This window comes from Nocardiopsis gilva YIM 90087 (assembly GCF_002263495.1).
Classification (GTDB): Bacteria; Actinomycetota; Actinomycetes; order Streptosporangiales; family Streptosporangiaceae; genus Nocardiopsis_C; species Nocardiopsis_C gilva.
In genome coordinates, this window is sequence record NZ_CP022753.1 from 2,844,449 (window position 1) to 3,305,821 (window position 461,373).

At 70.4% G+C, this 461,373-nt stretch carries 391 protein-coding genes, 14 pseudogenes and 1 riboswitch (2 of these 406 only partly in view); of the genes and pseudogenes, 203 read left to right on the plus strand and 202 right to left on the minus strand.

The genetic code is table 11. From position 1 onward, the window contains the following. From ku to CDO52_RS28700, 25 genes and pseudogenes are all read right to left on the minus strand, one after another. On the minus strand, positions 1–69 hold the beginning of the coding sequence (gene ku, locus CDO52_RS13070) for a non-homologous end joining protein Ku (protein ID WP_026125430.1). It extends 885 nt beyond the left edge of the window; 69 of the gene's 954 nt are visible here — the first part of the coding sequence; it begins with the start codon at positions 67–69; its stop codon lies off the left edge, out of view. 105 nt (positions 70–174) lie between these two features. Beyond that, positions 175–393, minus strand: a complete 219-nt coding sequence (locus CDO52_RS13075; RefSeq protein ID WP_017616794.1) for a hypothetical protein — start codon at positions 391–393, stop codon at positions 175–177. A 214-nt stretch (positions 394–607) separates the two neighbouring features. Further along, positions 608–763, minus strand: a complete 156-nt coding sequence (locus CDO52_RS27430) for a hypothetical protein (RefSeq protein ID WP_017616793.1) — start codon at positions 761–763, stop codon at positions 608–610. A gap of 161 nt (positions 764–924) precedes the next feature. Further along, positions 925–1,164, minus strand: coding sequence for a hypothetical protein (locus tag CDO52_RS13080; protein WP_017616792.1), 240 nt, complete (start codon positions 1,162–1,164; stop codon positions 925–927). Next, the gene (locus tag CDO52_RS13085; RefSeq protein WP_017616791.1) at positions 1,161–1,421 is read right to left on the minus strand and encodes a hypothetical protein; all 261 of its coding nucleotides are present in this window, start codon (positions 1,419–1,421) and stop codon (positions 1,161–1,163) included. Before CDO52_RS13085 ends, CDO52_RS13080 begins: the two co-directional genes overlap by 4 nt. A 3-nt stretch (positions 1,422–1,424) precedes the next feature. Then, a complete protein-coding gene (locus tag CDO52_RS13090) occupies positions 1,425–1,655 on the minus strand; it encodes a hypothetical protein (protein ID WP_017616790.1) in 231 nt (76 codons plus the stop codon). Positions 1,656–1,820: 165 nt separating this feature from the next. Beyond that, complete coding sequence (locus tag CDO52_RS13095) at positions 1,821–3,032, minus strand: helix-turn-helix domain-containing protein (RefSeq protein WP_017616789.1); 1,212 nt, start codon at positions 3,030–3,032, stop codon at positions 1,821–1,823. A 60-nt stretch (positions 3,033–3,092) separates the two neighbouring features. Next, on the minus strand, positions 3,093–3,572 hold the full coding sequence (locus CDO52_RS13100) for a protein-L-isoaspartate O-methyltransferase family protein (RefSeq protein ID WP_269769185.1): 480 nt from the start codon (positions 3,570–3,572) through the stop codon (positions 3,093–3,095). Then, positions 3,502–3,972: a methyltransferase domain-containing protein gene (locus CDO52_RS29095; protein WP_269769186.1), complete on the minus strand. Its 471-nt coding sequence runs from the start codon at positions 3,970–3,972 to the stop codon at positions 3,502–3,504. The genes CDO52_RS13100 and CDO52_RS29095 overlap by 71 nt, the downstream gene beginning before the upstream one ends. A 246-nt stretch (positions 3,973–4,218) precedes the next feature. Continuing rightward, on the minus strand, positions 4,219–4,470 hold the full coding sequence (locus tag CDO52_RS13105; RefSeq protein ID WP_017616787.1) for a hypothetical protein: 252 nt from the start codon (positions 4,468–4,470) through the stop codon (positions 4,219–4,221). Positions 4,471–4,649: 179 nt separating this feature from the next. Next, entirely contained in the window at positions 4,650–5,045 is a 396-nt protein-coding gene (locus tag CDO52_RS13110) for a hypothetical protein (RefSeq protein WP_017616785.1), read from the minus strand. 55 nt (positions 5,046–5,100) lie between these two features. Further along, positions 5,101–5,526 carry a metal-dependent hydrolase gene (locus CDO52_RS29240; protein WP_332459817.1) on the minus strand — a complete coding sequence of 142 codons (426 nt, stop codon included), beginning with the start codon at positions 5,524–5,526 and terminating at the stop codon, positions 5,101–5,103. Positions 5,527–5,629: 103 nt separating this feature from the next. Further along, positions 5,630–5,833 (minus strand): annotated as a pseudogene (locus tag CDO52_RS29460) (metal-dependent hydrolase); the annotation flags it as partial. Between the two features lie 22 nt (positions 5,834–5,855). Next, on the minus strand, positions 5,856–6,044 hold the full coding sequence (locus CDO52_RS13120) for a hypothetical protein (RefSeq protein WP_017616783.1): 189 nt from the start codon (positions 6,042–6,044) through the stop codon (positions 5,856–5,858). 83 nt (positions 6,045–6,127) lie between these two features. Continuing rightward, positions 6,128–7,609 (minus strand): DUF2637 domain-containing protein, encoded by a 1,482-nt coding sequence (locus CDO52_RS13125; RefSeq protein WP_017616782.1) that lies wholly within the window; start codon positions 7,607–7,609, stop codon positions 6,128–6,130. 148 nt (positions 7,610–7,757) lie between these two features. Then, positions 7,758–9,776 (minus strand): AAA family ATPase, encoded by a 2,019-nt coding sequence (locus CDO52_RS13130; RefSeq protein ID WP_152471471.1) that lies wholly within the window; start codon positions 9,774–9,776, stop codon positions 7,758–7,760. Position 9,777: 1 nt separating this feature from the next. Beyond that, complete coding sequence (locus CDO52_RS27435) at positions 9,778–11,550, minus strand: hypothetical protein (RefSeq protein ID WP_152471470.1); 1,773 nt, start codon at positions 11,548–11,550, stop codon at positions 9,778–9,780. Beyond that, positions 11,547–11,768 (minus strand): hypothetical protein, encoded by a 222-nt coding sequence (locus CDO52_RS13140; RefSeq protein ID WP_017616779.1) that lies wholly within the window; start codon positions 11,766–11,768, stop codon positions 11,547–11,549. The genes CDO52_RS27435 and CDO52_RS13140 overlap by 4 nt, the downstream gene beginning before the upstream one ends. Positions 11,769–11,896: 128 nt before the next feature. After that, complete coding sequence (locus CDO52_RS13145) at positions 11,897–12,388, minus strand: hypothetical protein (protein ID WP_017616778.1); 492 nt, start codon at positions 12,386–12,388, stop codon at positions 11,897–11,899. Further along, positions 12,385–12,522 (minus strand): hypothetical protein, encoded by a 138-nt coding sequence (locus CDO52_RS27440; RefSeq protein WP_017616777.1) that lies wholly within the window; start codon positions 12,520–12,522, stop codon positions 12,385–12,387. Before CDO52_RS27440 ends, CDO52_RS13145 begins: the two co-directional genes overlap by 4 nt. Continuing rightward, positions 12,519–12,647, minus strand: a complete 129-nt coding sequence (locus tag CDO52_RS29100; protein WP_017616776.1) for a hypothetical protein — start codon at positions 12,645–12,647, stop codon at positions 12,519–12,521. The genes CDO52_RS27440 and CDO52_RS29100 overlap by 4 nt, the downstream gene beginning before the upstream one ends. A gap of 180 nt (positions 12,648–12,827) precedes the next feature. Beyond that, a complete protein-coding gene (locus tag CDO52_RS13150) occupies positions 12,828–13,418 on the minus strand; it encodes an NUDIX hydrolase (RefSeq protein WP_017616775.1) in 591 nt (196 codons plus the stop codon). Positions 13,419–13,633: 215 nt separating this feature from the next. Further along, positions 13,634–14,092 (minus strand): hypothetical protein, encoded by a 459-nt coding sequence (locus tag CDO52_RS13155; protein ID WP_017616773.1) that lies wholly within the window; start codon positions 14,090–14,092, stop codon positions 13,634–13,636. Positions 14,093–14,164: 72 nt separating this feature from the next. Then, the gene (locus CDO52_RS13160; protein ID WP_017616772.1) at positions 14,165–14,392 is read right to left on the minus strand and encodes a hypothetical protein; all 228 of its coding nucleotides are present in this window, start codon (positions 14,390–14,392) and stop codon (positions 14,165–14,167) included. A 702-nt stretch (positions 14,393–15,094) separates the two neighbouring features. Next, entirely contained in the window at positions 15,095–15,301 is a 207-nt protein-coding gene (locus CDO52_RS28700; protein ID WP_017616770.1) for a hypothetical protein, read from the minus strand. 440 nt (positions 15,302–15,741) lie between these two features. Between CDO52_RS28700 and CDO52_RS13175 the strand changes: the two genes are divergently transcribed. Next, a complete protein-coding gene (locus CDO52_RS13175; protein ID WP_026125428.1) occupies positions 15,742–16,173 on the plus strand; it encodes a Fur family transcriptional regulator in 432 nt (143 codons plus the stop codon). Positions 16,174–16,207: 34 nt separating this feature from the next. Then, complete coding sequence (gene katG / locus CDO52_RS13180; RefSeq protein WP_094932408.1) at positions 16,208–18,427, plus strand: catalase/peroxidase HPI; 2,220 nt, start codon at positions 16,208–16,210, stop codon at positions 18,425–18,427. 117 nt (positions 18,428–18,544) lie between these two features. On the opposite strand, the gene CDO52_RS13185 is transcribed toward katG, so the two are convergent. After that, the gene (locus tag CDO52_RS13185) at positions 18,545–19,567 is read right to left on the minus strand and encodes a class I SAM-dependent methyltransferase (RefSeq protein WP_157745560.1); all 1,023 of its coding nucleotides are present in this window, start codon (positions 19,565–19,567) and stop codon (positions 18,545–18,547) included. 87 nt (positions 19,568–19,654) lie between these two features. Then, positions 19,655–21,451, minus strand: a complete 1,797-nt coding sequence (locus CDO52_RS13190) for an L-lactate permease (protein ID WP_017616766.1) — start codon at positions 21,449–21,451, stop codon at positions 19,655–19,657. A gap of 662 nt (positions 21,452–22,113) precedes the next feature. Here CDO52_RS13190 and CDO52_RS13195 point away from each other — a divergent pair. After that, positions 22,114–23,463: pseudogene (locus CDO52_RS13195) on the plus strand (DHA2 family efflux MFS transporter permease subunit); the annotation flags it as partial. Here the strand turns inward: CDO52_RS13195 and CDO52_RS13200 are convergent. The 3 genes from CDO52_RS13200 to CDO52_RS13210 form a co-directional block, all read right to left on the minus strand. After that, positions 23,462–24,448: an alpha/beta hydrolase gene (locus tag CDO52_RS13200; protein WP_017616764.1), complete on the minus strand. Its 987-nt coding sequence runs from the start codon at positions 24,446–24,448 to the stop codon at positions 23,462–23,464. The pseudogene CDO52_RS13195 and the gene CDO52_RS13200 sit on opposite strands and share 2 nt — an antisense overlap. 197 nt (positions 24,449–24,645) lie before the next feature. Continuing rightward, a complete protein-coding gene (locus CDO52_RS13205; RefSeq protein WP_017616763.1) occupies positions 24,646–25,470 on the minus strand; it encodes an alpha/beta fold hydrolase in 825 nt (274 codons plus the stop codon). Positions 25,471–25,681: 211 nt separating this feature from the next. After that, positions 25,682–25,918, minus strand: a complete 237-nt coding sequence (locus CDO52_RS13210; protein WP_026125425.1) for a hypothetical protein — start codon at positions 25,916–25,918, stop codon at positions 25,682–25,684. A 368-nt stretch (positions 25,919–26,286) separates the two neighbouring features. On the opposite strand from CDO52_RS13210, the gene CDO52_RS13215 reads away from it, so the two are divergent. The 5 genes from CDO52_RS13215 (at position 26,287) to CDO52_RS13235 (ending at position 30,074) form a co-directional block, all read left to right on the plus strand. Next, positions 26,287–26,607 carry a hypothetical protein gene (locus CDO52_RS13215; RefSeq protein WP_094932410.1) on the plus strand — a complete coding sequence of 107 codons (321 nt, stop codon included), beginning with the start codon at positions 26,287–26,289 and terminating at the stop codon, positions 26,605–26,607. 312 nt (positions 26,608–26,919) lie between these two features. Then, on the plus strand, positions 26,920–27,750 hold the full coding sequence (locus CDO52_RS13220; protein ID WP_017616760.1) for an aldo/keto reductase: 831 nt from the start codon (positions 26,920–26,922) through the stop codon (positions 27,748–27,750). 246 nt (positions 27,751–27,996) lie between these two features. Continuing rightward, positions 27,997–28,782 (plus strand): SDR family NAD(P)-dependent oxidoreductase, encoded by a 786-nt coding sequence (locus tag CDO52_RS13225; RefSeq protein WP_017616759.1) that lies wholly within the window; start codon positions 27,997–27,999, stop codon positions 28,780–28,782. Then, positions 28,779–29,606: an enoyl-CoA hydratase family protein gene (locus CDO52_RS13230; RefSeq protein WP_017616758.1), complete on the plus strand. Its 828-nt coding sequence runs from the start codon at positions 28,779–28,781 to the stop codon at positions 29,604–29,606. The genes CDO52_RS13225 and CDO52_RS13230 overlap by 4 nt, the downstream gene beginning before the upstream one ends. Continuing rightward, complete coding sequence (locus tag CDO52_RS13235; protein WP_198345849.1) at positions 29,607–30,074, plus strand: RidA family protein; 468 nt, start codon at positions 29,607–29,609, stop codon at positions 30,072–30,074. Between the two features lie 54 nt (positions 30,075–30,128). On the opposite strand, the gene CDO52_RS13240 is transcribed toward CDO52_RS13235, so the two are convergent. Further along, positions 30,129–31,052 (minus strand): PaaX family transcriptional regulator, encoded by a 924-nt coding sequence (locus CDO52_RS13240; RefSeq protein ID WP_232524451.1) that lies wholly within the window; start codon positions 31,050–31,052, stop codon positions 30,129–30,131. Further along, positions 31,018–31,470 (minus strand): ankyrin repeat domain-containing protein, encoded by a 453-nt coding sequence (locus tag CDO52_RS13245; protein ID WP_198345850.1) that lies wholly within the window; start codon positions 31,468–31,470, stop codon positions 31,018–31,020. Before CDO52_RS13245 ends, CDO52_RS13240 begins: the two co-directional genes overlap by 35 nt. Positions 31,471–31,682: 212 nt before the next feature. Here CDO52_RS13245 and CDO52_RS13250 point away from each other — a divergent pair. The 5 genes and pseudogenes from CDO52_RS13250 to CDO52_RS13265 form a co-directional block, all read left to right on the plus strand. Beyond that, positions 31,683–32,666, plus strand: a pseudogene (locus CDO52_RS13250) (acyl-CoA dehydrogenase family protein); the annotation flags it as partial. 172 nt (positions 32,667–32,838) lie between these two features. After that, entirely contained in the window at positions 32,839–33,027 is a 189-nt protein-coding gene (locus tag CDO52_RS29465; RefSeq protein ID WP_394340791.1) for an acyl-CoA dehydrogenase family protein, read from the plus strand. A 25-nt stretch (positions 33,028–33,052) separates the two neighbouring features. Further along, positions 33,053–34,690: an AMP-binding protein gene (locus CDO52_RS13255; RefSeq protein ID WP_094932411.1), complete on the plus strand. Its 1,638-nt coding sequence runs from the start codon at positions 33,053–33,055 to the stop codon at positions 34,688–34,690. A 9-nt stretch (positions 34,691–34,699) separates the two neighbouring features. After that, on the plus strand, positions 34,700–37,081 hold the full coding sequence (locus CDO52_RS13260) for a bifunctional salicylyl-CoA 5-hydroxylase/oxidoreductase (RefSeq protein WP_017616753.1): 2,382 nt from the start codon (positions 34,700–34,702) through the stop codon (positions 37,079–37,081). A gap of 186 nt (positions 37,082–37,267) precedes the next feature. Next, positions 37,268–38,002, plus strand: a complete 735-nt coding sequence (locus CDO52_RS13265; protein WP_017616752.1) for an alpha/beta hydrolase family protein — start codon at positions 37,268–37,270, stop codon at positions 38,000–38,002. A gap of 113 nt (positions 38,003–38,115) precedes the next feature. Here the strand turns inward: CDO52_RS13265 and CDO52_RS13270 are convergent. Further along, a pseudogene (locus tag CDO52_RS13270) lies at positions 38,116–38,993 on the minus strand (sulfotransferase). 390 nt (positions 38,994–39,383) lie between these two features. On the opposite strand from CDO52_RS13270, the gene CDO52_RS13275 reads away from it, so the two are divergent. Next, positions 39,384–40,157, plus strand: coding sequence for an SIR2 family NAD-dependent protein deacylase (locus CDO52_RS13275; protein ID WP_017616750.1), 774 nt, complete (start codon positions 39,384–39,386; stop codon positions 40,155–40,157). On the opposite strand, the gene CDO52_RS13280 is transcribed toward CDO52_RS13275, so the two are convergent. After that, positions 40,067–43,663 (minus strand): NACHT domain-containing protein, encoded by a 3,597-nt coding sequence (locus CDO52_RS13280; RefSeq protein WP_094932412.1) that lies wholly within the window; start codon positions 43,661–43,663, stop codon positions 40,067–40,069. The genes CDO52_RS13275 and CDO52_RS13280 overlap by 91 nt on opposite strands. Positions 43,664–43,805: 142 nt before the next feature. On the opposite strand from CDO52_RS13280, the gene CDO52_RS13285 reads away from it, so the two are divergent. Then, entirely contained in the window at positions 43,806–44,279 is a 474-nt protein-coding gene (locus CDO52_RS13285) for a VOC family protein (RefSeq protein WP_017616748.1), read from the plus strand. Positions 44,280–44,371: 92 nt separating this feature from the next. Next, entirely contained in the window at positions 44,372–44,578 is a 207-nt protein-coding gene (locus tag CDO52_RS13290) for a hypothetical protein (RefSeq protein WP_017616747.1), read from the plus strand. A gap of 153 nt (positions 44,579–44,731) precedes the next feature. Here CDO52_RS13290 and CDO52_RS13295 read toward each other — a convergent pair whose 3' ends face one another. Beyond that, positions 44,732–45,343 carry a TetR/AcrR family transcriptional regulator gene (locus CDO52_RS13295; protein ID WP_017616746.1) on the minus strand — a complete coding sequence of 204 codons (612 nt, stop codon included), beginning with the start codon at positions 45,341–45,343 and terminating at the stop codon, positions 44,732–44,734. A 236-nt stretch (positions 45,344–45,579) separates the two neighbouring features. On the opposite strand from CDO52_RS13295, the gene CDO52_RS13300 reads away from it, so the two are divergent. The 3 genes and pseudogenes from CDO52_RS13300 to CDO52_RS13310 all read left to right on the plus strand — a co-directional run. Next, a complete protein-coding gene (locus CDO52_RS13300; protein WP_094932413.1) occupies positions 45,580–46,389 on the plus strand; it encodes an SDR family oxidoreductase in 810 nt (269 codons plus the stop codon). A 28-nt stretch (positions 46,390–46,417) separates the two neighbouring features. Continuing rightward, positions 46,418–48,070: an FAD-binding dehydrogenase gene (locus CDO52_RS13305; RefSeq protein ID WP_017616744.1), complete on the plus strand. Its 1,653-nt coding sequence runs from the start codon at positions 46,418–46,420 to the stop codon at positions 48,068–48,070. Positions 48,071–48,124: 54 nt separating this feature from the next. Then, positions 48,125–49,270: pseudogene (locus tag CDO52_RS13310) on the plus strand (lactate 2-monooxygenase); the annotation flags it as partial. 114 nt (positions 49,271–49,384) lie between these two features. Here CDO52_RS13310 and CDO52_RS13315 read toward each other — a convergent pair. Together CDO52_RS13315 and CDO52_RS13320 are read right to left on the minus strand one after the other, a co-directional pair. Next, positions 49,385–49,570, minus strand: a complete 186-nt coding sequence (locus tag CDO52_RS13315) for a DUF397 domain-containing protein (RefSeq protein ID WP_017616742.1) — start codon at positions 49,568–49,570, stop codon at positions 49,385–49,387. After that, the gene (locus CDO52_RS13320) at positions 49,570–50,370 is read right to left on the minus strand and encodes a helix-turn-helix domain-containing protein (protein WP_083919677.1); all 801 of its coding nucleotides are present in this window, start codon (positions 50,368–50,370) and stop codon (positions 49,570–49,572) included. Before CDO52_RS13320 ends, CDO52_RS13315 begins: the two co-directional genes overlap by 1 nt. Positions 50,371–50,694: 324 nt before the next feature. On the opposite strand from CDO52_RS13320, the gene CDO52_RS13325 reads away from it, so the two are divergent. Then, on the plus strand, positions 50,695–51,147 hold the full coding sequence (locus CDO52_RS13325; RefSeq protein WP_017616740.1) for an ATP-binding protein: 453 nt from the start codon (positions 50,695–50,697) through the stop codon (positions 51,145–51,147). Then, positions 51,144–51,335, plus strand: coding sequence for a hypothetical protein (locus tag CDO52_RS13330; protein WP_017616739.1), 192 nt, complete (start codon positions 51,144–51,146; stop codon positions 51,333–51,335). Before CDO52_RS13325 ends, CDO52_RS13330 begins: the two co-directional genes overlap by 4 nt. A 95-nt stretch (positions 51,336–51,430) precedes the next feature. Here CDO52_RS13330 and CDO52_RS13335 read toward each other — a convergent pair whose 3' ends face one another. Continuing rightward, positions 51,431–52,147 (minus strand): nuclear transport factor 2 family protein, encoded by a 717-nt coding sequence (locus CDO52_RS13335; protein WP_232524452.1) that lies wholly within the window; start codon positions 52,145–52,147, stop codon positions 51,431–51,433. 133 nt (positions 52,148–52,280) lie between these two features. Between CDO52_RS13335 and CDO52_RS29470 the strand changes: the two are divergent. Then, positions 52,281–52,421: pseudogene (locus CDO52_RS29470) on the plus strand (FAD-dependent monooxygenase); the annotation flags it as partial. A gap of 420 nt (positions 52,422–52,841) precedes the next feature. After that, a complete protein-coding gene (locus tag CDO52_RS13340; RefSeq protein ID WP_017616737.1) occupies positions 52,842–53,204 on the plus strand; it encodes a hypothetical protein in 363 nt (120 codons plus the stop codon). Between the two features lie 140 nt (positions 53,205–53,344). Here CDO52_RS13340 and CDO52_RS13345 read toward each other — a convergent pair whose 3' ends face one another. Next, positions 53,345–54,019, minus strand: a complete 675-nt coding sequence (locus CDO52_RS13345) for a uracil-DNA glycosylase (RefSeq protein ID WP_083919676.1) — start codon at positions 54,017–54,019, stop codon at positions 53,345–53,347. A 329-nt stretch (positions 54,020–54,348) separates the two neighbouring features. On the opposite strand from CDO52_RS13345, the gene CDO52_RS13350 reads away from it, so the two are divergent. Further along, complete coding sequence (locus tag CDO52_RS13350; protein WP_017616735.1) at positions 54,349–54,921, plus strand: YcxB family protein; 573 nt, start codon at positions 54,349–54,351, stop codon at positions 54,919–54,921. A gap of 121 nt (positions 54,922–55,042) precedes the next feature. Here the strand turns inward: CDO52_RS13350 and CDO52_RS13355 are convergent, their stop codons facing one another. From CDO52_RS13355 to CDO52_RS13365, 3 genes and pseudogenes are all read right to left on the minus strand, one after another. After that, the gene (locus tag CDO52_RS13355; protein ID WP_017616734.1) at positions 55,043–55,759 is read right to left on the minus strand and encodes an MgtC/SapB family protein; all 717 of its coding nucleotides are present in this window, start codon (positions 55,757–55,759) and stop codon (positions 55,043–55,045) included. A gap of 130 nt (positions 55,760–55,889) precedes the next feature. Further along, a pseudogene (locus tag CDO52_RS13360) lies at positions 55,890–57,643 on the minus strand (glycoside hydrolase family 15 protein). A gap of 403 nt (positions 57,644–58,046) precedes the next feature. After that, a complete protein-coding gene (locus CDO52_RS13365; RefSeq protein ID WP_051060629.1) occupies positions 58,047–58,670 on the minus strand; it encodes a Uma2 family endonuclease in 624 nt (207 codons plus the stop codon). Between the two features lie 389 nt (positions 58,671–59,059). On the opposite strand from CDO52_RS13365, the gene yczR reads away from it, so the two are divergent. Both yczR and CDO52_RS13375 read left to right on the plus strand, forming a co-directional pair. Further along, positions 59,060–60,496, plus strand: a complete 1,437-nt coding sequence (yczR, locus tag CDO52_RS13370) for a MocR-like transcription factor YczR (RefSeq protein WP_094932414.1) — start codon at positions 59,060–59,062, stop codon at positions 60,494–60,496. Positions 60,497–60,713: 217 nt separating this feature from the next. Next, positions 60,714–62,576, plus strand: a complete 1,863-nt coding sequence (locus CDO52_RS13375; protein ID WP_094932415.1) for an AMP-dependent synthetase/ligase — start codon at positions 60,714–60,716, stop codon at positions 62,574–62,576. 130 nt (positions 62,577–62,706) lie between these two features. On the opposite strand, the gene CDO52_RS13380 is transcribed toward CDO52_RS13375, so the two are convergent. After that, positions 62,707–63,534 carry an alpha/beta hydrolase gene (locus CDO52_RS13380; protein ID WP_017616728.1) on the minus strand — a complete coding sequence of 276 codons (828 nt, stop codon included), beginning with the start codon at positions 63,532–63,534 and terminating at the stop codon, positions 62,707–62,709. Between the two features lie 376 nt (positions 63,535–63,910). Here CDO52_RS13380 and moaA point away from each other — a divergent pair, with 376 nt between their 5' ends. Both moaA and CDO52_RS13390 read left to right on the plus strand, forming a co-directional pair. After that, positions 63,911–64,900, plus strand: coding sequence for a GTP 3',8-cyclase MoaA (gene moaA, locus CDO52_RS13385; RefSeq protein WP_232524454.1), 990 nt, complete (start codon positions 63,911–63,913; stop codon positions 64,898–64,900). Between the two features lie 135 nt (positions 64,901–65,035). Next, on the plus strand, positions 65,036–66,223 hold the full coding sequence (locus tag CDO52_RS13390) for an RtcB family protein (RefSeq protein WP_026125419.1): 1,188 nt from the start codon (positions 65,036–65,038) through the stop codon (positions 66,221–66,223). A gap of 60 nt (positions 66,224–66,283) precedes the next feature. On the opposite strand, the gene CDO52_RS13395 is transcribed toward CDO52_RS13390, so the two are convergent. Next, positions 66,284–66,748 (minus strand): VOC family protein, encoded by a 465-nt coding sequence (locus tag CDO52_RS13395; RefSeq protein ID WP_017616724.1) that lies wholly within the window; start codon positions 66,746–66,748, stop codon positions 66,284–66,286. 295 nt (positions 66,749–67,043) lie between these two features. Between CDO52_RS13395 and CDO52_RS13400 the strand changes: the two genes are divergently transcribed. Together CDO52_RS13400 and mobA are read left to right on the plus strand one after the other, a co-directional pair. Then, a complete protein-coding gene (locus CDO52_RS13400) occupies positions 67,044–67,433 on the plus strand; it encodes an SAV_915 family protein (protein WP_017616723.1) in 390 nt (129 codons plus the stop codon). Positions 67,434–67,676: 243 nt separating this feature from the next. Further along, the gene (gene mobA / locus CDO52_RS13405) at positions 67,677–68,312 is read left to right on the plus strand and encodes a molybdenum cofactor guanylyltransferase (RefSeq protein WP_017616722.1); all 636 of its coding nucleotides are present in this window, start codon (positions 67,677–67,679) and stop codon (positions 68,310–68,312) included. Here the strand turns inward: mobA and CDO52_RS13410 are convergent. Then, positions 68,240–68,452, minus strand: coding sequence for a hypothetical protein (locus CDO52_RS13410; RefSeq protein ID WP_026125418.1), 213 nt, complete (start codon positions 68,450–68,452; stop codon positions 68,240–68,242). The genes mobA and CDO52_RS13410 overlap by 73 nt on opposite strands. Before the next feature lie 455 nt (positions 68,453–68,907). Between CDO52_RS13410 and CDO52_RS13415 the strand changes: the two genes are divergently transcribed. Then, the gene (locus CDO52_RS13415; RefSeq protein ID WP_017616721.1) at positions 68,908–69,117 is read left to right on the plus strand and encodes a dodecin; all 210 of its coding nucleotides are present in this window, start codon (positions 68,908–68,910) and stop codon (positions 69,115–69,117) included. Positions 69,118–69,232: 115 nt separating this feature from the next. Here CDO52_RS13415 and CDO52_RS13420 read toward each other — a convergent pair whose 3' ends face one another. The 4 genes from CDO52_RS13420 to CDO52_RS13435 form a co-directional block, all read right to left on the minus strand. Beyond that, positions 69,233–70,681, minus strand: a complete 1,449-nt coding sequence (locus CDO52_RS13420) for a metallopeptidase TldD-related protein (protein WP_017616720.1) — start codon at positions 70,679–70,681, stop codon at positions 69,233–69,235. Further along, entirely contained in the window at positions 70,678–72,165 is a 1,488-nt protein-coding gene (locus CDO52_RS13425) for a TldD/PmbA family protein (RefSeq protein ID WP_026125417.1), read from the minus strand. Before CDO52_RS13425 ends, CDO52_RS13420 begins: the two co-directional genes overlap by 4 nt. 102 nt (positions 72,166–72,267) lie before the next feature. Further along, complete coding sequence (locus CDO52_RS13430; protein WP_026125416.1) at positions 72,268–73,023, minus strand: hypothetical protein; 756 nt, start codon at positions 73,021–73,023, stop codon at positions 72,268–72,270. A 53-nt stretch (positions 73,024–73,076) separates the two neighbouring features. Beyond that, positions 73,077–73,829 carry a hypothetical protein gene (locus CDO52_RS13435; RefSeq protein ID WP_017616717.1) on the minus strand — a complete coding sequence of 251 codons (753 nt, stop codon included), beginning with the start codon at positions 73,827–73,829 and terminating at the stop codon, positions 73,077–73,079. A 253-nt stretch (positions 73,830–74,082) separates the two neighbouring features. On the opposite strand from CDO52_RS13435, the gene CDO52_RS13440 reads away from it, so the two are divergent. Then, complete coding sequence (locus tag CDO52_RS13440) at positions 74,083–74,616, plus strand: flavin reductase family protein (protein ID WP_017616716.1); 534 nt, start codon at positions 74,083–74,085, stop codon at positions 74,614–74,616. A 56-nt stretch (positions 74,617–74,672) separates the two neighbouring features. On the opposite strand, the gene CDO52_RS13445 is transcribed toward CDO52_RS13440, so the two are convergent. The 3 genes from CDO52_RS13445 to CDO52_RS13455 form a co-directional block, all read right to left on the minus strand. Continuing rightward, positions 74,673–75,281 carry an OmpA family protein gene (locus CDO52_RS13445; protein ID WP_017616715.1) on the minus strand — a complete coding sequence of 203 codons (609 nt, stop codon included), beginning with the start codon at positions 75,279–75,281 and terminating at the stop codon, positions 74,673–74,675. Further along, on the minus strand, positions 75,281–75,856 hold the full coding sequence (locus CDO52_RS13450; RefSeq protein ID WP_017616714.1) for a hypothetical protein: 576 nt from the start codon (positions 75,854–75,856) through the stop codon (positions 75,281–75,283). The genes CDO52_RS13445 and CDO52_RS13450 overlap by 1 nt, the downstream gene beginning before the upstream one ends. A gap of 115 nt (positions 75,857–75,971) precedes the next feature. Continuing rightward, complete coding sequence (locus CDO52_RS13455) at positions 75,972–77,507, minus strand: LCP family protein (RefSeq protein WP_026125414.1); 1,536 nt, start codon at positions 77,505–77,507, stop codon at positions 75,972–75,974. Positions 77,508–77,829: 322 nt separating this feature from the next. Here CDO52_RS13455 and CDO52_RS13460 point away from each other — a divergent pair, with 322 nt between their 5' ends. The 3 genes from CDO52_RS13460 (at position 77,830) to CDO52_RS13470 (ending at position 80,704) form a co-directional block, all read left to right on the plus strand. Next, positions 77,830–78,801 (plus strand): Lrp/AsnC family transcriptional regulator, encoded by a 972-nt coding sequence (locus CDO52_RS13460; protein WP_051060628.1) that lies wholly within the window; start codon positions 77,830–77,832, stop codon positions 78,799–78,801. Between the two features lie 155 nt (positions 78,802–78,956). Continuing rightward, positions 78,957–79,838 (plus strand): dihydropteroate synthase, encoded by an 882-nt coding sequence (gene folP / locus CDO52_RS13465; protein WP_198345851.1) that lies wholly within the window; start codon positions 78,957–78,959, stop codon positions 79,836–79,838. A gap of 179 nt (positions 79,839–80,017) precedes the next feature. Further along, complete coding sequence (locus CDO52_RS13470; RefSeq protein ID WP_083919673.1) at positions 80,018–80,704, plus strand: RraA family protein; 687 nt, start codon at positions 80,018–80,020, stop codon at positions 80,702–80,704. A 962-nt stretch (positions 80,705–81,666) separates the two neighbouring features. Here the strand turns inward: CDO52_RS13470 and CDO52_RS13475 are convergent. Beyond that, positions 81,667–82,347, minus strand: a complete 681-nt coding sequence (locus tag CDO52_RS13475; RefSeq protein WP_026125412.1) for a FadR/GntR family transcriptional regulator — start codon at positions 82,345–82,347, stop codon at positions 81,667–81,669. A 253-nt stretch (positions 82,348–82,600) separates the two neighbouring features. Between CDO52_RS13475 and CDO52_RS13480 the strand changes: the two genes are divergently transcribed. After that, positions 82,601–83,785 (plus strand): MFS transporter, encoded by a 1,185-nt coding sequence (locus tag CDO52_RS13480; protein WP_017616708.1) that lies wholly within the window; start codon positions 82,601–82,603, stop codon positions 83,783–83,785. Here the strand turns inward: CDO52_RS13480 and CDO52_RS13485 are convergent. Then, positions 83,748–84,485, minus strand: a complete 738-nt coding sequence (locus tag CDO52_RS13485) for a CPBP family intramembrane glutamic endopeptidase (protein WP_033299023.1) — start codon at positions 84,483–84,485, stop codon at positions 83,748–83,750. The two genes, CDO52_RS13480 and CDO52_RS13485, sit on opposite strands and share 38 nt — an antisense overlap. Before the next feature lie 400 nt (positions 84,486–84,885). Next, positions 84,886–86,184, minus strand: coding sequence for an isocitrate lyase (gene aceA, locus CDO52_RS13490; protein WP_017616706.1), 1,299 nt, complete (start codon positions 86,182–86,184; stop codon positions 84,886–84,888). A 214-nt stretch (positions 86,185–86,398) separates the two neighbouring features. On the opposite strand from aceA, the gene CDO52_RS13495 reads away from it, so the two are divergent. The 4 genes from CDO52_RS13495 (at position 86,399) to CDO52_RS13510 (ending at position 93,445) form a co-directional block, all read left to right on the plus strand. Further along, on the plus strand, positions 86,399–87,835 hold the full coding sequence (locus CDO52_RS13495) for an XRE family transcriptional regulator (RefSeq protein WP_017616705.1): 1,437 nt from the start codon (positions 86,399–86,401) through the stop codon (positions 87,833–87,835). Between the two features lie 428 nt (positions 87,836–88,263). Continuing rightward, entirely contained in the window at positions 88,264–90,759 is a 2,496-nt protein-coding gene (locus CDO52_RS13500; RefSeq protein ID WP_017616704.1) for a S8 family serine peptidase, read from the plus strand. Between the two features lie 175 nt (positions 90,760–90,934). Then, entirely contained in the window at positions 90,935–91,909 is a 975-nt protein-coding gene (locus tag CDO52_RS13505; RefSeq protein WP_017616703.1) for a helix-turn-helix domain-containing protein, read from the plus strand. 297 nt (positions 91,910–92,206) lie between these two features. Then, positions 92,207–93,445, plus strand: a complete 1,239-nt coding sequence (locus CDO52_RS13510; protein ID WP_017616702.1) for an acyl-CoA dehydrogenase family protein — start codon at positions 92,207–92,209, stop codon at positions 93,443–93,445. 313 nt (positions 93,446–93,758) lie between these two features. Here CDO52_RS13510 and CDO52_RS28145 read toward each other — a convergent pair whose 3' ends face one another. Continuing rightward, positions 93,759–94,547, minus strand: coding sequence for a CDP-alcohol phosphatidyltransferase family protein (locus CDO52_RS28145; RefSeq protein WP_017616701.1), 789 nt, complete (start codon positions 94,545–94,547; stop codon positions 93,759–93,761). Between the two features lie 540 nt (positions 94,548–95,087). Here CDO52_RS28145 and CDO52_RS13520 point away from each other — a divergent pair. Beyond that, positions 95,088–95,789 (plus strand): S1 family peptidase, encoded by a 702-nt coding sequence (locus tag CDO52_RS13520; RefSeq protein WP_094932418.1) that lies wholly within the window; start codon positions 95,088–95,090, stop codon positions 95,787–95,789. Between the two features lie 726 nt (positions 95,790–96,515). Here CDO52_RS13520 and CDO52_RS13530 read toward each other — a convergent pair. From CDO52_RS13530 to CDO52_RS13540, 3 genes are all read right to left on the minus strand, one after another. After that, positions 96,516–97,100, minus strand: a complete 585-nt coding sequence (locus CDO52_RS13530) for a phosphatase PAP2 family protein (protein WP_017616699.1) — start codon at positions 97,098–97,100, stop codon at positions 96,516–96,518. A gap of 160 nt (positions 97,101–97,260) precedes the next feature. Next, positions 97,261–97,890 carry a phosphoesterase PA-phosphatase gene (locus tag CDO52_RS13535; RefSeq protein WP_152471465.1) on the minus strand — a complete coding sequence of 210 codons (630 nt, stop codon included), beginning with the start codon at positions 97,888–97,890 and terminating at the stop codon, positions 97,261–97,263. 251 nt (positions 97,891–98,141) lie between these two features. Further along, entirely contained in the window at positions 98,142–98,891 is a 750-nt protein-coding gene (locus CDO52_RS13540; RefSeq protein ID WP_017616696.1) for an acetoacetate decarboxylase family protein, read from the minus strand. A gap of 267 nt (positions 98,892–99,158) precedes the next feature. Between CDO52_RS13540 and CDO52_RS13545 the strand changes: the two genes are divergently transcribed. From CDO52_RS13545 to CDO52_RS13565, 5 genes are all read left to right on the plus strand, one after another. After that, complete coding sequence (locus tag CDO52_RS13545) at positions 99,159–100,049, plus strand: SAM-dependent methyltransferase (protein WP_017616695.1); 891 nt, start codon at positions 99,159–99,161, stop codon at positions 100,047–100,049. A 349-nt stretch (positions 100,050–100,398) separates the two neighbouring features. Continuing rightward, positions 100,399–101,247, plus strand: coding sequence for a hypothetical protein (locus tag CDO52_RS13550; RefSeq protein ID WP_017616694.1), 849 nt, complete (start codon positions 100,399–100,401; stop codon positions 101,245–101,247). 94 nt (positions 101,248–101,341) lie between these two features. Continuing rightward, a complete protein-coding gene (locus tag CDO52_RS13555) occupies positions 101,342–102,469 on the plus strand; it encodes an acyltransferase (RefSeq protein ID WP_017616693.1) in 1,128 nt (375 codons plus the stop codon). Positions 102,470–102,596: 127 nt separating this feature from the next. Further along, the gene (locus CDO52_RS13560) at positions 102,597–103,229 is read left to right on the plus strand and encodes a TetR/AcrR family transcriptional regulator (RefSeq protein ID WP_033299010.1); all 633 of its coding nucleotides are present in this window, start codon (positions 102,597–102,599) and stop codon (positions 103,227–103,229) included. A 107-nt stretch (positions 103,230–103,336) separates the two neighbouring features. After that, positions 103,337–103,885 (plus strand): SRPBCC domain-containing protein, encoded by a 549-nt coding sequence (locus CDO52_RS13565; protein ID WP_017616691.1) that lies wholly within the window; start codon positions 103,337–103,339, stop codon positions 103,883–103,885. On the opposite strand, the gene CDO52_RS13570 is transcribed toward CDO52_RS13565, so the two are convergent. Beyond that, complete coding sequence (locus tag CDO52_RS13570) at positions 103,822–106,263, minus strand: HelD family protein (RefSeq protein ID WP_017616690.1); 2,442 nt, start codon at positions 106,261–106,263, stop codon at positions 103,822–103,824. The two genes, CDO52_RS13565 and CDO52_RS13570, sit on opposite strands and share 64 nt — an antisense overlap. Positions 106,264–106,593: 330 nt before the next feature. On the opposite strand from CDO52_RS13570, the gene CDO52_RS13575 reads away from it, so the two are divergent. From CDO52_RS13575 to thyX, 3 genes are all read left to right on the plus strand, one after another. Further along, positions 106,594–108,822 carry an anthranilate synthase component I gene (locus CDO52_RS13575; RefSeq protein WP_017616689.1) on the plus strand — a complete coding sequence of 743 codons (2,229 nt, stop codon included), beginning with the start codon at positions 106,594–106,596 and terminating at the stop codon, positions 108,820–108,822. 99 nt (positions 108,823–108,921) lie between these two features. Then, positions 108,922–109,728, plus strand: coding sequence for an NAD-dependent epimerase/dehydratase family protein (locus CDO52_RS13580; RefSeq protein WP_026125407.1), 807 nt, complete (start codon positions 108,922–108,924; stop codon positions 109,726–109,728). A gap of 269 nt (positions 109,729–109,997) precedes the next feature. Continuing rightward, positions 109,998–110,795, plus strand: coding sequence for an FAD-dependent thymidylate synthase (thyX, locus tag CDO52_RS13585; protein ID WP_017616687.1), 798 nt, complete (start codon positions 109,998–110,000; stop codon positions 110,793–110,795). Positions 110,796–111,498: 703 nt separating this feature from the next. Here the strand turns inward: thyX and CDO52_RS13590 are convergent. Further along, positions 111,499–112,326, minus strand: coding sequence for a hypothetical protein (locus tag CDO52_RS13590; RefSeq protein WP_017616686.1), 828 nt, complete (start codon positions 112,324–112,326; stop codon positions 111,499–111,501). A gap of 165 nt (positions 112,327–112,491) precedes the next feature. Here CDO52_RS13590 and CDO52_RS13595 point away from each other — a divergent pair, with 165 nt between their 5' ends. The 8 genes from CDO52_RS13595 (at position 112,492) to CDO52_RS13630 (ending at position 122,074) form a co-directional block, all read left to right on the plus strand. Beyond that, positions 112,492–114,252, plus strand: a complete 1,761-nt coding sequence (locus CDO52_RS13595; protein WP_094932419.1) for a carbon starvation CstA family protein — start codon at positions 112,492–112,494, stop codon at positions 114,250–114,252. Positions 114,253–114,254: 2 nt separating this feature from the next. Further along, positions 114,255–114,590 (plus strand): cory-CC-star protein, encoded by a 336-nt coding sequence (locus tag CDO52_RS13600; protein WP_017616684.1) that lies wholly within the window; start codon positions 114,255–114,257, stop codon positions 114,588–114,590. A 64-nt stretch (positions 114,591–114,654) separates the two neighbouring features. Next, a complete protein-coding gene (locus CDO52_RS13605) occupies positions 114,655–115,587 on the plus strand; it encodes an ArsA family ATPase (RefSeq protein ID WP_094932420.1) in 933 nt (310 codons plus the stop codon). A 361-nt stretch (positions 115,588–115,948) separates the two neighbouring features. Further along, on the plus strand, positions 115,949–116,713 hold the full coding sequence (locus CDO52_RS13610; protein WP_394296705.1) for a CDP-alcohol phosphatidyltransferase family protein: 765 nt from the start codon (positions 115,949–115,951) through the stop codon (positions 116,711–116,713). Between the two features lie 55 nt (positions 116,714–116,768). Then, complete coding sequence (locus tag CDO52_RS13615) at positions 116,769–119,267, plus strand: mannose-1-phosphate guanyltransferase (RefSeq protein WP_026125405.1); 2,499 nt, start codon at positions 116,769–116,771, stop codon at positions 119,265–119,267. Between the two features lie 464 nt (positions 119,268–119,731). Further along, positions 119,732–120,274: an FHA domain-containing protein gene (locus tag CDO52_RS13620; protein ID WP_017616680.1), complete on the plus strand. Its 543-nt coding sequence runs from the start codon at positions 119,732–119,734 to the stop codon at positions 120,272–120,274. Positions 120,275–120,615: 341 nt separating this feature from the next. Then, a complete protein-coding gene (locus tag CDO52_RS13625; RefSeq protein ID WP_026125404.1) occupies positions 120,616–121,086 on the plus strand; it encodes a bifunctional nuclease family protein in 471 nt (156 codons plus the stop codon). A 391-nt stretch (positions 121,087–121,477) separates the two neighbouring features. After that, on the plus strand, positions 121,478–122,074 hold the full coding sequence (locus tag CDO52_RS13630; protein WP_026125403.1) for a MerR family transcriptional regulator: 597 nt from the start codon (positions 121,478–121,480) through the stop codon (positions 122,072–122,074). Here the strand turns inward: CDO52_RS13630 and CDO52_RS27455 are convergent. Continuing rightward, positions 122,071–122,217 carry a hypothetical protein gene (locus tag CDO52_RS27455; RefSeq protein ID WP_157745566.1) on the minus strand — a complete coding sequence of 49 codons (147 nt, stop codon included), beginning with the start codon at positions 122,215–122,217 and terminating at the stop codon, positions 122,071–122,073. The genes CDO52_RS13630 and CDO52_RS27455 overlap by 4 nt on opposite strands. 168 nt (positions 122,218–122,385) lie before the next feature. Further along, positions 122,386–122,475: riboswitch (glycine riboswitch) on the plus strand. A 119-nt stretch (positions 122,476–122,594) separates the two neighbouring features. On the opposite strand from CDO52_RS27455, the gene gcvP reads away from it, so the two are divergent. The 3 genes from gcvP (at position 122,595) to CDO52_RS13645 (ending at position 128,588) form a co-directional block, all read left to right on the plus strand. After that, complete coding sequence (gcvP, locus tag CDO52_RS13635; protein WP_094932421.1) at positions 122,595–125,486, plus strand: aminomethyl-transferring glycine dehydrogenase; 2,892 nt, start codon at positions 122,595–122,597, stop codon at positions 125,484–125,486. A gap of 1,193 nt (positions 125,487–126,679) precedes the next feature. After that, complete coding sequence (locus tag CDO52_RS13640) at positions 126,680–127,924, plus strand: tetratricopeptide repeat protein (protein WP_017616676.1); 1,245 nt, start codon at positions 126,680–126,682, stop codon at positions 127,922–127,924. Positions 127,925–127,982: 58 nt separating this feature from the next. Further along, the gene (locus CDO52_RS13645) at positions 127,983–128,588 is read left to right on the plus strand and encodes an alpha/beta hydrolase family protein (protein ID WP_017616675.1); all 606 of its coding nucleotides are present in this window, start codon (positions 127,983–127,985) and stop codon (positions 128,586–128,588) included. Between the two features lie 141 nt (positions 128,589–128,729). Here the strand turns inward: CDO52_RS13645 and CDO52_RS13650 are convergent, their stop codons facing one another. From CDO52_RS13650 to CDO52_RS13675, 6 genes are all read right to left on the minus strand, one after another. Next, complete coding sequence (locus tag CDO52_RS13650) at positions 128,730–128,927, minus strand: DUF5999 family protein (RefSeq protein ID WP_017616674.1); 198 nt, start codon at positions 128,925–128,927, stop codon at positions 128,730–128,732. A gap of 284 nt (positions 128,928–129,211) precedes the next feature. Beyond that, positions 129,212–129,940, minus strand: a complete 729-nt coding sequence (locus CDO52_RS13655; protein WP_094932422.1) for an endonuclease V — start codon at positions 129,938–129,940, stop codon at positions 129,212–129,214. Positions 129,941–130,018: 78 nt separating this feature from the next. After that, positions 130,019–131,446 (minus strand): threonine/serine exporter family protein, encoded by a 1,428-nt coding sequence (locus CDO52_RS13660; RefSeq protein ID WP_094932423.1) that lies wholly within the window; start codon positions 131,444–131,446, stop codon positions 130,019–130,021. Between the two features lie 364 nt (positions 131,447–131,810). Beyond that, complete coding sequence (locus CDO52_RS13665; protein ID WP_026125401.1) at positions 131,811–132,494, minus strand: response regulator; 684 nt, start codon at positions 132,492–132,494, stop codon at positions 131,811–131,813. A 47-nt stretch (positions 132,495–132,541) separates the two neighbouring features. Beyond that, a complete protein-coding gene (locus tag CDO52_RS13670; RefSeq protein WP_232524455.1) occupies positions 132,542–133,783 on the minus strand; it encodes a sensor histidine kinase in 1,242 nt (413 codons plus the stop codon). Positions 133,784–133,957: 174 nt separating this feature from the next. After that, positions 133,958–134,800 carry a RecB family exonuclease gene (locus tag CDO52_RS13675; protein WP_026125400.1) on the minus strand — a complete coding sequence of 281 codons (843 nt, stop codon included), beginning with the start codon at positions 134,798–134,800 and terminating at the stop codon, positions 133,958–133,960. Between the two features lie 75 nt (positions 134,801–134,875). On the opposite strand from CDO52_RS13675, the gene CDO52_RS13680 reads away from it, so the two are divergent. After that, a complete protein-coding gene (locus tag CDO52_RS13680) occupies positions 134,876–136,039 on the plus strand; it encodes a site-2 protease family protein (RefSeq protein WP_094932828.1) in 1,164 nt (387 codons plus the stop codon). A 41-nt stretch (positions 136,040–136,080) separates the two neighbouring features. Here the strand turns inward: CDO52_RS13680 and CDO52_RS13685 are convergent, their stop codons facing one another. After that, complete coding sequence (locus CDO52_RS13685) at positions 136,081–136,554, minus strand: hypothetical protein (protein WP_026125398.1); 474 nt, start codon at positions 136,552–136,554, stop codon at positions 136,081–136,083. Between the two features lie 147 nt (positions 136,555–136,701). Further along, positions 136,702–137,970, minus strand: a complete 1,269-nt coding sequence (locus CDO52_RS13690; protein ID WP_094932424.1) for a helix-turn-helix domain-containing protein — start codon at positions 137,968–137,970, stop codon at positions 136,702–136,704. 163 nt (positions 137,971–138,133) lie between these two features. Here CDO52_RS13690 and CDO52_RS28150 point away from each other — a divergent pair, with 163 nt between their 5' ends. Further along, positions 138,134–138,502: a hypothetical protein gene (locus tag CDO52_RS28150; protein ID WP_017616664.1), complete on the plus strand. Its 369-nt coding sequence runs from the start codon at positions 138,134–138,136 to the stop codon at positions 138,500–138,502. A 62-nt stretch (positions 138,503–138,564) separates the two neighbouring features. Here CDO52_RS28150 and ppgK read toward each other — a convergent pair whose 3' ends face one another. Beyond that, on the minus strand, positions 138,565–139,347 hold the full coding sequence (gene ppgK / locus CDO52_RS13700; protein WP_017616663.1) for a polyphosphate--glucose phosphotransferase: 783 nt from the start codon (positions 139,345–139,347) through the stop codon (positions 138,565–138,567). Between the two features lie 319 nt (positions 139,348–139,666). On the opposite strand from ppgK, the gene CDO52_RS13705 reads away from it, so the two are divergent. Further along, complete coding sequence (locus CDO52_RS13705; RefSeq protein ID WP_017616662.1) at positions 139,667–140,641, plus strand: tRNA (adenine-N1)-methyltransferase; 975 nt, start codon at positions 139,667–139,669, stop codon at positions 140,639–140,641. Positions 140,642–140,879: 238 nt separating this feature from the next. Further along, complete coding sequence (gene arc / locus CDO52_RS13710; protein WP_017616661.1) at positions 140,880–142,646, plus strand: proteasome ATPase; 1,767 nt, start codon at positions 140,880–140,882, stop codon at positions 142,644–142,646. Positions 142,647–142,708: 62 nt separating this feature from the next. On the opposite strand, the gene CDO52_RS13715 is transcribed toward arc, so the two are convergent. Next, a complete protein-coding gene (locus CDO52_RS13715) occupies positions 142,709–143,170 on the minus strand; it encodes a nuclear transport factor 2 family protein (protein ID WP_017616660.1) in 462 nt (153 codons plus the stop codon). A 324-nt stretch (positions 143,171–143,494) separates the two neighbouring features. Between CDO52_RS13715 and dop the strand changes: the two genes are divergently transcribed. Continuing rightward, a complete protein-coding gene (dop, locus tag CDO52_RS13720) occupies positions 143,495–145,015 on the plus strand; it encodes a depupylase/deamidase Dop (protein WP_338047452.1) in 1,521 nt (506 codons plus the stop codon). Positions 145,016–145,187: 172 nt separating this feature from the next. Here the strand turns inward: dop and CDO52_RS13725 are convergent, their stop codons facing one another. Further along, on the minus strand, positions 145,188–146,348 hold the full coding sequence (locus tag CDO52_RS13725; RefSeq protein WP_017616658.1) for a S1 family peptidase: 1,161 nt from the start codon (positions 146,346–146,348) through the stop codon (positions 145,188–145,190). A 547-nt stretch (positions 146,349–146,895) separates the two neighbouring features. On the opposite strand from CDO52_RS13725, the gene CDO52_RS13730 reads away from it, so the two are divergent. The 5 genes from CDO52_RS13730 to CDO52_RS13750 all read left to right on the plus strand — a co-directional run bounded on the left by CDO52_RS13730 (position 146,896) and on the right by CDO52_RS13750 (position 151,800). Next, entirely contained in the window at positions 146,896–147,099 is a 204-nt protein-coding gene (locus tag CDO52_RS13730) for a ubiquitin-like protein Pup (protein ID WP_017616657.1), read from the plus strand. Between the two features lie 272 nt (positions 147,100–147,371). Beyond that, positions 147,372–148,217 (plus strand): proteasome subunit beta, encoded by an 846-nt coding sequence (gene prcB / locus CDO52_RS13735; RefSeq protein WP_017616656.1) that lies wholly within the window; start codon positions 147,372–147,374, stop codon positions 148,215–148,217. An 83-nt stretch (positions 148,218–148,300) separates the two neighbouring features. Continuing rightward, complete coding sequence (prcA, locus tag CDO52_RS13740; RefSeq protein ID WP_017616655.1) at positions 148,301–149,056, plus strand: proteasome subunit alpha; 756 nt, start codon at positions 148,301–148,303, stop codon at positions 149,054–149,056. 182 nt (positions 149,057–149,238) lie between these two features. After that, positions 149,239–150,597, plus strand: a complete 1,359-nt coding sequence (gene pafA, locus CDO52_RS13745; protein ID WP_017616654.1) for a Pup--protein ligase — start codon at positions 149,239–149,241, stop codon at positions 150,595–150,597. 108 nt (positions 150,598–150,705) lie between these two features. Next, complete coding sequence (locus tag CDO52_RS13750; protein ID WP_017616653.1) at positions 150,706–151,800, plus strand: FKBP-type peptidyl-prolyl cis-trans isomerase; 1,095 nt, start codon at positions 150,706–150,708, stop codon at positions 151,798–151,800. Between the two features lie 120 nt (positions 151,801–151,920). Here CDO52_RS13750 and CDO52_RS13755 read toward each other — a convergent pair whose 3' ends face one another. Continuing rightward, entirely contained in the window at positions 151,921–153,081 is a 1,161-nt protein-coding gene (locus CDO52_RS13755) for a DUF3866 family protein (RefSeq protein ID WP_017616652.1), read from the minus strand. Positions 153,082–153,166: 85 nt separating this feature from the next. Between CDO52_RS13755 and CDO52_RS13760 the strand changes: the two genes are divergently transcribed. The 7 genes from CDO52_RS13760 (at position 153,167) to CDO52_RS13790 (ending at position 161,539) form a co-directional block, all read left to right on the plus strand. Continuing rightward, positions 153,167–155,173, plus strand: coding sequence for a helix-turn-helix transcriptional regulator (locus CDO52_RS13760; RefSeq protein WP_094932425.1), 2,007 nt, complete (start codon positions 153,167–153,169; stop codon positions 155,171–155,173). 136 nt (positions 155,174–155,309) lie between these two features. After that, positions 155,310–155,558, plus strand: a complete 249-nt coding sequence (locus tag CDO52_RS13765; protein ID WP_017616649.1) for a hypothetical protein — start codon at positions 155,310–155,312, stop codon at positions 155,556–155,558. A gap of 9 nt (positions 155,559–155,567) precedes the next feature. Beyond that, a complete protein-coding gene (gene tatA / locus CDO52_RS13770; RefSeq protein WP_017616648.1) occupies positions 155,568–155,909 on the plus strand; it encodes a Sec-independent protein translocase subunit TatA in 342 nt (113 codons plus the stop codon). A gap of 322 nt (positions 155,910–156,231) precedes the next feature. Continuing rightward, positions 156,232–157,053, plus strand: a complete 822-nt coding sequence (tatC, locus tag CDO52_RS13775; RefSeq protein WP_017616647.1) for a twin-arginine translocase subunit TatC — start codon at positions 156,232–156,234, stop codon at positions 157,051–157,053. 85 nt (positions 157,054–157,138) lie between these two features. Further along, the gene (locus tag CDO52_RS13780; RefSeq protein ID WP_026125392.1) at positions 157,139–157,537 is read left to right on the plus strand and encodes a DUF397 domain-containing protein; all 399 of its coding nucleotides are present in this window, start codon (positions 157,139–157,141) and stop codon (positions 157,535–157,537) included. Between the two features lie 135 nt (positions 157,538–157,672). After that, on the plus strand, positions 157,673–158,557 hold the full coding sequence (locus CDO52_RS13785; RefSeq protein ID WP_017616645.1) for a diacylglycerol/lipid kinase family protein: 885 nt from the start codon (positions 157,673–157,675) through the stop codon (positions 158,555–158,557). Between the two features lie 123 nt (positions 158,558–158,680). Next, complete coding sequence (locus tag CDO52_RS13790) at positions 158,681–161,539, plus strand: DEAD/DEAH box helicase (protein ID WP_017616644.1); 2,859 nt, start codon at positions 158,681–158,683, stop codon at positions 161,537–161,539. A gap of 163 nt (positions 161,540–161,702) precedes the next feature. Here the strand turns inward: CDO52_RS13790 and CDO52_RS13795 are convergent, their stop codons facing one another. Both CDO52_RS13795 and CDO52_RS13800 read right to left on the minus strand, forming a co-directional pair. Further along, positions 161,703–162,029, minus strand: a complete 327-nt coding sequence (locus CDO52_RS13795) for a nuclear transport factor 2 family protein (protein WP_017616643.1) — start codon at positions 162,027–162,029, stop codon at positions 161,703–161,705. A gap of 140 nt (positions 162,030–162,169) precedes the next feature. After that, positions 162,170–163,816 carry a glycoside hydrolase family 13 protein gene (locus CDO52_RS13800; RefSeq protein ID WP_051060624.1) on the minus strand — a complete coding sequence of 549 codons (1,647 nt, stop codon included), beginning with the start codon at positions 163,814–163,816 and terminating at the stop codon, positions 162,170–162,172. A gap of 160 nt (positions 163,817–163,976) precedes the next feature. Here CDO52_RS13800 and CDO52_RS13805 point away from each other — a divergent pair, with 160 nt between their 5' ends. The 8 genes from CDO52_RS13805 (at position 163,977) to CDO52_RS13840 (ending at position 172,225) form a co-directional block, all read left to right on the plus strand. After that, positions 163,977–165,131, plus strand: a complete 1,155-nt coding sequence (locus CDO52_RS13805) for a glycosyltransferase family 4 protein (RefSeq protein ID WP_094932426.1) — start codon at positions 163,977–163,979, stop codon at positions 165,129–165,131. A 28-nt stretch (positions 165,132–165,159) separates the two neighbouring features. Next, positions 165,160–165,429, plus strand: coding sequence for a type II toxin-antitoxin system Phd/YefM family antitoxin (locus tag CDO52_RS13810; protein WP_017616640.1), 270 nt, complete (start codon positions 165,160–165,162; stop codon positions 165,427–165,429). Continuing rightward, positions 165,426–165,695: a type II toxin-antitoxin system RelE family toxin gene (locus CDO52_RS13815; protein WP_017616639.1), complete on the plus strand. Its 270-nt coding sequence runs from the start codon at positions 165,426–165,428 to the stop codon at positions 165,693–165,695. Before CDO52_RS13810 ends, CDO52_RS13815 begins: the two co-directional genes overlap by 4 nt. Positions 165,696–165,855: 160 nt before the next feature. After that, on the plus strand, positions 165,856–167,010 hold the full coding sequence (locus tag CDO52_RS13820) for an acyl-CoA dehydrogenase family protein (RefSeq protein WP_017616638.1): 1,155 nt from the start codon (positions 165,856–165,858) through the stop codon (positions 167,008–167,010). A 281-nt stretch (positions 167,011–167,291) separates the two neighbouring features. After that, positions 167,292–168,536 carry an ABC transporter ATP-binding protein gene (locus CDO52_RS13825; RefSeq protein ID WP_094932427.1) on the plus strand — a complete coding sequence of 415 codons (1,245 nt, stop codon included), beginning with the start codon at positions 167,292–167,294 and terminating at the stop codon, positions 168,534–168,536. Continuing rightward, a complete protein-coding gene (locus tag CDO52_RS13830; RefSeq protein WP_017616635.1) occupies positions 168,529–169,830 on the plus strand; it encodes an ABC transporter substrate-binding protein in 1,302 nt (433 codons plus the stop codon). Before CDO52_RS13825 ends, CDO52_RS13830 begins: the two co-directional genes overlap by 8 nt. Before the next feature lie 33 nt (positions 169,831–169,863). Then, positions 169,864–171,243, plus strand: a complete 1,380-nt coding sequence (locus CDO52_RS13835) for a carbohydrate ABC transporter permease (protein WP_026125389.1) — start codon at positions 169,864–169,866, stop codon at positions 171,241–171,243. A gap of 34 nt (positions 171,244–171,277) precedes the next feature. Beyond that, positions 171,278–172,225, plus strand: a complete 948-nt coding sequence (locus CDO52_RS13840; RefSeq protein ID WP_017616633.1) for a carbohydrate ABC transporter permease — start codon at positions 171,278–171,280, stop codon at positions 172,223–172,225. 117 nt (positions 172,226–172,342) lie between these two features. Here CDO52_RS13840 and CDO52_RS13845 read toward each other — a convergent pair whose 3' ends face one another. Next, the gene (locus tag CDO52_RS13845) at positions 172,343–173,563 is read right to left on the minus strand and encodes an ABC transporter ATP-binding protein (RefSeq protein WP_017616632.1); all 1,221 of its coding nucleotides are present in this window, start codon (positions 173,561–173,563) and stop codon (positions 172,343–172,345) included. A gap of 782 nt (positions 173,564–174,345) precedes the next feature. Here CDO52_RS13845 and lnt point away from each other — a divergent pair. The 3 genes from lnt (at position 174,346) to CDO52_RS13860 (ending at position 177,625) form a co-directional block, all read left to right on the plus strand. Continuing rightward, a complete protein-coding gene (gene lnt / locus CDO52_RS13850; protein WP_017616631.1) occupies positions 174,346–176,019 on the plus strand; it encodes an apolipoprotein N-acyltransferase in 1,674 nt (557 codons plus the stop codon). Positions 176,020–176,111: 92 nt separating this feature from the next. Further along, complete coding sequence (locus CDO52_RS13855) at positions 176,112–176,636, plus strand: FxsA family protein (protein ID WP_017616630.1); 525 nt, start codon at positions 176,112–176,114, stop codon at positions 176,634–176,636. A gap of 167 nt (positions 176,637–176,803) precedes the next feature. Then, complete coding sequence (locus CDO52_RS13860; protein WP_017616629.1) at positions 176,804–177,625, plus strand: HAD-IIA family hydrolase; 822 nt, start codon at positions 176,804–176,806, stop codon at positions 177,623–177,625. A gap of 104 nt (positions 177,626–177,729) precedes the next feature. Here CDO52_RS13860 and CDO52_RS13865 read toward each other — a convergent pair whose 3' ends face one another. The 3 genes from CDO52_RS13865 to CDO52_RS13875 form a co-directional block, all read right to left on the minus strand. Continuing rightward, positions 177,730–178,116, minus strand: coding sequence for an RNA polymerase-binding protein RbpA (locus tag CDO52_RS13865; protein ID WP_017616628.1), 387 nt, complete (start codon positions 178,114–178,116; stop codon positions 177,730–177,732). 332 nt (positions 178,117–178,448) lie between these two features. Beyond that, complete coding sequence (locus CDO52_RS13870; protein WP_017616627.1) at positions 178,449–178,856, minus strand: nitroreductase family deazaflavin-dependent oxidoreductase; 408 nt, start codon at positions 178,854–178,856, stop codon at positions 178,449–178,451. A 36-nt stretch (positions 178,857–178,892) separates the two neighbouring features. After that, a complete protein-coding gene (locus CDO52_RS13875; RefSeq protein ID WP_017616626.1) occupies positions 178,893–180,566 on the minus strand; it encodes an MFS transporter in 1,674 nt (557 codons plus the stop codon). Positions 180,567–180,935: 369 nt separating this feature from the next. Here CDO52_RS13875 and CDO52_RS13880 point away from each other — a divergent pair, with 369 nt between their 5' ends. After that, a complete protein-coding gene (locus tag CDO52_RS13880; protein WP_017616625.1) occupies positions 180,936–182,045 on the plus strand; it encodes an NAD(P)-dependent alcohol dehydrogenase in 1,110 nt (369 codons plus the stop codon). On the opposite strand, the gene CDO52_RS13885 is transcribed toward CDO52_RS13880, so the two are convergent. Beyond that, positions 182,008–184,476, minus strand: a complete 2,469-nt coding sequence (locus CDO52_RS13885; protein ID WP_394340792.1) for an ATP-binding protein — start codon at positions 184,474–184,476, stop codon at positions 182,008–182,010. The two genes, CDO52_RS13880 and CDO52_RS13885, sit on opposite strands and share 38 nt — an antisense overlap. Positions 184,477–184,620: 144 nt before the next feature. Beyond that, a pseudogene (locus CDO52_RS29475) lies at positions 184,621–185,639 on the minus strand (AfsR/SARP family transcriptional regulator); the annotation flags it as partial. 60 nt (positions 185,640–185,699) lie between these two features. On the opposite strand from CDO52_RS29475, the gene CDO52_RS13890 reads away from it, so the two are divergent. Further along, positions 185,700–187,184, plus strand: coding sequence for a S28 family serine protease (locus CDO52_RS13890; RefSeq protein WP_094932428.1), 1,485 nt, complete (start codon positions 185,700–185,702; stop codon positions 187,182–187,184). Positions 187,185–187,245: 61 nt separating this feature from the next. Here CDO52_RS13890 and CDO52_RS13895 read toward each other — a convergent pair whose 3' ends face one another. Together CDO52_RS13895 and CDO52_RS13900 are read right to left on the minus strand one after the other, a co-directional pair. Then, positions 187,246–188,643, minus strand: coding sequence for an MFS transporter (locus CDO52_RS13895; protein WP_094932429.1), 1,398 nt, complete (start codon positions 188,641–188,643; stop codon positions 187,246–187,248). 17 nt (positions 188,644–188,660) lie between these two features. Then, positions 188,661–189,467, minus strand: a complete 807-nt coding sequence (locus CDO52_RS13900) for a glycerophosphodiester phosphodiesterase (RefSeq protein ID WP_017616622.1) — start codon at positions 189,465–189,467, stop codon at positions 188,661–188,663. A gap of 359 nt (positions 189,468–189,826) precedes the next feature. On the opposite strand from CDO52_RS13900, the gene CDO52_RS13905 reads away from it, so the two are divergent. After that, positions 189,827–190,192 carry an Rv3235 family protein gene (locus tag CDO52_RS13905; RefSeq protein WP_017616621.1) on the plus strand — a complete coding sequence of 122 codons (366 nt, stop codon included), beginning with the start codon at positions 189,827–189,829 and terminating at the stop codon, positions 190,190–190,192. 334 nt (positions 190,193–190,526) lie between these two features. Here CDO52_RS13905 and CDO52_RS13910 read toward each other — a convergent pair whose 3' ends face one another. Further along, the gene (locus tag CDO52_RS13910) at positions 190,527–192,551 is read right to left on the minus strand and encodes a heavy metal translocating P-type ATPase (RefSeq protein WP_026125387.1); all 2,025 of its coding nucleotides are present in this window, start codon (positions 192,549–192,551) and stop codon (positions 190,527–190,529) included. Positions 192,552–192,723: 172 nt separating this feature from the next. Here CDO52_RS13910 and CDO52_RS13915 point away from each other — a divergent pair, with 172 nt between their 5' ends. Both CDO52_RS13915 and CDO52_RS13920 read left to right on the plus strand, forming a co-directional pair. After that, positions 192,724–193,086 carry an ArsR/SmtB family transcription factor gene (locus CDO52_RS13915; RefSeq protein WP_017616619.1) on the plus strand — a complete coding sequence of 121 codons (363 nt, stop codon included), beginning with the start codon at positions 192,724–192,726 and terminating at the stop codon, positions 193,084–193,086. 1,753 nt (positions 193,087–194,839) lie between these two features. After that, a complete protein-coding gene (locus CDO52_RS13920) occupies positions 194,840–196,357 on the plus strand; it encodes a glycosyltransferase (protein ID WP_017616617.1) in 1,518 nt (505 codons plus the stop codon). A gap of 219 nt (positions 196,358–196,576) precedes the next feature. Here the strand turns inward: CDO52_RS13920 and pstS are convergent, their stop codons facing one another. Together pstS and aroQ are read right to left on the minus strand one after the other, a co-directional pair. Beyond that, a complete protein-coding gene (gene pstS, locus CDO52_RS13925) occupies positions 196,577–197,686 on the minus strand; it encodes a phosphate ABC transporter substrate-binding protein PstS (RefSeq protein ID WP_017616616.1) in 1,110 nt (369 codons plus the stop codon). 231 nt (positions 197,687–197,917) lie between these two features. After that, positions 197,918–198,388: a type II 3-dehydroquinate dehydratase gene (aroQ, locus tag CDO52_RS13930; protein WP_017616615.1), complete on the minus strand. Its 471-nt coding sequence runs from the start codon at positions 198,386–198,388 to the stop codon at positions 197,918–197,920. 219 nt (positions 198,389–198,607) lie between these two features. Between aroQ and CDO52_RS13935 the strand changes: the two genes are divergently transcribed. Both CDO52_RS13935 and treY read left to right on the plus strand, forming a co-directional pair. Further along, positions 198,608–198,883 carry a lasso peptide biosynthesis B2 protein gene (locus CDO52_RS13935; RefSeq protein WP_017616614.1) on the plus strand — a complete coding sequence of 92 codons (276 nt, stop codon included), beginning with the start codon at positions 198,608–198,610 and terminating at the stop codon, positions 198,881–198,883. 130 nt (positions 198,884–199,013) lie between these two features. Continuing rightward, on the plus strand, positions 199,014–201,434 hold the full coding sequence (gene treY, locus CDO52_RS13940) for a malto-oligosyltrehalose synthase (RefSeq protein ID WP_017616613.1): 2,421 nt from the start codon (positions 199,014–199,016) through the stop codon (positions 201,432–201,434). A gap of 43 nt (positions 201,435–201,477) precedes the next feature. On the opposite strand, the gene CDO52_RS13945 is transcribed toward treY, so the two are convergent. Then, positions 201,478–202,014 carry a hypothetical protein gene (locus CDO52_RS13945; protein ID WP_157745569.1) on the minus strand — a complete coding sequence of 179 codons (537 nt, stop codon included), beginning with the start codon at positions 202,012–202,014 and terminating at the stop codon, positions 201,478–201,480. 200 nt (positions 202,015–202,214) lie between these two features. Between CDO52_RS13945 and CDO52_RS13950 the strand changes: the two genes are divergently transcribed. Next, positions 202,215–203,078, plus strand: a complete 864-nt coding sequence (locus tag CDO52_RS13950; RefSeq protein WP_198345878.1) for a putative RNA methyltransferase — start codon at positions 202,215–202,217, stop codon at positions 203,076–203,078. A 37-nt stretch (positions 203,079–203,115) separates the two neighbouring features. Then, the gene (gene treZ / locus CDO52_RS13955) at positions 203,116–204,894 is read left to right on the plus strand and encodes a malto-oligosyltrehalose trehalohydrolase (protein WP_094932431.1); all 1,779 of its coding nucleotides are present in this window, start codon (positions 203,116–203,118) and stop codon (positions 204,892–204,894) included. On the opposite strand, the gene CDO52_RS13960 is transcribed toward treZ, so the two are convergent. Then, on the minus strand, positions 204,891–205,886 hold the full coding sequence (locus CDO52_RS13960; RefSeq protein WP_017616610.1) for an aldo/keto reductase: 996 nt from the start codon (positions 205,884–205,886) through the stop codon (positions 204,891–204,893). The two genes, treZ and CDO52_RS13960, sit on opposite strands and share 4 nt — an antisense overlap. Before the next feature lie 178 nt (positions 205,887–206,064). Between CDO52_RS13960 and CDO52_RS13965 the strand changes: the two genes are divergently transcribed. The 3 genes from CDO52_RS13965 (at position 206,065) to CDO52_RS13975 (ending at position 210,033) form a co-directional block, all read left to right on the plus strand. Beyond that, entirely contained in the window at positions 206,065–207,039 is a 975-nt protein-coding gene (locus tag CDO52_RS13965) for an acyl-CoA desaturase (protein ID WP_017616609.1), read from the plus strand. Between the two features lie 436 nt (positions 207,040–207,475). After that, positions 207,476–209,515 carry a fibronectin type III domain-containing protein gene (locus CDO52_RS13970; protein WP_232524456.1) on the plus strand — a complete coding sequence of 680 codons (2,040 nt, stop codon included), beginning with the start codon at positions 207,476–207,478 and terminating at the stop codon, positions 209,513–209,515. Then, positions 209,515–210,033, plus strand: a complete 519-nt coding sequence (locus CDO52_RS13975) for a spore-associated protein (RefSeq protein ID WP_232524457.1) — start codon at positions 209,515–209,517, stop codon at positions 210,031–210,033. Before CDO52_RS13970 ends, CDO52_RS13975 begins: the two co-directional genes overlap by 1 nt. Before the next feature lie 358 nt (positions 210,034–210,391). On the opposite strand, the gene eccCa is transcribed toward CDO52_RS13975, so the two are convergent. Beyond that, positions 210,392–214,303: a type VII secretion protein EccCa gene (eccCa, locus tag CDO52_RS13980; RefSeq protein ID WP_232524502.1), complete on the minus strand. Its 3,912-nt coding sequence runs from the start codon at positions 214,301–214,303 to the stop codon at positions 210,392–210,394. A 597-nt stretch (positions 214,304–214,900) separates the two neighbouring features. Here eccCa and eccD point away from each other — a divergent pair. Then, the gene (eccD, locus tag CDO52_RS13985) at positions 214,901–216,247 is read left to right on the plus strand and encodes a type VII secretion integral membrane protein EccD (RefSeq protein WP_094932432.1); all 1,347 of its coding nucleotides are present in this window, start codon (positions 214,901–214,903) and stop codon (positions 216,245–216,247) included. A gap of 75 nt (positions 216,248–216,322) precedes the next feature. On the opposite strand, the gene CDO52_RS13990 is transcribed toward eccD, so the two are convergent. Together CDO52_RS13990 and CDO52_RS13995 are read right to left on the minus strand one after the other, a co-directional pair. Further along, positions 216,323–218,941 (minus strand): TPR repeat region-containing protein, encoded by a 2,619-nt coding sequence (locus CDO52_RS13990; protein WP_017621221.1) that lies wholly within the window; start codon positions 218,939–218,941, stop codon positions 216,323–216,325. 60 nt (positions 218,942–219,001) lie between these two features. Continuing rightward, positions 219,002–219,355: a hypothetical protein gene (locus tag CDO52_RS13995; protein WP_017621220.1), complete on the minus strand. Its 354-nt coding sequence runs from the start codon at positions 219,353–219,355 to the stop codon at positions 219,002–219,004. Positions 219,356–219,790: 435 nt separating this feature from the next. Between CDO52_RS13995 and CDO52_RS14000 the strand changes: the two genes are divergently transcribed. From CDO52_RS14000 to CDO52_RS14015, 4 genes are all read left to right on the plus strand, one after another. Next, on the plus strand, positions 219,791–220,765 hold the full coding sequence (locus CDO52_RS14000) for an AAA family ATPase (protein ID WP_017621219.1): 975 nt from the start codon (positions 219,791–219,793) through the stop codon (positions 220,763–220,765). Continuing rightward, entirely contained in the window at positions 220,765–221,892 is a 1,128-nt protein-coding gene (locus tag CDO52_RS14005) for a DUF58 domain-containing protein (protein ID WP_094932433.1), read from the plus strand. Before CDO52_RS14000 ends, CDO52_RS14005 begins: the two co-directional genes overlap by 1 nt. Before the next feature lie 547 nt (positions 221,893–222,439). After that, complete coding sequence (locus CDO52_RS14010; RefSeq protein WP_094932434.1) at positions 222,440–224,764, plus strand: transglutaminase-like domain-containing protein; 2,325 nt, start codon at positions 222,440–222,442, stop codon at positions 224,762–224,764. A 73-nt stretch (positions 224,765–224,837) separates the two neighbouring features. Further along, positions 224,838–225,848, plus strand: a complete 1,011-nt coding sequence (locus CDO52_RS14015) for a fibronectin type III domain-containing protein (RefSeq protein WP_026126297.1) — start codon at positions 224,838–224,840, stop codon at positions 225,846–225,848. A 213-nt stretch (positions 225,849–226,061) separates the two neighbouring features. Here CDO52_RS14015 and CDO52_RS14020 read toward each other — a convergent pair whose 3' ends face one another. From CDO52_RS14020 to CDO52_RS14035, 4 genes are all read right to left on the minus strand, one after another. Beyond that, on the minus strand, positions 226,062–226,745 hold the full coding sequence (locus tag CDO52_RS14020; protein WP_017621217.1) for a LutC/YkgG family protein: 684 nt from the start codon (positions 226,743–226,745) through the stop codon (positions 226,062–226,064). After that, complete coding sequence (locus CDO52_RS14025) at positions 226,742–228,181, minus strand: lactate utilization protein B (RefSeq protein ID WP_017621216.1); 1,440 nt, start codon at positions 228,179–228,181, stop codon at positions 226,742–226,744. Before CDO52_RS14025 ends, CDO52_RS14020 begins: the two co-directional genes overlap by 4 nt. Further along, the gene (locus CDO52_RS14030) at positions 228,178–228,918 is read right to left on the minus strand and encodes a (Fe-S)-binding protein (protein ID WP_017621215.1); all 741 of its coding nucleotides are present in this window, start codon (positions 228,916–228,918) and stop codon (positions 228,178–228,180) included. Before CDO52_RS14030 ends, CDO52_RS14025 begins: the two co-directional genes overlap by 4 nt. A gap of 250 nt (positions 228,919–229,168) precedes the next feature. Next, on the minus strand, positions 229,169–230,035 hold the full coding sequence (locus CDO52_RS14035; RefSeq protein WP_026126296.1) for a fumarylacetoacetate hydrolase family protein: 867 nt from the start codon (positions 230,033–230,035) through the stop codon (positions 229,169–229,171). 332 nt (positions 230,036–230,367) lie between these two features. Between CDO52_RS14035 and CDO52_RS14040 the strand changes: the two genes are divergently transcribed. Together CDO52_RS14040 and CDO52_RS14045 are read left to right on the plus strand one after the other, a co-directional pair. Continuing rightward, the gene (locus CDO52_RS14040) at positions 230,368–231,114 is read left to right on the plus strand and encodes a FadR/GntR family transcriptional regulator (protein ID WP_033301963.1); all 747 of its coding nucleotides are present in this window, start codon (positions 230,368–230,370) and stop codon (positions 231,112–231,114) included. A gap of 8 nt (positions 231,115–231,122) precedes the next feature. Beyond that, positions 231,123–231,704, plus strand: a complete 582-nt coding sequence (locus CDO52_RS14045) for an HhH-GPD-type base excision DNA repair protein (RefSeq protein WP_026126295.1) — start codon at positions 231,123–231,125, stop codon at positions 231,702–231,704. Positions 231,705–231,720: 16 nt separating this feature from the next. On the opposite strand, the gene fdhD is transcribed toward CDO52_RS14045, so the two are convergent. Continuing rightward, positions 231,721–232,587 carry a formate dehydrogenase accessory sulfurtransferase FdhD gene (gene fdhD / locus CDO52_RS14050; protein WP_017621211.1) on the minus strand — a complete coding sequence of 289 codons (867 nt, stop codon included), beginning with the start codon at positions 232,585–232,587 and terminating at the stop codon, positions 231,721–231,723. Between the two features lie 190 nt (positions 232,588–232,777). Between fdhD and CDO52_RS14055 the strand changes: the two genes are divergently transcribed. Continuing rightward, entirely contained in the window at positions 232,778–233,470 is a 693-nt protein-coding gene (locus CDO52_RS14055) for a GntR family transcriptional regulator (protein WP_017621210.1), read from the plus strand. A gap of 73 nt (positions 233,471–233,543) precedes the next feature. Here the strand turns inward: CDO52_RS14055 and CDO52_RS14060 are convergent, their stop codons facing one another. Continuing rightward, positions 233,544–234,389 carry a PAC2 family protein gene (locus CDO52_RS14060; RefSeq protein WP_017621209.1) on the minus strand — a complete coding sequence of 282 codons (846 nt, stop codon included), beginning with the start codon at positions 234,387–234,389 and terminating at the stop codon, positions 233,544–233,546. Between the two features lie 360 nt (positions 234,390–234,749). On the opposite strand from CDO52_RS14060, the gene metH reads away from it, so the two are divergent. The 8 genes from metH (at position 234,750) to CDO52_RS14100 (ending at position 248,348) form a co-directional block, all read left to right on the plus strand. Next, complete coding sequence (gene metH / locus CDO52_RS14065) at positions 234,750–238,217, plus strand: methionine synthase (protein ID WP_017621208.1); 3,468 nt, start codon at positions 234,750–234,752, stop codon at positions 238,215–238,217. Next, positions 238,214–238,933, plus strand: coding sequence for an HAD family hydrolase (locus tag CDO52_RS14070; RefSeq protein WP_017621207.1), 720 nt, complete (start codon positions 238,214–238,216; stop codon positions 238,931–238,933). Before metH ends, CDO52_RS14070 begins: the two co-directional genes overlap by 4 nt. Before the next feature lie 193 nt (positions 238,934–239,126). Further along, positions 239,127–240,896 (plus strand): ABC transporter substrate-binding protein, encoded by a 1,770-nt coding sequence (locus tag CDO52_RS14075; RefSeq protein ID WP_017621206.1) that lies wholly within the window; start codon positions 239,127–239,129, stop codon positions 240,894–240,896. Between the two features lie 307 nt (positions 240,897–241,203). Beyond that, positions 241,204–241,713 carry a hypothetical protein gene (locus tag CDO52_RS14080; RefSeq protein WP_017621205.1) on the plus strand — a complete coding sequence of 170 codons (510 nt, stop codon included), beginning with the start codon at positions 241,204–241,206 and terminating at the stop codon, positions 241,711–241,713. A gap of 702 nt (positions 241,714–242,415) precedes the next feature. Beyond that, positions 242,416–243,438 carry an ABC transporter permease gene (locus CDO52_RS14085; RefSeq protein ID WP_017621204.1) on the plus strand — a complete coding sequence of 341 codons (1,023 nt, stop codon included), beginning with the start codon at positions 242,416–242,418 and terminating at the stop codon, positions 243,436–243,438. Between the two features lie 72 nt (positions 243,439–243,510). Beyond that, positions 243,511–245,268 carry an ABC transporter substrate-binding protein gene (locus tag CDO52_RS14090; RefSeq protein ID WP_017621203.1) on the plus strand — a complete coding sequence of 586 codons (1,758 nt, stop codon included), beginning with the start codon at positions 243,511–243,513 and terminating at the stop codon, positions 245,266–245,268. A gap of 98 nt (positions 245,269–245,366) precedes the next feature. Next, positions 245,367–246,380, plus strand: coding sequence for an ABC transporter permease (locus CDO52_RS14095; protein WP_026126290.1), 1,014 nt, complete (start codon positions 245,367–245,369; stop codon positions 246,378–246,380). 117 nt (positions 246,381–246,497) lie between these two features. After that, positions 246,498–248,348 carry an ABC transporter ATP-binding protein gene (locus CDO52_RS14100; RefSeq protein WP_017621201.1) on the plus strand — a complete coding sequence of 617 codons (1,851 nt, stop codon included), beginning with the start codon at positions 246,498–246,500 and terminating at the stop codon, positions 248,346–248,348. 160 nt (positions 248,349–248,508) lie between these two features. Here CDO52_RS14100 and CDO52_RS14105 read toward each other — a convergent pair whose 3' ends face one another. Then, entirely contained in the window at positions 248,509–249,099 is a 591-nt protein-coding gene (locus tag CDO52_RS14105) for a hypothetical protein (RefSeq protein ID WP_017621200.1), read from the minus strand. A gap of 160 nt (positions 249,100–249,259) precedes the next feature. Between CDO52_RS14105 and CDO52_RS14110 the strand changes: the two genes are divergently transcribed. Further along, positions 249,260–250,555, plus strand: a complete 1,296-nt coding sequence (locus CDO52_RS14110; protein WP_232524172.1) for a sensor histidine kinase — start codon at positions 249,260–249,262, stop codon at positions 250,553–250,555. Next, entirely contained in the window at positions 250,552–251,220 is a 669-nt protein-coding gene (locus CDO52_RS14115; RefSeq protein ID WP_017621198.1) for a response regulator, read from the plus strand. The genes CDO52_RS14110 and CDO52_RS14115 overlap by 4 nt, the downstream gene beginning before the upstream one ends. On the opposite strand, the gene CDO52_RS14120 is transcribed toward CDO52_RS14115, so the two are convergent. Further along, entirely contained in the window at positions 251,200–251,868 is a 669-nt protein-coding gene (locus tag CDO52_RS14120; RefSeq protein WP_017621197.1) for a TetR/AcrR family transcriptional regulator C-terminal domain-containing protein, read from the minus strand. The genes CDO52_RS14115 and CDO52_RS14120 overlap by 21 nt on opposite strands. Before the next feature lie 132 nt (positions 251,869–252,000). On the opposite strand from CDO52_RS14120, the gene CDO52_RS14125 reads away from it, so the two are divergent. Together CDO52_RS14125 and CDO52_RS14130 are read left to right on the plus strand one after the other, a co-directional pair. Further along, on the plus strand, positions 252,001–252,396 hold the full coding sequence (locus tag CDO52_RS14125; protein ID WP_017621196.1) for a hypothetical protein: 396 nt from the start codon (positions 252,001–252,003) through the stop codon (positions 252,394–252,396). 145 nt (positions 252,397–252,541) lie between these two features. Then, positions 252,542–252,904: a GntR family transcriptional regulator gene (locus CDO52_RS14130; RefSeq protein WP_017621195.1), complete on the plus strand. Its 363-nt coding sequence runs from the start codon at positions 252,542–252,544 to the stop codon at positions 252,902–252,904. 90 nt (positions 252,905–252,994) lie between these two features. Here the strand turns inward: CDO52_RS14130 and CDO52_RS14135 are convergent, their stop codons facing one another. The 3 genes and pseudogenes from CDO52_RS14135 to CDO52_RS14145 form a co-directional block, all read right to left on the minus strand. Then, positions 252,995–253,342, minus strand: a complete 348-nt coding sequence (locus CDO52_RS14135) for a hypothetical protein (RefSeq protein WP_017621194.1) — start codon at positions 253,340–253,342, stop codon at positions 252,995–252,997. A gap of 236 nt (positions 253,343–253,578) precedes the next feature. Beyond that, the gene (locus CDO52_RS14140; protein ID WP_094932436.1) at positions 253,579–254,910 is read right to left on the minus strand and encodes an RNA polymerase sigma factor; all 1,332 of its coding nucleotides are present in this window, start codon (positions 254,908–254,910) and stop codon (positions 253,579–253,581) included. 401 nt (positions 254,911–255,311) lie between these two features. Then, positions 255,312–256,516, minus strand: a pseudogene (locus tag CDO52_RS14145) (AMP-binding protein). Positions 256,517–256,729: 213 nt separating this feature from the next. Between CDO52_RS14145 and menB the strand changes: the two are divergent. The 4 genes from menB to CDO52_RS14165 all read left to right on the plus strand — a co-directional run bounded on the left by menB (position 256,730) and on the right by CDO52_RS14165 (position 261,360). Beyond that, positions 256,730–257,569, plus strand: a complete 840-nt coding sequence (menB, locus tag CDO52_RS14150) for a 1,4-dihydroxy-2-naphthoyl-CoA synthase (RefSeq protein ID WP_017621191.1) — start codon at positions 256,730–256,732, stop codon at positions 257,567–257,569. Positions 257,570–257,578: 9 nt separating this feature from the next. Continuing rightward, positions 257,579–258,538: an o-succinylbenzoate synthase gene (locus tag CDO52_RS14155; protein ID WP_094932437.1), complete on the plus strand. Its 960-nt coding sequence runs from the start codon at positions 257,579–257,581 to the stop codon at positions 258,536–258,538. A 302-nt stretch (positions 258,539–258,840) separates the two neighbouring features. Then, positions 258,841–260,511 carry a 2-succinyl-5-enolpyruvyl-6-hydroxy-3-cyclohexene-1-carboxylic-acid synthase gene (menD, locus tag CDO52_RS14160; protein ID WP_017621189.1) on the plus strand — a complete coding sequence of 557 codons (1,671 nt, stop codon included), beginning with the start codon at positions 258,841–258,843 and terminating at the stop codon, positions 260,509–260,511. A 60-nt stretch (positions 260,512–260,571) separates the two neighbouring features. Beyond that, on the plus strand, positions 260,572–261,360 hold the full coding sequence (locus CDO52_RS14165; RefSeq protein ID WP_033301953.1) for a cupin domain-containing protein: 789 nt from the start codon (positions 260,572–260,574) through the stop codon (positions 261,358–261,360). 121 nt (positions 261,361–261,481) lie between these two features. Here the strand turns inward: CDO52_RS14165 and CDO52_RS14170 are convergent, their stop codons facing one another. After that, a complete protein-coding gene (locus CDO52_RS14170; protein WP_026126288.1) occupies positions 261,482–262,747 on the minus strand; it encodes an isochorismate synthase in 1,266 nt (421 codons plus the stop codon). A gap of 239 nt (positions 262,748–262,986) precedes the next feature. On the opposite strand from CDO52_RS14170, the gene CDO52_RS14175 reads away from it, so the two are divergent. Next, the gene (locus CDO52_RS14175; RefSeq protein WP_094932438.1) at positions 262,987–264,612 is read left to right on the plus strand and encodes a glycoside hydrolase family 10 protein; all 1,626 of its coding nucleotides are present in this window, start codon (positions 262,987–262,989) and stop codon (positions 264,610–264,612) included. Positions 264,613–264,820: 208 nt separating this feature from the next. Beyond that, a complete protein-coding gene (locus tag CDO52_RS14180) occupies positions 264,821–265,117 on the plus strand; it encodes a DUF3040 domain-containing protein (protein ID WP_017621184.1) in 297 nt (98 codons plus the stop codon). A gap of 188 nt (positions 265,118–265,305) precedes the next feature. On the opposite strand, the gene CDO52_RS14185 is transcribed toward CDO52_RS14180, so the two are convergent. From CDO52_RS14185 to CDO52_RS14200, 4 genes are all read right to left on the minus strand, one after another. Next, complete coding sequence (locus tag CDO52_RS14185; protein ID WP_232524174.1) at positions 265,306–267,417, minus strand: penicillin-binding transpeptidase domain-containing protein; 2,112 nt, start codon at positions 267,415–267,417, stop codon at positions 265,306–265,308. A gap of 506 nt (positions 267,418–267,923) precedes the next feature. Continuing rightward, complete coding sequence (locus tag CDO52_RS14190; RefSeq protein ID WP_017621182.1) at positions 267,924–269,273, minus strand: FAD-dependent oxidoreductase; 1,350 nt, start codon at positions 269,271–269,273, stop codon at positions 267,924–267,926. 290 nt (positions 269,274–269,563) lie between these two features. After that, positions 269,564–270,121, minus strand: a complete 558-nt coding sequence (locus CDO52_RS14195) for a hypothetical protein (RefSeq protein WP_017621181.1) — start codon at positions 270,119–270,121, stop codon at positions 269,564–269,566. 215 nt (positions 270,122–270,336) lie between these two features. After that, entirely contained in the window at positions 270,337–271,029 is a 693-nt protein-coding gene (locus tag CDO52_RS14200; protein WP_026126287.1) for a lysophospholipid acyltransferase family protein, read from the minus strand. A 383-nt stretch (positions 271,030–271,412) separates the two neighbouring features. On the opposite strand from CDO52_RS14200, the gene CDO52_RS14205 reads away from it, so the two are divergent. Then, positions 271,413–272,078: a cyclase family protein gene (locus CDO52_RS14205; RefSeq protein WP_017621179.1), complete on the plus strand. Its 666-nt coding sequence runs from the start codon at positions 271,413–271,415 to the stop codon at positions 272,076–272,078. A 307-nt stretch (positions 272,079–272,385) separates the two neighbouring features. Here the strand turns inward: CDO52_RS14205 and CDO52_RS14210 are convergent, their stop codons facing one another. The 5 genes from CDO52_RS14210 to CDO52_RS14230 all read right to left on the minus strand — a co-directional run bounded on the left by CDO52_RS14210 (position 272,386) and on the right by CDO52_RS14230 (position 278,796). Continuing rightward, positions 272,386–274,506, minus strand: coding sequence for an FUSC family protein (locus tag CDO52_RS14210; protein ID WP_094932440.1), 2,121 nt, complete (start codon positions 274,504–274,506; stop codon positions 272,386–272,388). Positions 274,507–274,580: 74 nt separating this feature from the next. Further along, the gene (locus CDO52_RS14215; RefSeq protein WP_017621177.1) at positions 274,581–275,438 is read right to left on the minus strand and encodes a YwqG family protein; all 858 of its coding nucleotides are present in this window, start codon (positions 275,436–275,438) and stop codon (positions 274,581–274,583) included. 112 nt (positions 275,439–275,550) lie between these two features. Continuing rightward, complete coding sequence (locus CDO52_RS14220) at positions 275,551–276,864, minus strand: coiled-coil domain-containing protein (protein WP_017621176.1); 1,314 nt, start codon at positions 276,862–276,864, stop codon at positions 275,551–275,553. Positions 276,865–276,957: 93 nt separating this feature from the next. Then, on the minus strand, positions 276,958–277,629 hold the full coding sequence (locus tag CDO52_RS14225; RefSeq protein ID WP_017621175.1) for a pyridoxamine 5'-phosphate oxidase family protein: 672 nt from the start codon (positions 277,627–277,629) through the stop codon (positions 276,958–276,960). Between the two features lie 216 nt (positions 277,630–277,845). After that, complete coding sequence (locus CDO52_RS14230) at positions 277,846–278,796, minus strand: aldo/keto reductase (protein WP_017621174.1); 951 nt, start codon at positions 278,794–278,796, stop codon at positions 277,846–277,848. 141 nt (positions 278,797–278,937) lie between these two features. On the opposite strand from CDO52_RS14230, the gene CDO52_RS14235 reads away from it, so the two are divergent. After that, positions 278,938–279,405, plus strand: coding sequence for a MerR family transcriptional regulator (locus CDO52_RS14235; RefSeq protein ID WP_086003475.1), 468 nt, complete (start codon positions 278,938–278,940; stop codon positions 279,403–279,405). Positions 279,406–279,509: 104 nt separating this feature from the next. On the opposite strand, the gene CDO52_RS14240 is transcribed toward CDO52_RS14235, so the two are convergent. Next, on the minus strand, positions 279,510–280,067 hold the full coding sequence (locus CDO52_RS14240) for a GNAT family N-acetyltransferase (protein ID WP_086003474.1): 558 nt from the start codon (positions 280,065–280,067) through the stop codon (positions 279,510–279,512). A 142-nt stretch (positions 280,068–280,209) separates the two neighbouring features. On the opposite strand from CDO52_RS14240, the gene CDO52_RS14245 reads away from it, so the two are divergent. Then, positions 280,210–281,160 carry a ketopantoate reductase family protein gene (locus CDO52_RS14245; RefSeq protein ID WP_051060921.1) on the plus strand — a complete coding sequence of 317 codons (951 nt, stop codon included), beginning with the start codon at positions 280,210–280,212 and terminating at the stop codon, positions 281,158–281,160. A 214-nt stretch (positions 281,161–281,374) separates the two neighbouring features. Continuing rightward, a complete protein-coding gene (locus CDO52_RS14250) occupies positions 281,375–282,307 on the plus strand; it encodes a LysR family transcriptional regulator (protein WP_017621170.1) in 933 nt (310 codons plus the stop codon). A 46-nt stretch (positions 282,308–282,353) separates the two neighbouring features. On the opposite strand, the gene CDO52_RS14255 is transcribed toward CDO52_RS14250, so the two are convergent. Then, positions 282,354–283,313 carry a LysR family transcriptional regulator gene (locus CDO52_RS14255; RefSeq protein WP_017621169.1) on the minus strand — a complete coding sequence of 320 codons (960 nt, stop codon included), beginning with the start codon at positions 283,311–283,313 and terminating at the stop codon, positions 282,354–282,356. A 71-nt stretch (positions 283,314–283,384) separates the two neighbouring features. Here CDO52_RS14255 and CDO52_RS14260 point away from each other — a divergent pair, with 71 nt between their 5' ends. Then, positions 283,385–284,362: an EamA family transporter gene (locus CDO52_RS14260; protein WP_017621168.1), complete on the plus strand. Its 978-nt coding sequence runs from the start codon at positions 283,385–283,387 to the stop codon at positions 284,360–284,362. Positions 284,363–284,384: 22 nt separating this feature from the next. Here CDO52_RS14260 and CDO52_RS14265 read toward each other — a convergent pair whose 3' ends face one another. Next, positions 284,385–284,600, minus strand: a complete 216-nt coding sequence (locus tag CDO52_RS14265) for a helix-turn-helix domain-containing protein (RefSeq protein ID WP_017621167.1) — start codon at positions 284,598–284,600, stop codon at positions 284,385–284,387. A gap of 118 nt (positions 284,601–284,718) precedes the next feature. Here CDO52_RS14265 and CDO52_RS14270 point away from each other — a divergent pair, with 118 nt between their 5' ends. The 5 genes and pseudogenes from CDO52_RS14270 (at position 284,719) to CDO52_RS14290 (ending at position 292,086) form a co-directional block, all read left to right on the plus strand. Then, a complete protein-coding gene (locus CDO52_RS14270) occupies positions 284,719–286,518 on the plus strand; it encodes a hypothetical protein (RefSeq protein ID WP_094932441.1) in 1,800 nt (599 codons plus the stop codon). A gap of 154 nt (positions 286,519–286,672) precedes the next feature. Continuing rightward, positions 286,673–287,709 (plus strand): annotated as a pseudogene (locus tag CDO52_RS14275) (triphosphoribosyl-dephospho-CoA synthase). An 80-nt stretch (positions 287,710–287,789) separates the two neighbouring features. Next, the gene (locus tag CDO52_RS14280) at positions 287,790–289,481 is read left to right on the plus strand and encodes a biotin-independent malonate decarboxylase subunit beta (protein ID WP_094932832.1); all 1,692 of its coding nucleotides are present in this window, start codon (positions 287,790–287,792) and stop codon (positions 289,479–289,481) included. A gap of 316 nt (positions 289,482–289,797) precedes the next feature. Then, entirely contained in the window at positions 289,798–290,502 is a 705-nt protein-coding gene (locus CDO52_RS14285; protein ID WP_017621165.1) for a malonate decarboxylase holo-ACP synthase, read from the plus strand. 429 nt (positions 290,503–290,931) lie between these two features. Beyond that, positions 290,932–292,086, plus strand: coding sequence for a carboxylate-amine ligase (locus CDO52_RS14290; protein WP_152471855.1), 1,155 nt, complete (start codon positions 290,932–290,934; stop codon positions 292,084–292,086). 63 nt (positions 292,087–292,149) lie between these two features. On the opposite strand, the gene CDO52_RS14295 is transcribed toward CDO52_RS14290, so the two are convergent. The 11 genes and pseudogenes from CDO52_RS14295 to CDO52_RS14340 all read right to left on the minus strand — a co-directional run bounded on the left by CDO52_RS14295 (position 292,150) and on the right by CDO52_RS14340 (position 307,725). Beyond that, positions 292,150–292,809: an alpha-ketoglutarate-dependent dioxygenase AlkB family protein gene (locus tag CDO52_RS14295; protein WP_017621163.1), complete on the minus strand. Its 660-nt coding sequence runs from the start codon at positions 292,807–292,809 to the stop codon at positions 292,150–292,152. Positions 292,810–292,944: 135 nt separating this feature from the next. Continuing rightward, the gene (locus CDO52_RS14300) at positions 292,945–293,079 is read right to left on the minus strand and encodes a SapB/AmfS family lanthipeptide (RefSeq protein WP_017621162.1); all 135 of its coding nucleotides are present in this window, start codon (positions 293,077–293,079) and stop codon (positions 292,945–292,947) included. A gap of 174 nt (positions 293,080–293,253) precedes the next feature. Continuing rightward, positions 293,254–295,929 carry a class III lanthionine synthetase LanKC gene (gene lanKC, locus CDO52_RS14305; protein WP_017621161.1) on the minus strand — a complete coding sequence of 892 codons (2,676 nt, stop codon included), beginning with the start codon at positions 295,927–295,929 and terminating at the stop codon, positions 293,254–293,256. Between the two features lie 375 nt (positions 295,930–296,304). Further along, a complete protein-coding gene (locus CDO52_RS14310) occupies positions 296,305–296,403 on the minus strand; it encodes a SapB/AmfS family lanthipeptide (RefSeq protein WP_017621160.1) in 99 nt (32 codons plus the stop codon). Between the two features lie 184 nt (positions 296,404–296,587). Further along, a complete protein-coding gene (gene lanKC / locus CDO52_RS14315; RefSeq protein ID WP_026126281.1) occupies positions 296,588–299,248 on the minus strand; it encodes a class III lanthionine synthetase LanKC in 2,661 nt (886 codons plus the stop codon). A 373-nt stretch (positions 299,249–299,621) separates the two neighbouring features. Next, positions 299,622–300,815 carry a VWA domain-containing protein gene (locus CDO52_RS14320; protein ID WP_094932442.1) on the minus strand — a complete coding sequence of 398 codons (1,194 nt, stop codon included), beginning with the start codon at positions 300,813–300,815 and terminating at the stop codon, positions 299,622–299,624. 178 nt (positions 300,816–300,993) lie between these two features. Then, complete coding sequence (locus tag CDO52_RS14325; RefSeq protein ID WP_094932443.1) at positions 300,994–303,300, minus strand: DUF5682 family protein; 2,307 nt, start codon at positions 303,298–303,300, stop codon at positions 300,994–300,996. After that, a complete protein-coding gene (locus CDO52_RS14330; RefSeq protein WP_094932444.1) occupies positions 303,300–304,397 on the minus strand; it encodes an ATP-binding protein in 1,098 nt (365 codons plus the stop codon). Before CDO52_RS14330 ends, CDO52_RS14325 begins: the two co-directional genes overlap by 1 nt. Then, positions 304,394–305,677 carry a DUF5691 domain-containing protein gene (locus tag CDO52_RS14335; RefSeq protein ID WP_232524176.1) on the minus strand — a complete coding sequence of 428 codons (1,284 nt, stop codon included), beginning with the start codon at positions 305,675–305,677 and terminating at the stop codon, positions 304,394–304,396. Before CDO52_RS14335 ends, CDO52_RS14330 begins: the two co-directional genes overlap by 4 nt. Then, positions 305,632–305,838: pseudogene (locus tag CDO52_RS29675) on the minus strand (DUF5691 domain-containing protein); the annotation flags it as partial. The pseudogene CDO52_RS29675 and the gene CDO52_RS14335, both read right to left, overlap by 46 nt. 561 nt (positions 305,839–306,399) lie before the next feature. Then, on the minus strand, positions 306,400–307,725 hold the full coding sequence (locus CDO52_RS14340) for an SWIM zinc finger family protein (RefSeq protein WP_094932833.1): 1,326 nt from the start codon (positions 307,723–307,725) through the stop codon (positions 306,400–306,402). Positions 307,726–307,925: 200 nt separating this feature from the next. On the opposite strand from CDO52_RS14340, the gene CDO52_RS14345 reads away from it, so the two are divergent. From CDO52_RS14345 to CDO52_RS14355, 3 genes are all read left to right on the plus strand, one after another. After that, entirely contained in the window at positions 307,926–308,933 is a 1,008-nt protein-coding gene (locus CDO52_RS14345) for a methyltransferase (RefSeq protein WP_094932445.1), read from the plus strand. Between the two features lie 142 nt (positions 308,934–309,075). Next, on the plus strand, positions 309,076–309,981 hold the full coding sequence (locus CDO52_RS14350) for a universal stress protein (RefSeq protein ID WP_232524177.1): 906 nt from the start codon (positions 309,076–309,078) through the stop codon (positions 309,979–309,981). A 104-nt stretch (positions 309,982–310,085) separates the two neighbouring features. Further along, complete coding sequence (locus tag CDO52_RS14355) at positions 310,086–310,775, plus strand: response regulator transcription factor (RefSeq protein ID WP_017621150.1); 690 nt, start codon at positions 310,086–310,088, stop codon at positions 310,773–310,775. Between the two features lie 59 nt (positions 310,776–310,834). On the opposite strand, the gene CDO52_RS14360 is transcribed toward CDO52_RS14355, so the two are convergent. Next, positions 310,835–312,556 (minus strand): sensor histidine kinase, encoded by a 1,722-nt coding sequence (locus tag CDO52_RS14360; RefSeq protein WP_017621149.1) that lies wholly within the window; start codon positions 312,554–312,556, stop codon positions 310,835–310,837. A gap of 386 nt (positions 312,557–312,942) precedes the next feature. Beyond that, the gene (locus CDO52_RS14365) at positions 312,943–313,680 is read right to left on the minus strand and encodes a helix-turn-helix domain-containing protein (RefSeq protein WP_033301914.1); all 738 of its coding nucleotides are present in this window, start codon (positions 313,678–313,680) and stop codon (positions 312,943–312,945) included. Between the two features lie 359 nt (positions 313,681–314,039). Between CDO52_RS14365 and CDO52_RS14370 the strand changes: the two genes are divergently transcribed. Then, entirely contained in the window at positions 314,040–314,507 is a 468-nt protein-coding gene (locus tag CDO52_RS14370; protein ID WP_026126279.1) for an STAS domain-containing protein, read from the plus strand. Here the strand turns inward: CDO52_RS14370 and CDO52_RS14375 are convergent. Continuing rightward, a complete protein-coding gene (locus CDO52_RS14375) occupies positions 314,482–316,194 on the minus strand; it encodes a PH domain-containing protein (RefSeq protein ID WP_094932446.1) in 1,713 nt (570 codons plus the stop codon). The genes CDO52_RS14370 and CDO52_RS14375 overlap by 26 nt on opposite strands. Beyond that, positions 316,191–316,685 carry a PH domain-containing protein gene (locus CDO52_RS14380; protein ID WP_017621145.1) on the minus strand — a complete coding sequence of 165 codons (495 nt, stop codon included), beginning with the start codon at positions 316,683–316,685 and terminating at the stop codon, positions 316,191–316,193. The genes CDO52_RS14375 and CDO52_RS14380 overlap by 4 nt, the downstream gene beginning before the upstream one ends. A gap of 109 nt (positions 316,686–316,794) precedes the next feature. On the opposite strand from CDO52_RS14380, the gene CDO52_RS14385 reads away from it, so the two are divergent. Both CDO52_RS14385 and CDO52_RS14390 read left to right on the plus strand, forming a co-directional pair. Continuing rightward, positions 316,795–317,712, plus strand: coding sequence for an SPFH domain-containing protein (locus CDO52_RS14385; RefSeq protein WP_017621144.1), 918 nt, complete (start codon positions 316,795–316,797; stop codon positions 317,710–317,712). 16 nt (positions 317,713–317,728) lie between these two features. After that, positions 317,729–317,989, plus strand: coding sequence for a hypothetical protein (locus tag CDO52_RS14390; protein WP_017621143.1), 261 nt, complete (start codon positions 317,729–317,731; stop codon positions 317,987–317,989). Positions 317,990–318,055: 66 nt separating this feature from the next. Here the strand turns inward: CDO52_RS14390 and CDO52_RS14395 are convergent, their stop codons facing one another. Continuing rightward, on the minus strand, positions 318,056–319,408 hold the full coding sequence (locus CDO52_RS14395; protein ID WP_017621142.1) for a cytochrome P450: 1,353 nt from the start codon (positions 319,406–319,408) through the stop codon (positions 318,056–318,058). A gap of 307 nt (positions 319,409–319,715) precedes the next feature. On the opposite strand from CDO52_RS14395, the gene CDO52_RS14400 reads away from it, so the two are divergent. Continuing rightward, positions 319,716–320,651: a trypsin-like serine peptidase gene (locus CDO52_RS14400; RefSeq protein ID WP_017621141.1), complete on the plus strand. Its 936-nt coding sequence runs from the start codon at positions 319,716–319,718 to the stop codon at positions 320,649–320,651. Positions 320,652–320,696: 45 nt separating this feature from the next. Here CDO52_RS14400 and CDO52_RS14405 read toward each other — a convergent pair whose 3' ends face one another. Then, positions 320,697–321,914 carry an acyl-CoA dehydrogenase family protein gene (locus CDO52_RS14405; protein ID WP_017621140.1) on the minus strand — a complete coding sequence of 406 codons (1,218 nt, stop codon included), beginning with the start codon at positions 321,912–321,914 and terminating at the stop codon, positions 320,697–320,699. Positions 321,915–322,020: 106 nt separating this feature from the next. On the opposite strand from CDO52_RS14405, the gene CDO52_RS14410 reads away from it, so the two are divergent. After that, positions 322,021–322,578 carry an AAA family ATPase gene (locus CDO52_RS14410; RefSeq protein WP_017621139.1) on the plus strand — a complete coding sequence of 186 codons (558 nt, stop codon included), beginning with the start codon at positions 322,021–322,023 and terminating at the stop codon, positions 322,576–322,578. A gap of 137 nt (positions 322,579–322,715) precedes the next feature. Beyond that, positions 322,716–323,972, plus strand: coding sequence for an acyl-CoA dehydrogenase family protein (locus CDO52_RS14415; protein ID WP_094932447.1), 1,257 nt, complete (start codon positions 322,716–322,718; stop codon positions 323,970–323,972). Between the two features lie 39 nt (positions 323,973–324,011). Here the strand turns inward: CDO52_RS14415 and CDO52_RS14420 are convergent, their stop codons facing one another. From CDO52_RS14420 to CDO52_RS14445, 6 genes are all read right to left on the minus strand, one after another. Continuing rightward, positions 324,012–325,793: a class I adenylate-forming enzyme family protein gene (locus CDO52_RS14420; protein WP_094932448.1), complete on the minus strand. Its 1,782-nt coding sequence runs from the start codon at positions 325,791–325,793 to the stop codon at positions 324,012–324,014. Positions 325,794–326,104: 311 nt separating this feature from the next. Beyond that, positions 326,105–326,830, minus strand: a complete 726-nt coding sequence (locus CDO52_RS14425) for a S1 family peptidase (RefSeq protein WP_017621136.1) — start codon at positions 326,828–326,830, stop codon at positions 326,105–326,107. Positions 326,831–327,164: 334 nt separating this feature from the next. Beyond that, positions 327,165–329,810 carry an ABC transporter permease gene (locus CDO52_RS14430; protein ID WP_094932449.1) on the minus strand — a complete coding sequence of 882 codons (2,646 nt, stop codon included), beginning with the start codon at positions 329,808–329,810 and terminating at the stop codon, positions 327,165–327,167. Between the two features lie 7 nt (positions 329,811–329,817). Continuing rightward, positions 329,818–330,585 carry an ABC transporter ATP-binding protein gene (locus tag CDO52_RS14435; protein WP_094932450.1) on the minus strand — a complete coding sequence of 256 codons (768 nt, stop codon included), beginning with the start codon at positions 330,583–330,585 and terminating at the stop codon, positions 329,818–329,820. Positions 330,586–330,762: 177 nt separating this feature from the next. Beyond that, positions 330,763–331,662 carry a F510_1955 family glycosylhydrolase gene (locus CDO52_RS14440; RefSeq protein WP_017618881.1) on the minus strand — a complete coding sequence of 300 codons (900 nt, stop codon included), beginning with the start codon at positions 331,660–331,662 and terminating at the stop codon, positions 330,763–330,765. 58 nt (positions 331,663–331,720) lie between these two features. After that, positions 331,721–332,131, minus strand: coding sequence for a DUF6153 family protein (locus CDO52_RS14445; protein WP_017618882.1), 411 nt, complete (start codon positions 332,129–332,131; stop codon positions 331,721–331,723). A gap of 208 nt (positions 332,132–332,339) precedes the next feature. Between CDO52_RS14445 and CDO52_RS14450 the strand changes: the two genes are divergently transcribed. Beyond that, positions 332,340–333,599 (plus strand): GTP-binding protein, encoded by a 1,260-nt coding sequence (locus CDO52_RS14450; RefSeq protein WP_017618883.1) that lies wholly within the window; start codon positions 332,340–332,342, stop codon positions 333,597–333,599. Between the two features lie 9 nt (positions 333,600–333,608). Here CDO52_RS14450 and CDO52_RS14455 read toward each other — a convergent pair whose 3' ends face one another. Further along, a complete protein-coding gene (locus tag CDO52_RS14455) occupies positions 333,609–334,916 on the minus strand; it encodes an MFS transporter (protein ID WP_026125831.1) in 1,308 nt (435 codons plus the stop codon). 202 nt (positions 334,917–335,118) lie between these two features. On the opposite strand from CDO52_RS14455, the gene CDO52_RS14460 reads away from it, so the two are divergent. Beyond that, positions 335,119–335,826, plus strand: coding sequence for a TetR/AcrR family transcriptional regulator (locus tag CDO52_RS14460; protein WP_051060760.1), 708 nt, complete (start codon positions 335,119–335,121; stop codon positions 335,824–335,826). A 127-nt stretch (positions 335,827–335,953) separates the two neighbouring features. On the opposite strand, the gene CDO52_RS14465 is transcribed toward CDO52_RS14460, so the two are convergent. Beyond that, positions 335,954–337,522 (minus strand): PucR family transcriptional regulator, encoded by a 1,569-nt coding sequence (locus CDO52_RS14465; protein WP_017618886.1) that lies wholly within the window; start codon positions 337,520–337,522, stop codon positions 335,954–335,956. A 191-nt stretch (positions 337,523–337,713) separates the two neighbouring features. On the opposite strand from CDO52_RS14465, the gene speB reads away from it, so the two are divergent. Continuing rightward, positions 337,714–338,679 carry an agmatinase gene (speB, locus tag CDO52_RS14470; protein WP_017618887.1) on the plus strand — a complete coding sequence of 322 codons (966 nt, stop codon included), beginning with the start codon at positions 337,714–337,716 and terminating at the stop codon, positions 338,677–338,679. A 60-nt stretch (positions 338,680–338,739) separates the two neighbouring features. Here the strand turns inward: speB and CDO52_RS14475 are convergent, their stop codons facing one another. After that, positions 338,740–339,696 carry a bile acid:sodium symporter family protein gene (locus tag CDO52_RS14475; protein WP_094932451.1) on the minus strand — a complete coding sequence of 319 codons (957 nt, stop codon included), beginning with the start codon at positions 339,694–339,696 and terminating at the stop codon, positions 338,740–338,742. A 680-nt stretch (positions 339,697–340,376) separates the two neighbouring features. Here CDO52_RS14475 and CDO52_RS14480 point away from each other — a divergent pair. From CDO52_RS14480 to CDO52_RS14495, 4 genes are all read left to right on the plus strand, one after another. Continuing rightward, the gene (locus CDO52_RS14480; protein WP_026125833.1) at positions 340,377–341,306 is read left to right on the plus strand and encodes an oxidoreductase; all 930 of its coding nucleotides are present in this window, start codon (positions 340,377–340,379) and stop codon (positions 341,304–341,306) included. A gap of 127 nt (positions 341,307–341,433) precedes the next feature. Further along, positions 341,434–342,285, plus strand: a complete 852-nt coding sequence (locus CDO52_RS14485) for a phytanoyl-CoA dioxygenase family protein (protein WP_017618890.1) — start codon at positions 341,434–341,436, stop codon at positions 342,283–342,285. A 151-nt stretch (positions 342,286–342,436) separates the two neighbouring features. Beyond that, on the plus strand, positions 342,437–343,984 hold the full coding sequence (locus tag CDO52_RS14490) for an amidase (protein ID WP_017618891.1): 1,548 nt from the start codon (positions 342,437–342,439) through the stop codon (positions 343,982–343,984). 152 nt (positions 343,985–344,136) lie between these two features. Next, on the plus strand, positions 344,137–344,733 hold the full coding sequence (locus tag CDO52_RS14495) for a dihydrofolate reductase family protein (protein ID WP_017618892.1): 597 nt from the start codon (positions 344,137–344,139) through the stop codon (positions 344,731–344,733). A gap of 24 nt (positions 344,734–344,757) precedes the next feature. Here the strand turns inward: CDO52_RS14495 and CDO52_RS14500 are convergent, their stop codons facing one another. Together CDO52_RS14500 and CDO52_RS14505 are read right to left on the minus strand one after the other, a co-directional pair. Then, positions 344,758–345,357: a hypothetical protein gene (locus tag CDO52_RS14500; RefSeq protein ID WP_017618893.1), complete on the minus strand. Its 600-nt coding sequence runs from the start codon at positions 345,355–345,357 to the stop codon at positions 344,758–344,760. Between the two features lie 259 nt (positions 345,358–345,616). Further along, positions 345,617–346,603 carry a GntR family transcriptional regulator gene (locus CDO52_RS14505; RefSeq protein WP_094932452.1) on the minus strand — a complete coding sequence of 329 codons (987 nt, stop codon included), beginning with the start codon at positions 346,601–346,603 and terminating at the stop codon, positions 345,617–345,619. Between the two features lie 193 nt (positions 346,604–346,796). Between CDO52_RS14505 and CDO52_RS14510 the strand changes: the two genes are divergently transcribed. Further along, entirely contained in the window at positions 346,797–347,918 is a 1,122-nt protein-coding gene (locus tag CDO52_RS14510; protein ID WP_017618895.1) for an FAD-dependent monooxygenase, read from the plus strand. Between the two features lie 54 nt (positions 347,919–347,972). Continuing rightward, positions 347,973–348,797 (plus strand): LLM class F420-dependent oxidoreductase, encoded by an 825-nt coding sequence (locus tag CDO52_RS14515; RefSeq protein ID WP_094932453.1) that lies wholly within the window; start codon positions 347,973–347,975, stop codon positions 348,795–348,797. Between the two features lie 20 nt (positions 348,798–348,817). Here the strand turns inward: CDO52_RS14515 and CDO52_RS14520 are convergent, their stop codons facing one another. Both CDO52_RS14520 and CDO52_RS14525 read right to left on the minus strand, forming a co-directional pair. Then, positions 348,818–349,432 (minus strand): DsbA family protein, encoded by a 615-nt coding sequence (locus CDO52_RS14520; RefSeq protein ID WP_017618897.1) that lies wholly within the window; start codon positions 349,430–349,432, stop codon positions 348,818–348,820. A 35-nt stretch (positions 349,433–349,467) separates the two neighbouring features. Continuing rightward, positions 349,468–350,730, minus strand: a complete 1,263-nt coding sequence (locus tag CDO52_RS14525) for an FAD-dependent monooxygenase (protein ID WP_017618898.1) — start codon at positions 350,728–350,730, stop codon at positions 349,468–349,470. A gap of 331 nt (positions 350,731–351,061) precedes the next feature. Here CDO52_RS14525 and CDO52_RS14530 point away from each other — a divergent pair, with 331 nt between their 5' ends. The 3 genes from CDO52_RS14530 (at position 351,062) to CDO52_RS14540 (ending at position 354,426) form a co-directional block, all read left to right on the plus strand. Then, positions 351,062–352,090, plus strand: coding sequence for a DsbA family protein (locus CDO52_RS14530; protein ID WP_232524179.1), 1,029 nt, complete (start codon positions 351,062–351,064; stop codon positions 352,088–352,090). 91 nt (positions 352,091–352,181) lie between these two features. Then, on the plus strand, positions 352,182–352,673 hold the full coding sequence (locus CDO52_RS14535; protein WP_017618900.1) for a DsbA family protein: 492 nt from the start codon (positions 352,182–352,184) through the stop codon (positions 352,671–352,673). A gap of 307 nt (positions 352,674–352,980) precedes the next feature. Then, positions 352,981–354,426, plus strand: a complete 1,446-nt coding sequence (locus CDO52_RS14540) for an FAD-binding protein (protein ID WP_198345733.1) — start codon at positions 352,981–352,983, stop codon at positions 354,424–354,426. 47 nt (positions 354,427–354,473) lie between these two features. Here CDO52_RS14540 and CDO52_RS14545 read toward each other — a convergent pair whose 3' ends face one another. Next, complete coding sequence (locus CDO52_RS14545) at positions 354,474–355,877, minus strand: acyl-CoA synthetase (protein ID WP_017618902.1); 1,404 nt, start codon at positions 355,875–355,877, stop codon at positions 354,474–354,476. A gap of 113 nt (positions 355,878–355,990) precedes the next feature. After that, the gene (locus CDO52_RS14550) at positions 355,991–356,614 is read right to left on the minus strand and encodes a TetR/AcrR family transcriptional regulator (protein WP_094932454.1); all 624 of its coding nucleotides are present in this window, start codon (positions 356,612–356,614) and stop codon (positions 355,991–355,993) included. A gap of 169 nt (positions 356,615–356,783) precedes the next feature. On the opposite strand from CDO52_RS14550, the gene CDO52_RS14555 reads away from it, so the two are divergent. Next, complete coding sequence (locus tag CDO52_RS14555) at positions 356,784–357,185, plus strand: DnaJ family domain-containing protein (protein WP_017618904.1); 402 nt, start codon at positions 356,784–356,786, stop codon at positions 357,183–357,185. Between the two features lie 96 nt (positions 357,186–357,281). On the opposite strand, the gene CDO52_RS14560 is transcribed toward CDO52_RS14555, so the two are convergent. After that, on the minus strand, positions 357,282–357,695 hold the full coding sequence (locus CDO52_RS14560; protein WP_152471631.1) for a hypothetical protein: 414 nt from the start codon (positions 357,693–357,695) through the stop codon (positions 357,282–357,284). A 489-nt stretch (positions 357,696–358,184) separates the two neighbouring features. Here CDO52_RS14560 and CDO52_RS14565 point away from each other — a divergent pair, with 489 nt between their 5' ends. Next, entirely contained in the window at positions 358,185–359,327 is a 1,143-nt protein-coding gene (locus CDO52_RS14565) for a helix-turn-helix domain-containing protein (protein ID WP_017618906.1), read from the plus strand. 873 nt (positions 359,328–360,200) lie between these two features. Here the strand turns inward: CDO52_RS14565 and CDO52_RS14570 are convergent. From CDO52_RS14570 to CDO52_RS14595, 6 genes are all read right to left on the minus strand, one after another. Continuing rightward, a complete protein-coding gene (locus CDO52_RS14570; RefSeq protein ID WP_017618907.1) occupies positions 360,201–360,761 on the minus strand; it encodes a GTP-binding protein in 561 nt (186 codons plus the stop codon). A 10-nt stretch (positions 360,762–360,771) separates the two neighbouring features. Then, positions 360,772–361,050 (minus strand): DUF742 domain-containing protein, encoded by a 279-nt coding sequence (locus CDO52_RS14575; protein ID WP_017618908.1) that lies wholly within the window; start codon positions 361,048–361,050, stop codon positions 360,772–360,774. Between the two features lie 125 nt (positions 361,051–361,175). Further along, positions 361,176–361,601, minus strand: a complete 426-nt coding sequence (locus CDO52_RS14580; protein ID WP_017618909.1) for a roadblock/LC7 domain-containing protein — start codon at positions 361,599–361,601, stop codon at positions 361,176–361,178. A gap of 74 nt (positions 361,602–361,675) precedes the next feature. Continuing rightward, the gene (locus tag CDO52_RS14585; protein ID WP_152471632.1) at positions 361,676–363,112 is read right to left on the minus strand and encodes a sensor histidine kinase; all 1,437 of its coding nucleotides are present in this window, start codon (positions 363,110–363,112) and stop codon (positions 361,676–361,678) included. A 799-nt stretch (positions 363,113–363,911) separates the two neighbouring features. Continuing rightward, entirely contained in the window at positions 363,912–365,402 is a 1,491-nt protein-coding gene (locus tag CDO52_RS14590; protein ID WP_017618911.1) for an ABC transporter substrate-binding protein, read from the minus strand. Between the two features lie 84 nt (positions 365,403–365,486). Next, positions 365,487–367,478, minus strand: coding sequence for a hypothetical protein (locus CDO52_RS14595; protein ID WP_094932455.1), 1,992 nt, complete (start codon positions 367,476–367,478; stop codon positions 365,487–365,489). 797 nt (positions 367,479–368,275) lie between these two features. On the opposite strand from CDO52_RS14595, the gene CDO52_RS14600 reads away from it, so the two are divergent. The 3 genes from CDO52_RS14600 to CDO52_RS14610 all read left to right on the plus strand — a co-directional run bounded on the left by CDO52_RS14600 (position 368,276) and on the right by CDO52_RS14610 (position 371,171). Continuing rightward, positions 368,276–369,508, plus strand: a complete 1,233-nt coding sequence (locus CDO52_RS14600) for an aminotransferase-like domain-containing protein (RefSeq protein ID WP_083919882.1) — start codon at positions 368,276–368,278, stop codon at positions 369,506–369,508. Between the two features lie 56 nt (positions 369,509–369,564). Next, entirely contained in the window at positions 369,565–370,515 is a 951-nt protein-coding gene (locus CDO52_RS14605; protein ID WP_017618914.1) for a D-alanine--D-alanine ligase family protein, read from the plus strand. 206 nt (positions 370,516–370,721) lie between these two features. After that, positions 370,722–371,171 (plus strand): hypothetical protein, encoded by a 450-nt coding sequence (locus CDO52_RS14610; protein ID WP_017618915.1) that lies wholly within the window; start codon positions 370,722–370,724, stop codon positions 371,169–371,171. A gap of 40 nt (positions 371,172–371,211) precedes the next feature. On the opposite strand, the gene CDO52_RS28705 is transcribed toward CDO52_RS14610, so the two are convergent. The 3 genes from CDO52_RS28705 to CDO52_RS14625 form a co-directional block, all read right to left on the minus strand. Next, positions 371,212–371,652, minus strand: coding sequence for a BP74-related protein (locus tag CDO52_RS28705; protein ID WP_017618916.1), 441 nt, complete (start codon positions 371,650–371,652; stop codon positions 371,212–371,214). An 80-nt stretch (positions 371,653–371,732) separates the two neighbouring features. Continuing rightward, entirely contained in the window at positions 371,733–372,017 is a 285-nt protein-coding gene (locus CDO52_RS14620) for a DUF397 domain-containing protein (RefSeq protein ID WP_083919883.1), read from the minus strand. Further along, on the minus strand, positions 372,004–372,816 hold the full coding sequence (locus CDO52_RS14625; RefSeq protein ID WP_033300356.1) for a helix-turn-helix domain-containing protein: 813 nt from the start codon (positions 372,814–372,816) through the stop codon (positions 372,004–372,006). Before CDO52_RS14625 ends, CDO52_RS14620 begins: the two co-directional genes overlap by 14 nt. 282 nt (positions 372,817–373,098) lie before the next feature. Here CDO52_RS14625 and CDO52_RS14630 point away from each other — a divergent pair, with 282 nt between their 5' ends. After that, positions 373,099–373,338 carry a hypothetical protein gene (locus CDO52_RS14630; RefSeq protein WP_232524181.1) on the plus strand — a complete coding sequence of 80 codons (240 nt, stop codon included), beginning with the start codon at positions 373,099–373,101 and terminating at the stop codon, positions 373,336–373,338. Positions 373,339–373,544: 206 nt separating this feature from the next. Here the strand turns inward: CDO52_RS14630 and CDO52_RS14635 are convergent, their stop codons facing one another. Further along, positions 373,545–373,796 carry a helix-turn-helix domain-containing protein gene (locus CDO52_RS14635; protein ID WP_017618919.1) on the minus strand — a complete coding sequence of 84 codons (252 nt, stop codon included), beginning with the start codon at positions 373,794–373,796 and terminating at the stop codon, positions 373,545–373,547. 98 nt (positions 373,797–373,894) lie between these two features. On the opposite strand from CDO52_RS14635, the gene CDO52_RS14640 reads away from it, so the two are divergent. The 3 genes from CDO52_RS14640 to CDO52_RS14650 all read left to right on the plus strand — a co-directional run bounded on the left by CDO52_RS14640 (position 373,895) and on the right by CDO52_RS14650 (position 379,479). After that, positions 373,895–375,085, plus strand: coding sequence for a saccharopine dehydrogenase family protein (locus CDO52_RS14640; protein WP_017618920.1), 1,191 nt, complete (start codon positions 373,895–373,897; stop codon positions 375,083–375,085). Positions 375,086–375,258: 173 nt separating this feature from the next. Beyond that, positions 375,259–378,315, plus strand: a complete 3,057-nt coding sequence (locus tag CDO52_RS14645; protein WP_094932456.1) for a DEAD/DEAH box helicase family protein — start codon at positions 375,259–375,261, stop codon at positions 378,313–378,315. Positions 378,316–378,525: 210 nt separating this feature from the next. Next, a complete protein-coding gene (locus CDO52_RS14650; RefSeq protein WP_017618922.1) occupies positions 378,526–379,479 on the plus strand; it encodes a GNAT family N-acetyltransferase in 954 nt (317 codons plus the stop codon). A gap of 26 nt (positions 379,480–379,505) precedes the next feature. Here CDO52_RS14650 and CDO52_RS28710 read toward each other — a convergent pair whose 3' ends face one another. From CDO52_RS28710 to CDO52_RS14665, 3 genes are all read right to left on the minus strand, one after another. Then, on the minus strand, positions 379,506–379,790 hold the full coding sequence (locus CDO52_RS28710; RefSeq protein ID WP_017618923.1) for a hypothetical protein: 285 nt from the start codon (positions 379,788–379,790) through the stop codon (positions 379,506–379,508). 266 nt (positions 379,791–380,056) lie between these two features. Then, positions 380,057–380,323 (minus strand): helix-turn-helix domain-containing protein, encoded by a 267-nt coding sequence (locus CDO52_RS27465; RefSeq protein ID WP_198345734.1) that lies wholly within the window; start codon positions 380,321–380,323, stop codon positions 380,057–380,059. A gap of 71 nt (positions 380,324–380,394) precedes the next feature. Then, on the minus strand, positions 380,395–381,138 hold the full coding sequence (locus CDO52_RS14665) for an alpha/beta hydrolase family protein (RefSeq protein WP_017618925.1): 744 nt from the start codon (positions 381,136–381,138) through the stop codon (positions 380,395–380,397). Between the two features lie 627 nt (positions 381,139–381,765). Between CDO52_RS14665 and CDO52_RS14675 the strand changes: the two genes are divergently transcribed. After that, positions 381,766–382,071, plus strand: a complete 306-nt coding sequence (locus tag CDO52_RS14675; protein WP_017618926.1) for a hypothetical protein — start codon at positions 381,766–381,768, stop codon at positions 382,069–382,071. Positions 382,072–382,122: 51 nt separating this feature from the next. On the opposite strand, the gene CDO52_RS14680 is transcribed toward CDO52_RS14675, so the two are convergent. The 3 genes from CDO52_RS14680 to CDO52_RS14690 form a co-directional block, all read right to left on the minus strand. After that, the gene (locus CDO52_RS14680) at positions 382,123–382,632 is read right to left on the minus strand and encodes an NUDIX hydrolase (protein ID WP_017618927.1); all 510 of its coding nucleotides are present in this window, start codon (positions 382,630–382,632) and stop codon (positions 382,123–382,125) included. Between the two features lie 42 nt (positions 382,633–382,674). Next, positions 382,675–383,430, minus strand: coding sequence for a siderophore-interacting protein (locus tag CDO52_RS14685; RefSeq protein WP_017618928.1), 756 nt, complete (start codon positions 383,428–383,430; stop codon positions 382,675–382,677). A 114-nt stretch (positions 383,431–383,544) separates the two neighbouring features. Continuing rightward, entirely contained in the window at positions 383,545–384,288 is a 744-nt protein-coding gene (locus tag CDO52_RS14690) for an MFS transporter (RefSeq protein ID WP_017618929.1), read from the minus strand. A gap of 306 nt (positions 384,289–384,594) precedes the next feature. Between CDO52_RS14690 and CDO52_RS14695 the strand changes: the two genes are divergently transcribed. After that, positions 384,595–385,182 carry a TetR/AcrR family transcriptional regulator gene (locus tag CDO52_RS14695; RefSeq protein WP_033300369.1) on the plus strand — a complete coding sequence of 196 codons (588 nt, stop codon included), beginning with the start codon at positions 384,595–384,597 and terminating at the stop codon, positions 385,180–385,182. A gap of 143 nt (positions 385,183–385,325) precedes the next feature. On the opposite strand, the gene CDO52_RS14700 is transcribed toward CDO52_RS14695, so the two are convergent. Continuing rightward, a complete protein-coding gene (locus CDO52_RS14700; RefSeq protein ID WP_026125838.1) occupies positions 385,326–386,429 on the minus strand; it encodes a pyridoxal-phosphate-dependent aminotransferase family protein in 1,104 nt (367 codons plus the stop codon). Between the two features lie 246 nt (positions 386,430–386,675). Here CDO52_RS14700 and CDO52_RS14705 point away from each other — a divergent pair, with 246 nt between their 5' ends. Continuing rightward, a complete protein-coding gene (locus tag CDO52_RS14705) occupies positions 386,676–387,242 on the plus strand; it encodes a GNAT family N-acetyltransferase (protein ID WP_017618932.1) in 567 nt (188 codons plus the stop codon). Positions 387,243–387,676: 434 nt separating this feature from the next. Here CDO52_RS14705 and CDO52_RS27470 read toward each other — a convergent pair whose 3' ends face one another. Further along, complete coding sequence (locus tag CDO52_RS27470) at positions 387,677–387,901, minus strand: hypothetical protein (RefSeq protein WP_152471638.1); 225 nt, start codon at positions 387,899–387,901, stop codon at positions 387,677–387,679. 240 nt (positions 387,902–388,141) lie between these two features. Here CDO52_RS27470 and CDO52_RS14710 point away from each other — a divergent pair, with 240 nt between their 5' ends. Further along, positions 388,142–389,662 carry an aminopeptidase P family protein gene (locus CDO52_RS14710; protein ID WP_017618934.1) on the plus strand — a complete coding sequence of 507 codons (1,521 nt, stop codon included), beginning with the start codon at positions 388,142–388,144 and terminating at the stop codon, positions 389,660–389,662. A 172-nt stretch (positions 389,663–389,834) separates the two neighbouring features. Here CDO52_RS14710 and CDO52_RS14715 read toward each other — a convergent pair whose 3' ends face one another. After that, positions 389,835–390,509, minus strand: coding sequence for a lysophospholipid acyltransferase family protein (locus CDO52_RS14715; RefSeq protein ID WP_017618935.1), 675 nt, complete (start codon positions 390,507–390,509; stop codon positions 389,835–389,837). 216 nt (positions 390,510–390,725) lie between these two features. Between CDO52_RS14715 and CDO52_RS14720 the strand changes: the two genes are divergently transcribed. Beyond that, the gene (locus CDO52_RS14720; RefSeq protein WP_017618936.1) at positions 390,726–391,535 is read left to right on the plus strand and encodes a potassium channel family protein; all 810 of its coding nucleotides are present in this window, start codon (positions 390,726–390,728) and stop codon (positions 391,533–391,535) included. A gap of 134 nt (positions 391,536–391,669) precedes the next feature. Here the strand turns inward: CDO52_RS14720 and CDO52_RS14725 are convergent. Continuing rightward, positions 391,670–392,597, minus strand: a pseudogene (locus CDO52_RS14725) (serine/threonine dehydratase). A gap of 317 nt (positions 392,598–392,914) precedes the next feature. Between CDO52_RS14725 and CDO52_RS14730 the strand changes: the two are divergent. Next, positions 392,915–393,808 (plus strand): LysR substrate-binding domain-containing protein, encoded by an 894-nt coding sequence (locus CDO52_RS14730; RefSeq protein WP_094932458.1) that lies wholly within the window; start codon positions 392,915–392,917, stop codon positions 393,806–393,808. Positions 393,809–393,920: 112 nt separating this feature from the next. Here the strand turns inward: CDO52_RS14730 and CDO52_RS14735 are convergent, their stop codons facing one another. Beyond that, a complete protein-coding gene (locus tag CDO52_RS14735) occupies positions 393,921–394,766 on the minus strand; it encodes an SAM-dependent methyltransferase (RefSeq protein ID WP_017618939.1) in 846 nt (281 codons plus the stop codon). 423 nt (positions 394,767–395,189) lie between these two features. On the opposite strand from CDO52_RS14735, the gene CDO52_RS14740 reads away from it, so the two are divergent. Then, entirely contained in the window at positions 395,190–395,651 is a 462-nt protein-coding gene (locus CDO52_RS14740) for an ATP-binding protein (protein ID WP_094932459.1), read from the plus strand. Between the two features lie 112 nt (positions 395,652–395,763). Here CDO52_RS14740 and CDO52_RS14745 read toward each other — a convergent pair whose 3' ends face one another. After that, positions 395,764–396,672, minus strand: coding sequence for a LysR family transcriptional regulator (locus CDO52_RS14745; protein ID WP_033300366.1), 909 nt, complete (start codon positions 396,670–396,672; stop codon positions 395,764–395,766). 72 nt (positions 396,673–396,744) lie between these two features. Between CDO52_RS14745 and CDO52_RS14750 the strand changes: the two genes are divergently transcribed. Then, positions 396,745–397,881 carry a YeiH family protein gene (locus CDO52_RS14750; protein ID WP_232524183.1) on the plus strand — a complete coding sequence of 379 codons (1,137 nt, stop codon included), beginning with the start codon at positions 396,745–396,747 and terminating at the stop codon, positions 397,879–397,881. A gap of 16 nt (positions 397,882–397,897) precedes the next feature. Here the strand turns inward: CDO52_RS14750 and CDO52_RS14755 are convergent, their stop codons facing one another. Next, positions 397,898–399,328, minus strand: coding sequence for an amidase (locus CDO52_RS14755; protein WP_094932460.1), 1,431 nt, complete (start codon positions 399,326–399,328; stop codon positions 397,898–397,900). A 195-nt stretch (positions 399,329–399,523) separates the two neighbouring features. Next, positions 399,524–400,894, minus strand: a complete 1,371-nt coding sequence (locus CDO52_RS14760; RefSeq protein WP_017618943.1) for a DUF6002 family protein — start codon at positions 400,892–400,894, stop codon at positions 399,524–399,526. Positions 400,895–401,101: 207 nt separating this feature from the next. Between CDO52_RS14760 and CDO52_RS14765 the strand changes: the two genes are divergently transcribed. Together CDO52_RS14765 and CDO52_RS14770 are read left to right on the plus strand one after the other, a co-directional pair. Continuing rightward, positions 401,102–401,656 carry a TetR/AcrR family transcriptional regulator gene (locus CDO52_RS14765; RefSeq protein WP_026125840.1) on the plus strand — a complete coding sequence of 185 codons (555 nt, stop codon included), beginning with the start codon at positions 401,102–401,104 and terminating at the stop codon, positions 401,654–401,656. Positions 401,657–401,698: 42 nt separating this feature from the next. Continuing rightward, positions 401,699–402,133 carry a tautomerase family protein gene (locus CDO52_RS14770; protein ID WP_017618945.1) on the plus strand — a complete coding sequence of 145 codons (435 nt, stop codon included), beginning with the start codon at positions 401,699–401,701 and terminating at the stop codon, positions 402,131–402,133. A gap of 19 nt (positions 402,134–402,152) precedes the next feature. Here the strand turns inward: CDO52_RS14770 and CDO52_RS14775 are convergent, their stop codons facing one another. Together CDO52_RS14775 and exaC are read right to left on the minus strand one after the other, a co-directional pair. Next, positions 402,153–402,587 carry a DUF779 domain-containing protein gene (locus CDO52_RS14775; protein ID WP_083919886.1) on the minus strand — a complete coding sequence of 145 codons (435 nt, stop codon included), beginning with the start codon at positions 402,585–402,587 and terminating at the stop codon, positions 402,153–402,155. Continuing rightward, complete coding sequence (exaC, locus tag CDO52_RS14780; protein WP_017618947.1) at positions 402,587–404,110, minus strand: acetaldehyde dehydrogenase ExaC; 1,524 nt, start codon at positions 404,108–404,110, stop codon at positions 402,587–402,589. Before exaC ends, CDO52_RS14775 begins: the two co-directional genes overlap by 1 nt. A 739-nt stretch (positions 404,111–404,849) precedes the next feature. Between exaC and CDO52_RS28715 the strand changes: the two genes are divergently transcribed. From CDO52_RS28715 to CDO52_RS27475, 4 genes are all read left to right on the plus strand, one after another. Then, entirely contained in the window at positions 404,850–405,446 is a 597-nt protein-coding gene (locus CDO52_RS28715; RefSeq protein WP_232524184.1) for a serine/threonine-protein kinase, read from the plus strand. A gap of 43 nt (positions 405,447–405,489) precedes the next feature. Continuing rightward, positions 405,490–406,746, plus strand: coding sequence for a serine/threonine-protein kinase (locus tag CDO52_RS14785; RefSeq protein ID WP_232524186.1), 1,257 nt, complete (start codon positions 405,490–405,492; stop codon positions 406,744–406,746). A 300-nt stretch (positions 406,747–407,046) separates the two neighbouring features. Then, complete coding sequence (locus CDO52_RS14790; RefSeq protein WP_232524188.1) at positions 407,047–407,898, plus strand: DUF817 domain-containing protein; 852 nt, start codon at positions 407,047–407,049, stop codon at positions 407,896–407,898. Positions 407,899–408,132: 234 nt separating this feature from the next. After that, positions 408,133–408,639, plus strand: coding sequence for a hypothetical protein (locus tag CDO52_RS27475; protein WP_152471639.1), 507 nt, complete (start codon positions 408,133–408,135; stop codon positions 408,637–408,639). A gap of 234 nt (positions 408,640–408,873) precedes the next feature. On the opposite strand, the gene CDO52_RS14800 is transcribed toward CDO52_RS27475, so the two are convergent. The 3 genes from CDO52_RS14800 to CDO52_RS14810 all read right to left on the minus strand — a co-directional run bounded on the left by CDO52_RS14800 (position 408,874) and on the right by CDO52_RS14810 (position 411,677). Continuing rightward, positions 408,874–409,824 (minus strand): MerR family transcriptional regulator, encoded by a 951-nt coding sequence (locus tag CDO52_RS14800; RefSeq protein ID WP_026125842.1) that lies wholly within the window; start codon positions 409,822–409,824, stop codon positions 408,874–408,876. 69 nt (positions 409,825–409,893) lie between these two features. Next, positions 409,894–410,916 (minus strand): helix-turn-helix transcriptional regulator, encoded by a 1,023-nt coding sequence (locus CDO52_RS14805; protein ID WP_017618954.1) that lies wholly within the window; start codon positions 410,914–410,916, stop codon positions 409,894–409,896. 80 nt (positions 410,917–410,996) lie between these two features. Then, positions 410,997–411,677, minus strand: a complete 681-nt coding sequence (locus CDO52_RS14810) for a helix-turn-helix domain-containing protein (protein ID WP_026125843.1) — start codon at positions 411,675–411,677, stop codon at positions 410,997–410,999. A 301-nt stretch (positions 411,678–411,978) separates the two neighbouring features. On the opposite strand from CDO52_RS14810, the gene CDO52_RS14815 reads away from it, so the two are divergent. Further along, positions 411,979–412,404: a hypothetical protein gene (locus CDO52_RS14815; protein ID WP_017618956.1), complete on the plus strand. Its 426-nt coding sequence runs from the start codon at positions 411,979–411,981 to the stop codon at positions 412,402–412,404. A gap of 167 nt (positions 412,405–412,571) precedes the next feature. On the opposite strand, the gene CDO52_RS14820 is transcribed toward CDO52_RS14815, so the two are convergent. The 5 genes from CDO52_RS14820 to CDO52_RS14835 form a co-directional block, all read right to left on the minus strand. Continuing rightward, entirely contained in the window at positions 412,572–413,204 is a 633-nt protein-coding gene (locus CDO52_RS14820; RefSeq protein WP_232524190.1) for a CBS domain-containing protein, read from the minus strand. Between the two features lie 8 nt (positions 413,205–413,212). Next, positions 413,213–413,365: a hypothetical protein gene (locus tag CDO52_RS27480; protein WP_017618958.1), complete on the minus strand. Its 153-nt coding sequence runs from the start codon at positions 413,363–413,365 to the stop codon at positions 413,213–413,215. A 198-nt stretch (positions 413,366–413,563) separates the two neighbouring features. Continuing rightward, positions 413,564–415,996, minus strand: a complete 2,433-nt coding sequence (locus CDO52_RS14825; protein ID WP_017618959.1) for a glycoside hydrolase family 65 protein — start codon at positions 415,994–415,996, stop codon at positions 413,564–413,566. After that, on the minus strand, positions 415,993–416,760 hold the full coding sequence (locus tag CDO52_RS14830; protein WP_017618960.1) for an HAD family hydrolase: 768 nt from the start codon (positions 416,758–416,760) through the stop codon (positions 415,993–415,995). Before CDO52_RS14830 ends, CDO52_RS14825 begins: the two co-directional genes overlap by 4 nt. Before the next feature lie 181 nt (positions 416,761–416,941). Continuing rightward, a complete protein-coding gene (locus CDO52_RS14835; RefSeq protein WP_017618961.1) occupies positions 416,942–417,607 on the minus strand; it encodes a TetR/AcrR family transcriptional regulator in 666 nt (221 codons plus the stop codon). Between the two features lie 101 nt (positions 417,608–417,708). Here CDO52_RS14835 and CDO52_RS14840 point away from each other — a divergent pair, with 101 nt between their 5' ends. Further along, positions 417,709–418,425, plus strand: coding sequence for a class I SAM-dependent methyltransferase (locus CDO52_RS14840; protein WP_198345735.1), 717 nt, complete (start codon positions 417,709–417,711; stop codon positions 418,423–418,425). 493 nt (positions 418,426–418,918) lie between these two features. On the opposite strand, the gene CDO52_RS14845 is transcribed toward CDO52_RS14840, so the two are convergent. Further along, positions 418,919–419,281: a hypothetical protein gene (locus CDO52_RS14845; protein WP_157745572.1), complete on the minus strand. Its 363-nt coding sequence runs from the start codon at positions 419,279–419,281 to the stop codon at positions 418,919–418,921. A 390-nt stretch (positions 419,282–419,671) separates the two neighbouring features. On the opposite strand from CDO52_RS14845, the gene CDO52_RS14850 reads away from it, so the two are divergent. Continuing rightward, complete coding sequence (locus tag CDO52_RS14850; protein ID WP_051060764.1) at positions 419,672–420,832, plus strand: site-2 protease family protein; 1,161 nt, start codon at positions 419,672–419,674, stop codon at positions 420,830–420,832. A gap of 30 nt (positions 420,833–420,862) precedes the next feature. On the opposite strand, the gene CDO52_RS14855 is transcribed toward CDO52_RS14850, so the two are convergent. Continuing rightward, positions 420,863–421,744 (minus strand): SAM-dependent methyltransferase, encoded by an 882-nt coding sequence (locus tag CDO52_RS14855; RefSeq protein WP_017618965.1) that lies wholly within the window; start codon positions 421,742–421,744, stop codon positions 420,863–420,865. 631 nt (positions 421,745–422,375) lie between these two features. Here CDO52_RS14855 and CDO52_RS29480 point away from each other — a divergent pair. Together CDO52_RS29480 and CDO52_RS28725 are read left to right on the plus strand one after the other, a co-directional pair. Then, positions 422,376–423,014, plus strand: a pseudogene (locus CDO52_RS29480) (tetratricopeptide repeat protein); the annotation flags it as partial. Between the two features lie 225 nt (positions 423,015–423,239). Continuing rightward, the gene (locus CDO52_RS28725; RefSeq protein WP_232524194.1) at positions 423,240–424,442 is read left to right on the plus strand and encodes a tetratricopeptide repeat protein; all 1,203 of its coding nucleotides are present in this window, start codon (positions 423,240–423,242) and stop codon (positions 424,440–424,442) included. A gap of 402 nt (positions 424,443–424,844) precedes the next feature. On the opposite strand, the gene CDO52_RS14865 is transcribed toward CDO52_RS28725, so the two are convergent. Together CDO52_RS14865 and CDO52_RS14870 are read right to left on the minus strand one after the other, a co-directional pair. Beyond that, a complete protein-coding gene (locus tag CDO52_RS14865) occupies positions 424,845–426,089 on the minus strand; it encodes a hypothetical protein (protein WP_017618968.1) in 1,245 nt (414 codons plus the stop codon). A gap of 477 nt (positions 426,090–426,566) precedes the next feature. Continuing rightward, the gene (locus CDO52_RS14870; RefSeq protein WP_152471641.1) at positions 426,567–429,620 is read right to left on the minus strand and encodes an AfsR/SARP family transcriptional regulator; all 3,054 of its coding nucleotides are present in this window, start codon (positions 429,618–429,620) and stop codon (positions 426,567–426,569) included. A gap of 443 nt (positions 429,621–430,063) precedes the next feature. Here CDO52_RS14870 and CDO52_RS14875 point away from each other — a divergent pair, with 443 nt between their 5' ends. Further along, positions 430,064–432,550, plus strand: coding sequence for a lysylphosphatidylglycerol synthase domain-containing protein (locus CDO52_RS14875; RefSeq protein WP_017618971.1), 2,487 nt, complete (start codon positions 430,064–430,066; stop codon positions 432,548–432,550). A 212-nt stretch (positions 432,551–432,762) separates the two neighbouring features. Here the strand turns inward: CDO52_RS14875 and rpmF are convergent, their stop codons facing one another. Genes rpmF through rpmG form a run of 3 tightly spaced genes read right to left on the minus strand, consistent with a single transcriptional unit; the run spans position 432,763 to position 433,457 of the window. Continuing rightward, positions 432,763–432,933, minus strand: a complete 171-nt coding sequence (rpmF, locus tag CDO52_RS14880) for a 50S ribosomal protein L32 (protein WP_017618972.1) — start codon at positions 432,931–432,933, stop codon at positions 432,763–432,765. A gap of 57 nt (positions 432,934–432,990) precedes the next feature. Continuing rightward, positions 432,991–433,245, minus strand: a complete 255-nt coding sequence (locus CDO52_RS14885; protein ID WP_017618973.1) for a type B 50S ribosomal protein L31 — start codon at positions 433,243–433,245, stop codon at positions 432,991–432,993. Positions 433,246–433,292: 47 nt separating this feature from the next. Further along, positions 433,293–433,457: a 50S ribosomal protein L33 gene (gene rpmG, locus CDO52_RS14890; protein ID WP_017618974.1), complete on the minus strand. Its 165-nt coding sequence runs from the start codon at positions 433,455–433,457 to the stop codon at positions 433,293–433,295. A 343-nt stretch (positions 433,458–433,800) separates the two neighbouring features. On the opposite strand from rpmG, the gene CDO52_RS14895 reads away from it, so the two are divergent. The 4 genes from CDO52_RS14895 to CDO52_RS14910 all read left to right on the plus strand — a co-directional run bounded on the left by CDO52_RS14895 (position 433,801) and on the right by CDO52_RS14910 (position 436,435). Beyond that, entirely contained in the window at positions 433,801–434,250 is a 450-nt protein-coding gene (locus CDO52_RS14895) for a MarR family winged helix-turn-helix transcriptional regulator (protein ID WP_026125846.1), read from the plus strand. Positions 434,251–434,389: 139 nt separating this feature from the next. Continuing rightward, positions 434,390–434,869, plus strand: a complete 480-nt coding sequence (locus CDO52_RS14900) for a MarR family winged helix-turn-helix transcriptional regulator (RefSeq protein ID WP_017618976.1) — start codon at positions 434,390–434,392, stop codon at positions 434,867–434,869. A gap of 25 nt (positions 434,870–434,894) precedes the next feature. Beyond that, complete coding sequence (locus CDO52_RS14905; RefSeq protein WP_017618977.1) at positions 434,895–435,317, plus strand: organic hydroperoxide resistance protein; 423 nt, start codon at positions 434,895–434,897, stop codon at positions 435,315–435,317. 233 nt (positions 435,318–435,550) lie between these two features. Next, on the plus strand, positions 435,551–436,435 hold the full coding sequence (locus CDO52_RS14910; protein WP_026125847.1) for an RpnC/YadD family protein: 885 nt from the start codon (positions 435,551–435,553) through the stop codon (positions 436,433–436,435). A gap of 171 nt (positions 436,436–436,606) precedes the next feature. On the opposite strand, the gene CDO52_RS14915 is transcribed toward CDO52_RS14910, so the two are convergent. From CDO52_RS14915 to CDO52_RS14930, 4 genes are all read right to left on the minus strand, one after another. Then, positions 436,607–437,620: a hemolysin family protein gene (locus CDO52_RS14915; RefSeq protein WP_017618979.1), complete on the minus strand. Its 1,014-nt coding sequence runs from the start codon at positions 437,618–437,620 to the stop codon at positions 436,607–436,609. Next, positions 437,617–439,020 (minus strand): hemolysin family protein, encoded by a 1,404-nt coding sequence (locus CDO52_RS14920; protein ID WP_094932462.1) that lies wholly within the window; start codon positions 439,018–439,020, stop codon positions 437,617–437,619. The genes CDO52_RS14915 and CDO52_RS14920 overlap by 4 nt, the downstream gene beginning before the upstream one ends. Positions 439,021–439,333: 313 nt before the next feature. Then, positions 439,334–439,912 (minus strand): TrmH family RNA methyltransferase, encoded by a 579-nt coding sequence (locus tag CDO52_RS14925; protein ID WP_017618981.1) that lies wholly within the window; start codon positions 439,910–439,912, stop codon positions 439,334–439,336. 110 nt (positions 439,913–440,022) lie between these two features. Further along, on the minus strand, positions 440,023–440,685 hold the full coding sequence (locus tag CDO52_RS14930; protein WP_017618982.1) for a class I SAM-dependent methyltransferase: 663 nt from the start codon (positions 440,683–440,685) through the stop codon (positions 440,023–440,025). 155 nt (positions 440,686–440,840) lie between these two features. Between CDO52_RS14930 and CDO52_RS14935 the strand changes: the two genes are divergently transcribed. The 4 genes from CDO52_RS14935 (at position 440,841) to CDO52_RS14950 (ending at position 444,390) form a co-directional block, all read left to right on the plus strand. Then, positions 440,841–441,596, plus strand: a complete 756-nt coding sequence (locus CDO52_RS14935; protein ID WP_017618983.1) for an SDR family oxidoreductase — start codon at positions 440,841–440,843, stop codon at positions 441,594–441,596. Between the two features lie 146 nt (positions 441,597–441,742). After that, complete coding sequence (locus tag CDO52_RS29485; RefSeq protein ID WP_017618984.1) at positions 441,743–441,967, plus strand: DUF1918 domain-containing protein; 225 nt, start codon at positions 441,743–441,745, stop codon at positions 441,965–441,967. Between the two features lie 18 nt (positions 441,968–441,985). Continuing rightward, entirely contained in the window at positions 441,986–442,261 is a 276-nt protein-coding gene (locus tag CDO52_RS29490; RefSeq protein ID WP_017618985.1) for a DUF1876 domain-containing protein, read from the plus strand. An 860-nt stretch (positions 442,262–443,121) separates the two neighbouring features. Further along, positions 443,122–444,390, plus strand: a complete 1,269-nt coding sequence (locus tag CDO52_RS14950) for an APC family permease (RefSeq protein WP_026125848.1) — start codon at positions 443,122–443,124, stop codon at positions 444,388–444,390. Here CDO52_RS14950 and CDO52_RS14955 read toward each other — a convergent pair. The 5 genes from CDO52_RS14955 to CDO52_RS14975 form a co-directional block, all read right to left on the minus strand. Further along, complete coding sequence (locus tag CDO52_RS14955) at positions 444,359–445,207, minus strand: NUDIX hydrolase (RefSeq protein ID WP_232524196.1); 849 nt, start codon at positions 445,205–445,207, stop codon at positions 444,359–444,361. The genes CDO52_RS14950 and CDO52_RS14955 overlap by 32 nt on opposite strands. Beyond that, complete coding sequence (locus CDO52_RS14960) at positions 445,204–445,959, minus strand: HAD family hydrolase (protein WP_017618987.1); 756 nt, start codon at positions 445,957–445,959, stop codon at positions 445,204–445,206. The genes CDO52_RS14955 and CDO52_RS14960 overlap by 4 nt, the downstream gene beginning before the upstream one ends. Before the next feature lie 98 nt (positions 445,960–446,057). Next, positions 446,058–447,005, minus strand: a complete 948-nt coding sequence (locus CDO52_RS14965; protein ID WP_017618988.1) for a VWA domain-containing protein — start codon at positions 447,003–447,005, stop codon at positions 446,058–446,060. Positions 447,006–447,045: 40 nt separating this feature from the next. Then, on the minus strand, positions 447,046–448,017 hold the full coding sequence (locus tag CDO52_RS14970) for a DUF58 domain-containing protein (RefSeq protein WP_017618989.1): 972 nt from the start codon (positions 448,015–448,017) through the stop codon (positions 447,046–447,048). A 6-nt stretch (positions 448,018–448,023) separates the two neighbouring features. Continuing rightward, the gene (locus CDO52_RS14975) at positions 448,024–449,097 is read right to left on the minus strand and encodes an AAA family ATPase (RefSeq protein ID WP_017618990.1); all 1,074 of its coding nucleotides are present in this window, start codon (positions 449,095–449,097) and stop codon (positions 448,024–448,026) included. Positions 449,098–449,228: 131 nt separating this feature from the next. On the opposite strand from CDO52_RS14975, the gene CDO52_RS14980 reads away from it, so the two are divergent. The 4 genes and pseudogenes from CDO52_RS14980 to CDO52_RS14990 all read left to right on the plus strand — a co-directional run bounded on the left by CDO52_RS14980 (position 449,229) and on the right by CDO52_RS14990 (position 451,828). After that, complete coding sequence (locus CDO52_RS14980) at positions 449,229–450,002, plus strand: protein kinase family protein (RefSeq protein WP_094932463.1); 774 nt, start codon at positions 449,229–449,231, stop codon at positions 450,000–450,002. A 164-nt stretch (positions 450,003–450,166) separates the two neighbouring features. Further along, a pseudogene (locus CDO52_RS29495) lies at positions 450,167–450,484 on the plus strand (iron chelate uptake ABC transporter family permease subunit); the annotation flags it as partial. A 109-nt stretch (positions 450,485–450,593) separates the two neighbouring features. Then, on the plus strand, positions 450,594–451,187 hold the full coding sequence (locus CDO52_RS27490) for an iron chelate uptake ABC transporter family permease subunit (RefSeq protein WP_157745575.1): 594 nt from the start codon (positions 450,594–450,596) through the stop codon (positions 451,185–451,187). 335 nt (positions 451,188–451,522) lie between these two features. Then, positions 451,523–451,828, plus strand: a complete 306-nt coding sequence (locus tag CDO52_RS14990) for a 4a-hydroxytetrahydrobiopterin dehydratase (protein WP_017618992.1) — start codon at positions 451,523–451,525, stop codon at positions 451,826–451,828. 56 nt (positions 451,829–451,884) lie between these two features. Here the strand turns inward: CDO52_RS14990 and CDO52_RS14995 are convergent, their stop codons facing one another. Further along, positions 451,885–453,513, minus strand: coding sequence for an AMP-binding protein (locus CDO52_RS14995; protein ID WP_094932465.1), 1,629 nt, complete (start codon positions 453,511–453,513; stop codon positions 451,885–451,887). 198 nt (positions 453,514–453,711) lie between these two features. Between CDO52_RS14995 and CDO52_RS15000 the strand changes: the two genes are divergently transcribed. Further along, positions 453,712–454,728, plus strand: coding sequence for an acyltransferase domain-containing protein (locus CDO52_RS15000; protein ID WP_094932837.1), 1,017 nt, complete (start codon positions 453,712–453,714; stop codon positions 454,726–454,728). A gap of 25 nt (positions 454,729–454,753) precedes the next feature. On the opposite strand, the gene CDO52_RS27495 is transcribed toward CDO52_RS15000, so the two are convergent. Together CDO52_RS27495 and CDO52_RS15005 are read right to left on the minus strand one after the other, a co-directional pair. Then, the gene (locus CDO52_RS27495) at positions 454,754–454,945 is read right to left on the minus strand and encodes a hypothetical protein (RefSeq protein ID WP_157745578.1); all 192 of its coding nucleotides are present in this window, start codon (positions 454,943–454,945) and stop codon (positions 454,754–454,756) included. Positions 454,946–454,991: 46 nt separating this feature from the next. Continuing rightward, positions 454,992–455,816: an arginase family protein gene (locus CDO52_RS15005; RefSeq protein ID WP_017618995.1), complete on the minus strand. Its 825-nt coding sequence runs from the start codon at positions 455,814–455,816 to the stop codon at positions 454,992–454,994. Between the two features lie 133 nt (positions 455,817–455,949). Between CDO52_RS15005 and CDO52_RS15010 the strand changes: the two genes are divergently transcribed. The 4 genes from CDO52_RS15010 to CDO52_RS15025 all read left to right on the plus strand — a co-directional run. Then, on the plus strand, positions 455,950–456,711 hold the full coding sequence (locus tag CDO52_RS15010) for an SAM-dependent methyltransferase (protein ID WP_026125852.1): 762 nt from the start codon (positions 455,950–455,952) through the stop codon (positions 456,709–456,711). Between the two features lie 1,367 nt (positions 456,712–458,078). Next, a complete protein-coding gene (locus tag CDO52_RS15015) occupies positions 458,079–459,473 on the plus strand; it encodes a heparan-alpha-glucosaminide N-acetyltransferase domain-containing protein (protein WP_017618997.1) in 1,395 nt (464 codons plus the stop codon). A 102-nt stretch (positions 459,474–459,575) separates the two neighbouring features. Then, complete coding sequence (locus tag CDO52_RS15020) at positions 459,576–460,598, plus strand: tyrosine-type recombinase/integrase (protein ID WP_193373673.1); 1,023 nt, start codon at positions 459,576–459,578, stop codon at positions 460,596–460,598. 44 nt (positions 460,599–460,642) lie between these two features. Beyond that, positions 460,643–461,373, plus strand: the 5' portion of a protein-coding gene (locus CDO52_RS15025) for an exodeoxyribonuclease III (protein ID WP_026125854.1). Its footprint extends 64 nt past the window's final position; the window shows 731 of its 795 coding nt (coding positions 1–731); the start codon lies at positions 460,643–460,645; its stop codon lies off the right edge, out of view.

A 461,373-nucleotide genomic window follows, 5' to 3' on the forward strand; every position in this document is an offset into this window, starting at 1 on the left:
ACTGTAGAGCCGGATACCGAGCGCGAGCAGCCCCACGCTGAGCGTGCCTTTCCATACTGTGCTGGCCATCGCCACCCCCTAGCGATCACCACCATCATCGCCCTAACCAGGCAAAACGCCACGAAATGGGGGTAAAAGGTGCGTGGCTCTCCGCGTCCAGCGACTACCTGACAGTCAGAACTTGTTCTCCTCCAGCCGCAGCGCGACGCCGAGCGCGAAGAACGTCGGGGCCCACTGCCCCACGAAAATCCCCCACCGGTCGGCTCGGGCGATACCGGCCTCTTCCGTCTTTTTGGAAACCAGCCAGGTCAGCACGCTGAGCCCGATTGACGCGGTTCCCGCGGCGTAGGCCATCTCTGAGGTGACGCCCATTTCGGACAGCTTGGCGATCATAGTGCTCCTCGTGTCGTCGAGTCATCGCTGGCGTGCTGCCCGCAGTGCCGTCTATGGAACCTTTAGTAAGCGTCAATTCGACGGTGCATGCTCACGCGGGGACGGCAGAAAGCCCCCGCCCTGGGGAAGCACCAAAGGTGAAGGGCGGGGTCTGCTCTCAGACGCGTCCGCGCCTACGCGAACTGCGTGTCGGGGCCAGAGAGGACGCAGGCCCCTACTTCTTCTTGCGGTCGATGCCCTTGAGGAGTTTTTCGGCGAGGTGCGCTTTCTCGGCTGCGTCGGCGCGCGTGGCCTCGTCGGACGAGGTCAGGTCGCGGACGAGCCCTGCGATCTCAGCGTCGACCTGGCTGTTGAGGTCGTCTTTATCCATGGGTCTTTCCTTGAGTCGGGAGTGCCTTCCGCCGTACCCGCTGCCAGCGGGTACGGCGACCCCCGCCCCGTGGGGAAGCGCCGCGGTCTACTGCAGCAGGTGGGGCGGGGGTGGGGCTGCGCGCCGTCACCAGGCTGGGCCACCCGCGGCGCGCAGCCGGACTAGAGGCCCAGATGGGCCGCGATGCGGGCCTGCCCCTCCAGGGCGCGGCGGAGCGCCCCGAGGCCGATCGCGGTCACCCGGTCGTACAGGCCAGGCGTTGCTTGGGGAGGCCCAAGCAGCGGGACACGGCGCTCGGCGACGCAGTACAGGCCACCGGTGATCCACCCGACGCTGATCCGCCACCCGGGGTAGTCGGCTTCCAGCGCCTTCTGCTCGGTCGCGGTGAGGTCGGTGGTCACCGGGGCTCCACCGCCTGCTCGTCGGCTGCCTGTGCTTCGCCCGCTCGGAGCGCCTGCTGGACGAAAAGAGCGGCGGACAGCTGCTCGACCTGCCAGGCGGTCAGCTCAGTGAAGATCAACGCGCGCTCGCGGGTCATGTCGCGCTTCTCCTCGCGGTGGACGGCGCGCAGGCGCCCGCCGGGCTCGCGGGTGATGCGCCAGTCGGCGCCGTACTTCGCGCGGACCTCGTCGAGCAGCGGGTCGTCGGAGAATGCCATGGCCTACCGCGCCTCCTCCAACAGCTCCCGCAGCTCCTCGGGACTGCTGGCGGTGAACGCTTTACCGTCGGCGACGCGCTGGGCGCACCAGTCACCCGGGGTCATGTCCTCGCGGGTGGCGCGCCAGATGAGGTGGTCGTCGTAGCGGGCGCGCAGGTGCCGCAGCGCGGTCTCGTCGTCGGTTTCGCCGGGCCATGTGTGGAGGGTGTGGCGTCGCTCCTGGCGGATCGTCATGCGTCCTCCCTGGTCGTCGGGGTGACGATGACGCTACGGGGAGCCAGGGGGAGCCTCCAGGTACGCCCTGTACGGTTTTCGGCCCCATACGACGGCCGACCCGTACACGGTGTGCGGGTCGGCCGTTTTCCGTGTCATGGCTCGTACAGCCTGTACGGGACAGTCCTATTCGTTGGCCTGCATGCCCTGCCCTTCCGTACAGGCCTGGGCCATGCGCCGTAGCGCCGCAGGCAGCTGGGTCTTGCGCGAGGTCAGGTCAGTCACGACCGACCCGGCGAAGCGCTGGTGGCGGAACCACTCCGGAGAGATCTGGAAGGCGCGATCGGCGACCGCGATCGCCTCATCCACGTTCCGCCGCCGCTCCAGCGCCGCCGCCTCATTCAAGCTGTGCCGCGCATAGCTGATCGGGAAGAGCGCTCGGGGGTCGACCCGTTCCGAGGCTTGCAGCACCCTGGTCGGCTGGTCGGCCGCCGTCCACACGTGCGCCTCCTGCATCGCCACCGAGGTGGGACCGAAGCTGACCCAGTAGTCGTGGCGGTCTTCACCCATCAAGTCTGCGCCCGCCTTCGCTTGGGCCAGGTACTGCTGGGCATCATCGTGGCGCTCGGCCGCGCCCGCGACCACGGCGGCGTGCAGCAGCTGCCCACCCCACGCGGTCAGCTGTCGGGGGTTCCTGGTCGACCACGACGGTTCGATCGACTCGGCCGTGCGCACCGCTAGTGCTTCCGCCTGGGAATGGCGACCCATCCGCAGCAGAATCCACGTGTAGGTGCCATACAGGGTCGCCAGCCGGAACTCGTCCTCGCCCTCGGCGGCGGCGTGGATGCCGCGCTCGGAGGCCAACAGGGACGCGTCGTCCTTGCCGGTGTGGATCATCAGGCACGCGGCGAGCTGGTAAGCATGCGCATAGGCGGCCGCCACCGGGCCGGGCCCCAGGGCAGCGCGGGTGATGCGGCACTCGCTGAGCAGGTGGGGCAGGGTGGAGGCGAGTGCTCCGAAATGGCCGGCGAAGTAGGCGCCGTAGGCGCGCTCGACCTGGGCCCACAGGTCGGCGGGGTCGGTGGGCTCGCCGTCATCGTCGGCGTCCAGGCCGGGCAGCAGGGCGGGGTCGCTGACGGCGTCGCGCACCGCGAGCACCCCAGCCTCACCGACACGCTTCACCCGGTTCGATTTTCCGACGAGGACAGACAGGTCCTCGTCGAGACCGCGGGCGATCTTGGTGAGGCTGGAGAGTTTCGCGGTCTGGCGGGCGCCGCGCTCCAGCTTGGAGATGAGTTCGACTGACACGCTGCTGCGGTCGGCGAGTTCGGTCTGGGTCATGCCGTGGTCGGTGCGCAGGCGCCGGAGGCGGGGGCCGATGCTGGTAATCTCGTCCATGGATTGAGCCCGTCCTATCTGTCAGTGGCACTGTCAGGATAGGGCGGGCTTTTCTGCGTGTCAGGGGAGTGTCGGCCCCGTGACTATCCCGGCTGTTCCCGCGGTGAGTGGCTGGTCCGGGGTGTCCAGCCATACCCGTTGACCCTGCGGGGCGATGGTAATGCCGAACCGCTCCGGATCGGGGCGCCCCATTTCCTTCCATTTGGCGTGCACGGCGTCGGCCTCCGCCGGGGTGGTGGCCTCGCCGTCGAGAGGCATGAACGGCGCGGACCCGGTGAACGTCCCGGCCGCGTGCCCGTCCTCGCCCACGTGCACGATGGCCAGCGGGGAATCGGGGTGGAACACCGGCGCCCATGGGGCCACGATGACCGCGCCAGGCGAGCACTGCTCCACCCACGCATACGGGATGTGGCGCACGGCCGCAGTGACGATCACCCGGTCATACGGGGCGCCGGGCGGGTACCCGTCGTTACCGTCGCCGGTCACCACCTCCACCTCGAACCCAGTCGCGTCCAGGGCGGCGCGGGCGGCATCGGCCACCCGGGGCGACCTCCACCGAGGTGACCGTGCCGGGGCCGGTGATGTGGGAGATAACGGCGGCGTTGTACCCGGTGCCGGTGCCGATCTCCAGCGCCCGCATATCCTCGTCGGGTTCGAGCGCGTCGAGCATGGCCGCCATGACGCCGGGCTTGCTGGAGGAGGACGTGGCGACGACTCCGCGGCCGGTTTCAGGGTTGCGCAGGTGCTGCGGGATGCGCGGGTCGAACTCCACGGCCGTCACGATGGGCTCGTCGGCGTCGACGCAGCGGCGCCACCGGTCGGGTTCGCGGTAGCGGTTGAGCGGTACGAGCCAGCCGGTTTCCTCGGTGGGGACCCAGATGTCGGCGGGGACGAATGGGGTGCGGTCGACGGCAGCGACCGCCTTCTGTCCGCGGGTCACTGCTCACCGGTCCCGGAGCAACCCCAGCACTGGACCCAGCGTCGGTTGCCGTCTTCGCTTGAGTACCAGCCTTTGTTTCCGTTGCAGACGCCGCACTTGACTTTCTTGCCGCGGGTGCCCATGGCCGCCTCCTACCGGTCGGGGTGTGTGGCGACGGTAGCCCGGCGATGGCTGTGCGTCATGGCAACGGCCAGATCCGGCCACGCACACGGTCAGTGCCGCGAGCATGTCCGCGTCACGCACGGTTTACCTCCACCCGGCCGGCGGGAACAGGTGATCCTCGCGCTCACTCACATCTCCACGCAAAGACACGGCGTCACGCGGCACGTGCGCGATCGCGATCACCGCGTAGTCGATGCTCCGGTCGCGCCCGTCGTCGAACACATCGTCCGGAACGTCGCGCATGGGCATCGTCACGTAGGTGGTGTGCAGCAGCCGCGCGGGCAGCCGGTCGGCGGGTTCGGGGAGCTGCAGGATGACGGAGCACGCACTGTTCACAACGTTAACTACGTTCTCAGGGGAGGCGTCACCCCTGAACCGTGCCGGAATCCAGTGTGTGCATGCACTCGTCGGGGTCAAGGTCGACGGTTGATGGTCCGGTTGGAAGCACGCCGCCCTTGTTGAACTCGTCCACGATTCCCACTCCTTCACGCGGTGCTGGCCAGAACCATACGTCGTCACCCATCATGCCTCTCCCCGCTTCGATTCTCCCGTTCCCGTTGGATGTCGTCGAGCGCGTCCGCCACGCTGGCCTCGTCCAGCGGCAGGTGCTCGCGCTGCGCGTAGGCCAGCACTTCCTTCAGCCGTGCAAGTTCGGCCTGCAAATCGTGTTCCCGCTTCCACGCCTTTTCCAGGTGAACCTCAAGTTCTCGCGCACGCTTCGCGAGGACCCCCACCCCCTCCGCACCCCGCGATTGGTAGATCCCCGCCTCGACCAGAACATCGTTCACCTTCTCCAGCTCCTGGAGAGCATTGGCGAAGGCCGCGCGCGCGTCGTCCTCGTCGGGGGCCAGCCCCTCGAACCAGGTGATGATCTGGGTTTTCTGCTCGTCCGTCAGCTCGATTCGTCCCACCCTGTCCTCCTCCGTGTGGCCTGCTTGTCATGGCCGCCCACAGTCCAGGCGGGCCTCACGTGACGGTCAGAGCGGCGACAAGGGGTGTGCCGCTCCAGCACGCCCACCTGACCGCGGTCTCCTGCCAGCAGTCCCCGGTTTTGAACGCGACCGGGCTGCGCCACATCCACCATCTCCTGCCGCGGTGACACAGCGGCCAGGCGAGCGGCACCCCCGCAGGTGTGAGCCAATCCCCGAGGACGTGCACCACCATCCCGGCGGCGACCAGCACCCCGAGGAGCGCCGGGTGCGGCTGTGCGAGCGCCATCACCACCCCGGCGCCAGCGGCCGACACCAGGGCGCGGGTGCCCCAGTCCAGGCGGCCCCGGGCCGGGGTGCACGCCTCGGCCCCGCAGATCGCCAGCGACAGCAACACCCACACCACGACCGCGGCACCAACCCAGTGCAGCGCGGCAACCCCGGCGGCCAGCCCGCACACCACCGCGGCGGGCAGGGTGTGGGTGAGGTGGCGGTGCGCACCGGTGCCGTCGCGGTACCCACCGTCGTCCCGGGGCGCGGGTCGCCCGCCAGGCCGCCGATGAGGCGGCGCGCACGCAGCGGGAGAGTACTGCGGTCACCGGGCCCGCCGACCGGGTCGCCGTCGAGGCCGGGTGGTCGATGTCGGGCAGCAACGCCGCGCCCGCACCCACCCCGGCCGCCGCAGCCAACTCCACGGGACCGGCGGCCCCGAGCCCGCCCGCCACCAGAACGCCCGCCAGGCTGCCCGTCGCGGAGTGCGTCGACCCCATCACCGGCCCCACCGCCCGGGGGTCAGGCCTTCAGCTCCAGAAGCGCCTCCACGCCCCGCTCCAGCACCTGCTCTTGGGTCAGCTCCACCTGGTCGGTCTCGGTGCGTTCGGCCACGACCTCCAGGCGCCCGCGACGGCGCACCACCGCACCGCGCGGCCCCGCGTACAGCAGAGACAACAGGCGGTACGCCTCGTCCGGGAGCATGGTCATCAGTCCTCGCAAGAGTCATGAGGGGGTCTCCAGTATCTCAAGAGGGAATCCCGGAGCGCCTTCGTGCGACGCTCCGGGACAGATCAGGACGACCGCTTCCAGTGCTTCACCCGGACACCCTTGGGCAGCACGCCCGCGGTGTCGCTGTCGCGTGTCGTTTGCCCGGACTCTTCACCGGGCGGCGTCGTGTCGGTCCCGGTGTCGCGCTGCGCCTCAGCGACAGGCAGCAGTCGCTTGCGGAGTCGCTGCCCGGTCTTGGCTGTCGCCCCGACACGACGCCCGATCTCCGCCCCCGACATGTCCGGCGACCCGACGAGCCACGCGACGACCTGCTTGTCGCGGTCGGCCATGTCGGTCAGCGACGCGACCGGACGCGACGGGCCCGCGCCGGGTTGCCGTGGTGTCGTGTCGCCCTCCTCCAGGAGTCGTGTCCCCTGCGACACGGGGGCGACATCGGCTGTGACCTGCGCAGTGTCGCCTGTCGCCTCCAGGGCGGGTGGCGTGTCGCCCTCGGACAGTGCTGGGGTGTCGCGTCCGGTGTCGAGCCTGTCGTGTCCGGAGCGAACCAGCAGCCGCGACATCAGCGACCGGGTGTCGCGCGCCCCGGTGGCCTGGCCGTTGCTGTCGCGTCGGGTGTCGGCGACATGGATCTGGGGTGTCGCGTCGGGTAGGGAGGCGACAGCGGCGACCTCCTCAGGCGTCATCGCGACACGCTGTCGGGTCAAGGCACGCGTCAGGTCGTAGGCGACATCGAGGTCGTGTCCGTTGTTCAGCATCCACCGGACATGCTCAGGTGTCGCCCGCCTCCAGGCGTCGCCGTACTGCTGTCGCAGCATCGCCTTGGCCATGGACCGGCGGCGCTCCATCTCCACAGCCGCCTCATAGGAGGTGATGTTCCAGCCCAGCATCAGCCGCGACACCCGGAACGCCGACGCGGGGCGGGCGATCCAGTGGCCCATGGGCACGCGGTCGGTGGTCTTGCCGGTGTCGATGAGCTTGGCCATGGAGCGGATCCAGATGGCCAGCCCTTCGGAGATGACGATGACGCCCAGGGGTGGTGCGGCGTGCCCGAACAGCGACCCGTCCTCGCCGTGGGAGACGTTCAAGTACAGGGTGAGGACGCTGAGCCCATAGGCAACCCACCGGTAGTAGGGGTGGCGCATCTTGCGCCACTCCGTCCACAGATCCAGCGCCAGGAACAGCACGATGAGCCCGTCCAGCACCAGCGGGAAGAGGATCCGCAGGTCGCCGCCGTTGATCGGGATCGCCGTGTCTTCCAGCCAGGTCGCCGAGTCGTGCAGCGCCGCCGCGCTCATCGCGAACGCGACGCTGACGAACACGAACGCGAGGCTGATGATGACCGCGATCGCGACACGGTCGCCCCGTTCCAACCCTCCGGCCGGATGGTCCCGGTCCTGCCAGTGGCGCAGCATGCGCCGCAGCATCCACTGGGCTACGGCGATCAGCACCAGGCACAGGGCCAGCACCAAAGCGACACGCACCAGCGGCCCCGTGATCCATTCGACGGCGGGGGCGGCGAGTCCGCGAAGGTCGGTGGTATTCATCGTTACAGCTCCAGACACATGGGGGGTTCGGGGTGTCAGCTAGGGGAAACCGGGGGTGCCGCACAGCCGCGTAACGGTGTCACAGCAGGTCAAAGCGTTTCGGTGGTGTGACGGCGTCACGCTGTGACGGTGCGCGTGACGGCGGCTGTCACGCGGGTGTCACGGCCATCGCCTCCTCAACATCGCGCCGGTACCAGCCCCGGGCCGGATCCCCGCGGTAGCGGATTGAGTGCGGCGGACCCGCCCCCGCAGCGAGCATCCGGCGGCGGAGGTCGTCCTCGTCGCCATCGGTCACCCGGGCGGCGAGCAGCTCGCGGGGCAGCCGATCGGTGTCCTCGGCGTCGAACACCTGCAGGGCATCGACGAGGATCGCAGCGACCACCCGCCCCCGCGCCTCGGCCGGGGCGAGGGCGGGGCGCTCCAGCACCGCAGTGCGCCCGCTGTCACGGGCGATATCGGCCGGGTCCGACCAGCCCAACGTGTCACCCACCGGGGCAGGCGCAGACGGCTCCGGCTGGCAGGAAGGCCCAGGCGCCGCGGACTTCTTCTCGAACGCCTCGCGCATCCGCACATACCGGTCGGCATACGCCGGACCGGCGGCGCGAGCCGCCCGCTCATCAAGCGTCGGCTGGCGCTGCGACACCGCCGGCGCCAACTCGTCGATGATGCGCCGCGGGGTCAGGTTGTAGCCGCCCATCGGGCGCGGCGCCGCCCCCGACTCCCGAATGAACCCCGACCCGACCCCGGCCAGATCGTCCATGGTGGCCTGGCCCCAGTCGAACAGGTAGGCCAGCTCGGCGTCCTTCTCGCACAGCATGCCGAGCTTGAACGCGCACTGGGCCTTGATGGCGGTGTCCAGGCTGGTCGAGGTGGCGCCCAGCGCGGAGAACACCACGTTGACCGCGCTGTCGCGGGCAATGTCGAGGGCCAGATTGAGTGTCTCGCGAAGGTCGCGCAGCAGCCGGTCGCGAATCGAGGGGGCAAGAATGGTCTTGCCCTCGTCGATGATGATGACGATCTCGGGCATGTCCTCATCGATGGGCAGCAGGGTGGTGTTAGCGGCGACCTTGCGGTCGTGCCCGCTCTCCTTGCGGTCCTTGGAGATCGCCACCGCGGCACGCGCCATGGCCAGCGCGTCCTCCACGGTGTTGACCGCCCAGTCGATCGCGGGCCGCTCGGTGCGCCCGTCCAGCCACGGCCTGAGCCAGTCCCTCGACAGGCCGCCGCCGGTCAGGTCGATGTGCCAGACCAGGGCGTCGGTGCAGCGGCCCACGGCGGCGGTGAGCACCCGCAGCAGGGTGGTCTTGCCCGACCCGCGGGTGCCGACGACCAGGCCGGCGTTCTCCCGCAGGTGGGGCCCGGCGATCTCGCCGTTGCGGTACTCGCCCAGGGCAGCCTGGTCCAGGATGGAGCGCGGCGAGTAGTCGGAGGGGTAGTCCAGTTCCTCACTCATCCGGTCGACGGTGGACACCTGCAGCACGGCGCTGCCCCGGTGGGGGCCCTTGAGGACCTCCACCCCGCACCCCTCGTCGAGGCGGGCGTCGGAGGCCAGCGCGTCGGCGTGGACGGCGAGGGTGTGCCGTGTGGCGCCGCCGGGCGGGAACAGCACGGTGAGGGTGTAGCCCGCGCCGCTGTCCCAGTGCCGCAGGCTGGTGATCTCGACCTGGATGCGGCACACCCGGGCGATGCGGGCCTGCCATTCGGCCTCCAGGCGGGCCTGGGAACGCAGCACCAGCCCGCCCTCACCGTCCGGGGTGCGGGGGCGGCGTCGCATGTACAGGTCAAGGTGGGCGCTGACCTGCGCCCCGGCCGCCAGGGTGCCCAGCCCGGCCAGAGACAACGGGTCGCCGGTGATGTCGCCCGCGCCGAGCCCGGCGACAAAGCGGGCGAGCCAGTCCTCAGGGCCGGCCCACACCCAGGCGAGCCACCCGCCCAGCCCGGTCCACCGGCCCAGATGGATCACGACCCGGTCGGGGTGGGCCCCCTGATCGTCTCCGGCGGCACGCAGCACCGAGCACAGCCCGCCGATAGCGGCGGCCCCGAAGCCAAGGAGCGGCGACCAGGAGAAGTAGTCGCCGCACGCGCCGATGGCGCCGACGACGAGGGTGGACTGCACGCCCACCCCCCACGGCGGCAAACGCCCCGGCGGCGGCTTCTTCCGGCTCATGTCACACGTTCCACTTCGACTCGTCGCCGCGGGGCGCGTCACGCCGGGCCAGATCGGTCTCGTGGTCCCGGCTGAGCCCGGGGTGGATGTCCTCGGCCACGGGGATGGTCTTCGAGACCGCCTCGTAGAGGTCCTCGATGCGGCGCAGCGAGTCCGGGGAGAGGGGGAAGCGCGCCATCTCGAGGCGCTGGGCGTAGGCGCGGATGGAAAGGGCGAAGTCGCGCACCGTGTCGGGCCACTGCTGGGACTCGTCGACCACCTGGTAGGCGTCGAGCGGTTCGTAGCGGGCCGCGGCGGCGTTCATCTCGGATGCCATCTGGGCGTGGGGCAGTCCTGCCATGGTGGTGCTCCTCGTGGGTGTGGTTGTGGAAGCGGGGGTTTCGGTGGAGGTCCCGGGGGCGGGTGCCTCGTCGGCGCTCGTCGTCTCGTCCGCCGGGTCCTCAGGGGAGTGGGTGGTCTCGGTGTCGGCGCCGGGGCTGTGGGTGTGGGGGTCCACGCGGTCCAGTGCGGCGTCGCAGCGGGCGTAGAAGCCGTCGCGACGGCGCCCGGCCCACGCCCACAGGGACGCCAGCAGCGCCCCGAGGGCGGCGAACATTCCGTTGACAACGGGCCGGTGGTCGGCGTGGTCGGCCAGCGCCTGCTTCGCGGCGCGGCGGCGGGCACGGAACCCACTCTCGCCGGAGGCTGCCTTCCAGGCGGTGGAGGCGCGGTTGCCGGTTTTCCGGTCGGCCCACCCGCCCAGGCGGCGGGCGCCCTTGCCTGCTGTGCGGCGGGCGGCCGCAGCGGTGCGCCCGAGCCGTCCGGTGGGGGGTGTGGTGGTGCCGCGGGCTCCGCCCCACCGCGACCCGCCCGTGGCGTCCATCCGCTCTCCCTTCGGCGGGGTCGAGGCACGGCCGCCTCCATGACCGGGGCGGCTGCTGCGACGGCCCGAGAACAGCCCCGACCGTGGGGTGGGGGAGGGGCCGCCGTCCCCGGGCGGGGTGGAGTGCTTGCGCCCAAAGCGCCGACCGGCGCCCTTCGGGGACGTGCCGCCCGAGGTGGGGCCACCGGAGCCGCCCGGGGTACTGCCGGAGCGCTTGGGGCCGAACAGCCCGCCGCGAGAATCCGACCCGCCACCAGAGCCGGGGGATGTCCCGCCTCCAGCGCGCCGCCCGCTGCTCCCGCCCGGCCGGAACCCGGTGGCGCCGCCCCGCGGCGTCCCCGCGGCCGACCCACCGCCCCGGCCGCCCGAGGCATTGCGGTGACCGGGAGATGCGGCACCCGAACCGGACCCGCTCCGCCCCGGTGACAGCGACGGCCCCGACCGGAACCCCGCTGCGGTTCCCACCCGGCCGTGCGATCCGCCCTTACCGGAGAACCCTCCGGAGGACCCAGACGGGCGGCTCCCGAGGCCGGTCATTCGCCCCAGACCGCTGACAGGACCCGACGAACGCCGCTCCGTGCGCATGGTGGCCGAGCGTCCCTCGCCCCGACGGCGGCGCCACCGGTGATCGGCGTAAGCCGCGCCACCCGCCACCGCGACGGCGGCCGGGACCGCCGCCGCCCACGGCCCGAACGCGCTCGCGAGCCAAACGGTGCCGATCGTGGTCGCTGAGGCGCCGCCGAGCAGCAGCTGGCTGGCGGGCACCTTTCCGGGGGGCTGCTCGTCGGAGGTGTCGTCCTTCTTCGTGTCGTCGCCCGGGTCCGCTGGGGGAGCGGTGGGCGGAGCAGGTTCAGGTGCGGGGGCGGGCTCCGGCGGCCGGTCCTCTGCGGGCTGTGTGGTGTCCTCGCTCACCACTCCTCCTCCCATCGGTCGATGTCCTTCCGCGCCTGGTCCGGTTCCGGTTCGCCGTGCAGCTCCCGGTCCAGATCGCCGTGCTTCCCGGCCAGGCCGAGAGCGCATACCCCGGCGATGGCGCCGGAGGCGTGCACGATGAACCACGGGGTGGCGGCATGGTCGTAGGCGGTCCATGCGGCGGCGGCGATGTAGGCGACCAGGGCCAGGTAGCGCATGAGGGGGCTCCCCGAGGGGTGGGCAGCGTCGGGCTGCGAGTGTCACCATGAGACGGCCCTCCTCACACGCAGTGCTGGGGGTTGGCGGCCCGCCCTGTCCCGGCATAGACCTGGGCGGGCCGCGCGTGTCACTCCTCGTATTGGTCGTAGGTGGCCACGAGCACTTCCAGGGGATCGACGGCCTCACTGGGCATGTCGTGCCAGTACACGGCGCCCAGCAGGATGTAGGCCAGGCTGGGGGCCAGCCGCTCCGCGCTGGCGATCCTCGCCAGCGCCTGCCCAACCCGCTCCAGCTCCGGACGGGAGGCGACGTGCGCGACCAGCGCCTCGGTGTCGCGGCTCTCAGCCAGGGCGAGCCCCCGCCATACCCACGCCCCGTCGGTGTGCCACGCCTGCACCTGGGCCACCCAGTCCGGGTCGTACCAGGGGGTTCCGGCATCGAGGTCGGGGGCGTGCAGGGCACACCCAGCATCGGCGTCGGCGAGCTGGGTGTAGGCGGCCACACGGGCGCGCAGGTCGTCCTCGGCCCCGCTCAGGCGGCGCAGCGCACGCATTGCGAGGACGGCGGTCTCGTTGTGCTCCCAGTACGGCTTTCGACTGGGCGTGGCGGTGGTGGTCACTGGGTCGATCCCTTCCTGTCATCGTCGTCCTCGCGGATCTGACGGACCAGATCGTCGTCAGACCGCCGCTTCGGGGTGCGTTGGAGTTTGTCGGCGATCGCGTCGACGAGATCCTGGTCGGTTCGGTCGATCATCGGGGCTCTCCCTGCTTCTTCTCGTCCTCGGCCTGGGCTCGGGCAGCTGCCTCGGCCTGCTTGCGGCTGGCTTCGGCGGCGTCCTCAGCGGCCTTCTTCAGCCGCTCGTCCCAGCCAGTGCTCATCACCGGGCTCCTATCGGGTGGACCGGGTGGGGATGCAGTCGTGCGTGAGGAAGTCCATGGGGTGCTCGAACGTCCTGCCGCAGCCTTTGCACGTCACGTTGTCTCCTTGGGGTAGAGGTACGGACCGTCCTGGTCCCCACGGCGCCCGCACTCGTCGGGCGCCGCAGGCGCCAGGCGGGATCAGCCCCGCCAGTGCGTCGCGGGCGGCGTCGCATAGACACGCTCGACGGCGGCCAGGTCCACCGGGTCCACCCGGATGACGCCAAGGGCGGCCAGGTGACGCACCCACACCGCCTCCAGGCCGGGCCGCTCGATGATCTCCTCGTCACTGAGCCGTCCGTGGGCGTGCATGATGGTGCGCTGCGCCAGCACCTCCACCTGGTCGGGCGTGTACCAGTCGGCGCCGCGGGTTTCCTCGGGGTCGGGGGCCAGCTCGCCGGTCACGTGCGCCCGGTAGATCCGCCAGTGGTGGCCCGGCGGGTCCGCAGGCGGCGACGAGCACAGGTTGGGCAGGTGGACGTCCAGCTTCAAGTCGAGATCCACGACCTCCAGGCCCACCTCCTCAGCCACCTCGGCGATCGCCGCCTGCTCATAGGACGCGCCCAGGACAAGGGCGCCGGTCCGGTCGCGCACGGCGTGCTCGTCCAGCACATGCCCGGCCACCGGGGCGATACCGACTGGGTGCCACGCCCGGGTGACCATCAGGTAGCGGCCGTGGTCGTCAGCGATCAGGACGCCGACGCTGGTTCCGCAGCAGCGGTCTCGGGACATCTCATCTCCTCATAGGGGCGGGTCGTGTTCGGTCAGAGGTTGAGGGTGATGACGCCGGTCCCGACCAGCACGCCGACGACCAGCAGGATCGGGGCGCCGACAATGCCGAACAGGTTGATCAGGTCCATGTACCAGGGGTCGCGATACACAGCGGGTCCTCCAAAGGGTTGTTCGTGTGGTCCCCGCGCGCACCCGATCCCGGGTGCGCACAGGCATCACACGGGCAGCCCGCCATTGGTCCGGCGCTGCTCCTCGCGCTCCTTCACCCGCCGGGCAACCTCCTCCCTGGCCTTCTGATCCGCGACCTCGTGCTTCCGCTTCACCTCCCGGGCCTCCTCATAGGTCAACCCGAACCGCTCCTGCATCACCCGCTGCGTCGCACGCGGGTCATAGGCCACCTCGACGCCACCCTCGTATTCGTGGCCGTACACAGTCACTGACCCGCCGTACTTGATGTCGGGCAGCTCGAACGCCTCCAACGGAAGGGCGGCGAGCATGACGGCGTGATGCTGGTGCCGCTCACCGCCAGCGTTGACGTAGGCCCTCTCCGCCATGGCGCGGGTCGCGGCGATGCTCACGGCGCGGGCCTTGCGCTCGGCGAGCACCTGCTCGTGGGGGGTGGGGCGCAGGCTGTCGCGGATCTCCCGCAGCACCTCGGTCACAGCGCTGATCACGGTTCCTCCTCGGGGGTGGGGGTGGACCGCTGCGGTCCCTGACCCGCCCCCGCAGGGGCGGGCGGAGGCACCTCAGCGGTCGCCACCGAGCAGGTTCGGCTCCAGCGACCAAAACAGCACGGTCGGCTCCCCGGCACCATCAGGGAGTTCGCGCCGGACCACCTCAACGACATGGGTGTACACCTGGGCGCGCGTTGTCCCGGCAGGGACGGTCAGCGTCCCCGACTGGGTATGGACCGCCGCCGCGCTGCCGACGGGAGCCTGGAGCGTCATGACGTAGTGGTAGGAGGAGCCGCTCATCGCCGCGCCTCCTCGGTCTCAGCGCGGAGACGGGAAACCATCTCGGGGGAGGCGGGGCGGCGCGCCACCAGAACGGCGGCGGCGAGAAGAAGCACGGCCGCAGCAGCGAGCGCGACCGGAGGAAGGCCAACAAGGGCCTGGAAGATGTCAGCGGGCAATGTGCCCGGGAAGTGTGGTACCAGCGATAGCATTTTCACAGCTCAGCTCCTGTATCGGCAGGTTGCTGTGCTAGCCCTCGGAGCGGTGGGGTCACACCGCTTCGGGGGCGCTTCGCTGTTAGGTCGGCGTGGGAACAGAATGGGTATCGATCATGTCCCGAGGGGGCTTATCGCGGCCCTTCCGGTCCACCCATGTCCACCTATCGACGCAGGTCGGCGCGTTTTACCAGGTCATCTGGAATATATGCACCTATCTGGGGGTCAAGGGGTCGTGGGTTCAAATCCCGCCGTCCCGACAGAGAGCGGGTGTTCACGCAGGTGAGCGCCCGCTTCGTCGTCCGCAGGGCAGACACCGCACAGGCGCGATGCACATTTGATGCACATGAGTCCTGCGAAAGTTGACGTCTGCCGCAGCGAGCAGTGAACGACCGTTGTCTGGATCCGCATGCCGTCGCGAGGTTTGTCGGTCAGGTTTTCGTTTCCAACGTGGGTGGGTCGTGGTCATACGGATGGAACCGGTCGGTCGTCTAGTGCGGACCCTGCGTCACGTGCTTGGGGTCGGCGTGGCCGTTTCGTACCGCGGGCGGCCGGTGGGCAGGTAGACCTGGTTCAGAAACGTCGCGGTCTCGTTGTCGGACAGCGGCATGGCCCATCCGCCGCGCTCGAATCCGCCGCTGCGGTCCTCGTCTGGCCCGCCGAGTCCCTGCATCACGCCGTCGACGGTGACCCACGTGGTGATAGTGAGCTTCATGATCGTGGTTCTTTTTGAACCGCCTTCCGTGCCCATGGAGGTCACCCTGATATGAAAAGTTTGAGGCGTGATTCTGCCGGAACCTGCATTTGTGTCCGGCTTATCCGCTTCGAGTGGTGCAGGGTGATGCGTGTCTGTAGCGTTGGTCTGCCCCTCGGGCGAAGGAGCGCATGTGCGCAGGAGAGACGTCGCCTCCGAGGGCGCGCGATGTCCAATTGATACACGTGAGGGCGGTATGAGCTGGGAATCGCCGGTAAACATAGCGCCGCCCTGGTCGTGCGTTGCTCGGTGAGCCCGCAGCGCCCGGATGGTGCCTTCTGGGCTCTCCAGACAGCACCGAGTCCCGGTCCAGAGGTCTCGTTGACCTGCCCACGTGGCGTGCCAGCGTGGACTCACGACTACTTTTGACTTATTCAAGAAAACGCGGCAGACTTCCTTACATGCCAACGCCCACGAACTTCGAGCGCATGCTGCGCGAGGTCGGGCTGCGGGTGACGGGTCCGCGCGTAGCGGTGCTGTCCGCCGTACACGACAATCCGCACGCCGACACGGAGTCGGTCATCGGCGTCGTGCGTGACAGGCTCGGTGCGGTGTCTCACCAGGCTGTCTACGACGTGCTCAAGGCGCTGACCAGCACGGGTCTGGTACGTCGGATCCAGCCGCTGGGCTCCGTGGCCCGTTACGAGACGCGGGTCGGGGACAACCACCACCACGTCGTGTGCCGGTCGTGCGACGCTATCGCCGACATCGACTGCGCCGTCGGCCACGCACCGTGCCTGACCGCGTCCGATGACCACGGCTTCTCGATCGACGAGGCCGAGGTCATCTATTGGGGCTTGTGTCCCGACTGTGCCAACAAACGTAGTTCCTGAATCACACAGTTCCTCCCTGCCCGGAAGGATGGCCATGTCTGAAAGCCACGACCCCGCCGCGAAGGCCGAGAGCGGCGGCTGTCCGGTCGCGCACGGTGGCGCCCCGCACCCCACCCAGGGTGACGCCAACCGCGGCTGGTGGCCGAACCGGCTCAACCTGAAGATCCTCGCCAAGAACCCCGCCGTGGCCGACCCCATGGGCGAGAAGTTCGACTACGCCGAAGAGTTCAAGACCCTCGACCTCGCCGCCGTGAAGCGGGACATCTCCGAGGTGCTGACCACCTCGCAGGACTGGTGGCCGGCCGACTTCGGCCACTACGGCCCGCTGATGATCCGGATGGCCTGGCACAGTGCGGGGACCTACCGCGTCAGCGACGGCCGCGGCGGCGGTGGCGCCGGCCAGCAGCGGTTCGCGCCGCTCAACAGCTGGCCGGACAACGGCAACCTCGACAAGGCGCGCCGACTGCTGTGGCCGGTCAAGCAGAAGTACGGCCGCAAGATCTCGTGGGCCGACCTGATGATCCTCGCCGGCAACGTGGCGCTGGAGTCGATGGGCCTCAAGACCTTCGGCTTCGCCGGCGGCCGTGAGGACGTCTGGGAGCCCGACGAGGACGTCTACTGGGGCCCGGAGACCGGGTGGCTCGACGATGAGCGCTACAGCGGCGACCGGGATCTGGAGAAGCCGCTGGCCGCGGTGCAGATGGGCCTCATCTACGTCAACCCGGAGGGCCCGAACGGCAACCCGGACCCGCTGGCTGCCGCCCGCGACATCCGCGAGACCTTCGGCCGGATGGCGATGAACGACGAGGAGACCGTCGCGCTGATCGCCGGCGGTCACACCTTCGGCAAGACCCACGGTGCGGCTCCCGACAGCCACCTCGGCGCCGAGCCCGAGGGCGCCCCGCTCGAGGCCCAGGGCCTGGGCTGGCAGAACAGCCACGGCACCGGCAAGGGCGGCGACGCCATCACCAGTGGCCTGGAGGTCACCTGGACCACCACGCCGACGCAGTGGAGCAACGGCTTCTTCCAGAACCTGTTCGGCTACGAGTGGGAGCTGACCAAGAGCCCGGCGGGCGCGCACCAGTGGAAGCCGAAGGACGGTGCGGGTGAGGGCACCGTCCCCGACGCCCACGACCCGTCGAAGAAGCACGCTCCGACCATGCTGACCACGGACCTGGCGCTCCGGTTCGACCCGGTCTACGAGCCGATCTCGCGGCGTTTCATGGAGAACCCCGAGGAGTTCGCGGACGCCTTCGCCCGCGCGTGGTTCAAGCTGACCCACCGCGACATGGGCCCGATCGTGCGCTACCTCGGCTCGGAGGTGCCGTCCGAGGAGCTGCTGTGGCAGGACCCGATCCCCACGCCCGACTACGAGCTCATCGGCGCTGAGGAGATCGCGAGCCTGAAGGCCAAGATCCTCGACTCCGACCTGACCGTCGCGCAGCTGGTCTCCACCGCGTGGGCGGCGGCCTCGTCGTTCCGCGGCAGCGACAAGCGCGGCGGCGCCAACGGCGGCCGTATCCGCCTTGAGCCGCAGAGCACCTGGGAGGTTAACGAGCCCGAGAAGCTCGCGCCCGTGCTGCGCACGCTTGAGGGCATCCAGGAGTCCTTCAACGCCGCCCAGACCGGCGGCAAGCAGGTCTCCTTCGCCGACCTGGTGGTCCTCGCCGGCTGCGTGGGCGTCGAGCAGGCCGCCAAGGCCGCCGGCTACGACATCGAGGTCCCCTTCACTCCGGGCCGCGGCGACGCCACCCAGGAGCAGACCGACGTGGAGTCCTTCTCCCACCTGGAGCCGAGCGCGGACGGGTTCCGCAACTACCTCGGCAAGGGGCACCGCCTCCCGACGGAGTACCTCCTCATCGACAAGGCGAACCTGCTCACCCTGAGCGCGCCGGAGATGACGGTCCTCGTCGGCGGTCTGCGGGTCCTGGGCGCGAACTTCGAGGACTCGGACCTGGGCGTTCTCACCAAGACGCCCGGGACGCTGACGAACGACTTCTTCGTGAACCTGCTCGACCTGGGCAGCACGTGGAAGCCGACCGACGAGACCTCCGAGACCTTCGAGTGCCGCAGCGACGCCACGGGCGAGCTGCTGTGGACCGGCAGCCGCGCCGACCTCGTCTTCGGGTCGAACTCCGAGCTGCGTGCGGTCGCGGAGGTCTACGCGGCCGACGACGCGAAGGAGAAGTTCGTGAAGGACTTCGTCGCGGCGTGGGACAAGGTCATGAACCTCGACCGGTTCGACCTCGCCTGATCCTGCCCGCTGGGCTTCTCGGCCCGCGCGCATAAGCCGGCTCGGCCCTCGCGGCCGGGCCGGCTTTCGTCTGTTTCCAGGGCCCTTCCGCGTGCCCGCCCGCGGCGGCGGCAGGGCCTACACGGGTTTGTCGAGGACGAGTGCCGTATAGGACACGGAGGAGGCCACGGCGTGGTGGGCGCGGGCCACGTCGGCGAGGTGCCGCCATTCCTCGAGGGTCAAGTCGCCGAGGCCGGGTCGGCGCGCACGCAGCGCCGCCCGACCGAGTGGGGTCGCCGCGATGCGGCCGAGGAGAGCGGCGGCTTGGCCCCAGGGGCGGGTGACGGTGTTCGACCAGTCCAGGACCTTGTGCACGGTGAATCCGGCCCGCCGCGCCAGCCGCGGGTAGCGCGTGCGGGGCTCGAATTCGTCGAACTGCCAGGTATCGCGCACCAGGCGTGCGGGATCGACCCGGTCGATCCGATGCGGATCCTCGCCGCGCCAGGTGATGTCGACCAAGACCAGGCGGCCGCCCGGCCGCAGCAGGCGGAAGCCCTCCATCAGGAACGCGCTGCGGCCGGGCGGGCCGAAGTGGAAGGCCGCTTCCAGGCAGTGGATGCGGTCGAAGGAGGCATCGCCGAGGTCGATGCCCTCGACGCGCGCCGGTGGGGCCCTGACGTCGGCGACGGCGAAGCCGAGTCGGGCGCCCTGGCCGAAGCGCTGCCGCGCCTGGCTGATCTGCGCGGGCAGTACATCGAGGCCGACGGCCGTGCACCCTGATCCGGCGAGCGCGGCCGCGGCGTAGCCGCGCCCGCAGCAGGCGTCGAGGACGCGCTGACCGCGCCGGTGGCGCAGCAGAGCGAGCGAGTCGCGGGCCAGGCGCCGCTGGAGGGCGTCGAGGCGGCCGCCGACGAGCCACGGCAGGGTGAGAGGAGTGAGCCGCCCCAGGCTGACCAGGTCGCCCCAGCCGAACTCCTCCAGGAACCGCAGCGTCGGGTTGCCTCGGGAGTAGGCGTCGTGCGGGGGCGCGGGTGACAGGGTGGCTCCTTCGCGGTGGTGTGGTGTTCCCGGGCCAGTCCTCTCCGGCTGCCTACCGCATGACGGCGCCGATGACGTTGGCCCTGTTCCCTTGCATGATTCCCGCGGACAACGCGGAGACACGCCATCGGCACGGCGGGCGACCGCTGCTACGGCGGTCGTCGGTGCGGGGCCGTTCCCACCGGCAGGCGGCACCCGCGCCTCGATGGCCTACGTCCCGCCACAGCGCGCGTTCCGTCTGCGTGCCGACGATGGACGCCATGCCCGTGCCGCCGCTAGCGCCAGGCCGACGGCGAGCACGACCAGGCCGATCGTTCCCGCGTTCAGGCCGACGCCGTAGCTGAACACATAGGCCAGCATCCCTGCCGCCAGGCAGTAGTAGGCCATGGGGAACACGGTCTTCCGGATGAGGGCGCCCTCCTTGTCGATGAGGCCCACGGTGGCGCAGGCCGCGACGACGTTGTGGACGGTGATCATGTTGCCCGCTGCTCCGCCAACCGCCTGGGCGGCGACGACCACCTGTGTCGGGGCTCCGATCTGCTCGGCCGTGGAGAACTGGAAGAGGGAGAACATCAGGTTGCTGACGGTGTTGCTGCCGGCCGCGAAGGCGCCGAGCGCGCCGATCCAGGGGGCGAAGAGCGGCCAGGACTGTCCGGCGAGGGCCGATGCTCCGGCCGCCAGCGTCAGGGGCATGCTGTCCAGGCCTGAGGCGTTGAATTCGGCGCCCGAGTTGATGAAGACGCGCACCATCGGGACGGCTGCCAGGAGCGCGATGGCGGCGATGCCGAGTTGGCGGCTGGCGACGGTCCACGACTGGGCGATCTCCGGCCGCTTCATGCGGTGGAGGGCGTAGGTCAGCACGATCACGGTCAGGAACACGAAGCCGGGGGACCACAGCGGGCTGAAGTCCGCTGAGATGTCGGTACCGAAGATCCCGCTCCACTCGATCTTCACCGCCTGAAGCGGGTCGGCCAGGGCCAGGCGGGTCAGCAGGAGCAGCACCGCGACCAGGACGTAGGGAGTCCACGCGCGGGCCACGCCCATGTCGCCGTCGCCGACGTCCCGCGTGTCCGGGACGATGCGGCCCATCCAGTCGGGCCGCCACTGCCCGCGCGGCGGGAAGTCCCAGGGGTCGGACGGGATCAGGAATCCTCGCCGGGCCGCGAACACCACGATCACCAGCCCGATGAGCCCACCGAAGAGGGCGGGGAACTCCGGCCCCAGCAGCCAGGCGGTGAGGAGGTAGGGCACCGTCATGGCGAGCGCCGCGAACAGCGCGAACGGGGCGACCCGCAGGCCGTCCGCCGCGCTGCGTCGCTCGCCGAAGAAGAGCGTGAGCATGCAGACCAGGAACAGGGGGACCAGGGTGCCGATGATGGCGTGCATGACCGCCACCTGGAACGTGACCGGGCCGCTGACGTAGGCGTCCAGTCCGAGCCCGGCGGCTTCAAGGCTCTGTTCGACCTCCGCCGATCCCGAGAGTCCACCGTGGACGCCGACGAGGAGCGGGGTTCCGACCGCGCCGAAGCTGACCGGCGTGCTCTGGATGATGAGTCCGGCCATCACGGCGGCCATCGCGGGGAATCCGAGCGCGAGCAGGAGGGGAGCGGCCACGGCCGCGGGCGTGCCGAATCCGGAGGCACCCTCGATGAAGCTGCCGAACAGCCAGGCGACGATGATGACCTGGACTCGTCTGTCGGGGGTGATGCGGGTGAATGCCGCGCGGATCGAGCGCAGGGCACCGCTGGCGTTCAAGGTCGCGAGGAGGAGCAGTGCTCCGAAGACGATGTAGAGCAGTCCGAGGGCGATGACGAACCCCTGGACGGTCGATGCGGCGATCTCCCGCCACCCCACCCGCCACACTATGACGGCGAGGGCGACCGCCACGGCGTAGCCGATGGGCATCGCGTACTTGGCCGGCCAGCGCAGGCCGACGAGGAGCACGCCGATCGCGACGATGGGAAGAATGGCCAGCAGGCTGAGGACGGCCGGGTTCAGGGTCCCCATTGTGCTCCTCCCCGGCCGCGGTGTCCGACGGCCTCTCCAGCATCTCCGGAATCAGGCTCGTCCCGCTTCGCCCTTTCCCCAGATATGTGACATGACGCCGTTGGCGCAAGAGTTCTTATCGTTCTTCGACAGGCGGCATCGCCTATTGTCCGGTGATCATTGAAAGAAATATTTCATGACCAGCAGAAACGGCAATTGGAGTCGGGCGGTGGGGCGTTCGCTTTGTTCGCCAGGTTGCTTCTGGCGCGCGCCCGGGTGGTCTCAGGTGTCCCGCCGCTGTGCTCAGCCGCCGTAGGTCCGTCCGGCGCTGAGGGGAGGTAGTTCGGGGCGAGGGGGAGTTCCACTGTCCGTGGAGAAGCGGGGCCGGGGCGGAACGATGACCACCTGACCTGCACATGTCGCGCTGTTGGCGGGATTGCTGGGATGGGCGGCGAGCGCCGGGACTGAGCGAGCGTCGCACCCGCGCCGAAGGGCGACACCTGCGGCGGCGAGCGACCGCAGGGTGACCGTGTGCCCAGGCCTCTCACACGCGCAGGAATCTTTATGATACGTATGTATCATAAAGATTGGACGGTCGGGTTCGGGCCGCTGCCGGTTCCGCGGTCCCGGGTTCCCGGATCGCCGAAGTTCGACCAGGAACGACCAGTAAGGATCCCGCTGCTGTGACCGCATCTACGCCGCGTTCCTCGGCCCCCACGGCGGTTCCAGTCCGGACCTGGAAGATCGCCGCGGTCACGGGGGCAGGCGCCTTCATCGCCATGCTGGACTCCACGGTGGCCAACCTCGCCCTGGAGTCCATCCGCTCCGACACGGGCTCGACCCTCCCGATGGTCCAGTGGGTCGCCACCGGTTACCTCATCGCGCTCGCCGTCTCGCTCCCCGTCGCCGGATGGCTCGGCATCCGCTTCGGGCAGGGGCGCGTCTGGGCGGTCTCCCTGGCCGTCTTCACCGCCGCCTCGGCCCTGTGCGCGCTATCGCCCGGGACCCTGTTCCTGATCGCCGCCCGATTCGTCCAGGGGCTGGCCGCCGGCGTGATGGTCCCGGTCGGCCAGGCGGTCCTCGGCTCGTCGGCCGAACGCGACCAGCTCGGCCGCGTCATGGGACTGTCCGGCATGGTCGTCAGCCTCGGCCCGGCCGTCGGCCCCGCGGTCGGCGGGCTCCTCCTGGAGGTGGCCTCGTGGCAGTGGCTGTTCTGGATGAACGTCCCGATCGGTGTGGCCGCTCTCATCGGCGCCCGCGGCCTAGCCATCGACGGAGTGGTCGACCCCGACCGCCGCCTCGACCTCCGCGGACTCGCCCTCCTCGGCCTCGGACTTCCGCTGGTGCTCTACGGCGCGACCGAGATCGGTGCCACGGGCACCACGGCGGTCACCGTCCTCGCCGTGTGCGTGGGGACACTGCTGGCCGCCGGATTCGTCGTCTCCGCACTGCGCACCGAGCGCCCCTTGATCGAACTGCGGCTGCTGCGCCGAGCGAGGTTCGCCGCCGCCACCCTGACCGCCGGGCTCACCGGCGCGAACATGTACGGCGGACTCCTGCTCCTTCCGCTCTACCTGCAGCTCGTGGCCGCCCAGGACAGCCTGGTGACCGGGCTGATGCTGCTGGCCATGGGCCTGGGCTCGGCCGTCGCGCTCTACGTCGCCGGGACGATGAGCGACCGGTTCGGGGCGGGGCCGGTCTGCATCATCGGAGCGGTGCTGCTGGTCGGCGCCACCCTGCCATTCCTGTTCTCCGGGGCGCTTCCGCTCTACGCGCTGGCCGCGATCCTCGTGGTGCGCGGGGTGGCGCTGGCCCTGGGCCAGATGCCCGCGATCACCGCCGCCTATGCGTCGGTGTCCGCCGAACAGATGGGCGACGCCACCACCCTGGTCAACATCGTGCAGCGCGTCGGCGGCGCCCTGGGCGCCGCCGCGGTGGTCATCGTCCTCACCCAGACCGGCGGCAGTAGCGACCCCGCCGCCTACCCCTGGGGGTTCGGTCTGCTGGCGGTCGTCTCGGGGCTCACCGTGGTCACCGCCGCGTTTCTGTGGAGGAAAGCCGCTGGCTCGTCGAGGACTCCTCCGCCAACGCCGCGCGCAACGCCGAAACCAGTGCGGTTTCGGCGCGTCTGGCCGCACTCAGGAACTGCCCGAAGCCGAGAATCCCGTGGATGCCGTCGTTGATCCGTACGGTCGTCGTCGGGACCCCGGCCGACGCCAGCGCGCGGGCGTACTCCTCGCCCTCGTCGCGCAGTGGATCGAAGTCGGCGGTGAGGACCAGGGCGGGTGGCAGGCCCTCCAGAGACGCGGCGCGGATCGGCGAGGCGCGGACGTCGTGTCGGTCCGCGGGAGCCGCGATGTACTGCTCGCCGAACCACTCCATCTCCACGCTGGTGAGGAAGTAGCCGTCCCCGTTCTCCACGCGCGACGGGTACTGCCGACCGGAGGAGCCGCCATCGTGGTCGACCACCGGGTAGACCAGCGCCTGGTAGGCGATCGCTGGCCCGCCTTCGTCGCGGGCCAGCAGGGACACGGCCGCCGCCAGACAGCCACCCGCACTGTCCCCGGCCACCGCCAGTCGTTCCGGGTCGATCCCGAGTTGCGCGGCGTTCTCGGCCACCCAGCGCGTCGCCGCGAAGGCGTCGTCGGGCGCTGCGGGGAACGGGTGCTCCGGCGCGAGTCGATAGTCGACCGACACGACGACGGCCCCGGTCCGCGCCGCGATGATGCGGCACACGTGATCGTGCGAGTCCAGATCCCCGAGGACGAACCCACCGCCGTGGAAGTACACGACGCCCGGCGCGACCCTGTCGGGGTCGGGGCGGTAGTGCCGGAGGGGGATCGACCCGGCCGGCCCAGGAGCCGACAGGTCGCGCACCAGCGCCACGTCGGGGCCCTGCACCGCGCCGTTGGGGGCGGCAGCGGCCCGGAGTTCGGCGGCCGACGCCTGGCCGTCGATCGTGGGGAAGTTCTCGGTGAGCATGTTGATGAAGTCGCGCGTCTCCTGCGTGGGCTGCATGGATTCACCTTGCCTTCTGTGAAAGGAGCGAGAGGGGAGCGGTGCGGCCTGCGCGCATCCGGCGACCGAACCGGATTCTGTTCCGGGACTCTAACCGCTGACTCCCCGGGGCACCAGTACGTTTCCACGTCCTCCCGGATCACATCCGTGAGGTGGGGGAGGGGGCCGCGCGACGTGGACCGGCCGGTTTCGGGCCGTCAGGTGGCGTCGACCGATGCGAGGAAGCCCGCGATGAGCGAGGTGACGGCGTCCGGCTGTTCGAGCGTGCTGGAGTGGCCCGAGTCCGGGATGATCTCCAGCCGTGCCCCGGGGATGCGGGCGGCGATACGTTCGGCCCGGTCGGGAGGGAGCGCCGCGTCGTCGGCGCCGCTGGCGACGAGGGTGGGCACGGAGACAGCCGCGATCTCCTCATCCACGGGAGCGCGGTCGGCGACGCCGAGGACGGCCTTGCGGATGCCCGAGCGCCGGCACCTCCGCAGCCGCCGGGCCCACTCGTCGATCAACGGTCGGCCTTCGGGAGACGCCAGGAACGTCGGTCCGAACATCAGCGGGGTCACCTGTCCGAACACCGGCCGCAGGCCGAGAAGCCAGTAGACGGACGCCAGCATCCGGTAGCGCCCGACCTTGGCGGGGTCCTCCGCGTCGGCGCTGGTGTCCAGCAGCGTCAGCGATCGCAGTAGATCGCCGCGCCGGGCGCCGATGCGCTGCCCTATGAAACCGCCCATCGACAGGCCGACGTAGTGCACGGGCGCCACCCCGAGCCGCTCGATCAGGGCGATGGCGTCGGCGGCGAGCGTGTCCATGTCGTAGCCGCCGTGCGTGGGCGGGCTGTCGCCCTGGCCGCGCCAGTCCACGGTGATGCAGCGGTAGCGGTCGCGCAGCGCGGCCACCTGGTGGTGGAAGAGCCACCCGCTGAAGAGCAGGCCATGACCGAACACCACGGTCGGCGCGTCGGGCTGGTCCGGGGGCGCTCCGGTGTCGGTGTAGGCGATCGTCGCACCGTTGGCCTGGATCGTCGGCATCAATGCTCCCTCGCAGCGGGCTCCCCCGTGGACGCGCCACGCGCCCGGCCCCGTCCGCAGGGGCGGTACCCATCGCGATCCGCAGCCACACAATGTGTCGGCGCAGAGCTGTCGCAGGCGGATCGGAGTCGGCCGAAGCGGTCGCGCAGTGCGTCGCCACGAGCGGAGCGGCGAAGGACGCCGAGGCCCCGTCGGCCGCCGACGTCGTCCGCTACGTCATGTCGGTCTGCGCCGTGGGAAGGGATTCGGTCACCCACACCCAGCGGCCGTTGTTCTCGGTGTAGCGGCGTTGGACCTGTTCGATGTCGGCGAGCGGGGAGTCGAACACCGGGTTCCAGTCTCCGGATGAGCGCTGTTCGAGGTAGAGGTTGTCGGTGTCGGTGCGCACACGGAGAGCCTGTTCGGTGCGCAGCGATCCGTCGGTCATTCGGACGCGAAAAGTCGCCATAGTCCCTTTTTCGATTGCGCTCGGTGTGAGTGGTGAAGAGCGCGGATATCGCGTCCCGGTACCTCGGCATCATGCCCGAGAAGTGAACGATCGTCGGGACGCGGCGCGATCAGCGTGCGCTCCACTCTACGTTCGCGTTCCGTCGCGGCTCGCGGCGGGGTGAGAGGAAGACGCCGGTCACCCGGGGTCGGTCCGCTGCCGCCGTGACCGCGGTCCCCGTCGCTCGCGGCCTCCGGCCACGTCGGTCGGCCTGGCCTCGTGGCCGCGCGCACCCTCTTCCGTAGGCTGCTGATCAGCGAGTGTTCGTGGTTCTCTATCCGTTCTGTTGTGGTACGTGACAATCCGTGGTCTCAGAGAGAAGATGAGGCATGGAGCAACAGCGCACCAAAGAATGGCTCCGCCCGCGACTGGCGGCGGTGGGCCGCCGGTCCCGGCTGGTTCCGGAGCAGGCACACGCCGTCGACCTGGTCCCCCGCGCCTTCGACGCGGAGGAGATCGACACACCCGAGCAGAGGGACGTCGCCGCTGCCGCCGCACGCACGGCGATCTCCCACGAGATCGAAACCCGCTGGCCGGGAGCCCCCTATGTCATCCGGCAGGGGAAGGCCTCGGAGTTCGAGGACCTCGCCCTGGGAACACAGTCCGACGCGCTGGTCGTGTTCGGCGTGGTCTACGAGTTCGACGACTGAGCGGTGTCCGTTGTGCGGGCGCGGCGGTAGGCCGGTCGGCAGACGCGTCGTGCCCGCAGAACCGAGACCCCGGGCGCGGTCCGGCCGGGGGGCGGGCTCCGCGCCTGTGTCGACTCAGTGCAGGTCGGGGTTCTGTCACGGCCCATAAACCCCTGGCGTGCCTCACCCGATTACGGGTAATGGTGGGGGAGTGGGGCTTTTCACAGTGCCTGGGCACCGGGAATGTGTCCTCGCACCTGGGGGGTTGCCGCAGAGGGAGTTATGTGTAGCTCAACGGAAGCGTTGAGCCTGCAGTGACGGGGGAGTACATACATGTTCACGGTTCCCGAGGTCACCCTCAACAACGGTGTGCGGATTCCGCAGCTGGGGTTCGGGGTGTGGCAGGTAGCCGACGAAGACGTCGTGGGCGTCGTCGGTACGGCGCTCGAAGCCGGTTATCGCAGCATCGATACGGCCGCGGTCTATGGGAACGAGGCGGGGGTTGGGGAGGCCCTCCGCCGTTCCGGGATCCACCGCGACCAGCTGTTCGTCACCTCCAAGGTGTGGAACAGCGACCAGGGGTACGACGCGACGCTCCGCGCCTTCGACGCCACGATGAAGCGGCTCGGACTGGACCGGCTCGACCTGTACCTGATCCACTGGCCGATGCCTGAGCGCGACACCTACATGAGCACCTACAAGGCGCTGGAGCGCCTGTACATCGAGGGTCGTGTGCGGGCGATCGGGGTCTCGAACTTCCAGATCGAGCACATGCAGCGGATCCTGGACGAGGGCGGCATCGCGCCGACGGTCAACCAGGTCGAGCTGCATCCGCGCATGACCCAGAGGCCGCTGCGCGAGTTCCACCGCGAGCACGACATCGCCACCGAGGCGTGGAGCCCGCTGGGCCAGGGCAACCTGCTGCAGGATCCGGACATCGTGAAGATCGCCGAGGCCTACGGCAAGAGCCCGGCCCAGGTGATCATCCGTTGGCACCTGCAGATGGGCAACATCGTCATCCCGAAGTCGGCCACGCCGGAGCGGATCCGCTCCAACTTCGAGGTCTTCGACTTCGAGCTGGCCAGCGGCGACGTGGAGACGATCTCCGGCCTCAACGCCGACGAGCGCTTCGGCCCGGATCCCGACACCTTCAACCAGGCCTGATCCACTGGTCCTGTCGGCGGCCGGCCACGCCGGTGGCCGACAGTGAAATGGTGACGAGGTGAAAGCGGTGGTCCGCCCCTGCACAGGGGCGGGCCACCGTTCTTCTGTCTGGGGGCACCGCTTTCGGGCGGACCGCCGCGCGTGTTCCTTCGGGCGTGCAACAGTGCGTCGGTGATCTCGTTTCGCCGGAAGCGTTCTATGACGATCTGCTGACGAAGGTCACATGTGCGTGATAGCGTGCCGCGCATGGAGACCTCCGCCCGTCTCGCCGTGATATCCGGCGGGGGCGGCGGCATCGGCCGCGCCCTGTGCCGGGAGCTGGTCCAGCGCGGGTATGAGGTCGTCGCCCTTGGGCGCAGTCCCCGGCGACTCCGGGAGCTTGAGGCCATGACCGTCCGCGCTGCGGACGCCGGTGCCTCCGACCACCCGCCGGTGCGCGGGGTCGTCTGCGACGTCACCGACGAGACGGAGACCGATCGTGTGCTCTCTGCTCTGGGGCCCGTCTCCGTCCTGGTGAACAATGCCGGCACCGCCGAAAGCGCCCCGCTGCACGACACCACGCTTCGCTCCTGGCACGACCATCTCGCCGCCAACGCCACATCGGCGTTCCTGCTCACCCGCCAGGTCATTCCCGGCATGCGGGAACGCGACCGCGGCCGCGTCGTGTTCATCGCCTCCACCGCCGCCCGCGCCGGAACCCCCTACACCGCCGCCTATACGGCGTCCAAACACGCCATGCTCGGCCTCGCCCGCGTGGTGGCGGCCGAGGTCGCCGGTACCGGCGTCACCAGCAACGCCGTCTGCCCCTCCTTCGTGCGCACACCCATGACCGAGCGCTCGGTCCAGCGCATCGCCGAGCGCACCGGCCGCACGCCGGAGGCCGCGCAGCAGGCTCTAACCGACTCCGGGCCGTTGGGCCGCCTGGTGGAACCGGAGGAGGTCGCGGCGGCCGTCGGCTACTTCGTCTCCGACGCGGCCGCCTGCGTCAACGGCCAGTCCCTTGTCCTCGACGGAGGAGGTATCCAGTCGTGAGCCCGTTTCGTGCGTCCGCCCCACTGACGGACTCGTGGGACCACTTCGACCTGACGAACGACGGGGGCGTCACCACGGTGACGTTCACGCGCCCGGACAAGATCAACGCCCTCACGTTCGACGTCTACGCCGACCTCCGCGACCTGCTGACCGAGATCCCGCACCGGGACGATACGCGGGTGCTGGTGCTCCGCGGCGAGGGGCGCGGCTTCTGCTCCGGCGGAGACGTCAACGAGATCATCGGGGAGACATTGAAGATGGACCCCGACGACCTCCTCGCCTTCACTCGCATGACGGGTGAGGTCGTCAAGGCGATGCGCGAGTGCCCGGTCCCGGTCATCGCCTCCGTTCACGGGATCGCTGCCGGTGCGGGTGCCGTCCTGGCCCTGGCGGCGGACTTCCGCGTCGTCGCGCGCTCGGCCCGATTCGCCTTCCTGTTCACCAAGGTCGGCCTGTCCGGGGCGGATATGGGCGCCGCCTACCTGCTACCCCGCGTCGTCGGGCTCGGGCACGCGACCAAGCTGCTGATGCTCGGCGACACCGTAGGCGCGGCCGAGGCCGACCGGTACGGCCTGGTCAGCGAGTTGGTGGAGGATGACGACCTGGACGCGTCGGTCACCGCACTGGCCGAGCGGTTGGCGGGCGGCCCCGCGTTCGGCTATGCGCAGACCAAGGCCCTGCTCTCCCGGGAGCTGGACATGAACCTCTCCGGCGCCATCGAGCTGGAAGCTATGACCCAGGCGCTGCTGATGAAGAGCGAAGACTACGCCGAGTTCCACGCGGCGTTCACCGGCAAGCGCGACCCGCAATGGAAGGGCCGGTAGATGAGTGGAGTGAGCGACGCCGCGCGCCGATCCGCGGAGGCGGCGCCGAGCGGCGGCCACGGCACGCCGCACCGCATCGTCAACCCGTCCACGCTCGCCGCGCCGGTGGGCTTCGCGCACGCCGTCGTCTCCGGCCCGGGGCGCACCGTTCACCTGGCCGGGCAGACCGCGCAGCGCCCCGACGGCGCGATCATCGGCCCGGGAGTCGTCGAGCAGTTCGACCAGGCGCTCGCCAACCTACTGGAGGCCATGCGCGCCGCCGGAGCCGAGCCGGGGCACCTGGTCGCCCTGAACGTCTACACCACCGATGTCGCCGCCTATCGGGAGAACCTCAAGCCGCTCGGCGCGGCCTACCGGCGCCATCTGGGCCGCCACTACCCGGCGATGGCACTGTTCGGCGTCAGCGGCCTGTTCGATCCCGAGGCGAAGATCGAGCTGCTGGGCACCGCCGTGATCCCCGACCGCTGAGCGGATGCGGGCGCAGGAGTGGGCCCCGCGCCCGTCCGTGTCCGCTGTATCCGCTCAGGGCTGTCCGGTCGCCGCGCGCACGTGCTCCAGGGCGGGGCCGCGGAGAAGCTCGTGGAGTGCGAAGAAGACGTCGGCCGCTCTGCGGCCCGCCCAGGGGTCGGGCAGCAGGTCCGGCGGTAGACCGGGGTCGAGGTAGGGCAGGTGCCGCCAGGCGTCCACGGCCCGCAGGTGGTCGGCGAACGCGGCGGCGCCCTCCGGCCCTGCCCCTGCCGTCTCCGCGTGCTCCTCCGCCGACGTGCGCGTGGCCTCGCGGTCGTGCCGCCGCCATCGGTCCAACACCGGGGCGTGGGCGTCGAGAAAGCCCCGGTACATCTCCTGGAGGGCGTCCAGGTCCCACCACTGCGCCACGGTCGACGCGAGCTCACCGAAGCCCAGGTGATGGCTGTGGAAGAGCTGGACGTAGGACTCCATGCCCAGATCGGCGATGGTGTGCCGGGCGTCGTCGGTGAGGTGGGCGGGGGCGATCCACACCCCGGCCGCCGTCGTCCCGAACCCCAGTCGGCCCAGCCGTGAGCGCAGCAGGTGGCGCTTGTGACGCTCGGACTCGGGGATCGAGAACACCACGAGCACCCAGCCGTCGGCGAGGCTGGCCACCCGCCGATCGAAGATCCGCCGATCCCCTTCGTCGAACATGGCCAGGCCCTCCGGGGAGAGCCGGTACCCGGCCACCCCGCCGACACGCTCAGAGGCCAGCAGGCCGCGCCGCTTCAGCCGGGAGACGGCCGAACGGACCCCGGGCGCGTCCACGTCCAGCCCGGTCATGAGCGGGATGAGCCCCGCGACCGGGACCCATCCGCCGATCTCGCGGGCATAGGTGCCGAAGAACGACACGATCAGCGAGCGGGGCCGACGGTTCTGCCGCTCCTGCGGGTGTTCTGCGAGTTCAGCCCGATATGTCGTTCCGGATGTCGTCGTCACACATGCACGATATCGCGACAGGGCGGCATGCCCGCAGCGCTCCGCGTGCCGTCCCACTCGATGTGAACAGCCCGTTTCCCGGGCTCAATCGCTGTCGCCCCTGCGCCACCTGATGTGCTGTCGCAGCAGCTTCACCGCCGGATCGTGCCGGTATCTCCGGGCGAGATCCATGGGGGTGTCGCCGTCGGGGTCCGCGCTGCGGATCGGCGCCGAAGGCCAGCAGCACCGCCGTGGTGTGCACGGTCAACGGTTCCCGGGTCTGCATGGCGCCGTCCCCCTCGGTATCGATCGCATGGGTCAGCAGCGTCATGTCCTCGAATACCTCGTCGGGATCGGCGCCGTCGGCCAGGAGCCGGGCCAGGGTCTCCGTGTCCTCGTGCTCGACCGCCTCATGGGCCGGTGTCCAGTAGCGATTCACGGCGGCATTCCATCACCCGCCCACACGCGCCTTCCAACGGTTATCCGCGTCACCGCAGCCCTGTGTGACGACCTCCCCTGCGCGCGGCGCCCCACAGCGAGGTGGGAAGGACGTGGGAAGTGCTGAAGTGTTGACGGTCGTCACGCAATCGGTATATTCGACTCTAGGTCAAATCGAGCCCGCACCGCCGGAAACCTCCGGAAGGGGACGTCATGGCGTTCACGCTCAGCCCCGACCACCGCAGGTTCGCCGCGTGGGTGCGGGAAACCGCCGAGCGTGAGATCCGTGCAGTGTCCTCCCGCGCTCGGTCTCCTCGTTCCTCCGCCGCCGAGCCGATTGGGCCTACGGCCAGGGGGCTCGACGACTCCGCTCACTCGATCGGCCTCGCGTCGGGGTCTCCCGCACACACGGGCCGGGTCGACCGCGACCTGCTGTACCGTCTCGGCCGCTCGGGGCTGCTCCATCCCCTTTTTCCCGGGGCCGCCGACGGGCGGCCGCCGCGCTCGGCGTCGGCGGTCGAGCTGTGCCTGCTCCGCGAGACATTGGCGCAGGTCAGCACCGCGGCCGAGACCACACTGGCACTGCAGGGACTCGGCGCCACCCCCATCGTCCAGTCCGGAACCGAGCAGCAGATCGCCGACTGGATCCCGAAGGTCGCGACCGGCGACGCCATCGCGGCGTTCGCGCTCAGTGAGCCGGACGCCGGGTCCGATGCCGCCGCGCTGCGCCTGGCCGCCGAACCGGAACCAGGGTCGGGCGCGGAGGCGGGCCGGTGGCGCCTCACCGGTGAGAAGACCTGGATCTCCAACGCTCCCGACGCCGACATCTACACCGTGTTCGCCCGCACCGGCCCGGACGCCGGGGCACGGGGCGTCTCCGCGTTCCTCGTTCCCGCCGACCGTCCCGGGCTCTCCGGCGAACCGCTCGACATGATCGCCCCGCACGCGCTGGGACACCTCACGTTCGACGGGGTCCCCGTCACGCGCGACGACCTTCTCGGCGCCCCCGGGCAGGGCTTCCGCGTCGCCATGCGCACCCTCGACCTGTTCCGCCCCAGCGTCGGCGCGTTCGCCGTCGGCATGGCGCAGGCCGCCCTCGACCTCGCGCGCGACCACGCCGCCCACCGCACCGCCTTCGGCGGTCCGCTCAAGGACATGCAGAGCGTCGCGCACACCCTCGCCGAGATGGCCACCCGCACCGAGGCCGCCCGGCTGCTCGTCTACGCCGCCGCCACCGCCCGCGACGCCAGCGATGCCCCTGCCCCCGCCCCGAGCACGGCGCACACGTCGAATCCCCGGCCCCACGAGCACAGCGGACGGGTCGCCCCCCGCCCCGGACCACGACCTCTCGCTCACCGCACGCGCGGCCATGGCGAAGCTGTACGCCACCGAGGCCGCCCAGTACGTCGTCGACGCCGCCGTCCAGCTGCACGGCGCACGCGCTTTGCGACGCGGCCACCCGCTGGAGGAGCTCTACCGCGAGGTGCGCGCCCCGCGCATCTACGAGGGAGCCTCCGAAGTCCAGCGCACCATCATCGCGCGGGAGCTGTATCGCTGACCCGCACCGGACCAGGAGATCCGCGATGGAGCCGACCCTCTCACCGTCCGCCTACACCGACACCTTCGCCCGCGACCACCTCCCCCCGCCCGACCAGTGGCCCCACCTCCACTTCTCCCTCCCCGAACTCCGCTACCCCGACCGGATGAACTGCGCCGAGGAGCTCCTGGACCGCACCATCGAGCGCCACGGCACCGAACGCCCCTGCATCCGCGGAGAACGCGAGTCCTGGACGTACGGGGAACTGCGGTGGCTGGTCGACCGCGCGGCGCGCGTCCTGACCGACGAACTCGGCGTGCGCCCCGGCAACCGGGTCCTGCTGCGCGGCCCCAACTCACCCTGGTTGGCCGCCTGCTGGCTGGCCATCCTCAAGGCCGGGGGCATCGTCGTCACCGTCCTTCCGGCCCTGCGCAGCGGAGAGCTCACCGACATCCTGCGCTCCGCCCGGATCTCCCACGCGCTGTGCGACGCCCGGTTCACCGACGACCTCGAAACCGCCGTCGACCGCGCCGCACCCGACCTGCCCGTCCGCACCGGCATCACCCCCTACGGCTCCGGCCGCCCCGACGACCTCACCGCACGCGTCGCCGCCGCGCCCGGCACGCCGTTCCCCGCCTTCCCGGCCGCGGCCGACGACGTCGCCCTCATCGCCTACACCTCCGGCACCACCGGCCGCCCCAAGGGGTGCGTGCACTTCCACCGCGACGTTCTGGCCATCGCCGACACCTTCTCCGCGCACGTGCTCCGCCCGCACACCGATGACCTGTTCGTCGGAAGCCCCCCGTTCGCCTTCACCTTCGGCCTGGGCGGCCTGCTCGTCTTCCCGCTGCGCGCCGGAGCCTCCACCCTGCTGCTGGAGAAGGCCGGCCCCGACCGCCTCCTGCGCGCGATCGAAGAGGACCACGCCACCGTCGTCTTCACCGCTCCCACCGCCTACCGCGCCATGCTCGGCCGGGCCGCGGATGCGAACCTGTCCTCGCTGCGCCGCTGCGTCTCGGCGGGCGAACACCTCCCCGCCGCCACGTGGAAGGCCTGGCTCGACGCCACCGGTATCCGACTCATCGACGGCATCGGCGCCACTGAGATGCTGCACATCTTCATCTCCGCGGCCGACGACGACATCCGCCCCGGCTCCACCGGCATCCCCGTCCCCGGCTTCACCGCCGCCATCCTCGACGGCAAAGGCGACCCCGTGCCCGACGGACAGCCCGGCCGCCTCGCCGTACGCGGCCCCGTGGGCTGCCGCTACCTCGCCGACGACCGCCAGCGCCGCTACGTCCGCGACGGCTGGAACATCACCGGCGACACCTACGTCCGCGACGCCGACGGCTACTTCTGGTACCGGTCCCGCTCCGACGACATGATCGTCTCGGCCGGATACAACATCGCCGCCATCGAGGTCGAAGAGGTGCTGATGCGCGCGCCGCAGGTCGCGGAGGTGGCCGTTGTCGGCATCCCCGACCCCGATCGCGGCCAGATCGTCAAGGCGTTCGTCGTCCCCCAGGACGGCGTCCCCGCGACCGAGGACACGGCCGACGAGCTCAAGCGGTTCGTCACCACCGAGATCGCCCCCTACAAAGCGCCACGGGCCGTGGAGTTCACCCGAACGCTCCCACGCACCCCGACCGGCAAGTTGCAGCGATTCAAACTGAGGGAGGGGTGAGCGGCTTCCATGCGCATCGCCTGCATCGGCGGCGGCCCCGGGGGCCTGTACTTCGCCGCGCTGATGAAACGGCTCGATCCCGCCCACGAGGTGACCGTCTACGAGCGCAACGCGCCCGACGACACCTTCGGCTTCGGCGTCGTGCTCTCCGACGAGACCCTCGGCGGGATCGAACACGCCGACCCCGCGGTGTATGCGGCCCTCAGTGCCGAGTTCGCGTGCTGGGACGACATCGACATCCACTACCGGGGCCGGGTCATCACCTCCGGGGGCCACGGGTTCTCCGCCATCGACCGCAGGCGGCTGCTGCGGATCCTCCGCGACCGCTGCGCCGACCTCGGCGTCACGCTGCACTTCCGCACCACCGCGCCACCCGCCACCGACCTCGCCGCCACCCACGACCTCGTCGTCGCAGCCGACGGCGCCAACAGCACCACCCGCCGCACCCACGCCCCGGACTTCGGCGAACGCCTCGACCACCGCCACTGCAAGTACATGTGGCTCGGCACCGACCTCGTGTTCGACGCGTTCAACTTCCACATCGTGGACACGCCGCACGGGATCATGCAGGTGCATGGCTACCCCTACTCGGCCGACGCCAGCACCTTCATCGTGGAGATGCACGAACGCGTGTGGCGCGCCGCCGGCTTCACCGACCGCCCCGACCTGCGTCCCGGCGAGAGCGACCACGACGCCGTCGACGCCTGCGAAAAGCTCTTCGCCGACGTCCTCGGCCGCGGCCACCGCCTCATCCCCAACAACTCGCGGTGGCTCGCGTTCACCACCGTGCGCACCGACACCTGGCGCCGCGGCAATGTGGTCCTGCTCGGCGACGCCGCCCACACCGCCCACTTCTCGATCGGGTCGGGCACCAAGCTCGCCATGGAGGACGCCCTCGCGCTCGCCGCCTCCCTCCACGAGCACGAGGGCGTCCGCGAGGCCCTGGCCGCCTACGAGGAGGAGCGGCGCCCCGTCGTCGCCAGCACCCAGCGCGCCGCCCAGGCCAGCCTGGAGTGGTTCGAGGACATCGAGCGGCACACCGCCCAGGAACCGCGCCCGTTCGCGTTCAACCTGCTCACGCGCAGCCGCCGGGTCACCTACGACAACCTCCGCATGCGCGACCCCGACTTCGTCGCCGACGTCGACGCGTGGTTCGGCGCCACCCAGTCCCCGACCGCGCCCTTGCCCTCGTCCGCACACCGGCCGCCCATGTTCTATCCGTTCCGGCTGCGCGGCCTGGAGCTGAAGAACCGGGTCGTCGTCTCCGCCATGGACATGTACTCCGCGACGGACGGCACCCCCGGCGACTTTCACCTCGTCCATCTCGGCTCCAAGGCGCTGGGCGGTGCCGCGCTGGTGATGACCGAGATGGTCTGCGTCTCCGCCGCAGGCCGGATCACCCCCGCATGCGCCGGGCTGTACGCCGCCGAACACGAGGCCGCATGGAGCCGCGTCACCGACTTCGTCCACCGCCACACCGACGCCGCTATCGGCATCCAGCTCGGCCACTCCGGGCGCAAGGGCTCGACACGGGTGATGTGGGAGGGCATCGACGAGCCCCTGGAGGAGGGGAACTGGCCGGTCGTGGCCCCCTCGCCGCTGGCCTACCGGCCCGGCGTCAACCAGGTGCCGCGCGAACTCACCGCGGCCGAGCTCGACGCGATCCGCGACGAGTTCGTCGCGTCGGCCCGCGCCGCCGACCGCGCCGGATTCGACCTGCTGGAAGTGCACTGCGCGCACGGCTACCTGCTCTCCAGCTTCCTCTCGCCCCTCACCAACCGGCGCACCGACGCCTACGGCGGGGATCTGGCGGCACGGCTGCGCTTCCCCCTGGAGGTGTTCGCGGCCGTACGCGCCGCCTGGCCCGACGACAAGCCGATGACCGTGCGCATCTCCGCCACCGACTGGGTCGACGGCGGAACCACGGCCGACGACGCGGTCACCATCGCGCGCGCCTTCGCCGACGCCGGGGCCGACGCCATCGACGTCTCGACCGGCCAGGTCACCCCGGACGAGGAACCGGCCTACGGGCGCAGCTACCAGACCCCGTTCGCCGACCGGATCCGCAGCGAGACCGGGATCCCGACGATCGCCGTCGGCGCGATCTCCTCCTACGACGACGTCAACTCGCTCATCCTGGCCGGCCGGACCGACCTGTGCGCGCTGGGCCGGCCCCACCTGTACGACCCGAGCTGGACCCTGCACGCCGCCGCCGAGCAGGGCTACTCCGGGCCCGGCGTGACCTGGCCGGTTCCCTTCCAGGCGGGCTCCCGTCGGCCGCAGACCGGGCGCACGGACGGTCCCCGCCCCCGCCTGGAGCTGGTGCGCGGGGACGGCGGCCCGGACACCGCCCACCGCCGATGGCGCCCGCAGCGCAGTGCGGAGGCGTGACACCGCTCGATTCCCCGTCGCCGGTCGGCCGTGTCGGACGGCGCCTGCGCGTCCGCCGGACCCGCGGCGCCCTGCTCGATCTCCCTTTCGGCGGACATTCCACTCTGGCGGGGGCGGATATTCGGGCGCTACCGTCGGATCCAGCGTCGGCTCACATCTGTGAGAACTGAGGAAAGGGGCGCACCCATGCCGGTGACAGCTACGCTCTGCTACGGGACGCACCCCAGCCAGGTGATCCACGTCCGCCAGCCCGACACCGACGCGGACGCCCCCTTTCCCGTCGCGGTGCTGCTGCACGGCGGATGGTGGCGCGACCGGTACGACGCCCGGCTGATGGAACCGCTCGCCGCCGACCTCGCCGAGGCCGGATGGCTCGTGTGGAACATCGAGTACCGCCGGACCGGCGACGACGGCGGTGGGTGGCCCCGGACACTGGACGACGTCCGCACCGCCCTGGACCTACTCAAAGTGCGGCTCGCGGACGGTGCAGAACCAGGCGACCCCTCCCGCGTCGTCGCGTTCGGCCACTCCGCCGGAGGGCACCTGAGTCTGATGGCCGCCCTCGGGTCACCGCTGACGATAGTCGTCGGACTGGCGCCCGTCACCGACCTTCGGACGAGCCTGCACGCGGGCCTCGGCGAGGGTGCCGTCAGCGCCTTCCTCGGCCCCGACCCGGCAGACGAGCTGGTCGAGGACTCCTCGCCACTGCGCCGTATCCCGATCGGCACCGTACAGCTCATCGTGCACGGCAAGCGCGACGACCGCGTTCCGGTCGAGCAAAGCCGCGCGTACGTGAAGGCTGCCAGGGCTGCCGGAGACCGCGTCGACTACATCGAACTCCTTGACGCGGACCACTTCGACGTCATCGACCCCGCGCATGAGTCCTGGGAGACCGTTCAGGAGCACCTGGGCGACTTGTGATCACCCCAGGCACCCCTCCCGTTGGTCTCGGGAATATCGACCGAATACTCGTCGGTGACAGGTTGACTTTCCCGAGATCAACGGGGAGGGGAGGGGAGGGGTGAATGAGCGGATCAGGTGTAGCCGAGCCGGGACAGCTCGGCGTGCGCAATCGACCGCACGTCCTTGCGCTGGTCGCCGGTGAGGCGGTTGCGCCATGACCCGATCCCGGAGGCGTCGGTCCGCACCAGCTCCACGGCCGACACCCGTGCCCCCGTGACCTCGCGGAGCCGTTCCGCGGTCTCGACCTCGCCCCCGAACATGTCCTCGTAGCGCAGCGTCATCAGCCGGTCGGCACCGAGCATCCCGCGCAGCTGGGCCGACAGCCGCACCGCACCCCGCCAGCGCATCGCGCACTTGGCCGCGACCGACTGGTTCGGGTACTCCTCGCGTTCCTGCTGGGTCTCGATCCCGAAGAACGGGTTGGGCAGCTCATGGTCCAGATTGGCCATGCTGGGGCGGAACCAGGCCAGCGACTGCTCGTCGTCGAGCATGTCGGCGACGACGTCCCGGCCGTCGCGGATGATCTGCACGAACACGGCGTCACTGAACGCGGCGTTGAGGGCCGTCGCGCTGTAGAGCAGGTCCGGGCTGGCGTCGCCGAAGCGGGTTACCCGTCTGGCGTGCCGGCATGGATCGGCCGACTCGCGCGCCGCCACCCGGCCCGGGGGGCAGAGCGGACAGGTGAGCGGGTCAGCTGCCAGGATTCGGCGAACGCGTCGCGCAGCAGGCTGGCCGTGCCCGAGGCGCGCTCTTCGACGACGGAGGGGCGGCGGGCGACCGCGTAGATCGCGTTGAGCACGCCGGTGTCGCCGCCGCCGACATGGAAGCCGGGCGCGCGGCGCAGCGCCCTGGCGATCAGATTCACGCCTGAGTGCGGGGCGCCGAGGACGAAGACCGGGCGGTGGACCTTCGTCCCGTTGACGACGAGGATGTAGGACGGCTGCTTCATGATGTATGTAGATTTTGACATCGTTTGACGGACTTCGGTCCATCCGGCCCTCTTATTGCCGGAGAATGCGGTCAATTCCGACAGCCGCGCGGGGATCACCGTCCCGAGTTGCGTCCCCCGGGGTGACGCGGCTGGGTCTGCGGCGGATCAGTGGCACCTACTCCCAGCCGGTGTGACGTGAGCGTACCGCGTTCCGCCGCGTCCGGGCGGTCGGTCCGGCAGCCTTGGCGGGTCTCTGGCAGGTAACACATTCACCAAGCTCAGGGAAGGACCGTCCGTAACCGATCGCGACTCCTGGCGTCCTAACCGAGGGGCCGGACGGTTGAAGGCCGTAACAGCGCTGCCACAATGGGCGGACATCGTGTGAATGAGACCACTGAGGATCCGTCCATGCCCTCCATCTCCCGCACCACCGAGGTCTCAGCGCTGCTGGCGGAGACCGACCAGGTCACCGTGCTCACCGGCGCGGGGATCTCCACCGACTCCGGCATCCCGGACTTCCGTGGCCCGAACGGCGTATGGACCGCGAACCCCGCGGCGGCCGCGATGTTCGACATCGACACCTACATGGCCGATGTCAACGTCCGGCGGGAGGTGTGGCTCATGCGGCGGGCGCATCCCGCCTGGACGGCGAGTCCGAACGCGGCGCACTACGCCCTGACCGAGCTCGATCGCGCCGGGCGGCTGCGCGCGCTCGTCACCCAGAACGTCGACGGCCTGCACCAGGCCGCGGGCATCGACCCCCGGCGCGTGATCGAGGTGCACGGGACCATTCACTGGGTCGTGTGCATGTCATGTGGCCTGCGCACGCCAAGCCCGGAGGTGCTGGCCCGACTGGACGAGGAGTCCGACCCGCACTGCCGGAAGTGCGGCGGTATCCAGAAGGCGGACACCATCTCGTTCGGCCAGCGGCTGAGGGCCGAGGTACTGGAGGCCGCCGTCGCGGCCACGGAGGACTGCGAGGTCTTCGTCGCTGTGGGCACCTCGCTCACGGTGCACCCGGTGGCGGGGCTGTGCGACCTCGCCCTGGAGCACGGCGCCCGGCTGATCGTCATCAACGCCGACCCCACCCCCTATGACGAGGTCGCGGCGGCGGTGCTGCGCGAACCTATCGGCGAGGTCCTGCCCGAGCTGGTGAAGGAGTCGCTGGCGCAGCGGCCCTGACCGCGGCGGGACCGCGTCATCCGGCGCTGTTCTGTGGCGGGTGGGAGCTCCCGACGACGGAAGATCTCCGGCGCTGGTCCTCCGGGGCCGGTCAGAGGCGCGCGATCCGCTGGGGCTTCCCTGCTCGGCGGCGCGCCCGGACCGGAAGCTCCGGAGGAGGAGGTGTAGTGCCATTCGGGATCCGGCTCCGATGGGCTGTTCGCTTCGGCGAGGCCCAGGATTCCCTCGAAGACCTGCTGCGGGGCGTGGCTCAGCTCATCCAAGAACTCGGAGAAGAAAGGCTCCAGGGCGTCGAGGACGGGTCGAACCGCCTTCGGCGACAGCCGCTTTCCGTACACCACCTTGCGGACTCTGCCGAGGTACGACCAGACCTCCGACGACAGGTCCGCCATGTACGACGGATCGGTGCCTGAGGCCCGGCCGATTCGGAGGTCTTCGGCCGCCTGCCGGAGCACGAGGAGCTCCAGGCGGCCGAGCCACCGGGTGTCGAGCAGTCGCGAATACCGTCGCAGTCGTTCTTCACTGCCGTCGCCGAGTGGCGCGAGACGCAGCTCCATGACATCGTGCAGCTCCCCCCAGACCGCGTCGTCCTGGGAAGCGTCGAATTCCGTGTACCACGTCAGCATGTCGGACGACACGTGGGTCAGGTACGGTCCGAGCATCAGGAAGGTACGCGCGGCCGTTCCATTGGCGCGCAACGCTGCGGCGCGTAGCAGACTCGATGTCACACCCTCGAATGCGAGGGTGATCCGATAGGGATCGGTGACCGCGGCAGAGCCCTTGAACGGGTTCGCCTTGATCTCGAATCCGATGCATTCACCGACGTTCACGTCATCTCCGCGTTCGAGTTCGAGGTGGGTCGATCCCTCTCCCCTCCATGTGTAGTCATGCCGGACCCGGATGACGTCCACCAGTCCGTGCCATTCGTGGTCGACGATTCCCCGCCACTGGTTGGCCACCACACGCCAGTCCTTCCACGGGTTCTGGGAATCCGGGAAGAGCTCGGCGGCGGCGATCTTCGTTCCGCCGAGAACGAGAAGCAGGACGAGGTTGGCCGTGTAGGTCGACTGCCGGGTGACGATGGGCAGGCGGACCGGCGCGTAGTCGGTAAACGACCGATTGGGCTGGGGGAACGGCGCCTCATGGAAGAGTTCGAGGAGGAGTGAGCGGTACTCCGTCCGCTCCTCGGGCTCCTGCGCGAACCGCCGCTCGAAGATGTCGCCGAGGAATTCGACGATCGCCTGGCGGCCGGAGAGTGCGGCGAACGAGGTGATCGCGTACAGCAGGCCATCGTCCAGCGGAGTGGAGAAGCGGCGGCGCCGGGCGTTGGCCCGATCGATGACGAGATCGTGCAGCGTCGCCGTGACATGCCGTGCGACCAGAAACTCACCGAAAGTGGAGTGCAGGAATTCGTAGACGCTGTCGGTGCGGGCGTCGCGCTGGGCCTGGGATTCGTGCACGAAGAAGAAGCGCCCGAAGACCTGGTGCGCGTCGCTGACCGAACCGCTCAGGTCGGTACCGCGCGCATCCACATGCATCTCGGGGATGAGAACCGACAGGTCGGAGTTGAGTTCATCTGCTGTCACCGTCTGCCGACGGCGGGTGAACATCGCCACGGCCACGATCTCCAGCCGACGCAGTTCGAGGTCGACCGCGTGCTCCATACCGCCATCGTCGAGATGCGGCTGATGCTTCCGCACTTCACGGCGGGCGAAGGACGTGAGGAGCTGTTCATAGAGTTCGCCCTTGGACCCCGCGCCTGCCTCTACGCGTCCGGGTGGGGTCGGGCCGCCGCCCGATGAGTACGGGTTGCCGGGGGCAATCTGGTCTCTGGAACTACTGGCGGGTGGCGGGACTGACGATCCGGAATAAGCACGTCCGTCGGACATGGCCGCACCCTCGGTATCCGTCCGCTGGAGCGCGTTCTCGTCGGCGTCATAGATCAGCAGCATCATGAGCAGAAGCGGCTGCTCGGCGAGATCCCGGTAGCGGAGCACCGTCTGGGCCGACAGGCGCCGCAGTCCGCGGCGCTCCAGCGCGTCCTGGTTCGCGTGGTTCCAGACCTCGATCATCCGGTCGATCTGATGGTCGTCGAACGGTTCCAACCGCACGATGAGCGACCCGTCGGGAATTCGCGCCCGGTTGGCGACCGCCGTGCGCGTGGTCACGATGACGGCGGTGGGGCGGTCGAGCTCCGCCTCGCGTTCCTGGAACAGGCGGACCTGTTCCAGATAGTCGGACTGGCTGGCGCCGGTGGCCTGCAGCAGTTCGTCGAATCCGTCCAGGATGACCACCGGTAGCGCGTCACCCGCGGAACGGACCAGGTCGGGCCAGGACACGCGCTCGCCGATCGTCGCGTAGATGCCCTCCTCGATCTGGTCCTGAAGCGGGGCGTCAGCCGTCACGGAGCGCAGCTCCACGAGGACCGGCAGGAAGTCGGCGGCCGGGAGCCGGGCGGCCAGTACCTGGGTGAGCTTGGACTTGCCGGAACCCGGTTGGCCGAGGACGACGATCGGGTGGGTGACCGCCGATGGGCCGGTCAGGGTACCGGCGATCACGCCCTGCAGATCGTCGATGACGGGGTGGTCGTTGACCCACTCCTCGGTGGACGGCTGGCTGTTCGCCACGGCCCGCCCCACGCGCCCGCGTGGGTTGATGTAGGCCTTGCCGAGGCTGGGCAGGGTGAAGTCGGCAGGGGCGTCGTCGGCGGCCAGCACCGGACGCTCCAACGCCTTGGCGTAGCGGCGGGAGAGCGCGGCGCACTGCTTGCCGGGTGTGGCTCCCGTCGTCATGTCGGCGAGCAGGTCGCGCAGCCCGGCCAGGCCGGTGTCCAGGCGGGCTCGGGTGCGCTGATGCTCCCGCATCATGCTCCACACACCGAATTCGGGCACGTCCACCGCGAGCTGTCGGTAGCCCTCGGCATAGCGGCGCAGAGCACGCCCGGGGACGCACGTATGCAGGATCCTCGCGAGACGGCCCTTATCGGTCGTCGATAGCGCCTCCCAACAGGCGAGCCCGGTGAGGAACTGGTACAGGGCCGATCGGAGGCTCAGATCGTAGAACTCCTCCAACAGAAGCTGATTGATCTCGAACTCGCCGTGCGCCTCGGGGAATGGCACGTGCTGGCCATCCAGTAGGTCCTCCGAGACTCCGGCCAGCCGCACTTGCTCGTCTGCAGTCAGTTCCAGGTCGTTCAGAGTGAGCGGAGAGTCCTGTTCCGCGAGGCATTCCTCCACCGCCTCGAAGTAGGCGACGATCACCAGGACGGTGTGTGCCGCTGTGATGCGCTGTGTGCGGTCCAGCCTCCCGACGCCGTTAATGCGCTCCCGAACCGACGTCAGCAGTTTGCGGCCGTGTTTGACGACCGCGCCTCCGGCGCCGAAGAGATCCGGGATGCCGACCACACTCAGTGCTCCGTCGGCGGCCTGTTCGGCGAAGTCCAGGACGGCGGAGTCGTCCTTGCCCAGGATCTTCAGTGCGTCGGCGTAGCTGAGCCTTTTCGCCATCGAGGATGGGCCTCTCACATGGTCCGTTTGGGGCGGCGCGCCCTATTCAAGTACGGGGAGCGCCGGAGCCTCAAATCCGCTCCCTTCATGACCACTATGAGAGGATGCTCCGACAATCGAGCCATCACACCGGAGGACCACAGTGCCGTCGCCCATCCGCAAGGTGACCATCGACTGTGCCGACCCCTATGAGCTTGCGAAATTCTGGAGCCAGGTGATCGGCGAGCCGCTTCACCCGGAATGTGAATCCGGGGACGAGGAAGCGTTCATCGAGACCCCGGACGGGCAACCGGGGTTGCTGTTTTTGCGCGTGCCAGAAGGTAAGACGGTGAAGAACCGAATCCACCTCGACCTCGGGCCCAACGGCAACACCCGGGACGGCGAGATGGCGCGGATCCTTGGGATCGGCGCCACGTTCTTGTCCGATTTCCGGACGGATGACGGCAAGGGTTTCGTGGTCCTGACCGATCCCGAGGGCAACGAGTTCTGCATCGAGCGCAGCGACGAGGAACTCGCCGCCGCGGGCGACAGCGGAGACTACGAGTTCAAGCGGACCCGGAGGGCGGAGGGGCCTGCTGCCTGTGCCATGTCAAAAGCCCCCGGCCGCGACCGGTAGGAGGCCCAGGGGGCATCAGGGGGTAGTGGAGGGAGGACAGCTACAGGCGGTCGGCACGAACCCCGGACTCCGCTACGGACAGGTGATCCGCCGTGACCGGGTACCTGATCAATGCCAGTGAGGAGCTCCGGCGCCTCCGCGAGGACTTCCCCGACTTCCTGATCCGCCTGATCTTCCAGGAGCACGGTGCCTCCACTTTCGTCGCCGTCCGCAAGGACACCGCGGGCCGCGGCCCCGTCCTGCTGACGGCGCCCGACACCGACGCCCAGCGCCGTGAACTCGATCGGGTCGTCCGCTGACGCTGCGGACCAGCGGACATCCCGGCCGTCCCCCGGCGTGCCACGACGGGCGTCGTCGGCACGCCCCTCTCCATCAGTGCGGACCGCGGTCGGTGGTGCGCTCCCGTCCTCTCCGCCGGAACGCCGGGTATGCCCAGGTACGCGGGGCCCGGTTCACTCCTGTTGCGCTGCGACGGCTCGCAGGAGCAGGGGGAAGAACTGCCGCTCCAGCTCGCCTGCGGGCAGGGCGTCGGGTTCCACGAGGGACTGCAGGATCCCGCCTTCCCGGACCGCGATGGCGAGCCGTGCCACCAGTTCCAGGTCGACCTGCGGCTGGATGCCCATGTGCCGGAACAGCAGCTCGAGCAGCCGTACGATCCCAGCGCGCACCTCGGCCTCGTACTGCGCCAGTCGGGCGGCGGTCTCCGGGGCGCGCGCGGCGAGTAGAGAGAACTCGGTCGAGACCAGCTGCCATCTGCGCTCGGCGGGCGCCTGCGCGCCAGCCCACTCGGCCAGCTCCATGACTGGATCCGCGGCGTTCTCCGCCCGGGTCACGGCTTCGGCCAGCCCTTCGAGTGTCTGCTGGCTGTGCCGGTCGAACAGGGCCAGGAACAGTTCTTCCTTGCTGGTGAAGTTGGAGTAGAACGCGCCCCGGGTGTAGCCCGCGCGGTCGCAGATCTCCTCGATGGAGGCGCCGTAGAAGCTGCGGTCCGCGAAGACCTCGAGGGCAGCGTCGAGCAGCTTGGCCAGCGTCCGCGGACGGCGCTTCGTGGGGCCCTTGGGCACCGGTTCCCCCTGCTGGTCGGCACGTTGACTTCCGCAACCGCCCATCATACGAGACCGTATCCGATGTGCTGCTGTATCCGGTTGAACGGCGATAGTCCGCGCCCTGGGACCGTTCGCCCGCGCCGACCCGGCACACCTCACTGTGATGTGGGCCACCCATACTGGCGCGTCCGGGTGATCGAGCATACAGTGTTGTATCCGATGCAGTTATGCATCCTTTCGATGCGGGGGCGGAGATGAGCAGGTCAGGAGCTGGGGTTGCCCTGGTGACCGGTGCGTCGTCGGGGATTGGGCGCGCGACCGCCGCCCTCCTGGCCGAGCGGGGCTACCGGGTGCTGGGTACCTGCCGGGATCCGGAAAGCCTGCGCGTCGACCAGCAGGTACCGGGAGTGCGCTACCTCCCCCTGGACCTCACCGACCCGGACAGCGTGGCGAGCTGCGCGGAACGCGCCGGCGCGGTCGATGTGCTGGTCAACAACGCCGGCCAGAGTCAGCTCGCCCCCTTCGAGGAACTGCCGCCGGCGGTCTTGGAGCAGCAGTTCGCGTCCAACGTGCTCGGTCCGGTCCGGCTCACGCAGCTGCTGCTGCCGGGGATGCGCGAGCGGGGGTACGGGCGGGTGGTGATGGTGGGCTCGATGCAGGCGAGCTTCCCGATGGCCTTCCGCTCCAGCTATGTCGCATCGAAGGCGGCGCTGAAGGGATTCGCCCTCGCCGCCCGCAAGGAGCTCGAACCGTTCGGCGTGGCCTGCACCGTGGTCGAGCCGGGGCAGATCAACACCGGCATCAGTTCCCGCCGCGACCGCTTCATCGCCGACCCTTCCCCCTACGCTGACCGCTATTTCCGGGTCGCGGAGTCGCTGGATGCCGGTGAGGCCGCCGGAACACCGCCGGCCAGGGTCGCCCAGACGATCGTGAAGGCCGTCGAGGCGCGGCAGCCGAAGCCGCTCTACGCCGTCGGCAGCAACGCGCCCCTCGTTTTCGCGCTGCAGCGGCTGCTGCCGCGGCGGACGGCCGAGCGGCTGGTCTCCCGCCGCTACGGGCTCTAGAGAAATTCAGTCGAACGGGGGCAGCAGGATGGATGCGGACGTCATCGTGGTCGGTGCGGGCCTGGCCGGCCTGGTGGCCACCTACGAGCTGGTGCGGGCCGGGCGCACGGTGCTCGTCGTGGATCAGGAGAACGCCGACAACCTGGGCGGGCAGGCGTTCTGGTCCCTGGGCGGGCTGTTCTTCGTCGACAGTCCGGCGCAGCGGCGCCTGGGGATCAACGACTCCTACGAGCTGGCGCTGCAGGACTGGTTCGACTCGGCCCGCTTCGATCGGGAGCGCGACGACCACTGGCCGCGGCAGTGGGCCCGCTCCTACGTCGAGTTCGCCGCCGGGGAGAAGTGGGCGTATCTCCACGACCTCGGGTTGCGGGTCCTCCCCACGGTGGGGTGGGCCGAGCGGGGCAGCGGCACCGCGTCCGGCCACGGCAACTCCGTCCCGCGCTTCCACATGACCTGGGGAACCGGGCCCGAAGTGGTCCGCGTGTTCGCCGACCGAGTTCTGGAGGCCGCCCGCGCCGGCCAGGTCTCGTTCCGGTACCGCCACCAGGTGGACGAGGTGCTGGTGGCCGACGGCGCCGCCCAGGGGGTCCGCGGGACTGTGCTGGAGCCGTCGACGGCACCGCGGGGCGTGCAGTCCTCGCGCACACCCGTGGGCGACTTCGAGTTCCGCGCCCAGGCGGTGGTTGTCACCTCGGGCGGCATCGGCGGAAACCCCGGCCTCGTCGAGAAGAACTGGCCCAGCTCGCTCGGTAGGCCGCCGGAGCCCATGCTCACCGGTGTCCCCGCCCACGTCGACGGGCGGATGCTGGCGATCACCGAAGCCGCCGGCGGGAACATCGTCAACAGCGACCGCATGTGGCACTACACCGAGGGCATCGCCAACTGGAACCCGATCTGGCCGAACCACGCGATCAGGATCATCCCCGGGCCGTCGTCGCTGTGGCTGGACGCCACCGGCCACCGGCTCCCGGCCCCGTACTTCCCCGGCTTCGACACGCTGGGCACGTTCCGGCACATCCTCGGCACGGGATACGGCCACACCTGGTACGTGCTGAACCGGTCGATCATCGAGAAGGAGTTCGCGCTCTCCGGCTCCGAGCAGAACCCCGACTTCACGAGCAAGAGCCTCACGGCGTCGCTGGGCCGCGTAGGCGGGGGCGTTCCCGGACCGATCCGGGAGTTCCTGCGGCACGGTGAGGACTTCGTGGTCCGCGGCAGCCTCCGGGAGCTGGTCGACGGGATGAACGCCGTCACCGGGACACCACTGCTGGACCACGAGCAGGTCAGGCGGGAGGTTGTCGCACGTGATCGCCAGTTCGGCAACAGCTACGGCAAGGACCTGCAGACCGCCGCCATCCACACGGCACGGCGGTTCCTCAGCGACCGCATTGTCCGTATCGCGAAGCCGCACCGGATCCTCGATCCGCGGCACGGCCCCCTCATCGCGGTGCGGTTGCGGCTACTCACCCGCAAGACCCTGGGTGGTGTGGAGACCAACCTCGACTCGCAGGTCGTCCGCCCCGACGGAAGCCCCTTTGACGGCCTGTTCGCGGCGGGCGAGGCCGCCGGGTTCGGCGGCGGCGGTGTCCACGGCTACAACGCCCTGGAAGGGACCTTCCTGGGAGGCTGCATCTTCTCCGGACGGACCGCCGGCCGCGCCATCGCGCGCGATCTCGGCTGAACGCTTCCCCCCGGCACGTGCAAGCACCTATGGCGAAGCGTTGAAGGAGGACCAATGGGCACATCGTTCGCTGCCTTCCAGAGCGAGATCTACGCGCAGGGGCTGGAAGGGCGCACCCCGAAGATCACAACCGACCCGGCCGCGCTGGAGGACGCGGCGGGCGCCCTCCTCGAACCGTGGGCGTTCGGGTACGTGGCGGGCAATGCCGGCACCGGTTCCACCGCGCGGGCGAACGCGGACGCGTTCGGCCAGTGGCGGATCGTGCCCCGGATGCTCACCGACGCGACGACGCGCGACCTGAGGACCTCCCTCTTCGGCGAAGACCTGCCCGCTCCGGTGCTGCTCGCTCCCGTGGGGGTGCAGTCCATCGTCCACCCGGACGGCGAGCTCGCCACGGCGCGGGCGGCGGCCGGGCTGGGGGTGCCCAGCGTGCTGTCCACGGCCGCATCGCACACCATCGAGGACGTGGCCGACGCCTGCGGCGGTGGGCCGCGGTGGTTCCAGCTGTACTGGCCCAATGACGACGACGTGACCGCCAGCATCCTCCGCCGCGCCCGCGACGCGGGCTTCACCACGCTCGTGGTCACCCTGGACACGTGGACGCTGGCCTGGCGGCCGCGCGACCTCGACAACGCCTACGTGCCGTTCGTCCGAGGCGTGGGAACAGCCATTCCCTTCTCGGACCCCGCCTTCCGCGCCCTGCTGGACCGCCCACCCGAAGAAGACCTGGCCGGGGCGGTGCAGCGCTGGGTGCCGATGTTTACCGGAACCGACAAGAGCTGGGGCCGACTGTCCCTTCTGCGGCAGCTCTGGGACGGCCCGATCGTGCTCAAAGGAATCCTGCACGCCGACGACGCGCGCCGGGCAGCGGACGCCGGCATGGACGGCATCGTCGTCTCCAACCACGGCGGCCGCCAGGTCGACGGGGCCATTGCGTCGCTGGATGCCCTGCCGCTGATCGTGGAGGCCGTGGGCGACCGGATCGAGGTGCTGTTCGACTCCGGCATCCGCTCCGCATCCGACGTGGTCAAGGCGCTGGCGCTCGGCGCGCGTGCGGTGCTGCTGGGGCGCCCCTATGTCTACGGGCTCGCCCACGGCGGCGAGGAGGGGGTGCGGGATGTCCTGCGGGGCGTGCTGGCCGACCTCGACCTGACGTTGGGACTCGCCGGATACCGCACCCCCGCCGAACTGAGCCAGGGCTCCCTCATGAGGGCCCCGGGGAGCTGAGGGCGGGATGGCGCGGATCCTTGTCAAAGGCCCCCGACCGCGAACGGTAGGAGGCCGATGGGGGCACCGGGAGTGGAGGGAGGACAGCTAAAGGCGGTCGGTACGAACCCCGGACAGGAAGGCGCTCCACTCTTGGGCGGGGATGGTGAGGTGGCCGAGGTGTCGGTTCTGCGTGTCTCGCACGTGTGCCTCAGCGGGGCGTCTGGCGACCTCCACACAGTCCGGGTTTCCTCCACCGCTGTAGCTGCTCTTGCTCCAGTTCAGGGCGTCCATCAGATCTCCTTTCTCAAATCTGCGATCAAATCGGCGGATGCCCCTGGGGACAGTGCTTCCGCCTGGAGAGAACCGAACACTGATGCCATCTTTTCGACCTCCACGGCGCTGCTTGTCACGTGCACGCCCCACATGAGTTCCTCATGCCCGACGAGGCGCCCATCAGGCAGGGTCATGATGCGAAACGAACTGATCATGAGCGGACGTAGAGGAGCGTTCCTCGGGATCACCGAGACGCGTATCCGGTGATCGTCGATCACATTCAGGATGTGGTCGAGCTGACTCCGCATCAGCTCGGCCGAACCCACCTGACGACTTACCACTCCCTCGTCCAGCACGAACGTCAGTGCGGTGCGTCGTAGCGCGTCCAGACGGGATGTTCGGGCGGTCACTTGGTGCTCCAGCTGGTCACTGTCGAGCTCTGGCTCCCACTGGAGCATGATGTGGCGGGCGTACGCCTTCGTCTGCAACAGGCCGGGGATTACCAGGGGCTGGTGCGCGCGGATCGCGGTGGCCTGACGCTCCAGTGTCGCGAAGTTACGCCACTCCTCGGGGATCTCCCGAACATTGGCCAGAGCGCACCATAGCTGATCCAGCACACCTCCGGTTTCCAGTTTTTCATCTATAGCTTGTGCGATGTCCCGATTTGGGGTTCTTGTTCCCCGCTCCCATGCGCTGATGGTCACCGGCGCCACGTGCAGGAGGCCTGCTAACTGGGCCTGGGTCTTCTTGGCCGCGCAGCGCAACCTCCGCAGCTCATCGCCCCAACGCCGCCATTTTTCAAGAACAACTTCCGCCATGTTCACTTTTTTACACGCGAACTCTACCCGTGTCTCCAGATCGCACAGAAATGTGCATAGCAGTGAATTCGCTGGATCCAGGAGCTGGGTGAAGGCAAGGTGGGCGGCACAAAGACGGCCCTGGCCGGTGTCAGCACACGCCGGACGCAGGGCCTTGATCCCCAGACCTGAACCAGACAGGCGAGGACCCGAAATGAACGATAACGTCCGCCAAGCCGAACAAGCGACCGGTACAAGGAATCACCGCGTTCGGAAACTGAACGATCGGCGGGCCGCGCGGGTGCGCCCCTACATCCGAGTCGTCATGGGGGAAGCGGCCTGACCATGGATGTCTTCACTCGCAGCTTCCCCGGACTCCCCGAACAGGTCGCCGAGGCCCGCCACTGGGTCGACGACGTACTGACCACTGCAACCAGCGGACCCGGCGTCCCGGACGACACCATCGCGACCGCCGTGCTGCTCCTTTCGGAGCTGTGCACGAACGTCATCCGGTACAGCCGGAGTGGGAAGCAAGAAGGGCGGTTCACCGTCCGCCTCGTGCTCACATCCGGTGAGCTTGAGGCACGGGTCGCTGACAACGGCGCCGCGGCTAGCGTGCGCCACCTGACCGACTGCGACCCGGACACCGAAGGCGGCCGAGGGCTGCGGCTCGCCCTGCACTTCGCCGACGAGCTGGGCGCCCTGCCCAACGGCCGCGGAATGTACTACCGCCTCGTCTGGGACACCGCACCAGCTTCAGAGGACGCTCCCGTGGCGGTCCAGGAGCCCAGCCGATGAGCAGCGGTCGGGACGATGCTGACGCGCTCCGCCGCGAGATCGAGGAGCTGCGCGTTCTCGTGACGTTCCGCGGAGCGCTCGCCGTGGACCCCCGGGAACCGCCTCCCTTGGTCCAGGGTGAGGTCGAGCGGCTGCGATGGCAGCGCGACGACATTGCGTGGCGGCGCAGGTGCCTCAGCAAGCGGTGACACACTATCGACGCACGGACGCCGCTGCCCGCCCGCACTCGGTGCGGGCCGGCAGCGGCCTGTTCGCCGAGTGTCGCCCGCCAAACTACTTCGTGCTACTTCTTGGCGTAGTGCGTAGCGCCGGACCAGTCGAGCACGCTCACGGGTTCGTCACCGACCACCCACGCGTCGTGTCCGGGCGGCACGTGCGCCACCTGTCCGGGCTTCAGGTCGATCTCGGTGCCGTCGGAGAACTGGACGCGCAGTGTCCCCGAAATGTGGAACGCGAAGTGTTCGTTCTGGCACAGCTCCGTGCCGGCGATCGGCCTGACATCCTTGGACCACCGCCACCCCGGTTCGAGCCGGAACATCCCGACCGTTCCCTCATCGAGGTGGATGAGGTCCAGACGCCCGTTGTCGAAGGTCCGCGTCTCGTCGGGTACGGCGAAGTCGGCGCGATGCTTACTGCTCACGTCGTCCCAGGCCTCGATGTCGGTGACGCGGCGGATGCGGCCGTTCACCAGGTCCGCCATGGACATGCCGACGACCCGGGTCCCGTCGCCGTAGGTGCACACTTCCTCGAAGGCGACGTGGTCGCCCTCCACCACCACGTTCTGTAGTTTGTGGCTCAGATCGCGGCTGAAGATGTCGCGCATGAGCTCACCGATCTCGTCGCGCCCGTGCAGGACTTGTGGAGACGACGGCGGTGAGCCCTTGCTGATGATGCGGTACTCGGCGTCGTCGGTGAACAGGGCCAGCATCGCGTCGAGGTCCTTGTCCTCGACTGCGTGGCGTAGCTGGCCCGTGTCGAACCGCTGGCCTGCCTCTTCCATGATCGACATGGTGTTCACCCCCACAGAGCGGACCTCTCCCTTAAGTCAAGGGTGCTCCCGGAAAGTGTTGTGTGGCTCTTAAATCGGGGTCATCTCTAATGCAAAGGGATGAGTTGGGAGACTTCAGCCGGTCGGCGGGCAGGGCCTCAACCTCGGGATCCAGGATGCGTTCAACCTTGGCTTGAAGCGGGGCCGCCTCTATGAGCTGATGCACGGCGGGCGCGGAGTGCTGCTCGAAGCGGTCAGCAAAGAAAGGCCGCCCGTCCCCGCGTGAACCACGCGGGGTCGTCGCGCCAGGGCAAGGGCTCGGCACCGCGCTGCACCGCCGACTCGCCATGCTCGAAGTGACCGGCACACTCGGTGGCGTTCCATGGCGGCAGCCCGACCTCGAACAGGCGCTACGTGGATACGTGAGCCTGCCAGTCTCGCCCCAAAAACGGCTTCAGGTCGCACCAGCAGATATCACTCATAGTAATATTCTAGCCACTCGCAGTTTTGTCATGTGGGTGCTGCGCAACATGGTCTGACGGCAGCCGGGCGTCGGCCGACAACGAACCCAAGAGAACGGGGCGAGGGCCACCGCCCACCCGCACGAGCGAAGATCGTCGTCCATGTGTGTGCTTATGGGGCGGGATGGCTCCGCAATTGGGATAAGGATTCGGTGTCGGCAGGATAAGACACCAAGGAGGAGAGAATGTCGAACGGTATCGACATGCACATGAAATGTAGCGACGGACAAGTCGCGATCGGGTTCACAGCAAATCGACTGGACGATTGGGACTGGTTCGCCCTGTATGAGGGCGGCGTGGACCCGTTCAACTGGGCGCAGGGCCTCGTTCCGGCAGGAAATTATGAATCCTTCGGCAAGGCGGTCGTGTCCAGCGTGGCAAACCTGTCACCCATTCCCAACTGGGCGTGGGCCATGTACAAAACTGAAATCATGACCACGAAATCCGAGGGAGACTTGAAAGCTGTCTACTGGTCATGGGGTTATGAACAGAAGAGGTACTATATCATGTCGTCTAACGAACAACAGATGAACTGCTCCACGCAGTAACGACTTCGGGCTCCTCGCCGATTCCGTGGGCAGTGAATTCTGCATCGAAGGCGGCGGCGAGGAGCTCTCCGTGGCAGGCGATAGCGGAGACTGAAGGGCTGGGCCCTGCGCGGTGTCCGGCAGCCACATGCCGTGAGGTCCTAGGGAAGCCTCCAGTCGACTGCTTCGGCGCCCTGTTCCTCCAGCAGGGCGTTGGCCTTGCTGAACGGGCGCGAGCCGAAGAAGCCGTACTTCGCCGACATCGGGCTCGGGTGCGGTGCCTCGACGCAGGGCACACCGGGCATGAGGGGGCGCAGGTTGCGGGCGTCGCGGCCCCACAGGATCGATACCAGTGGTGTGCCGCGCTCCGCGAGTGCGCGGATCGCCTGCTCGGTCACCTCTTCCCAGCCTTTGCCCCGGTGCGATGCCGGCTTGCCCGGCATTACCGTCAGGGCACGGTTGAGCAGCAGCACGCCCTGCTTGGTCCAGGGGGTGAGGTCGCCGTTGGAGGGCATGGGCAGGTTCAGGTCCTCCATGTACTCCTTGTAGATGTTGCGCAGGCTCCCCGGAAGCTTCACATCGGGGGCCACGGCGAAGCTCAGCCCGATGGCGTGCCCGGGCGTGGGGTAGGGGTCCTGGCCCACGATCAGCACCCGGACGTCATCGAAGGGCTGCTGGAACGCCCGCAGCACGTTTTCCCCGGCGGGCAGGTAGGTGCGCCCCTCGTCGATCTCCTTGCGGAGGAACTCGCCCATCTCGGAGATACGGCCGGCCACCGGCTCCAGAGCCTTGGCCCAGCCGTCGTCCATGATTTCGTTCAAAGGTCGTCCCGACATGGTTCAGAACCATAGCGGTGCACGGCGACAACTAAGGCCATGTTCGTGGTGTGGGCCGAGTCGTCCGGAGCGACGTGAATCGGGGCCGACCGCGCGGCCGCATCAACGATTCTAGGCCCATTTCAGCGATCTGGGCGGCGGATGCGTTCCTGATCTGCGGCGGTAGCCGAGTCGAGATCACCGAACGACACACTGGTTCCACTTGGACGAGATGGCGGCGTCGGTGCCCTGCGTCCGCATTGGCGGCCGCACAGGCGGGATGGGTCTCAACCATCCACTGACCGGTCGTCGACCTGGAGGCGCCGCATCGGCGTCGGCGGGAAGGGAACATGAGCGAGCAGCGGACAGAAGCGGAACCGATCGAAGTGGCCTACGTGCCGACCATGGCGGACATCCGAGAGGCACTGCGAGTGCGGGCACGCGCGGCCGGGACGTGGCGGTCTGCTCTGGCGGGCGCGGTGGCGTTCTGGGCGATGGCCGTCGCGGCTGCGCTGGTCGCCCCGACCTTCGACCATGTACCCGTGGCGCTCCCCGCCGCCATTGGCGCTGTCAGCGGCGTTTGCGGAGCCTTGTGCGTCTTCCTGCCGTGGGCGCTGCTCAGCTCCCAGACGCGTGCTCTCCACCAGGCGCTGGAGCCGGAGGGTGACGTCCGCGTGGTGGTCGACAGTAGCGGATTCCGCTGCGAGACCAGAGCCTCGACCATGACGTTCGCATGGGATTCGTACGCCGAGTATGCGGAGACGGCTGGCCGGTTCGTGCTCCTGGGAGGTCGGATGGGCACGGTTACTCTCGCGGTTCTTCCCAAGCGGGGAGTGCGTGCGTTGGAGGATGTCGATCGTCTGCGACGGCTTCTCGATGGGAAGCTGAGCCGCGCCGGCTCTCCCCAGCGCCGAGACCGTTGATGCGGGGCACACGATCGGCCCATGGATAGGTTCTACGAAGTTCCCGGTTGACGGCGGACCGGAACGCGGGCGGCCGACCTCCCCAGCCGCCACAGTAGTTGCCTAGCGGGCGCTGCTCCCGCTACTCCTTCTCGTTCTCGCCATCAGGCCCCACGTCCACACGGTGCACTCCGGGGATGTCCGACAGGTCCGCCGCCAGCTCGTTGACGTCACCCTTGCCCTGGACCCGCATGGCGAGGTCGACGTAGACGGGGCCGGGCCGCCGCGTCTCGGCGCGCTGGCTGCGTACCTCCTCGATGACGAAGCCGCTGTGCGTGGCCTGGGTGACGATCGACCGCAGGACGCCGCGTTCGCCCTCGTAGCCGACCTGGATCACGGCGGTGGCCGGTTCGGTCGCTGCGAGTCGGTCCAGGATCCACGGGTAGCAGAAGACCACCAGGAAGTAGGCGGCGGTGACGGCGGCCGCGATGATCCACAGCCCGGCACCGGCCGCCGTGCCGACGGCCGCCGATAACCACACGGCCGCGGCGGTGGTCAGACCGCGCACGATGTCCCGGCGGACGAAGACGAGTCCGGCGCCGATGAAGCCGACGCCCGAGACGATCTGGGCCGCGACGCGCGAGGGATCGAGCACCACGTCCGGCGGGTCGATCACGTCGCCGAAGCCGTACTTGCTCACGATGACGAACAGCGCGGCACCGAGCCCGACGAGGGTGTGGGTGCGCAGTCCCGCGCTCTTCTGCCGGAGCTGGCGCTCCAGGCCGATCAGGCTGCACAGCACGAGGGCGAGGAGCAGCGCCACCAGCTGCTCCCACCCCTGCACGGCCACGCCTTGCATGAGGCAGTCCTACCCGCTGCAGCGGGTCCTTTCCCTCCCGCACACGCGGTTGGTGCGCAGATGAGGAGGACGGGGGCGCGGGTGGGGCGGGCGTATCCCGCCCCACCCGGACCGAGCGTGAGCGGCGCCGTCAGTTCCCGCCGCGGCGGTGGCCGTCGTGGTGGGAGAGGTTGAGCGCGGTCGTCACCAGCGGCACGTGGCTGAACGCCTGCGGGAAGTTGCCCACCTGGCGCCCCTGCTTGGCGTCGAACTCCTCGGCGAGTAGTCCGACATCGTTGCGCAGTGACAGCAGCCGATCGAAGAGGTCGCGCGCCTCCTTCTCCCGTCCGATCGACAGCAGGGCGTTGGCCATCCAGAAGCTGCAGGCGAGGAACGCGCCCTCGTCGCCGGGCAGCTTGTCAGCGGCGTCCTCGCGGTCGGTGCGGTAGCGCATCACGAAGCCGTCGATCATCAGATCGTCGCGGACGGCCTCGATGGTGCCGACGATGCGGGGGTCGCTGTAGGGGAGGAAGCCGACCTCCGGCATGAGCAGCAGGGCGGCGTCGAGCTCCTTGCTGCCGTAGTACTGGGTGAAGGTGTTGCGCCGGGAGTCGTAGCCGTACTCGCACACCTCAGCGTGGATGGTGTCGCGCAGCGCCTTCCAGCGCTCGATCGGGCCCTCCTTGCCGAACTCCTCGATCGCCCGGACGGCGCGGTCGGCGGCGACCCAGGCCATCACCTTGGAGTGCACGAAGTGCTGGCGCGGGCCGCGGACCTCCCACAGGCCCTCGTCCGGTTCATCCCAGCACCACTCCAGGTAGTTCACCAGGGACCGCTGCAGGCCCCACACATGCTCCCCGGCGTGCAGCCCCGAGGTACGGGCGAGGTGCAGCACGTCCATGACCTCGCCGTAGACGTCGAGCTGGTACTGCCCGACGGCGGCGTTCCCGATGCGCACCGGACGGGAGCTCTCGTAGCCGGGGAGCCAGTCGGCCTCCCACTCGGTGAGCCGCCGCTCCCCGCGCACGCCGTACATGATCTGCATGTGCTGGGGCTCTCCCGCGACCGCGCGGACCAGCCACTCGCGCCAGGCGTTCGCCTCGTCGGTGTAGCCGCTGCGGATCAGCGCCTCCAGGGTGATGGTGGCGTCGCGCAGCCAGCAGTAGCGGTAGTCCCAGTTGCGCACGCCGCCGATCTCCTCGGGCAGGGAGGTGGTCGGGGCGGCGACGATGCCGCCGGTCGGGCGGTAGGTCAGTGCCTTGAGGGTGATGAGCGAGCGGACCACGGTGTCGCGGTAGTCGCCCTCGTAGCAGCACTGCTCCACCCACCTGTGCCAGAAGCGCTCGGTGCGGGACAGCGCTTTCTCGGCGTCGAGGTGATCGGACTCCTCGGTCTGCGAAGGGTGCCAGGTCATGACGAAGGGGACGCGCTGGCCCGCGCTGATGGTGAAGGTGGCGTCGTGGGCGAAGTTGTGGCCCTCCAGCGGAATCGGCGAGCTGAGCCAGACGGAGTCGGGGCCCGCGACCGCGGCCAGCTCGGTGCCGCTGCGGCGGATCCACGGCACGACGTTGCCGTAGTCGAAGCGGAGACGCAGCGCGGTGCTCATCCGGACGGTGCCGCGCAGGCCGACGACGATGCGCACGACGTGGGGGGCGCCGCCGCGCGGCGGCATGAAGTCGATGACCCGGACGCTGCCCTCGGGGGTGTCCCAGTCGCTTTCCAGGATGAGCGTCTCGTGCCGGTAGCGGCGGCGGGTGGCGTGGGTGGCGCCGCTGGCGGGGCGGATCCACCAGTTGCCGTTCTGCTCGTCGCCCAGGATGCCGGCGAAGCATGCGGGTGAATCGAAGTGGGGAGGCACAGCCAATCGATAGAGCCGTCGCGCCCGACCAGCGCGGCGGTCTCCATGTCGCCGATCAGCGCGTAGTCTTCAATCCAGCCGGACACGCGGCTTCACCCCCTGAGTATCCAAGATCACGTTCTCGCGGACGTACCGTATCCAACTCCGGTCAGCCCCGTGGTCATCCCCTGAACAGCCCCAGGGCCCTCGTGCCCAATGCCCGGAACGTTATTTCGGGGCGGCTGATGCCGCGGCTGCCGCGCCCTGCCCGTGGTCACGGTTTCGTGTGGCTTTAACGTCACGCTACCCGCTGTTGGTCCTGGACTGGAGGGGGCTACGAGCAAATGTGGGGGAGTAAGGGGTTTGTCCCCCGATGATCCCCGCAGAAGTTACGCCGCCGTGATCAAGAGCCTCCGACGTTGTCGTCGGAGGCTCTTGATGAACTCATCGGCTGGAGGCAGCTGTCGACAGTCAGTACTCGTCCATCTCCGCGAGGTCGAGGTCGATGTCGAAAGGCACCGTGAGCTTCAGCCGGTCACGGTAGATTCCGGTCGCGACGTAGGCCTGAGTGGCTGGGTCCAATTCGTAGACGTAGACCACAGGGTCTTCGTTCTCGTCTTCCTCGATCCGCCAGAAGTGGGGGATCCCCGCCTTGGCGTAGAGCTCTGGTTTGCGCTCTCGGTCACGCTCCTCGGAGTCAGGAGACACGACCTCGACGGCGAGTTCTATAGCCTCACGGAGGTAGTTCGTGGTCTTCCTACCTTCGTCAGCCGCCGCCTCTTTCCTCACGACCATGATGTCCGGCTCGGGTCGTTGGCGCTTCGCCAGCGTCACAGTCATTTCGCGGCGGACCTTCAGGTGGTCAGGAGCCAGGTGTCGGAGCTTATCCTTCAGCAAGTCCACGATCTGCATGTGGAAGAGCTTCTGTGGACTCACGAAGACGAGGCTCCCGTCGATGAGCTCGGTGTGTGGGGGGAGATCCGGAATTCGGTCGAGGTCATCGGCGGTGTAGCCGTCCGGAGGGGGCACGGGCCAGGTGCGACCCGCCGACGACAGGGGCGCCGCGACTCGCCGCTCGACAACAGGAGTCGTCATGTCACTGCCTCTGCGTGTCGGATCCTTGTCGTCGCCCACGGTAGCCATTCGCGCCACTCCGTATCAGTCGTTTCTCGGATTCTCGCATTAGGACCCCTTCCCTGCTAGGACCGTTAACCACCGATTGGCCTGCCCAGAAAACAGGCCGATCCGTGGAGACGAGTCGAGAAGGCCGACCGCCAGCGGTGCTGAGCACGGTCTCCGGAGACTCCATCGGGGAGAGTGGTGAGGGTGTCGGGCCCTGTGGTGCCGGTGAGACAGATGTGGCGGAGGAACGCGGACAACTGCTCAGGTACTGCCTATAACGGTGTAGCGCGCTGTGACGGCGAGGTAAGAATGGCCTGATACGGCTGCGACCAGAGCAGAGCCAATCGGGGGAAAGTGGTGCCATGCCGGTCGGCGAACGAAGGATCAACGGACACCTGCTTGCCCGTTTGATCGGGCGAAGTGCGTACGAGCGCCCCTACTACGTCGCTGTGGGGAGATCGATCAGCGGTCTCATCCTGGACGGCCGGATTCCCACCCACACGCGGCTGCCCGCCGAGCGCGACCTCGCGACCGCGCTCAAGCTGAGCCGCACCACCGTCACCGCCGCCTACGGGTGGCTGCGCGAGAACGGGTTCCTGGACAGCCGACAGGGGTCGGGGAGCTGGACCGTGTTGCCCGACGTGGGAACCGGGGCCGGACGCGGAGGGTCGATCGTTCCGGACGCCGAGCACATCGACCTGGGGGTCGCCGCCCCCTCGGCCATCGAGGGGCTGCGCGACGCCGCCCGGCTGGCCGTCGGCCAGCTCGACGCCCACGTCGGCGGGCTCGGGTACAGCCCGCACGGCCTGCCCGAGCTGCGGCACGCCATCGCCCGCCGCTACGTCGAGCGCGGCCTGCCCACCACACCCGAGCAGATCTTCGTCACCAACGGGGCCCAGCACGCGCTGGCGCTCCTCACCGACCTGCTGCTGGAACCCGGCGACGGGTTCCTGGCGGAGTCGCCCACCTACCCGCACGCGCTTGACATCGCGCGTCGCCACGGGGCGCGGGTGCGCACCATCGGGGTGACGCCCGGCGGCTGGGACATGGAGTACGTCGTGGACGCCTTCCGCACCACCAAACCGCGGCTGGCTTTCCTCATCCCCGACTTCCAGAACCCCACCGGCGCGCTCATGGACGACGACGAGCGGGCCGCCGTGGTCGCCGAGGCGCGCCGTTCGGGAACCTCGCTGATCATCGACGAGAGCGTCGCAGAACTCGCCATCGACTCCGGCGACCAGCCGGCCCCCGTCGCCGCGCACGACACCGACGGCCGAGTCTTCACCCTCGGCTCCGCCGCCAAGCTGCTGTGGGGCGGACTGCGCATCGGCTGGATCCGGACCACCCCGCCGATGGTCGCCCGGCTCATGGAGGTGCGCCAGCGCGGCGACCTGTCCAGCCCCGTCCTGGACCAGCTGATCGTCACCCACCTGCTCTCCGACGTCATGCGGATCCGTGCCGAACGCAGCAGCGGGCTGCGCCGGAACCGGGACGCCCTGGTCACGGCGCTGCGCGATCGGCTGCCCGACTGGCGGTTCACCTCGCCCAGCGGGGGCCTGGTGCTGTGGGCCGAACTTCCGATGCCCGTGGCCTCGGTGCTGCGCGAGAACGCGGTACGCCACGGCGTGCACTCGGCCCCCGGTCCCGTCTTCGGCGCCGAGGGCACCCTGGAGCGCTTCATGCGCTTCTCCTACACCCAACCGCCTGACGTGCTCGTCGACGCCGTCGACCGGCTCGCCGACGCCTACGCCGACACCGTGGCGCGTCCGGTCCCGATGAACCGGGACCTGTTCGTGTGACCGGAAGCGGCCACGGCACCCTCGGCGGTGCGGGCACAGCGAGGCCACGGCCGAGGACGTGCGACAAGCGGGGCGGCGCGCCGCGCGGGAAAGTGGGCGCAGCGCGCCGCGCCCCCAAAACACGGCACCCCGGCGCCTTGCCGGGCTCCGCGCGTGCCTGGTGCGATTGGCCACCGGGGGTGACAAGGGCCACACATCACGCATAGGAGTGCGAGTGATGGAGCAGACGGACGTGCTGCGGGCGCGACAGAGCGTCGAAGCCGAGATCGAGGGCCTCACCCTGGTGGACCTGCTCCACCGCACCGCCACGGAGCACGGCGGCCTGCCGGCTCTCTCCGACCGGGTGGGCGACGGCTGGACCACCCTCACCTGGTCGGAGTACCGGCAGGCCGCACGGGAACTGGCCGCCGCCTACCTACACACCGGCGTCGACCCCGGAGACGTCGTCGCCCTGATGATGCCGAACCGCTCCGAGCACCTGATCGCCGACATGGGCGCCGTGCACGCCGGAGCGGTCCCGTTCAGCGTCTACGCCACATTCTCGGCCGAGCAGATCGAGTTCGTCGCCGCCGACTGCGCGGCCAAGGTCGCCGTCCTCGACGGCGCGGACGAACTCGCCCGGTGGAGGCCGGGTCTGGCGCGCCTGCCCCACCTGCGCACGGTGGTGCTGCTCGATGCTTCGGCGGTTCCGGAGATCCGGGCCGACGGCGAGCCGGAGTTCGTGTCCTGGGCGGAGTTCACCGCGGCCGGACGACGCGCGTACGCGGCCGACCCCGCCGCCGTCGACGCCCGGACGGCCGCTGTGACGCCCGAAAGCAACGCCACCCTGCTCTACACGTCCGGCACCACCGGCAACCCCAAGGGCGTCTACGAGACTCACCACCAGGTGCTGTACCAGGTCACCATCACCCAGCGGTCCGCTGGACTGCCGCACGGCGCGGCCTCGCTGTCCTACCTGTCCATGGCGCACATCGCCGAGCGGGTTCTCAGCGCCTACCTGCCGATGACCGTCGCCGGACACATCCACTTCTGCCCGGACGTCCTGCGCCTGGGCGAGTTTCTCGGCCTGGTCCGACCGCACGGCCTGTTCGGCGTCCCGCGGATATGGGAGAAACTCCAGGCCAGACTGTCGGCCGCCCTCGCCGCGGCGCCGGGCGAGCAGCGGACGGCCATCGAGTCCGCGGCGGAGGTGGCGCGCGCGTACGTCGAGGGCGGCCAGTACGGCCGCACCCGCACCCCCGAACTGGAGAAGCGCTTCGCCCGCGTCGACGAGGAGGTGCTGGCGCCCATCCGCGCGCTGATCGGGCTCGACCGAGCCGAGGCGTGCATCGTCGGGGCCGCCCCGATGCCCGTCGACACGCTGCGGTTCTTCGCCGGTCTCGGTCTGCTCATCCGCGACGTGTACGGCATGACGGAGAACTGCGGGGCCGTCACCGCCAACCGCCACGACGCCTACCGGTTCGGAAGTGTCGGCAGGCCCCAGGACGGGATCGAGCTGAGTACCACCGACGACGGCGAACTGCTGGTGCGGGGTCCCGTCAACGTCGGCGGCTACCTCGACCGTCCCGAGGAGTCCGCCGCCCTCATCGACGCCGACGGCTGGCTGCACACCGGCGACATCGGGCACATCGACGAGGACGGGTTCGTCTACGTGGTGGACCGCAAGAAGGAGCTCATCATCACGTCCGGTGGGGAGAACATCGCACCGGCCACCATCGAGAACCGCCTCAAGGAGCACCCGCTGATCGGGCAGGCCCTGGCCTATGGCGACCGCCGTCCCTACCCGGTGGCCCTGCTCACCCTGGACCCCGATATCGCCCCCGGCTGGGCGGCCGACCAGGGGGTGGACGCCGCCGACCTGGCAGCGCTCGCCACGCACCCGCGCGTGCTGGAGGAGGTGGGCCGGGCCGTGGAGGAGGCCAACGGCAAACTGGCGCGGGTCCAGCAGGTGAAGAAGTGGCGCCTGCTGCCGGCCGAGTGGACCGTGGAGACCGAGGAGCTCACCCCCTCGCTCAAGCTCAAGCGGCGCGTGATTCAGCGCAAGTACTCCGACGACTTAGGACGCCTGTACAGCGCGTGAGCGCCGACTGACGTTAGTCACAGTCCCTCCGTTGATCTCGGGGATATCGACCGAATTCCTGCGCCTATTCGGTCGATATCCCCGAGATCAACGGAGGGGCGAGGCGCGAACCGACATCGCGAGTGAAAGCTCAGCCGCGGTCCGCGAACCGCTGGGCGAAGCGCGTGACCTCGTCGAGCACCTCGGCCCGGTTGGTCTCGTTGAAGACCTCGTGTCGCGCGTCAGGGAAGATCCGTGCCGTGACGTCGTTGCCGGCCAGGGCGTCGATTCCGGTTCGGGTTCCGGTGAGCGGCACCAGGCGGTCGTCGGAGCCGTGCAGCCACAGCAGCGGCATCTCGCCGATGCAGCCGTCGGCGGCGATGCGCTTCAGCTCGGTGTCGATGGCCTGCAGGGTGGGGCGCTTGAACGGGCCGTGCCAGACCAGCTCGTCGGCGCCGTAGGCGGCGCCCACCTCGGGGTCGCGCGAGAGCGTGTCCGGATCGATGGGGGTGTGCGGGATCTCGTCCAGCGGCAGCAGTTCCTCGACCACGTTCCACCTGCCGAGGACCGGCGCGGACAGCACCAGTCCGGTGACCTCGGCGGGGTGCACCTGCGCGTAGCGCGACGCGATCATGCCGCCGAGGGAATGGCCGATAAGCACGAGTGGGAGGGAGCGGTAGGCCGTGCGGGCCTGGGTGATCACCCGATGCACGTCCTCCACGACCCCGGCGAAGTCGTCGATCAGCACCCGCTCTCCCGAGGAGTGGCCGTGCCCCCGATGGTCCAGGCCGTAGACCGCCGCGCCGCGTTCGCACAGGTGGCCTGCCACGTGCTCGTAGCGTCCGATGTGCTCGCCGTAGCCGTGGACGAGCACCGCCAGCCAGTCGGGCTCCTCCTCGGTCGCGACCCAGGCCCGCGCCGACAGGTGCCCTGATCCGTTCGGCCCGCCCGGCAGCCGCCACTCCCTGGTACTGATCACCGTGCCCCCTCGATTCCGGTCCCAGATTCGCCGTCCATCGCCCGACCGCGATGTCACCGGCAGCGTAGCGGGGACACCGCGCCTCCTTCGCGCGCCTCCACGGCGAGGTGACGGCTGTCACATCATCTGAATCCTCTGACCGGGTGCGATGCCGCTTTGTGCGGCCCGACGAGTGGATTCGACCAAAAATGGGGTAATCGTCGGTATTGCTGATGTTCGTTGTTGTTCATCCTGCGGCGTGGCGGACGAACCCGGTTTCCACCGTCTCCTAGGGTGGAGATCACATGGCGGGCGCCATAGCCCGGCAACCCGCCCGCAGACACGTATCCGTACCGGACCGCAGCTGGACTGCCACCGGAAATGGGAGGTGACGCCCATGCTGGCCGATTCCTACGGAAGAGTGGCTACCGACCTCCGAGTCTCGCTCACCGACCGCTGCAACCTGCGCTGCAGCTACTGCATGCCCCCCGAAGGCCTGGAGTGGCTGCCCAAACCCGAACTGCTCACCGATGACGAACTCAACCGGCTGATCCGCATCGGCGTCACCATCCTGGGCATCGAAGAGGTCCGCTTCACCGGCGGCGAACCGCTGCTCCGCCGCGGGCTGCCCGGCATCATCGCCGCGGCCACCGCTCTGCGTCCGCGCCCCAGGACCGCGCTCACGACCAACGGCATCGGCCTGCACCGCACGGCGCCCGCGCTGGCCGAGGCCGGGCTCGACCGGGTCAACGTCTCCCTGGACACCCTGCGCCCCGATGTCTTCGAGAAGCTCGCCCGCCGCCGACGACTCGACGACGTACTGGAGGGCATGGCGGGAGCGGCCGCCGCCGGTCTCACCCCGGTCAAGGTCAACGCCGTGCTCATGCGCGACATCAACGACGACGAAGCGCCGGAGCTGCTGCGCTACTGCATGGAGCACGGCTACCAGCTGCGCTTCATCGAGCAGATGCCGCTCGACGCGCAGCACGGGTGGCGGCGCGACACCATGATCACCGCCGACGAGATCCTGGACCGGCTGAGCGCCTCCTTCAGCCTGGAGGCCGCCGACGCCTCGACCCGCGGCAGCGCCCCGGCCGAACTGTTCTATGTCGACGGCGGGCCCGCGACAGTGGGCGTGATCGGCTCGGTCACCCGGCCCTTCTGCGGCGCCTGCGACCGGGTCCGGCTCACCGCCGACGGCCAGATCCGCAACTGCCTGTTCGCCCGCGAGGAGTCCGACCTGCGCTCCCTGCTGCGCGACGGCGCCACCGACGACGAGATCGCCGACCGCTGGACCGCCGCTGTGGCCACCAAGCTCCCCGGCCACGGCATCAACGACCCCACGTTCCTGCAGCCGGCCCGCCCGATGTCGGCGATCGGAGGCTGAGGACGAGGGCCGAACACCGGGCATAACGGGAGAAAACAGGTTGCCGCCTCACCGCGCCTTGTGGCTTTATACAGGGGCGCGAGCGTTGGGCCGTCGCGCGACCGTTGTCCCCGTTATGAAAGGGAGGTGGCCCTCATGCCGTACACCGAAGCTCCGGGTGCGCGTGTTCCGATCCGGATGTGGGCCGACCCACAGACGGTCGAGGCCGCGGCCATGGACCAGCTCCGCAACGTCACGCGCATGCCGTGGGTGCACGGACTGGCCGTGATGCCGGACGTCCACTACGGGAAGGGCGCCACCGTCGGCTCGGTCATCGCCATGCGCGACGCGGTGTCCCCGGCCGCCGTCGGCGTCGACATCGGCTGCGGCATGACCGCCGTCGAGACGTCGCTGACGGCCGAGGACCTCCCCGACGACCTGCACCGCCTGCGCTCGGACCTGGAGAAGTCCATCCCGGTCGGGTTCCAGATGCACAAGACCCCGGTGAACCCGCACCGCATCCACGGGCTCAAGACCGGTGAGTGGTCCAAGTTCTGGGACCGCTTCGACGACCTCGCCCCCGCTGTGCGGGACCGGCGCCAGCGCGCCGAGAACCAGTTGGGCACGCTGGGCGGCGGCAACCACTTCCTCGAAGTCTGCCTGGACGACGAGGGCACGGTGTGGGTCGTGCTGCACTCCGGATCCCGCAACATCGGCAAGGAGCTCGCCGAGTACCACATCGAGAAGGCCCGCAAGCTGCCGCACAACCAGGACCTGCCCGACCGCGACCTCGCGGTGTTCGTCGCCGACACCCCGGAGATGGACGCCTACCGCCGCGACCTGTTCTGGGCCCAGGAGTACGCGCGCCGCAACCGCGACGTCATGATGGGCCTGGCCTGCGACGTCATGCGCAAGGCGTTCCCGCGGGTGCGCTTCGAGCAGTGGATCTCCTGCCACCACAACTACGTGGCCGAGGAGAACTACGACGGTGTCGATGTACTGGTCACCCGCAAGGGCGCGATCCGGGCCGGACAGGGGGATTTGGGGATCATCCCCGGTTCCATGGCGACCGGCACCTACATCGTGCGCGGCCTGGGCAACCCGGCCTCGTTCAACTCCGCCTCGCACGGCGCCGGCCGCCGGATGAGCCGGAACAAGGCCAAGAAGACCTTCACCCGCGCCGACCTGTTCGAGCAGACCAAGGGCGTGGAGTGCCGCAAGGACACCGGCGTGCTCGACGAGATCCCCGGCGCGTACAAGGATCTGGAGTCGGTGATCGACGCCCAGACCGACCTCGTCGAGGTCGTCGCCCACCTGCGCCAGGTCATCTGCGTGAAGGGCTGACGGAATATAGCGGGGCCCGGCCCAGAGCACGTTTCGCGGGCCGGGCCCTTCACTGCCGCCCTACGTGTCCAGGACGGGCATGGCGCCGCCTTCCGGATCCCAGGCGGCCAGGAAGCCGGCCTGGCGGGAGGCGTCGACGAGTTCCAGGCGGATGCCGAGGCTGTCGGCACGGTGGTAGGCGAACGGCCTTCCGTAGGGGCATCCGCTGAAGTCGGTGGGGAAGCCTTCCGCTTCCCAGCGCCGCGACTGCGCTTCCAGGTCCTGGGCCCAGAAGCCGATGTGGTCGCAGCGGGCGCCGGTCTCCGTCACGTCCCACGGGCTGCCCGGTGGCCCCTGGATCAGTTCGATGTAGGGGGCGGCGTGGGATGACGGACGCGCTTTGCGCGAGAAAACGATCTGGAATTCCCACTCACCGAGCTTGTCCTGTTTTACGGGATTCCATTCGACGCCGGCCGCTGTCGTGAGGTCTCGCATGGCGGGCTCGATATCCGGCACGGCGAAGCAGACATGGTAAAAGTCGGTCATCTGGCCGATTCTGCCTCTGGAGTCGGGGCGGCAGCACATGTTTTTCCGCGCCGCGCCAATCGGCGCGCGAATCGGTGGGATTCGCCGTGATCCAACTGTCCATCCGTGGACCGAAGGGATACACGATCGTCACCGACGTGTGTCAAGTCACACCCGCGTTAACGTGCCGTCAATATGACCTAGCGGTGTGTTGCGCCCGCGTTAACGGATCTTCCATTGCGGGGAAGGACTCTTAGCTTGAGAACGGGTCCCCTCCGGCGGGGCCCGAAGCACACCTTGAGGAGGCATTCCCACGATGGAACCGGGAACAGGACCGGAACCGGATGAAGAATCGCCATCACAACCGGGCGGACCGGACGCCGCGACCACCACGGTGTGCGTACCGGTCCGCGTCACGAACGGTGTCGACTGCGTGCGGCTGGCGCGCCTCGGGAACGGCGAGCGCGTGGCGCTCGAATTCAGTAGCCCGGAGCGCCTGCACGCCGCGATGGGTCCCCGGCAGCAGTGGATCCGCATGGCCGAACCGGCCCTGCGCGCGCTGGTCCGGCCCCTGGGCGTGACCCGCATCCAGTCCGACCCCAGTGTGGTGGCGACCCCCGCGAGGGCGCCACGGAGTCGTCCCGCGTCCTGCCCGCTGAACCGGCGGCCCGTGGGTGCGGCGACCCGACGCGCGCGACGCGCCTGACGAGCGCCGATACCACCGCCACCGCACCCCTTCCCCGGTGGCGGTCGGCGCCGTCGGCATCGTTCCGGCAGGCCCCTGGGCGCTGTCCCGCGCCCAGGGGCGGCGGGCGACAGGCCCGTGGGGCACATCTGGGATCCTGGGAATGACATGAGCACATGATCAGTCGCGGCGCCGCATACCGCGCCCGCCGCACCGCCGGGGCGGCACCCTGCGGCCCCGGTACCCACCGTCCCAGGAGCGCCGATGTCCATCTCCGACCCGTTCGACGCGGTGATCCTCGCCGGAGGCGCGGCACAGCGGATGGGTGGTGCGGACAAGCCGGGAATGGACGTCGGTGGGGCGACGCTGCTGGAGCGCGTGGCGGCGGCCGTGCCCGACGCGGAGCGGCTGATCATCGTCGGCCCGCGCCGCACCAGTCCCCAGGCCCACTACGTACGCGAGGATCCGCCGGGCGGCGGCCCGGTTCCCGCCCTGCGTGCCGGGCTCGCCGAGGTCGAGGCCCCCTTCTGCGCCCTGCTCGCCGGGGACCTGCCCTTCCTGCGCATCGAACACATCGGCCTGCTGCGGCGGGCGGCCTCCGGCCGCAACGGCGCCGTGTTCATCGATGCCGGTGGCCGACGGCAGTGGCTGGTGGGAGTCTGGAACACCGCTGTGCTGCGTGCGGCGCTCACCGCTTATGCGGGACCGTCACTCCGGGGGCTTCTGGATCCACTCGACCCTGTGCCGGTCGCTCCGGCCGAACCCGACGATCACGTGGCGCACGACTGCGACACCCCCGATGAGCTGGCGCGGGCCCGCGCGCTGCTTCACCCTTCGAACTCGGAGAACGGGACGACCTCGCGCAGGAACCCCCGGATGTCGAGGAACTCCGACAGGTAGTCGCGGTGCTCCCCGCACGCCATCCAGGTCTTGCGGCGGTCAGGGGTGTGGATCTTGGGGTTGTTCCACACCAGGACCCACTCGGCCGGGGCCCGGCAGCCCTTGCGGGAGCACTGCACCGGCTCGTCGTCGAAACTCATCGTTTACCCACGGGGTCGTCGGCCGTCGTCACGGTCAGGGATCAGTCAGCGAAAGGTCAAGGCGGCGCCAGCGCCAAAGAAAAAGCGACGCCGGGTGGCTACGGGGGCAAACCACCCGACGTCGCGCACGGTGTTCCGACGGGGCTCGAAACACCGGCCAAGCGCTCCGACGGGGACCGAAGCGCTGAATCCCAATGTACACCGCCAGTCCCCCCAGTACGTCAAGAGTCTGTTACGACGTTATCTCGGGAGAGTCCCGCAGAAACGTGGCCAAGGTCCACAACCGGAAACTAACCTTCATGAGTCCCAGAGGCCTCGAAATCGGTTGTCAAAAACCGGCAAATCGCAGGCCCTCCCCTTGGTCAAGTCAGTTTCAGCGGTCACACGGCTCGCTGATTCGAGCCCAACCGCGTTGGGAAATGTGCCAGAAGACACACTGAAAGGGGAGCGGCGCCATGACCGACCACACCTATCGGGTCACCGAGATCGTCGGAACGTCCACCACTGGGCTAGAACAGGCCATTCGCAACGGAATCGACCGTGCTTCGTCCACCGTGCGTGGTCTGGACTGGTTTGAGGTAACCGAGATCCGCGGCCACCTGGAGGGCGGTGCCATCGCGCACTTCCAGGTGGGCATGAAGGTGGGTTTCCGGATCGAGGACTGACGCGAACACCGCCACCGCCCCTCGTCCGCCCCCGCTCGACCCGCTCCGTCCACGCGCCGTGGCCGGAGCGGGGCACCGACGCGCCCGTGCCGTGGTGCACGGGCGCTCGACGCCATCAGGACGCCTGGCTCACCGTGGACATGTTGAAGTCCGGGATCCGCAGCGGCGGCATGGCCGTACGCGAGAAGAAGTCGCCCGTCTCGCGGCTCAGCGTCCGCGTCGACGCCCCGGCCTCGGTGGCCCGCTCCAGCAGGCTCACCGGCGACTCGTTGAACCGGAAGTTGTTCACCGCGCCGCTGACCTTCCCGTCCTCCACCAGGTAGACGCCGTCACGCGTGAGCCCGGTCAGCAGCAGCGTCTGCGGGTCGACCATCCGGATGTACCACAGGCACGTCAGCAGCAGGCCACGCTCGGTACCGGCGATCATGTCGTCCAGCGTCGCCGACGCCTCCGGGAGGTCCAGGACGAGGTTGTCGATGTGGCCGGTCATGGGCAGCCCGGTGAGCCCGGCCGAGTGCCGGGTCTGGTTCAGCGCGGCCAGCTCGCCGCCGGAGATCCACTCCGTGCGCCGCAGCGGAAGCCCGTTGTCGAACGCTGTGATGCGCCGCCCCGGCGCGCCGGTCAGCACGAACGGGGCACACTCCAGCCCCGCGGCGGCCGGGTCGCTGTAGAGGTTCAGGGGCAGCCGCGCCAACCGCTCGCCGATCCGGGTCCCGCCATCGGCGCCGGAGAACACCGTCCGACCCTCGACCGCGTCCCGCCCGCCGTTCTCCCCGTACAGATCGATCATCAGGTCGGCGACGGCCGCCGGCGGGAGCAACGTCTCGTACCGGCCCGCAGGGAGGTCCACCCGGTTCCGCGCCCACTCCATCCGCCGGTTCAGCTCCGCTCCGAGCGCCCCGGTGTCCACGTCGGTGAAGTCCCGGGTGGCCTGCCCCACCCAGGTTGAGTGACCGCCCAGCACGCCCGGCGCCGCCGACTTCGCGTTCAGCTCCACCGTGCCGGTGGGCTGGTCGTGGCGCAGCCGCAGCCCGCTGGATGTGCCCAGGAACGTCGAGGTCACCGCGTGCTCGGCATACCCGTAGAGCAGGTGGTGGGAGGCGGCGCAGCGATCGAACTCCCGCCCCAGCCCCGGCGCGAGGTCGGCGAACACCGAGATGTCCGTGGCCGTGGGCGCGGCGTCCCAGTCGCCTCCGGCACCCGCCTCCTGCGGCGTCAGCAGCGGCTGGGCGTCCTCGGCCGGGACCGCCTCGCGGCTCGCCTTCTCGGCGGCGCGGACCAGCTCCTCCAGCTCGTCCGGAGCCCCGGGGACCGCGTCCCCATCGGCCTCCGTCCGCAGCCCACTGCGCTCCATCACACCCACGGACGTGCCGTGCGTCCCCTCGGTCAGCGCGATGACCGTGACGGTCCGGCCCTCGGTGACGCCGTTGGTCGTCAGCGAGTTCCCGGCCCAGCGCAGGTTCGCCGTGCTCCGTTCCTCGACCAGCACCATGCAGCCGTCGCTGCGGGACAGCTTCAGCGCACGCTCCACGACCTCCTGGGCGGTCGACGACGATCGGCTCACTTTCCCGCCTCCTGAACCGTGTTGAGGACCCGCACATCGGAGAACAGCGCGCTCGGGCAGCCGTGGCTGACGGCGGCCACCTGGCCGGGCTGCCCCTTGCCGCATCGGAACGTGCCGCCGAGGACGTAGGTCTGCGGACCACCGACCGCCGTCATCGCGTTCCAGAAATCGGTCGTGGTCGCCTGGTAGGCGACGTCCCGCAGCATCCCCGTGAGTCGCCCGTTCTCGATCCGGTAGAAGCGCTGCCCGGTGAACTGGAAGTTGTACCGCTGCATGTCGATCGACCAGCTGCGGTCGCCGATGATGTAGATGCCGCGCTCCACACCGGAGATGAGCTCCTCGGTGGAGGGCCCGTTCTTCGCGGGCGCCAGCGACACGTTGGCCATGCGCTGGATCGGCATGGTCGCCGGGGAGTCGGCAAACGCGCACCCGTTGGAGGCGGGCTCGCCCTGCAGCGCCGAGATACGGCGGTCGCGCTGGTAGCCGACGAGGACGCCGTCGCGCACCAGGTCGAAGGAGGACGTGGCCACGCCCTCGTCGTCGTAGCCGATGCTGGCCAGCCCGTTCTCGACGGTCCGGTCACCGGTGACGTTCATGATGGGCGAGCCGTACTGCAGCGAGCCGAGCTTGTCCACCGTCGCGAACGAGGTCCCCGCGTAGGCGGCCTCGTAGCCCAGCGCGCGGTCCAGCTCGGTGGCGTGGCCGATGGACTCGTGGATCGTCAGCCACAGCTGGGACGGGTGGATGACCAGGTCGTAGTTGCTCGCCTCGACACTGGGCGCGGCGAGCTTCTCGGCGAGGAGGTCGGGGAGGTCGGCCAGCTCCGCCTCGACGGTGGGCATGTACTCCCAACCGCGCCCCGCGGGCGGAGAGATCGTGCGCATGCTGTCCAGCAGGCCGTCCCGCGTGGCCAGCACCTCGGCCTCCGGAGCGATCCGCACGCGCTGCTGCGTGGTGACCGTGCCGGCGGTGTCGGCGTAGAACTTCTGTTCCTTGACCTGGGAGAGCGTCGCGTCCACGTGGTCGACGCGGGCGTCCTCCAGGAGGCGGCGGCTCCACGCGGCCAGCAGCGAGGTCTGCTCCCGCACCGGAATGCCAAAGGGGTCGACCTCGTAGGGCGATACCCAAGTGGCGTCGGGGTGGGCGGGTTCCGGGGCCAGTTCGATGCGTTCGGTGGTGACGTCGGCGGCGACCTTGGCGACCTCGATGGCGCGGGCGGCGACCGCTGTCGCCGCGTCAGGCGTCAGGTCGGTTCCGGCGGCGAATCCCCAGACGCCGTTGTGGATCACGCGTACCGCGAACCCGAGGGTGTCGGAGTCCGCGGCGGTCTCCACGGCGCCGTCGCTCAGCGAGAGCCGCCGCTCACGGACGCGTTCCAGTCGGAAGTCCGCGTGGTCGGCGCCGAGGTCGCGAGCGCGCTGGAGCGCCGCGTCGGCCAACCCGCGGAGTGGGAGGGCGAGGAAATCCGGGTCGATATCAGGCACGGTTCCCCAACTTAACGGGGGAACCGGCCGAGAACCAGAGGGCGACGCGCGCGCCGTCCTCCGCACGGGAGCCGCTGCCGTCGCTTCCCCGGGGTGCCCGGCTCACCCAGTGTCGGAGCCGCGCTGGACGTCGACGTGCACGTGGTCGAGGTGGCGCAGGATCTCGTTGTCCGGGTCGGGAGCGTCGTAGTCCCACCACCCGCCGGCCGAGCCGCGGACGTTCCAGATCCTGTCGTCGAAGATGACGTTGGCCAGGTGCAGCTTCTCGGCATGGGCCACCAGCCAATGGGCGAGCAGCCAGCCCTCGCGCCTGTTCTCCTCGCTCACCGGCCGGTAGAAGACGTCGATGGCGCGGCCGTCGTAGTGCGGGGAGTCCGTGCCGTGGCCGTCGCTGATCCCGCCCGGCTCGAACCCGCCGAGGCTCTGCTCCCCGAACACCTCGGCCATCGCCGCGCGCACCCTCTCGGCGCGCGGGGTCAGCCCGGACTCGGTGAGCCCCTCGGCGGCGAGACCGGACGTGGTGGACGCGCGGCAGGTGAGGACGGGGCCCGCGTCGCCTCGCGGCCCGTCGGCCAGGCGGCGCAGTACGGCCTCGTCGATGGCGGACGTGTCGGGTGCGTCGGCGCCCCGTGCCCGTAGGGCCACGGCCGTGGTCGCCAGCCGGGCGTCGTCCACGGACAGCGCCACGGTGCCGTCCTCGGTCCGCACCGAGCACGGCGGCCCCCACGGCAGCGCGGTCGCGTCGAACCCGGCGCGCTCCATCAGCCACGGACCGGCCACTACGAGTGATCCGATCAGGGCCGCTGCAACCACGAGGACCACCAGCGTCCGGCGCCCTCGGGCGCTTCGTGCGCGCATAGCCATGACTCTAGTGGCTCAGGTCGGGGCGCGCGGGACCACCGGAATCGGCCTCACATGGCGGTCCACAGAACGAACACGCCCCCGACGATGAGGGTGAACGCCCATACGCGGTCCAGGGTGACCCAGCGCAGCCGCATGGCCCGCACACCGAGGAAGTCGTAGGCGATCAGCGCGCTCACTGCGACGGCGACGAACATCGCGGCCGTGTGCACGGCGGTGGCGAACACGCCCAGCATCGTCAGGTCCACGAGGCTCCACCCTCCGCCCATGGCCATGGCGTCCGATGCCACTCCGGCGTCAGGTGGCGCGGAATCGGCGGCGGCGGTGTCGTGCGCGATGAGGTGGGAATGACCCGAGTGAGCCGTATGCCCGCTGTGGCCGTGGCCCGCGGTGTTGGCCTCCCCGATGTTGCCCGAGAGGATCGGCAGCAGCATCAGCCCGGCTCCGTGCATCGATGCCATCAGGAACGACCATCCGGTCAGCTGCCACAGCGACATCCGCACGTCCCGCCAGTGGAAGCTGTGCCGCGCCAGCAGCACCCACAGGCCGGCGGCGACGACCACGGCACCACCGATCACCGAAAACCAGCGAGAGACGACCAGGGAACCGGTGACCGTGATGACGACGGTGACCAGCGCGATCGACGCCGCGTGTCCCACGGCGAGCGCCGGCACCGCCCCCAGCACCGCCGATCTTCGGCGTTCCTGAAGCCCGCGGGCGGTTGCGAGCAGCCACCCCATCGCGGGATTCACGCCGTGCAGTACGCCGAGTCCGATCAGTAGCCAAAACTGGGCGACGCTCATGGGGGCTCCCGTCGCTGGGTACACCACGGTGAGCGTCACACGAGATGATCATGCCGATCAATGGAAAGGCATGTCATTGGCCGTATCCGGCCACATATGTGAGTTGTGTCGTGGTGGTCGGCCTTGGATCGGGCATACGGTGTTGACGGCTGCGGTTGTCCCGAGAGGACCAGAGGGAGGCCGGGGCGCGACGACGGCCGAGATGGAGGCGTGCGTGCGGATATCGCCAGTGACAGGGGCGTGGGCAGGAACGATGGCCGAACCCGACCGCGCGGAGGAGCCCGAGCGGCTGCCGCGCGAGGCGGGTGTGGGCGCCGAGACGTTCCGCCGAGCCCTGGGCTCGCACGCCGCCGGGGTCGTCGTGGTGACCGCGGCTCCGGCCACCGGCCCGGTGGGCGTGACCGCGACCTCGTTCACCAGCGTGAGTCTGGACCCGCCACTGGTCTCCTTCTACATCGACGCGCGGTCGGGCACCTGGCCCGGGATCCGCGACGCGCCCGCCTTCGCGGTCAACGTCCTCTCCGAAGACCAGTGGGAGACCGCGCAGCGGTTCGCCACCAAGGGCGTCGACCGGTTCGCCCCGCCCACGCGGTGGCGGCCGGGAGCCGAGGGACTCCCGCTGATCGAGGACGCGGTGGGACACATCCTGTGCCGCCGCCACGATCTGCTGGCCGTGGGCGACCACTGGCTCGTGGTGGGCCGCGTGGCCGCGGCGGAGGTTCAGGCCGGGGACGGCGGCCGTCCACTGCTGTACCACCGCGGCCGGTACGGGCGCTTCGAGGCCTGAGCGGCCGGACCGACCAGAACTGGTGCAGGCGCGGGCGCGGTGCGGCGCCCGCGCTGCTAGGACCCCTCGAAGCTGATCTCCACGCGGCGGTTCTTCGCGCGGGCGGAGGGCATGTCGTTGCCGTCGTCGTCGGTTTCCTCGGCGACGGGATCTGAGGAGCCCTTACCAGTGGCCTCGATGTCGGGGCCGTCGGATCCGAGTTCGTCCTCCAGCGCCTTCTTCACGGCTTTGGCGCGGTCCTCGGAGAGCTTCTTGTTGTAGTCGTCGTCACCGATCCCATCGGAGTGTCCGACGACCTCGACAGTGCCCGTGACGTTCTTCAGGCGCTCGGCAACGCTCGTCAGCTGCTTCTCCGCGCCCTTGTTCAGCGTGGCCTCGTCGAACTCGAAGAGGACGTCGGCGGAGATGGTGACCGTGGTGGTCGAGCCCTCGACCTCCTCCTGCTCCAGCTCCTCAACGAAGCCCGAGGGGTCGATACCCGTGACGAACTCCGAGGGGTTGATGTCGGAGACGGAGTCCTCCACCGCGCTGCGTGAGATGTCGTTCGGATTGAGATCGCTGAAATCGGGCGGTGTCTCCGCTGCGGCGGTCCCGGACAGGGCGGCGACCAGGGCGAGAGCGGGGACCACTGTCAGCGCGCGTCGGGCCGCGCCACCGCCGCGCATCAGGCGTCCCCCTCGGAACGGGTCACCGGCACGTTCATAATGGGCGGGAAGTCGTAGAGGTAGACATCCATCGCCTCCGTGTTTTCCGGGGGCGCGGCGAATATAACACTCAGCTGCTTCGGCTCACCGTAGGTAAGGTCTGTGTCCCAGGGATGCGGTTCCAGGTAGTCGCCGTTGCCGTCCTTGACGATGGAATGCCGCCTCAGGTTGGCCATATCGATGAGGTGGGCGGATTCGCCGTGGCCCACATCGAAAAGCTTTCGCACGTACGGATTGCGCATAGCGCCTGAGCTCGGCTTCCCGGGCGTCACCGTGTAGTCCATCTGCAGCAGGTCCCCGCGCACGGTGAGGGAGTTGATCTCGAACTTCACCTCCCCCTTGCCACCGTGGTAGTCGAACGTGGCCTCGCCGATGACGTTGTCCGCCTTGGGTGCGGTGCCTGGCTCCTGGGACGCCTGCCCCTGGCCCTTCTTCTCGTCCTTCTCGTCCGCGCCGTCGCCGCCGAGCATGCCGCAGCCGCTCAGCAGGGCCGCCAGCGCGACCGCGCAGACCGATGCCTTCAGGGGGGTTCGCACTTACTCGTTCACTCCTCAGGGGGAAAGGGGGATGAGGGTGGTGCACCGGAAACGCCGGCGTCGGATGGTCCGACGCCGGCGCCCGGGAAAAGGTTCCGTCACACCTCGGGTCAGCCTAGGGGCAGAGGGTGTCCAGCGACGCGGCCGCATCGCCCACCTGTCGGCCGGGCGTCGTCGGCGAGGGCTCGGGGCGGCCGGAGTACTCCTGCCACTGGGTGGACTCGCCGACCTGGCTGTCGTCCTTCTTCTCTCCGCTGGGGGCGGCCGACGGGGCGGGGGAGGGCGCGTCCTTGGGGGTGCCCTTCGCCGTGTCCGGACCCTGCTTGCCCTGCTCGCCCTCCTGCTTCTGCACGGCGTCGGAGACCAGGTGCTGGATCTCCTTCCAGTCCGGGTAGGCCGTGTTCACCTGCGGCGGCGAGAGCTGGAACGTCCGCATATCGCCCTCGTTCTTGACCCGGTCGGCGAGTTCGATGAACGCGGGCAGGCGGGACGGCGGGATGTCGGTCCGCAGCGTCTGCTTGGCGGCGCCGGCCAGTGACTGGAAGCTGGTCAGGATCTTGGTCGGCTCGGCCTGCTCGGCGACGTACTTGATGAGGCAGCCCTGGCGCCCCATGCGCGTGTAGTCGTCGCTGTTGACCCGGCTGCGTCCGTACCACAGTGCCTCGTTGCCCGTGAGGACCCGGTCGCCGGGCTGCAGGATGTCGCCCCGCTGGCCGTAGGGGATCGGCTTGTCGATGTGCACCCGGATACCGCCGATGGCGTCGATGAGGCCTTCGAAGCCCTTCATGTCGACCAGCGCGTAGTAGTCGAGGTCGATGTCGAGGAGGTGGCCGATGACGCCCTTCAGGGTGTCGGCGGCGGGGTCCTTGGCGGTGGGGTCGAAGGCCAGTTCCTGCGGGTTCTCGGCGACGGTCTGGTAGACCTCGTTGAGCAGGTCGTTGAAGCCGTGCGGCGGCGGGAACCGCTTGGCGAGCGCGGTGTCCTTGGGGAACTGCGCGTTTTCCAGGTTGCGGGGGATGCCGATGAGGACGACGTCGCCGTACTCGACGTCGATGCTGGCCACCATCATCGAGTCGGTGCGCATGCCATAGCGGTTGCTGCCGGAGTCGCCACCGATCAGCAGGACGTTGACACGGGCCTGGTCGTCGCCCCAGCGGCCGGCGAGCGCGCCGTGCGGGTCATCGGGTTCCGGGCCGAACACCGAGGAGATCGCGTCGTGAGCGGTGTAGGCGCCGTAGACGACCGCCCCGGCGGGTGCGGCGATCATCAGACACAGCGCGAGCACCAGCGTCCCCCCGGCCAGCTTCACCCCCACTCCCGCGGACTCCGGCCGGGTGATGACCCATGAGTGGATGACGACGGTCATCCACAGCACGGCGATGACGAAGGCGACGGTGGCGGCGGTGAGCAGCCAGCGCCCCTGCACGGCGATGGCGGCACTCATCGTGAGGTCGCCGTGCGCCACCATGGCGGCGACGATGGCGGCCGCGATCAGGACCAGGTAGACGCCGAGGATGACCCATCCGGCCGTTCTTCGCCCGGTACGGAGGTGTGCGAGTCCCGGAAGGACTGCGGAGCCTGCGGTCCACAACAGCGCACGACCAGTGCCGGCAGGGCGGCTCTCCTTCTCCTTCTGCCGTCCTGCTGCCATAGTCGTCCTTTCTGTTGGTCGTAAGCATGTCCGGATGCCGCCGACCCATACATCTCCGGGTTGCGACATTCCGGAGATACAGTGTCTCGCTTTGCCGGAGTTGTTCGCACACGGGTGCCCGGCGAGAGCATGTTCGGATGATGTCCAACATGTCACGCGGGGGGCTCTAATGTCCTGTTCTCCGCGTGTCGCGAGCCAAAGTAGTCCTTGTTTCTTTCGTGATCAGTAGTTAAGTGACGCTACAACTGCCATGATCTGGCCGCAGGAGGGGGCGGTGTCCGGGGGGAAAGGGCGCCGTCATGGGAACGAAAGGCATGCCATCGTGCTCGATGCGGTCGATGTTGCGCTCATGCGGGCGCTTCAGGGGGACGGAAGAGCTACATATCAAGCGCTCGCGGACGGAGTCGGGCTGTCGCGGACAGCGGTGCGCGCGCGGGTCAGGCAGCTGGTCGGGACCGGTGCGATCCGGATCGTGGGCGTGCTGCACGCCGGTGTTCTCGGCATGGAGGTGTTGGGCCAGGTTTCATTCAGTGTTTCGGGACCCGTAGCACCGGTTCTACGGGAGATCGCTCCGCGGGACGCGGTGACGTTCGCTGCGCAGACAGCGGGCCGCTTCCCCCTCGTCGCGGACCTGCGGGTGCGCAACGACGAGGCGTTGGCCACCGAACTCGCCGCCTTACGCGCGCTGCCCGGCGTGACCGGCGTGGAGGTCTTCCGCGCCGACTCCGTCATCAAGGACGCCTACAGCAGTGTGCGCAGGCTGCGGGACATCGTCATCGATCCGCTCGACTGGCGCCTCGTGCGCCATCTGCAGCGCGACGGCCGCGCCTCCTACGCCGAGCTGGCGCGGCAGGTGGGCCTGTCGCAGGCGGCGGCGCGCTCTCGTGTGGTGCGGCTCATCGACGCGGGGGTGGTTCATGTCACCGCGCTCGTGGAACCGTCCGTAGTGGGCGCCGACGAGCAGCTCGGATTCGGCGTGCGGTGCCGGGGGGACGCGGGCGCCGCCGCTGTGCGCATCGGTACGCTGTCCGGGGTGTCGTTCCTGGCAACGGGGTTCGGCCGCTACGACATCGTCGGTGGCGTGACAGCGGCCGACCGCCACTCGCTGGTCGACGCGGTGGAGGCGATCCGGTCGAGCACGGAAGTCGCCTACCTCGAGACCTGGGAGCATCTGTCGGTGGCCAAGGAACGGCGGCGCGGTGACGCGGGAGCCTCGGCCGCGCCCGCGGCGGCCGAGGAAGAGCGCGGCCTGCTCGCGCAGGGAGCATGCTCGGGCGATCCGGTGACGGTGTAGGCCGCGGTCGGCGAGGCTGCGGACGTGTGCCCGCGTCGCCACAGGTGTGCCCAAGGGCGTCCGCGTGGTTCGTGGCGCAGGGGCGGATCGATCCCCGGACGCCCGGTGCCCGATGCCGGTGCGACGCGACGAGGAACGGACGGGGGAGTCGGGCTATGGGGCTAGCGGTACCCATGCCGTCAGGGGGCGTGCTCCGGCTGCGCGGGCGCGAGTTCGGTCCCGGCAGGTACGCGGTGATGGGGGTCATCAACCGGACCCCCGATTCGTTCTACGATCGCGGCGCCACCTTCGCCTTCGACGCGGCCCTGCGCGCCGCCGACGTGGCCGTGCGGCACGGTGCGGACATCATCGACGTGGGTGGCGTCAAGGCCGGCTACGGCGAGCATGTCCCGCCCGAGGAGGAGATCCGCCGCACCGTGCCTTTCGTGGCGGAGCTGCGTGAGCGCCACCCCGACGTGGTCATCTCGGTCGACACCTGGCGCGCGCGGGTCGGCCGGGAGTGCGCCGCGGCCGGTGCCGACCTCATCAACGACACCTGGGCCGGTGCCGACCCGGACCTGGCGCTGGTGGCCGCGGAGTTCGACGTGGGGCTGGTGTGCAGTCACAGCGGCGGTCTGGCACCGCGGACCGACCCGCACCGGGTCGCCTACGACGATGTGATGGCCGACGTCGCCGCGACCGTCACCGGGTTGGCCGAGCGTGCCGTGACGGTGGGGGTGCGTCCCGACCGGATCCTGGTCGATCCCACCCACGACTTCGGCAAGAACACCTACCACTCCCTTGAGCTCACCCGCCGCTTGGCCGAGCTGGCCGCCACACGGTGGCCGGTCCTGGTGGCGGTCTCCAACAAGGACTTCATCGGGGAGACGCTCGACGCTCCGCTCACCGATCGGCTGGCGGGCACGCTCGCCACGCTGGCGGTGTCGGCATGGGAGGGGGCGCGGGTGTTCCGTGTGCACGACGTGGGCGCCGCACGGGCCGCGCTGGACGCCGTCGCGGGCCTCGTTCTGGAGGACTCCCAGGAAGAGCGCGTGTAACCACCAGTAGCATTTTTTGCTCATTTTCGACCGGTATGTCTTGCATCACGCTGAAGTTACCCGTGAGTATGAGGGGGTCGGGTCGATTTCAACCGCGCAGCGCGCTGCGCTGCGGGGCGGCCCGCTCAGGCGCGGTGTAATGGGAGGCAGACGTGGCGCTTGCGGATACCTTGACGGCGGTGGGCACAGCGGCACTAACACGGTGCGGGGCCCGGCCCCTCGGTTCGCACCTCTTCCCCGTATGGCCCGAGATGGCGTTCGCGGCCACGGCCCTGCCGGTGCGGTGTGCCCCGGGGGACAACCTCGCCATCCACGTGGCCGTCGCCCAGGCCCGTCCCGGAACAGCACTGGTCATCGACGTCGCGGGTGAACCCGAATACGGCTACATCGACGCGATCCTCGCCGTGGCGGCCCAGATGCGCGAGGTGGCCGGCGTTGTGGTCGACGGGTGCGTGCGCGACGTAGCGGGCATCGCCCGCGCCCAGCTTCCGGTCATGAGCGCAGGCGTCTCCGTCCGCGAGCCCAGCCGCGAGGCGGGCGGCATGGTCGGCCAGGAGATCGTGATGAAGTCCGGCGGCGCTCCGGTCCCGGTGCGCCGCGGCGACTGGATCACGGCCGACGACGACGGCGTGGTGTGCCTGCCCCGTGGCCGGGCCACCGCCATCGTCGCCAAGGCCGTGGAATCGGTCTCACACGACCAAGAGGTCCTCGACGCCCTGTGCTCCGGCCGCAGCACCCTGGACATCCTCGACCTCGACCCGTCCCGCGTCGTCGGCTGGGAGGGCGGCCCCGTACCCGGCACCACACCGTGGCCCGACGCCCCCACCGCCGACGGCCCCCGCCCGGCGGCCCCAGGCCACCGCTAACGCGAGTCTGCGCGCAGACGCGCCGGTGGGGTCGTCAGACCCGCTGTCGGGCGCTCGTCGGGGCATGCGCTCCGCCTAGCTTCCCGGTGGGGTGGTCAAGGCGGCAGAGGGGGTGCGGGTGCCCTTTCGACTGTCGGTGGGGCTGGAGCCCTGAGGGCGGGGGAGTGCTGCCCCGGGCCTGCTGCGGTGCGGGCGTGCGGGTCGGCGTCCTCTGGACGACCGGAACCAGGGGGTTCCGCCGCGCGTGAGACAGCTTCCGTGATGCGGGAGGAGCGCCCTGTCGTGGGCCTCGTCCGCCGATGATCATGGCGAAAGTCGTCGATTCTGTCCGGTTTGTTGGGAGAATTGCCGTGATCATCGCGGGGAACTTGTGGCAAACCGGGCATACCCGGCGCCAGGTGGCCCGCAATCCGTCTTCCGGGCCGCCCGCTGTCGGTGCCGCCCTCATCGTTCCACCGGGGAGTCGCCCGGCGGGGCGCCGCCGTGAGCCGGGCGTCGTCGAGCCCCTGAGGAGCCCGGCGCCCCAACCCCCACCGGCCCTCGGTGCCGCTTTTCACCACCGAACACCGGACAGATCACCGCCGACAAGGCCGACCAGCAGACCGCTGGCTCCTGGCTCCCCGATACGGCGGTGATCACGGCAACCCCTCCGGCAGAGCGGACATGGTCCGCGGGGTTCTCGTGATCATCGCGGGAACGTGTGGCGAACCGGGCGCCGAGCGCGCGGGGCTGCTCGCCGCCCGAACGACGATCGCGGACCCCACCGGCCGTCGGTGTCGCCCTCCCCACCACGCCAGGGAGCGTCCGGGGGTGAATGCCCCCAACGCTGGCCTGGCCGTGGTGCTTCTCGCTGGCGCTGACCGACGAGGTCGGGCCCGCATTGGGTGGCGTGGGCCCTCACTGCGCCGCTGTGCCCCCGTGGTGGGCGCAGTGAGGTCTTCCTCACGCCTGGGCGTGTGGGGTCAGTCTTCTCCGGCCCGGGCGATGAGCTCGTCCAGGTAGCACGCTGCCTCGCGCAGGGCCCGATCGGGGTCGGAGGCGCGGACGGCTTCGGTGAGGCCGTCGTGGTCGATGCCTTCGTCGCTCTCCGGTTCCGCGTAGGCGGTGTGGGCGATGCTTTCGTAGACTGCCTGGGCGATGTCGTCGTAGAGCTCGATGAGCAGCGTGTTGTGCGTCGCGTTCACGATGGCGCGGTGGAAGGTGAAATCGGCCTCGACGAAGGCCCCCATGTCCTTCTCGCGCCAGGCGGCGTCGCGCAGCGCCATAGCGCGGTCGATGTCGGTGAGGTCTTCCTCGGTGTGCCGCAGCGCCGCCAGGCGGGCCGCTTCCATCTCCAGGGCGCGGCGGACCTCGAGATTCTCCCGTAGCTCCGAGCGCTCCAGACGACGGCGCAGCGCGCCGCCCAGCTCGCTGGATGCGCGGATGAAGGTCCCGGCCCCCTGCCGGATCTCCAGCAGGCCTGCGTGTGCGAGCGCCCTGACCGCCTCGCGGACGGTGTTCCGCCCAACCTCCAGTTGCTCGGAGAGCTCGGATTCGGTCGGGATGCGATCGCCCACTCGCCACTCTCCGGAGTCGATCTGGGCTCGTAATTGACTGATGACCTGGTCGACAAGGCCGGTCCGACGCGTCGAGGCGAGGGGCACGCGGTTACCTCCTGGGAAGGTGACGGCCGCCATGGGGGGAGGCCGATCGGATGTGCGGTCGGTTAAAGCCGGAGCTTAGACCAGTTCCGGGGAGGAAATAGTCCGGCATGGCCAATGCGTTACGCTCATGAAGCAGATCCTGTCATCCTACGAATGTGAGAGTCGTGTGACAAGCGCCACGGTCACCAGTTCGGAAAAGTCCGATATAAAGCCCTCAGCGCCAGGGGGCGCGCGTCCGCGTTCCGTGGCGTGGTTGCTCATCGCCGGTGTCGGGCTCGCCGCCCTTAACCTGCGTACCGCCATCACCAGCGTCGGCCCCCTGCTCGACGAGGTCACCGGCGGGCTCCACATGTCCGGCACGCTCGCGGGCGTGCTGACCACGCTCCCGGTGCTGTGCTTCGCGGCGTTCGGGGCGCTGGCCCCCACCCTCATCCGGCGCTTCGGTGAGCACCACGTCCTGGTCGGCGCGCTGGCCGCGCTCGCCGCGGGGCTGGGCGCCCGCGCCTTCTCCGGGGACCCCTGGCTGTTCCTCGTCCTGAGCGTCATCGCCCTGTCCGGCGGCGCCGTCGGCAACGTGCTGCTGCCCACGCTGGTCAAGCAGCACTTCCCGGGCCGCGTCGGCGCGATGACGACCCTCTACACCACGACGTTGGCGCTGGGGACCACCATCGCTGCCGCCGCCACCGTTCCCGTCCAACAGGCGGCCGGCAGCTGGCGGGTGGCGCTGGGCTCCTACGCTGTCTTCGCCGTGATCGCGATCGTGCCCTGGCTGCTGGTGCTGCGCCACGAGCCGCCGCGGGGCGACCCCGCCGAGGCGCTGAGCCTGGGCCGCGTGCTGCGCACCCGCATGGGCTGGCAGAGCGTCCTGTACTTCGGCACCCAGTCCACGGTCGCCTACATCCTCTTCGGCTGGTTCGCGCAGATGCTCCGCGACCAGGGCATGGACGCGGCCAACGCCGGCATCCTGCTGTCGTATCTCACCGCACTGGCGGTTCCGATCTCGCTGGTCCTGCCCGGACTCATGGCCCGCGTCCGCGACCACCGCGGATTCGTCTCGTTCTTCTATGTCGCCTACATCGTGGGCCTGACCGGGATGTGGTTCTCTCCACTGCAGGGCGTCTGGATCTGGACCACGTTCCTCGGCCTGGGCATGGGCGCCTTCACCCTCGCGCTGACGTTCTTCGCGGTGCGCACCCGGACCGCCCCCGCCACCGCCGCGCTCTCAGCGGCCAGCCAGAGCCTCGGCTACCTCATGGGCGGTCTGGGACCGTTCCTGTTCGGCACGCTGCACCACGTCACCGGCGGCTGGCACGCCCCCTTGGCGATGGTCTTCGGCATCATGACGCTCAACTTCTGCATGGGTCTGTTGCTGGGTCGCCCCCGCTACCTGGAGGACCAGCTCACGCAGGCCCCGGAAGCCAGTCGACCCGGCCGATGAGGTACACCGACCCCACGAACGCGATGACGTCGATCAGGGCGTGGGCGATCACCAGCGGCATCACTCGCCCGTAGCGGTGGTAGAACCAGCTGAACACCAGGCCCATGACGAGGTTGCCGAAGAACATCCCCACCCCCTGGTAGAGGTGGTAGGTCGCGCGGAGCAGCGATCCGGTCACCGCCGCGCGCACCGGGGACCAGCCCAGCTGCCGCAGCCGCAGCATCAGGTAGCCCACGACGATGACCTCCTCCAGCACGCCGTTCTTGACGGCCTGCAGGATGAGCACCGGGAGCTGCCACCAGTGCTCGTTCAGGGCGCTCGGCGCCACGGTCACAGTGAGCCCGAGCTGCCAGGAGACCAGGTAGACGGCGAGCCCGCCGATCCCGATGAGCGCCGCAAGCCCGGCACCCGACGCCAGGTCCGTGCCGGGGCGGCGCACGTCGAATCCGATCGTGGCGGCGGACTCCCGCGACCGGTGCAGCAGGTACACCGCGAGCAGCACCGGCGTCACCACGAAGGCCAGCGAGAACAGCTGCCGGGAGAGGTCCAGCCACGGGCGCTCGGCGTCGGCCTGTGAGCCGATGAGGCTCGCCGTCTGCTCGGCTAGGGACTCCGGCGCGGTCAGTGCCCCGACGAAGGAGATCGTCGAGGAGACGGCGGCGGCGCCCAGCGACAGCGCCAGCACGCACGCGATCTCCATGCCGATGAGACCGCGCGTCAGCTCCGCGGGCCGCAGCGGACCACCTCCGGCCGCACGGGTCGTGCTCGACGCCCCGTCCGCGGGCGTCGCGGGGGAGCCCGCGGAGGCGCTGCCCGCCGCTGTGCCACCCTCGGGCACCCGGGGCTGAGGATCGAAGGTGGGATCGGCCATGTGCCAGATCATGCCACCAACGTGCCGCGGCCCACGCCACCGGTCCGCCGTCGGGCGGACAGCGGAGGAGGACAGCGGACCGTCCCCAGAGGGCGGCGGACAGCACAAAGCCGCCGGTCTCGCGAGTGACACGGTTTCCGCGAGACCGGCGGCGGGAGGACGGCGACCCGCCGCGCCCCAGCCACGAAAGCGGGGCGGGTCGCCATCAGGGAAACGAAGACCTGATGCCTCAGTGAGCCTCTGAGAACTGGTCTTCTTCGGTAGAGCCGGTGAGGGCGGTGGTCGAGGCGTCCGGTGTGATGGCCGTGCTCACCTGGTCGAAGTAGCCGGTGCCGACCTCGCGCTGGTGACGGGTCGCGGTGTAGCCCTGCGCCTCGTCGGCGAACTCGGCCTCCTGCAGCTCCACGTAGGCGGCCATGCCGCTCTCGGCGTAGCCCTTGGACAGGTGGAACATGGAGTGGTTCAGGGAGTGGAAGCCGGCCAGCGTGATGAACTGGAACTTGTAGCCCATGTGGCCGAGCTCGCGCTGGAACTTGGCGATGGTGGAGTCGTCCAGGTGCCGCTTCCAGTTGAACGACGGCGAGCAGTTGTAGGCGAGCATCTGGTCCGGGTACTCGGCCTTGATCCGCTCGGCGAACTGGCGCGCGACCTCCAGGTCCGGAGTGGAGGTCTCCATCCACAGCAGGTCGGAGTAGGGGGCGTAGGCCAGACCGCGGGCGACGCAGGCCTCCAGCCCGTTGCGGACCCGGTAGAAGCCCTCGCCGGTGCGCTCACCGGTGACGAAGGGGTGGTCGCGCTCGTCGATGTCGCTGGTGATCAGCGTGGCGGCCTGAGCGTCGGTCCGCGCGACCACCAGGCTCGGGACACCCGCGACGTCGGCCGCGAGGCGGGCGGCGTTCAGGGTCTTGATGTGCTGGCCGGTCGGGATAAGGACCTTGCCGCCCAGGTGGCCGCACTTCTTCTCGGAGGCGAGCTGGTCCTCCCAGTGGACGCCCGCGGCGCCGGACGCGATCATGCCCTTCATGAGCTCGAAGGCGTTGAGCACGCCGCCGAACCCGGCCTCGGCGTCGGCGACGATCGGCGCCAGCCAGTGCGGCGCCTCGTCGTCACCCTCGGACCAGGAGATCTGGTCGGCGCGGAGCAGGGCGTTGTTGATGCGGCGGACCACCGCCGGAACCGAGTTGGCGGGGTACAGGCTCTGGTCGGGGTAGGTGTGGCCGGACAGGTTGGCGTCGGCCGCCACCTGCCAACCGGAGAGGTAGATGGCCTTGAGACCGGCGCGGACCTGCTGGACCGCCTGGTTGCCGGTGAGCGCGCCGAGGGAGTTGACGTAGTCCTCGCTGTGCAGCAGGTCCCAGAGCCGCTGGGCGCCGAGGCGGGCCAGCGTGTGCTCTTCGGTGACCGAGCCGCGCAGGCGGATCACGTCTTCGGCGGAGTACGTGCGCTCGATGCCGGCCCAGCGGGGGTCGTTCTTCCACTCCTGCTGCAGCGCCGCGGCCGCTTCCTGCTGCCGACCAGTGATGCTCATGGTCTGTCCTGCCTTCGGATCGTCCCCTGGAAAAGTGCCCCGGCTGGAGACACTGGACGGGGGAGCTGGGGCGCCCCCGGCGTCATGTTCCCCGCCGGTAACTATGATTCTGGGCAAAGATCCAGCGTTTTTCGACCCGAAAGTTTGCGAAGAACGTTGATTCTTTCCCTATGATGAACGCATGGCGTACTTCGGGAATGAAGAAATACCGTCTTTGCCGGGTGACCTGGATCTCGTCACCTTTGGCCAGAGGCTTCGTCATCTGCGGCGCAGCCGCAAGATGACCCTCGCTGACCTGGGAGAACGCGTCGGCCGGGCACCATCCCAGCTGTCGCTGCTCGAGAACGGCAAGCGCGAGCCCAAGCTCTCCCTGCTCACCTCCCTCGCCCAGGCGCTCGGCGTCTCCGTCGAGGAGCTGCTGTCCCGCCAGCCGCCGAGCCGCCGCGCCCAGCTGGAGATCGCGGTCGAGGAAGCGCAGCGCGACCCCGTCTACCAGACGCTCAACCTCCCGCACCTCAAGGTCGGCAAGCGCGTGCCCAACGACGTCCTGGAGCACATCGTCGGCCTGTACGACGAGCTCAAGCGCCGGAACAACAAGCCCACCGCCACCCCCGAGGAGGCGCGGCTGGCCAACGCCGACCTGCGGCGGCAGATGCGCGAGCGCGGCAACTACTTCGAGGCCATCGAGAAGACCGCGCAGGAGACGCTGGATGCCGTGGGCTACAGCGGGGGCGCGCTGTCCCAGGGGCAGATCCTGTCGATCGTCACCCACCACGGGTTCACCCTGCGCTACGTGCAGGACCTGCCCCGCTCGGTCCGCTCGGTCACCGACACCCGCAACCGGCGGCTGTACCTCAAGCGCGAGTCACTGGGTATGCACAGCCCGCGCACCATCCTGCTGCAGACGCTGGGGCACTTCGTGCTCGGCCACAGCCAGCCCCGCGACTTCGCCGACTTCCTGCGCCAGCGGGTCGAGGCCAACTACTTCGCGGCGGCCGTGCTCATTCCCGAGTCCACGGCCGTGCCCTACCTCCAGGAGGCCAAGCAAGCGCGCGACCTGTCCGTGGAGGACCTGCGCGACGTCTACTCCGTCTCCTACGAGATGGCCGCGCACCGGTTCACCAACCTGGCCAACCGCCACCTGGACCTGGTCTGCCACTTCATCCGCAACGACGAGACCGGGATCATCTACAAGGCCTACGAGAACGACGGCCTGATCTTCCCCACCGACGACACCGGGGCCATCGAGGGCCAGCGGATGTGCCGGTACTGGTCGGGGCGCCAGGTGTTCGCCTCGCCCGACCGCTACTCGATCTACTACCAGTACACCGACAAGCCCAACGGAACCCACTGGTGCGTCGCACACGTCGACCCCAGCCGGGAGCGCAACTTCGCGATCACGCTCGGCGTCCCCTACAAGGAGTCCCGCTGGTTCCGCGGGCGCGAGACCACCAACCGCACCCAGTCCAACTGCCCGACCGGCGAGTGCTGTGTGCGGCCGCCCTCCGAGCTCGCCTCGCGGTGGGAGGGCAACGTGTGGCCCTCGGCCCGCGCCCACTCGCACGTGCTGTCGGCGCTGCCGTCGGGAACCTTCCCCGGCGTCGACGAGACCGACGTGTACACGTTCCTGGAGCGGCACGCGGCCGAGTGAGCGGGGCGGCCGCCGAGGCCCGGGACACCGGGGCGCCGGAACAGCCGGAACACCGGAACGCGCCGGGCGGCGGCCGGTCCGCACGCGAAACGACCCGAAAGACCGACCAAACCGTGGTGGCCGGGGCGCACGCGCCCCGGCCACCACCATGCGCGGCCCCGTTCCGGGCCGCGGATGCCCCGTGGCGCCGGCTGTCCAGTTCCCGCCATGACGTATGTACGACATAGCGCGCATCTACCGGTTGATCACTCTCTGCTGCAACGTTGGCGCTGTTGGCCCGCTTCCGTCCCCCAATGACCCACGGGAAGAGGCATGCAGCAGAATTCCCCCACGATTCCCCCTGCCCAACGAACCCCCGTTCCCCCCGCTCATCCAGTGCCGCCCTGCTCACGGTAGGCACACTTGTCGCCGCGAGCCTCACCGCGGTCGTGCTGCCCGGAACCGCGTCGGCGGAGCCGCGTGCCGACAAGATCGGTGACCACGGCCGGGCGCTGCTCGAAAAGTACGAGAAGCAGCCCTGGATCCTGCCGAAGTCCACGAAGAGCGACTTCGCGACCCTCATCCTGGCCACTAACGACGGCCGCGCCGACGAGGTCCGCAGCGAGCTGGAGTCCTTCGGCGCCGAGGTGACCACGGTCGAGGAGGAGATCGGCTACCTCAAGGTCAATGTCGGCTTCGACGACGTGGACAAGGTCGAAGCGATCGACGATGTCGTGGCCATCGACGTCGACGAGCTGCTCCCGCTGCCCGACCCGGCCCCGGCGGACAAGGGCGCGGACACAGGCGCCGCCACCGACGGCCCGTCGGCCGAGACCCCCGACGACAACCCCTACATGCCGACCAACGAGACCGGCGCCGTCGACTTCCGGAAGAAGAACCCGGAGGCCGACGGGCGCGGCGTCACGATCGGCGTCCTGGACACCGGTGTCGACGTGGAGCACCCCGCACTCCAGAAGACGACCACGGGCGAGGACAAGATCGTCGACTGGGTCAACGCCACCGACCCGACCAACCTCATCGACCTCATCTACGACCCGACGTTCGTCCTCACGGCGGGCGTGACCGGACCGACGTTCGAGGGCCGGGGCCGCACCTGGACCGCACCCGAGGGTGCATGGCGCTTCGGCCAGTTCGACTTCACGGTCGCCGGGTCCGACGACGACGCCTGGGGCGTGCTCTACCGCCCCGCCGAAGGGACGGTCCTGGTCGACCTCGACCAGAACGGCGACTTCACCGACGAGGACGCGATCGGCGAATTCGGCGACACCCGCGACGTCGGCAAGTTCGGTACCGACGACCCCGACACCCCCATCAACGAGGCCCCCGCCTTCGTCGTCTCGGCCCTGCCCGACGTGTACAACGGCACCGTGCACATCGGCCTCGACACCCACGGGCACGGCACCCACGTCGCCGGGATCGCCGCCGGGAACGGGCTGTTCGGCGGGAAGATGAACGGCGCGGCGCCCGGCGCCGAGATCGTCTCGATGCGCGCCTGCCACAACCGCGGCTGCTCCTCGGCCGCCCTCACCGACGGCATGGTGCGGCTGGCCACCGACCTCGACGTGGACGTCATCAACATGTCCATCGGCGGCCTGCCCGCGCTCAACGACGGCCAGAACGCCCGCGCGCTGCTCTACAACCGGCTCATCGCCGAGACCGGCGTGCAGATGTTCATCTCCGCCGGGAACTCGGGCGCCGGCATCAACACGGTCGGCGACCCGTCGGTGGCCGGCGACGTCATGAGCGTGGGCGCGACCGTCTCCGGCGCGACCTGGAAGGCCAACTACGGCCGGGACGTCGACTACGACCGGGGCCTCTTCTCCTTCTCCTCGCGCGGCCCCCGCGAGGACGGCGGCTTCAAGCCCGACATCACCGCCCCCGGCGCGGCCATCTCGGCCATCCCCACCGACAAGAAGGGCGCCCCCGTCCCGGGCGCCGGATACGACCTGCCCCCCGGCTACGGCATGAAGAACGGCACCTCCATGTCCTCCCCGCAGGCGACCGGGGGCGCGGCGCTGCTGCTCTCCGCCGCCGCACAGAAGGGGCAGACGGTCACTCCGGTCCAGCTACGCACCGCACTGCGCACCAGCGCGGACTTCTCCGACGACCTGACGGCGCTGGAGCAGGGCCACGGGCAGATGAACGTCGGCGCCGCCTGGAAGCTGCTGCGCAAGGACCTGGCCACCGACGAGCTGACCGTCACCGCCCCGGTATGCACCGAGCAGTCGGACAAGCTCGTGGAGCCGGGCTTCGGCCGCGGCCTGTACAACCGCTGCCTGCCCGGCGCCGGTGGGCAGAAAGCCGGCGCGAGCAAGGACTACGAGCTCACCATCACCCGCGACACCGGCGGCGACGCGGTGCAGCCGTACCGGGTGAAGCTGGTCGGCGACGACGGCACCTTCTCCGTCCCGCGCCACCTCAAACTGGGCAAGGCGGAGGAGACCTCCCTCGGCATCACGGCCACCCCGGCGGAGGCCGGGGCGCACAGCGCCGTTCTGCAGCTGGACAACCCGCGCACGCGGGGCGTCGACCACACCGTCATGCTCACCGTGATCGTTCCCGACGCCGAGTTCACCGGCGAGAACACGTCCTGGTCGGGCTCGGGCGAGGTCTCCCGCGCCGAAGCCGGCAGCCGGTACGTCGCGATCCCGCCCGGAACGACGTCGTTCACCGTCGAGATGTCCGGTGTGGCCGAGAGCAGCCGCCTGCGCTGGACCGCGTTCACGCCGTTCGGCCCGAGCGGGGAGAGCGCGACCGGGCACTGCTACACCAACATCCCGGAGGCGGGGACCTGCAACGCGCTCAAGCGCACCTACAGCAACCCGATTCCCGGCATCTGGGACCTGTCGCTCGACGCCGCGAGCAGCTCGCCCGTCGCGGACAACCCCTATGAGCTGGGGGCGAGCATCACCCCGGCCGACTGACCCCGGCGGCGGCGCGGAGCGACGGCAGAACCGCCCCCGCGCCGCCCGACAACGGCCCGTGCCACCGCGCGGGCGGGCAGCTGGCCCGCCCGCGCGGTCGTGCGTACAGTCCCATGCATGCCTCGGCCGCTACGGCCGGGCGGCAGGGCTGCGACGACGAGGCGGAGGGCAGCGGATGCTGGAGATGATCGGCCTGGCGGAGGACGAGGAGAAGGTCTATCTGGCACTGCTCCGCTCCCCGGCCGGTAGCTCCGGCGAACTCGCCGCGCGGCTCGGCATGACACCACCGGAGGCCGAGGACGCGCTGGCCCGCCTGGCCGGCAGGGGCCTGCTCGGCCGCGTGCGCGAGGGGACGTCGGCGCTGCGCGTCGCACCGCCCGACGCCGCGCTCAGCCCCCTGCTGGTCCAGCGTCAGGCGGAGCTTTACCAAACCCAGGCGGAGGTGGCCCGCTTGATCGAGGACTACAGGGCGCGCGCCGCGCTGCACGACCCGGAGGAGATCGCCGAGATCGTCACCGGCCGGGAAGCGGTCACCGAGAGCTATCGGCGGATCCACCAAGGGGCCGCCAAGGAGGTGCGGGTCCTCGTCACCGGGCCGCCGATGGTGGTGAGCTCGGCCGACAACGACGTGGCGCGCGCGTCGATGGCCGCCGGGGTGCACTATCGCGTGGTCTACGACCGGGCGCTGCTGGACGATCCCGACGACCCCCTGCTCCTGGCCGAGTCGTGCGAGCTGGGCGAGGAGATGCGGGTGGCGGGGCACATCCCCATGAAGCTCAGTATCGCCGACGACCGCGCGGCGTTCCTGCCGACGGTCACCACGGGGCTGGAGGAGCCGTCGGTGATCATCGTGCGCCCCAGCGGGCTGCTCGACGCGCTCGAATGGGTCTTCGAGACCATCTGGGAGACCGCCGTCCCCTTTCCCGGGCAGGAGGCCGAGGGGGCCGCGGTCCCGCTGCCCGGAGCGGAGGCGGAGGCCCGCCGCCTGCTGTCGCTCATGCTCTCCGGATGTACGGATCGCGCGATGGCCAACCAGTTGGGCGTGAGTGTGCGCACCGTCCAGCGCAGGATCAACCGACTCAGTGCCCAGATGGGGGTGCGCACGCGCCACCAGCTGATCTGGCAGGCGACCCGACGCGGCTGGCTGTGAGCGCCCGCGAGCGGGCAGCGGGGGATATCGGCGCCCGGAGGGTCCCGCCCCCGAACTGACGTTTCCCGCTCACGTCACCCCTTGTCCACCCCTTCGTGCCTGTTTCCGAGCTTGATTCGGAAATCAAGGCCGGTGCCCGTTGTGTGCCTTATGGGCCAAGTGTTACCGTTGGTAACACGCTCGTCCGGCACCCCTCCACGTCATGCCACCGATCGCTGTGGCGCGGGGGTGTCGACGACGACCACCATCACCCTCTCCTCCGGACACCGCCGAAGGCGCAGCGAAGGACGTGTGCACATGACCGACACCGCCGCAGAGACCACCACCGGCTTCAGCCTGGAACTGAGCGAGGACATCCGGGACATTCGCGACTGGGCCCACGGCTTCGCCCGCGATGTGATCCGCCCGGCCGCGGCGGAGTGGGACGAGCGAGAAGAGACCCCCTGGCCGATCCTCCAGGAGGCGGCCAAGATCGGGCTGTACTCACTGGACTTCTTCGCCAACCAGTGGCTGGAGCCCAGCGGTATCGGCATTCCCGTCGCCTTCGAGGAGCTGTACTGGGGCGACCCGGGCATCGCCCTGTCCCTCACCGGGACCGGGCTGGCCGCCGTCGCGGTCGCGGGCAACGGCACGCAGGAACAGCTCTTCGAGTGGGTGCCGCAGATGTTCGGATCGGCCGACGACATCAAGCTCGGCGCGTTCTGCTCCTCCGAACCCGACGCCGGAAGCGACGTCAGCGCCATCCGCACCCGCGCCGTCTACGACGAGGCCAAGGACGAATGGGTCCTCAACGGCACCAAGACCTGGGCCACCAACGGCGGAATCGCCAACGTGCACGTCGTCGTCGCCGCGGTCGACCCCGAACTCGGCTCGCGCGGCCAGGCCACCTTCGTCGTGCCGCCCAACACGCCCGGCCTGTCCCAGGGCCAGAAGTTCGCCAAGCACGGCATCCGCGCCTCGCACACCGCCGAAGTCGTCCTCGACGACGTGCGTGTCCCCGGACACTGCCTCCTCGGCGGCAAGGAAAAACTCGACGAACGCCTCGCCCGCGCCCGCGAGGGCCGCAGATCCGGCGGCCAGGCCGCGATGAAGACCTTCGAAAAGTCGCGCCCCAGCGTCGGCGCCATGGCGGTCGGCTGCGCCCGCGCCGCCTACGAGTACGCCCGCGACTACTCCATCCAGCGCGAGCAGTTCGGCAAACCGATCGGCGACAACCAGGCCATCGCCTTCACCCTCGCCGACATGGCCACCCGCATCGACGCCGCCCGCCTCCTCGTCTGGCGCGCCGCCTGGATGGCCCGCCAAGACAAGGACTTCGCCCAGGCCGAGGGGTCGATGTCCAAACTCTTCGCCAGCGAGACCGCCACCTGGGTCACCCAAGAGGCCATCCGTATCCTCGGCGGCAACGGCTACACGCGTGACTACCCAGTGGAGCGCTGGCACCGCGACGCCACCATCTTCACCATCTTCGAGGGCGCCAGCGAGATCCAGCGCCTCATCATCGGCCGAACGGTGACCGGACTGCCGGTGAGGTGATGTTTGTGCAGGTAGAGGTGCGTCTCTAGGTGAATCGTGCTGCCTCGTTCGGGAGAGCGGCGCGGCGGTAGAGAAGTGGAAAGCTACTGCTTTCCATTCACATGTACCGTGCTCTCCCGGACCCGTGCTACCGCTCCTGTTTCCGGAAACGAGATCGTGTTGCCGGGCGAATTCCTTGCTCGGGGCGATGATGGCGAGGCACCGACGCTGCTCGAACGCAGCACATCCAGCGCAGGCAACTGAGAGGATCACCAAGGCGAACCCCGAGGCCTGCGGCGGTCACCTTGGGTGTGGCTCAGCGCTGGCGACGGTTTCAGGGCGCAGTTGACGTGCAGTGCCGAGAATGCGGCGGAAACGGGGGGTTCCAGCTCCGAGGACAGGACCGGGCCCGGGAGGTTCCGGGACGGCCGGGGACGAAGCCGGGTCGGAGCCTGCGGGCAACGATGGCCGCCTCGACGGCGGTCGCCGGGTGGAGGCCGCGGATCCGGGGGACGTCAACCATCCGTCCGCGCGCGAACGCGGCGGCGGTCGCGCCCGCCAACGGCAGCACCCAGGCTCCGATCAGGGCGCCCCTCCACCGCGGGTCCGGTTCGTGGCGGAGGGCGTAGGGGATCCAGAAGGAGGCGTCGGCGAGCGCGTCGGCGTAGGCGCCGAAGGGGGAGGCGGTTCCGGTCCTGCGGGCCAGGCGTCCATCGAGGAAGTCGGTGGCCAGCGCGGCCGGGCCGGTCCAGGCGCCGTCGGACAGCGCCGGCAGGTTGGCGCGCAGCAGGGTGAGCGTGTCGGCCACGCTGAGTCGGGTGCGCCCCTCCAGCATGCCCAGGTGGGTGATGGCCAGCAGCCAGCTCGCGGCAGCGCGGGCGCGGCCGCGGCCGTCCCGGGCTGCGCACAGGAACGCGGCGTGCAGCGCTGTGGCCTCGGCGGCGGCTTGGGGACGGCGGGCGGCCTCCCTCGCCGACCAGGCCGTGGCACGGGCGGCGAAGGCGGCCCAGGCGCGTGGGCGCCACCCGCCCTCACGCAGCCCGGTGAGCAGGGCGTCGGTCCTGCGCCTGCTGGAGCCGTCACCGGCTCCCAGGCGAACCGGCGCGTATCGGAAGTCGGTCACGTCCCTTGCTCTCGTTTCTGGAGGTCGCGACAGGAGCGCCAGCCCCCTCTTCGCCTGCCTCTGCAGAATTCCCGTAGCGGTGCGGCTGTAGCCAGGGCGACCCGGCGAGAACCTCACCAGCCAACGGAAGGCGAGCAATCGCCGCAGCTCGAACACAGGTAGTCCGCCAGATTGCCGTCCACGAGGCAGAACACGGGGACGGCACGCCGGCCTCCGAATGAGCCTAGGCGATGAATGGCTTCCTGACCTCAGCAGGGACTCCCCTCGTCGAGGTCGGGAATTCAGAGAGAGGGGGATGCGGGTCGGCGTCTGGTGCGGACGCGGGCACCCTGCTGTTGGCCGTTCGTCGGCCTACTCCGGTGTGCGGGCGGAATGGCATCGACGAATGGACAATGGGGTGCTCCTCCGGCCGGGGGAGGACGGAGCCCGGCCGGGGCCCGCATGCTGGGGCGAATCTGGCCGCGTCGAGCGGATGCGGGGCCGCGAGGCCCCGGCCCGTCACCCTCGACCCCCGACATAGCCCGACACAGGAGGCGATGCATGCGTCCGGTCGCAACCCCCCGAACGGCGGCGCTCGCAGTGGCGAGCGCCTGCCTCGCGCTGATCGTCGGAGCTCCTCCCGCGGCGCACGCCGACGAGTCGCCCGCCACCCCGCCGCGGACGACGGTCATCGGCGGCTCGTCCGCGACCACCGAGGAGCACCCGTGGATGGTCGCCCTGGCCAATCCGCGCAGCTTCCCCGACCGGCCCTCAGGCCAGCACTGCGGGGGCGCACTGGTACGGCCCGACAAGGTCGTCACCGCCGCCCACTGCGTGGACGACGCCGAGGAGCGCGACGGCCTGCTGGTCATCGCCGGACGCATCGACCTGCGCACCGACGACGGGTGGACACGCGAGGCGACCTCGGTCTGGACCCACGATCCGGTCTTCCCCGACCCCCACGGCGACCTGAAGCCGCGTCCCGGCGGCGACGTCGCCGTGATCACTCTGGACCGGCCGCTACCGCTCCGGACGCTGCCGTTGGCCCGGCCCGGTGACGGCAGGCTCACCGAACCCGGGCGCATGAGCACGGTCCTGGGGTGGGGGTCGACCCGGGCTCAGGAGCCCTTCCCGGCCTCCCCGGTCCTGCTGAAGGCGCGCATCCCGGTCACCGACGACGACGCCTGGACAGAGCGCGCCGCCGCCTACGGGCTGCTGAGCGCGGTGCTCCTTAGCCTGTTCCTCAGTGGCGTCCCCAGGTAGGTCGCTAGGGGCAGGCTCGAGGGGCATGCGAACATAGGCGCACAGGACGTCGATAACCATCTGGCGCAGCTCGCGCGTGGGGGCGTCGTCGGCGAGGTGCGCCAGGGCGTGCACTCCAGCTAGACGCACCGCGGCCTGCTCGCCCCGGCGGGCGTCGTTTTCTAGGACGCGCTGGCGGCGGTAGGCCACCACCAGTCCGACGGCCGCACCCAGCCCTGCGATCACCGCGAAGGCGAGTTTAAGTAGGTCGAACGCGGTCTTGGGTGTCAAGAGCCGCTCGGGCTTGACACCCTCGACGCCAAGGAGCAACAAGCCTGCGCCCGACAGTGCAAGAATGCCGGCGACAGCTGAGGCGAAGACGGTAACCAGGGACCAGCCGAGCGGCCATAGCTGGATCTCCGGGACGCGAGACAGAGGGCGGGCTAGGACTCGCCGTCGCGACGGCACGCTCTGGGGGTCAGCTGGAGTGGGGGATCGGTGGTCATGGCGCCACGTTAGGTGACTGGAGGAGAAGGCAGCGCTCCGGTTATCGCTTCGGTTTCCGGTAACGAATTCGTGTTACTGGTCGCAGTTACCAGCTCGAAACGATGACCTTCCGTTTCATGCCGCCTATCACCGGAACTTGGCGAAGCGCAGCTTGGAAGCGACGCCTGACAGTCCACCGGCCGCCACCTGCAGATTGATCGGCCGTGGAGTAAGTCGCGTGGCTGAGCCGTAGGTGGCGCGTTACCGCGGTAGCGCGAAGGCAGCCATCGCCGTCACTCCGATTAGCGCCCCGACAGCCACCTGTGCCGGTGTGTGGTCGCGCAGGTGGATGCGAGACCAGGCCACAACGGCCGCGAGTGGCCAGGCGATGACGGCAGCGGCGACCCCGTGCAGCAGCGTGAGGATGCCAGCGCCGACTACGGCCACCACTGTGTGCACGGAAACTTTCCATTTACCGCGATCCGTGATGGCCCACAGCACCGCGAGCGTTGCACCCATGGCGCTGCCGAGGACGGCCATGGCCTTTGGTCCACCAGCGGACAGGATCACGAGCGTGCCGATGGCGACCGATGCTAGGCACACGGCGAACGGCCAACGGCGACGTGCCCGTGTGTTCACGTGCCGGTCGTTCCACCATCCGCGTCGGATGCCGTAGTAGACGAAGCTCATCGGGAACACCACCCCGAAAAGAAGCACGACGCAAGCCCACAGGGCGGCCTCGGCGAGGGTAGAGGTCGAGTGCAGCGTCGTCGCGACAATTATGAGGCACACCACGACTGCGGGTGAGAGGGCTTCTGTGGCGGCGTGTGCTGCGAGGTCCGCCACCCGGTCTCTACTTGGAATGTGCGTGTTCTCCTGTGGCCTCGCGGACGATGTGGGCGACGACGGGGGAGTAGACGTAGGCCTCAGGGACGGGCATGAGTGCCGCGGAGTCGAGGCTAGGGGACATCGACGCTGGAGGATGCCGCTCTGAATGGTGGCCGCGTCACCGTAGGAGTGCGAAGACGACCATCGCGGCGGCCCCGACGAGTGCTCCGGCCACAAGTTGGGTCAGCGTGTGGTGGCGCAGGTGGAGGCGGGACCAGCCCACGAGAAGTACCAGTGGCCACGTGGCCACCGCCGCTGGGTGCACAGCGGCCAGGCCTGTGGTGGCGATGGTGATCGCCATTGAGTGCATCGATATCTTCCAGCGGGCCGCCACAGTGATGACGGCCATCACCACCAGAGCGACTGTCCAGCCGACCGTGAGGGCGATCATCTCCTGCGGGGCACCGAGGAGGGTGAGGACCGCGAGGCCGCCCGCGCTCGAAAGCGCGGAGACGGCCAGCGGCCACCGTCGCACAGCTCGGTCGGGAACGTGGTGATCGGACCAGGAGCCGCGTTTCACGCCGAGCAAGACGAACCCCATGGGGAACACCGCCCCGAAGAGAATGGCGAGGCCGCCCCACAGCAATCCCTGGAGCGTGGTGGGGGCCGCGTCCAGGCCGATGAGGAGGCCCATGACGGGGATGACGGTCCATGGGGCGAGGACCTCGCTCACCGCCGTGGCGGCAACGGCAGCGGGGCGCTTTCCGGGAGAGTCGGTGGCGATGTCGGTTGTGCGGGTCTCAGTCACGTCGGTGTTCTTCTTCAAGTAGTGCGGCGTGGTGCCGGAGGACGATTGGGGTGGCGAAGGTTCGGATACGAGGACGGTCGCCGCGGCGTCGGCCCTGCGTTCCAGTCGCCGCCAACCTTGTTCTGACCGGGTTACGAACCGCGGGGAGCAGCTTGAGCTCGTGGAGGTTGTTCGCGGCAGCGTCACATGATCCCATGTTTCGTGGGCGGGGTGTGCGCCGCAGCGGTCGCGGCGAGCAGTGTGTCCGCTGGCTAGGTGAGGTAGTCGTGGACCGGTGTCCCGATGGGGAGGACCATGTCGAAGGTGCCGAAGTAGCCGCCGAGGATCCGTGTGGGGGCGAAGGCCTGCAGCGGGTCGATCGCCGACCGGCTGTCCATGGTCAGTGAGGCGCGCCCGCTCCACAGGTCGGGCTGGTCGGTGGCGGTGCGGTGCGGGATGAAGTCCGTGTCGATCCGGATCAGTTCACAGGCGGTCGGCGGGGCGTCGGGGCGGCTCGCGGGGATCTTGCGCAGGGTGAGCACCGGAAGGGCGCCGAGTTCGGCGGGGTCGGCTGGGCGTTCCGGTGTGGTGGTCAAGGTCATGATGCGTCGGCCGGCGGGCCGGTCGGTGGTGGTGATCATCTGGTGTTGGGAGGTGTCGACACGGATGTCGGCGAACTCCTTGGGGAAGCCCCACGTCTCGCGTCCCGCCGCCATGGCGGCGTCGTTGGTGACGTAGATGAAGGGGTTGTAGTTGTAGCCCCGGACGTCGAGATCGACCTGGACGAACAGGAATGACTCGCGATAGGGCCCGTAGGTGGTCTGGGGGAAGTCGGCGCCCCAGGCGGTGCAGACCACGGGGTCGTGCAGGGGCGTGACCCCGTCGGGCAGCTGGGCGGCCACGGCGGCGGTGTCGGCCTCGTACATGGCGATCATGATCCGCGGGCCCTGGTAGTAGTGCGGTGAGGGCGGGTACAGCGGTCCACCGACCGGCATGGAATGTCCGTGGTCGACGACGTCCATGGGGCTTCCCTGGGGTAGCCACGCGCGGATGACCCGACGGTGTTGGTACGTGAAGTGATAAGTAATTGCTCTGAGTTACTTCTGCCTTGGATGGTGTCATGGCGTCGGTGGGCTCGGCGCTCCGACGCGCCGTTCGTATTCGGAGTGCGGTGGACCCGGCGGGCGACCTCCGCCGTTTTTGTGTGGATGGAGAATCCCAGGTCCAAGGACCGGATTTCCCAACGGGTTTACGGATTCAGCGGATAGCTGGATTTCCGAGGTCGTACGATGTTGCTCGACTACTTCTTCCCCGAGTACGCAAAGGCCTCGCCGATGACCACCACCGACGGGAATCCGCCGCACAGCGACGACCCGAAACTCCCCGGCATCGATATGTCCGAGCCGACCATCGCACGTGTTTACGACGCGCTCCTCGGCGGCAAGGACAATTTCCAGCCCGACCGTGAAGCCGCCGTCGTCTGGCTGGAACTCGCCCCAGAGGCGGGGCTGGCGGCCCAGGACAACCGCGACATGCTGATCAAGGGCGTGCAGTACCTGGCGCGGACGGCCGGGATCGACCAGTTCCTCGACGTGGGCAGCGGGCTTCCGACGGTCAGGAACACCCACGATGCCGCCCAGGAGATCAACCCCAACGCCCGCGTCGTCTACGTCGACAACGACCCCATCGTGCTGGCTCACGGGCGGGCGCTGCTGGCCACCAATAACACCACCACGGTGGTCACCGCCGACCTGAGGGAGCCGCAGACCATCCTGAACAACGAGGATGTCCGCGGCCTGCTCGACTTCGACCGCCCCATAGCGGTGATGGTCTTCGGGCTGCTGATGCACTTCCACGACAACGAGCGTCCCCGTGACTGGGTCGCCGAGCTGATGGACGCGGTCCCCTCCGGTAGCTACCTGTTCATCTCCGACTTCATCGACACCGGTGAGCCCATTCAGCAGGCGATCGAGCAGGCGGGGCTGCAGACGCTGAAGAACGGGTGGCTCCGCTCCGAGGAGGGGATCCGCAAGCACTTCCTCGGCATGCCGCTGGTCGAGCCCGGCTTGGACCACCCGCAGCGATGGTTCCCGGAGGAGCCCGATCGCGAGGTCCCGGCCTACGAGGAGCTGGAACCGTACCAGCGAATCATGTACGGGGGCATCGCCCGCAAACCGTAATCGGTCCGGCAATTCGGAAAAGGCGCGCGATTCACCCCGTGCGCCTTCGCATGTTTCGGTTCCTCATGGGTGCGAAGTGGATTTGCTGCATGGGGCGCGCCCATTGAAGGACTGTCTTGCAACATTATGAGGCGCCATGTTGGTGGCGATATGTCCGTTTCGGATGTCCTGCTGCCACGCGGCGCCCGCATCGGTCGAGTAGGAAATAGGAAAGCGGAGTAAGTCAGGGGATTCACTGTCGCCCGGTGCGGCCACGGGGGTCGCGGGGCCGTGGGCCGGGGTTCGTGCCGCATGCTGACGGTGGGGTCGGTCGCGGCCAATGTGACGGCCCTCTCCTAATCTGACCCCCATGAACGACAGCACAGGCAACAACGCGTCGACGGCCGGGCACATGGCGGGCGCGGAGGGCGCGAAGGGCACGGGCGACCCCCGAACCCTCGCCGAACTCACGGTCGACTCCCGGTACAACGGGCCGCCCGACTCCGCCAACGGGGGCTACATCAGCGGGCTGCTGGCCGGCCGCCTCGGCGCGCGTGGCGCCGCCGGTGTGCGTGTGACACTGCGCAAGCCGCCACCACTGGACACCCCGATGAAGGTGGAGAACACCGACGACGGTGGGCTTCAGCTGCTGGACGGCGATGAACGCGTCGCCGTCGCCGAGTCTGCCGAGGCCCCCGTCGAGACCGTGCCGCCGGTGCCCTATGCCCAGGCGGAACGGGCGCAGGCCCGCTACCGAGGGCTGTCCGGCCACCCGTTCCCCACCTGCTTCACCTGCGGAACCGACCGCGCGCCCGGCGACGGGCTACGGCTGTTCGCCGGACCGGTCGGCGATGACGACCCCACGACCGTCGCCTGCACCTGGACCCCCGACCCCGCTCTGCCCCTCGCGCGGGCGGTGCACGGCAGCGACGACGACACGCCGCGCGACGCCGTACCCATCGAGATCGTCTGGGCGGCGCTGGACTGCCCCGGCGGGTGGTCCAGTGATGTCAGCGAACGCCCGATGGTGCTGGGCCGAATGACGGCAGCGGTCGACCGGGCTCCCCAGGTCGGTCGGCCACACGTGGTCATGGGGCGGCTCCTCGGGACAGAAGGCCGCAAGGTGTTCACCGCGAGCACGATCTACGACCCGGACGGTGAGATCGTCGCCCGCGCCCAGGCCACCTGGATCATGATCCGCCCGGATGCGGCGACCTGAAGTTTCCTGAGAATGAATTGAGAGTTCGGTAACGGACTGATATCAGTGGGGAGGGATTCTCGGCTGACGACGGAGGGGAGCGACAACCCCGCCCATGGTTCCCACTACCGAACGCTCCGTATCCGGCGGCGCACCGAGCGCCGCCGTTCGTTATCCATCGACATCGTCGGCCGCCACCGCCGACACCGCGTGGCTGGACCTCGCGCGCGTCAGCGCCATGCTCGCGGTCGTGCTCGTGCACGTGTTCGCGCCCGTTGTCACCACGCGCTACACGGATCTGGGAACGACCACGTGGTGGACGGCGAACGCCGTGGACGCGTCACTGCGGTGGTGCGTCCCGGTGTTCATCATGATCAGCGGTTCGCTGCTGCTGCGTCCGCGTGAGGAGCGGCTGTCGGTCTTCTACCGGCGCCGCTTCTCACGTATCGGAATCCCGCTGGTCGTGTGGGTCACCGCCTACCTGCTGTGGGAGGTGTACCGCACCGGGATCACGCCGCGTGAGGCGGGCGGCGAGATCCTGTCCGGGGCGCCCTCGATCCACCTCTACTTCCTGTTCGTTCTCGCCGGCCTGTACCTGCTCACCCCGTTCCTGCGCGTGTTCGTCGAACACGCCGGCACCCCCACGGTGTGGTGGTTCGCCGGGCTGATGTCGGTAATCGGCATGGCCGACCAGGCGATCGCCGGGCTGGACGGCACCGGCGAAGCCAACGCCGTCACCCAGTTCCTCCCGTTCGTCGGCTACTACGTCATGGGCTACCTGCTGCGCGACGTCGCAACGACCCGCAGGCGCACGTGGGGCGCGGCCGTGACCCTGCTGCTGGGCATCGCCGCCACAGCGGTCGGTGCCGGACTCCTCGCCCGAGCCGAGGGCGGCTGGGGCAGTGCGGCCGACTACCTCTACGCCTACCTCTCGCCCACCGTCCTCGTCATGTCCATCGCCGCCTACCTGCTGTTCCGCGCCGCGGGCGGACGGCTGCTGGCGAGGGAGGGTCCGGGCGCCGCTGCATGGCGCTCCCGCCTCAAGACCGTCTCCGACCTGAGCTTCGGGGTATTCCTCGTGCACGTGATGGTCCTGTACACGCTGCGCGACCTCTTCGGTATGCCCGACGGCCCCATCGCGATGCTCTCCCGCGCGGGCCAGTACGCCATCGCCGTCCTGCTGCTGAGCCTCGCCGTCACCTTCGTGTTCAAACGGATCCCCGGGTTACGGGCCACGGTGTAACACCGGCGGGACGGCACGATATTCGTCAACGCCCGCCCGCTCCGGCGGCGGCCGGAGCGGGCGAGGAGCCCAGCGATAACGTAGGAGTTGGACGACCATTCCGGCGATTCCGGCTACCGTGAACGATGTGGCCCCTCAATCCGCACAGCAGACCAAGCCGGCCGCACGCGGCCGAAACCCGGAGCGCCGCCGCGCCATCCTGGACGCCGCCGACGAGGTGATCCAGCGCGACGGGCCCGACGCCTCGATGTCGGCCATCGCCGCCGAGGCGGGTATCAGCAAGCCGATCCTCTACCGCCACTTCGGCGACAAGAGCGGCCTGTACCGTGCCCTGGCCGAGCGCCACGTCGACCCGCTCATCGAGCGCATCCGCTCCGAGCTCCACGGCGGTTCCACGCTCCGGCTGCGCGCCCGCGCCACGGTCGGCGCCTACCTGCAGATGATCGCCCGCAACCTCAACCTGTACCGGTTCCTGATGGACCGCGCCACGGCGGAGGACCCCCGCACCCGCGGCGACGTGGGGATGATGGTGCGCCGCATGGGCGAAGAGCTGGCCGAAGTGCTGATCACCGAGGGGCACGTCCAGGACCCGCTGCGCGCCCAGGTCGTCGCGCACGCCGTCGTAGGCATGGTCCAGGCAGCGGGGGAGTGGTGGCTGGAGCACCCCGAGGTGGACGACGACAACATCATCGAGGACCTCACGGACGCCGTCGTCGGTGCGATCTCCGGAAACGGTCAGACCCAGGCGACACTGGTCTAGCCATTCCGGGTGTAGACGCCGTGGGCGTGGGGAGATGATCACCGTGCGGATTCCGTGACCGCTCACTCGCACCATCGGGCTCGCAGACCACAGCGCGGGGGGATCACATGTACGCAAGCCTCGACGAAGCCGGGAACCAGTGGAAACTGACCTATAAGCGCGAACTCCCGCACCCGACGGACGAGGTGTGGTGCGCGCTCATCGAGCCCAAGAGCCTCGCTGTCTGGTTCCCCGCCGCCATCGAGGGCGAGCGAGCGGAGGGCGCCAAGATCCGCTACGTCTTCCCGATGGGCGACGCCTTCGGGTCTGAGGAGGCCGCCATGCTCGGGGAGATCCTCCACTTCGACCCACCGGCGCTCCTCGAATACACCTGGGCCAACGAGAACCTGCGCTACGTCCTGGAACCGACCGGCACCGGCGGAACCGTGCTCACCTTCTGCTTCACGTTCGACGACGTCGCTGCGGCGGCACGGGACGCGACCGGCTGGCACGTGTGCCTGGACCTCCTCACCGAATACCTCTCGGGCGCACTGGACGCGGCGCCCGACCGCAAGAAGAAGATCGAGGAGCAGTGGCGCCCCCTGTTCGCCCACTACGTCGAAAGCCTCGGCCCCGGTGCCTCGACGCAGGGCCCGCCCAACGGCGGCCCCGCCTGACGGGAGATCCGCCCCAGCATGTCCGGAAGCAGGGCTTCGTGGATGACCGTCAGCCTGCGGGTCGCCCTCGTCAGGGCGACGTAGAGGTCGTGGCCGCCCTGGGGAGACTGCTCCAGGATCTCCCCGGGCTCGACAACGATGACGGAATCGAACTCCAGGCCCTTGGAACGGGTCGTGGTGAGGACCGTCGACGGTGAGTCCAGCGCGTCCGGGGTCGCGTCCGCCGCCGCGTCCGGGAGGAGGCCGGCGATCTCGGTATGGCGGGCGTCGGGGACGATGACGACCAGGCGCCCCTCGCCGATGGCCGTCAGTTCCTCCTCGACAAGTCGGGGCAGGGCCTCCGCCAGTGTCGTTCCGTCGGACCCTTCGGCACCGACACGCACGGCGCGCGGCGGGTCGCCGTCGTCGCGGACCGACTCCGGGGGCTGCTGGTCGGGGGCCACCTCCGCCAGGACGTCAGCCGCGACGGCCATGATCTGCGCGGGGGTCCGGTAGTTCACCAACAGCCGTTCCTCGTGCAGCCGTCCGTGGGCGTAGGGCGCCAGCATCGAGCTCCAGGATCGGGCACCGGCCGGGCTGCCGGTCTGGGCGATGTCGCCCACCACCGTCAAGGAGCGGGTCGGGATCCGGCGCATGACCATGCGCCACGCCATCGCCGACAGCTCCTGGGCCTCGTCCACGATCACGTGCCCGTAGGCCCACGTGCGGTCCGCTTCCGCGCGTTCGGCGGTGCTGCGGGGCCGGTCCGCGTCGTCGTGACGCTCGGCCAGGGCGCTCGCCCCCATCATCGGGTCCTCGAACAGGCCGGTGAACTCCAGCACCCCCTGGGCGTAGCGCTCCGCGTCGGCGCGGTCCCGCTCCACGCGGCGGCGCCGGGCGCGTTCCTCCGCGTCGTCCTCACCGAGCAGTTCGGCGGCCTCGTCGAGCAGTGGGACGTCACCGACGGTCCTCGGACTCCCGAGCGGCCGGGACAGCCCTTTCCACTCGGATTCCGTCAGCCCGGCCTCCGCTCCGACCCGAGCGAGCGCCGCGTCGTCGGCGTACAGCGTCTCGAGCAGGCGCTGCGGGGTAAGCAGGGGCCACAGCTCGTCGAGGCCCCGGCGGACCGGTTCCTGCTGCCATAGCGCCGCCCCCATGTAGTCCAGATCGGTTTCGTCGTAGTAGGCGGGCTCTGCGGGATCGAGCATCGGGTCCAGCTGTTCCGCCTGGTTGCGTGCGAGCAGCCGCAGCATCTCGGTGACGAAGAACTTGCGCGCCACATTGTGGGGCAACCGGAGCGACCGCGTGCGATCGCGGATGCCAAGGCAGTCGGCGTGGTCCACGCGCAGCGTCATGTCGTCGACCTCGATCTCCAGATCGCGCGTGCCGCCCGACGCGCCCTCATCGCCGCTGCCGCTGTTCGCGGACACCGACATGCCGGATGAGGACGGGACGCGCTGCCGGTCGGCCACTGCCGCGCGTACCAGGCCGACCATGGAGTCCGACCCCTTCACCAGGGCGGTGGCCACCGGGTCCGACGCCGTCGCGCGCACGCCCGGGTAGAGCTCGCCGACGGTGGACAGCACCACGTCGCTTTCCCCGAGCGAGGGCAGGACCCGGCCGATGTACCGCAGGAACGTGGGGTTGGGGCCCACGACCAGCACGCCCCGCCGCTTAAGGGTGTCGCGGTGGGTGTAGAGCAGGTAGGCGGCGCGGTGCAGCGCGGCCACGGTCTTGCCGGTGCCGGGGCCGCCCTGAACCACGAGCACGCCTTGCAGCCGGGAGCGGATCACCCGGTCCTGCTCGGACTGGATGGTGGCGACGATGTCGTTCATCCTGCCGGTCCGCCCTCGGCGCAGCGCCGCGAGGAGGGCGGCCTCGCCGACGAGGCTGCGACGATCGGTGTCACTCAGCCCGTCGAGGTCGAACACCTCGTCGTCGATGCCCGTCACCACGCGGTCGCGGGTGTGCAGATGGCGGCGCCGGACCAGGTCGCCGGGGGAGACGGGGGTGGCGGCGTAGAAGGGTCGGGCGGCCGGCGCGCGCCAGTCGACCAGGATCGTTTCGTGCGACTCGTCGCGCAGTCCGATCCGGCCGATGTAGAGGGTGTCGACGGCATCCCCGTCCCGGTCACCTCGGTGATCGATGCGACCGAAGCACAGGCCGTTCTCGACGCCGGAGAGCTGGGACAGCCGCCGGGCCTGCTCGTTGGACCTGGCCTCGCGGTCCATGAGCGCGGAGTACCCTGAGCGCCCTCCTGCCGCGTCGGCCGCGCGCAGGGCGGCGCGGGTCTGCTGGCGCACGGTGTCGAGCCGCTCGTAGAGTCCGGTCACATAGGCCTGCTCGGCGCGGATGGCATGGGTCCGTGCACTGCCGTCGTCGGATTGACGAAGCTCCATTGCCTTGCTATACTCCTAATATAGGATGGGTGTTTGGTTTTTTCAGGCGATGAACCCTCGACCTTAGCACGCCCTCATTTCCACGGGCGGCCCCCTGTCCGCGAAAGAATTCCGACGGGGTCCACCACGAATCGAGCGTCGCGCGCTACACTCGCTCACATGCGTATCGAACCCACCCGTTATCAGTGGTGGCGCCGCTGACAGGCGGCGCATCTGGTTCGCATACCCACGATCAGACCTGACGAGCGGCCGCCGGACTGGCGGCCGTTTTCTTGTTCCGGCCAGGTCCGCGCGGTACTCACCACCAGCACAGCGCGAAAAGGACCGGCCTTGGACGCGAGTTCCACTCCCTACCGCACTGCGGGCGGCATCAGCGTGCGCCGCCGCACCACGCCCTGCGACCCCGCCTCCCTCACCGACCTGGTCGCGGCCGTCGAGCACCGCCGCGGGGGAGTGCTGTCCTCCGGTATGGAGTATCCGGGGCGGTACAGCCGCTGGCACCTCGGGTACATCGACCCCTGCCTGGAGGTGGCCGCCCGCGGGCGGCGCGTCACCGCGACCGCGCTCAACGAACGGGGCCGCGTGCTGCTGCCCGTCATCGCGCATGCCCTGCGGGAGCACGCGCCCGCCACCGTTGGCGGCACGGCGGACGGCGTCGTCGAGGTCGAGATCCCTGAACCCGAGGGCTTCTTCACCGAGGAGCAGCGCAGCCGTCAGCCCAGTGTCTTCTCCGCGCTGCGCTCCATCGTCGCGCTCTTCTTCGCCGACGAGGACCCCCACCTGGGCCTCTACGGCGCCTTCGGTTACGACCTCGCGTTCCAGTTCGAACCCATCGAACAGGTCCTGGAGCGTGACCCCGCCGACCGCGACCTCGTGCTCCACCTGCCCGACGCCGTGATCGTGCGGGACCGCAAGCGCGAGACGTGCTACCGGTACACCTACGAGTTCACCGTTCCGGCCGACTACACGAACACCGCCAGCGACACGGCGGCCGACGCCTCCACCGATGGCCTGCCGCGGACGACCGAGGACACCCCCGCCGTCGTCGCCGCGGAGGTCCCGCCCCAGCCCGAACCCGGGTCCTACGCCCGCATCGTCGCCGAGGCCAAGGAGCGGTTCGTTCGCGGCGACCTCTTCGAGGTCGTGCCCGGCCACCGCACCTACGGCGTCTGTGAGTCCCCGGCTCGCTTCTACGAGCACCTGCGCGAGCGCAACCCCGCCCCCTTCGAGTTCTTCTTCAACCTCGGCGAGGGCGAGTACCTGGTGGGCGCCTCACCGGAGATGTTCGTCCGCGTCAGCGGAAAGCCCGGCCAGGGCCAGCGCGTGGAGACCTGCCCGATCTCCGGCACCATCAAGCGCGGCGCCGACGCCCTCGGCGACGCCGAGAACATCCGCGAGCTTCTCTCCTCCGCAAAGGAGGAGTCGGAACTCACCATGTGCACCGACGTCGACCGCAACGACAAGTCCCGCGTCTGCGAACCCGGCAGTGTGCGCGTCATCGGCCGTCGGCAGATCGAGATGTACAGCAGGCTCATCCACACCGTCGACCACATCGAGGGCACACTGCGCCCCGAGTTCGACGCCCTGGACGCCTTCCTCACCCACATGTGGGCTGTCACCGTCACCGGCGCCCCCAAGACCTGGGCGATGCGCTTCATCGAGCAGCACGAGTCCACGCCGCGCCGCTGGTACGGCGGCGCCGTGGGCGTCATCGGCTTCGACGGGTCGATGAACACCGGCCTCACGCTGCGGACCGCGCACATCGCCAACGGCGTGGCCACCGTCCGCGTCGGCGCGACCCTGCTGTACGACTCCGACCCCGACGCCGAGGAGCGCGAGACCTTCCTCAAGGCGCGGGCGCTGCTGGAGACGCTCGCGCTGGACGACGAAGCCCGCAACGGCACGGCCGCGGCCGATCGGGCGGCCGCGGAGGTCGATGAGCCGACCCGCGCCGAAGGGCCCGCCGGTGCCGGGATGAAGGTCCTCCTCGTCGACCACGAGGACTCCTTCGTCAACACCCTGGCTGACTACGTGCGCCGCCACGGTGCGGAGGTGACGACCGTGCGGCACGGCTTCGACCCCGCGCTGCTCGACGAGCTCGCCCCCGACCTCGTGGTGCTCTCGCCCGGCCCCGGACTGCCCGTCGACTTCCACACGGACCGGTTGCTCGACGAACTGGACCGGCGCGGCCTGCCGGTCTTCGGCGTGTGCCTGGGGCTGCAGGCGATGGTCGAGCACGCCGACGGCGAGCTGCTGACCCTGGACGAGCCCGTGCACGGCAAGCCGGGGCGGGTCCGGGTCACGGGCGGGGAGCTGCTCGACGGTCTCGGCGAGGACGCGGCGTTCACCGGCGCGCGCTACCACTCCACCTACACCACCCCCGACCGGGTGAAGAACTACGCGGTCACGGCGGTGGTGGAGGACGGCCCCGAGCCGGTCGTCATGGCCATCGAGGACCCGCACGCCAGGCGCTGGGCCGTGCAGTTCCACCCGGAGTCGATTCTCACCGCGGCGGTGGGCGAGGGGATCATCGAACGGCTCCTCCGCATGGTGCGCTGAGTGACAGAATGAATGCCCAGGGTAGTGAACGTGGTGTCATCTCGCGCGTCGCGTGAAGAAAGCGCCGATGCCTCATAGGCTCCTGGCATGGACCAGGGCATGGAAGCGAAACTTGGCAGGGTCGTGATCACCGGAGCGGCCGGTCGCGTCGGTCCCACCGTGCGCACCGCTCTCAGTGGGGACGCCGACCATCTCGTTCTCGTCGACCGCGAATCCGTCACCGCGGACGGGGAGAACGAGACGGCGGTCAAGGCCGACGTCGCCGATATCGACGCTCTGGTAAGAGCGTTCGAGGGCGCCGACGCGGTCGTGCACCTCGCCGGCCTGGCCCGGGAAGCCTCCTTCGGTGAGCTCCTCGATACCAATGTCCAGGGCACTTTCAACGTGTTGGAGGCGGCCCGGCGCGCGTCCGTGCGGCGCGTGGTGCTGGGCTCCAGCAACCGGGTCACCGGCAACTACCCGATCCATCACCACGTCTTCCCGGACGAGCCGCCCCGGCCCGACGGGCTCTACGGCGTGAGCAAGGTCGCGGTGGAGGCGCTCGGGCAGATGTACGCCGACACCTTCGGGCTGGAGGTCGTGGCGCTGCGCCTCGGCTCGTTCGAGGAGGAGCCGACCGAGACCCGGCACCTGGCCACGTGGCTCAGCCCGGGCGACTGCGCCGGGTTCGTGCGTGCCGCCCTCACCGCCCCCAACGTGAGCTTTGTCGCCGCCTACGCGGTCTCGGCCAACGCGCGCCGCTTCTGGGACCTCACCGGAGGGGAGAGCGAGCTCGGCTACCGGCCGGTGGACGACGCCGCGCGGTTCGCCGCCAACTTCGCCGACGACGACCCCTTCTGGCACGGTGGACCCCAGAGCGGCGCCTACGCGGGAGCGGACGCCATCCTGCCCTACGTGGAGGAGTAGCCGACAGGAGTGGGGGAGCGGCCCGCTGCGGTAGGTGCCTGCGCTGTGGAGGTGCCCCGGGTTCGGGTGCGGTGCTTCCCCGGTTGCGGTGATGCCCCGGCTGTCACCGGCGCCGTGTAAGGTCGGGGAAGCTGTGGCCGCCGGTGGCCGAGCACCCCCTTTACCCGTGTTGACCGGCCGTGATCTGATGAGACCGGAGTTCTCGGATCGATCGCGGCCTTGTCCGTGTGCACGGGGATGGAGCCGAGACGTATGAGGAAGAGAAGCCTGTGAAGAGGGTCGAGCCTGAAGTCCATCTGGTCGCGCGTCCGCAACTGGACTATGACGAGGTCGCCCGCTACCTGGCCGACGTCGGCGGGCAGAGCTGGCTGGAGCGGCTGGACCGCGGGGACCTGGACTCCGCGCTCAACGACCCGCAGAACCTCGCGGAGTTCGCCGGCCGCCTGTGCTACCGCTCCTGGGAGCCGGGTCTCAACCCCAACGTGACGCGGGTCCGCACCGACCAGGACAAGTACCTGAGCAACATCCTGGCCAGCATGCACGGCTCGGTCCTGGAGCACGTCAGCTTCAGCTTCGTGCTGCACAACGTGAGCCGTGTGCTGACCCACGAGCTCATCCGCCACCGCCCGGGCGTGGCCATCTCCCAGGAGTCGCTGCGCTTCGTCCGCCTCACCGACCTCCCCTTCTGGTTCCCGGACTGGGCCCAGGAGGACCCGGAGCTGATGAAGCGGGCCAGCGACATGCTCGCCCAGATGGAGGAGTTCCAGTACTGGATGGCCGAGCACTTCGGCCTGGACGACGAGGGCGTGAAGTTCGCGGAGAAGAAGCACAAGACCTCCTTCATGCGCCGCTTCGCCCCCGAGGGCGTGGCCACCGGCCTGGTGTGGACCGCCAACGTCCGCACCCTGCGCCACACCCTGGAGGCCCGCACGGCCCCGGGCGCGGAAGAGGAGATCCGCCTGCTCTTCGGCAAGATCGGCGAGGCCCTGAAGGCGGAGGCCCCCGCGCTGTTCGGCGACTACGAGATCGAAGACGGCGCCTGGGTCCCCAAGTGGCGCAAGGTGTGACCCACTGGCCTCGGCCGTTGGAGCATTCCCGGGCGCATCCCTAAGAAGGCGCACGGAGGACGGCAGGCGATCGAAGCCGAGCCTGTCTACTGTGTCCGGGAGCGTCGGGCGGGGTCTGCTGGGCGGCCTTGTCGGCGCTCGCCCTTCCGGTGTCCTTGGGTGAAAAGCAGCACCGAGGGCGGCGGGGTCAGGGCGCCAGTCGTCCGGCGGTGGGGAGAGGGGCGCCCCGGAGGTGGGCAAGCAGTCTCCGTGCCTTGGGGCGTGGGGCGCGGATCCGGCCGGGCCGGTCGGTGCCCTCAAGCCTGACCGGAATGCCACTGTTCCGCCGGACGTGAGAGCACTTCCACCATGCGGGCAATCGGCGGCCTCTCGCCGATGATCATGGGAATTCTTCCGGCAAAACGGACGAGACCGGATCTCAGGCCATGATCATCGGCGGAGGACGCCAATGGAAGGGCGACACCCCCGCATCGCGGAACTCCCTTCACGCGAAGCGAGAGGAGTCTCGCCCGTCGCGAGCCGAGCCCCGTCCCACCCCGCACAGGACCGGCGCCCCGACCCCCCTCTGCCCTCGCTGCCGCTTTTCACCCAAGGACACCGCGCGGGCAAACGCCGACAAGGCCGCCCAGCAGACCCACGAACCCGGCACCGCCGCGACGTGTCGGCGTCCAGTCCGTGGGCCGCGGGGCCGCACCCAGCCGGGTCAGGAGCTGTCCACCAGGCGGGACTCGGCGGTGGCGATGCCCTTGCGGCAGGCCCGCGCCACGTCGCGGTGGTTGCGGAAGCGCTCCAGGATGCTGAAAGGGCGCGGTTCGGATTGGGGGAGGCCGACACCGGCCTGGACACGGAGCTCTTCGCCGACGAGGGTGCCGGTGCGGTACCAGCGTTCCCAGCGTTCGCGGTCGGGGCTGTAGGCGTGCGAGAAGGCGAAGGCCGGTTCCCCGGTGCCTTCGAGTGGGGAGCCGCGGCGCTCCCAGAGGTCCACCGTTCCGCCCGCCTCCTCGTGCCACTCCCGGGAGGTCACGATGTCGACGCGGGGGAGGTCGGGGCGGTTGCCGCGCGCGCCCCGCTCGTCCGGGCGGACGAGGAGCGCGTCCTCCGGGCGTGAACGCCCCGGGAGCTCGCGGATCTCGTCGGGGGCGATCAGCGTGATGAGGACGCGGGCCAGCCACCACCAGTTCTCGCGGCGGGCCATCATGCTGTCGGAGCGCAGGCGCGTGGGCGGGTGTTTGACGGCCTCCTGGTCCAGCAGGTGGTCGATGAAGCGCTCGCCCTCCAGGTCGAAGCGGATGTCGACGCGTCCCGTACCCACCACCGCCGGGGCGCCGCCGGGCCGTTCCCCGGTCACGGCGAACGCGGCGTGGCCGGAGGTCATGGTGTCGACCGCGTCGAGGTGGGCCAGCGGCAGCGCGACGCACGGGCGGTCATCCCAGACCAGCGGAACGACGGGGATTCCGGTGGGGCCGTCGGGGGCGATCCAGCACAGTTCGGCCGTCGTGGACCGCCGCCAAACCGTGATCAGCTCACGCACAATGTGCCCTTTAGGTGAGGAAAGTCTCATGCTACGTTCAGGCTGACCTTAACTGATAGATATCACGCACGTGATCCCGGAGATCATTTTTCGGGCAACGGACGCCCCCTACGGTCCCGCGTCCCGGCCCGGCGCCGATGCGCATGATCGTGGTGAGGAGCCTTGATGCCTGCAGTCGTCGTGTTGCTGGCCGTACTGGCGGTTTTCGCGCTGGGGTACCGGTACTACTCCGCCTACTTGGCCAAACGCGTCTACGCACTGGATCCCGCGTTCGTCACCCCCGCCCACCGCTACTCCGACGGGGTCGACTTCGTCCCCACCAACAAGCACATCGTCTTCGCCCACCACTTCATCTCGGTGGCCGGCGCCGCGCCGATCGTCGGCCCGGCGATCGCGGTGTTCTGGGGCTGGGGGCCGGCGCTGCTGTGGGTGGTCCTTGGCACGGTCTTCGCCTCGGGCGCGCACGACTTCGGGTCGATCGTGGTCTCAGTCCGGCACAAGGGCCGGAGCATCGGCACACTGGCGCGCGACGTCATCGGCAAGCGGGCCCGCATCCTGTTCCTGCTGATCATCTTCTTCCTGGTGACCATGGTCAACGCGGTCTTCGCCGTGGTCATCGCGGGCCTGTTCATCAACACCCCCGAAGCCGTGCTGTCGGTGCTGATCACGATCCCGCTGGCGATCGGGGTCGGCCAGGTCGTCTACCGCCGGCGCACCGCCGCGCTGCTCCCCTCGATCGCCGCGCTGGTCATCGTCTACGCCTGCATCCCGCTGGGCGCCCAGTTCCCGATCACGGTGGACCCCCTGGCCCAGCTCATCGGCGTCGAGCCGCTGACGGTGTGGATCGTGCTGATCTTCACCTACACCTTCTTCGCCTCCCGCCTGCCGGTGTGGCTGCTGCTCCAGCCGCGCGACTACATCAACCAGCAGCAGATGGTGCTCGCGCTGGCCGTGATCATCCTCGGCGTGGTCGTCGGGATGGACACCATCGCCGCCCCCCTCGTCAACGACGTGCCCGCGGACTCGCCCTCCTGGTTCCCGCTGCTGTTCATCACCATCGCCTGCGGGGCGGTCTCCGGATTCCACAGCCTCGTCTCCTCCGGGACCACCGCCAAGCAGCTCGACAAGGAGACCGACGCCCGCTACGTCGGGTATCTCAGCTCGCTCGGTGAGGGCACCCTCGCCCTGTGCTCGATCCTGGCCTGCACCGCCGGTGTGGTCGTCCTCGCCGCCGACCCCGCGGCGCAGTGGCAGGTCCTCTACGCCGACTGGGGCTCCGCCCAGGGCGGAGCGGCCGGGAAGTTCACCGAAGGCGTGGCGAACTTCGCCGGGCACCTCGGCGTCCCGGTCAGCGTCGGCCTGGTGTTCGCGACCGTGGTCGTGGTCAGCTTCGCCGCCACCAGCCTCGACACCGCCGTCCGCCTGCAGCGCTACATCATCCAGGAGATCTCCGAGATCGTCGGGTTCAAGCCGCTGGCCCGCAACATCACGCTGGCCACGCTGATCGCCGTCGTCATCCCGATCGGCCTGGCCATGGTCCCCGGCGACTTCGCGCTCGGCACGCTGTGGCTGCTGTTCGGCACCACCAACCAGCTCACCGCCGGGCTCGCGCTCGCCGTCATCGCCGTGTGGGTGACCAAGAACGGCCGCAACCCCATCGCGATCCTCATCCCGCTGGTGTTCCTGGTGATCATGACCTCCTGGGCGCTGGTCATCCAGCTCATCGGCTTCGCCACCTCCGCGGACCCGCTGCAGGCCTTCCTGCTCGCCCCGCTCGACGCCGTCATCTTCGCCCTGGCCGTTTGGATGGTCGTCGAGGCCGCGCTGGCGCTGCGCCGGGCCTGGGCGCTCCGGACGGCTCCGGCGGCGGGCCGCGGTGCCGAGGCGGGTGCCGCTGAGAGCGCCGCCGACGGCGAGGAGCAGTAGCGATGTCGGCGACCGCGCCCGAACCCGCCGGCGTCGGCGCACCCGCCCGGCTGACCGAGCGTGCGGCCCGGGCCTGGCGGGGCGCGGTCGCCGCATGGCGCCGCTTCGAGGCCGCCCACGACGCGGTGTTCGACGCCCGCTGGGGCTACGCACGGCGGCGTGAGGCCCGCAAGCAGCAGGACACGCTGCGCGCGCTGCTCATGCTCGACACACTGGGCGTGGACAATCCGGTGGCGTATGAAACTCTGGAGCTGATCCCCTACATGGTTTCCGACCTGCACGAATGGCACCGCCGTGCGGGGCGCGAGGAGTTCGGCGACGGCCAGGTGTGCTGCTAGGCGGGCACGGAACGGCACGCACGACATCAGGCGGCGCGACGTGAGAGGCAGGACGACGGTGGACATGGGGGCGCACGGCGACGCGGTCGACCCCGCCGTCCCGATCACCTTCTTCGGCGGCAAGGGCGGTGTGGGCAAGACGACGATGGCCGCTGCCGCCGCCCTCGCGCACGCCGACGCGGGCCTGCGCACCCTGGTCATCTCCACCGACCCCGCCCACTCGCTCGGCGACGCCCTGGAGACCCCGCTGGGAGACCGCCCGCGGCGCGTGGCCGACGGCCTCTGGGCAGCCGAGCCGGACGCCGAAGCCGCGGTGCGCCGCCGCGTCGAGCAGGTGACCGAGGACGCCCACGCCGCCCTGCCCCGCGAGATCATGCCCGCGGTGCGCCGCCACCTGGAGCACGCCGCGGCCGGTCCCGGCATGGTCGAGTCGGCCCTCGCCGACCTGCTCATCGACGCGATGGACCAGGTGCCGGGGGAGTGGGACCGGCTCGTCGTGGACAGCGCCCCCACCGGGCACCTGCTGCGCATGCTCGACCTGCCCGCGCTGCTCACCCCCTGGGTGCGCGGCCTGGCGCGGCAGCGCGAGCGCGCCCTGGACGCCGACCGCTTCGCCGAGGACGTCGTCGGCTCCGAGGAACCCGACGACACGGTCGACGACCCGCTGCTGCGGCGGCTGCACGAGCGCCGACTGCGGTTGGAGCGCGCCGCGCGGCGGCTGCGAGGTGACGCGTGGATGCGCGTCGTGCTGCTGCCGCGGCGCATGGTGCTGGCCGAGACCGAGCGCGCCGCCGACCAGCTCGCCGCGGCCGGTTTCCGGCTCGGCCCGGCCGTCATCAACCAGGTCCCCCACGCCCCCGACGAGCAGGTGATGGAGGCCGCACGACGCCGCTTCGCCGGGCCGGGGGTGGTGGAGCTGCCCCTGGTGGCGGAGGAACCGACCGGCCTGGCCCGGTTGCGCGCGCTGTCCGCGCGGGTCGTCGCCCCCTGCCGCTGACCGCGGATGGTCCGCGCGGCTCCGGTGGTTCCCGGGGTCCTTCGGCACGACGGGAACGGCACCCGTGATCTTTCTCCCATGCCCGAGAGCCCCACCTCTGGATTCTTGGTTTCCGTTTGACCATCGCCGCACATTTCGCACACCGACTTCGCTGATGTTTTCCTTTCCGTTGCATCCCCGGCTGACCGCAGACGCCGCAGGCTTCGGCGGTTCCGGTCAGCCTCGGCTGCGGAGCTTCACTGGCCCGCGTGGGGCCTTGGTCACGTGTGGGGGCGGGTGCTACGTGGCACGTGGCACACATGTGGAGTACTGCTGTCCCAGGTAGGCTCGACTTCTGGGTAATAGGGGAGGTGGGGTGGCGATCCAATCGAATCCGGCGAGTGATCGGATCTGGACGGTCCCGAATCTGCTAAGCGTGCTGCGGTTGATCGGGGTCCCCTTCTTCCTGTGGCTTGTTCTGGTGCCGCAGGCGGATTGGTGGGCGCTGGGCCTCCTCGCGTTCGCCGGAGTCTCCGACTGGCTCGACGGCAAGATCGCGCGGGCGTGGAACCAGGTGAGCCGCCTGGGTGCGCTGCTGGACCCCATGGCCGACCGCCTGTACATCTTCGCTGCGCTGCTCGGCCTGGTCGTCCGGGACATCGTTCCCTGGTGGCTCATGGCCGTCCTCGTCGTGCGCGACGTCCTCATCGTGCTCGCGCTTCCGGTGCTGCGCCACTACGGCTACGGCCCCCTTCCGGTGAATTTCGCCGGAAAGGCGGCGACACTTTGCCTTCTTTACTCGTTCCCCCTGCTGTTCATCGCCGGTTATGACGGAATTGTCGGAGATGTGGCAAGAATTGTGGGTTGGGCGTTCGCCATCTGGGGAACGGCTATCTACTGGTGGGCCGGACTGCTCTACGCAGTGCAGGGTCTGCGCTTGATCGGGCAGACCCGCCGGGCCGACCGATCGTCGGCGGAGGGTGTCGCATCCGCGCCGCGACCGGCGGCCACGACCGGCGACGCCGGTGAGGTGCCCGGCGATCGGGCGAGCAACGAGACCTGCGAAGAACCTGACCAGGCTCCGCGTCGCCCTGATGACTCCGGGCCACCGTCCAGCGACAGGAAGGGAGCGACATCCCCACCATGAGTGCACGCCCAGGGGCTTTTGGCCGCCGTATGACAGGGGTCGGGGGGTGGCCCCGATGAAGGCCGTTGTGATGGCTGGAGGCGAGGGGACCCGCCTGCGGCCGATGACCGCCAACCAGCCCAAACCCCTGCTGCCCGTTGTGAACAAGCCGATCATGGAACACGTGCTGCGTCTCCTCAAGCGGCACGGGATCGACGACACGGTTGTCACCGTGCAGTTCCTCGCCACCCTGATCCGGAACTACTTCGGTGACGGCGAGGAGCTCGGGATGAACCTGAGCTATGTCGCCGAGGAGGTTCCCCTCGGAACGGCTGGCAGCGTCAAGAACGCCGAGGAACAGCTCCGCGGCGAGCCGTTCATCGTCATTTCCGGTGACGCGCTCACCGACATCGACCTCTCCGACATGGTGCGGTTCCACCGGGAGAACGGCGCCATGGTCACCATTGGCCTCAAACGGGTCGCCAACCCCTTGGAATTCGGCATCATCATCGTGGACGAACAGGGGCGCATTCAGCGCTTCTTGGAGAAGCCCACATGGGGGCAGGTCTTCTCCGACACGGTGAACACCGGCATCTACATCATGGAGCCGGAGGTCCTCGACCATGTCGCCGCGGGCGAGGTCGTCGACTGGTCCGGCGACGTCTTCCCGAAGCTGCTGAAGGACGGGGCGCCGCTCTACGGCTACATCGCCGACGGCTACTGGGAGGACGTGGGGACCCACGAGAGCTATCTGAGGTCCCAGGCCGACGTCCTGTCCGGCAAGGTCGACGTCGACATCGACGGCTTCGAGGTCTCCCCGGGGGTCTGGGTGGCCGAGGGCGCCGATGTCGACCCGGAGGCCGTGCTCAAGGGCCCGCTCTACATCGGTGACTACGCCAAGGTCGAGGCGGGGGCCGAACTCCGCGAGTTCACCGTCCTCGGCAGCAACGTGGTCGTGCGCTCCGAAGCGTTCCTGCACCGCACCGTGGTGCACAGCAACGTCTTCATCGGCGCCAGCACCAACATGCGCGGCTGCGTCATCGGCAAGAACACCGACGTGATGTCGGGAGCCCGGATCGAGGAGGGCGCCGTCGTCGGTGAGGAATGCGTCATCGAGTCCGAGGCGTACCTCTCCAACGACATCAAGGTCTACCCCTTCAAGACCATCGAGGCCGGGGCGGTCGTCAACGCGAACGTCATCTGGGAGTCGCGCGGCCAGCGCTCCCTGTTCGGCCCCCGCGGCGTCTCCGGGCTGATCAACGTGGAGATCACGCCCGAACTCGCGGTCCGTCTGGCCAGCGCGTACGCCACCACCCTGAAGAAGGGCTCGGTGGTCATCACCTCCCGGGACGTCTCCCGGGCGGCGCGCACCCTCAAGCGCGCCGTGATCAGCGCGCTCACCGCCGCGGCCATCGACGTCCGCGACCTGGAGGTCGTGCCGCTGCCGGTGGCGCGCTTCCACACCTCGCAGAGCGGCGTGGCCGGGGGCATCAGCCTGCGCACCACGCCCGGCGACCCGCAGTCGGTGGACATCGTCTTCCTCGACGACCGCGGCGCCGACCTCTCCCCGGCGGCCCAGCGGAAACTGGAGCGGGTCTTCTCCCGCGCCGAGTACCGCCGGGCGTTCCCCGGGGAGATCGCCGAACTGTCCTTCCCCTCGCGCGGCGTGGAGTCCTACGCCCACGAGCTGCTGCGGCGCGTCGACACCACGGGTGTCGCCGAGGCCGAGCTGAAGGTCGTCGTCGACTGCGCCGGAGGATCCGCCTCGCTCATCCTGCCGTCGCTGCTCGGCCGGATCGGGGTCGACGTCCTGACGGTCAACAACCGGCTGGACGAGAGCTCGCCCACGGACACGCTCGCCAAGCAGATGCGCGACCTGCAGCGCCTGGGCGACCTCGTGAAGTCCTCGGGGGCCGACTTCGGCGTCCGGTTCGACCCCGTGGCCGAGCGGCTCGCGCTCGTGGACGAGAACGGTGAACTGGTCGACAACGACCGCGCCCTGCTGGTCGTCCTCGACCTCGTGGCCGCCGAGCGCCGGGGCGGCCGGGTCGCCCTGCCGGTGACCACCACCCGGGTGGCCGAGCAGGTGGCGTCGTACCACGGCGCCCAGGTGCAGTGGACACCGACGTCCACCGACGAGCTGACCAAGGCGGCCAAGGCCGAGGACATCATCTTCGCCTCCGACGGGCGCGGCGGCTACCTGCTCCCCGAGTTCTCGCGTACGACTGACGGCATCGCCGCGTTCGTCCGGTTGCTCGGCCTGGTGGCGCGCACCCGGATGTCGCTGAGCCAGATCGACCGGCGCATCCCGCAGGCGCACCTGCTGCGCCGGTCCGTTCCCACACCGTGGGCGGTCAAGGGCAGCGTCATGCGCGCCGTGGTGGAGGCCGCCGGCGACCGCGAGATCGACACCACCGACGGCGTCCGGGTCCTTGAGCCCGGCGGCGGGTGGGCCCTCATCCTGCCCGACACCGCCGAAGCCGTCACCCACCTGTGGGCCGAAGGCCCCGACTCCGACACCGCGCAGCGTCTGCTGGACGAGTGGGCGGCCGTGGTCGAGCATGCCGAAGGCTGACGGCACCCGTGCGTGGACGGTGGGAGACACCTCTCGGCAGCGTCGCCGGGACACCTCGCACGGCGGCACGTACAGCGGGCGCCGTCACGCCGAAGGGCGGTGAGAGGCGCGTGCGTCCGGGCCGTCCGTGGAGCCGTCGAAGCGGCCCCACGGGCGGCCCGGTCCGCTGCCAGTGGTCGCGGCGGCGTCACGGGGGGCAGTGTCGCAGTGCCTTCCTGTCTGCTTCGAACCGCGAATATGGTTTAGAGTCGAGTGTCCCCGCAAGGCCGTGCGACACGGGAGTGTGGGGCTCAGCGATCGTGGGGGATGAAAGCCTTGTAAAGAAGCGCGAGGTGAGCCGGGAACCCGACGCCGGTACGCGGCGTTACCAGTGTTGGGTGAGCGGGCCGCCCGATCACCCGGCACCTACATGACGACCAGCCGAATCAAGCACCGCCCCGTGCGGTAGGAGGCCGAGCCGACCTATGTCGAGCGTTTACTGCACGCAGTGCGGTCACGCCGTTGCGGATGATGCCCGTTTCTGCTCCAACTGTGGTTCCCCCATCCGCGCGGCGGGACAGGAGGCTCCTCGTTCCGGCGAGCGCCGCGACTCCGTCGGTGAGACCACGTCCACGATCTCCATCTCGGGAATCCAGGCCCTCGAAGCCGAGATCGACGCGGGCGACGAGGCTCCCGCTGACCCCGCCAATGTCGACGCGCTGCCGGCCGGCACAGCGCTGCTGGTCGTCAAGCGCGGCCCGAACGCCGGGAGTCGCTTCCTGCTGGACAGCGACGTCACCACGGCCGGGCGCCACCCCAACAGCGACATCTTCCTCGACGACGTGACCGTCTCCCGGCGCCACGTGGAGTTCTTCCGGCGTGGAGACGGCTTCGGGGTTCGCGATGTCGGCAGCCTGAACGGCACATATGTCAACCGCGAGCGCATAGATGAGGCCGAGCTCGGCGGCGGCGACGAGGTGCAGATCGGCAAGTTCCGACTGGTGCTGCTGACCAAGCCGCGGCGCTGAACGGAAGCGCCCCAGGGAACCCGGTCGCACCCACAACCCGGCGGACGCGTTCATCCGCGCCGCGGGCCGCACGGTCGGCCCGCGGCAGGTTTGCACTGCCTCTTCACCGGAGAGCCTAATCTCAACGAGGACCGTCACGGATGGTGCGTTTGACAGGGGGTTCCCGAAATTCCCGCTGATTGGCGGGGTCACTGGCCTGGCCCGCGGCCGCCTTCGGCCCCGGACGGGTCTCGGAGATCGGGCCTCTCGCGGTGTACCGTGAAATGACGGATAAGAGCACGGAGCAGAGCACATCCTGGCGAGTGCCCATCCGGCACGACGAGTCGTGGGACGGAGCCGCAGTGAAGCACATGGAGGTCGTCGGCGTCCGGGTCGAGATGCCCTCGAACCAGCCGATCGTCCTGCTCAAAGAGTCCGACGGAGAACGCTACCTTCCGATCTGGATCGGTGCGGTGGAGGCCACCGCGATAGCTCTGGCCCAGCAGGGCGTCGTCCCCGCGCGGCCGTTGACCCATGACCTGTTCCGGGACGTCCTCGACGCGCTCGACGCCAGCCTGAGCACCGTCAACATCACGTCCCTGAGCGACGGCATCTTCTACGCCGACCTCGTCTTCTCCAATGGCGTCGAAGTGAGCGCGCGGCCCTCGGATTCCATCGCCCTCGCCCTGCGCACCGGCGCGCCGATCTACGCCCATGACGACGTCGTCGAGGAAGCCGGAGTTCCGATCCCGGATGAGCAGGAGGACGAGGTCGAGAAGTTCCGCGAGTTCCTGGACCAGATCACACCCGAGGACTTCGGCCGGACGACCTGAGGCCGGGAGCCGCAGGCAGCGGTGCGGTGGGCACGCCACTCGGGGCGGACCGCACCCGTCGAAGAGCGTGCTCTGAATGCGGATCCGAAGCAGGCCCGCGGGCGGCGGCGGGCCGTCGGGAGGGCGTCTGGGACCTCCACCGGCGAGTGACGGAGGGAGTGATCCCGCGCCGCGCATCTGCGGCTCCGCCCCATCGTGATCGGGGTGGCGTGCCTGGTTGCGGATGGGCGGTCGGGGAGCCACAGAACAGCCGAAGAGGTTCCACGACGCGCCGATGGGTGTCGTTGACGCTGTCCATCCGACCGGCTTACCTTCATTGTCGAAGGAACCCGCGGCGCACCCTTCGACCCCCTGTCAAACCGCCGTGGGCCGAGGAGCCGGAGGTTCGGCGGTGGCGGTTACGAGCGGCAAGCGGCAAGCCTCGGGTCTCACACGCTCAGCGTTACGGCGGGCTGGGGAGCAGGGGCTGCTGTGCGAAGAGGACGTGGTGGCGCTGCCTATGGACGTCGGCTATCGCGGCCCAACGGCATGTGCGGCCGCCGGAATCACCTACCGCCAGCTGGACTACTGGGCGAGAACCGGGCTGGTCGCCCCGAGTGTGCGCCAGGAGGGCGGCCGCGGCGGACCGCCGCTGTACAGCGTCCGCGACATCCTCATCCTCAAGGTCGTCAAGCGCCTGATCGACACGGGCATCTCCCTCCAGCAGATCCGAAACGCGGTGGAACACCTCCAGTGCCGCGACACCGCGGACATCGCCCAGATCACCCTGATGAGCGACGGCATCAGTGTCTATGAGTGCACGACCCCCGACGAGGTCGTCGAGCTGCTGCAGGGCGGACAGGGCGTGTTCGGGATCGCGCTGGGCCGGGTCTGGCGCGAGGTCGAGGGCCGACTGCGCGACCTTCCCGGCGAGCACCTGCCGCAGCCGGCCGACGCGCACCCTGGCGACGAGCTGGCGCGACGTCGCCGCGAGCGGCGGATCGGCTAGAAGCGCCGCGCGCGGGCCTTTTCCGCGTCGGCGGCCGTCCCGTCAAAACGTCGTGGAACAACAGCGATGTCCCAGGTGGCGGGGTTGGTCCCGGTCTCGTGAGGGCGGTAGCCGGGGAGGGGCAGCGCTGCGGTACGCGCCACGGTTTAGTACGGTTTGAGGAGACGCCAGGCTCACGATCTGCCGTCAGGGGGCGCTCGGACGTGCCCGATGGACGCTTCGTGGGCCGGTCGTCGTGCAGTGCGAACGAGCACCGTCCACCAGCGGTGCTCACCCGACGCACTGCCCACAAATGAACACGACCGGACCGTAGATACCACGCGGGAGAGACCCCCGACAGGGGCGCCGACGGGGCAATACTCCCCAGTAACCTCTCAGGCACCAGGGACCGCGTGGAGGAGGCCACTCTGGAGCGGCAGGCGCACTGCCGCCTGCGCCGCGCTTGCGCGGTATCGCGTGACAGAGGGGGAGACCACATAGGAGCAGCCGCGAGAACGGCTACTGCGACCAGGAGGTCTCCATGCCGGAGCAGCCCACCCATGAGAACACCACGGGGGGAGCGCCCGCGCGCGTTTTCGCCGACCGGCACATCGGCCCGGACCCGGCGGAACTCGGCCACATGCTCAAGGCGGTCGGATTCGGGTCCACGACGGATCTGATGACTGCCGCCGTCCCGGAGAGCATTCTCAGCACGCCGGGTGGTCCCGCTCCGCTGCGGCTTCCGGAGGCGGCCGGGGAAACCGCCGCGCTCGCCGAGCTGCGCGCCCTCGCCGACCGCAACCAGGTCCTCACGTCGATGATCGGTCGCGGGTACTACGGCACGGTCACCCCGCCGGTGATCCTCCGCAACATCCTGGAGAACCCGGCCTGGTACACGGCCTACACCCCCTACCAGCCCGAGATCTCCCAGGGGCGCCTCGAAGCCCTGCTGAACTTCCAGACGATGGTCAGCGACCTCACCGGGCTCGCGGTCTCCGGGGCCTCCCTCCTCGACGAGGCGACCGCCGCGGGCGAGGCCATGACGCTCGCCCGGCGCGCCACGCGCAGCAAGGCCGCGACCTTCATCGTCGACTCCGACACCTTCCCGCAGACACTGTCGGTGCTGCGCACCCGCGCCGAGCCGCTCGGTATCGACATCGTCGTCGCCGATCTGAGCGAGGGCCTGCCCGACATCGAGGCGTTCGGCGTGCTCGTGCAGTACCCCGCCGCCAGCGGCGCGATCCGCGATCCGCGCCCGGTCATCGATGCGGCCCACGAGCGCGGCGCCCTGGCCGTCGTCGCGGCCGACATCCTCGCCCTGACCATGCTCCGCAGCCCGGGTGAGATGGGCGCCGACATCGCCGTCGGCTCGACCCAGCGCTTCGGCGTTCCCATGGGCTTCGGCGGGCCGCACGCCGGCTACATGTCGGTGCGCGAGGGCCTGCAGCGCCAGCTGCCCGGCCGCCTCGTCGGCGTCTCGGTCGACAACGCGGGCAAGCCCGCCTACCGCCTCGCCCTGCAGACCCGTGAGCAGCACATCCGCCGCGAGAAGGCCACCAGCAACATCTGTACGGCCCAGGTCCTGCTGGCTGTCATGGCCGGGATGTACGCGGTCTACCACGGCCCGCACGGGCTGCGCGCGATCGCCGAGGACGTGCACGGCCGCACCGCCCGGCTCGCCGAGGGGCTGCGGGCCCGCGGCTTCGAGGTCCTGCACGGCGACTTCTTCGACACCCTGCGCGTCCGCGTCCAGGGCGGCGCCGACGGCGTGCTGCAGGCGGCCCGCGAGCGCGGGGTGAACCTGCTGCGCGTCTCCGACGACATCGTCGGCGTGTCCTGCGACGAGACCACCGCCGACGAGCACCTGGGCCTGGTGCTGTCGGCGTTCGGCGGCAAGGAGGGCACCGGAGTGGGCGACGGCGCGGCCGTCGCCCTGCCCGAGGCGCTGCGCCGCGGCGTGGACTACCTCGACCACCAGGTCTTCAACACCCACCGCAGCGAGACGTCCCTGCTGCGCTACATGCGCCGGCTGGCCGACAAGGACCTCGCCCTGGACCGCAGCATGATCCCGCTCGGCTCCTGCACCATGAAGCTCAACTCCACGGCCGAGATGGAGTCGATCACCTGGCCGGCGTTTGCCGAGCTGCACCCGTTCGCCCCCCTGGAGCAGGCCGCCGGAACCGTCGCCCTGGTGCGCGACCTGGAGGCGTGGCTGGCCGAGGTCACCGGGTACGACGCGGTGTCGCTGCAGCCCAACGCCGGGTCGCAGGGGGAGCTCGCCGGTCTGCTGGCGATCCGCGGCTACCACCGCGAGCGCGGCGAGGCCCAGCGCGAGGTCTGCCTGATTCCCAGCTCCGCCCACGGCACCAACGCGGCCAGCGCGGTGATGGCCGGTATGCGGGTCGCCGTGGTGGCCTGCGACAAGGGCGGCAACATCGACCTGGACGACCTGCGCGCCAAGATCGACAAGCACGGCGACGAGCTGGCCGCGCTGATGGTGACCTACCCGTCCACGCACGGCGTCTACGAGGACACCATCACCGAGGTGTGCCGCCTGGTGCACGAGGCCGGCGGCCAGGTCTACGTGGACGGCGCCAACCTCAACGCGCTGCTCGGCTGGGCCAAGCCGGGCAAGTTCGGGGCCGACGTCAGCCACCTCAACCTGCACAAGACCTTCTGCATCCCGCACGGCGGCGGCGGTCCGGGTGTCGGCCCGGTGGCGGTGCGGTCGCACCTGGCCGGGTTCCTCCCCAACCACCCGGGCCAGCCCGACGCGGGTCCGCACACCGGTGTCGGCCCCGTCTCGGCGGCGCCGTTCGGCTCGGCCGGGATCCTGCCGATCTCCTGGGCCTACATCCGGATGATGGGGGAGCAGGGGCTGCGCTCGGCCACCGAGGTGGCGGTCCTCAGCGCCAACTACGTCGCCAAGCGGCTGGAGCCCTACTACCCGGTCCTGTACACCGGCAAGGGCGGGCTGGTCGCCCACGAGTGCATCATCGACATCCGCGACCTGGCCAAGAAGACCGGCATCACCAACGAGGACGTGTCCAAGCGGCTGATCGACTACGGTTTCCACGCCCCCACCATGTCGTTCCCGGTGGCCGGGACCCTCATGGTTGAGCCCACGGAGAGCGAGAACCTGGCGGAGCTGGACCGCTTCATCGACGCGATGATCGCGATCCGCGCCGAGATCGACCGCGTCGCCGACGGCACCTACGACGCCGAGGACAACCCGCTGAAGAACGCCCCGCACACCGCCGAGGCGCTCACCGTCGACGACTGGAAGCACTCCTACACCCGCGGCGAGGGCGGCTACCCCGTGCCGGAGCTGCGGCTGAACAAGTACTGGTCCCCGGTCGGCCGCATTGACCAGGCCTACGGCGACCGCAACCTCGTCTGCGCCTGCCCGCCGCCCGAGGCCTTCGAGGAGTAAGCCGGGGCACAGAACACGGCCGTTGGAACGACGTGGCGCCGGTACCCGTGGTCGGGTACCGGCGCCACGTTTCGTGTGCAGTGGAGATGGGGCCGTTGAGAGCCGGGGCCGCCGACCTGTGCCCGGAAGCGTCGGCACCGGGGTCTGCTGTGCGGCCTTGTCGGTGGTCGGCTGATCCGGTGTTCTGTGGGAAAAGCGGCGCCGAGGGCGGTGGGGTGCTGGGCGCCCCTGTCCCCTGGCGGGTGGGTGAGGGGTCGCGGTGGCGGCCTGCTCCCAGCGCATCATCCGAGCCGGGCCCCGGACGGCGGCGCCGACGGCGAGGTGGGCCACGCGCCCCTCTCAGCTCGCGGGTGGGGCCGGGAAGGCGCTGTCCGCTCCCTTCCTCCGTTGATCTCGGCGATATCGACCGAATACGCGCCGGTATTCGGTCGATATCGCCGAGATCAACGGAGAGAGGGGTAACCGCGGTGGTGAAACGCCGGTCGTGGGCAGGCCGGAATGCCGCGTTTTCGCTGGACGTGAGAGCCCTTCCGCCATGCGGGAGCCCTGGGGCCTCTTCGAAGATGATCATGGGAATTCCTCTGATTGTGTCCGGTTTGTCGTAGGAATTCCCATGATCATCGCGAGGACGGATTCCGGACAGCGCCTTTCCCGCCTTTCGGCCGCCCGACCCTCACCCAGGAGCCGACAGGGCGCCCCGGCCCCCTCCGCCTTTGGTGCCGCCGTCGAGGCCCGGCCCGGATGGTCTGCTGAGAGCAGGCCGCCACCGTCACCCCCGGCCCCGCCCCACCCCTCCAAGGATCGGCGCCCCCAGCCCGCTCCCGCCCTCGGTGCCGCTTTTCACCCCAGAACACCGGATCAGCCAACCGCAGACAAGGCCGTCCAGCAGACCCCACCCGCGCCCCGCCACCCGGCCAGGGCACGCCCCGCGTGGGGCTCGCGTCAGCGGCGGGTTGGTCCGCAGTGATCGCATACCGGCGAACGATTTCCGGACATCAGGCCGAACCCTATGGGGTCACCAACTACGAATCTACGTCGTAAACGCGCGGGTTCCTCAGTCCCGTGACCAATATCCGGCCTCGATTCGTCCGCAGACCCGCGCGCACACGTTAGTCTCCGAGGAACACGGCCCGAATCGACTGCGGCTTCGGCGGTCCGAGGGCCACGTCCCCTCGTGCGGAAAGCGACGCCTCATGACCGCGACGTCCAGAACCTCTGCATTCGCCGCCGCCGACGAGCCACCGGAGACGGAATTCGGGAACCTCTGCGATCAGGCACGAGATCTGGCCGAAAGTGGCCACCTCAAGCGTGCCGCCCAGGTGTACGCGCGGGTGCTGGAGGGCGGATCGCGGCGCCATCGTGCGCGGGCCGCGCTCGGGCTCGCGGTGGTCCGGCACGACATGGGTGACATCGGTGCCGCCCGCGAGGCCGACCGGATCGCGATGGACACCGGTCATCCCGAGTACGCCCCGCGTGCCGGCTACCACCTCGCGCTGTCCTACGAGGAGGACGGCGTCGTCCAGCAGGCGGAGGGGGCGTGGCGCGAGGTGCTCGACGCCGGGAACGACCGCTACACCCCCGCGGCCCACTACGGGCTCGCCCGGCTCGCCGAAGAGCGGGGTGATGCGGCGGCCGCCGTCGCCCACTGGGGGCAGGTCCTGGAGGGGCCGGACACCGGGCTTGCCGCGCGGGCGGCCCACGACTACGCCGAGCGGCTGCTCGCGCGGGGCGAGGTGGACGCCGCGGCCGAGGTCGTCCAGCGGGGGTTGGAAGCGGACGAGCACCCTGGGCTGCGCCTTCTGCTCGGCGCGGTCTACGTGGAGCGCGCGATCGGCGAGTTCGGCGCCGTTGTCGACGCCTCCCGGAGCGATCCGGAAGGCGCGCGGACCGTGGAGCCGGCGACCGCCGCGGCCTCCGTCGAACTTCTGGCCCGCCTGCTCGCCGTGCGCGGCGATGCCGACGGCGCCGATCGGACGTGGGAGCTGGGGCTGACGCACAGTGACACCGCGACCGCCGCGGATGTGCGCTCGCGGCTGCGGCGGGGCTTTGCGGCACCCAACGCTGACGGTCCGGCCGACGAGGACGCGGCCGCGGCGGGCGGGGCGACGGGAACAGGCGCGGGCGACGGCCCGGCGGAGGAGGCCGTCGCGTGGTGGGATCCGTACCTGGAGGCGGCTGTCGCCCAGGGCAGCCTGCCGGTGCTCACCGGCGAGCTGTTCTCCGCCTTCGACCAGATGTACAGCCGCCTCGCCCTGCCCCTCGTGGGAGACGAGACGCGGGCGACGGCGCTGCGGCAGACTCTTCAGGAGGCGGTCCGCTCGCCCGGCGCCTACGTGTGGGGGCGGTCGCTCCACGACGACTTCGCGGAACGGCTGCGCCTGGCCACCGGCTCCGACGCCGACGTGCTCCCGGCGGGCTGGCCGGACCACGAGGAGTAGCGTCCGTCCCGGCGAGACCGCGACGACCGATGCCACCGACCCGACCGACGAAGGCCTGATGGAGATCGATACGCCCCGGGGACCCGCCCGGGTGGACCTGGACCAGCCGGACGGGCGCCCCCGCTACCTGCTCGTCATCACGCACGGCGCCGGTGGCGGTGTGGACGCGCCCGATATCGCGGCGGTGTGCGACGCCGCGCTGAAACAGGGCGCCGCCGTCGCCCGGGTCACGCAGTCCTACCGCGTGGCCGGGCGGAAGATGCCCGGCGCGAAGACGGAACCGCAGGACGAGGCGTGGCGGGCCGTGGTGGAGTCCATCGTCGCGCGGCCGGAGTTCGCCGGCGTCCCGGTGGTGCTCAGCGGCCGGAGCAACGGCGCCCGGGTGGCCTGCCGAACGGCCGCGGAGCTGGGGGCGGCGGCCGTGGTGGCGCTGGCGTTTCCCCTGCATCCGCCGGGCAAGCCGGAGCGGTCGCGAGCGGCGGAGCTGCGCGCGGCGGGGGTTCCCACGCTCGTGGTCAACGGTGAACGGGATCCGTTCGGTGTCCCGGACGCGGCCGATGCCACGACGCTGGTGGTCCGGCCCGGGGAGCGGCACGATCTGGCCAAGGACCCGGGGGCCGTCGCGGGGGCCGTGGTGGAGTGGGTCGCCCGCCACGTGGCGTGAACGGGCGATCCCCCGTCATCAGGTCATGCGGTGAGTCGTGGAACTGACGTGGCTGTCAGTGGCGTGGCCGCGGGGCTGCGCCCGCGCCGACGCGGGGCCGGTCCCGCCCGGAGGGAGAGGAGGGGCGGGCGGCGGGGTGGCTCAGGCCGCCGCGTGTACGTCGGTCGGCCGGTGCGGATCGATTACGCCGCCGTTGGGCAGGAGCTCTCCGGTGTCCTCGAAAATGACGACGCCGTTGCACAGTAGGCTCCACCCCTGTTCCGGGTGGCTGGCGATCACACGCGCGGCTTCACGGTCGACGTCGTCGAAGCCCGGGCAGTCGGGTACGTGCTGGCACATCGTGTGCCTCCGGTTCGTTGGTCTCGTGTTCCTGCGAGATGCACCAATCGCACTCTAGTGGCCTACACCACATAGCATCTCCCTTTCTGTGTGATGTGATGCGCGAAATGCCAGGTTGGTGCGGAAACGGCCAGGTGTGGCCACCGTCCGGTTCGAGGGAACCCCGGACCTGCGGCCCGCGTCGTACTCCGTCGGTTCGTCGGCCCGCGGCGGCACCGCGTTCTCAACCGTCAGTGCGCCCCGCCGATGGCGCCCCGAATCGTCGCCGTCAGCGCTGCGAGCGGTCACACCCCGAGGTGGTCGCGGGACAGCCGGTCGGCGCGGCGGATCGGCTCGGGTATGCGGTAGTTGGGCGCCATCCGCAACACCAGCTCGGTCGCGCTGTCGAGGTCGACGCGGTGGCCGATGGAGACGTAGACCGGCTTCACCCCGGTGCGGGTGCGCAGCGCGCGCCCCACCACTTCGCCGTCGTCGACCAGCGGCGACCACGCCCCGCGCTCCGGTGCCGGGGGCTCGGCACGGCCGACGAACGGCGTCTTGCCGACCCCCAGTGTCGGCCGGTCCAGCAGCACCCCGAGGTGGCAGGCGAGGCCGAACCGGCGCGGGTGCGCCAGGCCGAAGCCGTCGCAGACGAACACGTCCGGCGCGGTGCCCAGCCGGTCGATCGCGTCGATCAGCGGCGGCAGCTCACGGAACGCGAAGAGCCCCGGAACATAGGGGAAGCGCGGCTCGGAGGCCACCGTCGCGGAGTCGACGACCTCCAGGGTGCGCGCGGACAGCACCACCGCGGCCGCCACCAGGCGCCCTTCCGTGTAGCTGACGTCGAGCCCCGCGACCAGCCCGACGCGCTCCACGTCCAGCGGCTCGGCGCGGACCTCCGGGGCCAGGCGGTCCTGCAGAGCGCGCGCCTCTTCCACCGACGGCGGCTCGGCGGCGCGCGGCCACAGCGTGGACGGCGGGGAGGGTGCCGGTGTGGAGGGGGACGGCTCGCTGTTCGTGGCGCTCGCGTTCATGGAGCCAACGTAACGGCAGCGATGGGAGGCCGCGCCTGACCGGTCCGCACCGCCGACGCGGCCGTGCCGGTTCGTCCCTCAGTAGCTGCCGCGGGTCCGGCGGGCTGCCGGGCGGCTGCTCCGCCCGGCGCCCGCGAGCCCGCCGCGGTAGAAGGCACGGACGAGCTCGCCACCGAGGTTGACGCCGGCACCCAGGGCCATGCCGACCGCGACCGCCTCGGCGAGGCCCAGCAGGCCGGGCACCGCGTCGCCCAGGGTCATGTGCAGCAGCCCGCGGTAGAGGATGCTCCCCGGCAGCAGTGGGGCGATGGAGGGGACGACATAGGACAGCACCGGCCGCCGGGTGCGTCGCGCCAGCCAGTGCCCCACGATCCCGATGACCACCGCCCCGGCCACGGTCCCGATGATGGGCGGCGCGTCGGTCACCGACCGCAGTCCGGCGTTGATCACCCAGATCAGCACGCCCATCGCGCCGATCACGGGCAGCATGCGCGGGGGAACCGTCAGAGACACCGCGAAGGCCATCGCGATCCCGGCCGCGCCGATGAGCACCACGAGGTCCATGCTGGTGCCGGCGGTGGGCAGGTTCTCCAGGTCCATGTTGACGCCCAGCCGGACCGCCGTGTAGGCCACGGCACCGACACCGGACACGATCGCGCCGAGCATCAAGAACGTCTCCAGCAGCCGCGCCGCCGAGGACACGTAGGCACCGCTGATACCGTCCTGCAGGCTGGAGACCAGGGGGCGTCCCGGCAGGAGCGCCATGATGTTACCGGTGATGATCGCGCCGGCGTGCAGCCCCAGGTCCAGCTCCGTGCTGACCCACAGCAGGGCCACGCCGATGCTCGAGGCCGTCACCGCCGCCGCGGTCATCTGGTAGAACTCCGCCACCCCGCGCTTGGCCAGGAAGGCGGAGGTGCGGTCGCCCAGCACGGTGGCGAGGAACGCCGCCGTGGCGACGATGAACTGGCCGCCGACCATGAGGCTGGCGCTGGAGGCGATCAGCCCGAAGCCGACGATGATCAGCCAGTTGGGGTAGGGCGGGCGGCTCCGCTTGATGGAGCGCAGCCGTGCGATCGCCCCCTCCAGCTCTACCTGCCCCAGAGCCGCGTCCTGGACGAGGGCGTGCAGTTCGTTGACCCGGAAGTAGTCGAGGGTGCGCCGCCGGACGACCCGCTCGCCCGTGACCGGCGGGTAGTCCCCGCCGGGGTGGGCGGAGATCGTGATGGCGGTGAACGTCACCGAGACCTCGGTGCGCGGCAGCTCGAAGGCGACGGAGAGGCTCAGCATGGACTCGCTGACCGCCTCGTTGCTCTCGCCGCTGGCCAGCAGCAGTTCGCCGACGCGCAGCACCAGGTCGATGGCGCGCGGGTCGGGCAGCTCGATGATGTCGTCGTCGAGGCCGTCGGCGTGGAGTTCCGGCTCGCGAGCCGTACGCCAGTCCCGGAGTCGGGTCAGCAGGTTGTTCTCGTTCAGCGAAGTCGGCTTCTGCGGGTTCTCGGCCATCGGGGACCTTCGATTACTCCTCAACGGGGCAGTGTGCCGCCGGGGTCGGTGCGGCGGCGGGACCGGGGTCACGGATGGGACGCCGCGTCTCCGGTGATGGTTGGCCGCACATCCCACCGTAGGACGGGTGACGTCGGTCACCTGGTGTCATGGCGGACCGCCCTGCCGGGTGATCGCGCGGAGCGTCGCTCCGGACAATCGTCGCAGCTCAGGATGGATTCGACGGGAAGCGGGGGCGTCGTCGCGGTGTCGCGCCGCGGTGAGGAGTCACACGGAGTCGACGAAGGTGAAGAAGGTGAACAGGTGCGGGACCAAAACCACAGCCTATCCGAGCCGCAACCTGTTCGGTGCCACCGCCTGTCCCTCAATCCTCGCCCTCACCTGGGCGGATGATGCCGGTCTCGTAGGCGTGCACCACCGCCTGCACCCGGTCGCGCAGGTCGAGCTTGGTCAGGACGTTGCCTACGTGCGTCTTCACCGTCGTCTCGCTGACGACCAGGCGGCGCGCGATCTCCGCGTTGGACAGGCCCCGGGCGAGCAACCGCAGCACCTCGCGTTCGCGCTCGGTGAGGTGGTCCAGGCGCGGGGTGGGCTGCTCCCGCGTCGAGGGCAGTTTGTCGGCGAAGCGGTCGAGCAGCCGCCGGGTGATCGTCGGGGCGACGATCGCGGCGCCGTCGGAGACCACGCGGATCGCCCCCACCAGCTCGTCCGGCGGCACGTCCTTGAGCAGAAAGCCGCTCGCCCCGGCCCGCAGCGCCTCGACGACGTACTCGTCGAGGTCGAAGGTGGTCAGAACGAGGACGCGGATCTCGCGTCCGGTGTCGTGCGACCAGTGCAGGATCTCGCGGGTGGCGTCGATGCCGTCCTTGCCCGGCATGCGGATGTCCATCAACACGACGTCCGGGAGGAGCCGCTTGGTTGAGGCGACCGCCTCGTGGCCGTCGGAGGCCTCGCCGACGACGGAGATCTCGGGTTCGGATTCCAGGATGAGCCGGAAGCCGGTGCGGAGGAGCGGCTGGTCGTCGACGAGCAGGACACTGATGGGCATGTGAAGATTGTTCCCGATCACCGGAGTGTTGGAGACCCCGGGACCGGTCAACGGCCGGATCCGGCCTCCACGGGCACCCGCGCCCGGACCTCGAAACCGCCGTCGGGGCGCGGCCCGGTGTCCAGATCCCCGCCGTACAGGCCGACCCGTTCGCGCATCCCCACCAGGCCGTGGCCGGGTTCGTCGGCGGTGCGCCGGTCGGCCGCCGGCCCCGTTCCGTCGTCGGCGACCGTCACCGTCACGGTCCGCCGCTCGAAGACCAGTGTCACGGTCGCGGCCGCCTGCTCCCCGGCGTGCTTGAGCACGTTGGTCAGGGACTCCTGCACCACCCGGTAGAGGGTGAGGTCCAGGCCCGGGGCCAGGTCCGGCACCTCGCCGTCGATGCGCAGCTCGACCTCCATGCCGGTCTCCCGCATCTGCCTGACCAGGTCCCGCAGGCCGTCGACACCCGGCCGGGGCGAGCGGTCGGCCTCGTCCTGCGGGGTCCGCAGCACCCCCACGATCCGACGCATCTCCGACAGCGCGAGCCGCCCGGTCTCCTCGATGTCGAGCAGCGCCTGGCGGGCCCGGTCCGGGGACCGCTCGATGATTCGCTGCCCGGCCGTGGCCTGCACGGTCATCACACTGATGTGGTGGGCGACGACATCGTGCAGCTCGCGGGCGATGCGCGAGCGCTCCTCGGCCAGGACCGCGCGGGTGTGGGCGTCGCGCGCCCGCTCCAGCCGCTCGGCCCGGGCCTTCAGCTCCCGCATGTCGTAGACGCGCATGCGGACCAGCCGCCCCAGCCACCAGACGGCCACGAGGCAGCTCAGGTAGAAGGCGAAGTCGATCCACAGCGGGATCGTCAGCGAGTCCATCGGGGTGAGCCAGAGGGCCACGAGGTACAGGACCACCCCGAGCACGGGCCCGAACAGGGCACGGCGCAGCTCCAGATAGCGCGAGGTCGAGTACACGGCCACGCCGATGCCGGGGGTGGCCGAGCCCCAGACGAACATCTGGGCGTTGTCGGCTCCGACCCCGCCGAGGATCAGGACCGACATCGCGAGCATCGGATGGTAGCGGCGTATCAGCAGGACCAGCGCGAGCGCGGCGCCCGCAGCCAGCCCACCGACCCGGTTCGGCCAGTAGTGGGCGATCTCGGGGTCGTCCAGCGCCAGCGGCAGCAGCGACGTGTTGAGCGCGATCAGCACCAGCACGATGAGCACGTCGGTGATGCGCGCACGCGACACCTGACGCCAGCGATCCCACGGGTATGTGGGGGAGGGGCGCTGCGGCGTCGGGTTGGTCACGCCCTCCACGCTAGACGCGCGGCCAGGGGCGGACCGACCTCCGGCCGGGGGATTTCGCCTCCTACGCCAGGATGAACTCGCTTCATGTTTCGCAGCCTCCTCGCCGAAACCCGCGTGGGACCGTCGGCGGGGCTCCGGAGTGCGCAGTGGGGCGCACCCCGCGGCGCGGTGCTACTACCCCGGCCGGTCGGAGGGCGCGGCCGACGGCGGGGCCAGCGGGAGGGGCGGGGGAGTGCCGCCGAACTCCGGGCACACCTCCTGGTGGTCGCACCAGCCGCACAGCTTGCTGCGCCGCGGCTCCCACCGGCCCGACCGCGCGGTGGCCTCGATCTCCCGCCAGATGGACAGGATCTCCGCTTCGGCCGCCAGCAGCTCGTCCTTGGTCGGCTCGTACCAGCGCACCCCGCCGTCGCCCAGGTACATCAGCTGCAGCCGGGTGGGGATCTCGCCGAGTTCGCGCCAGATCATCACCGCGTAGAAGAAGATCTGGAACTTCGCCTTGTCCTCGAAGCGCGGGCGGGGGGACTTGCCGGTCTTGTAGTCCACGACGCGGATCTGGCCGGTGGGCGCCACGTCGAGGCGGTCGACGTACCCGCGCAGCCGCAGCCCCGATTCGAGGGTCACCTCCAACCGCATCTCGCGCTCACGGGGCTCCAGCGCCTCGGGCCGCTCCATCTCGAAGTAGCGGCCCAGCAGGGTGCGCGCCTCCTCCAGCCACGCCTCGCGCTCCTCCTCGGAGGAGAACAGCTCCTCGCTCTCCGGGCGCTGCTCGCGCAGCCGCTCCCACTGCGGCCGCACCAGCGACAGCGCGGTGCGCGGAGTGCGGGTCTCGGCGGGCAGCTCGAAGAGCCGCTCCAGCACGGCGTGGACGAGGGTGCCGCGCAGGGCCGCCGCGCTCGGCTTCTCCGGCAGTCGGTCGATGACACGGAACCGGAACAGCAGCGGGCACTGCAGGAAATCGGCGGCGCGTGACGGGGAGAGCGCCGCGACCATGGGTGCGGGGTGCGGGGAGTCCATGGCCCACCAGCCTATGACGCCGCGCCTGGGCGCGTGGCACGCTTCCACGGCGTCGGCCTGGGTAGCCTGGGCAGCGTGACGGAACACGGAAGCGCGACAACGCCCACACCGCCGGAGAACGGCTCCCGCCCGGTCGACCGCCGCGCGGGACTTCTCATGGGGCGGCCCTTCGGCATTCCCGTGTACGTGACGCCGTCATGGATCGTCATCGCCGTCATCATCACCGTGCTCTACGAGCCGGTGGTCGAGCGGACGCTGGTGCTGGGGGCGTTCTCCTACGTGGTGGCCTTCGTCTTCGCGGTCCTGCTGTACGCCTCGGTGCTGGTCCACGAGCTCGCGCACTCGGTGGTGGCCCGCCTCTACGGCCTGCCGGTCCGGCGCATCACGCTGTACATGCTCGGCGGCGTCTCCGAGATCGAGCGGGAGGCGCCCACCGCCCGCCAGGAGTTCTGGGTGGCGTTCTCCGGGCCGCTGCTCTCCCTGGTGCTGGCGGGACTGGGCTTCATGGCCTACGGCCTGGTCGACCCGTTCACCATCGCCGGCGTGCTGCTGTGGCAGCTGTGGGTCGCCAACCTGCTCGTCGGCCTGTTCAACCTGCTGCCGGGGCTGCCCTTGGACGGCGGCCGGCTGGTCCGCGCCGCCGTGTGGCAGGTGACCCGCCGACCCACCACCGGGACGGTGGTCGCGGCCTGGGGCGGCCGCCTGCTCGCCGCGGTGGTCGTGACCCTGCCGTTCCTGTTCGCCTGGTGGCAGCAGACCTCCCCGAGCGTCTTCGCGGTGCTGTGGGGCGTGCTGCTGGCCGCCTTCATCTGGATGGGCGCCGGGTCGTCGCTGCGCACCGCGCGGATCCGCGAGCGCATACCGCGGCTGAGCGCCCGGCTCCTGGCCCGCCGGCCCGTCGTCGTGGCCGCTGACACGCCGCTAGCCGAGGCACGGCGCCGCATGGCGGAGACCGACGCCGGGGCGATCCTCGTGGTCGACACCGCGGGCACACCCACCTCGATCGTGAACGAGGACGCCGCCCAGGCCGTCCCCGACGCCCGCCGCCCCTGGGTGCCGGTCTCCAGCGTCGCGCGCGCCATCACCTCCGGCTCGGTCATCGGCGCCGACCTGGCCGGGGAGGGCCTGCTGGGCGAGCTGCGCCGCCACCCCGTCCCCGACTACCTGCTGGTCGAGCAGGACGGCAGCGTCTACGGCGTCCTGCGCGTCACCGACGTCGAGGCGGCGTTCAGCCGCTAGGGCCCCGCACCCGCGGCCGCCGACGCCGCCTCCTCGCCTCCTCAGCGCCGCGCGCCCTCCGGCCAGATCACCACGACCGGACACTCCTGGTCGTGGGCGTAGCCCACGATGTCGGCGGTGCCGCCCTCGCCGCGCGACGGCGCTCCGTCCCAGATCGCGACGAGCTCGTCGCAGTGGTCGACCATGTGCCGTCCCGCGTCCATGTGCGCCTCCGGCGTCGACTCCAGGTGGGGGAGCCGGTGCACCAGGACCGCCCGCCGCAGCAGCGCGTCGTACTCCGCCCGGTGGTGGGCGGGCAGCGCCTCCCGGTATATCTCGGCCGGAACGACGACCTCCAGGGGCGCCCCGGCGTCCACGACAGCTCGGGCGAAGAGCGCGTCGGCGCCGTCGGCCAGGCAGGACAACCCCACCATCTCGCCGTCGAAGGGGGCGAGGTGGGCGCGGAGCGCGGTGTCGACGGCGCGTTCCACCTCAGGAGCCAGTCCCCGGTGGCCGGTGACGGCGATACGTCGCAAGGTCATGCTGCTCCCCTCCCCAGAAGCCGATGCCTTGCTGAGGGAACTACCCGACTTTCAACGGTTTGTTCTTCAACCTGTGCATCGGGTACCGGGTCATCGGCCGCCCACCCGCCCCGGGACGGCCGCGTACCGGAGAAACCGGAGCTAGCCGGACAGCATCCCGGTCAGCCGCTCGTCGAACTCCCGCACGCTGCGCGCCCGGGGTCCCCGATAGGCGCGGCGGAACCGCCGCACCCGGCCGATCACCCGCTCGGAGTGCATCCGCACTCCGGTGCCCAGCGCCTCGGTGGCCAGCCGGAACGCCTCGTCGACATCGCCCGCGTCGGCATGCGCCGAGGCCAGCTCCACCTGGAGTACGGCCCCCTGCTTCCCGGCCGGCCGGGCGCCGTCGAAGGCCTCGCTGAAGGCGGCGCGGGCCTCATGGGGCCGCCGCAGCCGCACCCCCGCCAGCGCCCGGTATCCGGCGACCTTGGCCTGGTCGAAGGCAAACACCCACGGCCACGGCGGGTCGGCGTTGTCGTGGCGGTTCACCCCGGCTTCCGCCAGGGCGATATCCCGCGAGGTCGCCGCCGCCGCGCCGAGCGAGGAGTGGCCCAGCGCCCGCACGCACGCCAACCACGCCCGAGCGGTCGGGTGGGCGTCGGAACCGAGGCGGCGCCCGGCCTCCCGGGTCAGAGACAACCCCAGCTCGGGGTCGCCGGCGTCGATCTCGAAGGCCGCGAGGCTGCCCACCATGTAGGCGGTCAGCAGGCTGTCGTCGGCCCGCCGCGCGTAGGCGATCGCGGCGCGGTAGTGGTGCCGTGCCGACCCGGAGTCGCCCATGTCGGTGTGCAGCCAGGCGGTGAACCCCGCCGACTCGCTGGCCGCCGCGGCGATCTGCGGCGCGTAGGGCGTGCGGCCCGATCTCTCGAGTGTCCTGCTGATCAGGTCCAGATGGGAACCGGCCGCTCCCGCCAGATCGCGGGCCGGGGCCGAGGCGTCGAGGCGCCGCTGGCCCCCGGTGATCGCGCGGAGCGCGGCCGGGGTGTTCTCGTCGATGTCGATGCTGATGGCCGCCATAGCGGGCAGTGTCACCGCCGCCGCGGCGACAACACGGCCGAAGTCTCTGCGTCTCGTCGGATCCGCCCCCCTCCCAGGTGCGGTGGCGCGCGCGAACCGGAGCAGGTGGATCGGGACGTCGAGCCGCTCCGCGATGTCGCGGACCTGGTCGACGGTCAGCGACTGCTGCCCGTTGACCACACGGGAGACCCAGCTCTGCGAGTAGCCCACGATCCGGGCGAGCTCGCCTTGGGACCAGCCGCGGGCGAGCCGTACCTCCTCGACGATCACCGCCATATCGCACGTTGCCAGTGCGGCTGCGATCGAGGAGCGGGACCAAAACTCCGGCGAAAGTGCGCCGTCACGCTGAGGCATGAGCCTAGATTAGGGCGGTGGGCCCTCCGCTGGGGCTATGAGGAGGAGAAATGGGGCAATGCACAGCACGCATAGGCCGGATCGCGACCGACGGCGGCGGTGCACAGTGGTGAGACGGACGTCCCCGGGGGATCGAGAGATCAAGGTCTGGAGTGGAGCGCCGATGACCGCTGAGCCCCCTCCGCAGGGCACACCGGGCATGGCCGGACGCGGCCCATGCTTCGATGGCAGAAGTTCGGTCGACTCCGGCTGGCTCCGGGAGCTCAGCAGCCTCACGGTCGAACTGCGCTCCTGCGGGCTGGAGGCGCGGATGGACGGGGTCATCGGGGCCGTTGACGCGATCGCCTACGGTCCCGCGCGCCGCATCCAGCGCGCTGTGCTGCGCCCGCACCGGGGACGTCTGTGGTGGTGGCTGCGGTGGGCCGGGGACCCCTCTACCTCGGCCCCCCACCATGCTCCACTCGCTCCGGCGGCCGACAGCGCCGCGGCGGCCCGTCGCATCGTCCAGGTCCTGCGCACGGCTCGTCGTTAGGCGCTCTCCGCCGCCGGGGCGGCCACCGCCCGGGCTATCGCCGCGCCCGCCGTCCCCGGAGGTCAGGAGGGGGCGCCGAAGCGCTCGGCCGCGGCCACGGCGGCGCCGACGATGCCCGCTGTGTTGCGCAGCCGTGCGGCCAGGATGGGGGCGCGCAGGTGCAGCAGCGGCAGGAACCTGTCGGCCTTGCGGCTGACACCGCCGCCCACCACGATCAGGTCGGGCGACAGCAGGTCCTCCACCACCGAGTAGTAGCGCTGCAGGCGCTGGGTCGCCCACTCCTCATAGGAGAGGTCCTCGCGCTCCCGCGCGCTGGAGGCCGCCCGGCTCTCGGCGTCGTGGCCGTCGATCTCCAGGTGCCCGAACTCCGTGTTGGGCACCAGCCGCCCGTCCACCAGGAGTGCCGTACCGATCCCGGTGCCCAGCGTCGTCAGCAGCACGACGCCCTCGGCATCGCGCGCCGCCCCGTAGCGGTGCTCGGCCACGGCCGCGGCGTCGGCGTCGTTGAGCACGTGCACCCGGCGGCCGGTCACCTCTGAGAACACGTGCTCCAGGTTGGCGCCGACCCAGGAGTCGTCCACATTGGCCGCGCTGTAGGCCACCCCGTGCTGGACCACCGCCGGGAAGGTCACGCCCAACGGGCAGTCCGCGCTCACCTGCTCGGGGAACGACGCGGCGATCTCGGCGAGGACCTTGGCCACGGCCTCGCGCGTCGCGGGCTGCGGCGTGGCGACCTTCACCCGGTCCACCACGAACGTCCCGGAGTCCAGATCGACGGGGGCGCCCTTGATGCCGCTCCCGCCGATGTCGATCCCCAGTCCGACCCGGGGCGCGTGGCCCTTCATCGTCTACCGCCCTTTCTTCCGTGCGCCTGCGCGTCCTGTGCTGTAGTGCCCGCATCGGCGTGATGCCCTGGGACAGCGGCCCTGTCCCCCCGCGGCCGGTGTGCTCGGGCGGCCGTGCGGCCCAGATGCCATTCTTCCCCGGTTTTCGCCCGGCCGATCCCCCTGCCTCCCCCTGATCCCCTCCCGGCCCGAAGCGCGCCCAACCCCGAACGGCACGGGGCCGTCGGCCGCCCGAGACTGCGCCGACCGGGGAAAAAGGCGGATACCCTGGACGACTGCCCTGACCAGACGATCCACGACGTGGGAGATACGAGCTCAAGTGACCGGCATCCACGGCCGCCGCGGACCCTTCGAAGACGGCGACAGCGTGCAGTTGACCGACCCCAAGGGGCGGATGCACACCATCACCCTGCGCGCCGGCACGGCGTTCCACACCCACCGAGGACGGTTGGACCACGACGATCTGATCGGGCAGCCCGAGGGCAGTGTCGTGCGCTCGACGTCCGGGACCGCCTACGTCGCGCTGCGCCCCCTGCTCAGCGACTTCACCCTGTCGATGAAGCGCGGCGCCACCATCGTCTACCCCAAGGACGCGGCGCAGATCATCGCGCAGGCCGACATCTTCCGCGGCGCCCGTGTCATCGAGGCCGGGGCCGGATCGGGGTCGCTGTCGTGCTGGCTGCTGCGCGCCGTCGGCGACGAGGGCATGGTCTCCTCCTACGAGCGCCGCGAGGACTTCGCCGAGATCGCCCGGAACAACGTCGAGCGCTACTTCGGCGGGCCGCACCCGGCGTGGCGGCTCACCGTCGGTGACCTCGCCGAGTCCATCTCCGACACCGACGTGGACCGGGTCATCCTCGACATGCTCGCCCCGTGGGAATGCCTCGACGCTGTTGCCAAGGCCCTCATCCCCGGCGGGGTGCTGTGCGCCTACGTCGCCACCACCACGCAGCTGTCCCGCGTCGTGGAGGAGCTGCGGGAGCACGGGGCCTTCTACGAGCCGCACGCGTGGGAGACCATGATGCGCAACTGGCATGTGGAGGGCCTGGCGGTGCGGCCGGACCACAAGATGATCGGCCACACCGGCTTCCTGGTGACCGCTCGCCGCCTGGCCGACGGAGCCCAGGCGCCCGACCGCCGGCGCCGCCCGGCCAAGGGCGCATACGGCGAGGACTACCGGAAGGCGCGCGGGGCCCGCGAGGGCGGCGGCACGGCCGCCAAGGAGGCCGCGCCCTCGGCATCGGCGGACCGCGCCGAAACCGTCACCGATGGCCACGGCAGCGACGCCGAGTAGTCGGGGCCGGAGCGCCGCACGACAGCGGTGTGGGCAGAGGGCCATGTCCGGTGGCCGGATCAGGCCGCGCAGCTGGATGCGAACGTTACTTTCTCATTACGGCGCGTGGCCCTCTACCAGGGTGACCTAGGCGTTTACAAGATCAAAAAGTGAGTCCTTCCACACTGGCGGCGGACCGGAGGTTAGGAATAGTCCAGGGGTAGGTAGGGTTCCGAGTAGTCGTCCTCTTAATAGGGAGGTGGCGGACGTGGCCGAACGCGACGACGAGCGTCAGGCGGAGCGCGACCGTGAAGTCGCGGAACTCACCGCTCAGGTCTCCTATTTGGAAAAGGAACTCAGCGTAGTCCGGCGCAAGCTCGCGGACTCCCCCCGCCACGTGCGGCTCCTGGAAGACCGGCTCCGCGAGGCGCAGGCCAACCTCGCCGCGGCCAATGGTCAGAACGAGCGCCTTGTGGCAACCCTGAAGGAAGCGCGCGATCAGATCGTGGCGTTGAAGGAGGAAGTCGACCGGCTCGCGCAGCCGCCGTCCGGATTCGGCATTTTCCTGGAGGCGCGCGACGACGAGACGGTCGAAATCTTCACCAACGGCCGCAAGATGCGCGTCAATGTCAGCCCCTCGGTCGACATCGAGCAGCTGAGCCCCGGCCAGGAGGTCATGCTCAACGAGGCCTTCAACGTCGTGGAGGCCCAGCGGTTCGAGACCGTGGGCGAGGTCGTCATGCTCAAGGAGTTCCTTGAGGGCGATCGCGCACTGGTGATCTCCAACCACGACGAGGAGCGGATCGTCCGGCTGGCCGAGCCGCTGCGCGACGAGCCGATCCGGCCCGGCGACTCCCTGCTGCTCGAATCGCGGTCGGGCTATGTCTACGAGCGCATCCCCAAGTCCGAGGTCGAGGAGCTCATCCTCGAAGAGGTCCCGGACATCGCCTACACCGACATCGGCGGTCTCAGCGGGCAGATCGAGATGATCCGCGACGCTGTCGAGCTGCCGTACCTGCACAAGGACCTCTTCTACGAGCACCGGCTGCGCCCGCCCAAGGGTGTGCTGCTCTACGGTCCCCCCGGATGCGGTAAGACCCTCATCGCCAAGGCCGTGGCTAATTCACTGGCCCGGCAGGTGGCCCAGAAGACCGGCCACGACGTCGGCAAGAGCTTTTTCCTCAACATCAAAGGCCCGGAGCTGCTCAACAAGTACGTTGGCGAGACCGAGCGGCACATCCGCCTGGTCTTCCAACGGGCCCGGGAGAAGGCCGGCGAGGGCACACCGGTCATCGTGTTCTTCGACGAGATGGACTCGATCTTCCGCACCCGCGGGTCGGGCGTGTCCAGCGACGTCGAGAACACCATCGTCCCGCAGCTGCTCAGCGAGATCGATGGTGTGGAGGGGCTGGAGAACGTCATCGTCATCGGCGCCTCCAACCGCGAGGACATGATCGACCCGGCGATTCTCCGGCCGGGCCGCCTTGACGTGAAGATCAAGATCGAGCGCCCGGACGCGGAGGCAGCCCGGGACATCTTCTCCAAGTACATCACCACCGACCTGCCCCTCCACGAGGACGACCTCGTCGAGCACGGCCAGTCCTCCTCCGCCACGGTCGACGCCATGATCCAGCGCGTGGTCGAGCGGATGTACACGGAGAGCGAGGAGAACCGCTTCCTGGAGGTCACCTACGCCAACGGGGACAAGGAAGTCCTGTACTTCAAGGACTTCAACTCCGGCGCGATGATCGAGAACATCGTCGACCGCGCGAAGAAGATGGCCATCAAGGACTACATCGACCACCAGGCCAAGGGTCTTCGGGTCTCCCACCTCATGCAGGCCTGCGTCGATGAGTTCAGCGAGAACGAGGACCTGCCGAACACCACCAACCCCGACGACTGGGCCCGGATCTCCGGCAAGAAGGGCGAGCGCATCGTCTACATCCGGACTCTGGTCTCCGGCAAGAAGGGCGCGGACTCCGGCCGGTCGATCGACACCGTGGCCAACACCGGCCAGTACCTGTAGCGACGCGGCATGACGGGGCCCGCCGGATCCTCCGGCGGGCCCCACGCGTAAGGGCCGCGGAGCTACAGGAAGGGCGTCGGGCGTCCGCCGTCGGCGTGCCAGGGGTAGCGGTCGGTGTCCTCGCCGCCGTAGTCGGGGTCGAGGTAGATGAAGAGCCGCTGGATCTTGAAGTCGCGGATCTCCATGACGTCGGCCCAGCGCCCGCCGTGTGTGACACCGCCCCGCCACTCGATGCCCTTGGCCGTGACCCCCTGGGTGGTGCCCTCCACGATGACCACGTCACCGGCGACGTAGAACTTCAGCCACTCCAGGTTGTGGCTGATCGAGTCGAACAGCTGCGACACGTCGCCGAACATGCGGCCGATGGCCTGGCGGCCGTGGGCGACGCCCCACTTGGGGAACCAGGCGTCGGCGTGCTCATCGAAGAGATCGAGCACGTCCCCGCCGCGGTCGAAGCGGCGGAAGAACTCGAACGCCACCGACTTGCGCTGTTCGTCGGTCATCGGCTGGACCACGAAGGCCATATCTGCTCCTCGGTGTTGGATCCACTGGTCAAGAGGAGGGCAGGCTCGACGATTCTCGCATGTCATGCCAGCTCAGCAGCGATGCCGCGGCCGCTGTGCCGCGGCGTGGCGCGGCGTTGCGGGGTTTCGGCGCGCGCCGTCCTTCGCCGTCATCGACCGAACGGTGCCGTGGCCGCGGCATCGAGGCCACCCGCGTTGCTCGACGTAAAGCATCTGCCGCCTCACCGCTCACCCGAGTACCGGTACTCCCATAAGAAGGCGGCTGTTGGGCCACAATTCGCTACGCCGAGTTCAAGATGCCGCGACGGTGGATAACCTTCCATCATGAGTGTTCGGCGGATTATGGGCATCGAGACCGAGTACGGCATTTCCGTACCCGGCAACCCCGGAGCCAACGCGATGGTGACCTCCACGCAGGTGGTCAACGCCTACCTGGCGGCCTCGGCCGCGCGGGCGCGCAAGGCGCGGTGGGACTTCGAGGAGGAGAACCCGCTGCGTGACGCGCGCGGATTCGACCTCGCTCGGGAGGTGGCCGATCCCACCCAGCTCACCGACGAGGACCTCGGCCTGGCCAACGTCATCCTCACCAACGGCGCGCGGCTGTACGTCGACCATGCCCACCCCGAGTACTCCGCGCCCGAGGTCACCAACCCCCTCGACGCCGTGCTGTGGGACAAGGCCGGCGAGCGCGTGATGGCCGATGCCGCCCGCCGCGCCGGCGCGATCCCCGGTGTCGACCCCATCCAGCTCTACAAGAACAACACCGACAACAAGGGCGCCTCCTACGGCTGCCACGAGAACTACCTGATGCGCCGCTCGACCCCCTTCGGCGACATCGTCCGGCACCTCATCCCCTTCTTCGTGTCCCGCCAGGTCATCTGCGGCGCCGGACGCGTCGGCCTCGGCGCCGACGGCCGTGACAGCGGCTTCCAGATCAGCCAGCGCGCCGACTTCTTCGAGGTCGAGGTGGGCCTGGAGACCACGCTCAAGCGCCCCATCATCAACACCCGCGACGAGCCCCACGCCGACCCCGACAAGTACCGGCGGCTGCACGTCATCATCGGCGACGCCAACATGAGCGAGGTCTCCACCTACCTCAAGCTCGGCACGACCGCCATCGTGCTCGCCATGATCGAGGACGGCTTCATCAGCGTCGACCTGTCACTGGAGACGCCCGTCGCCGACCTGCGCGCCTTCTCCCATGACCCGGGCCTCAGCCACACCGCGCGGCTGCGGGACGGGCGCCGGATGACCGCGGTCCAGATCCAGCGCGAGTACCTGGACCAGGCCCGCAAGTACGTCCAGGACCGCTACGGCACCGACGTCGACCTCGAGACGGCGGACGTCCTGGACCGGTGGGAGTCCACCCTCGACCGGCTCGACGAGGACCCGATGCAGCTCGCCGAGGAGCTCGACTGGGTGGCCAAGCTCAAGCTGCTGGAGGGCTACCGCAGCCGCGACGGGCTGGACTGGGGCCACCACCGCCTGCAACTCGTCGACCTGCAGTACTCCGACGTGCGCCCGGAGCGGGGGCTGTACAACCGGCTGGCCGGGCGCGGGCGGATGCGCCGCCTGCTCGATGACGCCGACGTGGAGCGCTCCATCACCGAGCCGCCGGAGGACACCCGCGCCTACTTCCGGGGACGCTGCCTGGCCCAGTACGCCGACTCGGTGGCCGCGGCCTCGTGGGACTCGGTCATCTTCGACCTACCGGGCTACGACTCCCTGCAGCGCGTTCCCACGCTGGAGCCGCTGCGCGGCACCAAGGAGCACGTGGGGGCGCTGCTGGACCGCTGCGCGACCGCGGCCGACCTGGTGGCCGTTCTCGCGGGAGGACGCCGCTGAGAGCCGTCTGAGACCTTTGTGGTCGCATTCGCCTCGACGTCCGGTTCGTCGTGCTGGTTCGTGTGAGGAGCGACTCGCACCCCGCCGACCGCCCTCAGGGCGGTCGGCGGGGCTCCCTGGAGGGGGATGAGGGCCTCGGACCCGCTCGGCAACGGGTCCGAGGGAGCGGGGGTCAGCCGGTGTAGAGGTCCAGGTTGAACTGCTGGAGGATGTCGTTGACCGGGAAGAAGAACGTGGTGGCGGGACCGCCCCGGCAGTTGCCGGAGCCGCCGGAGGTCACGCCCTGCGCCTGGTAACCGGAGATGTAGGAACCGCCGGAGTCACCGGGCTCGGCGCACACGGTGGTCCGGGTCATGCCGTAGACCGTTCCCTGGGGGTAGCGCACCGTCTGGTTCTTGGCCTCGATCGTGCCGCAGTGCCAGCCGGTGGTGGAACCCGAGCGGCAGACCGACGCGCCGACGTTGGCCTCGTTCGAACCGCGGACCTCCCGGTAGCTGCCGTTGTACATCGACACCAGGTTGGTGGGGCTCAGGTTCGAGGTGGCGCGCACGAACGCCATGTCGTCGCCGGGGAATCTGCTGTATTGGAAGACTCCGGTGCCGTTGCCGAGCGTGACACGGTCGCCGACATTGCCGCAGTGCCCGGCCGTGACGAACCCATGCTGCCCGGAGCTGTTGGTCGCGGTGAACCCGACCGAGCAGCGGCTCCGGTTACCGATGTAGTAGGCGAGCCCGCCGATGATGTCGGCGTAGAGCTCGGGCGTCTCGGAGGCCTCCTCGATGCGCACGGTGTCGGCGTCGACTCCGGCGTCCGCGACGAGGTCCTTGGCGGCCTTCGTCTCGCCGGGCAGCGCCGTGACGACCACGCTGTCGTCTTCGAGGTCGGCGTACCAGCCCGTGACCTCGGCCGGGGCCGTGTCCTCGGCGCCGTTGAGCTCGTCGACGACCTCGTCGAGCTGTTCCTCACCGTGCTCGACCACGCGCGTCCTCATGCCCATGGCTTCGACCTTCTCGGTGGCCGAGGCGTCGGTCAGCGAGACCGTGAGCTTGCCGCTGCTCTGGTCGTAGACGGCGCCGCCGAAGGCGTCGCCCGCGGCCTTGCGTGCCGTGCGCTCGAGCTTGCGGGCCTTGGTCTCGTTCGCCAGGAGCTTCTTGGCTTCGGCTGAGGACAGACCGAGGTCGCGCTGCAGCGCCTCGCTCTGCGTGTCGGCGCGGTCGGGAGCGCCCTGGGGAGCGTCAGTGGGGGAGTCGGCGGAAGCGGGGGCCGGGGAGGCGATGAGGCCGAAGGTGAGGGCCGTCGCGCCCAGCGCGCTGAAGATGGGGGATGTTCGCACGTTCCCTGCTCCTTGCTGCTGGTCTGAGTGAACAAGGCAGGGCCGACGCCGTTGCCGGCGATGGCGTCGAACCTGACGTCGGGGACCGTCCTTGTGGGGCGGTCTCTGACGCGTGCCTACCGGGCATTCGGTAGGCGATTGGGACTATAAATCGGTAGACGCTTCAACAACAGGGAGGAAATGGAAGCAAAAAAGCGGTTTGTTGACTAATAATCGGGTCATCCGATCTGTGGCCAAGATCCACTTATGAGGGCATGTGTGACGAGCTGGAGTCATACGAACGTATGGGGCGAAAAATCGAAGTTCGTTGCGATTTCAACCCTTGCTATGTGGCCGGATGCGGCCACGGCTGCACGTCCGAGCGGCGAAGCCGATCATTGGTCGCCCTGGAGGGGGTGTGGAATCCCGGGGGCCATATCGTTGTTCGTACGGATGTACGGGACTCCAGTGGGTAACGTGCACACAACGGGCATCACGATCAAGGTTGAGCCGGAGCTCGTTGGGCCAAGATAAGGGCGAGAGTCCCGCGACCGAGGAGGTTGATCCGATGGCGACGAAGGACACCGGCGGGCAGCGGCACGCAAACCGCCGCGACGAGGACGTCGAGGAAGTCGAGGCGAATACCGACGTCCAGGAGCGCAACGAGAAGCTGGACGAGGAAGTCGACGACATCCTCGACGAGATCGACGAGGTTCTGGAAGCCAACAGCGAGGACTTCGTGCGGCAGTTCGTTCAGAAGGGCGGAGAGTAGGCCGCCGGTCGGCGTCCGTCGCAGCGCGCGTTCGCGGTGCCCGGGCGGGAGACAGGAGGGTCGCGCCGAGTGCCCCGCCCATCGCGGGCGCAGTGTGGGGCCGCTGCGGGGGCATCGGCGCGCACGGATCCGACCTGGTTCGCTGACAGCGGAAGTGACGACCGGTGAGTACGCCGGTCCCACTGCGTCAGTAGGGTCAACGGTAGATGGAAATACCCCATGCGCCCCGCCTGCCCCCGATCGATGGGCGGGACGCGACTGAAGGGAGTCGCGTGTCTGAAGCGTTCGAGTTCGGTGGTCGGCTGCCCGCCGCGTTCATGAATCCCGGAACCTCCTCGTTCTCCGAGTTCCTCGGTCAGGTCGCCCCCGACCTGCTGCCGGGGGGGCGGGAGCTTCCGCAGGGCACCGGTACGCATCTCACGCCGGACGCCACCACGATCGTCGCGCTGACCTTCCCCGGAGGCGTGGTGCTGGCCGGTGACCGCAGGGCGACCTCCGGCAACGTCATCGCCAACCGCGACATGGACAAGCTCTTCCGTACCGACGAGTTCTCCGCTGTCGCGATCGCCGGGGCGGCGGGTATCGGCATCGAGCTGGCCAAGCTGTTCCAGGTGGAGCTGGAGCACTACGAGAAGATGGAGGGCCGCTCCCTCTCGCTGGAAGGTAAGGCCAACAAGCTGGCCACCATGATCCGCGGCAACCTTCCCATGGCCCTTCAGGGCTTCGTGGTGGTGCCGCTGCTCGTCGGGTACGACGTGGCGCGCGAGGCGGGACGGATCTTCAGCTACGACCCCGTGGGCGGGCGCTACGAGGAGCACCGCTACCACTCCGTCGGGTCGGGGTCGGTTTACGCCAAGGGTTCGCTGAAGAAGCTCTACAGCGAGGACTTCGGCCAGCAGGACGCGGTGTTCGCGGCGATCCAGTCGCTGTACGACGCCGCAGACGACGACTCCGCCACCGGCGGGCCGGACGTGCACCGCAAGATCTACCCGCTGGTCGACGTCATCACCGATGAGGGCCACAAGCGGCTTCCGGCCGACGAGGTCGAGCGGCTGGCCACACAGGTCGTCGAGGGACGCGCGCAGCGCCCCGACGGACCGACCGCACCGCTGCACTGATGCGGCCGAACCTTCCACACCCGCGGTGCCGCACCGACGCCCCGAACCCGACGACCTGAGCAAAGGAACGATCTGCGGTGACGATGCCGTTCTACGTCTCGCCCGAACAGAGCATGAAGGACAAGGCGGACTACGCGCGCAAGGGAATCGCGCGTGGCCGCAGCGCGGTCGTACTCCAATACGACGGCGGCATTCTGTTCGTCGCGGACAACATGTCCCGGACCTTGCACAAGATCAGTGAGCTCTACGACCGCATCGCGTTCGCCGCTGTCGGCCGGTACAACGAGTTCGAGAACCTGCGGCTGATGGGCGTGCGCTTCGCCGACGTGCGCGGCTACGCCTACGACCGCAGCGACGTCAACGGCCGCCAGCTGGCCAACACCTACGCCCAGGTGCTGGGCTCGGTGTTCAGCGAGAGCAACAAGCCGGCCGAGGTGGAGATCGTGGTCGCCGAGGTGGGCGACGACGCCGACGGCGACCAGATCTACCGCATCACCTTCGACGGCTCGGTCGTCGACGAGCGCGGATTCCTCGCCATGGGCGGCTCGGCCGACCGGGTCAGCAGCGCCCTCAAGGAGCGCTTCGACAAGGACGCGTCGCTGAGCACGGCCCTGATCTCGGCGATGCACGCCCTCAAGCACGAGAACGGCGAGCAGCGCGAGCTGGAGGCGAGCAGCCTGGAGGTGGCGGTCCTCGAACGGGACCGGGAGCACCGCAAGTTCCGCCGGATCCAGGGCGACCGGCTCACCCGCCTGATCAACGAGGGGCACGCCGCGCAGGACGCGGACCAGGGTGCCGCGTCCGGCTCCGACGCGCCCGGGGAGGGCGACGCCTCCTGACACAGACGTGAGGGCCAACCGGATCCGCGGGGCGGCGAACCCGCGGATCCGAGGCCCGGCGGAGTTTCCTCGGCCGTTCGTTTCCGTGGTCGCTCCGGAGCCGATAAATAGGGTGGAGTCGTTGCGATGCCGCAGCGTTCGCCGACCGCTGTGGCCATGGGACGGGAAACGGGTGAGACCGCATGGAACGTCGGATCTTTGGCCTGGAGAACGAGTACGGCGTCACCTGCACCTTCCGCGGGCAGCGGCGGCTATCACCGGACGAGGTCGCGCGCTACCTCTTCCGCCGGGTGGTCTCCTGGGGGCGCAGCAGCAACGTTTTCCTCCGCAACGGCGCGCGCCTCTACCTGGATGTGGGCAGCCACCCGGAGTACGCGACCCCCGAGTGCGACAACCTCGCCGACCTGGTGGCGCACGACAAGGCCGGTGAGCGGATCCTTGAGGGCCTGCAGGTCGACGCTGAGCAACGGCTGCACGAAGAGGGCATAGCGGGCGAGATCTACCTTTTCAAGAACAACACCGACTCCGCGGGCAACTCCTACGGCTGCCACGAGAACTACCTGGTCGGGCGGCACGGCGAGTTCGGACGCCTGGCCGATGTCCTCATCCCCTTCCTGGTCACGCGCCAGATCATCTGCGGCGCGGGCAAGGTGCTGCAGACGCCGCGGGGCGCGCTGTACTGCGTGAGCCAGCGCGCCGAGCACATCTGGGAAGGGGTCTCCTCGGCGACGACGCGCTCGCGCCCCATCATCAACACGCGCGACGAGCCGCACGCCGACGCCGAGCGCTTCCGGCGGCTGCACGTCATCGTCGGCGACTCCAACATGAGTGAGGTCACGACCCTGCTCAAGCTCGCCTCCACCGACCTCGTGCTGCGGATGATCGAGACCGGCGTGGTCATGCGCGACTACACGCTGGAGAACCCCATCCGGGCGATCCGCGAGGTCAGCCACGACATGACCGGGCGGCGCAAGGTGCGCCTGGCCAACGGCCGCGAGGCCAGCGCGCTGGAGATCCAGCGCGAGTACCTGGAGAAGGTGCAGGTCTACGTCGACCGCAACGGCACCGACGCCACGGGCAAGCGGGTGCTGGAGCTGTGGCAGCGCACTCTGGAGGCGGTGGAGACGCAGAACCTCGACCTGGTCGCGCACGAGATCGACTGGGTCGCCAAGTACAAGCTGCTGGAGCGCTACCGCGCCAAGCACGGCCTGTCGCTGTCGTCGCCGCGCGTCGCCCAGCTCGACCTGACCTACCACGACATCCACCGCGACCGCGGCCTGTTCTACCTCCTCCAGCGCAAGGGGGAGATGGACCGCGTGATCGGCGACCTGAAGATCTTCGCCGCCAAGTCGATACCGCCCCAGACCACCCGCGCGCGCCTGCGCGGCGAGTTCATCCGCAGGGCGCAGGAGAAGCGGCGCGACTTCACCGTCGACTGGGTGCACCTCAAGCTCAACGACCAGGCGCAGCGCACCGTGCTGTGCAAGGACCCGTTCAAGGCGGTGGACGAGCGGGTGGAGAAGCTCATCGCGGGGATGTGATCGGAGGGGCCCAAGGGCCCCTCTTACCCGGTTCTCACCCAGAGACGGCACTATTGCCCTTTCGATAGTGTGTCGGGGACCCGAGCCGGATTATTGAGGTAGTGACCTATGCGACGACGTGCCGCCGCCCTCGCGGTGCCGTTTTCAGCCGTGCTGCTGGCGCTGTCCAGCTGCGCGTCGATTCCTGAGGATTGGAAGACCCCCGCTTTCCTCCGGTCGGACTCCGACCAGATGGACGCCCGGCTGCCCTCCGTGACCGGCAAGGTCGGCGAAGCACCCAAGGTCGACTTCAAGGGGAAGACGCCCCCCGGCGAGCAGCTCTCCGGTGTGGCCAAGAAGGGCAGCGGAGAGGGTGCCCTGATCCGCAACGACGACCTGCTGCAGGTGCAGATCGTCGACTACCAGTGGACCGGCAAGGGCAAGGCCGAGCAGAAGCAGTCCTCCTACGAGACCGGCTCTCCGGTGCTCCTCAAGCTGGAGGAGATGAACGACGACCTGCGCAAGAACCTGGTGAACCAGCCGGTCGGCAGCCGCGTGGTGTTCGTCTTCCCGGGCCAGGACCCCGAAGAGGCCAAGGCGATGGGACAGCCCTCACCAGAGCCCGGCGACTCGGTGTCGATCGTCGACGTCGAGAAGCGCTACGGCAAGGGCGACATTGTCGAAGGCGAGCAGACCACGGACGGCGGCGACGGCCTCCCGACCGTCCCGGACGCTGGGCACGGCACGCCGGACATCACCATCCCCGAGGACACCGACCCGCCGAAGAAGCTGAAGACGGTCGACCTGATCGAGGGCGACGGGCCCGAGGTCACCGACGAGCAGCAGGTCGTCGTCCAGTACACCGGCGTGCAGTGGAGCGACGGCAAGGTCTTCGACTCCACCTGGGACAAGGGCGGCAAGCCGTTCACCTTCGCGGTCGGCCAGGGCCAGGTCATCAAGGGCTGGGACCAGGGCCTGAAGGGCAAGAAGGTCGGCAGCCGGGTCATGCTGGTGATCCCGCCGGACCTCGCCTACGGCAAGGACGCCGGGAAGAGGGGCGCACCCGAGGGCACCCTGGTCTTCGTCGTGGACATCCTCGGCGCCGTCGACAGCACCCCGCCGCCGCAGGCCGATTCCGGCGACGAGGACGACAAGAAGAAGGACGACGAGAAGGACAGCAAGGACAAGGACGACAACAGCAAGAAGGACGACAGCGACAAGTAGGTCGTCCTCATCTCGTCCCTCTGGATGGGTTCCTCTCGCGGCTCCCTGTGTTCCCCGCAGGGAGCCGTTGCGTTTCCCGGCGTGCTCACGAGCGGTCAGTCCGACCAGCGGTCCCGTGAATCAGGACGACGCGATCAGACTCGCCGCGTGCCGTCCGGCCGCGGCCGCTGTGAGGAAGTAGGCGGCATCGGCGTCCAGAGTGCGGCCCATGGTGGACAGGCGCAGGGGGAGGTCCTTCAGCGCCTGCCGCAGGCCGTCGATGGGGACTTCCACCACCAGGTGGCGCTCGGCGAGCGGGGCGGCGTCCGAGCGGACGCGGGTTCCGAAGGCTCCGGGGAGTTGGGGGACGACGATGTCGGCCGGGGCCAGGGCGACCTTGCCGTAGGCGGTGAGGCTGTGGTGGGACACCCCCCGGTGGCGTTCGCGGGGGTCGGCCTCGCTGACGCGGAGGGCGGCCACGGCGTGGCCGCCCAGGACGGCCGTCGCGTTGACCGCCTCGCCGGTCGAGACGCCGGAGAACCCCCACCGGGTCCCGGTGCCGAGGTTGCCCGGCCCCTGGGTCACGATCGCGGCATCGGCGCCGAGGATGTGCCGGGCGGCGAGCAGTCCCGTGTGCACGCTCACCGTCTCCAGATCGCCGCCGAACGCTTGGCCGACCGTGACCGTGGCCGCGAGGAGGCCGGCCTCGCGCAGCGCGACGACGGAGCGGGAGAAGGCGGCGGGCAGCGCGCCTCCGTCGAGCATCACGTAGACCACGCGGGCCTCGGGCCGGGAGTCGCGGATTCCGGCCACGATCGCCGGAAGGGCCGAGTGCAGGTCGGCGGTGACCACCGGCATGCCGTCGACGCCGTCGGCGTCGCGCAGCAGGGCGTGGTGGGGCGAGTCCTGTTCGTCGGCGCCGAGGACCGTGGTCTGCAGCGGCGTGTAGCGCGCCTTGACCAGATGGCCGGGTGCGGGGTCGGGGTCGGGTGGGAGGCGATCGGGGAGCGCGACCACGAGGGCGTAACCGCCCGTGCCGAGCCCCATGTCCAGCGCCGTGGTGTTGAGCAGCACCCGGTCGCCCTCCTCGGGGTGGCCGACCAGGTCGGTGTAGGCCAGGGCGCGGCAGGTGCGATCGCCGTTCTCCGCGTTCCCCTGTGCCGGTCGCGTCGCGCCGCCCGAGGCGTCCGCGCTGGTGTCGTCGCTGGCGGGGCCGCCCTCGGCGACGCGGACATCGAGTTCGGCCGCCCCGGGCCAGGTGCGTCGGATTGCGGTGACTTGTCCTGAGCGCCATCTGATCACGCTTGGCACGGTACCGTCATGGCCCAGAGGCGTACGGGGAGAACGCGCGAGAATCGCCTGTGGGCGCGGGAGAAAGGAAGCGGCGATGTCGCGGAAGAAGACCGAACGGCAGCTCAACCTTGTGATCTGCCTGCTCGCCACGCGACGGTTCCTCACCGCACGGGAGATCCGGGCGACGGTGGCCGGATACTCCGAGGCCGAGAGTGACGCCGCGTTCAAGCGGATGTTCGAGCGGGACAAGAAGGAACTGCGCGAGAGCGGCATCCCCATCGAGACGGGCGGCGGCGACATCTGGAGCGGCGAGGAGGGCTACCGGATCTCCCGGGCCGACTACGAGCTGCCGGAGATCGAGTTGCTGCCCGACGAGGCGGCCGTCCTCGGCCTGGCGGCACGGGCCTGGCGGCACGCGGCGCTGGGCGACGCGGCGGCCAACGCGGTGATGAAGCTGCGCGCGGCGGGGGTCCCGGTGGACTCCGACGCCGCCCCCGGGATCACCCCGGTCCTCGGCACGGACGAACCGGCGTTCCTGCCGATGTGGCAGGCGGTGCGGGACGGCCGCGCGGTGGCCTTCGACTACCGCAAGCCGGGCCAGCAGACCTCCGCCCGGCGGGAACTGGAGCCCTGGGGCGTGGTCAACGTCAAGGGGCACTGGTACGTGGCCGGTTACGACCGCCAGCGCCAGGCGCGCCGCGTGTTCCGGCTGGGTCGCATCACCGGTCCGGTGGTGCCGCTCGCGGGCGGCTCGACGGTGCGGGTGCCCGAGGGCGTGGACGTGCGGTCGGTGGTCAGCGGCCAGCCGAGCGAGCCGGAGCGGGTGGCGCGGCTGCGCGTCCACGCCGACTCCGGCCACGAGCTGCGCCGCGGTTCCCTGCGCGTCATCCCCGGCATCGCCGAACAGGGCCACCACCGATGGGATGTGGTGGACTACCCCTACACCGACCTGGACCAGCTGGTGGGCACCGTGGCGCGGTTCGGCGACCGGGTGCGGATCGAGGCGCCGGAGGAGGCGCGCGCGGCGCTCGTGCGGCACCTGTCGTCCGTGGCGGAACAGGAGCCGCTGGAGGAGGACACCGAACCGGTGAACGGCGGCGCCCCGGAGCCCGAGTCGCGGCGTTCGGCGTCCACCGCCGAGCAGCTGCGCCGGCTGCTGATGCTGGTGCCCTACGCGCTCAGCCACGACGTCCGGGTCCCGGAGGTGGCCGAGCACTTCGGCCTGTCGGAGGCCCAGGTGCTCAAGGACCTGAGCCTGCTGTGGATGTGCGGGCTGCCCGGGTACACGCCCGGCGACCTGATCGAGGTGGACCTGGAGGCGGCGCGGGCGACCGGCGAGATCATCATCGGCAACGCCGACACCATCGCCCAGCCGCTGCGGCTGACCGCGGACGAGGCGGCGAGCCTGGTCGTGGGCGTGGAGCTGCTCGGCGAACTGCCGGGGATGGGCGGCAGCGACGCCCTGAAGCGGGCCGGGGAGAAGCTGCGCGCTGCGGCGGGGGCCGCGGCCGACCGGTTCGTCGACGCCGTCGGGGTGCAGATCGAGCTCACCGACGAGGTCCGCGAACTGCAGCGCCGCTGTGACCAGGCGCTGCGCGCGGGCCAGCTGGTGCACCTGCGCTACCTGTCCGGCTACGTGGACGAGGTGACCGAGCGCGACGTCGACCCCATGGGACTCGTGGTCCAGGACGGGCACACGTTCCTGGAAGGCTGGTGCCGCCTGCGCCAGGATGTCCGGCTGTTCCGGCTCGACCGTGTCCTGGACCTGACGGTACTGCCGCACCCGGCCGAGGTGCCCTCGCGGGCGCGCCGCCGCGATCTGAGCGGCGGTGTGTTGCAGCTCTCGGACGACGACGCGCGGGTGACGCTGGACCTGGAGTCCTCGGCGCGCTGGGTGACCGAGGACTACCTGTGCTCGGAGGTGCGGGAGCTGCCCGATGGGCGGCTGAGGGCGACCCTGCGAACTCCGGCTCCCGCCTGGGCATGCCGTCTGGCGCTGCGGCTGGGGCCGCGGGCGCGCGTGGTGGCCCCGGCCGACCTGGCCGAGCGCGTCCGTGAGGACGCGCGGCGCGCCCTGTCCGCCTACGCGGGCAACGGGTAGCGGGGGACCGGGGAGTCGGGCGTGGCGATTCCGGGGAACGTGCCGATCACCACACACGGCGGCGTTGGGGTCGTGGCCATGCCCGGTTCGTCCGGGTGTCGGGTGGATTTCGGCTGCGGCGGAGTAAGGTGAGAAGGTGCTTGTTTTCGTCGGTCTCGCGGTGGTGACCCTGGTCGGAGCGCTGATCGTGGCGGTCCTCGTCGTGCGCATGCTGGCGGAGATGCGGCGGTTGCAAGCCGCGATGGCGCGGACCGGCGACGATCTGGCGCCCCGGTACACGGCGCTGCGCGAGGCGGGTGAGCGCGCTCGCGCGCAGGGGCGCGTGGTGCATAGCAGCACTGCGCGTACCATCGATGACGCAGGTAGCGCCCCGAAGAGAGGTTGAGCCATGGGGATGGATGCCAAGACCATTGCACTTCTTGTGCTGATCGCACTGGTGCTGTTCGGTGCGAAGAAGCTGCCCGAATTGGCCCGGTCGCTGGGGCGTAGTGCCCGAATCCTCAAGGCCGAGAGCAAGGGCCTCATGGACGAGGAGAACGGCGAGCAGCAGAGCGAGAAGGCGGCCCCCGCCCAGCAGGGTCAGCAGGCCTCGGCACCCGCCCCCCAGGCCTACGATGTCCACCAGGGGTCGGCCAACGGGCAGCAGCCCGCGGCCGGCGGCTACCCGGAGCTTCCGTCGGGCCAGCGCATCGTCAACGAGAACGGTGAACCGGTCCGCCGCGGCTATAGCGACTAGGACGACGAGGACGGCCGCCCCGCCTGCGGCGGTCGGGTGAGCCGGACCGCTGGGACAGCGCGGTCGGTGCGGGCGGCGGGAAAACGGGTATCCTCCCGACACCCCGCATCCCCGCCTGACACCCCGGTTGGTCTCGGGAGAAGGTGCCGGAGCCCGGTGCGCTCTCCCGAGACCAACGCCCGGGCGGCAGAGTGATGAACAGGACCGGCGGCGCCCTTGCGGGACGGGCGGTGCCGGCGACGACGTGCGTTGAGGGTTCGAGGAGCGTAAACGGGCGATGCAGCTGCGTCGACAGCGGCGGGTGAGGGACCCGGAAGGGCGCATGCCGCTGATGGATCATCTGCGCGAACTGCGCAACCGGCTCGTCAAGGCGATGATCGCCATCGCGCTCGGCACCGCGGTCGGCTACTACGTCTACACACCGGTCTGGGAGTTCCTCAAGGCGCCCTACTGCGCGCTGCCCGAGGCCCAGTCGGTCGACGACGGCTGCAACCTCATCTTCACCGGAGTCTTCGACGCGTTCTTCGTGGCCTTCAAGGTCTGGGTGATCGTGGGCATCCTGGTCTCCAGCCCGTTCTGGCTGTACCAGCTCTGGGCCTTCGTGGCCCCCGCCCTGCGCCGCCGGGAGCGCAAGTTCACCTACGTCTTCCTGCCCCTGGCCGTCATGCTGTTCCTGGCCGGGGCCGCGCTCGCGTACTACATCACCAAGCTGGCGATGGAGGTGCTCTTCGGCTTCGCCCCCGCCGACGTGGCGCCGATGATCACCATCGACAACTACCTCAACTACATGATGCTGATGATGGTGGTCTTCGGGGTCGGCTTCGTGATGCCGCTCCTGGTGGCGCTGCTCAACCTCATGGGCGTCCTGCCGCACGCGGCCATCGCCAAATGGCGCCGCGTCATCATCTTCTTCTCCTTCGTCCTCGCCGCGGTGCTCACCCCCGCCGAGCCGATCTCCATGCTCGCCCTGGCGATCCCGATCATCGTCCTGTTCGAGCTGGCGGAACTCTTCTGCTTCCTCAACGACCGCCGCACCCGCTCCGCCGACCCGCTGGCCGACCTCGACGATGACGAGATCTCCGCGCTCGACGACGTGATGGACGACGATGACAATGAGGGAGCCCGGGGCACCCCGAAGCGCTAGGGTCATCCTCGGATCCGCCCCCGCCAAGGCCGGATCCGATCCCGACCCGCCCGAGCACACCCCCGAGCAGCAGGAGGCGAGCACGATGAGTGACAAGCCCGCCGAAGAGACCGAGCGCGAGCTTCCGCCCGAGGCGATGGGCAACGAGAAGTGGCACGACACCACCGACGCGGTGTGGATGCGCTCCTCGCTGTCCCGTGAGGACTCCGACGCCATCGTCGAGGTCGCCAAGTTCGACGACGGCTTCCGTGCCGTCCGCGACGGCAAGAACCCGGAGAAGGGCATCCTCTTCTTCACCCCCGCCGAGTGGGAGGCGTTCGTGCTGGGCGCCAAGGACGGCGAGTTCGACATTCCGGAGGAGTACCTCACGCCGGAGGAGGCGGCCATCCAGCGTGGCGAGGTGCCGGTCACGGCGGTTCCCTCGCCCAACAACACCACGCCCGCCAAGGACGCGGAGGCTGGCGAGAACACGGCCTCGGACTAGCGGAGAACGGGTCGGTCCGGGTAGAGATAGAGGGCACCGACACGGAGCCGGTGGACGGGGCGCGCCGTGCGCGTCGCGGCGTCACCCCGTGGACCGGCCCCCGCCCGTCCTTTGCTGTCCCGGATCGGAACCGCCATGGCTCAGCAGATCGCGCTCCTGGTCAACCCCGCCGCCGGCCGCGGCCGCTCCGCCGTGGTCGGTTCCCGGCTCCTGCGTGAGCTGCGGAGCCGCGGCGCGGATGTCTCGGTCCACATCGGCCGCAGCCCGGCCGACACCGTCCGCCTGGCCCGGGACGTCGTCGCCGAGGGCCCCGACGCGCTCGCGGTCGTCGGCGGTGACGGGCTGATCCACGGCGCACTGCAGGCCGTCGTGGGCACCGACGTGCCGCTGGGAATCGTTCCGGCGGGGACCGGAAACGACATCGCCCGCGCCTTCGCGGTGCCCCGTTCCCTGCCCGAGTCCGCCGAGGCGATCCTCAGCGGCCGTACCACCGACGCCGACACCGTGGCCGCCGCGGGGCGCCACTACCTGAGCGTGCTCGCCTGCGGCTTCGACTCGCGGGTCAACGAGCGGGTGAACGGCTTCCGGTTCGGGCTCGGCCGGATGAACTACCTCATCGGGCTGGCCGCCGAACTGTCGTCCTTCTCCCCGCTGCCCTTCACCGTGGAGGTCGACGGCGAACGCCTGGAGTCCAAGGGCATGCTCGTGGCCGTCGGTAACACCCCCTCCTACGGCGGCGGCATGCGGATCTGCCCCGAGGCCGTCGCCGACGACGGCCTGCTGGAGGTCGTGTTCGTGCACGCCGTTCCCCGTGCCTCGTTCCTCCGCTTCTTCCCCCGCGTCTTCGACGGCAGCCACACCGGCCTGGACGAGGTCACCGTCCTGCGCGGGCGCACCGTCACCATCAGCGCCCCGGACGGCGCCGCCCAGCCGGTCGTCGGCTACGCCGACGGCGAGCGCCTCGGTGAGCTGCCCATCACCTGCGAGGTGGTGCCGCGGTCGGTGCGTCTGCTGAACTGACCCCGGCGGTCCGCGCCGCCAGTCGCCCGCCCCGCTGTGTGGGCCGGACCACGGGCCGCCGGGACCACCCTCCGCGGGTTCGCCGTGCGCGTCACCCGCTCATACGCCATAGGCTTGATCAATATGAGTACGCACGCCGCGCGTTACGCCGAATTCCGTCGGCGCCAGGCCGAATCTAGCGGGACGATCGAGGAGTTCCAGAGGCTTTACGGTTTCGAGTTCGACCCCTTCCAGATCCGCGCCTGCAAGGTGCTGGAGACGGGGCACGGCGTGCTGGTGGCGGCGCCCACCGGGTCGGGCAAGACCATCGTCGGCGAATTCGCCGTGCACCTCGCGCTGCGCGACGGCGCCAAGTGCTTCTACACCACACCGATCAAGGCCCTGTCCAACCAGAAGTACACCGACCTGGTGCGCCGCTACGGCCAGGACAGGGTCGGCCTGCTCACCGGCGACAACAGCGTCAACGGCGAAGCACCGATCGTGGTCATGACCACCGAGGTGCTGCGCAACATGCTCTACGCGGGCTCCCACACCCTCGGCGGGCTCGGGTACGTGGTCATGGACGAGGTGCACTACCTCGCCGACCGCTTCCGCGGGGCGGTCTGGGAAGAGGTCATCATCCACCTGCCGGAGTCGGTGCAGGTCGCCGCGCTGTCGGCGACGGTCAGCAACGCCGAGGAGTTCGGCGAGTGGATGCAGCAGGTGCGCGGCGACACCACGGTGATCGTGGACGAGAAGCGCCCCGTACCGCTGTGGCAGCACGTGATGGCGGGCAAGCGCATCCACGACCTGTTCGTTCCGATCGAGGACGAGGAGGTGGACGGAGGCGACGACGCCGAGGCGGGTAACGGGCGCAACCGCAAGCGGAAGCGCAAGCGCGACCGCCGCGAGAACGGCATCCGCAGCGCCGAGGTCGTCTTCAACGGTGAGAAGCAGCGCGTCAACCCGCGGCTCATCCGCCTGGCCCAGGAGGACGACCGGATCACTCAACTCGCCCACCGGCGCCGCCACCCGCAGAACCGGGCGCGCGGCGGCCCACGGCCGCGGTCCAAGTTCGCTCCGCCGAGCCGCGTCCAGATCATCGACGAGCTGGACCGCGAAGGCCTCCTCCCGGCCATCACCTTCATCTTCAGCCGCGCCGGGTGCGACGACGCCGTGCGCCAGTGCATGGCCGCCGGGCTCTGCCTCACCACCGAGGAGGAAGCCGACGAGATCCGCGAGTACGCGGAGCGGCAGTGCTCCGAGATCCCGCCCGCCGACCTCGCGGTGCTCGGGTACCACGAGTGGCTGCGCGCCTTGGCGAACGGCGTGTCCTCCCACCACGCGGGCCTGCTGCCCACGTTCAAGGAGGTCGTGGAGACCCTGTTCGCGCGGGGGCTCATCCGCGCCGTGTTCGCCACGGAGACCCTGGCGCTGGGCATCAACATGCCGGCGCGCACCGTGGTCATCGAGAAGCTGGACAAGTGGAACGGCGAGACGCACGCGGCGCTCACACCGGGGGAGTACACCCAGCTCACCGGGCGGGCCGGGCGGCGTGGCATCGACGTCGAGGGCCACGCGGTGGTGATCTGGCAGCCCGGCACCGACCCAGAGTCGGTCGCGGGTCTGGCCAGCACGCGTACCTACCCGCTGAACTCCAGCTTCCAGCCGTCCTACAACATGGCCGTCAACCTCGTCGGCCAGGTGGGCCGTGAGCGCAGCCGCAACATGCTGGAGGCGTCCTTCGCCCAGTTCCAGGCCGACCGTGCCGTCGTGGGGCTGGTCAAGCAGCTGCGCAAGCACGAGGAGGCCCTGGAGGGATACGCCAAGGCGGCCGAGTGCCACCTGGGCGACTTCATGGAGTACGCGCGGCTGCGCCGGGAGCTGAGCGACCGCGAGGCGCAGGCGTCCAAGGGGCGCGCGTCGCGGCGCCGCGAGGAGGCCGTCGCCAGCCTGGAGCGGCTGCGGCCCGGCGACATCATCCGCATCCCGGCCGGGCGGCACACCGGGTTCGCCGTGGTGCTGGACCCCGGCACCCGCAGTGAGGTCCCGGCCCCACTGGTGCTGACCGCCAATCGGCAGGTCAAGCGGGTGAACGCCGCGGACTTCCCGGTGCCGGTGGAGCCGGCGGGCCGGCTGCGGGTCCCGAGGAACTTCTCCGCGCGCTCCGCGCAGGACCGCCGCGACCTCGCCTCGTCGTTGCGGAACCGGCTCAACGAGACCGGTGGGGAGGGGCGCCCGCCCCGAGGCGGCGGACGCGACCGCGACCAGGAGGACCCGGAGATCCACCGGATCCGCCGGGAGATGCGGTCCCACCCCTGCCACGGCTGCGCCGAGCGCGAGGACCACGCCCGCTGGGCCGAGCGCTACTTCCGCCTGGTCAAGGAGACCGACGGGCTGCGCCGCCGCGTGGAGGGCCGCTCACACGTCATCGCGCGCACCTTCGACCGCGTCTGCGGTGTGCTGCAGGACCTGCACTACCTCGACGGCGACACCGTCACCGAGGAGGGGCGGCGGCTCGCGCAGGTCTACTCCGAGCTCGACCTGCTGGTAGCCGAGTGCCTCCGCCGCGACCTGTGGGAGGAGCTGGACCCGCAGGACCTGGCGACCTGTGTCGCGTCGCTGGTGTACGAGTCGCGCCGCAACGACGACCCGTTCCCGCGCGTCCCCGACGGCGCTCCGGCGCACGTGTTGGAGGAGATGGAGCGGCTGTGGGGCGAGCTGCACGACGTCGAGCACCGCCACAAGGTCTCCTTCCTGCGCCGCCCCGACCTGGGTTTCGTGTGGATCACGCACCGCTGGGCACGCGGCGACCGCCTGGACCGGATCCTGATGGAGGCCGACATGCCGGCGGGCGACTTCGTGCGCACCACCAAGCAGCTGATCGACATGCTCAGCCAGATCGCCGGAGCCGTCCCGGAGGGCAGCAAGGTGCGCGCCAACGCGCGCAAGGCGATCGACCTCGTCCGGCGCGGCGTGGTGGCGTACTCGTCGGTGGGCTGAGCGGGGGTAACCCCCACCGGGGCCATGGCAGACGATCTCGGCAGGGCGCGCCGCGCGTTCGGTTCCATCCGACGCGCGGCGTGCACCGCCGAGTTCCGTTCCTCGTGTCGACGTCGACGAGGCGCATGCCCCCTGACCCGAGGACCGGCGCCGCCGTCGCGGGTCAGGCGGTGATTCGCATCAGCTTGATCTGCTCCCCCTCGATGACGAAGGTGAACGTCGACGGGCCGTTGAATCCGCTGCTGGTCACCTGGGCGGTCACGGCGACCTCGGAGTCGCGCAGCGCCACGTCCTCCACGTCGAGGCGCATGTTCGCACCGATGAACTCACGGTCGTTCCAGCCGGAGATCTCCTGACGACCCGTGAACTCGCGGCCCCAGTCGTTGACCACCCCGTCGGTGCCGAAGAAGTCGAGGAACCCCTGGGAATCTCCGCTGTTCACGACGTCGAAGAAGCGGTCCAGGGGCGCGGGCAGTGTGGCGGTGGACATCTCAGCTCTATCCTCTCGGCCGCGGTTGGGTCCGTGACCAACCTCCCCACCTGCGGCTGTCCGCTCCCTCCACGGACGGCAAACCCCTGGTCCCGACCGCGCAAAAAGCGACCCGGCTGACGGGGCGGGGGCACGCCTGGTCAGCCGGTGCGCAGCCACACCGTGGCGTCGCCCGGAAGTTCGGCCGGGGGGAGATCGGTGCTGGCGACGACCGCCTCACCCGGTGGCAACGGGACCGGTGTGCTGCCCGTATTGACCACGATCAGGTGGTCGTCGCGGCGGAAGGCAAGGACATAGCCGACGTTGAGATCACGGTCCCAGGTGAACCGTGTGCCGGGGGAGAGCGCGCGGCGCGCGCGCAGAGCGGCGCGGTACATCTCCAGGGTGGACCCCGGGTCCCCGGTCTGGGCCGCGACGGACAGGTCGGACCAGTCCTCCGGTTGGGGGAGCCACCCCGCCGTGCGCCCGAAGCCCAGTGAGGGGCCGGACTTCTCCCACGGGATGGGCACCCGGCAGCCGTCGCGCCCCTTGGCGGTGTGCCTGCTGCGCTCCCACACGGGATCCTGCAGCTGCTCGGGCGACAGGTCAGCGACCTCCGGCAGCCCCAGTTCCTCGCCCTGGTAGATGTAGGCCGCACCGGGCAGGGCCAGCTGCAGCAGCGCCGCCGCCCGCGCCCGGCGCAGACCCAGGGCGGGATCGGCGGGCGGCGCGGTGCCGTCGCTCATCAGCCACGCCGTCGTGTCCGTTCCCGGTGGCAGCCCGAACTTGGAGGCGGGGCGCACGGTGTCGTGGTTGCCCAGCACCCACGTCGGCACGCTCCCGGCGGCGGTCGCCCCGTCCACGGCCTCGTCGATCACCGCGCGGTAGGCCGCCGCATCCCAGGGACACAGCAGGAAGTCGAAGTCGAACGCCTGGTGCAGCTTGTCCGGACCCAGGTAGCGCAGCCTCCGATCGGTCGGCAGCCAGATCTCGCCGATGGCGACGCGCGGCGGGGTGAACCCGTCCAGGATCCGCCGCCACTCCCGGTGGATGTCCCGCACCTCGGGGCGGTCCAGGAACGGGTGGTCGGGGTTGGCGGCCACCTCGTCGGCGTGGCTCGGGACCATGACGACGTCCCGCAGCGGCTCGTCGAGATCCTTGACCATGGCGTAGGCGACGTCGATCCGGAATCCGTCGACGCCGCGCCGGCACCAGAACCGCAGGATGTCGTCGAACTCGGCGCGCACCTCGGGGTTGGACCAGTTGAGATCCGGCTGGTCCTGATGGAACAGGTGCAGGTACCACTGCCCGTCGGGCGTCCGCGACCAGGCGGAGCCGCCGAACCGCGACGCCCAGTTGCTCGGCGGCTGGTCGCCGTCGGGGCCGAGCCCGTCGCGGAAGACATAGCGGTCACGCTCGGCAGACCCTTTCGGAGCGGCCAAAGCGGCCTGAAACCAGGGGTGGGCCGAGGACGTGTGGTTCGGCACGATGTCGATGTAGATCCGGATGCCCCGCCCGTGAGCGGCCTCGACGAGGGCGTCGAAGTCGTCCAGAGACCCGAAGCGCGGGTCGACATCGCGGTAGTCGGCCACGTCATAGCCGCCGTCGGCCATCGGCGAGGGATAGAAGGGGGACAGCCACAGGGCGTCGACGCCCAGGTCGGCGAGGTGGCCGATCCGCTGGGCAACGCCGATCAGGTCGCCGGTGCCGTTGTCATCGCCATCGGCGAAGCTGCGCGGGTAGATCTGGTAGATGACGGCATCGCGCCACCACGCATCGGTCTCAGGGGTGCCTCGGGGAGCGCTCATGCCGGAAGTGATCACCCGTCCTCACGTCGCGGAAACGTCCGTGGGCCAGGTCTTCAGCGGGGATCGCAGCGGGTATCGTCCGGGAGGATTCGCCGTTCCCGTTCACGCGAGTCCGTCTTCTTCCGTACGCTTCCGGGCCGGAATGTAGGTCTATAGCTCCATGCCACCGCGCACTCTGCTGATCACCAATGACTTCCCGCCACGCCGGGGCGGGATCGAGACCTTCTGCTATGAGCTGGCGCGGCGCATGCCCGGCGCTGAGGGAGGGGGCGTGGTCGTCTACACGTCGTGCACCGACGGTCTGGAGGAGGCGGAGCGCGACTTCGACCGGCGGCAGCCGTTCCCGGTGGTTCGCGACAGCTCCCACATGCTGCTGCCCACCCGGCGCGTCGCGCACCGGGCCGCCGGACTGCTGGAGCGGTATGGATGCGAGCGCGTCCTGATCGGGTCGGCGGCACCGCTGGGGCTGCTCGCGGGCGGACTGCGTGATGCGGGGGCGCGGCGGATCATCGCGATGTCCCACGGCCACGAGGTGTGGTGGGCCCGCGTCCCCGGCGCTCGCTTGGCACTGCGCCGCATCGGGGAGAAGGTCGATGTGCTGACCTACCTGGGCGACTTCACGCGCGACGAGATCGGGCGGGCACTGCGGTCGACCGACCGCGAACGCATGGCACGCCTGACGCCGGGCGTCGACCCGAGGGCGTTCACGGCCGGCGGGGACGGCACACCGGTACGAGAAAAGTACGGCCTGGGAGACGGACCGGTCATCCTGTGCGCCTGCCGACTGGTGCCGCGCAAGGGTGTCGACACCCTGATCCGAGCCATGTCCTGGGTGCGACGGTGGCTGCCCGACGCACGCCTCGTGGTGGTGGGCCAGGGGCCGGATGAGAGACGCCTACGAGAACTGGCGGCCTGGACAGGAGTCAGTGACGAGGTCGTGTTCGCGGGAAGCCACGGCCACGACGAAATGCCGTCCTTCTACGCCGCCGCCAACGTCTTCGCCATGCCCTGCCGAACACGCAAAGCAGGCCTGGAAGCCGAGGGGCTCGGCATCGTCTACCTGGAGGCAGCCGCCAGCGGACTCCCGGCCCTGGTCGGTTCCTCCGGCGGAGCCCCGGACACGGTCCGCCACGGCGAAACCGGCTTCGTCGTCGACGGCCGCGAACCCCGCTCCGTCGCCAACAAACTCCACCGCCTCCTCAGCGCCCCCGACCAGGCCCAAGCTATGGGCCAACGGGGCCGAGAGATGGTTGCGAAGGAATGGACGTGGGACCTCACGGCCCAGCGCCTTGAAGAGCTGTTTCGGGCCGCATGATGATGTGTACCGTTGGTACCATTGGTACATGGCAGAGCAACTTCCCAGCGAATCGATTCGCGATCTACGGGACCACCTGTCCGAAGTCATCGACCGGGTGAACTCCACCGAATCCCCGACGGTCATCACGCGTCGGGGAAAGGAAGTCGGAGCGATCATCCCCATCGAGGCGCTGCGCCAGTTCCTGCAGTGGGAAGAGGAGCAGCTGAACCGGATCGTGGATGAGCGCATGGCCGAGCCGGGCCCCGGTGTGCCACTTGAGGACGTGATCGCAGAGACCCTGGCGAGGTCCGAGTGACCTCCTTCCGCACCAGGTTTCACGAGGAGGCTCGGCGCGACCTCCGCAAGATCCCGAAGCGTTTCGCGATGACCATCCTCCGCAAACTCACAAACCTGCAGGAGGATCCTTACGGCTGCAACTCGACCGCCATGGTGTCACGGCCCGAGCGGCGTCGGCTGAGGGTGGGCGACTATCGCGTGATCTACACGGTCGACAACGGAGAGTTGATCATCTGGGTGATCGAAGTCGGGCATCGATCGGAGATCTACAAACGTCGCTCGTGAGGGTGTGGTCCCGGTCCCGAGTGACCCGGTTGCTCCCTCGTGCCTGGACTCTAGGGCGCCGCCAGGGTCGGACGTATCGTGAGATAAGGTGCTCTGCGTCACCATATAGTTGGACGACCTACTAACTGTTCGGTCGTCTGTGGCGTAGGAGAGGGAACGCATGGCCGTGGACCGCACGCTTCCAACGTCGGAGGCAGCAGACCTGCTGGAGCTTGTTCGGGATATCGCGGACAAGGAGCTCTCGGGGCGGGTTGCGGCCGATGAGGAGAACGCGGCGTTTCCCCGGGATGTCTTCACCCTGCTCGGGCGGGCCGGGCTGCTCGGGCTGCCGTATTCGTCCGAGTACGGCGGTGGCGACCAGCCCTATGAGGTGTATCTGCAGGTCGTGGAGGAGCTGGCCAGTGCTTGGCTGGCCGTGGGCCTCGGGTTGAGTGTGCACACCCTGGCCTGCTTTCCCGTGGCCACTTACGCCACCGAGGATCAGCGGGCCGCGCTCCTTCCTGACCTGCTCGGCGGAGAGCTGCTCGGTGCTTACTGCCTGTCCGAAGCCCACTCCGGGTCCGACGCGGCGGCGATGTCCACGCGCGCGCAGGGTACCGACTCCGGGTACCGGGTCGACGGTGCAAAGTCGTGGATCACCCACGGTGGGCACGCCGACTTCTACACGCTGTTCGCGCGGACCGGCGCCCCCGATTCCGGGGGGAGAGGCATCAGCTGCTTCCACGTCCCCGCGTCCACTCCCGGTGTCTCTGCCGATGCGCCAGAGCGGAAGATGGGGATGAGCGCCTCGCCGACCGCCGTCATGCGCTTCGACGGTGCCGAGGTCGGGGCTGATGCGCGCATCGGCGAGGAGGGCCAGGGGTTCTCCATCGCTCTGGCCGCGCTGGACTCCGGGCGCCTCGGTATCGCCGCCTGCGCGGTGGGGGTCGCCCAGGCCGCGCTCGATGTCGCTGTCGACTACGCCCGCGAGCGGCAGCAGTTCGGTCGGCCGATCATCGACTTCCAGGGGCTGAGCTTCATGCTCGCCGACATGGCCACCCAGATCGAGGCCGCCCGTGAGCTGTACCTCGCCGCGGCCCGTCGGCGCGACGCCGGACGGCCCTACGGCAAGCAGGCGGCGATGGCCAAGCTGTTCGCCACCGACACCGCCATGCGGGTGACCACCGACGCCGTTCAGGTCCTCGGCGGTTACGGCTACACCCGCGACTTCCCGGTCGAGCGGCTGATGCGGGAGGCCAAGGTGCTGCAGATCGTCGAGGGCACCAACCAGATCCAGCGGCTGGTGATCGGCCGCCGACTCTCCGAAGGGGAGTGACGGCGACGCAGCTGTTCGCTGTGTGTTGAAATCATTGCTCTCCGAGGTCGTCCACGCATTGAACGGATGGCGCATGCGGCGCGGGAAGCACCGCTGTTTCCTGGGAACCGGTTGCCCGACACGGATTCATAACAGGGGGTTCCGGCCCCTGTTATGTGTGAACATTCGCTGATACGACATGTTCATGAGTCGGTGGGACATACGTCACAGCCACATGTGTCCCGGTGATCGGACCCGCGCCCGTCGTGGCGCGCCCATAGTGAGGCCGATGGAGGCGGAACGTGGCGAGAGTCCAGCTGGCGGGGGTCGGAAAAACCTACCCTGACGGCACGAGCGCGGTGAGCGGTCTCGATCTCGACATCGGTGAAGGAGAGTTCCTCGTCCTCGTCGGTCCCTCCGGCTGCGGCAAGAGCACCGCGCTGCGCATGATCGCCGGGCTGGAGGAGATCACCGCGGGGACCCTCTCCATCGGCGATCGCGTCGTCAACCGCACCCCCGCCCGCGACCGCGACGTCGCCATGGTCTTCCAGAGCTACGCGCTCTACCCCCACCTGTCCGTCCGCGACAACATCGGGTTCGGGCTGCAGCTGCGCAAGCTCCCCAAGGCCGAGATCAAAGAGCGGGTCGAGGAAGCCGCCGCCACGCTCGGCCTGACCGAACACCTCGACCGAAGACCCCGCAACCTCTCCGGCGGACAGCGCCAGCGGGTGGCCATGGGCCGGGCCATCGTGCGCAGCCCCAAGGCCTTCCTCATGGACGAGCCGCTGTCCAACCTCGACGCCAAGCTGCGCGTTCAGATGCGCGCGGAGATCTCCCGCATCCAGCGCAACCTCGGCGTCACCACCATCTACGTCACCCACGACCAGGTCGAGGCGATGACGCTCGGCGACCGCGTGGCGGTGCTGAAGAAGGGCGTGCTGCAGCAGGTGGCGCCGCCCCAGGAGCTCTACGAGCGCCCCGCCAACATCTTCGTCGCCGGGTTCATCGGCTCCCCGGCGATGAACCTGCTGCAGGCCCGGCTGGAGACCGACGCTCCAACGGACGCGGGCGCCCGGCTGGTCGTCGGCGGGCAGACGCTGGACGTGCCCGCCGCGACGGTCGACGAGCGCGGTCTGGGCGCGTACGTGGGACGCGACATCGCGGTCGGCATCCGGCCCGAGGACATGGACGACGCCGACCTTTCCCCCGAGGCCGACGGGTCCGTGCTGACCTCCACCACCGAGCTCGTCGAGGCACTCGGCTCCGAGCTGCTGGTCCACTTCCGCCTGGACGCCCCGCCCGTCGTCACCGAGGACACCCGGGAGCTCGCCCGCGACGTCGGCGTGGACGTCGACGCGGGCGACGCGGGCGGAACGGAGAGCGACATCACGGCGCGGTTCAGCCCGCGGTCGAGCACCGCGATCGGGCGGCCGGTGCGGGTGCGCGTCGACACGGCGCGGCTGTACTTCTTCGACCCCGCGACCGGCGCGGGCATCTGGGGGGATCCGGCGTCCCACAGCAGCGAAGTGGAGGGCACACATGCCTGAGCACGTGTGGAGATCACGCGGACTGGCCGCGATCGCCGTCGGCGGACTGCTGGCCGCCACCGCCTGCAGCCCGGGCAGCGGGCCGTCCGGCGCCGGGGGCGAGCTCGACGGCGTCACCCTGACGGTCGCGGCGAAGTGGACCGGCGCGGAGCAGAAGAACTTCGAGGAGGTCCTGTCCGGCTTCGAGGAGGACACCGGGGCCACCGTCAACTACGAGGCCACCGGCGAGGACACCGGCGCCTACCTCGGCCCCAAGATCGAGGCGGGCGAGCCGCCGGACATCGCCGCCCTCCCGCAGCCGGGACTGGTGCGCGAGTACGCCGAGCAGGGCGCGCTGAAGCCGCTGAAGGGCGAGGCGGCCACCGCGCTGGAGAACAACTACACCGACTACTGGCGCGGTCTGGGCTCCGTCGACGGCGAGCCCTACGGCGTCCTGCTCAAGGCCGCGCACAAGTCGATCATCTGGTACCGGCCGGACGCCTTCGATGCCGCCGGGGTGAAACCGCCCGAGACCTGGGACGATCTCGTCGACACGACCTCCAGCACGCTCTCGGACGCCGGTATCACCCCGTTCGCGATGTGCGGCGCCTCGGGGTGGACGCTGACCGACTGGTTCGAGAACGTCTACCTGTCGGAGGCCGGGCCGGAGAACTACGACAAGCTCGTCGACCACGAGATCCCCTGGACCGACGACACGGTCGTGCGGACCCTGAACAAGCTCGACGAGGTGTGGGGCGAGGACGACATGATGAAGGGCGGCCAGAAGGGAGCCGTCCAGACCGACTTCCCGACCTGCGTCTCCGAGGTCTACGGCCAGCAGGAGGCGGCCATGGTCTTCGAGGGCGACTTCGTGGGCGCCAGCGTGGCGGAGGCCGGGGCCGCCGTGGGCAAGGACGCGGTGGCGTTCCCCTTCCCCGCGGTCGGTGACAACGCACCGGTGGTCGTCGGCGGGGACATCGCTGTCGCCATGACCGACAAGAAGGGCGTCCAGGAGCTGATGGCCTACCTGGCGTCGCCCGAGGCGCAGTCCACGTGGGCGGGCCTCGGCGGCTACCTTTCGGCGAACTCCGGGGTGAAGCCCGACGCCTACGCCGACGAGTTCACCCAAAACCTGTCCACGACCATCGTGGAGGCCGGCGAGAACGTCCGCTACGACCTCTCCGACCAGGTTCCCAGCAGGTTCGGCGCCACCGAGGGCCGGGGCATGTGGTCGATCCTGCAGGACCTCCTGCGCGGCTCCACCGATCCGGAAGGCGCGGCCAAGGCACTGGAGAAGGCCGCCTCGGAGTCGTAGCCGAAGGGCCGACCGGCCGGAAAGTGGGTTTCGATGGCGACGACCGGAACACCTGCGGGCGGGCCGGAGGCGGGCGCCCCCGCGCCCGGTGAAGCGACGGGGGCCGCCCCGCCCGGCGGAACCGGCCGCCTGGGGCCGCCCCCGTTGCTGGCGCTGGTCTTCCTGCTGCCAGCGCTGCTGTTCCTCGGTGCGTACATGGTCTATCCGATCCTCTTCTCCGTCTACCGGAGCCTGTGGGGCGCCCAGGGGCTGGAGTTCGTCGGGATCGACAACTACGTCACGATGTTCACCAACCCGGAGACGTTCATCGCGCTGCGCAACAACGTCATCTGGGTGGTCGTGGCGCCCATCGTGGTGACGATCGCCGGGCTCATCTTCGCGGTGCTGACCGAGCGCGTCCGCTGGTCCACCGCCTTCAAGATCGTGGTGTTCATGCCGATGGCCATCTCCTTCCTGGCGTCCGGCGTGATCTTCCGGCTCGTCTACGAGCAGGACCCCGAGCGCGGCCTGGCCAACGCGATCATCACCACCGTCCAGGACACCGTCGCTCCCTCAGCCGCCTACCCCGACGCCCGCCCGCGCCCCGAGGCGCCGCTCACCGAGGCGCCCGGCGGCGGGTACGAGCTGACCGGCGAGGTGCGGACCGGGGAGGCCGTCCTGGTCCCCCTGGTGGGCATCCCGCCCGACGACGTGCCCGACAGCGCCGCACCCGCCGTAGCTGGGCAGGGGACCGGGAGCGGACTCACGGGCACCGTGTGGCTCGACTTCACCCGCGGCGGGGGCGGTCGGCACGGCGCCATCGACGCCACGGAGGCGGGCCTGCCCGCCCTGCGGGTGCAGGCGGTGCGGGACGGCGAGGTCGCCGCCGAGGCCCTCACCGAGGATGACGGCACGTTCGAGATCACCGGGCTGGAGGGCGACGGCCCCTACACCCTCCGGCTCGCCGCGGACAACTTCACCGAGCCCTACCGGGGCCTCACCTGGCTGGGCCCCACCCTCATCACCCCGTCGATCATCATCGCCTACCTGTGGGTGTGGGCGGGGTTCGCGATGGTGCTCATCGCGGCCGGCCTCGCGGCGATCCCGCGCGACGCGCTGGAGGCGGCCCGCGTCGACGGGGCCACCGAATGGCAGGTGTTCCGCCGGGTCACGGTCCCGCTGCTGTCGCCGGTGCTGATGGTCGTCTTCGTCACCCTGATGATCTACGTGCTGAAGATCTTCGACCTGGTGTTCATCATCGCGCCGGGGTCGGTGCAGCGCGACGCCAACGTGCTGGCCGTGGAGATGTGGCGGGTGTCGTTCGGCGGCGGCAACGACCAGGGGCTGGGCAGCGCGCTGGCGGTCTTCCTGCTCGTGCTCGTGATCCCCGCGATGATCTTCCAGATTCGCCGGTTCCGGCAGGAGAACCGATGAGGAGCCGGTGCGAGGCGGAATCGGAGGCGAGCCGATGAGTACACGCGAGGAGACGCGTCCGGAACGCCCGGAGGGGGTACCGGACGCCGCGGCCGGGACCGGCGCCGTCTCCGAGGCCGACGGCGGGCCGCCGCGCACCCTGGCCGAGCGGATCGCGGCCCGCACGGGCTCGGGCGCCATCCAGGTGCTGCTGGTACTCGTCGGCCTGTTCTGGCTGCTGCCCACGCTGGGGCTGTTCGTCTCCAGCCTCCGCTCGCCGCAGGACAACGCCTCCTCGGGGTGGTGGACGGTGCTGGCCGCGCCCTCGCGGCTCACCCTGGAGAACTACGCCGGTCTGCTGGACAACGAGGGGTTCGTCGCCTCGTTCTTCAACACCATCCTGATCAGCGTGCCCTCCACCGTGTTGATCGTCGTGATCGCGGCGCTGGCCGCCTACGCCTTCGCCTGGATGGAGTTCCCCGGCCGCGACTGGCTCTTCCTTGGCGTGGTCGGGCTGCTCGTGGTGCCGTTGCAGGTGGCGCTGATCCCCATCGCTCAGGTGTACGGCCCCCTGGGCATCTACGGCTCGATTCCGGGCGTGGTGCTGTTCCACGTCGGCTTCGGCCTGCCGTTCGCGATCTTCCTGCTGCGCAACTTCTTCGCCGCGATCCCGCGCGATCTGCTGGAGGCGGCGCGGATGGACGGCGGCAAGGAGTTGACCATCTTCCGCCGGGTGATCCTGCCGCTGGGTGGTCCGGCCATCGCCTCGCTGGCGATCTTCCAGTTCCTGTGGGTGTGGAACGACCTGCTGGTGGCGCTGGTGTTCGCCGACTCCGCCAACCAGCCGATGACCGTGGCCCTGCAGTCGGAGATGCGCCAGTTCGGCGCCAACATCGACGTCATCTCCTCGGGCGCCTTCCTGTCGATGGTGGTGCCGCTGCTGGTGTTCTTCGCGTTCCAGCGCTACTTCGTGCAGGGCGTCATGGCCGGCGCGGTCAAGTAGCCGCAGCGGCGCCAGGGGAGCGGCGGACAAGAGGCGCAGCGGGGGAGGCGACGGCCAGCGGCCCGGCCGGCCGCGCGGTGGGCGCGCCCGACCGGGGTCGTGTGCCGTCCAGAGGGCTCAGCGGTTGGCGGGGTGGCCGATGGCCAGGCCGCTCTCCCGGTCGAAGTAGTGCAGCTGGGTGACGTCGACGCTGAGTGTGACCGCCTGGCCGGGGCGCACACCGCTGCGCGGGCTGACCCGGGCGGTGAACAGCGTCTTGTCCGCGCCCAGCGGCAGCGTGGCCGACTCCGCCCCCGGGCCGTCGCCCGCAGCGTCGGCGGCCAGCGCCGCGGCGTCCTCGTGCTGAACCGGCGGGGCGTTCACCGTGAAGATGACATTGATCTCGGTGCCGAGTTCCTCGGTGACGTCGGCGGTCACGGTCATCGCGGCCGGTCCGTGCGAGGAGATCTCGTCGTCCTCGAAGTCGGAGGGGCGCAGCCCCAGGATGACCTGGCGGCCCACGTAGGAGCGCAGCCCGTCGCGGGCGTCGAGCTCGGCGGCGGAGATGGGCAGGGTGTGATCGGCGAACTTCAGCTGCGCACCCTCGCCGTCCTGCTGCAGCTCGGCGACGACGAAGTTCATGGCGGGCGAACCGATGAATCCGGCGACGAACAGGTTGACCGGCTGGTCGAAGAGGATCTTGGGGGTGTCGACCTGCTGGAGGCGGCCCTCGCGCAGCACCGCGACGCGGTCGCCCAGGGTCATCGCCTCGACCTGGTCGTGGGTCACATAGACGGTGGTGACACCCAGGCGCTCGTGCAGCTGGTTGAGGGAGGCGCGCATCTGGACGCGCAGCTTGGCGTCGAGGTTGGACAGCGGCTCGTCCATGAGGAAGGCCTGGGGCTCGCGGACGATGGCCCGGCCCATGGCCACCCGCTGGCGCTGACCGCCGGAGAGCGCCGCCGGCTTGCGCTTGAGGTAGGCCTCAAGGCCCAGCATGGCGGCGGCCTGGTCCACCCGCGCCTTGATCTCGGCCTTGGGGATCTTGCGCAGCTTCAGTCCGAAGGCAAGGTTCTGCTCGACCGTCATGTGCGGGTAGAGCGCGTAGTTCTGGAAGACCATGGCGATGTCGCGGTCCTTGGGCGGGAGGTCGTTGACGACCTGGTCGCCGATGTGCAGATCGCCGTCGGTGATCTCCTCCAGCCCGGCGATCATCCGCAGCGCGGTGGACTTGCCGCAGCCGGACGGGCCGACCAGCACCATGAACTCGCCGTCGTTGATCTCCAGGTTGAGGTCGTCGACGGCCTTGACGTTCCCGGAGTACACCTTGTCGACGCCGTCGAGGACGATTTTCGCCATGGGGGGTCATCTCCCGTGCTCGTAGCCCGCCCGGAGGCCCGGAACGAGCAGCCAATCTTCTGAGTTGATCGATTCGTTTCGAATCGTTGGATCAATTGAACAGCACTGACACATCTTCTGTCGAGAGTTTGCACGGTTTCGATCATGGGGCGACCACGATGTGAGATATCCCGATGCTGGGCGTGGGGGAGCGGGGTGTTCAGGCCCGCGTGGCCCCGCGCGCGTCGCGTCGTCCGCTGATTTCGGACGTGCGTCCCACATGGCCCGACGGGTGGCGCGCCCGATCGCCTCGTCAGCCCCGCTACCACGGTGAATACACTGCTCACAGGGGGTGCGAGGAAGGTGGGCTGGCATGGATTCGGCAGGTGCGTTAGCCTGTCGGCGGTTATCCGATTCCAGTCACTTCGTGCGCTCGACGGCCTTGCGTTGGTATGCCCGGCCTGCCCGCCCACGGGCGTGGTCCCGGGGGCCGACACGGGTCGTGGGGGTTGCGGCGGAGGACGGAGAGTCTGGGTAATCTACTGACCAGTCCAGCACTGGACGGACCGGTTGAGCGGTCCGCTTCTCGTCCTACCGGACGTCGCACCACGCACCAGGTGCGGTCGGAGGTTTGGCGGGATTCGGGGTTCCGCGACCGGGCGGGGGGTTGGACCCGGAAAAGGCCCGGACATCCAGTAGACAACGGTCTCCGCGCTCGCCGCCGACGAGACGGATCCGGTCCGAAGGGTGGTCTCGGGCCTTTTCCGCGTCCCCCTTACACGTAGGTGGAGAGGGCGAGCCGCGTGGTGGCTGAGGGCATCCGGCAGGAACCGGTGGAGTCCGCGACAGGACCGGCCGGGGAGGCGCCGGACGCGCCGGTCACCGGGGACAGGGAGCGGATCCTCCTCGCCGCGCGCGTCCTGGCCGCGGTGGGATCCGGACTGGCCCAGCTGCTCGCCCTTCCGCCGTACGGACTGTGGTGGCTGGGGCCGTTCAGCGCCGCGCTTCTGACACTCGCCGTGCTGGGCGTACGGATGCGACGTGCCGCCTGGCTCGGCCTGGTGTCCGGCGCGACGCTGATGGTCCCCCTGATCAAGTGGCAGGACGTCTTCGGTACCGACGTGTGGCTGCTGATCGCCGCCGCCGAGACCGTCTACTACATCCCGATGGCGATGGGCATCGCCTGCGCCGCCCGCCTGCGCGCCTGGCCGGTGTGGACCGCCGCGCTGTGGGTGCTGCAGGAGGCGGTGCGCGCCCGGTTCCCCCTCGGCGGCTTCCCCTGGGGCAAACTCGCCTTCGCCCAGCCCGACACCCCCTTCGCCGGCTATGCCGCGTGGGGCTCGTCAGCGCTGGTGACGTTCATGGTGGCCCTCGCCGGCACGGTCCTGCTGGCCGGTGCCCTGCGGGCCGTGCGCACCTACCGCGAGGCCGGAGTACGGCGCGCCGCCGCCCCGCTGGCGGCCGGACTGGCCGCCACCATCGCCATCGGCGCGGCGGGCATGGCCGTCCCCCTGGTCGGCGCTCCCACACGCGACCACACCGCCACCGTGGCCCTGGTGCAGGGCAACGTCCCGCGCGTCGGCACGATGGACATCCTCGGCGAGCGCATGCAGGTGCTGCAGAACCACGTCGACGGCGTGCACGAGCTCGCCCGCCAGGTGGACGCCGATGAGGTGCCCCAGCCCGACCTGGTGGTCCTCCCGGAGAACTCCGCCGACATCGACGTCTACAACGACCCCCAGGCCGCCGCGCTCATCTCCGACGCCGCCAAGGACATCGACGCGCCCCTGCTCTTCGGGCTCACCAAGTTCCACGACGGCGGCGCCAAGCGCGAGATCCGCAGCGTGGTGTGGGACCCCGAGGACGGCCCCGGCGACTACTACACCAAGCGCTACCTCGTCCCCTTCGGCGAGTACATCCCCTACCGCGACTTCTTCACGCGGTTCGTCTCCCGGCTGGAGAAGATCGGCAGCGACGCCATCCCCGGATCCAAGCCGGGCGCGGTAGAGCTGGGCGGCACGACGCTGGCCACGGCCATCTGCTTCGACATCGCCTTCGACAAGCCGGTGCGCGAGGCGGTGGCGGCCGGGGGCCAGATCATCGTGGTGCCCACCAACAACGCCAACTACAACTTCACCGGCCAGTCCGACCAGCAGCTGGCCATCACCCAGCTGCGCGCCGTCGAGCACGGCCGCCCGGCGGTCGTCGCCTCCACCAGCGGCATCAGCGCCGTGGCCAAGGCCGATGGCACCGTCACCTACCGGTCCCCGGAGAACGAGCCCGCCGTGCACGTGGCCGAGCTCCCGGCGATGTCGGGGCAGACGGTGGCGACGCGGCTCGGCGCCCTACCCGAGGCGGCGCTGAGCCTCATCGCGGCGGCCGCGGTGATCGCCGGTGTCGTCGGGGCTCGCCGGGCGCGAAGGGCCGCCGACGCTCCCGACAGCGCGGCCGCGGCCGACACCGCGGCGGGCGACTGAATCAGGCCTCCCTTCCACCGTGCGGCGGCGGGAACGATCCCGAGGCGCGGAACGTTCCGCTGGGGGAAAGTGCGATGTCGAGGATGGTGCCCATGCCGCTGCTGATCGTTCTTGCGCTGATGGCGCTGCCCTTCCTGGAGATCTGGCTGATGATCCTGGTCGGGTCGCAGATCGGCGTGCCGTGGACGATCGCCGCCCTGTTCCTGCTGAGCGCCTCGGGTGTCGTGGCGCTGCGCGGAGCGGGGACCAAGGCGTTCCGCGAGGCCGATGAGGCCATGCGCACCGGCGCCCCGCCGCAGGGCGGGCTGCTCGACACCCTGATGGTGATGGTCGGCGGCATCCTGCTGATCACGCCGGGCTTCCTCACCGGCGCCGTGGGCGCCGTCCTGGCCCTGCCCTTCACCCGGCCCGCGCTGCGCTGGGCGTTCATCGCCTGGGCCGAGCGCCGGATCAAGAAGATGGGCGTCCCCGTGAACGGCGCGTTCGCGCCGAGCGGCGGGCCCGTCGCCGGGGAGCGACCCGGCTCCGGAAAGGTCGTCCCGGGCGTTATCGTCGAGGACGAAGCGCCCGGCGCCGCCTCCGGTGAGGGCGGCGACGGCCTGACGCGCCGCGACTGAGGCGCCCTGGAGAAGACCGAAATTGGGTCCCCTGTGGCGCCAGCACACCGGAGATTCACCGGTCCCTCGCCATTGTTCCCGCTCAACGGGGTGTCCGGGGTGGCGGGCACACACGTGATCGCGGGACAATCGGAGGCGTGAGCAAACAAATCCGGTGGAATTACCTCATGGACATGGACGGGGTGCTCGTGCACGAGGAGCACCTCGTTCCCGGCGCCGACACCTTCGTCTCCGAATTGCGGGACAACGGCATCGGCTTCATGGTGCTGACCAATAACTCCATCTACACCCCCCGCGACCTGCGGGCGCGCCTCCTGCGTACGGGCCTGGACATCCCCGAGGAGTCCATCTGGACCTCCGCGCTGGCCACCGCCCGCTTCTTGAAGCAGCAGCGGCCCGGCGGCTCGGCGTTCGTGGTGGGGGAGTCCGGGCTGACGACGGCCCTGCACAGCATCGGCTACGTGCTGACCGACCGCGACCCGGACTACGTGGTGCTGGGGGAGACGCGCACCTACAGCTTCGAAGCGATAACCCGCGCCATCCGGCTCGTGGAGGGTGGCGCCCGCTTCATCGCCACCAACCCCGACGAGAAGGGGCCCAGCCGCGAGGGCTCACTCCCGGCGACGGGCGCGGTCGCGGCGCTCATCGAACGGGCCACCGGACGCGCCCCCTACTACGTGGGCAAACCCAACCCCCTGATGATGCGCTCGGCGCTGCGTGCTCTGGGTGCCCACTCGGAGAACACGCTGATGATCGGCGACCGGATGGACACCGACGTGCGCTCGGGGCTGGAGGCCGGGCTGCACACGCTGCTGGTCCTCTCGGGCATCTCCGACCACAAGACCGCCGACCTGTTCCCCTACCGGCCCACGCGTGTCCTGGACTCCGTCGCCGACCTGATCGGCGCCACGGCCGACCCGTTCGGCGAGGACTGGTCGGGCGAGGCGGACCTGCCGCCGGGGGCGGTCAAGGAAGCCAAGGTCGACTGAGCGTCCCCGACGCATGTGGGGCACAGCGGCGTGAGCACGCACGACGAGGGGCGGTGGCCTGGTTCTGGCCACCGCCCCTCGTCGAATGTGTGGAAGCGGACGCGTCAGGCGCTCTGCCGCTGCTCCGCTGTCATCGCTTCCAGGTGCTCCTGCTCCTCCTTGCGGCGGGCGCGGAGGAGGGCGAGGCGTTCGGCGAGGACCTCTTCCAGGTCCTCCATGCTCCGGCGCTCCAGCAGCATGTCCCAGTGCGTCCGCGCGGGCTTCGCCTTCTTCTCCTGCGGCTCCTCCCCGTTGACCATCAGGGCGTTGTCGCCGCAGAACCGACACTCCCAGTTCGCCGGGGTCTCGGCCTCAGTGGCGAAGGTGACGGAGAAGCGATGGCCCCGGGGGCAGTCGTAGGTGACCTCTTGGCGAGGTGCCAGGTCGGTGTTGCGGTCGTTCTCGTAGCTGGTCGCCCCGAGTCGTGTGCCGCGAAGTGCTCGCTCGGCCATCGTGTGCGTGCCTCCAGGCGCTCTAGCGGTCTTCGTGGATGTAACGCGTCGGTCCGTGTCAAGATTCCCCTGACAGGGGTAATCCAACCGTGCGATAATGTTCAGCTCTTTGTGACGAACCTATCGCCCATTGTGACAGCTGGGCCATTCTCTCGCCCTGCGACTCCTCCGCGTTGCGGCACATCGCCCCTGGTTGTCCGTTGTTTTGCCGGATCTTTACCGTGCGGTGGTGGTGTGCCGTACGGGGATCTGAAGTCCCCGCCCGGCAGATGAACAAAACAGACCCGCCCGCGCATTCCCCGAGTTCCGGGAACGCGCGGGCGGGGCCTGGGTCACTCGGCGCGCTGGAGAATGACGACCGGGATCGGACGGTCGGTCTTGGCCTGGTAGTTGTCGTAGTCCGGCCACACCTCGGCCATGAGCGGCCACAGCCGCGCCTTCTCCTGCGTCGAGGCGGTTCTCGCGTGCGCGGTGAACCGGTCGCCCTTCACCTGGACCCCCACCTCCGGATGCGCCGTGAGGTTCTTGTACCAGGAGGGAGAGTCCGGCGCACCGCCGTTCGAGGCGACGACCACGAAGTCGGCGCCGTCGGACCGGTAGATGAGTGGGGTGGTGTACCGCTTCCCCGTCTTGCGGCCCGTTGTGGTGAGGAGAAGGACGGTCGTGCCCTTCACCCAGTCGTGTCCCTCCTCGCCGTCGGTCGCCTGGTAGCGCTCGACGTGTTCCTTGCCGAACAGCACGATGTCACCCTGCCCTTCGTCCGGTTGCGCGGGCCCCTAACCATCGGCCCTCGGGACGGCCACGGCGGTGGCCTCGCCTCCGCGGCCGCTCTCGGCATCGGTGTGCGCGCCGTCGCCGGTGTCGGCCTCCGCGCTGGTTGCGCTCTCGGTGTCGCCCGCGGTCGAGTCATCGCTGTGCGGGCGGGTGTGCCGCAGCAGATAGGCCGACAGCACCGCCGTCACGATCAATACCCCGGCACCGAGGTAGGAACTCACGTGGATTCCCTGGGTGAAAGCCTCGCGGGCGACCGCCAGCAGCTCCTGTGCGGCGGCCGGGGGCAGTTCGGCGGCCGCCCCCGTGGCCCCGGCCAGAGTGTCGCGAGCGGCGTCCACGGCCGCGTCCGGCAGCCCGCTGGGCGTGTTGGCGTTGATGTAGGCGCGGTAGATGGCCGTGGCGACGCTGCCCAGGACGGCGATGCCGACCGCGCCGCCGAACTCGTTGGCGGTCTCCGAGATCGCTGAAGCCGCACCGGCGCGCTCCGGCGGCGCCGAACTCACGATGAGGTCGGTGATCAGGGCGGTGACCGCGCCCAGCCCGCCGGACATCAGGATGCCGCCGACGACGATGTAGGGCAGGCCGGACTCCGCGCTGATCCCGGTGATGACCAGGATGCCGGAGGCCGCCACCAGCAGACCGCCGCTCACGATGAATCCGGACCGGACGAAGCGCACCAGGATCGTGGCGAGCGTGACGCCGACCATCATGCCCAGCAGCGAGGGCATCGTCCACACGGCGGCCATGAACGGTCGCAGGCCCAGCACCAGCTGCAGGTACTGCGACATGAAGAACATGGCGCCGAACATCGCGAACATGGCGAGGGTGACCGCGCCGAGCGAGGCGCTGAACGCGCGGGCGCGGAACAGGTGCAGGTCGATCATGGGGTGGTCCACCTTCCGCTGCCGGTGCAGGAACACCGCCCCGAGGGCCAGCCCGACGACGACGCACAGCGTGGAGGTCCACGCGAAGCCGTGCTCGGCGAACATCTTCATCCCGTAGATCACCGGGAGTACAGCGGCCAGCGAGAGCACGGCGCTGATCAGGTCGAACCGCCCGGCCTTGGGATCACGGAACTCCGGAACCATCAGCGGGGCCAGGGCGAGCACCAGCACCATCGCCGGGAGGTTGAGCAGGAACACCGACCCCCACCAGAACGACTCCACCAGCAGGCCCCCGATGATCGGCCCGAGCATCGCGCCACCGCTGAACCCGGCCGTCCAGATACCGATGGCGGTCCGCCGCTGCTGGGGGGAGTGGAACATGTTGCGGATGAGCGAGAGCGTGGACGGCGCCAGCGTCGCACCGCCGATCCCCAGTAGGGCGCGGGCGGCGATGAGCATCTCGGCGCTGGTCGAGTAGGCCGCGGCCAGCGACCCGACGGCGAACAGGGCGGCGCCGGCCATCAGCACCCGGCGCCGCCCGATGCGGTCGCCCAGCGAACCCATGGTGATCAGGAGACCGGCCAGCAGGAACCCGTAGATGTCGATGATCCACAGCAGCTGCGCGCTGCTGGGCCGCAGGTCCTCACCGAGCCAGGGGAGGGCCATGTACAGCACCGACATGTCCATCGAGACGAGCATCCCGGGCAGCACCAGTAGTCCGAGCCCGATCCATTCCTTGCGTCCGGCGCGCCCGCCGGTGTCCGTGGTTGTGGTGGTCGCGGTTGAGTCCATGCTCCCACCGTGGTCCGCCCCGCTGACGGCGCACGCACCCGGCGCTGACCGCACCCGCCCCACCCGCTGACCGTGCTGACGGGACCGGTACGCGGGCACCACCCCGACCGGCGGGCCAGCGCCGCGGACGGGCGGGGACGGGCTACCGTCGGCCGCCGTCCGCCCCATGCCGCCTCCGTCGGCCAATGCGCGGCAAAGGCCGCCCCAAGGTGTTTGACACCCCACACGACCTGCGGCGACGATGCCAGCGGAGGCGAGGGTCGCTGTCCGCGGCCGCCCGCATCCTCGTCGATCGGCGCACCCGCCTCCGGTCCAGCCGAGCTCGGCGCGACGCCGTGTGTCGGACCGTCGAGCCCCACAGGCAGCGCCATGACCACGATCACCGCGGCCGTCGCCCGCGACACCATCGGCATCGAGCAGCTCGAACTGGACGACCCCCGCCCCGACGAGGTGCGGGTCCGGTACGCGGCGTCCGGACTGTGCCACACCGATCTCGAGGCCGCGGCCGGTCGGATGCCGACACCGCTGCCCGCCGTGCTGGGCCACGAAGGGGCCGGGGTCGTGGAAGCCGTCGGATCGGCCGTCGAGGGCCTGGCACCCGGGGCGCGCGTCCTGCTCAGCCTCGACTCCTGCGGGCACTGCGCCAACTGCCGACGCGGCATGACCATGTACTGCGACGAGCACATCGCGCTCAACTTCGGGGCGCAGCGCGCCGACGGCAGCGTCGGACTGCGCGACGCCGCCGGCCGGCCCGTGCACGACCACTTCTTCGGGCAGTCCTCCTTCGGCTCCTCCGGTCTGGTGCACGCGCGTGCCGTGGTCCCGGCCGACGACGACCTCCCCTTCGAGGTGCTCGCGCCGATGGGGTGCGGCGTCATCACCGGGGCCGGCGCCGTCCTCAACTCGCTGCGGGTCGAGGCCGGATCCACCGTGGCGGTGTTCGGCCCGGGCACCGTCGGCCTGAGCGCGCTGCTGGCCGCCGTCGCCGCCGGGGCGGCGCGGACCATCGTCGTCGGCCGCGACCAAGGGCGCCTCGACTTCGCCCGATCGCTGGGGGCCACCGACGTGATCGACTCGCGCCACGTCGACCCGCTGACCGCCATCCGGGAGCTGACCGGCGGGCGCGGTGTCGACTACGCCGTCGAGAGCACCGGCGCGGTCGGGGTGATGCGCACCGCCGTCGAGGCGCTGGCTCCGCTCGGCGCCGCGGCGATCCTGGGGGTCGCGGGGCCCGGCCAGGAGCTGTCGGCCGACGCCTTCGAGCTCCTCAAGGGGCGCACCGTCACCGGCTCCGTGATGGGCCACCAGTCCCCGGCCGTCCTCATCCCCCGGCTCCTGGCGCTGCACCGGCAGGGCCGGTTCCCGGTGGACCGGCTCGTCACCACCTACCCGCTGCGCGACATCTCCGCCGCCATCGACGACGTGCGCGGCGGCCGGACGGTCAAGGCCGTCCTCCTGCACGACCACGGAGCCGACTGAGACCCGTGCGCGGAGTTCCGAGGTGGCGGGTCAGCCGCCCGACGCCGAAGGGACGGCGCCGGTCAGCGCCAGCGCCCGGTCCAGGGGCAGCGTCGCTCCCCGGCCGCGCGCCGCGTCGAAGGCGGTGCCGCCCAGGGCGGCGCGGCACCGCTCGGCCAGGTCGCGGCTGTCGGGGGCACGGTGTCGGGGCACCGCGCAGGGCGGCCGACGTGCCGAGCAGGACCGCGGCGCCCTCGGCGTCGCCGTCGATCATCGCGGCGGCGGCCAGGCCGTCGGCCACCGGCGCGGAGATCCGTGCTCCGGGGATGGACTCCAGCGCCTGAAGGTAGATAAAGCGGGCCCGCGCGGTGTTCCCCTCGGCCGCGGCGATGCCGCCCAGGGTGATGTGGATGAGCGCCCGCGTCTCGATCGCCGAGCTCGACCCCGCCTGGCACTCCGTCAGTGCCGCACTGCACAGCCGCCGCGCCTCGCCCGGGGCGCCGCGCCGCAGGGCGACCTCGGCCAGCCGGCGGTAGGCCCCGGCCAGAGCCTCGTGGATCCCGGCCCGGCGGGCGATCTCCGCCGCGTGCCGGTGGTCGGCCTCGGCGCCGTCGAGGTCGCCCAGGCTCGCGCGGCCGGAACCGCGCAGGGACAGGATCTCCACGGTGTCCTCTGTGGCACCCAGCGCCTCGGTCATGGCCAGTGCCTCGTCGGCGTGGGCGATACACCGCTCGCCGTCGCCGCGCAGTTCCGCGAGTCCGCCCAGGCCGGTCAGCGCCAGCACCATGCCCCAGCGGTCGCCGAGCGATCGGAAGCCCTCCAGCCCCGCGGTGAACGCGCGCTCCGCCTCCTCGGCCACGTCTCCGGCGAACGCGGCGTAGCCGAGCTGGACGTGGGCGATGGCACGGGTCCAGGGGTCGGGGGCGGCCAGGTTGTCGCGCATCAGCGGGGCGATGTCGAACTGTCGCTCGGGGGCGCCGCTGGCCACCGACCACAGCATGTCGACCAGGGGGAGCCGCAGCGGGCGCGGCGTGTCCCGGACGATCGCCTCGGCCACGGCCAGGTGGGGCTCCAGCTGGTGGGCGTCTACCCCGCCCGAGGCGGCGTTGACGACACACAGCACGTACTCCTCCTCGCGCCCGGCCGGGGGTGCCGGTGCGGGGGACGCGCCGTCGGCGGAGGCGGCCGTGATCGCCGCGAGGATCTCACCGGCGAGGGGACCGGCCTTCCCGCGCAGCCCGCGCAGCCACCAGTACGGGGACAGCGCGCCGACGAGCCGCAGCGCGGCGTCCAGGTCGCCGGACTCCACCGACCAGCGCAGCGCCGCGTGCAGGTTCTCCTGCTCGGCGGCGAGCCGGGGCAGCCAGTCCACCTGTTCGGCGCGGCGCAGGTGCGGCTCGGCGGTCTCGGCGAGATCGAGGAAGTGCCGGGCGTGGGCGGTGCGGAAGCGGTCGCGCTCTTGGGCCTCCTCCAGCCGCTCGGTGCAGAACGCGCGGATGGTCTCCAGCATCCGGTACCGCCCATCGGCGGTCTCCACCAGTGACTTCTCCACCAGGCCGGTGAGCAGGTCGACGACCTCGGCCTCGGGCATCTGGCACACCCGGGCCGCCGCCTCCAGGGTGGCGCCGCCGGAGAACACGGTCAGGCGGCGGGCCAGCCGCCGCTCGGCATCCCCGAGGAGGTCCCAGCTCCACGCCACCACGGCGCGCAGGGTCTGGTGGCGGGGCTGGGCGGCGCGGTCGCCGCGCGACAGCAGCCCGAAGCGGTCGTCGATCCGGGCGGCCACCTCGGCGGCCGGCAGCGAGCGCAGCCGTGCCGCGGCCAGCTCCAGCGCGAGCGGAAGGCCGTCGAGGGCCGAGCAGATCCGCAGCACGGCTTCGGCCGTCCCCTCCTCCGCGGTGAAGTGGGGGCGGACGGCGGCGGCCCGGTCGGCGAACAGCCGCACCGCCGGGTAGTCCAGGGCCGCCGACAGGGTGCTGTCGGCGGGGGCGGAGGCCAGCTGCGGCACGGGGCACAGCCGCTCGGCGGTCAGCCCCAGCGGCTCGCGGCTGGTCGCCAGCACCCGCGCGCCGGGGCAGGCGCGCAGCAGGCGGTCGGTGAGCCGGGCGGCGTCACCGATGAGGTGTTCGCAGTTGTCGAGGACGAGCAGCAGCCGTCGCTGTGCCACGACGCCGGTCAGCCGGGCGACGGCCTCGGGCGCCTGGCCGGGGCGGCCCGGCATCAGCGCGGGAAGGGCGGTGTCGCGCGCACCGAGGGCGTCCAGGATCGCCAGGGGGAGGTCGGCGCCGTCGCTGAGCGGGGCCAGCTCGGCGAAGTACACCTCGCCGGGGTAGCGGGCCGCCGCCTCGACCGCGAGCCGGGTCTTGCCCACCCCGCCCGGGCCGGTGAGGGTGACCAGGCGCTGGGTGCTGAGCAGGGCGGCGACGCGCTCCAGCTCGTCCTCGCGTCCCACGAAGCTGGTGAGCTGGGCGGGCAGCTGCTGCCTGGGGGGCGCGGCCGCGGGCTGGGCGGGGGCGCTGAGAGCGGGGTCGCCGCGCAGGACGGCCAGGTGCAGCTCGGCCAGCTCGGGGGAGGGGTCGGTGCCCAGCTCCTCGGCGAGGACACGGCGGGCGTCCTCGAACGCGGCGAGCGCCTCGGCCCGGCGGCCCGCCCCGTAGAGGGCGCGGATGAGCTGGCCGCGCGGGCGCTCCCGCAGCGGGTGGGCGGCCACCAGGTCGCGCAGCTCGGTCAGCAGGGCGCGGTGCTCGCCCCGGCTCAGCTCGGCCTCGTTGAGATCCTCGCGGGCGGCCAGCCGCAGCTCCTCCAAGCGTTCGGCCTGGGCGCGGGCGAAGGGGGTCGGCCCGGCATCCGCGAGGGCGGGACCCGCCACAGCGACAGGGCGTCGCGCAGCAGGCCGGCGGCACGGGCGTGGTCGGCCGCGCCGAGCGCCGCGCGGCCGTCGGCGGCCAGCCGCTCGAAGCGGTAGGCGTCGACGTCGTCGGGGTCGACCGCGAGCCGGTAGCCCGCGGGATGGAACTCGACGGCCGGTCCGGCGCCATCGGATCCGGCCAGGCCGCGGCGCAGCCGCGACACCAGGGACTGGAGGGCGTTGGCGGCCCCCTCCGGTGGGGTGTGGCCGTACAGCCCGTCGATCAGCCGCTCGGTACCGACCACCTGCCCGGCGTCGAGCAACAGGAGGATCAGCAGCCCGCGGAGCCGTGATCCGTTGATCGTGACGGGCTGCCCGTCGCCGGAGCGCGCTTGCAGGGGGCCGAGGATACCGAACCGCATGGCAATGATTTTCGCCCACCTCCGGTGCCGCCGGTGACATGTCGGGGGTGTGGTCCCGTTCACCGGGGCCCGTCCCCCGCTCGCCTGGATCGTGGCACGTCGCCCGGGAACGCCCGGATGCCGCCGGAACGCCCCTATTCTCCCCGCGGCCACCCTATCGGAGCTGTGGATCATGGGGCCGGGCCTTCCGGTCCGCCGTGCTGTGCCGGTCGGTCCCGGAGCCGCGGGAGCCGCGCAACGCCCGCGGAATCGAGCTTCCGGCTCTTGACGCGGGGTGCCCCGTCCCCCAATGATCGGTCGGGCGACGTAACGGTGGATATCCACTGAATCACCCAATGTCGCCATCCCATTACCCCGCTACTGAATCCCCACTGATCCCCCTTCAGTTCGCAGGAGGTTGACCGGGTGACCCCCCGAAAGCATCCCCCGGCGTCGTGGCGCGCCACCACCCTGGCCGTGCTCACGGCGTCCGCACTCGCCCTCACCCTGGCGCCCGCGAGTGCCGATCCTCGCCCCGCCGACACCAACGCCCACGCCAACGCCAACACAGTCACAGCCCCGGCCGACGACGGCATCGTCGAACGCCTGGAGGCCATCCCGGGTCTGCGAATCGTCGAGGAGCAGGACACCGAGCCCGGTTTCCGCTTCTTCCTCCTCGCCTACGATCAGCCGACCGATCACAGCGACCCCGACGGCGCGACGTTCGAACAGCGCCTGACCCTGCTGCACCGCGGCCTGGACCGGCCCACGGTGCTGCACACCACCGGGTACAACGTCCCCACCTTCCCCTTCCGGGCCGAGCCCACGCGGATCGTCGACGGCAACCAGATCTCCACCGAGCAGCGGTTCTTCGAGCCGTCCCGCCCCGACCCGGCCGACTGGTCGAACCTGGACATCCGGCAGGCCGCCGCCGACCACCACCGCATCGTCGAGGCGCTCAACGACATCTACAGCAAGGAGTGGCTGTCCACCGGCGCCTCCAAGGGCGGAATGACGTCGGTCTACCACCGCCGCTTCTACCCCGGCGACATCGACGGCACCATCGCCTACGTCGCGCCCAACGACGTCCGCAACCACGAAGACCGCGCCTACGAGAAGTTCTTCGACGGCGTCGGCTCGGACCCGGCCTGCCAGCAGAGCCTGGCCGACCTGCAGCGGGAGTCGCTGGAGCGCCGGGACGAGCTGGTCGGGCACTACGAGAAGCTCGCGGCTCGGGAAGGGTGGACCTTCGACCGCACCATCGGCAGCGCCGACGCCGCCTTCGAGATGCTGGTTCTGGACACGCCATGGGCGTTCTGGCAGTACCAGCCCGAGTCACGGTGCGCGGAGGTGCCCGCCACCGACGCCGGCACCGACGAGATCGCGGCCTTCCTCGACGACGTCGCCGGGTTCGAGTTCTACAGCGACCAGGGCACCGAGCCCTTCATCACGTACTACTTCCAGGCCGCGACCCAGCTGGGCTCGCCGACCGTGCCCACCGGCCACCTCGACGACCTGCTGCGCTACCCCGACCAGTTCGGCGGGGACACCTACGTGCCCGACGACATCCCGATGCCGCGGTTCGACCGCCGCGCCATGCCCGACATCGACCACTGGGTGTACAAGAGCGGCGAGCGCATGCTGTTCGTCGACGGCGAGTTCGACCCGTGGGGTGCCGAGTCGTTCCGCGTCCGGTCGAGCAGGCGCGACACGATGCGCTTCGTCGCCCCCAAGGCGAACCATGGCGCCAACATCGCCAAGCTGGGGAACCAGGACCGGGCGGCGGCCACGTCGGCGGTCCGGCGCTGGGCAGGAGTCACGGATGAGGTGACGCTGCGGCGGGCGCCGGTCGCCTCGGAGCTGGACGCGGCCGGCGCGGCGCTGCGGCAGCAGCGGCGCCACCACCGCTAGCGGACAGCGGGGTGGGGGCAGCAGCGCGCCCCCACCCTCATCCGCAGAGCGGAGCACCGGCTCAGAGCCGCTCGGGCACCTTGTTGCCGACCTCGCGGATACCGCGCCGCATGTCGGTCTTCCACAGCAGGAATCCGCCGATCAGGAAGAAGATGATCAGCGAGAAGATCGCGGCCCGGTATCCGCCGGTCAGCGTGACGGCGATGGTCACGGCCAGCGAGCCGAGGAACGTCGATCCCCGGTCGCTGATCTGGTAGAGGCTGAAGTACTCGGCCTCCCGTCCGCGCGGGATGAGCTGGGAGTACATCGAGCGTGCGAGGGCCTGCGCGCCGCCCAGCACCAGGCCGATTCCGACCCCCATCGCGAGGAAGAGCAGCGGTTCGCGGGCGGGCAGGAAGTAGCCGAGGGTCACCAGCACGCACCACACGACCAGCGTGCCGAGGACCGCCCGCTTGGATCCCACGCGGCGGGCGGCCATCCCGACCATCAGAGCTCCGGCGAAGGCCACGAACTGGATCATCAGGATCGTGCCCATCAGGATGCCCTGGTCCAGCTGTAGGTCCTGGGCGGCGAAGGGCGCGGCGTAGCGGACCGCGGCCTGGATGCCGTCGTTGAAGAAGATGAAGGCGAGCAGGAAGAGCAGGGTCTGCGGGTACTGGCGCATGTGGCGCACGGTGTGCACGAGCTGCACCGTGGAGGCCCGCAGGTTGGGGCGGGCCGAGCGGGCGGCGAGCTCGCCGAACCGGTTCCGCAGCGGCTTGAGCGCGATGATCGTGAATCCGGTCCACCAGATCCCCACCGACGCGATCGCGATCCGCACGGCCTCGCCCTGGCTGATGCCCAGGGCGTCGGCTTGGAGCACCAGCACGAGGTGGGCGGCGAGCAGCAGCGCGCCGCCGAGGTAGCCGATCGCCCACCCGACGGTGGACACGCGGTCGCGCTCGTCCGGCGTCGCGATCTCCGACAGGAAGGAGTTGTAGATGACCAGGGAGGCGCCGTAGAGGACGTTGGCGACCAGGAAGAGCGCGGCGGTCGTCACGTAGTCGCCGCCGGTGAAGTAGAGCAGCGACGTGGCGACCGACCCGAGGAAGGCCAGCCAGAACAGCCAGCGCTTCTTGTGCTTGCTGTGGTCGGCCAGCGAGCCGAGCAGCGGCAGCAGGAGGATCTGCAGCAGGATCGCGACGGTGGTCACGGCCGGGTAGACCGCGTTCGCGTGCAGCTGGATGCCGAGCGGGTGGACGTAGTAGGCGCCGCCGGTACAGGTGGCGGTGTCGGGAGCCCCGGCCGTGGTGCACGCCAGGCCGCTGAGGTAGGGGCCGATGAGGACCGTGACCACCGAGGTGATGAACACCTGGTTGGCCCAGTCGTAGACATACCAGCCGCGCTGTTCGCGTCGTCGCTGCGCGGGATCGGCGGAGGGAGAGTTGTCCGGGACCTGCGCCGTGGGCCGTGAGTTCATGGAGGGCGGGGTCCGTCCTATTCGTCGCTTTGTTCGGAATTGTGCCAGGTGCCGCGCTCGATCAGCAGCCCCCTCAGCGCGGTGATGTTGTCGCTCACGATGCCGTCCACCCCCGCGTCGAGCAGGCGTTCCATCAGCGTCGCGTCGTTGATCGTCCACACGTGCACCTGCATGCCGAGCCGGTGCGCGGTGGCGATGAGGTCCCGGCTCAACAGCGGGAAGCCGCGCATGCGCAGCGGGATCTGCACGGCTCCGACGCCGCGCCGGGCCAGCCACCCCAGCAGCGGGGTGAACGAGGCGAACCGCAGCCGCGCGACATCCACCGGACCGCAGGATGTGGCCACCGGCCGGTCGAACGCGCACCGGGCGCGGTCCAGGCGCACCTGGTCGAACGAGCCGATACACACCCGGTCCCAGGAGTTGGTGCGGCGCAGGACGCGGACGAGCGGCCGCACGGCGGCATCGGACTTGATGTCGATGTTGAACCGCGCCTCGGGCCAGGAGCCGAGCAGGTCCTCCAGCACCGGCACCGGTTCACTCCCGCCTACCCGGGCCTGCGCCACCTCGGAATAGGGCAGGTCGGCGATGGTTCCCGACCGGTCCGTGGTGCGGTCCAGCGTGTCGTCGTGGAAGGCCAGCAGCACACCGTCGCGGGTGGCGTGGACGTCGGTCTCCAAGTACCGGTAGCCCAGATCGATCGCGTGCTGGAAGGCCAGCGCCGTGTTCTCCAGCTCCGTGCGGATCCGACCGTCCTCATCGGTCAGCCATCCGCCTCGGTGGGCCAGTCCGACGGGCGTGGGGAGGTCGAAGTATCCGTGATTCATGCAGTTCCTAGCGGACGATCCCGGCCTTTTCGGACACTCGCGTCCTTGAAGGTCGAGAGGTTGACATCAGAAGTATGGGGTGACCCGGAACACGGAGCAACGGCGGGGGTCGGCGTCGGGCCGGAGCCGGCCGAGGGCGGTTCGGACGTTCACGGCCGGGATTCGCCGAGAAAGTTGGAATTCCAGGTGGCAATGGGCGTCTGCTGCGGGTCCTTAGGTAGCGGATGGGCCGGCGGCCCGTCCATGGACCCCCGGTTGTATGGGAAATCGAAGGGAATCCGCAGATGCCCTGTCAGCTCTCCCGGTCACTCCGCCCCTGCCCCGTTCTCCGGCCGCACGCCCCTGTCGATCGGAGTCGCGTGCACCAGCTGTCCCAGTTCGCCCAGCACACGGCCGAGGTCCTGGCCGGGGAGCGTCCGCCGGGGCAGATGCGCAACCTGTTCTGCGGCGCCGCTTACGAGCGGCTGGTGCGCCGCGCGGGCGGCTACGCGTCGTCGGTGCAGCGTCCCTGTGTCAGCGGCACCGTCATGCGCAATGAGACGGATTGGAGCGTGTTCGAGGTCAGCGCCGTCGTCGCCTGCGGTACCCGGCACCGCGCCCTGGCGATGCGGGTGGTCTTCGCGCAGCACGCGTGGCTGTGCACGCACATCGAGACCGATCTCGAGCGTGGTCGGCGGCCGTGCGGACGGGGCGGCGTGCGCCGCCGAGGCCACCGGGCCACGTGACGAGCCGGTTCGCGGACCCGTCGGCCGCCGGACCCTGAGGCCCGCGGGCGAGCGCGTGGCCGGATCACGAGGTCGTCGGATCGGCGGAGGTTTCGGACACCGCGGGTCCGGGCTTCCCGAGACCCGTGTCCGGCCCCACCGGTCATGGGGGCCGGACACGGGTTCTCAGTGAATTTTCTCCACGCCGGGTCGCTTGTGGGGGAGGTGCGGGCGTGGTGTCGCCGATCCGCCTGCCGAATCGTGGTACGTATCGGATCGAATCGTCGCAAGACGACCGCGCGTCAGCCGTGACCGGGTGTCCGGGTCGGCGCGACACTTGATACCTGGATCGGCATCAGGAGCCCGACGCCTGGCTCCAGGCCCGGTCTCGGAGCAGCCGCAACCCGTTGAGCGCGACCAGAACCGTGGAGCCCTCGTGTCCGGCCACGCCGAGGGGGAGGGGCAGCGTGCCGACGATGTCCCAGGTGGCCAAGGTCACGATCACCGTCCCGGCGATCACGAGATTGGCGATCACCAGCCGACGTGCCCGGCGCGCCAGGGCGACCGCCGCGGGAACCGCCGCGAGCTCGTCACGGACGACCACGGCGTCGGCGGTCTCCAACGCAAGGTCGGAGCCTGCTCCGCCCATCGCGATCCCGGATCGCGCGGTCGCCATGGCGGGTGCGTCGTTCACCCCGTCACCCACGAACGCCACCCGCTGTCCGCCTTCGGCCAGTTCCCGTACCGCCGCGGCCTTGTCCTCGGGGAGCAGACCCGGACGCACGTCACCGATACCGACGGCAGCGGCCACCCGCTCCGCCGCCCCGGCGTTGTCGCCCGTCAGCAGCACCGGCGGGGCGGCGCTCAACTCGCCGCAGCGTCGCACGCCACGCTCGGCGTCGGGACGCAGTGTGTCACCGATCCCGATGACGGCCACCGCCACGCTGTCGGCGACGACCGCCACGGCGGTACGGCCACTCGCCTCCACCTCGGCCGCGATCGCACAGGCACGGACGTAGGAATCCGCGGGGGCTCCGTCGCCCGCGGCGTCCGGCCGCATCCGCCGCGGCTCGCCCACCTCGACGCGTACACCCTCCACCGTGGCGGCCACGCCCCGCCCCGGAGCGGCGACGAAGTCCGTGGCGTCGGGCACAGCGATCTCCGCGGCCCGAGCGGCGGCCACGATCGCGGCGCCTACGGGATGCTCACTGGGGTACTCGGCGGCCGCCGCCGCGCGCAGGACCTCGGTCTCGGTGCGGTAGCCGCCCGCTGCCCGGCGCTCATGGCCCTGGGCGTCGATGAGCCGGATGTCCTCCACCCGGGGGCGGCCCGCGGTGAGTGTTCCCGTCTTGTCGAAGGCGACCACCGACGTCGCCGCCAGCCGCTCCATCGCCACCGCGTTCTTCACCAGCACACCGTTGCGTCCCGCCGTCGCCATCGCGGCGAGGAGCGGCGGCATGGTGGCCAGGACGATGGCACAGGGCGAGGCCACGATCATGAAGGTCATCGCGCGCAACAGCGCGGACTCGAGGTCGGATCCCAGCAGCAGCGGGATGGTGAACAGCGCGATAGTCGCGACCACGACGCCCACCGAGTAGTGCTGTTCGAAGCGCTCGATGAACAGCTGGGTGCGCGCCTTGGTCGCGGTGGCCTGCCGCACCTGCTCGGCGATGCGGGCGACCACGGTGTCGTGCGCGGGACGGGTGACACGGATCCGCAGCGCACCGGAGCCGTTCATGGTCCCGGCGAACACCTCGTCGCCCGCGCCCTTGGCCGCGGGGAGGGATTCCCCGGTGACCGTCGCCTGGTCCACCTCGCCCGCCCCGTCGACGACCTCCCCATCGGCCGCGATCCGCTCGCCCGGACGGACGAGCACGGTGTCGCCGACGCGGAGATCCGCGGCGTCGACGGCCTCCTCGGAACCATCGGTAGCGACACGCGTCCCTCGGTCGGGGGCAAGGCCGAGGAGGCCGCGCACCGAGTCCTCGGTGCGCCGGGTGGCCAGGGCCTCCAGCGCACCAGAGGTCGCGAAGATGATGATGAGCAGGGCGCCGTCGAAGATCTGGCCGATCGCGGCCGCGCCGATGGCCGCGACGATCATCAGCAGATCGACATCGAGTGTCCGTTCCCGCAGCGCCCGGAGCCCGGACAGCGCCGGCTCCCATCCGCCGACGGCGTAGCAGGCGAGGTAGAACGCCCAATACGACCACGCGGGCGCCCCCGCGAGGTGGAGCAGCCCACCACAGCAGAACAGAACGAGCGCCGCGGCGGCCCATCGCACCTCACCGAGCGCGAACATCGGCGTGCGCCGCCGGGGGATCGGTGCACGGGCCTGACCTCCGGCCCGCTCGGCAGCGGGAGCGGATACGAGTGTCGGCATGAGAACTCCAGGCAGGACGCTGAAACGATCGAAGGACACAATACACGCTCATATGAAGATGTCTTCATATGAGTCCGAGTTATGCCCTCGATCACCGCGTCGCCCGGCAGTTCCCGCCCCCGCCCACGGTCGCGTCGGCCTGGGATCCCCGCGTGGTCAGTACCATGGCCGCATGGGGCACAGGCCGATAGCAGGTACGCAAACAGCGGACATCGCAGGCCCGGCGAGCCTCGACGCCGCCGGAGCGGCGAAAGTCGCCGAAACCCTCCAAGCCCTCGCGGCCCCCAGTCGCCTCCTCATCCTCACGGCCCTGCGCTCCGGCCCCCAGACGGTCGGCGAGATCGTCGACACGGTGGGCCTGTCACAGTCGGCCGTCTCCCACCAACTCCGCCTACTGCGCAACCTCGGCCTGGTCACCGCCACTCGCGACGGCCGCAGCATGAGCTACGCCCTTTACGACCACCACGTCGCCCAACTCCTCGACCAGGCCGTCCACCACATCGAACACCTCCGCCTCGGCATCTCCGACAGCTGACCACCCGCGCGGCGCGGGCGACCGGGGAGAAGGGAATCGGGGTCTGCTGGGCGGCCTTGTCGGCGTTCGTCCTGTCCGGTGTTCTTGGGTGAAAAGCGGCACCGAGGGCGGAGGGGGTTGGGGGGCGCTGGTCCCCTGAGGGGGAGGCGGGCCGGGCGAGCAGCGGCGGCCCGCTCCGCCGGTCACCTCCCCGGCGGAGCGGCGGGGGCGGCAGCGAGGGCGGGTGGGTGGTGGGGGTGCCCCGGTCGGCTCTGGGGTGGGGCGGGCGGGCCGGAAACCAGATTGCGGGCCACCCGGAGCCGGGTATGCCCGGTTTGCCACACGTTCCCCGCGATGATCATGGGAATTCTTCCGAAAATCGGCCGGAAATCGAAAGAATTCCCATGATCATCGCCAGAAGGGCTCCGCAGTGGGGCGACAAGGCGGGCAGGGACGAGTGCTTTGTCCTATTTTTCATGGTCAGCGCGGAGTGGATGCGTTGATCTCGGGAAAGTGCGCCAAAAAACCGTCGGAATTTGGCGCACTTTCCCGAGATCAATGGAGGCGCGGACAAAACGGGCACACGGAGAGCGCTTTCCCGCCCCGGGGCACCGTGCGCCCACCCGCCGGACGACCGGCGCCCCCAGCCCCCACCGCCCTCGGTTCCGCTTTTCACCACCGAACACCGGAAAGGACGAACGCCGACAAGGCCGCCCAGCAGACCCCCTGCCCCACACCGTGATGATCATGGGGATTCCGTCGATTTCCGGCCACTCAAGTTTCGGGTTTATGCCTCCGCGCTCGCTCCCTCGGTGATCTTGCTGATGCCGTCACTGTCGGCTCAGAAGGCGACTGCAGCAACGAGGCCACCGCAGCCACCCCGCGAGGAGGACAGACACAACCCGACAAATCAGGCGTCAACTGGATCCAGCATGCACATCCATGCATTATGCAGCATTTTCCCGAAACTTGAGCGGCCATTTCTCGACAGAATTCCCATGATCATCGGCGGAGGAGGCCAACGGCGGGGCGATCCTCCCGCATTGCGGAAGCTCGCTCGCGCGAAGCGGAGCCCCCGGGCTCCGGGTGGCCGGAGGGGCTGATCCACCTGCCCGCAGCCGCCCGGCCCGCGCCGGTCTACCCGGCCGACCCCGGGTCGCGCGTTCCGCCCGGTGGGTGAGTGTGGTGCCCCACCCGTCCGCTCCTCGTCGGTGCCGCCTTGCCCTCGCCGTCGGGAAGCTTCACGTCGCCCATGCCCCCGGCGGTCGCCCGGCGCCGCTGCACCCGCTGGGCGACCGGTGCCCCCAACCCCCTTCGCCCTCGGCGCTGCTTTTCACGCAAGAACACCGGAGGAGCCGAACGGACCGACCCAGCAGGCCGGGTTCCCGTGGTGGTGGGCGGGTGGGGCCGTCGGCGGGGTTTGGGGTGGGTTGGTTGGGTGGTTTCGGTCGGGCCGTTGTTGGCCTGGGTGGGCCGTCGGATGGGTGTCCGATACTGCGCTTCCACGGCGTGCGACCGCTGTTTCGAGGGGTTTTGCGCAGTGTGCACCGGACGTCGTGAACGTCGAGTGCCCTCGGGCTGATTTCTTCTGTTGTAGCCGGTGGTTTGGGGCTTGACCCCAAGCTAAAGTAACTCTGTGTCGTCTTTTGAATACTTAGAGTCGCGATCGGATGGGGTGACTCACCGTGGACGCGCCGAGCAGGTCCCCACACGGATATTCCGGAATGACTGGGGACGACTGACGCCGCCCCAACTGGGGGTGTGGACGCCGACGTTGACCGTGAGCGTGGTCATCCCCGCCCGGGGCCGGTCGGAGCGGCTGGCGTTGACGCTCGCCGCGTTGGCCGGGCAGACCTATCCCGCTCGACTGCTGGACGTTGTGGTCGTCGACGACCACTCATCACCCCCGATCCAGCTGCCCTCGCTGCGGCCGGCGCGGTGCCGCATTGAGCGTGCTCCCGCCACCGGCAGAGGTGCCGGGCATGCGCGGGCCTACGGGGCCCATGTCACGTCCGGGAAGGTGATCTGCTGGCTGGATCCCGACATGGTGGTCGGGCCGCGCTTCATCGAGGCGCTGGTCCGGTGGCAGCACGTGCACGCCGAGTGCGTGTCGCTCGGGCGGGTGCTCTTCTGCGCGCGTGGGCCCGAGGACCCGACGGCCCTGGCCGGGCTGGCCCGCTCGGGCAGTCTGTCCTCTGCACTCGCCGGTTCCTACGGTCATGCCCGCGTGGCGCGGGTGCTGGAACAGAGCTGTGGGCTGCGTGACGCCGATCACCTCGGCTTCCAGGCCTACGTGGGCGCCGCCGTGTCACTGAGGAGATCGCTCTACGAGGCCGCGGGCGGCGTCGACCCGGCGCTCGACCTCGGGCAGGACACCGAGTTCGCCTACCGGCTGTGGCAGGCCGGAGGGCTCTTCCTGCCCGAGTACGCCGCACCCGCCTGGCACATCGGCCCGGCCACCCCGGCGCGCACCCGTCTGCCCTCCGCCCGCTTCCAGTCGACCGCACTCGCTCCGCTGATGCCCCACCCTCGATCCCGGCGCGGACTGCCGACGGCCGACGGGCGCCGGGTTCCCCTCGTGCGTGCCGTCGTGGACGTCGCCGGTGCCCCCTACGAAACCGTCAGCGGCTGCGTCGACCGCCTCTTGGACGGCACCGAGCAGGACATCGCCGTGACGCTCGTCGCGGACTGGGACGGCGGCGTCTACGGCGGCACGTCGGCCAACCCGCGCCTGGAGCTGCGCCTGATCCAGGCCCGCTACCTGTCCGAGCCCCGCGTCTCCTTCTCCGCTGTCGCCCCGCGCACGGGGTTCCCCTCGCCCTACCTGCTGCAGGTCCCCGTTGCCTGGGGGCTGGGTGGCGACACGCTGGCCCGGCTCGTCGCCCGCGCCGAGCGCGCCCGGGCCGGGCTGGTCGAACTCTTCCCCGAGTCCGCGCCCACGCGCGGCGCGGGGATCCGGCTGTGGCGGACCCGTGCCCTGACCCGCGCGCTCCGTGTCCGGTCGGAGGGCGAGTCCCTCGCCGACGTCGTCTCCGAGGTGCACGGACGGTACCGGATGCACGCCGGGCACGAGTGCCTGCAGGACCTGATCGCCCCGCGTTCGACCGAGGCCCGTGCACGCGCCGCACGACCCTCGGATGGGAGACCCGGCGCGGCGACGGCCGCGAGTGACGGGGACACGGCTGTGGCGTCCCGCCGGGACACGTCAGGGCCGAGGAAGGGGCGTGGCGCGATGAGGCGCTTGGTCGGGCGCCTGGGGAAAGGCCTGGCCCGGCGCCGTCGCCGACCGTAATGGGCGCGGGGAGCCGACAGAAGTGCTGTCCGGGGCCCTCCCGGTCTCGGTCAGTGGGGGAAGACACCGGCCGAGCGGCGACGGGCGGACCCCGATTTCAGCAGACAGCCATAACACTGTGCCACACATGTGCAACATCAGGTGAGGTATTCGGGTGAAAAGAAAAGGCCGCGTGTCGCGGCCTCTTCAGTTCGTCGCGGACCGTATCGCGAACCCGAGCTAGGACCCGCTGATCGCGTCGATTGATTCCTGCAGGTCAGAGCGGATGTCCTCGGGTAGAGGAGCTGAACCGGTCTCCTTGGAAGCCGACTCCTGGCCCTCGGGACTGATGACGTAACTGAGGAAATCGCGAAGCCGCGCGGCGTCCTCGGCACTGTCGTACTTCAGGCACGCGATCTCGTAGCTGACCAGCACGATCGGGTAGGCGCCGGACGCCGTCGTCCCGTAGTCGATGTCGATCGCGCGGTCGAGGGCGTTGCCGCCCTCGCGCTGCGGCGACTCCGCGACCACGCGAGCCGCCGACTCCGGAGACAGCTCCACGAACTCGTCGCCCACGCCGACCTTGGCGGCGCTCATGTGGCCGACATGCGACGCCTCGACATAGCCGATCGTGCCCTCGCCGCCCTGGACCGTGTCGGCGATGCCGCTGTTGCCCTGTGCCGCTTCCGCCGGAGGCACCGGCCACTGGCCGCTCGGCTCGTAGGGCCAGTCGTCCCCGGCCGCCGCGTGCAGGTACTGGGTGAAGTTCTCGGTCGTACCGGACTCGTCAGAGCGCGAGACCGGGGTGATCCGGGTATCGGGCAGGTTCACGCCGGGGTTGGCGTCGGCGATCGCCTGGTCGTCCCACCGCGTGATCTTGCCGTCGAAGATCCGGGCGATCACCTGCGGCGTCAGATTCAGCGAGTCGACACCCTTCAGGTTGAACACGACGGCCACCGGCACCACATAGGCCGGGATGTTGATCGCGTCAGAGCCCAGGCAGCGCGGCGCGGCATCCTTGAGTTCGGCGGGCGAGATCGCGGCGTCCGACCCGGCGAAGTCGACCGCGCCGTCGATGAACTGGTTGCGCCCGCCGCCCGACCCGATCGCGTCGTAGAAGATCTGCGCGTCCTCGCAGTTGGTCTGGTACGCCGCGATCCAGGTCCGCATCGCGTTCTCCTGGGCGCTGGACCCCGCCCCGGCGATGTTGCCATCGAAGCAGGCCAGATCGGCGGGCATGGGGAACGGCTCGCCGCCGCGCACCGCGATGTCGCTGCCGCACCCGGCCGTCACTGCCAGGGCGCCGATGAGCGCAGTGGCGGACAGCTTGCGCGAGGTGGACCGGAGCACGGTGAGTCAATCCCCCTTGTCAGTGCCGGCGACCCAGTGTGCCCACGTAGACCTATCCGACGGCGATTGCTGAAAGTGATGGTGATCGAACACCGTCGAAGAATTTAACAAGAGGTGGAGCCCTATGCCGAACGGGAGCGCTGTGGCGCCACTCACCCTGAGGGCCGGGCGCTCGCCTCCGGTGTGCGGCGGCCGTCCTGCGGCCGAACCGCCCGGGCGGCGGTGGCGCGGTCAGGCGCCGCCCTGCCGCGCCTCCTCAACGCGCCGCAGGACGGCGCGCAGCCCCAACTCGTATCCGGCGACCCCGCATCCGGCGATGTACCCCTGCATCACCGGCGCCGTCACCGACGTGTGCCGGAAGGGCTCGCGCGCGTAGACGTTGGAGATGTGCACCTCCACACACGGAGTGTCCACGGCGTCGACGGCGTCGCGCAGCGCGATGCTGTAGTGCGCGAACGCGCCGGGATTGATGACGACGCCGTCGAGGTCGCGCGCCGCGTGGATGTGCTCGACCAGCTCGCCCTCGTGGTTGCTCTGGGCGCAGACCACCGTAACGCCGAGCTCCTTGCCGAGGGCCGTCACCGCCGCCTCGATGTCGGCGAGCGAGGTGCTCCCGTACTGCTTCGGGTCGCGCTCGCCGAGCAGGTTCAGGTTCGGCCCGTTGAGCAGGAGCACGGTGGGGTGCGAGGTGGAGTCCGGCACGGCGATGCCCTTCCGCGGATCAATGGTGCGCGGGGCGCGGCGCCCCGGGGCTGACGTGCGTCAGCCTAGTGGCAGTGGCCGCCCGCGCCTGGAATGCGCCCGGAGCTCCGCCCGATCCGGGCGTTGCGCGTGCACCCGCTGGCCCCAGGGACGCGGAGACGCTATTTCCGGGCGATCCGTTAGGGCGGGAAACCTCTGATTCGGAAATACCTCATCACAATGCGCGCCGCGGGCACGCATGAAGTGTCGACCGCCGACGAGGTCAGCACTCTGTGCGCTGGCGAGGCCTGCCTCCAGCGGTCGCTCGCGACCGTGCTCCTGTGCAGAATGGGCGGTTCCCAGCCGACCTGGTGCGTGGGCGTGCGCACCGAACCCTTCCAGGCCCACGCCTGGGTGGAGGCCGAAGGCGCCCCCGTCGGTGAGCCGATGCCCGCCGACTACTACCGGCCGCTGATCCGAGTGCCAGAGCCGTGCCGCGCCGGGCGCTCGACGTGATCTCCGGTGCGGCGGCGGATACGAGAGGTCTCGCCCCGAGAGGAGCCGGGCGCCATGCGGCCCCGCGGTTGTCCGCGCGGTCAATCGGGCACGGCATGATCCGCTGGTGGAGCGGGCATGCCCTCAGGCGATGGACACACTCGCCTCCACCTACCGGTTGCAGCTGGGGCCCGGGCGTACGTTCGCCGACGCCGCGGGCCTCGTCGACTACCTGCACCGCCTCGGAGTCGACGCCCTCTACGTCTCGCCGGTCCTGACCGCGGCCCCGGGTTCCGAGCACGGGTACGACGTCGTGGATCCCTCGCGCGTCTCCTCGGTGCTCGGTGGTGAGGAGGGGCGTACCGCACTGATCACGCGGCTGCGCAAGTCCGGCCTCGGCTTTGTCGTCGACATCGTGCCCAATCACATGTCGGTGGCCGTTCCCGCCGCCAACCCATGGTGGTGGGATGTGCTGCGCGCGGGCCCCGATTCGCCCTACGCCCGCTGTTTCGACATCGACTGGACGCACGGCCCGATTCCGCTGCCCGTCCTGCCCGACGACGGTGACGAGGGCGATTCCGGTGCCGCCGCGCTGGACGGGCTCACCATCGTCGACGACTGCCTCAGCTGTGGCGATCAGCGCTTTCCGTTGGCACCGGGCACCTACACCCCGGGCGATGACCCCGCCGAGGTGCACCAGCGTCAGCACTACCGACTGGTGCCCTGGCGAAGCGCCGCGACCGATCTGCGCTACCGGCGCTTCTTCGACATCAGCGGCTTGGCCGCCGTCCGGGTGGAGGACCCCGACGTCTTCACCGCCACGCACGCCGAGATCCTGCGCTGGGCCGAGCGGGGGGAGGCGGACGGCCTGCGGGTCGACCACGTCGACGGGCTGAGCGACCCCGGCGGATATCTGCGGCGGCTGCGGGACTCCTACGACGGCTGGATCGTCGTGGAGAAGATCCTCGCTCCAGGGGAGACACCGCCCGCCTCCTGGCCGGTGGCCGGGACCACGGGGTACGACGCGCTGCGCGAGGTGTGCGGTCTGTTCATCGACCCCGAGGGGGAGCGGCCCCTCACCGACCTGGCCGACACTCTCGGCGTGCCCACCGACACCGGCGCGGTGGAGACCGAATGCCGGCGTACGGCCGCTACCACGCTACTGCGGGTGGAAGTTCGCCGGATCGCCGCCCTGGTCGACGACCAAGACGACGACGCGGTCGAAGAACCCGGGGCGGAGGCCGTCGCCGACGACGGAGCCGGACCGCGGCTGAGCCGGACCGAGCAGGCCGTTGCCGAACTCCTGACCCGCTTCCCCGGCTACCGCTCCTACCTCCCCGAAGGCGAAGCCGACTGGGCGGAGGCCGTCGCCCGCGCCCGCAGTGCCCGGCCCGACCTTTCCTCCCTGCTGGCCCGCATCGACGGCCAGGCACGCGCCGATTCCGGAGGGGAGCTGGCCCGCCGCATCCAGCAGACCAGCGGCACGGTCGTCGCCAAGGGCACCGAGGACACCGCCTTGTACCGCTCCACCCGCTTCATCGCGCTCAACGAGGTCGGCGGCGACCCGGACCGCTTCGGGGTGAGCGTCGCGGAATTCCACGCTGCCGCCGCCCGCCGCGAGGCGTCCTGGCCGTGCGCCATGACCACGCTGTCCACCCACGACACCAAGCGCTCCGAGGACGTCCGCGCGAGGCTGGCGGTACTCACCGAGATCCCCGCGGAGTTCGCCGCGGCCGAGCGCGACTGGACCGAACAGTGCGGCCTCGGGGAGCCCTCGCTCAACCTGCTGGCCTGGCAGACCCTGGTGGGCGCATGGCCCATCAGCGCGGCCCGGCTGCGCGGCTACCTGCTCAAGGCGGCACGCGAGGCCAAGCTGCGCACCTCCTGGCTGGCCCCCGACGCGGATTTCGAGAAGGAGATCCGCTCCTGGCCGGAGCGGGTGCTCTCGGACGCGTCGCTGGCCGACGACGTTGCCGCGCTCGTCGCCCGCGTCCGCGAGGCAGGGTGGAGCAACGCGCTCGGCCAGAAGCTCATCCAGCTCACCGCGCCGGGTGTCCCCGACCTCTACCAGGGCACCGAGCTGTGGGACCTGTCCCTGGTCGACCCGGACAACCGGCGGCCCGTCGACTTCGCCACCCGCATGATGATCCTGGAGCGCCTGGAGTCCGGCTGGCTGCCGCCCATTGACGCGGCGGGCGCCGTCAAGCTCCACGTGGTCCGGCAGGCGCTGCTGCTCCGCCGCGACCACCCCATGCGCGGCTACCGCCCGCTCACCCCCACCGGCCCCGCCGCCGCCCACGCCGTGGCCTTCGCGCGCGGCCCCGCGCTCGACGTCGTCACCATCGCCACCCGGCTCCCGCTGCGCCTGGCCGACTCCGGTGGCTGGCGCGGCACCGCCGTCCCGCTGCCGTCCGGCCCGGGGACCTGGAACGACCTGCTCACCGGCCGCACCATCGCCCCCGAGCGCACCGATGGCTTCACCACCGCGGCCCTCGCCGAGGTCCTCGACCCCTACCCCGTGGCCCTGCTCGTCCGGCGCACCGCCGACACCGCCGAGCCGAGACGCCCCTGAGGTCTGTGCGCCGCGGGCCGAACCGGCGGCCGCCCCGTCGCGCCTAGGCGTGGCCGGTGAGGGCGGAGACCGTGATCAGGCACACGATGGCGAGGAGGATCACCCCGAACGCGATGGCGCCGGGCCGCTGGGGGACGGGCTTGCCCGGGTCGAGCGGCGGGTGCCACCCGCCGGAGGGAGGGGGCAGCCGGTACAGCTGCTGCCGGGCGATGACGTTCATCAGCAGGATGATGGGGTGGACCACCAGCGAGAAGGGGCTCCACCACCCCTGCCACAGCGACTGCGCGGTCATTTGACGGTAGACAGCGATTCCGCAGGACCGGCAGAACGGGCCCGACTTGGACAGGAACTGCATGAGGGCGATCATGCCGCGGTGGGCCCGGATGGTGACGTAGGCGGCCGGCTGGCAGCCGCAGATCTTGCACTGCATCGGGGCGCGTCCTGGCCAGGGAGCGGCGCCGGGACGGCCTGCGGCCTGCGGGTAGGCGGCATAGGGCGCCTGCTGCTGGGAGTGCGGCGAGTGAGGGTGGGGAGGCTGGGCGTGCGGGGGCCGCGGGGGTTGGGGGTGAGGTGTGGTCACGAATCTGGCCTTCTGTCGGTAATGGTGTGATTGCGAAGGGGCATGCTAGCGGTCGGACCGGACACGACGTGCCGGTCCGCCGCCGCGCGACGGTCGCCCGCCCGGCGCACCGGCGCGCCGCCGATAGGCTGATCGCGATCATGTCGAGTTCCTCTCCCGCCACCGGGGCTGGCCGCGCCGCCGTCACCGACCGGTTGCGCATGCCCGCCTCCGTCCTGGCCGCCCTCGCCTGCCCGCACTGCGGCGCCGGCATTTCCCCCGCCGGAAACGCCCTCGCCTGCGCGCACGGACATGGCTTCGACGTCGCCCGGGAGGGCTACGTCAGCCTCCTCACCGGCCAACGGCCCACCGGCACCGGGGACACCAAGGAGATGGTGCGGGCCCGGCAGGAGTTCCAGGAGGCCGGACACTACGCCCCGCTCGCGGCACGGCTGGCCGCACTCGCCGCGGAACACCTCCCCGCCGTCCCCGCCGCCGGTTCCGGTGCCGAAACCGGGCTGGTCGCCGACATCGGCGCAGGCACCGGCTACTACCTGCGCGAGGTGCTGGAGGGCTGTACCCGGTCCACCGGGCTGGCACTGGACGTCTCCAAGTTCGCGCTACGCCGCGCCGCCAAGGCCCACCCCCGGGCCGGGGCGGCCGCCTGCGACGCCTGGCGGGGCCTCCCGTTGGGCACCGGCACGGTCGCGCTGCTCCTCAATGTGTTCGCTCCCCGTGACGGCGCTGAGTTCCGCCGGGTCCTGCGCGAGGACGGCGCGCTCATCGTCGTCACCCCGACCGCCCGCCACCTGCACGAGCTCATCGACGCGCTCGGGCTTGTCACCGTGGACGCGCGCAAGGAGGAGCGGCTCGAAACGACACTCGGCGACCATTTCTCGCTGACGCGCCGCGAGGAACTGGACCACCCGATGCGGCTGCCGCACGCTGCCGTGGCCACCGCCGTGGGCATGGGGCCCAGCGCCCGGCACCTCGATCCGGGCGAACTGGAACGGCGGATCAGCCGGCTGCCCACCCCCGCCCCGGTCACGGCGTCCTTCCTGCTCTCCGTCTATCGACCGGTCTGACGGCGTGGTGCTGCCTCCCCCCGGGTAGGCACAGTCCGTGGGCGAGTGGGAGCGGTTCTCGGTGTGGGCGCCGGGGCGCGAACAGGTGCGGGTCCGGGCCCGCGGGGCCGATCACGCCATGGCGCGTGGCGAGAACGGGTGGTGGCACGCCGACGTGCCGGGCGCCGGACCGGACACCGACTACGCGTTCCTCCTCGACGACGACCCCACGCCGCTTCCCGACCCTCGTTCCCAGTGGCAGCCGCGCGGCGTCCACGGCCCCTCCCGCCGCTACGACCACGCCGCCTTCCCGTGGAGCGACGCCGCCTGGACCGGGCGGGCGCTGCCCGGGTCCGTCCTCTACGAGCTGCACATCGGCACCTTCACCCCCGAGGGGACGTTCGATGCGGCCATCGGCCGCCTCGACCACCTCGTCGACGTTGGCGTCGACCTGGTCGAGGTGATGCCCGTCAACGCCTTCGACGGCCACCACGGCTGGGGCTACGACGGGGCCCTGTGGGGCGCCGTGCACGAACCCTACGGCGGCCCGGACGGCTTCAAGCGCTTCGTCGACGCCTGCCACACCCGCGGCCTGGGGGTCGTCCTCGACGTCGTCTACAACCACCTCGGCCCCTCGGGCGCCTACCTGCCCCGGTTCGGCCCGTACTTCGACGGCGAGACGCCCTGGGGTCCGTCGCTCAACCTCGACGGCCCCGGATCCGACGAGGTCCGCCGCTACGTCCTCGACACCACCGCGGGTCTTCTGCGCCACTACCACCTTGACGGCCTGCGGCTGGACGCCGTGCACGCTCTGCGGGACCACCGCGCCGTCCCTCTGCTCGCGGAACTCTCCGCCGAGGTCGACGCGCTGGCCGCCGGTCTGCGGCGTCCTCTCGCCCTCATCGCCGAATCCGACCTCAACGACCCGCGCACCGTCACCTCGCGCGACGCCGGCGGACACGGCATGACCGCCCAGTGGTCCGACGACCTGCACCATGCCCTGCACACCGCGCTCACCGGCGAGAAGCACGGCTACTACGCCGATTTCGCCGTCCCCGACGCCCTCGCCCGCACCCTGCGCCGGGTCTTCTTCCACGCCGGGACCTATTCCTCCTTCCGCGGACGCACCCACGGCGCGCCCGTCGACACCGATTTCGGGAGCCTTCCCGGCCACCGCTTCCTCGCCTACTTGCAGACCCACGACCAGGTCGGCAACCGGGCGCGTGGCGACCGCCTGTCCGCGTCGGTATCCCCGAGCCTCCTGACCTGCGGCGCCGCCATCGTGCTGTGTTCGCCCTACACGCCGATGCTGTTCATGGGGGAGGAGTGGGCCGCGTCGACGCCGTGGTGCTTCTTCGCCTCCTTCCCCGATCCGGTGCTGGCCGCCGCGGTGCGCGACGGGCGGCGCCGCGAGTTCGCCGCCCACGGGTGGGGCGAGGAGGACGTGCCCGACCCCATGGACCCGCGTACACGCGAGCGGTCGGTGCTGAGGTGGGACGAGCGCGGCACCGAGCCCCACCGCTCCGTACTGGAGGTGTACCGGGCGCTGATCGCGCTTCGCCGCGCCCGCCTCGAGCTGGCCGATCCCCGCCTGGACCGGTTCCGGGTGGACGCGTCGGAGGACGGCCGTCTGCTGGTCCTGCACCGGGGGCGGCTCCGGCTCGTCTGCAACCTGGGCCCGGTCCCGGCCGAGGTCGCCCTGGACGCCCCTGCCCGCGACGTGCTTCTGGCCGTTCGGGACGGGGCCATCGTGCGTGGCACCGCCTCCGACGGCATGGACGCGCCCGGCGCGAAGGTGCACCTGCCGGGCGCCTCCTTCACGATTGTCGCGACCTAGCGGGACAGCCGGTCGCGCAGCAGGCGGGGGAGTTCCCGCACCCGGTCGAGGTCGCCCAGCCCCTGCGATGCCCGCGTGAGCTCCTCGCACTCGGATGGGGTGAGATCGAGGTCGGCGGCTGCGACGTTCGACTCCAGCTGGGCGACGCTGGAGGCGCCCGGGATCGCCATCACCGACGGGTGCCGGATCGTCCAGGCGAGCGCGACCTGGGCCGGAGTCGCCTGGTGGGTGTCGGCGATGTCCCGCAGCAGGCCGAGCAGGGGCCGCACCCGCTCCAGGTTCTCCGGCAGGAACAGCGGGTTCATCGTCCGGACCCCGCGGGACGGGCGGTGGTCCACGTCGAACTTGCCGCTCAGCAGCCCCTGGGCGAGCGGGCTGTAGGCCATGATGATCCGCCCCGTGTGCTCGGCGTACGGGATGAGGCGCTGTTCAGGGGAGCGGGCGAGCAGGCTGTACTGGACCTGGTTGCTGATTACAGGCGCCCCGAGTTCGGCCTCGGCCCGCCGCCAGCGGGGAAGCGAGAAGTTGCTGACCCCCACCTCGCGGATGACCCCCGCGTCACGCAGAACGCGCATGCCGCGCATGGTCGTGGCGTCGTGGACCAGCGGGTTGGGCTGGTGTACCTGGTACAGGTCGATCGTGTCGAGGCCCAGCCGGGCGTCGCTGGCCACCCCGCGCTGCTGTACCACCGGCGAGAGCGGGAGCACCGGAAAGATCTTGGTGGCCACCACGACGTCCTCGCGGGGCGTCCCGGTCTCCTCCAGCGCCGTCCGCAGGGCGGAGCCGAGGATGCGCTCGCTGCGGCCGAAACCGTAGGCCTCGGCGGTGTCGAACACGGTCACCCCGAGTTCCAGCGCGCGGCGCACGATCCGCGCCGATTCGGTTCGGTTGTATTCGGCGCTGTAGCCCCATTCCGGCGACCCGAACTGCCAGGTACCCAACCCGATCTTGGAGTAGCGGCGGGTTGTGTCCGCCTTCTCGATGTAGCGCATGGCTCAGGCTATCGAGCGGTGCGGCGGCATCGGCGCTGGGACACGCGCGGCGCGATCCGGCTCGATGCCATTCCCGCATGGTCGCTAAGGCTTTACTTACCTTCGCTTGCGTAACCTACGGGGCCGTAAGTTATGGTGGCGTAGGTTCACACAGCCGTCTGAAGGAGAGTCGACCCCAATGGGAGAGTCCCAAACCGCCGTTTCGACAGCGGAACGACGAGCGTCCAAGCTGGAACTCGACGTTGAACATGCCCCGAAGGGTCCGGGCGCGAAGTTCCTCTTGGGTGTGTACATCGGGCTCCCGATCCTTGCCGTCATCGCGGCGGTCCCCTTCGCCTGGGGATGGGGTCTGACCTGGGTCGACGTCGCGATCTTCGCGGTGACCTACATCTTCACCGGCCTGGGTATCACCGTCGGGTACCACCGCTACTTCACCCACGGCTCCTTCAAGGCCAACCGCCCCCTGCGCATCGTGCTGGCCGTGGCCGGGACCGCCGCCATCGAGGGTCCGGTCATCCACTGGGTGGCCGACCACCGCCGCCACCACAAGTACGCCGACCGCGAGGGCGACCCCCACTCGCCGTGGCGCTTCGGCACGGACTGGAAGGCTCTGGGCAAGGGCCTTATCTACGCCCAGTTCGGCTGGCTGTTCTCCAGCGAGCGCACCTCCATCCAGCGCTTCTGCCCCGACCTGCTCGCCGACAAGGACATCGCGCGCATCTCCCGGCTCTTCCTGCCGATCGCGGGCCTCTCGCTGTTCCTGCCTGCGTTGGTCGGCGGTCTGGTGACGATGTCCTGGTGGGGCGCGCTGACCGCGTTCTTCTGGGGTGCCCTGGTGCGGCTCTTCCTGCTGCAGCACGTGACCTGGTCGATCAACTCCATCTGCCACGCCTTCGGCGTGGAGGAGTTCGAAGTCCGCGACAAGTCCCGCAACGTGTGGTGGCTGGCGATCCTGTCCTTCGGCGAGTCCTGGCACAACCTGCACCACTCCGACCCCACCTGCGCCCGGCACGGCGTGCTCAAGGGGCAGATCGACCCGAGCGCCCGCGTCATCTGGGCGTTCGAGAAGCTCGGCTGGGCGTGGAACGTGCGGTGGCCCAACGAGAACCGGCTTGCGGCCAAGCGCGTCGACAAGGTGGACCAGGCGGCCTGACCAGCGAACCCGGCGGGGTCGGAGACGACCCGTCGGCGTCGACCGCGACGGCACGCGAACGGCGGCCGCACACCCCGCGAGTGAGCGCGGGCGTGCGGCCGCCGTCGTGTCGCGGTACGGATCTCGGATCGGAGCGGGGTGGGGATTGTGCATCCATCCCTGCGCCAGGTCGGATAGGCGCGATCAGTCGGAATTGACGCCTTTGTTGCCTTCTGGTTGGATCCAGCGTGCCATCTGTCCTCCGTTCACCTCGTGCCGCGAGTGATCACGAGTGACATCTGATATCCGCCCACGTCGGGCCGTGACGTCCGGCCGGTGGCCGGACCGCGTGGAGGACACGTCCCCCGACTAGAGAGCGATGGTCATGGTCGACCATTCGACCGGCTCGCCGACGGATCCTGCGGGTCGTCGCAGGCTCGGCCTCCATCCCCACCGCATGCGCCTCGCGAGCCTGGGGCAGCGCCTTCGCTCCGGTGCCTCCGGCCTGACCATCGCCGTCCTGGCGATCGCCCTCGTCGGCACCGTCTTCGGCGTCGGCGCGCTCGGGCGTGCCGACGAGGTGTCGGACGGCAACGCGTGGCTGTGGACCAGCCCCACGGGCGAGGTCAGCCGCGTCAACGGGCACAACGCCCAGGTCGACCTGGTCTCGTCGCTGCCCGAGGCTGAGGGCCACAACGTCGAGGTCACCCAGAACGACCAGTACCTCATCCTCCATGACAAGGACACCGGGAAGATGACCTCGGTCGACCTCAGCGAGATGGGGTTCACCGGGAGCCTCGATCTGGGCAAGGACAGCGACGTCGGGCTGGCCCTCGGCCGCTCCGCCGCTGTGGTCATCGACCGTGCCGCGGGGGAGGTCCGCGCCGTCGACCCCGCGACGCTCCAACCCACCGGCGCTTCCATCAACCTGCCCGCACCGCTCGTCGGCGGCGCCTTCGACGACGGCGAGACACTGTGGCTGGGCGTGCCCACCCAGGGCACCGTCGCCGGGGTCCGCGTCGCCGGGCAGAAGGCCGAGGTCGCCGAGACCGTCGCGGTGTCCGACCCCGGAACCGACATGGCCCTCACGGTCCTCGACCAGGGTGCCCTCGCGGTGGACCGGGCCGACGACCGCATCGTCTCCATCGACGGCGGCGGCACGCCTCGGGTCCTCGACGCGTCGGCTTCGACGAAGGGCGCCGAGCTCCCCGCACGCACACGCGGTGACATGGCGGCGATCACCGCGCCCTCAGCCGGCGAGATCGTCACGGTCTCTCGGCCCAACGGTGCGGGCGCGATCGACTCGTTCTCCTACAACGCCGACGGATCCGGGACGGCCATGCCGTATGCGGGGCGCGTGTACGTGCCGTTCGACGGAGATTCCCTCGTGCGCGTGTACCGGCCCGATGGAGTCGAAGAGGGCGAGGTGCACCTGCCCGAGGCCAAGGGGCCCCTCGGCCTTGAGGTCAGAGAGGGCAGCATGTTCATCAACGCCGCCGAGTCCGGCGCGGCGGCTGTGGTCGACCCCGAAGGTGAGGCGCGCGTCATCGACAAGACCGCCCGCCCCCCGGGACCGGGCGGGAGCCCCGAGCCGCTGCCCGACCTTTCCACCCGCCAACCCGAAGAGCCGGATCACGACGGCGACGACGAGCCCGAGGAGCGGAGCGCCGACGCGCCGGGTGCACCGACCCCGGTGTCGTTCACGGCCGGGGACGGCTCCGTCACGCTGTCCTGGCCCGCCGCCTACTCGCCCGACACTCCGATCGAGAGCTACGAGATCACCTGGCAGGGCGGCAGCAAGACCGTGTCGGGCGATGACCGCAGTGTGGAGATCACCGGGCTGGACAACGGCACCACCTACCGCTTCCGGGTCGCCGCGACCAACGAGAACGGCACCGGCCCGGCCGCCCAGACCGGCCGCGTCACCCCGTCGACGGGGGCGCCGGACGCTCCGGAATGGGTCACCGCGGAGGCCGCGACCTCGACCAGCGCGACCGTGACGTGGGCGGACGTCGACGGCGCCGAGGACTATCTCGTCAGCACCTCGGCCGAATCGGGAGCCGGAGTGACCGACCGGTCCTCGTCCACGAACTCGGTGACCGTCACGGGGCTGGAACCCGGTGGGACCTACACCTTCACCGTCACACCGCGCGGCGCGGGCGGTGTCAGCGGCGAAGCCGTGAGCAGCGACTCGTTGACCCTGTCCGAGACGGAGCTGAGCGCACCCGCGAAGGCCGAGTTCACGGTCAACGGCGGCACGGTGAACGTCACCTGGTCCGAGGTCGAGGGCGCCGTGAAGTACCGCATCACGCCGGGTGGTGACGGCGCGTCCGCGATGAAGGAGACCACCACGGCGGGCGCGACGACGTCGCAGTCCCTCAACCGCGGGGCGTCGGGTCGCTGCTACTCCTTCACAGTGACGGCGATCGGCCCGGACGGCGCCGCCGCCAACAAGAGCACGACCAGTGCCTCCTCCTGTGTCCAGGAGTTCCGCTGATGCGCGAGACGGACGGACGCGAGAGCGGCACGCAGCACCGCCGAGAGACGACGAGAGGAACGGCCGTGGCGTCGCGGAAGCCGGGCACCAGGAAGTGGGTCACCGCCCTCGGCGGTGTCGTGACGGCCGCGGCGATGCTGGTCGTCGTCTCACCGACCGCCGCCCAGGGCGCGGACCCGCAGGCGGTCTGCAATCAGAAGGACACGAACGCCAACGACTACGTCAAGGTCAACGACGCGGCGGTACCCAACGGGAAGGGGACCGTCTACCTCTACTTCAGCAACGGAACCGGCTCGAACTGCGCCATCACCATCGGCAACGTCTCAGGATCGACCTACATGGACGTCGGCCTCCGCCGCGAGTCCGACGGGGCGTCGAAGTGGGACGACGGTAACTTCAGCGAGTACGCGGGCCCGGTCTATCTGGACGCCGACAACATCTGCGTCGACTGGACCGGCGCGGTCGGCGACCGGTCCGTGACGGTGAAGAAGTCCAACTGCGACGGCAGCGGCGGCTGACGCGGGGCCGACACCTGCCGCCGCCCATGTGGCGGCAGGCCCCGCACGCGGAGGGTCATTGTGTCGCGCGACGTTCGGGGGCGGACGCATGCGTCCGCCCCCGAACGCCTGTTGTCGAACCTGCCGATGCTTCGCGCGGGCCTGCTCGAAGCCTCCTTGCGGGATCTCCCGGAATGGAGACGACCGGCGCGACACCGGCGCCCGTCGCCCCGCCGCGCGCCCGACCACGCCGTTCACGGCCCTGCCGCCGTCGCGATTCTCCGAACAGCACCTGGGGCGCCGCCTCCCTAGCTGCAATCTCCTCGTTCGAAGGAAGCCGCTGACGAGGGAAGCACCAGCGTTCACCGCTGGAAGACCGTCAGTCCGCAGGCTCCGACCAGGCGACCTGGACCTGCTCCGGTCCGACGCCGCGGCGGGTGTACAGCGCGCGGCCCTGCGGCAGCCGCCGCGGTGCCACGCCGTTGGAGATGCGGCCCTCCATGCGGTCGCCGGAGAACAGCATGCCGGGCGTCGCCATGTCGGCCAGCGTCTGTGCCACCGGCTCCAGCATCGACCGTGCGGCGCCGCCCGTGCGGCGGGCGGTGATCAGGTGCAGGCCGAGGTCGGCGCCCTGGGTGAGGAACGGCACCAGCGGGGCCAGGGGGTTGGAGCGTCCGGCGACCAAGTCCATGTCGTCGACCACGACGAACAGCTCCAACCCCTCCCACCAGCTGCGGTTGCGCAGCTGCTGCGGGGTGACGTTGGGTCCCGGGATTCGTTCGCGCACGTTCCCGGCCAACTCGGTGGCGACCGCCTGCGTGTGCTGCGGGCTGGTGCAGTAGGCCAGCAGGTGGTCGTCACCCACGAGCCCCAGGTGGGCGCGGCGGAAGTCGACGAGCACGATGCCCACCTCCTCCGGCGAGCGCGCGGTGAGCTGCCGCAGCAGAGCCCGCAGCAGGGTGCTCTTGCCGGTCTGCGGGTCGCCGAAGACCACGAGGTGGGGATCCTCCCGGAAGGAGAACACCGCCGGACCCAGGTCGCGCTCGCCCAGGCCCATGGCCAGGCCGTTGCCGGTGTGCTGCGGCAGGACCTCCGCCAGCGCGATGTGCTGCGGGAGGACCCGCACCGCGGGCACCGGACGGTGCGGCCAGCGTCGGCCGATGGTTCGGATCGTGTCGCGTACGCCCTCGCCCAGGTCCTGGTCGTTACTGGCCCCGTCGAGCCGGGGCAGGGCGATCTGCGCCATGTGCTCGTTGGTGAGCAGGACGCGCCCCGGGACGTCCTTGGGGATCTCCTCGGCGACCTTGCGGCCGATGCCCGAGTCGAACGGGTCGGTCAGCCGCAGCTCGATCCGGCCGCCGAACAGCGACTGCAGCTTGCCGCGGATCTGCGAGCTGGCGGAGCCCGTGAGGATCGTGTGCAGGCCGAGCGACGGGCCGCGTGAGGCGATGTCGACCAGCACGTTGTCGGCGTCCTCGAACGCCTCGCTCACCGCCGACCAGCCGTCGATGACGAGGAAGACGTCACCGAAGACGTCAGAGGGCACCGTGCCGTTCGCCCGCGCCCGGCGCAGTGCCGCGGGGGAGTCCAGCTGGTAGCTCCGGAACACCTGCTCTCGCTTGTCCAGCAGGGTGAGGACGTCCGAGAACACCCGCTCCACGCGCTCGGGGTCGGCGCGCGTGGCGATACCGGCTACATGCGGCAGCTCTTCGAAGGGCGCCAGTGACCCGCCGCCGTAGTCGATGCCGTAGATCGCCACGCGGCCGGGCGGGTACCGCCACGCCAGGCTGGCGATCATCGTGCGCAGCAGGGTGCTCTTGCCGGTCTGCGGCCCGCCGAGCACCACGATGTTGCTGTCGCCGCCGGTGAAATCCAGCGTCGTCGGTTCCTGGCGCTGCTCGCGTGGGATGTCGGTGACGCCGATGATGGCCTTGGCCTCGGCCGGGTCGGGTTCGGGTGGGGGACCGCCTGCGGCGGCCTGACGCGGTCCCGCACGCATCCAGTCCAGCACCCGGCTGAGCGCGAGCGCCGGGGGCAGCGGCGGCAGCCACACCGGGCGCACCGGCCGTGCCCGCGACGCGACGATCCGGTCGACGGCCACCTGCAGTGTGCTGCGCCCCGCGGAGGCGGGGCGGCCCGCCGCCCGCGGCGCGTTCGACGCGGAGGCATCGCCGCTCACCAGCTTCTCCAGCCCGTTGAACGAGATCAGCGGCAGGACGGGCACCTGCTCGGCCTCCTCGTCGCTCGGCGGGGTGTAGGGGCCGGAGACCATGGCGGCTTTGAAGCGTTCGAAGACCGAGGTGTCGACCTTGAGGTAGCCCGATCCGGGTTCGGGGGGCAGGTGGTAGGCGTCGCCTACGCCGATGGCCTCGCGGCTTTCGGACTCGGAGAAGGTGCGCAGGCCGATGCGGTAGGACAGGTGGGATTCCAGGCCCTTGATCTTGCCTGATTCCAGGCGCTGGGTGGCCAGCAGCAGGTGGACGCCGATGGAGCGGCCGATGCGGCCGATGGCCACGAACAGCTCGGCGAAGTCGGGGTGGGCGGTGAGCAGTTCGGAGAACTCGTCGATGATGACCAGGAGGTGGGGCAGGGGCTCCAGGTCGGGCTGCTGGGCGCGCAGGGCTTCGTAGGCGTGGAGGTTGGGCAGGTTGCCGGCGTCTTTAAGGAGTTGCTGGCGGCGGGTGAGTTCGCCGTACATGGCCTCGCGGAAGCGGGCGACGAGGGTGTCGTCGTCGGCGAGGTTGGTGATGAGTCCGGCGCTGTGGGGCAGGCGGTCGGTGTCGGCGAAGGTGGCGCCGCCCTTGAAGTCGACCAGGAGCAGGGCGAGGTGGTCGGGGGCGTGGTTGATGACCAGGGAGGCGACCAGGGTGCGCAGCATTTCGGATTTGCCCGAGCCGGTGGCGCCCACGACCAGGCCGTGGGGGCCCATGCCGCCGAACGCCGACTCCTTCAAATCCAGCAGGACCGGTGTGCCGGTCGGCCCCACCCCGATCGGGACGCGCAGGTAGTCGCTGGTGCTCCGCGGCCGCCATGTCTGGCGCGCGTCGAGCTGGGCCACATCGGGTACGCCCAGGATCTCCGGCAGGCCCACCGTGTTGTGCAGGGTGTCCTCGCCATCGTCTGCGGCCAGCCGCATCGGCGACAGGATGCGCGACAGGGACGTGAGCAGGGGGACGCCCGCCGCGTCGGCCCGGCCCTCAAGCGGTGCGGTCTCGTTGTCCCCGGCCTCGGCCTCCCCGGGCGCTGTCGGCCCGGTCGCCCGGACGTCGCGGTGCTCGCGCACGGCGCCGTCGGCCCCGACCTCCAGCCGCACGTCCACATGGCCGGGCTCCTCACGCCGCCCGGCGACCAGCACGATCACGTGGATGCCGAGGTCGGCAAGTGCCGCGACCGGCGGTTCGGCGTCCAGGCCCGACAGCGTCGTCTGGAACTCGCCGTCGACGATGACGACCAGCCGCTGGGTGCCCGGCCCCGGCGGGCCACCGCGGCGGCGCTGCATGTCGATGGTGCGCTGCTCGATCTCGGCGGCGAGCAGCTCGTGCATCTCCACGGCGGTCGCGGCGGTGAACCGGGCCGGGAGCGGGCCGTCCTGGACGCTGTCCACCGAGCCGTGCGCCAGCCACTTCAGCCAGTCCCATTCGGAGAGCAGGTGCTGGTGGCGCACCACGCCCAGCCGCACGTCCTCGGGCGAGTGGAACGCCACCAGCTGCGCGGCGAGAGAACGCGCCAGGTCGCGCCCGGCCCGCCGGTCGCCGACAACGGAGACGACGCCCAGCTCACGCAGCGGCACCACCAGCGGCTGCTCGGGCACGTGCGCGTGGAGTTCGATGAGCTGATCCGCCATGCCGCGGCACACGGGGTCGTAGACGACCAGCGGGTTGGACGTGTCCACCGTCATGCTCAGCGGGCGGGCCAGCGGGCGATTGCCCGAGCCGATGCGCAGGTGCAGGAAGTCGGGGTCGGACGCGCGCCGCTCCCACCGGCGGGCCGGAAGCCGCGCCAGGTCGGGCAGGAGCGAGGGCGCGGGGTGGCGGAACGCGGCACTCGTGCGCTGGGCCGCGGTGACCTCGCGGACGGTCGCGCGCAGGCGGTCGAGGTAGTCGAGGTAGCGCTCCCGCTGGTCGAGGATGCGCCTGCGCGGTCCGTTGCGCTGGGCCAGGAACATGGTCACGCCCACGGCCACGCTGGCCACCATCACGAGCATCGCCCCGGCCGCGTACAGCGGGCGGTTGCCCATGGTGACCGCCATGAGCAGCGACCCCGACCCGCTGATCACCGGCATCAGCATCATCGCCATGGAGCCGGATGCGGGCGGATTCTCCGGTAGCTGCGGGGGAGACGCGACCGAGATGGGGGTATCGCCGGGGTCGGGCACCGAATGCCGGGCGGGCCGGTGGACCAACATCGTCGACACGGTGACCTCTTTCATAGGCCCGAGGGGGACAGGGGCGGGGGTTGCTACGGTGATCATCTCGCGAGGACCTGTTATTGCATAATCCGTCATGGAACGCCGGAAATCGCACCCTCGTGGGCATCCCGCCCCGACCGCGTCGACCCATGCGATCAGCGCTGACCAGTGCAAGACCGCTTCACCAGTGCGGACCGGCGGTGCTCGGGACGACGTGGCCGGTGGGTCGCTCGGCGAGCAAGCGCGCCTGACGCGATTAGCATCTGCCGGGCTGCGACCAGCTCAGATACACGCCCGAAGAGAGGAAGACAGCAAGGAGATGCGCGCTAGGTGCTCGTCCCCCAGCCCCGTGACCCCCAGCCCTCCGTCGGGTACGGGCGCGCCGTGGGCGTATCGGCCTGTTCCGCTCCGCTGTGCGGGAGCCCCGACTTTGTCCCAGCGTGACGTCCAGAGCGGACGGATCAGCCTCCGGAGGTCGAGGTGAGCGGATACTGCCGCGTCACGGTCACGGGTCCGCAACGATGGGCGGACCTCGTGCTGCCCGGCACGGTTCCGGTGGCCACCCTGATGCCTCAGGTGCTCCGGGTGTGCTCGACCGACACCGACCGGCTCGAACCGGTCGGCTGGAATCTGACCACCGCCGACGGCACGGCCGTCCGCCCCGACGCGACCCTGCAGAAGGCGGGGGTCAGGGACGGCGACGTGCTCCTGCTCAGCTCCCAGCCGCCGCGCGACCGTCCCGCCTTCGTCGACGACGTGCGCGGGGCCGTGGAGGACCGGGTCGACGAGACCGGGTCCGTCTGGCGGCCCTCCACGACACTCGCCTTCGGTGTCGCCCTTCTCGTCATCGTGCCGATGGCGGTCATGATCGTGATGGCGGCGTTCTTCCGCTTTTCGGCGATCGACCTCGTCACCGCGCCGCTGGGCGTCGTCGTGTCCCTGGGCGCGATGTGGCTGGCCGTGCGGCGGTCGATGGCCGGTGTCGCGCACGCGTCCCTCGCGGCAGCCTGCGGGTGGGGCGCGATGATCGCGGTGGCGGCCTCGTACGTGCTCAGCGGGGCCGAACCACCCCCGCCGGCCGTCCCGGCCGTGTTCGCCGTTGTGGGCGCGCTGGTCGTGGTCGGGCTCGCGAGCGTCATCCACCAGACGGCGCTGCCCTACCTGGCGGCGCTGGGTGTGCTCACCGTCGCGGCGGCCGTGCTGGTGGCGGTGGGGCTGTTCGTCGACGGTGCGCAGGGGGCGCGCACAGTCGCGGTGCTGCTGACCCTGGGGGTCGGGGTGATGCCCAGGATGGCGATGTCGATGGGCGGTCTGTCGGGCTTGGACTACGAGGTCCGCCACTCCGGCCAGGCCCCCGCGGAGCGCTTCGATCGCACCATGCGGTTGACCGATCGACTGCTTCTCGGCCTGGTCATCGGCGCCGCGCTCGCCACCACGGCGACGGTGCCGCTGCTCATCTTCACCGGCGCGGGCTGGCGCGACCTCGTGCTCGCCGCCCTCGTCTCGCTGCTGCTCGTCATGCGCTCCCGGCTCTTCGACCGGATCCGCCACGTGCTGCCGCTGCGTGTGGGCGGGGTGCTCGGCTTCGTCATCGTCGGCGTCGGCCTGGTGCTCATGCTGCCCCCGCTGGAGGGGTGGCTTCCCCTGCTGGCCCTGATGGTCTGCGTGACGGTCGCCGGACTCAGCTGGATCGACCTCCCCGACGTCCCCCGCGCCTCCCTCCGCCGCGTCCTCAACGGCGTGGAAGTGGCCGCCATCGTCGCCTTCTGTGCCGCGGCGGCCTGGGCGCTGGGCGTTTTCGACCTTGTGACCTCGCTGACGGCCTGACCCTCACCCTCTGGACCAGCGGCCGGTGCCGGACCTCGTCACGGAGTCCGGCACCGGCCACTGCAAGGCGATGGCTCAGCGCTTCTGTTCGCTCTCGCCCTTCTCCTGCAGACCCACGTCGTTGTACATGGACTTGTGGACCTCGTCGTACTGATCTTTGTATTCCTTGACGTACTTCTCTGTGAACTCCAGCGCCGACTTGTCAGAGCCGTCTGGTCCCTTCTGGGAAGAGAGAAGCTTTTCGACGGCGTCCTTGTTGTCGTCCCAGTCCTTCGCCGAGAAGTCGTAGATCGTCTTTACGCCTTTGTCGGTGGCCAGGCCCTGCTTCTTGAGGTCGTCGAGTTCAAGCTTGCCGTCTCTGGCAAGGGAGTCCAGCATGTCGAGCTGTGACTTGGCCTCCATCTTCGATGGAGTGAAGGTGTTCCCGCTGGTGTTGATGTGGAAGGGGTGACGGGGATCTGTCACGCCGTCCTGGGAGTTGACCGCATCCTGGAACTCGGTCCCGCCCCACTCTGTAGCGATTCGGTAGCGAAGGTACTCGTCGTACACGCTCAGCCCAGCCTCGACGGGCTGTGAAACCATTGGCGGTGCGAAGCCGCCTGCAGCGACCAGCGTCGCCCGGGCGCCAGCAGAAATGGCGCTGGCTCTGGCCTTTTCCTCGTTGTCGTGGTCGTCCTTGTCCTGCGTACGATCAAGCAATTCCTCGCGAATGGCAGCGTCCAACAGCTGGCGGAATCGGCCGCTGTTCCTGCTGTCGACGAACTCGCCGGATTTCGTCGCATCGTAGAAGCCGCTGAGGTCGCGGACGTTCGCCGCCTGCATGAGGCGCTGTGCGGACTGGGGGTCGGAGATACCGAGTTCGAGGAATCGGCGGCGGTGCGCGTAGTCGACCTTCAGCTCGCTCGAATCATCGTACAGCCCGAATTCGTTGGGCTTCTCTTCCGGCAGGCCGAAGTCATTAAGGTTCGCCTCGACGACGCTTGCGAAACTCCGGGCGATGTGAGGGTTGAACTCGCCCATGGACGCGCTGTGGCTCTTGCCCTTCTCCACGCCGGTGTCGATAAGAGCGTTATACAGGTCCGTACCCGTAGTTGTCTCGATGAGGCCCAGCGACGCTTTCTTCGCCATGGCCTGGGCCGTGGGGTCGTCCTTGTTGGCCATGTACTCGGGGATCCAGTCGGTGAGACCGGCCACCGACGCGCCGTCGTCCTCCCACGCGTGGGTGTAGAGGCCCTTGAGGACCTCAGAGGAGTCGGTGAACTTGGGGTGGGTGTCGACACCGGTGAGGATGTCGCGGCTGGCGTCGGTGTTCCGGTTGGTGACGTCGAGCAGCGACTGCAGCGTCTCGTCGTGGCTGTTGTCGGTCTTGTCGACGTCGTTGAGGTAGTGCCCCATGCTGGTGGCGAGGTTTGCGGAGAACGTCTCGCCGCCGCGCAGCCCGTCGGTGTCGGTGCGGCCGATCAGCCGGTCGAGGTACTCGGCGTCCTCCAGCCAGTCGACGTGGTCATAGCCCTTCTTACTGTCCCGGATGCCGAGCGGGATCTGGGCGGGCTCGCCGTTGGCGACCCGCTGGATGCTCACCGGGAGGTCGTCGAAGCCGCCGCCGAGGTTCTCGTCGGAGAGGACCAGGAGGCCGCCGCCCAGCGTGCGCAGGATCTCCTGCTTGGCGCCTTCATCCAGTTCCAGGTTGGGGTTGGTGTCGAGCTGGTGCCCGAGGTAGAGGATGCCGCCTTCGTTGTCGCCGAAGTGGTTCTGCTTCTCATAGGCGTCGTAGAACTCACGGAGGAAGGCCAGCTCGTTCTTGGACAGATGGTTGGCCTGGGCCCGGTCGTAGATGTCGACGCGGCGCTTCTTGTCGTCGAGCCCTTGGAGTACCTGCGCCTTGTCGGTGACGGCCTGGAGCGCCGACATGATCTGCAGGTAGCGGAAGTCCGGCTTCTTCCCCTTGTTGGTGTACTCCTGAAGCTCCTTCGCCATCTTCGCCGCCTCGGCCTTTGAGACGGGGAGCGGGGGGAGGGCTTTGGCGCCGAGCAGGTTGTAGGCGGCCCAGCCGAGCGCGCCGTGCTCGGTCAGCTGCTTGACGTGTTTCTCCTGGGGGCCGTCCTTGAGCATCTTGCCGCGGTCCTCGGACTTGACCCTCAGCTTCGCGAGGCGCGCAGCGGCCTTCGCGTGGTACTCCTGAAGAAGCTGGAGGGTGGCGGCCTGCATCCGCTCGTCGAAGACGGGGTCGTTCGCCCAGTTGTGGAGCCCGCCGGCTGGGGCCGCGGGCTTGAGGAGGGAACCGGAGTCAAAGCTGGGCGCGGTAGTGGGGGGTGCGAGCTTCCCGTTCTGCCTGTCCTGCATGATCTGCATCGACACCTGGAGCTTCAGGGCCTGGTAGGCCTCGTAGAAGTCGTCGATGATCTTCTTGCGGTCCTTCTTGAAGTCCTTGACGTCGCTCGCCCACATGTCGGTGATCGTTGCGCCCCAGGTGATGCTCATCGAGGCGTCGCGCCACAGTTCGTCGTTGTAGTTTCCGCCCTTTTCGATGCTGTCACTCACGAGTTCGGTGAACTCCATGGCGGAGCCCTTGATCAGTCCGCGCAAGTCGCCGCTGCGCCCCATGATGCGTCCGGCGAGGTTCCAGAGAGTGTTGGCCTTGTCGGTGACCGTGCTCTCCTTGGCCTTGGTGTCAACGGGATCGAAGTCAACCATCTGCGGTTACCTTTGCTGGTCAGGGCGTGAATCGCGGGGGATGGGGCGTGGGGCGGGGAGTCAGCCGTCGTAGGGATCGGTCTTCTTGTTGATCCTGCGGCTGAGAAGGCTGTCGGTGGCGGGCTGGTAGCCGTCCTTGGCGCAGAAGTCGGTGTGCGCGGTTTCCGCCGCGCCGGCCTGCACGTTTCCGGAGAGTTTCTTTCCGTGGTCCTCGATCTTGGACATTTGGACCGAATATTTTTCGCCGTAGTCCGGATAGCATTTCTTGATGCCCTCTTCGGCGGCGGCCGTCGCCGCGTCCTCAACCGCATCGATGAAGTCGTTCTGGAAATTGACGAACGTGTCGGCGAGGGAAAGGGCGTCGCCGCCCTTCTTGTGGGCGTCGTTCGGATTGGCGCCTGCTTCGTCCGCCATGGGGCTCCTTTTGGCTCACTGTGGTCGATGCCGCCGAAGGTGACGAGGGGCGGCAGATGCTCACGTTCGCGTGGGTGTGTCCGAGCGGGAGCGAGACTACTCGCTTCTTGATCATGGGCTCCACCACGAATCCTGGGTGTGGCGCGCCCCACCGGCCGGTGCCGGAGCGCGACCACCCACGGCGCGTGCGCGTCAACGTGTGACGCTGGTGGACCTCTCCCGGTTCCGTCGCGCCGGGCGAGTAGGGTCACCAAGGATCCGGGGACCGCAAGCCTCCCGTATCGGGGCACAATGGTGCACTGGATCATCCCCCGTCACCCCCTTCGCCTGGTCCACACCCTTCTACGACGTCGACGACGATTGAGCCGGAAAGATCCTCAGGTGAGTACTCCTCTGCCCCCTGGTGGCGCCGCCCCCCAGTACAGCGCCGCTCCCGTGACGGCCGACGAGGTCGCGATCCACGCCGCCGAGTTCGACAGGATCGCCTCCTCGATCGAGGCGGCCGTCTTCGGCAAGACCGAGGTCGTGCGCCTCGCCCTCGTCGCGCTGCTCGCGCAGGGCCACATCCTGCTGGAGGACGTGCCCGGCACCGGCAAGACGACCCTGGCCCGCGCCATCGCCTCCAGCGTGGACGGCACATGGCGGCGCGTGCAGTTCACCCCCGACCTGCTGCCGTCCGACGTCACCGGCGTCACCGTCTTCAACCAGAACACCCGCGAGTTCGAGTTCCACCCCGGCCCGGTGTTCGGCAACGTGGTCATCGCCGACGAGATCAACCGCGCCTCGCCCAAGACCCAGTCCGCGCTGCTGGAGGTCATGGAAGAGGGCACCGTCACCGTCGACGGCCACCGCTACTCCGTGCCCTCGCCCTTCCTCGTGGTCGCCACCCAGAACCCCGTCGAGATGGACGGCACCTACCGGCTCCCCGAGGCGCAGCTCGACCGCTTCCTCATGCGGCTCTCCCTCGGCTACGCCGACCACGCCGCCGAGCTCGCCATCATCCGCGGCGACCGGCTCCTCTCACCCGACGACCTCAAACCCGTCACCAACGCCGAGGCCATCGCCCGGATGGGCCAGGCCGCGCAGCGGATCCACGTGCACGGCTCCATCTACGAGTACGTGCTGCGCATCGCGCACGCCACGCGTGCCCACGCCGAGGTGCGGGTCGGGCTCTCCACCCGCTCGACCGTCGCGATGGCCGGAGTCATGCGGATGCAGGCCCTGGCCTCCGGCCGCCACTACGTCACCCCCGAGGACGTCAAGCGCCTGGCCGAACCAGTGTGGGCGCACCGGCTGGTGCTCGCCCCCGAAGCGTCGGTCAGCGGACGCACCGGAACGGCCGTGCTGGAGGAGGTCCTGGAGGCGACCCGCGTGCCCCAGCCCGAGCAGGCGGGGTCGGCGGGGCGCTGATGCCGACGAAACGCGGCTGGCTGGTCGTCGGCGCGGGGGCGGTACTGCTCCTCGCCGCCGTCCTGTCCGGCTATCGTGAACTGGCCGTGCTCGGCGCGGTCGCGCTGATCACGGTCCTGGCGTCGACGCTGCTCGTGGGGCGCCCCGGCCGGGCCGAGGCGCAGCGCTCCATCCCGACGCCGCGCATCGCCCCGGGCGGTGAGGTGCGTGTCCGCACCAGCGTGCGCAACACCGGGCGCCGGTCGCTGCGGCTCGCCGAGCTCGTCGCCGACGCTGAGGGCGAGCAGCTGGTGGCCCTTCCCGCCGTGGCCGCCGGAGCCAGCGCGGAGACCGGCTACCAGGTCGGCGCCGCCCGCCGCGGCGTGATCGAACTCGGCCCGCTGCGCGCCGGCCGGTCCGACCCGCTCGGGCTGGCCGCCTCCCAGCGCGGCCACGGGCGGACCGACCGGATCTGGGTGCACCCGCGCTGGGAACACCTGCGCGCTGTCCCCGTGGGGCGGGTGGCCGACCCCGACGGCGACCTCGACGGCGCCCGCGCGGGCACCCTCACCTTCCACGCGCTGCGCGAGTACGTGCCCGGCGACGACCTGCGCCACATCCACTGGCGCAGCTCCGCCCGGCAGGACAAGCTCATCGTGCGCGAGTACATCGACACCTCGCACACCCGCCTCGCCGTCCTCGTCGACGACCGGCCGACCCCCGGCGGGCGCGCACGGCTCGACGATGTCGCCGAGGCGGCCGCCTGCGTGCTGGCCACCGGCGTGCGCTCCTCGCTGCACTGCGAGGCCCACCTCGTCAGCGGACGCGGCCGGGACAGCGGCGCCGGGCTGCCCGCCCTGCTCGACCTCCTGTCCGAGGCCGAACCCGCCGAGGACGCCGACCTGGCGCGCGCCGTCCGGCTGATGCGCACTCGCCCCTCCGGCGACACCGCCGTGCTGATCGGCGGCGGGCTCACCAACGCCGATCTGCGCTTGTTCGCCCAGCTCCGGTCCTGCTACGCCGGGTTGGTGGCCGTCGCCATGGGGGACGGACCACCCCCGGCCGCCCCGGCCGGAGTCGGCCTGGTGACCGCCGCCGACGCCACGTCCTTCGTCGACCGCTGGAATGAGGCGCCATGGTCGAGATGATGACGCTGACCGGTAGCCACCGGGCCGACCCAGAGCAGGCCGGAGCCCACAGCTCCGCGCACGGCCGAGAGGCCGGGTCCGCGCCCGTGACGGTCACCGACGCTGGAGCCGGCGTCAACCGTGGTGAACGGCCCCGGCCCGGCGGGCGTCGCACCGAGAAGTCCCTGACCTGTGACGTGCCCTCCGGTCTCCGCCCGACACACCATGCCGGATCCGGCGATGACCGGAGGTGCCGAACGGCTCCGTGGACCTGGGGAGCGAGGCGCTGTGGGTGACCTGATGTCGCAGCCCGGTGGCCATCGGAACATGCAGGGAATGGACGCGGCTCAGATTGCCGCGCCCGGTCGGCAGGCCGCGTCCGCGCCCGTGATGGCTACCGGCTCCGGAACCTGCGTCTGCCGTGGTGAACGGTCCGGGAGCGGCGGACGCCGTAGTGAACAGCGCTTGGCGTTCGGCGCGCCCTCCGGTCTCCTCCTGACAGGCGATGCCGGGTCCGGTGATGGCCGGAGGTGCCGAACGACGCTGTGGTGCTGTGGAGGGAGGCGCTGTGGTTGAGCTGATGCCGCGGCCGAGCGGCCGCCGTAACGTGCAGCGCCCGGACGCTGCCCGCGCCGCCTCCAACGATCGGCAGACTACGCCCGAAACCACCGGGCAGCCCGTGCGCCGCCCGTGGCCGCAGGCGATCCTCGTCTGGACCGCCCTCGTCTGCTCCACCGCCGCGGGCGGCGTGGCCGTCGCACCCGCCTACACCGACCTTCGGCCGCCGCTGGTGCTGCTGGTCGCCTGCGCGTCGGCCAGTGTGCTGGCCACCGCCGCCCTGCGGCGCCGCTTCGACGGCCTCGGCGCCCTGCTTGCCGGACTCCCCCTCCCGCTGGCGGCCGTCGTCGGCACCGCCGCGGCGCTGCCCGGCCAGACCCCCGGGATGTTCCTCGGCGCGGGCGACGCACTGCTGCACTCGGGCGCACGGATCCTCACCAGCACGGCGCCGACGCCGCTCAGCGTGGACACCCTCACCCTGCCGCTGCTGGCAACATGGCTGGCCGGAGCCGCCACCGCGCTGGCCTGGTGCGCCGGGCGCCAGGTGACCGCACTCCTCCCCGGGATCCTGCTGCTCATCGGCGCGGTCATCCTCAACGGCCCGGCCGCCCCGCCCGCCTACGCCGCCATCGGCCTACTGGCCGTCGGCGCCGCGGTCGTCATGAGCACCACCGCCCACGGCACGGCAGCGGCATCGGCCGCTCCCAGCGGCCTGACCGTGCGTGTCGATGCCGACCCGGCCGTCAGTGCACGCTCCGGCCTGCGCCAGGGACTGGGGACCGGTCTCACCGTCCTCCTCGTCGGCGTCCTGACGGTCATCGCCGGACCGGCCGCCGTCGCCGGATGGAACGCCGAACCCGGTGATCCGCGCGCCGTCATGCAGCCGCCCACCGAACCCGAGCCCGCGCTCAATCCCCTGAGCTACCTGTCGGCCTGGGCCGCCGACCCCGACGAGCCGCTGCTCACCGTCCAGGCCGACGAACCGGTCCGGCTGCGCTGGGTCGCCCTCGGCGACTTCACCGGCTCCACGTGGCTGCCCGAAGGCGGCTACCGCGCGGCGGGCCGCGTGCTGCCCGCCCCCGTTCCGCCCCCGCCGAACGCCACCTCAGCGGCGGCGACGATCACGGTGGGGGAGGGGCTGCCCGGCAACTGGGCGCCGGTCATCGGCGCGCCCACGACCATCGGCCTGAGCACGCCCGGATACGACGCGGTGTCGGGCAGCGTGGTGAACCTTGGCGCCGACATCGCCGGAGAGTCGTACGAGACCAGCGGCGAGGTCGGGGACTGGGACCCCGAAGAGCTGGCCGACACCCCCACCCCGGCCGGTCGCGCGTTCGACCGCTACCGGGAGCTCCCGCCTGGTGCCCCGCCGATCCTCAACGAGATCGTCTCCCAGGTCGCCATCGAGGGATCCCCCTACCGCCGGGCCACCGCGCTGGCCAAATACCTGCGCGACTCCCACACCTTCGACCCCGAGACCCCGGGCGGGCACGGCTACGCCAACCTCGACACCTTCCTTGCGACACCCGGCCAAGCGGGCGGGGGCGGAACCTCCGAGCAGTTCGCCAGCGCCTTCGCCATGCTCGCCCGCGCCGCGGGCCTCCCGAGCCGGGTGGCCGTCGGCTTCGGGCAGGGAACCGACGAGGGCGGGGGCGAATACCGTGTCGACACCGGCGACGCCGTCGCCTGGGGCGAGGTCTACTTCGACGGGGTGGGCTGGGTGCCCTTCGACGTGACGCCGGGCGGCAGCGACACCGGGCAGGAGGACGACGAACCCGCCCCGGGCGAGGCCCCTCCGCCCCCGCCCGAGGACAGCGGCGGCGCCGCGGACGAGGACAACGCACACGACATCGAGCCGCCGCGCTCGTCCGAGTCCGACCACGGCCGGACGACGCTCCTCGTGGGGATCAGCGCAGGGGGCGGACTCCTCGCCGCGGTCCTCCTGATCCCCGGAGCCCGGCTGCTGCGCGGCAGACGCCGGCTCCGTGCTCGGGACCCAGGCGCCCGCGTCCTGGGCGCGTGGCGGGAGCTGCGCGACGGCCTGCGCATGTGCGGTGCCCCGGCGTCGGCGGGGCTGACCGTCACCGAGGTGGCCGCGGCTGTGCGCAGGCGGCTGCCGGAGCAGGAGCGTGGTCGTGAGGCCGCTGAGCTGGCACGGCTGGAGGAGGCGGTCAACGCCGTCGGCTTCGCCCCCGGTAGCGTCGACGCCGCCGTCGCTGCCAACGCGGCCGCCACGGTTCGCCGTCAGATACGGTCGCTGCGCGCGGCGCAGCGCCGTGGGAGGAGGCTGGCCTGGTGGTTCGACCCCCGGTCCCTGTTCTGGCGGTCATCGTGACACCCCGCCGTCGCCACCCCGAGCCGAACATTCGGCAGCGCACCCCCATCCCAGACGGAAGGCAGGACACGCAATGACCGGCGCACCAGGCGCGGGCAACGCTCCCGAGGACGCGTGGGCACAGCTGCCGGGATGGAGCTCCGGCCCCGAAGACGGTGGCGACGGCGGCCCACAGGTCGAAAGCGCGCATACCGCTGATACCGCGGACGCGGGACACCGTGGATCCCTGGATGAATCGGCCACTGCCAGCGGGGACGCCTCGGTGTGGTCGCCTGAGGCGGGCGGGTCCGTCGACGCGTGGAGCCAGCTGGACGGCTGGTCCGGAGGTCCCGGTACCGACGCCGGCCCCGCCCCCAACGCCTACGGCGCTCCGCGGGCGTCGGCTGCCCCCGATCACGTCGGCGCTGATGGCCACGCCTGGGCACACGGCGGTGCCGCCCACGGCGCAGACGCTCCGCCGCAGGGCGGGTCGGCGTACGCCCCGCACGGCGGGCCGGTACCCGGTCCGCAACCCCAGCCGGATCCGCCGTCCCCCGTGCCGCCGACCACCGGCCCGAAGCCGATCCAGCGCCGTCCGATCTACATCGCCGCAGCGGTGGTCGCCGTCGCGGTCGTCGCCGTCGCCGCCGGGCTGATCGCGTTGCTGCGTCCGCAGATCGGCGGGGACGTGATGGACCTCGTGGGCGGTGCTCCCGAAGGAAACCCCTCGCCCGGCGCGTCAACCGACCCTTCGCAGCAGGGAACGGATCCGAACGCCCCCGCCCCCGAGGCCGGAACCGACGAGGCCTCGGCTCCGAGCAACGTCACGCTGGAGGACGACGCCTACAACGTCACGCTGTCCTGGCACGACAACACCGGCGGGGCCGCTGCCCACTACGTCGTCGGCGGTCCCGTGGGAAGCACCCCGTCCAACCTCGCCAATGCGGAGGCCGGGACCACCACGGCTCAGGTGAGCGGCCTGAAGCCGGCCCAGGACTACTGCTTCACCGTTGTCGCCGTCATCAGCGTCGACAAGATCGCCAAGTCCGAGGAGACCTGCACGGACCGTGGTACAGCGGGACAGTCCACCCAGGACGCGGCCTGAGGAGGCGCCGAAGGCGGCACCGGAGGACGCAGCGCGTGTCCGACCGGTGCGGCGGCAGTGGCTTGACGGGCGGTCGGGTCCGCCTGAATCCGCCCGGCGTTCCGGGGGAACAGCGGCACCCACGTCGGAGGGAAACCGGGGACACCGGCTTCCCTCCGACATCGGTGCCGATTGTCGCCCGGCCACCCAGGAGGCCCGCGATGACTCCGACAGTCACCCGACGATGAGGACCTCCAGGGTGCGCGGGCCGTGGACACCCTCCACCCGGTCCAGTTCGATGTCGCTGGTGGCCGAGGGGCCGCTGATCCAGGTCAAGGGGCGGCGCGGGTCGAGACGGGCGACGGCGTCGGGGACGTCGTCGACGATCTGGTCGGCGCGGACCACACACAGGTGGTAGTCGGGGACCAGGGTGAGGACGCGGCGGCCCTGGCCCTCGCCGCCGTCGAGGACGATCGTGCCGGTTTCGGCGATGGCGACCGCGCAACCGGTCACGACGCCGTCGACCGCGTCGAGGGCGCCGAGACCGAGGCCGAGACCGACACCGTCGCCGTCGTCGCGCAGGACCGGAGCTCCGGCCGCCGCCATGTCCGCGCCGCCCCCGATCTCGTCCGTCCACGTCGCCGTCCACGCTTCGGGTAGGTCCGCGGGGACGACGATGCTGCGGGAGCCGCGCCGCTGCAGGGCCGCGGCGACGGCGTCAGGTAGGGCGTCGGCCGCCACTCGATGCACGATCGCCCGGTAGTCCTCCAGACGGTCGACGAGGGTGTCGGCCCCGCCGCGCCCGTGTGAGCGTGCGTAGTCGCGCGGCACCTCGACGTCGGGCGGGTGTTCCCCGCTGGGAACGTCGGCCAGTGCGGCGCGCACTCGGGCCAGGATCTGTTCGCGGGATCCGCTCATGACCGCTTCCTCTTCCCCTTCTCTCGGGTGCGCCACCACTGGCGGAACGACTCCTCGGGAATATCCGGGAGGTCGCGCGTGTCAGTCCACGCGCCGACCGGGCCGGGCAGCCGCCGGGGAACCAGGGAGCGTGCCGAGGCCACCGCGCGCTGGGCCAACCCCAGCCGCCGGTCGTCGTCCAGGACCCACTCGGCGGCGGCCATGGCCGCCTTCTCCACGCGGTGCCCGGCACCCCCGGCCGAGGCCACCTCCTCCCGCAGGTGCACCAGTACCTCGGGGATGTCGATGGCCACCGGGCAGACCTCGTAGCAGGCCCCGCACAGCGACGACGCGTAGGGGAGCGAGGCCTCCAGCTCGCCCCCGGTGCCCTTGAGCTGCGGGGTGAGGATCGCGCCGATGGGGCCGGGGTAGACCGACCCGTAGGCGTGCCCGCCCGTGCGCTCGTAGACCGGGCAGATGTTCAGGCAGGCCGAGCAGCGGATGCAGCGCAGGGCCTGTCGGCCCACCTCGTCGGCCAGCACGTCACTGCGCCCGTTGTCCAGCAGCACCAGGTGGAACTCCTGGGGCCCGTCGCCGGGCGTCACACCGGTCCAGGTGGAGGTGTAGGGGTTCATCCGCTCCCCGGTGGAGGAGCGGGGCAGCGTCTGCAGGAAGATGTCCAGGTCGTCCCAGGTCGGAATGGTCTTCTCGATGCCGACCACGGAGATCAGCGTCTCGGGGAGGGTCAGGCACATCCGCCCGTTGCCCTCCGACTCCAGGACGACCAGCGTGCCAGTCTCGGCGACCGCGAAGTTGGCTCCGGAGACGGCGACCTTGGTGCTCAGGAACTTCTCGCGCAGGTGCACCCGCGCCGCGTCGGCCAGCGCGCGCGGATCGTCCGTCAGCCCGTCGGGCGCCGCGGTGCCCCACGCGGCCATCTCGCGCAGGAAGATCTCGCGGATCTCGGCGCGGTTGCGGTGGATGGCCGGAACCAGGATGTGGGACGGCAGGTCGTCGCCCAGCTGCACGATGAGTTCGGCGAGGTCGGTCTCGTAGGCGGTGATCCCCGCCGCCTCCAGTGCCTCGTTGAGCCCGATCTCCTGCGTGGCCATCGACTTCACCTTGACGAGCTCGCGCTCGCCGGTCGCGCGTACCAGGTCGGTGACGATGCGGTTGGCCTCGGCCGCGTCGGCGGCCCAGTGCACCTGGCCGCCCGCCGCCGTCACCGACGCCTCCAGCTGTTCCAGGTAGTGGTCGAGGTGGCGCAGGGTGCGGTCCTTGACGGCCTTGCCCGCGGCGCGCAGCCGCGTCCAGTCGTCGAGTTCGCCCACGGCCTCGGCCCGCTTGTCGCGGATGGTGTGGGTGGCCTTGCGGAGGTTGTGCCGGAGCTGGGCGTCGGCGGTGGCCGCGCGGGCGGCCTCGGGGAACGTCGGCATGCCGAGGAATGTGCCGGTCATAGCTGGGCGGGCTCCTGTTCCGTGGAGGCGAGGATCTCGGCGAGGTGGACGACCTTGACCCCGGCGCGCTGCCGGTCGAGGGTGCCGCCGATGTGCATCAGGCAGGAGTTGTCCACCGCGCACAGCACCTCGGCGCCGGTCGCGGCGACGTTACGCGCCTTGTCCGCGCCCATGGCCGCCGACACGTCGGGGTTCTTCACCGCGAACGTGCCGCCGAAGCCACAGCACTCGCGCGCCTCGGGCAGTTCCACGAGCTCCAGTCCGCGCACTTCGCGCAGGAGCGCGTAGGGACGGTCGCCCAGGCCGAGCAGGCGCAGGCCGTGGCAGGTGGGGTGGTAGGTGACGGTGTGCGGGAAGTACGCGCCGACGTCGGTCACGCCCAGCACGTCGACCAGTAGCTCCGAGAGGTCGTGGACGCGCGGGGCCAACGCCGTGGTGGCGCGCTGGAGCCGACTGCCCGCAGCGCCCAGGCGCGGGTAGTTGTCGCGGACCATGGCGGCGCAGGAGCCGGAGGGCGCCAGGATCACGTCAGCGTCATCGAAGGTCTTCACGAACCGGACCGCCAGCTTCTGCGCGTCGCGCCGGTAGCCGGTGTTGTAGTGCATCTGCCCGCAGCAGGTCTGCGACTCGGGGAAGACCACCTCGTGGCCGAGTCGCTCCAGCAGCCGGACCACCGCCCGCCCTGTGTCCGGGAACAGGGTGTCGTTGAGGCAGGTGATGAATAAGGCGATCCGCATCGTTCCCTCGTGTGCTCCGTGGTGGGGATGGAGTGCCCGTGGCGCCGTGCCCGACTCTAGGGGTGGGCCACCGGGTCTCCTCCGCGTGGTGCGCGTTGTGTGCCGCGTGTCGGGCGCGGCGGGATGGTGGGCCGGTGGGGAGGGGCGCCGTGGCCGCGGCGCGTCCCATCCCACCGGCCGGTGTTCACGTCATGGCTTCATGGCTCCTGTCGTCTCCGGTCGCGTGTGCTGATCGATGGCGCCCGTCGGCTCAGGCCGCGACGAGGCGCTGGCGCTGCCGGCCCAGGCCGTCGACCTCCAGCTCCATGACGTCGCCGGGGCGCAGGAAGGAGCGGTCGGGTCGGCCCATCGCGACTCCGGCCGGGGTTCCGGTGATGATGACGTCACCGGGCCGCAGCGCCATGAACTGGCTCAGGTACCACACGATGTGCTGGACCCCGAAGATCATGTCCTTGGTGGTGCCGTCCTGGACAGGGGCGCCGTTGACCCGGAGCCGCAGACCGAGCGCCGCGACGTCGTCGACCTCGTCGGGCGTGACCAGCCAGGGACCCAGCGGCGTGAACGTCTCGCACGACTTGCCCTTGTCCCACTGGCCGCCGCGCTCCAGCTGGAACTCGCGTTCGGTCACGTCGTTGGCGATGGTGTACCCGGCGATGGCGTCGGCGGCGGCACCGAGGTTCTCCAGGTAGCGGGCGGTGCGGCCGATGACGACGGCCAGCTCCACCTCGTGGTCGGTCTTGCTGCTGCCGCGCGGGATGAGGACATCGTCGTCCGGCCCCACGATGGTGTCGCTCGGTTTGATGAAGACGATCGGTTCCACGGGGGGCTCGGCCCCGGTCGCGGCGGCGTGGTCGGTGTAGTTCAGGCCGATGCCGATGATCTTGCCCGGCGTGGCGATGGGGGCGCCGACGCGCCGTCCCGGCGTGGCCGTGTCGACGTCGGCCGCGGGCGGCAGGTCGCCGGCGCCCAGCGCGGCTCGGGCGCGCTCGACGCCGCTGTCGGAGAGGAAGGCGCCGTCGATGTCGGGGGTGATGGCGGACAGGTCCAGCGGGGTGCCGTCATCGCCGAGCACCGCCGGCCGCTCGGCTCCCAGGGGTCCGATTCTCAAGAACTTCACGTTGCTCCCACACAGCTCGTGCTCCACGCCCACGATAATTGGTCTGATGACTATCGCGTTCGTGGGTACCGACAATTGTCGTTCTCCTGGTGATCGCGTATGTGAGGCGCCACACAGAGGCGAATTGGTCGGATCACTTGTACGCGGGTGAGGGGAGGGGTGTCAAGATGGGAGGATCGGGGCCGCTGTCGGCCGGAGCACACGCCCACTGGTCCAACCAGCGCCCCGGACCCGCCCATTGCAGTCGACGACCTGGAGGACGCCGCGTGACCATCCCCGACGCCGTACCGGACGCGACGCTGGATTCTGCTCCGGACGCCGCATCGGGCCCGGTGACCCCGACCGAGTCGGCCGACCGCAGCGTGCCGGTGACGCAGCGGGCGATCGAGCGGATCAAGGAGCGCATCGCCGACGGCACCCTGAAGCCCGGCGACCGCCTTCCCACCGAGCGGGAGCTCGCCTCCGACCTCGGCGTGTCACGCAGCTCGATGCGCGAGGCCATCCGCGCACTGACCACCCTGGGCGTGCTGGAGGCGCGGCACGGTGCGGGCGTCTACGTCACCTCCCTGCGCCCGGCCGACCTCCTGGAGACCTTCTCCGTGCTCGCCGAGGTCTCCCAAGGGGAGACCCTCATCGAGGTGCTCCAGGTGCGGCGCATGCTCGAACCCGCCGCGACCGCCCTGGCCGCCGCCCGCGCCGACGACGCCCAGCTCCGCCGCCTCGGCGAAATCCTCAACCGGATGGAGGCGGGCGGCGGCTCGGACGAAGCGGACGCGGATGCGGACGCCTACGCGGACACCGTCTCCGCCGACCTCACCTTCCACCAGGCCATCGTGGAGATCACCGGTAACGCCACCCTGGCCGCCATCAACGACGGCCTGTCCTCCCGCACCTTCAACGCCCGGGTGTGGCGGGGCCACCGCGAGGCCGGGATCACCGCCCGCCTCCGCGAGGACCACGAGCGCATCTACCGCGCGCTGCAGGCCCGCGATCCCGACGCCGCCCGCGCCGCCGCCACCATGCACGTCCTGGAGGTCGAGCGCTGGCTTCGCGCCGATCTCACCGACGACGTGGGATGATCAGGACCATGACACGCAGGTTGTACTTGGCCGGGGACCCCGGCGCCGATGAGCTGCTGGCACGGGAGCCGCTGGCCCTGCTGATCGGCATGCTTCTGGACCAGCAGGTACCGATGGAGACGGCGTTCGCGGGGCCGAAGAAGATCGCCGACCGCATGGGCGGTCTCGATATCCGGGCCATCGCCGAGGCGGACCCCGAGGGATTCGCCGCGACGTGCGCGCAGACGCCCGCCGTGCACCGCTTCCCGGGGTCGATGGCCAAGCGGATCCAGACCCTGTGCGCCTACCTCGTCGAGCACTACGACGGCCGCCCCGAGGCACTGTGGACCGAAGGCGCCCCCGACGGCCGCGAGGTGCTGCGACGGCTGAAGGCGCTGCCCGGCTACGGCGACCAGAAGGCCCGCATCTTCCTGGCCCTCCTCGGCAAGCAGTTCGACCTCGACGCCTCGGGGTGGCGCGAGGCGGCCGGTGCCTACGGCGAGGACGGAGCCCGGAAGTCCATCGCCGACGTCCTGGACGAGCAGACCCTGGCCGAGGTGCGCGCATACAAGAAAAGCGCCAAGGCGGCGGCCAAAGCGAAGAAGGGCTGACGCCCCGTGCCGGGCCTCACCCCGAGGCGGCCGCGGGCGTCGGCGCCGCCGCGTCCTGCTCCAGGACAACGCGGTGGCGCCCGGCGTAGACGTTCATCGAGGCTCCGCGGAGGAACCCCACCAGGGTGAGGCCCGCGTCCGCCGCGAGGTCCACGGCCAGCGACGACGGAGCGGACACGGCCGCCAGCACGGGCATCCCCGCCATCACCGCCTTCTGCGCCAGTTCGAACGAGGCACGCCCCGACACCATCAGCGTGCCGCCGCGCAGCGGCAGCCGGTCCTCGCGCACCGCCCAGCCGACGAGCTTGTCGACCGCGTTGTGCCGCCCCACGTCCTCGCGCAGAGCGAGCAGCCGGCCCTCGGCGTCGAACAGTCCGGCCGCGTGCAGTCCGCCGGTGCGCTCGAACACCCGCTGCGCCTCCCGCAGCCGGTCGGGCATCGCCGCGAAGGTCCGGCCCTCGATCCGCACCGGGTCGTCGGCGACCGACCACCGGCTCGTGGTGCGCACCGCCTCCAGGCTCGCCTTTCCGCACAGCCCGCACGAGGAGGTGGTGTAGAAGTTGCGCTCCAGCGACGCCCTCGGCACCGCCACACCCGGCGCCAGCGTCACGTCCAGGACGTTGTAGGTGTTGACGCCGTCCTCCGTGGCACCGGCGCAGTAGCGGATGGCCGCGATGTCCGCGGCCCGCGCCACCACGCCCTCGCTCACCAGGAAGCCCGCCGCCAGGTCGAAGTCGTTGCCCGGCGTGCGCATCGTGACGCTGAGCGGCTCCCCGTTCAGCCGCACCTCCAGCGGCTCCTCCACGACGAGGGTGTCGACGCGCTCGCTGACGACCCCGTCCCTGACGCGAAGGACCTTCTCGCGCGTTGTCACGCGTCCCATGCCGCTGCACCCTTCCGGCCCTGTCCGGCGATCGCTGGTGGGCGACGGGCACCGGGCCCGATCACCCGGGGTAGTCCTCCCCTACCCGCCACCTTCGCAGCCATCACCGCGCCCCCGCACACGCCGGTGCATTTTGTACGTTGGACACTGTCTACAGCCCATCCTCGCACGAACGCGGAACACGGAGCCCATGTCCCATCAGGCGTTGCAGGCCCTGGCCGCCGGACGCGTCCAGCGACCGGCGCCGCTGCGCGACGCCGTCTATGACGCGATCCTCGACCTGATCACCACCCGCCGGCTGCCCCCGGGCCAGCACCTGGTCGAGACGGAGCTGGCCGCGCACCTGGGGGTCTCCCGCCAACCGGTCCGTGAGGCACTCCAGCGGCTCAGCAACGAGAGCTGGGTCGACCTGCGGCCCGGCTACGGAGCGTTCGTCCACACGCCGACCGAGAGCGAGGCCGACCAGCTCCTGGCCGTCCGCGCCCTGCTGGAGGCCGAAGCCGCGCGCCTGGCCGCGCGCAACGCCGTACCGGAGGAGATCACCCCGCTGCGCGAGCTGATCGCCGTCGGCCGCTCCGCGGTCGCCTCCGACGATGTCGAGGCCGTGGTCGCCGCCAACGCCGACTTCCACCGTGCCCTCGCCGAGGCCTCGGGCAACGGGGTCCTGGCCGAACTCGCCGCGCAGGTCGACCGCAGGGTGCGCTGGTACTACACCCCGGTCGCCCGCACCCGTGGCGGCAGCTCGTGGGACGAGCACGACCGGCTCGTCGACGCGGTCGCTGCGGGCGACGCCGACGCGGCGGCCGACCTCATGCGCGAGCACACCGAACGCACCCGCCGGACCTACCACGAGCGTGTGGGCGGCACCGACCCCCTCCGTTGATCTCGGAGATACTGGGGTCTCAGAGTCGATTTTTACCCCACTATCTCCGAGATCAACGGAGAGGTGGGGCCCGCTAGCCGCGACCCCGGCGTTTCAGGTAGCGCTCGAACTCGCGCGCGATCGCCTCGCCGGTCGCCTCGGGGAGCTCGGCCGCGTCCTTGGCCTCCTCAAGGCTGCGCACGTAGCCGGCGATGTCCTCGTCCTCCGAGGCGAGTTCGTCGACGCCGTGCTCCCAGGCCCTGGCCTCCTCGATGAGGTCGCCCAGCGGCACGGTGACGTCCAGGACGTCCTCCACGCCGCGCAGCAGCGCCAGTGTGGCCTTGGGAGAGGGCGGCTGGGCCACGTAGTGCGGCACGGCCGCCCACAGCGACACCGTTTCCATCCCGGCCGAAGCGAAGGTGTCCTGCAGCACACCGATGATGCCGGTGGGGCCCTCGTACCCGGCGGGCTCCAAGTGCAGCGTCGAGAGCAGGTGCTTGGGCGAGGTCACCCCGCTGATCGGCACCGGGCGGGTGTGGGGGACGTCGGCCAGCAGCGCGCCCAGCAGCACGACCCGGCGCACGCCGAGTTCCCGTGCCACCGCCAGCAGGTCCCCGGCGAAACCGCGCCAGCGCATGTTCGGTTCGGAACCGCTCACCAGCACGACGTCGCAGCCGCCGCCCGCGGGCCGGGCGATCGAGATCCGCGTGGTGGGCCACGTGATGCCACCGTGTTCCCCGTTGACGACTGAGGTCCTGGGCCGCGCGACCTGGAAGTCGTAGTAGTCGTCGGGTTCGAGGGTGAGCAACTCGTCGGCGCCCCAGGCCGTCATCAGATGTTCGACAACCGTCCCGGCGGCTTCTCCGGCGTCATTCCAGCCTTCGAACGCGGCCACCAGGACAGGCTCGACGAGCTCACCGACGCTGTCGAGCTCAGGCAACGGCCGTCTCCTCACACTCCCCGGGCCGTCCTCCGCGCGGCCGACCCGGCCGGGTTCTCCACTGACACACGCGACGTCGTTCGACGCGCCGTCCAGCCCTACCACGCACCACTGGTCCCGCGACAGTGAAATGCCGGGGCATCGACGGCGGAAAGGACCGGACAGGTTCACCCTATGGGGTGGGGGCAACGCTCCGGGACGCGCTGAGATATCGTCGTTCGGAAGCGAGGGCGGATCATCGGATGTTGACGTCCGAAACTCGTGCCCCTTGCGCCCCGACCTGCTGTATCGCCGCGGTTGTGGTGATCGCGGGACCCCGTGTCCTGCACCAAAAGCAGGACGACACTACAGTTAAGGGTCATGAGCTCTCGACTCTCCTTCCGGGATGCCCTTGCCCAGCGCGTCATCATCGCCGATGGTGCGATGGGCACCATGCTTCAGGCCCACGATCTCGACCTCGACGAATTCGAGGGCCACGAAGGCTGCAACGAGATCCTCAATGTCACCCGACCGGACATCGTCCGTGCCACGCACGCGGAGTTCTTCGACGTCGGCGTCGATTGTGTCGAGACCAACACCTTCGGCGCGAACTTCGGCAACCTCGGCGAATACGACATCGTCGATCGCACCTACGAGCTCGCCGAGTCCGGTGCGCGGGTCGCCCGCGAGGCCGCCGACGAGTACTCCACCCCCGACCACCCCCGTTACGTCCTGGGCTCCGTCGGCCCGGGCACCAAACTGCCCACGCTCGGCCACGCCGAGTTCACCACCCTGCGCGACTACTACGAGCAGTGCCACACCGGACTCATCGAGGGCGGCGCCGACGCCATCCTCATCGAGACCTGCCAGGACCTGCTGCAAACCAAGGCCGCGGTGATCGCGGCGACGCGTGCGCGGCGCGCCGCCGGGTCCGATATCCCGATCATCGCCCAGGTCACCATCGAAACCACCGGCACCATGCTCCTCGGGTCGGAGATCGGTGCCGCCCTGACCGCGCTGGAGCCGCTCGACATCGACATGATCGGGCTGAACTGCGCCACCGGCCCCGCCGAGATGAGCGAGCACCTGCGCTTCCTCGCCCAGCACTCCCGCGTTCCCATCTCCTGCATGCCCAACGCCGGGCTGCCCCAGCTGGGCGCCAACGGCGCCGTCTACCCGTTGCTGCCCAACGAGCTCGCGGACGCCCACGACACCTTCACCACCGAGTTCGGGCTGTCCATGGTCGGCGGATGCTGCGGCACCACGCCGGAGCACCTCCGCCAGGTCGTGGAGCGGGTACACGGCCGCGGGGTCGAGAGCCGTCGGCCGGTCAGCGTGCCGTCGGCCGCCTCGCTCTACCAGAGCGTCCCCTTCCGCCAGGACACCAGCTACCTCGCCATCGGCGAGCGGACCAACGCCAACGGCTCCAAGAAGTTCCGCGAGGCGATGGTCGAGGAGCGCTACGACGACTGCGTGGAGATCGCCCGCGACCAGATCCGTGACGGCGCCCACCTGCTCGACCTGTGCGTCGACTACGTCGGCCGCGACGGTGTGGCCGACATGAAGGAGCTGGCCTCCCGCATGGCCACCGCCTCCACCCTGCCGCTGGTGCTGGACTCCACCGAGTCCGCCGTGCTCGAGGCCGGACTGCAGCTGGTCGGCGGGCGTGCCGTGGTGAACTCGGTCAACTACGAGGACGGCGACGGCCCCGACTCCCGCATCAACAAGATCATGCCGCTGATCCGGGAGCACGGCGCAGCCGTGGTCGCGCTGACCATCGACGAGGACGGCCAGGCGCGCACCGCCGAGTGGAAGGTGCGGGTGGCGGTCCGGCTCATCGAGGAGCTCACCGGCACGTGGGGGATGCGGGTCGGCGACATCATCGTCGACGCGCTCACCTTCCCCATCGCCACCGGCCAGGACGAGACCCGGCGCGACGGCATCGAGACCATCGAGGCGATCAAGGAGATCAAGCGGCGCTACCCCGAGGTGCAGACCACCCTGGGGCTGTCCAACATCTCCTTCGGACTCAACCCGGCCGCGCGCATCGTGCTCAACTCGGTGTTCCTGCACGAGTGCGTCGAGGCCGGGCTGGACTCGGCCATCGTGCACGCCTCCAAGATCCTGCCGATGAACCGGATCCCCGACGAGCAGCGCCAGGTCGCCCTGGACATGGTCTACGACCGGCGCACCGAGGACTACGACCCGCTCGCCAAGTTCCTGGAGCTGTTCGAGGGCGTGGACGCCAAGGCGCTCAAGGCCTCGCGCGCCGAGGAGCTGGCGGCGCTGCCGCTGGCGGAACGCCTGGAGCGGCGCATCATCGACGGCGAGATGGTCGGAATCGAAGCCGACCTGGACGAGGCGCTGACCGAGCGCTCCGCCCTGCAGATCGTCAACGAGACCCTGCTGGCCGGGATGAAGGTCGTCGGCGACCTGTTCGGCTCGGGCGAGATGCAGCTCCCGTTCGTGCTGAAGTCCGCCGAGGTCATGAAGTCCGCGGTCGCCTACCTCGAACCGCACATGGAGAAGACCGACGACGACGGCAAGGGCCGCATCGTGCTCGCCACCGTCAAGGGCGATGTGCACGACATCGGCAAGAACCTGGTCGACATCATCCTCTCCAACAACGGCTACGACGTCGTCAACCTCGGCATCAAGCAGCCGGTGTCGACGATCCTGGAGGCGGCCCAGGAGCAGCGGGCCGACGTCATCGGCATGTCCGGCCTGCTCGTCAAGTCGACCGTGATCATGAAGGAGAACCTGGAGGAGATGAACTCCCGCGGGATCTCCGAGAACTACCCGGTGCTGCTGGGCGGTGCCGCGCTCACCCGCTCCTTCGTGGAGCAGGACCTCGCCGAGATGTTCGAGGGCGACGTCCGCTACGCCAAGGACGCCTTCGAGGGCCTGCGCCTGATGGACGCCTTCATGGCGGTCAAGCGCGGCGTCGAGGGCGCCGAGCTGCCCGCGCTGCGCAAGCGCCGGGTCAAGGGCGGGGCCAAGCTCCAGGTCACCGAGCCCGAGGAGATGCCGGCGCGCAGCGACGTGTCCACCACCAACACCGTGCCCGAGCCCCCGTTCTGGGGTGAGCGCATCAGCAAGGGCCTTCCGCTCGCCGACTACACGGCCTTCCTGGACGAGCGCGCCCTGTTCATGGGGCAGTGGGGGCTGAAGGCCTCGCGCGGCGGCGGCCCGAGCTACGAGGAGCTGGTGGAGACCGAGGGCCGGCCGCGCATGCGGATGTGGCTTGACCGCATCAAGACCGAGGGGTGGCTGGAGGCCGCGGTCGTCTACGGCTACTACCCCTGCTACAGCGAGAACGACGACCTCGTCGTGCTCGACGAGGACGGCGGCGAGCGGACCCGGTTCACCTTCCCCCGGCAGCGGCGCGACCGGCACCTGTGCCTGTCCGACTTCTTCCGGCCCAAGGAGTCCGGCGAGACCGACGTCGTGGCCTTCCAGGTCGTCACCGTCGGATCGGCCATCAGCCAGGCCACCGCCGAGATGTTCGAGAAGAACGCCTACCGCGACTACCTGGAGCTGCACGGACTGTCCGTGCAGCTCACCGAGGCACTCGCGGAGTACTGGCACACGCGGGTCCGCGCCGAGCTCGGATTCGCCGGGGATGACCCGGCCGACCTCGACGCGTTCTTCAAGCTGGGCTACCGCGGCGCCCGGTTCTCCCTGGGGTACGGGGCCTGCCCGAACCTGGAGGACCGCGCCAAGATCATGAAGCTCCTCGAACCCGAGCGCGTTGGCGTCACGTTGTCCGAGGAGTTCCAACTCGTTCCCGAACAGGCAACCGACGCGATCGTCATTCATCACCCGGAAGCGAAATACTTCAACGCATGACTCATACCGAGACCGGCGGCACGCCCGGGGACCCTGCGATCCAGCAGGCCCCGGGCGGCGCCCTGCAGGCCGTCCTGTTCGACATGGACGGCACCCTGATCGACAGCGAGGGCCTGTGGGGGGAGGCCGAACGCAGCGTCGTCGCCGGGCTCGGCGGTGTGTGGACCGAGGAGGACCACGAGCGCAACGTCGGCGGCGCGACCGCCGCCGTTGCGCGCTACATCATCGACCTGACCGGAGCCGAGGTCTCCGAGACCGAGGTGGGGCTGCGGCTGTACGAGGAGTTCGGCCGGCTGCTGGCCGACGGCGCCGAACTGCGCCCGGGCGCCAAGGAGCTGGTGCGTCTGGTGGCCGCCTCCGATCTGCCGGTGGCCCTGGTCACCTCCACCGAGCGCCGCCTGGTGGAGCGCGCGATCGGCGGCATCGGCCTGAGCTCCTTCGACCTGAGCGTGGCCGGTGACGAGGTGGACCACAACAAGCCCCACCCCGACCCCTACCTCAAGGCGGCCGGCCTGCTCGGCGTGGACCCGCGGCGGTGCGTGGCGTTCGAGGACTCGGTCGTGGGCGTCGCCTCGGCGCGGGCCGCGGGCTGCGTCACGGTCGCCGTGCCCAACCATGTCGAGATCGCTCCGGCCGACGGGCTCACCGTGATCGACTCGCTGGTCGGCCTCGACCTGGAGGGGCTCCACGGTCTCGCTGACGGGGCGCGGGGCTGATACCGCGGCATAAAACCAGACAAGTTATCCCACCTTAGACAAAATGTGACCTACGCCTCCGTAGAGTCAGCCGTTATGTGCGTCACAACCGCAGGGGCGCCGTCCGGTGTCGAGAACCCGGCCCGGCGGCGTGCCCGGGGGGACGTCGGTGTGATGCGCTCACATCCGGTGATACTCGACGAGAGGGCGGACAGTGAGACGAACGGCGATCGGATCCGCGGCGCTCGGCGCCGCGGCGATCCTGCTGCTGAGCGCGTGTGGCGGCGGCGGTGACAACGGCGGGGGCGGTACGGCCGCGGCCGAGTTCGACGCGGGACTCACCGAGGTGGTGAACCCCGGCGAGGAGACCGGCGGCACGCTGCGCTTCGCGATCACCACGAACGTGGAGAGCACCGACCCGGGCAACATCTACTACGGCTACATGTGGAACTTCAGCCGCCTGTACGCCCGGACGCTCTACACCTATGCGGCCAAGCCCGGCGACGCCGGCCGCGAGGTCGTGCCCGACCTCGCCGAGGGAATGCCCGAGGTCAGCGACGACGGGAAGACCTACACCGTCAAGCTGAAGAAGGGCATGAAGTTCGAGGACGGCGCGGAGATCGTCGCCGAGGACATCAAGTACGCGATCGCCCGCAGTAACTTCGGCGACAAGGCCCTGCCCAACGGCCCCAAGTACTACAAGGAGCACCTCGACGCCAAGGGCTACGAGGGCGTCTACGAGGACAAGGGCGACCCGCTCAAGGGCTTCGACGCGATCGAGACCCCCGATGACCACACCCTGGTCTTCCACCTCAAGGGCGCCTTCGCGGACTTCCCCTACGTGCTGGTGCAGCCGCAGAGCGCCCCGGTCCCCGCCGACGCCGACACCGGCGAGCGCTACATGTCCTCCGTGGTCTCCAGCGGTCCCTACAAGTTCGAGGGCGACTACCAGCCGGGCAACGGGTTCACACTGGTCCGCAACGACGAGTGGGACGCCGAGTCCGACCCGGTCCGCACGGCCCTGCCCGACAAGATCACCGTCGAGGAGGGCATCAACCAGGACGAGATCGACAAGCGACTGGCCACCGGCAAGCTCGACGTCGACCTCTCCGGTACCGGCCTGGGCCCGGCGCAGAAGGGCAAGGTCTTCACCGACGAGACGGCGAAGGCGCGACTGGACAACCCGGAGAACAGCGCCCACTACTACCTCACCATCAACACCCAGGTGAAGCCGTTCGACAACCTGGCCTGCCGGCAGGCCGTGCAGTACGCGATGGACCGCGACGCGGTACACCGCGCCTGGGGCGGCGACGCGGGCGGCACCCCGGCCACCCAGATCCTGCCCCCGGCGGTGCCCGGCTCCAACCCGGACCTGGACCTCTACCCGTCCAAGAACGACGACAGCAAGGGCGACGTCGAGCAGGCCGAGAAGAAGCTGGACGAGTGCGGCGAGGGCGACGGCGTCAAGACCAACCTCGGGGTCCGCTCCGACCGCCCGGCCGAGGTCGCGGCCGCCGAGGCCATCCAGGAGGGCCTGAAGCGCGCCGGGATCGACGTGAACATCCAGCAGTTCCCGTCGGACACGTTCACCAACACCCAGGCCGGTTCGCCGAGCTTCGTGCACGACAAGAAGCTCGGTCTGAACATCTACGGCTGGATGCCCGACTGGCCCACCGGCTACGGGTACTTCAGCCAGATCGTCGACGGCGACGCCATCAAGAAGGCCGGTAACTCCAACATCTCCGAGCTCGACGATCCGGAGATCAACAAGCTCCTCGACGAGGTCGTGGCGATCGAGGACGAGGACGAGCGGAACAAGGTCTACGCCGAGATCGACAAGAAGGTGATGGAGCAGGCCGTCATCGCGCCGATGGTGTTCCACAAGGCGGTGCTGTACCGCCCGGACAACCTGACCAACGTCTTCTTCAACCCCAGCTGGAAGATGTACGACTACGCGACGTTGGGCACGACCGCCGGCGAGTGACCTGACAGAAGCGGCGGCGCCACCGCCGCGCGGCCGAACCGCTGACCCGCTCCTGCGACCGGAGCGGGCCAGCGGACGGTCCGGGGTATCGGCCCGGTCTGGGCCGCGTCCGCGCCGGGCCCTCCGTTGATCTCGGTCAAGTGCACCGAATTCCAGCGATTATTCGGTGCACTTGGCCGAGATCAACGGAGGAACGGGTGGCATCGGTGGTCAACGGCCAGTCGTCCACCGTGCCCACCCTGACACGCCGACTCCCTAGGGGAATGACCGGATGTGCGTGGGGCCGTGTGGGTGCGACACTGGGGACATGGGTGTTCCGGAACAGTTGCCGATCGCGGGCCCGATGCTTGGGGCCGCCCTCACGGTCGTGGGTCTGCTCATCTCCTGGATGGTGTGGCGTCGCAGGGGCTCCGCGGCCGGGCTCCGCGGTGTGGCGTGGTCGCTGCTGCCGCTGGCGGCAGGACTCATGGGCCTGATGACGATCGTGTGGCGGCTGGTGTTCGACCTCTCCCGCTTCTTCGCGTCCCTCATCTTCAACCCGATCGTGTGGGCCGGGGTCGTGGTGGCCGGTCTGGCCGTCGTGCTGTGGGTGGTCTCGGGGATCATGCGGGCACGCGGCATCGGTACCGGTGGCGCCAAGCCGGCGCCCAAGGCCGCCGAGACCGGTGGTGGGGCCGCCCCGGAGATCGCCGGGGCGCAGGCCGCCCCCGCGTCGAGCCCGAAGCAGCCCAAGCAGCCCAAGCAGGCCGCTCAGTCGGCGGCCGACGACGACTTCAGCGACATCGAGGCCTTGCTGCGCAAGCGCGGAATCGAGTAGCCCACGCCCGACAACAGGTGAGCCAGGGGCCGGAGGGGACATCCCCTCCGGCCCCTGTGTGTTGTGTGCCGGGGACGCGGTGCCGTCGCGTGCTCGGTGGAGCCTGGGGCGGATCGCCGTCGCGGCATGGCACTTAAGCCCGGCTGAAGTCCGCGGATCGGCCGTACTTCGGGCGTCCCAGAGGCATATGGGCGCGTGAGGCGCAACTGATTTTGCCAATTTCGGACGTCCGTGACTGGAATTCGGCGGGGGTGGGCGGCGGCAGATTCCTCACTACGCGTGAGCGAACGGACAATCCGGCGCGTCCTGTCCTCCTTGTCTTCGCCGGTCAGGCACACTCTGTGGTGAGAGTTATGCCGTGTGTCACGTTGCAGCATGTGACGGGTTCGTGTTTCTCAAATCACAATTCGGCCACATCGCGGCTTACTGGACGGTTTGTGTCTAAACCGGGCGTAAATTGATCGCGATGCACCGTTAGGTGGGTCACATGCGTTAGCTGTGTTGATGTCCCGAGCTAAGTCAGCATGGTGCCGCGCATACCCGGTGGCCGGACTCATCCTTGCGCCGCCGGTGCGGGTCGACCTGTCGGCCCGGGGCACTCGACCAGTGCCGCACCAGGGCCCGAGGGGACATCCCCCGACGGGCCCTGATCGGAATTCAGGGCCGCGCCAAAAGCGGGACTAGTGGGGGAGTAGTGGTGCAATGACCGCGCCTTCGGACGTACCTGGGACGGCGGAGGAGGCCGGGGCGGAGGCCCAACCGCGACGTGCCGACGCCGCGAGCCGTTCCCTTCGACAGATTGCCTGGCAGCGGTTCCGACAGGACAAGGTCGCGCTGACCGGTGGCATCGTCGTCGTACTTCTGATCGTGATCGCGATCCTCGCGCCACTGCTGGTGAAGTTCGTCGGCTACCCGCCGAACCAGTTCAACCAGGCGCCGATCGACCCCCTCACCGGCGGCGTGCTCAACGACCCGAACGACCCCACGAGCGGCATCGACCCCTGGGGCGGGATGAGCCTCGACCACCTGCTCGGCCTGGAGCCGGTCAACGGCCGCGACCTGTTCAGCCGGATCGTCTACGGCGCGCAGATCTCGCTGCTCGTCGCCTTCGGCGCCACCGTTCTGTGCGTCTTCATCGGCACCGTGCTGGGCAGCCTCGCCGGCTACTTCGGCGGCTGGGTCGACACCGTCATCAGCCGGGCGATGGACATCTTCCTCGCGTTCCCGCTGCTGCTCTTCGCCATCGCGCTGGCCGGTGTCATCCCCGACGGCGCGTTCGGGCTGACGGGCAACGGGCTGCGCGTCGCCCTGCTCATCTTCATCATCGGGTTCTTCAACTGGCCCTATATCGGCCGCATCGTGCGCGGCCAGACGCTCTCGTTCAAGGAGCGCGAGTTCGTCGAGGCCGCGCGGAGCCTCGGGGCGAGCAACCGGTACATCCTCTTCCGGGAGATCCTGCCCAACCTCATCACCCCGATCCTCATCTACTCCACGCTGCTGATCCCGACGAACATCCTGTTCGAGGCGGCGCTGTCCTTCCTCGGGGTCGGCATCAACCCGCCCACACCCACGTGGGGCGGCATGATCTCCGACTCGCTGCAGTACTACACCACCTCGCCGCACTTCGTGATCATCCCGGGTCTGGCGATCTTCATCACCGTGCTCGCCTTCAACCTCCTCGGTGACGGCCTGCGCGACGCGTTCGACCCGAGGTCCTCCGACTGACGGGCGGCGGCGCCCACCCGGCTCCGCCACCCCCACGGACGGCACAACCCACGTCTGCGAGAAAGGCAGGACATGACGAAACGAGCTCTGGGGTTCGTCGCGCTCGGCGCGGCGGCGACCTTGCTGCTGAGCGCATGCGGAGGCGGCGGAGGCGCCGGTGGAGGCGGGGAAGCCGCCTTCAACCAGGGGGAGACCGAGATCGTCAACCCTTCGGACGAGAAGGGCGGCACGCTGCGCTACGCCCACTCGTCGGACTTCGACTCCACCGACCCGGGCAACATGTACTACGCCTTCGCGTGGAACTTCAGCCGCTACTACGCACGCACCCTGCTGACCTACACCACGTCCCCCGGGGTCGAGGGCACCGAGCTCCAGCCGGACCTCGCCGAGGGGATGCCCGAGGTCAGCGATGACGGGAAGACCTACACCGTCAAGCTGAAGAAGGGGCTGAAGTACGAGAACGGCGAGGAGATCGTCGCCGAGGACGTCAAGTACGCGATCGCGCGCAGCAACTACGGCGAGCAGCGGCTGCCCAACGGCCCGCAGTACTTCAAGAAGCTGCTGGCCGACAGTGAGGATTACGAGGGCCCCTACGCCGACAGCTCCGACCCGCTCCAGGGCTTCGGCGGCATCGAGACCCCGGACGACCACACCCTGGTCTTCCATCTCAAGAAGCCGTTCTCGGAGTTCGAGTACATCCTCATCCAGCCGCAGAGCGCCCCGGTCCCCGCCGAGGTCGACAAGGGCGTGCAGTACCAGAGCCACGTCCTGTCGTCCGGCCCCTACAAGTTCGACGGCGACTACAAGCCGGAGGAGAGCCTCAACCTCGTCCGCAACGACGAGTGGGACGCGGCGACCGACCCGATCCGCAAGGCACTGCCGGACCGCATCGAGGTCGAGCTCGGCGTCGAGCAGAACGAGATCGACCAGCGCCTGGTGAACGGGCAGCTCGACGTCGACCTCTCGACCTCCAGCGTCGGACCCGCGATGAAGGGCACCGTGCTCAGCGACGAGGCCAAGAAGGCCAACGTCGACAACCCGTCGGGCAACACGATGCGCTACGTCAACATCAACACCAAGGTCGAGCCGCTGGACGACCTCGCCTGCCGCCAGGCGGTCATGTTCGCGGTCGACCACGACGCGCTCCAGCGGGCCTGGGGCGGCCCCGTTGGCGGCGATATCCCGACGCAGATCATGCCGACGAGCCTCGAAGGCGCCGACACGAGCATCGACCTGTACCCGTCCGAGGACAACAAGGGCGACCTCGACAAGGCCAAGGCCAAGCTCGAGGAGTGCGGCGAGGACGACGGCTTCAAGGTCAACATCGGGGCCCGCTCCGACCGCCCGGCCGACGTCGCGACCGCCGAGGCCCTGCAAGCGAGCCTGAAGCGGGCGGGCATCGGTGCGTCGATCAAGCAGTACCCGTCGGACACCTACACCAACACCCAGGCCGGGTCGCCCGACTTCGTGCACGACAACGAGCTGGGCCTGACGGTTTTCGGCTGGGCCCCGGACTGGCCCACCGGCTACGGCTTCATGAGCGAGATCGTCAACGGCGAGTCCATCCGCGACGCGGGTAACGCCAACATCTCCGAGTTCGACGACCCCGAGGTCAACAAGCTGTTCGCGGAGTCCGTCAAGGAACAGGACCCCGAGGCCCGTGCGGACAAGTACGCCCAGATCGACCGGATCGTCATGGAGAACGCGGTGATCCTCCCGGTCGTCCTCGAAAAGATGGTGTACTACCGCCCGGAGAACCTCACCAACGCCTACTACCACGTGGGCTACGCGGGGTACGACTTCATGGCCCTGGGCACCACCCGCGAGTAGCGCATCCACCTCGATCGGTTTGAGAGAAGGCAGGTGAAGGCGGCGGGGGCGGTCGGACTCCCACAACGACTCCGACCGGCCCCGCGCCGCCGGTCAAGTTGCTGACATACATTCTTCGTCGCCTGGGCGCCGGCGTGCTGCTGCTCGCCATCGTCACCCTCGTGACGTTCCTGATCTTCTACGTCGTTCCGCGGCTGGCCGGACAGACCACCGAACAGCTCGCGACGATGTACGTGGGCAAGGCGCCCACGCCTGAGGCCATTCAGGCGACCATCGACCGGCTCGGTCTGGACCAGCCGATCGCCGTGCAGTTCTGGGAGTTCATCCGCGGCATCTTCTTCGGGGCCGAGTACCAGTTCGGCCGCGACACCGTGCAGTGCACGGCACCCTGCTTCGGCTACTCCTTCCAGAACTACCAGGAGGTCTTCCCAGAGATCGTCAAGCGGCTCCCGGTCACCTTCTCGCTGGCCATCGGGGCCGGTGTGATCTGGCTGATCGGCGGCGTCGCCGTGGGCGTCATCTCGGCCATCAAGAAGGGCAGCATCTTCGACCGCGTCGCCATGGGCGTCGCCCTGGCCGGGGTCTCCCTGCCGATCTTCTTCACCGGCCTGCTCTGCCTGGCGTTCCTCGTGCACGCCACCGGCTGGTTCGCCAGTCCCTCCTACACCCCGTTCACCCACAATCCGGTGGCCTGGGCGGGCGGACTGATCCTGCCCTGGATCACCCTGGCGTTCCTGCACGCGGCCCAGTACGCGCGCCAGACCCGCGCCGGCATGCTGGAGACCATGGGCGAGGACTACATCCGCACCGCGCGGGCCAAGGGCCTGGCCGAGCGCAGGGTCGTGCTCAAGCACGGCCTGCGGCCCACCCTCACCCCGATCGTCACCATCTTCGGCCTGGACCTGGGCCTGGTGCTCGGCGGTGCGGTGCTCACCGAGACCGTGTTCTCCCTCAACGGCATCGGCCGCTACGCCGTGACGGCGATCGTGCAGAGCGACCTGCCCGTCATCTTGGGTGTCACCCTGTTCGGCGCGTTCTTCATCGTCGTCTGCAACCTCATCGTCGACCTGCTCTACGCCTGGGTGGACCCCCGGGTCAGAGTCACGGCCTGACGACCCCCGGCCGCCGGAGCCAACCCCGGCGGCCGGTCCGAGCCAACGCAGAGCAGTCCTCTCACCCCTGGCCCGACCATCCGGCGGGCCGGGGCCCGAGCCGAAGGAAGACCGGCAATGACCACTCCGGGAACCGCGGAAGGGTCCGCGGCCACCGTCGACGCGGCGGTCCGCGTCGACGACCTGACGATCACGTTTCCGACGATGGACGGCGACGTCCACGCCGTCGCCGGGCTGTCCTTCGAGGTGCCGTCCGGCGGCGCGCTGGGGATCGTCGGTGAGTCCGGCTCCGGTAAGAGCGCCACGTCGCTCGCGCTGATGGGGCTGCACCGCGGCACCAAGGCCCAGATCACCGGGCAGATCTCCGTCGTCGGCACCGACATGGTGGCCGCCTCCGACGCCGAGGTCCGCGCGCTGCGCGGCAACGACATCGCGATGGTGTTCCAGGACCCGATGTCGTCGCTGCACCCGCAGTACACCATCGGCGACCAGCTCATCGAGGCCTACCGCACCCACCGTGCCCAGGCGAGTCGTGCCGAGGCCAAGCAGCGCGCCATCGAGTCGCTGGACCGCGTGGGCATCCCGGACCCCGCCCGCAGGATCAACTCCTACCCGCACGAGTTCTCCGGCGGCATGCGCCAGCGCGTCCTCATCGCCATGGGGCTGATGTGCGACCCCAAGGTGCTGCTCGCCGACGAACCGACCACGGCGCTGGACGTGACCGTGCAGGCGCAGATCCTGGACCTGCTCGACGACCTCCGCCGCGACCTGGGCATGTCGCTGATCCTGGTCAGCCACGACCTCGCTGTCGTCGCCGGGTCCGTCGACGAGGTCCTGGTCATGCAGAACGGCAAGGCCGTGGAGCGCGGCGACGTTCGCCGGGTCCTGGCCGCGCCCGAGCACCCCTACACCCAGGCGCTGCTGGCCTCCGTCCCCCGGGTCGAGGTCTCGCGCGCCGAGCGCCGCGCCCGAATCCGTGCCGAGCGCGACGAGGCGGAGAGGGCTGCCAAGGAGAAGGATCGGCAGGAGCTTCAGGTCCCGAAGACGGAGGAGACGCCCGCCCCGGCCCCCGAACCGATCGGTGCCGCCGAGCCGGGCGAGCCGCTGCTGGAGGTGCGCAACCTGCGCGTGCGGTTCAAGGTGCGCAGCGGTATGTTCAGCACCGCCACCGAGTTCTACGCCGTGAACGACGTCTCCTTCGACCTGTACAAGGGCGAGACGCTGGGCGTCGTCGGCGAGTCCGGGTCGGGCAAGAGCACCCTGTCGCGCGCGGTCATGCGGCTGCTGCAGCCGGCGTCGGGCTCGATCACCTTCGAGGGCCGCGACATCACCCAGCTCCCGGACCGGAAGCTGCGCCCGCTCCGCCGCGACGTGCAGATGATCTTCCAGAACCCGTACTCGTCACTCAACCCGCGCCTCACCATCGGCGACAGCATCGGCACCGCCCTGCGGGTCCAGGGCGAGAAGGACTCCAAGCTCATCAAGCGGCGCGTGCAGGAGCTGCTGGAGCGGGTGGGCCTGGAACCGCGGCACTACAACCGCTTCCCGCACGCGTTCTCCGGCGGGCAGCGCCAGCGGATCGCGATCGCCCGGGCCTTGATCCTCCGCCCCAAGCTGGTGATCTGCGACGAGCCGGTGTCCGCGCTGGACGTGTCGACCCAGGACCAGGTGCTGCGGCTACTCTCGGAGCTGCAGGACGACTTCGACCTGACCTACATCTTCGTGGCCCATGACCTCGCGGTGGTGCGCCAGGTCAGCGACCGGGTCGCGGTCATGCGCCGGGGCGAGATCGTGGAGATGAGCGAGGGCGACGAGGTCTACGAGAACCCGCAGCACTCCTACACTCAGCAGCTGCTGGCCGCCGCTCCGGTCCTCGACCCCGACGAGGCCCGCGCGCACCGTGCCGAGCGCGTCCGGATGCGTCAGGAGAAGGACGGGCAGGCCGACCAGCTCGCCCCATCGGCCTGAACCCGCCGCCATCGGTGTCGGCGGCGGGACCAACAGCGGCGACGGACGGGGGCCAGCCCACCGGCCCCGTCCCCTGCGTTGATCTCGGGGATATCGACCGAATAACGGCCGACATTCGGTCGATATCCCCGAGATCAACGGTGTTATCGGCGGTGCACGGCTATCCGCGCGCGTCCGTGTGCACCGATGCGGGCACCGGAGGTGCCGGGGACCCGTCCTCGGCTGAGAACAGTGCCGATACCACGCCCCACACGGCGATGACCGTGTTCCAGAACATGAAGATGCCCAGCGGAGTGTAGAAGCCGTCGAGCACGGCCGTGCGCTCCGGGTCGCCGACGAACAGGGTCAGCCCCGCCAGGGCGCCCGCGCCGATGAGGCAGGCCAGCAGCCCGCGCAGCCAGGCGACATTCTCGTGGCGCAGCCGGGCGGCTCTGGCCGTGGGGCGCGGGGGAGGGGATGGACCTCCGGCGAAGCGGTGCGCGAACCGGACGTCCGCCCAGGTGATGACCGAGTGCCCGTAGGCGACGGTGAACCCCAGGTACAGCGCCCCGAGGCCATGGGTCACGTCGGCGCTGGCCCCTTGGGACAGGTGGACGGCGATCACCGTCAGCAGGACCACGTCCAGTAGGGGGACGAGCAGCAGCATCACCGTGCTCAGCCGCCGCATGCGCAGCAGGTAGCGGGCGGTCAGCCCGCCCAGCACGAGCACCCAGAACAGCGCCTCGACCGTCTGGATCACCGCCGCGATCACCGTCGCGCCCCCCTCGTTCCTCCATGGGGGCCGTCCACCGGCCCCGCGTCCCGCCCATCATGCGGAACCGACCCGGGGCGGCGGATCGGCGCAGGTGATGAGATCGCTGTACAACCTTCGAAGTACGCGTCGGCGGTGCGGACGTGCTGAGATAGAGGGCGTGACGCTGCTTCTCCGACGCTACGCGCTGCTCGACCGGCGCATCCTCGGCGGTCGGCTCTACCTCGGCAGCACGCTGTGGGCTGGAATGCACTTCGGCGTCGGGCTGCTGCTGTGGGGATTGGCCGCCTACGTGGAGCGCCCCGACATCGACCAGCGGTGGCTGCTGCTGACCCTGACCGGGGTGTGCGCGGCGGTCCTGCTGCGCCGCAGCGCGCCTGGCACCGGCCTGGCGATCGCTTCCCTGTTCCTCCTCGCCGACATCGCCCTCGGCCCCTCGTGGTGGGTCCTGGTGGTCTACGGGGAGGCCCTCTACGCGGTCGCCGTGTGGGGGCGTCGGCGCCTGGCCTACGGCATCTTTACCGCCGTCATGACCTGCACCGTCGTGGCGATCGGGGTCCTGGTCTACCTCCTCGCGCATGGGGTGCTGGAGAGCCTGCTGGAGGTGGTCCAGTTCGTGGGGCTGTTCGTACTGGTCTTCGTGACGCCGATGATGTCCGGGCTGACCGTCCGCGAACACCACCTGCGCGCCGAGCTGGAGCGGCAGCGCGCCGACCAGCTGCTGCGGATGGCCGAACTGGACCGGGGCACCGCCATCGCCGAGGAGCGCGGCCGGATGGCCCGCGAGCTGCACGACGTCATCGCCAACCACCTGAGCGCCATCGCGGTGCAGTCCACGGCCGCCCTGTCGATGCGCGACCCGGATCCCGAGCGGGTCCGGCAGATCCTCGGCGTGGTGCGGGACAACAGCGTGCGGGGGCTGGCCGAGATGCGGCAGATGATCGGCGTGCTGCGCGCCGACGACAACCCCGACCTGGAGCGCGTCACGCCGCGGCTGAGCGAGGCCGACCGACTGGTGGACACCGCGCGCGAATCCGGGTTGGACGTCCGTATGGAGGAGCGCGGCACCGCGCCTCCCCTCCCGGCACGCGTGGACGCGGCCGCCTACCGGATCGTGCAGGAGTCGCTCACCAACGCGCTGCGCTACGCCGAACCCCGGCGGGTCGACATCACCGTGGAGTACACGGCGTCGGCACCGGGGCAGGAGGCGGACCGGCTGGTGCTGACGGCGGAGAACCCGGCGCCGGTCCGGCCGGAGCCTACCTGGCGCGTGGAGCTGGGCGGGGGCGCGGGGGTCACTGGGATGCGCGAGCGCGTCGCGCTGCTGGGCGGCCACTTCGAGGCCGGGCCGTCGGCCGATGAAGACGCGGGCTGGCGGGTCCGGGCCGAGCTGCCGATCGCGCAGCCGGGCGTGCCCGAGGACACCGATGGACAGAGAGCGGGGATGGGCGCGTGATCCGGGTTGTTGTGGCCGAGGACCAGTGGGCGGTGCGGTCGGGGCTGGTGATGATCCTGGACGCCGCGCCGGACATGCACGTCGTCGCCGAGGCCGCCGATGGGGACGAGGCCGTCGACGCGGCGCGCCGCTACCTCCCCGACATCGTTCTTATGGACGTGCGGATGCCGCGCAAGGACGGCATCGCGGCCACCCGCGACCTGGCCGGGACCGGGGTGGACGTGCTGATCCTGACCACCTTCGACCTCGACGAGTACGTGTTCGGCGCGCTTCGGGCTGGTGCCGCGGGGTTCCTGCTGAAGAACATCGAGGCCGACGAGCTGGTCGAGGCGGTCCGCGTCGTGGCCCGCGGCGAGGGGATGATCGCGCCGGCCGTCACGCGGCGGCTCATCGCCGAGTTCGCCGGTTCCGGCGCGCGGTTCGCCGGGGGCGGGCCGCGGGCCCCGGAGGTGAGCCCGGCCGCCCTCGACGCGCTCACCCCGCGCGAGCACGAGGTCCTGGCGTGCGTGGGGGAGGGGCTGAGTAACCAGCAGATCGCCCGTCGGCTGTCCATCACCGAGACCACGACCAAGACCCATGTCAGCCGCATCCTGGCCAAGCTGGGGCTGCGCAGCCGGGTCCAGGCCGCCATCGTCGCCCAGGAGCTAGGCGTCACGCACGACTGAGCGCAGCAGCGCCTCCAGGCCCGCGTCGAACACCTGCTCCGGCTCCGCCTCGACCGTGCTCAGTCGAGCCACGGTCCCGAACCGCCCGTCGACCGCGGCGGGCTGGGCGCTGGCCAGGCCCTCGCCGCGGACCTGGCGGATGACGGCACCGGTGACGTAGGCGTCCAGGGCGGACGCCGCCCGTACGATGTCCGCGCCCTCCAGCCCCGCCTCGGCGAAGGCCGCGTACTGCAGCTCCAGCGCACGCAGCGCCGCCTCGGTGTCCGGGCGGCGGTGGATGAACAGCGGGAGCGCACCGGAGTGGTGCAGCAGCGCCGCGCGGTAGTCGTGCGCCCACGTGCGCAGTCGCTCGTCCCAGGGGCGGTCGTCCTCGGCCGCGTCGTCCGCTTCGGCGTCATTCTCCTCTGCGTCTGCGTCGGCATCGGTGTCGGCGCCCCGGGGCCGGGAGACGTCGGTAATGTACTCGACGATCGCGTCGAACAGCTGCTCCTTGCCCAGCGGGAAGTGGTGGTAGATGGCCATGGCCTCCACCTCCAACGCGTCGCCGAGGCGGCGCATGGTCAGGCGGCGCAGTCCCTGGCCGTCGATGATGCGCAGGGCCTCGGTGATGATGCGGTCGGCGCTCAGGCCGGCGTTGTTTCGGCTCACGCCCCCGATCATAGACTTACTTTGTAAAGGCGGTGGCCGGAATCACCCCTCGGGTGTGTCCGTGATCGGAGTCACCTCCTACAGTGTCTCCTGACACTCTGATCCACCCACCGCCGATCCACAGGAGTGAGCATGGGGTTGACCGGCCCGAAGGTCGATGAGGACGCCCGGCGCCGCCACAGCGAGGACGAGCAGGCCGCGGAGCGGCTGCCGGAGCTGCTGGACGGGGTGGCGGCGGCCGAGCAGGCGCTGATCACCGCACAGGAGAACGGGGTCTCCGCCGAGGAACTCCACCGGTTCGGGATGGACCTGGACAGCGCGCTGACCGACGCGATGCGCGCCGCCTACGCCAAGGAACGCGCCCTGATCGGCCCGCGCGGCTACGTCGACCGCATCTACCGCCGCAAGCGCCTGGCCAAGCGGGACGTGCGCCACGCCACCGAGGTCGCCGAGCGACTGCTCACCGAGCGCGAGACCCACCGGCTGCACGGCATCGCCGGTGTTCCGCGTACCCCCGCGGGCGTCTAGGGGCGAGGTCCCACCCGCGCCCGCACCGGCCGCCGAGCGTGCGTCCGGCGTCCGTCGATGGCAGGATCGTTGAAGGAACACGGCGCCACCGGACGGCGTCGCGAGGCCGCCGGGTGTGGGCCGGACGAATGGAGTGGGGACGAAGATGCCGGGGTTCATCGAACTCGATCCATCATCGAAGGTGCCCCCTTATGAACAGATCCGGGCCGCGGTCGCCAACGCCGCGGCCAACGGCGACATCCCCGTGGGGTACAAGCTGCCTACCGTCCGTGCTCTGGCGGGGGAGTTGGCCGTCGCGGTGAACACCGTCGCCCGGGCCTACCGGGAGCTCGAACAGGCCGGGGTGGTCGAGACGCGCGGCCGGTCCGGCACCTTCGTCGCCGCCGGGGGCGACGCCCAGCGTGAGGAGGCGGTGGCGGCGGCCCGCGACTACGCCGACGTGATCTCCCGGCTCGGGCTGGCGCGCAGCGAGGCGCTGGACATCGTGCGGGCCGCCCTCGACCGCTGACGATCCCCGTGCGTTGATCTCGGGGATATTGGGGTCGCACGGGCGTTTTTCACCCCAATATCTCCGAGATCAACGGAGGGTGTGGCGACGCTATTCGCGGGTGCCGATGAGCATCAGGATGTAGAGCACGCTGATGCCGATCCACGTCGCGATGACCCCGCCGTCTCCGGCGTAGCCGGCACTGATGGCCGTCAATGGGATGGCCAGGCCAAGGGACACGATGGCCAACACCATGCGCGCGGTGCGGGTAGGGATCCCCTGGCGCTGGGGTCGGCGCTGCTGCTGTGTCGCGAGATGGTGGCGGACGCGCTCGTCGATGCTCTGTTCCAGGCGCTCGGCCAGAGAGGTGGCGATCGCGTCGTCGTAGTCGGCGCCGAGTTCCCGGCCCGCCCGCAGTGAGGCGGCCAGTTCGTCTTTGGGGAGAGGGTCGTTGGCCATGCCCCCAAGTATCCCCGCCCGCGCCCGATTCCGGCCGTTCCGCCGACGGGACTGGGGAAAGATCAGGGGTTTTTCAGGGGTCCGGTCCGCTGCCGCGGCCCCGCGCCGATGTTCGGTCGGCGCCATGGGCGGGCGCGCGGAACGGCGACGGCCCCGGTGCCCGCGTGCGGTGCGGGCGCCGGGGCCGTCGGTGGGTGAGTGGACTCCCCCGGTGGCTGTGTCGCGGGCAGAACCTGCTAGCTCGCGAAGTCCAGCAGCTGCTGGGCGCGGCTGGGGTGGCGGAGCTTGGACAGGGACTGCTTCTCCAGCTGCCGGATGCGCTCCCGGGTCAGCCCCAGGTGCTTGCCGATCTCGTCGAGCGTGCGGGGACGCCCGTCCATCAGGCCGAACCGCAGCGACATGATCGTGGCCTCGCGCGGCTCCAGGTCGTCCAGAGCGCGGCGCAGCTGGTCGGCCATGAGCTGTCGGTCGACGACCTCCGAGGCCTCCGACGCGTCGACGTCCTCGATGAGGTCACCGATGCGGGTCTCGCCGTCCTCCCCGATCGTGGAGTCGAGGCTGATGGGCTGGCGCGTGATCCGCAGCAGCTCCTCGATCTGGCTCGGCGACTTGTCCAGCTCGTGCGCCAGCTCCTCGGGACTCGGCTCGCGGCCCAGGGTCTGGTGCATGTCGCGCTCAAGCCGGCTGACCTTGCTCAGCAGCTCCAGTACGTGCACCGGGAGGCGGATGGTGCGGGCGGAGTCAGCGAAGCCGCGCTGTATTGCCTGCCGGATCCACCACATGGCGTACGTGGAGAACTTGAAGCCCTTGGTGTAGTCGAACTTCTCCACCGCGCGGATGAGCCCGAGGTTGCCCTCCTGGACGACGTCCAGCAGGGACATGCCGCGGTCGCTGTACTTCTTGGCGACCGAGACCACCAGGCGCAGGTTGGCCTCCAGCATGTGCTGCTTGGCCTGGCGCCCGTCCTCGGCGACCGCCTCCAGCTCCGAGCGTTCGCTGTCGCTGAGTTCTGTGGTCGGGGCGTCGTCCTCGACGAGGCCCAGGCGGTACTCAGCGTAGAGACCGGCCTCGATGCGCTTGGCGAGGTCGACCTCCTCCTCAGCGGTGAGCAGCTTGCGGCGACCGATGGCCTTCAGGTACGTGTGCACCGAGTCGCCCATGGCGGGCGACTGGTCATCCAGGTCGGCCTCGGAACCTTCCGGCTCCTGGGCGGTGGCCTTCTTCCCCCGCGCCTTGGAGACGGCTTTGGCGGTCTCGAGTGTTTCCTCCAGCACCTCGTCATCGCTGTCGGCGTCCACGGACTCCAGGGCCGCGGCGTCGTCGCCCCCGTTGGCGAGCCGCACTCCGGCGTCAGTGAGCTCACGCAGGATGGAACGGCCGTCGGCCGGGCTGATACCGGCCGCGGAGAACGCGGCGCGGAGTTCCGCGAGGGACAGGTGTCCCTGGGAACGCCCTCGAGTGATCAGCTGGTCGAGAGCCGCGGACGCGACATCATTGCCGTCTGCGGTCTCCGCCACTGTGTCCGCCACCGTGGGAGTGGGAGAAGTGGCTAGGGCAGTGCGCGACATGAAGGCACCTCCCTCCCTTCCAAGACGTCAGGCGCGAGGCGATGGGAAACCGCCGTCTCGGCGCGCCAATATGTCTAACGTGTCAGAGAGTCAAATGTTCCCGGTCTCGATTGGATATCGCGCGTCGTGGCATACGTCACGATCAGATATGTGGCCGTCCGGTCCCGGGAGCGGGTAATGAGCGCGTTCGACGGCCTGGCGCGGCGTGCACGGCGCCGTGTGCTCCTGCGTGTGATCCCCCCTCGATCGGATGATCCGCACTCACCCTGGGCCTCCTCGCGACGGGTGTGGGAACCAGATGCAGGAGTAGACGCCCATACCCCGCAGGAAGTTCCCTCAACTTGCGGATCCGTCCGGCTGCGGACACGCCTCTCATGTGATCCTGCCCCAGTACTGCCTGGTCAATCGCGGTGCCGAGTGGGCGAACGCAGTGCGGAGAGATCCGGTTTTCCCGAACCGAGGAGGGGGATCTGCGCGCGTACGTCGAGCTCCCGGGGGGCCGCATAGCCGGGCAGCTGGGTCCGGACCCATTGTCTCAGGTCATCGAGGCGCGGCGGACACGTGGGGTCGGCGGGGACCACGACCGCCGTGACGCGCTGTCCCCACTCCTCATCGGCGCGGCCGACCACGACCGCCTCCCGGACCGCGGGGTGCCCGCACAGCAGGGAGGCCACCTCGCCAGGGACGACCTTGTGGCCGCCGGTGTTGATCACGTCGTCGGCGCGTCCGCGCACCCGCAGCCGCCCTTCGGCGTCGAAGCGGCCGAGGTCGCCGGTGCGGAACCAGGGTGCCCCGTCGGGCCCCTCCTTCGGAGGGAGCAGGTGGTCGGCGGTGCGCTCGGGGTCGAGTCGGTAGCCGGAGAACAGGGACGGCCCCGACAGCAGGATCCGCCCCTCGGTGTCGAGGTCGGCGCGCATGCCGTCGAGGGGGACGCCGTCGTACACGCAGCCGCCGCAGGTCTCGCTCATGCCGTAGGTGGTGACGACACGGCCCCCGGCAGCGCGGGCCTGGGCGAGCAGCCGCTCGTCGGCGGCGGCCCCCCGAGCAGGACCGTGCCGAACAGCGACAGGTCGGCCCCCACGGCCAGCAGCCGGTGCAGCTGGGTGGGGACCAGGGACACGTGCGGGCGGTGCTCGGCGGCGAGCGCCATGGTGGCGGCCGGGTCGAACGCGTGGTGGAGCGGCTCCACCCCGCTGACCAGCGCGCGCAGGAGGACCTGCAGGCCCGAGATGTGCGCCGTGGGCAGCACACACAGCCAGGCGTCGTCCGGGCCGGCCCCGATGCGGCGGATGGAGGAGCGCGCCGAGTGCAGCAGGGCCGCGGTGGACAGCTCCACGCCCTTGGGGGCGCCGGTGGACCCGGAGGTGGCGATGACCAGGGCCGTGTCCTCGGCGGTCCCCGCACCGTCGGCGAGGGTGCGGACGCCCTCGGGGGTGCGCACCTCATCGACGCGCATGGCGGCGAGCAGGGAGCGCACCCGCGGCGCGGGCATCCGCGGGTCGATAGGCAGCAGCGCGGGGCCGCGGCCCGCCAGGGCCGCGGACAGCAGTTCGGTCAGGTGCGCGGGGGAAAGCCCGGTCACCGCTTGGAGGGGTCGATTCGCCACGTTGACCTAGGTTAACCCGCGGTGGCCCCAGCATGCTCGCCCCCGCGCCGGGTGTGGACGCCGGTGCGGTCGCACCCGGCGGAACTATTAAGGTTGACCCCTGACAAGCGAAGCGTTCGCGCAGGCGGTCCGGGCAGTATGCCGCGCTCTCCGCGCTGCGCCCCACGCTTCGCCCGCAGTACCGGAATGGCCGGGTTAGGAGAGACGAGAGCCGTGAGCAGCGTGATCGACTGGCAGCGGTCGGGAGAATATTCCGACATCATCTACGAGACCGCCGAGGGCATCGCCAAGATCACGATCAATCGGCCCGAGCGGCACAACGCCTTCCGCCCGCAGACGCTCTTCGAACTCCAGCACGCCTTCAACGTGGCACGCGACGACTCCGAGGTCGGGGTGATCATTTTCACCGGCGCCGGGGACCAGGCGTTCTGCTCCGGTGGCGACCAGAAGATCCGCGGCGAAGACGGCTACCTCGGCGACGACGCCGTGGCCCAGCAGGGCATCGGCCGACTCAACGTCCTCGACCTGCAGGTGCAGATGCGCCGCCTGCCCAAGCCGATCATCTGCATGGTGGCGGGCTGGTCCATCGGCGGCGGCAACGTCCTGCAGGTGTGCTGCGACCTCACCATCGCCGCCGACAACGCGAAGTTCGGGCAGACCGGCCCCAAGGTCGGTTCGTTCGACGGCGGCTACGGCTCGTGGCTGCTCGCCCAGACGGTCGGGCTGAAGAAGGCCCGCGAGATCTGGTACCTGTGCCGCCAGTACAGCGCCCAGGAGGCGCTGGAGATGGGCATGGTCAACACGGTCGTCCCGCTGGAGAAGCTGGAGGAGGAGACCGTTGCGTGGGCCCGCGAGATGCTGGAGAAGTCTCCGCTGGCGCTGCGCATGGTCAAGGGCGCCATCAACGCGGTCAGCGACGGCGCCGCGGGCATGCAGCAGTTCGCCGGGGACACCACGATGCTCTACTACATGAGCGAGGAGGCCCAGGAGGGCCGCGACGCCTTCAAGGAGAAGCGCAAGCCGCGCTTCGACCAGTTCCCGCGTCGTCCCTAGGCGGCCGCGATGGACGATTCCACCCCCGCGGGGCCCGAGGCCGGACGCGCGTTCTCGATCCCGATGCGGACCCGCTTCCGCGGCGTCACCGCGCGCGAGGGCCTGCTGGTCCGCGGCCCCGCGGGCTGGGGGGAGTTCTCCCCCTTCGCCGAGTACCCGCCGCGGGAGTGCGCCCGCTGGTGGGCCGCGTGCCGCGAAGCCGCCGAGGAGGGCTGGCCGGCACCGGTGCGCCGACGCGTCCCGGTCAACGTCACCGTGCCCGCGGTCGGCCCCGAGGACGCGGCGCGGATCGTGGCCGAGGGCGGGTGCGCGACCGCGAAGGTGAAGGTCGCCGAGCGCGGTCAGACACCGGCCGAGGACATCGCCCGAGTGGAGGCCGTACGCGACGCCATCGGCCCCGCCGGACGGGTGCGCGTCGACGCCAACGGCGCTTGGGACGTGGAGACCGCCGTGCGCATGCTCGGCGCGCTGGACCGCTTCGACCTGGAGTACGTCGAGCAGCCCTGCGCCACCCTGGAGGAACTGGCCCAGGTGCGGCGGCGCACCGACGTCCCGGTGGCGGCCGACGAGTCCATCCGCCGGGCCGAGGACCCGCTGAAGGTGCGCGCGGCGGATGCCGCCGACATCGTGGTGCTGAAGGTGCAGCCGCTGGGCGGGGTCCGCGCCGCGCTGCGCGTGGCCGAGGCGTGCGGGCTGCCGGTGGTGGTGTCCAGCGCCGTGGAGACCTCGGTGGGCCTGGCGGCCGGTGTCGCACTCGCCGCCGCCCTGCCGGAGCTGCCCTACGCCTGCGGGCTGGCGACGATGCGGCTGCTCCGCGCCGATGTGACCGCCGATCCGCTGGTGCCCGTCGACGGCCACCTGCCGGTGCGGGTGCCCGCGGTCGACGAGGAGCGGCTGGCGGCCGTCGAGATCGACGCGGGGCCGTGGCGCGCCCGCATGGCCGCGGCCCGTGCGGAGTGGCGGTCCTGAACGGCGGGTGGTTGGCGGATCAGTCCGAAACGGTCCGAAACCGTGGCGGCGTTCGGCACAGTGGGACGTATCGCAGTCCTGCAGCGGACGAATACCGTGGGGAGGCGCGTTGCACGGGACGGACCGTCGCATCGCTGTCGGGATCCCGGTGCGCTCTATCCCGACAGGCGCGAACGTGTGATGGCCACCGGTATCGCCGCCCCGAACGCACAGCACGAGTGCCGCAGCGGTGGGGGTAGCGAGGCGGACGGGGGCGCTCCGTCGATACTGGTTCTACACGTCACGACCTGAGAGCAGTCTGGATGAATCCGTCAACCGCGCTGGCGCGGGTCCTCGTCGATGAACTGGCCCGATGCGGGCTGGCCGAGGCCGTCATCGCGCCAGGGTCGCGTTCGACGCCCCTCGCGCTCGCCCTGGTCGCCCACCCCGGGATCCGGGTCCACGTCCGCATCGACGAGCGCTCGGCGGCCTTCCTCGCGCTCGGTCTGGCACGCGCCTCGCGGCGCGCCGTCGCCCTGGTGTGCACCTCGGGCACAGCGGCGGCCAACTTCCACCCGGCGGTACTGGAGGCCGACCAGAGCTGCGTGCCGCTGCTCGTGCTCACCGCCGACCGTCCACCCGAGCTGCGCGGCACCGGCGCCAACCAGACCGTCGACCAGATCAAGCTCTTCGGATCGGCCGTGCGCCTGTTCACCGAGGTCGGCGCGGCCGAGCGGCTGCCGGGCATGGTCGCCTACTGGAGATCGCTGGCCTGCCGTGCGTGGGCCGCGACCGACACGGAGCGTCCCGGGCCGGTCCACCTCAACCTGGCCTTCCGCGACCCGCTCATCCCGGATGGGCCGGGCTGCGGCGAGGAGTGGCCGGAACCCCTGACGGGCCGCGTGGACGGGCGAGCGTGGATCGAGCGTCCGGCGCCGGAGGCCCAGCCCGCGCCCGTGACGGCGCCATCGGTGGAGCGCGGCGTCATCGTCTGCGGTGACGGAGACTACGACCCCATCCCCTACCTGGCGCTGTCCATGGCCACGGGGTGGCCGCTGCTGGCCGAGCCCACCTCCAACGCGCGCCGTGCCGAAGCCGTCTCGACCTACCGCCAGCTGCTGGCCTCGCCACGGTTCGTCGCCGACCACGAACCCGAGCTCGTGGTCAGCGTGGGCCGTCCCGGCCTCTCCCGCCAACTCCTGGCCTACCTGCGCCGCGCCCGGCGGCACATCGCCGTCGGCGACCCCCTGTCGTTCGCCGACCCGGTGCGCACCGCCACCGAGGTCGTTCCCGCCCTCGTCCCGCCCGCCGACGCCACCCCCGATACGGCGTGGTCGCGCTCCTGGCAGGACGCCGAGACCGCGGCGCGCGCCGCCATCGACGCCCTGCTCGACGGCGAAGAGGCGCTGAGCGAACCCCGCCTCGCCCGCGACCTGGCCGCGCACCTGCCCAACGGGGCCCTGCTGTTCGCCGGCTCCAGCATGCCGATCCGCGACCTGGACGCCGCCATGACCGCCCGCTGCGGGGCGCGCGTCATCGGCAACCGGGGCGTGAGCGGCATCGACGGCACTGTCTCGACCGCCATCGGCGCCGCCCTGGCCCACCAGCGCGACGGCGGTGGTCCCGGGTACGCCCTGCTCGGCGACCTGGCCGTGCTCCACGACCAGAACGGTCTGCTCATCGGCGCCGAGGAGGCCCGCCCCGACCTGGCGATCGTGGTCGTCAACAACGACGGCGGCGGCATCTTCTCTGGGCTGGAACAGGCCGGGCACCCCGACTTCGAGCGGGTCTTCGGTACCCCGCACGGCGTCTCGATGGAGCGCGTCGCCGCCGTGGCCGACCTGCCCTACACCCGCCTCGAATGGGCCACCGACCTGCCCAAGACCGTCCTGGGCGAGGGGCTGCGGATCATCGAGGTGTGCACGGGACGCGTCGACACCGCGGCGCTGCGCCGCCGTCTGCAGGCGGCCGTCGACCGTGCGCTGGAGGCATAGCTCCGACAAAAGGGACGCGTGGCTCTGGGCTCGGGAAGCCGGGGGCATGATACTGGCCTCATGAGTTACGTGTTGCACATGACCGACCTTCGTGAGTGGCGTCGCGGCGAGGGCGACCTCGAACCGCCATCCCTGGAGACGCAGGGCTTCGTGCACGCCTCACCGGACGACTCCACGCTGCTCGCGGTCGCCAACGCCTTCTACGCTGGGTTGTGGGCGCCCCAGGCCGTCCTGGTCATCGACACCGGCCTGCTCGACGTGGAGGTGCGCTGGGAGACGGCCAACCCGGCCCCGCCGCCCGGGGTGCACCCGGAGGTGCTGTTCCCGCACATCTACGGCCCGGTGCGGCGCAAGGCCGTCATCGGCGTGCGCTACCTGCGGCGGGAGCCGGACGGCTCGTTCTCCGCGGTGCAGCACCGGGGAGCCACCGCCGAGGAGCTCGACCTCATCCCGCACCCGGAAGGGGGCTGGTACCGCTCGACCTGGCGCAGTCAGCACACCCTGCGCCCCGAGGGGTACCCCGGCGAGCGCGACGCCGCGTCGGGCACCCTCTTCATGCTCCGCCCGGGCGAACGCTCCCGCTGGCACCGGTTGCGGTCGGACGAGATGTGGGTCTTCAACTGCGGCGGCCCGATCGAGCTGACCTTCGGCGGCACCGGAGAGCGCCCCGTGGCCGACGGTCGCGTCACCCTCGGCCCGCACATCGAGGCCGGGCAGGTGGTGCAGGCCCTGGTTCCGGCCGGAACGTGGCAGACGGCCCACCCCATCACCGGCCGGGAGGGCGTGGTCAGCCTGTTCGTCTCGCCGGGCTTCGCGTGGGACGATTTCGAGCTGCCGCCTGACGACTGAGCCCGCGCGGGTGAAATCGGCGCCTCCCCCGTTGATCTCGGAGATATCAACCGAATACCGGCGAGTATTCGGTCGATATCCCCGAGATCAACGGAAGGGCGGATGGGCGGTGAAGCGCGCGTCAGTCTGTCAGGGCGTGCCGCATGACCTGGAACTTGGAGTCGGCCTCGGCCAGTTCGGCCTCCGGGGTCGAACCGGCCACGATGCCGCATCCCGCGAAGAGGCGGGCGCGGGCCCCGGCGATGTGGGCGCAGCGCAGGGCGATGCCCCACTCGCCGTTGCCCTGGGCGTCGATCCAGCCGACCGGGCCCGCGTAGCGGCCGCGGTCCATGGCCTCCAGGTCGCGGATCAGCTCCACGGCGGCCGCGGTCGGCGTCCCGCCCACGGCGGCGGTCGGGTGGAGCGCGGCGACCACGTCCAGCGTGGAGACGCCCGGATGCAGGGTGGCGCGGGCCGGCGAGGCCAGGTGCTGCACGTTGGGCAGCCGCAGCAGCCGGGGGCGGTCGGGCGTCTCGACCGTCGCGGCCAGCGGGGCGAGCGCCGCCCGCAGCGAGTCGATCGCGTACTCGTGCTCCTCCAAGTCCTTGGCGGACCCGGTCAACTCGGCGGCCAGCCGCTCGTCCTCGGCCGGGGTGGTGCCGCGCGGACGGGTTCCGGCCAGCACGAGCGATCCGATTCCGTCCCCCTCGCGCCGAATTAGCAGCTCGGGGGTGGCTCCGACCATGCCGTCGACACTGAACGTGTAGCAGCCCGGGTAGTCGCGCGTCAGTCGGCGCAGGAGGGTCCGCACGTCGATGTCGCGCTCGGCGCGGGCGTACACGTCGCGCGCCAGCACCACCTTGGCGATCTCACCCGCGCGGATGTGCCGCACCGCCGTGGCGACCGCCGCTTCCCACTCGGCCGCCGGGATGGACCCCTCCGTCCAGGTCAGCGGGCCGATCGGGCGCGCCGGCGTGCACGAGGCCAGGATCTCGCCCGGGTGGGCGCCGCGCCGGTCGCCGATGGTGGTGAGCCAGGACCGGTCGGCGCGCCGACCGACGACGATGCGCGGGATGACCAGGGTCGAGCCCGCCGAGCGGCCGTCGAAGGTGAAGCCGCCGAAGGCGACCATCCCGCTCCCGGGCAGGTCGACCTCGTCGGCGACCTCCGTGGCGGAGGCCACCCCGGCCAGCCACCGCGCGGCCGCGGTGAAGCGCTGCGTGCCGTCGCCGGTGTCATCCCCCGGCCAGGTGAAGCGGGCCGCCTCGCCCCACGCGACCAGACCGTCGCCGCGATGCACCCACGCGAGCGGAGCATCGCCGGGCAGGTGCTCGAGGAGATCGCGTCCGTCCCGCAGAGGAACGGTGCGCACGGCCAGCTGGGGCGGGGTTGTTGCGACGACACTCACGTCACCGCAGTCTAGGGCGCCGATCGGTGCATGTGTGCGCGCCACGGCCGCCCGGAGCGCTCCCGCACCGTGCCAAGTATCACGCTGAGCCGACCGTGATTCCCCGCTGCCATCGCGCGAACGCTGCCCGTCGACCGTCCGAACGGCTCTAGGCTGTCCGGGGAAAAACAGGGGATTCACCGCGATGCGCGGATAAGCGGATATGCGGTAATGCCGGGGGAAGTCGAGGTGGTCGGCCCATGGGACGGTTCGGCGGAGGAGCGATCGCGGTCGCCGTGATGTCGCTGCTGGCGGGATGCAGCAGCGTTCCACCGGGAGCCGAACCCGATGTGGGGGACCCGGACGCGGCGGCCGCGGAGGCCCGACCGCCCGGCGCGATCCCCGACGACTGCGACGCCGACGCCGCCGTCCCCAAACGCCAGATGCGCGGGGTGTGGCTGACCACCGTCCGCAACATCGACTGGCCCTCCGCGGACGACCTCAGCGAGAGCCAGCAGAAGAAGGAGCTCATCGAGCAGCTCGACCGGGCGCGGGAGCTGGGCCTCAACGCGGTCTTCTTCCACGCCCGGCCCACCGCGGACGCCGTCTACCGCTCCGAGAAGGAGCCGTGGGCGCGCTATCTCACCGGAACGCAGGGCGGCGACCCGGGCTATGACCCGCTGGAGTTCGCCACCACCGAGGCGCACAAGCGCGGCCTGGAGCTGCACGCCTGGTTCAACCCCTACCGCGTCGGGTGGGACGACCCGGACCTGGAGAACCTCGCCGAGGACCACCCGGTCAAGAAGCACCCCGACTGGCTGATCGAATACGACGACCAGGGCTGGATGGACCCGGGCAACCCCGAGGTGCGCGCGTGGGTAGGCGACGTCGTCCTCGACGTCGTGGACCGCTATGACATCGACGGCGTCCACTTCGACGACTACTTCTACCCCTACCCCGACGAGGACGGCAGCGACTTCGGCGACGACGGCAGCTGGAAGAAGTACCGCGGCGACTTCACCGACCGCGGGGACTGGCGGCGCGACAACGTCAACCGGCTCATCGCCGAGATCCACGATCGGATCGAGCGCCGCAAGCCGTGGGTGCGGTTCGGCGTCAGCCCCTTCGGGATCTGGCGCAACGAGAGCACCGATCCCGCCGGATCGGCCACCAAGGGCCTGGAATCCTACGACGCGCAGTACGCCGACACCCGCGCCTGGATCCAGGAGGGGACCATCGACTACGTCACCCCGCAGGTGTACTGGCCGCAGGGGTTCACGACCGCCGACTACGCCACGCTCGTGCCGTGGTGGGCCGAGCAGGTCGCCGGCACCGACGTCGACCTCTACATCGGCCAGGCCGCCTACAAGGTGGGCGACGACGGCTGGGAGGGCAGCGACGCCCTCTCCCGGCAGCTGGACTTCAACTCCGAGCGCCCCGAGGTCACCGGGGACGTGTTCTTCTCCATGAAGAGCCTGAACGACGTGGCCGACGACGCCATCGAGGAGGTCGCCGCCGAGCACTACCGGCGCCCGGCCCTGCCGCCCCGCGCCGCCGGCGACGCCGCGGCGCCCGAGCCGGTCACCGGCCTGGAGGCCGAGCGCTCCGCCGAGGGCGTCCGGCTGGTGTGGGACACCACCGGCGGCGCCCGCTTCCACGCCGTCTACCGGGTCCCGGACAACGGCGGGGAGGACCTGTGCGCGCTCGCCGACGCCGCGCACCTGCTGGCGGTCGTAGGGGGCAATGCCGCGGAGGGCAAGCAGGCCTTCACCGACACCGACCCGGCCGATGGCGCGGTCCGCTATTACGTGACGGCCCTGGACGACCACCGCGTCGAGAGCGCGCCGAGCCCGGCGGTACGGGTGGACGCGGGAAAGGGCGGGTGACCGCGGCGGCCGCGGCCGACGGCCGTCCGTGCGACGGGGCGCACCGGCGAACCCGGTCAAGCCGGGTAAGGCGATCCCGACCGTCAGGTGAGAGGCGATTTCGCGGAACCGGATGATTTCCCCCCTCCGTCCCCGATACAAATCAGTGGATGTAGGGGAGACTTGCCCCACACCTCGGAGTTTCCCCCGACTGGGCGAGGAGGAAGCAATGGCTCTACGCGAGTACGAACGGCGGATCCTTGCCGAGATCGAACACCGTCTCAGCGAAGACGACCCCGATCTGGCTGGCAACCTGCGGACCTTCAACGCCGACGCGCCCTTGTCGGCCGACGCGAAGCCGGGCCCGGGCTGGCGGCCGTGGGCGGTCTTCGGGCTCGTCTCGCTGGCGGTGATCGCGCTCCTGATGGCGCTCATCCTGACGGCGCCGGGCCTGCGGGACGCTCCCGCGGGCACCGACGGTGGAACGGCGACCGTCGCCCCGGCGGCCGACACCGGATCCGGATGACGAGGTGACGACCGGGGCGTCGGCGGGCTGCGCTCCCTGCCCCCGTGCTCCCGATCCCGCCGCGACGTAGCTGGGGCCGGTCATCCGCGCCCGCTGCCCTGAGGGGACCGCGGGCGCGGATGACCGGCCCCACGTCGTGTGAGCGGCGGCCCCAACCTCAGCCGAGGCGGGGCCGCCGGGCGCCGACCCTATACGGCGTTGGCGAACTTGGCGCCCACCGGGCCGGCGACCGAGCCGCCGCCTCCCCCGCCCTCCACGACGACGGCGAAGGCCAGGTCGCCCTTGTAGCCGACCATCCAGGCGTGCGACTCCAACTCGTCGTCCTCGTCCTCGGCCGTGCCGAACTCCGCCGAGCCCGTCTTGCCGTAGACCTCGCCCTTGAACCCGGCCTTCTTCGCCGTCCCGTCGGTGACGACCGCGCGCATCATCGGCCGCAGCTGCTCGGCGTTGGGGATCGGCCGGGGCTTGGGCTGGTCGGGCAGTTTCGGGTCGGTGACCAGCACTGGTGAACGCCAGGACCCGTTCTGGATCGCGGCCGGGACGGTGGCCATGTGCAGGGGCGTGGAGATGACCTGCCCTTGGCCGATGCTCTGCGCCGCCAGCATGGTGGCGTTCTTCGGGGCCGGGAAGGACGGCGTACGGGTCGGCAGGCCGATGTTCAGGTCGGCGTTCATGCCGAACACCTCGGCGGTCTTGGTCAGGGAGTCCGAGGTGAGCCGCTTGTCGACCTCCGTGACCAGCGCCGTGTTGCAGGAGGTGGCGAACGCCTCGGTGAGGGACTGCTTACCGTAGGCCGCGTCCCCGGCGTTCTTGAACGGCCAGCCGCCGACCTTGGTGGTCTTCGTGCAGTTCAGCGTGGCGTCGGTGGACACCCCGTTCTCCAGCAGCGCCTCGTAGGAGATGATCTTGAATGACGAGCCCGGCTCGTACTGGCCGTCGAAGGCGCGGTTGAAGTCGCCGGCGTTCATGGCGACGGCCAGGACCTCGCCGGTCGAGGGGCGCACGGCGACCAGGGAGGTGGGCTTGCCCTCGGTGACCACGGCCTTGGCGGCGGCGTCCTGAAGGGCGGGGTCGAGAGAGGTGGTGATGTCCTCTCCGGCCGCACCGTCGACCTTTCCGACCACCGTGTCGGAATCGGCCGCCTGGTCCGCCTCGCCCTCGGCCACGACACGGATCGAGGTCGAGGCGGTTCCGGCCAGGCGCTCCTGGAAGGACTTCTGCAGTCCGCTCTGGCCGACCGGGTCGTCGACCTCGTAGGCGGGGCCGAGGTCCTTCAGGTCGTCCTTGGTGGCGGGGCCGACCTGCCCGACGAGCATCTTCACCGAACCCGGGGCGTCCTCGGTGTCCAGCCGCGAGCCGTCGGCGGCGAGGATGTGCCCGCGCTCGCCCCGCTCGTTGACCCGGCTGAGGGTCTGGCCGTCGCCGAGGTCGGGGTGGATCACCGCGGGGGAGAAGTCGACCTTCCACTCGCCCCCGGCGCGGGTGAGGGGCAGCGTGCCCTCATACGTCCAGTCGCCCGCGTTGCTCAAGGACAGCGTGGCGGTGTAGGAGGCCGTGGCGGTGTCACCCTCGGCCGTGACGTCGCCGAGTTCGACGGCGGCCTTGTCGACGCCCAGGTTCTTCTCGACCCGGTTGTAGGCGTCCTCCAGTCCGTCACCGGTGGCCTTCGTGGCCATGTCGGCGTAGTCCTTGGAGTTCCAGGCGGCGACGTAGGCCTCGGCCGTGCCGTCGGGGTTGGGGGCCCGCAGCAGGAACCAGGAGATGCCGCCGCCGATCAGGGCGAGCACGACGACAGCGGCGCCGATTCCGAGGAACAGGCCCTTGCGCGAGCGGCGGGCGGGCGCGTCGGCGGGCCCCGGGTCCTCCGGGCCACCCGGGGGTTCGCGAAGCCGGGGTGGCGGGCGGTCGGGCGGCATCCCCGCGTCCGCCCCGGCCTCATGCAGCTGCGGGGAGAACGGCGGCGGCGTGGCGGGACGCGCGGGCTCGTGCGGCCCGGACGGCTGGCCGGGCCCTGCGGCGGCTCCGGGCGCTGGGCGTCGTGCGGCGCCTCGGGCGCAGGGGGAACCCGGCCGGGGCGTGGCGGCGGGAGGGCCGGGTGATCGGTGGGCGCGGCTGGTGCCGCGGCGGCTGGGGAGACTGCGGAACCCCGACGGGGTGTCAGGGGAGCCGCGCGTCCGCTGGGTGGCGGGGAGGAGCGGTCGGCGGGGTGGCCGGGGCGTCGCCGTGCGGTCCCTGCGCGGCGGAGAACGGGCAGGGAAGGTGCCGGTGGGCTGCTCGCCGCCCTGTGCCGGGTCATGCATGGGGGAGGGGCCTCGGGGCCGGGGCGCCCTCCGTCGGAGCGTCGGGAACGGGCCGCTGTGGGCCCGTGTCCGCCGGGGATCCGGGAACGCGCGGGGCGTGATCCTCTCCGGTTCCCCCAGAGTCGGAAGGAGTCGCGGGCGGCTCGCCGCCCGGCTCCGGGGTCGACCTGTCGTCCACGCCTGACCGTCCTTCCGATCGCCCGATACAGCTCCGCCCCACGCTCCCAGGGACCGGAGAGCGGGCGGGAACGTGTGTAAGTGGTCGGCGTGGCGGTCGCCTCTCGGCGCGGGGCACAACGCGGCTCCGAACGTCCGCGCGATCACCCACCGGAGTGGGCCCGCGCGCGGTATTCCACGAAGGCTATAGGTGAGGCCCGGGGGACACTTGCTACCACGCCGACCACCAGTGACTCTAACCCATCGGGGCACCCCCATGTTCCCGAAAACCCAGGGAAAACGGAGGTTATACAGGTCACAGCCGGTGGCCGGAATCGGCCCCGAGACGGTTAGGATTCCGCTCGCGCGATACGGGTCATTTCGTCCCGTTCCCGGACCTTGACCCGCTTGCGGCCCTGCTCCTCGCCCAGCGACTCCTCGTGGGCCTCCAGGCGCTGCCACCCGTCCCAGGTGGTGTAGTGGACACCGCGCTCCACCAGCAGCTGGAGGAAGGACTCCGGCTCCGGCTCGGCGGCCGGCGTGAAGTGGTCGCGGTCGGCCACCAGGTTGGTGATGGTCTCCAGGGCGTCGCCCTTGGTGTGCCCGATGAGGCCGACGGGCCCGCGCTTGATCCAGCCGGTGGCGTAGACACCGGGGATGGCGCGCTCATCCAGGTCCAGGACGCGGCCGGCGTCGTTGGGGATGACGCCCCGGTCCTCGTCGAAGGGCAGGTCGGTGGCGGGAGAGCCCAGGTAGCCGATGGCGCGGTAGACGGCCTGGACGTCGTGGTCGATGAACACGCCGGTGCCGCGCACGTTGCCGTCGCCGGTCAGCTCCATGCGCTCGGTGCGCAGTCCCTCGACGCGCTCCTCGCCGAGGACCTCGACGGGGCGGTGCAGGAAGTGCAGGTGCAGCCGCTTCTCCTCGCCGCGGGGGTCGCGGATGGCCCAGTTCTGCAGCACCTTGACGTTGGTCTTGACCTGGTTGGACTCCTCCAGCGTGGCGAGGCTCGCGTCGTCGAGGTCGAAGTCCTCGGGGTAGACGATCACCTCGACGCCGGGCTGCTTGTCCAGCTCGCGCAGCTCCATGGGGGTGAACTTGCCCTGGGCGATGCCGCGCCGCGCGAAGACGTGCACGTCGGTGACCTTCTTGGCGCGCAGGCCCTGGTACACGTTGTCGGTGATGTCGGTCTCGAGGAGGTTGTCGGCGTCCTTGGCGAGGATCCGCGCGACGTCGACGGCGACGTTGCCGGCCCCGATCACGGCGACGCTGGTCCCCTCGACGTGCCAGTCCGGAGCGACGTCGGGGTGGCTGTCGTACCAGAAGACGAAGTCGGCCGCGCCGTGGCTGCCGGGCAGCTCGATGCCGGGGATGTCCAGCGAGCGGTCGCGGTCCGACCCGGTCGCGAAGATGACCGCGTCGTAGTGGTGCTGCAGGTCTTCGAGTTTGAGGTCGACGCCGTACTCGACGTTGCCGAGGAAGCGGATCTCGGGCTTGTCGAGGATCTTGTGCAGGGCGCCCTGGATCTGCTTGATCCGGGGGTGGTCGGGGGCGACGCCGTAGCGCACCAGGCCGTAGGGGGACGGCAGCTTGTCCAGGATGTCGATGCTGACCGGGGTGCCGCTCGCGGCGAGGGTCTCGTCCTTGGTCAGCAGGTCCGCTGCGTAGATACCCGCGGGGCCTGCCCCCACGATTCCCACTCGCATCGGTCGCGTCATTGACATCTCCATTTCGTCGCGTCTGCTTCCGGGCGGCACTGTGGGGACCGTGTCGTGCCGCTCTCCACGTCACCCGGGACGCGGTAAATCAGGCAAGGCTAGCCTAATCTAATGCGTGAGGCGTTTTCATACTAAGTCGACTATAAAGGTAGACAACCGTATCTCCCCCGCGATGCGCGGGGTGGGCACATCTCCCTCGGCGCTCGTATCCGCCCAGGCCACAGCGGGCGAACGACTCCAGCTCTTCGCACAACGCCCGCTGGGCGCGACAATCAGCCCGAAATGGCTGTGGGGAACCTCACGTCCCCGGCGGGGCGGGGTCCGTCGTGCGCGACCGCGGGCCAGAGTCGGATCAGGAACTCCGCACGTCCACGGAGTCCCTGCTCGGCGATGCGGAACTCCACGGAGTGCGGATCGCGATACCGCTGGAGCAGTTGATCATAGCGTTCGGCCACCGCGCGGCGCTGGCGGGCGTAGACGTCGGCGCGGTAGGGCCCGCTGCCACCGAGCAGCTGATGGCGGACGGACCGGCCGGGGATGTTCCCGCTCACGATGACCTGGCCGCGCAGGAAGACCGTGGCCGACGCGGTCTCCTCCCAGCCGCCGCAGGACGCCTCGGCGGGGGCCGGATCCCACTCCTCCAGGGCGACGTTGACGTCCACCCGGCCCTGCAGCGTGCTGAGCTCCAGGTGGTCGAACCCGCCGACGAGGAGCGATCCCCCGGCCAGGCCGCTGATGTCGGCACCACCGGCCCGGGCGCCGGGCCCATAGACGTGGAATAGCCCGTTCCCGGGGAAGACCGGGAACAGCAGCCTGGAAAGGCGTGCCACTGCTCCTGCACCTCCACGCTCTGATGTCCGCACCCGATGGCGGGCCGCCGTGGAAGGCACCCCATCATCGGGCAGGACCGGCAGGGTGAGGGGACCGGTCTTGGAGAGACTCTAGACCCCGATCACGGCTCGTGTTCGAGGAATCGCGGAACTCCGCGAAGCGTCGGGCCGAAGCCGTGCCGGGGGGAGGAGGCGCGACCTGGCCCGCCCGGCCGCTACCCGCCGTGCCGCGCCAGCTCCGCCTTGACCGAGCCGGCGTACCGGGCCACCGTCTCCTGGCCGGAAAGTCCCTGGATAGCGGCCATGATGGCGTCCGTCGCGGCCCGACGGGAACGTGCCTTGTCGTGCTCCTCGGCCCAGGCGGACAGGTCGACCGGCGGGCCGCAGCGCATCTCGACGCGGCGGAAGAAGGACGGAAGTCGCCGCCCCCTCGGCTTGATGCGGTCGGTTCCGATCAACGAGACGGGCACTACCGGAACTCCGGACAGCAGTGCGAGCCAGGCCAGCCCGGTCTGCCCCTTGTAGAGGCGGCCGTCAGGGGACCGGGTGCCCTCCGGGAAGATCCCGAACGCACTGCCGCCCTCCAGCACCCGCAGGCTGTTCTCCATGGCCTCCTGCGAGCTCTGGCCGGGTCGCCGGTCGACCGACAGCTGTCCGATGGCGCGCAGCGCACGGGCGAACGCGCGCTGGGCGACGTTGCCCTGGGCGAACAGCTCCTGCTTGGCGATGAAGGTGACCGGGCGGCGCACTGCCACGCCGATGAAGAGGGGATCGAGATTGGACACGTGGTTGGACGCGAGGATCACGGGGCCTCGCGCGGGGATGTGCTCGGTCCCCTCCACTCGGATCGGCCACATGGCGCGCGTGACGGGGGCGATCACCGCTTTGGCGATCCCGTAGAGCGACACTGCGGTGTCCTCCATGGTGTGTTCGGTTCGTGGGTCGGACGGGGGTGCCGCATCGGCAGACGGGGGGTGAGCGGCGGCGATGGGCCGGTGCCGCCTGTGCACTGTATCGGTCGGCGAGGGTGGCGGCGGGGCCTGTCCGTATCGCGCGGCACAGGAGCGGTCAGGGGCGAGGGTTGGGGGCGGAAGGCTCTGGGAAGCCCCACAGGGCACGGGTTTCGGTCGGGAGTCCGGGGCCGGTCGTCTGGGCGAGCGGGTGAATCCGGCGGAACAGGTGGTGATCTAGCTCTCACCCGTTCTAGTCTGGTCTAGACCTCTGGGTGCTCGGAGGCCCGCGGAACCGCGGCTGGAGTGCTGGGACACGGCGAAGGGAAGAGGGCGGAGCAGTGACACAGCTGGTCGACATCAGCCACCAGATCACCGCCGGGATGACCACCCACCCGGGGCTCCCCGGGCCGGAGATCGACGACCACCTGGCCTTCGAGGACTCGCGGCAGAGGTACGCGCCGGGCACGGAGTTCAGCATCGGACGCATCTCGATGGTCGCCAACACCGGCACCTACCTGGACACACCGGCGCACCGCTACCGCGATGGAGCCGACCTCGCCGACCTCGACCTGGAGAAGGTCGCGGGCCTGCCCGGACTGGTCGTGGAGGTCGAGGAGCGCGAGATCGGCGCCGAGGCGTTCAAGGGGCTGGAGGTCGAGGGCCGGGCCGTGCTCATCCGCACCGGTTGGGACCGGCACTGGCGCACCGAGGCCTACGGTTCGCACGAGCACCCCTTCCTGTCCGACGCCGGGGCGCGGGCACTGGTCGACGCCGGCGCCGCACTCGTCGGCATCGACACGGTCAACATCGACGACACCTCCGAAGCCGCGGGCGGCGCCCGTCCGGCACACTCCGCCCTCCTCGCCGCCGGGATCCCGGTCGTCGAGAACCTGTGCGAGCTGGGTCGGCTGCCCACCGACGGCTTCGCCTTCTTCGCGGTCCCGGTCAAGGTCCGGGGCCTGGCCACCTTCCCGGTGCGGGCCTTCGCGATGATCGGCGCCTAGATGGTTGATGGGAGATCTTCGGCCTGGCCGGTGGCGGCAGGCGAGCAGCGGACGCATGAGCGCGACGGCGCGCCCGCAGGCCTCCGGCGGTGCGTTTACCGCGCCACACCACCGCTCCCTCCGTTGATCTCGGGGTTATCGACGGAATTTTGGCGGGAATTCCGTCGATAACCCCGAGATCAACGGAGGGGAGGCGGGAAACCTGCCCGGGCTGGGCAGGGCCGCTCCAGCCGACTCCCATCACCGATCTAGCGGCGGCCAGCGGTACCGGCGAGGACCGGGCCGCCCCCAGCTCGGTGCCGCCCCGCTACAGGTCGGCGTCGACCTCCTCACGAGCACGGCGCTGCTCGCGCTGTGCCCGGCGCTCGGCCTCCAGCGCCGCGCTGCGCTGGTCCTGTGCCACGGCCGTGCGCATCGACGAGGACAGGGCACGCAGCTCCATGTTGATGCGCGGGTAGTCCGTCAACCGGGGCAGCGCGCCCAACCTCGGCGAACGGCGTTCCCGCACCGCCGCCATCAGCTCGGTGAAGGCCAGGTCCACCCGCTGCAGGGTGATGAGGGAGGCACCGGGCGGCCGCTCCAGCGCCAGCGCCGCCAGCGCCAGGTAACCGGTGCGCTGTGTCGCGACGACCACCGGCCACAGCGGCCGGGTGGTCTTGGCCCGCGGCACGTCGCCGATGGCGCTGTCGTACACGCCGCGCAGGCTCAGCAGAGCGGCACGCAGGTCGCGGCGGAGCCGGTAGCGGCGCTCGGGGCCGATCGTGACCTCGGGGTCCAGCACCGCCACGACCACGGCACGGGACCGGTCCAGAACGTCGATGATCGTCTGCGGTAGGCGCGATGCCGACGCCTGGCGCCACAGCAGCAGCGCGCCGAGCATGCCGACCAGCGAGCCGACGACGGTGTCGGTGATGCGTGTCCCGGCGAGCAGCGCCACCGGGTAGGGGGCCGCGGTGTGGGCGAGCAGCAGGGCCATCGGAGTGAGGAACACGCTGCCGTAGAAGTAGTTGCGCCCGACCACGAGCTGTGTGAGCCCCTGGAACGTCGCGGCCAGGGCGATGATCGCGGCCAGCGGCAGGTCGAACGCCAGGAGCCCGGTGACGATGGCGACGCCGACGAGTGTCCCCAGGGCGCGCTGCATGGACCGGTTCACCGTGAGGACGACGTTGCCGCCCTGCAGCACCGCCGTCGCGGTGATCGAGATCCAGTAGAACCGCTCGAAGCCGAGCGCCAGACCGAGGAGGCCGGCGGCGGCGACGGTGATGCCCATGCGCAGGGCGGTCGGCCGGACCAGTGAATGGCGGCTCAGGCTGGAGCGCAGCGAGTTCATCACCGCGGGGGAGCGGGTGTCGTACAGCTCCAGCCCCTGGCCCTCGTCCTCGTGCTCCGGGCGCCGCGCGGCCTGCGCGGCCCGGCTCAGCCGGTTGTAGAGCCGTACCTCCAGCGAACGCGGGCGCAGTCCCTTGTGTAGCCCGTCGAGCGTGGCCGGGTCCGGGCAGAGTTCGGGCTTGCCGACCGCGTCGGCCAGTCCGTCGGCGAAGTCGGCCGCGCCCTCCGGCAGCGGCTCGGTCCGCGCCAGGGACACGTCGGTCGCGGTCAGGTGGACGTCGGAGACCCAGCGCAGCAGGGCCCGCAGCCGCGCCGCCGCGGCCGTGTCGCGGTAGCCGCGCGTCTGCGCCAGCAGCACGATCCGCCACGCCTCGGCGACCGCGAGCGAGGCGTCGTGCTGGACGTGGTCCAGCCGGGGTGTCCCGATCGCGCGCAACAGCTCGGCCAACTGCCGGAACGCCGCGGCGACCGCCCGATTCTCCGGGTGCCGGCTCCGCACGGGCGCTCCCGCCATCGACACCAGCCAGCCCACCGCGGCCCCGATAGCCGCGATCCCGGCATGTGCCGGCACGTCGCCCGGGCCGCCCGGAGCGATCGTGGAGATCGCGCAGACGACGACGAAGAAGATCGCACCGGGCTTCTCAGCGCGCAGCGCCTGGCACAACCAGGTGGCGATACCCGCGACCGCCCCGATGGCGATCGCGGCCACCCACAGCGTCGATGAGGCCAGCGACCCCAGCGCGACACTGGCGACGAACCCGAGCCCCACGACAGCCAGCGCGACGGCGCGGTAGCCGTAGGGGGTCTTCTTCTCGTAGAGGACGGTCATCGACCCCAGAGCGGCCAGCGTCGCCACCTGCGGACCGATCAGGACCAGCGCGATGGTGAACGACACGGACATGGCGATCGTCGCCTGGATCGCGGTGGTCCATGCCCACCCACCCGAAGCGAGCCCGAAGATCGCCGACAGGTCGACCCGCTGCCGAGGCCGCTCAGCGATCTTCGAGCGGACCCGTGTCGGCGGGTTCCAGATCGGCTCACTCGGTGTCGGGTCGTCGCCGTTGCCTCTGGAATCCCCCTGGTCGCCCACGTCCCCCATGGTAAAGGGATCTTGGTCTTCTCCCGCCGAGCAGAACTCCTGAGGCGCGTTCACCGGCTCCTCACCCCTCCTGGTCAGGTGCACTGCCACCCGAACCAGGTCCGGTCGAACCGATGTGCTGCGAGGTCCGCGGGCTTGATGAACCAGTAGAGGGTGCCCATGTCGCCCCAGCACATCTCGGCGCTCCAGTCGGAGTCGATCTGGGCGAGCAGCACCCATTCCGCGGCCTCGGCCAGGAGCGCGGGGTCGGAGAAGGAAGTGAAGGTGTCCCCGCCGAGAACACCCTGTGCCACTTCGTGTTCGACGGAGTCCTGCACCGCAACGGCGTGCCCACCGACGCGGTGCTGGGGAGTGGTCGCGAAGAGCGCCTCCCGGAACTCGTACGCACCGACGGCATGGTGGGACAGTCCGCAGGTCGCGGAGAACGCCTCAGGAAACGCCGCTCGGGCGACCGGATGAGTGATGTCGGGGAATGTGCCGACGGTTCGCGCTGACAGCGGCACCTTCGGATAGGGCTTGATACCCGTGGGCGTCGTCCGTTGGGTGGCCTCGGCGCCCGCCGGCACGTAGATGACCCGCGCACCGGCCTGGGAGTCGGATTCGCGCGCCTCGACCAGGGCCTCGTCATCGTCGAACTGGCCGTCGAAATAGAAGAACTGCAGTGTTCCACTGGCCGGAAGCGCGATATCGAGCTCGGTCGTGGGCAGCGCAGCGCACTCGACCGACGCGACAAACGTCAACGGCCCGTGCCCCGGCCACTCGGTCCCGATCGGCAACACCGGTTCGCCCCCGAGGTACCCGGCACAGGGGCCGGAGGCATCGTCGGTGGTGAGCCCAGCAGCGGGCCGCAGCAGCCCGATCCACGTCGCGGCGTCCTCTGGTGGGAGGAACCGATGGGCAACGGCGGCGTGGTGAGTCTTCCATGGCGGCATAGGTCGGATCATTGCGCACGCCAGTGACAGACCTACGGACGGTGCACCACCGCGTGGGAAAGCTCAGCCGTCCCCGGACTCAACCAGCGGTAAAGGCCCGGTCAGGCGGTGTTCAGCGGTCCGTATGGGTGCTTTCGGGCGCGGTTGGGGCGGCGGCGCGCACGCGTTTGAGCTCGGCCAGGGTGTCGTCGAGGTGGGCCTCGGCGCGTTCGGCGCGGTGAAGGGCTTGGCTGCGGCTTTCTTCGATGGCGGTGAGGCGTTCGGCCGTGGTCTCCTTCAACTCGGCGAGGGCACGGGCCGCTGAGGTTCGTTGTTCGTCGAGTTCGCTGGCAAGACGGGCGCGGTCGGTGTCGTGGGCCTGGCGGGTGCGGTCGAGTTCGGCGGCCAGGCGGTCGCGTTCGGTGGCCAGCTCGGAGGCGCGAGAGTGGGCGCGCTCGGCATCGGCTTCGGCGTGTTCGGCTCGGCGGACGGCGTCGTCCTTGGCCGCGGACTCCTCGGCCAGGCGGTGGCGGAGCCGGTCGGCCTCGGCTTTCGCCTGTTCGCGCAGCTCGGTGAGCTCCTGCTCGGCGCGGTGGCGTTCCTGGTCCAGGGCATCGGCTGCCCGTTGGCGTTCTTCCTCGATTCGGCGTTCGGCGTCGGCGAGCTTGGCCTCGAACTCCGCGCGCTTCGATGCGAGTTCCTCGGCCGCCTGCCGCGCATCCGCCAGAGCGGCGTCGCGTTCGGCCTGGGCCGCGTTTCGCTGCTCGAGAGCCGTGTCCCGTTCGGCGTTGGCGGCTTCCCGGCGGGCGATGGCCTCGTCGGCCATGCGTTCGGCGGCTCCGGTGGCGGCGACGGCCGACGCCGCCGCTTCCTCCGCCGTGACACGGGCGTGCTCGGCCGCGCGGCGGCGGTTCTCGGCCTCCAGGCGAGCGGTATCGGCCTCGGCGACGCGTCGGGCGGCGTCCAGGCGGGCCGCCTCGACCTGGGCTTCGGCGCTCGCCGGGTCGGTCATGGTGCCGAACGCCTCGGTGGCGGCGTTGAGCGTCGCGGTGAGCTGTTCGGCCTGGACCGCGAAGCGGGTGAGGAGGTCGTCGGCGCGAAGTCGGGCGTCGGTGACCGGCGCGGCGTCGGCGGGGGGCGCCGGGGTGTTCCCGGTGCGCTGCGGGGAGCGGGTGCCGATTCGGAGTGGTGCGGTGTCCGTGCCGGGTTGCGCGGTTTCCTCGCGGGGGCGGGTGGTGTCCTCGTCGGCCGCGCGCTGGGCCTCTTCGACGGCGCGTTGCCGTTCCTCGGCTTCCTGCTGGAGGCGTTGGCGTTCGCGCCAGGCGCGCCATCGCGTGTGCTCGGGCAGGTCGCAGTACTGCGGTGGCCGCCCTGGGGAGCTGCTGCGGGGGACGGGGCGGTCACATCCGGGGAAGTTGCAGGTGTTCGCGTCGGTATCGAGGGCCACGCGGATGAGCCTAATGGTCCGGCCGGGAAGGGCCGTGCTGCCCGGCCGGACGGTAGAGGATCGGGTGCTGCCTCCCCTTGGTGTTCTGCTGCTCTAGGACCGGAGGAGGTGGCGGAGGTAGGTGGGCAGCGGCAGGTCCTCAGGCGTGTCCGGGTCGGGGATCGGGGTTCCCAAGGTCCGGGTGACCGGTATGACACCGGCCCAGTGCGGCAGGTCGAGGTCCTCGGCGTCGTCGTTGACGCCGCCGGTGCGGGTCTTGGCGGAGACCTCCTCCAGGCCGAGGCGGAGGACGGCGGTCTGGGCGAGCTCCTTGGCGGTGGCGGGGCGGCAGTCGGCGGAGCGGCCCGGCACGATGCGGTCGATGATGGCGTCCAGCGCGGTGCGGTGTTCCTCGGGGTCGGTCACGCGGTGGGCGGTCCCGTGTGCCACGACCGAGCGGTAGTTGATCGAGTGGTGGAACCCGGAGCGGGCGAGCACGAGCCCGTCGGTGCGGGTGACGGTGGCGCAGACGCGGAGCCCCTCGGCGGCATCGCGCAGTGGGCGGCTGCCCGTGGAGCCGTGCATGTAGAGCGTCTCGCCGACACGCGTGTACAGCGTGGGCAGGACGACGGGGGCGCCGTCGGCCGACACGAAGCCGAGGTGGCAGATGTAATCGGTGTCGAGGATGGTGTGCACGGTCTCGTGGTCGTAGCGCGCGCGTTCGCGGGCGCGGGTCGGAGTGGTGCGCGGGGTCGCGGGATAGGAGGCGGGGGCAGCGTTGCTCACAGGTGCACCTTTTGTATGAGTAGGAATAACTTTATGTACTAGTTTGATTCTCCGGTCTCGGTTGCGCAAGGGCTTTCTCGGTGTACGCCGCGCTGCCCACACAGCGTGCGGGGCCCGTGGAGACGCTGCTCCACGGGCCCCGCACGCTTGGCTCACTGCTCGTCTGACCTGGTCAGCGACGCAACCAGCGAGCTGGTCAGTCCTTGTCAGTCCTGGTCAGTAACGCTCTCCCCGCGCCTCCGGCACGCCGTCGAGCTCGGCCAGCTCGTCCGGCGACAGCCGCACGTCCCCCGCGGCGGCGTTGGAGTCCAGGTAGCGCGGCGTCTTGGTTCCGGGGATCGGAATGACGTGGGTTCCCTGCGCGCACAGCCAGGCGAGCGCGATCTGGGCCGGGGGCACCTCGCGCCGCTCGGCGATGCCCTTCACCCGGTCGGTGATGACCTGGTTGGCGGCGAGCGCCTCACTCTGGAAGCGCGGGTTGCCCCGCCGCCAGTCATCCTCCGGCAGGTCGTCGACCGAGCTGAAGCGTCCGGTGAGGAAACCGCGCCCGAGCGGGGAAAAGGGGAGGAACGCGATCCCGTTCTCCGCGCAGAACGGCACCACATCCGCCAGCGCGCCCTTGTCCCACAGCGACAGCTCCGACTGCACGCTGGCCACCGGGTGGACGGCCATGGCGCGCTTGATCTCGACCACGCTCACGTCCGACAGGCCGATGGCCCGGACCTTGCCCGCGGCGACGGCCTCGGCCATCGCGCCCCAGCTCTCCTCGATCGGCACGTCCGGGTCGACCCGGTGCAGCTGGTAGAGGTCGACGTGGTCGGTGCCGAGCCGCCGCAGGCTCGCGTCGATGCCCGCACGGATGTGCTCGGGACGCCCGTTGCGGCGCATCGTGCCGTTGTCGTCGATGTACAGCCCCACCTTCGTGGCCAGGACCGCCTCGTCCCGGCGTTCGGCGAGGGCACGGCCGACCAGCTCTTCGTTGGTGAAGGGGCCGTAGACATCGGAGGTGTCCAACAGGTTCACGCCGATGTCCAGCGCCCGGTGGATGACCGAGACCGATGTGTCGTCGTCGCGGTTCTGCCGGTCGTAGGCCCAGGTCATCCCCATGCAGCCGAGGCCGATGACGCCGACGCTCGGGCCGTCGGCGCCCAGGGTGGTGGTGCGCATACGTGTGTCCTTCTTCTTGTGTGCCGCGGCGGTGTCGGCTGACCCGCCACGGGCAAGCCTGGACGTTGGAGCGCGCTCCAACGCAAACCTCGCGATGAGGAGGAATGCGGGACTATCGACACAAGCGCTACATTCGCCAACATGAGCGTCTCCCCGCCCCGCGGCATGACCATCTCTCAGGTGGCCGAGCGCACCGGCCTGTCCGCCGACACCCTGCGCTACTACGAGCGCATCGGGCTGGTCGACCCCGTCCCCAGGTCAGTGACGGGCCATCGCGTCTACGGCGAGGAGGAGCTGGAGTGGCTGGGGTTCGTCCTCCTGCTGCGCGACACCGACATGTCGATCCAGGAGATGCTGCTCTACGCCCGGCTGCGCCGCGAAGGCGACGGCACGGCGGCGCGTCGGCGGGACCTGTTGGCCGACCACCGCGCGCGGTTGCTCGAAGAGATTCGACGGCTGGAAGGGACGGTTCGCTACCTCGACAGGAAGATCGACATCTACGACGACCTGTTGGCGGAGCAGGGCGACGCCGAGGACGTACCCTCCGGCGCGGTCGACTGGGCCGACTGCGCCGCCGCACGGGTGACCGAGGGCGCGCGGAACCGGTGATCGGCACACCGCGCGGCCGGCCCCCGCAACGACGGCGGCTCCCGCCGCCGACCGGGCGCGGTGCCCGGCCGCGACGGGAGCCGCCGCATGCCGTCCGGTTGGTGTCAGTCGTGCGCGCCGACGCCGCCGATCCGGCAGACCATCGTCGTGACGAAGGGGCGGAACCCTTCCTGCTCGAAGAAGCGGATGTCATCGGAGCTGGTGGCCAACGCCGTCAGTTCGATCTCGCGGACGCCCATGGCACCGACCTGGCGCCGGATCTCCTCCAGCAGCCCCGACCGCACGCCGTACGCGGAGTACTCCGCGGGCACCGAGAGGGTCTGCACGACAGCGACCCGATCACCGCGGTCCCACGAACCCTTCGGGTTCTCCCTGATCGTCACCATCGCGTAGCCGACCGGCTCACCGCCGCGCTCGGCGAGCACCGCGAGCGTGTCGGGGTCCGACAGCCACCTGAGGTACTGGCCGCGCCGACGCCGCCAGGACTCGTCGGGGGACACCGAGGTGACGATGTCCTCGAGGTGCGGGGCGATGGCGGTGTGCTGCTCGTGCAGGGCCATCCAGAGCTCGGCGAGCTCTTCGATCTCGTGGGAACCGAGGTAGCGGAACCGGAGCACGTCCGAAAGAGGGGTGCGCGGTTTAGTCACCAACGAAGTTTCCATGTTTTTCTCACCCGTTCCACCCGCAACGACGTGCCTACTCCCTGTTTTGGTCCAGACCAATCCATGGGATGAGCTGTGACTCCGACATTACGTCCCGGTTCGATGTACGGGCGTCCTGGAACAAAGAAAAGGAGAGGTCCTCATGACGGATCGGAAATATTTAAAGGATTTCACAATCCTCGGCCCCGGTGGTGTCGGCGGCGTGCTCGCCGGGCTGCTCGCCCGCGAGGCGCCCGGGGACGGGGGTGACGGTGGGGACGACCACCGCGTCCGCGTCGTCGCCAGCGAGTCCACCGCCCAGCGCATCACCACCGACGGCTTGCGCGTGGAGTCCGAGGCCTTCGGTGACTTCACGGTGCGCCCCGACGCGCGGGCCAAGCTGACCGAGCGGACCGACGTGTTGTTCGTGGCGGTCAAGGGCACCACGCTCGACGCCGCCCTGGAGCGCATCTCCGCCGACGCGGTCGAGGACGCCCTGATCGTGCCGCTGCTCAACGGCTTCGAGCACGTGGAGACCCTGCGCTCCCGCTTTCCCCGTGCTCACGTGGTCTCCGCGTCGATCCTGGTGTCGGCGTCCCGCCCCGCCGCCGGCCGCATCCAGCACACCGGCCCCGTCACGAGCATCGAGATGGCGGGTCCCGCAGCGGTGGCCGACCGGCTCGACACCCTGGCGGCGACCCTCCGGGCGGCGGGGGTCGGCGTCGACATCCTCGACAGCGAGGACGGGGTGCTGTGGAAGAAGTACTCCTTCCTGCTGCCTGCCGCCCTGGTCTGCGCGCACACGCGGCTGCCCATCGGCGAGGCGCGCGTCACCCACCGCGCGACCATGGTCGACATCCTGCGGGAGGCCCGGTCCGTGGCCGCCGTGCGCGGTGTCGCCATCGACCCGGACGAGGTCCTCAAGGTGGCGGACTCCCGTCCCGCACACGTCAAGCCCTCCCTGCTGTTCGACCTGGAGAACGGCCACCCCATGGAGGTCGACGCGCTCGGCGGTGCGCTGCTCCGGGCCGCGCGTGACGCCGGAATCGACACCCCGGTGACGGCGCGCATCGTCGCCGACCTGGAGGCCGTGAACAACGCCCGGACCGCCTGAGCGGGGGCCGGTTCGTGCGGCGGGCGGGGTGCGCGGCGGTCCGCGCACCCCGCCCGAGTGAGGCGCGGCGGAGGGCACAGAGGAGCCGGTGCGGAGCTCGGCATCGCGTGCTGTATCAGCGACGGCGCACCGACGGCCCGAACGTGCACGGGATCACGTCTCCCCTTAGCCGCGAGAGGTAACCGCCGTGTTTCAGCTCGCCTAAATTGTCATCATGATCGATGTGCGGCGATTGCAGTTGTTGCGGGCGCTCGACGAGCACCACACCGTTGCCGGCACGGCCGAGGCGTTGCACGTGACCCCCTCCGCCGTCTCCCAGCAGCTGGCGACGCTGTCCAAGGAGACCGGGGTGACGCTGGTCGAGCGGCAGGGGCGCCGCTTCCTGCTCACCGGCGCCGCACGGGTGCTGCTGGAACACGCCGACGTCATCTTCGCGGAGATGGAGCGGGCCAAGGCCGACCTGGCCTCCTACGCCGACGGCGCCGTCGGCGTCGCGCGTGTCGGATCCTTCTCCACCGGCATCTCCGACCTCCTCGGGCCGGCCGTCGCAGGCCTGCGCGAGTCCCACCCCGGGTGGCGCTTCGAGATCGTCCAAGCCGAGCCCGAGGAGAGCACCGAGATGCTCCGCACCGGTGAGCTCGACCTCGCGATCACCATGTCCTCCGTCCACCTCCCGCACAACGGCTCACCGGAGTTCCGGGCCGACCCGATCATGGTCGAGCCGTTCGACGCGGTGCTGCCCTACCACCACCCGCTGGCCAACTCCACCGACCTGGAGCTCGCCGCCGACCTGGCCGACGTCGACTGGATCATGTCGGCGCCCGGGACCGCCTGGTACGACTGCGTGACGGCGGCCTGCAACCAGGCCGGGTTCCAGCCGCGCATCGTGCACACCGTGGACGAGTTCAGCGCGGTACTCTCCCTGGTCCAGGCCGGGCTGGGCATGGCGCTGGTGCCGCGCCTCGGCTGGACCGGACTGCCCGCGCCCAACCTCGTTGTCCGGTCGGTCCGCAACACCGCGCGCCGCCACATCGTCGCGCTGAGCCGGGCGGGGGCCGACCCCGAGCCCCTGCTGAGCGCGGTGCGCGAAGCCGCCGCCAAGGTCCCGGTGCCTTCGGGCGGCCCGCTCATCACCTCGACCGGCTGACGCCGCCGCGCCCGCCGGACCTACGGCGCGCACAGATCGGGGGAGATCACGAGGGCGGGACCGGGGCCAGGGACGCGGAGAACGGCACGGTGTCCTCGGTGTCGTCCAAGACCTCGCGAGCCACGTCGTGCAGGTACTCGGCCAGCATCCGCATCGGCCGCCACGCCCAGCCGCCCGTCCGGCTCACCAGGGAGATGCGTCGGCTTCCCCCGAGCTCGCCGAGCGGGGAGTGGGTGACGCCGCGCCGCGTCACCGCCGCCAGCTTCGGCATCACGCCCACGCCGCGCCCCGAGGCCACCACCTGCTCCACCACGTCGAGGTTGTCGATGCGGTGCCGGATGCGCGGGGCGAACCCGGCGGCGGCGCACATGCGCTGGACGAGCTGGTCCTCGTCGCTGCCGCGCGAGTTGGAGATCCACGAGGCGGACGCCAGAGCGCGCAGCCGCTGCCGGGTCAGCGTGCGACTGGACGCCGGCGGCCCGGAGGGCTGGGAGAGCAGCAGCGGCTCGCTGCCCAGGCGATGCAACGTCAGGGTGTCCGGGAAGTTACGCGGCACCAGGCTGTACTCGTAGACGAGCCCGATATCCGCGTCGCCCGTCTGCAGCAGGCTCAGCGCCTCGTCCGGCTCGTGCTCGATGAGGCGGACGTCGATTCCGGGGTGGTCGTCGCGCAGCCGCCGCAGGGCGGGCAGCACGATCGGTGGGGCGGCGCTGATGAAGGTCACCAGGTCGATGCGGCCGACCGGCTCTCCCTCACCGGCGAACTCGGAGCGCGCGGCGGCGACGCGGGCCAGGATGTCCACGGCGTACTCGCTCAGGCGGTGTCCGGCCGGAGTCAGCCGCACCCGCCGCCCGTCCGGGACCAGCAGGGGGACGCCGGCTTCCCGCTCCAGCACCGCGAAGTGCTTGGAGACGGCCGAGGTTCCCATGCCCGTGACCTCGGAGACCGCCGTCATGGTGCCCAGCCGTTCGAGCTCCACCAGCAGGTGCAGCCGTGTCAGATCCATTCACCAAAAGTACAAGATGAATCCACTATCGGTCCCTGGACAGAAACATAGGCCGAAGATCCAATGGTCGGGTGATCATCTCGTTTCCTGGCCTGCTGCGTCGTGCCCAGACCCGCGTTCCCGCCCCACTCCTCTTCGTGTGCGGGATGTTCGCGCTGCATACGGGCAGCTCGCTGGCGGTCACCCTGTTCGGCGAGGTCGGCTCTCTCGGCGTCACCTGGCTCCGGCTGTCCTGGGCCGCGCTGATCCTGATCGCCCTCAGCGGCCGCCCCCTGTGGGCCGCGGTCCGCGCTGCGTCGACACATGAGCTGGTTACGGTCGTGATCCTGGGCACAGTGAGTGCGGGGATGATGGCCCTTTACTCCGAAGCGACGGCGCGCATCGACCTCGGGACGGCCACCGCGATCGAGTTCCTCGGCCCCCTGGCCGTCGCCGTCCTGGCCATGCGCCGCGGCCGGGAGTTCATCTGGATCGTCTTCGCGCTCGTGGGCGTGCTGTTCCTCACCCAGCCGTGGAACGGAAAGGCCGACCTCACCGGCGTGGCCTTCGGCCTGGGCGGGGCGGTCTGCCTCGCCTTCTACATCGTCTTCACCCAGCGGGTGGGAGGCACGTTCCGCGCGCTGCACGGGCTGGCGCTGTCGATGACCGTCGCGGCGGTCCTGACCGCCCCCGTCGGAGTGCCCGACGTCGTGGCCCACCCCAGCCCGCACGCGCTGCTGGTCACCCTGGGCATCGCGCTGCTGTTCCCCATCGTTCCGTTCCTGCTGGAGATGGTGGTGCTGCAGCGGATAAGCCGGGTCGCCTACAGCACCCTCGCCAGTCTGGACCCCGCCGTCAGCCTGGTCATGGGCATGCTGATCATCCACCAGACGCCGGGGTGGGCGCAGTTCGGCGGAATCCTGCTCGTGGTGATCGCCGGCATCGGTGCGGCGCGCGGCGACTCGGCCGTCACCGAGCCGCCCCTGCCCGAACAGAGCGTGCTGGGGGAGGACCGCTCGCTTCCGTCAGCCGCCGCCGAACGGCCACATCCGGACATTTCCCACCGCTGAGCCGCCGCCGGGCGGTGTCATCTCACTTCTCCCGGCGGCTGCCCCCATACTTCTTGTGCACGGCCTGTTTGCTGATGCCGAGGATCGTCGCGATCTCGGACCAGGTCGCGCCCTGCAACCGGGCCCGCCGAACGTGCACCGCCTGCAGCCGCTCGACCTCGGCACGCAGTTGAACGGTCGCGATCAGCGCGGTCAACGGCGACGCGTCGTCCCGTGCGGACTGCACCAGCTGGGTCATCCGTTCCTCCTCCATACACGGAAACCTAACGCTGTCGCGCCGCGCCGGCGTAACGCCCGCCACGACGCCGCACTTGAACCGAAACGAGGGGAGAGATCCACTAGTGTCGGGGGCAGTCATGAGCGAGAGAACTGATCTGGAGCTGCTCCGCGCCTTCGAGCCGGTGCTGCGCTACACCAAGGGCGAACTCTTCTTCCCCACCGACGTCGCGGCCTACGTGCGTACTTGCAGCCTGTGGGCCGAGGACGACGGAGGCAAGGAACGCGAACTCGTCCCAGCCGGGCAGCTCACCCTGGATCGGCTGGCCGGGGCGGAGGAGGAGTGGCCCGGCCGCTACAAGCACCTCCGGTTCGTCCAGGAGGACACGCTGCGCGACGAGGCGCGGCGGTTCCGCTCCACCGCCCGCCCCGGCATCCCGAAGAGCGGACGGTTGGCGGCGGTCGGCGTCTTCGGCCGCATCGTCGACGTCCTGGTCAAGTTTTCGCTGCTCATCCGCGGCGCCGTCCCCGGAGGCCTGGCCGCGGCGGCCGTCACCCGCTACCGCGAGCAGGTCGACCCCGGAAACGCCACCTACTACGGGCGCGTGGTCCGCGATGGCGACTACATCGCGCTGCAGTACTGGTTCTTCTACGCCATGAACGACTGGCGCTCCATCTACGGCGGCGTCAACGACCACGAGGCCGACTGGGAGAAGGTCACCGTCTACGTCGTGGAGACGCCCGACGGCGCGGTGAGACCCGCCTGGGTCGGCGCCTCCTCCCACGAGTACACCGGCGACGACCTGCGACGCAGCTGGGACGACCCCGACCTGAACCGCGAAAACGACCACCCCGTCATCTACGTCGGCGCCGGTTCGCACTCCCACCAGATGCTTCCCGGCGACTACCTCATCCAGGTCGACCCCGCCCCACTGCGCGGTGTCGTGCGTGCCTGGCGCAACTTCACCGCCCGCCTCTTCCCGCACACCTCCCAACCCGGACGCCACGGCATCGGCGTCCCCTTCGTCGACTACGCGCGCGGCGACGGCGTGCGCGTGGGCCCCGGCGGCGACCGCGAATGGGACGCCGTCCTCGTCGACGACGACACCCCGTGGGTGCACGGATTCCGCGGGCTGTGGGGGCGCGACACCCGCGACTGGTTCGACGGGGAGCGCGCGCCCAGCGGGCCCCGCTACGAACGCGACGGCACCGTCCGCTACTCCTGGGCCGACCCGCTGGCCTGGGTGGGCCTGCAGAAGGTCGCCCCCACCGATGCCGCGGCCCGCCTCGAACTCACCGCGCACCTCAAAGAACTCAACACCCGGATCGACGAGGCCGACGACGAGATCCTCGAACGCCGCGACCGGCTCCGTCGGCTGGCGGCCGCCCAATGCGTCCTGCGCCGCGACCCGCACGCCCATGCTCGGACACGCGAGTACGGCGACCTCATCGAGAAGGAGGAGCGCGAGCTCGCCGCCCTGTACCGCGAGCGCGCGCTCAAGGCCGACGAGCGCGACGCCCACGCCAAGGCCCTGGACAGCGACGAGCCCGTCATCGCCGGCCCCACGGCGCACCTGCGCTCCCCGCACCTGCCCTACGCCACCGGGGACCAGCGCACCACCCGCTTCGTGCACATCTGGGTCGCGCTGAGCACCCCGCTGCTCATCACCGCGCTGGGCGCCATGCTCCTGATGCACGGCCCCTACACCATCCCGGTGATGATCGGCGTGGTCCTGCTGTTCGCCGCCTTCGACAGCTTCGCGCGCCGCAAGCTGCGCACCTTCCTGGCCGGACTGGCCATACTCGCCCTGGTGGCCGGAGCGGTCACCGGCATCATCCTGGCGTTCATGGCGGACTGGCGGATCACCCTGCTGGTGCCGATCATCGCCGTGGTGGCGGGCCTCCTCGTCGTCAACGTCCGCGACCTCCTGCGGCGCTGACCACGCTCGGTCACCGGACATTCGTCGCGGGCAGCCCGTTTGGATCATTGTGCCGATTTCGGGCCGGTATCGCCGTGCCTTTTGACAGACTCAGGCGAGAGACGGGTTCCCTCCTGCGGCTGAATCCGGAGGTCTCCACGCGAGGGGATGGGGGATGAGCGTCGTCGACCCGGCCCAGGAGACCAGTGCGCGCTCCGGGCCGGACCCGAGCGTCGACGCGCGCCCCGATCCCGCCTCCGGCCCGCGCGCCGCCCGACTCGCCGGCCACGCCGTGCGGGCGCTGGTCGAGGAGGCCGCGCTCACCCCCAAACCGGGGCTGGTCGATCGCCGCGGTGGCGGCGCGCACCCCGACATGGACCTGCGCCTGATGGAGCGCTCCGCCGAGGCGCTGCGCCCCGCCTTCGCCCTGATGGCCGCCGCATGCGACGGCCGCGCCCCCGACGAGGCGCTGCGACGGCGGCTCGGCGCGCTGGGCCGCCGCGCCGAAGAGGACATGCTGACCGCCACCGGGGCGTGAACACCCACCGCGGCGCGATCTGGGCGCTCGGGCTCCTCGTCTCCGCGACCGCCATGCACGCCGACGGCGCCCCCGCCCCCGAGATCGCCCGCACCGCCGGCCGGATCGCCCGCATCCCCGACCCCGCGGTCACCGGCTATGCCGCACCCACCCACGGCGCGCGGGCGCTCGCCCGCTATGGTCTGCGTGGCGCCAGGGGTGAGGCCGCCGACGGCTTTCCCACGCTGGTGTCGCGCGTCCTGCCGGTGCTGCGGATCTCCCGCGCCGCCGGGCTGGACGAGGAGCACGCCCGGATCAACGCCCTGGTCGGCGCGCTTGCCGTGCTCGACGACACCTGCCTGGCCCACCGCGGCGGGATCGCGGCCCTGCGGGAGGTGCAGCGCATGGCCGCCGACGTGCTGGAGGCCGGAGGTACCTCCACCACCAGCGGGTATGAGCTGTTCACCCGGTTGGACGACACGCTGCGGCGCGACAGGTTGTCCCCGGGCGGCTCGGCCGACCTGCTGGCGGGGGCCCTCTTCCTGGAGCGGGCAACCGGACCGGAGGCGACCGCGCCAACCAAGGCGGACGAGAGAGGCGAGATGGAGGACATCGGCGACCCGGCCCGCACGGTCGGTCCCGTAGCGGCGCGCGGCGGCGGCGTGCGGGAACGCCGCGGCGACGCCCTCGGGTGACGTCTCGCCCTTCCCGGGAACGGGGCACCGTTCCCGCCGGACCGCCCACGCACTCTTCCGACGTCGAGGTGATGGACCGCATGAGACGCACGCCGATCGCTGGGGGCACGCCCTACACCGGCCTGACCGCCCGCGAGCGTGCCCGTGCCCTCTTGGACCCGGGGACGTTCCGCGAGCTCCTCGGCCCCGCCGATCGGCTCGTCTCCCCGCACCTGGCGCCCCAGGGCATCATTCCCCAGGCCGACGACGGCGTGGTGGTCGCCCGCGGCGCGATCGACGGAGCGCCCGCCGTCGTGCTGTCGCTCGACGGCACGTTCCTCGGCGGCGCCATCGGCGAGGTCTGCGGCGCCAAGATCGCCGGTGCGCTGGAGCTGGCCTCCCGTGCCGCCGCGGCCGGTGGCACCGTCCGCACCGTCCTGCTCCTGGAGACCGGCGGTATCCGCCTGCAGGAGTCCAACCTGGGGCTGCTCGCCGTCGCCGATATCCACGCCGCCATCGTCGACCTGCGACGACACGCCCCGGTCGTCGGCGTCATCAGCGGCAGGATCGGCTGCTTCGGCGGCATGGCCATCGCGGCGGGGCTGTGCACCCGGTTGATCATGACCGCGCAGGGACGGCTCGGCCTCAACGGCCCCCAGGTCATCGAGGAGGAGGCCGGGGTGAGCGAACTCGACGCGGCCGACCGCGACCTGATCCTGCGCACCGTCGGCGGGCGGCGACGGACGGCGGACGGATTCGCCGACGCGCTCGTCGACGACGACACGGGGGAGATGCGCGCGGCGGTCCGTTCCGCCTGTGCCGCCACCGCGCCCGACGCGTCCGCCCACCGCAGCGCCCGCGTCGCCGAGTTCACCGAGCGGCTCGCCGGGTGCGCGCCGGGCGAGGACGCTCGCCCCGACACCGCCGCGGGCCCGGCCGGGACCGCCGACACCGAAGCGGCCGCCAAGGACCGCCGCGGCGGCGTCTGGATCGCGGCGCTGACCGGCGCTCCGGTCACCGCATCGGCCGAGGGCCCGGCATCGGTTCTGGCGGCCGATGGCGAGCTGGCCGGTCGCGCGGCCCGATTCCTGGCGGTCGTCCCCGATCCCGACGCGCGCTGGCCGCGCGCCCGCGCCGGGGAGGTCGGTCTCGATGAGGGGCTGGCCCTGGCCGCACGCGTCCGCGCGGCGGTGCGGGCCGACGCCGCGCTTCCCACCGAGGAGAAGCGGGCCATCGTCGCGATCGTGGACACCCCCAGCCAGGCCTACGGCTACCGCGAGGAAGTGCACGGCATCCACCAGGCCCTGGCCGCGGCCGTCGACGCCTACGCCGGCGCCCGCCACGCCGGACACCCCGTTGTCGCCTTGGTCGTCGGCCATGCGATCTCCGGCGGATTCCTCGCCCACGGCCTGCAGGCCGACCGCATCGTCGCGCTCGACGACCCTGCGGTGGTGATCCAGGCGATGTCGAAGGAGTCGACCGCCCGCCTGACCCGGCGGACCCTCCCCGAGCTCGACGCGATCGCTCGCGAGGTCCCGTCCACCGCCTACGATGTGCGTTCCTTCGCCGCGCTGGGCGCCGTGCACCGGCTCGTCACCGGTGTCGACGGCGACGCCCCCGGCGCCGACACCGTCGGAACCGCCACGGTCCGCGCGGCCCTGGAGGACGCCGTCGCCGACGCGCGCTCCGCGCCCGCGGGTTTGTCAGTACGGCTGTGCTCGGCCGAGGCCCGGCGGAACCGCGCGGCATCCCTGGATGTGCGCCGCCGTCTCGCCGAGACATGGGATCACTGATGACCGAAAATCTCACTCTGGCCACGTGAACGGTGCTGGGGGTAGCATTCCACTCACGTTGCGTCATCTCGGGGTCAAGCGGAGGTGAAAGATTCGTACTGCGCGCGGCGCACCCTCGCAGTCCGGCGAACGCGGGGAGTGGGCCGGGCGACCGCGGGGCGGTGAGATGGGGCATATCATCACGTCCCCCTGCATTCGGGATGAACCGTACCGGTGCTGCGGCACGTGTGCTGAGTGACCCGCTGACGCGGGGATGGACCACGGGGGAGGCTATCGAGTGGTTGGCGACGAGCAGCTGGGCGCGGGATGTCGGGGCATGGACCCCGCCGTATTCTCCGGAGCCCGCCCGCACGATCTGCTCCGCTTCGATGACCCGGGCGCGGTTCTGCCCGAGGGACCGGAGCTGGAGCTGCCGATGTGGGCCGTGTCGGTGCTGCGCGATGTGCCGTGGGTGGTGGTGCGGCGCGGGATCGCCGCGGCCGGGCGGATCCCGGTCGGTATCCGCGGTGTCCGGCGGGCCGACCGCGTCGCCGCCTTCCTGCCGGAGTCCGCGGTCGTCGAGCGGTTCACCCCCGAACAGGCGGCTCGCTCGCACCCGCGATTGCCCGACGAGCGCAAGGCGGCCGTGCCCGCGCTCGGTGCGCTCACGCGGCTCGACATGATCCTGCGCCGCCACGTCCCCAGCTGGGGAATCGGCGGCAGCGCCGGGTTCGAGATCGTCACCGGCCTCCCCGTCACCCTGCCCGGAAGCGACCTGGACATCGTCATCCGCCCCCGCGAACCGCTCCCGCTACTGCGGGCGGCGACACTGCTGGCGGACCTGCGCGCGCTCCCGGTCCGCGTCGATGTCCAGCTGTGCTCCACCGAAGGTGCGTTCGCCCTGGTCGAATACGCGCGCGGCGGCCCGGTGCTGCTGCGGCCCCTGGACGGCTCCCCGCCGCAGATGGTCGAGGACCCCTGGCCGTATCCCGCGGATCCGACCTCGTCGGCCCGCGTGACACGACCGCGGGAGGGAAGGTAGAACGGAAACCGGAACGGACATCAGTCGCACCGGGGACATGGAGCCTCGGAGCGGAACAATCTTCACCGCGCTTTCCACGATCGCCCTGCGCGCAGGGGCGTAGGACGGTCGAATCGGGAGGAGCGCCGTCAACAGAGCGGCGCCGTTCGGGCCTCGCCTTCGGTCGGCGCACGCGATCCGCATCTGGGGAGGCGGAGGGCCCGGCAGCCCACGCGGGATCCGCTGGGGGCCGGGTATCTGGACATTCCGGAGAGTTCGGGTGATACCTACGGGTGGGTATCACTACGTTCGCCCCTTTTTACTCTCGATGACGAGGGACACCCGATGGACGAATCCGGTACCGCCCGAGATCGAGTCGACCGCAGCGCGGATCTCTCCACCGCGCCGGGGGGCGGCACGCCCGTCATCCCGACTCAGCAGGCCGTTCCGATGACAATCACCAGGGCGGACGGAGCGCCATCCGGGCCGACGATCGGCGCGGAGGAGGAGTTCTTCGTCATCGACGCCGCCACCTACCAGGCTCGGTCGCGTGCCCCCGAGGTGCTGTCGGGCGCCCGCACGCGATGTTGCGGAGGCCGACGCGGATCCACGGTCAGCGCCGAGATCACCCAGGTCCAGGTCGAGACCGCGACACCCGTGTGCCGAACCGGCCGGGAACTCTACGGTCACCTGGTCGCGGCCCGCCAGTCCCTGGCCGAGGCGGCACGCGATCACGGGCTGCACATCGCCGCTACCGGCACGGCGGTGATCGGTGATGCGGCCTGCGCACCGGTCACCGAGAACGATCGCTATACCAGAATCGTCGCGAGCTACGGCGCGATGCGCGACGCACGCGCCGTGTGCGGCTGCCATATCCACGTCGGCATCGCCGACCGGGAAACGGCCGTGCACGTCGCCAACCACCTGCGGGCCTGGGCACCGGTGCTCGTCGCACTCGGCGCCAACTCCCCGTTCCGCCTCGGCCGCGATACCGGGCACGCGAGCTGGCGCGCGATCGCCTGGGCGATGCAGCCCTCGGCCGGGCCGCCCCCTGTGATGCGGTCGGCCGCCGAATACGACCGTGCCGTCGACGACATGCTGATCTCCGGCGCGATGCTGGACCGGCACATGGTCTACTGGGACGTCCGGCTCTCCGCGCACCTGCCCACGGTCGAACTGCGCGCGGTGGACGCGACGAGCACGGCGGAGGAGGCGGTGCTGATCGCGCTGCTGGTGCGGGGTCTGACAGTGGTGGCCCTGCGGCACGTGGCCGATGGGCGGTCGGCACCGGAGCCCAGCGACCAGACGCTGCGGCTCTCGGTGTGGCGTTCGGCCCACGACGGGCTGGAGGGCGAGGCCTTCGACCCCTTCCGCCGCGAGCTCGTCCCCGCTCGCCGTCTCGCCCACCAGATGCTGGAGCAGGCCCAGCAGGGACTGGTGTCCGCTGACGCCGACTTCGCCGGACGGTTGCTTGCCCGGCTGCTGGCCGTGGGGTCCGGTGCCCACCGGCAGCGCGCCGCCTACGCCCGGCGCGGGCGGCTCACCGATGTGGTGGACCTGCTGGTCCGTCAGACGCGCCACGGCCTGGCGGCCGTGGAGGGCTGAGCACGCGAGCTTCGGGTCGGCCGGACCGAGAGAACCGGACGCACGCCCGTCGACGGGGCGGCCCTACTCCAGCCCGGACGCGCGGATGGTGATGTTGAGCCGCCCCTTCGCCAAGCCGACATCCGGGTCGGCGGTGCCCGGCAGGATGCGCGGCACGCCGTGGTAGGCCATCCGCGACGGGCCGCCGAACACGAACAGGTCGCCGCCGCGCAGTTCCACGTCGGTGTAGGGGCGACTGCGGTTTTCGGTGTTGCCGAAGCGGAAGACGCACGCGTCGCCGAGGTTCAGCGAGACGACCGGGACATCGGCCTGCTCCTCGCGGTCCTGGTGCATGCCCATCTTCGCGTCGGCGTCGTAGTAGTTGACCAGGGCGACGTCGTAGTCGGGGGTGCCGGAGGCCAGGGGCGCGCCATAGGCATCGGCCACGCCCGCGCGGGCGAGCTCACCCAGCAGGGACGGGAACGGCGCCACGGGCTCACCGTCGGGCAGCGTCCTGGAGTACCGGTAGGGCTCCCAGTGCCAGCCCAGCGACACCATCCGCACGCTCATCATGCCCCCGCGCGGCATCCGGTGCCGCCGCATCCCAGCGGGCCCGCGCGACCACTCGCGGCACAGTTCGACGAGCCTGCGCTGGGTCTCCGTGCTCAGCCAGCCGGGAACATGCACCGCGCCGGGGGAGACCTCCACGGGCTCCGCCGGGACCGCGAACAGCGCATCGCTCATGTGTTCACTCTGCCAGCGCGACACATCCGGCGCACGTCGCCGCCATGTGCCTGGTGACATGGATGGAGGGACATCGGCGGGGCACGGGTGCTCGGCACCCGCGCCCCGGATGTGGGCCGTCGGTGCGCGCACCGACTAGTCGCACAGTAGCGCGCTTAACTGACTTAGCCCGCCGCAGGTGATCACGCTGAGCCGACTCTCCTGCATGGGCTGGTCACCATTCTCGGTAACAGGACCTTCCATCGACTGCAGGTCAAGAATGTAGGACATGGTGATCCACTCCGTTCTGCCGGGGGCGTCCCCGACGCTGTCGGGTGTTAAGGGGCCGGGAGAACCCGGGCCCGAGATGGTGCTTTGGTTCGATGTGGCCGGTGCGCTGATCGCCGCCGAGCCCGGGGCGGATGCTCCTTTCCTTGACGGGGATGGTCGGGTCTCGGGGGTGCCTTACCCGTCGGGGGAACGGGCGGCGCGCGTGAGGAAGGGGAGGATCGGGACACGGTCGTCGCGGACCGTGGCCAGCGCGAGGAGGATTCCGGCGCTGCCGGTCGCGAGGTCCATCGAGAGCCGTAGCAGCTGGTCGCCAGGGAAGGCGATCTCGCCACGCAGGCCGACCATGTGCCAGCGCAGCCGGTCGCGTTTCATCGCTATGAGCTCCTCCAGCCGCTCGTCGCGCGTCTCCGGCCGCCGCAGGTGGGTGAGAAGGCCGAGCAATCCGGCGTTGCCCTGGAAGAGCATCGGGAACACGGCCAACTCAGGCTCTGCCGCGCGGCGGATCCGCGCCAGGGCAGTTGTGAAGGTTGGATTGTCCCGGTGTCGCAGGAACTCATCGATGACCAAGCCGATGCCAGCCGAGCCGTCGGCGACATAGGGCATGGTGCGGTGCCCTTCGTCGACGCCCAGGGTGTCGTCGGCCTCATTGTGGGCACAGGCGCGCAGGTCCTGTTCCAGGGCCTGTTGCGCCAAGTCGAGGTATCCGTGGTCGCCCGTCTCCCGGTGCAGGTGGATAAAGAGCAGTGCGCTGCCGGAGGGACCTCGAATCAGTCCGGCCGGTCCCCGACCGCCGCGCTTGTGCCCCGCACCGTGCGCCGGTCCTTGGGCGAGCCGGTCCGCGAGCAACTGTGCGTCGTTCACTGCCGTGTCGAGCAGACTGCGGTCGCCGAGCCGACGAAAGAAGTGCAGCCGATTGAGCGCGATCCCGCTGAGCCCGCTGAAGAGACCATCGGCCAGGGTCGTCCTGTCCTCGCCGTGGGCTGCTGTCTCTAGTGTTTCGAGGGCTTCGTCTCGGAGGCCGATCTTCTCCAGGGCGTAGGCGATGCCGTGCAGGCCGTCGTAGAAGCCGAGCCGGTGCGGGGGACGCTGCGCGCGGACGCGGCGCACTATCCACTCCACCCAGGTCTTCCATTCCTCCGGCTCGGTGTGGCGGCTGTGTCCAGAGACAGAGAGGGCATAAAGTACTCCGGCGGCGCCGTGGGCCAGGCCGAGCCCGGAGGTGGTGAACTGCTCGACGTCGCCGGGGAAGAGGCGGTCGGTGCGCTCAGCAGTGGAACTCGCTCGGATGGCACGAGCGATGGAGGCCTCGATCGCTGGCCAGTCAGGGCGCTCCGGCTCCTCCGGTCTCCGCTCACGCGGATGTGGTCGTCGGTGACCTTCACCCGAAATGAGGGCGGCGGAGCGCGCCATCTGCTCCGGCATTCCGGCCCAGGGAGAGGGGCCGACGTCGAGGTCGGCGAGCACGTCCCGGCCCCAGGTGGCGGGGACGGGAAAGAGTTCCTCAACGGTCTCGACCAGTGTCCGTGCCTTGCCCGTGTCGAGCGCGCACAGCATGGTCAGCGGCAGGAACGGTGCGATCTTCACGCAGCCCAGCGCATAGCGGTCCGTCGCGAAGGCCCCGCGGCGGTCAGGCGGTGTGAAGGCGGGGGCACCGAGGCCGATGCGCGCGCCCTCTTCCCCTCGGGTCGCGAGTTCGAAGTCGGCGAGGGCGATGCGGCCGTCGTCGCGGAGCAGCACGTTGCCGGGATGGAGGTCACCGAACGCGATGCCCCGCTCGTGCAGCTGCTCGACCGCTCGCTCGACCTGTGCGGTGATGTCCAGGGCCCAGCGCGTGAAGTCGGCCTTCGCGGCCGAGTCGGGTTCGGGGCGGATAAGCGGGTGGCGTCGGACGACTTCGCTGTTGAGGGTGCCCCCCTGTGCGTACTCCTGGACGAGGAACTCGTGTTCCCAGACCGTGAACCGTCCGTGAACGTCGATGACCACGTCGATGTCGGCGAGTTCGGTCAGCATGTCGTACTCGTGCCGCAGCCGTGTGATGGCGTCGCGACCGGCCGGATCGAGCGCCGCGTGCGGGCGTGCCTCCTTGAGGACGACCTTCGTGCCGCTCTTTTGGTCGTCAGCTAGGTAGATGCCGCCGCCGTTGGAGAAGTGCAGAGCCGAGCGGATCACGTAAGGGAAATCCGCGGGCGGTTCGCTGTCGCGCCGTTCTTCCAGGAGGGGGCGGAGGAATTCCGGCGGATCTACCCAGTCGGGGCAGGAGAACACCGGAGCGCGGCGGTCCGGACAGAGCCGCCCTTCGGGGTCCTCGATCGCCGGAACCGATTCACCCCATTCATTCCGGACGTGCCGGAATTGGAAACCGCCGTATCGGACGTAGAGCGGGCCGTCTTTCCAGCGGAGATCGCTGAGGATGTAGGGGCCGCCGAGTCCGTGCAGTCTCGGGGAGAGTTCGTTAAGTGCGGCGTGCAGCTCAACGTCCGATGGTGGGTAGATAGTAATGAATTTGCCACTCCCGGAACGGTCGGCGTACTTGTGGTTCTGTGCGAGGAAAGCTCCTTCATGGGCCAGGAACTTGAAGGAAATTCCAGTGGAGAAACAGTAGTCCGACGTGATGTCCAGGACCTTCTGTGGAGATTCCAGGTTCGCTGAGACGTGGATCTTCCAGCCTTGGGGTGGGAGCTCGTCGTCCTGTCGAATGTAGTGGATCCACGGATATTCGGCGCTGATCGACCACGATTCGTTACTGGGAGTCGGGGGGCAGGTGTAAGGGGTGCAATCTGTCTTTCGATTGCCAGGATCGTCGTAGAAGAGACGATCGTCGAGACAGTACTGGAAATAGTCGAGCTTCATTGTCCACCCGCGGGGGAAGCACCGTGCGATCGGCTGGCCTTAATAAAGTCTAGTTGTTTGAAATCTTGTGTCAAGGGTGGAATTAAATCATCCGTTTGGCCGCATTCGGCCACTTTGGAATCGGGGGAATGGTGGTGCAATGTTATTTTGTGGCGGAAAATGGCAATATAAGATGAAGTTAATCCGGATTTATACTTCTCGCCGTGTCGTTCTGTATGTATTCTTGAAATATGTTGCCACTTCGGCGAAATGCCATGTTTCGACATAATGGTGGGGGCGCGGGTGCCGCGCACCCGCACCCCCGGAAGGTGTGGATCGGCTCCGTGAGCGGACGCGTTCTTCGCACGGTGGCTCAGGAGCCGTGGTTCCCCCTGATCAGCACAGCAGGAGGCTGAGGTAGCTCACGCTGTAGGCCTGGTCGGCGCTCTCGGCGACAGGCGTTTCCATGGACTGCAGGTCGAGGATGTAGGACATGGTGAATCCTTTCGTTCGGCCGGAGAACTCCCGGCCTGGTGTCAGTCCGTCGGTCGGATTCGGGTCGGGGATAGGGACCCGAGGTGGTGAATGGTTCACTGCGGCGTGGGCGCTGTGTGCCGTCGCGCCCGGGTCGGGTGCTCCTTTCGTCGGCGGTGGTCGGTCGGGTCCTACGGGGCGGGTGCTACCGGGTGGAGGTGGCGGTGGCTCGGGTGAGGAAGGGCAGGATCGGGAGGTGGTCGTCGCGGACCGCGGCTAGGGCGAGGAGGATTCCCGCGCTGCCGGTGGCGAGGTCCATCGAGAGCCGGAGCAGTTGGTCGCCGGGGAAGGCGATCTCGCCGCGCAGGCCGACCATGTGCCAGCGCAGTCGGTCGCGCTTGGCGGTGATGAGCTCCTCCAGGTGGGCGTCGTGCCCGTCGGCCCGCCGGAGGTGGGTGAGGAGGCCGAGCAGCCCGGCGTTGCCCTGGAAGAGCATCGGGAAGATGCCCAGCTCGGGTTGGGCCGCCCGGCGGATCCGGGCCACGGCCGCGGTGAACGGGGGATGGTCGCGGTGTCGCAGGAACTCGTCGAGCACCAGCCCGATCCCGGCCGACCCGTCGGCCACGTAGGGCAGGGTCCGCTGCCCGTCGTCGACGAGCAGGGTGTCGTCGCGTTCGAGGCGGACGCAAGAGCGCAGGTCCCGCTCCAGGGCCTGGTGCGCCAGGTCGAGGTATCCGTGGTCGCCGGTCTCCCGGTACAGGTGAACGAAGAGCAGGGCACTGCCCGAGGGGCCGCGCAACAGCCCCGCTGCCTCGCGCGCGCCCCGCGCAGCGGGGTCTGTCAGCCGGTCGGCGAGCCGCTGGGCGTGGTTCACCGCGGCGTCGAGGAGGCTGCGGTCGCCGAGTCGGCGGAAGAAGTGCAGCCGGTTGAGCGCGATGCCGCTCCTCCCGCCGAAGAGACCGTCGGCCAGGGCGTCGTGCTCCTCGTCGGGGGCGGCCGTCTCCAGTGTTTCGAGCGCTTCGTCGCGGAGGCCGATCTCCTCCAGCGCGTAGGCGATGCCGTGGAGGCCGTCGTAGAAGCCGAGCCGGTGCGGCGTGCGCTGCTCGCGCACGCGGCGCAGCAGCCATCCCTCCCACATGTCCCACACCTCCGGCCCGGCGTGGCGGCCGTGCCCGGAGGCGGCCAGGGCGTAGAGCACCCCGGCGGCGCCGTGGGCCAGGCCGAGCGCGGAGGTGGTGAACTGCTCGACGTCGCCGGGGAAGAGGCGGTCGGGGCGCTCGGGGGTGGCACTCTCGCGTATGGCGCGGGCGATGGAGGCCTCGATCGCGAGCCAGTCGGGGCGTCCGGATGCCGAGGGCCTTCGGTCGTCCCCCTGGTCGGGGCGCCGGTGCTCCGCGCCCGTGATGAGGGCGGTGGAGCGTGCCATCTGCTCCTCGGTGCCGGCCCAGGGAGAGGGGCCGAGGTCGAGGTCGGCGAGCACATCCCGGCCCCAGCCGGCGGGGACGGGGAAGAGATCCTCGACGGCGTCCACCAGGCTCCGCGCGGTGCCGGTGTCGAGCGCGCACAGCATGGTCAGGGGGAGGAACGGTGCGATCTTCACGCAGCCCAGCGCGTAGCGATCGGCCGCGTAGGCGCCGCGGCGGTCGGGCGGGGTGAACGCGGGGGCGCCGATGCCGATGTGCCCGTCCTCGTCACCGCGGGTCGCCACCTCGAAGTCGGCGAGGGCGATGCGGCCGTCGTCGCGGAGCAGCACGTTGCCGGGGTGGAGGTCGCCGAAGGCGATGCCCCGGTCGTGGAGCCGCTCGATCGCCCGCTCGACCTGTGCGGTGATGTCCAGGGCCCAGCGCGTGAAGTCGGCCTTCGCCGCCGTGTCGGGATCAGGGCGAGCCAGGGGATTGCGCCGTGCCATCTCCGTGCTGAGGGTGCCGCCCCCGACGTACTCCTGGACGAGGAACTCGTGCTCCCACGCGGTGAACCGGCCGTGGAGGCCGACGACCGCGTCGACGTCGGCGAGCTGGGTGAGGATGTCGTACTCGTGCCGCAGCCGGGCGATGGCGTCGCGGCCGTCCTGGTCGAGCGCCGCGTGCGGGCGCGCCTCCTTCAGCACCACCTGCGCGCCGCTCGCGCGGTCCTCGGCCAGGTAGATCCCGCCGCCGTTGGAGAAGTGCAGGGCGGAGCGGATCACGAAGGGGAAGTCGGCGGGCGGCCCACTGGCGCTCCGCTCTTCCAGGAGCGGGCGGAGGAAGTGCGGCGGGCGCACCCAGTCGGGGAAGGAGAAGACAGGGTCGCGGCGATCGGGACATAACCGCCCTAGCGGGTCCTCAATCGCAGGAACCGGCTCACCTCGTTCATTTCGGACATATCGAATTGTGAAGGCGCCGTAGCGGACATAGAGCGGACTGTCTTTCCAGCGGAGATCGCTGAGGATGTAGGGCCCGCCGAGTCCGTCCAACCGTTCGGAAAGTTCATTGAGGATGGCATGCAGCTCGTCATCCGACGCGGGGTAGATGGTGATGAATTTCCCACTCGCGGAGCGGTCGGCGTACTTCGCGTTCCGCGCCAGGAAAACTCCCTCGTGGGACAGAAACTTGAAGGATATGCCCGCCGATAGGCAGTACTCCGACGTGATGTCCAGTACCTTCTGCGCCGATTTCAGGTTCGCCGATACGTGGACCTTCCAGCCCTGGGGTGGGGGCTGGCGATCCTGCCGCATGCGGTGGATCCACGTGCCGTCATCGCTCGTCGACCATGATCTACCGGCAGGAGGTGCGGGGCAGGTGTAGGGGGATCGGTCCGCTTCTCGGCTTCCGGGGGCGTCATAGAAGAGACGGTCGGCAAGGCAGTACTGGAAATAGTGTAATTTCATTGTCCGCCCGCTGTCGGGTTTGCTGGGCGTGATCGCGCAACAACACCGAAGCGTACTTGTCCGAAGTCGGGTGTCAAGACCGAATTGGCGGGCGGAGCATGACCGCATCCGGTCACCGCGTTCCCGGTTGGAATGGGAAACGGTACTGTTCCCATTCGTTTTCTCGGCTGTGAGCTGCGGCGGTCCGGTCCGAATGCTATTCGGTGTTGCGGCCGGTTCCCTGTCTCATGTCGGGGTGGCCGTGGGTGCTTTTGTTGAAAGCTATTTATATTTCAATGAACATCGTCATTGGAGATCATGGACAATGCGAAGGATTCCGTCGCCCCAGTGAGCCGCTCCACGCCCACCCGCACACCACCCCACCGCCACCGCGTCACGTCTGTGCCGTCGACGCCTCCGCCGCCTGTTCTTGCTCCACCCATGCCGTCAGTGAGCGCCCCTGGACGGCCGCCGCCATCAGTTCGGGGAACCGGTCGGGCGTGCACGCGAACGCCGGGACCCCGAGCGCGGCCAGCGCCGCCGCGTTCTGGCGGTCATAGGACGGCGCCCCCTCGTCCGACAGCGCCAGCAGCACCACGACCTGCACCCCGGCCGCCGTCATGGCCGCGACCCGACGCAGCATCTCCTCCCGCACACCGCCCTCGTACAGGTCGCTGATCAGCACGAAGATCGAATGGGAGGGCCGGGTGATGAGCTCCTGGCAGTAGGCGATGGCCCGGTTGATATCGGTGCCGCCGCCGAGCGTCGTGCCGAACAGCACCTCCACCGGGTCGCTCAACCGGTCCGTCAGATCGACGACCGATGTGTCGAACACGACCATCGACGTACTCAGGGTCCGCATCGACGCCAGGACCGCACCGAACACACCCGCGTACACCACCGACGCCGCCATCGACCCGCTCTGGTCGATCGCCAGCACGACATCGCGTTCCACCCCCCGGCTCCGCCGCCCGTACCCGACGAGCCGTTCCGGGACCACCGTGCGCCGCTCTGGCAGATAGTTCTTGAGGTTGGCGCGGATGGTGCGGTTCCAGTCGATGTCGGCCACCCGCCGCGGGCGGTGGGTGCGCGCCGACCGGTCCAGCGCCCCCTGCACCACCGAACGCGTGTGCTGGGCCAACCGCCGCTCCAGGTCCTCCACGACGGAGCGGACCACCGCCCGCGCCGACTCGCGGGCCTGCTCCGGCATGACCCGGCTGAGCGAGAGCAGCGTGCCGACCATGTGCACGTCCGGCTCCACCGCCTCCAGCATCTCCGGCTCCAGCAGCATCCGCTCCAGCCCGAGCCGGTCGACCGCGTCGGCCTGCATCACCCGCACCACGCTGGAGGGGAAGTAGGACCGCACATCGCCCAGCCACCGCGCCACCCGCGGCGCCGAGCCACCCAGCCCGCCCTGGCGGGAGCCGTCGCGGGCGCCGTCCGATCCCCGGTCGTACAGCGCGGCCAGCGCACCGTCCATTCCGGTGTCAGCCGCCCCCAGTCCGCCACAGGCCTCCGCGGCCGGTTCCCCCAGCACCAACCGCCACCGCCGCGCCCGCTCCGGCCCCGGCGCCTCGAACTCGTCCATCGTGTCCCTTCCTCGGTTGGTCACCGGCCGCGTGCCGGGCGGCCGGTCACGGGTCGTTGTCGTTCAGGTCTGAGGTGCTGTCCCTCCGTTGATCTCGGGGATATTGGGGTAAAAACTGCCGCTGAAACCCCAATATCTCCGAGATCAACGGAGGGACAGCGACTTCCTTGGTGGAACGTCAGTGGCCCGTGCGGGCTAGGGCTTTCTCCGGCAGGCCCAGCAGGGTCGCCACCGTGGCGACGGCAGGCGCCGCGCGGGCCGTGTCGATGTCGTCAGGCGTCGCCTCGGCGGTCGACCGCCCACGGCCGAGCCCCCTCGCCCGCTCGCCGATCGAACGGCGCTCCGCCGCCGGAAACGCCCCGAACGTGCGGCGGAGCAGCGGCAGCACCTCGGTGAAGGCCTGCTCGCCCAGCCCGGTCAGCCAGCGGTCGATCAGCGACAGCAGCGCCGTGTCGTGCACGAGCAGCAGCCCGCTGCCCGACAGGAAGCCCTCGATCCAGGCCGCCGCCCGCTCCGGCGGGACCGCGCGCGACGTGGCCTTGGCGAGGCGGGCGGCCAGCTCCGTGTCGGCCAGCCGGCCCGCGTCGTACAGAATCCGGTGCGCCCGTCCGCCCACGCGGCCCGGGATGTCCTCCCGGCCGGCCACCCCCGCCAGCGCGTCCGCCCACTCCCGCTCGGCGACCCCGCCCAGCAGCACCGCCGCCGCGTGGACGTCGTCGACACCGCGCACCATGCGCCCCGCCGCGTCGTCCCCCAGCCCGGACAGCGCGGGACCGAGCCCCGCGCACACCCGCGCCAACAGCTGCTCGGCCACGCGCCGCAGCGCCTCGGAGTCCAGACGGCGCACATCGCCGTAGCGCGCGGACCGGGCCAACGGGGGAAGCGCCGCCATCAGGTGCTCGATATCGGTGTCCTCGGCGGCCCCCGCCGCCAGCGCGGCGAGCACATCCCCGATCGCGTCGGGCAGATCAGCGAGCAGGCACTGCTCGGTGATCCGGGTCAACCGGGGCAGGTCGGCGCCGCGCGTCAGGTCCAGGGCGCGCGCCCCGGCGGCGGACGCCACGTCCGTGCCCCACCGCGCTGCCTCGATCAGCGCGATGTCGAGCTCCGGCGTCCACCTCAGCGTCCAGGACTCGCGGAACGTTCCGCGCGACCGGGGGGCGTCGCCGCGCGGCGTCCCCCAGTCCACCCCGATGAGCCGCAGCCGGTGCAGCAGGACGCTGCGCTGGCGCACGCGCTCCTCGCGCAGATCCAGGTCGAGGTCGCGCTCGACCGCCTCCGGCTTGAGCCGGAGCCGCCGCTGCTGGGCGACCAGGTCCCGCTGGAGCGGCACCATCGGTGTCGCTTCGGGGACCGTGCCGAGGCGCTCGCCGATGACCATCGACCGGTGCACCAGATCCGCGCGCAGTTCGGAGCCCTCGCACAGCACCGCCGAGGTCGCCTCGGCGAGCTCGTCCAACCCCGGCAGGGGACGGCCGCGCAGCGCGGCCAAGGAGTCACTCAGCCGCACCGCCTCGATGACGTGCGCGGAGGACACCGGCTGGTCCTCGGCGCGCAGCCGCTCGGCGGCCTCGGCGAGCCACCGCTCCACCGGGCGGTCCGGTGCGGTGAACAGGTGGTGGTACCAGCCAGGCGAGCGCACGCCCGCCCGGTAACCGGACGCCGCGGCGAGGCGGCCGTGCGTCCACGGAATCCATGTCGCCGCCGCCTTCACCTTGGGCAGTCCCCGCAGCAGTGCGTTGTCGTCGGCGACCCGGGGGTGGTCGAGCAGTGCGGGGGCATGCCAGGCGCCGCAGACCACCGCGATCCGGGCGTACCCGGCCCGCATCGTCGCGCGCAGGACCTTGCGCATGTGCGCCTCGCGCCGCGCCTCACGCTCATCCTCCGGCTCGGGCGCGAGCTCGGCGCGTACCGCCGCCATGGCCTCGGCGATCGCCGGGAAGGGCGAGGGAGCGTCCGCCCCGGCCGCGCCGCGCTGCTCGACGACGTCGTCCCACCAGCGCTCCGGGTCGTCGTACCCGGCGGCCTCGGCGAGGACGCCGAGCGGGTCGACACGGCTCCGCCGCGCCGCCGCCGACGCCTCGTCCTCCTCCGGAGCGTCACCCCGCCCCGGTGTGTCCGGCCCCTCCGGTCCACCGGCCCCTGCGGCGTCGCCTTCGGCCAGCGTGTGGGCGGCGGGCAGATCGCAGAACCGCACCTCGGTACCGTGCTCGGCGGCGTAGCGCAGCGCCACCCACTCCGGGGAGAACGACGCGAACGGCCAGTACGCCGCCCGCGCCGGGGCATCGGGCACGTAGGCCAGCAGTGACACCGGCGGTTCCAGCTCGCCGACCAGCCCGGTCAGCCCGTCGGCCTCCGGAGGGCCCTCGATCAGGACCGCGTCGGGCCCGATCTCCTCCAACGCCGCCCGCACCGCCCGGGCCGACCCGGGGCCGTGGTGGCGCACGCCCAGGACGTGCACGCGGTCGGTGTCCACGCGCGCCATCAGCGGCCCGTCTCGCGGCAGGCCCGGTAGAAGTCCTGCCAGCCGTCGCGCTCGCGCACCACCGTCTCCAGGTATTCGCGCCACACCACGCCGTCGGAGACGGGGTCCTGCACGACCGCGCCGTGGATACCGGCCGCCACATCGGCCGGGCGCAGCGTGCCATCGCCGAAGTGCGCGGCCAGCGCCATGCCGTTGGTCACCACGGAAATGGCCTCGGCCGTACTGAGTGTCCCGCTGGGCGACTTCACCTTGCTCTGACCGTCCTCGGTGACGCCGCCGCGCAGCTCGCGGAAGACGGTGACGATGCGCCGGATCTCTGTCATCCCGGCCGGGACCTCGGGCAGTTCCAGGGAGCGTCCGAGGTCGGCGACGCGCCGGGTGATGATGTCCACCTCCTCCTCGACAGTGCGCGGCACGGGCAGCACCACCGTGTTGAAGCGGCGGCGCAGCGCGCTGGACAGGTCGTTGACGCCGCGGTCGCGGTCGTTGGCGGTGGCGATGATGTTGAAGCCGCGCCGTGCCTGCACCTCGGTTCCCAGCTCGGGGACGGGCAGGGTTTTCTCCGAGAGGACGGTGATGAGGGCGTCTTGGACGTCGGAGGGAATGCGGGTGAGCTCCTCGACGCGGGCCAGACGGCCCTCGGCCATCGCGGTCATCACCGGGCTCGGCACCATCGCCGCCTCGGAGGGTCCCTCGGCGAGCAGGCGGGCGTAGTTCCACCCGTAGCGGATGGCCTCCTCGGCGGTACCGGCCGTGCCTTGGACGAGCAGGGTGGAGTCGCCCGCGATCGCCGCCGCCAGGTGCTCCGACAACCAGGTCTTGGCGGTGCCCGGAACGCCGAGCAGCAGCAGCGCGCGGTCGGTGGCCAGGGTCGCCACGGCGACCTCCACCACGCGGCGGGCACCGATGTACTTGGGGCTGATCACCGTGCCGTCATCGAGCGTGCCGCCGAGGATGTAGCGGGTCACGGCCCAGGGCGACAGCCGCCAGCCGGGCGGGCGGGGCCGGTCGTCGGCCGTGGCGAGCGCGGCGAGTTCGTCGGCGTAGTTCTGCTCCGCGTGCGGACGAAGGGGGGCCGTGGGGGCGGAACTGCTCAATTGAGCTCCTCATGCATCTCGTAGCGGAATCGGAGTGTGGCGGCGAGCCGGGCCAGGGTGCGCCCCTTCCGGTCGTCGCCGGACTCGGGGGAGTCGGCGGAGGTGGAGCCGGTGCCCTCCCCGGCGTCGGCCGGGGCGCCGTACTCCGCGAAGCGGGTGTGGAGGGTGGGCAGAAGCCACCGCTCGGCCGCGGCGGCCAGCTGGGTGTAGGCCGAGGTCGTCCGTTCGGCCCCGGCCTTGGTGCCGAGCAGTGTGTCGACCACGATCGCGCCGAGCTCCTCGGTCCAGGGACAGTCCAGCTGCTCCACGATGTTCAGCAGGTGGGAGGCGGAAGCGCGGTCGGCGCGCGCCTGCCGCACGGCCCAGGCGCACTGCTCGGCGGCGGGCAGCAGGGCGAGGAGCGCGGGGCCGCGGCTGCCGCGCAGGTCGTGACCGCGGGTGAGGCGGTCCAGAACGGTCGGCAGGAGCAGCCGCGCCCAGTCCAGATCGCGCTGCACGACCGCGGCGTTGGCCAGCGCGTCGGCGAGGTCGCCGGAGCCGGAGACCTCGCGCACGACCTCGGCGCGGTCGGTGCCGAGGTGTCCCACCCAGGTGTCGAGCGGGGTGTGCGAGATCAGCGTCCACAGCCACTCGCGCCGGATCTCCTTGCGCGGATCGCCGTCGGCGGGGGCGGTGACGTTGAGGTCGCGGGCGAGTTCGGTGTCGGCGAGGTCGGGAAGCCGGACGGACAGCCGCCCGTGCTCGCCGGGCAGGACATGGCGGCGGGCGTGGGCGGCGAGGTGGCGGCCGTGCGCGGTGTCGGGCAACCGGGCCAGCAACGCCATGGCGAGGGCGCGCACGCGCGTGCTGCGGTCGGTGAGCGCCTCGGTGAGCAGGGGCTCGTCGGCGGGGGAGAGGCGGTCGTCCAGGGACTCCAGGAGCGCCCGGCGCCGCTCGACCGACTCCCGCCGCCACTCGTCGGCGGTGAACTCCCCGGGCGGCACCAGGCGCTCCAGGTAGGACCAGTCGGGGTTGAGCCGGGCGAGCCACCGCCCGCGCTCTCCGGAGACCGCCAGGACCAGCCGCCCGAACGCGTGGTCGCGGGCGCCGCGCTCCAGCAGGTCGGGCAGGGCCTCCGGGGGGACGCGCAGTCCCCTGTCGGCGACCAGGGCGAGCCACTCGCGCAGCTGGGAGCGCGTTCCGCACTGGTCAACCGGTCCAACCGCCGAGCGGCGGCCGCGCTGACCGCCGGCCGCGTCTCCGGGGGCGCGGGCTCCAGCGCCGCAACACGTGCGGGGCACCGCCCCGCACGGTCGCGCACGGCCACCAGCGCCGCGTGGTCGAGCAGCGCCAGCGCGGGATCGTCGGCGGTGGACGCCGGGACCCCCGACGCGCCGGGCACCGCCCGCCGCGCGGTACCGACCAGGGCCGTGGAGACGAGCTCCGGCCAGGTATTCGTCATGGGCACAGGTCGTGGTCCTCCAGCTTGATCCGGGTGGTCGCGGGATGGTCGTTCGGGCACCGGCCCCGGGCGGGGCGGCGCCGGACTCCGTCCGACGCGGACGGCGCGGCCGTCAACCGCGGCGCGGGGCGGATGGGGGAGGCGCCGGTCGGCCGTCCCGCCCTCGGGCGCGGTCGCGACTGTGCCGCCGGGGGCGGAGATCGGCGATCCCACGACGCGCGGTGGCGCCGCGTACTAGGCCGTGTTTTTCGAATCATTTCGGGCTCGCGGCCACCGGAACGACGCTCGCTGCGCCGCTCCACTCGCCAAGCCGACCTGGATTGACTTCGTGAAGCGGCTTGCGAGCGCCGCCCCGGACGGCCGCTCGCTGATCCGAAAGCATTCAAAAAACACGGCCTAGGCGACGACCGGACCGACATAGCATCCTCCTCGCAGGCCAGGGGGGAGACGGGCCGGCTCACCCCGGTCGGTGGTGATGGCGCGTCACCTGATCGTTCGCCGAACGTGGGAGCTGGGAGTCCCGTCGCCGACGCAGCAGGGGAGAGGGACAGCCGTCAGGGGTCACATCGGAACAGCGCGCCCCTCGGCGGTCCAGGCGGTGAGAGGGCGCAGGCCGCTGGGGGTCCACTCGGCCGCCACAGTGAGGGGTGCGCCGCCGGAGACGGCGGCGAGCCGCCAGGGCTGGGACGGGGCCACGGCCCGGTGCACGGGGAGCGCCGCCCCCGACGGGTCCGTGAGCCACCAGCCGTCCCGGTGTGCGACGGCGGCGTCGCGGACCACCACCGGCCACTCCTCCAGCCAGGGGTCGGCGGCCACGGCGGACGCCCACGACTTCAGGGCGTCATCCAGGCTTCCACCGGGCGGCGGGTCGGCGCGGTGTTCGGCGTGCCGGGCCACCAGGGAGGCGCGCCGCTCGGCCGGGTAGAAGGCCAGATCGGCCTCGAACTCGGTGCCGACGCGCGCCGCGGTTTCCGGGGTTCGACCCGTGGGGGCGAACGAGACCAGCATGGCGACGCGTTCGGTAGCGCGCCCACGCAGCCAGATCCTGCGTCCCCGCACCTGCCCGGCCGGAAAGTCGCGCCGCCCCAGCACCTGCCAGGTATCGCGCACGGGGGCGCTCTCGTCCGGCGCGGTGACCAGCCCGGCCCGGGCACGCACGGTCGCCCGCAGCGGCTCGGGCAGGTCGTCGCGGCGGCGGTAGGCGGTGATGAGGAGCCGGAGCAGGGCGAACTCCGTCAGCAGCCGACCGGGCCACTCGTCCTTCGCGCACACGCTTCCCAGCTCGCGGACGCGATCGGCCACGCGCCCGGCCTGGGCGTCGACCAACCGGGCGGCCATGCCGTCCCAGTGGCCGTAGTCGCGCCCCGGCGCACCCGCCAACCCGGCCTGTGCCTGGTCACGCAGCCACAACTCCAGCTCCGCGAACCCCTCGGCGACGCGCTCCTCCCGCCGCTGGGTACGGCGAGCGGCCGCCTCAGCATCGGGCGCGGCATCGCGCCGCTCCGTCGTCGCGTCGCGCCGGATCAACCAGTCGGCGACCCAGTCCGGGGGATCGCCCGCCGCCTCGACACGGCCCTCCACCCACAGGTGGAGCAGCGCCAGGGCGTGCTTGCAGGGGAACTTGCGGCTGGGACAGCTGCACTTGGAGGCCGGGGCCGATGGCCCGGTCAGGTGGACGGCGGTCTGATAGGGCTTCTTGCCACTTCCCGCACACGCGCCCCACAGCGCCACGGTCCCACCCGGGGCATCCGCGGCCTCCGTGGGGTCGGCGGCCAGGCGGCCGAGTACGGGCCAGGAGGCGGTCCGCGCCACCTTCACAGCAGCCTTCCGCGAGGACGCGTCAGGGGCCAGAGCCGCGACGTCGTCGGTGTTCCAACGTTCGCTCACATCCCCGAACCTAGGCCCGGGGTAGGACATTTCCGGGGGCTCGGCGATCTTCGCGGCGCGGGCGTCCGGCCGCACACCGCATCCCCCTCGGGAAGGACGCGCACCACGGCACGTCCACCCGTCATCCGGGGCTTCCCGTGTGAGAATCGGCCTACGGAGCGCTACGGTTGCGGTGGCGACGATCACGATTGGGGGATCCGATGGTCGGGGGAGAGACCGAGGGCAGGGATCTGCTGCGGCTGCTGGCCGGGCCCTGGTTGACCGAGGCCGCCGTCACGGCCGTGCGGCTCGGCGTGATCGACCGGCTCGGCGACGGGCCGGAGACCCCCGCCGAAACCGCCGCGGCGCTGTCCCTGAGTCCCGAGCCGCTGGCGCGGGTGCTGCGCCTGCTCACCGCCGCGGGCGTGCTGAGCGAGGAGGGCGGACGCTACGCCCTGACGGAGATGGGCGAGCAGCTGCACAGCGACCACCCCGCCTCGATGCGGCCCCTGGCGCTCCTGTACAACAGCGACTTCTTCACCCGCGCCTGGCGGGGGCTGAGCGATGCGGTGCGCACCGGGGAGCCCGCCTTCCCCGCCGTGCACCACCAGGGCATCTACCCCTACCTCGCCGACCATCCCGACGACGAGGCCCTGTTCGACGCCGGGATGGCCGCCGGCAGCTCGTTCGCCACCGGGCTGCCCGCCGCCTACGACTTCTCCACCGCCAAGAAGGTCGTGGACGTGGGAGGCGGCGACGGCACCCTGCTGGCCGCCGTACTGCGCGCCTACCCCCACCTGCACGGGGTCCTCTTCGAGCGGCCGCCCGCGCTGCACGGGGCGCGCGAACGGCTCGGCCCCCTCATCGCCGAAGGCCGGTGCGACCTGGTCGAGGGCGATTTCATGCGCGAGATCCCCGGCGACGGCGACATCTACATCCTGTGCCGTGTCCTGCACAACTGGGACGACGAGGCCTGCCACCTGCTGCTGGGCAACTGCCGCGCCGCGATGGGGCCGGACGCGCGGCTGCTGGTGGTCGAGCGGGTCATCCCCGACGGGCGGCACCCCCTGCTCACCCTCGCCTTCGACGTGCACATGATGGTGATGACCAGCGGCCGGGAGCGTACCGCGAGCGAGTACGAGGCCCTCCTGCGCCCGGAGGGACTGACCACCGCTGACATCACGGACCTCGCGGCCGAGATGCGGCTGCTCATCGCCCGCCCCCGCTGAGCGCCCCGCGCGGCACGCCCGGCCCACGGCGACCACCGCCCGACATCACCACCCCAATACCCCGCATGACCGGGACTTTCGGCACTCCCCTCGCAGCGCCCCGCGACTAGCGTTGAGCTCGCACCGACAAAAGGAGGAGGCCATGGCCGGGCACACCACGACGCCGATCGTGGCGGCGGTGGACGGCGGGAAGTCCGCCGCACGAGCCGCTGACTGGGCCGCCGACGAGGCTCAGCGGCAGCGGCGCCCGCTGCACATCGTGCACGCCAACGAGTGGCCGATGTTTCACTCCTCGCTCGGCCCCGCCGCCGAGGAGATGGCCCACGCCGCCCGCGACATCGTTTCCAAGGCCCGCGACCGCGCACACGAGCGTGCGCCGGACATCGCGATCGAGGCCCACACCGTCGACGGGTACAGCTCCGCGGTACTGCTGGAGCACTCCCGCCACGCACACATGCTCGTGTCCGGAACCCGCCGCCTCAGCGGACTGGAGGCGCTGTGGATGGGCTCCACCGGACTGGAACTCGCCACCCAGGCGTCCTGCCCCGTCGTCCTCGTCCCCGACATCGACCCGGGACAGCCGCGCGGGATCGTGTCCGTGGGCGTGGACGGCTCGCGCGCCGCCGACGCCGCCGCCCAACAGGCGTTCATCGCCGCCGCCGAGCGCGGCGCCCTGCTGCGCGTCGTCTGCTCCTACGGCCCCGGCTCGCACGGGCGGTTCGGGCCGCTGGAGCACGCCGAGCTCACCTGGCACGACGCCTCCCCGGAAGAAGCCTCCGCGCGCGCCGAGGCCGAGCGCCTGCTCTCGGAGTCCATCGCGGGCGAGCGCGAGCACCACCCCGACGTCCGGGTCGAGGAGGTCGTCCTGCGGGCCTTGCCCGAGCGCGCGCTGATCTCCGAGTCCCACCGCGCCGACATGGTCGTGGTCGGCGCGCGGGGGCGCGGCGGCTTCGCCGGTCTGCTGCTCGGTTCGGTCAGCCAGAAGCTCGTGCACCACGCCGACTGCCCCGTCATGATCGTCCGCGCGAAGGAGCACCAGGGTGGGTGACCCGTGCCCGCTCTCGGCCGGACCGGCACCGGCGGCCGCCGCCATCGGACGCGCCGGAACCGGGACTACCGTGGACTTCACGAACAGGGAAGGCAGGTGCGCCGATGAGCGCTGAAGGCGACAGCACCCGGACCAGAGTGTTCCTGGTCGACGACCACGACGTCGTGCGGCGCGGCGTCATGGCCCTCTTCGCCGACGAGGAGGACATGGAGGTGGTGGGCGAGGCCGGCACGGCCGCCCAGGCCATCGCCCGCGTCCCCGCGGCGCGTCCCGATGTCGTCGTGCTGGACGTCCGGCTGCCCGACGGCGACGGGGTGACTGTGTGCCGGGAGATCCGCTCGCAGATGCCGGAGGTCAAGTGCCTGATGCTGACCTCCTTCGCCGACGACGACGCCATTTACCAGGCCGTCATGGCCGGGGCGTCGGGGTACGTGCTCAAGCAGATCCACGGCTCCGACCTCGCCGGCGCGGTGCGCACGGTCGCGAGCGGGAAGTCGCTCCTCGACCCGGTCAGCACCATGCGGATGCTGAACCGCATGCGCGAGCAGGCCGAGCGCAAGGACCCGCTGAGCCGCCTGTCGGACCAGGAGCGCAAGATCTTCGAGCTCATCGGTGAGGGCCTGACCAACCGGCAGATCGGAGAGCGCATCTTCCTGGCGGAGAAGACCGTCAAGAACTACGTCTCCAGCGTCCTGTCCAAGCTCGGCATGCAGCGCCGGACCCAGGCCGCGGCCTACGCCGCCCGGCTCTCCGAACGCGAGGACGGCAACGACAGCCCCCACAAGCCCGGGTGAGCGTGGACGGGGACAGCACGCCGGAGGTCCCCCTCACGGAACCGGCGCAGCGCGGGCGGTCAGGCCAGCGGGACGCGCCAGTGGAAGACGGTGCCACCGCCATCGCGCGGGCGGGTCTCGAACTCGCCGCCGAGTTGATCGGCGCGCGTCCGCACGTTGCGCAGCCCGCTCCGGCGCACCTGCTTGGGGATGCCCGCCCCGTTGTCCTCCACCCGCACGGCCACCGCCTCGTCCCGGACGCGGATGTCGACGCCGACGTGGGAGGCGCGGGCATGCCGCGCCACGTTGGACAGGGCCTCCTGCAGCACGGCGAGCAGCTGGTCGGCGATGCTCGGCTCGACTGCGCTGTCGATGGGACCCTCCAGCAGCAGCCGCGGTGAGAAGCCCAGAGTCCCGGCGGAGTTGTTCACCACGTCCAGGATCTGGGCGCGCAGCCAGTTCTCTTCGTCGTTCTCGTTGGTGTGCTGCAGCTCGAAGATTGTCGAGCGGATCTGCCGGATCGTGTCGTCGAGATCGTCCACGGCCCGTTGTACACGCTCCGTCGACTCCCGGTCCGAGATCCGGTTCACCGCGCCCATGAGCGACATGGCCGTGGCGAAGAGCCGCTGGATCACGATGTCGTGCAGGTCGCGGGCGATCCGGTCGCGGTCCTCCAGCACGCTGAGGCGCTCCGCGGTGTGCCGGGTCTCGGCCAGCTCCAGGGCGACAGCTGCGTGGTCGGCGAAGGTGAAGAGCATGTCCTGCACCGACTCCGGGAAGGGGGAGCGGCCCGGCCGGCTGCCCACGACGAGCACGCCGCGCACCCGCTCGGGCGGGCCGAACGGCACCAGCAGCACCGGACCCAGCCCCAGCCCGCGGAGGAACTCGGCGTCGCGGCTGGCGTGGGCGGTGACATCGGCGAGCCGCGGCTCGCCCCGGGCGTAGACCCGGCCGACCAGGGTTTCCGCGGTATCGATGGCCTGCCCCCGGCCCTCGGTGACGTCGATGCCCTCGCACACCTGCACGACCAGGCGCTCCTGGTCGTTCTCGGGAAGCGCGATGAGCGCCAGATCGGCCTCCGACATCATCCGCGCCCGCCGGGCCACCAGCCGCAGCACCTCATCGGTGCGGGCCCCCGACAACAGGCGCGTGGTGATCTCCCCGGAGGCGTCCAGCCAGGTCTCCCGGCGCCGGGTCTCCTCGAACAGGTGCGCGTTCTCGATGGCCACCCCGGCCGCGGTGGCTAGGGCGAGCACGAGTGTCTCGTCGTCCTCGTCGAAGTCATCGCCGTCGGTCTTGTCGCTCAGGTAGAGGTTGCCGAACACGTCATCGCGCACGCGGATGGGGACACCCAGGAAGCTGCGCATCTCGGGGTGTCTCGCGGGAAAGCCGGCCGACTCGGGGTGGTCGGTGATCGCGGAGAGCCGCAGGGGACGCGGCTCCTTGATGAGCAGGCCGAGGATGCCTTCGCCGCGCGGCCAGTGGTCGATCTGGGCGATCTGCTCCTCGCTGACGCCGACCGGGATGAACCGGGTGAGCTCCCCGTTCGGACCGATCACGCCGATCGCGCCGTAGCGCGCGTTCACCAGCGTCACGGCGGCCTCGGTGACCCGGCGCAGCAGGGTCTCCAGCTCCAGGCCCTCACCGATGGTGATGACGGCTTCCAGCAGCGCGTGGATCCGGTCGCGGGTCGCCATGATCGTGGCCATCCGCGACTGCACCTCATCCAGCAGGTCGTCCAGCCGCATCTGTGGCAGCAGGAGACGCTCCCGGCCCGTGTCGTCAGGCCGCGGATCGGCCATCGCAGTCCGCCTCGCTCTACTTCGGGGTTCCGGACCCGCCCGGAGCCCGTCCGCCTCCGAGTCTAGAACCCCCGTCTCCACGGGCGAGTGCGGCCTCCGGCGCCGGGATTCGCGCACCACACCCCAGGCACCGGGCCGTGGACACGGTCTGCGGCCCCCGGCACCGAAGGCCCCGATCTCAGCGGCCGGAGAGCGCCGAGCCGAGCTCTCCCTCGCGCGCCTGACCGGGGGCGGGCGCGTGGCCCAGGCGCGGCAGCACCTGCGGCGCGCGGCCCGCGCAGCAGCGTTCGGAAGATGAAGGACCGCAGCAGCGGCTCCTCCAGCGGCTGGGTGTGGAAGGCGCCCGCCACACCCGGAACGGGTGCGTGCCCGGCCGGGAACCACGGTCATGCCTCCGCCGCTTCACCGCTTCCGCGATCGCCGCGGTCCGCGTTGGCCGCGCCGTCCGCGTCGGTGGGTGTCGTCGACGGCGGGATCCGCCGTCCGCTGATGCGGGTGGGCACGATCTTGAGGTAGGTGTCCCGCTCACCTCCCGCCCACGGGCGGATGCCGCGGACCTTCCTGATCTCCCGGAGTTCCAGCGGGTCGCGGATCCAGTGGGTGCGGCCCGTCACCAGCACGCTCCAGCCCTCGTGCCGGTCGGGGTCGATCGCGTCGACCTGGAACGCCACATGGCCGTGGGCGTGCTGCGCGATCACTCCGAAGGGCGCGGTACGGAAGACGATGACGTCGTTGAGGACGGCGAAGTTGACGGGCAGCACCGTGGGTGCGGCGTCGCCGGGCACGACGAACGCGATACGCCCCAGCCCGCCGCGGGCGATGAGGTCCAGGCACCGCTGGGAGCTCAGCGGCTCTGGGATCGCGCCGGCGGACTCCGCGTCGCGCTGCTGGGGCGCCTCCGTGCCGTAGAGCACCCCCGGTGTCGTCTGCAGCGCCTCGGCCAACCGGGCCACCGCCCAGCGGCTCATGTAGGCCGGGTTCTCCTCGACGTAGGCGAGATAACCGGGGGTGAGTCCGCAGCGGTCGGCGACGGTCTCCAGACTGAGCCCCAGTTCCTCGCGGCGGCGCGCGACACGGCGCCCCAGCTCTCCACGGCTTCGCTGTGCCGCATCGATCCCGGTCATATCGATCACCCCCGGTGGCCTGTCCTGCCTCCAGTATCCGCGCGCGGGGCGGTCGGCGGTGGAGGCTTAGGTCTCCGCTCGGGCGGGGCGGAAGTCCCACGTCAGGCCGAAGCTCCGCGACGACGTCGGCCCAGGCCGGACGCGGTCCATGCCGGGAGTGGTGTCGATGGCCCCGACGACCTGGTCTCCTGGGCAGAGGGGGCACCATGGGGTGCGAGGGAAGCGTGCCCTGCGTACTCTGCCGGATTGGACGGCTATTTCGTTGAATCGCCCCTATCCGAACCCGCAAGCCGATACGATCTTGCCCACGGGGGTGTGATGGTGTTGTTACGTGGGGTCGTGTAGAGAGGCGGCGCGGGGTGTCCGGAGGACGATCGGAGTATTTCCCCTGCCGGGAGGCCGTCGTCGTGCCGGTGCGCGGGGAGATCGACATCGCGACCGCCGACGACATGCGCGACCACGTGCTGCGCGCCGCCCATCCGTCGCCCGCCACCGTTCTCAAGGAGGGCGTCGCCGTCCGGGCGGGCGCCGGCCGCCGCGGCCCCGCGCCCCGGCCGGGGAGCCCGTGCGTCATCGTCGACCTGTCCGGCGTCGAGTTCTTCGACGCCAGCGGTGTACGCGCGCTCATGTCGGCCTACCGCGTGCTTACGCGCGAAGGGCGGCACATGGTGCTCGCCGAGCCGTCCGCCGCGGCCGCCCGCATCCTCGAAACACTGCGCATGGACGAGGTCTTCGAGATCTACCCCATCGTGGAGATGGCGCTGGCCAACAGCCACGCCGCCCAAGCCGACGCCGACCGGGTCAGACGCGCTCCAGGAACGGAGTGAGCAGGCCGGGCACTGCACCGTCGGCGAATTCCAGGCCCGCGCCCAGGTCCATGTCCGGTGCGGTGTAGACGCCCTCACCAGCGGCGGTCGTCGCGCCGACCGTCGCCAGGCCCAGTCGGCGCTGGAAGGGCGAGCGCGATATCGTCCAGCCGATGACCGCCTCACGCTGCAGGGCGACCGTGGCGCGTGCGGCCATGCCCTTGCGCACCACCAGATGGCGTTCGCCCACGGTGTGCCCCAGCCCCCGGTAGCAGCCGACCGCGTACATCACCAGGAGCGGGGCGGTGGCGAACGCGACCACCACCGGCACCCACACCGGCCACCCGTCCAGGAACCAGCTCGGTACCGCGGCGGCGGCGATGAGCACGAGGGCGGCCCCGACGGCGCGGTTCAGCCTGCGGCGCAGCGCCGCCCGAGGGTGAGCGGCCAGCGGCATGTCCGTCGGCGAACCGGCCTCGCGCGCCACCGCGCCCGCCACCCGCAGCGCTTCGGCGCGGGGCATGTCCGGGCTCAACGCGCTCTTGGAGACAGGGGCGTCCTTCCTGTCGGCGAGCCCCGTTGCCACGGCCGACACGTCAGCGGCGCCGAACCACCGCTGCGGCAGGGGCTCACTTACCTCGACGCCCCGCAGGCGGCGCTCCTCGATCGCCAGCGACTTGAGGTTGAGCAGACCGCGTCGGACACGCAGCGTGTCGTCGGCCTCGCGGGACAGCTGGTAGTTCCACCAGGCCTCCACATGCAGCGCGATGGCCGCGATGGCGCCGGTGACCAGCCCGAACAGCAGGGCGAGCGGGATGGCGAGCGTCAGCCGCGCCAGCACGAACTCGTAGAGGTCCTGGGCGAAGGTCGGTGGCAGGAAGGGGATGAGGGCGGCCCGTTCCGGGCTGAGCCAGCCCAGCACGCCGAAGACCGAGCCGAGCGCACCCGCGCCCAGCGCCACGCTGTGCCAGGTCAGCGCGGCGTAGCCGATCCACGCGGGTTGGAGCCGGGCCAGTTCGGTGGATTCGGCGGCGTCCACCGCCTCGGCTCCGGCCGCCTGCGAGCCCGCGGCACGGCGACCGCCGGCGGTGTCGCGGAGCAGCAGCTCCCGACGCAGCCGGTCGCCCTCGTGCGCGGCGACGAAGTCCAGCCTCAGCTCGTCGCTCTGGGCGGAGCCGACGTGCTGCCCGGTGCCGATGACCACGCCGCACAGGCCGAACGGGCGCGCCCACAGCGGCGCATTGACGTCGACGCTGCGGATCCGTTCGCGGGGGATGGACCGGTAGCTCTTCGCGACGATTCCCGTGTACATCTCCATGCGCTCGTCGGTGACCCGGTAGCGGGTGAGGCGCAGCCGCAACGCGTCGACGCCGACCAGTCCGGCGATGAGCAGCACGGTCGCCGGAAGGATGAGCACTGCCCACGGCAGCAGGCCGTCGATGGCCGCCACCACGACGGTGGCGACCAGTGCGGGCAGGCCCACGAAGACGGCGAGGATCACCGCCAGAATCCACACGGTCAGCGGGCTCAGCGCCCGCCAGCCGGGATCGATGGCGGCAGGGCCGTCCGCGCTGGTTCGCGCGGCGCCAGCGGCGGTCCCGACACGGGGCGTGCCGAGCGTCGGGTCGGCGGCTCCCTCGGGGCCGGCGGGGACGTTGGTCGCGTCGTTGCGGCAGGGCACGGGTGTGCCCGGGGTACCGGTGGTCATGTCGCGTCTCCCGGAGTCGCCTGGGTGGTCTCGGTGAGGTGCCGCGCGAGCTCGGTGGCCCGCGCGTGGTCGAGCCCGTCGATGCTGAGCGGCCCGGCCGCCGACGCCGTGGTGACGGTGACGCTGGCCAGGCCGAGCAGCCGCTGCAGCGGTCCGCGCTCGGTGTCGACGGTCTGGATCCGCGACATCGGCGCGACCCGCCACTCCTGCCACAGCCAGCCGGAGGCGGTGTACACGGCGTCGTCAGTGGCCTCCCAGCGGTGCACGCGGTACCGCCACTGCGGCATGGCCAGCGTGACGGCCGCGGCCGGGGCGGCGATCACCGCCGAGGCCAGCCAGAGCCACGCGGCGAAATCGGCCCACAGGAGCGCGGTGACGACCGGAGCCGCGATGGCGGGCACCGCGACCGCGAGGGCGTGCAGGGTCCACAGGGCGATGGCGCGGCGCTCCACCCGGTGGCGGGGTGGTCGCAGGCGCAGGGTCGTCGTCATGGTGTCGCTCCCCTCTCGGGCCGTCGGTTTAAAAAAGTGATATCACAATGCTATTCTTACGTCATCAGTAATGTGGACGAGTAGGACGAACGAGAGGTTGCGACCAACCATGAACGCCGACGTCACCCCCGAAGCCGGGGTCGAGATGCCCGAACCGCAGTACCGGGAGCGTGCGGCCTTCGGCTACGCCGGAGTCCCGGTATTCCTGGTCTGCCTGCTCGTCCTCGTGATCGGCCTTGTGCTGGCCGTGACCGGGCTCTTCACCGGCCCCCTCGCGCTGCTGGCCGTGGGTGCGCTGCTCGCGGTGGCCGCCGTCGTCGTCGGCCTCGGACTCACCGTCGTCGCGCCGAACGAGGCCCGCGTCATCCAGTTCCTCGGCCGCTACGTCGGCACGGTCCGCACGGACGGCCTGCGCTGGGTCAACCCGCTGACCACGCGGAAGCCGGTGTCGATCCGGATCCGGAACCACGAGACCTCGGTCATGAAGGTCAACGACTCCTCAGGCAGCCCGATCGAGATCGCCGCCGTGGTGGTCTGGCAGGTGGAGGACACCGCGCGTGCGGTCTTCGAGGTGGACGACTTCATCAGGTTCGTCTCGATCCAGACCGAGGCGGCGGTGCGGCACATCGCCAACAACTACCCCTACGACGCGCACAAGACCGACACGCTCTCCCTGCGGGACAACGCCGACGAGATCACCGAGAAGCTGTCCAGGGAGATCGCCGAGCGCGTGGAGTCGGCCGGGGTGCGTATCATCGAGTCCCGGTTCACGCACCTCGCATATGCCCAGGAGATCGCCCAGGCCATGCTGCAGCGCCAGCAGGCCACCGCGGTCGTGGCGGCGCGGCAGCAGATCGTGGAGGGCGCGGTCGGCATGGTCGACCTCGCGCTCCAGCGGCTCTCCGAGGAAGAGGTGGTCGAGCTCGACGAGGAGCGCAAGGCGTCCATGGTCAGCAACCTGTTGGTCGTGCTGTGCTCGGACCGTCCGACCAACCCGGTCGTCAACACCGGATCGCTGTACCAGTAGGGAGCGGCCGAACACCGTGGCCGAGCGGAAGAAGATCCTCCTCAGGCTGGACCCGGCGGTCCACGATGCCCTCGCCCGCTGGGCCGGCGACGAGCTACGCAGCACCAACGCCCAAATCGAGTTCATCCTCCGCCGATCCCTGTCCGAGGCCGGCCGCATGCCGAAGAACTCCGGTGAGATGCCGCGCCGCGGGCGGCCGCCCAAACGTCGCCCCGCTGCCGATCAGGACCGGCAGGACGATGCGGTCGGCAATGGAGAGGCGGGGGACGACGACTGACCCGTGCATCCGGCCCGCGTCGTCCCCGCCCAGGTGGAGGTGGCCGCCTCAGCGCGGTCCCCGCGCTCACCTCCGCTCGGCGATCATCGGCATCGCGTCCGGCCGGGGCGTGGCCGCGGGCACCTCGCGGACCGTGTGCCAGTAGGCCGGGCGCATCCGCCAGCGCGAGCACACGGTCGCGACGGCCACGGTCATCTCCGTCCAGGCGAACGCGTCGCCGACGCACCGGCGGTCGCCGTCGCCGAACGGGATGAAGGCGCCGTGGGGCAGGAGCCGCGAGCCCTCGGCGGTGCGCCAGCGGTCCGGGGTGAACCGGTCGGGGAAGCGGAACAGCCACGGGTTGCGGTGCACCGCGTAGGGGCTGATGGCGAGCTCGATCCCCTCGGGGAAGTGCACGCCGCCGATCTTCACCGGGGCGGTGGTGCGGCGCAGCAGCAGCGGCGCCGAATGCAGCCGGATCACCTCATTGAGCACCCGCTGCGTGTACTCCAGCCGCGCCAGGTCATCGTGGGTGCAGGGCCGCCCGCCGAGGACGGTGTCGACCTCCTCCCGCAGGCGGTCGGCCGCCTTGGGGTGCCGGGCCAGCTCGTGGAAGGTCCACGCCAGCGTGGCGGAGGCCGCCTCGGTGCCGGACATGAGCATGGCCATCAGCTCATCGCGGATCCGCCCGTCGGACATGGCCGTCCCGGTCTCCGGGTCGCGGACCGACATCACCAGGGACAACAGGTCGTCGAAGTCCCCCTCGGCGCCGCGGCGCTCCTTGATGAGGGCGTCGAGGACGAACCGCAGCCGCGCCGCCGCCGCGTCGTAGCTCTGGTGCGGGGACCTCGGCAGTCGGTCGAGCATCTGCGGCGTGATCGCGCGCGCGAGCGCTCCCTTGCTCACCACACGCGTGGAGTACCTGATCTCCGCGGCGGCGGAGCGGTCCAGGCCACTGGAGAAGACCGCTTCCAGGAGGATGCCGAGCACCAGGTCGAACATGGCCTCGTCCACCCGCACCATCTCACCGGGCCGCCAGGCGGCGATCAGCTCCTCGGCATGGTGGACGCTGATGGCGGTGTGCTCGGCGGCCGGAACCCGGTGGAGCGCCGAGAGCACGAGCCGCCGCTGCCGCTGGTGCACATCGCCCTCCGACGTCACCAGCCCGGACCCCAGGACGGGGCGCAGCCGCTCGTACACCCGCCCCCGACCGAGGGAGGCGGCCTTGGTGACCAGCGCCTCGTGCGCCAGGTCCGGATCGGTGACGAGGTAGACCGATGACGTGCCCACGTCGACGCGGACCATCCCGCCCTTCGGGCGCAGGGAGGCGAGGAACGCCAGCGGGCGGCGCCACAGCTGCAGCACATGCCCCGCCAGGGGGATCCGGCCGGGGGCAGCCGGGACGGAACCCAGAGAACCCAGCGAAGACAGGGCGGCCATGGTGCGTCTCTCCTTCGCCTCTGCGTCGCTCCTCCGGCCAGTACGCGCGGAGTGATCAAGGGCTGTCAAGATCCCCCGAGGCGATGAAAGCATCGATCGTCCTGCGGGGATCCACACGCAGAGAAACGGACCGCCACACCGCGCGAAGAACCCGAAAAGAGGACACGCCGGAACTAGTGGGACGGTGTCGGCGCGGCAGTCTCTAGGATCACCTCAGCCACACCGCGCCCGCCGGAGCCCGGAGCGCGGCCATCCCCCAGCGTGCCGGCTCCCGTGACCCCGACTCGTACAAGGAGAACCCCGCGACATGCGCGCCATGGGAACCCCGCGCCGACCGCGCCGCACACGGTCGGCCCTGACCTTCGTCGCCGCCCTCGCCACCGCCGCCACGATCACCGCCCCGCCGGTGGCCGCCGCCGCGGATGCGGGGACCGCGGCCGCGGGCAGCGCGTCCCGCACCATCACCACGCATGAGTTCACGGCGAAGGAACGGGAACAGGCCCTGTCCTACTGGACCGAGAAGCGCATGCGCCAGGTCGGCCGCGACCTGGACCTCGGCCGAACCGGGCCGCTGACCCACCCGTGGAAAGGGGTGGAGATGCCGACCGTCGGCCGCCTGTTCTTCGTCAACGCCGACGGAGCCGACACCTGGTGCACCGCCACGGCCGTCGACAGCCGAAACCGGTCGGTGGTCATGGCCGCGGCCCACTGCGTGCGACGCGGCTCCTCCATCCCGGAGAACTACTCCTCCACCATGGTCTTCGTGCCCGGCTACAACCGGGGCGAACGCCCCTACGGCGCATTCGCCGCCCGCGCCACCCTCACCCCGGACAGCTGGACGAAGGAATCGGTCAACGACGTCGCCGCGATCGTCGTGGACCGGGGCTACCGGGGCAAGCTCACCGAGCAGGTCGGTGGCCAGGCCATCGCCTTCGACCGCAAGACCGGCGGCAACATCACCGCCTTCGGCTACCCCGCCACCCGCCCACAGCGCGGCGAGGAACTCCTCTACTGCTCCGGTACCGCGAAGTCGGCCCCCGACAACGAACAGCGCATCCCCTGCGACATGAGCGGCGGCGCCAGCGGCGGCCCCTGGCTGGCCGACCTCGATGAGCACACCGGCCTCGGCACCCTCGTCTCGGTCAACAGCCACGGCAACGGCTTGGACCACAGCACCCGCATGTACGGCCCGGTCCTGGGCACGGCGGCCCGCGAGGTCTACGACCTGGCAGCGGGCATGTGACGCCGTGGCCACCCGGCCGCTCGGACCGGGTGGCGGCCCCGCTCTCTACCCGCGGACGGTACCGCTCTCCCGGTCTGCCACCTGCGGGCTGCCGGCGATGCGGGTCGCGTTCCCCCCTCCTGTGAGTCCCAGACCGTGGGCCAACCGTCGGCGGTGCCATTCGGGGGAGCCGAACAGGAGCGCCGAGCCGTGTGCGCGCTTGAAGTAGCGGTGGCAGTCGTGCTCCCAGGTGATGCCGATGCCGCCGTGGAGTTGGATGGCCTCGCCCGCGATCGTGCGGAAGGCCTCCGAGCAGGACGACTTCGCCAGCGCGGCCACGGCCGACGCGTCGGGGGCGCCATTGGCCAGGGCGAAGGCGGCGGCGTACGAGGCGGAACGCGCGCTTTCCAGAAGGACGTACATGTCGGCGAGGCGGTGTTTGACCGCCTGGAACGCGCCGATGGGCCGACCGAACTGGACGCGTTGGCGGGCGTAGGCCACGGTCATGTCCAGGCAGTGGGCGGCTCCGCCGACCTGCTCGGCGGACAGGGCGGTGCACGCGGTGTCCAGGACGTGCCGCATCACGCGTTCGCCGTGCGAGGTCAGGAGGGTGGCGGGGGCCGCGTCCAGCAGGACGCGGCCTTGGGGACGGGAGAGGTCCATCGGAACCTGCGGCTCGACGGTGACGCCCGGCGCCGCCCGGTCCACCGCCAACACCGCGAGTCCGCGGTCGGTGCGCGCCGCCACCAGCAGGAGCCCGGCGCGGCCCGCGTCGAGCACGTGCTCTTTGACGCCGGTCAGACGCCAGGAGGGTCCGGACGTCGGCTGTGCACGGGGTGAACCGGACGCGGTGCCCCCGCTGTCCGACACGGCGCGGGTCGCGATAGCGTCGGTGCCGAAGGAGCCCCGCTCGGCCCAGGCGAGTGCGCCGACCAGGGTCCCGGCCGTGAGCCGCGGCAGCCATTCGGCGCGGGCCGGGGCGTCGTCACAGGCCAGGAGCGCCTGGGTGGTGAGCACCGCCGATCCCAGGAAGGGAATCGGCGTCAGTGCCCGGCCGAGCTCCTCCATGACGACGTGCGTTTCCAAGCAGGAGTATCCAGCGCCGCCGAGTTTCTCCGGCACCGCCAGTGCGTGCGCTCCGACCTGCTCAGCGAGCAGCCGCCACACGTCCTCCGCGACATCTTCTGAGGCCACTCCCGGTTCGCGCTGAGGGGTCCCGCCTCGGCGTTCCACCAGCGTGCGCACGGTCGTGCGCAACTCCTCCTGCTCGGCACTGAACCGCATGGCCCTCCTCCGTGTGCGCTGATGGGCGGTGTCTGGGTCGACCGATGTCCATCGAAGCCGTTGAAAGAACCGACAAGGCCGACAAGAAAGGTGGTATTGCGTGTCCATGAGCACGGACGCGAGCACCAACGCCGAGCGCTTCATCGTCGTGACCGGGGGACCCGGGTCCGGCAAGAGCACGCTCATCTCGCGGCTGCGCGCGGCGGGGTATCCGGGCACCGACGAGGCGGGGCGCGGTGTCATCCGCGATCAGACCGCCATCGGCGGCAGCGCGGTGCCCTGGGTCGATGCGGCGCTGTTCGCGGAGGCGATGCTGTCCTGGGAGATGCGCTCCTACCGGCTCGCGGCGGCGGAGACCGGCCCGGTCTTCTTCGATCGGGGCCTGCCGGACATCGTCGGGTACCTGAACCTGGTGGGACATCCGGTGCCGGCGCACGTCAGCACGGCGGCACACCGGCTGCGCTACCGCACGCGCGTGTTCGTGGCCCCGCCCTGGCCGGAGATCTACGTGGGGGACGACGAGCGTCGGCAGTCGTTCGCTGAGGCCAAGCGGACCTGGGCGCAGATGGTGGAGACCTACACGGACTACGGCTATGAGCCCATCGAGCTTCCCCGGGCCTCGGTCGAGGAGCGGGTCAGGTTTGTACTGGAGGCCTTGCTCTGAAGCCTGGCGGCACGGGCGTCCGATCCCCGTGACCGGTGGGGGAGGGGTGCCGCTCACCACCGCCACCTCCCTCAATATCACCTAACAAGTGTTTGATAGGGTAGCGTGCGCCAGCCCGCGGCGACAGAGAGGGCCGGATGGACATACCCGACCTGCGACCCGAAGCGGACGGCGGCGTCAGCGGCGGCGACTCCAGTGGTGACCGGGCGTTCCGGCAGGAAGTCCGCGACTGGCTGGCCGCCAACCTCACCGGCGGCTTCGCCCGTGCCCGCGGGCTCGGCGGCCCAGGGCGCAACCACGAGGCCTTCGACGTCCGCCTGGCCTGGGAGCGCCACATGGCGGCGGCCGGGTGGACCTGCATCGGCTGGCCCGAGGCGTACGGCGGCCGGGGTGCGAGCATCCGGGAACAGGTCATCTTCCACGAGGAATACGCCCTGGCCGACGCCCCCGAGCGGGTCAACCACATGGGCGAGCAGCTCCTCGGCCCGACCCTGATCGCGCTGGGCACCCCGCACCAGCGCGAGCGCTTTCTGCCGCGCGTCGCCGCGGTCGAAGAGCTGTGGTGCCAGGGCTACTCCGAACCCGGAGCCGGATCCGACCTCGCCGCCATCGCGACCCGCGCCGAACGCGTCGGCGACCACTGGGTCGTCAACGGGCAGAAGGTGTGGACGTCGCACGCCCGCGACGCCGACTGGTGCTTCGCCATCGTCCGTACCGAACCGGGCTCGCAGCGTCGGCAGGGCTTGAGCTGCCTGCTGATCCCCATGGACCAGCCGGGCGTTCGCGTCCGCCCGCTCACCCAGCTCACCGGCACCTCGGAGTTCAACGAGGTGTTCTTCGACGACGCCCGCACCGACGCGGACAACGTCGTCGGTGCGCCCGGCGACGGCTGGGGAGTGGCCATGACCACGCTCGGCTTCGAGCGCGGTGTGTCGATGCTGGGCCGCCAGGTCGCCTACGAGCGCGAGCTTCGGCGGCTGATCGGCATCGCCCGAGCCAACGGCGCCGCGGACGACCCGCTGATCGCCGACCGCCTGACCCGGGCCTGGATCGGCGTGCGGACGATGCGGTTCACCGCGCTGCGCACCATGGCCGGTATACGTGACGGTGCGCCCGGTTCGGAGGCCTCCATCGGCAAGATCCACTGGGCGCGGTGGCACCGCGCGCTCGGCGAGCTCGCGATGGACGTTCTGGGGCCCGGGTCGATGGTGGCCCAGGAGGCGCCCTACGGTCTGGACCGCTGGCAGAACCTGTTTCTCTTCTCCCGCGCCGACACGGTCTACGCGGGCACCGACGAGATCCAGCGCGACATCATCGCCGAGCGGGTACTGGGCCTGCCGAAGGACCGCGGGCCGCTGCCGGGGCACCGCAGCCCTCGGCCGGACCCCGCTTGACCGGGGAGAGGAGCGCGGTCGAGGGCGGGCGGGGCGGGATCACCCGTTGCCGGTCCACCCCTGCTGCTCGCGGACCTGTTTCTTCAGTAGCTTCCCCGCGGCATTGCGCGGCAGTTCCGCGTCCACCACGTGGATGTGGTCGGGGATCTTGAAGGCGGCCAGCCGGGACTTGAGGTGGTCGCGCAGGTCGTCGGGGTCCATGCGATGGCCGTCGTGCAGCCGTACCACCGCGCCGACCTCCTCGCCGTACACGTCGTGTGGCACCCCGACCACGGCCACCTCACTCACCGCGGGGTGTTCATGGATCGCCGCCTCCACCTCCGGACAGTAGACGTTCTCCCCGCCCCGGATGATCATGTCCTTTAGGCGATCTACAATGTAAAGGAAGCCTTCCTCGTCCAACCGTCCGATATCCCCGGTGTGCAGCCATCCGTCCGTGAACGTCGAAGCCGTGGCCTCGGGACGCCGCCAGTACCCCAGTACCACGCCAGGGCCGTTCAGCCAGATCTCGCCGAGCTCGCCGGTCGGGAGCTCCGTCCCCTCCGGATCGACGATCTTCACATCGACGGCGGCGACCGGCACGCCCGCGCTGTCCGGCCGCAGCAGGTAGTCGGTGGCCGCGTTGAGCGAGGCCGTGGCCGAACACTCCGTCAGCCCGTACCCCTGTCCGAGCACCAGGTCCTGCAGGCTGCCGTGCGCCCGGGAGACCAGCGCCGGAGCCGCCGGGGCACCCCCGGTGCCCAGGGACAACAGGCTGGACAGGTCGTACTCGGCCAGGTGGGGGGAGGCGAGCATCTGGCCGACCATCGTCGGCACCGCCGTGATCCCGGTGACCCGCTCCCGTTCCACCAGTGCGAGCGCCTCCTCGGCGTCCCACCGGTACATCAGCACCAGCGTCCCGCCCTGCGCCAGAGCGGGCAGCATGATCGTCTGGGCCCCGGTGGCGTGGAACAGGGGAACCGGGCACAGGACGACCGGTGTGGGCAGGGCCTCCATGTAGGCCAGGCCATCGTCCAGATCCAGGCCGAGGCGCATGAGCGAGCGGACCCGCGCGTATTGCAGCGAGACGAGGTTGGACAGCATGTTGCGGTGCGAACAGACCGCACCCTTGGGCACACCCGTGGTCCCCGAGGTGTAGAAGATGCCCGCCGGATCGTCCGGCGCGATCTCCGCATCCGGCAGTCGCACATTCCGCGCCACCTCGCCCAACACCTCGGCCCACACCCGCGTCCCCTCCGGCAGCGAGGCCGGGCGGGGAGACCCGGCGGCGTCCCCGGTCCCGTCGGCCTCGGCTGACGCGGCGCGAACGGCGATGGCCGGGACGCCGAGCCGCGGCAGCACGTCGGCCACCCGGTCCAGCCGTTCCTGGTCGGCGATCAGCACCTTCGCACCGCTGTCGGCGAGCCCGAACTCCAGCTCGCTCCCGGTCCACCACGCGTTCAGCGGCACCGCGATCGCGCCGATGCTCACGGTCGCGAAGAAGGAGATGACCCACTCGGGGTAGTTCCGCATGGCGATCGCGACCCGGTCGCCCCTGGTCACGCCGTAGTCGTCGACCAGGCGGTGCGCCAGGGCGGCGGCGCTGCGGTAGAAATCGGCGTGCGTCATCCGCTCCCGCTCATAGACGAGCGCGACCGCGTCGCCGTGCTCCCCGCTGCCCTCCAGAATCGCGCGCAGGTGCGGCGGGGCGTGTTTCCAGACCCGGGTGGGCGTCCCGTTGACGTCGACAGTCTCCATCTCGAACGGGCTACCGGCCACCAGCATGCGGGAGGTGACGGCGACCATCGAGCGCAGGGGGCGGGTGAGGTCCGACTCTGTCATGTCTGCTCCGATCGTGGGGGTCCCCGGTGGATCCGGAGGCCGGGCGGATAGGGCGAAGGCGAGGCGGGGAAACGACGAAGGGCGGCCACGAAGGGCCGCCCTGGGGGTGCGTTCATCCGAATCGCATCGGTTCGCACGCGGTGAAGATGCAGGTGAATCTGGATGGGACGGGGCCGTCCTCTCGGTCGATTCCGTCGCTGCGACTCATCGATGGTCTCCAGGGCACGAGCGCGATCCGTGGTCGAGGTGAAGCGACCCTACAAGACCGACCGGTCGGTGTCCTCAGCCGGGGGGACCACACATCAGGGAGATCAACCGGTGAACAGGTGCAGGTTGTACTTGGCCAGAATGGGGTTGATCGGCACGAAGTAGGTGGTGCCGCCGGTACGGCAGCTCCCAGTGCCGCCGATCAGAAACCCCTGGATCTGGTTGCCACTGATGAAAGGCCCGCCCAGGTCACCGGCCTCCGCGCACACGCTGGTCCGGGTCAGCCCGTACATCGTGCCCCAGTCGAAGCGGATGCTCTGGTTCTTGGCCTGGATGGTTCCGCAGTGCCAGCCGGTGGCGGATCCCGCGCGGCAGACGGCGGCCCCGATCGACGCCTCCCGCGATCCCTGGATCGACCTGGTGGGCGGTTGCCCGGGGGAGGTGCGGACATAGGACGTCGGGATCCAGCCGTCGTGTAGCTCGACGAAGGCGACCCCGTCCTGCCGCGACGACCACACGACGGTGCCGATGACGCGGCCGTCCGGACCGATGATGGTATCCCCGGGGTTGCCGCACATGTATGAGGTCAGGAACCCGTAGGTGCCGTCCGAGGTCGTGACGACCGCACCGATGGCGCAGCGGTTGAGGTCGTTGCCATCGAGGTGGATGGGGTCGCCGGCGATGACGCGTGCGGGTTCGTCGCTGGCGGGAGCGGGGGTGGGGGAGCCGAGTGCGGCGGCGGCAGCGGCTGGGGCGAAAGCGAGGAGCATCCCGAGGGCCAGCAGGGAGGCGCCGAGGAGTCGGAGGAGACGCTGGGGGATGGGTGTCATATCCGTGTTCCTTGCCTGTGGGGGTGGACAAGGCGAAGCGGCCGCCGGGGCGGGTGCCCGGGCCGCTCCCTCCCCTCGGGATGACCCGCGTCGTGGGCGGGACAGCCCGCGCGGGAAGGGGGTTCACCGGGTCGACGGCTCAACCGTCGACCAGCCGAACGATAAGCAGATGAGGGGGCCGCCGAATAGACCTGTTTCCTTACCGAAATGGCCCCGCGGCACAGCGCAGGGTCGGGACTTGCGGTGATTCCGCAGGTCCCGACCCTGTCAGGGCGGTAGCCCGGGTGCGCGACGGGGCGGTGGGTGACGGTCCCTAGCTGTCCCGATCGGCTAGTCAGCCGATCTCGCCGGACCCCATTCCGGCGATCGATGTGCGCGCGGCCTTCCGTGCGGGCACGATCGCGGCCACCAGACCGGCGACCACCGCCGCCGCGAGGAACACCCCGATCAGCCCCACCGGCACACGCAGGATCAGGTCTTCGAGCGTCGCCATGGCGGCGGCCCAGCCGAACAGCACGCCGAGCGCGACGCCCAGTCCCGCGCCGACGAGCGACACGAGGACCGCCTCGATGCTCAGCATCCGCCGCAGCTGCGCCCGGGTCAGCCCGAGCGCGCGGAGCAGCGCCGACTCTCGGGTCCGCTCAAGCACCGACAGCGCCATGGTGTTGGCGATGCCGAACACCGCGATGACGATGGCCAGCCCCAGCAGCGCGGCCACCGTCCAGAAAACAGCGGTCAGGACGGTCGTGTACTGCTGCTTCAGCTCGGCCACACCGCCGAGGGCGAGTGTGGGGTCGCCAGCGGTCGTCGCGAGGATGGCCTCGCGGACTTCGGCGAGATCCGTGTCCTCGGCCGCCTTGATCGCGACCGCCGTGTTGGTCGTGGCGCTGGGGTAGGCGTCGGCGAAGTCGGCCTCATCCATGACGGTCCACGACAACGGGCCGTCGCCGTCTGTGATCGCCGCGATGTCGTAGGACCGTTCGTCCCCCTTCTCCGACGGCAGCTTCAGCGTGTCGCCCACGCTGAGCTGGAGCCACTCGGCCGTAAACCGGTGGATCGAGATCTTGCCCGGGCCGACGTTCGACAGGTCCCCGGCCTTCACCTTCTGCCGGATGTCGGTACCGATGACGGCGTCGGAGTAGGTGGCGATAGCGACCGTGTCCTCCCCGTCCGGGCCGTTGAAGGGGGTGGTGACCTCGCGTCGCGGGTACGCGCCACGGATCAGGGGCGATGCCGCGAGCTTGCTGATGATCGCTGAGGGCACCCCGCTGTCCGCGTCGCCCTTCTCACCATCGGCGTCCGCTCCGACGCCTGCACCTCTGGAGGCCTCGCTCAGCATCGTGTCCCGCGACAGCTCGTAGTCGACGGAGAACTTCAGGCCCAGCTGGTCGTCGAGGGTCGCCTCCGTCGAGGAGTTGATCACCGAGTAGCCGGTCATGAGCGTGGCGCCGACGGTGAGCGCGATCATGGCGGTGGCGGCGCGCTTGGGGCTGCGCCGGGCGTTGTCAGTGGCCAGCATGCTGGCCACACCGACCTTGCGCATCGGAATCCCGACCACGCGGACGATGGCGCGCACCAGCACCGGGCCGATGATCACCACGCCGACGAAACACACCATTCCGGAGGCGACAACGGTGATCATCGCGGTGGGACTCGGTTTCCCCTGGAGCGCGAAGGCGATCATCCCCGCCGAGATCAGGAAGAACACCGAGGCACCGGCAACGCGCTTCCACCCGTTGCCTTCCTCTATACCGGTGGCCACGGCACCGGCGCGCAGTGCGGCCAGAGGCGGGACCGCGGTGGCGCGCCAGGCGGGCAGCAGGGCGGAGACGACCGTGACGAGGGTTCCGACCAGCAGGCCTGCGGCGATCGCGGTGAGGCTGAGGCTTGGCGGTCCGGCGACGGTGAGGCCGCCCAGGACGTTGGCGGCGAGCGTGCCGACGGAGGCGATCCCGGCCGCGGCGAGACCGAATCCGGCCGCGACGCCGATCAGGGAGGAGAGGAAGCCGACGATCACCGCCTCGATCAGGACATTGCCGAAGATCTGGTGGCGTTGGGCGCCGACGCAGCGCAGCAGCGCTGTCTCGCGCTGGCGCTGGGCGATGAGGATGGCGAAGGTGTTGTAGATGACGATCCCGGCGACGAACATGGCCACCGCCGCGAACAGCAGCAATGCGGTTCCCAGGAGACCCACCTGGCTGCCTCCCGCCGCCGTGGCCATCTCATCGCCCATCTCCTGGCCGGTCATGGCTTTGGCGGGAGACTCGAGCGCGGTGGCGAGGGCCTGTTTGAGCTCGTGCGGGGAGACGCCTTCGGCGCCGGTGACGTCGATCTCGCGGAAGTCCGCGGCGCCGGTCATCTTCTCGGCCGTGGCGGGGTCGAAGGCGACCACGCCACGGTTGCCGAGCTCCGGCTCGACACCGACGTCGACGAGGCCGACGACGTCGAAGTCGTGCTTGGCGCCGGTGGAGTCCAGGATCGTCACGGTGTCGCCGATGCCGTAGTCGGCCGAGGCCGCGCTGGTGGTGGCCAGTGCGACCTCGTCGCCGTTGGTGGGGAGACGCCCCTCGTCCGCTGGGTAGCGGCTGACCAGGTCATCGCCGACCGAGAGGCCCGCGGTTCCGAACCCGAGAATGCGGCCGTCCTTGTCCAGCAGCGGGGTGTCGCCGTAGGTCAGGCCGTCAGCCTTGGCGACCTGCGGCAGTGCGCGCACCTCCGCGAGCATCTCGGCGGTGAGGGCGGGTTCCTCCCACTCCTCCGCCTCGTCAGGGGTGGAGGGTTGGGCGGCTTCCCAGTCGATGACAACGGCGGCGTCGATCCGGTCCGTCGATCCCTTGACCTTGTCGTTGAAGGTGTCCTGGATCGTGTCGGTGAAGACGAGGGTGCCGGAGACGAACATGACGCCGAGGATGATGGCTAGGGCGGTGGTGATCAGGCGGGCCTTGTGCAGGCGCAGGCCGGCCAGGGTGGTGCGCAGCATGGCGGGTTCAGGCCTCCAGCTTCACGAGCCGGTCCAGCACGGCCTCGGCGCTGGGCGCGTGGACCTCGTCGACCAGGCGCCCGTCGCGCAGGAAGACGACCCGGTCGGCGTAGGAGGCGGCCACCGGGTCGTGGGTGACCATCACGATGGTCTGGTTCAGCTCGCGGGCCGAGTCGCGCAGGAACGCCAGGACTTCGGCGCCGGAGCGGGAGTCGAGGTTGCCGGTGGGCTCGTCGGCGTAGACGACCTCGGGGGCGCCGAGCAGGGCGCGGGCCACGGCCACGCGCTGCTGCTGGCCGCCGGAGAGTTTGGAGGGCAGGTGGTCCAGGCGGTCCTGGAGGCCGACGACGTTGATGATGTGGTCCAGGCGGGCCTGGTCGGTGTCGCGTTTGGCGATCTGGGCGGGCAGGAGGATGTTCTGCTGGGCGGTGAGCATGGGCAGCAGGTTGAAGGACTGGAAAATGAAGCCGATGCGGTCGCGTCGGAGCAGGGTGAGTTGTTTGTCTTTGAGTTGGGTGAGGTCGGTGCGGCCGAGGTGGACGGTGCCCGACGTGACGGTGTCCAGGCCGGCCAGGGCGTGCATGAGGGTGGATTTGCCCGAGCCGGAGGGGCCCATGATCGCGGTGAAGGCGCCGCGGGTGAACTCCACGGTGACGTTGTCCAGGGCCCTGACCGCCGAGTCCCCACTCCCATACACCTTCGACAGCTGGTGCGCCGACACGACGGGCGGGGCCGCCGTGGGGTCGGGTGCGATGGCCGTGGCGTGTTCGCTCACGTGTGCTCCTCCTGCTCGCGGTAGGGAATCGATCCGCTGGCCGGGTCATATGGGGACCAATCGGCCGCAGGAGGGTTAACGCGGGTGGTGATCGATCGGGTTCAGGGGGCAGCGGCGGGCGCGTGTGGTGGCGCTCACCCTTGCGCGGGTGAGCGCCACGCATCCCGTCCGATGGGCTCAGTCGGCCGACAGCTGCGGCGGCCCGAAGGACTCGCCGCCGTCAGCGGAGACCACGAGCATGCCGTTAGCGACGGCGGCGATGTGGTCGGGGCCGGCGTGGAAGGCTTCGGGTTGCCCCCCGACCGACCCGAGTTCGCTCCAGGTCGTCCCGCCGTCGTCGCTTTGGTGCACCGTCCCCGCCGGGTCGATGCCGACGACCGTGTCGCCCTGTGACCAGTCGACCAGTGCCAGCATCGGCGCGCCATCGACGGCGGTGAAGGACGTGCCGCCGTCGGTCGAGCGGCGCAGCCCCTCCTGGGTCGTGGCCACGACGGTCGTGCTGTCCTCGGAGATCGCGAGCGAGACCGCGGCGACGTTCTGGTCGAGTTCGCTCCACTTCTTGCCGTCGTCGGTCGCCACCAGGGCGCCGTCGAAACCGATCACCGTGTCCTTGGACGCGGCGAGTGCGTGGAAGTCCGACTGTCCCTCGCGGGAGAGGGTGGTCCAGGTCTTCCCGCCGTCGGTGGACTCCAGCAGGCCGACCGGGTTGGGCCGGTCGGGGGTGCCCTCGCCGGGGTGGCCGCTGGCCACCAGCCGGTCGGGCCCTGCCTCGGCCAGGCCCATGTAGTCCATGACCGGGCTGATCAGCTCGGCTTTGACATCGTCGTCGGCGCCGGTGATGCGGTAGACGCCGTAGTGCGTGCCCAGGAGCAGGCCGTCGCTCTCGGGGTCGGCGACGATGCCGTGGACGTGCTCGGCGTCGTCGGGCAGTGGGAAGCCCTCGACCGCGCCGGGAGGGGTGGTGCCGTCCGTGCCGCCGGGGTCGCCGCCATCGGTCTCGGTACCGCAGGCGCTGAGCAGGAGAACGGGAACGAGCAGCGCCGCTGGTGCGAGGAGGCGCTGTGCAGTGGTGGACATGATGTAGGAAACCGCTTTCGTCGATCCATTGGTGGGTCCGTGGGCAAGGGGACCGGTACTAGATCCGCAGGATCGACAGTTCGGCCAGGTCGGGTGGGGCGCGTTCGGCGGTGCCCGCCGGTGGCGCGGAGACACCCCCAGGAGTGGGCGCGGGTGGTGGCAGCAGGATGTAGCGAGCCAGTGCGGGGGCGGGCAACGGCAGCGCGGCCGGCGCGGTGAGGCATCCGCCGCTGTCCGAGGAGTCGCAGGAGCGCGCGGACACGGTTTCGGTGCCGCTGTTCGGCGTGTCGAGCCCGGGGGCCGTTTCGGTCGCGGCCGCCGATGGCGTGGACACGGCAGACGCCGCCGTGTGGACGGTGTGCTCGGGGAGGAGGAACTCATGGTGGGCGGCGAACACGCACGCCACCAGAAGAGCGAGGATCCCCAGCGCCAGCCCGGTACGGCGGGTCTGGCTCCCGGTCTGTGGCATCGCACCCCGCCTTCATGACGCGTAGGGGCGGCGCCCTCCTCGGGGCACCGCCCCTCATCCTAGGGGAGCGTCCACCGCGCTGGTCAGAGGACCACAAACGCGCGGTGGCCCAGCACACTCCCCCTGCCCCTCGTTCGACACGGCGGCGGAGGCGATGCTAGAAACGACCATAGCAAACGAAAATCATTTTCAATATGAGGATGGGTTCATGGAATCCGCGCGCACGGCCGTCGACGGGGGAGCGGACACCCTCCCGGTGACCGTCCTCTCCGGCTTCCTCGGGGCCGGCAAGACCACGCTGCTCAACCACGTGCTCCACAACCGCCTGGGGCTGCGCGTCGCTGTCATCGTGAACGACATGAGCGAGGTCAACATCGACGCCGGACTCGTCCGGGAGGGCGGTGCGCTGTCCCGCACCCAGGAGCGCCTCGTCGAGATGACCAACGGGTGCATCTGCTGCACCCTCCGCGACGACCTCCTCATCGAGGTCGACCGGCTCGCCCGCGAAGGGCGCTTCGACCACCTCCTCATCGAGTCCAGCGGCATCTCCGAGCCGATGCCGGTCGCCGCGACCTTTGCCTTCGCAGACGACGACGGCCAGAGCCTGTTGGACCGCGCTCGCATCGACACCATGGTCTCCGTCGTGGACGCCGTGAACTTCCTGCGCGAACTGGACCTCGGCGATGACCTCGTCTCCCGGGGCCTGGACGCCTACGAGGGCGACGAACGCACCGTCAGCGACCTGCTCATCGACCAGGTCGAATTCGCCGACGTGCTGGTGGTGAACAAGACCGACCTCGTCGGCGCCGACGACCTTGACCGGGTCGAGGGGGTGCTGCGGCGGCTCAACCCCCTCGCCCAGATCGTGCGGGCCGAACACGGCCGGGTCGACCCGCGCCTCATCGTCGGGGCCGACCTGTTCGACCTGGAACGGGCGTCCCGCGCGCCGGGGTGGGCGGCCGAGCTCAACGGGGACCATGTCCCCGAGACCGAGGAGTACGGGATCTCCAGCGTGGTCCTGCGTTCCGACAGGCCGTTCCACCCCGGCCGCCTGTGGGAGCTCATCGAGTCCGGATTGGACTCCGGCTCCTACGGCACGATCCTGCGTTCCAAGGGCTTCTTCTGGCTCGCGACGCGCGCCGAGATCACCGGGCTGTGGTCGCAGGCGGGGCCGGTGTTGCGGTTCGAGCCCTCGGGTGTGTGGGACCCGGCCGACGGCCCCCGTCTCGGCTACAGCGCCGACGATCTGGAGGGTGCCGAGAGCGTTTCGCCGCGCCAGGAGCTCGTCTTCATCGGAACCGGGCTGCGCGGTGACACGCTGCTCGGCGCGCTGGAGGACTGCCTGCTCACCGACGCGGAGATGGCCCTGCCGTGGGGACAGCTGCCCGACCCCTTCCCCGCCTGGGATATTCGCGGCATGCACGCCCACCCCCACGACCACCATCACCCCGCGCCGGCCGGCGGCTGACCCGAAAGGCTACTGAGGTTGCTCCCGCCGCCGTTCGCGCACCTGATCGGCGGTCTCGGGGATCTTCAGTACCGCGATCAGCGTGATAAGGCCGAGCATCACCATGTAGGCCGACACCGACATCGTCGTCCCGGTGGACTCCGTCAGCACGGCCGCGGCGAATGGAGTGATCCCGCCGCCCAGGATCGCGGCGACCGCGTAGGCGAACGAGGCACCGCTGTAACGGATCCGGGCGGGGAACAGCTCGGCGTACAACGCGGCCTGCGGGCCGTAGGTCAGGCCGAGCCCGACCGCCAGCATCAGCACCGCGGCCAGCATCAGCGGAACCGAGGCGGTGTCCAACAGAAGGAAGAACGGGAAGGCCCAGACGATCAGCCAGACCGATCCGATGAGATAGACGGGCCGCCGCCCCACAGCGTCGGACCGCCACGCCGCCCACAGCGTGGTCGCGATCCAGAAGAGCGCGCCGAGCACGATCAGCAGCAGCATGGTGTTCTGTCCGACCCCGAGCCGGGTGGTGGCGTGGACGAGGATGAACGCCAGGAACACGTAGCCGATACCGATATTCGCGACGAACACTCCGATGGCGACGGCGAGCGTCCTGGGGTGGTGGCGCAGCACCTCGGTGATGGGTCGTCGGGAGCGCTGCTCCTGCTCCTTCAACCGGGCGAACTCCGGCGACTCGTTCACCCGGAGCCGGATGAACAGGCCCACGATGATGAGCACCGCGCTGAACAGGAACGGCAGGCGCCAGCCCCATGCCGTGAACTGGTCGGCCGACAGGACGGTGGTGACCGTGAAGAACGCGCCGTTGGCCACGACCAGACCGGTCGGGGCGCCCAGTTGCGGGAACGCGCCGAAGAGGCCGCGCCGGTGGACCGGAGCGTGCTCGACGGCCATCAGCGCCGCCCCGCCCCACTCGCCGCCCGCGCTCAGGCCCTGCATCAGCCGGAAGACCACCAGCAGGATGGGCGCGGCCAGGCCTATCTGGTCGTAGGTGGGCAGCAGGCCGACACCGACCGTCGCGACGCCCATGAGCAGCAGCGCCAGCACAAGCATGGTCCGACGCCCCAGACGGTCGCCGAAGTGGCCCATGAGGATCCCGCCCAGTGGCCGTACGACGAACGTCACACCGATCGTGGTAACGGAGGTCAGGCTCGCGGCGGCAGGGGACAGGGCGGTGAAGAAATGCTGGCCGAACACCAGCTGGGCGGCGGTCGCGTAGATGAAGAAGTCGTACCACTCGATCGTCGTGCCGATGAAGCTGGCCCCCGCCACCCGGCGGACCTGCGATTCCGGCCCTCGTTTTCCTCGCATTCCGGTGGTGCGTTGTATCAACGTCGTCCCCGTTCCGAAGAAGTGGACCTGCGGGCCGGGCCCGAGCTGAGTGTAAATGTGGCACGGAACACGAACAAGAGCCGCTGTTGCGCTGTTGCGGAGCGTAACACCATGTGGAGGGCGGTATGCGGTGATCGTCCGCATCCGGGCGGCTATCGGCGGTCTCGGTAGTGTCGGAACCGTGGTCAGCAAACACAAGCGGTTGCCGCGTCAGGTCAGGGAACAGCAGATGATCGACGCCGCCGTCCAGGTCTTCTCGCGCGTCGGCTACCACACGGCCAGCGTCGACGAGATCGCGGAGGCGGCGGGCGTCTCCAAACCCATGGTCTATATCTACGTGGGCTCCAAGGAGGGACTGTTCACCTCCTGCATCCACCGTGAGGCCGACCGGCTGGTCGAAGCCGTGCGTTCCGCCGCGCGCCACGACGTCGCGCCCGAGCAGCGGCTGTGGGAGGGGCTGCGCGCGTTCTTCCGCTTCGTCGCCGACAACCGCGAAAGCTGGAAGGTGCTCTACCAGCAGGCCCGCAGCCAGGGCGAACCCTTCTCCAAGGAGGTCACCCAGGCCCGTTGCCGCGTCATGGACGAGATCACCGCCCTGGTGATCGCCGGAACCGAACTGCCCGGCGGCGAGCGGATCATCTCCGAGAAGGACGCCGAAATCATCGCCCGCATAGCCGCGGGCGCCGCCGACGCCCTCACCGACTGGCTCCTGGAACACCCCCAGGAGACCCCCGAGGAACTGACCATGCGCGTCATGGAGATCGCCCGCATTGGCGCACACCGCTATTACGACCGCGGTGCACGCGACGGACACGCCGTGGCGGCACCTCCGGGCACGATCCGCCCCATCACGCGTCCCATCCCGGACCCGCGCCACGCCAGCGACTGACCGGGCAACGACCGGCGCGCACGCACACGCCGCCCCGCATCAACGTGCTGGGCGGTGTCGTCCGCACGATGAGTGCGATGGGGGATCGGCCGCCCCGGGACAGCCGCGCTCCGTCCGGCTTCTCACCTCAGAGCGGGGCGTCCCACCGGGTCAGGGCGAACCACAGGCGCATGCGCTGCTCGGGATCGGCGAGGTCGACGCCGAGGTCGCGTTCGATGCGGCCGATGCGGTAACGCACGCTGTTGCGGTGCGAGCCGAGGTCGGCGGCGGTGCGGTCCCAGTTGCCGTGGCGGGCGAGCCAGGTGTGGAGTGTGGTGCGCAGGCCGCGGGCGGTGTCGGTGGTGTCGGCGAGCGGACCCAGGATGGTGCGTGCGGCGGTGCGCGCGCGGTCGGGCTCGATCGCCTCGGCCAGCGGGTCGGATGCGTCCGGCCAGATCAGTGGTGATCCGACGGCGGTGGCCCGGACCAGCAGGGCGGCGGCCGTGCGGTCGGCGTCGGCCAGGTCCCGGGGCTCCGCCGGGGCGCTCAGTGCCGCCAGCCATCCCGCGCTGTGCAGTCGATCCAGCTCGGCGCGGTGGGCGGTGGCGTCGCCGCGGTCGGCGAGCACGGCCCGCAGCTCGCCCTCACCTGGATCCACCAGTTCCGTTCCGGCCACTGCGGCCAGTGCCGCCGCGTGCGGGGCTGGTCCGCGCCCGGTCCACCGGGCGCGTAGCGCCCGAAACCTGATGGCCGTCCCCGCCTCCGCGCCGGTGCCCGTTCCCGTGGCCGACGCGCCATCGGCGGTACGTCCGGCCAGGCTGGCCAGCGCAGGGGCGAGGTCGGCTCCGGGCTCGGGATCCAGGAGCAGGCGGGCGATGGTCCGGCCGGGCGAGCGCTCCGCCCCCGACCGTGTGTGCGAGAGCAGGCCCAGCAGGGCGACCGCGGTGCCCAGCACCGCGCGGTCGGTCGGATCCAGCGGGGCGGTCCGGCCCACGATCAGGACCTCGCCGGAACCGCCCGGTCCGCCGACGGCGTGCAGGGCCACCTCATCCTCGCCCATCCGCGCCTTGGCGCTGCGCGGCCCGCTCGGCCGACGCAGCTTCTCCAGCAGCTCGACCACCTCGTCGCTGAGCGGCGGTACGGGCTCGGCGCGGGTGATCACCGATTCAGCGGCCAGCGCCGCCCAGCCACCCAGCGCCCGCGCCAACGTGCCCACCAGGCGCTCCACCGGCGAAGGGGCGGTGACCGCCCGCGCCAGCGCGCGGTGCGCTTCGCCCATGCGGCGCAGATCCTGAACGTGCAGCTCCTCCAGGGCCTCGCCGACCGCCTGGCTCACCGCGACGAACGGTGTCTGGCGGGGCACCTCCACCAGGGGGAGCCCCTGCGCACGGCACTCGTCGACGAGTGCCGGGGGCAGCCGGTCGTGGACCGGGGTCACCCCGAACCCGAGCGCGCCGACCCCGGCCCGCACCAGCCCGGCCACATAGGCGCGCACATCGGCGGGGCGGGTGGACATGTCGACCCCGGCCGTCAGCAGCAGTTCCGAGCCGCGCAGGTAGGGCACCGGGTCGGCCAGCTCGCTGACCAGCGCCCAGCGCACCTGTGGTGCGGTGCCCGGGGCCGCGACGACGGTGCGGAGCCCGAGGTCGCGGCGCTCGGTGATCGCGCGCAGGGGGACCGTCCGCGCGGTGGAGCTGCGGGGTGGTACGTGGGGCAACAGTGCGATCCAACCATCTTTTCGGAGCCAACTGGACGGATCATCCATTTCCCCGCAGCTTATCCGGTGTTTACCGTGCTCTCGGCGCACCGGTTGATATCGCCCGATCGAGGCCGATAGTGGGATAGCGCCGCGCGCAGCAGACCGCCGCAGAGAACGATGAGCACCACGGGACAGAGGAAACGAGGAACATGACCGCTCCGATCGGACCCACCGACTCCAGCCGGGTACCGCGCTTCGCCGGTCCGGCCACCTTCGCTCGGCTTCCCCGCATCGACCAGGTCGAGCACGCCGACATCGCGGTCGTCGGTGTCCCGTTCGACACCGGGGTCTCCTACCGGCCCGGCGCCCGCTTCGGCCCCGCCTCCATCCGTGAGGCCAGCCGCCTGCTGCGCCCCTATCACCCGGGCCTCGACGTCTCCCCGTTCGCCGAGCTCCAGGTCGCCGACGGCGGCGATATCGCGGTCAACCCCTTCTCCATCGGCGACGCCGTCGAGACCATCGAGGACGCGGCGGGCGCGTTCGTCAAGGGGGGCACCCGCCTGGTCACGCTCGGCGGCGACCACACCATCGCGCTGCCCCTGCTGCGCTCGCTCTACCAGCAGCACGGCCCCATCGCCATGCTCCACTTCGACGCCCACCTCGACACCTGGGACACCTACTTCGGCGAGCCCTACACCCACGGCACGCCGTTCCGGCGCGCCGTCGAGGAGGGCATCCTCGACACCGAGGCGATCTCCCACGTCGGCATCCGCGGCCCGCTGTACGGCAAGAAGGACCTGGAGGACGACCGCCGCTTCGGGTTCGGCATCGTCACCGCCGCCGACGTGATGCGCAAGGGCGTCGACGAGATCACCGACGCGCTGCGTCAGCGCATCGGCTCCCGCCCGCTGTATGTCTCGGTGGATATCGACGTGCTCGACCCCGCCCACGCGCCGGGCACCGGCACCCCCGAGGCGGGCGGTCTGACCAGCCGCGAGCTCCTGGAGATCCTGCGCGGGCTGGCCGACTGCAACCTGGTCGGCGCCGATGTCGTGGAGGTCGCCCCCGCCTACGACCACGCGCAGATCACCGCGACCGCCGCCTCCCACGTCGCCTACGACCTGGTCAGTGTGCTGGCGCTGGAGCGGACCCGCAAGGCGCGCACCTCCGGCTGATCGGCGGTGCCGGTTCGTGGCCGGCCCTGGACGGGACCGGCCACGAACCGGACGGCACGCTCAGGAGGCGGCGGCCCGCTCCTTGGCGCCGCCGAGCGCGCGCCGCGCCCACACCGTGGCGATCAGCGAGCCCGACATGTTGTGCCACACCGAGAACAGAGCACCGGGCAGGGCGGCCAGCGGGGCGAAGTGTGCCGCGGCCAGTGCCACTGCCAGTCCCGAGTTCTGCATACCGACCTCGATGCTGACTGCCCGCCGCGCCGACTCGGGCAGCCCGCCGGCCCGTCCCGCGGCATACCCCAGCGCCAGGCCGAGCGCGTTGTGCACCACGACCGCCAGTGCCAACAGCGCCCCGGTGTCCAGCACCGCCTCGGCGTTGGCGCCGACGATCGCCATGACCACGACGACGATCCCGCCGACCGACAGCAGCGGGAGCAGCGGCAGCACGCGGCGCACGAACGCCCCGGCGACGGCGCGCACGATCAGTCCGGCGACTACCGGACCCAGCACGATCTGCAGGATCGACACGAACAGGCCACCGGCGTCCACGGGCAGCGACGACCCGGCCAGCCACAGCACCAGCAGCGGGGTCAGGACAGGCGCGAGCAGCGTCGAGATCGACGTCATCGCCACCGACAACGCCACGTCACCGCGCGCCAGGTAGACGATCACGTTCGAGGCGGTCCCGCCCGGCGACGCTCCGACCAACACCATGCCGACCACCAGGAGCGGCGGCAGCTGCAGGAGTACCGCGATGCCGTACCCGGCCAGCGGCATCACCAGGAACTGGGCGGCGACGCCCATGAGGACGGCCTGCGGACGCCGGGCCACGATCGCGAAGTCGGCGGCGCGCAGCGTGAGGCCCATGCCGAACATGATCACGCCGAGGAGCACGGTAATGGCGGGGGCGAGCCGCGCCGCCTGGTCGGGTGCGGCGAGTCCGGCGGCGGCACCGAGCAGGATCAGCACCGCGAACCACCGGCTGGCGAACGCGGCGATCCGCATCATGAGGGCCATGCGTTGTCCTTCGTCGATGTCGATGGCGAGGGTGGAAGAGCATGATGCCAGGGGGCAGGGCCGCCGGGGCGGGGCGGGTTCGGTCGCGTCGTGGATCGCCTTGGAACGTCGACAGGCATCGGGAAGTGCGTGCCCGCGGCCCGCAGCAGGGACGGGGCCGTTCCCGGACCCTAGATGGTTGATGGGAGATCTTCGGCCTGGCCGGGTGGCGGCAGGCGAGCAGCGGACGCATGAGCGCGACGGCGCGCCCGCGGGCCTCCGGCGGTGCGTTTACGGCGCCACACCACCGCTCCCTTCGTTGATCTCGGCGATGTGCACCTAATACCGGCGAGTATTAGGTGCACATCGCCGAGATCAACGAACGGGGAGGCGGGAAACCTGCCCGGGCTGGGCAGGGCCGCTCCAGCCGACTCCCATCACCGATCTAGGGGTCGTCCTGCCCCCGATGGGCGTGCGACTCCCCGTCGTCCTCCGGAGCGCGGACAGCGGCCCGCGAAGGTCGGGTACCGGTCGGCGGCAGAGCGGATGCGCGTCCGTGGCGGAGCGGGCCGGCCACTCCGACTGACGACACGGCCGCAGCCCCGGAGATCATTTACATCTTCCATTGAATCATTACTCATGGGTATCGTTGCGTGGGACCGCCGGTCCTGCGGGCCGGAAGCGCCGACGTGGAGGTTGCTGTGCGAGAACACCCCTGGCGGCCGTCCGACGCCCCGCGCCAGGACGGGCGCGTCGCCGTGGTCACCGGTGCGAACAGCGGGATCGGCTATGAGACCGCCCGTGTCCTCGCGTCGCTCGGTGCCCGGACCGTGCTGGCCTGCCGGGACCCCGAACGCGGGGGTCAGGCGCTGGACCGCCTCCGCTCCGAGGTCCCCGGGGCCAAGGCCGAACTCGCGCGCCTCGACCTGGCCAGCCTCGCCTCCGTCCGCGGCTTCGCCACGACCCTGTCCGCGGAACGCGTGGACCTGCTGATCAACAACGCGGGCGTCATGGCCCTGCCCCACCGCACGACCGCCGACGGCTTCGAGATGCAGTTCGGCACCAACCACCTCGGGCACTTCGCGCTGACCGGCCTCCTGCTCCCGCGTCTCCTGGCGGCCGACGCCCCGCGCGTGGTCACCGTCAGCAGCGGCCTGCACCAGCTGGGCCGGATCGACTTCGGAACGCCCCATGCCCCCGACCGCTACCGCAAATGGGGTGCCTACAACCGCTCCAAGCTCGCCAACCTGCTCTTCAGCGGGGAACTGCACCGCCGCGCCGAGCGTGCGGGGACGAATCTGCGTTCGTCCGCCTCTCACCCCGGCGTGGCCACGACCAACCTCTCCGCGGTCGGCCCCACCTTGGAGGGGCGCGCCAGAATCGGCGAACTCATGGTGCGCTCCGTCGGCATCGTCGGTCAGAGCGAACTGGCGGGCGCGCTGCCGACGGTCCGCGCGGCCGTCGACCCCTCGGTGCCGGGCGACGCCTACATCGGCCCGACCGGCTTCTTCGGTGTCCGCGGCGCGCCCCGCTTCTGCCGACGCAGCCGGGCGGCCCGCGACCACGCGGATGCCGCCCGCCTCTGGGACCTGTCCGAGGAACTCACCGGCGTCACCTATGCCTGGAACTGACGCGGCGACCTCGCCGACCGCGAGGCCACGCGGGCGCCAGGAAAAAATACGTGGACAGTCGCTGCGGTGATCCGCATGATCGGACAAGTTCGACATTCCCGATCACCGTGAAAAGGACGTTCCGCGTATGCACACCCCCGCCCTGACCGACGAGCAGGTCGAGCGGTTCATCTCCGACGGGTTCGTCCACCTCGAAGAGGCGTTTCCCCGGGAGCTCGCCGACGAAGGGCGCGCGTACCTGTGGGCGGCCACCGGCAAAGACCCCGACGACCCGACGACCTGGACCGAACCTGTGGTCCGACTGGACCAATTCCATCAGCGGCCCTTCGAGCTCGCCGCGAACACCCCGCGCCTGCATTCCGCCTTCAACCAGCTGGTCGGCCCGGGCCGCTGGTGTGAACGCGGCACCCTGGGCACCTTCCCTGTGCGCTTCCCGCACCCCGACGACCCCGGGGACGACGGCTGGCACATCGACGCCGGATGGCACCCCGAGCTGGAGCGGCTGGCCAAGGAAGGCGTCGACTGGTCCACGTTCGACTGGACCACGATCGACTTCTCCGACTACCGCTGCAACCTGCGTTCCCGCGGGCGGGCTCTGCTCATGCTGTTCCTGTTCTCCGATGTCGGCGAGGACGACGCTCCCACCCGCATCCGTGTCGGCTCCCACCTCGACGTGCCCCCGCTCCTCGAACCGTACGGCGAAGAGGGCGCCAACGTGCACGCCGCCAAGGAGACGGAGCACCGCCCGGTCGTCTCGGCCACCGGCCGTGCCGGAGACGTCTACCTGTGCCACCCGTTCCTGGTGCACGCAGCCCAGCGGCACACCGGCAGCCGACCCCGCTTCATGGCCCAGCCGCCGCTGCAGCCCGTCAACCAGCTGGCCCTCGGCCGACCCAACGGGCGCTTCTCCCCGGTCGAACTGGCGGTACTGCGCGGGCTGGGACGAGAGCCGTCCCTCGGCCCGTGGGAGACCACCTGAGAATCACCCCGACCCGGTCCCGGTTCCCCGAGAACCGGACCGGCGTCGCCGTCGACATGCGCTCGTCGGTTCGCAAAGTTGAATTCAATACGAGGAGAAAAAGCAGAATGGCGTCGTAGAACCGGTTGCAATCCAGTGCTAGCGTCCGCACATGCGAGTCGATGAGTACCTGGCGCACGACGCGGTCGGACTCGCGGCCCTGGTTCGCGACGGCGAAGTATCGCCCGTCGACGTACTGGAGGCCGCGATCGCCCGGGCCGACGAGGTCAACCCCCGTCTCAACGCGATCATCCGGCCCATGTACGAGGAGGCACGCCGCCGCGCCTCCGCTCCCTCCTTCCCCGACGACGCTCCGTTCCCCGGCGTCCCCTTTCTCCTCAAGGACCTGTTCCAGGACTACGCCGGCGTGCCGACCTCCATGGGCAGCCGTGCGATGCGCAACTTCCCCGCGCCCCACCACGCCGAGATCGTCCGCCGCTGGTTGGACGCCGGGCTGATCCCCTTCGGCAAGACCAACCTCCCCGAGTTCGGCGCGAAAGGCATCACCGAGCCCCAGGCGTTCGGTGCCACCCGCAACCCCTGGAACGTCGCCCGCACACCGGGCGGTTCCTCCGGCGGATCGGCCGCCGCGGTCGCGGCCGGGATCGTCCCCGCCGCCGGGGCCAACGACGGCGGCGGATCGATCCGCATCCCCGCCGCCTGCTGCGGGCTGGTCGGCCTCAAAGCGGGCCGCGGCCGGGTGCCCTTCGGACCGGTCATGGGCGAGCCGATGCACGGCGCCGCCGTCAACGGCGTCGTCACCCGCACGGTGCGCGACAGCGCCGCCCTGCTCGACGCCATGGCCGGGCCCGAGCCCACCTCGCCCTACCCCATCGCCGCGCCCGAGCGCCCCTACCGCGACGAGGTCGCCCGCGACCCCGGGCGGCTGCGCATCGGCTTCACCGAGCGGTCCCCTCTGGGCACGACGGTCCACCCCGAGGCCGTGGCCGCCGTCCGCGCCGCCGCCGCGCTCCTCGAAGGGCTGGGCCATGACGTCGAGCAGGCCGAACCGGACATCGACGGCCGTGCGCTCACCGAGGACTTCCTGACCCTCTGGTACGGCTCCATGGCGGCCCTGGTGGATGGGATCAAGGCGCAGACCGGATGCGGCGAGGACGCCTTCGAGCCCGACAGCCTCATGCTGGCCGCCATGGGACGGTCGATGAACGCCTCCTCCTACGTGCGCTGCCACGATCACTGGAACGAGCACATCCGTGCGCTGGCCGACTTCCACGGCCGCTACGACCTGCTCCTCACCCCGACGATCGCCGGGCCACCGGTCCCCATCGGCCGCCTCGACCCGCCCGCCTGGCTGCGCGCCGCCGAACGGGTCCTCGTGCGCACCCGCACCGAGCGGATCGTCACCACGACCGGCCTGGTCAACGCCGAAGTGATGAACAACCTCACCGCCACCCCGTTCACCCTCCTGGCCAACCTCACCGGCGCACCGGCGATCTCCCTCCCGCTGCACTGGACCCCGGACGGGCTTCCCCTCGGTGTCCAGTTCGTCGCTCCTGCGGGAGGGGAGGGCCTGCTGCTCCGCCTGGCCGGGCGCCTGGAGGAGGCCAGCCCCTGGGCCCACCGGCGGCCCCAAGGCGTGTCGTTCCCTGCTGGCGAGGCCGCCGGCCCGTCCCCGACGACCGGGGCGGCGCGCGTCTGAGGGCACGGCTGCCCTGTCGCCGCACCCGGGCGGGCTCCCAGCGACGTCCCCGCTCACCTGGTGGCTCGCCCGTGGCGCTGGGTGCGGGAGCGACCGGTCGGTGGCATCCTGAACCGGCAGGCTGAGCCCCGACGGTGCTGACGAGGACCGTGATGCGAAAGATCATCCTGATGCTGTCGGTGTCCCTCGACGGCTACTTCGAGGGGCCCGACCGCCGACTGGACTGGCTCATGGTCGACGACGAGCTGCACACCCACTTCAACGAGCAGGCCAGGGCCATGAGCGCCTTCCTCGAGGGCCGCGTCACCCACGAGCTCATGGCGAGTTCCTGGCCCACCGCCGACACCGACCCCGCCAGCACCGCGCCCATGCGCGAGTTCGCCGGGATCTGGCGGGAGATGCCCAAGTTCGTGTTCTCCCGAACGCTGGACCACGCCGAGTGGAACTCGACGATCATGCGCGCGATCAACGTCGAGGAGATCACGGCGCTCAAGGCCCGGCCGGGCGGAGACATGGGCATCGGCGGTGCCGACCTCGCCGCCGGTTTCATGCGGCACGACCTGATCGACGAGTACCGCGTCTACGTCCACCCGGTCCTCATCGGGGAGGGCCGGCCCCTGTTCCGGGCCTCGGAGCGCCGGTTCGATCTCCGGCTCGCCGAGACCCGGGCTTTCGGCAGTGGGGTCGTCCTGCTCCGCTACGAGCGCGCGAGGGCGTCGTCGCCGGGGTCAGACAGGGGTGGGGTTTAGTCTGGGCCGCGCGTCCCGGCGGCCTTATGCCTGGTCGGCGGCTTCGACGGTGATGCCGTGGGCGACGCCCGCCGTCGTGCCGCCCTCTGGTGTGACGCACGGAGTGTCGAAGGGGCCGAGGACCGGGGCGTCGATCTTGATCAGCATGTCACCGGGCGTGAGGTCGATGGTGCCCGCGTCGCCGACCGTGTAGGCCCCGGTGAACGGCTTGAGGTTGATGACGTCGCCGCCGTTGATCCGGTCGGCGGTGGCTCCGGGGGAGTCGACCTGGGTGGCGTCGCCCGCCGAGCTCGCGACGTCCAGGGTCGCGGTGATGTCTTTGCCGTCCATCCCGCCGACGAGGTCCAGGATGTCCGGCGCCACCTGGGGCGGGTCGAGGGTGACGGTGGCCTCGAGATCGACGGAGGCGCCCGGGGCGGCCGTGGCGGATCCGGTGAGCTCCACGGTCACTTCGGCGTCGAACGGCGGGAAGTACTCCTGGTAGTCCGCCGGCGGGGTGCAGCGGAAGTCGTAGGTGGTCGTGCCCGCGTAGGCCGCTGTGGGGGAGGCCAGCAGGATTCCGGTGGCGGTGAGGGCGAGGGCTGAGGTCGAGACGGTCGAGCGTTTGCGGGGTGTCGTCTCCATGACGGTGCTCCCAGTTCGCGGGGGTCGCTCAGGACTGGTGTCGGGGAACGCCGCACGTGGCCGACCACGGTCGCGCCTGCCGAGAGGGGTCGGGTGCGGTGGGGGAGGGATCTCGCGCCCGGTGGTGATCGTGGGGGATGGGGGACGGGCAGGGGGTGATCGTTAACAAGCAGCTGCTTGTTTTGTCCCTATCTCAACCAGATTCCGGGGAAGGCGTCAACGGGGGGACGGTGTGAAAGCTCGGTGAATGCGGGCCGACCTACGGCTCGATCATGCGGGCGAACCCGTCGAGGAGAGCGCCCAGGCCCAGTTCGAAGAGGGTATCCAGGTCGAGGTCGTAGCCTTCGGGGAGCTCGGAGAATTCGGTCAGCGCGCGGGAGAATGCCGGGTACTCGTTCGAGGACACGATCGCCCGCAGCGCGGGCGTCTGGGCGTCCGTCCACTCCGCCGCCGACACGCCGGTGGCGACCTCGGCCCGGGCTTCCCGCTCCAGGTGGACCGCCAGCCCCTGCACGTAGCTGTAGAGCAGCACGTTGATGTTGAACCGGGTCACAGCAGAGAGCGGATGCCCCTCCAGTGCGCGCAGGACCTGCTCGGAGTGCGCGAACAGGTTCGGCAGCACGACCGGCCGGGTCAGCGGGCTGAGGTGCGCGAGCCAGGGATGCCGCCGATGCAGCCGCCACATCGTCCGGGCGCACAGCTCCAGCCGGGGCCGCCATTCGGCGGGGGCGTCCGGCGGGTAGGTCGCCTCGCCGAACGCCGCGTCGGCCATCAGCAGGATCAGGTCGTCCTTGCTGCCCACGTAGCGGTAGGGGGTCATGGCGGCGACACCGAGCCGGGCCGCGATGTCGCGCATGGACAGCGCCGCCAGTCCCTCGGTATCGGCGATCTCGATGGCGATGTCGACGATGCGCTCTCGCGACAGCTGCCGGTCCTGACGGCTGTCCCGGTCCTCCTCCGCGGGGCGTTTCGGGGTATCTGCCGCGCGGGACCGGTGGGACGCCTGGGGCGTGGTTCGAGCAGCCGATGGTGCGACCACGGTGCCGACGCGGGGGATCGTCTCCACAGTGCCGTCATGCCGCAGCGACGTCAGTGCCCTGGCGGCCGTGGCGAGCGCCACGCCCCACTCCTCGGCGATCCGACGGGTCGAGGGCACACGCTGGCCCGGCGCCAGCTCGCCATCGGCGATACGACGGCGGATCTCGGCCGCGATGCGCTGGTAGGGCGGTTCCGGTGCTGTGGTCACGCTATGGCTTCCTGTTCTAGTACAGGAGGTGTCGGGGGAGCGATCTGATACGACCGCTTCCCTCATAGTAAAACAGTGGTCTTCTCTGATGATGGACTTTGTTAACTCCTTTGGGGCGAACAGAAATACGATGTACATTCAGGCGCGTACGTTGTATCTCACGGCGAACAGACGCGACAGAGGAGCTTTCACCATGCCCACAGTGCTCATCTCCGGGGCGAGCATCACCGGACTGACCCTGGCCCACTGGCTGCGCCGCCGAGGCTTCGCCCCGACCGTCGTCGAACGCGCCCCCGAGCCGCGTCCCGGCGGGCAGGCCATCGACATCCGCGGTACCGCCGTGGAGGTCATCGAGCGGATGGGACTGCTGGAGGAGGTGAGCGACGTACGCACCCGATTCCGCGGTCAGTCGGTCCTCGACGCCGACGGCAACGAGGTCGAGCGCTCCACCGAGATGACCTACAGCGGAGGCCGGTTCGACAGCGGCGACATCGAACTCATGCGCGACGACCTCACCCGCCTGCTCCACGGGAAGACCCGCGACGGCGTCGAGTACCTCTTCGGCGACTCCATCGCCTCCCTGACGGAGGACGCGTCCGGCGTGCGCGTGGAATTCGAACAGGGCGGACCGCGCACGTTCGACCTCGTCCTGGGCGCCGACGGCCTGCACTCCAATGTCCGCCGACTGGCGTTCGGCGAGGAGCGCCGCTTCCTCCGCCCGATGAAGGCCCACGTGGGGATCTTCAGCATGGACAACATCCTGGACCTGCGGGACTGGCAGATCTGGTACATGGATCCGCCCGAGGCCGCCTACGTCATCTACCCCACGCCCGACAACACCCAGCTGCGCGTGATGATGGGTTTCGAGGCCGAGCCGTTCGAATACGACTACCGGAACACGGAGGCGCAGAAGCACCTCCTGGCCGAGCGCTTCACGAACGTGGGCTGGGAGACCCCGCGCCTGCTGAAGGGCATGTGGAAGGCCGACGACTTCTTCTTCGACTCCATGGCCCAGATTCACATGGATACCTGGTCCAGCGGCCGCGTCGCCCTCGTTGGCGACGCCGCCCACTGCCCCTCTCCGCTGTCCGGCCAGGGCACCAGCCTGGCCCTGGTGGGCGCCTATATCCTCGCCGACGAGCTGGGGAAGGCCTCCGACGACCACCCCACCGCCTTCGCCCGCTACGAGCAGCGCATGCGCCCCTTCGTCGAACTCAACCAGGAACTCGCGTTCCCGGACGAGTCCGCGGCCACCGAGTCCGACAACATCGCCCGCGTCGAGCGTGTCAAGAGCGCGATCTCCCTGGACGACTGACCGCGGCCCCGCATTTCGGGAATAGCGGTGCCGGAGGCGGGGTTTCCGGGTGATATGAAATTCGGTATCTCCACATTCGTCACGGACGACGGCATCCGCCCCGATGCGCTGGGCAGAGCTCTGGAGGAACGGGGATTCGAGTCGCTTTTCCTGGCCGAGCACTCGCACATTCCCAGCGGAACGGCATGGCCCGACGGAACGAAGCTGCCGCGCATGTACTATCGCACGCTCGATCCGTTTATCGCCCTGACGTCGGCGGCCTCCGCGACAACGAACCTCGTGCTCGGTACCGGCATCGCCCTGCTGATCCAGCGCGATGTCATCCACACCGCCAAGGAGGTCGCCAGCCTCGACCTCCTCTCCGGTGGCCGCGTGATCCTCGCTGTCGGCGTGGGCTGGAACAAAGCCGAGATGCGCAACCACGGCACGGACCCTCGCACGCGCGGACGACTGCTGGACGAGCAGATCGCCGCTCTGAAGGCGATCTGGACCCGGGACGAAGCCGAGTTCCACGGCGACCACGTCGACTTCGGCCCGATCCACATGTGGCCGAAGCCTGTCCAGCGGCCGCACCCGCCGATCTACATCGGCGGCCAGAGCCGCGCCGCCCTGACCCGGGTCGCCGCCCATGGCGACGGTTGGTTCCCGGTGCACACCACGCCCGACGAGGTCGTCCAGGTTCGCGAATCACTGGCGGCCCAGGGCCGCACCGACGTCACTCTCAACGCCCCCGCCGATGAGCGCGATCTCACCACCTTGGGCAAGTTCGCCGAGGCGGGAGCCGACCGGGCGACCTTCCACCTGGACACCGGGCCGGAATCCGCTACTCTCCGGAAGCTCGACGAGCTCGCCGCCGTGATCGAGCGGTTCCGGAACTGACCACACCGGCCGTTCAGTGCTCAGGCGGCGGGTTCCCTCGGAGGCGGCCCCTTGAGTTCGTGGAACCCGGGCGTCGCGGCCACGACGAGGGTGGCGTCCCACAGGCGCGCCGCCTGTTCTCCGGTGGGAACGGCGGAGATGACCGGGCCGAAGAACGCCACGCGTTCGCCATCGGCGCTTGTGGCCGCGATGACCGGGGTTCCGACGTGGTCGCCGACGAGGCCGACGCCCGCGGCGTGGGAGGCGCGCAACGCGTCGTCGTACTCCTCCGACATCCCCACCCGGGCTAGCTCGCGGGGAAGGTCGGCGTCGGCCAAAGCCTGTTCGATGTCGCCGATCCAGTCCCCTTCTCCGCGTTCCCGGTCGGCCCACAGCGCGGCGTAGAACCGTCCCAACGCCGCGTGCCCGTGCCGTTCCTGGACCGCCGCGCAGATCCGCGCGGGGATCCACAGGTACCCCTCGGGATCGCCTTCCGGGTCGTCGTCGCGGCCCTCGTTGAGCACCGACAGGCTCATGACGCGCCAGCGGACCTCGACGGGACGTACCCGCGCCACCTCCACCAGCCACCGGGCGGTCAGGCGGCTGTACGGGCAGGACGGGTCGAACCAGATATCGGCGATGTACGAACGCGTCATCGGCCGATGCTATCGGGCGTCCTGCGCGCCGTTCCCTATGCGGGCGACTCGTAGGACCTGAGCGACAGCTCCGCCGTGGGGTCCCAGGTCCGTGGGTGAAGGCCGGCCCGCGCACCCAGGCGGGAGAGCACCGACATCGCCCGCATCACCTGCTCCAGCGCCCACACCCCGGTCCTGCCCGCCCGGGGCGCGAAGAACGAGGTACTGAAGTCCGCGATCCCCTGGCCCGCCGGGACGATGGCGCGCATCGCCTCCTCGTAGGCGGGCAGGGCGATGGTGTGGTCGCCCCCGGCCGCCCTGAGTTCTCCGGCCAGGATGTGGGCACCCGCCATGGCCAGGCAACTGCCGAAGCCGGTCATCGGGTCCGGACAGTAGCCGGCATCGCCGACCAGCGCCACGCGCCCCCGGGACCACGAGTCCATGCGGATCTGCCTCGACGGGGCGAAGTGGAAGTCGGGGGAGTCCCGCATCGCCCGCAGCAGCCGCGGGATCTCCCAGCCGTCGTTTCCGAAGATCTTCTCGACGAAGCGCATCTGCTCCTCGCGGCTGAGGTGGCGGACGTCCAGCGGCCGCTTGCTGCGGATGAGGAGGGCCCCCTCCAGTTCGGTGTTGCCCGGGAAGGTGGTGATGGCGCAGCCACGGTAGGGCCAGACGTGCCACCACGTCGTGTTCCGGTGGCCGAGGTAGTTGTCGACGGTGAAGATGGCCAGGTTGGTTCCGAGGAAGCGGGTGTACTTCCCGCTGTCGCCGAAAACCAGCGAGCGGACGTTGGAGTGCAGGCCGTCGGCCCCGATGACCAGGTCGAACCGGCCCGGTCCTGCCGTCTCGAAGGTGACCTCCACCCCGTCGTCCGACTGCCGGATCCCGATGATGGAGTCGTCGAAGATGTAGTCCACCTTGCCGCGGACCTGGTTGTAGAGGATGTCGCAGAGGGCGCCGCGTTTGATCGCGACATCGCCGTCGCCGCCCGCACCGGATCCGGACGTGGAGCCACGATCCACCTCGGACGGGGGGTTGGTCATCCAGAAGTTCAGGTCCACCGGCCGGTCCGCGGCGCCGGCGAAGAGGGTCCACGTCGGCGGAGGTCCGCCCGCGGCTCGGACCTGCTCTGTGATCCCCATGTGGTGGAACGCCTCGATCCCGATCCCCGACATCTCGATCCGCTGACCCCCGGTGCGAACCGCCGGTGCCCGCTCCACGATCGTCGGCGTGAATCCGTAGCGGTGCAGCCAGTACGCCAGGGCGGGTCCGGCGATGCCGCCGCCAGAGATGAGGATGTTCCTGTTCCGCGGGTTCATATGTTCCTCCGACGCGGTCGAGGGGAGTGGTGGCTCAGAGGGGCGCGGCGGTTCTCCGCCGTTGTCCCGCTGAGCGTAGGGAGGCGCGCTGACGGCGGCCTGACGGGCCACTGGCGCGCCGCTGGGCTGCGGTCACGGGAAGCACGTGGCGACATAGGGTGATCTGTCGGTCGGTCCTTTGCCCGGAGAACAGGGAAAGACCGACCGGAGACCGATCGAGAACCTAGAAAAGCGAGTGCCTCCTGTGACCTTCCCTCCCCAGGGCGGTAACGGCCCGCAGCCCTATCCCGGACAGTCGCGGCCTCCGCAGGCTCCGCCCCACCCACCTCAGGTGCCCGTCCCGCCCGGCTATGGGATGCCCCCCACCGGCGGGATGCCTCCGGTCGGCGGACCCCCTCCGGGCGGCAAGAAGTCGAAGACCCCGCTGATCGTGGCGATGGTGGTCGCCGGTGTTCTGGTGGTGGCGCTGGTCGCCGTCATCGCCGCGGTGGTTCTCGGCACCGGTAACGACGGGGGGACCGCGGGCGGCGCGGCCGCACAGGAGGAGGCCGCCGACGGTTCGGAACCGGAGCATCGGAAGACATGGGAGAGCGACGGCGACGGCCCGGAGCACCTCCAGGAGGACGGCAGCGTGGTGCTGGCGGAGAAGGGGGCCGACGCGCCCGTCGTGGAGGTCTACGCGGACTTCCAGTGCCCGGCGTGCCAGCAGTTCGAGGACGCGTCCGGCGACACACTCCAGCGGCTGGCAACGGACGGCGAGGCGATCGTGCACTACCGGCCGGTGAGCATCTTCTCCCAGCAGCCCGCCCCCCTCAGCAGCAATTCGCTGCGGGCGGCCGCGGCGGCCCGGGCGGCGGCCGACTACGGCAAGTTCGTGGAGTTCAGCGATCTGCTCTTCGAGAACCAGCCGAATGAGGGAGAATCCGGGTTCTCGGTCAAAGACCTCAGCGCGTGGGGTGAGGACGTCGGAATCGACGACGCGGCCTTCGCCGAACGGGTCAAGGAAGAGGACGAGATCGTCGACACCTATGTCGACGACTACACCCCGCGTCTGACGCGCGAGGCGCAGGACAAGCTGGGCGCCGCAAAGCTTTCCACCATGACCGTAGGCGAGCTGATCGAGTGGGGCGACGACAACGGCGTGGACAGCTCCTTCCTCGACGGAACCTATGTCGGCGAGGTGATCACGGCGACGAGCTCCGTCTCCGACCGCTATTCCGGTGATGACGCGTTCGTGGGCACGCCGTCGGTCTACATCAACGGGAAAATGGTCGACCACGACGACGCGTTCAAGCCGAAGGCACTGAAAAAGGCCGTCAAGGACGCGTCCCCGGGCGAGGTGGACACCGTCCACGCATAACCCCGGCCGTGGGGAAGGGTGTCCGAGGCGCCCGGTACCCGCAGATGCGCATGTGTCGCCGTTCGGTTCTCCGCGGAGAACCGAACGGCCCGTGGCTCCCGCCGCCAAGTTGTTCAAGAACCTGCCTGAGGACGATGAAGACACCGAATATATCTCTGCGGGGGACCTCCAAAAGTGGGGTAAGGAAGTTGGGATCAACGACCGTGAATTTTCGGCGCTCCTAGAGTCCGAGAGGGAGGTCGCGTATTGGTTCGACGATGAATGCGTCCAACTTCTGGTGATGCTGGCGGCAGAATTGGGCGAGGTCGACGAACTTTTCGAGATGTCAAATCCTGAAATGATGGCGTGGGGTGACGAAAACGGTGTCGACGGGGCGGAACTTGACGGGACGTATGTTGGCGAGGTAGTCGCGGCGACGAACGACGCCATCGACCGTTACCCCGGAAAGGACAGGTTCGAGGACACACCGTCGATTTACATCAACGGAAGCAAGATCGACAACAACGATGCCCTAAGTCCGAAGAAGCTGAAGGAAGCTATCAAGGATGCGGCCTCTGAGGCGGCGGACTACGCTGGCACGTGAGTGTGGTTGGCGTGTAGGACTTCCCCATGCGCTCCTGCCTGGGTGTTTCTACTGCTGACTCGGCTGTCTCTCCTGCGGAGATGAGACGAGCGGTCGCTCTGCCCGCGTACTTGTAGGCGGGATGTCGGATACCGGGCGTGGGTGGTCGTCCCATGTGATCGGGATTCCGGGATTCATAGAGCAGATTCCGGGCCGCGGAATTTCACTGCAGCGGCCAGGAGTGATCCGTTGGCCGTGGATTCTTGAAAATGAAAAATATTCATTCGGGTGGTTATCGAGACGATGCTCGCGTCGTATCCTCCGGTACATGGGCGACGGCGACAGGGACGTGAACGGAACGGATGATCAGCTAACGGATCGGGCCCTGGTCGGCGATAGCGGCGACAGGGGAGTGGGCGCACCGCCCCTTTGCGGCCTGCCACCGCTCGACGGTGAACTGGCCGTCGATCCCCTCTCACGGGCGGCGGCCGCCGACGACTTCGGCCATCACGCGCGGCACTACCCCCGCGCCGTCCTGCACCCCGGCTCGGTCACGGACATCGAGGTGATGGTGCGCTACTGCCGCGATCGCCGGATCCCGGTGGCGGCGTGCGGCCAGGGCCACGCCACCAACGGGCAGGCGCAGGCCGAGGGCGGTCTCGTGATCGAGATGGGTTCGCTGCGCGGCATCGAGGTCCGCGAAGACTGTGCCGAGGTCCAGGCCGGTGCGCGATGGAGTGACGTGCTCGGCGTGACCCTGGCCCACGGGCGCACCCCGCCCGTTCTCACCGACTACCTGGGCCTGTCCGTCGGCGGAACACTGTCGGTCGGCGGCCTCGGCGGCGCCACCCACCGCTACGGCGCCCAGGTCGACACGGTCCGGGAGCTGGAGGTGGTCACCGGCGCGGGCACACGCGTGGTGTGCTCCCCGCAGCGACGGGCCGACCTGTTCCACGCCGTCCTGGGCGGGCTCGGCCAGTGCGCCATCATCACCCGCGCCACCGTCGCGCTGACCCCCGCCCCGCCCATGGTGCGGCGCTACGAGCTGCCCTATCCCACGATCGGGGACCTCACCGCCGACCAGCGCCGGGTCGTGGGCGACGGCCGATTCGACTACGTCGAAGGCAACGCGGAACCGGCACCCGACGGTGCTCCGGGCTGGCGCTACACCCTGGAGGCCGCGTCGTACCACGACGGCCGGACCGAACCCGACGACGCCCTCCTCGGCGACCTCTCCTTCGAGCGCGGTGCCGAGGAGATCGAGGACATGACCTACCTCGACTTCGCCGACCGCGTCGCCCCGGGCGTCGAGTACCTCAAGTGGACCGGCGAGTGGTACGACCCGCACCCCTGGCTGAACCTGCTCCTCCCCGACACCGCCGTCGACGGCTTCACCGCGTCCGTGATGGAGCGCCTCACCGCCGCCGACATCGGCCCCAGCGGCGTCGTGCTCCTCTACCCGGTCCCCAGAGCATTGCTGGGCACGCCCCTGCCGAGGACGCCCGACACCCGCTTGGTGTTCCTTTTCGCGCTGCTTAAGACCGCCACTCCCGGACCGGGAGTGCCTGACGCTGACGCGATGATCGCGGCCAACCGGTCACTGTACGAGCGGGCGCGCGACCTGGGCGCGGTCCGCTACCCGGTCGGCAGCGTCCCGATGAGCCGTGGCGACTGGGAGGCGCACTTCGGCGACCAGTGGCCGGTCTTCGCCGCCGCCAAGCGTGCGTACGACCCGGCGGGCATTCTCGCGCCCGGCCAGGGGATCTTGGCCTGACGATCGCCGCGTGCCGCGCCCGCCGGGGCGCGTCACACGGACCCACCTCAGCGCCGCACGTCTCCCAGGAGCTTCTTCTGGATCTTGCCCATGGCGTTGCGCGGCAGCGAATCGACCACCCGCACCTCGCGCGGGCGCTTGTGCGCCGAGAGCCGTCCGGCCACGAAGTCGATGACGTCCTGGGCTTCGATGCCCTCGCCGACGAGGTAGGCCACGATCCGCTGGCCGAGATCGTCATCGGCCTCGCCCACCACGGCCGCCTCGCGCACCGCGGGGTGGTCGCGGAGCACGGCCTCGATCTCGCCCGCCCCGATGCGGTAGCCGCCGCTCTTGATCAGGTCCGTCGACATCCGTCCCACGATGCGGTGCCACCCGTCCGCATCGAGGACCGCGGCGTCGCCCGTGCGGAACCACCCGTCGTCCGTCCATCCGGCCGCGGTCGCCTCCGGCAGGCCGAGGTAGCCGTCGAACACGGTCGCGCCGCGGATCTGCAGCTCGCCCGTGCTCTCCCCGTCCGCCGGGATCTCCTCCCCGTGCTCACCGCGCAGCCGCGACTCCACACCGTTCAGTGCCGTACCGACCCACCCCGTGCGCCGGGGCGCGTCAGCACGGGCAGCGAGCGTGATCAGGGTTTCGGTCATCCCATACCGCTCGACGGGAGAGAGCCCGATCGAGGCGGAAAGGTGGTGCGCCACCGTGTCGGGCAGCGGCGCGCTGCCCGACACCAGAAGACGCGCCCCGGACAGCGCCCGCATGCTGTCGGGGTCCGCCGTGACGCGTGACCACACGGTGGGCACGCCGAAGAACAGGGTGCCCCCGGCCCGCGCCGCGGCGGCGTAGGCGACAGGCGTGGGCCGCACGGTGTGGATCAGCGGGCTGCCCACCCGCAGCGCGCCCAGCACGCCGAGGACGAGCCCGTGGACGTGGAACATCGGCAGGCCGTGCACCAGCACGTCATCGCGGGTCCACGCCCACGCGTCGGCCAGCGCGTCGAGGTCGGCGGCGATGGCCCGCCGCGGGATGACCACCCCCTTGGGCGGTCCGGTGGTCCCGGAGGTGTACATGATCAGCGCCGTGGACTCCGGCGCGGGCTCGGGCATCGAGGCCGATGAGCGGGCGGCGGGATCGACGGGGACGACCGGCAGGTCCACACCCTCCTGCCGTCTCCCCAGCCACAGCGCGGCGCCGGAGTCGCGCAGAATGTGCCGCCGCTCTTCCACGCCGGAATCGGCCGGGACCGGTACCACCGGCACCCCGGCCATCAGGCCGCCGACGACCGCGACGATCGTCGACAGGTGCGCGTCGCCGTGCACCGCCACCGCTGGAGCACCGGCCACCCGTTCGGCCACGGCCGCGGCGGCCGACCACAGCCCCTCGCGGTCGAGCGCCTCGTCGCCCACCCGCACCGCGGGGACATCGGTCCGCGCGACGGCCCCCGTATCCAGCAGCATTGGCCTCCCCATTCTCCTCTGCGACCAGCGCGACGCGGGTGCGACGGCATGGTCACGCTAGCTCACGGGGCGTGCGCGGCCCCGGAAGGGGCGGGGAATGCCCTCCGTGGCCGTCAGGCGCGCGGCGCGGCGTCCTCGGCGCCGAAGAGGCGGTCGAGGTGGTAGCGCAGGACGGCCTGGGCCGCCTCCGGGGTGCGTTGTCCGACCAGGACGCTGGTGCCCAGCCCGTGGTTGACGGCGGTCAGGCGGGCGGCCTCGCAGTCGGGGTCGAGGCCGGCGGGCAGTTCGCCGGTGGCCCGGGCCGCGCGCAGCACGTCCGCGAGCTGCCGTTCGAGCCGGTTGGGGCCCTCGACGAACGGCTGGTCGGCCAACCCCGCGTCGGTCATCGCCAGGACCGCGTAGGAGGTCCACACCAGATGGAAGACACGGCTGCGCTCGTCGGTCGGCAGCGCCTCGGCGAGGAACGCCTCCAAGTAGTCGCGCGCCGTGTGCGGACTCGGCAGCTCGGCCAGCCGTGCCGCCCACCGCTCGTTGCTCCCGCGCTCCAGGTGGAGCAGGGCCGCGTGCATCAGCTGCGCCTTGCTCTCGAAGTAGTACTGCACGAGCCGCAGGGAGACGCCGGCCTCGGCGGCCACGGACCGCATCGTGACGGCGTGGAGGCCCTCGCGCCCGGCGACTCGGACCAGTCCCTCGGCGATCTGTGCGCGGCGCTGGTCGTGGTCGGCGGTTCTGGGCACGGGTTCATCCTCTCGTACGGGCGGGCCCGCTGTTCATGGTACCGATGTACCATTATGATACGAGTGTATCAGGAAGGTCCGGGGTGCGCCGAGACGCGTGGGTGCCGAGCGCATAGCGTGGAGCGTGTCGGCCCCGGGACCGTTGGCGGCAGGAGGAGGGATCCGCGCCATGACCGAACGCAAGCCACCGGGCGTGAGCTTCGAATCGTGGGTCGACCGGCAGATCCGCGAGGCGACGGAGCGTGGCGACTTCGACGATCTGCCGGGGGCCGGTAAGCCCATCCCCGACCTCGACAAGCCCTACGACGAGAACTGGTGGGTCAAGAAGAAGCTGCGCGAGGAGAACGTCTCCCTCCTGCCGCCGACCCTCGCTCTGCGCAAGGAGGCGGAGGACGCGCTTGCCGCGGCCCGGGAGGCGACGACCGAGGTTCGGGCGCGCAGGATCGTTGAGGACATCAACGAAAAGATCCGCGACGCTCTCGGGCGGCCCCTCCCCGGGCCGCCCCTCAATCTGATGCCCTACGACGTCGACCGCGTCATCGATGAGTGGCGCGAGCGGCACCCGGACTAGCCGCCTCCATGCCCGCACCCGCCCCGTCCATGCGCTGCCCCGGGGCGGGCGGTCCAGGTCGACCAGGAGCCGCCGCGATCGCCCCTCACGCGCCGGTCAGGACGCGCCCGAGGGCAGGTGCGGCTTGCAGCTGAAGCAGTTCATCCGGAAGACCTCCTTGCCGTCGACCGTGCCGCGGTACTTCCCGGGCAGGCTGGCGTCGCCCGGATCCTGCCGGGCCAGCCGGTAGCGGTCGATCATGCCGGTGAAGTGGGCCTCCGCCTCGGCGTGTGTCAGCCCGGTGCACTCCACCACCAGGTCGGTGGGCTGCTTGATGTCCGGCCGACACTTGAGCTTCCCCTGGATGGGGTGGCCCTTGCGGGCGAAGGCGTCCTGGGCCTCCTGGCGCAGCAGAGCCGCCGAGAGCTCACCGGTGACCCGCTTGAATTCGCCCAGTTCCGGGGCGCACCCGGCGAGCAGCAGGCCCGCTGTCAGCGCGACCAGCACGGCGGATGTGGTTCGACGTCCCATTGACAGATCTCCGATCCCGGCCATGTCTCGGACGTGCTTCCTATGTCGGTTCCCTACCGCAAACATTGCTTAGAGTACACGTGGCGTCATTCTAAGTAACGACAAGAATGTGTAAGGCCTTCGCATGGGCGCGGGGGATCCCCGTCGTGCGGCCGCTCGCCCGGCCCGGCTCCCGTGTCGTTTACCCCTCCCCACAACCGGCGATTCCCGTCAAAACGGGCGCATCGCCCCGCGAACCACGACCAAAGGACGGCGGGCTTCGCGGTTTCGGTTGATCTCCACCGCGACCCCCACAAGGATGAAGTGATCCGTCCTACCAGTGAGGTCAATGGGGTCACAGTGGCGCCAACACGCCTTGACACCGCCCTGCCTGCGGGCATCGATGCGCGGGAGTACGCCAGGTTGTTGCACCGAGTCCATGAGGCCACGCTGTCGGGGTCGTCCCCACCCGCGCGGCTGCGTCCGGTCATCGAGGAGTCGTGGCGGCGCATGCTCCGCCACCGCATCGACCCCGACCACTGCAGGCCCAGCATGGTGCTGCGGCGCGAGGAGATCCAGCGGCACCGCAACGACTCCCCGCTCTCCGACCTGATGCCCCTCCTGCGCCAATCCCTCGTCCCCGTGGCCGAGGACGCCGGACACGTCATGGTTGTCGCCGACGACCTGGGTCGCGTTCTATGGCGCGACGGCCCCCGCGAGGTCAGCCGCGTCGCCGACGGCGCCGGGCTGATCGTCGGAGCCGCCTGGGACGAATACTCGGCCGGAACCAACGCCATCGGCACGGCACTGATGGTCGGCCGTCCCGTCCAGGTCTACTCCGCCGAGCACTACGTGCGCGGCCTGCACTCCCTGACCTGCGCCTGCGCACCGATCCGCGACCCCCGCGAAGGACGCGTCGTCGGGGTCATCGACGTGACCGGTCCAGCGTCGACCGCGCACCCCTCCACTCTCGCCCTGGTCGACGCCGTGGCGCGGCTGGCCGAGTCCCGGCTGCGCTGCATGCACCACGCGCATCTGGAGCGCCTGCGCTCGGTCGCCGCCCCGCTCCTGGCCGGCCTGGTGGAAAAAGCGCTGGTGGTCGACGACGAAGGGTGGACGGCCGCCGTCGTCAACATGGAGCCGGTGCGCCGCGTCCCGCTGCCCAAGCGAGGGGAGCACGACCGCGTCTGGCTGCCCAAGCTGGGCGAGTGCCGAATGGAGCCGCTGCCCGGCGGCTGGCTGATCCGCCCGACCGACGCCGAGACCGCCCCGGCGATGCGCGCCTGCCTCGACCTCACCGCGCCCCCGGCCGCGTCCATCACCGTCGGCGGCCCCAGCGGGGAGTGGACCCAGCGTCTCACCGCGCGGCACGCCGAACTCCTGTTCCTGCTGGCCCGGAACCCGGAGGGGCGCAGCGCCGCCCAGCTCGCCGCCGACCTCTTCGGGGACGAGGAGCGCGTGGTGACGGTCCGCGCCGAAATGTCCCGCCTCCGGCGCCACCTCGGCGGGATCGTGGAGAGCCGTCCCTACCGATTCAGTGAGAACGTCGACGTCACCGTACTCGCGCCGAAGGACGCCATGGAACTCATGCCCGGATCCCACGCTCCCGGGATCCGCCGCGCCCGCGCGGACCTCGACCCGGCGGCGCCCTGATCCCCGCTGCGCAGCGGCAGCGGCGCGCTGGGAGCGTCGCCCCCGGCGACCCAGGCGCACGATGCGGCGCGTCGCCTGAGGCGGCATGCGGCGCATCCATCGAATGACTCTTGGTCAGGATGATGCAACGTTCTGCAACCTTTGCCGGTCGCTCTCAGATGCGCTGAACTGAATTCACATCGACAGGGGATCGACTTCGACCATGGTCCGCCGGTGGTCCGCGCTTTGGGGGAGCGGGGGTCGACCGCAAGGCGGACCCTCCAGCGGCGGCCCGAGGGTCATGGGGAATACCTCGGGTCGCCGCATCCTGAAGTCTCCGTGGCGAGGTCCCGCCTCTTGAAGCCGGGTAGGGAGTGGCTGTGTCCCATCCCTGCCCGCGCGGCCGGGGCGCACCGGACGCGTCCTCGCCGCGCGCGAACCGGTATCCGGTTGGACGGGGCCGGGTAGCGGGGCTGGGTTGGCCGGACCCCTGAGGGGCACCTGTGGGCGGTGGTCCGGTCGCCGAAGCCGACGCCCTTCGCCTCCGGCACGACCCACCGGCGGCGGAGGGCCCGTCAGACCCCACGCATGACGCAGCACTGACCCACCGACCACCGCGCGGCAGGCGCGAGTGTCGGCCGCCAGATCAGCGGGGGAGATTCAGATGGATGCGATGTCTATGCGATGTGGTGCCCTCGGCTGCGGTCGCTGTCGGCTGTGGGGCGGTGACCCCCTGGATGGTGTTCCAGCCGACCCAGGGTCCCGCCGATCCCGTCGTCGGGGCAGCGGCTCGGGGAAGCTCTCCGACGACGGATCGGGATCGCGACGGACATGCGGACCTGCGGACGACAGCATGCGGACACGGACGGGCGACCCCGCCCCGGAGGGGCGGGGTCAGCCAACGAGTTCGGTGTCCTGGGGGCGCTCCAGGGCGTGCCGCAGGAGGGACATCAGGACACCGCCGCACGACTGGGTGTCACGCGCGTCGAAGTCGACGATCTGCACATCCGGGCCGACCTCCAGAGCCTCGCGGACCTGGTCGACCGAGTAGTCCAGATGGCCGTCGAATCTATTCAGGGCCACGATATAGGGGATGCGGCGGTTCGTTTCGAAGTAGTCCACCGCGTCGAAGCTGTCGGCCAGTCGGCGGCAGTCCACGACCACGACGGCGCCGACGGCACCCCGCACCAGGTCATCCCACATGAACCAGAAGCGGGACTGCCCGGGCGTACCGAACATGTACAGGATCAGCTCCCGGTCCACGGTGATGCGCCCGAAGTCCATGGCGACCGTGGTGGTCGTCTTGAAGGGGGTGGCAGATGTGTCGTCATGCCCCACACTGGCCTCGGTCATGATGGCCTCGGTGGCGACCGGGGGGATTTCGGAGACCGAGCTGACCAGGGTCGTCTTCCCGGCCCCGAAGCCGCCGGCAATGACGATCTTGGTCGATAGCATCGACCTGCTGTCACTGGAAGAGTCGTTCGAGACCACGTAGAGCCCTCTCGAGAACCTGGTTTTCGGATGGACTGTGACCGGTGATGGTCGGGTGGATGTACACGAGGTCTTGATCGGCGAGGTCGCTCAGCAGCACCTGGGTGACGCCCAGCGGGATTTTCAGCTCCGCCGACAGCTCCGCCACGGACCGTGTCGATCGGCACAACTCGAAGATGTTGCGTGCCTCCGGCATCATCGACGACGGCGGCTGGGTTCCGGGGTCCGCGATCGACACCAGCGTCTGCACCATGAGCGGATGCCGTGATCTCGTCCGCCCGCCCGTGAAGGTGTAGGGGCGGATGCGGCCGCTCCTTCTCCTGCGATAGCTCATGTGATGGCAACCTCTTCACGCATGGTTTGGACGGACGGCCTTGACTAGTTGCCGACCACTTCGCGGAGTTCGGAACGCAACTGGGGGGTGAGGACGTGGGCGGCGCTTTCCACGAGCAACGTCATCTGGTAGGCGACGATCCGCATCTCGGCCTCGGGGGAGGTGAGGACGGCGAGGGACGAACCGTCACTGATCGCCATCACGAAGAGGTGCCCGCGCTGCATGCGCACGATGAGCTGCTCGCAGTTGCCCCGCGAGAAAATCCGGGCGGCGTTGTGCGCGAGGCTGTGCAGGCCGGTGGCGATCGCCGCGAGCTGCTCGGCGTGTTCCATCGGGAAGGCGTCCGACGCGGTCAGCAGGAGTCCGTCAGAGGAGACCACGATGGCGTGCTCGACTCCGGGAACCTCTTCGACGAAGTTGGAGACGAGCCAGGCGAAGCTCTCCGCATTCTCACTCAGCTGGCGATTCATTTCGAGAAACCCTTTTCTCTACTAGGGACCGGAGGGGTGGGGCATGCGCCCTGTTCACAGGTCACGGATCGTGTTCACGGATCGTTCTGGCTTGAGGCCGCCTGCTCGCCCTGGACGAAGCCGTCGAGGTCGGCGCTGATCCGCGCGGCCCTCTCCGATGAGTCCGTGGGTGTATGCGGTTCCGCACCCTCGTCCGTCGGTGGCATGTCCATCCCCTCGGCGATCCGCTGAGCGGTCTGGGAGCGGTTGGCGGTGCGGCGGGGTAGCCCGGCGGACGTGACCGGCGACCGGTCGCTGTCGCTGTGCGGGGCGTGACGACCCGTCGGCGACGCGGGGGGAGCGCTCGGCGACACCAGCGCGGGCATGGACGGCCGCGGCTCCTGCGTGGGGGCGCCGTACGGGGAGGACGCGCGCAGCAGCTCGGTCGGCACGATGACGAAGGCGCTGATGCCGCGGAACGCCCGCGACTCCAGTTGCACCTCGAAGCCGTGCTGCTGGGCGAGGAGGCTCACCACGTACAGGCCCATGTGCCGAATGACCTGCTCGTCCAGCACGGGCTTGCCGTTGAGCCGGTAGTTCAGGTCGTCGATCTGCTCCCTGGAGATGCCGATGCCCTCGTCCTCCACGGCCAGCAGGACGCGGCCGTCGGACATGCGCTGTCCGCTGATGACCACCTGGGCGTGCGCCGGCGACTTCGCCGTGGCGTTGTCCAGGAGTTCCGCGAGGAGGTGGCTGAGGTCGTCGGCGGCCGAGCCCGCCAGCGCGGTCGAGGGCAGGCGGCCCACCTGCACCCGGTCGTAGTCGCTGATCTCGGAGATGGCCGCACGAGCCACGTCGAGCAGCGGCACGGGGTCGGTGCGCGGGTCGTCGATCTCCTGCCCGGCGAGGACCAGCAGGTTCTCGCCGTTGCGGCGCATCCGGGTGGCGAGGTTGTCGATCTTGAACAACCGCTCGAGCAGGTCAGGGTCGTCGCTAGTTTCCTCCAAGTCCTCCACGACGGCCAGCAGGGAGTCGATGAGCGTGAGGTCGCGCATCGCGAGGTTGGCGAGGGTGTCGGTCATCAGTCGGGCCTGGCGCGCCGCGGCGGCGTCGATGGCCGTCTGCTCCGCTGCGGACGCGTGGTCGTACCCGGCCTGGCTGACGTGCTCGTCGAAGGCCGCGACCTGCGGGGCCGCCGGCTCCGGAATCGCCGTCTCCCGCGCGGCGCCCTGGTCGCGTCCGCCGTCGGGAGCGGACGCAGCCGGGGGAACCGCCGCTTCGGAGGGCGCCGACGGTGGGGGCGGCGCGGGGGGTGCGCCGGTTCTGGGCGCCGTGCCCTCACCGGCGGGTGTCACGGGCGGGGGCTGCGGAACGGAGGCGGAGGGGGCGGATCCCCCGAGCCACGACATGAAGCGGCGCAGCCGCCCCTTGCGGGCCGCACCCTTTCTCCTCGTCTCCTGGCGTCCCTCCTTCCCCGGCGGTTGTGTTCGGGGCTGGTCGTCGCGACCGGCCGATGACGGCACCTCTGCCACGGCGCATCTCCTCACTCAGGGCTGTCCGCTCAGAAGCGGTCCGCTGACTCACCGCTCCGTCGGCGGTATGTCGTTGTTCGACGTTCGGGCCGCGACTGACCAAACCGGTCAAAGCATCATCGCGGCGTTGGCTGGCTTTATGGGGTCACACGGTTGATTTCGGACGTAACAAATACAGAGGGCACTGAAAAGTGCCCGCCGGTGGTACGGACGACGGCATCGGTACACGCCGATGCGGGGTCTCCGTGTTGGCGGGGAAATGGCTCAGGGGGATTTCAGACACCAGGTGCGCCGAATGATCGGATACCCGGAATTCAACTACCTGGCATTCCAGCCGAAGGTGAACCGACCCGGTGGCTGACGTGTTCTCGCCGCCCCGGCTTTCAACGGCCGAGAACGATGATGCGCGCCTCCACCTGTCTGGCCGGTCCGTGCGGCGCCGACACCGAACCCGGAGGTCCTTCCCCGGTTGGGCCGGGGACGTTCGATCCCGTCACCGCAACACCTAACGTCATAGAATGCACAAATCCTCGGAGCGCGGGCGTGACCTCCGAAGAGGCCGACGACCGCGCAAAGTACCGGTCGTTCTGCACCTGCTGTTCTGCGTGGCTCAGAACAGTACCCCCGCATCAGGGGCGCGCTCAGGCGTTTCCGTATATTTCCGGGGTCGATTTGCCGGTCCGTCCGAGATTCATTCCGACGCGGCGTCATGACCAGGTATGACGATTGCGAGGGGGAGGGTGGGGGAGGAATCGCCGCGGTTACCGCGGAGCCGTAACCGCGGCCGTGCGGTGCGCGGCTATTCCGCCGGTGTGACGTAGGGGTCGCCTTCGACGGCCTTCACCTCATCGGGTCCGCGCACCTCGATGACCGGGATGACCTTGCCGCCGGGGTTGCCGTTGCCTTCCTGGGTGAAGCTCAGCGTGCCGCTCGCGCCCGGGACCGGGTGCGCGGTATGGAGGAGGAGCAGCGCGTCGTACACGTCCATCGGTCGCAGTCCCTCCCCCTCCACCGGCTGGGCGATGCGGACCGCCGAGACAGCCGTGGCCATCGCGTCGTGGTGCATGACCGCGTAGCCGTCGTCCAGGGCGTCGGAATCGCGGCCGACGAACCTCGTGTAGGCGGAGAGGAAGGCAGGGAAGTACTCGGGGGCCTCATCCGGGTTCTCCGACCAGTCCGGGTCGGTGGCCGACGCGTAGACGAGGGTGACATTGCCCTTCTTCAGCTTCTCCAGGGCCTCCTCGTCCTTCAGGATGGACAGTCCCGTCACTGAGAAGACCACGGTCAGCGGGTCGTTGCGGCAGACCCGCACAGAGAGCGAGTCGATGAACGTGTGCAGGTCCTGGGTGCGTCCGGCGTAGACGACCATGTCGGGATCGGCGGTGCAGATGTTGCGTGTGATCGCGTCGAACAGGCCGGCACGCGGGGTTTCGCCGAGCGTCGATCCGCGGAACGGCAGCGCTGGGAAGTCCTTGAACATGCCGGACAGCTCCCGCTCGTAGGCCTCGCGCAAGGTCGCGACGAAGAGGTCCGGATCGTTCGAGTCGTTGACCAGGATGGCCGACTCCAGGTCCTTCTGATCATCGATATAGGCGTCCAGCGCGTCCACGTACTGGCTGTTGCTGGGCGAGGCCCGCAACAGGCCGGGGAACCCGTTGTAGTCCAGTCCGTCGGCGGTGACGACCGCCGAGACCATGGGGATCTGCCGGTCGGAGAAGTACTGCGCCGCCTCCTCGGTGGCGGTGATGCTCACTCCCAGGCCGATCACCGCGACCAGCGGGGCTTCGTCCTCGGTCATCTCGACGAGTTCCTGCGCCACCGGTTCCCACTGCGCCTGGTGGCTGCCCTCGTTGGCCAGGTACAGCTGGGTCAGCGGCAGCTGATCGCCGAGTTCCACACCGTGGTTGGCGCGCATCTGCGCGACGTAGGCGCCCTCCAACGAGCTGCGCACCCGCCAGGTGTCCATCGGACTCTTCTCCGTCGGCGTCAGGGTGGTCAGCAGCGCCACCTTGACGGAGGGCTTGGACTGCCAGGCGACCCGGTCGTTCTCCGCCTTGATCCGCTGCTGGATCTCGTCGAACCTGCGGTCGAACACGAACGAGCCGTCGGTGACCCCGACGCACTGGCCGTCGACGAGGGAGGTGTCGGACCCCGGGCCGCCGCACATCACGGAGGGGGCCACCCACACGGCGACGCCCACCAGCAGGACGGCCGCCACAGCGATCGCGGCCCGCCGCAGCCAGGTCCGTCGGGGCGGGGGAGTGGGAGTGAAGGGGCTGGGGGCGTTCATGTTCCGCGCTGCTCCTCGGGGTTGGAAAGGTGACCACGCTGGGACTCGGGGATGCGGGGAGGGCGGTTCAGTGCGAGGGGCGGTTCACGACCACAGGTGTGCCAGCCGGTCGTGCGTTTCGGCGGCGGTGAAAAGCTCGGCCGGGCTGTGCGGGGAGCCGAGCGCCAGGGCCCGGTAGTCGGCGGCGATCTGCTCATGGAGGTGGCGGCGTTCCGGACCGGTGAACGGGTCGGCGGCGAGCCACAGAGCGGCGACGAGGCGCCGGATCTGCAGGGCGAACGGCAGGCCGTCCGCGGAGGCCGATTCCCCGTCCTCCGCGGCCTGCGCCAGCAGCGCGTGCACGTGCTCGATGGGCGCGGGCCGGTCCAACCCGACCTCGGAGCGGGGAGCGAGCGTGACGGCGGTCAGCAGCCCGTTCCACGTGCGCGCCTCCGCACCTTCCGCGGCGCCGAAAGCGGTGCCGTCCGGCGGTGGCGCCACCGCGCCCGTCGCACCGTGGCCCTTGTCGAAGCGCTCCGTCAGTTCCCCGGCGACGAACCCCAGGTCACCGACGGCCAGCGCGTAGTAGAGCAGGCCGACGAGGTCGTCCCGGCGCCGGGCCTCCGCGTGCAGCCAGCCGAAGACCTGCGACCAGTTCGTCTTGGTGTTGGGCCCGCGCCGGGCGAGCCGTCGCAGCAGCAGGCGGCGCAGCAGGGCCTCCCCGCCGGTGCCGTGGGCGAACCGCGGAGTCGGCCGCCGGAGTTCGGCGCGGTCCCGGTAGGCGGGCTGAACCAGCTGGCTCGTCTGCGCCAGCCGAAGCGCGTCATCGCCGGTGCGCGCGGCGGCGCAGGTGGTCATCGCGTGGACGAGGCCCTTGGGGACGGTGGTGTTGCCCGGGACGCCGAGAAGCTCGCGGAACAGCCGGTTCTCCTGCTGGACCGTGGGGAACGCCGGAGCGTCGTCGGAGGCACCGGCCAGGACCCGGGCCAGGCTCTGCCGGGGTGACATGCGGGCGATCGTGTCGAGCAGCAGCCGCGTGGACCCGGGGTGCCCGCTGGTGAATCCGTGGATGATCTTGGCGCTGTGCCGGTCGGTTCTGGCGCTGAGACCCGCCCGTGTGATCAGGGTGTCGGTCTCCTCCTCGGTGAGGTCGCTGAGCACGTACCGCGCCCAGTCCGGGGGACGGTCCCCGGGGCCCGGGCGGGGCCGGGCGGCCTCGACCGGGATGTTGGTGCTGATGGTGACCGTGACGTCGTCCGGCAGCGCCCACAGCAGCGGGCCGCGGCTGGTCGCCACGATGGTCAGCGCTCCGTACCGGTCGTCGATCTCGGTCGTGCGGCGCACTCGGGCGAGGTGGTCGAGGAAGCCGCGGCCGGGTTCCTCGTCGACGTTGTCCAGCAGGACCACCGGTGTCAGCAGCCAGGACGCTGAACGCCCGCCGTGGGCGAAGGCGTCGCGGAGGTCGGCGAGGAAGGCCGCGCACAGGACGTCGGCCGCCTGGTCACGGCCGCCATCGTGGTGTGGTGCGTTCCACTGCTGGTTGAGCTGCACGAGGGCGTCGATCGGATCGTCGGTGTAGCCCTGGTCGCGGTGCCCGTACCAGTCCTGGTGGCGGCCGAGGAACGGACGGCTGCTGAGGGTCCAGGAGGTCAGCGCGCCGACGGCGGTGGCGACCGGACGGCCGAATGCGCGGGTGGCGACATTTCCGGTGAGCGGCTCGACGGGGAGGGAGACGATATCGTCGGCGGTCTCGCGGAGGAGTTCTTCGATCCGGTCGAGCTTGCGGTGTTTCTTGATTTCGGCGATGACCTGTTCCCGCGCCCCGTTGCGGTCCGTGTGACTGAGGTCCAGGCGCAGCACCAATTGGCCGATGATCATGCGGGGGAAGTTCAGTCGGCCGTAGTTGGGCGTGTGGCGGCTCAATTCGAAGGCGAGGGCGGACAGGACTTTCGCCACGTCGGCCTGCGGCGTGTGCTGGAAGTCGATATAGGCGTAGGGCACTTGCTGGTGCAGGAGGCCGGCGATGTGGTCGAGTAGCGCGGACTTTCCGATGCCCTGCATACCTTCGAACACCAGGATCGGCCGTCGCGCGCCCATAGGGGACCCATCGGGCCCCGGACGGGTCATGAGATGCCGGATGACCGCGATCGCATGTTCACGCCCGACAATCCATCGGCTGTCCGGATTCACCACATCCTCATTCAGGTTGTCCGTATTCTGGAGGAATAAACGATAATATCGATTGCGTGGGTGAATGTGTGCGACCTATGCGAAATCGACATGATCAATCCATGCTCAACTTTGATGACCTGGGCGTTCAAGGCGTCGGGGTGTCCGCATCCGGTCGTCAATGGACGCGTCGCAGATCCGATGGGATGTTTGGTGGAATCGATACATCGGAGCGCTCTATTCGCAAGGAAGAGAAACAAATGTGGCGCCTGGTGTCACGCGAGGCGATTTATTGCCCGTCCATCGTGATCATCCGGAACACCCGTGCGGGGTTCTCGCAGGCCTCGGCCGGGCGCCCGCAGGGGCGGGGAAACCCGCGCGGCCCCGGTGGGAGGACTGTCGGCGCCCCCGAGGATGGGGGCCGGTGCCGCCGGGGTTGGACGGGGCCGCATACACTGATCTGTGACCACCGGGTCGTCTGAGGCCAGTGGTCACGCGGGTGCTACCGGACCCGCCGCGATGACATGCGGTGACAAACGGCGCGAATGCGAACGAACTGCAAACCAACACCGCGGTTGGCGCGTCCCACATGGCATCAACGCAACGTCGAACCCCAGCGGAGGTGGATCGTGTCCCAAGATCCCCGAGAACCCCACCGGCAGCCCTCGACACAGGGCTCGCGGATCGACCCCTACGTCGGCACCTACGCCGCACGCGCACAGGGGATGGTGGCCTCGGAGGTCCGGGCACTCTTCGCCGTCGCATCGCGTCCCGAAGTGGTCTCCCTCGCAGGCGGTATGCCCAACGTCAGCGCGCTGCCGCTGGACCGCATCGGCGAGATCGTGCAGGAGGTCGTGGCCGAGCAGGGCCCCACGGCGCTGCAGTACGGCTCCGCCCAGGGCGACGCGGTCCTGCGTGAGCAGATCTGCGAGGTGATGAGCCTCGAAGGGATCGAGGCCGACGCCGACGACGTCATCGTCACCGTCGGCTCCCAGCAGGCCCTCGACCTCGTCACCCGCGTCTTCGTCGACCCCGGTGACGTCGTGCTGTGCGAGGCGCCCACCTACGTCACCGCCATCAACACCTTCGCCGCCTTCCAGGCCGACATCCGGCACATCGCCATCGACGACGACGGCGTGATCCCGGAGGCGCTGGAGGAGACGCTGGCCCGGCTCACCGCCGAGGGGCGCACGGTCAAGTTCTTCTACACCATCCCCAACTTCCAGAACCCCGGCGGCGTCACCCTGAGCTCCGAGCGCCGCCGCCGCGTTCTGGAGATCTGCCAGCGCTACGGGCTGCTGGTGCTGGAGGACAACCCCTACGGCCTGCTGCGCTACGAGGGCGATCCCGAGCGGCCCCTGCGCGCCGACGCGCCCGACAACGTCATCTATCTCGGCTCCTTCTCCAAGACGCTCTCGCCAGGGTTCCGCATCGGATGGGCGCTGGCGCCCTCGGCGGTGCGCGCCAAGCTCGTTCTTGCCGCCGAGTCCGCGATGCTCAGCCACTCCACCTTCAACCAGATGGTCGTGGGGCGCTACCTGTCCACCCACCCGTGGCGCGAGCAGATCAAGGACTTCAACGAGATGTACCGGGAGCGCCGCGACGCCATGTTCGGCGCGCTGGACGCGCTCATGCCGGCCGGGACCACCTGGACCCGCCCCGAAGGCGGCTTCTTCGTCTGGGTCACCCTGCCCGAGGGGCTCGACGCCAAGGCCATGCTGCCGCGCGCCGTGAGCGAGCGCGTCGCCTATGTCCCGGGCACCGGGTTCTACGCCGGGGACGAGGGGCACCGCCACATGCGCCTGTCGTTCTGCTACCCGACGCCGGAGCAGATCCGCGAGGGCGTGCGGCGGCTCGTCGGTGTGATCAAGAGCGAGACGTCGCTGCGTGATACGTTCGGCAGCACGTCGGTCCCGCCCACCAGCGGCAGTGACGCACCGACGCCCGATATCCCCTGACCCGCAAGGCGCGATCCGCCGTGGTGACATCAGCAGGACAGAAGGAAGGCAGGACCGTGGCCGATCTCGACCGTGTGCTCGTACTCGCGGGTGGGATGTCGCCCGAGCACGAGGTCAGTGTGCGCTCGGGGCGACGCGTCGCCGAGGCGCTGCGCCGCCTCGACATCGAAGTTCAGGTCGCCGACGTCGACTCGGGGCTGCTCGGCATGCTCCGCAACGACCCGCCGCAGGTCGTCTTCCCGGTACTGCACGGCGCCTTGGGTGAGGACGGAGCGGTCCGGGAGATCCTGGAGCTCAGCGGCCTCCCCTATGTCGGCGCACCGCCCCAGGCGTGCCGGGTGGCGTTCGCCAAGCCGACGGCCAAGGCGCTGGTGGCCGAGCAAGGCGTGGCGGTGCCGCGGGGCGTGACCCTGCCGAAGTCGGCCTTCCACGACCTGGGCGCGCCCGCGCTGCTGGAGCGCATCGTGGCGACGCTCGGGGAGTCCCTGTTCGTCAAGCCCGACCAGGGCGGCTCGGCCTTCGGCGCGACCCCGGTCGACTCGGCCGAGGAGCTGTCGGCGGCGCTGGTGAGCTGCTTCGCCTACGGCGACACGGCCCTGATCGAGGAGCGCTTGCGCGGCACCGAGATCGCGGTCAGTGTCCTGGACACCGGCGACGGGCCGGTGGCGCTTCCGCCGGTGGAGATCGTGCCGGACGGCGGCGTGTACGACTACGCGGCGCGCTACACGGCCGGACGCACGGAGTTCTTCTGCCCGGCGCGACTCGACGAGGAGACCGTTCAGGCCGCCGCGGAGGCCGCACTGACGGCCCACCGCGCACTGGGCCTGCGCGACCTGTCGCGGACCGACCTGGTGGTGGACGACAAGGGCACGGTGCGCTTCCTGGAGGTCAACGTCGCCCCGGGGATGACCGAGACGTCCACGTTCCCGATGGCGGTCGAGGCCGCCGACCGCGACTTCGCGCTCACCTGCCGCGAACTCGCCCACCGCGCGATGCTGCGCGGCTGATCACCCGGCCTGCGAGCGCCGCAGGCGCCCCATAGCGACACAAGGGGCTGGTGGGTGGCTCATCTGAGCCACCCACCAGCCCCTTTTCGTGTGCCCGCGAACCCCATCGAAATTGCGTCTGGTCATTCGCGTACGCCGTACGGTACAGTGTACGATCTGGCGCGGGCGGACGAGTGTGCCGCGTGGCGCTTTCGGAAAGGTGGAGCATGACGTTCTCGAACCAGACGAACGGGATCGCGACCGGCTACACGCCGACGGCGGAGGATTTGCAGAGCCTCGAATCCTGGTTCGCCCACTACGACGAGCGCGCCGAGAAGTCGGACGCCGAGGGCATGGAGAACATGGGGATGTTCCCGATGAACCTGGTCAGCGACGACTCCAAGGGCAACGGTGTCGCCGCTCAGTGGACCCGCGAGCAGTACCTGCAGATGCTCACCCACGAGGTCCCGGACGGATCCGCGGACCTGAAGACGGAATCCGTGCGGACGCCGGTGTTCCTGAGCGCCCAATTGGCGGTGGTGTTCACGGAGGCCACCCTGACCATGAACGGCGAGACGATGAAGATGCACTACGCCGATGTCCTGGTGAAGTCGAACGGCGAGTGGGCCTACCAGACCATGGTCCAGAGCGGCTGGGGCGACGCCATGAAGGGCTGACCGCTCCTACTCATGACGTCGCCACGAACGGTGCGGGAGGCTAGACCTCCCGCACCAGCTCCGACGACCACGGGCACCACCGGTTGCCCGGCAGGAACGCGCCGCCGACCTCGTCCAGGTGGTCCTCCACATATTGGATGCTGGCGTCACAGACCTCGGTGGCCTGATCGAAGAATTCGACGGTCTTCGGGTCGAGGTGGTAACTCCACGGGGGGTTGTACGGGGCGGACCTCTTGATGATCACTCCCATGACGGACCGAGACTCGCCATTGGCCAGCATGTTGCGGGCTTCCTTGATCTTGGCGGCGTCGGTCAGCTTGAAAACAAACGTGTCGCCGTGGGAGTCCCTGAACTCGAAATATGCGGGCTTATGGGTTTCGGGCCGCGCGACTGAAGTGTCGGCTTGGGCAGAGGCGGCGCCGGTGAGGACGAGCACAGCGGCTGTGACCAGGACCCCGATCCTGGCAATGATGTGTTGCATGCGTTAGTGCGTCCTTTCATGAGTAGTGCTCCAGGGAATTTGCCCTGGAGCACTATTGCATCTGCGGGGGACAAAAGGGATTAGGCGAGGTCACCGCGCTTGAGGCCGTCGACGAAGGATCTCCACTCGGTCGCGCCGAACGCGAGTGCCCCGAGGTGTCGGTGCTGCGTGTCACGGACGAATGTCGTCCCGGGGGTTTCAGCGATCTCCACGCAGTTGGGATCGTTTGGGCCGCTGTAGGAGGACTTATGCCAGGCAACCTCGACGCAGTTGGGGTTGCTGGCGGCGCGGTGCGTGCTCTTGTGCCATGCAACCTCGACACAGTCTCCTGACGCCTGGGAATAGCTGCTCTTATACCAGTTCACGTGCTGTCTCCTTCACCAGGTTGACGGTGTCTTCGGGGTTGAGAGCCCATGCCTGCACTGTTGAGAAGACACGACTGAGCCGTCGGACTACATCCATGTCGTCTACCAGTGCGCCTCCCGCAGAGTGCTCGCAGTAGGCAAGAGGGGGCTTGTCCGTGAATCCGAGGAGGCGGATCGCACCGGAGAGGCCTGCATGGTTCGGTACTCCTTGAGGTAGCACCTGGAAATGTATCGTGCCGGACTCAACCAGATTCAGGAGATGGGCCAGCTGCTCCTGCATGGCCTCGATGCCTCCGACGCGGCTCCGTATGACGTCTTCCGGGATGACGACCCAGAGATCGGGCTTGTTGTTGCTGGTCAGAACGTCAAGTCGGCGACACCTGGACTTGACAAGCTTTTCGATTTGATCAGAGGAGTCGGTCGGCCGTCCGTGGGAGAAGATCGCCCGTGCGTATCCAGGAGTCTGCAGTAACCCCGGCATGACAAAAGGGTGCCAGGTCCGTATTTCCGTCGCTCGTTCCTCTGAAGTGACGACCTGTCGGTACCAGTCGGGCTGTTCAGCTGAATTCAGGCTGTCAGTCCAGCGCCGGTGTAACGCTCCGTTCGTAGTGAAAACGGATTCCAGTGCGTCCACATGATCCCGTTTTGGTGTGCGTGTCCCCCTCTCGATCGCCCCGATCATTGCGGGAGATAGAGCGACCTGCTTGGCGAGCTGAGCTTGCGAAAGCCCAGCTTGGATCCGTAACCGTCGTATCTCCCGTCCGAATCGCGCCCAAGTCGGGTTGATCTTTTCTGTCATTCATACAGCGTCGCACGGAGTGACTACACATCACCACAGACTCAGACGATCGGATACAGAAGTGTGGCTTCAATGGCAGCTCTGAGGCTGTAGCGGAATTGTGGGGGTAGGCACGACGAAGGGAGAAGAGATGAAAGTCAGGCGGCCGCTGCGGGTGCGGCCTTACATCCCCCACATGATTACCATTGCGGGGCGGGTGATCGCCTTGCGGATCACAAGTAGGCGATGGTAGCGATGATCGTCCCTCAGCCCACGTGGGTAACCCGTTCGGGCATCACGACAGTGACGCGCGGGCGAATCCAGATCATCTACGACCGGTACGCCGCTGAATGCCGCTGCTGGTCAGTCTTCTTCGACGACCGACCGGTCGCTGAGCGCGTGAGCATGGATGACGCCCACTGGTCCCTGCTCATGAACGGCGTGCCCACCATGATCGAGGCCGTTGACCTGCTCAACGCTGCCAAGGGCGACCAGAACGCGCGCCGACGCCTGAAGCGTCAGTACGACAACGGGCAGCGCTAACTGTCCATCGTCCCTCTTTCCTCTCCGACGCGCAGGTCGGAGAGGGGCCCACCGGGAGGACCACTGAGGGGTTGGTCCGTGCCCGGAACCGGGTGCCCCCGAGCGAGGGAAAGCAAAGGGGGCACCCGGCTTTATCCCAACTGGGCAGCCCCCTCCACAACGGCTTCCCGAGACTGCCGTGTGGTCAACAGCCCAAACCCGAGCCGTCAACCGACGGCACGCGCGTACCGCTGGATGGTGCTGATTCGGGGATTACCTCCGATTCGCTCCAGATCGGACACCACAGATTGTGTCGTCCCCATCCGGTCGGCGACATCGCTCTGGCTGAGTCCTCCCTGCTCGCGGAGGCTGATGAGCGCATCCATGAGGTCGGCGTGCTCGCGGGCGTCTTCTTCTGCCTGCTGCTGTCGCGGATCCTCTGGGTTTACGCCGAGGTATTCGTACAGACCTGTTCCCATGATGCTGCTCCTTGTCGGCCTAACGCCCGACTCACCGTACGGCCCGCTACCGCGATGCGGGCGCGGATCAGCAGGATCGCGCGTCGTAGACTCCTGGGATGGACCGCCCATATGACATCGTGCTCTACGGCGCCACAGGATTCAGTGGTGGCCTTACCGCCGACCAGCTCGCCGCCAACGCTCCGGACGACACGCGCTGGGCCTTGGCCGGGCGCGACCGGGCGCGGCTGGAGGCCGTCCGCGAACGCCTCGCCGGGATCAACCCGGCCTGTGTGGAGCTCGATCTGCTAATCGCCGACTCAGCTGACCCCGACTCGATGCGGGCCGTCGCCGAGTCCGCGCGGGTCGTGGCCGCCGCTGCCGGTCCCTATGCCGCTGTTGGTGAGCCCATGGTCGCCGCGTGCGCGCGGGCCGGGACCGACTACATCGACCTCACCGGAGAATCGGTCTTCGTCGACCAGATGTACGTCCGGTACCACGAGGAAGCGCTGCGCACCGGCGCCCGCCTGCTCCACGCCTGCGGTTTCGACTCCGTTCCCCATGACCTCGGGGCCTACTTCACCGTCCAGCACCTGCCCGAGGACGTTCCGATCACCATCGAAGGCTTCGTCCGCATGTCGACGACGCCCTCCGGCGGGACCTGGCACAGCCTCATCGGGATGGTCGCCGACCAGGGTGCTGCCACGCGCGCTGCGAAGGAACGGGTCGCCACGGAGCGACGCCTGTCGCGCGCCGAAGAAGGCGCGACGGAACGACGTGCCCGGGTCGAGCAGCGTCCGGTGCCGCGTACACGCCTGACCAAGGGGTGGGCGCTGCCGATGCCGACGCTGGACCCGCAGATCATCCGGCGATCGGCCGCTGTCCTCGACCGGTATGGGCCCGACTTCCGCTATGGCCAGTACATGGTGACCCGGCGCCTGGTCGGTGCGGCGGGGACGGCCGCCGGAGCGGGCGGACTGGTCGTGGCGGCCAAGATCCTCCGGGTTCGGGACTACCTGCTCGGCAAGCGCCAGCAGGGCGAGGGCCCGTCGGAGGAAGAGCGCGCCGAGGGGAACTTCGTGTTGCGCTTCCTTGGGGAAGGCGGCGGCCGCCGCGTGGTCACGGAGGTCGCGGGCGGTGACCCGTATGACGTCACGGCCGTCATCCTCTCCCAGGCCGCGCTGTGCATGGCCCACGACGATCTCCCGGAGACCTCGGGCCAGGTCACCCCGGCCGTCGCTATGGGCGACGCGCTGACCCCCCGTCTGCAACACCAGGGCATCACCTTCCGCCTCCTCAAGGAGGAGTGATCCGCGCAGAAGGGCGACAGGGCGGTACCGGCCTCCAGTGATGAGCCGACACGGCCTTACCGTGGGGGGACCTGGCATCAGGCCGGACAGTCCTCAGCCGAGTGCTCGCCCGCGGTGGGAGACATAACGAGGAGCCCCCACCCCTTCGAACAGGGGCGACATAGAGTGGACTGATGGCAGACCCCCTGGTCCCCTCCTCGCCATCCCACCCATCAGGGGACGCGCGCTGGCCCGGGGAGTTCCGTCCCTACCAGGGGGAGGCCCTGGACGAGGTCGACGCGCGGTGGGCCGACGGGCATCGGCGGACCTGGGTGGTGCTGCCGCCGGGCGCGGGCAAGACGCTCGTCGGGCTTGAGGCCGCCCGACGGCTCGGGCGGCGGACGGTCGTCTTCGCGCCCAATACCGCTATCCAAGGGCAGTGGGTCTCCCACTGGCACGCCTTCGAGCGGCCTGACGGGTGCGACGCCGGGACCGGGCGGGACCTCGGGCACCAGGTCACGGTCCTCACCTACCAGTCGCTCGCCGTCTTCGACCCCGACACCGAGACCGACGAAGAAGGGCGCGAGACCACCCCCGCCACCATGAAGGAGCGGCTGCACGCCAACGGTGCCGCGCTCGTCGATGCCCTGCACTCGGCCGGTCCCCTCACCGTCCTCCTGGATGAGTGCCACCACCTGCTGCAGGCCTGGGGGCGCCTCCTCGACGAAGTCCTCGCCGAACTCGACGACGCCTACGTCATCGGCCTGACCGGCACCCCCGCCGCCAGCCTCACCGCCTCCGAGCACGACCTCGTCGACCGGCTCTTCGGGCCGCCGATCACCGGCGCGTCCATCCCGGCGCTGGTCCGCAGCGGCTACCTGGCCCCCTTCGCCGAGCTCGCCTACGTCACCGAGCCCACGGCCGTCGAGCGCGATTACCTGGCCGAGCAGGGCTCCAGGTTCAGCGAGATGTGCACCGACCTGCTCGCCCCGGGCTTCGCCGACACCGACTTCCTCCCGTGGCTGCACGTCCGTTTCACCGAGCGCGCGACCGGCGACGGCGACAGCGGCGGCGGTGACGGCACGGTCGGTCGGCTCCCTTGGCCGCGGCTGGCCGCCCTGGAACCGGAGTTGACCGACGCGGTCCTGCGGCTGCACTACGTGGGCCTGTGCGAGCTACCCGACGGCGCCCGGCTGCTGGAGCGCCACCGCCACCCGCCGCACGCCGAGGACTGGACGGTGCTCATCGGGGACTACGCCCGGCGCTGCCTGGACGCGGGCTCGGAGCGCGACCGGGCGGCCTACGAGCGTATACGGGCCGCACTCCCGTCGGTCGGCTACCACCTCACCAAGCGCGGGATCCGTCGCGGGGCCTCGCCGGTAGACCGGGTACTCGCCCGCAGCGCCGCCAAGTCCTACGCCACGGTGGAGATCGTCGCAGCCGAGGCGGGCACGATCGGCTCTCGGATGCGTGCCTTGGTGCTGTGCGACCACGAGCACGCGGCGGCACGCGCCCCGGCGCGCCTGCGCGGGGTACTCGCCGACGACGCGGGGTCGGCGTGGTTGCAACTGGAGCTGCTGGCCGCCGACGACCGCACGGACGGGTTCGACCCGATGCTGGTCACGGGGCGCGCGGTGGCGGCCGGTCCGCACACCGCCGCCGCGTTCATCGCCTACGCGGAGGCTGAGCGGCCGGTCCTGGAGCTGAAGGCGCGCCTCGACGGGAAGCTGTGCCGCATCGAGGGCTCGTGGAACGCGCGCGACCGGGTCGAGCTGGTCACCCGGTTCTTCGAGGAGGGGCACTGCCAGGTGCTGGTGGGCACCCGCGCGCTGCTGGGGGAGGGGTGGGACGCCCGCGGGGTGAACACGGTCGTCGACGTGACGACGGCGACGACGCCCACGGCCGTCGTCCAGAGCCGCGGGCGCGCGCTGCGCCTGGACCCGTCCTGGCCGGACAAGACCGCGCACACGTGGACGGTCGTGTGCGTGACCCACAACCACCCGCGGGGCGCGGCGGACTGGGACCGCTTCGTCCGCAAGCACGAGGGGTACCTGGGGGCCGACGCCGAGGGCGAGGTGATGAGCGGCGTCGCGCACGTCGACCCGGCGTTCTCGCCGTTCGAGCCGCCTGACTCGAACGAGCTGGACGCGGTCAACGCGCGGATGCTCGTGCGCGCGGGGCGACGCGAGGAGACCCGCCGCCGGTGGCGGGTCGGGTCGGCCTACTCCGACCTCCTGCTGCCGACCCTGCGGGTGCGCCCGGATCGGCCGACCACGCCGCCGGGCGGGGAAGCGCGCGGGGACGGCGCCGCCATCGGTGCAGCCGTGGGCGCGTCCATGGACGAGGGCGCGGTGTCGACTGCGGCGGCCGTGTGCCCGGACGGGGGACCGGGACGCAGCGCGGCGCTCACAGTGGTCGGCACCGCAGCGGACGGCGGGCCGCCCGAGGCTGTCCCCGCCGCTGCGGGCGCCGTCGAACGGCCCGCCCTCCCGGACGCGGGCCGAACGCGGAAGGGCCATCTCCTGTCCTCCCCGCTGCCGTCCAGCCCCGTGGCCGGGACGTTGATGGCGATGGGCGCGCTGTCCTGGGCGGGCTCGGTCGCGGTAGCCGCGAGCGGGGTGCCAGGGATCGTCGTCCTGGCCGCCCTGGGCGTCCTCCTGGTCGCCGCGGGTGCGGCTGCGGAGGGTCGGCGTCGCCGGTCCGACCGGATCCGGGCGGCCGAATGGCTGCTCGCGATCGCCGCGCGGCCGGTCGATACCGCGCGCTACGCCTGCGCGGTCGCCGACGGCCTGCACACGGTCGGGCGCTCCTCGGCGGGGGCCGAGGGGGTGCGCGTGACCGTGGACGCCGACGGCGTGTACCGCTACACCCTCACTGGCGCCGGCCCCCAGGCGGCCGAGGACTTCGCCACCGCCTTGGACGAGGTGCTGGCCCCGCCGGTGGGCAGCCCGCGCTACATCCTGAGCCGCTACGTCATTGACGAGCCCGCCGACGACCGCGACGCCCGGGGCCGGGCGTGCGCCCTGGTCGGGGGAGAGCCCCACGCCAACCACGCGGTGTACCACGTCGTCCCGACCGTCTTCGCCCGCCGCCGGGCCGACGCCAAGGCGTTCGCCGAAGCCTGGAGCACGTGGGTCTCGGAGGGCGAACTCACCTACGCGCCCAGCGCCCGCGGTCAGGAGATCCTCGCGGCCCAATACGGCACCGACCCCACCGGCGTGACCACCGCCCGCCGCCTTTCCTGGACCTAAGTGCCGTAGCAGGCAGCGTTCGCCCTGGAGGCCGTGACACGCGTCGGTCGATGTCCGCAGTCGGCCCGCGTAATCGAGGGACATGGCGGCCCGGCCTTCGGCTCCGCCGCCGCGACGATGCGCTTCGCGTGTCGTGCTGTTGACCGCCGCGATCGACGGCTCCGGAAAACCCTTCGACAGCTTTGCGGAGTCCTGACACCGTGGCGCACTATGGCGAACCTCGAGCTTGTGACCGCCGCGGACGTGCAGCTCATGCAGGGTCTGGCGCAGCGTGTCACCGCCACCCGCCCCGAGCTGGTGAACAGCGACGCCACGTTGGGCGAGCTGGCCTGGAACTGGGGCAAGGGGCACGCCAGCGACGGCGCGAGCTGGCCGCGTCGGCTGTGGTTCTCTGGCGGGGATCTGGTGGCGTGGAGCTGGGCCTGTCTTCCGCACCGGGTGAGGCGGAGCGACGGGTCGGTGAAGGACGTCACCGGTGCCTATCTGGCGTATCAGGTCCATCCCGGCCACGCCGGGCTGGTTGACGAGGTGATCGACTGGTACGACGGTACGGCGGCGGACATCGAGCGTACGGTGATGCCGAGCGCCGCCGATGAGTTCGCGCTGGAGCGATGGACGGCGCACGGCTATGAGACCGACCCGGCCTCGCTCGGCGACGCCGGGTACTGGACCCAGCTCAACGAGCGGGACCTCACCGACGTGGAGGAGCCGGTACTGCCGGACGGATTCCGGTTCCGCACCGCCGAGGAGGCCGGGCCCAAGGCCGCGGTCCAGGCCCATCTGGACGCCTGGGCTCCCTCGACCTACACGGCTGAGAGCTACCAGGGCGTCCGGCAGACGGCGACGTATCGCGGCGACCTGCACATCCTGGTAGAGGCGCCGGACGGAACGATGGCATCCTCCACGATCATGTGGCTCGACGAAGCGAACCAGACCGCTGAGTTCGAGCCGGTCGGGACACATCCGGACTACCGGCGTCGGGGGCTGGCAAGAGCGATGCTTCTACACGGGATGCACCTGGCGCGGGCGGCCGGGGCCACTCATATGACGGTCGCCTGCCTGGGTGCACCGGGGCATCCCAAAGCGCGCGAGCTGTTCCACAGCGTCGGGTTCCGGGAGTTGGCGCGCGACGCGCCGCTCATCAAGACCCCGACCGCGGGCTGAGGGCTGGTCGTTCGGGTCGTCGCTGGTCAAGCCACGCTGGCTCGGGCGACGACCTGACGTAGAGGGGTGTCGTCGGCGTGGCGGTTTCGCCAGATGATGTAGCGGCGGACCACGCTGCCTGGCCTGTTGTGGCTGCGGTGGTCGGTGCCGTCCAGCGCGACGTAGCGCAGGGCGGTGAACTGGGCCTCGACGCGGTTCAACCAGGGGCTGTTGGTCGGGGTGGAGGCGAACTCGACGTTGTTGCCCGCGGCCCAGTCGCCGACCTGGGTGTCCTTCTTCGTGGTCGGGTGCGGGGACAAGTTGTCGAGCACGATCGCGATCCGGATCTCGGGGCGGGTAGCGGCTGCGCAGGTAGCGGCAGAACTCCGGGAACCTCGTGTGGTTCGTCTACGGCTTGATGTGGGCGTAGAGCTTGTCGTTGCCGAGGTCGTGGGCGGCGAACGGGTGCCGGACTCCGTGCGGTCGGGTGTAGATGTCCCGCCGACGGGGCCTGGGCTCCCGGTCGGAGGCCGTGTGCCGTCCGCTGCGCTCGGCCCGCTGCCGCCCCGGGTGGGGCTTGAGGTTCAGCGGACCGAACTCATTCAGGCAGAAGATGGCCCCAGGCTCCCCGTCCTCTGGGTATGACTGCGCCGTCGGCGTTGACGTTGTGGATCACGTCGCGAACCCGGTCCGGGCTGGTGAACGTCACCTCGGCGATCTTCGCTGCGGGCATCTTCTGCGCGGAGAGCATCACCATATGGGCACGCCGCCAGGTCACCACCGACCCGCTGCCCCTCCGGACGATCCGCAGCAGCCTGCGGCCCTCGTCATTGTCGATCTTCCGAACCTGAACCCTGTCGGCCACGTCGGCCAGCGTGCGCTGAACGCGCTGATCGGGCGCGGAACCCGATCAGCGCGTCGCGGACGACAGGGGTATCAGCTCAGGTGCCGAGTGAAGAACCGCAGCGAGCTGTCGAGTTCGAACATCGGGACCTCCGCGTGCTTGCCGGGGTTGGCGTGCAGCGTCTTCTCGGCTGAGGCGAAGAGGTCGAACAGCGCCAGACTCGCCGCCCGCGGCACCCGCTCGTCGTCCCATTGCACCAGGAACTCCACCGGGACGGTGATCTGTGCGGCGGCCTCGGCAGAGGTCTCCGCCCCGTTCAGGCCCAGCACCGCCGCGCGGATGCGGGGCTCGGCTGCGATGAACGGAATGCCGAGTCCGCAGCCCAACGACATCCCCCAGTAGCCCACCGGGTAGGCGCCGACGTGGTCCAGTTCCTGGACCGCGTCCAAGACCGCCCGCCATTCCGGGACGCTCTGGTTGGCGAGGAGGGTGTGGAATTCGGCGAGCACCGGAGCCACGTCCCCGCCGGTCTGCATGCGGTTCCGCATCTCGCCGATGAGCCGGTTGTGTTCCTTGGTTCGCGGCCGGTCGCCATGGGCGGGCGCGTCGATGGCCGCCACCGCGAAGCCGCACTCGGCCGCGAAGCGGCGGGCACGCGCCACGATGCCGGGGGCCTTCTTGTGCTGGCCGCCGCCGTGTCCCATCAGGATCAGAGGGCGGGTACCGGCGGTGCCGTCCGGAGTCCACAGCACGCCGGGGATCTCACCCAAGGTGAAGGGGAGAGTGAAGAGCTGTTCGATGACGCCGTCGGACGACGTCTGGGAGGTGAAGCGCAATTGCGTTTCAAGCCTTTCGGGATGCCTTCTACGGGCACTCCCTAGCCCATGCAGGGGAGGGAGCCCCGACCTGTCACAGCGTTGATCGGTCTCACCTCCTCAGTTCGCAGCAGCACTTGGCGACGCTGAACGTACCACAACCGGCTTCACCTGTCCGCGATCTCGCCGGGGCGAACACTGTCTGACGCAGCACTAGATCGTTAATGGGAGGCCCCCGATGCGCTGTGGCGCCTCGCGGGTGACGGTGAACCGCGTATCGGCGGTAGCGATTGACCCACTTCGACGCACACGCCCTCGGGACTCCCATCCCGGTCGCGACGTGCGCAATCGGTCGGGTACGGCACCGCTCGACAAGCCGCTGTCGTCCTCAACGCTGACCGGGCGTTGGCTTGGGTCACGACTGAAATCAGCTGACTACGCCGTCAGACGGGTCATCAACGTCCTGCCCCGCAACACCTAGCAGATTGGCGGGATGATTCTGCCGGGTGACCAGGTGGTCGGGGTATTCAGGCCATACCGGGATATGGGCAGGCGGATAAGGGGGATTGTGTCGCTGTCCCGGTAGGCGGAGCGTGCGCTGTGCTGAAAAGTGGCCGATTGGCCACCACAGTCAGCGTTTGGAGCGAAGTGAAGCGTTACGCAGCCGTCCTCGTCATCGCCGCACTCATCCTGGGTGGCGTGGCGTCCCCCGCCCATGCCGCCAAGGGCACCTTCTCCTACACGGTCGGTTTTCACGAGCCCAACCTCGTCAACCCGCAGAACTACATGTGCCACAAGCTCGCCGAGACTCTTCCCGCCCGCCTGCTGACCAACCACACCGATGCCCGTGCGCTGGTCTTCGACGAGTCCGATTGCCATACGTTCGTGTCCGCCCTGGAGCCCGGCGAGACCGGTTCTCCAGTGATGACGGGGCGCAGCGTGGCGTTCCTCTAGTGGTCACATGACACGGCCGGGCGGAGCGGAGTCCGGACAAGGGGAGCATGTTCAGTCGAGGGCGGGGCCAGCAGTGGGGGACATGACGGGGAGCCCCCACCTGGCCTCGGCGATGCGTCGTGCGCACTCGGCCTGGCCCTCGGTGGAAGGCCCCCAGTTCAGGCCGTCCAGGACCGCGTCGAACGATGCGAGGATCCGTCCGTGGATACGCCCGTTGTCCGGGTCCGGGCGGCGGGGGAGGAGCTCGGTGATGCGCGCGACCATCCGCAACTGGGCATGCGAACGGTGGTTCGGGTGGAGGACTTCCTGGTATCCGAGGTACACGGGGTCGGCGATCCGCACCTGCACCTCCTCATCGACCTCGCGAACGAGGGTGGCGACGCGGTCGGAGTCGTAGAGCTCGGGGGTGCCGCCGGGAAGGCCCCAGTGGCCATCGTCGATCCTGGCCATCACGCGCCCGTGGCCGTCGACGAGCCATCCATAGACCTGGGTGATCTCCATACCGTCGGGAACCGCGGCGTCGGCGTACCAGCGGTAGCTGTCCTGAGACGGATACGTCATGGGGCACAACCCTAAGGGCCTCAGTGCGCCGCATGATGAGGGTCATCCGCCGGACCGGCCCTCGATCCAGTAGAACTGGGTGAAGTGGCGGGAGCGGTCGAGCCCCAGGTCCCCGCGCAGGACGGGGCGCAGCGTCTTGATCAGTTTCCTTTCCCCGGCGGCCCACGCGTACAGGCCGTCCATCGGGCGGGTCGACGCACGCACGGCGTCGGCCAGTGCGGCACCGCGCTCCGGGCTGGGGGCGACCCACTGCCAGTCGGTCTGGGCGTCGGAGCCGTTCCGGACGGTGCGCGGGAGGTCCGCGGTGTCGTCGTGGCCGTCCTCGATCACCACTTGTACCGGGATGTCGGACGGGATCGCGTCAAGCCAGCTGTTGATGGCGGGCAGTGCGGTGATGTCGCCGGCCAGCAGCACCTGTCCGGTGTCGGGGGGAAGGGCGATCTTCGCCGGGGTGAGCGCGACTTCCAGGACGTCCCCGACGGCGGCCTGTTTCGCCCAGTCGCCCGCGGGGCCGGCGGTGGTGTGCAGGACGAAGTCCAGCGCGAAGGTTCCTTCGTCGGGCCGGACGTCGACGAGGGTGTAGCCGCGCTGGCTGACGTAGGTGTCGCCTCTGGCGGGGTTGGGCACCCACAGCCGCAGCCATAGCGTCGGGAACACGTCCAGATCGCTGACGAAGTCCGGCGCGGAGAAGGTGATCCGCCGATACCAGGGCGTGAAGTCGCGTACTGCGGTCACGGTGACGGGGTGGTTGGTCACGCCCATGACGCGCAGCACTCCGCGCTGCCAGTTCGCTGCCATCAGCGGCTCCTTTGCTCGTTTCCGGTCGCTGCGAGCCGGGCGGCGTTTCCGATGGTCCGTGCGTGCGCTCGAACCGCACGCACGGAAGCCATTGGTCAATTAGGTGAGCCTATCCTAATTTTTCGTCAAGTGGGGCGGTCGTAGTCGTATCGGTCGGCGCAGGGGGAACGGTCTGAGGGACGTCGGCGGGCGAGAGGGCTGAGGGCCAGCCCCACGGCGACCGACACCGTCGGGGTCGGCGACGATCACGGCGCCGCCGAAAGCGCCGCCGAGAGCTGCCCCGACGTATACCGAGCTGCTGTGGACCGCCAACGCCTGCGTCGCGACGCGCTCGCCCGCGCGGACGAGCATCAGGGCTTGCAGGCTGGGCGGTACCGCCCACGCAGAGGCGGACCAGCAGGCCAGCAGTGCTGCTGCGAGGGCGACCGGTACCGGTTTGAGTATCCAGAGCATTGCGAAGGCGGTCATCGCCGCGCAGAACAGCGCCCCGGCGGCGACGAACGCGCGCATGGGGCCCAGGCGGTCGACCAGTCGCCCGGCGGCCCGCGTGCCCAGGACACCGACGATCCCCGAGAGCGCCAGCAGACCGGCCAGCAGGAGGGAGCCGAGGCCGAGCAGGCCGCCGAACGCGAACGTCGCCTCCCGTCCCAGGGAGGCTCCGATCCGGGTCCCGGCCGGGACGCCGATGAGGATGGCGCCGGTCAGCCCCGTCATGACCGTGGCCAGGTACCGACCCTTGCGTTCGGTGGGAGCTTCGGTGCTGGCCGCCGCCAGGGCTGTCGGCAGGACGACGGCGGCTGACAGCGCCGCGACGACCCGCAGGGCCATGAGCAGGCCGTAGTCGTCGACGAGCAGCACGGCGAAGTTCGCGGCGGCGAAAGCCGTGAGGGCGCAGAACAGCGCCGACCGGCGCGGTGAGGGCGTAGATCAGGGAGTAGGCGGTCACGAGCTGCCCGGCCGCGGCCTCCGATACGCCGACGTCAGAGGCGATGGCGGGGCGAACGCCGATGATGATGAAGTCGTCGGTCTGGACCGCGAACGCGGCGAGCGTCACCGCGGCGAGCCACATAGGGGGTTGCTGGAGAGTTCTTCGCGTGCGGTAAGGGTAACAAATGTTTCCCTTGTGAGTGTGCCAGAGTTGAGGACCGGGAGGTGACGCGCCACATGCCCAGAACCGCCGACCCCCGGCGCCGCCTTGAGGTCGTCGACGGCGTGATCGAACAGCTCGCGCGTACGGGTATCTCCGACTTCTCGCTGCGCACGCTCGCGCAGGGGCTCGGACACAGCACCCGCGTCCTGACCCACCACTTCGCCGACAAGAAGGCCCTGCTGGAGGCGGTCCTGCAGCGGTTGGACCAGCGCCAGCACGAGGAGCTGCGCTCCACACCGGGCTGGGACGACCCCTCCGTGCCCGTGGGCTCCATCGTCCGAGCCGCCTGGAAACGCAACCTCGGGCCCGACGAACTGGCCATGACCCGGCTCATCCGCGAGATCGAGGGCTTGGCCGCCGCCGGGCGCCTCCCCCTGCACGTCCCGGGCTTCGTCCGCGGGCGCGCCGACTTCGTCGCCTCCTGCCTGGTCACCCGAGGCCTGAGCCGCGACGACGCCATCACCAAGGCGACCGTGCTCAACGCCGCTTTCGGCAGCCTCGAAGGGGACTACCTCATCACCGGCGACGAGGAACGGGTCGAGCGCGCCCTCGACGCCCTGTGCTCCTGGATCGACGCCTGCGTGGCCGCCGGGCAGAGTTGAGAGACGGCCACAGCCGCCGGGTTCACCAGGACGTGTTTCTACGGCGTACCGTCCTGGCCTGCGACCCATGAGACGACGAGAGGGCGCGCCGATCTCGGCGCGCCCTCTCCGTGTCGCTCGTGCCGCTCTCGCGGTAGGCCCGCCTAGTGCTCCAGCACCCGCCGCAGGGCGGCCAGTACCAGTTCGGCGCGGTCGAGGCGGGCGTTGTGGCCCATCAACCCGATCCTCCAGATCGAGGAGGCGAGTTCGCCCACGCCTGCCCCGATCTCGATGTCGTATTCGTTCAGCAGGCGTTCGCGGACCTTGGCCGAGTCCACGCCCTCCGGGACACGAACCGACGTCAGCTGGGGGAGGCGGTGGCCTTCCCTGGCGAACAGCTCCAGGCCCATCTCCTGCAGGCCCTCCTGGAGGCGGGTACCCGCCGCGCGGTGCCGATCGGTGATGGCGTCCAGCCCCTCGGCCTGGATGCGCTCGAGCGCGGCGTCCAGCGAGGCGATCATCGCGGTCGGGGCCGTGTGGTGATAGACGCGGCCGCCGCTGCCCGGGGTGCCGTGGACATAGGCGCCCAGCAGGCTGAGGTCCAGATACCAGACCGGAGGAACCTCCACCCGGCGCTCCCAGGCACGCTCGGAGAAGGTGAAGGGGGCGAGACCGGGCGCGACGCCGAGGCACTTCTGCGTTCCGGAGTAGGCGATGTCCACGCCCCACTCGTCGATGGCGACCGGGATACCGGCCAGTGAGGTGACGCAGTCGGCCAGCAGCAGCGTCTCCGGCGACCGCGCCCGAAGGGCCGCGCCCAAAGCCGCGATGTCGCTCTCGACACCGGTGGAGGTCTCGGCGTGTACCGCCGCGACGATCGCCGGAGCGGGGTGCGCGGCCAGCACACGCTCGACGTCGACCGGTTCGCCCCACGTGTGGTCGATACGGATGACCTCGGCACCGTAGCGGGAGGCGACCTCGCACATGCGGACGCCGAACACGCCGTTGACCGCGACCACGACGACATCGCCGGGCCGGACGGTGTTGGCGAAGGCGGCCTCCATGCCGATCGAACCGGTCCCCGACAGCGGGAGCGTCACCGGGTTGGTCGTACCCCATGTCGCGCGCAGGCGGTCGCACGTCCGGTCCAAGAGCTTGATGAACTCCGGATCCAGGTGCCCCAGCAGGGGTGCGGCCAGCCCGGCCGTCGCCTCGGGGTAGGGATTGCTCGGTCCAGGTCCCAGGAGGATGCGCTCGCTCAAAGCCATGCGGATCACTCTAAAGGCGGCCGGCTTTCCGCTGATCACCGCCCCTGTCTTCACGGGAAGGACGAGGCACCGAGCGGAGAGTGACCGCGTCTGAACTGGGGTGGTAGCAGGACGTATCGTGCATTCTGACCGTTTGAGGAATGGGCGGACCGCAGCGACAGTGGTGGAGGGTGACGCGTGGACACATCGCGCAGCGGGCAGAGCGGGCCGTGCGCAACCCGCGAGAGGGACCGGAGCACCAGGGGAGTGGTCGATGGCCGTCCGGGCGGGGCGCCCGACGGGATCACGGTGCGCCCCGTTCTGATCACCGACCCCCTGGCCGCGCCCATGATCGCCGAACTCACCGCCGAATACTGCCGCCGCTACGGCGAGGAGAACGGCCGCAACGAGATGAACTCCATCCCCGACTCCGACTTCGCCCCTCCCCACGGCGGCGTCCTGCTCCTGGAGGAAGACGGCGAGATCATCGCCGGTGGGGCGTTCCGCCGCTGGGAGCACGACCTGCCGGGAGCCAGGGCCACCAGTGCCGGAACGGGCGCAACGGTCGAGTTCAAACGCGTGTGGACCGCCAGCGCCCACCGGCGCCGCGGCCTTGCCCGCCGCGTCATGGCCGAGCTGGAGGCGGCGGCCCGGCGCACCGGATACCGCACCGCGTTCCTCATCACCGGCCCGGCCCAGCCCGAAGCGATCGCGCTCTACACCCGACTCGGCTACACGCGGCTCGACCCCGCCGACACCCCGGGCGTCATCTACCCCGACTGCGTCCCGTTCATCAGGTCGCTGGTGGAGGACGGCGAAGAGGCTGCCCCGTAACCCGACAGGGGCACAAAGTGTCCTGGTTGTTGGGGTCAGTGCCCGAGGCCGCTCAGGTAGAGGACCTACAGCGCCGCGTAGGGGACGAGCAGCAGGGCGGTCGCGCCCAGCCGGGACAGAAGTCGACCGGGTCTCCTTCGAGGATGCCTCCGGCTTGGGCCGGGGAGGAATCGAACCCCTGCGTAGCAGGGCAAGTACGGGGTTTCGCCCCTAGGGCGAAAGACCGCCCACGTGATCGGGTAATCGGCTAAGGTGTACCGCGTGCGTTGCGAGAACCAAGCGCGTACACCGTGCTGGTCGAGAACCAAGACGGCACAGAACCACCCAGCTTTGCCGTACCAAACCGGGCAGGTTCCGTCCCGGCTGGTGGTGAGGGAGTAGGACCTTTCAGGTCGCTGGCCTGCGGGGCTTCCTGAGCCAGGAATCCCCCTGCTTTAGCCGGGGGAGGGTTCAAAATTCGTCGGCCGGGCGGCGAGGTCGCCCGGACGGCAGTCCATCGGCAGATACTCGGTGAGCAGCCACTGGGCGCTGTACAACGGGACGAGTGCGAAGACGCCGAGCAGCAGGTTGAGCACCACGGAGGCCACCAGCGTCCATCGTGGACGGCCCCCGTTCCCCGCCGTCCGGTCGGGTGCCTGGGCGGTGGGGTCCGTTGCCATACTGGGGCCGCTCCGATTCTGTGCCTCGGTCGAGGGTGATGACCGGACATCGTACGCAGAGCCGCTTCCACTCGTTCAAGCGGAGCCGCTTCCGAGTTGTCGACCGCTGTCGGCGCCGTGGCCGCTGCGTCCACAGGGACGGCGCACTTTGGCGATGCGTCGACCCGACCCTCGTACGATGATGGGGTGAGCCGTCACAAGCGGCTTCCAGTACACGCACTCGACGAGGAGGGCCCTACCGTGTCCGAGCACCAGCGTCCGCAGTCCGCGACGGAACCCACCAGCACCGCAGACGCACCGGTGTTCACGCCGCGGAAGAACGGTCAGGCGCAGGCGCCCTCCGACGAGCTGGTCGCCTGGATGCGCACCGGGTGGGCCGACACCGAGATGCGCGACCTCAAGCCCGTCGAACAGGCCGAATACACCGCCAGGCGCCGCGCCGCACTCGGCGCCCGCTTCCCCGGCGAACGCCTGGTCATCCCGGCGGGCAACCTCAAGACCCGCTCGAACGACACCGAGTACCCGTTCCGCGCCGCCTGCGACTACGTCTACCTCTCCGGCGACCAGACCGACGACGGCTGCCTGGTCTTCGAGCCGCGCACCGAGGGCGGGCACGACGTCACCGCCTACCTCCGCCCCCGCTCCAGCCGGGAGAACGGCGAGTTCTGGCTCGACGGCCACGGCGAGCTGTGGAGCGGCCGCCGCGAGAGCCTTCAGGAGTCCGCCGCCCTGCTCGGCCTGGACACCGCCGACGTGCGCACGCTGCCCGACGTCCTGCGCGACGCGCCCGCCGCCCCCACCCGGATCGTGCGCGGCCATGACAGCTCGCTGGAGTCCGTCCTCAACGAGGTGCGCGGCGGCGCCTCCCCCGCCCAGGAGGAGCGCGACGCCGCGGCCGAGCGCGACGAGGAACTGGCCGTCACGCTCCACGACCACCGCCTGATCAAGGACGAGTGGGAGGTCGCCCAGCTGCAACAGGCCGTCGACTCCACCGTGCGCGGCTTCAACGACGTGGTCGGCGCGCTCCCCAAGGCCAAGGCCACCTCCGAGCGCTACGTCGAGGGCACGTTCTTCCTGCGTGCCCGGGTCGAGGGCAACGACGTCGGCTACGGCACCATCGCCGCCTCCGGCCCCAACGCCACCACCCTGCACTGGGTGCGCAACGACGGCCCGGTGCGCGACGGCGAGCTGCTGCTGCTCGACGCGGGCGTCGAGACCACCACGCTCTACACCGCCGACGTCACCCGCACGATTCCGACCTCCGGAACGTTCACCGACGTCCAGCGCCGTGTCTACGACCTCGTGTACGCCGCCCAAGAGGCCGGGATCGCCGCCGTCGCGCCGGGCAAGCCGTTCCGCGCCTACCACGAGGCCGCGCAGCGCGTCCTCGCCGAAGGCCTGGTCGAGTGGGGGCTGCTCGACGGCCCGGTCGACACGGTGGTGGAGCAGGGCTTGCAGCGCCGCTACACGCTCCACGGCACCGGGCACATGCTCGGTCTGGACGTGCACGACTGCGCGGCCTCGCGCACCGAGCTCCACCTCTACGGCGACCTCCAGCCCGGCATGGTGCTCACCGTCGAGCCCGGCCTGTACTTCCAGCCCGACGACCTCACCGTCCCTGAGGAGCTGCGCGGTATCGGCGTGCGCATCGAGGACGACGTGCTGGTGACCCCGGAGGGCAACCGCGTCCTGTCGGCCGGTCTGCCGCGCCGCTCTGACGAGGTCGAGGCCTGGCTGGCCGAGAAGCTGCCCAAGGCCTGACACGGCACGGCTTCGCCGGGCACGGCTCGGTCATCTGACCACGACGCGGCCTGGTGCCGCCGCACCAGGCCGCGTCGGGGACAGCGGACGTCGTCCGACGAACCGGAGAAATCGACCAGAGGAAGAGGGGCGGGGGAGGGGGCAGCCGAGGGGAACCGTTCCGGGTCCGGGATCAGATGTCGTCGCCACTCGGATAGGTGTTGTAGACGCCCGCCTCCTCCTGTCCGGAGAGGCGCTGGATGGCGGCCATGATCTCGTCGGTGATCTCCCGCCGCGCCGGTCCGGGCTTCATGCGCGCGTACTCGGCTCCGAAGTACATGGGGGCGCCGAACCGGATGCTGATCTCGGCGATCCTGGGAACCCGCGCACCGATCGGCTGGATGCGCTCGGTGCCCGACAGCGCGACCGGAACCACGGGCGCGCCCGACTCCAGGGCGAGGTGGGCCACGCCGGTCCGGCCCCGGTAGAGCCGCCCGTCGCGCGAACGGGTCCCCTCGGGGTAGATCGCGAACGCCTCCCCATCCCTCAGTACCTTCAACCCCAGCTCCAGCGCGTCGATCGCTTCGCGCGCCGTGCCGCGCCGCACCGGCACCGCGCCCAGAGCGTTGAACGTGAGCCGGGACAGCCGCCCCTTTACCCCGGGGCCCGCGAAGTAGTCCGACTTGGCGAGGAACCGGACGCGGCGCGGTACGGCGAGCGGGATGACCACGCTGTCGCTGAACGAGAGGTGGTTCCCGGCCAGGATGACCGGACCGGTGCGCGGGATGTGCTCCAGGCCGTCGATGGTCGGCCGGTAGAGCACTCTGCCCAGCGCCGATGCGGTCGCTCGCAAGGTGCCGTACAGCAAAGGTCTCCGATCGTCGGACGTCTCGGACGTCATCGCGGGTTCGCCGAGGATTTCTCGCCACGACAATGTAGCGTCGGCCTCCGGCGGACCGCGGCGCGCCCCGGGCACATGCTCGATGACCTGGCACAAGACGCTGGTCATCACCCGCACTGCGCAGAAATGTGACCCGCGTGAAACTCCGGCATGATCCAATGGGGCGCCGTGGATAACGCGCACGTGAGTACCGGAGATGACGCCCTCGAACGGTGGCGGCGGAAGACCGAGCTGCCGCTGGCAGCCGCGGCGCTGCTCTTCCTCGCCGCCTACGCCTGGCCGATCCTGCATCCCGAGATCCCCCGGGTCTGGCGGCTTGCCTGTGAGGCGACCACCTGGGGGACATGGGCGATGTTCGTGGCGGACTACCTGGTCGGGTTCAAGCTCGCACGTCACCGTGTGGCGTACCTCCGCACCCACATCCTCGACCTGGTCATCATCCTGGCACCGTTCCTACGTCCGCTGAGGGCGCTGCGGCTCATCACCGTCGTCAGCGTGCTGAACCGGCGTCTCACGAGCACACTGCGGCGCCACGTCGCCGTGTACGCGGTCTGCGTCTCCGTCCTCGTGGTGTTCGTCGCGGCGCTGGCGGTCCTCGACGCCGAACGCGGGGCGCCGGGAAGCAACATCTCCGCGTTCGACGAGGCCCTCTGGTGGACCTTGGTCACCATTACCACCGTCGGCTATGGCGACTTCTACCCGGTCACCGAACACGGCCGGTTGATCGCCGTGGCGCTCTTCATCGGCGGCATCTCCCTCCTGGGCGTCGTGACCGGGACCGTGGCCTCCTGGTTCACCGAGAAGGTCGAGGGCTCCAAGAAGGCCGCCCTCGCCACCCAGGAGCAGGTGGCGCTGCTGACGGCGGAGGTCCGGGCCCTGCGCGCCGAGTTCGCCGAGCGGGACCGGGACGGGGACGCCGGCCAGGGGCGGGAATGGGAGCGGGAACCGGAATCGGTCATGGACGGTCACGCCCAGAGTCCCGGGGCCGGCTGACCGCCGGAGGGTGCGGGTCCGCAGCGCAAGCCGGGCCCGGCTGCGCCGGGCCGACTTCGCGCATGTAGCGGATCGACCCTCCGACCGCCCGATCCGCGCAGAACGGGCGGACCTCCGGTCTCCTCCGGCTCAGATCAGTCGCCGGGCCGCCAGTCGGCATTCGCGCCGCAGATGACGAGACACGCGTCATCCCGGGACGCGCCCGGCCAGCCAGGCCGCGAACGGCACGGCCGCCGCGGGTTCTGCGGCGATGCGGAACTCCTCCCACAACCGGTCGCGCGCGGCCAGGATCTCCGCGTCGCTCACCAGCACCGGCGTGACCGGGTTCTCGCGCAGCACCGCATAGGGCACGTCACCCAGTCGAGCCGCCCCCAGCGCGGAGGCCGCCACCGAGTCCACTGGTGTGTCCACCGGCTCCCCGGCGGCCAGCGCCGCGTGCAGACTCTGACACCCCTCCGGCTCCACGGCCACGACCTGCCGGCCCCCGGAGCCCAGGCGCACGCCCGCCACCAGGCCGCCGCCGCCCACCGCCACCACCACGGTGTCGCAGCTGGGCGCGTCCTGCGCGATCTCGTAGCCGATCGTGCCCTGCCCGGCCACGACGAACGGGTCGTCATAGGCGTGCAGGTAGCGCACCCCTGTGGACTCGGCGTGCTTGTGCGCCGCCGCGGCGGCCACCGCGTAGTGCTCGCCGACCCGCACTACCTGCGCGCCGGATGCCTCCAGGCGGCGGGCCTTCGCTTCGGGAACGGTCTCGGGTACGTACACCACGGCCTCGATCCCCAGCAGGCGGGCGGCGGTGGCGACGCCGAGCCCGTGGTTGCCGCCGGAGGCGGTGATGACCTTGTCGGTCTTTTCCCCCGCGAGCAGCGCGTTGAGCGCGCCGCGCAGTTTGAAGGCACCGGTGAGTTGGAGGTGCTCCAGCTTCAGCGTGAGGGTGCGGCCATCGACCTGCGCGTGCAGCACCGGCGTGCGTCGCGCATGAATGGAGATGCGATCGGCCGCCGCACGGACATCTTCGGCCGTCGGGACGTTCGCGGGGATCGCGGTGCTGGGTGTCATGTTCCGACTCTGCCTGCCATGGTCATTAAGTTAAAGTTGGGTTTGCTTAGGATGATTAAGCAAAGCTTTGTATCAATCAGTGTCTGACCTGTTCCGGAGGGCGCCCAGGTGTGCGTCCGGTCGCTCAGGGCTCGACACCCTAGTGGGCGGGGCGCCGCGTGCGGGCGATTTCGCGCAGGTCGCGCGGGTCGCGGGCAACGCCGGGGCAGCAGGGGGAACACCGAGGGACAGGGGACCGGGCGTCGCGTCGACGGAGCCACCGGGATTCGGTGCCATCGCGGTGCGGCGAGATGGGGACACGGGGAGTGGGTGGGCGGATGCTCGACGCGAACCGGGTGCGGGTGCTGGTGGAGATCGCACACGCGGGGTCGATCGCGGCGGCGGCCGAGCGGATGTCGTTCACCGCTCCCGCCCTCTCCCAGCAGCTGGCCAAGCTGGAACGGGAACTCGGCTGCTCCCTGGTCGAACGCGGACGCGCCGGGATCCGGCTTACCGAGGCCGGTGAGGTCCTGCTGGACTACGGAGAACGGGTTCTGGGCGAGCTGCGGGACGCGGAGACGGCAGTGCGCGCTACAGCCGGAGAGGCGCCCCGCAGGCTCGCTCTGGGGACCTTCGCCAGCGCTGGCAAGGTGCTCGTGCCCAACGCGCTCGCCGCGTTCGGCGAGGCACACCCGCACGTGCGGCTCGCCCTGTCCGACGTTGAGCCGCCCGGCGGATACGGCCTGGTGACCTCCGGCGAGCTGGACCTGCTCATCACGCACCGATACTCGGGCGTGAACCTGCCCCCGGCGGCCGGGCTGCACCGCGAGCAGATCCTCGTCGACCCGCTGCTGCTGGTCCTGCCCGAAGGCCACCCGGCGGCCGCCGCACCGCCACGGCTCGCGGACCTCGCCGACGAGGAGTGGATCTGCGGGGCGCCCGGCATCTCCAACCGGATCTCCCTGGACCGCGCGGCCGAGGCGGAGGGCGTCCCCCTGTCGGTGGCCTACGAGACCCGCGACTACGAGGTCACGCTCGCTCTGATCCGAGCGGGCGTGGGGGTCGGGCTCATCCCGCGCAGCATCCTGGGAGCCGCCCTGCCCGGGGGATGGGTGGCGCTGCCGCTCGCCGGAGTCGACCTCGTCCGCGAGGTCTATGTCGTGCACCGCCGACGCCCGCCCGCCCCCGTCCCCGAGATGGTCGCCACCCTGCGGCGTACCGCCGTCGCCTGAATGAGCAGACCGGGCCCGGCAGGCGGGCGGGCCCGGCGGCCGGCCACGTGCGCACGACCGGCCGTCGGACCGTCGGCATCGGCGAGCGATCGGCGGTGGAGCCGTCGCCTGGTCAGGCGTTCTTGCGTGCCAGGGCCACCATCATCGCGCGCTGGTAGGGCTGGAGGTCCTCGACGGCCGGGACCGGTGCGGCCGGGTCCTCGGGGTGCCAGCGCGCGATGTACTCCAGGCCGGGCGGGAGCAGTTCCAAGCCGTCGAACTGGCCGCGGATCGTGTCCAGCGGACGCTTCCAGCCGGTGCCGAGCGTCTCCAGGCAGGCACGCGACAGCGCTGCCTGGGCCGGATCGCCGGTGTCGGGCCATTGCGTGGTGAACACGTAGCTGCCGGGACACATCGCGTCCATGAGCTCGCGCAGCAGCCGTCCCGGCTGCTCGGCGTCGCTGATGTGCATGAGGATGCCGACGAGGATCACCGCGACGGGCCGGTCGAAATCGAGGAACGAGGTGATGTCGGGGTGGTCGAGGATGTGCTGCGGCTCGCGCAGGTCGGCGGTGGTGACCGTACTGCTGTGTCCGGTCGCGAGGAGGGCGCGGCCGTGCGCGAGGACGATGGGGTCGTTGTCGACGTAGGCCACGCGTGCGGCGGGGTTGAGACCCAGGGCGGCCTCGTGCGTGTTGGGCGTGATCGGCAGACCGCACCCGATGTCGAGAAACTGGTCGATGCCGACCGTGCCGGTGAGGTACTCGACGCCGCGGATCAGCGCGTCGCGGTTCTCCCAGGCGATCTCCCGCGCTTGGGGCAGATTGGCTAAGAAGACGTCCGCCGCCTGCCGGTCGATCTCGAAGTTGTCCTTGCCTCCAAGGATCGCGTTGTAGACGCGCGCGGTAGATGGACGAGACAACCCCAGGTCAGGCAGGTATTTCTGCCCCTGAGTGGACGTCCCTTCAGTGGGGGTCATTGGAGGTGCCTCCGCCTCTTCTACGTCGGGGGGAACTGCAATCGTACGCCTGTGGCGTAGTTTGTACCCCCTGAGTTTCCCTATTCCTCCCGAACAACGGATGTATCGCCGCACCGGGGCATAGCCCATCTGTGCGGGCGGCGTATACGGAACCACGACCAATGCCCGCCGACGCCATCATGCGGAAGGAACGCCGCGCAAATGATGGAATGGGTTTAAAAGCGTTGACATCGTGGCACGCCATGGTTTGGAGCGGGATCATGGTCCGACAGTGCATCCGGTCGCGTGTCCGGAAGCTGAAATCCGGAGGTCGGAGACCAGAAGTGCTTACGGCAATTCGATGAAAAACGCAAGCCCTATGTGGCGGCGCTATGCCTCCGGGGCGCCGCCGATGCTGCAGAGGAGCGCTGACGTGCAGGATCCATGCCCGCGCCACAGGTCCTCGATGCGGGAGGTGGCCTGAGCTTGGTCGCCTCCACCCCCACCCCCACCACATTCACGCGTACATTCCGCGGCCACCCCTATGAAGTCGCCAAGGCGCGGCACTGGGTCGAGGGCATGCTGTCGGCCGTCATCTACCGCCCGCCCATCCCCGACGACATCGTGGGCACCGCCGTCCTGCTGGTATCAGAGGCCGCGACCAACGCGATCCGCCACACCGCCACGGGACTCGGCGGGCGGTTCACCGTCGTCGTGCACTTGTCACCGGGGCTGCTGAGCGTCCATATCGAAGACGACGGCACCGCGGGCGAGGTGCCTCTGCACGTCAAGGCCGGACCGTTCGCCGAGTCCGCGCGCGGCATCGGCCTGGTCTCGCACTTCGCCGACGAGTGGGGCGTGCTCCCCGAAGACGCCGGCGTTTATTTCCGCCTGACCTGGCCCTAAGGCGAGTTTCCCGGCGAACCCGCGTGGGGGTGGCCGGCCGCGCTCCCGCTCATCGGACCGATGCCGATGCGGCCGCTGATCGTGCCCGCTCCGCCGAGCCCGGCACTCGGGATCACCCCTTCCGTCCCGCCGCGATGCGCACCAGATGCTCTCCCGGCTCGGTCAGGCGGGTTCGTGAACGCCAGACCGCGCGCAGAGGGCGGCGCAGATCGAGGCCCTCGATCGCGACCTCGCGCAGCCGGCCGTCAGCGATCTCGGCGGCGACCGCCAGCTCGCTCAGCACGGCCGGCGCAGCGCCGCTCAGCACCGCCACCTTCACGGCCGCGTTCGACGACAACTCCAGGGCGGGGGCGGCCGGGCCGACGCCCAGGGCCTCGGTCAGCGCGTGTTCCAGGGTCGTGCGCGTGCCCGAGCCGCGCTCGCGCATCACCAGCGGGGTCGCGGCGAGTTCGGCGGCGGGGACCGGGGCGCGGCGCCGCGCCCAGGGGTGAGCCGGAGCGACCACCGTGACCAGCCGGTCGACGCGGACGCGCGTCGCGGCGATGTCGCGCGGCAGGTCATAGGACTCGATAAACCCCATATCCGCCATGCCGCCGTGGACCTGCTCGGCCACCTCTTCGGAGTTCAGAACCTGCAGGCCCACCTCGATCTCGGGCTCGATCTCGCGGAGACGCGCCAGCCAGCCGGGGACCAGGTACTCGGCCACCGTCATGCTGGCGGCGAGTTGGAGGCTCGCCTTCCGGTTCCGACGCAGTGCGGCGACGCCGCTTTCCAGATCGCGGGCGGCCTCGACCACCGCGTGGGCCCAGTCGGCGACCGTCTGGCCCTGGGGGGTCGGGCGGGATCCGGTCGTGTCGCGCAGGAGCAGGGGCACGCCCAGTTCACGTTCGAGCGTGTCCAGGCGGCGGCTGGCCGAAGCCTGGGTCAGCCCCACTTCGGTCGCGGCCCGGCCGATGCTGCCGTACTCCGCCACCAGCAGAAAAAGCTCCAGACTCGCCAAGTCCGGCCATTGCGCGCTCATACAGTCACTGTATGACCTGATACGTAATCGGCCCCTACCGAGCATCCCAGCAGACGGTCAGGGTTGGGCCCTGTGAGTCAACAATCCACCGAGCCATCAACCGAGCCGTCGACCTCGGCTTCTTCTCCTAGGGTCGTACCCCCGACCCGACCCGCGAAGCGGCGGATCTCCCCGGTACCGCCGTGGGGGCTTCCTTCCGCGCGGGCGGCACGCGCGGCCGTCCCCGGCCTGCTGCTCACGGCCGTCGGCGTCGTGGTCGCGCTGCTGGTCAACCGGATGGTGCCCGGGGTCAGCGCGCTCATCGTGGCCCTGGTGCTCGGTGCGGTGCTCACGAACCTGGGCCTGGTTCCCGACTCCCTGCGCCCGGGACTGCAGGCGGCGGTCAAGACCCCGATGCGTGCGGGGATCGTCCTGCTGGGTGTGAGCCTCGCCCTGCCCGATGTGCTCGCACTCGGTGCTCCCGTGCTGCTCGTGGTCCTGGGCGGGGTCGCGGTGACCTTCCTCGGCACGCTGCTGCTGGGGCGGCTCTTCGGGATCGCGCGTGAGCGGCGCCTGCTCATCGCGACCGGGGTGTCCATCTGCGGCGCCTCGGCGGTGGCCGCGATGAACGATTCGGCCGAAGGCGATGAGGACGACGTCATGACCGCGGTCGCGATCGTCACCATCTTCGGCACCCTCGCGGTCCTGGCCCTGCCTGCGCTGCGCGGAGCGCTGGGGCTCGCCCCGGCGACCTTCGGGATCTGGACCGGTGCGAGCGTGCACGAGGTCGGCCAGGTCGTCGCGACGGCGGGCGCGGTCGGCGCCGCCGCACTGGCCCCCGCCGTGATCGTGAAGCTCACCCGCGTGGTGCTGCTGGCCCCGCTGATCGTCGCCGTCAACCTCTGGCAGCGTCGCGACAGATCCATCCCCGCCCCCCGAGAGGGAGGCGCGTCCACCCCGGAGCGAGCCCGACCGCCGATCGTCCCGCTGTTCGTCATCGGGTTCCTCATCGCCGTGGCCATCGGCAGCGCGGGGGTGCTCCCGGAGTCGGTCCTGGGACCGGTGAGCGTCCTGCAGACCGTGCTGCTCTCCGCCGGCCTGTTCGCCATGGGCACCGGCGTCCGACTGGCCGCCCTCGCCAGGTCGAGTGGCCGCAGCATCGCCCTGGGGGCGCTGTCCACCCTGCTGATGCTCACGGTGACCTACACCGGCCTGGCGCTGGCCACCTAGCGCGTCCACCGGGCGATCACGTCGTTGGCGCCAGCTCAGGACGGCGCTCGGCGTAGCGCGTGGCCTGTTCGAAGGCGTAGGCGTAGCGGAGGAGCGCCAGATCCGCACGATGCTTGGCGACGAGCTGCACACCCACCGGAAGGCCGGCCGGCGTGAATCCGGCCGGGACGGACATAGCCGGGCACAAGGTGGTCGTCACCCAGTAGCACGAGGACATCCAGCGGAGATAGCCGTCCATCGGCTCGCCCGCCACTTCCGTGGGGTACTCCAGGCCCGCATCGAATGGAAGTACCTGACTGACCGGCAGCAACAGCACGTCGTATTCCACAAAGAACTCGCGGAAGCGGTGGTACATGTCGGCCAGCTCCAGCTTCGCCTGGCCGATGTCCTCAGCGGACAGCAGGCGCCCCCGCACGATCTCCTCGACCAGGGCGTCTTTCACCTGCCCCGGGTGTTCGTCGACGATCCAGCTGTAGGCCACAGCGAACTGCCAGGTGCGAAGGGTTCGGAAGAGCCGATCACTGTGGGAGAAGTCGGGAGAAACCTCCTCAACCGCACAGCCGAGCCCTGCGAATACCTCGGCAGCGGCATGAACAACAACCGAGGCCTCAGCTTCGATGGGAAGGTCCCCACCGAAATCAGCGGAATACGCGACGCGCAGCCCACGCATGTCGCATTCCAGCGGGGCGTCGAACATTGCCCCCGAATCAGTCAGTGCCATCGGCGCCCTGGGATCGGGACCGGCGATCACTGACATCAACAACGCGACATCGGAGACCGTACGCGCCATCGGCCCGGCGACGGTCATGGGTTCCCAGGGGAGAATCGACGGCCACTGCGGGACCCGTCCGGGCGAGGGCCGGAGCCCCACGACATTGTTGAACGACCCGGGATTCCGTAGTGACCCGCCCATATCCGACCCATCCAAAAGCGGATGCAACCCGGCAGCCAACGCGGCCGCCCCACCGCCGGTACTGCCCCCGGCCGACAGGGACGTGTCGTAGGGGTTCCGCGTCACCCCGAAGACGGGATTGAACGTGTGCGATCCAGTGCCGAATTCCGGGGCGTTGGTCTTCCCCATGACAATCGCTCCAGCGGCGCGCATCCGCTCCACGGTCAACGCGTCGTGCTCCGGCACATGGTTGGCGAACACCGGCGACCCGTACGTCGTGCGTATCCCGGCCGTATCGTGCGTGTCCTTGACCGCGACCGGAATCCCGTGCAGCGGCCCGACCACGCCGCCACCGGCCAACCTCGCGTCGGCCTGCGCCGCCTCCTCCATCGCCCGCTCGGCATCGAGCGTCACCACGGCATTGATCTCGGCGTTCACAGCCGCGATGCGATCAAGGTGCGCCCGAACGACCTCGCGTGCCGACACCTCCCGCCTCCGCAGCATCCGGGCAAGGTCAGTGGCGTCGGTGTAGTGGAGATCGGCGCTGGTGGTCATCGCTCTGCGGGCTCCCTACCGAGACTCAAGGGGAAATACCACCCCTGTTGGGCATACCACGGATGCCACTGAAGTATGAGACGGTCCTACGGCCTCCACACGCATGCGGCGGGAAGGCGGCCACCGCGCGATCACCGGAGCCGGTGTCCGCAATGAAGGTCCGCACGGTGGCCGCCGTCCCGGTAGGGGAGTCCGTCAGCGTTCAGCCGATTCGAAGACCACGGTACGGAGCCGCTGGGCGTCGTCGACGCCGTGGAGGTGGTGCCCGGGTATGGGAGTGAAGTCGTCCTGGGTGTAGGAGCCCGACCCGTGGAGCAGCACGTCGTCTTCGGCGTCGATCAGCCGCCGATCGACGCCGAGCAGCAGGCCTGCTGCCGCCATGACCAGCGACCAGTCGCGCAGCCTGGCCGGATCGGAGGGCAGGGTGATCCCCGCGGGCGCCAGAAGCTTAGTGATCTCGTTGTACCGGTCGAGGCACTCCCGGCGGGAGACGACGATGCCGCCACCGCCCTGCTTGGCGATGATGTCGTTCATGTCGGACGAGGTGGCCGCCTGGTAGGCGTAGAAGGTGATGTCGAGGAACTCCTCGGGGTCGTCCGCGACGTGCGGGAAGTGTGCTTCCTGGTCCTGCCGGTACAGCCCGGCCTCGCCATCGAGGCGGTAGTCCGGCACGTGCTCGTTGGAGAAGTCGCCGTGGTAAAGGTTCAGCACCATCTCGGGCCTGCCGAGATGCTGCACCAGGAAGTAGGACGGCGGAGGGTCACCTGCCTCGCCACCGGTCCCGCTCAGCAGCGAACGGCCGAAGTGGTGGCCGAGCAGGCCGTAGGCACTGGAGACCGCGTGGACGTGGATACGGCGTCCGGCGGTGGGGGCGAGCCGCCGCTCGACGGCCGCCCGCAGCGCGTCGACGGCGCGATAGTTGTCGATATCGAGTGTGTACCACAGGCGCCGTCCGGTGCGGGCGGTGAACTCTTTTCCGTACTGGTCGACGAATTCCCGCGCGATCTTCTTGACGTTACTCGGTTCGTCGCCCGAGTAAATTGCCACCGGGTTTCTCGCTCGCAGTCCGGAGTCCTCGTTCAGAGAAGAGGACCACAGTTTGTCTCGGGCGGATTCCGGGATGAGCGTGACCATCTGCAGATCGTCGGCGCTGACCAGCCCGCACTCGATGGCCCTGAGTACCGCGTCGCGCAGAGCGGTCCCCTTGTTGGCGGATGAGGGGGTGAGGAGGGTGATGGGTTCACCCGTCGACCAGATGTGCCGGATCGCCCGAGCGACCATGACGTGGGAGGGGAGGGTCCATGTGGTCCGGGTTCGGGGGTTCCGCATCAGATTCAGGAAGGTGACGTCCTTCCCCCTGTACGAGCCGAGCCGTGTCACGGACACATCGGCCGCGCCGAAGAACTCGGCCAGCCGCGCGTCCATGCGCGGAACCTTGAACTCGGGGAAGAATGCGGTGTCCAGGGGTCCGGACTTCTTCGATCCGACGCGGCGGAGGGCCGCCTCCAGGAATTCGTAATTGTCGATGATGGCGTTCTGCGTCGTCCCGGATTCAACGATTCCCATGGGGTCCTCTTGATGTCGGGGCTGCAACATGACTTGCGATTCTTCGGCCGTTTCTGAGGTAGGGCAATCGTGTTGAGGTGAGTGTTGGGTCCCTGACGGGTAAGCGGGGTGTGTTCCACCACGCTGCTCCGCCGCTGGGAAGTACCCGTCGATGCCGTAGGAAGCACACGTCCGCGTCTGTACCTACTAGTATGTATAGTCGTGGTCATGGACACGAGGGAACGCCTCATCGAGAGCACACGGGAGCTGCTGTGGGAACGCGGCTACGTGGGCACCAGCCCGAAGGCCATCCAGGAGCGATCCGGAGCGGGTCAGGGCAGCATGTACCACCACTTCCACGGCAAACCCGACCTGGCGCTCGCCGCGATCAGCCGCAGCGCCGAGGACATGCGCGGCAGGGCGGCGGCCGAGTTCGCCCGTCCCGGCACCGTGGTCGAGCGGATCACCGCCTACCTGCGGCGGGAACGGGACGCTCTGAAGGGCTGCCCGGTCGGCCGCCTCACCCAGGACCCCGACGTGATGGCCGATCCGCGACTGCGCCGACCGGTCGAGGAGACGTTCGCCTGGCTCACCGACCGGCTGGCCGAGCTGGTGGCGGAGGGCCGCGACACCGGCGAGCTCGACGCCGGGATCGACCCCGCGGCCACGGCTGCCGCCCTGGTCGCGGTGGTGCAGGGCGGCTATGTCCTGGCTCGCGCGGCTGGATCGGCTGACGTCTACGCCCATGCCACCGACGGCGCCCTTGGCCTCCTTCGCCGGTAACGAGCCGGTGATCCACCCCCTTCGCAGAGGAGAACCCCTGGCATGCCAATTGTTCGGATCGACGCCCTGGGGGCCGACAGCGATCGGCTCGACGCCCTCGGCCGCGCCGTGCACGATGCCCTGGTCGAGACCATCGGATTCCCGCCCGATGACCGGTTCCAGGTCCTGGTCGGTCACGACGGCACCCGCAGCACCCTGCGCTACGACGATTACCTCGGCATCCGACGCGATGACGGCATCGTCTACGTCGCGATCACGATGCGCTCCGGGCGCACACCCGTGCAGAAGCAGGCGATGTACCGGCGGATCGCCGAGCTCGCCCACGAATACGCGGGCACCGAGCCGCGCAACGTGTTCGTCACCGTGACCGAGAACGAGTCGATCGACTGGTCGCTCGGCCACGGCCTAGCGCAGTACGCCGCCTCCTCCGATACGGTCGGCCCGCCATCGGGGGCGGCCGTGAACGAGAGGCACTAGGAGGAATGAGCGTCCGCGGTCACGTCGAACTCGCCTGTTCCTCCTCGGTGAGCAGGCGCGAGCGGATGATGAACCGCTGCCCTGTCGGTGCCTCCAGGGAGAAACCTCCGCCGCGACCCGGGACGACATCGATGGTCAGGTGGGTGTGGCTCCAGTACTCGTACTGCGCGCGCGACATCCAGACCGGAACCGGCTCCGGTCCACCGATGTCCAGGTCGCCCAGCTGCACATCGGACGCACCCGTCCGGAACTCGCCCGCCGGATAGCACATGGGCGAGCTGCCGTCGCAGCAGCCGCCGGACTGATGGAACATCAAGGGCCCGTGCTCGGCGCGCAGCGTACGGAGGAGGCCCGCTGCCTCGGCGGAGGCCGCCACTCGCGAAGGCGGACCAGCGGCCTCCCGGGCCTGACCGTGGGCGCGGCCCTCTCCCGCCGCCCGTTTCTCCGCGCCCATCAGAACAGCCCTATCGCCTTGTCCGAGTAGCTGACCAGCATGTTCTTGGTCTGCTGGTAGTGGTCCAGCGCCATCTTGTGGGTCTCGCGGCCGATGCCCGACTGCTTGTATCCGCCGAAGGCCGCGTGGGCCGGGTAGGAGTGATAGTTGTTCACCCACACCCGTCCGGCCTGGATGGCGCGTCCGGCGCGGTAGGCCGTGGTGGCGTCACGGCTCCACACCCCGGCGCCCAGGCCGTACAGGGTCTCGTTGGCGGTGGCGATCGCGGCGTCGTAGTCCTCGAAGCGGGTCACCGACACCACCGGGCCGAAGATCTCCTCCTGGAAAATCCGCATCCGGTTGTCGCCCTCGAACACGGTCGGGGCGACGTAGTACCCGCCGGCCAGCTCACCGTCCATCTCCAAGCGCTCGCCGCCGGTCAGGACCTTCGCGCCCTCCTGCTTGCCGATGTCGATGTAGGAGAGGATCTTCTCCAGCTGGTCGTTGCTCGCCTGCGCCCCAACCATCGTCTCGGTGTCCAGCGGGTTGCCCTGCTTGATGTTGCGCGTGCGCTCCAGCGCGTCACCGAGGAAGGAGTCATAGATCGACCCCTCGATGAGCGCGCGCGACGGGCACGTGCACACCTCGCCCTGGTTGAGGGCGAACATGGTGAAGCCTTCCAGAGCCTTGTCGTAGAAGTCGTCGTGCCGGGCGGCGACGTCGGCGAAGAAGATGTTGGGGCTCTTGCCGCCCAGCTCCAGGGTGACCGGGATCAGGTTCTCGCTCGCGTACTGCATGATGAGGCGCCCGGTGGTCGTCTCTCCCGTGAACGCCACCTTGCGCACCCTCGGGTTGGCCGCCAGCGGCTTGCCCGCCTCCACACCGAAGCCGTTGACCACGTTCACCACGCCCGGCGGGAGCAGGTCGGCGATCAGCTCCATGAGCACCAGCACCGAGGACGGGGTCTGCTCCGCGGGCTTGAGCACCGCGGTGTTCCCCGCGGCCAGTGCAGGCGCCAGCTTCCAGGCGGTCAGCACCAGCGGGAAGTTCCACGGGATGATCTGCGCGACCACACCCAGCGGTTCGTGGAAGTGGTAGGCCGTGGTGTCCTCGTCGATCTGCGAGAGCGTCCCCTCCTGCGCGCGGATCGCCCCGGCGAAATACCGGAAGTGGTCGGCCGCCATCGGGATGTCGGCGGCCAGCGCCTCCCGCACGGGTTTGCCGTTCTCCCACGTCTCGGCGACCGCGAGGCGCTCCAGGTTCTGCTCGATCCGGTCGGCGATGCGGTTCAGCACCTTGGCGCGTTCGGCGGCCGGAGTGCGGGCCCAGCCGGGCGCGGCGGCGTGCGCGGCGTCGAGGGCGAGTTCGATGTCGTCGGCGTCGCTGCGCGCGACCTCGGTGAAGACGTCCCCGGTGACCGGTGTCGGATTCTCGAAGTACCGCCCCTTGACCGGTTTCACCCACTCTCCACCGATCCAGTTGTCGTAGCGCGGGGCGAAGTCGATGACGCTGCCGTGGCGGCCGGGTGCGGTGTAGGTCGTCATTGCGAGCTGCCTCCTTGCTCGGGCGCGCGGCGGAGCAAAGGGGTGTCCCACGGCCGCGTGCCTCGGTGGGGGAAACACGGATTACGTGGGTAACGCGCGTGGCCCGGACTCGTACGCTCGACCCGGACCCGACCGCCCCCGGACACGAGGCGGCGGCCCTGGCCGGAGGAGACACATTCCTGTCGTTCCTAGCATTCCTGGAGTTCGGGGCGTGGGCGCTCCAATATGGCGTGGGCACTCCGTCCACCGCGCGGTCGTGATTCCGGCGCGGCGGACGGGGCTGCCCACGGCGTACAGTCAACATCTCCACCCGGGCGCAGACCAGAGGGCAACACGACCGAATTTTCACCGAGTCCGCCCGCTCGCCGGTGACCTGCGGTGATGCTATCTAACTTTCTGTCGAGAACGTGCTGTGCGCGCCCAGCCGTGGAACAGGCCCCGTCCCGCCCGCCCGGAACCCCCATTGACCTGTTGATCCGACCCTTTGTCGACCCCCTCGCGGGCCGTGCCCGCCCCCCGGACGTCCCGTGGGCCCGCCGCGATCGTGGTGGCCATTGCGGTCGTCCGATTGGCCCGCAGAGTGGCCCCAGTGACGGCGGCCCCGGCCGCCTCTTCGGGCCCGGTGGAATCCTTGGCGAATGGTCGGGCCTACCCGCTTTTGCGGTCGATGCACTCCGGGCCTTGACTACGATCGCAAGGGGTTCTTCGATGACATGGCGGCTATTGCGGAGGTGCGGACGTGGGTCCGTTGGAGAGCGGTGACCCGGAGAGGATCGGCCGATACCGGCTGATTGGTCGGCTGGGCGCCGGAGGAATGGGTCAGGTCTTCTTCGGGCGGTCCGCCGGCGGTCGTCCCGTCGCGATCAAGCGCATCCATCCGCACATGGCCACCGACGCCTCCTTCCGTGAGCGCTTCGCCCGCGAGGTGACGGCGGCCCGCCAGGTCAGCGGTGCCTTCACCGCCCCGGTCATCGACGCCGACCCCGATGGGGAGGTCCCCTGGCTGGTCACGTCTTATGTACCGTCGCTGCCACTGGACGAGGCGGTGCGCGCCTATGGGGGGCTGCCCGAGCACACGCTGCGCGTCCTGGCCACCGGTCTGGCCGAGGCACTCAGCGAGATCCACCGCGTCGGGCTCATCCACCGCGACCTCAAGCCGGGCAATGTCCTGCTGGCCGAAGACGGCCCACGCGTCATCGACTTCGGCATCGCCCGCGCCAGCAGTGGAACCGCCGCCACGCAGTCGATCATCGGTACCCCCGGATTCATGTCGCCCGAGCAGATCCAGGGTGAGTCGATGGGTCCGAGCAGCGACATGTTCGCCTACGGGCGGTGATCGTCTACGCGGCCGCCGGACCGGCCCGTTCGGCGAGGGCGCGATGCCCACCATGGTCATGCGCGTCATGCAGAACGAGCCCGACATCTCCGCCGTACCGCCGTCCCTGCGCAATCTCGTCGCGGCCTGCCTGAGCAAGGCCCCTCAGCGCCGCCCCGGCCCGGCGCGCTGCTGGACGCGCTCGGGACGTGCCCATCGGCGAGTCCTGGCTGCCCCGGACATCATGCGCGGCGTTCGCGACCAGGTGGGCAAGGTCAACGCGGCGTTGAGCGGCGCCCCGACCACCGATCCGGCCAACGCCGCCACCAACGCGCCCGGAGCGACCTCGGTCCTCGGCGGGGCCGCCGCCGGTGCGGCGGCGGGAGCCGCCGCGGATACGCGCTCGGCGACGACCAGGCCACCCGCGCAGTGGGCGGGCCGGGCGGTGCCCCGGGAGGCGGCGCCGACGCGACCTCGGTCATGGGGCCGGGCCGGTGGGGCCGGGCCGACGGCGCAGTACCCCCACCAGCCGACCGCGCAGTACCCGCCGGCCTACGGCCAGGCGGCAGGCCACCAGCCACAGCAGCAGGTTCCGCCGACCGCGGCCTACGGGCAGCAGCAGGGCGCCGTCCCACCCACCGCGGCCTATGGCCAGCAGACGGGGCAGACCGCGGGCCAGAACGGGGGGTACGCTCCGCCGACCGCGGCGATGTCCCCGTCCGGCCGGGACGACGCCTACGCCGACCTGTACCGGGGCAGCGGTTCGCCCGCGCCCTCCGCCCACTCCCGCCAGGCTGAGCAGCAGCGATGGCAGGAGGAGCAGCGCCGCCACCGCCAGGAGGCAGACGAGCGCCGCCGGGTGCAGGAAGAACAGCGCCAGCGGCAGGAGGAGCAGCGGCGCAGGCAGGAAGCCGAGCGCGCGCACCAGGAGCGGATCCGCGCCGAGCAGGCCGCCGCCCGCCGCGCGCAGTCGCAGGCGCGCCGAACCGACCAGCCGAGCCTGTGGAGCTTCGTTAAGCTCCTGCCCCTGCTGATCATCCCCATCATCCAGATCCCCCTGGGCTGGGGCGCCTCGTATGCCTGGGAGTGGTTCACCACCTCACAGGTCTGGAGCGGAACGCACTACTACTACCCGGGGATCTTCAGCGAAGAGGGCTTCTTCCAGGCGCTGTTCCTCGGTTACTTCCTGCTGAACAACCTGCTGGGACTGGAGTACCTGGTCCGCTCCCTGCGCACCTCCTTCGTCACGGGCGCGGTGCTGGCCGTCCTCGTGATCGCGGCGACCAACGGAGCCCTGTACTCCTACGGTTTCTTCGGCTGACCGGACGACCATCCGCCCGGCGTCGGGCGCAATCGCCCCGCCGCCGGGCCACGCGTCCCCTCCGCTCGGTCGGGTCGGACTCGCTCGGCCCCGTCATCGGCCCGGACGCGCGCCCGTGCGTTCGCGCGTCCAGGCCCGGCTCGCCTACCCTTCCCCTTCTGCCCGGCGTTCCACCACTGTCCGGATCCGGCCGATGAACTGCGCCGTTGCGACGAATACCTCATGATCCACTCGCCGCGGCCGCGCGTCCTACCCCTACGGGAAGGTCCCACCGATCGCAGCGAGCAGAAGGAGACGCGCGTGGAGAAATGGAAGCACCGCATCGCGCAGTTTGTGCGGTTTGGCCTGCTGGAGGCGTGGTCATGCGCGTTCGCGGTCGGAATCTTCATCGGACTGGCCGCCTCATCGGTGATCCCCCTGCCGATCCCGCGCTACGATGCGCTACTCGTCTACGGGATCGTGCTCACGGCCATCTTCTGGGGACTGCGCCTGGAGACCGGACGCGAGGTGCTCGCGATCCTCGGCTTCCACATCGTGGGCCTGGTGTTCGAACTGTTCAAAGTGCACATGGGGTCGTGGAGCTACCCTGAGGACGCCTGGACGAAGATCGGCGGAGTCCCGCTGTACAGCGGGTTCATGTACGCGGCCGTCGGCAGCTACGTCGTGCGCGCGTGGAAACTCTTCGACCTGGGACTCAGCGGCTACCGGCCGCTGGCCACGGGTATCGTCGCCGCGCTCATCTACGTCAACTTCCTGACCCACCACTGGTTGCCCGACGCGCGCCTGCTGCTCGCCGTGGCGATGGTCATCGTGACGTGGGGCGGCTGGGTGTACTTCACCGTGGGCAAGGTCCGCTACCGGATGCCGCTGGCACTGTCCTTCGTGCTGATCGGCTTCTTCCTCTGGGTGGCGGAGAACATCTCCACCCTCCTGGGCGCATGGCGCTACCCCCACCAGATCAACGCGTGGGCGATGGTCCACCCCTCGAAGTTCGGCGCCTGGGCGCTGCTCGTGACCGTGTCCTTTGTGCTGGTGGCGGTCTGGAAGCATCCGCGGCAGGTCGGCGCCGTCGCAGATCACTCCGGCGGCGACCCGGGCGACGATGCGACCGCAGCACGCAGCGACGAGCCGTCCGAAGCGGCCAGGCCCTGACGCTGAAACGGCCACTGCGCGAACCAGAATCCCAAAAAGAGAATTTGTTGCATTCTCGACGTTCGTCGGGGAAATAGTTAAACATTCCCGCTGTCCGCTTCTGGTCAATTGGTATCCGGGGTTGTGGAGCTTCGCTATTCTGGGTGTTTCGGCAGGAGTGGAATTCCATTGGCTTTCTGTGGGGTTCCGCCCCTTGCGCAAGTACGCCCATGATTGCCGAAGGGAGAATGTCCGATGCGGCAATCCCTGGCTCGTCGAAGTGCAGTCGTCGTCACCGGGCTCGGGCTGGCGGCCGGGCTCATGGGAGCCCCCGGCGCCGCTGCCGACGTGCGATCGATGTCCGCCCCCGGGATCACCGCAGGCAGCGCGTCCACGTACCAGAACGCCGAGCCCGCACCCGGAATGAAATGCAGGAAAGCCCGTAGCGTGATTCGCGGCGCCAAGGCCACGGCCACCATCTGCTGGTGGTCGAAAAAGCGCGGTGGCTGGCGCGGTGCCTCGATCGACGGTCGGATCTACGACACTCGTTCAGATGGAAAGTACGCGGCGTTCAAGATCCACTGGAGGTCCCGCAAGGGCCGTCCGTGGAAGTCGCACACCCGGGTCCTGGAGACCACCGAAGGAGATTACGCGCCGACATCCACGCGGGTGAAGTCCTATCGGGAGAAGTGGTACCCGATCAAGGACCTGTGGATCAAGGCCTGCAGGAGCGACGGTGCCTGTGACCGGTATTGGCGCTGACGGCAGCGGCGACCAGCGGCCGGATTCCTCCCCCAGGTAGTTAAGGGGCACTGTTCGGCCTGGTCGGTCACCCCTCCTTCCGTTCTCCTCAGATAAACGGAAGGAGGGACGCGGGGAAAGCGGTCGGCTCACATCAACGACCGAGCGGTCACACCCTCCGGTCGGAGGGGAGACCCACTCCGGAATGGGGCACCGGGTCATCGGCACCCATTCGGCTTACCGCGACATCGCCGGTTAGTGGGCGCTCTCCACACGCAGGGCGGCGATGAGCCATTCCCAGGCCGGGACCCGCGGCTCGAACGCGGGCCATCCGTTGATGATGACCAGCAGCTGCCAGTAGCGCTCCACCCGAGGGTCGACGAAGACGGACATCTCGTCGGCGATCTCGACACGCCGCGACGGGGAGTCGGTGCCGCCGTAGACAGCGGTGATCGCGGGCATCAGCTCCTCGACGATGGCCTGGCCTTCGGCGGAGTCCGGAGCCGTTCCGGCGCCAAGGGCCGAGCGGCCGGCGGCCGTCACTTTGTCCGCGAGGTCTTGCTGCGCCGGGGACGGGTACTCGGACGCACCCTCGGTGCGCACGCGGGCGCTCTCCACGACCATTTCCCGGCTGCGCTGGCGGAAGGACGGGTCCTGAACCAGTTCGGCCAGCTCCACCCAGGCGTCGACCTGTTCGGGGGTGGGGTCGTCCGGCAGCGCCGGGGCCACGGCGCGGTACTTCTGCTGGACCGCGTTATCCGCGTCCAGGCCGCCGAAGACGGCTTCGTGGTAGTCGTCGATGATGCTCTGCCGCTCTTCGGCGGAGAGCTGGGCGAGTCGGTTCATGAGCGAGAGCTCCCGTTCCGTTGGGGTCCGATGGGCCACGGTGCGCAGCACGGCCCGGCGCACGCGCAACACGCGGATCTGCGCGTCGAGCGCGTCGGCGTGCGCGGTGGCCACCGCTCCGATGTCGGCCTTCCGCTCCAGGACCGCCCGGATCGTCGCCAGGTCGATGCCCAGGTCGCGGAGTGTGCGCACCAGGTCCAGGCGGGCCACGGCCTCGGCGTCGTAGAGCCGGTACCCGGCCGCGCTGCGATCCGAGGGCGGGACGATGCCCTCATCCGAATAGAACCGGATGGTCTTGACCGTCAACCCGGTGAGTTTGGCCAGTTCACCGATGGTGTGGAGGCCGTGCTGCGTTTCCATGGGCACCACTGTGGGGTCTCCCCTCACTGGAGGGTCAAAGTGCTTTTCGCATCCTGGGTGTCGGGTGGTTCACGGGGCCGCCTCCCCGTAGACCGCGGCGGTGGCGCGGGCGAACTCGGCGAGGCGGGTGCGCAGCTCGGGCGGGCCGAGGACCTCGATCTCGGGGCCGTACCGCACGAATTCCGAGACCGCGATTTCGACCGATTCGACGCGCAGCTCGACCTCGTAGCGGCCGTCCTCGCCCACCTCGGCACCGGAGGTCCCGGCGGCGGTGATGGCGCTGGACAGTGCCCGCACCAGCTCCAGCCCGAGCGGCGTAAGGCGTACCCGGGCGCGAAGGGAGTGTCGGCTCTCCTCGAAGTCGCGCGACCAGATCGCCCACTGCTCGGCCAGATCGAAGCCTTCGGGCCGCTGGAACACGACCCCGGTGTCGGTGAGCTCCTCGATGCGCGTGACCCGAAACGTGCGCACCTGCCGGGTCGGCGGGCGGTCGCTGTCCGCTCGCGCGGACTCCGGACGCGCGGCGTGCGGGCGAGCGAGAAAGTACCAGGTGCCGGCCTTCAGCACCAGACCGAGAGGGTCCAATGTCCGCCGGACGTGGCGCCCATCGTAGCGGCGGTAGGCGACCTCGACCGTGTGCTCCTCCCACACCGCCGCGGCCAGGGCCGACAGGTGGGGGACCGGGTCGCGGTCCTGCCACCAGCCGGGCGCGTCCAGATGGAAGCGGGAGCGCACGCGCTCGGCGCGCTCGCGCATCTCCGCGGGGAGCGCGGCCAGCAACTTGAGATTGGCCGCGGCCATCTCGGCGCCCAGCCCGAGCTCGGCGGCGGCGCCGGGCACCCCGGTCAGGAACAGCGACTCGGCCTGGCCCTCGGTGAGGCCGGTGAGCCGGGTCCGGTAGCCCTCCATCAGGCTGTACCCGCCGCCGGTGCCCCGGTCGGCGTAGATCGGGACGCCCGCGGCGTTGAGCGACTCCACATCCCGGTAGATGGTGCGCTCCGAGACCTCCAGCTCCTCGGCGAGCCGGGCCGCCGTCATCCGGCCCCGGTTCTGCAGAAGGAGGAGCAGGGAGAGCAGTCGACTGGCGCGCATGGGCCCAGTATCGCGCGCATTCCTGACAATGAGTGTCAGGTGCCGGGCCGCGTGCCGCCTCCTGATCGACCTGGCCCTAGCTAGGGCGCCCACCGCGAGCGGACGCGTCGGCCGGTGATCCGGTGCGGGAAGATCCGGACATAGGTAGCACGGTCGCCGCCCGGCCACGGTCGGACGGGAACGGCGGCCAGTATGGCCATCAGCTCCGCCGAGCCGCTCACCTGCCGCGCGCGGCCCGCGACCAGAACGCTCCACCCCTCGCTCATCGCCCCGTCGATCGCGTCCACCTCGAAGCCGACATCGCCGCGCGCGTAGCGGTCGATGGTCCCGCCCGCCAGCGTCCGGAGCAGGACCGTGCCGTCGACCACCGCGAAATTGACCGGCAGGACACTGGGCCATGTCTCGTCCGCGACGTGAAACGCGAGGCGTCCCACACCGCCGGGCTCGATCAGCTCCAGGCACTCCTCGCGGCTGAGCTCACGCAGCTCGGCGTCGGCGATGTAGGTGGGGTGGCAGCCGGGTGGTGCATCGGATTCGGCGCCGAGGAGCGCCTCGGCCGACGTCCGCAGCGCACGGGCGAGCCGGTGCAGCGCCGCCCGGGTGAGCTGGGGCGGTGACTCCTCGATATAGGCGACGTACCCCGGGTGCATCCCGGCGCGTCGCGCCACGTCCTCACGGCTCAGGCCGAGCTCGGTGCGGCGGTGGGCCACACGCCGTCCAAGGTCGCCCCTGGCGTGCTCTGGGCGGTGGGTGGTCTTCATGGGCGGCTCCCGAAGGTTGGCGACGACCGGTGGCAGGTGCACGTACGCGCCGACGCCGGAAACGCCATGCCATCGCGCTCCTGTGCCGATCATCGCCTGCTGTGACGGGTGGGACACCGGGCCATAGGGCCCGGCCTGGGGGCCGATGGTCCTGTGGCCGCTGGGGCCGGGATTCGGGACGAAAGACCGGCCGGGTACGGGAACGACGGCGCTAGCGGGGCCCGTCCACGGTGTCGAGACTGGCCGGTGCCAGCCACCCGCAGTCGCACCCGTCGACGGTGCCGGTCCGAGGGGGATCGCCATGAAACGCACGGAGGCGTGGAGAGACCAGCGCGCCACGGTCTCCCTGGCCCGGGGGTTCGACGTGATGGTCATCGCGCACCTGAAGGACAGGCTGACGGCCCTCGACCGCCGGTTCTGCCCGAGCATCCGGCACACGTATGCCGATGTGCGGCACGTGGCGGCCCCGGGATACGGCAAGCTCACGCGCGTCGAGTTGGTGATCGAACTCGGCGTCGGCGTTGCCACCGGATCCGTGCACGCGGTCGCGGACGCCGACAGTGTGTGCGTTGCCGTGGACAAGGTCCTGCGCAGGGCCGTCCGCCTGCTCGTCGCCCGTCATGGGGCGGAGGCCCACGAGCAGGCGCGATGGGTGCCGCCGAACGGGCCGCGCCCGACGGCGTCGGAGCCGGCGGACGGCGACTCCTCGGGCCCCGCTACGGTCTGACGCCACCCCGGCATCCCGCTGTCCCGTTCCCCGCCATCAGAAGGGGAATCCTGGCGGCGGCCCCGTGGACGTCGCGCCCGCGGTGTGCCGGGCTGCCGCGGTCGTGCCGACATCCGGCCCGCGCCACACGGCGAAGCCGCCGCTTCCCTCTGAGGGCAGGGACGGCGTCACGGAGCGGCGGCCGTGTGCACCGGCCGTAAGGCCGGCGCACAACCAGAGGCCTCCACGACCACGCGGCTCACCCCGGGCACGGTCCGCGCGATGCTCGCCACCAGCGAACTCTCCGACGCGCTGTGTCCGTTGGAGCCGGACAGGTGCGCGACACCGTCCCGGACACGGACGTCCCACCCTCGCGTATACGGGCCGCGCACGCTGAGCGCCGTCAGCACCTCGCGCCGAATTCGGTCATCGGGACGGGCATACGACCGCAGCAGCTCGCGGCGGCAGACCATGCCGACAACGCTGCCCTCGTCCACCACCGGAACGCACCGGACGCGGGCGCGGCACATGCGATCCGCCAGCTCCGCGACATCGCCGACCTCGGTGGCCGTGACCACCCTGCGGGTCATCACATCGGCGACCCGGAGCGGCAACGGCGTACGCGGCTCCGAGCGCGGGATCATCGACGCCCGCGGATCGGCCTCCATGCGGTCGCGCAGCAGGTCGACCTCGGCCACGATCCCGCTGAGCGTCCCACCGGCACCGATGACCGGCGCGGCCTCGACGCCCGTACGTACGAACTCGGCGGCCGCCTCCTTGACCCGCGTGTCCTCCGTCAGGAGCAGACGGGGCGCCGTCATCGCCTCTCTCACCAGCATCGCCGCCGCCCCTCACGCCGTGTCGCGGTGACGTCCTCGCCCCGGATCGTCGGCGTGGCGCGGAACGGGACGAAGGGAAAGTCGAACAGCTCCGCGACATCGGGCACGAGGGTGTGCCTGCCGTGCATCTCCAGTGCGTTCATGGTGCTGCCTCCTCGGGCGTGAGCCTCGGGATCGGGCGCGTGTCCAGCGCGGTCTGGGCGCTGGTCGCGCTCCGGTCGGGTACCCCTCACCCCACCTTCGCCGGTGGAGGTGGGACAGGGGAGAATGTCGGGGCGCCGTAGGCCCTTGGTCACCCGCTCGCGATGACGGCCCGCGCCGTGCGTCCGGAGGCGGCGCCACTACGCGCCCGCTGGTTCCTCCCGCGCGCGATGCGGCCCGAACACCCGGCGGGTCCCTGGATGGATGGTGAACCTGCGCCCGGCGAGCTCCACATCGATCGGCGGCTCCTCCGAGCTCGGCACGGTGATGGCCACCTGGTCCTCGCGCACGGCCACCTCGATGCCCCAGTGCCCCCGGTAGCGGATCCGGAAGGTGAGCCGGTCGAGCTCCGACGGCAGCAGCGGGTCCAGCCGCAGTACTCCCTCCGCCGCGGCCAGGCCCGTGTAGCAGCGGGTGAGGATGTCCACGGTCCCCGCCATCGCGCCCAGGTGGATGCCCTCGGCGGTCGTCCCGCCCTGCACGTCCTCGATGTCCGAGCGCAACGCCTCCAGGAAGAACCGCCAGGACGACTCGCGGTCGGTGTGCGCCAGCACCCACGCGTGCACCACCGAGCTCAGCGTCGACCCGTGCGAGGTGCGGGCCAGGTAGTAGTCGATCGTCCGCCCGATGAGGCCGGGATCGCACGCGTAGCCCAAGCGGCGCAGGATCGACGCGAACTCGTCGGGCGGCAGCAGGAAGAACAGCATCAGCACGTCGGCCTGCTTGGACGCCCGGTAGCGGTTGCACGTGTCGCCCTCGGCCTCCAGGATCCGGTCGAGGCGGCGGATATCGCCGTAGGTGGCCCGGTAGCCCTCCCAGTCCAGCTCGGCCAGGTCGGCGTAGCCGTCGAACTGGCTGATGACCCCGTCGTGGAAGACCACGCGCATCCGCTCGGTGATCCGGCGGAACTCCGCCAGCTCCTCGGGCGTCAGCTCCAGGGCATCCCGCAGCTCGCGGCTGCGCCACTGGGGCAGGGCCGCCACCACGTCCAGCGCCCGGAGCAGCACCCACACCGTCATGATGTTGGTGTAGGCGTTGTCGTCGAGCCCGGGCTCCTCCCGGCCGGGCATGCCGTCGTGGTATTCGTCGGGCCCCATGACACCGCGGATCCGGTAGCGGCCCATCTCCTCGTCGAACACGGTGAGCGAGGCCAGCATGCGGGCGATCTCCAGCAGCAGTTCCGCACCGAAGTCGGCGAGGAACGCCCTGTCGCCGGTGACCTGGTAGTGCTGCCAGACGTTGTAGGCGATCGCGATGCCGACATGGCGCTGCAGGCGCGAGTGGTCCGGCAGCCACCGGCCCGACTGGGGATTGAGGTGCAGGCGCTGGGTCTCCTCCCGCCCGTCACTGCCGCTCTGCCAGGGGAACAGGGCCCCGCGCAGGCCCGCGGCGCGCGCCGCCGCCCGCGCCTGGGGCAGGCGGCGCCAGCGGTAGCGCAGCAGCGACCGCGCGGTCTGCGGAAAGTGCAGATCGAGGAAGGGGAAGACGAACAGCTCGTCCCAGAAGACATGCCCCCGGTAGGCCTCGCCGTGCAGGCCGCGCGCGGGAACCCCGACATCGAGGTCGGCGGAGTGCGGCGACACGCTCTGCAGCAGGTGGAAGACGTGCAGGTTGAGCGCCAGCTGGCCCTCCCCGCCGCCGATGTCCACGGCACACGACCGCCAGATCCGCTCCCACGCGGCGGTGTGGCGCCGCAGCACCTCGTCGAACGAGCCGACCCGCCCCACCGCCTCGCGCGCCGCGGTCAGGCAGTCGCTGATGGCGGGGTCGCGCGATGTGCAGAGCGCCACCACCTTCTCCACGGTGGCCCCCTGCCCCTCGGCGATGTCGACCCGCGGCTCACAGGCGATCCAGCCATCCGATGTGCACACGGCCGGGCGCTCGCCGACGACGCTGTCCGGCGACTCCGGGACCATCGTGGTCCGGGCGGCCAGGGCGATGCGGACCTCGGAGGTGCAGGTCTCGGCGCGCAGCCAGATGCGGCAGGCGTCCCCGGGCCCGGAGCGGTCATAGCCGGTATCCAGGGGCCGCAGGTGGTCGCCGCGTAGCATGGCGTAGCGCGGCACGCCCTCGTTGCGCACGCACGCGTCCAGCGCCGAGCGCACTGTGAGGCGCCCGCTCCAGTTCTCCGGGACGAGGGTCGTCTCCAGCGCGGCGATGCGCGGATCGGCCATCGAGACCAGGCGCCGCTGGGTCAGCCGCGTCACCCGGCCCGCGTGGTCGCGCACCCGGCAGGTGCGGGTCAGCACGCCGCGCCGCATGTCCAGTTCCTGGCGCTGGTCGACCGCGTCTTCGGTGGTGAACCAGGCGCCGTCCTCGGCCCGGAACGTCAGCGGAAGCCAGTCCGGGGCGTTGACCAGGTCCTCGTTCTCCACCTCGTGGTCCGCGACCGCAGAGGTGAGCCGGTTGTAGCAGCCCGCGATGTAGGTTCCCGGGCGGCGCGAGGCGTCCGCGTGCGGCTCGGGCGTCGCGCCCCGGGGGGCGAAGCAGCCGTTGCCCAGCGTGCACAGCGCCTCCCGCACCCCCGCGTGTTCGGGGCCGAGGTCGTCGTAGGTCAGTTCCCACACACTCACGGGGCGGCTCGCACGATGTCGAGTTCGGCCAGGTCACCGACGACGATGTCGGCGCCGCGGCTGTACAGCTCGCCGCGCTGGCCGGTACGGTCCACACCGATCACCTGCCCGAAGCCGCCACGACGCCCCGCCTCGACGCCGACCAGGGAGTCTTCCACCATGGCGGTGCGCTCCGGGGCAACGGCGAGCCGCCGGGCCGCCTCCAGGAACAGCGCCGGGTCGGGCTTGCCCGGGAAGTGGAGCCGGGCGGCGTCGACGCCGTCAACCCGCGCGTCGAACCAGCCGTCCACGTCGGCGGCGTGCAGGACGGCGGCGCAGTTGCGGCTGGCCGACACGGCGGCGGTGGCGATGCCCGCGTCGCGCAGTCGGCGCAGCAACGCGACAGTGGAGGGGTAGGCGTGGACGGGATGGCGCTGGATGTGGTCGCGGAAGTACCGGTCCTTGCGGGCGGCCACCGACGCGACGGTGGCGGTGTCGGATGAGCCCGGGGAAGCGGTCTCGGGCACGGTCACGCCGCGCGACGCAAGGAAGGTGCGCACGCCGTCGGCTCGTGACCGGCCGTCGACGAACTCGAGGTAGTCCCGGCCGGGGTCGAAGGGGCGGAGGGGCGCTCCGGTCGGGCTGGTGCGGGAACGCAGAACGTCGTCGAAGACGCGCTTCCACGCGGCGGCGTGGACAGAGGCGGTGTCGGTGACGACACCGTCCACGTCGAAGATGACGGCGGAAAGTTCATCGACGGGGACCTGCGCGCGTTCGGGTACCACCGTTCCCTCCCTGGAAACGACGCGTGTGGCGGAGAAGTGCGCCTGATCTCATGACATCACCCCGGGGGCGGCACGAGCGAGGACGTTGGGCGCGCATTGGCGGGTCCGATGGGAATGGCGGGGGAGCGCTGCGCCGCGCCGGCACCCATGGGCTCCCTGCCCGGGCCGCAGTGGCGGTCGATCATTCTCCGGTGCCGCGGGAGTCGGTGCACCGCGCCGCCTGGATGACACCGTCGACCGCAGCCGCGATCCGCCGGGCCGCCGCCGCGGGGTCGGGCTGTCCGGCGTCGAGCCAGGCGATGACCGCCTCGATGGCGACCGTGGGCACCAGGTGCGCCGCCCATGCCTCCCACCCGGGATCGGGGATGAGGCCGGACAGGTTGCGGCGCGCTACCTCGACGACGCCGTCGTTGAACCAGGCCATCCGGTCGCGGAACTCGGCTTCACGGGTCGCGTAGCGGAACAGCAGCCGGAAGCCGTCCGGCTCGTCGGCGGCCGCGCGGACCAGTGCCGGAATGCTGTCCTCGGTGAACTCGTCGGCGCCTACGGACGCGATGAGCCGGTCGCATGCCCGGTCGAGTACGGCGCGGTACAGGTCGCTCTTGGAGTCGAAATGCCGGTACAGGATGGCCCGGCTGATTCCGGCCTCGGCCGCGATGTCGTCGAGGCCGGTGGCGCTGAACCCGGAGCGCGCGAAGGCGCGGGTGGCGGCGGCCAGGATCTGTTCGCGGCGCTCGGTGCGGCGCAGCCGTCGTCGCGGAGTGGACCTGTCCGCGGAGTCCGCTGCGGCGGCCGCGTGCTGCGCCGGGGCCGTCGTTTCCCCGAGCTCGTGCCCATGGGGGGTCATCGCCGCTCCTCCTTACACCACGATGTAGACGTGAGTGTTTACAAAACGGATTGTCGACTCTATAGTATACAAAACCGGGTCGCGAACATCGGGAGTGCGCCATGACCGGAGACCACCAGCCGCCCCACCACCCCACGGACCCGCCGGGACGGGCGCGACGGGCGGGGCGAACGCGCGGTATCGATCTGCGCCACCCGATCTTCGCCCGCGTGTGGCCTCGGCTGCGCGTGCGAATAGACGCCGAAGGATTCGCCGAGCGCCGCCGCGCTCTCCTAACCGGGCTCAGCGGACGCATCATCGAGGTGGGGGCGGGCGACGGTGCGAACTTCGCCCACTATCCACCCGAGGTCACCGGTGTGCTCGCCGTGGAACCCGAGCCCCGCCTGCGAGGGCTGGCGCGCACGGCCGCCCAGGATGCTCCCGTGCCGGTCGAGGTCGTCGCGGGCGTCGCCGAAGACTTGCCGGCCGACGACGCGGCCTTTGACGCCGCCGTCGCCTGCCACGTGCTGTGCTCCCTGCGCGACGAGGCGAGGGCGGTGTCAGAGATGTACCGCGTCGTCCGGCCGGAAGGGCGGCTGCGCTTCCTCGGGCACGTGCGCTCGGCCCGCCCCGTCGTCCGCCGCGTGGAACGGCTCGCCGACGCCACCATCTGGCCGCGCCTGGCCGCCGGCTGCCGCCTCGGCCGTGCGACCCTCGACAGCCTGGAGCAGGCCGGGTTCACCCTCCGCTGCGAGGATCTGGTGTGGTTCGAGTTCCCCGAGGCACGGTTCCCGACCCCGGGCGGACAGCACGTCGCCGGAGAACTGCGCCGCCCGTAGCGCGGATCGGCTGAGGCAGCGACCGAGCGTGAGCAGGGGACGGGAGAATCCATGCCCGGCCCGTCTCGCTCGATCTGTTTACCGGGTCTCCTTCGAGGATGACCCGGCTTCGGCCGGGGGAGGAATCGATCCCCTGCGGAGCAGGGCAAGGACGGGGTTTCGACGCCAGGGCGAAAGACCGCCCACGTGATCGGGTAGTCGGGTACGGCGTACCGCGTGCATTGCGAGAACCAAGACGGCACACAACGACCCAGCGTTGCCGTATCAAACCGGGCAGATTCCGTCCCGGCTGGTGGTGAGGGAGTACGACCTTTCAGGTCGCTGGCCTGTGGGGCTTCCTGAGCCAGGAATCCCCCTGCTTTAGCCGGGGGAGGGTTCAATGTCCCGGTCGGAGCGCTACGCGGTGAGCAGATCACCTTTGAACGGCCCGCGACCCGACCGGGGCGCCGTTTCGGACGGCGCCCCGGCGAAGGTGCGGTTCGGCTCCAGGGCGCTACGACCAACGCGTGCAGCGTGAGCCCTTGCACCCACGGGTGAGGAACTTCTTGACCCCGTGGTAGAAACCCGATTCGGGAAGGGTCATCACCCTCCCGTCGAACCATCCCTGCACGTAGACGCCGTGCGTACCGCTCCAGGTCCAGCTGCCGCCGTAGTAACCGCCGCCCTGGGCGTTCCAGGTTCGGCAGGCCGTCGCCTTGCCCGGCCCGGGCGGGTTGTGGGTCCGGCAGACGCTGCCCTTCGGCGCGATCGTCCCGTCGGGCGCGTCGGAGGCGCTCGCTGGAGTGGCGCCCAGCGCGAGGACGGGACCCGCGATCGCAATTCCGAGAAGGAACATTCTGAGGGGGCTTCTCGGCATCTCCTTTCCTCCTTTGATTCTCGGAGGCAGTGAGTCGAGATAATGGTATAGATCAACACGTGCCGCACTGTTTCTCGGTATGTTCAATTTAAAATGGAATATCGTTCTGGCTGGTGGGTGGTGTGGTCAGGTCGCTTCGTGCCGAGCCGTCCGGTGCGGGGGGGGTGGCGCGTGGGACACAGGGGACTCCGCGCTGTTGTTCGGTGGCGGGTGAAAAGATTTCCGTGCCCGGTGGCCGCGTGGGTTCATCCCCCACCGCGACGGTGCCCGGCACGTATCCCATCAGCGCCATAGCATGGGATCAGACACCGCCGCCCCGCCGACGCGGCGGGCAGCGGCAGCAGGGGAGACCCCACTCGGGCGGCCGAGCCGCCGGAGAGGACAGGTGCCGTGCAGGAGACGTTTCGCCTGGGACATCTGGCCGGGATACGCGTGGGCGTCCACTGGAGCGTCCTGGTCATCTTCGCCCTGATCGCCTTCGGCCTGGCCCAGATTCGGCTGCCCGGCGTCTACCCCGACCGCGCCCTGTGGCTCTACTGGGCGGTCGGACTCGTCACCGCCGTCGTGTTCTTCGCGTCCCTGCTGGCGCACGAACTCGCCCACGCCATCGTGGCCCGGAAGAACGGCGTCCGGGTCGACGGCATCACGCTGTGGCTGCTCGGTGGCGTCGCCCGACTCCAGGACGAGGCCGCCAGCCCCTCCGCGGAACTGCGCATCGCCGGGGTCGGCCCGCTCGTCAGTCTCCTCGCGGGCCTCGGGTTCGGCGTCGTTGCCGTGGCGATCGGCCAGACCATCGGCCCCGGCCTGGTCCTGGAAGCGGCCGCATGGCTGGCCGCGATCAACATCCTGCTGGCCCTCTTCAACGTGATCCCCGCCGCGCCACTCGACGGCGGTCGGCTCCTGCGGGCCTTCCTGTGGTGGCGCACCGGAGACCGCGTCCGCGCCACGCTCGGAGCATCCACCGCCGGCCGCACGTTCGGCTGGACACTGGTGCTGCTCGGGCTCTTCCTCTTCCTGCAGGGCGTCGCCCTCAGCGGGATCTGGCTCGCCATCATCGGCTTCTTCCTCATCAGCGCCGCCACAGCCGAGGGCCGCCACGCCGAGATGCGCGGCGCGCTGGCCGGGATCCCGGTCCGCGAAGCCATGACCCCCGACCCGGTCACCGCACCGGCCGACACCACCATCGCCGAATTCCTCGACGGCCCGCTGTTCCGCTACCGTCACTCGGCCTTCCCCATCACCCGCGACGGCACGGCGCCGCTCGGGATGGTGTGCATCCACCAGCTCCGGAACATCCCTGTAGGCGAGCGCTCCACGACCACGCTCGGCGACATCATGCTGCCCCGGGACGCGATCGTCACCACCTCGCCCGACGAGCCCCTGACCGAGGTGCTCCCCCGCATGGAGTCCGGATCCGACCAGCGTGCCCTCGTTCTCGACGGCGAGAGCGTCGTCGGCATCCTGACGCCGACCGACATCAGCCGCGTCCTCACCTGGCTGACCACCGTCCGGCCCCTGGGCCACGACTACGAGGAGGGGCGGTCCGGCTAGCCGCACCGTCCCGACGCCGCGCGGGCGGCTTCACCCGCGTTTGCGCAGCAGAACCGTGACATAGTCGATGTGGTTCCTGGTGACGCTGCGGAATATCGGCAGGCGCGTGTCCATCCACATCACCGTTTCCGCGCCGAAACGGGCCTCGATCTCGTCGCGGCGATCGCGGTACAGCAGGGCCATGACGTCCGCCGACAGTTTGTAGCTGGAGGACATGTCGACGACCTGGACGATGTCGAATCCGGCCTGGTCGACCTCGCCGAGCAGCACCGGCAAGGGGCGTGGCGGAGGTCCCTCCGCGAACCCGGTGTACACCGCGAGATCGCCCTCGGTGGGGGTACCGCGCAGAACGAACTCGGTCAGCAGGAAGTGCCCGCCCTTCACCAGGACACGGCCTACCTCGCGCAGACCGGCCAGCCGGTCGGACAAGTGGTGGATCGCTTCGATCGCCCACGCGCACGCGAACGTCTCGTCACCGTAGTCGAGGTCCATGGCGTTGCCGTAGACGACCTCGACCTGGCCGCCGAGGTCGGCCGCTCGGATCCTCTCCTCGGCCTCGGCGACCTGGCTCGTACTCACGGTGACACCGGTGACACGCGCCCCACTGCGCTGGGCGGCGCGGATGGCCGGTCCGCCGGTACCGCACCCGACGTCGAGCATGTGTTCGCCCGCGAGCGGCCGCAAGGTGTCGATCAGGTAGTCGGTCTGCCGATCCTGCGCCCTGTCGGCCAGATCGATCACGTCCACGGGGGCCGCGCGTTCTCCCGGCGTAATCCACATGCCCGAATGAATCGCGCTGTCGCCAAGGACCATGCCGTAGAAATCGCCGTATTGGTCGTAGGACGCCCCGATCTCCTCGGGGGTCGGGATCGTGGGGCCATCGGACGTGCCGGACTCCTGATCGGCGGTCATATGGGGGTCTCCTTCCAGCCGGAGCCGACTGCTTCCGCTTCCGGTTCTCCTCGCAGGCCGACGGGCAGCGGAACAGGAGCCCACCCCCGACGAGCACGACCGCGAAACTACCCCGCCACCGCGTCCGACGCTACCCTTGGTAAGCACTGTGTGACGCGCGAGTATCGACGTCGCGCGCGGGCGGATCCCGCGCCGCGCTGCGGACGCGCGGGGACCTGGTGGCGGAGCCGTAGGGGTGAATGAAGAACAACCCTCCTTCGATCGGGTGGCATCAGGTCGGGGTGATCGTGGGGGCGGCTGTATTTTCCAGCATTTCTTTTTGTGTTGAATTTTCACGATTATCCATGTCACGACAGGTGGCGTGGTGTGGGTGAGGTGATTCTTATCCATGTGGAATATGTGGGAAGTGATGCAATGTGGAAGGCGGGGGATTGGTCCCGGGGCCGAACGGAGCGTGTGATTTGACGGTGTTACCGTGGGCATCCTTGGAAAGCCAAGGGATCGGAGATCAATGCCCGCGGAGTGTGCAGGGGCAGGCGGCGATCCTCGCCCGGATATCCGACAGGATTCGCCTGACGAGAATCAGAATCACGTTGCCGGCGAGACACGCGGAAACGTTGTCCAGGCGGGAATGATCCATGGTGACGTGCACTTTCACTACTCCGTGAACCCGCCAGCGCCAACGCGCCCCTCCCAGTTGCCCCTCGCGCCGCCTACATTCACCGATCGATATGCGGAACTGAACCTCCTCGGAGAACAGCTTCGGCAGGCCCGGTGCCAGCGGGAAACACGTCTGGTCGTGGTCATCGGAACAGGCGGCGTGGGAAAAACAGCGTTGGCCGTCCATTTTCTTCGGGACGCCCTGGACAACTTCCCCGACGGGCAGCTCCATGCCGACCTTGCGGGGTTCACTCCATCGACGATCCCCGTCGACCCCGGACACGCCCTGGGCACCTTCCTCCGTTCGCTCGGCATCGCCCCAGCGGAGATCCCCCACGACACGGCCTCCCGCGCAGCTCTGTTCCGCTCCCGTACCCAGGGAAGGCGTCTGGCCGTCCTGCTGGACAACGCGGCCTCGGCCGCTCAGGTTCTGCCGCTCCTGCCAGGTAACGGCGGGCATCTGGTGGTCATCACCACCCGGCGCCACCTGGCGCGCTTGGTAACGCACGGTGCCCAGTTCCTGGAAGTACGCCCCTTGGACACCCTCAATGCGGTCCGTCTCCTCAGCGTCCTCGTCGGCCACCACCGCGACGACCTCGGCGCAGAGGACAGTCGGCGGCTCGCAGTGCTCTGTGGTGGTCTGCCGCTCGCTGTCTGCGCCGCCGCAGGGCGTCTGGTACTGCGCCCCGGCCGCCCCGCCGCGCGAATGATCGCCGACCTCGCGGGAGAGCGGCGCCGACTCGGTGCGCTCAGTCAGGACGACGAGGTGTCCGTGCGCGCCGTTTTCGATGTCTCCCACGCCGCTCTTCCCGGTGACGCCGCCCGCCTTTACCGATTGCTCGGTCTCCACCCGGGCCGGACCTTCGACGTCGCGGCCGCCGCCGCACTGGCGGAGACCGACGAGTTCGAGGCCGAAGACCTGCTCGAATACCTCGTATCAGCGAGCCTGCTGGAAGAACGCGCCACGAGCGGACGCTACGACTTCCACGACCTGGTGCGCATTCACGCCCGCGAGCGCGCCCACGAACACGAGGCACCCGCGGAACTCGATGCCGCGTTCGACCGGCTGGTCGACCACTATCTGCGCACCGCCGTCTCCGCTGACCTCAGAATCAACCCGGGACGCTGGCGCCTGAACCCGCTCTTCGACGAGGTCCGTGGGCACGAACGCTTCGCGGACCAACGGTCCGCTCTGCTCTGGCTCGAAACAGAGCTGCCCACCCTGGGCGAACTCGTCCGACTCACGTGCGAGACGGAAAGACACTCTGCGACGTGGCAGTTGTGCGAGTCCCTGTGGGGATTCTTCGTTCTCCGCAAGCACTACGACGAGTGGGTGGAGTGCCACCGGTCCGGGCTGGTCGCGGCCGAGGCCCTCGGCGACCATGCGGCCCAGGCCTGGATGTTGACGGCCTTGGCCAGTGCCTCCCTCGGCCTTGGCCGACCCGATCAAGCCGAGGAAGACGCCGCTGGGGCACGCCGACGGTGGCGCGAGGCCGGGCATCGTCTTGGCGAGGCGGCGGCCCTCGACCGGCTGGGGACTGCTGCGCTGGCCCGCGAGAGTCCGCGAACGGCGATCACGTACTTCTCCGAGGCGTTGAAGATCCACGACGAGCTGGGCCGGAGCCGCGGCGTAGCGCTGATGCGCCGCTATCTGGGGGAGGCATATCGCGACGGCGGCGACTCCGACGCCGCGAATGCCTATTTCGACCGCGCTCGCCACTACTTCAGCTCCGTCGGCGATGAGTACCACACCGCTCGGACGCTGACCGCCCAGGCCACCGGCCACCTCATGGCCCGTCGACTCCCTGAAGCCGAGGAAGCGCTGGATGAGGCGCTGCGACTCCAGAAGAGTGTCGGAGCCCATCACGAGGTCGCCCGGGTCCACTCACTGTTGGGACGGCTGGCGTCGATGCTGGGGCGATGGGATGACGCCCGGAAGCATCTGCGGGAAGCACTCGCCATCTATAGCGGACTCGGAGCCCGTCAAGCCGGCGCCATCGCACAGACCCTCGCGGAGCTAGACGAACGGGAGCCGTGATCGCGCTGTGAAGCCCCGGGGCGAGGCCACCGTCCCTGTCGCCGAGTTCACGGCTCGGCCTGCCGGAGGCCGACCAAGTGTGCATCAGCCAGAGGAGCGGCCCCGGCCATCGCGGGTCGCCGACCCGCGGGCAGGTGAGGGGATCCTCGTCGCGGAGGAGGATGGTCCACACGGCGCGACCGCGCACTGCGACGGCCAGGCAACCCGGCGCGCGGGTCAGGACGTCCTCGGCGGTGGCGGTGGGTAACGTCCACGGCCAGTCGACGCTGACCACATCGGCGCCTCGGCAGCCGTTCTCGGCTGCGTCCCACCGCCCCCACACGAGGTCATCGGTGGTGGCCGCCGCAGGAGCCGAGCCCGAGGGGTCGTCCACCGCCAGTCTGGACCGCACCAGCAGCGTCCTCATGCGGCTCGCCCCCGGCTCTGTTCTCCGGAGACCAGGTGCGGTGGGGGTACGGGGTGCGTTCGTACGGGGGTGTCCGGCTCGGGGAGGTCGAGCATCTCGTACATGGTGGTTCGGAGCAGTCGGGCCGAGCGCCCCGGAGCCGAGGTGAGCATGTCGCGGTACCAATCCGTCCGATCCGGGACATGGGCGGCGATCGCCGCGTCGACTTGTGCGGGCAGGGAAGCTTCCGCGACCAAGCGCGGCGCCGTCATGCCGAGCAGGGCGACATGCGAGGCGGGATCGACATCCTCGGTCGGAAACGTCCCGAGCAGCACAGGACGCCCGCTCGCCGCCGCGTAGTAGGTCACCGATCCGTGGTCGCCGATGACGAGGTCGGACGCGACCACCGCCGCCCGCCATCCCTCCTCGGGAGGGATCAGGCCAACGTCCGCTCCAGGGGCCGGGTTGAGCCAGGCGCGTACCTGGCGCCGTCCGTGCCAGGCCCACGTGCCGGGATGCGGCACGACGACGACCCGGAACCGCTGCGGATCCAGCTCGGCGCTGAGCCAGGCCGGGAGCTGCGGATGCCGCCCCAGCAGGGAATGGGGGCGGAAGGTCGAGGAGACGACGATCAGTCTCTGATCAGTGACCACCCCCAGCGCCCGCCGGTAGGTATCTCTCCTGGGCAGACTCGCTGTGATCCGGTCGAAGCAGGGGTCGCCGACAACACGGGCGATATCAGCGGCTGCGGGGACGGCGCGGGCGAGGAGCGCCCGGTGCCGTTCATGGCCGAGACCGATGACCGAGGGGACAACGCGTCCGTACGAGATCAGGGAGCCGACGACCGCCCCTGTCACCTCACGCGGAGTTCGGGGGCCATGGCCCATGCCCTGGGGAACGAGCTTGGTGGGGCCGCACCCGTGATGCAGGGTGAGGACGGGGGCATGCAGGCGATCCAGCCCTCCGTGGTGGGCGGCGACGGCCAGGTCGAAGCGCAGGGACGTGGCCTGGTCCCAGGGGAGCACCAGCCCGTCCAGGGAGCGTGCGTAGTCGGATCCGCTCTGGTGGAAGGGCGACGTGGGCGGAACGGTGTAGGCGATCTGCAGTCGGGGGTCGGACTCCAGCAGCGGGACCACGTCCGCGAGCCTGGTTCCGGCGGTCAGGTGGTGGATGACAACGAGCACCGTGCGCTGCGGAGACCACGTCGATCTGGTCGCGCCGTCCAGCCCGAAGGGTCCGACACTCCACGTTGTGCCCACCATCGGCGGTCACCTCCGTCCTCTAGGGAAGCCTGTGGGGCCACGACAGAGGGTGTGCCGAAGGACTCGACAAACGGATTGCGTGGTGCTGACCGGCCCTTGCGAGAACCCTGACAGCGCACTTGCACAACGCTTGCACGCAGGTGAGGGGGTGGTCGCATATGCGTCTGGGGGCCGCGGTGGCTTCCACCAGCTGGTGGAAGCCACCGCGGCCCCCAGACCTGAGCGGTCGAGACGTGGCGGATCAGGCCTCACCAGTAGTCCCGCCACTCGTCGCTTGCGCTCGTCACGTCGCAGAACACCCACTCGGAAGCGAAAGGTGTGAGAACGTTCGCAAACTCGGACATAAGAAAAAACAGGTCCACTGCATTCCCAATCCTGGCATTTCGGATCTACTGGCGGAGAACTGTGCTGCGCGACGAGCTTCCGTCAGCGATTCGTGGCGCGGACGTTGATGTCATCCGCGAACTTGATGCCAGGTTAGCGTAGGGAAGGTGGTGTTGTGTTGTGCTTCGCGGGGAAAGTGGTGAGCCTGGTCAGGATGTCCGCTTCGGGGTGTCCGTGCTCTTGGGCGAGCGTTAAGGCGAGGCTGTAGTGTCGTTCGGCGCTCTTGCGTTGGCCGAGCATGCGGTAGGCGTCACCCATCGACACGAGGATTTCGGCGCGCCGAGAGTGTTCTCCTATCGAACCTGAGATGTCCAGGGCGCCTTGCAGATAGTCCAGAGCTCTAGAGGGAGCGCATTGGTTGAGGTATATTTGCCCGGTTTCGCACATGGTGTCGACCTCAGACCATCGGTCGTGAGTCGAACGATGGAGTTCTAGGGCGTCAGCGTAGTTCCCGAGCGCCCGGTCCCGGTTTCCCAGTTTCGCGTGTATCAGCGCGAGGTTCCCGAGGAATTTGCCTTGGCTGCGTCGATCGTTCAGCGCGCGGAGAAGCCCGATGGCTTCTTCGAGAAGTCGAGCGGACTCGTGGAGTCGGCCGACCCGCATGAAGGCGTGGGCAGCGTTGTTCTTGGCCCCGGCTTGTCCGGGGATGTCCCCTAGCGCGGCATACATCTCGATCGCGCTCGCGAACCCCTCGATCGCCTCGTTGTAAGCCCCTATTTTTGTTCGGCACGTCGCTGTGTACTCGAGATTGCGGGCGATACCGGGGGAGTGGCCGATCTCCTCCCACACGCGGGCGGCTTGTTGGTGGAAGGCGAGGGCCTCGCTGAAGCGACCTGTCAAACGACGGTGTAGTCCGATGAGGTCAAGGGCTTGAGCTTCTCCAATCCGGTCCCGACTGTGACTCCAGAGCCGCAGCGCCTCTGCGAGGTTACCGGACGCTGCGGTCGGGTCACCGTTGCGTAGATAGGCCTTGCCGAGGTCAAAGAGAGCGTGTGCTTGCCCTTTCTGATCGGCGCGCTTCTGGAACAGGTGGTGAGCCCGACGATGGATATCGGTCGCTAATTCCCAGGGGCCGTAGGTGTCGATGAGGTCAGCCAACGCGTGCGCGATCGCTGCTTCGTACCGTTCGAATCCGCCGTGCTCCTGTGCCCAACGAAGCATCGCCAGGAGCGTCGACCGTTCGGTGGAGAACCATTGGGCCGACTCCTCCAACGAGTTGATATCGGGAAGTTCAACAGGGCCGCTTGGCTCGTATTGAAGTCGGTACCGGTGCGGGGCGCGTGCGTGGTCGGCGGCACGGCAGGATTCCAGATAATGGTCGAATACGCGTTGCCGCGTGCTGTGCAGCTCCAGACGTGAGAGTTCCACGTCCGCGTGCCTTCGGGCGAACTCCGACAGCAAATCGTGCATGGTGTAGCGGTGTCGGGAGGGTTCCTCGATGAGTGACGCGTCCAGTAACTCTTCGAGAATGGGAATGACGCTCCTGGCCGACGTTCCGATAAGCGCCGCTGCGGCGTGTACGCCGAACTCGGGTGCGGGATGGAGGCCCAGGCGGAGAAACGCCGAACGGGTGGCCGGATCGAGCGCGTCCAGGCTGACGCGAAAAACCGCCTCAAGGCTGTGGTCCCCTGCACGAAGCTCGGAGATGCGGTCGCGCGTGTAGCGCAGATAGCGGATGACATCGCTCAGCGGCCAGGAGGGGTGCTGGCGCCAGCGGATGGCGACGATGCGCAGTGCCAGGGGAAGGTTGTCGCAGGTTTCCGCCAGGGCGGCGTAGTGGTCGTAGGCGGAGGACGAGTCTCTACCGGAGATGTCCGCGAAGAGCCTGATCGCCTCCTCCTGTCCAGGAGCAGGCAGTCGGAGCACACGGGCTCCTTCCAAGGCGGCCAGTTGGTTCCTTGAGGTGATGACGACCATCCATCCGCTACCCGAGGGCAGCAGCGGGCGGACCTGGGCGGCGTCGGCAGCATCGTCGAGCAGGAGAAGCGCCCGCCTTCCCGACGTGCGGTCGCGCCACAGCGACGTACGCGCCTCAATCGAGGATGGGATGACTTCGGCTGGGACGCCGACCATCAGCAGGAGTTCGTGCAGTGCCTCCAGGGGTCCCTTGGCCGACTGCGGCCTGCTCCCGTGGAGTTCGAGATGGAAGCGACCGTCGGTGAAGTCATCACGGAGGAGATGGGCGCAGTGGATGGCCAGAGTGCTCTTACCGACACCGGGCATGCCGCTGACGACGTGCACACGCGGCGCGGTAGGGGAGGGCGTGCGAGCCACCGTGAGGAGAAGTTCGAGCTGTTCGTGGCGTCCCGAGAAGTCGGGGATGTCGTGACGGAGGTTGTCGCATTGCGGGCCGGGGGCCGACAAGCGCGGGGGCGACGGGGCCGCTCGGTCGGGCGCGGGCGGGCCCTGGGCCTTTTCGGCGCCGCTTGACGAGCGCCGACGCGGCGTGGCCGCCGGTTCCGCTTTCAGGAGGGACTGCAAGGTCCGCTGTAAGTCGGGACCTGGGTTGGTGCCGGACTCCTCGGAGAGGGTGCGCGACATCGTGTGGTAGGCCATGACGGCCTCGGACGTGCGCCCCGCCTGGTGGAGAGCGAGCATGAAGACTTCGGTGAGGCGTTCGTTCAGCGGGTAGCGCGGTGTGTGCGCGGCCAGTGCGTCGGCGACGTCGCACGGCTGTACGTCGTGCGTACGCAAGGCGAGCCGCGCCCATTGCTCCAACGCCGACTGGTGCGCCTGTTCCATTTGGCTCCGCAGGCCGAGCGCCCAGGTCCAGGACTGGTTGTCGAACGGGGTGCCCGTCCAGAGCGCGAGCGCGTCGGTGACCTTGGCCAGCGCGCCCGCAACGTCACCAGCCCGCTGCGCACCCTTCGACTCCGTGCACAGGTGGACGAAGCGCCGCCAGTCGACCGCCTCCAATCCCACCGCGAGCGTATACATTCCGTTCCGCTGGGCGAGGATCGAGCGTCGCACGCCCGCGGCCTCCAGACGGTTGCGCAGGCGGGTGATCGCGGAATGGAGCGTTGGCAGCTTGCCGGTATCGCCTCTCCAGATCCGTTTGAGGATCGATTCTCTGCTGACCGGACGCCCGCCCTCCAGGCCGAGCAGGACGGCGATCTCCAGCTCCCTCCCGTTGCCGAGATCGACCATGTGCTCTCCAAAACGGAGTTCGACCGGTCCCAGAACGCGGAGCTCCACAGAACCTCCTCACGACCTCCTCCCCCCAAACGGGACTAATGCCCGAAATTCCGATCCTTCTGTTGGCCGGACCCTGCCAGCGGAATCCTCGGCCGATAGGATGACTCCTCATGGCATCGTTGGCCTGCGAAGAGTCAGAAGCCGTGTCGCGGGTGAAGTTGAATCAGGTAGGGGATATTATCCATTCGGATATATGCGAGCGAAGTCATCAAAAGGCGTACAGCGGGAAATGCACTTGCACATTCCCGCGTGAATGCACATGCTCTCCCCACGCTTGGAACTCTGACAGGCGACCCCGAGTTGGGTCGGCGCTTGCGGCGGGCTGACCCCTGACACGTTGTGGACACGCCGAGGGCCTGGCGCCGGAGACGTCGCGGGTCGGGCAGGCTGGAACCGTGAATGTACGGCAACCAGAGCCCGAACAGGGCAGACGATCGGCACCGCGGTCCGCCTCCGCGCCCCGGCCGGACGCCCCGCTGAGCGACGTCGCCGTCGAGGCCGCGTCGTCCAACGGTGCGGCGCCGCGGCAGCGCGCGGTAGCCCGCGGTGCCCGCCCCACCGAGCGGCGCCCCCGCGACCTGCTCTTCTTCCTGATCGGCCTGTTCGTCATGGCCCTCGTCCTGCTGGTCGTGAGCCTCACCACCGACCACGCGGACGTCACCGACCCCAGCGAACTGCGCGCCCTGCTGCCGTCCTGGTTGCTGGCGGTCACCGCAGGTGTCGCCAACCTCGTCGTCATCGTTCTGGCCGGGGTCACCTCCGTCGAGCGGATCCTGCGTCAGGAGTACCGGCCGGTTGCCCGCGGTCTGACCGCCGCCGCCACCGGCTATGCGCTCACGGGCGCCATCAACGCCGCGATTCTCGCGATCTCCGGTCCCGGCGGGCCGCCCGAAGCGCTCGCGGCGCCCACCGCCTACAGTGCGTTCACCAACCCCCTCCACGCCTACCTGGCCGCCGCCATCGGCTATGTGGCCGCGCTTCCGCTCGGCCACCTGCCCCGTGTCCGCACCGCCATGTGGTCTGGGATCGCCGTCACCGGCGCCTCCGTCCTGCTGGCCGGGCTCAACACCTCACTGTCGCTCCTGCTCACCGCGGTGGTCGGCGCAACCAGCGCCGCGGCAGTGAGCTTCGCGATCGGGCTGGCCCGCCCGACCCCGGCCACGGCCCGGCTCATCCGCGAACTCCGCCGCTTCGGCCACGAGCCCCTCGGGATCACGCCCGATGGCACCGATGCCGACGGCAACCAGCTGTTCGCTGTCGACGCCGTCGACCGCCGCCTCGACGTCGTCCTCATCCGTGCCGACGACCTCATCGGGTTCTGGCGACACCTGTTCCGCATCGTCCTGCTCCGCGACCCCGCCGCCCCGCCCGTCCTCCTCGGCCCGCGCCGCCGCGCCGAGCACACCGCCCTGATGAGCTTCGCCGCCCACTCCGCGGGCGCCGCCACCCCGCGTGTCCTGGGTATCGGTGAACTGGGCGGCGGCACCCTCGCCGTGGTGCGCGAGCACGTCCGGACCCGATCCCTCGACGACGCCGCCACCGAGGAGCTCACCGACGACGTCCTCGACGACATCTGGGCCGAACTGACCCTCCTGCACCGCCACCGCATCGTGCACGGCAACATCAACGGCGCCACCGTCGGCTGGCGGCTCGGCGGGCGGGTCGTCTTCACCGGCATGACCGGCGGCAGTCTCGCCGCGGTCGGGCTCAAGGCCTCACTGGACGTGGCCGCGCTGCTGGCGGTGCTGGCACTGCGCGTGGGGGAGCAGCGCGCCGTGCGGTCCGCCGTGCGGGTCCTGGGCATCGACACGGTCGCGGCGGCCCTGCCGTTCCTGCAGCCCGCCGGAATGCCCCTGCGGCTGCGCCGCCGCCTGGCCGCCCAGAGCGACCTCCTCGGCCGGCTTCGCACGCAGATCACCGGCATCGCCCCCGAGGCTCCGGCGCGGCCCGCCCGACTGGAGCGGATGCGCCCGCGGACGGTGGTCAGCGTCGCGGCGGCGACCATCGTCGGTATCGTCCTCGCCTACCAGCTCGCCGATGTCGACTTCTCCACCATCCAAGGAGCCGACCTGCGCTGGGCGGCGGCGGCCTTCGTCGCCTCGACGATGTGCATGCTCTCGGCCGCCTTGGTGATCATGGGGTTCGTGCCGGTCAAGCTGCGCTTCTGGATGACCGTGCTGGTGCAGTACGCCGGAGCCTTCATCCGCATCGCCGCCCCCGCCGGACTGGGCACGCTCGCCCTCAACACCCGCTACGCCACCCAGGGGGGTGCCTCCACCGGGCTGGCGATCTCCGGGATCGGCCTGTCCCAGGCGGTGGGCGTCGCGCTGCACGTGGCGATCCTGCTGGTCGCCGCCTACCTCACCGGCACGGGCCACGTGGCCGACTTCTCGCCGTCGTCCACCCTGATCATCGTGACCGCCGCCCTGTCGGTGCTGGTCGCGGCGATCCTGCTGGTGCCCGCGCTGCGCCGCGCCGTGCAGGAGCGCGTACGGCCCTACTTCCGCGGTGTGCTCCCGCAGCTCCTCGACCTGCTGCAGAGCCCGCGCCGCATGACCATGGGGGTCGGCGGCACCCTGCTGCTCACCGCGGCCTACGTACTGTGCCTGCACTTCTCGGTGATCGCGTTCGGCGGCGCCGCCGACCTGGCCGCCGTCGCGGTGGTCTTCCTGGCGGGCAACGCCATCGGTTCCGCGGCCCCGACCCCGGGCGGCCTGGGCGCGGTCGAGGCCGCCCTCTTGGGCGGACTGACCGCTGTGGCCGGTGTCCCAGCGGCCATCGGCCTCCCGGCCGTTCTCCTCTTCCGGGTCCTGACCTTCTGGTTCCCGGTCCTGCCCGGCTGGGGCGCCTTCCATCTGCTGCAGCGGTGGAAGGCGATCTGAACGCCAACAGTGGAGCTGAGGAGGGACGCCGGTGGACGGAGTCGTGGCGATTGTGCGCGTCGGCGGTGAGGTCCGGCCGGGTGAGGGGATCCAGGGCGAGCCGCCACAGGGGCCACACCATCCTCTGGCCGTGGTCTGAGGTTCTCGGGCCGCCACGGGGCGGACTACAAGGCCCGGGCGGCGGGTTCGGCGCCCAGGCCTTGCGCTTGTCGTCATCCGTCCAGGCGCAGCAGGCCCCGGCGGTAGGCGGGGACCAGGCGGTGGGGGACGAGCGCGGTGCGGCCGTCGATGGTGACCGGGACGAGGTCGGGTGGCGTCGCCGTCCAGGTCGAGCGGCGCTTGCGGGTGTTGGAGCGCGACATCTTGCGCTTCGGGACGGCCATGGAGTCCTGCCTTTGCTGGGGTCGTGCGGTTGTACTGGGCTGGGGTGCTCGCGGCGCCTACTTCGTCGTCGCGGTGCCGTACCGGCGCTGGAAGCGTTCCACGCGGCCGGCGGTGTCGACGACGTGGCTCTTGCCCGTGTAGAAGGGGTGGCTCGCGCTGGAGATCTCCACGTCGATAACGGGGTAGGTGGTGCCGTCCTCCCACTCGATGGTCGCGTCGCTGGTGGCCGTCGAGCGCGTCAGGATGGCGAAGTTCGCGGCGCGGTCGCGGAAGACGACCGGGTGGTAGTCGGGGTGAATGCCGGGCTTCATGGCGGGTGAGCTCCTGATGGGGTCGGGTGAATGCGGTGGGCGTCGACTCAGCGCTCTTCGCGGAACTCCACGTGGCGCCGGACGACCGGGTCGTATTTGCGGAGCACCAGCCGGTTGGGCGTGGTGCGGCGGTTCTTTCGGGTCACGTAGGTGTAGCCGGTGCCCTCGGTGGAGCGCAGCTTGATGAGGGGACGCAGTTCGTTGCGTGCCATGGGGTGTCACCTCCGGTTGGTGTTCGCGGTCGGCGGTGCCGTCCGCGGGGGCCATGTGGATGGCCACGCCTCTAGAAGTAAACGATAACCGTTTTCATTCCCTTCTGGGACGCCGCACCGACGCGTCGGTGGCGATGCCCTCACAGGGCGGCATCGGATTTCGGCCACGCCGGGCGGTGACGACGCGATGCCGGAATGTCACATTGCGGGGTAGCGTTCCCGTCGGAAGCTCGAGCAAGGTGTGCTCACCGCCGCCAGCGCGGTGGCGGCAGCGGCCCCTGGAGGGCGCCCCGGGGTCCGAGGTTGATGGGATCATGACGGTGCAGAACCGAGGGGAGGGCGCGTGAGCAGGGACAGACTCGCCGAGGAGGCATGGGAGGCGCTGGCGCGCGCCCATCTGGCGCTGATGCGGCGCTTCCAGGAGGACTTCCGCGGGTGGGAGATCTCCATGCGCGAGTACGACGTGCTGTTCACCCTGTCGCGCTGCCCCTCGGGTGGGACGCGGCTGCGCGATCTCAGTGAACACGTGCTGCTCACCCAGCCCAGCATCAGTCGCCTGGTGGAGCGTATGGAGGACAGCGGGCTGGTCGCGCGCGGGGGAGACCCCGAGGACCGGCGCGGCACCGTGGTCCGCCTGACCGACCAGGGCCGGGACGTGTTGCGGCGCGTGGGCCGGGAGCACGCCGCGGCGATCGCGCGCTATGTCGGCTCGGCCCTGACGCCGGAGGAGCTGCGCACCCTCAAGGAGCTCTCCGGGAAGCTGCACGACGCCCAGGCTCGCCAGGGGGACTGACCTGCTTCTGCCCCCGTGCCGCGCGAGCAGAGTGAATCTACATTGTAAAGGTGAAAACTCGGGTGCCGAGAGGCTGGTTGTGCACAACTCAATTGTGCTAGGTTCAATGTGGATCGAGGAGAGGAGGTGCACTCACAGCATGTCCGAGGATCACGAACACCAGGGGGTCGATCCCTTGTCCCTGGACAACCAGCTCTGCTTCGCCATCTACGCGGCGTCGCGGGCGCTGACCGGGCTCTACCGCGAACTCCTCGCGGAGATGGACCTGACCTACCCCCAGTACCTGGTGATGCTGGTGCTGTGGGAGCACGACACCATCTCGGTGAAGGACCTGGGCGCCGCCCTGCGTCTGGACTCGGGCACGCTGTCGCCGCTTCTGCGCCGACTGCAGGCCCGCGGCCTGGTGCGCCGGGTCCGGGACACCGACGATGAGCGCCTGGTGCACATCAGCCTCACCGACGAGGGCGCCCGGCTGCGCGAGCGGGCCCGGGACATCCCCGAGCGCGTCGTGTGCTCCACGGACATCCCCGAGGACCGGGTCGCGGAGCTGCGCACCCTGCTCGATCGGATCACCCAGTCGGTCGGCGACGCCGCAGGCGCACTGCGCGCCGCCCGATGACCAGCCCAACCGCAAGGAGACACTCGTGAACGTGCTCTACACCGCCCAGGCCACCGTCGAGGGCGAGGGCCGCAAGGGCAAGGGTTCCACCAACGACGACCGCCTCAACGTCGAGCTGTCCGTCCCCAAGGGCCTGGGCGGCGACGACGGCCCGGGCACCAACCCCGAGCAGCTTTTCGCCGTCGGCTACGCCGCCTGCTTCCACGGCGCCCTGAAGAAGGTCGCCCGCGAGGCCAAGGCCAGCGTCGACGGCTCCACCATCGAGTCCGCCGTTTCCATCGGCAGTGGCGACGACGGCTTCGGCCTGAGCGTGGACCTCACCGTCACCATCCCCGGGCTGGCCCAGGCCGAGGTCCAGAAGCTGGTCGACGCCGCCCACCAGGTCTGCCCCTACTCCAAGGCGACCCGCGGCAACATCGAGGTCAACCTCACGGCCAAGACCGCCTGAGTCGACACCGACCCAGCCGCCCCTGTCCGACCCGCACGCCAACGGCGGCGGGACGGGCGGGGGCGGCCATTCTCGGCTCGGGTTACCTGACAGGGGCCGATTCACGGATTGAGCGGGCCAGGGGCAAGTGAGCGAGAACAGAGTCGACATTCCTGGACGATTCTCTGTTCCTCTGCGAACCGGTGAATGCCGTCTTTTGCGAACCGGTGAATGCCGTCTTTACCGTGTTCGGCATGCCACCATTCGAACACGAGTTCCCTCTCGATCTCATCCGGCATGCCCCCGATCTCGCCGTGCACTTATATGAGCGCGTCTCCCACGCCCGCCTGCCGGAGTACGCTTGGGCGCGGTGCGAGTCAGGCGATGCCACGACGAGCTCACCGTCGGAGCTGCGCGCCGACTCCGTCGTCCTGCTCGAATCCCCGGCCACCGAAGGCGAGGAGAAGCCCGTCGCCGTGCAGGGGATTATCGTGGAGCCCCAGAACGACTATGACAGGCGCAAGCGGTTCAGCTGGCCGACGTACGTGGCGAACCTCAGATGCCGACTGGAGTGCCCGTTCGTCCTGATCGTCTTCACACCGACCGACGCTCTGGCGAAGTGGTCCGCGCAGCCGATCGACCTCGGCGGTGGATACATGGTTCAGCGGCCTCTCACGGTAAGCCTGGAGGCGCTGCAGCCGGTGACCAACCCCGAAGAGGCCGCAGCGTGCCCCGAAGTCGCGGTCCTGGCGGCGGTTCTGCACAAAACTGACGACCAGGAAGCCCTCGACGCGCTGATCCCTGCTCTCGTCGCCATCGATGACAACGCGTCGAATCTGTATTCTGACTATGTGCTGCAGGCACTTCCCACGGCGGCACGGATGTACTTGGAGGAGACCATGGTCACCGGCACCTACGAGTTCAAGACCGAATTCATTGGGCGACCGTATCGCCAGGGGAAGACCGAGGGAGAGATCGAGGGCAAGGTGGACGATGTGCTCATGATCCTCGAAGCTCGCGGACTGACGGTCTCGGACGCGGTCCGTCAGCAGGTGACCTCATGCACCGACCTGGAGCAGCTCAACACGTGGGTGCGCAGAGCCGTAACCGTGACCCGGGCTGACGACCTCTTCGCCTGATCCGTCCCAGGTGCTGCGGCGCCCCCGACCCTGCAGCGTGGATAGCGCGGGGCGCCGTGCACAGGTCATGGCGCCGGGGAAGAGCAACAGCAGTGGTGGCCGGGGCCCGTCGGGCCCCGGCCACCTGTCGGTCACGCGAATGTGACGATGTGCCGTCTGCTCGGCGCGCCGTTAGGCCGCCGACTCCAGGAGCAGCAGCTCGTCCACGATGTCCTGCAACGTCACCAGGCCCACCAGCCGGCCGCCGTCCTCGACCAGGGTCAGGTGGCTGCGGCTCTCCCGCATGATGGTCAGCGCCGCATAGATCGGCGTGGACGCCGCCAGCGTGGGCACCGGCCGCATCAGATCGGTGGCCGTCGTGTGCGACGGGCTGGTCAATGCGTCGCGCACGTGCAGCACCCCCGTGGGGCAGCCGCCGTCCATGACCACCAGGCGCAGGTGGCCGGACTCCCGGGAGACCCGCTTGACCTCCTCCAGCGAGGCCCCGGGGGCGACCCCGGCCAGCTCCTCGCGGGGGGTGGCGATCTCGCCCAGCGGCCGGGAGTTGACCTCCAGGGCACTGGCGAGCTGGTCGCGCCGGTCCTCGTCCAGCGCACCGGCCTTGGCCGAGTGGTCCACCAGCTCCCGCAGGTCGTCGGGGTTGTGCCCGCCGGCGACTTCGTCCACGGCCGCCACGCCCACCCGGTGCAGGCACCAGTTGGCCATCCCGTTGAGCAGCACCAGCGCCGGCCGTGTCACCCACATGAAGATCCGCATCGGGATCGCCAGCAGGGTCGCCGACCGCTCCGGGTGCGAGATGGCCCACGACTTCGGCGCCATCTCGCCCACGACCAGGTGCACGAACGTCACCACGACCAGCGACACGGTGAACGACACCACTGTGGAGACCGCCTGGGGCATCCACCCGTGGAACAGCGGCTCGATCAGGTGGTGTACGGCCGGCTTGGTGATGGCACCCAGCGCCAGCGTGCACAGCGTGATGCCCAGCTGCGACCCGGCCAGCAGCAGCGACAGGTCGCGGGCACTGCGTAGCGCCGCCCGGGCCGCCACGCTGGTCTCGGCGGCCTCCTCCAGCCGGTAGCGGCGCGCGGCCACCAGCGCGAACTCGATGGCGACGAAGAACGCGCTGAGCGCCACGATGCCCACGGAGATGAGCAGAGCGAGGAGCGGGTTCATGTCGCTCATGCGTTCACCTCCCGGCCGTTGGCCCGATCGCGGTCGGCGTCCGGCGACACCGGCGCCTCGTACAGCTCCAGCCGCACCGTCGCTGGAACGTGCCGGTCGACGCTCCGGACGCTGAGTCGGATGGTTCGGACCGGCTCGTCGTCATGGGCGCCCGGGTGGCGGGGCAACTCCACGTCCATGCTGTCGCCGGGCTCGGGCAGGCGGCGCAGCCGGCTGATGATCAGCCCGCCGATGGTCTCGTAGTCCCCGTGCGGCAGGTCGTGGCCGAGCAGCCGCTCGACCTCGTCCACGTGCACCGCGCCGGGCAGCAGCCAGCTGCCGTCCTCGCCCGCGTGGACCTCGCCCGCCTCTTCGGGGTCGTGCTCGTCGGCGATCTCCCCGACGAGCTCCTCGGCGATGTCCTCGGTGGTCAGCACCCCCGCCAGACCGCCGTACTCGTCGACGACGCAGGCGAACTCGTCCTCGGCCTCGCGCAGCCGGTCCAGCGCGCCGGGCAGCGGCAGCGAGATGGGGACCAGCAGGGCGGGACGCGACACCTTGGCCACCGGGATGCGATCCAGGTCGACATCGCCCAGCGCGAGGACGTCGCGCAGGCAGATCACGCCGAGGATGTCGTCCACGTCCTCGCCGAGGACGGGGAAGCGGGAGTGGCCCAGCGCCATGAGGTCTACGACCCGGCTGACCGGGTCGCCCCCCTCGACCGAGGTCACCTGGGGGCGGGGGATCATGGCGTGGCCCGCGGTGCGGCCGTGGAAGTCCAGCGTGCGGTCCAGCAGCGTGGACAGCTCAGCGGGCAGGTCACCGCTGACCCGCGACTCCTTGACGATGTGTTCCAGGTCGCGGGGGGTGGCGGCGTGCTGGACGTCCTCGACGGGCTCGATGCGCACGGCCTTGAGCAGCAGGATCGCGGCCTGGTCGAACAGCCGGATGATCCACCCGAACAGGCGCAGGTAGATCCCGGTCGACAGGGCGAGCCTGCGGGCGATGGGCTCGGGCCGGGCGATGGCGAGGTTCTTCGGGAACAGCTCACCGAACACCATCTGCACGACGGTGGAGAACAGCAGGGCCAGCACCACACCGGTGGCGATGCCGACACCGGTCGGCACGCCCACGCCGCCGAGCAGTCGGCCGATACCCGAACCGATGAGGGGATCGGCGACGTAACCGACGAGCAGTCCGGTGACGGTGATGCCGAGCTGGGCTCCGGAAAGCATGAACGAGGTGCGGTTGGTGATCCCCAGGGCCCGCTGGGCGCCGGTGTCACCCTGGGCGGCTCGGACCTTCAGCCGGGAGCGGTCCACCGCCATGAAGCCGAACTCCTGGGCGACGAAGTAGCCCGTGGCCGCGGTGATCACCAGGACCACCAGTGCTCCGAGGAGGATGCTCAGGACGACACTCATTTCGCGCGCACCGCCTCGGAGCGATCAATTCCAGTGCGCACGCCGCCTGGTGAAGGCGGGTCGTCGGGGTCGGGGGCACAGCGTCCTACGCGGACGCTGCCGGTACTTCGGGACGGGTCCACTGGTCCTCTCTCTTTTCGCGTATACCGAGGATACGAGCAGGGGGCCGAATAAATTCCCTGGGCCGCAGCGGGCGGATCTCCTCGGGTGGAGCCGGTTCTACCCGATCATGGTCCGGTTAACGCGCCCAGGATAGGGAACTTGGTAAAGCCGCCCGCGGCACGTTGAGGTGCCGCGCGGCGGAGCCGGTGGCTCAGTCGACGCTGGGAGCGTCGGCGGCCGCGGGAGCGTCCGGCTGGGCGGGGCCTTGGCGCCATTCCCGGCCCCGGGTCTCGGCGATGGCCACCGCGGTGGCCACGGCGACGTTGAGCGACCCGACGCGGCCGATCTGCGGGATGTAGGTCAGAGCGTCGGCGCCGTTGAGCAGCGCGGGGGAGCACCCGTGGTCCTCGGCGCCCACCGCCAGGCAGATATCGCCCTCCAGGGGGGCTTCGTGCAGCGGCGCGGCGTCGGTGGCCAGTTCCACGGCCACGACGCGGTAGCCGTCGTCGTGGGCGGCCTTGATGGCCTCAGTGGTGGTGCGTACGCGCCGCAGGCGCAGCTTCTGGTCGGTCCCCAGGGCGGTCTTGCCGACCTGGGGGTGGCCGGGGTCGATGGTGTTGCCCGTGAGCCAGAGGGTCTCGACCCCGAAGGTGGCGCTGGTGCGCAGGATGGAGCCCAGATTGAACGGCTGGGTGACCGATTCGACGATGAGGGCGATGCGGCCCTCGGTGCGCCTGCGCCAGTGGCGGTTGAGCCGTTTGACATCGGTTGGGCGCAGCTGCGTGCTCACCTGGGGTCTGTTCCTTGTGGTCGCGGTGGTCGAGACGTGGTGGGGGAGGTCGGGTTCAGGATACCGGGGCCAGCGCTCGCGGTGGTCCGGGCGGGGGAGGGGCGGCGGCCTCAGGGCCGGTGGACGCGCAGGACGCGGAACCCGGCGCGCGAGGCGGCGCGCTCGGTGGGGTGGCCGTTCGCCTCCAGCCAGCGGTGCAGGGAGTCGGCGCCGAGGTTCTTCTGCACGACGAGGTGCGCGGTGCCGCCGGGGGCCAGGCGACCCAGCCAGGTGCCCAGGAGTGCGTGGAGGGCGGGCTTGCCGATACGGATGGGCGGGTTGGACCAGATGGCGTCGAACGGCCCGGCCAGGGCCGCGGCCACCGGGGCGGTGCCGGCGCCCGGTTCGGCGTGGCCGGACGGGTCCTCGGCCGGGGCGCCCTCGGCGTCGACGACGTAGAAATCTACGTTGTCAAGGTGGTTCTTCCGTCCATTCCTCCGCCCCAGCTCCACCGCACGCCGGTTCACGTCGACACCCACCACCGACGCCTCGGGAGCGCGCGCCGCCATCGCCAGCGCGATCGGCCCGTACCCGCAGCCCACGTCCAGCAGCCGCCCGTGCGCTGGCGGAGCCGGGACACTCTCCAACAGGACGCGCGTGCCCAGGTCGACCTTGTCGGGGGAGAACATCCCGCGGTCGGTGTCCAGCCGCAGGTGGAGGTCGGCCAAGACGAGGTCGACGGTCGCGGGCCGATGGGTCGCGTCCGGATCGGGGTCGAAGTAGTGCTGCGCCACGCGCCGACGCTACCAGCACCGATGCCCCGGATGGGCCGTCGTCGCGGCCGTACCCACCCCTCCGGATCGACAGACCGTCCGGTCGGTACGCTGTGGACTGTTCGCGTGCGCCCGCGACGATCGGCGCAGAGCACAGACGAAAGGGGAAGGCCGACATGGGACGCTTCGACGGGAAGGTCGCCGTCATCACCGGCGCGAGCCGCGGCATCGGACGGGCCGCGGCCCAGCGCATCGCGGACGAGGGCGGCAAGGTCGTCATCACCGCGCGCAAGCCCGACCCCCTCGCCGAGGCCGCCACCGCCCTCGGCGGCCCCGACACCGCCCTGGGCATCGCCGGAAAGGCCCACGACCCCGACCACCGCGCCGAAGTCATCGCACAGACCCTCGCCACCTTCGGCCGCATCGACGTCCTGGTCAACAACACCGGCATCAACCCCGTCGTCGGCTCCGTCATCGACATCGACCCCGCCGCCATGGCCAAGATCTACGAGGTCAACGTCATCGCCGCCGCGTCGTGGGCGGCCGCGGTCCACCAGGCCTGGATGAAGGAGAACGGCGGCGCCATCGTCAACGTCTCCTCCCTGGCCGGGCAGCACCCCGCACCCGGCATCGGCGTGTACGGCACCAGCAAGGCCGCCCTCATCAACCTCACCCAGCAGCTGGCCTTCGAGCTCGCCCCCGCCATCCGTGTCAACGCGGTGGCCCCCGCCGTCGTCAAGACGGACTTCGCCACCGCTCTGGTGCAGTCGAACGAGGACGAGCTGGCCGCCACCTACCCCCTGGGCCGCCTCGGGGTACCCGAAGACGTCGCCGCGGCCATCGCCTTCCTCGCCTCCGACGACGCCTCCTGGATCACCGGCCAGACCCTCACCCTGGACGGCGGCCGCACCCTGTCCGCCGGCGTCTCCTGAGGCCCCACCACACAAGTCCACACCGCCGCCACCGCACCGCGCGGTGCCCCAGGTCGATCGGACGTGTGCATATATGCCTTCCGACCATTGCAAACGCCGCTTGGCCAGCGAAGAATGGGGCATAACCGAGGGACCTTGGAGGCGCGATGAGAGCACGCATCGGAGACCGCCTGGTGGTCGAGGGCCCGCGCGATGACGTCCACCGCCGCACCGGCGTGGTGACCGAGGTCCGAGGCCGCGAGGGTGCACCGCCCTATCAGGTCCGCTGGCTGGACGAGGACGCGGACCACGAAGTCCTGGTCTATCCGGGACCGGACGCTCATATCGAAGAAGGCCCGGTCGGTGGTACCGCTGGCCGATCCGGGCGCTAAAAGGTGGAGGTGGGCTCAATGCACACCATGAAGCGGTGGAACGTGGACATCCTGCTATCCGAGGAGACCACCGAAGAATCCGCCCGCACGTGGTGCGAGGCGGGGCTGGACTCCGAGGACGGGTCGAGTCTGCGCGGTCACGGCATGGCGCGCAAGCACCCTGCGGACGAAGACGTGCCTGAAATCGGCGACGAACTCGCGGTCTCGCGGGCACTGGCGGACCTCGCCCGGCAGCTGCGCCAGGTGGCGGCCGAGGACATCTCGGACCACACCGGGACCCCATGGCGACCCTGACACCACGGCCCCGGACCTACGCCCGGGGTCACCACACCAACCCACCACGACGCTCGGCTGGACCACTCCAGCCGAGCGTTTGGCTTTGCGGGTAGAGCCGGGGGTCCCCTGGGCGGCCTTGTCCGTGCCCATCCCCCGACGTTCTGGGGTGAAAAGCGGCACCGAGGGCGGTGGGGCTGGGGCGCCGGTCCTCCGGCGGGTGCGGCGTGGCCGGGCGGTCGTCGGGGGCATGCGCGACGTGAAGCTTCCCTGCGGGGAGAGGAAGGCGGCACCGACGGCAGGTGGGGGTGAGTGCCGCCCTCGTCGCTCCGCCGGGGAGGTGCCCGGCGAGCAGGCCGCTGACGCTGGCGTTACCCCGCCGCACCTCTCAGGAGATCGGCGCCCTCAACCCCCTGCGCCCTCGGTGCCGCTTTTCGCCACAGGACACCGGAGAGACGAAATCCGACAAGGCCGCCCAGCAGACCCAGGCCTCCGGCTCCGGACGTGACAGCGGTGATCACAGGGAAGGTCTCGATTCTGTCCGGTTTGTCGCCACAACTCCCGTGATCACTGCGGTCAGGGGTGCGGACAGCGCTTTTCCACCCCCGGGCACGCCGTGCCCACCCCGCAGACGACCGGCGGCCGGGAGCCCGCGGCCGTTGGCGCCGCGCCCATTGCGGGTCAGGGGCTGTCAGCGGTCACTGCCCCGGCGCGGGACCAGACCAGTCCTGTCTTGCTGGTCCACAGGGTGTAGCGATCCCCACACCACGCCCCGCAACCCCACGTCCGCCCCCTGTTCAGGAGGCTGCCGTCGGCCATTCGCCCGGCCAGCACCGGCCAATTGACTTTGGCGTGATCATGTCGCGGCAGACTCTGCCTCTATGACCACCTCATCAGGTTCACAGGCGAAACCCGCCCGAGTTCTGGGCATCGCCGACGCCGTGACGATCGGCGCCGGGGCCATGATCGGCGCGGGCGTCTTCGCTGTCTTCGCCCCCGCGGCGGCGTCCGCCGGGGCCTGGCTGCCTGTGGCCCTGCTCGTCGCGGCGGTGGTGGCCTACTGCAACGCCACCTCCTCCGCGCGCCTGGCGGCCGTCCACCCCGAATCCGGCGGCACCTATGTCTACGGGCGCGAACGCCTCGGCGAACTCTGGGGCTACCTGGCGGGGTGGGCGTTCGTCGTGGGCAAGATCGCCTCGTGTGCGGCGATGGCCCTCACCTTCGCCGCCTACGCGCTGCCCGGCTGGGAGCGTCCGGTGGCCATCGGCGCCGTGCTCGCGCTGACCGCCCTCAACTACCGGGGCGTGCGCACATCGGCCCGAATCACCCGATTCCTGCTGGCAGCCGTCCTCGCGGTCCTCGCCGCGGCCGTCGTGGCCGCCGCGGCCAGCGGACGGGCCGACGCCGCCGAACTCTCGCTCGCGGGGGACTGGCCCGGCTCCTTCGGGCTGTTCGGCGCCGCCGGAATGCTGTTCTTCGCCTTCGCCGGATACGCCCGCATCGCCACGCTGGGTGGCGAGGTCCGCGACCCCGCCACCACGATCCCGCGCGCGATCACCATCGCCCTGGCCGGGGTCCTGGCCGTCTACCTGCTGGTGGGGGGCGCCGTCCTGATGGTGCTGGGCCGCGACCGGCTGGCCACCAGCTCCGCGCCCCTGGCCGACGCCATGGCCGCCGCCGGGTGGCCCGCCCTGGTGCCCGTGGTCGCCGTCGGCGCCGCCCTGGCCAGCCTCGGCGCGCTGCTGTCCCTGGTACTGGGGGTGTCGCGCACGGTCCAGGCGATGGCCGCCGACCGCCACCTGCCCCGCTACCTGGCCGCGATCCACCCGCGCTTCGGCGTCCCGCACCGCGCCGAGGTCGCGGTCGGCATCGTCGTCGCCCTGCTGGTGGCCGCGGTGGACCTGCGCGAGGCGATCGGGTTCTCGGCCTTCGGCGTGCTGGTCTACTACACCATCGCCAACGCCTCAGCGCTGCGCCTGGGTCCCGAAGAGAACCGGCCCCCGCTGCTGGTGCCTGTCGTGGGCCTGGCCGGGTGCGTGGTCCTGGCGTTCAGCCTGCCGCTCACCTCGGTGATCTCCGGGGCCGCCGTACTCGCCGTGGGCGCCGCCGTGTGGCTGGTCAGGGCGCGATGGGCGTCGCCAGCGCGGTGAGGCCGCGCCGCGCCGTGGTCGACAGCCGCAGGTGCGGCAGGTCGTCGGGGGTGAACCAGGCGCAGTCGATCGTCGACCCGCCGGTCTCGGTCACCCGCAGCGGCTCCGGCTCGGCCACGTGCACGTGGAGGAACACCCACACCGAATAGATCTCGGTGTCCGAGCTTTCCGGCCCCATCTGGCCCGTGCGGTGGTGGCAGGCGATGGTGACCAGATCACCGGTGCCACCGCGCTGTCCGGTCTCCTCGAACAGCTCGCGCTCCAGCGCCGCCCGGACGTCCTCGCCGTCGTCGACCCCGCCACCAGGCAGGTGCCAGCATCCCGCCGCGGGAAACCCCGGCGCGATCTTGGACAGCAGGATGCGCCCGGCCGCGTCGGTGACGATCCCGTAACTGGCGAACCGCCGCAGGCTGGGCGTCGGCCGTTCCGGCTCCTCCTCCAGCAGTGCCCGGGCCGCCGGCAGAGCGGGCAGCGCCATCGCCCGCTCCAGGGGCAGGGTGGGCCGACCGGCCGCCTCCTGGGGGGTCAGCGGCGCGGTGTAGAACACCCGGTCGACGTGCATCGGCACCGGCATCCCGGCCGCGTCGTGCACGGTGACGATCTCGCTGCGCACACCGTGGGGGACCAGCGCGGCACCGGGCGCCGCACCGCCCGCCCGGCGGGCGACCTCGGCGGGGTCCTCACCGAAGCGGACCCGCGCGCCGGGCAGCGCCCACCCGCCCTCGGGTGCCACCACGCCCACGGCCCGCCCCTCGGCGGTGCGCCCGACGAGATGGGCGCACACGCGGCGGGCCATGCCAGGCGCGGTGTCGCTCACTGGGCCTCCACGCCAGGCGCGCCGATCGCGGCCGGGCCGGGGACACCGGCCAGATGCAGCAGGTCGCTGAGGCCGCGGATGGTGGCCACCCCGGTGGCGTCCTCCCCGGCGTAGCGCTCGTGGCGGTCGAGCAGGACGGGCCGCAGCCCGGCGGCGCTGGACCCCAGCGCGTCGGTGCGCACGCGGTCCCCGACGTGCCAGCACTGCTGCGGCGCCACACCCATCTGGTGGCAGGCGCCGTGGAAGATCCGCGGGTCGGGCTTGGCCGAGCCCGCCGTGTCGGCACACACGATGGTTCTGAAGTGCTGGGTGATGCCCAGCACGGCGAGCTTCTCGCGCTGCATCGACTCCGCGCCGTTGGAGATGACGCCCAGCGCGATGCCGGCCGACGCCAGCGCGCCCAGCACGGGCTGGACGTCGGAGAACGGACGCCAGGCATGCCGGTGGGCGGCGAGGTACTGCTGGTAGAGCTCGTCGCAGTGCTCATCGGCGATCTGGGAGTGGCCCGCCTGCACGGCCAGCGCGCGCACACGCTCGCGCCGCTGCTCCTGCAGGGTGAGCCGCCCGTCGAGGTAGGCCCCGAACGAGATATCGGTCTGGACGTCCCACAGGCGGCGCGCCGCGTTGAAGTCGGGGTGGCCCAGCCTCTCCATGAGGGCGCGCAGACCCGCCGAGCTGGCCGCATAGTCGTCCAGCAAGGTGTCGTCGAGGTCGAAGAAGATCACCGTGGGGGTGGGGGTGGATTCCGGCATCGTTCCTTAGTTTCCGTCGCATCCTGCACCAGCAGAAACATGCCCACGGTACCGGTCGTGCGCCGTCGCCGCGCGGCCGGGCGGCACCACGGGTGTGGTCAGGGCAGACGCTGGAACCACAGAAGCGAGGCTACAGCGGTGGCGAATGCGCTGAGCAACGCACCGAACACGAACCACGTCACAATCTCTTGGTGGACCGTTTCGGATCCCAGCGACGTCCCGATGTCCTCATAGACCCCGGTCAGTTCGGCCTCTGATGCGGCCTCATAGAAGTTGCCGTCGGTGCTCTGGGCGAGCCGCTCCAGCGCGCCCTTGTCGATGTTGGCCTCCACCGGCTGCCCGTTGATCTCGATGATCGAGGCGCCGGTGCCGAAGGCGATGGTGGAGACTGGCACTTCGGCGTCGGCGGCGGCCCGCGACGCCGTGGTGATGGGGCGCCCGCTGGTGTTCTCCCCGTCCGACAGCAGCACGATCGCCGCCGGGGGCGGGTCCTGCCCGGCGTCCTCGTCAAAGGAACTGATGGCCTGCAGCGAGGTGAAGACCCCCTCGCCGATCGCGGTGCCCGGCGCCATCTGCAGGCCCTCGATGGAGTCGCTGATGGCCTGGTGGTCCTGGGTGGGGGAGGACACCACCCCCGCGGTGGCCGAGAACGCCACCAGGCCGACGTTGAAGCGGTCGGGGAGCGAGTCCACGAACCCCCGGGCGGACTCCTTGGCGGCGCTGATGCGGTCGGGCTCGATGTCGGCGGCGGCCATGGACGGAGAGACGTCGATGGCGACGATGATCGTGGCGCGCTCGCGCGGCACCTCCACGGGCATGGCCGGCCGCGCCATCGCCATGATCATCATCGCGACGGTCAGGAAGAACAGGGCGGCGCTGACGTGGCGCCGCCAGTTGGGCCGGTCCGGGGCCACCCGGTCCAGCAGGGCGAGGTTGGTGAACCGCACGGCGTACTCGCGTCGCCGGTACTGCGCCCAGACGTAGACGGCGATGAGGGCGGCCAGTGCCGACAGCAGCCACAGCCAGCCGACGGAGAGGAAGGTCACCCGGGCGTCCTTTCTGTGGGGCGTGGTCGCGCGCGGCGCGTCACCGCGGTACCGCCGGGGTGTGCCGTGCGAGCCGATGGGCGGTACGCCGCTGCTCCACCACGAACCGGGCCATGTCCACGATCCAATCCCGGTCGGTCCGCAACACCAGGTGGGGAACACCGCACCGGCGCAGCCCCGCCTGGACCGCGGCGCGCTGCGCCAGGGCCGCCGCACGGTAGTCGCGCCGGACCTTCGCGCTCACGTGGACCTCCCGGGTACGTCCGGACTCGGGGTCGGTCATCGCGACCAATCCTATGTCGGGCAGGTCGAGTTCGCGGGGGTCGATCACCTCCACGGCGAGCACTTGGTGGCGGACGGCCAGGCGCCGCATGGGGCGCTCCCACGGGGGTTCGGCGCCCGCCTCGGGCGGGGTGTCGAGGAAGTCGGAGATGACCACGCGCAGGCCGCGGCGCCCCCGGGTGCGGGAGAGGTCGTGCAGCGCGTCGGCGAACGTGGCGCCGCCGTCCGCCCCGGGCCGGGTGCGCGGTGCCGCGGCGACCGTGGCCAGCAGGGCCGGCAGCGCGGTCTTGCCGGAGCGGGCCGGCCAGCGCCGGATCTGCCCGCGATGCAGGAAGTGGGCGCCGAACCGGTCGCCCACCCGCTGGGTGAGGACGTTGACGGCGGCCAGGGCGCCGATCGCGATGTCGCGCTTCTCCTGGTGGCCGGTGCCGAAGTCCATGCTCGCCGAGAGGTCCAGCAGCGTCCAGCTCTCCAGCTCGCGGTCGGCCACCGGGTCGCGCACGTGCGGGGCGGTGGTGCGCGCGGTCACCGACCAGTCCATGAGCCGCACGTCGTCCTCACCGGGCTGGTACAGCCGCGCCTCGGCGGGCTCGCTGCCCGGCCCCAGGCGCAGCCCCAGGTGCTCGCCGTGCAGCAGCCCCTCCAGTCGGCGCACCACCCGCAGGTCCAGGCGCCGCAGCGCGGCGTGCAGTCGCGGGTCGAGTGCCGTGGGCGGCGGGTGTCCTCGCACGGTCGCCTACCGGGCGGCCATGGCGGTGTGCTCGCCGGTGGCGGGGTCGTCCCAGATCACCCGGGGCGGGGGGACGGTCGCCAGCACCCGGTCGACGACCTGGGTGGTGGAGACGCCGTCGGCCAGCGCGTCGAAGGTCAGGACCAGGCGGTGCGCCATGACGTCGCGCGCCAGCATCCGCACGTCCTCGGGCAGCACGTAGTCGCGGCCGCGGATGAGCGCCAGCGCACGCGCGGCGGCCACCAGGCCCAGCGTGGCGCGCGGGCTGGCCCCGATCTCCAGTACCCGACGCAGGTCGGGCATGCCGTACTCCTCAGGCTCCCGGGTGGCCATGACGAGGCGCACCACATAGTCGGCGATGAGCTGGTGGACATGCACGCGCTCGGCGTCAGCCTGGAGTTCCAGCAGGGTGACGGGGTCGAGGACCTGGTGCGCCTCGGGCGGGGTGGTGCTCATCCGCCGCAGGATCTCCATCTCCTCGTTGGCCCGGGGGTGGGGCACCACGACCTTCATCAAGAACCGGTCGCGCTGGGCCTCGGGCAGCGGGTACACCCCCTCCGACTCCACCGGGTTCTGGGTGGCGATCACCACGAAGGGCTCGGGCAGCGGGTAGGTCGTGCCGCCCAGGGACACCTGCTTCTCCGCCATGACCTCCAGCAGCGAGGACTGCACCTTGGCCGGGGCGCGGTTGATCTCGTCGGCCAGCACGAAGTTGGCGAAGACCGGGCCCAGCTCCACATCGAACTGCTCGGTGGAGGGGTGGTAGATGCGGGTGCCCACGATGTCGGAGGGCACCAGGTCCGGGGTGAACTGCACCCGCGCGAACGACCCGCCGGTCACCTTCGCCAGCGTGGACACCGCCAGCGTCTTGGCGATGCCCGGTACCCCCTCCAGCAGGCAGTGCCCGCGCGCGATGAGGGCGACCATGGTGCGCTCCACCATCTGCTCCTGGCCGACGATGACCGTGGAGACCTCCTGCATCGCCGCGCGCAGCAGCCGGGTCGGCTCCCCGGCGGCCCCGTTGTCGGGCCGGGCGCGGCGAGCACCGTCGTGAGCGGGCAGGGGATCGGTATCCGGCATCTGCGGCCCAGCCTTTCCACGAGCGGCGATATCCCGCCGGGTACGTTGATGGTGACGCAACGGCGATGCTACCCGCTCGTGCTGGGATGAGAACGGCCATAGCGGGGCAATCGTGCGAAGGGGGTCCGCCCGTGCCCGTGCCGCTGCAGCAGACCGATCCGCGCCAGCTCGGCGCCTACCGGCTGAGCCACCGGCTCAGCCACGGTGCCGAAGGCGTCGTCTACCTCGCCCACGACCGCGACGGCCAGCCCGTCAGCGTCGCGATGCTCAGCGAGGGCGCGGCCGCCGACCCGGCCGCCCGCGACCGGTTCGCCGCCGCCGTCACGCAGGGGACCGGCGTCGGCACCGCCCCCCGGGTCCTGGCCGCCAACACCACCAACCCGGCCGCGTCCTGGGTCGCCGTACCGCACGCCCCCGGCCGGGCGGGCGCCGAGGCGTTCCTCGCCCCAGTCGCCGTCGGCGCGGGGGAGCACGACCCGGGAGCCCCGGACTACGCCCCGCACTGGGCCACCCGCTCCACCCCGGCCGCGGCCCGCTGGTCCGGCGCGGTGGGGCGCGATGCGGCCTCGGCCGCCGAGTCGACCTCCGACCGGCGCGTCGTGCTGGGCCTGCTGCTGGTGCTGTTGCTGTTCGTGGCCCTGCTGATCCTGCTCTACCTGTGGCTGACCGGGCTGTCGGCGCAGGCCGGGGGAGCCGACGGAAAGCCGTTCCCGAGCGGGGGCTCGCCCTCCCCGACCGAGCCGAGCACCTCGCCCCGGCCCACCCATGAACCGTGGGTGAGTCCGGATCCGCGCGGGACCGGGCAGCCCACCGACGAACCGTCGCCCACCAGCGACGTCCCCACGGTGGACGTGGAGGACGAGGACTCCCCCGGCCTTCCGCCCGACCCGCGGGGGTGGGGCTGAACATCCGTTCGCACGACGTCATCGCCTTATCGCCTGGTGTGTCCACTCCTGGCCCCCGCGCCGCAGGCACCCCGGGCGCCACGCCCCCTCTGGCCCCCGGGTGCGGGGCGGGATAGGTTCGGCTGAACCAGCGCACAACCCGAATCGAGGGAGAAAGGGCGGCGATGGTCCGGGAGCACGTGGCCTGGCGGGTGTGGGTCCTGATCGGTGCCGTGGGTGCCCTTGCGGCAACGGCCGCCGTCGCGCTGCTCGTGGGGGAGTTCCCGGCGCCCTGGCGCGGGGTGGCCAAGGCGCTGGGAGAGCCCGGGGCCGCGCCGCAGTCGGTGGACTTCATCATCTGGGAGGTGCGCGTGCCCCGCCTGCTGGCGGGCGCCGCCTCCGGCGCGGCGTTCGGCGTGGCCGCCGCCCTCCTGCAGACAGCATGGGGCACCCCGCTGGCCGGCCCCCGCACCGCGGGCATGGGCGGGGCGGCGATGCTGGCGATCGTGCTGGCCCCGGGCTGCCGGGCGGAGCCCAGGGGCCGCTGGGCTCCGCGACCGCCGGAGCCATCGGGGCGGCAGCGGCGGGCCTTGGCTTGGGTCTGGCCCTGCGATGGCGGTGGGGAGCGCGGGCACGCTGCGGCCCGGCACCGTACTGCTGGCCGGGACGGCGCTCGACGTGCTGTGCACGGCTGTCGCGCTGTCTGTTGCGGTGAGCGCGGTCGGCGGGGTCGGGGGGCCGCGGGCGGACCGGCTCGTCGCGGGCTCCCCGCTGCTGGGAGTGGAGCACGCCCCGGTGCTCAGCGCGCTGTGCGCGGCCGCGGCACTGCTGGGGGCCGGAGCGGCGTGGCGGGCACCGGCCGTGGTCGCGGTGGGTCCGTGGAGCGGGCGGATGGCGGTCGTGTGCCTGGCCGCGCTTCCCGTGGGGGCGGGGGTGGCCCTGGCGGGGCCGATGGCCCTGGCCGGGCTTGCCGGGGGAGGGGTGGCCTGGTTGGTGATGTCGGGACACCCGGGGTGGACGGCGTTGCTGGCCGTGCCTCTGGGGGCGTTCGTCGTGCTCGCCGGCGACCTTGTGGCGCGCTCGGTCAGCGGGCCTGAGGGAATCGCCACGGGGTACGTGACCGCGGTGGCGGGGGTGGTCGTGCTCCTGGCCCTCCGCCGATCGCGCACGACGGCCACGCCCGAGCCTCCGGTGCCGGCGGCCTAGCACACGCCCCGACCGGGAGCCTGCCGTCGCTCCTCACCACCACATATGAATCTACAATGTAAAGGTGGCAGTGTTTTTCTCTAAAAACCCCCTCTCCCAAACCAAAAAAGGAGCGGCTACGCCGCCCCTATCTCCCCAAAACTCCACCACCCGCACACCCGCATCGGACCACATCCGGCGCGGGAACCCGCCCACCGCCCAAACACTGGTCCACACTGTCCGAAAACCCCGGAGACGCCACCAACCACACCCACCACGATTGACCGGCCCACCACCGAGGTAGGAACCCTCACGCACCGAACGACCCAGCGACCACACCGCACCAGGAGCGCACCATGACGCTACTCAACGAACAGCAGATCACCGACGGCCTGACCCACCTCGACGACTGGGAATGGGACCGCGAACACCACGAAATCCGCCGCACCGTCAAAATGCCGGACTTCATGAGCGCGATCCACCTCATCACCGCGATCGCCCACGTCGCCGAACAGGCCAACCACCACCCCGACATGGACATCCGCTACAACAAGGTGACCTTCCACCAGACCACCCACGCCGCGCACGGCATCACCGAAAACGACATGCAGCTAGCCGCACGCATCGACGAACTCGTCGCCGACGCCCAACCCCGCGGCTAACCGGCAACCGCGCCCCGGCCCGGGACCACCCGCGCCGCCAGCGCCCACCACCGGCCTCAGCCCTGGGCCGGGCGCAGCCGCCCCCGCCGGATCTTCCCCGACGCCGTCCTGGGCAGCTCGTCGACGAACGTGATCCGACGCGGATAGGCATGCTCGGCGAACCGCGCCCGCACCAGCTCCCGCAGCTCCTCAGCGAGCTCATCACTGGCCCGCGACCCCTCATGCAGCACGATGCTGGCCGCCACGGTCTGCCCCGACAGCTCGTCGGGCACGCCATACACCCCGGCCTCCGCCACCGCCGGGTGCTGCAGCAGCGCCGTCTCCACATCGAACGGCCCGATCCGGTACCCCGACATCAGGATCGCGTCATCGTCGCGAGTGGAGAAGTACAGATACCCTTCGCGGTCCTGGCTCCCGGTGTCACCCGTCAGATACCAGCGCCCATCGGGCGTGAAGCGCGCCGCCGAGGCCCCCGGATTGTCCCGGTACCCCCGGAACCACATCAGCGGACTCGCCTTCACATCCACGGCCACCCGCCCGAAGGCCCCCACCGGAGCCTCACCATCAGCCACGGGCTCCAGCACCGTCACCGACCACCCCGGCAACGCCGTGCCCAGCGACCCCACCCGCATATCGGCGGCCACATCATCGTGGTTCTGGTGGCCCACAAAGATCCCCAGCTCACTCTGCCCATAGTGGTCGCGCAGCGGCACCCCGAACGTGTCCGCCGCCCACGCCACCACATCGCTGTTCAACGGCTCACCAGCACTCGACAGGCGCCGCACCGCGATCTCCGGCGGCAAAGTCTTCGTCGTCGCCCGCAGCGTCCGATACACCGTCGGCGCCGCCGCCAGGTTGGTGACCCCGAAAATCGCCAGCACGTCGAGGGTCAACTCCGGGTCGAACCCCGCCCGCAGCTGCAGCGAGCGGTGGCCCGCCAACAGCGGGGACACCAGCCCGTAGTACAGCCCATAGGCCCAGGCCGGGTCCGCGGTGTTCCAGTACACGTCGTCATCGGCGACATCCAGCCCATAGCGGTGGTAGGCGTGGAACGCCGCCAGCGCCCGCACCGGCACCTCCACCCCGCGCGGCGGCCCGGCCGTGCCCGAGGTGTAGAGCAGCACGAAGGGCGCGTCACCCCCCACGGCCACCGGCGCCGGCGCCGTCCGACCGCCGCTGCCGCGCGTGAGCCCCGCGATGGTGTGGTCGCCCTCGCGCAGGGGAGCGGGGCCGGTGGTGGCGATGTGCCAGGGGGCGTCGGCGGGGACGTCGTCGCCGGGGTCGAGCTTGGGCCGCTGGTCGTCGTCGCAGATGACGAGGCGGGTGTCGGAGTGGGTGAGGCGCAGGGCGATGGCGCTGGGCGCGAACGCGGTGAACAGGGGAACGTGCACGGCGCCGAGCCGCCAGATGGCCAGGGCGGTGACGGCGAGTTCGGTGCCCTTGCCCATGAGGGTGGCGACGTGGTCGCCGCGGGTGATGCCGAGCTCGGCCATGGCGGCGGCCAGGGCGGTGGAGCGTTCGGCGAGTTCGCCGAAGGTGAGGTCGTGGGGGAGGAGCTCGGGGCCGACCTCGGTGACGGCGACGGCGTCGGCGGGGTGGCGGTCGCACAGCAGGTGGGCCACCGATGCGGTGGGGGTGTCGTAGGTGGCGAGCCAGTCGCGTACTTGCTGCGCCGGGTCGTGCATCGGTGGTCGTCCCCTTTTCTGGAGGATTGTGCGTGTTGCTGTGGTCGTGTTCCAGAGTATTCCCCTGTGTGTGATGGTGCCCTCAACGGCGGGCGATGGCGGTCACCGTTCGCCGCGGTCGGTGGGGGAAGGTGGGTGGGTCGGGGCCCGGGGGAGGGGTGGTGGCGTCGGCGGTGGGGAGGCGTCACGATGTGGGCCATGGATGTCGATGCTGTGGTGCGGCGGTTCGATCTGGGCGAGGAGATGCGCGGCTGGTTGGCGGAGGCCGCCGAGTTGCCGTTGCCGGACGGCGGGTGTCCGCTGCCGCCCCGTTCGCGGGCGCGGGAGGCGCTGGCACCGTTCGGCTTGAGCGCCCAGGACGAGGCGGAGCTGGTGGGGCTGTGGCCGGATGAGGCGTGGCCGCCGGAGCTGCTGTGGCTGGTGGAGCGCATGTATGCGCGGGTGGTGGAGGATCTGGCGGCGGGGCCGGGGGAGTGGCGGCATTGGCCGCCGCTGCCCGGGGTGGAGGACGCGCGGGCGCGGTGCGCGCCGGTGTTCGCGTTCGCTGCGGCGGTTCCGGCGTTGCGGGCGTGGCAGGACCGTCACGGGGTTCCGCCGGAGGTGGGGGCGGCGACGCTGCGGGATGTGGGGCGCCATGTGGGCCATAACCGGACGATGTTCGGGCGGATCGGGTTGGAGGTGGCCGCGTGGATCGCGTTGCAGTTCCGCGGCGGCCTGTTCGAGCTGGGGCGGCTGCAGTATGAGCCGGCGCGGCTGGTCGAGCAGGCGGCGGTGACCTGGTACTCCGAGGCGGAGGCCGCGGGTTTGGCGCCGGAGTTGGCCTATGGGGCGCCGACGCTGCGGTTGCATATCCCAGCGGGGGAGTCGTTGGACCCGGGGGCGATCGACGCGTCGCTTGCGCGGGCGCGGGGGTTCTTCGCGTCGTGTTTCGGCAGGGAGTACGCGGTGGCCACGTGTGCGTCGTGGCTGTTGGATCCGCAGTTGGCGGAGTATCTGCCCGCCGGGTCGAACATCCTGGCGTTCCAGCGCCGGTTCACGCTGGTTGACCGGTCGACGCCGGGGGATCGCGACGTGTTCCGGTTCGTGTTTCGGCGCCCGGGGGTCGAGCGGTTGGAGGGGCTTGTGCCGGCCACGCGGTTGGAGCGGGCGATCGTGGCGCATTCGCGGGCGGGGCGCCACTGGCGGGTGCGCACGGGGTGGCTGCGCCTGCCGTGAGCGGCGCAGGGGCGTCCCTGCCGGGTCAGGGCCCGGTGTCGTGGGCGGGTTCGGGGGGTGTGGACCAGCCCGTGGTGATGAGGCGTCCGGACCCGGTGCAGTCGGCGCAGCGGCGGGGGACCACCATTTCGCCGACGCCGTCGCCGCCGGCGTAGCCGACGACTCCTACTCTGAGTCCGCTGCCCTGGCAGCTTTGGCACACGATCGCGACATCCACGGGCGCAAGGATAGGCGCCTGGCGGGGTGGTGTGGGGGCGGTGGGGTTAGTCGGTGAGGTCGAGGGCGGAGAGGAGGGTGGTCAGGCGGGTTTCGTCGTGTTCGACGACGGGGGCGTATTCGCAGATGCCGATGCCGACGATGTCGTGGTGGGCGTGGATGGCGGCGAGGGCTTCGGCGACGGAGTCGGCGCGGGGGCCGTCGGGGGTGGGGACGGCGACGGCGGGGAGGTCGACGGGGTCGCAGACGTCGACGTCGAGGTGGACGTAGGCGGGGGTGCCGGGGGGTCGTGGGGCGGTGACGCGGGTGGGGTCGGCGATGATTTCGACGGTGTCGACCCAGGCCATGCCGTGGTGGCGGACGTAGTGGGTTTCGGCGGGGTCGAGGTCGCGGCTGCCGACGAGGGTGACGGCGGGCGTGGACATGGCGGGCCCGTTGGGGCCGATGAGGTGGGGGTGGCCTTCGCCGAGGAGGGCGCGTAGCCCCATGCCGTGGGCGCGGCCGCTGGGGGAGGTGGTGGGGGTGTTGAGGTCGGTGTGGGCGTCGACCCAGTAGAGGACCATGTCGGGGTGGCGGGCGGCGAGGTGTTGGACGGCGACGAGGTCGGAGAGGCAGTCGCCGCCGAGGGTGAGGGTGCGGTGGGGGTCGCGGCGGGTGAGGCGGTTGCGGAGCCGTTTGAGGGTGCCGTGGATGGCGTCGAGGTTGCGGATGCCGTCGATGGTGGTGCGGGGGCCGTCGGTGACGGCGACGTGGAGGCGGTTGCCGCTGGGGGGTATGAGGTGGGCGAGGGCGGATGCGCCGGCGGCGATGCGGACATCGTCGCCGCCTTGCCACAGGGGGACCACCAGATCTACGTCGCGCTGCCAGACCATGTCCCAACCTTAGGCCCCTGTGGGTGGGTGCGGGTAGGGAAACGGGGATCGGCGGGTGGGCAGGGGTGTCCGGGTGTGGTCAGGTGTGGGGTCAACTTTTTTGTGTGGGTGGGCGTGGGATTGTGAGGGTGTTATGGCGAGTGTGGATGGTGTTGTTCCGCCGGAGCGTTTTCCGCGTAGTTCCGGCTATGACCTTGCGTGGCAGAAGCGGTACATGATGGGCCCTAATCCGTTGTGGCTGACGGAGTGGTTGGCGGAGGATCTGCCGATCGGCGAGGGTGCGCGTGTCTTGGATTTGGGGGCGGGGACGGCGCTGACCTCGGTCTTCTTGGCGCGGGAGTTCGGTGCGCGGGTGACGGCGGCCGATTTGTGGGTGGATCCGGGGGACAATTGGCGCCGGGTGCGTGAGGCCGGTGTGGCCGACCGGGTGTTGCCGCTGCGGGCGGAGGCGCGGGATCTGCCGTTCGCCGAGGGGTATTTCGATGCGGTGGTCTCGATCGATGCCTACCACTATTTCGGTACGGATGATCTGTATTTGGATTATCTGCTGCGGTTTATCGCGCCGGGCGGCCGGTTGGGGATCGTGTCGCCGGGGTTGGCGCGTCCGGTGGATGGGACGGTGCCGGAGCGGATTCGGCCCTACTGGCAGGCGGCCTATCGGTCGTTTCACAGTGCGCAGTGGTGGCGTGCCACTTTTGAGTCAAGTCAGGCGGTGCGCGTGGAACGCGCGGACACGTTGGTAGATGGTTGGAAGTACTGGTTGGCGTGGAACGAGGCGTGTACGCCGCCCGAGGACGCCGCGGACATCGTGGCCCAGGAGAGTGCGATGCTCCGCGCGGACGCGGGGGAGACGCTCGGATTCGTCCGCGTGATCGCGCGCAACGGCGCGGCCTGAGGCGGCCTGGCGCCGGGCGGGTATCTCAGGCCCGCCCATGGTTCAACTTGACATAATGTGCATTATCGGCGTTGTGGGGCGGGTGGCCGAGAGGGGTGGCGGTCGGGGTCGTCCCGGCTGGTGGCGCGTGATTCGGGTGGTGTCAGCAAGGCCGGGGTTCCGCTTGGCGCGTGCGGACCTGTTCTCCATGCGGGTGCATCGCGCCAGCGCAGGATTGATTCGCCGATGATGACGGCGTTTGTTCGGACGATCCGGACGGATTCCAGGACTTCCGGCGGAGCGTCGGCCTCAGGAGTACGCGGTCTGCTGGGCGGCCTTGTCGGATTTCGTCTTTCCGGTGTTCGGTGGTGAAAAGCGGCACCGAGGACGGAGGGGCTGGGGGCCCCGACCTCCTGAGAGGCGCGGCGGGGTAACGCCAGCGTCGGCGGCCCGCTCGCCGGGCGCCTCCCCGGTGGAGCGACGAGGGCGGCAGCGACGGCAGGTGGGCCGTGGGGGCGCCCCGGTCGGGACGGGCCGGCCGGAACGCGGATTGCGGGCCGCCGGGTGCCGGGTATGCCCGCTTTGCCACAAGTTCGGCGCGATGATCATGGGGATTGTTCCGGCAAAACGGACAGAATCAGAGAAATTCCCATGATCATCGGCGGAAGGGGTCCGCAGTGGCGCGGCGCGGCGGGCGCTTTGCCCTGTTTGTCCCGGCCGTCGCAGGGTGGATTCGTTGATCTCGGGAAAGTGCGCCAGAAAACCGCTGGAATTTGGCGCACTTTCCCGAGATCAACACAGGCGCGGACACAACGGGCCTACAGCGAGCGCTTTCCCGCCCCGGCCACCCACCCGGCACCGCTGGACGACCACGGCGCCCCACCCCCACCGGCCCTCGGTGCCGCTTTCACCCCAGGACACCGGGCAGGATGAACGCCGACAAGGCCGCCCAGCAGACCCCATCTCAGCCGTACCCCTGAGCTGTGGGGATCGGGATGGACCACCAGGGGCTCGTGTTTGATGCATAAATGGCGTTATGCATGAATTGGGAATTATGTCCGACTCATGTGTCCCGGTTCGCCTCAGTACCCGGATCCGTCTCCCGGCCCGGGCATCCGCTCCGCTCGCCCGCAGCGCGACCGCGCGACCAGCGGGATCGTCACACCCCTCCCCCTCGGCTGTGACCGGCGTCGCAACCCGCCCCACTCCCCTTCCCGTGCCGGTCCCCGCGCTATACGCTCGTCCGCGGACAACACCTCATCAGCATGAGACGCCCGGCGAACGTGATCCGTTGACCGAATCCGTGCGGCGCGCGAATTCCCGGCCACAACCGGTCACAATCGGGAAATACCTCTGCACCAGAGGGACGAGCGGGGGATCCTCGAAGAGTGTCGAACAGCATCAGCTCCTCTCCTGAGAGCCCTTCCCCTGAGGACACCGCCGCCAGCGGCCCCGCGCCGGACGGTGTCACGGCGCCCACACGCCCCACCGGTGCCGTCGGCGCCGCCGATGGCACCTCTCCCCCACCCCGCGCCGCGGCCGCCCACGCCCCGGTGACTCCGCGTCGCCGCTCCTGGATGCCGCGCGGGCTGCGCACCGCCGACGCCAGCCGCCTCGTCGGCATCGATATGGCCCGCGGGCTGGCCATTCTGGGCATGTTCGTCGTGCACGTGGGCGTCGGCTGGACCGACGACGCGGGCGCCAGCACGCTGACCGAGCTGGTCGCCGGGCGCTCGGCGGCGACCTTCGCGCTGCTGGCGGGCGTGTCCATCGCCCTGCTGTCCGGCGGGCCGACGCCCAAGAGCGGCCACGACATGGGGGTCGCGCTGTGGCGGGTGGTCATCCGCGGCTTGATCATGCTGCCCATCGGCACCCTGCTCACCATGACGGGCGTCCCCGTGTCGGTGATCCTCGCCTACTACGCGGTGTTCTTCGTCCTGTGCGCCCCGCTGATGGACGAGCGGTGGAAGATCGTCGCCGGGACCGCCGCGTTCCTCGCGGTCACCGGCCCGGTGGTCTCCTTCTACCTGCGCAGGCTGATGGAGCCCGACGGGCCGCTCGAAGGCCCCGTGCAGACCATCAACTCCTATGACCCCCTGGTGGCGTGGGCCGACGACGGCGTGGTGAACTTCCTGATCACCGGCTCCTACCCGGCGATCACCTGGATGCCGTTCGTGCTGGCGGGGCTCGCCATCGGGCGGCTGAACCTGCGCTCGCCCAAGGTGCAGCTGGCGCTGGTCGGCGTCGGCGCGAGCCTGGCCGCCGCGGCCTACACCGCCTCCTGGGCGCTGATGCGCCTGCTGGAGGTGCGCTCCCGCCTGGAGGCGTCCTTCGACGCCGAGAGCGCGGGCACCGACACCCTGGGCGCGGCGCTGCGCGAGGGGCTGCCCGGGACGGTGCCGGTCAACGACTGGGCGTGGCTGCTGACGGCCGCGCCGCACAGCGGGACGCCCTTCGAGGTGTTCGGGGCCGGCGGTGTGGCCATCGCGGTGCTGGGGCTGTTCCTGCTGGTGGGCCGCTACCTGCGGTGGGTGCTGTTCCCGCTGGCGGCGGTCGGGGCGCTGGCGCTGACCACCTATGTGGGGCACGTCCTGCTGATCTGGGTGGACGAGCTGGGGCTGTTGGAGGGCACACCGCTGCAGCCGGTGACCGACGCGCTGGACTGGTCGGTGCTGCTGGGCGCGCTGGTGTTCGCGACGCTGTGGCGGGTGCTGGTGGGGCGCGGCCCGCTGGAGGGGCCGCTGCACGTGGTGTCGATGTGGGTGGCCCGGCGCATCCCCTGACCCGCGCCGGACGTCTCACCCCCTCTCCCCCCGGGGAAATGGGGGTGCCGAACCGGTGGCTGCGGGTGATCGCGCGCTTGGGAATCGGGGATGCTGTGGGGCATGAGCGTTGCGGAGGTTGGGATCCAGGCGTCGTCGATGCGGGTTGTGGAGGCGGTTGAGGAGTATCTGGTGGCGCGGCGGTCGGCGAAGCCGTCGCCGCACACCGTCGCGGCCTACCGGCGGGACCTGCTGGGGGTGCTGGGGTGTGTGGCCGAGGTGGAGCGGTGCGGGCGCGCGGATGTGCGGTTGGCCGATCTGTCGGGCGGGGTGCTGCGTCAGGCGTTCGCGGAGTTCGCGGCCGAGCGGGCGGCGTCCAGTGTGGTGCGGGCGTGGTCGACGTGGAACGGGTTCTTCGGGTTCCTGGTGGCCGAGGGCATCGTGGAGGGCAATCCGATGCCGGGTGTCCAGCGGCCCCGGCTCAAGCCGGCGGAACCCAAGCCGCTGATGGGCGAGGACACCCCGGAGCGGTTGTTGGAGGCGTTGGCGGCGGGGTGCCGCCGCGCGCGTGACCCGTGGCCGGAGCGGGACCTGGCGGTGTTGGCGCTGGCGTTGCTGACGGGGCTGCGTTCGGCGGAGATGCTGGGGTTGCGGGTGGAGGCGTTGAGCGGGCGTGCGGGTGAGCGGCGGATCCGGGTGGTGGGTAAGGGCGGCGCGACGCGGTCGCTGCCGATCGAGCCGCCGCTGGAGGCGTTGGTGGAGGCCTACCTGCGCACGCGTGAGGTGCGGTTCGGCGTGCGGGTGCGCGGGTCGGACGCGCTGCTGGTGGACAACCGGGGGCGTCCGTTGCGCCGGGGCGGGCTGCAGTACCTGGTGCGGCAGTGCTACAAGCACGCCGGGGTGCACGACCGGGTGGCGCGCGGGACGCTGGTGCACGCGTTGCGGCACACGTTCGCCACCCGGCTGGCGGAGGATGGGGCGTCGGTCACCGAGATCATGCGGTTGCTGGGGCATACCTCGATTACCTCGTCGCAGTCCTACATCGATGTGACGGCTGCGGCGCAGCGGGAGGCGGCGCGGTCGAACCGGACCTATGGGGTGCTGCGCCGGCTGGCCGACGCGGAGCGGGAGGGCGCCGCGGGGTGAGGCGGGGCCGGGGCGGGGGCGCGGTTACGCTGGCCGTCGTGGTCATGACGATTTCGACGGTGAACGTGAACGGGCTGCGCGCGGCGGCCAAGAAGGGCTTCGTGGAGTGGCTGGCGGCCACGGAGGCCGATGTGGTGTGCCTGCAGGAGACGCGGGCCGAACGCGCCCAGCTGGCGCCGGAGGTGATCGCGCCCGAGGGGTGGCACGTGGTGCTGGCGCCGGCGGCGGCCAAGGGGCGCGCCGGTGTGGCGCTGTACACGCGTGCGCGGCCCGAGGCGGTGCGTGTCGGGTTCGGTGCCGCGGAGTTCGACGGTGCGGGCCGGTATGTGGAGGCGGACCTGGGGCGGGTGAGTGTGGCCAGCCTGTATCTGCCGTCGGGTGAGGTGGGCACCGAGCGCCAGGCGGAGAAGGAGCGCTTCATGGCGGCGTTCCTGCCCTATCTGTTGCGGCGCCGCGCCGAGGTGGAGGCCCAAGGGCGTGCGCTGGTGGTGTGCGGGGACTGGAACATCGCCCACCGTGAGGCGGATCTGAAGAACTGGCGCAACAATCGGAAGAACTCGGGGTTTTTGCCCGAGGAGCGGGCGTGGTTGTCGCGGGTGTTCGACGAGGCGGGGTATGTGGATGTGGTGCGGGCCCTGCTTCCGGAGCGGGAGGGCCCGTATTCGTGGTGGTCCTATCGCGGGCGGGCGTTCGACAACGATGCCGGGTGGAGGATCGACTACCAGGTGGCGACGCCGGGGGTAGCGGGTGTGGCCAAGGAGGCGCGGGTGGAGCG

Excerpts from the sequence above, each read along its gene's own strand:
- CDO52_RS14845 (WP_157745572.1), bottom strand. The coding sequence starts at position 419,281 with ATGCCGAGAAGCCCCCTCAGAATGTTCCTTCTCGGAATTGCGATCGCG.
- CDO52_RS14210 (WP_094932440.1), bottom strand. The coding sequence starts at position 274,506 with ATGGGGGACGTGGGCGACCAGGGGGATTCCAGAGGCAACGGCGACGAC.
- metH (WP_017621208.1), top strand. The coding sequence starts at position 234,750 with ATGAGCTCTCGACTCTCCTTCCGGGATGCCCTTGCCCAGCGCGTCATC.
- CDO52_RS13600 (WP_017616684.1), top strand. The coding sequence starts at position 114,255 with ATGTCGGCGACCGCGCCCGAACCCGCCGGCGTCGGCGCACCCGCCCGG.
- CDO52_RS13550 (WP_017616694.1), top strand. The coding sequence starts at position 100,399 with ATGAACGACAGCACAGGCAACAACGCGTCGACGGCCGGGCACATGGCG.
- CDO52_RS14920 (WP_094932462.1), bottom strand. The coding sequence starts at position 439,020 with ATGAGTGTCGTCCTGAGCATCCTCCTCGGAGCACTGGTGGTCCTGGTG.
- CDO52_RS13645 (WP_017616675.1), top strand. The coding sequence starts at position 127,983 with ATGGAGATCGATACGCCCCGGGGACCCGCCCGGGTGGACCTGGACCAG.
- CDO52_RS13540 (WP_017616696.1), bottom strand. The coding sequence starts at position 98,891 with ATGGACGTCGTCGACCACGGACATTCCATGCCGGTCGGTGGACCGCTG.
- CDO52_RS14185 (WP_232524174.1), bottom strand. The coding sequence starts at position 267,417 with ATGCATGACCCGGCACAGGGCGGCGAGCAGCCCACCGGCACCTTCCCT.
- folP (WP_198345851.1), top strand. The coding sequence starts at position 78,957 with ATGGGGCTAGCGGTACCCATGCCGTCAGGGGGCGTGCTCCGGCTGCGC.
- CDO52_RS14495 (WP_017618892.1), top strand. The coding sequence starts at position 344,137 with ATGCGAAAGATCATCCTGATGCTGTCGGTGTCCCTCGACGGCTACTTC.
- CDO52_RS14680 (WP_017618927.1), bottom strand. The coding sequence starts at position 382,632 with ATGACGTATCCGTCTCAGGACAGCTACCGCTGGTACGCCGACGCCGCG.
- CDO52_RS14765 (WP_026125840.1), top strand. The coding sequence starts at position 401,102 with ATGGACACGAGGGAACGCCTCATCGAGAGCACACGGGAGCTGCTGTGG.
- CDO52_RS28150 (WP_017616664.1), top strand. The coding sequence starts at position 138,134 with ATGACCGCTGAGCCCCCTCCGCAGGGCACACCGGGCATGGCCGGACGC.
- CDO52_RS13355 (WP_017616734.1), bottom strand. The coding sequence starts at position 55,759 with ATGCAAGGCGTGGCCGTGCAGGGGTGGGAGCAGCTGGTGGCGCTGCTC.
- CDO52_RS29465 (WP_394340791.1), top strand. The coding sequence starts at position 32,839 with ATGGCGAAGCTGTACGCCACCGAGGCCGCCCAGTACGTCGTCGACGCC.
- CDO52_RS13865 (WP_017616628.1), bottom strand. The coding sequence starts at position 178,116 with ATGGCCGAGCGAGCACTTCGCGGCACACGACTCGGGGCGACCAGCTAC.
- CDO52_RS13760 (WP_094932425.1), top strand. The coding sequence starts at position 153,167 with ATGTCGCGGAAGAAGACCGAACGGCAGCTCAACCTTGTGATCTGCCTG.
- CDO52_RS14175 (WP_094932438.1), top strand. The coding sequence starts at position 262,987 with ATGGGACGGTTCGGCGGAGGAGCGATCGCGGTCGCCGTGATGTCGCTG.
- CDO52_RS13800 (WP_051060624.1), bottom strand. The coding sequence starts at position 163,816 with ATGAGCGCTCCCCGAGGCACCCCTGAGACCGATGCGTGGTGGCGCGAT.
- CDO52_RS13655 (WP_094932422.1), bottom strand. The coding sequence starts at position 129,940 with ATGAACGCGAGCGCCACGAACAGCGAGCCGTCCCCCTCCACACCGGCA.
- eccCa (WP_232524502.1), bottom strand. The coding sequence starts at position 214,303 with ATGATGCTGATGCCGGTGATCAGCGGGTCGGGGTCGCTGCTCATGGCG.
- CDO52_RS14815 (WP_017618956.1), top strand. The coding sequence starts at position 411,979 with ATGAAACGCACGGAGGCGTGGAGAGACCAGCGCGCCACGGTCTCCCTG.
- CDO52_RS13780 (WP_026125392.1), top strand. The coding sequence starts at position 157,139 with ATGAGTGACAAGCCCGCCGAAGAGACCGAGCGCGAGCTTCCGCCCGAG.
- CDO52_RS13340 (WP_017616737.1), top strand. The coding sequence starts at position 52,842 with ATGTCGAACGGTATCGACATGCACATGAAATGTAGCGACGGACAAGTC.
- CDO52_RS14375 (WP_094932446.1), bottom strand. The coding sequence starts at position 316,194 with ATGACCACCGGTACCCCGGGCACACCCGTGCCCTGCCGCAACGACGCG.
- pafA (WP_017616654.1), top strand. The coding sequence starts at position 149,239 with ATGGAACGTCGGATCTTTGGCCTGGAGAACGAGTACGGCGTCACCTGC.
- CDO52_RS13820 (WP_017616638.1), top strand. The coding sequence starts at position 165,856 with ATGGCCGTGGACCGCACGCTTCCAACGTCGGAGGCAGCAGACCTGCTG.
- CDO52_RS14295 (WP_017621163.1), bottom strand. The coding sequence starts at position 292,809 with ATGAGCGATGCGCTGTTCGCGGTCCCGGCGGAGCCCGTGGAGGTCTCC.
- CDO52_RS13855 (WP_017616630.1), top strand. The coding sequence starts at position 176,112 with ATGCCGCTGCTGATCGTTCTTGCGCTGATGGCGCTGCCCTTCCTGGAG.
- CDO52_RS14320 (WP_094932442.1), bottom strand. The coding sequence starts at position 300,815 with ATGGACGAGTTCGAGGCGCCGGGGCCGGAGCGGGCGCGGCGGTGGCGG.
- CDO52_RS14085 (WP_017621204.1), top strand. The coding sequence starts at position 242,416 with ATGACCGCGCCTTCGGACGTACCTGGGACGGCGGAGGAGGCCGGGGCG.
- CDO52_RS14560 (WP_152471631.1), bottom strand. The coding sequence starts at position 357,695 with ATGGGACGTCGAACCACATCCGCCGTGCTGGTCGCGCTGACAGCGGGC.
- CDO52_RS13545 (WP_017616695.1), top strand. The coding sequence starts at position 99,159 with ATGTTGCTCGACTACTTCTTCCCCGAGTACGCAAAGGCCTCGCCGATG.
- tatC (WP_017616647.1), top strand. The coding sequence starts at position 156,232 with ATGCCGCTGATGGATCATCTGCGCGAACTGCGCAACCGGCTCGTCAAG.
- CDO52_RS27480 (WP_017618958.1), bottom strand. The coding sequence starts at position 413,365 with ATGAACGCACTGGAGATGCACGGCAGGCACACCCTCGTGCCCGATGTC.
- CDO52_RS13805 (WP_094932426.1), top strand. The coding sequence starts at position 163,977 with ATGCCACCGCGCACTCTGCTGATCACCAATGACTTCCCGCCACGCCGG.
- CDO52_RS14800 (WP_026125842.1), bottom strand. The coding sequence starts at position 409,824 with ATGGAAACGCAGCACGGCCTCCACACCATCGGTGAACTGGCCAAACTC.
- CDO52_RS14785 (WP_232524186.1), top strand. The coding sequence starts at position 405,490 with ATGCCCACCATGGTCATGCGCGTCATGCAGAACGAGCCCGACATCTCC.
- CDO52_RS14090 (WP_017621203.1), top strand. The coding sequence starts at position 243,511 with ATGACGAAACGAGCTCTGGGGTTCGTCGCGCTCGGCGCGGCGGCGACC.
- CDO52_RS14770 (WP_017618945.1), top strand. The coding sequence starts at position 401,699 with ATGCCAATTGTTCGGATCGACGCCCTGGGGGCCGACAGCGATCGGCTC.
- CDO52_RS13965 (WP_017616609.1), top strand. The coding sequence starts at position 206,065 with ATGGGAGAGTCCCAAACCGCCGTTTCGACAGCGGAACGACGAGCGTCC.
- CDO52_RS14240 (WP_086003474.1), bottom strand. The coding sequence starts at position 280,067 with ATGGAAACTTCGTTGGTGACTAAACCGCGCACCCCTCTTTCGGACGTG.
- CDO52_RS13615 (WP_026125405.1), top strand. The coding sequence starts at position 116,769 with ATGAAGGCCGTTGTGATGGCTGGAGGCGAGGGGACCCGCCTGCGGCCG.
- CDO52_RS14525 (WP_017618898.1), bottom strand. The coding sequence starts at position 350,730 with ATGAACCCGCGGAACAGGAACATCCTCATCTCTGGCGGCGGCATCGCC.
- CDO52_RS14975 (WP_017618990.1), bottom strand. The coding sequence starts at position 449,097 with ATGCCGGATACCGATCCCCTGCCCGCTCACGACGGTGCTCGCCGCGCC.
- yczR (WP_094932414.1), top strand. The coding sequence starts at position 59,060 with ATGCCGGTCGGCGAACGAAGGATCAACGGACACCTGCTTGCCCGTTTG.
- CDO52_RS15005 (WP_017618995.1), bottom strand. The coding sequence starts at position 455,816 with ATGGTCTGGCAGCGCGACGTAGATCTGGTGGTCCCCCTGTGGCAAGGC.
- CDO52_RS13410 (WP_026125418.1), bottom strand. The coding sequence starts at position 68,452 with ATGAGTTTCGACGACGAGCCGGTGCAGTGCTCCCGCAAGGGCTGCCGG.
- CDO52_RS14325 (WP_094932443.1), bottom strand. The coding sequence starts at position 303,300 with ATGGCGCGCGTGGACACCGACCGCGTGCACGTCCTGGGCGTGCGCCAC.
- CDO52_RS13225 (WP_017616759.1), top strand. The coding sequence starts at position 27,997 with ATGGAGACCTCCGCCCGTCTCGCCGTGATATCCGGCGGGGGCGGCGGC.
- CDO52_RS13875 (WP_017616626.1), bottom strand. The coding sequence starts at position 180,566 with ATGGACTCAACCGCGACCACCACAACCACGGACACCGGCGGGCGCGCC.
- CDO52_RS14280 (WP_094932832.1), top strand. The coding sequence starts at position 287,790 with ATGAGACGCACGCCGATCGCTGGGGGCACGCCCTACACCGGCCTGACC.
- CDO52_RS14420 (WP_094932448.1), bottom strand. The coding sequence starts at position 325,793 with ATGACAGAGTCGGACCTCACCCGCCCCCTGCGCTCGATGGTCGCCGTC.
- CDO52_RS13415 (WP_017616721.1), top strand. The coding sequence starts at position 68,908 with ATGACCGACCACACCTATCGGGTCACCGAGATCGTCGGAACGTCCACC.
- CDO52_RS14590 (WP_017618911.1), bottom strand. The coding sequence starts at position 365,402 with ATGAACGCCCCCAGCCCCTTCACTCCCACTCCCCCGCCCCGACGGACC.
- dop (WP_338047452.1), top strand. The coding sequence starts at position 143,495 with ATGAGTGTTCGGCGGATTATGGGCATCGAGACCGAGTACGGCATTTCC.
- CDO52_RS13350 (WP_017616735.1), top strand. The coding sequence starts at position 54,349 with ATGAGCGAGCAGCGGACAGAAGCGGAACCGATCGAAGTGGCCTACGTG.
- CDO52_RS14840 (WP_198345735.1), top strand. The coding sequence starts at position 417,709 with ATGACCGGAGACCACCAGCCGCCCCACCACCCCACGGACCCGCCGGGA.
- CDO52_RS13220 (WP_017616760.1), top strand. The coding sequence starts at position 26,920 with ATGTTCACGGTTCCCGAGGTCACCCTCAACAACGGTGTGCGGATTCCG.
- CDO52_RS14445 (WP_017618882.1), bottom strand. The coding sequence starts at position 332,131 with ATGCCACAGACCGGGAGCCAGACCCGCCGTACCGGGCTGGCGCTGGGG.
- CDO52_RS13810 (WP_017616640.1), top strand. The coding sequence starts at position 165,160 with ATGGCAGAGCAACTTCCCAGCGAATCGATTCGCGATCTACGGGACCAC.
- CDO52_RS13950 (WP_198345878.1), top strand. The coding sequence starts at position 202,215 with ATGCCCGCCTCCGTCCTGGCCGCCCTCGCCTGCCCGCACTGCGGCGCC.
- CDO52_RS13160 (WP_017616772.1), bottom strand. The coding sequence starts at position 14,392 with ATGAGCGGCTCCTCCTACCACTACGTCATGACGCTCCAGGCTCCCGTC.
- CDO52_RS13365 (WP_051060629.1), bottom strand. The coding sequence starts at position 58,670 with ATGACGACTCCTGTTGTCGAGCGGCGAGTCGCGGCGCCCCTGTCGTCG.
- CDO52_RS14290 (WP_152471855.1), top strand. The coding sequence starts at position 290,932 with ATGACAATCACCAGGGCGGACGGAGCGCCATCCGGGCCGACGATCGGC.
- CDO52_RS27430 (WP_017616793.1), bottom strand. The coding sequence starts at position 763 with ATGGATAAAGACGACCTCAACAGCCAGGTCGACGCTGAGATCGCAGGG.
- CDO52_RS13430 (WP_026125416.1), bottom strand. The coding sequence starts at position 73,023 with ATGCGCGCACGAAGCGCCCGAGGGCGCCGGACGCTGGTGGTCCTCGTG.
- exaC (WP_017618947.1), bottom strand. The coding sequence starts at position 404,110 with ATGACGACCTACACCGCACCCGGCCGCCACGGCAGCGTCATCGACTTC.
- CDO52_RS14625 (WP_033300356.1), bottom strand. The coding sequence starts at position 372,816 with ATGACAGAAAAGATCAACCCGACTTGGGCGCGATTCGGACGGGAGATA.
- CDO52_RS13260 (WP_017616753.1), top strand. The coding sequence starts at position 34,700 with ATGCGCATCGCCTGCATCGGCGGCGGCCCCGGGGGCCTGTACTTCGCC.
- CDO52_RS13845 (WP_017616632.1), bottom strand. The coding sequence starts at position 173,563 with ATGGCGAAAATCGTCCTCGACGGCGTCGACAAGGTGTACTCCGGGAAC.
- CDO52_RS13455 (WP_026125414.1), bottom strand. The coding sequence starts at position 77,507 with ATGGCAGCAGGACGGCAGAAGGAGAAGGAGAGCCGCCCTGCCGGCACT.
- CDO52_RS13345 (WP_083919676.1), bottom strand. The coding sequence starts at position 54,019 with ATGTCGGGACGACCTTTGAACGAAATCATGGACGACGGCTGGGCCAAG.
- CDO52_RS13510 (WP_017616702.1), top strand. The coding sequence starts at position 92,207 with ATGACCGACACCGCCGCAGAGACCACCACCGGCTTCAGCCTGGAACTG.
- CDO52_RS13785 (WP_017616645.1), top strand. The coding sequence starts at position 157,673 with ATGGCTCAGCAGATCGCGCTCCTGGTCAACCCCGCCGCCGGCCGCGGC.
- CDO52_RS13445 (WP_017616715.1), bottom strand. The coding sequence starts at position 75,281 with ATGCGCGGCGGTGGCGCGGCCCGACGCGCGCTGACAGTGGTCCCCGCT.
- CDO52_RS14650 (WP_017618922.1), top strand. The coding sequence starts at position 378,526 with ATGGCGAACCTCGAGCTTGTGACCGCCGCGGACGTGCAGCTCATGCAG.
- CDO52_RS14355 (WP_017621150.1), top strand. The coding sequence starts at position 310,086 with ATGAGCGCTGAAGGCGACAGCACCCGGACCAGAGTGTTCCTGGTCGAC.
- CDO52_RS13150 (WP_017616775.1), bottom strand. The coding sequence starts at position 13,418 with ATGTCCCGAGACCGCTGCTGCGGAACCAGCGTCGGCGTCCTGATCGCT.
- CDO52_RS14025 (WP_017621216.1), bottom strand. The coding sequence starts at position 228,181 with ATGACCGGCACATTCCTCGGCATGCCGACGTTCCCCGAGGCCGCCCGC.
- CDO52_RS14635 (WP_017618919.1), bottom strand. The coding sequence starts at position 373,796 with ATGGGAACAGGTCTGTACGAATACCTCGGCGTAAACCCAGAGGATCCG.
- CDO52_RS14045 (WP_026126295.1), top strand. The coding sequence starts at position 231,123 with ATGACACGCAGGTTGTACTTGGCCGGGGACCCCGGCGCCGATGAGCTG.
- CDO52_RS14180 (WP_017621184.1), top strand. The coding sequence starts at position 264,821 with ATGGCTCTACGCGAGTACGAACGGCGGATCCTTGCCGAGATCGAACAC.
- CDO52_RS14990 (WP_017618992.1), top strand. The coding sequence starts at position 451,523 with ATGACGCTACTCAACGAACAGCAGATCACCGACGGCCTGACCCACCTC.
- CDO52_RS14300 (WP_017621162.1), bottom strand. The coding sequence starts at position 293,079 with ATGTCCTACATTCTTGACCTGCAGTCGATGGAAGGTCCTGTTACCGAG.
- CDO52_RS13995 (WP_017621220.1), bottom strand. The coding sequence starts at position 219,355 with ATGGCGGACGAAGCAGGCGCCAATCCGAACGACGCCCACAAGAAGGGC.
- CDO52_RS14730 (WP_094932458.1), top strand. The coding sequence starts at position 392,915 with ATGCTCGACGCGAACCGGGTGCGGGTGCTGGTGGAGATCGCACACGCG.
- CDO52_RS14810 (WP_026125843.1), bottom strand. The coding sequence starts at position 411,677 with ATGAAGACCACCCACCGCCCAGAGCACGCCAGGGGCGACCTTGGACGG.
- CDO52_RS27440 (WP_017616777.1), bottom strand. The coding sequence starts at position 12,522 with ATGATCGACCGAACCGACCAGGATCTCGTCGACGCGATCGCCGACAAA.
- CDO52_RS14245 (WP_051060921.1), top strand. The coding sequence starts at position 280,210 with ATGACGGATCGGAAATATTTAAAGGATTTCACAATCCTCGGCCCCGGT.
- CDO52_RS14520 (WP_017618897.1), bottom strand. The coding sequence starts at position 349,432 with ATGACGCGTTCGTACATCGCCGATATCTGGTTCGACCCGTCCTGCCCG.
- CDO52_RS14360 (WP_017621149.1), bottom strand. The coding sequence starts at position 312,556 with ATGGCCGATCCGCGGCCTGACGACACGGGCCGGGAGCGTCTCCTGCTG.
- CDO52_RS14155 (WP_094932437.1), top strand. The coding sequence starts at position 257,579 with ATGGACGATTCCACCCCCGCGGGGCCCGAGGCCGGACGCGCGTTCTCG.
- CDO52_RS14485 (WP_017618890.1), top strand. The coding sequence starts at position 341,434 with ATGCACACCCCCGCCCTGACCGACGAGCAGGTCGAGCGGTTCATCTCC.
- CDO52_RS28700 (WP_017616770.1), bottom strand. The coding sequence starts at position 15,301 with ATGAAGCTCACTATCACCACGTGGGTCACCGTCGACGGCGTGATGCAG.
- tatA (WP_017616648.1), top strand. The coding sequence starts at position 155,568 with ATGGATGCCAAGACCATTGCACTTCTTGTGCTGATCGCACTGGTGCTG.
- CDO52_RS14935 (WP_017618983.1), top strand. The coding sequence starts at position 440,841 with ATGGGACGCTTCGACGGGAAGGTCGCCGTCATCACCGGCGCGAGCCGC.
- CDO52_RS14735 (WP_017618939.1), bottom strand. The coding sequence starts at position 394,766 with ATGACCCCCACTGAAGGGACGTCCACTCAGGGGCAGAAATACCTGCCT.
- CDO52_RS14285 (WP_017621165.1), top strand. The coding sequence starts at position 289,798 with ATGGACCCCGCCGTATTCTCCGGAGCCCGCCCGCACGATCTGCTCCGC.
- CDO52_RS13120 (WP_017616783.1), bottom strand. The coding sequence starts at position 6,044 with ATGACCATGCTCCCGGACGAGGCGTACCGCCTGTTGTCTCTGCTGTAC.
- CDO52_RS13485 (WP_033299023.1), bottom strand. The coding sequence starts at position 84,485 with ATGGAGATCGCGTGCGTGCTGGCGCTGTCGCTGGGCGCCGCCGCCGTC.
- CDO52_RS13325 (WP_017616740.1), top strand. The coding sequence starts at position 50,695 with ATGGATGTCTTCACTCGCAGCTTCCCCGGACTCCCCGAACAGGTCGCC.
- CDO52_RS14365 (WP_033301914.1), bottom strand. The coding sequence starts at position 313,680 with ATGACCGGGATCGATGCGGCACAGCGAAGCCGTGGAGAGCTGGGGCGC.
- CDO52_RS13555 (WP_017616693.1), top strand. The coding sequence starts at position 101,342 with ATGGTTCCCACTACCGAACGCTCCGTATCCGGCGGCGCACCGAGCGCC.
- CDO52_RS13835 (WP_026125389.1), top strand. The coding sequence starts at position 169,864 with ATGGCGACGACCGGAACACCTGCGGGCGGGCCGGAGGCGGGCGCCCCC.
- CDO52_RS14130 (WP_017621195.1), top strand. The coding sequence starts at position 252,542 with ATGCCGGGGTTCATCGAACTCGATCCATCATCGAAGGTGCCCCCTTAT.
- prcA (WP_017616655.1), top strand. The coding sequence starts at position 148,301 with ATGCCGTTCTACGTCTCGCCCGAACAGAGCATGAAGGACAAGGCGGAC.
- CDO52_RS14020 (WP_017621217.1), bottom strand. The coding sequence starts at position 226,745 with ATGAGCGGATCCCGCGAACAGATCCTGGCCCGAGTGCGCGCCGCACTG.
- CDO52_RS14415 (WP_094932447.1), top strand. The coding sequence starts at position 322,716 with ATGGACATACCCGACCTGCGACCCGAAGCGGACGGCGGCGTCAGCGGC.
- menD (WP_017621189.1), top strand. The coding sequence starts at position 258,841 with ATGAATCCGTCAACCGCGCTGGCGCGGGTCCTCGTCGATGAACTGGCC.
- CDO52_RS13960 (WP_017616610.1), bottom strand. The coding sequence starts at position 205,886 with ATGCGCTACATCGAGAAGGCGGACACAACCCGCCGCTACTCCAAGATC.
- CDO52_RS13990 (WP_017621221.1), bottom strand. The coding sequence starts at position 218,941 with ATGGTTGACTTCGATCCCGTTGACACCAAGGCCAAGGAGAGCACGGTC.
- CDO52_RS14140 (WP_094932436.1), bottom strand. The coding sequence starts at position 254,910 with ATGTCGCGCACTGCCCTAGCCACTTCTCCCACTCCCACGGTGGCGGAC.
- CDO52_RS14995 (WP_094932465.1), bottom strand. The coding sequence starts at position 453,513 with ATGCACGACCCGGCGCAGCAAGTACGCGACTGGCTCGCCACCTACGAC.
- CDO52_RS13400 (WP_017616723.1), top strand. The coding sequence starts at position 67,044 with ATGGAACCGGGAACAGGACCGGAACCGGATGAAGAATCGCCATCACAA.
- CDO52_RS14055 (WP_017621210.1), top strand. The coding sequence starts at position 232,778 with ATGTCCCATCAGGCGTTGCAGGCCCTGGCCGCCGGACGCGTCCAGCGA.
- CDO52_RS13910 (WP_026125387.1), bottom strand. The coding sequence starts at position 192,551 with ATGCCGACACTCGTATCCGCTCCCGCTGCCGAGCGGGCCGGAGGTCAG.
- CDO52_RS13235 (WP_198345849.1), top strand. The coding sequence starts at position 29,607 with ATGAGTGGAGTGAGCGACGCCGCGCGCCGATCCGCGGAGGCGGCGCCG.
- CDO52_RS13690 (WP_094932424.1), bottom strand. The coding sequence starts at position 137,970 with ATGCCTCAGCGTGACGGCGCACTTTCGCCGGAGTTTTGGTCCCGCTCC.
- CDO52_RS13125 (WP_017616782.1), bottom strand. The coding sequence starts at position 7,609 with ATGAATACCACCGACCTTCGCGGACTCGCCGCCCCCGCCGTCGAATGG.
- CDO52_RS14575 (WP_017618908.1), bottom strand. The coding sequence starts at position 361,050 with ATGGTGCAGACGCTGGTGTCGATCGCGGACCCCGGAACCCAGCCGCCG.
- CDO52_RS14030 (WP_017621215.1), bottom strand. The coding sequence starts at position 228,918 with ATGCGGATCGCCTTATTCATCACCTGCCTCAACGACACCCTGTTCCCG.
- CDO52_RS14400 (WP_017621141.1), top strand. The coding sequence starts at position 319,716 with ATGCGCGCCATGGGAACCCCGCGCCGACCGCGCCGCACACGGTCGGCC.
- CDO52_RS15010 (WP_026125852.1), top strand. The coding sequence starts at position 455,950 with ATGGCGAGTGTGGATGGTGTTGTTCCGCCGGAGCGTTTTCCGCGTAGT.
- CDO52_RS13390 (WP_026125419.1), top strand. The coding sequence starts at position 65,036 with ATGCCGTACACCGAAGCTCCGGGTGCGCGTGTTCCGATCCGGATGTGG.
- CDO52_RS13175 (WP_026125428.1), top strand. The coding sequence starts at position 15,742 with ATGCCAACGCCCACGAACTTCGAGCGCATGCTGCGCGAGGTCGGGCTG.
- CDO52_RS14695 (WP_033300369.1), top strand. The coding sequence starts at position 384,595 with ATGCCCAGAACCGCCGACCCCCGGCGCCGCCTTGAGGTCGTCGACGGC.
- katG (WP_094932408.1), top strand. The coding sequence starts at position 16,208 with ATGTCTGAAAGCCACGACCCCGCCGCGAAGGCCGAGAGCGGCGGCTGT.
- CDO52_RS15000 (WP_094932837.1), top strand. The coding sequence starts at position 453,712 with ATGGATGTCGATGCTGTGGTGCGGCGGTTCGATCTGGGCGAGGAGATG.
- CDO52_RS14070 (WP_017621207.1), top strand. The coding sequence starts at position 238,214 with ATGACTCATACCGAGACCGGCGGCACGCCCGGGGACCCTGCGATCCAG.
- CDO52_RS13565 (WP_017616691.1), top strand. The coding sequence starts at position 103,337 with ATGTACGCAAGCCTCGACGAAGCCGGGAACCAGTGGAAACTGACCTAT.
- CDO52_RS14125 (WP_017621196.1), top strand. The coding sequence starts at position 252,001 with ATGGGGTTGACCGGCCCGAAGGTCGATGAGGACGCCCGGCGCCGCCAC.
- CDO52_RS13190 (WP_017616766.1), bottom strand. The coding sequence starts at position 21,451 with ATGGGGACCCTGAACCCGGCCGTCCTCAGCCTGCTGGCCATTCTTCCC.
- ppgK (WP_017616663.1), bottom strand. The coding sequence starts at position 139,347 with ATGAAGGGCCACGCGCCCCGGGTCGGACTGGGGATCGACATCGGCGGG.
- CDO52_RS13505 (WP_017616703.1), top strand. The coding sequence starts at position 90,935 with ATGCTGGAGATGATCGGCCTGGCGGAGGACGAGGAGAAGGTCTATCTG.
- CDO52_RS14430 (WP_094932449.1), bottom strand. The coding sequence starts at position 329,810 with ATGCTGCGCACCACCCTGGCCGGCCTGCGCCTGCACAAGGCCCGCCTG.
- CDO52_RS13650 (WP_017616674.1), bottom strand. The coding sequence starts at position 128,927 with ATGTGCCAGCACGTACCCGACTGCCCGGGCTTCGACGACGTCGACCGT.
- CDO52_RS13840 (WP_017616633.1), top strand. The coding sequence starts at position 171,278 with ATGAGTACACGCGAGGAGACGCGTCCGGAACGCCCGGAGGGGGTACCG.
- CDO52_RS14740 (WP_094932459.1), top strand. The coding sequence starts at position 395,190 with ATGCCCGCGCCACAGGTCCTCGATGCGGGAGGTGGCCTGAGCTTGGTC.
- CDO52_RS14805 (WP_017618954.1), bottom strand. The coding sequence starts at position 410,916 with ATGCGCGCCAGTCGACTGCTCTCCCTGCTCCTCCTTCTGCAGAACCGG.
- CDO52_RS13210 (WP_026125425.1), bottom strand. The coding sequence starts at position 25,918 with ATGGCGACTTTTCGCGTCCGAATGACCGACGGATCGCTGCGCACCGAA.
- CDO52_RS14230 (WP_017621174.1), bottom strand. The coding sequence starts at position 278,796 with ATGCGCACCACCACCCTGGGCGCCGACGGCCCGAGCGTCGGCGTCATC.
- CDO52_RS27490 (WP_157745575.1), top strand. The coding sequence starts at position 450,594 with ATGGCGGTGGGGAGCGCGGGCACGCTGCGGCCCGGCACCGTACTGCTG.
- rpmG (WP_017618974.1), bottom strand. The coding sequence starts at position 433,457 with ATGGCACGCAACGAACTGCGTCCCCTCATCAAGCTGCGCTCCACCGAG.
- CDO52_RS14270 (WP_094932441.1), top strand. The coding sequence starts at position 284,719 with ATGAGCGAGAGAACTGATCTGGAGCTGCTCCGCGCCTTCGAGCCGGTG.
- mobA (WP_017616722.1), top strand. The coding sequence starts at position 67,677 with ATGTCCATCTCCGACCCGTTCGACGCGGTGATCCTCGCCGGAGGCGCG.
- CDO52_RS13975 (WP_232524457.1), top strand. The coding sequence starts at position 209,515 with ATGCGCGAGACGGACGGACGCGAGAGCGGCACGCAGCACCGCCGAGAG.
- CDO52_RS13605 (WP_094932420.1), top strand. The coding sequence starts at position 114,655 with ATGGGGGCGCACGGCGACGCGGTCGACCCCGCCGTCCCGATCACCTTC.
- CDO52_RS14235 (WP_086003475.1), top strand. The coding sequence starts at position 278,938 with ATGAGCGTCTCCCCGCCCCGCGGCATGACCATCTCTCAGGTGGCCGAG.
- CDO52_RS13200 (WP_017616764.1), bottom strand. The coding sequence starts at position 24,448 with ATGCAGCCCACGCAGGAGACGCGCGACTTCATCAACATGCTCACCGAG.
- CDO52_RS14570 (WP_017618907.1), bottom strand. The coding sequence starts at position 360,761 with ATGCTATCGACCAAGATCGTCATTGCCGGCGGCTTCGGGGCCGGGAAG.
- CDO52_RS13305 (WP_017616744.1), top strand. The coding sequence starts at position 46,418 with ATGGATGCGGACGTCATCGTGGTCGGTGCGGGCCTGGCCGGCCTGGTG.
- CDO52_RS13570 (WP_017616690.1), bottom strand. The coding sequence starts at position 106,263 with ATGGAGCTTCGTCAATCCGACGACGGCAGTGCACGGACCCATGCCATC.
- CDO52_RS14265 (WP_017621167.1), bottom strand. The coding sequence starts at position 284,600 with ATGACCCAGCTGGTGCAGTCCGCACGGGACGACGCGTCGCCGTTGACC.
- CDO52_RS13330 (WP_017616739.1), top strand. The coding sequence starts at position 51,144 with ATGAGCAGCGGTCGGGACGATGCTGACGCGCTCCGCCGCGAGATCGAG.
- CDO52_RS29100 (WP_017616776.1), bottom strand. The coding sequence starts at position 12,647 with ATGAGCACTGGCTGGGACGAGCGGCTGAAGAAGGCCGCTGAGGACGCC.
- CDO52_RS13320 (WP_083919677.1), bottom strand. The coding sequence starts at position 50,370 with ATGGCGGAAGTTGTTCTTGAAAAATGGCGGCGTTGGGGCGATGAGCTG.
- CDO52_RS13140 (WP_017616779.1), bottom strand. The coding sequence starts at position 11,768 with ATGCGCTACCTGGCCCTGGTCGCCTACATCGCCGCCGCCGCATGGACC.
- CDO52_RS14345 (WP_094932445.1), top strand. The coding sequence starts at position 307,926 with ATGGTCGGGGGAGAGACCGAGGGCAGGGATCTGCTGCGGCTGCTGGCC.
- CDO52_RS13900 (WP_017616622.1), bottom strand. The coding sequence starts at position 189,467 with ATGAATCACGGATACTTCGACCTCCCCACGCCCGTCGGACTGGCCCAC.
- CDO52_RS14215 (WP_017621177.1), bottom strand. The coding sequence starts at position 275,438 with ATGCCGCCATGGAAGACTCACCACGCCGCCGTTGCCCATCGGTTCCTC.
- CDO52_RS13395 (WP_017616724.1), bottom strand. The coding sequence starts at position 66,748 with ATGACCGACTTTTACCATGTCTGCTTCGCCGTGCCGGATATCGAGCCC.
- CDO52_RS14100 (WP_017621201.1), top strand. The coding sequence starts at position 246,498 with ATGACCACTCCGGGAACCGCGGAAGGGTCCGCGGCCACCGTCGACGCG.
- CDO52_RS15020 (WP_193373673.1), top strand. The coding sequence starts at position 459,576 with ATGAGCGTTGCGGAGGTTGGGATCCAGGCGTCGTCGATGCGGGTTGTG.
- CDO52_RS14500 (WP_017618893.1), bottom strand. The coding sequence starts at position 345,357 with ATGGAGACGACACCCCGCAAACGCTCGACCGTCTCGACCTCAGCCCTC.
- CDO52_RS14350 (WP_232524177.1), top strand. The coding sequence starts at position 309,076 with ATGGCCGGGCACACCACGACGCCGATCGTGGCGGCGGTGGACGGCGGG.
- CDO52_RS14565 (WP_017618906.1), top strand. The coding sequence starts at position 358,185 with ATGCTCCGCCACCGCATCGACCCCGACCACTGCAGGCCCAGCATGGTG.
- CDO52_RS14440 (WP_017618881.1), bottom strand. The coding sequence starts at position 331,662 with ATGTCCACCACTGCACAGCGCCTCCTCGCACCAGCGGCGCTGCTCGTT.
- lanKC (WP_017621161.1), bottom strand. The coding sequence starts at position 295,929 with ATGAAGCTCGACTATTTCCAGTACTGTCTCGACGATCGTCTCTTCTAC.
- CDO52_RS13335 (WP_232524452.1), bottom strand. The coding sequence starts at position 52,147 with ATGGAAGAGGCAGGCCAGCGGTTCGACACGGGCCAGCTACGCCACGCA.
- CDO52_RS13595 (WP_094932419.1), top strand. The coding sequence starts at position 112,492 with ATGCCTGCAGTCGTCGTGTTGCTGGCCGTACTGGCGGTTTTCGCGCTG.
- CDO52_RS13205 (WP_017616763.1), bottom strand. The coding sequence starts at position 25,470 with ATGCCGACGATCCAGGCCAACGGTGCGACGATCGCCTACACCGACACC.
- CDO52_RS13620 (WP_017616680.1), top strand. The coding sequence starts at position 119,732 with ATGTCGAGCGTTTACTGCACGCAGTGCGGTCACGCCGTTGCGGATGAT.
- CDO52_RS14580 (WP_017618909.1), bottom strand. The coding sequence starts at position 361,601 with ATGAATCGCCAGCTGAGTGAGAATGCGGAGAGCTTCGCCTGGCTCGTC.
- CDO52_RS29485 (WP_017618984.1), top strand. The coding sequence starts at position 441,743 with ATGAGAGCACGCATCGGAGACCGCCTGGTGGTCGAGGGCCCGCGCGAT.
- CDO52_RS14775 (WP_083919886.1), bottom strand. The coding sequence starts at position 402,587 with ATGGGCGCGGAGAAACGGGCGGCGGGAGAGGGCCGCGCCCACGGTCAG.
- CDO52_RS14960 (WP_017618987.1), bottom strand. The coding sequence starts at position 445,959 with ATGCCGGAATCCACCCCCACCCCCACGGTGATCTTCTTCGACCTCGAC.
- CDO52_RS13915 (WP_017616619.1), top strand. The coding sequence starts at position 192,724 with ATGGGGCACAGGCCGATAGCAGGTACGCAAACAGCGGACATCGCAGGC.
- CDO52_RS14820 (WP_232524190.1), bottom strand. The coding sequence starts at position 413,204 with ATGACGGCGCCCCGTCTGCTCCTGACGGAGGACACGCGGGTCAAGGAG.
- CDO52_RS13085 (WP_017616791.1), bottom strand. The coding sequence starts at position 1,421 with ATGGCATTCTCCGACGACCCGCTGCTCGACGAGGTCCGCGCGAAGTAC.
- CDO52_RS13640 (WP_017616676.1), top strand. The coding sequence starts at position 126,680 with ATGACCGCGACGTCCAGAACCTCTGCATTCGCCGCCGCCGACGAGCCA.
- CDO52_RS14515 (WP_094932453.1), top strand. The coding sequence starts at position 347,973 with ATGAAATTCGGTATCTCCACATTCGTCACGGACGACGGCATCCGCCCC.
- CDO52_RS14005 (WP_094932433.1), top strand. The coding sequence starts at position 220,765 with ATGCCGACGAAACGCGGCTGGCTGGTCGTCGGCGCGGGGGCGGTACTG.
- CDO52_RS14685 (WP_017618928.1), bottom strand. The coding sequence starts at position 383,430 with ATGGCAGCGAACTGGCAGCGCGGAGTGCTGCGCGTCATGGGCGTGACC.
- CDO52_RS14855 (WP_017618965.1), bottom strand. The coding sequence starts at position 421,744 with ATGACCGCCGATCAGGAGTCCGGCACGTCCGATGGCCCCACGATCCCG.
- CDO52_RS14865 (WP_017618968.1), bottom strand. The coding sequence starts at position 426,089 with ATGGTGGGCACAACGTGGAGTGTCGGACCCTTCGGGCTGGACGGCGCG.
- lanKC (WP_026126281.1), bottom strand. The coding sequence starts at position 299,248 with ATGAAATTACACTATTTCCAGTACTGCCTTGCCGACCGTCTCTTCTAT.
- fdhD (WP_017621211.1), bottom strand. The coding sequence starts at position 232,587 with ATGGGACGCGTGACAACGCGCGAGAAGGTCCTTCGCGTCAGGGACGGG.
- CDO52_RS13970 (WP_232524456.1), top strand. The coding sequence starts at position 207,476 with ATGCGCCTCGCGAGCCTGGGGCAGCGCCTTCGCTCCGGTGCCTCCGGC.
- CDO52_RS14425 (WP_017621136.1), bottom strand. The coding sequence starts at position 326,830 with ATGACACCCATCCCCCAGCGTCTCCTCCGACTCCTCGGCGCCTCCCTG.
- CDO52_RS13790 (WP_017616644.1), top strand. The coding sequence starts at position 158,681 with ATGAGTACGCACGCCGCGCGTTACGCCGAATTCCGTCGGCGCCAGGCC.
- CDO52_RS14545 (WP_017618902.1), bottom strand. The coding sequence starts at position 355,877 with ATGCTGCTGGATACGGGGGCCGTCGCGCGGACCGATGTCCCCGCGGTG.
- CDO52_RS14870 (WP_152471641.1), bottom strand. The coding sequence starts at position 429,620 with ATGGTCGATCTCGGCAACGGGAGGGAGCTGGAGATCGCCGTCCTGCTC.
- CDO52_RS13280 (WP_094932412.1), bottom strand. The coding sequence starts at position 43,663 with ATGGCGAAAAGGCTCAGCTACGCCGACGCACTGAAGATCCTGGGCAAG.
- rpmF (WP_017618972.1), bottom strand. The coding sequence starts at position 432,933 with ATGGCCGTCCCGAAGCGCAAGATGTCGCGCTCCAACACCCGCAAGCGC.
- CDO52_RS13255 (WP_094932411.1), top strand. The coding sequence starts at position 33,053 with ATGGAGCCGACCCTCTCACCGTCCGCCTACACCGACACCTTCGCCCGC.
- CDO52_RS13830 (WP_017616635.1), top strand. The coding sequence starts at position 168,529 with ATGCCTGAGCACGTGTGGAGATCACGCGGACTGGCCGCGATCGCCGTC.
- CDO52_RS13895 (WP_094932429.1), bottom strand. The coding sequence starts at position 188,643 with ATGAACTCACGGCCCACGGCGCAGGTCCCGGACAACTCTCCCTCCGCC.
- CDO52_RS14310 (WP_017621160.1), bottom strand. The coding sequence starts at position 296,403 with ATGTCCTACATCCTCGACCTGCAGTCCATGGAAACGCCTGTCGCCGAG.
- CDO52_RS14015 (WP_026126297.1), top strand. The coding sequence starts at position 224,838 with ATGACCGGCGCACCAGGCGCGGGCAACGCTCCCGAGGACGCGTGGGCA.
- CDO52_RS14540 (WP_198345733.1), top strand. The coding sequence starts at position 352,981 with ATGGGCGACGGCGACAGGGACGTGAACGGAACGGATGATCAGCTAACG.
- CDO52_RS28705 (WP_017618916.1), bottom strand. The coding sequence starts at position 371,652 with ATGCAACACATCATTGCCAGGATCGGGGTCCTGGTCACAGCCGCTGTG.
- CDO52_RS13075 (WP_017616794.1), bottom strand. The coding sequence starts at position 393 with ATGATCGCCAAGCTGTCCGAAATGGGCGTCACCTCAGAGATGGCCTAC.
- CDO52_RS14510 (WP_017618895.1), top strand. The coding sequence starts at position 346,797 with ATGCCCACAGTGCTCATCTCCGGGGCGAGCATCACCGGACTGACCCTG.
- treY (WP_017616613.1), top strand. The coding sequence starts at position 199,014 with ATGGACACACTCGCCTCCACCTACCGGTTGCAGCTGGGGCCCGGGCGT.
- CDO52_RS14250 (WP_017621170.1), top strand. The coding sequence starts at position 281,375 with ATGATCGATGTGCGGCGATTGCAGTTGTTGCGGGCGCTCGACGAGCAC.
- CDO52_RS13095 (WP_017616789.1), bottom strand. The coding sequence starts at position 3,032 with ATGGACGAGATTACCAGCATCGGCCCCCGCCTCCGGCGCCTGCGCACC.
- CDO52_RS13315 (WP_017616742.1), bottom strand. The coding sequence starts at position 49,570 with ATGGACGCCCTGAACTGGAGCAAGAGCAGCTACAGCGGTGGAGGAAAC.
- CDO52_RS14900 (WP_017618976.1), top strand. The coding sequence starts at position 434,390 with ATGTCCGAGGATCACGAACACCAGGGGGTCGATCCCTTGTCCCTGGAC.
- CDO52_RS14645 (WP_094932456.1), top strand. The coding sequence starts at position 375,259 with ATGGCAGACCCCCTGGTCCCCTCCTCGCCATCCCACCCATCAGGGGAC.
- CDO52_RS13215 (WP_094932410.1), top strand. The coding sequence starts at position 26,287 with ATGGAGCAACAGCGCACCAAAGAATGGCTCCGCCCGCGACTGGCGGCG.
- CDO52_RS14165 (WP_033301953.1), top strand. The coding sequence starts at position 260,572 with ATGAGTTACGTGTTGCACATGACCGACCTTCGTGAGTGGCGTCGCGGC.
- CDO52_RS14555 (WP_017618904.1), top strand. The coding sequence starts at position 356,784 with ATGACCGAACGCAAGCCACCGGGCGTGAGCTTCGAATCGTGGGTCGAC.
- CDO52_RS13750 (WP_017616653.1), top strand. The coding sequence starts at position 150,706 with ATGCGACGACGTGCCGCCGCCCTCGCGGTGCCGTTTTCAGCCGTGCTG.
- CDO52_RS14595 (WP_094932455.1), bottom strand. The coding sequence starts at position 367,478 with ATGGGCGCGCGACGGCCGATCCTGGTGTTCGAAGGTATGCAGGGCATC.
- CDO52_RS13730 (WP_017616657.1), top strand. The coding sequence starts at position 146,896 with ATGGCGACGAAGGACACCGGCGGGCAGCGGCACGCAAACCGCCGCGAC.
- CDO52_RS14910 (WP_026125847.1), top strand. The coding sequence starts at position 435,551 with ATGCCACCATTCGAACACGAGTTCCCTCTCGATCTCATCCGGCATGCC.
- CDO52_RS14745 (WP_033300366.1), bottom strand. The coding sequence starts at position 396,672 with ATGAGCGCGCAATGGCCGGACTTGGCGAGTCTGGAGCTTTTTCTGCTG.
- moaA (WP_232524454.1), top strand. The coding sequence starts at position 63,911 with ATGCTGGCCGATTCCTACGGAAGAGTGGCTACCGACCTCCGAGTCTCG.
- CDO52_RS14405 (WP_017621140.1), bottom strand. The coding sequence starts at position 321,914 with ATGCGGTTCAGTGCCGAGCAGGAGGAGTTGCGCACGACCGTGCGCACG.
- CDO52_RS14135 (WP_017621194.1), bottom strand. The coding sequence starts at position 253,342 with ATGGCCAACGACCCTCTCCCCAAAGACGAACTGGCCGCCTCACTGCGG.
- CDO52_RS13580 (WP_026125407.1), top strand. The coding sequence starts at position 108,922 with ATGGAAGCGAAACTTGGCAGGGTCGTGATCACCGGAGCGGCCGGTCGC.
- CDO52_RS14395 (WP_017621142.1), bottom strand. The coding sequence starts at position 319,408 with ATGGCCGCCCTGTCTTCGCTGGGTTCTCTGGGTTCCGTCCCGGCTGCC.
- gcvP (WP_094932421.1), top strand. The coding sequence starts at position 122,595 with ATGCCGGAGCAGCCCACCCATGAGAACACCACGGGGGGAGCGCCCGCG.
- CDO52_RS14475 (WP_094932451.1), bottom strand. The coding sequence starts at position 339,696 with ATGGCCCTCATGATGCGGATCGCCGCGTTCGCCAGCCGGTGGTTCGCG.
- CDO52_RS14450 (WP_017618883.1), top strand. The coding sequence starts at position 332,340 with ATGGAATCCGCGCGCACGGCCGTCGACGGGGGAGCGGACACCCTCCCG.
- speB (WP_017618887.1), top strand. The coding sequence starts at position 337,714 with ATGACCGCTCCGATCGGACCCACCGACTCCAGCCGGGTACCGCGCTTC.
- CDO52_RS14410 (WP_017621139.1), top strand. The coding sequence starts at position 322,021 with ATGAGCACGGACGCGAGCACCAACGCCGAGCGCTTCATCGTCGTGACC.
- CDO52_RS13675 (WP_026125400.1), bottom strand. The coding sequence starts at position 134,800 with ATGGACTCCCCGCACCCCGCACCCATGGTCGCGGCGCTCTCCCCGTCA.
- CDO52_RS13300 (WP_094932413.1), top strand. The coding sequence starts at position 45,580 with ATGAGCAGGTCAGGAGCTGGGGTTGCCCTGGTGACCGGTGCGTCGTCG.
- CDO52_RS13275 (WP_017616750.1), top strand. The coding sequence starts at position 39,384 with ATGCCCTCCATCTCCCGCACCACCGAGGTCTCAGCGCTGCTGGCGGAG.
- CDO52_RS14610 (WP_017618915.1), top strand. The coding sequence starts at position 370,722 with ATGACGTTCTCGAACCAGACGAACGGGATCGCGACCGGCTACACGCCG.
- CDO52_RS29490 (WP_017618985.1), top strand. The coding sequence starts at position 441,986 with ATGCACACCATGAAGCGGTGGAACGTGGACATCCTGCTATCCGAGGAG.
- CDO52_RS13660 (WP_094932423.1), bottom strand. The coding sequence starts at position 131,446 with ATGGCCGAGAACCCGCAGAAGCCGACTTCGCTGAACGAGAACAACCTG.
- CDO52_RS14080 (WP_017621205.1), top strand. The coding sequence starts at position 241,204 with ATGGGTGTTCCGGAACAGTTGCCGATCGCGGGCCCGATGCTTGGGGCC.
- aceA (WP_017616706.1), bottom strand. The coding sequence starts at position 86,184 with ATGAGCATCACTGGTCGGCAGCAGGAAGCGGCCGCGGCGCTGCAGCAG.
- CDO52_RS13665 (WP_026125401.1), bottom strand. The coding sequence starts at position 132,494 with ATGCCCATCAGTGTCCTGCTCGTCGACGACCAGCCGCTCCTCCGCACC.
- CDO52_RS13935 (WP_017616614.1), top strand. The coding sequence starts at position 198,608 with ATGCGCGCCGCGGGCACGCATGAAGTGTCGACCGCCGACGAGGTCAGC.
- CDO52_RS13520 (WP_094932418.1), top strand. The coding sequence starts at position 95,088 with ATGCGTCCGGTCGCAACCCCCCGAACGGCGGCGCTCGCAGTGGCGAGC.
- CDO52_RS14915 (WP_017618979.1), bottom strand. The coding sequence starts at position 437,620 with ATGAGCGACATGAACCCGCTCCTCGCTCTGCTCATCTCCGTGGGCATC.
- CDO52_RS14950 (WP_026125848.1), top strand. The coding sequence starts at position 443,122 with ATGACCACCTCATCAGGTTCACAGGCGAAACCCGCCCGAGTTCTGGGC.
- CDO52_RS14255 (WP_017621169.1), bottom strand. The coding sequence starts at position 283,313 with ATGGATCTGACACGGCTGCACCTGCTGGTGGAGCTCGAACGGCTGGGC.
- CDO52_RS14640 (WP_017618920.1), top strand. The coding sequence starts at position 373,895 with ATGGACCGCCCATATGACATCGTGCTCTACGGCGCCACAGGATTCAGT.
- CDO52_RS14600 (WP_083919882.1), top strand. The coding sequence starts at position 368,276 with ATGGTGGCCTCGGAGGTCCGGGCACTCTTCGCCGTCGCATCGCGTCCC.
- CDO52_RS13090 (WP_017616790.1), bottom strand. The coding sequence starts at position 1,655 with ATGACGATCCGCCAGGAGCGACGCCACACCCTCCACACATGGCCCGGC.
- CDO52_RS14490 (WP_017618891.1), top strand. The coding sequence starts at position 342,437 with ATGCGAGTCGATGAGTACCTGGCGCACGACGCGGTCGGACTCGCGGCC.
- CDO52_RS13375 (WP_094932415.1), top strand. The coding sequence starts at position 60,714 with ATGGAGCAGACGGACGTGCTGCGGGCGCGACAGAGCGTCGAAGCCGAG.
- CDO52_RS13435 (WP_017616717.1), bottom strand. The coding sequence starts at position 73,829 with ATGAGCGTCGCCCAGTTTTGGCTACTGATCGGACTCGGCGTACTGCAC.
- CDO52_RS14835 (WP_017618961.1), bottom strand. The coding sequence starts at position 417,607 with ATGACCCCCCATGGGCACGAGCTCGGGGAAACGACGGCCCCGGCGCAG.
- CDO52_RS13440 (WP_017616716.1), top strand. The coding sequence starts at position 74,083 with ATGGCCGAACCCGACCGCGCGGAGGAGCCCGAGCGGCTGCCGCGCGAG.
- CDO52_RS13795 (WP_017616643.1), bottom strand. The coding sequence starts at position 162,029 with ATGTCCACCGCCACACTGCCCGCGCCCCTGGACCGCTTCTTCGACGTC.
- CDO52_RS13265 (WP_017616752.1), top strand. The coding sequence starts at position 37,268 with ATGCCGGTGACAGCTACGCTCTGCTACGGGACGCACCCCAGCCAGGTG.
- CDO52_RS13130 (WP_152471471.1), bottom strand. The coding sequence starts at position 9,776 with ATGAGCCGGAAGAAGCCGCCGCCGGGGCGTTTGCCGCCGTGGGGGGTG.
- CDO52_RS13860 (WP_017616629.1), top strand. The coding sequence starts at position 176,804 with ATGGACATGGACGGGGTGCTCGTGCACGAGGAGCACCTCGTTCCCGGC.
- CDO52_RS14755 (WP_094932460.1), bottom strand. The coding sequence starts at position 399,328 with ATGACCACCAGCGCCGATCTCCACTACACCGACGCCACTGACCTTGCC.
- CDO52_RS14385 (WP_017621144.1), top strand. The coding sequence starts at position 316,795 with ATGAACGCCGACGTCACCCCCGAAGCCGGGGTCGAGATGCCCGAACCG.
- CDO52_RS27470 (WP_152471638.1), bottom strand. The coding sequence starts at position 387,901 with ATGGCAACGGACCCCACCGCCCAGGCACCCGACCGGACGGCGGGGAAC.
- CDO52_RS14455 (WP_026125831.1), bottom strand. The coding sequence starts at position 334,916 with ATGCGAGGAAAACGAGGGCCGGAATCGCAGGTCCGCCGGGTGGCGGGG.
- CDO52_RS14760 (WP_017618943.1), bottom strand. The coding sequence starts at position 400,894 with ATGGGAATCGTTGAATCCGGGACGACGCAGAACGCCATCATCGACAAT.
- CDO52_RS27475 (WP_152471639.1), top strand. The coding sequence starts at position 408,133 with ATGCGGCAATCCCTGGCTCGTCGAAGTGCAGTCGTCGTCACCGGGCTC.
- CDO52_RS14700 (WP_026125838.1), bottom strand. The coding sequence starts at position 386,429 with ATGGCTTTGAGCGAGCGCATCCTCCTGGGACCTGGACCGAGCAATCCC.
- CDO52_RS14885 (WP_017618973.1), bottom strand. The coding sequence starts at position 433,245 with ATGAAGCCCGGCATTCACCCCGACTACCACCCGGTCGTCTTCCGCGAC.
- CDO52_RS13715 (WP_017616660.1), bottom strand. The coding sequence starts at position 143,170 with ATGGCCTTCGTGGTCCAGCCGATGACCGACGAACAGCGCAAGTCGGTG.
- CDO52_RS13880 (WP_017616625.1), top strand. The coding sequence starts at position 180,936 with ATGACCACGATCACCGCGGCCGTCGCCCGCGACACCATCGGCATCGAG.
- CDO52_RS14380 (WP_017621145.1), bottom strand. The coding sequence starts at position 316,685 with ATGACGACGACCCTGCGCCTGCGACCACCCCGCCACCGGGTGGAGCGC.